The sequence below is a fragment of the Rodentibacter sp. JRC1 genome (assembly GCF_020521555.1).
GTDB lineage: Bacteria > Pseudomonadota > Gammaproteobacteria > Enterobacterales > Pasteurellaceae > Rodentibacter > Rodentibacter abscessus.
Window position 1 is genome coordinate 1,153,430 of sequence record NZ_BPWA01000001.1, and the last position, 461,373, is coordinate 1,614,802.

A 461,373-nucleotide genomic window follows, 5' to 3' on the forward strand; every position below is an offset into this window, starting at 1 on the left:
ACACAATCGCCAACCCCCGAATACGGACCGCCAATAAATCGCATGCCGCCGATTAGTATCGAAATCCCGTTTAAGTTTCGTATCTTCCACGAAAAGTAACAATGCCTCTTCAAACATCTTAGGCGGCTTTTTATTGAGTTTTGCCATATCCCACAGTTCCGCCTTGATTTTATCGTGCAGCTCCTGTGCCTTTTTCTTTATTTCAGTCCCAGTGCTTCGTCTAATTCGTTCGCCACTTGGTGTTGTAATGTCGAGCCAATATACATTGCCTCTCTTGATGATTGACATCTATCTTTTCCTCCGTTTTTTGTGTCTGTCAATCCAACCAATCGGATGACATTATTTTTTCTTTTCCGGCAATGGTCAAGATCTTCGCGAAAAACCCGCCAAACTCGAGAACCTTCCATTTGAAAAAAGCCCCATTTCAAACGATGGGCAAAAACCGTGTTATAACTTAAATTCAAGAGGTCAGCGACCTCTCGAATGGTTAAAGTGCGGTCATTTTTTTTCGATATTTCCATTGATCATTTTTACTCCTTTACCAAGGCTTTCATAGCATCAATAAAGGCTTGTGCGTCTTCTTTTGAAGCAAACACGCGTCCAACATCGAAAAACTGTTTATGTGTACTAGTCCAATTGTTATCCTGAAGAACTGTACCATCGCTTTTTATAAACCAATACATAGTGTTAGTAGGTAAATCTGCCTCTTCAACACTAACAGGTGCATTGACTTCTCTATCGCCAATACGAACTTTACGGCGTGGTTCTTCCCACATTCCTACAATATCAAAATCGCTGTCGTTGTTCCCCTCACCCTCGAATTTATCCTCGTCCGCAAAATATAACCCACTGGGTGTCCAGCTAATATCCTCAATAAACTTGTGATCATCATCTACCGTGTAACCACGTAATGGATATTTACAACTGCCTAGGTGTTCATTAAATAAACAATATTTCACATACGCAACTGTACCATCGCGTAATACGACAGCCTCACCTGCCAAGGCTTTTTCTAAATTAAATGGTTTCATTATTTCCTCCTAAAATCCCCCAAACTCTCACCCCAACCAAAGGCTTGAGCCAAAGGAATTTTCACTTCTTCAAGATAAACATTGTCGTTTTCACAACAAATCCACCGATAGTCATTAAGCCGCAACCGCCCATATTTGATTAACATATCAATTTGGCGTGGTTTTAACGGAAAACCGATAGGCAACATCAATTGATTTACCTGTTGTTCGATTTTTGAGCGGTTACAGTTACTGACACAAGTCCAAGTCCAAGCGGCACTTCGTGCCTTGTTTGTTTCGGTGGTCTCCGAATCGGCAGATGTGGATCCCACACTGCCTCTTTTAATCACCCAATTTTTAACTTTGGTAATAATGGTTTTTAAATTAAATCTGTTTTTCACCCCCACAATTTTATTTCTCGTTTCACCGTATTTATTCGGCTCGGTTTCCTGATACTCAATGCAAATCGGTTGGTCGCAACGTTTCACCATTGCGCCACCTTGCACATCCAAATAACTGCCAAAACAACCCACATCTGCCACGGCACGCCCGGTGTCGAGTGTGTCATCATCGGCAGTGGCTGCCATCGCATTATCAATTTTGCGTAATTCACGCCACACCGAAATCGGCGGCGTGCCGTAAAATTGGAACTGACGAATACCCCAAAGGCTCGCCCACGCTTTCACACGCAGCACGTTTTCACGCAAGGTTAAATCTTCCACCTCGTCTGATTTCTCGTTTGCTTGCTTGCCGGCATAAATATTCTTGGCGATATATTTCGCGATATAGCCAATCGCAGACCCTTTTTCAGGGTCAATTTCATCCACCTTACAGCGATGTTTTTTCGCACCAAATTCATCACCGTCCAATTCCAAGGCTTTTTTCTTAAACAGCGTGATCATCTCGTCTTTTTGTTCCGGTTTGACATAAACCAACATATGCCAATGGGGCGTGCCATCGTGATGCGGTTCAACGCCACGATAGCCAAAAAAGCCAATATCACGTTTGGCAAATTGCGCACGCAACTGCGCCCACACTTTGTTTAAATATCTCTGTGTGTCCCGAGGGCTTGCACCTTTCCATTTTTTGTTATTTGTGCCGTTGTTATGGGTGGCGTGAAAAGAAGAAGGGGCAGTCATAGTAAAGAATACGGACGCATAGTTATATTCAGTTCCCCACTCATCAATGCCACGTAAGCAATTCATCATTTCATTAAATTGAATGGCAGGATTGCTGACAGTACGTTTCCACATCTCAATCAATGGCATTTGCTCGCTTTCATCATCAAGATTTTCAAGCATCATTTGTTCGAGATAGTCCATATTCTCGGCACGTTTTTCGCGATATTCTCTCAACGCATTTTGCGAAACATAGGGGCTGACTTTGGCAGAAACCGCACCGCAACCGATTTCCACGTGTTCTTTCAAGCGTTTTTGCGCCGTTTCTAACTGGCGTTTCCAATATCTCTCACAGATAGATTTCTGCAAATCCGTATCAATCTTGGCAGGATCTAAATAGGCTTTCTCAAGAAATGCCTTCCAATTCTTCAACGGAAACCCAATATCGGCACACACCTCACCGCATAAGCGATACATATCACGTGCTAATTCCCCAAAATCATCTATTGATATTTCTCCTTTTGCCTTGCGTTCCGCCTGCTCGTCTAAAAAATCCGATTGCAAACGGGCAAAAATATTGGCGAGCTTGAACGCCAAATCTTTTAATTGGCTTTCTCTCAATAAATAAAAGGGAAGGGTTGAAGTCTGTTTGCCTTTTGAAAGGGCGATGGCACGGGAATGCACATCACGTTCAGCCAGCCAATCAAGGCTAATCTGATAATGTTGAAAAACGGCTTTCAATCGTTTGGTCAAAATCTCACGCAAATAATGGTTTGCATAAGCCGCTTGTTTATTGCCGAAACGAAAAGCGATTGAACCGTCATCTTTCACCCCATTAAAGGCACGCAACCATACGTGGCGAAAATGCTCACGTTGGCGTTTACGTGGGAGTGCCGAAAGCAGTTTTTCAACATAATCGAACTGGTGTGGCGCAACGGCAAATAATTCCATTTGCGCACTTGTTGCACGCTCACGGTCAAAAGTGCGGTTAGTTTTCACCGCACTTTCCATCATCACCGCCCGAGCCTCTGCCATTGCCTGCTCACGCTTGGCAAGGTTCAGATCACGTTCTACCACCCAGCTCATCATTCAAATCCTATTCTTCGATCACGCTGCCGACATTAGCGACATAACCAAGAAAAATGAGCGCGTTCATTGCGAAAAAGAACTCTTTTTTTACTGCTAATTCGGAAATAGGTGATTTGATATATCCCTTTTCCTCCCAGTCAGTTAGAATATCTAACTCCTCTCGTTTGATATGATCCCTTGAAATATTTTTTCTATTTAATAGGCAATAATTCACATAAGGCATTAATCGTAATTCTTGCTGTGTAATCTCATAGCCTAATAGTTCATTGGATTTTTGTTTAATTTCATCCGTTAATTTGCCTCTCATTTTTTCCTCCTGTTATTAAAGTGCCGCTAAATACTCACTATGCAATTCAAAATATTCGGTAATCTTGGCATTGGTTGAAGCCAAAGAATCCCGAATTTCTTCTAAGGTGTTTCGCTCATAAGCCGTCAATTCAAACTTGCGCACCTCATCCAATGCGCCCCAAATCGTGTTATGCAATTTGCCGACTTTGCGAGCCGACTTATCGTCTATCACCTCAATAGTTTGATAACGCTCACCAATCGACATAATTTGCAAGGTTGCGCCACAATCCAATTCAAAACACATCTGTTCCATCTTTCCCCCTAAAGTAATTTTTCAATCCAATCCGCAAGCCAATTCAACGCCACCGTTAACACGGCAGCCAAAAGCATTAAGCCAATCACTGCCACAACCAATCCCACAATCACATCAAGCATTTTTCCTCCTCACCTGTTTGTTCCTTCTTTCCGCTTGCCACCTCGCCCACTCGGCGTGTTTTTGTAATAATGCTTTTCGTGCTTCTATGATCTGATCGCCCATCTCCAAATATTCATTGAAAGCAGCCATCGCCAATTCATCATCACCCTTGTTCACGTGATGGTAATAAGCAAAGAGTTTCTGCTGTAATTCGTCCAACTTCTTGTATAAATCCCATGTTGCAAAAAGCAGTGCGCCACGGCTAAAAATCACGGTTGCCATCTATTCCTCCACGGTGTCGGCATATCGATTTCGATTTGGGTCGATTTGTGAAAATTCACGCTCGGTAATGCTTTCCGGAAATGCGTTGGAAAGTAACCGTACTTTGCGAAAGGCAAGGGCGATTTTGCGTTGCCCTTGGTTGTTGTAGTGATGTAGTTTGAAACCTGTGCAGTGACGGCTTTTAATATCACTTAAATCCACATTAGCAACTTTCAGTAGAAATTCCCGTAAGCCTTGTGGCAAACGGTCAAAGCTACGTTCCACTCGGAAACGGCTTTCCTCTTTTAAGTAACACAATGAATCATCAAAATTGGTGATATTCGGCACATCTATTTGCCGTTCTCGGCAGAATTTTTCCGCCGCACTTTCATTTTCTAAAACGTACACCACAACCCCCTTGGGTTATTTCCCCGTTACAAAACCAAACCACTTTTTAAAACAACGTTTCAAAGGGCTATTCCACTTTGCTGTTTCCAATTCCGCAATTCGGTCGTGATAAGATTCATTTAATAAAACCTGCTGTGCATTTAAGCCGACTTGATGCGCCACGTGGCGTTCCAATATCTGCACTTTCTTCTCCAACGCTTTCACGGTTTTATTTAACTGCCATACATTCACCCGTTCACGAGGGCGTAAAGTGCGGTTGTCGTAGGTGTATTTTTTGCTCATTTGTTGTTCAACTCCTAAATTTTGGTTGCAAAAATCCTGTCGATTGATTTTTATCAAACGACAAGCCTTAAAATAAACAAGAAATTTAAAGATTAATCGGTGGCGATTTCTAACTGGCGTTCATCAATCTGCTTTAACGGCTTATTCACCTTCAACGCTTCCGGACGCTCGTTATAGGTTGGGGTTCGCACCCTGATGATTTGGCTACTGATTGACAACTCTGCTCCGCAGTTGTTGCAAATGCCAAGCACATTCACCAGCAACATCCCGATTTTTTCTGAAGTACGAACGCGAATACTATTGCCTCCGCAGTTCGTACATTTATGATCTACATTCATTTACACACCCTAGCCCTATTTATTTGATTTTCTTCTAATATTCCTGTTTCACCGCACGCACCATCATCAATGCCGTATTAATCAACGTTTTTTCTTTTTGACTTTTCTTTGGCATAATTGGATAACGAATATCGCCATTTGAAATTCTGCCCTCAACAGTGCGTTGGTTTTCCCCACTCAAAGCACAATAGGCTTCCACCGTCATATAGGGCGGGACATTAATCGCCACATTGATTTCATTGCTTGTCATACACACCTTCCTTTTATGCTAAAATCACCTGCACCAACACTAACGCAATAATAGAAAACAACGTTGCGAGGTACGCCATGTTTAAACGGTCTTTACGATTTTTCATATTTCTCCTTAACTGGGCTATTTTCGGGGCGATTATGGGGCTAAATATCATCTTATTAAGTGATGATCCCACCTTCACCTTGTTTAATTACACCTTTAATCAACGTCAACTTTGTTGGTTTAACGCCTTACTGTTTGTGTGGTTTACTTACAAAGAACGTCATTGCATAAAAAATGAAGTAGAGCGCATTATTCATTGGTTGAAATCGCTTTAAACTTCTCTTCAAAAACCTTTTTCAAACTTTCATAAATGGTTTGCCAATCTATGTCCGTTCTTAATTCGCTTGATTAATTAATACATTCTTCCAATTTCAACCGAATAAAATCGTGCAACTCACGTTTATCGGATTCCGCCAAGGCTTGTAGCTTGGCTTTAAAGCTCGCTGTCACCCGAAATGCGATCACTTCCGTTTTCAGCTCACGTTTTTTTTCTGTTTTTGCCATTTTCTTTCCCTTGTTGTTTTTGTTTACTTTGTTATACTTTAGCCAAAACTATTCTAAGTAATTAAGGCATTGAGATCTGCGTAACCACATCTTTTATGCTTTGCCAAATTTCCGCATCTGTTGGCATAGGGTGCTTGGTTTGATTGGTTGCTCGGCTATGTAATGCAATTAAATACATAGAACTTTGCAGCAAATTACCCAACATACTCGCCACACCAACTAATAGGGCAGGAACGTATGATCGACCAATATCACCCGGCGCAAGCCCGTTTACTTGCTGAAGAAGCTGATAGAGCTCAACAAGAAAAAGAGGACAGGGAGGTAAATCCCACAAGGCTCGTTCTTTTATCGTTTTGTCTAGCGTTGCTAGAGAATTCAAATAAGCAGCTCTATCAGAAGCCCATAGCTGAATTTTTTCAAGTTGCAAAAAAATATCGCTTGATAAATGAGCAACGCCTATTGGCTCATCTTCAGCCAACGGCGGATAAACTAAATCCTTCGGTACACCAAGATATCGTGTCAATAGCCCGTAAATTGACTGATTCAATAACTTCAAATATTCATCGTTGATTGATAGGGGAGTAGCCATAGCATTCCGTGTTTGTTTACCTTTCATACTCAAAAAAACCTTTCAAACTTTCATAAATTGTTTGCCTGTGTTTCACGCCCATTTTCCCACGCCCTTAACACTAGCAATCGCACCATGGCGGAACGGGATAAATCCCCAAATCTCGCCCGTTCTTGGTCTAGGCGTGCCAGTTCATCGGTTTTAAATTTCACGTGGACGTTCTCTTTTTTCAGATTTTTTCCCAAATCGTGAGATAGATCACTTTTTGCCATATAGATCTCCCCTTATATAGTTGATAAAATGATGATGTTTTCATCTTTTAAATGATGATTTAATCTCTTTTTTGAAGATTATATCTTTGTTTTAAAGAATTGCAATATCTTTTTTCTTTAAATTGGAGATTTTATGCCTAGATATAACGTAAAGTTTGATGCAGAGAAAATCATTAACAGAATGAGACAAATTTTTCATGCAGAAACAAATAAAGAACTATCAATTCATTTGAATATCAGTGATAAGACTATTTCGGGCTGGAAAGCAAAAGGTGTTATTCCATTAGATAAACTTTTGGAGACTGTTTGGCGTACTGATTGTGGGCTTGATTGGCTTGTATATGGGATTGATGAAAAAAATCAAATACCATTAAACGAAATGGAAATAGAGCTCTTAAAACGCTTTAAGCAATTAGATTTTTCACAGAAGCTACAAGTTTTTAATTCGATGGAGCAATCAAGCAATACATCACTACAACAAACTATTGGTAATAATTCTCACCATATTGCCCAAGTTGGGCAAAATCTTATTCAAAAGTAGAGGTTGTATTTATGTTTGATCACATTGGGTTGCCTAAAAACCTTCAAAAAATACTGGATACTATAGAACATGCAACACCGAAAGAATTAAAAAAATTTAATCAATTCGCTAAAAATTTCCCTACTAGTATTTTAAATATAGAAAAATCATTAAATTCCGTTTTCTCTCCTGAAACTCGTGATTTTTTAAAAAAACTTGAATTTATTGAGACTAAAAGTAAATTAAATAAGCTAGCTAGTTATTTGTCTATCAATGAGCAAAAAAGAATAAAGAATGAAATCGAAGAAGCGACAATAAAATTAAAGCAGGAAATTGAGAAAGTACCTGTAGAGATAATTAAGAAATCTAAAGAAACATATGAATATAGAAAGTTAGAAAAATCTTTTGAGGATAATGAAGCTAGTTCAAATGAATTTGAGAAGATTATATTTCAATATCAGATAGCTCTTTACCTATTTAAAATTATATATTCAATTATATCATCTGAACCTCTAATTCATAATGAAGTATCAGGAAGTCAAAATCAGCAAATTCAAGCTATTAATTCAGAAATAAGTAATAACAATAACTATATATCACCTAATATATCTATTGGTAATAATTCTAATGTAATAATTAATATAACTTCTAAGGAATAATAAAATGAAAAAACTCCCTCTCATTCTAACCGCACTTTTTCTCATTTCTTCCCCTGTGCTTGCCAAGGGGAAGAAAGCGGATAGTGAGCAATATAGCTGTGATGATGGCAAACGTACTTGTAAAGATATGGATAATTGCGAAGATGCGAAGTTTCATTTGCGCCAATGCGGTATGAAAAAACTCGACCGTGATCGCGATGGTGTGCCTTGTGAAAGTCTTTGTGGGTAATGATTAAAAGTGAATGTAATAATATTTATCTCTTATTTTATTTTTGAAGAGAAAGGAATGTATGTCAAAAAAAGCTAACCAACCCCAAAAAGATCCCTTAGAGCCAATAAAAATTGGAATTGTTCGTCCCATTTCAAAGATGGACGAGGATCATTCTGAACAACATTGGGAGGATGTTCATTTCCTAATAGAACAAGCTCTATCTAATGATACTAATCATAGTTTTGAAGTAAAATTAGTTAGTGAAGTTCAAGATGCTGATATTATTCAAGCAACCATTATTCAAAATTTATTTGAAAGTGATGTGGTTATTTGTGATATGACCTTACATAACCCGAATGTTTTTTTTGAACTTGGATTAAGAATAGCATTTAGAAAACCTTGCATTGTGATTCAAGAAGAAGGTACAAAACCTCCCTTTGATGTTAGTTCCATTCGCTATATTCCCTATCCTTGTAAATTAGCTTATGTTAAAGCGATTGAATTTCAGCAACAACTCAGAACAACAGTATTGAAAATCCATGAGGCATATATTAATGATGGTTCAGTGAGTACTGACCCGTTATTTTCTAAAGCCAAAATAGATTATCGAACACAATTAACTGAAATTAAGCAATCATCAGTAGAATTTGTAATGGATCAATTAAAAGAGCTGCAAGGAGCGGTGGCTCATATCCAAAATGCAATTACAACATATAATCATAATAATATAGGGTTGTTAAGTGTTGAGAAAATTAAGCAAGAATTACTTTTTATGATAACAAAAGAATTTCAATTGGCAACCCAGAACTCAGCTAGTAGAGAACAATATATAAGTAGAATTCAAGATATGATTTTAGATAGAACTCGTAGGATTCGGAGAGAATATCCACTTCACGTTTATGAGGATATTAGAAGTAGAGCTTTTGAGTATATGCAAGAGTTATCTTTGCAGCTAAAAAAAGAAGATTAAGTTTTATTTTAGCGGATTTTTTAGAGTTATATTAGGTTTATGAATCACACTTGGCATTTATTTTGTGATGAATCAGGTATAAGCGGAAAGCCATTCTATGCTTTCGGTGCATTGTGGGTTAAGGAAAATAACTTAATTCGATTTGAGAAAGAAATAACCGCACTACGCCAAAAACATTTTTGTACAGATGAAATAAAATGGCAGTCGGCAAATTCTAAACGTTATGCGGAATTTTATGATGACTTGATTCGTTTCTTTTTTCAATCAAATTATCTCTTCTTTAATTGTATTGTTGTACAACTTGCAGTGGTAAATAAATCTTTCCATAAAGGTAATTATGAAACTGCTAAGCAGAAACATTTTAATCTGTTAGTGTGTAATAAAATAGCAACATCTTTGTTTAAGGATAGAGAGCGTCGTTTTATTTTATCTGTTGATGATTTACCTTTTAGCTATCGTAAAGCAGATGAAGCAATGCATATTATTGCAAATAATATTATTCGCCAAAAAACGGCGATTCCAAATGCCATTTTGAAGTTAAATGAAGTAAATTCTAAACATTGCCATGGTGTACAGCTTTGTGATTTATTATTAGGTGCGGTATTAAGCGGCTATCAAAAGGATTCATCTTCGGAGCGGAAACAGGCAATTTCTGCTTTAATTGCTGAACATATTGGCTGGGATAAGTTAGCTTATGATACGTTGGACACAGAGAAGAAGTTCAATATTTGGTATTTTTATGATTCGACCAAAGGACCGAGAATGGTAAAAACAATGGAAACAAGGTTAAAATACCCACTTCCGGAAGAAAAAAAATGACAGACCTTTCAGCCTGTCCGTTGAGTGTCCTCGCACAATCATGCAATTTCCCCACTGGGCGGAATCACACAAAGTAGCCGCCCCTATTATTCTTTGTGCTTTGTTACGAGTAATAATAACTTTTTTTGCCTGAAATGCAATCTTTTATTATTGTGAATTTATAAATTTGTGAGGAAGTTCTCAATTTTATTTCTCTCCTTTTCTCACATTCCCCTCTGCCGTTTCAATCTTCAACTCACACTCCACCTGACAACTATACCCCCCGTCCGAAAGATTATGCGTGACCTTAGTGATCAACCAATCCGAACCATCAATCTCTTTTTTGAAGCCGGATAGTTGCACTGGGGTTTCCGGCATTAAATCCGGTATGCCGTAGGCTAGGGTAATGCTAAAGGTGGCGACCCCACGTTTGAGTCTATTAAAGGCGGATTTTGCCGCATTGATTGCACTGGCTTCGGTGGCGTAGGTATGGCGTAGGGTTTTAATTTGGTTGCTGTCGCTGGTTATTGGTGCCCGTTGTTCTACGGTGTTATATTTTTTCTTTGTTAGCCGTCTGTCTTTTACTGTGCCGTTTTTTAGCGTTCTGCCTTTCGTCATTCGCTGTTTTTTCACAATTTGCGTGTTGGCATCCACGGTAATTTCGCCCCGTTTTCCGGTGTTGGTATTGTGCCAATAAGCACGCACGGCTTTGTAATTATCACTTTCTGCAATGCTGAAGCTATAACTATCGCCCTCTTGTTTGGTGATTTGCACGGTGGGTATCGGTTTTCCGCTTGCAGTTTTGCCTTGCCCCAATGGCATAAACAATAGCACGCCATTTTTCACCGTTGCCATTGCGCCGTAGTCTTCTGCAAGGCGGGTCAGTAAATTGATGTCGCTTTCGTTGGTTTGGTCGATGTGGGGGAGAGTTTGTTCGGCATATTCTTTCGCACACAGGCTTTCCAATTTGTTTTCTTTGGCTATTTGTTCAATCAATGCCCCTAATTTTATTTGGTGAAATGACCGCTCTTTTTGCTCGCTCAAACTGCCCTTTAAATCTGCCGCTCTCGCACGAATAGTGAGACTATCGGGGCTACCGCTAAACTGCACTTCGTCCACTGAATATTTTCCTTTGTCAATTAAGGGTTCGCCCTGCCAACCTATTGCCACTTGGATTGTGGCATTGCGTGGCGGTAGGGCGAGTTTGCCGTCGTGGTCGGAAAGTTGCAAATCCAACATATCCGCTTCAAAGCCCCGATTGTCCTCAATCGTCATACTCATTAAGCGATCTGCCACGGTTTGGGTGATGTCGTTTTTCTGTTTGTCTTGAGTAATAACAAACACGGAAAACTTCGGCGTGCGGTGATTGGTGTCGAAATTAAACATTAAAAACTACTCATTACATTTTGTGCCAGTTCAATCAACAAGGGATCATCGGTGCGTTTTAAATTCAGCGTAAAATCAATGGCACGTGGTGTGCCATCGCCGAAAAGCTCGCTACGGGTTTGTTGTATGGATTCGATGACAAAAAATCCCATCGGCATAAAGGTTGCCCCGTCAATTAAGGGAAAGGCTGCACCGTTTTCCGCCATTAATTCCAACATCGCAAGGCTGATTGTGCCGCCCGTAATTTCGGGGGCAAGTCTGCCGCTGATGGTAACGGTTTCCGAATCCTTGCCCGTGAATTGGGTTTTCGGCATTTGCCCCACCACAGAATTAGTCGGATGTCGCCAAGAGGATTGACGATCTAAACTCTGAAAAGGCACGGTTTGCCGGGTGAAAACAAACATACCCAGTGCGGCGAGGGCGAAGTTTTGTAGCATTATTTATCCTTCGTGGTATTAATTCTTAACTTTTACATTCGTCAAGGCGAGTAATATATCAATGAAAATCAACCAACCCCACCCATCAATCCGGTGATACATTAAAAATGCAGCAAAGCCGGCAATAGTTGTGAGAGAAAGGAAATAAAAGAAAAAAATAAGGATTGCTTTCATATAATTTATCTAAAAAGTGAGGTCAAAAAATCCCTTGATTTCTGACCGCACTTGGTTGGTTAAGAAAAAAGAAAAGCAACACCGAATACCACAAGCAACCAAAAACAGAGGAGCGTAATCAGTAACCCACGCCAAATAATGTAACGTGGTTTTGTTATGAGGTAATCAATCAGATTCCGTTTCATTGCGTTCCCTTGCTTTTTCTCGCCATTGCATTAATTCGGTGAAACTCATTTCTTCAAAGGCTTGTGGTTGCCAGTGGAAGATCAGGGCAATATCTGCCATGGCATCTTCCACGGTTTCGGCAATTAGGATTATTCCTCGGTCGCTTCTTCCGTTTCCGAGTTCTTCCCTAAAAAACTGACAGCCGCCGCAGAAAGTTCGGTAAAGTCAGCCACTTCCATTGTGGCAAAATCTGCTTTGTGTAACACCGGGAGTGTGACACGTGGCAGTAACACTTGCAGCGCATCCACATCCATTTGCAACACGTCAAACATTTTTAAGCCTTTTAATGCCGGCACAGTGGGTTTATTCACGGTAATTTCGGTGATTTGTTTGTCGCCACGCAGAATCGGGGTTGATAATGTGATGATTTTTGAAGTTTCGTTTTTCATAATAAATTTCCAACGTTAAGTAAAAGCCCCTTTCGGGGCAAGGTGTGTGAAGTTAAACTAGATGCCTACGGCTGCACGGTGTTCCGCCAAGCGGTCTTTGCCGCCCACAACGAAAATTGAATTGAGCAAGTCAATTTCAATTAAGTCTTTGCCGTTTTCGATGATTTTGTAATAGGTTAAAGGCACGGTGTAGCTTTGTTCAGTGTCATCGCCCGATTTGCTTGTGCCATTGTCAATTTCGCTAAATCGACCACGCATCACCAATTCAATGGCGGTGACTTCTTCGGTGTCGTCTTGTTGGTACGAACCAGCAAAACGTAGTGGCGTGCCGTCAATCGCACCGCCGAATTGTTTTAAAAGTTCGGTCATATAACCGCCCATTTTGAATTGCGCTTCAAGGGCTTCTACGCCCAAGTTTATTTTCACCGGGCCAATCATTCCGCCTGCACGGTATTCTTCCAATTTTAGGGCTAATTTCGGTTGAGTGATTTCGTTGACTTGCCCGCGGTAAGAATTACCGTCAGCCAAGAAATTCATTAATTTGAGTTTGCGGGGTAAAGCCATGGGTTACGCTCCTACTTTTGCAATATTGGCGGCAAAATCAACCAAATATTCATCGCTAATATATTGGTTAAAGCCAAGCTGTTCTAATGGTGGCACAGGGCAGTAATCGTAAGAGACAAGCAATTTGGCATCTTTTAAGGTGGCAGCAGTGTTCAACTCGGCATTGATAAAGGCTTTACCGCCGATTAAATAACCTTTGGCGGTAAATTCACGCCATTTTGCGTTTATTGCCTCTACAATATCTTTCACCAAATTGACGGAAATATCCTTATCCACCGCCCAATCAAAGGATTGTGCAATAGTATCTTTCAACACTTGCGCTGTGCGTGTGTAGTTTTCATAGATGAATAATTTATCGGCAGAGCAAGTCCGCAAGCCCCAAAATTTGTAGCCGTTGTAATTGATACAGGCGGTAATGCCTTGTTCGTTCAGATAGTTTACGTCCGTTGCCGAATCGTTAATATCGAATGAAAGCGGTTTAGTTACGCCCGTCACACCGTTCAAACCTTTGTTGGAAATCGAGGTGTGCCAGCCAAATTCTTTGTCTTGATAGGCGCGCATTGCCGCCGCACGGGTGACGGCATAATCAATTTCCGTTTGCTTGGTGTGAGGATTGAAAGAAAGGAAATCACCGAAAATCAACATTAATTCACGTTGAGAGAATTGGCGGCGATAGGTGACCGCTTGTTCTTTGGTGTTGCAGCCATAGCAAGAGGCATATACAAAACCATTTAATTTTTGTGCAACGGAAAGCAATTCAACGGTCACATCTTGGCTGTCGTATTTCGGTACGCAGAAAATACGAGGTTTGACACCGCATACGGCAGCAGACACTAGAAACGCTTTTAAGCCGGTGTAATTGCCTTCATCATCAACGCCACCGATCACATTCGCTTTCATTTGTGATTCATCTTCGCTTTCTTCGATTCGGATCACGACCACTTTACAATTTACAATATCTAAAATGCCGTCCAATGCACGTGAGAGTGTGCCTTGTTTCCCCGCTTTGGCAATCATTGCCGGGGTAATGCCGGTGAGTAAGGTGGGTTTGTTTAGCGGGAAAGTATCATTGTCGGCATCGGGAGCGGTGGCGACTAAGCCGATCACGGCAGTTGATGAAGTGGTTAAGGTGCGTAAGGCTTCCGAAATTTCGGTTACTTTGACACCGTGGAGATATTCTTCAGACATAAAATAGCCCTATTTGAGTTGGGTTGGAAAGATAGGGTTATTTTGTCCCGTGGTGAGAGGCTTGTCGAACAAGGGGCATTGTGAAAGAAAGGATAACAGCAAGGGAAAAATAAAAAACCCCGTGAACATCACAGGCTTTCTTACAATATTATTTTGTTTTGGTTGATCAGCGGCTTATTATCAAGTTATTTAGAATCATAAGTACCGACTAAGTAGGCTTTATCAAGAATATGCCCTTGCATAGCAAAATGCAAATCATTGTAACGGAATCCCGGTTTCAAATTGAGTTTTGTGTCAAGCGCATAAACATAAAGTTCATAGCGGTGTGGTTTATTTGGTGGAGCCATTCCGCCGTAAGCTGAGGCCTCTTCAATAGAAAGTTTATTTATCTTGCTTGCCCAGCTATTTGATCCCTGAACGAAGTCCTTTGCTGAAATACTTTCATTTTCCACTACTGAAGTACGCTCTAAATCAGCAATTAGCCAGTGCGTCCAAACAAATCCCGCAACTTCGGCTGCATCTTTATCTTCAAAAACTACTGCAAAGGATTTTGTTTTTTCAGGAGCATTTTTTATTTCAAAAGGAATAGAATAAGAGGGCATTCCATTCTGGGTAAATTGTGTACCGTGTTTGCCGAATCTATCGGCAAATTTCCCATCTGCAATGGCAGAACTGGTTACCAACATTCCTCCTTCAGTTCTCATTTGTTGCGCAGTTGAACAAGCAGCAAGAGCTGAAGAAAAGAGCATGATAAGCCCGGTTGTACGAATAATTTTATTGATATGATTTGTTTTTTTCATAGATACCTACCTTTTCCTGACTGATACATAAGTTGCACAACTTTAGATTAGACGAATAAGTGAGGTAAATCTTACATAAATTGCTGGCGGGAGTTGGATTTTTTTAATAGGTTTTTATAAATCAATAAGTTGTATTTTGATTTTTATTTTATTACTTCAATCTTTACTACAAAAATGATTGATTGTCAGTAAGAAGTGAGAACTGATGATTATTCTACTTCTTTTAATACACTGAATCTCCCCCGTAATTGCTTGATTATTTGATCCAACTTTTGGGGTAGATCAGTCCGTAAATTTTTACTTAAACATCACCGCCAACTGATTCGGGCTAAATCTCCAACCCTCGTCACTGCCTTTGATGGCATTAAAGCACCACTCACTGCAAAAATATTTACTGCGTTGTTGCTTGATACCAAGCACAATCCCCAGCACACCCCACCAGTCATATTTTGCGCCGGAAGTGCGGTCAAAATAGGCTTTGATTTGGGCTTCCGTCACGTTGTCTAACGGGATTAAATCCCATTTGGTGTTGTCTGCCACGTTGATTTGCTTACAACGCACACCGCCGTCACGAGGGCTTGATGTGTAGCAATCGTAAACGGGGCGGTAATCGTATTGTCCCCAATTTTCCAGCCGTTCGATGGCGATTTCGCAGTGCGAATATTTACCCTTCGTGAAAAAGCGGATAATTTTGTCTTTCCAGTCGCCGTCTCCTTTATAGAGGGCGAGATAAATTTTATTCATTGCTTTGCTCCATAAAATCCACGTAGGTTTGTGTCCAACCATCGGAAAAATTATATTCTGATGGATTACGGCTTTGTTCTAATGCAATTTTATGTCGCATAGCATTTTGCACGTTTGCGGTTTTATCTTGCATAATTTGTGCGATAACTTGGGTGAGCTTTTCCTTGTTGAAATCAGGAATAACGCTATTATCTGCGCAAATCCACGCTGTTTCGTAGTCACCAAGCAAATCAAGACTGGCTTTAAAACCGAGCAAATTTTGATATGCCGCATCATCATTATCAAACCATTTACCAAGTGCACTTACATACACCCCGTTACAGTTCTTTTTATCACGCAGTGCATTAATTTCAATGCGGATTTTCTCTCGTTGTTCGTTTAAAAGTGCGGTTTGTTTTTCTGCTGAAATTTCCCAACGCTCAGCATTTTCATTCCACGCTTCATGCTCGTTTTTCGGTTTAAGTGCGGTCAAATTTGAGGGGATTTCCCCTAATTCGGTCATCACGGTTTCCCTTTGGGTCGATTTGTCGTAATAGGTTTTGCCTCGGTGGTCGGCAATATACTCCCAGCCTTTAGCGGTGCGAACAATCGCAAAGCCTGTTTTGGCTTTTGGTGGCGTATCTAAATAGGCGTTGGCACTTAACCCTGTGCCGGTTGCAATAAATTGGATTTCTTGGTGGCTGTAAACACCTTGATGGTCGGTGAGGTAAATCACGATTTCACCATCAGCAATGGCAAAGCCTTCGTTATCAAATTGTACGGTCATTATTTATTTCTCCTTAGGCTGCAAAGCAGATGTAGTTAAAGGCGATATTTCTTACTCGGTTTTCGGAGGCGGTTACGCCACCATTATTAATGCGTGCCGAATAAGTTCTCGGTCTACCGCCACGATTATCTAATGCGGCATTGTTACCGCGCGAGTTACTTGGGAGATCATTAATCAAGAAGAATTTGCCTGAAACACTGACGGACACATCAGAGCCGTCACCAATCGCGCAATCAATACCATCTTCTAACTTATCATTAGAGCCGTTTTGCGTAGGTAAATAGTGGAAGTGGTCGCGAATTGCATCCCCTTGAGTGGTTAAAAGACTTCGCCCTCTATCCACACCACGCCCATTATCCCAACCACGAATAAATTCCCCTCGCATATCAGGCAAACGCCCGGAAGGATAGCGTTGTGCCAAAATCGGGTAAGTCGTTTTGCTGAAAGTTTGTCCCATCATTATCAAAAAGCCGCTCGGTGGCGTGGCAAGGGGATAGGGAATTGGCACACCGACAAACATTGTGCGAAGTTGGTCAAGTTGGTTTTTCGCTTGATTCAAGTCCGTTAAGTTGGCTTTCTTGCCAATTTCACTCAGCAAGGTTTGTTTTAAATTGGCATCATCGCCTAAAGCCTTGGCTAATTCCACCAAGGTATCTAATGCCTCTGGGGCATTGCCGACTAAATTAGCAATGGCGGTTTTCACAAAGGCGGTGGTAGCAATTTGATTGCTATTGATATTCTGTGCTGCTGTTGGGGCGGTTGGCGTGCCTGTAAAACTTGGGCTAGCCGTTGGGGCTTTTTCTCGGTCTAACCGTTCTGTTTCCGATTTTAAATAACTCGTGCGGTTGGCGAGTTGTTTGGCTTGGCGGTTAGATATTCCATCGGCACCGCCAACAACAGGATCCGTTTTTTCCAGTTGGTAAATTCCGTCTTCCCATTTTGGGGTTTCTATTAAATTTGCCATATTATGCGACTCCGTAAGAAAATTTGCCGTTGTGGACAAATTGATGGTTATAAAGATTAGCTTGTTCAAAATGCAGCCCTGCAAGATGGCAACGGGCAGGGGCTGTTTGTTCTAGTAATTTACGTACTTCTTTCGCTTGTTCATTTGATATTGGTCGTGTTAAAACGATGCGATAAGTTGCCCAATGGCTATCAGAACCGCCATACACCATATTTTCGTTATAAATGATGTTTCCACTGTAAAAATGAGCATTAAGATTTTCCAAAATTTCCGCATCACCAAATCCACTTGCTTTTAGCACTCTGCGAATACTCGCAATAGTGCCTTTATGCCGATGAATATAGTGACTTTGGCTAATTGCCTGACGTTTGGTTTCATTTGACCAGTCGTGAGACCATTCATCAGTATTTAAAGACCAAGCTAGCCAAGCTAAATGACTATCTTGACATAATTCAGCAGACCATAATGAGGTAATGGGGATATCTAATTGAGTGATGGCACTAAAAATTAAGGATAAATTACGTTCAAAAGTAGTAGAGCCTATGGGTAATAAGTGATTATTCATCTATCCCTCCGCTTCTAATATTTATTGCTGTGCAAAACCCTGCTTGTGTTGGACTGATAATAAGATCATTTTGTGGGGATATAAGTCTTACATTTTGAACCCCCTCTTGATGTAAGGCGGCAAAAATACCTGAACGTGTAATATCTAATCCTAAGTGATGCTGTTTTTGTATATAGGAAAGCAATGTTGCATTTGCATTATCCAAAACAATATGCTCTATCACAGATGGAAATAAAACGAGTTCAGCTTCTATTTGATAGTTAATAATTTGTGCTGATTTAACCTGTACCGTATCACATAATGGGCGGACTTCTTCTGCATTTAAATATTTATCTACTTTTCCAAGTAATTCATTATTGGCTTGCCCGTTATTTTCGGTTGATAGCACAGTAACTTGTACTGTGCCGGATTTAGGGCTTGATATAGTGACGTCTTTGACTAAAGGTGATGCACTTAGCGCATGGTATTTATAACTGCCACGGGAACCTGCAGTGCTTAATCTATCAAGACTCATCTGAATACGTTTACGCAAGCGATCATCACTTTCATATTCGGCATAAATGGGAGGTTGTACAGTTAAATCTTCCTCTCTAATCACTAAACGCTGTACACCAAACAATGCACCGAGATGATCCAAATCTGAACCACTGGCAAAAGCGAGCATAACTGATTTTGCGGCATTATTAATTCGCTCACGTAATAATAATTCTAAATAAGCATTTTCTTCGAGTAACTTAACGACCGGTTCACTTTCTAACTGTAATCTTTTGCGCCAATATTCTTTCTGTTCCTCATCTTCCCAAAGGGAAATGAATTTATTTTTACGTTTAGCCAAAAGATTTTCAAAATCAATACTTTCAATGACCTTTGGAAAGGGTAAGTTAGCTAGCTCAATCAATGACTTACTCATATAGCACCTTGCAAAATAATATTATCTTCTATGGATTTTCCTTTATTTTTATAGGTATAAATAACCGCTGCATTGATCCCACCCTCAATCACCTGCGGTTTAAATTGGGTGATTTGCACCCTTGGTTCCCATCGATTAATCGCCGTGACCGCGCAGGCGGCAAGTTGTAACAGCAAAGCTCGGCTAATCGGGCGGTCAATCAACATTGGGATAAGGCTACCGTATTCACGCCGCTGAATGCGTGAGCCGATAGGGGTGAGTAAAATATCCGCAATGGATTGTTTAATATGGGCTGTTTCGTCTGTTAAGCGTTCGCCTGTGTATCGATTCATCTTGCTTTGCTCGTTTCTTTTCCGTCACCTTGTTCAAGGTGTTTGTGGTTTTGTAGGCTGATTGCGCCGCCTTTCACATCGCCTTTGGCGGTAATGCCGCTTTGTGTGCTGATTGCACCTGTTGTGGAAAGTGAGCCGTTAATATTCACGTTGCCTTTGATGTTTACGGTCGGGCATTGAATATCAATTTGGCTTTGCGCTTGCACAAGTGCGGTTGAAATTCCGCTAATTTTTAGTGCCGATGTAGCTTGGTTGTATTCAATCTCCGCACCATCGGCAAATTGGAGCAGGTGTATATCCGGCGAATGGCTTGGGCTGTTTTGAGTGTAAAGCCCGACCAGTACACAAGCGGTGGTAAATTCTCCGCTTGCCGCTAATATTACGCATTGTTCATTTACAGTCGGTGGTGACCAAGTTTTTGTTGTGCCGGCACGTAAAGTGATAAAGGGTAAAAAATCCGTCAGAATTTCACCGTTCTTTACTCTCGCACGGGCGGTTTGGTAGTCCACTTCGGCAATGGTGCCAAAGCGGATAAGGTTATCAATACGGCGGTTTAATTCGGCAGACATAACGCCCTTAATAGGTTGTAATAAATGCCTTATTGTTGGTGAGATTGAGAGGGATTGCGAGGGCGGGGGAGTGTGATATTAGGGATAACAAAAAACGCCCTAGATAGGGCGTTTATTCAGGGCGAGGGTAAAGTCGTCGGCTGTGTATCACCGTGTTGATCAGCACTTCATTTTCTTGAATACTATAAACAATACGATAACCCCGACAAAATGCCTCACGTTTTCCGTCATCTCTTAGGCGACCGATGGCATTTGGCATAAATTCAATTAAATCAATGGTTTTATTCAGTTCGGCAAGCAGTTTTTGTGGTGTTGAAATAAAGCCGGTAAATTCATAAACATTCGCTAAAATATTGTCAATATCCTGAACCGCCATTTCAGACAATACAACTTTAAGCATAAACGCCCTCGTGTTGTTGTTCTTCTAATTCCGCTAATTCAACCGCTTTACGTTCTATTGTTTGTTGCCATTTAGATCTGGCTTCTTCAAGTGTATAAACCCGACCGGCTTTTATATCTTCTTCCGAGCGGCGGATTTTTTCCGCTAAAAATTCATCATAGCCTTTTTCTTTAAACATAGTTCCCCCTTATGTGATGGAGCTACTATAACCTTGGTTTTTTCTAAACGCAACAAAAAAGGGCTTTCGCCCTTTATTCTAAACACGATCACGTAAGCTATTACGGGTACGTGCTTGTTGTTGATTTTGGTATTTTTGAATTGCTTTTGCGACCTGTTGTGCAATCATTCGTTCGTCCATTCCCGGTGCAGCGTTGATAGTGATTTGCACGTTCATTGGCTGTGCCGCTTGTGTGGCAACGGGGCGTGCGGAAATTGGCGGTCGGCTATCAACCTGCACCGGTGCGGCAGTTGCAACACTTACACCCAAACCGCCTGCAATTAAGGCTTGTTTGCCGTAATTGAGAGCGTTTAAAGTGTGAACACCAAGGCGTGATGTGGCTTCTTTTGTCATTACATATTCGCCGCCGTGAACAATGCCCATCGGTTGATATTTGCCACCGTTTCCGGTGTAGCCACCTTTTGCGAATAACCGCCCTTGACCGTTACCCACTAAACCGCCAATCCATTTGTGTTCGGTTTGGCTTGGATCATAGTTTGGGTCAAACATATTATTGGCCATATTTGCCGTTCTTTGGATTTGTTCAGCGTGTTCTTTTGGCACAAGTGTTGTTGCAATTTTATCTACGCTTGGCATATTATCAACAACCCACTTAATGCTATCCATTACCCATTGCAACGGTTTTGTGACTAAATCAATACCTGCAGCCAACCATTCACCAAATTTTTTGCCGGCCGCGGCAGCCTCATCTAAATCTTTTTGTGTACTCTGAACCGGCGAGAGTAAATCGGTAAACCATTTCACGGCTTTTTCAATCCAACCCACGACAATACCGAACAGATCGCCTAATGGTTTAAATTTTTCAATAACCGGTGCAAGCCCTGATTTTAAACCTTCCCAAAATCCACCGAAAAACGCCCGCACTTTTTCCCAGTTGTTGTAGATATAAACACCTGCAGCGACAAAAGCGGCAGTTAATAAACCGATAGGGGAGAGTAAAAAACTTAATATTGAGCCAACGCCCATTAATGCTAAACGTAATGGCAAAATAGCAATGCGGGCAAGCATTTTTAACCCATTGAGCCAAGAGGAAAGCGACTTCATTTTACCGATAACTTTCATCAAGTTTGACGGGATTAATTTCGTAAATAACAAGAACTTATTTATTCCTTTTGATGCTGCACTTGATGTGGTTTTAGCGAAAAATAAGGATTTATTGAATAGTCTTAGTTTATTATCCGAATTAAATAAGGCGAAGTTTAATAGTTTACTTGCACCTGTGAGTTTATTAAAAAATAAAATTGTCCGTCCGACAGGATAGAGTAAATAACTAAAAACTAAACTTAATCCGCCTACTGCGACCAATCCTGCACTAATACCTGTAACCCATTTAGCAATGCTTGCTGCAAGTTGTGGATTCGCTTTTATCCATTGATTTGCAGTTCGTAAAAATTGAGTAGATTGTTGAATTAATTCCCGAATGCTCCCTGATGTTTCATCAAAAATAGAAATGGTTAAGGCTTCGCTGGCACTTTGTAGATTTTTAAGATCACCCAATACATTGTCCGCCATAGTTTCTGCGACTTTTTCGGCTGTACCGGTAGCATTTTTGAGCTTGTTACTCATTTCTTGAATGCCTTGTGTACCGGCTTGCTTAACTAATTCAACCATAGCGGTTGCGGCTTCAGCACCAAAAATGGCTTTGTAATATGCCATTTTGTCGCCTGACCCCATTTTGGCCGTTTTCTTCTCTACATCAACGAGAATATCGGTTAATGCCCGCATATTACCTTTGCTATCTTTTGCAGATACGCCAAGTTTTGCCAACGCTTTTGCAGCCTGTTTTGGTGGCCCGGCAAGACGTAACATGGCAGAACGTAAAGATGTCCCTGCTTGAGAACCTTTAATCCCTACGTTTCCTAGTAACCCAACCATTGCCGACATGGTTTCAAAATCTTGTCCCGTACCGGCAGCAATCGGCCCTAAATATTTCATTGTTTCACCGAGCAATTCAAGGTTTGTATTGCTCGAAGTAAAGGTAAGGGTCAATACATCGGCAACACGATTCATTTCGGTTGCCGGAATTTTAAAACCTGATGAAATATCCGAACTAATATCAGCAACACGCCCCATTTCCATTCCTGCAGCCTTGGTCATATTTAAAACGGCAGACATAGAAGCTAAAATTTGTTTATCATCAAAACCTGCCATCCCTAAATAACCTTGCCCCGCGGCAACATCTCTTGAAGTAAACGAAGTGGTTGCACCTAACTCAATGGCTTGATCTCTTAATTGTTTAATTCTATCGGCATCTTGAATTTTATCTAAACGGGCCAGAGCTTGAACCTTGGAAAATTCTTCTTCAAATTCTAAAGCGGGTTTCATCATTAATGAGCCGCTACCGAGCACAGCCCCACCGTGAGCCATCGCACGAACACCGAAACCCGCAGCAAAATCACTACCGGATTTTAATTTTTTAACTTGATTTTGGTAGCGTGCTTGCTCTTTTGCACGTTGATTAAGTTTTTGTAATCGTTGATCTTGTTTTTGAAGAGACTGGTTCGCCGTATCAATTTTCCGTTTTAATTCCCGTTGGGATTGCGACAGATTTTTTGTGCTGATACCTGCTTCAGATAGTGTTCGGCGGAGTTGATTGAGTTTGTTATTTTCCTCAACTTGAGCCCGTTTGAGTTGTGTTACCGCACGTTTGGCATTCTCAAATTCTCGCTTTAATTTTTTAGTCGGATTACTGCTTGAATTAAATTGCTTTGCCAAATCTTGCGCATTCTTTTGTGCTTGCTTTAGGGCTTGGCTATTTTGACGAATAGAATTTTTAAGGGCAGTAAAATTATTAATTAATTTTTGCTGATTTTTGAGTGAATCCTGTGCAGCTTTAGTTTTATTGATAGATTGAGCAAATTTTTGAGCTTCTTTTGATGCTTTGCGAAACGGAGCTGTTAATTTGTCTATTGCACTTAGTGTGACCTGAATAGCTAATTTATTCATTTTTTGTACTCTTTTGTATTGACAAAAATTAATTATTTTAAAAGAATGGGAATATCTACTAAGGAGAATGCCATGGAACTTATCCTCGCTTTATTGTTACTTGCTTTTGGATTGCCGGCGATTGTTGCAATAGCTGTCGGCGGTTTCGCAATGGTTAGTGGCTTTGCTGCAACAATATTTAGCTTGGCAGTTCGTTTTTGGTATATCGCTTTGGCGGTTATTCTACTGGCAATCGCTCCGATTCTTTATTTAAACGATGCGCTTATTTATGTGTTTTATGCCGTTATTTTTTATGCAGCGGTTGCACTGCTTTTGTATGTAGTAAATCGCTTAAATACATTTTTTGATAAGCTGAATCAAAAACTTAGCTGATCGATTATTAACGTTTCTATTTCCTCTAAATCTTCATTCGTAAAGCCCAACAATTCCCGTTGGGCATATTTTGTTTTAATACCTTTCTTTCTATCCACTGTGCCGCTTAATCCGTATTGATGCACGGCGGCAATGGCGGCACTTGAGCCATTAAACCCCACCGAAACCTCGTTGCCGTTTGACCGCACTTTTAAATGGCGGGCGGTGCGGAGTTTGGCAAACATCGCTTTGCGTTTGATTCGCCCTTGCTTTTTGCCGAAATTTTTACGGGGTTTTCGTGCTTCAAATGCCGTGCCGTCAGGGTTTTGTTGTCGGGCAATGCGTGCGGATTGGCTTTTTCGCAAGGATTGACCGATTTTTCTTGCCAGTTGGCGGCGTGCTTGGGGTGATAAATTGGCGATAAGTGCGGTCAATTTTGCTTGAATTTCTGCTACCGTTGCCATTAATTGACCTCACCCTCAAAAATTAAATGTTCCCAATCCTGCAAATAAACTTTTACCCGGTTTGGTTCGTTCATTGTGGGTTCTTTGGCATAGTTTATTTGTACGCTGTCGCCCTCTTTTTGGGATACCACCCGTTCGGTGAGTTTGATTTCAAAACTGATGTCGGCGGTGTCGTTATTGTTGTAATCCACTTGGAATTTAAAGGCGTTTTCACGTAGTTGTGGGTTTTCAAAGATTTCCGGTTGATTGGTGCGTAAGTAGGCGATCATCGGCACAACCAGTGCGGCAATATCGCCTGCGTAATCAGTCACAATCACATTGAGGCTGTAGCGATATTCAAAACTGAATGAGTTTGCCCCCGTGGCGATAATTTGCCCACCGTCCACATAGAGCTGTAAACGGTCGGGGTTTTTCTCAAAATCGCTGTGGCTTTGCTCAAGGATTTTGCGGAGTTGATTGGGCTTTTTCATTTTCTAAAATTCCGTTGGCGTTTTTCTTCCCGTTCTTGGCAGGTTACACAACGGGTTACGCCCGCAATGGTTTGTCGGCGTTTTTCAGGAATCGGGGCATCGCAATCTTCGCAATAAAGACGGCTTACCGCTTTAAACCTGCGGTGTTTTTTTAGGGCGATTTCACGTTGCATTTCTTCCAGTTGCTGCGCTCGGTCGAATTGGTCGGTCATTGCTTCTGTTCCTTTTTATTAAATTCCTCAATACAGTTTTTCAGGCTGTCGTTTTCGATAACGCAAAGGTTTAGTTTTTGCCGTGCCTGTTGATACGCCTGTGCCAAATCGCCATTGGTGCGAATTTGTGGCGAAATTTGACCGCACTCGGCGGTTTGCGGGCAAAGTATCGGTTGTTTAATGATCTGCGGTGTGGTTGAGCACGCCACGCACGCTGTCAGGCACAGGGCTATCAGCCCAAATTTGATGTTGTTTAAGTGCATTTTTTAAATCCTCGGTTTGTTTGCTTTGTTGGGTTTTGAGTGCATTCACTACTGCTGTAAGTTGCTTTTGTTGTTCGGCAAATTGCTGCACGTGTTCGTTGAGTGCCATATAGGAGGCTTGCCATTTGGCTTTGAGCTGTTCTTCTTTCACCATTTCAGCGTGCCAGTGGTTTGCCTGCCAACCTTGAAATAATATGATCAGCACTAAAAGTATCGGGCCACCCAATAAAATCCATTTTTCTTTTGCACTTAGAAAGTTAAACATAATGCTTTCTCCTTTTGTCTGCGGTGAATTAAGCCTTTAAGTGGTTTACCGCCTGCGTAAATCCAGCGTTCAAATTGACCGCACATTGCTTGGCTGTAGCCTTGGCGTGCCATTTTAAAAAGGGTGCTGTTTTTTAGTTTGCCGCAGCCGATATTGAAGGTGATGGAGGTTAAGGCATCAAATGCGCCCTGTGGCATGGCTTGTCCGTTGGCGTAGGTATTGACGCATTTTTCCGCTTGTTTTACGCCTTTGGCAAAGGCGCGGGCAATTTCTTCGTCTGTGTAAATTTTGTTGCGGGTGATTTTTTCAACGCTTTCCGTGGTGCCGATACCAAAGGTTAAAACATCGGCAGGGCAGGTGTAGGGCTTGCGTTGGCAACCTTCGGCATTGCCGATAAGGAGTAAGCCTTGTTCCGAGGTGCGTAGCTCGTTGCCGTGTAAAGCGAGAGTTAAGCCAACAATAGCGGAGACCCCACAGATCCATTTAGCGGTTTTTCTTACCATTGATTTTTCCTTCTACTTCTAATTTTCTTAATTCAAAATCTTTTTTCTTGTAATACCAGTTGGTTAATACGGTGGCTAAGCCAAACAATATCCCGAAAATTGAGGCAATATCACTCAAGGTTAATCCGGCAAAAAATGCACAGATTGAACCAAAATAGGAGAGTTGTTCTGTATTTTTGATCATTTGATTAATTCCATAATTGCAAGTTATCTTGTGCAACGCTGATCTTTTCGGAGTCAGGATCGGGCAAATTGACCTCCGTCCCAATGGGAATAATAGGCAGGTGCATTAAGCGCGGATTTAATTCGCAGGCGATTTCAAGCAAGCCTTGGCTTTTGCCGAAATGTCGGTAAACGATGGCATCAAGATTATCGTTTTGTTGCGCACGTACTTTCATTAGATTAGCTCCACGTCAATTCGGCGGATTTTCAAGATGTCGCTGATGGCAAAACGGGCATCACGGCGGAGTTGGTCGATACCGTCTTTAAGCAGCTCCATTTTCTTTTCACCGTCATTGGTGGTGTCGTAGGCGGCGTAGCGTTCGTTCAGATTAGCGGCAGCAAGGCAAAGCACGGCTCGGCGGTAACGTTGCACCAGAATGCTTTCGTTATTGATATGTTGCGTTGGAATTTGCGCCAGTTTGCCGTGTTGTGAGTTTTCTTGCTGAAAGGCTGCCAGTTCATCATTCACCGAGGCGATGGCTTCAATCAACGCATCTAAGAGACGGGTTTTGGTCACGGTGCCGTCAATACGCATTTGATTTCGGCATTGTGAAAGCGATAAATCAGGGAAAAATGCTTCGTTGATGATTAAATCATCGGTGTTGGGGTGGGGTTCGACCTGCTGTTGCACCGCCCCCATTTCATAATCGGGAGCAAGTTTGATTGAGATTGCACCGTCTGACATACATTTACCTATAAAAAAGACGGGTGGGGAGAATAAGTGCGGTCAAAAAAGGGGAAAAATTTAACCGCACTTTCTCCGCCCGTCGGCTGCGTGGTTTGCTTGGTTAATCAAACAACATCAAGATTCGGTGTTCTCTTTCTCAAGTTGTTTTCTTAATTTCTTTATTTCGCCTTTTACACCTACCTTTTGATCTAAAACGATGGCACGTTCAAGATATTCAAGGGCTTGGGTTGGGTTTTTCTCTATAGTGAGTAAACCCAATTCCCGTAATAATCTTGCCCGGCTTTCGTCCGGCATATCACAATCGGCAGTGAGTCGTTGCACTTGTTCTAAATATGCCGTTTCAAAGGGTTGATTGGCGGCTGTAGCGGCTTTGGCTTGGTCGGCAAATTCTTCGGCGACCATTGTGCCTAAGGTTCGTGTGAACGGTTCCGGCAGCTGCAAATCGTGGAAAATGGCATAATCGGCAATGGTTAAGGCAAGGTGATATTCGCCACAGTCAATCGCCCACACGCACCACGTCATTAATACGTTATCTTGTTTGCCGGTGCCGGCAGATAACGCACCCTCAATCCACGGGAGATAATCCGGCAAAATCCGTTTTTTAAAGTCCGCTTTGCGTGCCGTAGATTGGATTTGTTTTAAATCCTTCTTGTGGCGCGCAAGAAGACGGAGCATTTTTTCGTATTCACTAAACTGGCTTAAGTCTTCCGTTTCGTGGGCGTTGGCAAGTGCGCTCGACACTTCTATAAAATGACGTTTGGTTGGGCGCATTGGTTTATTCCGTGTCAGCTTTAGGCGGTTCAACCGGTGTTTCAACAATGGTGATATTTTTCGCCATTGCTAAGGCTTCGTAATTTTCCACAACGTATGCCTCGTTAGAAGATAAATAATCCTCCACTCGGTTACGTTCCGGCACGTCTTTAATGTGGCGGCGTACTTTGCCTTCTTGTACGTAGATGGATAAATTATCAAGCGAGGTGATAAGCACTGTGCCTTTCGGGAAATACGGCACGGAAACCGCTTGTAAACCGCCCACACGTTTTTGGCTGATCACGGTGTCACCCGCCAAAATTTCGGTCGGTTTTTCTTGATTGATTAATGGGAAGTATTTATCCGCAAGTAAATCACTGCCCATAATGGCGACCAGTTTGGTGTCGTCACGATATTGTGCAGGGATAAAATCTTCTTTCAGTGCAAAGACAAGGGCATCAAGGTTTTTGTAAGTTTTACCAGTGCCGATTTCAATCTTGCCGCTGTCTTTGACTTCTTCTTTCATCACCCGTGCCGGGGCTTTTTCTTCAATTTGACTTAACCAACCTTTGTTTACATCTTGCAATAGCGGGTTTTTGGTTCGGTCGGTGGTTGTGGCGACACTTGTACCGTTAAAGCCGATCATAATACGGTCGAGTGCAATACGTTCGGCTTTCAATTTGCCGACACGTGCCGCAAAATCAGGGAATTTCGCCCAAGCATCTAAAATCGGGTAGCTCAAATGAGTGTCAAAATTGGTTTGTTCGCAAGCGTAGGTATTTTCTTGCAAGCTGTGAATATCGGTGGTTTCACGGGCTTTTTGGTTGGTATCGGTGCGGCTTGCTACCGGGCTTAATACACCTAAACGCAATGTCGAGCCCTTCATTTCTTCAACCATCACAATATTGATGCGTTTTAAAAATTCAGAGTTTTCAAGCACCGCATTTTCTAATTTTTGCTGAACGCTTGGCTCAACGGTGAACTGACCGCCTGCGGCAACAAAACTTTCGCTTTCATTGTTGTCCGCCGCTACGCCTGCAAGGTATCGAGTAAATTTTTCTTGGGTGAATTTTTTCATGGGTGAAATCCTATGTGTTTTGTATTCGGTGTTTTTGTTAGCTGTTTTAATTAGAAAAAGCGACCATCGGCATTTTGGCTTTCACCTGCCACAAGTGGGCGTGGTGTGTAATGGGCTGCCGGTTGTTTTTCCAATTTGGCAAATTGAGCATGGATTTTTTCATTGTCCGCTTTCATTTGTGCCAATTCCGTTTGCTGTGTTGCCAAATCGCTAGAAAGTGCGGTCAATTTTTCTTGTGTTTTTTGTACCTGTTCGCCAAGTAGTTCTAAGGCGGCTTGATGATCGGTAAAGCGTTCATCATCGGATTTTTCTTTTTTCGCAAATAACCCTTTGATTTTTTCAAACACTGAAGGGGCTTTTTCAGCTTCTTCTACAAACTCGAATTCGGTTTCAATCGCCGCAGTGAACAGGTTTTCGGCTTTTTCTTTGCGATGAGTGAGCGGATTTGCCGTTGCACCGGCGGAGAATTTCAACATTTCCGTGCCGAGGCTTGCCGGATTATCGGTGACGGCAAGTCCCACTAAATAGGCTTCACCGGTATCGGCAAAATTCGGATCACATTCAATAGAGGTGTAGATTTTTTGGCGGTCTTTGTTCAGCTTGATTAAATCGTCCGTTGGGTCGATTTGAGCCAATAACTGCAATTTGCCTTCTTGGTTTTCTTCGGTTTTTAATGCCAACACATCACCGTAGCATTTAGAGTGGGGTTCATCATTCCAAAGCATACGGAATTTAAGATGCTCAAGATTGATGCGTGCGCCGTATTTTTTCGGATCATAATTTGTCGCCATTTGTTCAATCCAAGTGCGATTGATGGTGCGACCGTCTGTGGTTGCACCTTCCGTTGCAACGACAAACCATTTGCTCTTGTTGAATTTGTGCATATTTTTCCTATTTCGGTTCAGTGTGAAAATTAAGGCTATATTGGCGGTGCTTTTGTTGTTTGGCTATGAGTTGGGATTGTGAAATCAAGGCTAACAATGAGCTTGAATATTTTTTTACGTGGCGAACTTAGATCATAGCGTTAATTGATTATGAGGACGCTATGACAGAGAAAATCAAGCTCACTGAAGATGAAGAATTAGCGGTAAATAAGATTGATAGTAGTACAAAACGCCAAGCGCAAGTCAAATATTGGAATGGTTTTAAAGTAGCGGAAATTGCCCGTCAATTAGGCATTCCGGCAAGTACGATATCCTCTTGGATTAAACGGGAAAAATGGGACGAAATTGCACCCATCGGGCGAGTCGAAATCACCCTAGAAACCCGTCTTTGCCAGTTGATTTTAAAAGAGCCGAAATCAGGCACGGATTTCAAAGAAATTGATTTATTAGGACGGCAAATAGAACGTGCCGCCCGAGTGAAAAAATATTCCTATGGTGATGGCAATGAAGTGGATTTAAATCCGAAACTTGCCAATCGTAACAAAGGGGAGCGAAAAAAAGCCGAACAGAATGCCATTACCCAAGAACAAGAAGAGTTATTGATTAATGGCTTTCTTGGGGGAATGTTTGAATATCAACGGGTGTGGCATAAAGCGAAAATACATCGCATTCGTAACATTTTGAAAAGTCGTCAGATTGGGGCAACTTTTTATTTTGCCCACGAAGCCTTTATTGATGCACTCACCACCGGGCATAACCAAATCTTTTTATCCGCCAGTAAAAAACAGGCACTGCAATTCCGTTCTTACATTGTGAACTATGCCAAACAAACCGCAGACGTGGATTTGAAAGGGGAGACAATCAAGCTGCCGAATGGGGCGGAGTTGATTTTTCTTGGGACAAATTCCGCTACCGCACAATCTTATCACGGCAATTTATATTTTGATGAAGTGTTTTGGGTGCCGAAATTTGATGTGATGCGCAAAGTGGCAAGCGGTATGGCGGCGCAAAAGATGTATCGCCAAACCTACTTTTCAACTCCGACCACTATTGCGCACCCCGCTTATGCGTTTTTTTCCGGCAAAGCCTTTAATCGCAACCGTGCAAAATCCGAAAAGGTCGAAATCGATATTTCTCATGAAAATTTGCGTGCCGGCAAGTTGTGTGCTGATCGCCAATGGAAACAGATTGTGAGCATTTATGATGCATTAGAGGGCGGTTGTAATCTGTTTAATATTGATGATTTGATTGCGGAAAACAGCAAAGAAGAATTTGAACAGTTGTTTTTGTGTCAATTTGCCGATGATAACAGCTCTGCCTTTAAATTTGCCGATTTGCAACATTGCCTAGTGGATAGCTATGAAGAATGGACTGATTTCAATCCTAATTATCAACGTCCTTTTGGCAATCGTGAAGTGTGGTTGGGTTATGATCCCGCATTTACCGGTGACCGTGCCGCACTTTGTCTTGTTGCGCCGCCAAGAGTTGAAGGCGGTGATTATCGTGTGCTGCACTGGCAAACCTTCCACGGGATGGATTATGAAACCCAAGCGGGGCGAATTAAACAATTTTGCGATGATTACAATATCACCCGCATTGTGATTGATAAAACCGGAATGGGGTCGGGTGTTTATCAAGAGGTCAAAAAATTTTATCCGATGGTGATTGGGCTAGATTATAGCGCAGATTTAAAAAATGAGATGGTGCTGAAAACCCAAAATCTGATCCAAAAACGCCGTTTGAAATTTGATGGTAACGAGATCATCACCAGTTTTATGACCGTGAAAAAACGCATTACCGGCACGGGCAAAATGACCTACGTTTCCGACCGTTCGGAAGAGGCGAGCCACGGCGATCTTTCGTGGGCGATTATGAACTGCATTTTGAATGTGCCTTATGGTTTTGGCGGTGATGTTGCCGGCAGTCAAACCACCATTTTTACTTTTGAATAGGATATAAGCAAATGAAAAAATCACGTAAAAAAATGACCGCACTTTCTCAAGCCACGGTGGAAACCTTTAGCTTTGGCGAACCTATCCCCGTGCTTGACCGGGCGGAAATTCTCAATTATTTCGAGCCGGTATTGATGTATCAGAAATACTACAATCCACCGATTAATTTGAGTTATCTTTCCAAAGCCCTCAATGCTTCGCCTCATCATCAAAGTGCGGTAACGGTGAAGAAGAATATTTTGCTTTCTACCTGTAAAACGACCGCACTTTTGCCTCGCACCCAGTTAGAAAAATTGGTGCAGGATTATTTGATTTTCGGCAACGCCTACATTGAAGTGGTGCGTAATGGCTTTGGCCAAGTTGTGTCGCTAAATGCGCCCCTTGCAAAATATATGCGTGTGGGTGTGGAACAGGGCGTATTTTATCAAGTGGTGAATGGCTGTGATGAATATCAATTTGCCAAAGGCTCGGTGTTTAATTTGATTAATCCTGATGTGAACCAAGAAATCTATGGCGTACCGGAATATTTGGCAGCGTTGCAATCAGCGTTCTTAAATGAAAGTGCCACATTGTTCCGCCGCAAATATTATTTGAATGGTGCGCACGCCGGGGCAATTATTTATATGACTGACCCAACGCAGAATAAAGACGATGTCGCAGCAATCAAGGAACAAATCCGGCAAACAAAAGGAAAAGGCAATTTTAAAAATTTGTTTATTCATATTCCGAATGGCAAGAAAGAGGGCATTCAAGTGATTCCACTTTCAGATGCGGTGGCGAAAGATGAGTTCCTCAATATTAAGAATACCAGCCGTGATGATGTACTTGCCGCACACCGTGTACCGCCACAACTGATGGGGATTATCCCAAATAACACCGGAGGCTTTGGTGATGTCGAAAAAGCAACTAAGGTTTTTTTTGTGAATGAAATTATTCCACTGCAGGAGCGGCTTAAAGAGATCAATCAAATAGTCGGTGAAGAAGTAATTCGCTTTGTTGATTACAAATTACTAGAGCAAGAATAAAGAAATGGCTCCTTTCCCAAATAAAATGCCCACGTCTGCGTGGGTTTTTTATTGCATAAAGTAAGTGTTTTTGCCGCTTACCCTTTTAATATCGCCCTAGTTTATTATATCAAACCTATAATCGGCACAAAGGGAAAAAGCCTGATTTCCCCTGATTTTTCAACGAAACCCATACCCCAAAAATCGCAGTCAAACCCTCGCCACGCCTGCGCACTAAATGTGTCGATTTCAACGCAAATTAAGATCATCATTCAGATCTTGTCAGCATTGGCACGGTTGAGATCTTTTTATTGCGATCTTTCAACGCAAAATAACGCAAGAAAACGCAGTTTTTAGATTTTTTTGAAATATGTCATAATTGTGTCGTAAAACTGGTTTATAGAGATAAAATGATAATATATGAATAATTCGATTTATTGCTTTTTATGATTTTTAGAACTCAAAAGGGCTATCGCGGCCTCGAGGAATGGCGAGGTCAAGTTCTCTTTCACCACAAAGAACTGTTTTAGTCGTGTATCCATTATGGGGGCACTTTCTCGGCTGATGTTTTTCATAGCTTAGGTGTTCTGTATTTAGAGCGGTTTCCACGGTGATTTTTCAACATACGGGAAAGCTGATTGAGACCTTAGGGGGGAGTTCAGTCGTTAATGCTTTGATTTTTTTCTTCGTTCATAAAAAATACCTGTATCTGACTAAGGTGATTATCTCAGAAACAGGCACTTACACAAATTTTTGGATAGGGTCCCTCCAGACAACATTTTCGTTATTTAGAAGTTCGACGAACAGATTGGCGAATCGTTTGTTGTGTTTCTAAATTCGTAGTAATAAACCCTTTATCTCTTAATCCATTGATCATTTCAGTGTAAATATCGTTATTGTTTGGATCTCTAATCGTCATCACTAAAATAAATTCTTGAGGCGGAATTTGCTTAAGCCCTCGTGGTGTCACATTAATTCTTAATTTCCATCCCTCACGAAACTTTACATGGCTCAACTTGCGATGATAGGATTTAACCGAATTCCATTTAAAGCCATTTTCTACCATACTCCGTTCAAATTTTTCATCCCACACTCTTTCCAGTGGTATACAACCTTTAAAACTTATTTTGTTATTTTTACCATAACTAAAAGTACCAAAACTCACATCAATGTTGGTACGGCAATACTCTTCGCCAAATTTTTTATCTAAAGTAGGATTATAAACCAATGTCATTGCAATTTCGCCTTTGCAAAGACCGTTTTCAATCAGAGAGGGTGGGTAAGGAAAATCGAGCATTTCCAAATGTGTGCCTTGAGCGATCTGCTGTTTAAAAATCAACGTCACTTCGCTCTCGCTACATAACAAGGTTTGTTGCACATCTTCAGCGGGTAAACCAAAACCATAATACTTCATTTCATCAGGTGTTAAATTAAATGCTACTCGCGAGTGCATTCTCGCTGAATGGATTAACATTGCTTTGGCTAATAACAAATCTTTGTCTTGTAATTCATCATAAATATGAGCTAACTTCTTCGCAGCGCGGGGGCAGCATAGCTTGTACCAATACCCTCAATAACATTTCCTTGACAATCCATCCCCCGCATACCTATGCCATCATAACTAGTTTGAAAATCGCAATTTCCGCCATATTCCACAATATCTGGTTTAACCGAATAGCCTACGCCAGGTCCGCGCCGACTAAATGAAGATGGTTCATTTTTCTTCACTACGGAATCTTCTGAATCAAATAATGCCACCGAGCCCACGCTAATTGCCCGAACGGAATCCGCTGGCGAGATAATTCGATCTTGATCATCTCCCTCTGCAATATTAGACGGCCACTGACGATGTAAAAGATAATTACCGCTTGATACCACAAATTGCACATTATATTGCGCTTGCATCTGATCTAAGAATTCGCCGAATGTCGAAATAGACGAGTCACAAATATTATCTGGCATACCTAATGATAAATTCCAGATCTTGGTACTATTTGCATATTTCTGCATTGTCTGTTTAATAATTACCATTAAGTCATCTTCACCAATATCATCCACCTCTCCATAACGTTCATCACCATTTGGCAGCGCAACAATATCAATAAATTTAAAGCGAGAATGCTGCGCTTCAGGCAGATCATTTAACAGATTGCCATATTGGATCATCGATGCAATAAACGTACCATGTGATGGATTTTGATAGGTTTCTGCCACATAAACTTCTCTTGCAATGATATCTTGTGCTAAATAGGGGTTATCAACACTAATTCCACTATCAATAATCCCAATGGTCGTCTCCTTTTCATCAAAATTCAGTGTAGAAAATGAATTTCTGAAGTCGATATTAAGCTGATTTAACTTTGGCAAAGAAAAGCGCTGAAAAACATCAATCAACTTAATGCCATTAATTTGAGACAGAGAATCAATATCTTGATAATCATTCACTTGCAATTTAATTAGATTCAATGAACCATAATGAATAAATTCATATTGCTTTTGAAAACCAAGATGGTCTAACTGTTGAGTAACGTACTGAGAAACTCTTAAATTATCCAAATCATCATCAAAATCAAACAGTTTAATTTTAATTCTATGCTTAACTTGCTCAAATTGCTCGCGATTCAAACCTTGCAACGTCGCAGCGATTTTATCTTTCGCCGCAATGGGCTGAATGTCTTTAATCACGGTTAGATTGGCTTTAATTTTCTCAGAGGGTGGATTCTGAATAAGTTGAACGGTTCTCTCAATATCTTTTTCCGTCACTTTAATATAAATCTCATCAAGGTGTTCGCCACCAATAATCGAACAAAAACGACATAAATCATTTGGTTTATGCGATTTAGCAATAGCCTCTTCCCGTACTGTAATCTTGCCAACGGCAGGTACTGTCGGGGCCTGACTAAATACTGAGGCATAATATGTTGAAACATCATTGAATTTATCAATCAAATCCGCTTTTAATCTATCAGTCACTTCACCAAAAAATTTAATTGAACCACCTCCTTGGTTTGCTTTCGTGTCTTGATTTCTTTTTAACACCACTTTAATTGGTAAATATTTTTCACTCATTTTTAGTCCTCGCTCAAAATTTTCTGAATAGTGGTTTTGGAACAATCTAAGATATTCGCAATGGTTTGCAGGCTAAATAACTTACTGTCGCAACCCCGTAAAAATTTTGCCTTAAACACCAAGGCTTGTTTATTTGTCGTCGCCTCATCAGGCACAACATTTTTAAACACGAATAGTTCCTGATAAATTTGCGATTTGCTCAAAGGTAAGTCGTGAACCACCACAAAACGAACCGCCTTATTCATAATGGCTTCGATATTTGCACCACTCAATCCTGCAAAAACTGCCACAAATTCGTCAAGGGTTTTCTCATCAAAGGTTACGTGCTGATGACTAAACAGCTGAATCATCTGCTTAATTGCCGTCGCATCAGGCAAACCAATCTCCAACTTATATTCAAATCGTCGCCAAACAGCGGGATCTAACAAATGTTGATGATTGGTTGCTGCAATCACAATGCTGTCCTTATTCATCAAATCAATGTTTTGCAACAAACTATTAACCACCCGCTTTAACTCGCCAAGCTCATTATTATCATCACGCGCTTTCGCAATAGCATCAAACTCATCTAAAAATAGCACGCAAGGCATTTTCTGCACAAATTCAAACAGCGAACGGATATTTTTCGCCGTTGTCCCCAAATAAGACGAAATTAAACTGTCTAAACGCGCAATTACAAGCGGCATGTTCAACTGCTTGGCAATAAAATAAGCGCATTTTGTTTTTCCACAACCTGGCGGGCCATACATCAATAGTGTATTAACTAAACCAATCCCCGCCGCATACAACTTCTCTGCATGACGGTAATTCAACAGAAAACTGGCTAATTTATCGGCATTGTTTTGCGACAAAATAACATCAATATGATTATCGTCAGGATAAATCACATCCGCTAACATTGTTCGAGACTCATTATCCACGGGCAATGCCAACGCCTTATCCAACCTCATAGGTTGCAAACTATGGCTTTCTGTGGACGCTAAAATCTTTTTAAAACGCCCAGCGCTTCTCTGCTCCCCCTCAGCGTATAGTTTATCAATCAACAGCTGGGTATAGTTAACCACTTTCGCCCTATCGTATTTCAACGCTCCTTCAATAATCTTGCTCATTTCAATTGCATATTTCATTTTAACACCCTCTCGTAAATGAAACCGCATTGTATAGAAACGAATTGCATAGGTAAAGAACGAAATTTAAAATTTAAAAAACAATTTTCAAAATTTCGAGAACAAATAAGCAATAAAAGGAAACGAATGGATAAAATAAAAGAACGGTTAGTGTGGCAAAGCTATCGTTTTGACACAATTTCTGCTTTTCTTGTTGGTTTTAATGGTTATTTCTTTGGATCCTTTGGAGTTGTGTCACAATTGTGTCGTAAAACTGGTTTATAGGGATAAAATGATAATATGTGAATAATTTGATTGGTTGGATAACTGATTGAATTATTTAAGTTTTGTTGAAATTCGATTTATTGCTTTTTACGATTTTTAGAACTCCAAAACCGGGTGTTGGGAGTTCGAGCCTCTCCGCCCCTGCCATCTAAATCCAAATTTCATTACTGGTAAATAAATCGTATACTAGCCTAAACTTTTTTAGGGGATTTATTATGTCATATTCAATTCATGATTTTATTCAATTAATCGCTCAGCTTCGCAACCCGAGTGGCGGATGTCCTTGGGATCTCAAACAAAATTATGAATCAATGATTCCTTGCCTTACGGAAGAAACCTATGAAGTAATTGAAGCGATCCAAAAAAAGGATATTGCTAATTTACGGGAAGAATTGGGTGATCTTTTGCTTCAAGTCGTCTTTTTTAGTCAGTTGGCTTCAGAAGATAATTATTTCACTTTTGACGATGTACTGAATGATGTGGCAAAGAAAATTATTCGCCGTCATCCTCATGTTTTTGGTGATGCAGATGCTGGGAATGAAGAAGAGGCGCTCGCCCGTTGGAATGAGATTAAATCACAAGAGAAGTCAAATAGTGCAACTTCTTCTATTTTAGATAATATTCCTAATGCTTTCCCTTCTTTGTTAAAAGCGCAGAAGTTGCAAAAACGATGCTCAAAAATTGGGTTTGATTGGAATGAAATCGAACTGGTTTTTGCTAAGGTTGAAGAAGAGTTACAAGAAGTGAAAGAAGAATTTGATAAGGTTCAACAAGATCATTGCAGAATTGAAGAAGAGATGGGGGATTTGCTTTTTGCTGTTGTGAATTTATCGCGCCACTTAAAATGTAATGCGGAGGAAAGTTTGCGTAAAGCAAATTTTAAATTTGAGCAACGCTTTAGAAAGGTCGAGCAAAAAGCAAAAGAAAAAGGTTACGAACTCAGTGATCTTTCACTTATTGAAATGGATATATTATGGGATGAAGTGAAAAAAGAAGAATAAATGGCAGAGTTTATTCTCTACCAATTTATTATTGATTAATAATCACTTTTCACTTCGTTAGAATGCCCAATAATCGAAATGCCTGCACTTGCTCCAATTCGGGTTGCGCCGGCTTTAATCATTGCCAATGCGGTTTCGGTATCGCGAACACCACCGGATGCTTTTACGCCGATATCGCCTACGATTTGTTTCATTAAAGCAACGTCTTCAACCGTTGCCCCACCTTTGCTAAAGCCTGTTGAGGTTTTGACAAAAGCGACACCGATTGCTTTACAGATTTCACAAGCTTTGATGACTTCCTCTTTTGTCAGTAGGCAGGTTTCTAAAATGACTTTTAGAGGTATTCCGGCACAGCTTTCAAAGACGGACTGAATGTCTTGTTTCACTGCATCCCATTTACCTGATTTGATCCAGCCCACATTAATCACCATATCTATTTCGGTTGCACCGGCTTTGATCGCTTCTTTCGTTTCAAATGCTTTAACGGAAGTGAGATTTGCGCCAAGCGGAAATCCGACAACCGTACAAATCTTAACTTTTGTTCCGTCTAATTTTTCTTTGGCGAGGGGAATATAGCCTGAGTTAATACAAACAGAATAGAACCCATATTGAATGGCTTCATTACAAAGAGTGATAATATCTTGTTCTGTTTTTTCGGCGGTGAGCGCAGTATGATCAATATATTGAGCGAGCGCTTTACTATCCATGTTTTCTCCTTATATTTTTGTGGAAGTCGGCGATATGATACCAAAATCTGTCGATTTTTGACCGCACTTTTCCAATCAATTACAATTCGTCTAAATTTTATTTAGGTGAGATGTGATGAAACTAAAAAAGTGGATAAAAAACGGATTTTCACTTGTGCTTACATTGATTGTAATGAGTGTGGCGATTGATTTTATTCGTCGCCCCACAATACCTCAAAATGTGAATACAAGCCTGTTGCGCGATCTTCAAGGACGCACTTTTTCTCTTTCTGAGCTTGCCCAAAAGCAGCCTACAGTGATTTATTTTTGGGGAACTTGGTGTGGTTACTGTCGCTACACTTCACCGGCGATTAATACTTTGGCGAAGGAAGGGTATCCGGTTGTATCTGTTGCATTAAACTCCGGTGATGAGACGCAAGTTGCCGATTATTTGAAGGAGCATCAGTATGATTTTACAACGGTGAATGATCCTAAGGGAATAATTGCCCGTCAGTGGGAGGTGAATGTGACACCAACAATCATTATTCTTAATAAAGGAAAAATGGATTTGGCGACAACCGGTTGGACAAGCTATTGGGGGTTAAAAGTGCGGTTGTTTTTAACCCGGTTTTTTGATTAAAGAGAGTTTTTTACCTTAAAATCTATTACAATACACAGTATTTATTACAAAGGAGACGACATTATGATTATCGTAACAGGTGGCGCAGGATTTATTGGTAGTAATATTGTAAAAGCGTTAAATGATTTGGGACGCGCAGATACTTTAGTCGTAGATAACTTAAAAGACGGAACAAAATTTACTAATTTAGTGGATTTAGATATTGCGGATTATTGTGATAAAGACGATTTTATCGCTTCTATTATTGCCGGCGACGAATTTGGTGAAATTGATGCCGTATTCCACGAGGGGGCCTGTTCTGCGACTACAGAATGGGACGGAAAATACATTATGCACAACAACTATGAATATTCTAAAGAGTTGTTACATTACTGTCTTGATCGTGAAATTCCGTTCTTTTATGCCTCAAGTGCGGCAACTTATGGTGATACCAAGGTTTTCCGTGAAGAACGTGAATTTGAGGGCCCTTTGAATGTGTACGGTTATTCTAAGTTTTTGTTTGATCAATATGTCCGTAGAATTTTACCGGAAGTAACATCGCCGGTTTGCGGTTTCCGTTATTTCAACGTATATGGGCCACGTGAAAATCACAAAGGATCAATGGCGAGCGTGGCATTCCATTTAAATAATCAAATCTTAAAAGGTGAGAATCCGAAATTGTTTGCCGGTAGTGAAAATTTCCGCCGTGATTTCGTGTATGTCGGTGATGTTGCAGCAGTCAATATTTGGTGTTGGCAAAATGGCGTTTCAGGCATTTATAATTTAGGCACGGGCAATGCGGAAAGTTTCCGCGCCGTTGCGGATGCGGTGGTAAAATTCCATGGTAAAGGTGAGATTGAAACCATTCCGTTCCCTGAACATTTAAAATCCCGTTATCAAGAATATACCCAAGCGGATCTAACCAAATTACGCGCAACGGGTTATGATAAACCGTTTAAAACGGTGGCAGAAGGTGTAGCGGAATATATGTCGTGGTTAAACAGAAAATAATCTCAGGCTAACTTCTATTCTTTCTTCTATCAAGTGCGGTTAAAATTCAAAGTGTTTTTTTACCGCACTTTTCCATAAGGCAATGTATGAATATCTTAATTATTGGCCCTTCTTGGGTTGGCGATATGATGATGTCGCATAGCTTATATCAACAATTAAAAATTCAATATCCCGATTGTCAGATTGATGTAATGGCACCCAATTGGTGTAAACCTTTACTCGCCCGTATGCCGGAGGTGCGTAAAGCCATTGAAATGCCGCTTGGACATGGGGCATTTGAGCTCGGCACACGTTATCGTTTAGGCAAATCATTGCGCGATCAGTATGATATGGCGATTATTTTGCCTAATTCATTGAAATCGGCATTTATTCCTTTCTTTGCCAAAATTGCCCTTCGTCGAGGTTGGAAAGGGGAAAGTCGTTACATCCTGTTAAATGATTTACGAACCAATAAAAAAGATTACCCAATGATGGTTCAACGTTATGTTGCCTTAGCCTTTGATAAAAACACTGTGCCAACGGCAGAAAATATTCCGGTACTAACGCCTTATTTAACGGTGAATGCAACACAGCAAGCCGAAACATTAAAAACTTTTGAAAAACAGACCGCACTTTTGGGTGAACGTCCGATTATTGGTTTTTGCCCCGGTGCAGAATTCGGACCGGCAAAACGTTGGCCGCATTATCATTATGCCAAACTCGCCGAGATGTTAATTGCAGAAGGCTATGCCGTGGAATTATTCGGTTCTCTGAAAGATGTGGAAGTCGGTGAGCAAATTCGCCAATCATTATCACAAGAACAGCAAACCTTTTGCTTAAATCTGGCGGGGCAAACGAATTTAACCCAAGCGGTAGATTTAATTGCAAATTGCACGGCGGTTGTCACCAATGATAGCGGTTTGATGCATATTGCTGCTGCAACGGATCGTCCGCTGATTGCCGTTTATGGGCCTACCAGCCCGACTTATACGCCGCCGTTGTCCGATAAAGCGGTGATCATCCGCTTAATTGAGGGGGATCTCATTAAAGTACGTAAAAGTAAAGATAGTGCGGAAGGTTATCATCAAAGTTTAATTGATATTACGCCTGAAATGGTGATAGAAAAATTAAAACAGTTATTAGATATTAAATGAAAATATGTTTGGTTAAAACCTCATCAATGGGGGATGTGATTCATACTTTGCCGGCATTGACGGATGCACAACAGGTGATTTCCGATTTACAGATTGATTGGGTGGTGGAAGAAAATTTTGCCGAAATTCCCCAATGGCATTCGGCGGTTCGCCGTGTTATCCCGATTGCATTGCGCCGTTGGCGTAAATCTCCGTTTTCTTCGCAAACCCGAAATGAATGGAAAAACTACCGCACTTTGCTCAAGCAAGCGCAATATGATGCGGTGATTGATGCTCAAGGGTTATTCAAAAGTGCTTTTTTCGCAACCCGTTTAGCGAATGGTGTGAAGTGTGGCTATGATCGCCACAGCATTCGTGAGCCTGTGGCTTCCTTTTTCTACGATAAAAAATATGCGATTTCTTATCAGCAACATGCCGTTGAGCGTATTCGCCGGCTTTTTGCGCTAAGTTTAGGGTATTCATTGCCCCAAACACAGGGGGATTATGGCATTGCGATGCATTTTGTTTCTGAAGTATCATCTCGCCCTTATGTGATTTTTATTCATTCCACAACCCGTGAAGATAAGCATTGGTTGGAATCGGAATGGCAAAAATTAATCGAAAAATTAACCGCACTTTCTTTTGATATTCGTTTACCTTGGGGGAATGAAAAGGAGAAAGCCCGAGCGGAACGTCTAGCCTATGGAAAAGATAATGTATTAGTCTTGCCGAGTTTGTCTTTAACGGAACTTGCACAGCAAATTGTGGGGGCAAAAGTAGTGGTTTCCGTTGATACCGGATTAGCCCATTTAACCGCAGCATTGGATAAACCTAATATTACGCTTTATGGCTCAACAGATCCTAAATTAATCGGTTGTTATGGTAATAATCAGTATCATTTATCGGCAAAATCGATGAGCCAGATTTCGGCAGAACGGGTTTTTGAGCAATTAAATTCGATCCTCAGCTAAAATTCTAATGCTTTTAAGTTATATGCTATGCTAAAAATCGCTTGATTCATCAAGCACGAATAGATAGACTTCCAAAAGTTCAATTTTATTTTTACTCTTTATAAGGGAAGCATTATGAAAAAAGCACTTCTTGCGTTAACTGCGGCTGTATTCGCAGCAGGCTCTGCACAAGCTTATAAATTTAATATTGAAGAAACCGGTACTGAAATTGATTTCAGCGGTTCCGCCCGTTTGAAATGGGAGAATATTAATTCTAAAGTCACAAATCCTGACGATACGACGCGTTCAAAAAATATCTCACACGGTGATATTGATAATAACGGTTCACGTTTCGGCTTTAAAATTAAACAAAATTTAGGAAATGATTTTTATGCAATCGGTCGTGTAGAATGGCGTTTCCGCACCACTGAGGCAAGAGGCAACAGTGCTGAACCGAATCTGGCAAGTAATCGTCATAATAACTTCGGTCGTATTTATACCCGTCAACTTTATGCAGGTTTTGGTCATAAAACCTATGGTGAATTGGTTTACGGTAATATGACGGTTTTCACGGACGAGATCAAACAAACCGATTTACCGAATACTTATAGCTTAAGTGATGGTTTGTTGAATAGTAGTTCACGTCGCGTTATTCAATATACAAATCGTAACGGCATCGTTCCTAATTTGAAATTCGGTGCTTATTACGGTGCAACCAGCCCGCGTAATACACAAGGTTTAAGTATTAATCCGAATCGTAATCATGTATGGGGTGGCGGCGCAGTTTATAAATACAATATTGATGATTTACAAGATTGGACAACGGCAGCCGGTTTTTTTCGTGAAACTTTTGAAAATGGTCGTCAAGTAACCGCTTATTCATTTGGTAATGCATACCGTTTTGATCACACCACATTAGGTTTAGATCTAGAACATAGAAATACCTCAAACCTTTCAAATTCTTTCGGCAATGGTATAAAACGTGCAGAATATGAAGCGCGCGCAGTGGTGTTCCAAGCATTAAACGAAGATTGGAACGCTTACGCAATGTATGCTTATCGTCATAAAAAATTAAAAGATACCACTACTCCGGCAGCAACGGAAAAACGTAGTGAAGTTATGCTCGGTACCGAATATTATGTTTACAAAAACGGAAGCATTAAGCTGAAACCTTTTGTGGAAGGTAAAGTGGTTCGAGTAAGAAATCTTGCGCATGCAGAAAACGTGAAACAACGTGATTATGCCGCATTGGTAGGTTTACGCGCATATTGGTAATTATCGTTTAACCCTATCTATATTTTAAGGCGAGCCGGAAACGGCTCGCTTTTTCTTTGGGGTTGTAATTGGTTTAAACGTCCCCATAATACAGCCACGTTGAAAGTGCGGTCAATTTAATTCACTATTATAACCGCACTTTTTACTTCATTTTTAACAGGAAAAAACTGATGAATTACACTCAAGACAATGACAAACTCTATCGTTATCTTTTTCAAAATCGAGCCGTGCGCGGTGAATGGGTTCGTTTGAATCAAAGTTTTACGGATACCTTAAATACTCATCATTATCCACAGCCGGTGCAAAATTTACTCGGTGAAATGATGGTGGCGACCACTTTATTAACTGCGACTTTAAAATTTGAGGGTAACATCACTGTTCAAATTCAAGGTGATGGGCCACTTCGCCTTGCTTTAGTGAATGGCAATGATCAGCAACAAATTCGTGCGCTCGCTCGTGTAGAAGGTAAAATTTCTAATGAAATGGGTTTACATGAAATGATTGGTAAGGGTGTGTTGGTGATTACTATCGCACCGAAAGAAGGGGAGCGTTATCAGGGTGTTATCGGCTTAGATAAACCAACCATTACCGAATGTTTAGAAGATTATTTTGCCCGTTCCGAACAATTGCAAACCCAGCTTATTATTCGCACCGGTGAATATGAGGGTAAACCGGTTGCTGCCGGTATGTTGTTACAAATTATGCCGGATGGTGAAGGATCTCCCGATGATTTTGAGCATCTTGCGACGTTAGCGGCAACAGCAAAAAATGAGGAACTATTTGGATTGTCGGCAGAAGAAATGCTTTACCGTTTGTATCATGAGGAAACGGTAGAAGTTTATGAACCTCAAGAAATTCAATTTTTCTGTGGTTGTTCGGCAGAGCGTTCGGGGGCTGCATTACTTTTAATTCCCGATGCTGAAATTGACGAAATCTTAGAAGAGCATAAGGGGAGTATTGATATGCAATGCGAATGTTGTGGTACGCATTACTTCTTTAATAAAGAAGCCATTGAAAAATTGAAAGCGATGGCTCAATCCGAGTAATAAAAAATCCCGATGAAGATCGGGATTTTTTGTATTCAAAGTGCGGTTAAATTTCACATTATTTTATTCCGGCGTAATCCATTCCACCGTCCAGCTGCCCGTTCCCTCCGGAACCAAAGTTTTTACCAAATAAGGCAAGATAGTTTTCATCTCCGGCTCTAATGTCCAAGGCGGATTAATAACAATCATACCGCTTGCCGTCATACCTCGTTGAGCGCTATCAGGACGAACCGCTAATTCAATTTTCAAAATTTTGCGGATACCGGTGGTTTCCAAACCTTTAAAAATACGTTTGGTTTGTTGGCGTAACACGACAGGATACCAAATAGCGTAAGTGCCGGTTGCAAAACGTTTATAGCCCTCTTCAACGGCTTTCACCACTAAATCGTAATCCTCTTTGAGTTCATAGGGCGGATCGATGAGTATTAACCCTCTGCGCTCCTTTGGCGGTAAAGTTGCTTTTACCTGTTGGAAGCCGTTATCGCATTTTACTGCGATATTTTTAAATTCTTTAAAATTATTACGTAACAGGGGAAAGTCGCTCGGGTGTAATTCTGTTAATAAGGCGCGATCTTGCGGGCGTAATAATTGTGCTGCAATCATTGGTGAGCCGGCGTAATAACGCAACTCTTTTCCGCCATAGTTGAGTTTCTTAATTAAATCCACGTAACGCTTAATTTCTTCGGGTAAATCCGTTTGTTCCCATAATCTCCCGATGCCCTCTTTATATTCTCCGGTTTTTTCCGCCTCGTTTGAAGATAAGCGATAACGTCCCACGCCTGAATGGGTATCTAAATAATAAAAACCTTTTTCTTTCAATTTCAGATTTTCCAAAATCAGCATTAAAACAATATGTTTTAATACATCGGCATGGTTGCCTGCATGAAAAGAATGACGATAACTAAGCATAGTTTGCCTCTTGAGTTAAAAAGTGCGGTCAAAATTAACCGCACTTTTGTGATGATTAGAATAATTCTTCCGGTTGTGTCGCCGGCATCGCATCTTGAATTTTATCCGTACCGCCGTTTAAACGTTGTTGTAGTTCAGGCGGAACATAATATCCGCGTTCGAGCATTTCTGCCGCATAGGTACGTTTAGGTTCGGTACCTACGATAAAGTATTCTTTACGTCCGCCGTATTCTGAAAGTAAGCCGGAATTGCTATCAATGCTTTTTTCCATAATATTGGGTGGTAAATCAAGTTTCCGTTCCGGAATATCGGAGAGCGCAACTTTCATATAAGCAATCCATACCGGCATCGCGGTTTTACCGCCGGATTCGCCGCGCCCTAATACACGCTTATTATCATCAAAGCCGACATAAGTGGTGGTAACAAGGTTTGCCCCGAAACCTGCATACCACGCAACTTTTGAGCTGTTAGTCGTACCGGTTTTACCGCCGACATCGCTACGCTGCTTAATTTCTTTTGACATCCTCCAACTTGTGCCTTTCCAGCTTAAACCTTGTTCACCGTAAATAGCGGTATTCAAGGCGCTGCGAATTAAGAAAGCAAGCTCGCCGCTGATGACGCGTGGAGCGTATTCTATTTTCGATGTGCCGTCTTTGGCATTTGCCATTAAATCAACCTCACCTTCATTTAATGCGCCGCCTTGTGCTTGTAATTCAGGTAAATCAGGTACGTTTTCAGGTTGAACATCTTCTTCCGTGTCAGTGTTTGAATTGCCTTTTGCCGTTTTTAAATCATCCGGCTTGGCAATGTTTTGGAAACCATCGATTTTGTCTTTCGTTTCTCCATAAACCACCGGAATATTATGACAGGTAATACAAGCGATTTTCGGGTTTGCAACAAATAAATCTTTACCGGTATTGTCTTGGATTTTTTCGATAATATAGGGATCGATCAAGAAACCGCCGTTATCAAATACCGCATAAGCGCGAGCCATTTCAAGCGGTGTGAATGACGCCGCACCCAGAGCTAATGCTTCACTGGCAAAATATTGCTCCCGTTGAAATCCAAATCGTTGCAGGAAGTCTGCGGTAAATCCAATGCCTGCCGTTTGTAATGCACGAATGGCGATCATATTTTTCGATTGTCCTAACCCCACACGTAAACGCATAGGGCCATCGTAACGATCCGGTGAATTTTTCGGATTCCAAACGGGCTGCCCCGGTTTCGCAATTGAAATCGGACTATCCTGTAAGACGCTTGAGAGGGTTAAACCTTTTTCTAATGCGGCAGCATAAATAAAAGGTTTAATGGAAGAACCGACTTGAACCAAGGATTGTGTCGCTCGGTTAAACTTACTTTGTTCATAACTAAAACCTCCCACAAGCGCTTCAATTGCACCGTTATCGGCGTTTAATGAAACCAACGCTGAGTTTGCCGCAGGAATTTGACCTAACACCCATTCACCGTTATTACGCTGACGAATCCAAATTTGTTCACCGATTCTCACCGGATTTGAGCGTCCTGTCCAACGCATTGCACTATTGGAAAGCGACATTTTTTCACCAGAGACCAATAATAATTCCGCCCCATTTTTACCGGTATTCAATACGGCTGCGGGAATAAAAGGCTCGGAATTAGGAAGTTTTTTCAGGAAAGCGATAATACGTTCATTATCCCAAACCGCTTCATTCTTTTTCCACAGGGGTGCACCGCCACGCCAACCATGGCGCATATCGTAGTCGATTAAGTTATTACGTACCGCTTTTTGTGCTTCCGCTTGATCTTTAGAAAGTACGGTAGTGAATACTTTATAACCGCGGGTATAAGCATCTTCTTCACCGAAGCGTTTCACCATTTCTTGGCGTACCATTTCCGTGACATAATCCGCACGAAAATCAAATTTTGCACCGTGGTAGCTGGCGACAATCGGTTCTTTGACTGCAGCGTCATATTCTTCTTTGGTAATATATTTTTCATCCAACATACGTGATAGCACCACGTTTCGGCGTTCTTCGGCACGTTTCGGTGAATATAAAGGATTCATTGTGGACGGGGCTTTGGGTAAACCGGCGATAACTGCCATTTCGGATAAAGTGAGTTCATCAAGGGATTTGCCAAAATAAGTTTGTGCCGCCGCCGCTACCCCGTAAGAGCGATAACCTAAGAAAATTTTATTTAAGTAAAGCTCTAAAATTTCCTGCTTGTTTAAAGCGTTTTCAATTTCAATGGCAAGCACCGCTTCACGCGCTTTACGTACGAGCGTTTTTTCCGGTGTTAAAAAGAAATTACGGGCTAATTGTTGAGTAATCGTACTTGCGCCTTGCGAGGCACCACCGTTGCTTATAGCAACAAATAATGCCCGCCCGATTCCTATCGGATCCAAACCGTGATGATCATAAAAACGGCTATCTTCAGTGGCTAAAAAGGCTTCAACCAAACGTTTCGGCACATTTTCTAATTTCACAGGAATACGGCGTTGTTCCCCCACTTCACCGATTAATTTACCGTCAGCCGTATAAATTTGCATTGGCTGTTGCAATTCAACGGTTTTTAAGCTTTCTACTGAAGGTAATTCGGATTTTAGGTGAAAATAAAGGAGACCACCCGCCACCAAGCTTAAAATGCATAAGGTTAATAGGCTACTTAATACTAATTTTGCGATCCGCATCGTAAAATTCTCTCTTGATTGATGATAATAAATAAAATCACATTATGATTTGGCAGCTAAGTATAAAAGATTCATCACCTAAATAATAGGAAAAGCGTATGCCAATGCTTTATAAAAAACGGAAAACTTTGCAAATTGGTGTGCATCGGCTGCAGAATCAATTTCAGTTTGTTTGGCTGAATACTGCACAACAAGTTCAATTTCTTTGCCTATCGGCAGAAGAACATTATATTGAAAGCGCACTTATGGTGCGTTTGGCACAAAATTTTTCACAAAATAATGTTAACTTTCGCTTGGTCGGAAGCATTTCCCCTCATCTTACTTGGTCGAAAACCTTACTTTTACCTCATACATTGAATGCGCAAGAATGTGAGCAACAATGCCATTTTGTCTTGCAAAAAGAATTGCCGATACCTCTTGAAGAACTTTGGTTTGATTACACTTCAACACCCTTAAAACAAGGCTTTCGATTGGATATTCACGCAATACGCCGACAAGTGGTAAATGAAGTGCAAAAGGATTATGGACAATTGTCGTTGGGTATATTGGATATTACACATTACGCTATTTTGCGCGCATTTCGTTTTATTTTAGGCGAAGATCGTGACAATTCCTTATATCTATATCAAGACGAAACTTATTGTTTTGCAATAATGGAATCGTTTCATCAGCAACAATTATTACAAACATCAGAAAATTTAACCGCACTTTACGAGCAATTTTGCCAACGTTTTGAACCTGAGATTGAGCATATTTACGTTTATCAAGCAGAGAATATTACACAAACCGACTTGCCTGAAAACTGGCAAAGAGTGAAGACTCAATTTCCTTTTATTGCGCTTGGAAACGCACTTTGGCAAATGGATTTACATCAAAATTCAGCGGATTTTCAACCGCACTTTTAAGTGAGAACTTCAATGAATGGGGTTAATTTATTGCCTTGGCGATTAGAACAATATCGGCAATTGCTATTTCTGTTTTTTATTCGAACGGTTGTGATATTGGTTTTGGCATTATTTTTATGGGTGGGGATTTCTTGGTTCCAGCAGCAACAGAAAGAAGCATTAAATGTACGGCTACAAACTTTTGAGCGACAGAAAAATCAATTGGTACAACTCGTTCGGCAAACCGCTCAAATCAAGCAACTTATGCAGAATGTTACCGAATTGCAAGCGCTAACATCTAAATCTGTTGAGCAGATTCTGACGCTGTTACCTCAATTTCCTTTTCAACAGGGAGAGCTGGAATCTTTTCATTTCAATAAAGAAGGGATTCGGTTCAATGGATTTTGCACCGAACAAGCTGAATTTGAAGTGTTCCGTGAATTTTTGAGTGCACATTTTGGTTCGCTCAAACTCACGCAATTTAAGCCGGAGCAAGGGCATTTGTTTTTTCAATTTGAGATTTCGGAAATCGAAGCGGGTGAAAAATGAAATCTCTTATTAAACATCGTATCGCTTTCATCGAAAAATGGTTGGCGTTACCGAAAATTTATCATTGGGCATTTTTTGTCGTTTGCCTAAGTGCGGTCAATTTTTCTGCCATTTTGGATTATTGGCAGGATTATCAACAATTGCAAAGAATGAAGTTGGAAGTGAAACAACAATCGGCAGAATTGGCGCATCAGGAAAAATTGCTTGTTGCGCTGAAACGGCATTCTGATCGGCACGAATTATCCCCAATGCTCACGAAACAAATTATCGCTTTAGATCAGCAAATTAACGATTTATTGAATGGTGAGGCTGAGATATTGAACTATCAATGGGATTTTTCAAGCCGCCCGATTTTACATATTCAGTTGGAAGGGCGTTTTCAAAATTTACATAAATTTTTAACCGCACTTTCAGAGCAACAAGCGGTGCTTTCTTTTGCGCAATTAGAAATGCAAAAAACGGAGCGTGGACAAGTGCAAAGCAATGTCATTTTACAACTTAAAAGAGAGGAATGAGAGTGCGAAGATTTTATTATGCAGGGCTTTGTTTTCTTATTTGCTTAGAAAGTATAGCCGCAGATCCTTTTGATCGCTTGCAGCGACAATCGGCGGACAACGCAATATCTCAATCTAAAGTACAGCGAACAAGATGTGTGTTCAATGAGCCTTCTCTTGCCACGGAAAGTGCATTTGAGCAGTTGAAATTGGTGGGGGCGGTGCTTTATAAGCATACATCTGAAGCGTTATTTTTGGATTCGAATCAAAAATTGATTGTTGCCAAACAAGGTTATCGTTTGGCACAAGAGGGGTATTTGTTGCAACAAATTAGCAAAGATGGTGTGGTGCTACTGCATGCAAAAGCAGGGCAGTGTGAGCAAACGGAAGCGTTGGAAGTCAGGTTTTAGGGGCAAAGATGAAAGGTGAGTTTAAAAAGTGCGGTCTATTTTTTCTGTGTTTTTGTTGTGCTTTTTCATCAATGGCGGAATTTAAGGAAAATCAAGTTTTTTCCATTCGATTAAAACAAGCCCCGATGGTTTCAAGCTTGCAAGAATTAGCCTTAGTGCAAGGAACGAATTTGATTATCGATGATGAAATCGAGGGTTCGCTTTCCTTGCAATTAGACAAGGTGGATTTTGATCGCATACTGCGCTCGGTGGCAAAAATGAAAGGGCTGTCGTTACGTGTGGAAGACGATATTTATTATTTGGGAAAACGAAGTACGGGTGAAACTTTTGCAACAGCCTATGTGGAAACATCACAAGCGGTCGCTAATGAAGCTTTTAAGGCAATGAAACCGAGCGAGCCTATGTTAATCAGCCGTACCGTCAAATTACATTTCGCCAAAGCTCTAGAGGTGATGAAGTCCCTTACAACGGGAAGCGGTTCGCTGTTATCTGCGCAAGGGAGCATTGCTTTTGATGATCGCAGCAATTTATTGATTATTCAAGATGAAGCAAAATCCGTCAAAAATATGCTGAAACTGATTGCAGAGTTAGATAAACCGATTGAACAAATCGCTATTGAAGCACGCATTGTTACGATTAGCGATGAAAGTTTAAAAGAATTAGGCGTACGTTGGGGGATTTTCACTCCCACGGAAAATACACACAGAGTAAGTGGGAGTTTAGCGGCAAATGGTTTTGCTAATTTAACGGATAATCTCAATGTGAATTTCGCCACCAATTCCACACCGGCAGGTTCTCTTGCTTTACAGGTGGCAAAGATTAACGGACGATTATTAGACTTGGAATTGACCGCACTTGAACGTGAAAATAATGTAGAAATTATCGCCAGCCCAAGGTTACTGACGACTAACAAGAAAAGTGCAAGCATTAAACAGGGAACGGAAATTCCCTATGTAGTGACAAGCGGCAAAAATGATACGCAAACGGTGGAATTTCGTGAGGCCGTGCTAGGGCTTGAGGTCACGCCGCATATTTCCAAAGATAACAATATTTTGTTGGATTTGTTAGTTAGCCAAAATTCACCGGGTAAGCGAGTATCTTACGGGCAGCAAAACAATGAAGTGGTATCTATCGACAAACAAGAAATCAATACGCAAGTTTTTGCGAAAGACGGGGAAACGATTGTATTAGGCGGTGTGTTTCACGATACTATCACCAAAGCGGTGGATAAAGTACCGGTGCTGGGGGATATTCCGTTGGTGAAACGATTGTTTAGTAAAGAAAGTGAACGCCATCAAAAGCGTGAGTTGGTTATTTTTGTTACACCTCATATTCTCAAGCAAGGCGAAACCCTGGAAAGCTTGAAGCAAAAAACGAAAAGCAGGAAGGGAAAGTAAAGTGCGGTCGGATTTTGCGAAATTTTGTCGCTTGTGAGGTGATAAGTCAGTATGATTTTATTCAAAACCTTTTTACCAAAAATGTCATCTTTCGTTGATACATTTTTTCGGTTTAGTTGTGTGTTGTGTCAGTCACCGCTAAAACAAGGTGCAAGCGGATTATGTTCGACCTGCCAAAGGCAAGTTCGGCGTTATATTTATTGCGGAAGTTGTGGTGCGCCGCTGCAATATTTTTCCCGCCATTGCGGGAATTGTCGGCGGAATGAACCTGCGTGGGATCGAATGGTTGTTGTCGGCTATTATCATGAACCGATTTCTTATCTCATTCATCGTTTTAAATTTCAAAAACAATTCTGGCTTGACCGCACTTTAGCACGTTTGTTGTTATTGGCGGTTTACGAGGCGAGGCGTACTCATGGTTTAAAATTTCCTCAAGCTATTATTCCCGTTCCCTTGTCTCATTTTCGTCAATGGCATCGTGGCTATAATCAATCGGATTTATTAGCAAAAGTATTAAGCAGGTGGCTTGAAATTCCTTGTTTCTCCCATATTGTTAAACGCGTGAAACATACGCCTACCCAGCGTGGATTAACCGCTGCCGCACGCCGTCAGAATTTAAAAAATGCTTTTAAGGTGAATTTTTCTAAACCTTTTCCTTATCAACGTATTGCATTGGTAGATGATGTGATCACGACCGGTTCTACGCTTAATGAAATCGCCAAACAATTGCGTAAATTAGGGGTACGGGAAATCCAAGTTTGGGGATTGGCACGTGCTTAATCAGAATTAGCGATAAGTATGATACTGATAAAAAAGTGGAAAAAATGCGGCGGTAGGCGTATCATCTCCGACAAATTTTCTCAAGTATTAAGGAATGTTATGGAAAATATTATTATTTCGGAAGCGGCGCAAGCGCATTTTCGTAAATTATTAGATACTCAAGAAGAGGGGACAAATATTCGTATTTTTGTGGTGAATCCCGGTACACCGAACGCTGAATGCGGCGTATCCTACTGCCCACCAAATGCGGTAGAAGAAAATGATACCGAAATAAAATATGAAGGTTTTTCCGCTTTTATTGATGAAGTGAGTTTACCGTTTTTGGAAGAAGCGGAAATTGATTATGTAACGGAAGAGCTTGGGGCTCAGCTCACCCTCAAAGCACCAAATGCTAAAATGCGTAAAGTGGCGGATGACGCACCGTTAATCGAGCGTGTCGAATATGTTATTCAAACCCAAATCAATCCACAATTAGCGAGCCATGGTGGGCGTATTACATTGATTGAAATTACAGATGACGGTTACGCTGTTTTACAATTCGGTGGCGGGTGTAACGGTTGCTCAATGGTGGACGTAACCTTAAAAGACGGAATTGAAAAACAACTAATCGGTTTATTCCCAAATGAATTGAAAGGTGCGAAAGATGTTACCGAACATCAGCGTGGGGAGCATTCCTACTATTGATGTAAATAAAATATGGGGGGCGTATTTATCTGCCCCCACATAGTTAAAAGCATTGTAAAGTGCGGTCACATATTCCCCAGTTTTTGTAATAATCTATCCATTGCCCGATATCCTAATGCTTCCGCCAAATGTGCTTGGGTAATTTGTTTTTCTCCGTTGAGATCGGCGATCGTTCGTGAGACTTTTAAAATTCTGTGATAGGCACGAACGGAAAGTCCTAATTTGTTCAACGCATTTTCTAAAAAAAGGGCTTCTTTTTCATTTAGTTTACAATCACGTTCAATTTCTTTACCGGTTAAGTAAGCGTTAATTTTTCCGGCTCTTGCCAATTGAATTTCCCGTACTTTTAATACTTTTTCTCTCACTTGAGTGCTGGTTTCTCCACGATCTCCGTTATGTTGTAGGCTGCCTTGTGGTAATAGCGGGACTTCAATAGATAAATCGAAACGATCTAAGAATGGCCCTGAAAGGCGATTTAAATATCGCATTATTTGTTGTGGTGAAGTTCGATTGTGCGTGCCGGTGTAATGTCCGGTAGGGCTGGGATTCATTGCTGCAACTAATTGAAAACGTGCCGGAAATTGAATCTTGGCATTCGCTCGTGAAATAATAATTTCACCGCTTTCCAGCGGTTGCCTTAGGGCATCAAGCACTTTGCGTTCAAATTCCGGCAATTCGTCTAAAAAAAGCACGCCATTATGTGCTAAGGAAATTTCTCCCGGTTTAGGAATCGTGCCACCGCCCACTAATGCCGGTAAAGAGGCGCTATGGTGTGGTGCGCGAAATGGACGTTGTTTCCAGTTGTGAAAATTCAGTTCATTTTGTACAAGGCTTGTAACGGAAGCCGTTTCAATCGCTTCTTGATCGGTCATTTCGGGTAAAAGTGCGGTTAATCGGCTGGCAAGCATTGTTTTACCGGTTCCCGGAGGACCGAGAAATAATAAATTGTGTTGACCGGCCGCCGCAATAGTGAGCGCGCGTTTCGCGTGTTGTTGTCCGATAATATCCGTTAAATCCAACGGATTTTTACGGGGAAAATTGACCGCACTTTCATCCGTTAATTCTGAAGCAAGGGGTAATTTTTCCTGATTATTAAGAAATTGCACCACATCTAAAAGTGTTTGTGCAAAATAGGTGTTTTGTTCGGAAACTAAGGAGGCTTCATTGGCATTTTGTTTTGCGATGATAAGCTCTCGTTTGGATTTTTGTGCAGCGATAATGGCAGGAATTACGCCGTGTACGCCACGTAAATGGCCGGTTAAGGCGAGTTCACCGACAAACTCAAATTGCTTTAAACGGGAGCCGTCAAGTTGATCCGATGCCGCAAGAATGCCGATTGCAATAGGGAGATCAAAACGCCCGCCTTCTTTTGGTAAATCTGCCGGTGCAAGATTGACGGTAATACGTTTTGCCGGATATTTGAATTGTGCATTCATCAATGCGCTACGGACACGATCTTGGGCTTCTTTTACGGTTTTTTCCGGCAATCCGACAAGGGTAAAGCCCGGTTTGCCATTACTTAAATGAACTTCAATGGTTACGAGAGGGGCTTGAACTCCCATAGAGGCGCGGCTGTAAACAATGGAGAGAGACATAAGATTCCTTAAATGCGTAAAATCTGTAGGAAACGGCACGAATCGTCTTGAAATGCGGGTAGGCGTATGCCATATACCCGTTAATTATTTTGTTGCAAGATTAGGTGCGGTTGTATTTAACGGATTTTTTGCACTATAAAAAAAGCCTGCGATGAAATCATTTATCACAGGCTGTTTTTACGATCCGGATCGCAAAATTTTCATTTTACTCGGTAAAAATCGGTGAAAACCAATCGTCTAATTTAGCGGAGAGTTTATCAATACCAATTTTATTTTGTGCGGAAAAGGCTTCCACTTGAATATCGCCTTGGAACGGAAGAATGGCTTCACGCACCATTTTCACTTGTTTGCTACGGGCGCTTTGACTTAATTTATCCGCTTTGGTAAGCAGTAAAAGTATCGGCAAATCCGCTGAAACCGCCCACTCAATCATTTGCTGATCGAGATCTTTTAATGGATGACGAATATCCATTAACACCACTAACCCCGCTAAACATTCACGTTTTTGCAAATATTCTCCCAAGGATTTCTGCCATTGGATTTTCATTTGTTCCGGTACCGCTGCATAGCCATAGCCCGGTAAATCTACTAATTTGCAGTTAGGTTCGACTTCAAATAAATTGATAAGCTGCGTGCGACCCGGCGTTTTCGAGGTTCGTGCAAGGTTTTTTTGGTTCGTCAGAGCATTGAGTGCGGTGGATTTTCCCGCATTCGAGCGACCGGCAAAGGCGATTTCAATTCCCGTGTCTTGCGGAATTGCACGGATATTAGGAGCGCTGGTTAAGAAGTGGGTTTTGTGATAATTCAGTTTTACTTCAGACATAAAAATTCCTGTGAATTGTGCATTAAGGCTCAATAAATCGGCGGGTAGCATACCATAGATTAGGCTTTGTTCGAAATGAAGACAAAAAGTGCGGTTGTTTTTGACCGCACTTAATATTTATGAGGTTCAGTATCTTTTTGTTTGAGTTTTAATCTTCGACAAAACTTAGTGCGGTTTCAACCACTTCAACGCCCGCCCCTTGTTTGAAGGCGTTTTCACTTAAATAACGGCGCCATTGGCGTGCGCCTTTACGGTTTTGGAAAGCACCCAGCATATGGCGGGCGATATGGTTCAAGTATACCCCTTGGCTAAGTTGTTGCTCAATGTAAGGTAACATAGCAAGCACGGCTTCTCGTGGTGTAACAATGGGAGCATTTTCATCAAAGAGTGCGTTGTCGATTGTGCCGAGTAAACTTGGGTTTTGATAGGCTTCACGACCGACCATTACACCATCGATAAATTGTAAATGCCGTTTCATTTCTTCTACGGTTTTAATGCCACCGTTTATCGCAATTTTTAGATGAGGAAAATCACGCTTTAATTGATAGACTCGTTCATAATCAAGAGGGGGAATTTCGCGATTTTCTTTTGGGCTTAAGCCGGAAAGCCAAGCTTTACGGGCGTGTATAATAAATTCGTTGCAGCCTTTATTTTGTACTTTTTCGATAAAATCGCATAAAAATTCGTAGCTATCCAGATTATCAATACCGATGCGTGTTTTCACCGTAACGGGAATGTTCACCGCACTTTGCATTTGTGCGATACATTCCGCCACCAGATTCACCTTTGCCATTAAGCAAGCACCGAACATTCCGTTTTGTACGCGATCAGAAGGACAGCCGACATTCAAATTGATTTCGTGGTAGCCGCGTTCTTCCGCTAACTTCGCACAATGCTTTAGCTGATCGGGAGCGCTTCCGCCTAATTGTAATGCGACGGGGTTTTCACGAGAGTCAAAATCTAAATGATCGTATTTGGCGTGAATAATCGCAGGAGACGTCACCATTTCTGTGTAGAGTAAGGCGTACTTAGAAAATTGGCGGTGAAAATAACGACAATGGCGAGTCGTCCAATCGAGCATCGGAGCAACGGAAAAACGTCCGCGATAAAAGTGCGGTTGATTTTGAGGCATTTTTATTTCTCTTGTTTATCGCGGTTGAGATCTTGTGCTTGAAGTTCTTGCATACGCTGACGAAAACGTCCCGCCGCGAAGTGATAAAAGGGTTTAGGGTTAAATTGGCGCGAGATTATGGCGGCAATAATACTGGAAATCAAGAGCCAAATGAGCATAGGCTGCGCCCCTGTCATTTCCATCACAACGACACTGGCTGTTACCGGTGATTGTGTGCCGCCCGCTAAAAATGCCGCCATACATAAAATGACAAGGAAACGTTGATCAACCGCGCCGTTGCTGAGTTCCCATAACATTGTGCCGATGCCGGCTCCGGTGGTGAGGGAGGGGGTGAAAATACCGCCTGCAATACCGTTCCAATACGTTGCGACGGTAGTGAAAAGTTTTAGGATACCGATTTCAGGATCAATAAGTTGCCCTTCTAATGCCCGTGCGACCACATCATAACCCGTGCCGTAAGTTTGCCCTTTGCTGTAAGTTCCTACGGCTGCAAGGAATAATCCGAGCAATAAGGCGACATAAATAGGGTGGCGGCGAAGCCATCCGCGCCATTTTTCAGGGGAGATAGCGGCAATGCCTTTGGCCAATAGGCGTCCAAAAATACCGCCGAGAATCCCGCAAGTAATACCGCAAACGATAAGCCACGAATAAAGATGGGGAACATCCGTTGCGCCTTTATAGGTGGGAAAGTAAGGGCTATTGCCTTCAATTGCAACCAAAATAAAGCCTGCAGCCAATACACCCATTAATACTCGGCGTTCCCAACGTAGCACAACACCGCGACCGAGTTCTTCAATAGCAAAGATAACACCTGCCAATGGTGCGTTAAAAGCCGCAGCCAACCCTCCGGCAGCACCTGTCGCCATAAGTTCGTTCGTGCTTAATCCTTTAAAAGCAAAATTATATTTTCGGCAGAAATTTCCCCACGCAAGCATCACTGCCGCTCCAACTTGCACGGAGGGGCCTTCACGTCCAACGGAAGCTCCTATAAGCATGGCTAAAAAAGTCAGTGGAATTTTCCACAGGGTTTGCCCGAAAGCCAGCAGTTTGGTTTTGTAATTACTGTGCGGGAGATTGATGGATGCAATCACTTGCGGGATACCGCTGCCGCTTACATAAGGCGTAAATTTTGTGGTGAACCAAGTGAGTAAGGCTAGTCCGATGGGGAGTGCAAACCAAACGGCAAGGGGATATCGGGTTGACCAAGAGGCGTTGAGTTCTAATCCTATATCCGCCAGTTTTGCAAAACCGAGCGAAAAAACCGCCACAAGCGTAGCTCCGATAATAAGACAGGCAAATTCCAAAGTTTTACGTGAAATCCGGTGTGTTTGGCGGAGTTTTTTGTGATAGAAGTATTGTGTGCGGATGCGGATTGTTCGTAGCATTGATATGATGGTTTTCGGTTTTTGCGAAATTATAAATCGGCTTAAGTCATTGGGCAATCGGAGAAGGTTAATCCTTTGAAAAATTGTTTATTTTTGACCGCACTTTTTTGATCTAAGCGGATCTTTATTGGGATCCGACTCTTTGTTTACTTATTGACAAGTGTGCGTATAGCGATTAAAATTCGCCGTCTATTTCTGTATGGAAGTAGATTTTTTGAACAACATTCTATTATTGAATAACATTTAAACTGGAGCTTTTTTAATGGCAACTATCAACCAGCTAGTACGCAAACCGCGTGTGAAAAAGGTTGTAAAAAGCAACGTTCCTGCATTAGAGGCTTGCCCGCAGAAACGTGGTGTATGTACTCGTGTATATACTACAACTCCTAAAAAACCTAACTCAGCGTTACGTAAAGTATGTCGTATTCGCTTAACTAACGGTTTTGAAGTAACTTCTTATATCGGTGGTGAAGGTCACAACCTTCAAGAGCACAGTGTTGTATTAATCCGTGGTGGTCGTGTTAAAGACTTACCGGGTGTGCGTTACCACACAGTACGCGGCGCATTAGACTGTGCAGGCGTTAAAGATCGTAAACAAGGTCGTTCTAAATACGGCGTTAAACGTCCTAAAGCTTAATGGTTCTCCGTTAAGTAAGGCCAAACGTCTAAATTAGCAAAACAATTTAAACCATAAACTCCAGTAAAAAAGCGCTTTGCGCTGCAAAGTTTCTCAATGAGAAATATTGCTGATGGGTTTTGGATATCCTGAAGATTAAAATACGGAGAAATCGCAATGCCACGTCGTCGTAGTGTTGAACCACGCAAGATTCTTCCAGATCCGAAATTCGGTTCAGAATTACTTGCAAAATTTATTAATGTAATCATGGTAGACGGTAAAAAATCCGTTGCCGAATCAATCGTTTACGGTGCGTTAGAAACTTTATCTCAACGTACCGGTAAAGAACCTTTAGAAGCATTTGAAGCGGCACTTGAAAATGTGCGTCCGACCGTTGAGGTTAAATCCCGTCGTGTTGGTGGTTCTACTTACCAAGTACCGGTTGAAGTACGTCCGGTTCGTCGTAACGCATTAGGTATGCGTTGGATTGTTGAAGCTGCACGTAAACGCGGTGACAAATCAATGGCTTTACGTCTTGCAAATGAATTGTCGGATGCATCCGATAACAAAGGCGCAGCAGTGAAAAAACGTGAAGATGTTCACCGTATGGCTGAAGCCAATAAAGCATTTGCTCACTACCGTTGGTAATAAGCTTTTGAATTTAAAGGGCTTCATCATTGATGAAGCCTTACCCTTATATAAATATATATTAAACTAAACAAGGTTATAATAATGGCACGTACAACTCCTATTGAAAGATATCGCAATATCGGTATTAGTGCGCACATTGATGCGGGTAAAACAACTACTACTGAACGTATCTTATTCTATACAGGTGTGAGCCACAAAATCGGTGAAGTACACGATGGTGCGGCAACAATGGACTGGATGGAACAAGAGCAAGAGCGCGGTATCACTATTACCTCTGCGGCAACGACTGCTTTCTGGTCTGGTATGTCACAGCAATTCCCACAACATCGTATTAACGTTATCGATACTCCGGGACACGTGGACTTTACTGTTGAAGTAGAACGTTCTATGCGTGTTCTTGATGGTGCGGTAATGGTTTACTGTGCGGTGGGTGGTGTTCAGCCTCAATCAGAAACAGTATGGCGTCAAGCTAACAAATATGAAGTTCCACGTATCGCGTTCGTTAATAAAATGGACCGTACCGGTGCGAATTTCTTACGTGTTGTTGAACAGTTAAAAACCCGTTTAGGAGCGAATGCCGTTCCTCTTCAACTTCCAATCGGTGCAGAAGATAATTTCACCGGCGTAGTTGACTTGATCAAAATGAAAGCAATCAACTGGAACGAAGCCGATCAAGGTATGACCTTCACTTATGAAGATATTCCTGCCGATATGGTCGCAGACTGTGAAGAATGGCGTCAAAACCTAGTTGATGCAGCGGCTGAAGCATCAGAAGAATTGATGGAAAAATACCTCGGCGGTGAAGATTTAACTGAAGAAGAGATCAAACTCGGTCTTCGCCAACGTGTATTAGCGAATGAAATTATCTTAGTAACCTGTGGTTCTGCATTCAAAAACAAAGGTGTTCAAGCGATGCTTGATGCGGTTGTTGAATACTTGCCTGCGCCAACTGATATTCCGGCAATTAAAGGGATTAACCCGGATGAAACCGAAGGTGAGCGTCATGCAAGTGATGATGAACCGTTCTCTTCACTCGCATTCAAAATCGCAACAGACCCGTTTGTAGGTAACTTGACCTTCTTCCGTGTGTACTCAGGTGTCATTAACTCAGGTGATACCGTGTTGAACTCTGTGCGTCAAAAACGTGAACGTTTTGGTCGTATTGTTCAAATGCATGCGAATAAACGTGAAGAAATTAAAGAAGTTCGCGCCGGTGATATTGCGGCGGCAATCGGCTTAAAAGATGTTACCACCGGTGATACATTGTGTGCGATTGAAGCTCCAATCATCCTTGAACGTATGGAGTTCCCTGAGCCTGTAATTTCTGTTGCGGTAGAACCTAAGACAAAAGCAGACCAAGAGAAAATGGGTATTGCGTTAGGTCGCTTGGCGCAGGAAGACCCTTCATTCCGTGTTCATACTGATGAAGAATCCGGTGAGACAATTATTTCCGGTATGGGTGAATTGCACTTGGATATCATCGTTGACCGTATGAAGCGTGAGTTCAAAGTAGAAGCGAATATCGGTAAACCGCAAGTATCTTACCGTGAAACAATCCGTACTCGTGTTAACGATGTTGAAGGTAAACACGCTAAACAATCCGGTGGTCGCGGTCAATACGGTCACGTTGTTATTGACTTGTACCCATTAGAGCCGGAAGGTCCGGGTTATGAGTTCGTGAATGAAATCAAAGGTGGTGTGATTCCCGGTGAATATATTCCTGCCGTTGATAAAGGTATTCAAGAACAACTTAAATCAGGTCCATTAGCAGGTTATCCGGTAGTTGATCTTGGTGTTCGTTTACACTTCGGTTCATACCATGATGTAGACTCATCTGAATTGGCGTTTAAACTTGCAGCTTCTTTAGCATTTAAAGCAGCGTTCGCAAAAGCAAACCCAGTCCTACTTGAGCCGATCATGAAAGTGGAAGTTGAAACTCCACCTGAGTATGTGGGTGATGTTATTGGTGATTTAAGCCGTCGTCGTGCTATGGTTAACGGTCAAGAAGCGAATGAATTCGTTGTTAAAATTGACGCAGAAGTTCCTCTTTCTGAAATGTTCGGTTATGCAACGGACTTACGTTCACAAACTCAAGGTCGTGCATCATACTCAATGGAACCGTTAAAATATGCTGAAGCTCCGACAAGTGTTGCGGCTGCAGTAATTGAAGCGCGTAAAAAATAATTTTTGTAAACCAGCGGTGTAAAATAACTTTGTTTTATACCGCACTTTTAGGAAATATTAGCAATGTCTAAAGAAAAATTTGAACGTACAAAACCGCACGTAAACGTGGGTACAATCGGCCACGTTGACCACGGTAAAACAACTTTAACAGCAGCGATCACAACCGTATTAGCAAAACACTACGGTGGAGCGGCTCGCGCATTTGACCAAATTGATAACGCGCCGGAAGAAAAAGCGCGTGGTATCACCATCAACACCTCACACGTTGAATACGATACCCCGACCCGTCACTACGCACACGTAGACTGTCCGGGACACGCCGACTATGTAAAAAACATGATTACCGGTGCGGCACAAATGGATGGTGCGATTCTAGTCGTAGCGGCAACAGACGGTCCAATGCCACAAACCCGTGAACACATCTTATTAGGTCGCCAAGTAGGTGTACCTTACATCATCGTATTCTTAAACAAATGCGATATGGTAGATGATGAAGAATTATTAGAATTAGTAGAGATGGAAGTACGTGAACTTCTTTCTCAATATGACTTCCCGGGTGATGACACACCAATCGTACGCGGTTCAGCCTTAAAAGCATTAGAAGGCGATGCAGCGTGGGAAGAAAAAATCCTAGAATTAGCAAACCACTTAGACACTTACATTCCGGAGCCTGAGCGTGCGATTGACCAACCGTTCCTTCTTCCGATTGAAGACGTATTCTCAATTTCAGGTCGTGGAACAGTAGTAACGGGTCGTGTAGAGCGTGGAATTATCCGTACGGGTGATGAAGTTGAAATCGTTGGTATCAAAGAGACAGCGAAAACAACCGTAACGGGTGTAGAAATGTTCCGTAAATTACTTGACGAAGGTCGTGCGGGTGAAAACATCGGTGCATTATTACGTGGTACGAAACGTGAAGAAATCGAACGTGGTCAAGTATTAGCGAAACCGGGTTCAATCACCCCACACACAGACTTCGAATCAGAAGTGTACGTATTATCGAAAGATGAAGGTGGTCGTCATACTCCGTTCTTCAAAGGTTACCGTCCACAATTCTATTTCCGTACGACAGACGTAACGGGTACAATTGAGTTACCGGAAGGTGTTGAAATGGTAATGCCTGGAGATAACATCAAAATGACGGTAAGCTTGATTCACCCGATTGCGATGGACCAAGGTTTACGTTTTGCGATTCGTGAAGGTGGTCGTACAGTAGGTGCGGGCGTAGTAGCGAAAATTATCAAATAATGAATTTGATGATTAAAGATTGAATAAGAAGGCAGGTCGGGAGATCTGCCTTTTGTCTATTTGATAATGACTAGTGCTTGAAGTTTAATCAAAAAGTGCGGTCATTTTTATGGAATAGAAATGTTTCAGAGGATTTTCTATGTTAAAACAACCCTTTCGAGCAGTTGTCTCGGATCTTGACGGTACTTTATTAAATACCAACCACATGATTGGTGACTTTACTATTGATACTTTAAATAAGTTAGAGCAGCAGGGAACTGACATTATTCTTGCAACAGGAAGGAATCACACAGACGTTTCTTCTATTCTTGGAAAAATAGGTGCGGAACGTGCGGTAATGATCACATCAAACGGGGCAAGAGCTAGAGACCTTGAGGGAAATCTTATTTATAGTAATAGTTTACCGGAAGATGTTGTATTTGAATTGTATAAAACCCCCTTCGATGATGATAGAGTTTGTTTAAATGCTTACCATGATGAAGGCTGGTTTATTAATAGGGATGTACCGGTTCTAAAAAAATTTCATCAAGACTCCAATTTTATGTATGAAGTGGTTGATTTTTCTCAGCATCATGCGCGTGCAGTAGAAAAACTCTTCTTTATTGGTAAAACACCGGAAGATTTAGTGGGTGTTGAGCGATATTTACGTGAACATTTTGGTGATAGAACAACGATAGTTTATTCCGCATTAACGTGTTTAGAGGTTATGAATAAAGATGTTTCTAAAGGTAGCGCTTTAAAATATGTGTTAGCTCAACGAGATTATAATTTAGAAGATTGTATTGCTTTCGGAGATGGAATGAATGATGTGGAAATGTTAACGAATGTGGGAAAAGGTTGCATAATGGAGAATGCTGATATTCGTTTAAAGCAGGCCTGCCCATCGCTTGAACAAATTGGCTCAAATAAAGATGAAGCTGTCGCACAATATCTTAGAGACATTTTTGGAATAAAATAATGTGGCAATCATTATTATGTGTGGGGAGTGGGGCAATCCTTGGCGCATTAGGCCGCTGGGGATTAAGTCAATGGCTTAATCCTTTCTTTTCTTCCATCGCATTTGGCACATTGCTGGCTAATCTGATTGGATGTTTTTTGATGGGGATAGTTATTGCTATATTTTGGCAATATCCACAAGTCAGTACACTGTGGAAATTATTTATTGTTACCGGATTTCTCGGGTCGCTTACGACTTTTTCCTCTTTTTCCGGTGAAGTGATTGAACAACTTATGTCTGAGAAATGGTTTAACGGTATTACCGTCATTTTTGTTCATTTATTTGGAGGATTGATTTGTACTATTTTGGGGATTTTATTGTGCAAACTATTCATTAAATTCTAGGCTAAAAATTATCTTCCGGAGCAGAACCGATAAAGTCGGAAAATTCTTCACCGGAAAAACCATGAGAAAGCATATATTGCCAAATTTTTTGCTTATTTTTTAGTGTTTGCTTTTCGGTATAATTCGGAAATTTTTTTCTTAATGTCGTAAGAACAACAGATTCCCAATCTACATTCGTTTCAGAAAGGGTTTCTTCAATAACATCTGTTGTTATACCTTTTAATTGGTGAAGTTCTTGTCTAATTCGATTAATGCCATATCCTCGTTGGGAACGGGCGTTAATATAGTTTTCTGCGAAACGTTTATCATTTTGCCAGTTTTTTTGCTGACAATAAGCTAATACGTTTTCGATCTCTTCTTCGGAAAAGTTTTTTTCCTGCATTTTATTGCGGAGTTCAAATTCACTGTATTCGCGGCGTGCCAGTAAATTTATGACATAATTTAAAGCCATTGTTTTTTCCATAAAAAGTGCGGTCAAAATTTAACGAGAAATTTCACAATTATGTTAGACACAGTTGCTACAAAATCGTTATTTAACAATATTTGTGCAACTGCTACATAATAATGAGAAATTTGACCGCACTTGATCAAGGTTAAAGACTATTCTAATTCTTCTGAAGAATCCTGTTCGGCTTGTTCAATATCCGCCATAAGTGATTGTTCAGGGTTCGCAACTAATTCGGCGCGGAGTTTAGATTCTAGCTCTCCCGCTTTTTCCGGATTTTCGTGTAGCCATTTCATTGCATTGGCTTTACCTTGACCAATTTTCTCACCATTATAGGCATACCAAGCACCTGATTTATCGACGAGTTTATGTTTTACACCGAGTTCAATCAATTCACCGGCTTTTGAAATTCCTTCCCCATAAAGAATTTGGAAGTCTACTTGGCGGAATGGCGCGGCAAGTTTGTTTTTTACTACTTTTACTTTTGTTTCATTACCGATAATTTCATCACCATCTTTTACAGAGCCGGTGCGACGAATGTCTAAGCGAACGGAAGAGTAGAATTTAAGCGCATTACCGCCGGTCGTTGTTTCAGGATTACCGAACATTACCCCGATTTTCATACGGATTTGGTTGATAAAGATAACCAAACAGTTAGCATTTTTAATTTGACCGGTTAATTTACGTAACGCTTGAGACATTAAGCGGGCTTGTAAACCCATATGGGAATCTCCCATATCTCCTTCAATTTCCGCTTTTGGTGTAAGTGCGGCGACAGAGTCCACAATAACTACATCAACCGCACCGGAGCGAACAAGAGCATCACAGATTTCAAGCGCCTGTTCACCATTGTCCGGCTGAGAAACCAGCAATTCCTTTACATCAACCCCAAGTTTCGCCGCATAAATAGGATCAAGAGCGTGCTCGGCATCAATAAAGGCACAGGTTTTGCCTGCTTTTTGTGCTTGAGCGATAACGGAGAGGGTTAGTGTGGTTTTACCGGAAGACTCCGGTCCAAAAATCTCAACGATACGCCCCATTGGTAAACCGCCGATACCTAATGCAACATCCAAACCGATTGATCCTGTTGAGATTGATTCAACATCAAGTGTTTTGGTGTCCCCCAATTTCATGATCGAGCCTTTACCGAATTGTTTTTCAATTTGCCCTAATGCCGCAGCAAGTGCTTTTTGTTTTTCTTCTTGAGTTGCCATTTTTTAACCTTTTTGCGTTGTCAAATTTTTGTAGATTGTATCTGTATTGATATACAGTATCAAGTGAATTTTTATCTTTGTGATAAAAATGTGAATCTGATCGTAAACATAGAAGAGGAAAAGGCGAAAATACAGAAATTATACTTTTAACTAAAAGGCGTTTTTGATTTTTCAAAAACGCCTTACTTGTTAAGCCAATAATTTTCTTGCGGCTTCAACCACCACTGAAATTGCTTTTTCTTCAGTGTCTTTGATTGTTGCCTCATTTGGGATTTCTTGTTGGGTGCGGTTTACGATTGCGCCCGCAACCATTCCTCCCCGTAGTCCCAAGGCATTACACATAGTAAATAGTGTTGCCGCCTCCATTTCATAGTTCATTACATTGAGGTCTTGCCATTGTTTGAGTGAACCTTGATAAGCGCGATAAACCTTGCCGCTGTAGGTGTCGTAACGTTCTTGACCCGGATAGAAGGTGTCTGATGAGGCGGTAATACCTACCAAAGGTTTAATACCTTTTTCTTTTGCAGCATTGAATAATGCGGTGACACATTCAAAATCTGCCACGGCAGGGTATTCTAGAGGGGCGAAATGTAAGCTTGCTCCGTCTAAACGCACCGCTCCTGTGGTGACTAGGATGTCGCCTACATTAATATGCGGTTGAATTGCTCCGGTTGTACCGATACGTAAGAATGTACGCACGCCAAGTTGTGCTAATTCTTCCACGCAAATGGAGGTTGAAGGGCCGCCAATACCGGTAGAACAAACCACAAGAGGCTGACCGTTCAGATAGCCAAGCCAAGAAGTAAATTCTCGGGTACTGGTGAGAAATTCCGGGTTCTCCAAATGTTTGGCGATACGCTCGGTACGTGCCGGATCACCGGGAATTATAGCGAGAGTCGCACCTTTTAATTGGGCTTTCGTTAAGTTTAAGTGAAAGACATCTGACATAGTTTTCTCCTTATAAATAGCGGTAAAAATGACCGCACTTTTTTGTTATTTCTTTAATACGCCTAAAACACTGCGCATGATTTGTTTGGTTACTTCATTGCGGATATTACGTCCGACGGATTTTGCTACGCTATTAACGATTTGTTCGGTCGGGCTGAGTTTTTCGCCCCGTTTTTTTGTTCCGAAGAGCATACGACTGAGGCTACCTAAAATACCGTTTTCTTGTTCTTCTTGCGCCTGCTCCGCTTGTTTTTGTTGAACCGCAGCAAGATCTGCTTGGCTATTTAATATTTCAAAGGCGGATTCGTTATCTACGTAATCTTTATAGAACGAATAAAGATCATCATCTTTCACCCATGCCGTGCGTTCTTCCGTGCTAAGCGGGGTAAGTTGGCTTTTCGGCGGATAAATATAAGCGATTTCCACCGGTGTCGGCATTCCTTTTTCGTCGAGGAATGAAACCAACGCCTGTCCTACACCAAGGGTGGAAATATTTTCCACAACATTTACGTTTGGATTGGATCTAAAGGTTTCTGCTGCTGATTTTACCGCTTTTTGATCACGTGGCGTGAAAGCGCGTAGGGCGTGTTGTACACGATTACCTAATTGCCCTAAAACCGTATCCGGTAAGTCCAATGGATTCTGCGTAACGAAATAAATACCTACCCCTTTAGAACGAATTAAGCGTACAACTTGTTCCACTTTTTCGACTAATACTGTCGGCGCACCGTCAAATAATAAATGGGCTTCATCAAAGAACATCACAAATTTAGGTTTATCCGGATCGCCTACTTCAGGCAATTGTTCAAAAAGTTCAGACATTAGCCATAACAAAAATGCACTATACATTCTTGGAGAGTTAATTAATTTTTCCGAATTCAGTACATTAATTACACCTCGCCCATCACGAGTTTGTAACCAATCTTCAAGATTAAGTGCAGGTTCACCGAATAAATTGGTTGCGCCTTCATTTTCAAGGATAAGTAGCGCACGCTGAATGGCTCCTACGCTCGCCGCTGATACATTGCCGTATTCCACTTGGAAAGTTTTGGCATTTTCCGCCACGTATTTTAGTATTGCACGAAGATCTTTCAGATCGATTAGTAAAAGACCTTTATCGTCAGCTACGCGGAAAACCAAATTTAACAACCCCTCTTGAGTTGCATTTAAATTTAATAAACGAGAGAGTAACAGAGGCCCCATTTCAGAAATGGTTGTGCGTAACGGAATACCTGTTTCGCCGAACACATCCCAGAAGGAAACGGGATAATTATTCAGGTAGCTTTCATTGCCTAATTCAAATTGTTCAATGCGTTCTGCAATTTTGCCGCTAAATTGCCCTTGTTTAACCAAACCGGAAAGATCACCTTTTACATCTACTAAAAAAACAGGTACGCCGTCATCGCTAAAAGCTTCTGCTATTTTTCGTAGGGTAACGGTTTTTCCTGTGCCTGTCGCGCCGGCGATCAATCCGTGGCGATTTGCCATTTTGGCGGTAATACCAAGGATTTCTCCTCGTTCTGTGCGGGCAAGATCATATTGCATAAATGTTCCTTTGCATTGTGATGTTTATTGGTGAAATGATAAGGAAAAAATAAAGTGCGGTCAAAATTTAAGTGATTTTACGGTATAATTTTGCGTGTTTTTATGAAGAAGAGAAAAACTATGTCAAAAGCGGAAGTTTTAGTGATTAAAATCGGGCTGGTTGAACAAATCACATTTGATGATGGCATAACCTATGAAAGTGCTATTCGCAAACAACCGGTGGCATCGGCAAAAATCCATATGCTTGGTGCGGAAGGAAATGATGTCGGTTTAAAAAAACATCATGGCGGTGTGGATAAAGCATTATTTTTTATGTCGAACGTATCATTTTCTGCATTGAATTATTTGTTGGACGAAGATTTTTCTTACACCGGTGTCGCCGTATATGGTGAAAATTTTGTGGTTTCCGGTTTTGATGAAGATTCCGTTTGTGTAGGTGATCGTTTCAAAATCGGTTCTACCTTATTGGAAGTTTCACAACCACGTAAACCTTGTGAACGTTTATCTAAGAATACTAACAATAAAGAAACGCAGAAAGTCGTTTATTCTTCCGGTTGGACGGGGTGGTATGTGCGTGTGATTGAAGAGGGGGAAATAACGCAAGGTGATGAATTAATTTTGCAAAGTCGCCCTTATCCGCAATTTACTATTAGAATGTTAAATCGTTTATTGTCCGCCTCTCCGACAGTGGAAGAACTTGAGCAGGCCCTTGCCATTAATGAATTAGCGGAGGCTTTCAAACGTTCGCTTCGTTCTCAATTAAGTAAAGTTAAACTCAAAAATGATTGATAAAACAACCGCACTTTGCCCTTGCCAATCCGATCGAAATTATGAAGATTGTTGTGGTGTATTTCATTCACACCAAGCGTTACCTGAAACCGCCGAGCAGCTTATGCGTTCGCGTTATTCGGCTTATGTATTGAAAAACATTTCTTACATTGTAGAAACCACAGTACCAACTCAACAGCCGTTACTGGATATTCCGCTTTTGAGTGAATGGGCGGAAACAACCCATTGGTTGGGTTTACAAATTCTCAAAACGGAAACCCTAACCAAAATTCAAAGTGCGGTGGAATTTAATGCAGTTTTTCAAGGGGAAGAGGGGGAACAATCACATCAAGAGCGGTCAATTTTTGTGAAAATTGATGGACGTTGGTATTTTATCGACCCAACCGTGCCGTTGCCGCCAATGAAACAGCCTTGTTTGTGTGGTTCCGGTAAGAAATTTAAACACTGTTGTGGAGCGTGGTTATGACGATTTTAGACTTTTTACAACGCTTTTGGCTGCGTTTTAATGAAAATAAACTGACACAGGCGGCAGGTTCACTGACTTATAGCACAATGCTTGCTATCGTGCCTCTCATTATGGTGGTGTTTTCTATTTTTTCCGCCTTTCCGGTCTTTAATGAGGTTACGGGGGAACTGAAAGCCTTTATTTTCACTAATTTTGCTCCCTCAGCCGGTGATGTTGTAGGGCAATATATTGATGAATTTGTAGATAATTCCAAGCAAATGAGCGCGGTGGGAATTATTAGCCTGATTGCGGTGGCATTAATGTTGATTAATTCTATTGATCGCACGCTTAACGGCATTTGGCAGGATACCGGAGCCCGCCCAATTTTTACGTCTTTTGCGATTTACTGGTTGATTTTAACGCTTGGGCCTGTTCTGATCGGCACAAGTATAGCGGCAAGTGCTTATGTAAAAACAATGTTTGAGCAATCGGAAACCCTTTCTTTCGGATTAAAATTGCTGAGTTTTGTCCCTTTCCTTTCTACTTGGTTTATTTTCACTTTGGTTTATACGGTCGTGCCGAATAAAAAAGTGAGCATTAAACATTCTGCTGCCGGTGCGTTAATTGCAGCGGTATTTTTTACCTTGGGAAAACAAGCTTTTACGTGGTATATCACGACTTTTCCCTCTTACCAACTGATTTATGGTGCAATGGCAACCTTGCCGATTATGTTGTTATGGATTCAACTCAGTTGGACGGTGGTGTTATTCGGCGCTCAATTAGCGGCAGTATTGGCAGAAATGAAACGGGAAAAAATACAGCTAAAAATCAAAACAGATAACAAATAAGGAAGTAGAATGATCGCATTAATTCAGCGTGTTACACAAGCCAAAGTGGATGTGAAAGGGGAAACGGTCGGACAAATTGGAAAAGGTTTATTGGTGCTACTTGGCGTAGAAAAGGAGGATGATCGCGCAAAAGCCGATAAACTCGCAGAAAAAGTACTTAATTATCGTATTTTTAGCGATGAAAACGACAAAATGAACTTAAATGTACAACAAGCCGGAGGGGCATTATTAATCGTGTCACAGTTTACTTTGGCGGCGGATACGCAAAAAGGTTTACGCCCAAGCTTTTCTAAAGGTGCAACACCGGAATTGGCAAATGAGCTTTATGAGTACTTTTCACAAAAATGTGCGGAAAAAATTCAGGTTGAAAACGGACGATTTGCCGCAGATATGCAAGTAAGTCTTACAAACGATGGGCCGGTTACTTTTTGGTTGAATGTATAGTGATATGAATTATTCTATTGGTAAAGTTTCTTTTTCTGACTCTTCAAGTCTCGCACAAATTGATGCCTTACTTGAACGGGAAGGAATTCGGCGTGATCCTCATTTAGATTATATTGCCGCGATGTTTGATGAGGATTTCAATATTATCGCAACAGGAAGTTGTTTCGGTAATACGTTACGGTGTTTGGCGGTATCCAATGATCATCAAGGTGAAGGGCTGATGAATCAAATGGTTACGCATTTGATTAACATTCAAATGGAACGTGGCAACGGGCATTTATTTCTTTATACGAAATGTGAATCCGCAAAGTTTTTCCATGATCTCGGCTTTCAAGAAATTGTTCGCATTCCCAATCAAATCGTCTTTATGGAAAACAAACGTAGGGGGTTTGAAAATTACTTAAATCAGCTCAAAAGTGCGGTTGAAATTTCCGGTATTTTTGAAAAACAAAAAATTGCCGCACTAGTGATGAATTGCAATCCTTTTACTCTCGGGCATCAATATTTGGTGGAAAAGGTCGCTACGGAAAATGATCTCGTACATCTTTTTATGCTGAGCGAAGATAGTAGCCTCTTTCCTTATGAAGTGCGTAAAAAACTTATTCAAGCAGGTATCGCACATTTACCGAATGTCGTGCTGCACGATAGCGGTTCTTATATCATTAGCCAAGCCACATTCCCAAGTTATTTCCAAAAGAATGATGATGCGGTTATCAAAAGTAATGTCGAAATTGATTTACAAATTTTTGTGCGTATTGCCCAAGCATTGGGTATTCAACGCCGTTATGTAGGGAATGAACCTTTTAGCCGCGTAACGAATATTTATAATCAAATGATGTTACAAAAATTGCCGGAATACGGCATAGAATGCGAAGTTGTCGAACGCAAAGAAACGGAGGGAAAAGCAATCAGTGCCTCTGCGGTTCGACAAGCCATCAAAACGGATAACTGGGCGTTGATTAAAAAACTAGTACCACAAACCACCTTTGATTTTTTGATGAGTGATGAAGCAAAAGCGATTATTGAGAAGATTCGAAACACTGAGAATGTGGTGCATTATTAGGAAAAGTGCGGTTAGAAATCGCGGTATTATGCATCACTTGCACAAAAGGCTGTTTTTAATTCAAATGTAGGGTGCGTTAGGCTTGCCGTAACGCACCAAACTTGGGTCTAACGGTGCGTTACGCCTTTGGCTAACACACCCTACTCTGGTTTTGTGCAACTGATACATAATACCGAGAAATCGTCTTGTATTTAACCGCACTTCTTTATTTCCTAAGTTTAACGACCTCAACTTCGTGGTTTGCTCCTTTTGTTAATATAAGGTTTGCGCGTTCGCGTGTGGGGAGAATATTTTCCCGTAAGTTTAAGCCGTTGATGTTTTCCCAAATTTGGCTTGCCGTGGCGATCGCTTCTTGTTCCGAAAGGGCGGCATAGTGCTTAAAGTAAGAATTAGGATTGGTAAATGCGCTTTGGCGGAATTTCAAAAAGCGTTTGATATACCATTCTTTTAGAAGTTTTTCTTCCGCATCCACATAAATAGAAAAATCCACGAAATCCGAAACAAAGGGTTGATTACTTTTATTCCCTCCGGTTTGTAGTACGTTCAAACCCTCTAAAATCAGAATATCAGGTTGGTTCACTTCATTAAATTCATCAGGAATAATGTCATATGTCAGATGTGAATAAATTGGCGCTTTAACGAGTTTTTTGCCGGATTTAATGTCAGCCAAAAAATAGATGAGCTTTGTCGTATCATAAGAAATAGGAAAACCTTTCTTTTGTAATAGATTGTCCTTTTTCAATTTTTCAAGGGGATAGAGGAAACCGTCCGTCGTAATGAGATCAACCTTGCGTTCTATCGGCCAATGAGAAAGAAGCGATTGAAGAATACGTGCGGAAGTACTTTTTCCTACCGCGACACTGCCGGCAATACTAATGATATAAGGAACTTTGGGGTTTTGTCCGCCAAGAAAACGATTGAGTACCGTTTGGCGCCGAAGGTTTTCGTCAATGTAATAATTTATCAAACGCGCGAGGGGCAAATAAATCGTGCTGACTTCATCAAGGGAGAGGTCTTCATTAAAGCCTAACAATGGTTTGAGATCTTGTTCGGTCAGTTTCAAAGGAACCGATTTTCGCAAATTAGCCCATTGTTCACGACTAAAACTCAAAAAAGGAGTGAGTTGATTTGAAATTTCCACTATTTAATAGAATAATTTGTTGAAAACTGCTGGGAAATATACCTTATAAAATGTAGCTACGCATTGTTTTTCTCAAACTTTGATGAAAATAACAACAAAGAATGGATGGTTTTGATTGTAATTTAGTCGAATAACTAAAAAAATAGATTTTTTTAGAAAAAAGACTTGTCAGGCAAACATTTTTCCATATAATACGCCTCACTTGCTTACGACGCCGACTTAGCTCAGTAGGTAGAGCAACTGACTTGTAATCAGTAGGTCATCAGTTCGATTCCGATAGTCGGCACCATTCTCTCGTAAACAAGTGTTCATTGAGTGTGGAGGGGTTCCCGAGCGGCCAAAGGGGGCAGACTGTAAATCTGTTGGCTCAGCCTTCGAAGGTTCGAATCCTTCTCCCTCCACCATCTTTTGGATGAATCTGATGGGACAGACGAATTTAGGACTTGCGGGCATCGTATAATGGCTATTACCTTAGCCTTCCAAGCTAATGATGCGGGTTCGATTCCCGCTGCCCGCTCCAAACGCTGATATAGCTCAGTTGGTAGAGCGCACCCTTGGTAAGGGTGAGGTCGGCGGTTCAAATCCGCCTATCAGCACCAGCCTTAAAAATTCTCTTCCTTTATATCAAGTAGTAAACAATTTTATTGGTTAATGTGGTTTATTTACCCATCGATAACCGTGTCTATTTAGAGGGACTCTTTAAATGTCTAAAGAAAAATTTGAACGTACAAAACCGCACGTAAACGTGGGTACAATCGGCCACGTTGACCACGGTAAAACAACTTTAACAGCAGCGATCACAACCGTATTAGCAAAACACTACGGTGGAGCGGCTCGCGCATTTGACCAAATTGATAACGCGCCGGAAGAAAAAGCGCGTGGTATCACCATCAACACCTCACACGTTGAATACGATACCCCGACCCGTCACTACGCACACGTAGACTGTCCGGGACACGCCGACTACGTAAAAAACATGATTACCGGTGCGGCACAAATGGACGGTGCGATTCTAGTCGTAGCGGCAACAGACGGTCCAATGCCACAAACCCGTGAACACATCTTATTAGGTCGCCAAGTAGGTGTACCTTACATCATCGTATTCTTAAACAAATGCGATATGGTAGATGATGAAGAATTATTAGAATTAGTAGAGATGGAAGTACGTGAACTTCTTTCTCAATATGACTTCCCGGGTGATGACACACCAATCGTACGCGGTTCAGCCTTAAAAGCATTAGAAGGCGATGCAGCGTGGGAAGAAAAAATCCTAGAATTAGCAAACCACTTAGACACTTACATTCCGGAGCCTGAGCGTGCGATTGACCAACCGTTCCTTCTTCCGATTGAAGACGTATTCTCAATTTCAGGTCGTGGAACAGTAGTAACGGGTCGTGTAGAGCGTGGAATTATCCGTACGGGTGATGAAGTTGAAATCGTTGGTATCAAAGAGACAGCGAAAACAACCGTAACGGGTGTAGAAATGTTCCGTAAATTACTTGACGAAGGTCGTGCGGGTGAAAACATCGGTGCATTATTACGTGGTACGAAACGTGAAGAAATCGAACGTGGTCAAGTATTAGCGAAACCGGGTTCAATCACCCCACACACAGACTTCGAATCAGAAGTGTACGTATTATCGAAAGATGAAGGTGGTCGTCATACTCCGTTCTTCAAAGGTTACCGTCCACAATTCTATTTCCGTACGACAGACGTAACGGGTACAATTGAGTTACCGGAAGGTGTTGAAATGGTAATGCCTGGAGATAACATCAAAATGACGGTAAGCTTGATTCACCCGATTGCGATGGACCAAGGTTTACGTTTTGCGATTCGTGAAGGTGGTCGTACAGTAGGTGCGGGCGTAGTAGCGAAAATTATCAAATAATGAATTTGATGATTAAAGATTGAATAAGAAGGCAGGTCGGAAGATCTGCCTTTTTTACATCATCTTTATTTAGCTTGATAGAAATGGCTTATCATATGGAAAAGTTAAATGAGAACTGACATTTTAGGTCAAGAATGATAGGATAGAGGCAAATTGCTGACATATTGATATATTTATGACAATGCCAACTGTTTTAAAAATTGCTACTCGGCAAAGCCCACTCGCATTATGGCAAGCTAATTTTGTGAAAGAGCGTTTAGAAGATTTTCACCCGGATTTATCAGTGGAGCTTGTTCCAATGGTTACCAAAGGGGATGTTATTCTTGATACGCCTTTAGCTAAAATAGGCGGAAAAGGTTTATTTGTAAAAGAGTTAGAAAATGCCCTACTTGAGAAACGTGCCGACATAGCGGTGCATTCAATGAAAGATGTACCCATGCAATTTCCTCAAGGGTTAGGATTAAGCGTGATTTGTAAGCGTGAAGATCCTCGCGATGCTTTTGTTTCTAACCGCTATACTTCGTTTGATGATTTGCCTCAAGGTGCGATTATAGGTACATCAAGTTTGCGCCGTCAGTGCCAGTTAAAACAATTACGACCTGATCTGGATATTCGCTCATTGCGTGGAAATGTCGGTACACGTTTGGGCAAATTAGATAACGGTGAATATGATGCCATCATTCTTGCTGCAGCAGGATTAATTCGTTTAGGAATGGAGCAGCGTATCGCCTCTTTTATTGAGACAACCGTTTCTTTGCCGGCAGCGGGTCAGGGGGCAGTTGGAATTGAATGCCGTACGGATGATACCCTTGTTCAGCGGTTGCTTGCGCCACTTGCGGATCAAGAAACAACCGCTTGTGTACTTGCCGAACGGGCAATGAATACCCATTTACAAGGCGGTTGCCAAGTACCAATAGGCGGTTATGCGGTATTAGAGAATAATCAAATTTATTTGCGGGCGTTAGTCGGTGAGCTTGACGGCTCAAAAATTATTCGTGCGGAAGGAAAAAGTGCGGTCGAAAATGCAGAAGAATTAGGTGTACAAATTGCAGAGCAGCTACTTGTACAAGGTGCAGATCGTATTCTAGAAAAAGTTTATGCCGGAGAGAAGTAATGGCGGTTCTGGTCACTCGTCCCGATGAACGTGGAAAGCAGCTGGTTGATTTATTGAATCAATCCGGCGTAGTGGCATTGCATTTACCTTTATTTACTTTTGAAAGAGGCAATGATTTAAAAGATCTTCCGAGTAAATTAAGCCGACTCAACACGGGAGATTATGTTTTCCTCGTGTCTAAAAGTGCGGTCGATTTTTCCGTTAACACATTGAAAGAAATCGGATTTCAATGGCGTAAGGATTTACAATACTTTACAGTTGGACAAAGAACCGCAGAATATTTTTCCTGTCAAACCGAATGCGTTATCTATTACCCGATTTCTCAAGAGAGTAGTGAAGGGTTACTTGCGCTTTCACAAATGCAACAACTTGATAAAAAACAAATTCTAATTTTACGTGGCAATGGTGGGCGAGAGTATTTTCCCTCGCAAGCAAAGCAGAGAGGCGCGCTGGTTGATATTTTGGAATGTTATCGCCGTGAACCCATAATCTATAATAATGAAGAACAAACCAGTATTTGTAAACGTTCCGGTGTGGATACTTTGGTTGTTACCAGTTTGGATATTTTGAACTCCTTGATTGAATTTGTTCCTGATAATGAACAGGATTGGCTTAAAAATTGTCGTCTTGTCACCGTGAGTTCACGTATTGCCGAATCCGCAAAGCAATATGGTTGGCAAAATATTATTTTATCCCCAAGGGCGGATAATCAAAGTTTGTTGGACACATTACTCAGCTAAATGACCTAATAAGGAAGAATTATGGCGAAAAATAAATCAAATGAAGTGGTAGAAAATCTTGATGAAACGGTGCAAAGCACAGTTGAAAATCAGGCTGAAACATCGTCTCAACCGGTTCAAACGATTGTAAAGAAAAGTGGAACGGGCTTGAGCTTGTTGGCTATTTTAATCGCCTTGGGCGTTGGTGGGGGCGGTTATTATTTGGGGCAACAGCAAGTGACTGAAATTCAGCAAAAATTGACCGCACTTGAGGGGCAAGTTACCCAATCTTCCAATTCAAACCAAATCGCACCACAAATTGAAGCGTTTGAAAAAACAAATGAGGCGGTGCAAGAAAAATTAAATCGTCTTGAGCAAATCATTTCTGCAAAAGAACAAGAATTTGCCGGAATGCGCCAACAACTTGAAGTGGTAAGCAAACAAGCAGTGGCTCAACAACCGAATGATTGGTTATTTTCTGAAGCGGATTTCTTGCTTAATAATGCATTACGTAAATTAGTGCTTGATAATGATGTGGATACGGGCGTATCTTTATTGAAACTGGCTGATGAAACTTTAAGTAAAGTTAATAATGCCGATTCAATGACAGTTCGAGCCGCCATTAATCAAGATCTAAAACAATTGCTTTCTGTGGATAGTATTGATCAAAATGCCGTTATGCAGCGTCTTTCTCAATTGGCAAATTCAGTGGATGAATTGCCTGTGTTGAATATTAATTTTGGTGATGATCCCGAATCAACAAAACTTTCCGATTCTTTAGCCGATTGGCAGACCAATGCAGAGAAAAGTGCGGTTTCTTTCTTAAATCATTTTATTCGTATCACACCAAAACAAGGGGCGGATAGAAAAGAATTACTTGCTCCGAATCAAGATATTTATTTGCGTGAAAATATTCGCCTTCGCTTACAACTGGCAATTATGGCTGTGCCACGCCAGCAAAATGATTTATACAAACAGTCATTGGATGCCGTAGCAACTTGGGTGCGGAGTTATTTTGATACGAATGCAGAAGTTACACAAAGTTTCTTAAAATCAGTGGATGAATTGGCTGAATTATCCGTTTATGTAGATGTGCCGACGCAATTACAAAGTCTTAACCTGCTGGATAAATACCTCAACCGAGTACCGGCAGAGGTGAAAAAAGTAGAAATTGAGGCTGAAAAAGCCCTTGATGAACCGGTAAAAGAGTCGAACGTAAACCAAGAGCAAACCAAGCCGGAAGCACCTGTGACAGAAGAAAAACCGACAACCGAGCCACAACAATAAGGATAGATTATGTTTAGAACGCTATTTTTAATGCTGGCTTTACTCGCCGGATTAATTGCGGGGCCTCATCTTGCCGGTCAGCAAGGGTATGTGCGTATTGAAACCGCAAACAATATTTATGAAATGTCCCTCACTACATTGGTGATTTTATTTGTCGCCGTCTTGGCGGTCATTTATGCGGTGGAATGGATTGTGAGCCGTTTCTTTCGTTTAAGTAATAATACTTATAGCTGGTTTTCGCGCCGTAAACGTGTAAGGGCACAAAAGCAAACTCTTGAAGGGTTGATGAAGATGGATGAAGGAGATTATGCTAGGGCGGAAAAACTCATTGGTAAAAATGCGAAACATTCTGCCGAGCCTGTTTTGAATCTAATCAAAGCGGCGGAAGCGGCGCAACAACGTGGTGATGAATTTAGTGCTAACCGCTATTTAATCGAAGCGACAGAGCTTGCCGGTTCTGACAACCTTATTGTTGAAATTGCGCGCACCCGAATTTTATTGCAGCAAAACAAATTACCGGCGGCACGTAGTTCGGTGGATAGCTTATTAGAAATGACCGACCGAAATAAAGAAGTCTTAAAATTAGCGGTGGAGATTTATACCCGCTCAAAAGCCTATTTGGCACTTGATCATATTCTTGAGCTTATTCAGCGTTCCGGTTTATATTCTGCCGATGAATTTAAAGCATTGCAGTTTGAAACCGAGAATGGTTTGCTTGATGAAAAAATGAATGAAGAGGGCGTTGACGGATTACTTGCTTGGTGGGAAGAACAACCTCGCCGCCGTCGTAATGATTTAGATTTAAAAGTAGCACTTATTCAACGCTTAATTGATTGTAATGATCATGAATCGGCCTATGAATTTACGTTGGAAGCATTGAAAAAATGGGGAGATAACACCCCGCTGAGCGAAGCGCTTTGTACTCAAATTACGCGTTTACAGCCTGTGGAGAATGGCAAGTTGATTAAAATGATGGAAAAACGAGCCAAATATTCCGCTGAAAATGAGCAATGCTGTATTAACCGTGCATTGGGTTATTTATATGTGCGTAATAATGAATTTACTAAGGCGGCGGAAGTCTTTAAAAAAGTGATGGCTTGTCCGAAACAACTTGAATCTAACGATACGATGATGGCAGCTTATGTTTTTGAACAGGCGGGTGATAAAGTTGCTGCGGAACAAATCCGCCAAGAAAGTTTGCGTCATGCGATGTCAATTCAAGGGGATGTTCCGGAAAAAAACGGAGAAAATCCGACCGCACTTTTAGAACAAAAAGTCTAGTCGGAAGACAAGAAAAGGCACGAGCAGATATAATCTTTCCCTAGATTATAATACGATAGCAAAGGACTGAGTTTGATATACCATCGAACTCAGTCCTTTTCATTTTGATTTGGTATAAAAAATCTGCGGTATTATGTAGCACTTGCACAAAAGGCTGTTTTTAATTCAAATGTAGGGTGCGTTAGGCTTGCCGTAACGCACCAGACTTGGGTTTTTACGGTGCGTTACGCCTTTGGCTAACACACCTACTCTGTTTTTATGCAACTGATGCATAATACCAAAAATCTGCCCCTTAATCCGTTGGTTATTCGTCCGATTTTTAGGGGCAGATACATTTTAGATGAAGTAAAAGGGTAAATTTAAATAATGCCCAACAATTTTAGCTTAGGTAATTCATCGTCAATAAATTGTCGGCAAATACGTTGCATTTCTTCACGCTCTTCCGATTCATTCGGAAAGAGACCTCCGTCTTTCAGTAAAGAGCGACCATTTGATTTAAGTATATCCCAAACAAAGTCAGACCATTTGTTCTGTTTTATGCTTTCAAAATGGGCAAGTAAGAACCAACGTGATAAAAAGCTAATATGATAAGCGCCACCTGTAATCGGGCTGGCTAGAAAATAGATAGTAGAATCTTCACCACCGCGAGATTGTTGTAATACGTAACGGTTAAACGTTAAACAGTGTGAGCGAGTTTTTTCTATTATCTCCTCTGATTGCACAATGACTAGATTATCTTTACTGGCAAGAATAGCCAATGCTGCAAAGATATTTCCCTCGGCTAATTTCTCTTTTAAACTTTCCACAATATCAGCCACTTTATGAATACGCTGATCTTGTAAAATATCTAAAACCGGGTTGAAGATATCGACATTAAGTGAAGTTTTTAAATTTCTCTCAATACTTAATTCAATATTTTCACGTTTAGTATGTAATAAAACCCGCAGTTTTTTCCATTCTTGACTTTGTTCATACTGAGTGAGTTTTCTTGCTCCTTTAACCCAAAAATCTTTACGGAATTGCTTATTGAGTAAGAAATCTTTAACGGTTTGAGCAAAATTCGCATCAGTAAAGTTTTCCATTAATTGGCGTTGCTCCTCAGTATAAAGGCAGTCGCTGAAATCATCTAAGTAATTGCTTGAACAGGCAAAAGTTAATTTTGCAGGCTCTAACCATTTTTTCATATCTGCAAAATACATTGGTTGCCAATCTTTATTTAAATATTCGTGAGCGATATAGTGAGGGTCTTTGTTTTTGAGTTCCTGTACCCGAGGTAATAAATCCGGTGATCTTTGTGTCAATTGATGGCTTTGTGAGAGAATATTACCAACGAAGTTTAGACTGTCTTGTACGTTTTGCTGACGGCTGTTCGACATTGAAGTCATACTATTATGGTGTTCTAATAATAAGTGACGCAATGGTGAGGGCGCAGACCAACCCGGCAACGTGTTGTAGCTAATATATAAAATACCACCAACTTTCAGTTTACGGCGGATAAAATCCACTACGATGGCTCGGTTTTCATCAGAAATCCATGACCAAATCCCGTGCAAACCAATAAAATCAAATTCAGGCAAATCATCACGTCGGCAAAATTCGTTAAAACCTTGATCGACAATGAACGCATTATTCTCGGCAATCGAGGATAAATGTTGAGCAAAATTGGCTTGTGAAGGATTAAAATCCGTACCATACCATTTTAATCCGCTTGATGTAGCATGGATATTTAACGAAAGTCCTTGTCCGAAACCTAATTCACAGGCAGAACTATTTTTAGTTTCCATTATGCTTTTAGGTACAGCCAAACCAGCCATTAAAAAGGGAATAATGGCATTATTGGGATTTAGCTCGGAATAATAACCGAACGTGTAGTTAATATCGCTAACGTAACCTTCAGACCAGCTAGACATAGGGCTCCTTATCGTTCTTTTTTATATATTTTACGGAGCGCTCATTGTATTTAAATTCAGTTTAAATGCAATAAGAGCAAGTATTGCTAATCAGTCGGAGTTTAGGAAGTAAGATGTTACTCTTTTATTTTTTATGAACCTTATGATTGTTTTATCAATAATGCTACCGCCTCACAAGCGATACCTTCATTTCTGCCGGTAAAACCCAGTTTTTCCGTTGTAGTGGCTTTAACGTTGACTTGATCAATATGGCATTGCAAATCTGTTGCGATTACGGCACGCATATTGTCAATATGCGGACGCATTTTAGGTGCTTGCGCAATAATAGTGATATCCACATTTCCTATTTTATAACCCTTTTCTCGTACTTGGCGGAAGGCTTCACGCAGTAAACCACGGCTGTCGGCGTTTTTGTATTGCATATCCGTATCAGGAAAAAGTTTGCCGATATCGCCTAATGCCACAGCACCTAGTAGGGCATCGGTTAATGCGTGAAGGGCGACATCGCCGTCTGAATGGGCAATAAAACCGGTATGGTAGGGGATTTCGATTCCTCCGATAATTAATGGTCTGTTTTCGCCAAAGGCGTGTACATCAAAACCATGTCCGATTCTTATCATAATGTTTTCCTTGTTAAATAAAATTCTGCAAGCGCTAAGTCTTCAGGTCGAGTGATTTTAATATTATCGCTCCGCCCCATTATCAAGTGCGGTCGAAATCCGGCAAGTTCCATTGCCGAGGCTTCATCTGTAATGGTGTGGTGTTGTTTCAGCCCATTTTCGAGCGCTTTTTGAAGTAAATCGGCGGGGAAAAATTGCGGAGTTTGCGCTTGCCAAAGCTGAGAACGATCCTCTGTGGCAATAATTTCATTGGATTGATCACTGCGTTTGATCGTATCCGTTACCGGAATGGCAAGTATCGCACCTTGCTCATCTTTGATTTCCAATAATTTGTTTAAATCCGTTTCGCTTAAACAAGGTCTTGCCGCGTCATGCACGAGAGCCCAAGCATTTTGTTCATTAATTGCATTAAAGGCGTTCAATACGGATTCTGCGCGTGTCTTACCTCCTTCAACAACTTGAATTTTGGGGTGAGAGAGAATTGACAGATCTGCGGCATAAGGGTCATTCTTACTAATGGCGACAATGATGCGTTCAATGGAAGAATGTCTCAACATAATATTTAACGTATGTTCCAGAATGGTTTTTCCTTGAATCGTTAAATATTGTTTGGGTTTATTTGCCTGCATACGGGAACCCACACCGGCGGCAGGAATGATTGCAATAATTTTTCTTGGCATTATTTATGTTCTTTTACAATATGGTAGAAGGTTTCGTTTTCTTTCACCATATCGTGTTGCATTCTGGCGCGTTCCTCAATGGATTCAAAACCTTTCGTTAACCCTTGAATTTCTGCCGAAATCATTTGATTTCTTTGTATTAGCTTTTCATTTTCAGCTTTATTTTCAATGATCTGTGCTGAAACTTTCTTGTAATCGGAATAGCCGTTTTTGCCAAACCAAAGATCGTATTGGAACAGTGCAAGAACTGCGACAAGAATTGCAATAAATATCCGCATAAAGTCTCGCTCCATATAATGGTGAAATGATCATAGTTTATCTTGAAATTCGGATAAAGGCGATAGGGAAAGTGCGGTTGATTTTTGCGGTGTTTTTTATGTTGATGATTTTTAATGTGATCCGAATCACAAATTTATCATTGATAACGGAATATTCGGTAAACTTTATAAAAAAATTGCTATACTTTTCAAGCTTTATTTTATTTTCTAAGAGGAAAAGACAATGAAAAAAACATTAAAATTGACCGCACTTGCCGCGCTTTCCGCTTTTATGTTATCCGGTTGCGCACACAAGATGGATTCGCAAGAACAGGCGAATGCGCAATTACAGCAACAAGCCGTGTTAGGGTTAAATTGGATGCAAGATTCCGGTGAATATCAGGCACTTGCTTATCAAGCCTATAACGCTGCAAAAGTTGCTTTTGATCACGCAAAAGTGGCAAAAGGTAAGAAAAAAGCCGTTGTGGTAGATTTAGATGAAACGATGTTAGACAACAGCCCTTATGCCGGTTGGCAAGTACAAAACAATAAACCCTTTGATGGCAAAGATTGGACACGTTGGGTTGATGCCCGTCAATCTCGTGCAATACCGGGAGCGGTGGAATTTAACAATTATGTCAATTCTCACAAAGGAAAAATGTTTTATGTTACCAATCGTAAAGATAGCACGGAAAAAGCCGGCACGATTGATGATATGAAACGTTTAGGTTTTAACGGTGTGGACGAAGCTGCGCTTTACTTGAGAAAAGACAAATCAGCCAAAGCAGCACGTTTTGCCGAAATTGAAAAACAAGGTTATGAAATCGTGCTTTATATGGGCGATAACTTAGATGATTTCGGTGATGCCGTACATGGTAAATTAAATGCGGATCGCCGTGATTTTGTGGTAAAAAATAAAGCGAAATTCGGTAAAACATACATCGTGTTACCAAATCCAAATTACGGTGGTTGGGAAGGTGGTTTGAAAAAAGACTATTTTAAAGGCGATACCCAAAGCAAAATTAAAGCGCGCTTAGATGCGGTGCAAGCTTGGGACGGTAAATAATTTCCCGACTAAAAATAAAGCGTTGCTAGAGAAAGCAACGCTTTTTTATAGAACTAAAAGTGCGGTCGGAAAATACAATAAATTTTCGGACCCATACAATGATTTCGCAAGGTATCATTTTTTGAATGAATATAGAATACCAAGCAACATACTCACTGTACTATTTAAGTTGTTTTATTGCATCGGCAATTAGCTCGGCTTCAGGCCCAAGAATGACTTGTAAGCCATTTTCACCAAGACGAATGTTACCTTTTGAGCCAAGGGCTTTTAATTGGTGCTCATCAATCTTTTGACTGTCGGCTATGGTTAAACGTAAGCGGGTAATACAGGCATCTACCGTCAATAAATTTTCTTTGCCACCAAGAGCTTGAATAAATTGCCGGGCTTTTTCTGTACGTGTAAAATGCTGTTCACTTTCGACCGCTTGTTCTTCTTCGCGTCCTGTGGTTTTTAGATTTAAGGTTTTAATCAGCACTCGGAAGATCACATAGTAAATTACGCCAAATACTAATCCCTGCGCAATGAGCATATACCAATTTGTTGCTAGCGGATTTTGGGAAGATAGCACTAAATCCACCAAGCCCGCACTAAAGCCAAAACCGGCAATCCATTGCATTGAGGCGGCAATAAAGACAGAAAGTGCGGTCAATAATGCGTGGATTACATAAAGTAACGGTGCAACAAACATAAAGGAAAATTCTAATGGTTCTGTCACTCCGGTAAAGAATGAGGCTAATGCTGCTGCAAACATAATGGAAGCGGTTTGTGCTTTTTTCTCTGTTTTCGCACTATGATATATCGCTAAAGCGGCAGCCGGTAAACCGAACATCATCACCGGGAAGAAACCCGCTTGATACATTCCCGTTACTCCAAGTACCGCTTTTCCTTCTGCTAAAGAAGCTGCGCCACCAAGGAAATTCGGAATATCGTTAATGCCTGCCACATCAAACCAGAATACGGAATTAAGGGCGTGATGTAAGCCGACAGGAATCAGTAAGCGGTTAAAGAAAGCATAGATACCTGCTCCGGTCGGGCCTAAATCTTTGATCGATTTCCCGAAAGAGACTAACCCATCAAAAATCATCGGCCAAACATATAGCAAGATAAACGACACTAAAATAGTGACAAAAGAGACTAAAATCGGCACTAAGCGTCTACCGCTGAAGAAAGCTAAGGCTTTTGGTAATTCGACTTGGTGGAAGCGGTTGTAAAGTTCACCTGCAATCACCCCTACCAAAATCCCCGTAAACTGGTTGTTAATTTTGGCAAAACCGGCAGGGACTTGATCGATCGGGATACCTTCTAGCTGGGCAACAGCTGCCGGTGAAAGTAATGTCGTGACAACGAGATAGCCAACCAAGCCTGATAATGCCGCCGCACCGTGTTTATCTTTAGAGAGTCCAAAGGCAACCCCTATAGCAAAGAGTAACGCCATATTATCAATAATCGCCGCTCCTGATTTAATCAGTAATGCGGCGAGTTGGCTACTCCCACCCCAGCCTTCAGGATCGATCCAATAACCAATCCCCATTAATAATGCAGCGGCAGGTAAAGCTGCAACGGGCACCATTAAGGCTTGGCCTATCCGTTGTAAATAATTTAATATGTTCATATTCCCTCCATAAGGAACCAATAAATTGATTACTAATCTAGCTCAATTTATTAGGATTGAGAATTGCCTTTTTTACTATTTGTGATACTGCTCACATTAATTTAGTATTTAGACTTCTTCAGGCTATTATTTAAATAACATACTCAGCCCAACAAAAATCAAAAATACGGCAAATACTCTTTTAAGAATAGGGACCGGTAATTTATCCGCAACATTTGCCCCAATTTTGGAAGTAAAATAAGAACTAAAAGTAATGCCCAATAAAGCAGGTAGATAAATATAACCCAGTGAATAGTTCGGCAATAAGGGATTTTCCCAACCGCTAATCACAAAACTCATTGCCCCCGCAAAACCCAATAAGGATCCGCATACTGAAGAAGTCCCGATCGCCCGTTTTAAACCTATCCCTCGACTATTTAGAAAAGGAACGATAAAAGCACCTCCCCCAACGCCCGCCATACTGGAAATTGTACCGATCACGCCGCCTGCAATAAGTGTAGATTGTGTGGTTAACGTTTTATTTGCCGGTTGTTTTTTTAATGAAATCAGCATTTTTAATGCTAAGTACATCATAATAACCGCGAAAATTTTGGTGAGATAATCTTTTGGCAATGAACTTACGAATAAACTGGAAATGAATACGGATAGCATTAATGCGGGAACAAGGGTTTTCGCTACCGCCCAATCCACATTTCCGTTTTTATGGTGCTGCTGTGCGGCGGACATTGTGCTAATCACAATAGTGGCAAAGGAAGTACCTAAGGCAACGGACATTAACACTTCATCACGAACTCCTACATAGGGTAAGACATAATAGAGTGTCGGAACGACAACGGTTCCCCCGCCTAATCCTAATAGTCCTGCAACAAATCCGGCAAAAATACCGATAGCCAAACAAATTAAAACAATTTCCCATATTGGCATATTTTTTTCCTTATTAATTCAATACAAAAAATTCAACGAATTTTGACCGCACTTTTATTTTTGATGTAAATGTTTTTCCTTGTGTGCCGCAAAATCCGCACCTTTTGCAATCATACGTAATTGTAAAATTACCCGTTCTTTAAGTTGATCCCGTTCTTGTTTATTCATATCCAATGCATTCGCTCCTGCCGTAAAAACGATGGTTACGATGCCTTCCGCTTGAACATAAGCGATATATTGCGAATAATCGTTTTTTTGTGCAATGTATTCGGCGAGTTCATCTACAAAATGTTTAATTTCACGGGCTGCCGCGGTACGGAACGCTTGTGATGTGCCGGAACTTTCTCGTAATAATAGACGGAATACGTTGGTGCTATTAGTGATAAATTCAAAAAAAGTATCAACCGAAACGGAAATTACGCTACCGCCCGCGTCAATGCGTTTACGTGCTTGGCGCATAAGTTGTCGTAAAATCAAGCCAGCTTCATCTACCATTTCTAAGCCAAGTTCATCCATATCACTGAAGTGGCGATAAAATGAGGTCGGCGCAATACCGGCTTCACGTGCAACTTCGCGTAAACTTAAATTAGAAAAACTTTTTTCAGCACTGAGCTGATTAAACGCCGCGTCTATCAATGCCCGACGTGTTTTTTCTTTTTGAATTGCGCGAATGCCCGCCATTATTTTTCCCCAACAAGAATGGATTTTACTTTATCACGAACAGCATCGGCAACACGCTCGTAACGATTGCGTAATGGTGAGCCCGGTCGATAAACAAGAGTTATGCTCCGAGCCGGTTCCGGTGAATGGCATGGAATGTATTTTACGCCTTGGCGTGAACCTTCGTTTAACACGGCAAGCTCCGGCATAAAGGTCATACCGACATTGGCGGCGACCATATTACGTAGGGTTTCGAGGCTGGTTGCTTGGTAGTGTGCATTTTCTCTAGCGCCGGCGGTGAAGCAATAATCTAGGGTTTGATTACGCAAGCAATGTCCATCATCCAGCATTAACATTTCTTGTCCGTTGAGCTGATTGATCGGAATTTTTTGTTCTTTTGCCCAAGGGTGGCTTTCGGAAACGGCGAGCAACATTTTTTCTTCAAAAACAGGGACTTCAATAAAGGCTTCCGTTTCTTGTACTCGTGCTAAAATAGCACAATCTAAACGTCCGGTTTCAAGCTGTTCTAATAATTGGTGAGTTTGCGCCTCATAGAGGAAAACTTCTAAGTCAGGGAAGGCTTCTTTTAAGGTCGGCATAATATAAGGCAAGAGATAAGGCCCTAAAGTCGGGATTAGTCCGATATGCAACGGACCTGTCATTTCTTTACCTTGATTGCTTGCCATTTCTTTTAGGCGTTTTACTTCACGCAAAATGGTGCGGGCTTGTTCAACTAAAAGCATTCCCGATTGGGTAAAAAGCACTTTTCGACTTGTACGTTCTAATAAAATAATGCCGAGTTCATCTTCTAATTTTCGGATTTGTCCGCTTAATGTCGGTTGGCTTACGTTGCAAGAATCAGCGGCTCGGCGGAAATGTTTATATTCTGATAAAGCGACTAAATATTCTAGATCTCGAATGTTCATTGAATGTCCTTATAGAGAAAGTCAATTGAAAGGATAGAATTAATTGATTGCGACTATATCATAAATTTGACTATAATCCACAGCTTAAGTAGTACTTCAATTTAAATGTAAGGAGAAAAATATGGCTTTAATCGATATGTCCGGTAAAAAAGTGCCGAATGTGACATTCCATACCCGTCAAGGCGATGCTTGGGTTGATGTAACAACAAGCGAATTATTTGATAATAAAACCGTTGTCGTATTCTCATTGCCAGGGGCATTCACTCCAACTTGTTCATCTACTCATTTACCACGTTATAACGAATTAGCATGTGAATTTAAAGCGGCAGGTGTTGATGACATCATTTGTGTTTCTGTGAACGATACTTTCGTAATGAATGCTTGGAAAGCCGATCAAGAGTCTGAAAATATCACAGTGATTCCGGATGGTAACGGTGAGTTTACCGAAGGTATGGGAATGCTTGTCGGTAAAGAAGATTTAGGTTTTGGTAAACGTTCATGGCGTTATTCTATGCTGGTGAAAAACGGCGTAGTAGAAAAAATGTTTATCGAGCCGGAAGAGCCGGGTGATCCGTTCAAAGTATCCGATGCCGATACGATGCTCAAATACTTGAAACCGGGTTGGACAGCGAAACCTTCCGTTTCCGTGTTTACAAAACCGGGTTGCCCGTTCTGTGCAAAAGCGAAAGCCTTGTTAAAAGCAAAAGGTTATACTTTTGAAGAGATCGTGTTAGGTCGTGATGCGAGCACGATTTCTGTTCGCGCAATCACCGGAAAAACCAGTGTTCCGCAAGTATTTATCGGTGGTCAATACATCGGTGGTAGTGATGATCTAGAAAAATACTTTGGTTAATAGAAAAGATTATTTTAGCTAATTGATTTATTTTATTTAGGACTTTAACGAAAAGCCAAACGCCGCAAAGCGTTTGGCTTTTTTGTTTTATTGGTAAGCGATAAAATTTCGGTATTATGTATCAGTTGCACAAAATGGAGTAGGGTGTGTTAGCCAAAGGCGTAACGCACCCTACATTTGAATTAAAAAGTCTTTTTGCAAGTGATACATAATACCGTAAAATTTATCAAATTTTTGACCGCACTTTATCCTTTTATTAATGCGATGAGTTTATCGCCGAAGAAATAAAAAATCAGCCCGAACGCAACAATCGCTAAGCCAATGAGTTTAGTGATATTTGCTTCTCTAACAGGCATACCGATTAAACCGAAATGGTCAATGGTGGAAGCGGTGATTAATTGCCCTACGATGATAAAAAATAACATTGCCGTAATACCAAGTTTCGGTGCTAATAATACCGTAGTGAAAACCACTAATGCCCCAAGCGCACCGCCGATTAATTTCCACCAAGGTTGTTGCGGAAGCGAAGTCAATCCTGACCATAGGTCGGTTTTAAACAATGCGATGATAAAGAGCAAAATAGTTCCTACCGCAAAAGAAATAAATGTTGCAATAATAGGCTCATTACCCACCGCTTTTGCCAATTGAGTATTAATTGCAGATTGCGAGGCAAGCGCCACACCTGCAATCAGCGATACTAGGATATAAATCACAAACATAGAACCTCCTAAAAATAGAAATTATAGGTGGTTTCGTTTAATCTTTAAATGTAAAAATTTTCGCTGAAATTTTATGAATTTTTAACCGCACTTTATTTAGATACTGCGTTTATCGTGCTATACTCCGCCGCCCGATTATTATAAATAAGATAACAATGATGCTAAAAAAAGCAGGATTAACTGGGCTTTTATTATTCGGTATGTTTTTTGGTGCCGGTAATTTAATTTTTCCACCAAGTTTAGGTGCATTATCCGGCGAGCAATTTTGGCCGGCAATTTTAGGATTTGTATTATCCGGTGTCGGCATTGCAATCCTCACCCTAATTATCGGAATGCTAAATCCCAAAGGTTATGTCGATGAAATCTCACGAAAAATTTCCCCTAGGCTCGCAACACTTTACCTTGTGATTTTGTATCTTTCGATAGGGCCTTTCTTCGCAATTCCACGTACTGCAACCGTCGCTTATGAAGTCGGTATTTCACCTATGTTATCGGAAAGTATGAGTTCAGAAGGATTAGGTATTTTCACCTTGTTATACTTTCTTGCTGCTTATTTTATTGCGCTTAATCCCTCTAAAATTTTAGATAGTATCGGGCGAATTCTTACACCCATTTTTGCATTATTGATTGTCATTTTGGTAGTATTGGGAATCGTAAAATACGGGGCTAATGCTCCTCAAGTTGCCATAGGAAACTATGCGAAAGAAGCATTCGGAACAGGTTTTATTGAAGGCTATAATACGTTAGACGCTTTGGCTTCTGTTGCATTTAGCGTAGTTGCAGTTCAAACATTAAAGCGATTGGGATTTCATTCCCGCAAAGAATACGTTTCAACGATTTGGCTTGTCGGTGTTGTTGTCGCACTAGGTTTTAGCGTGCTTTATATCGGATTAGCCTATTTGGGGAATCATTTCCCTGTACCGTCAGAAGTGATGAATAGTGAAACGAATAAAGGCGTATATATTTTATCGCAAGCCACTCAAGCGATTTTCGGTCAATCCGCACAATGGTTTTTAGCCGTGATGGTGGCGATAACTTGTTTTACCACCACAGCAGGGTTGATCGTTTCTACCGCTGAATTTTTTGCATCACGTTTTCCCCGTTTCTCTTATAGCCTATATGCCACAATATTCACATTACTCGGGTTGGGCGTAGCAAATTTAGGATTGAATGCGATTATCCGCTTTTCTTTACCGGTACTTTTGATTCTTTATCCGGTGACTATTTCAATTGTCATTTTAGTGATGGTGAACAAATGCCTCACACTCTCAAAAATGGGAATGCGATTAACCGTGGCATTCGTGACGATCATTTCATTGATGAGTGTATTAGGGGAGCAGTTTGGCATTGTCACAGTGATGAACTTGATTCGGCATTTACCTTTCTCAGACATCTCCCTGCCTTGGCTGTTACCTGCTTTGGCTGGATTGGGATTTGCGATAATATTGCCGAATCGTCAAAAAGGGTAAATCAATACAAAACGGAAGTGATTGCTTCCGTTTTGTGTTATCTAAATCTCACAGCTTGTTAGAATTTCACCACTTCTCCGTCTTCAGGAATGTCAACATTTTGGATTTTTTCAGCTTCTACGAATTTGCGTAAATCTTTACGGTAAACCGACATATGGTTTACTGCATCCATATGTACGGCAATTAATTTTGTATTAGGTACAAGTTTACGTGCGTGAGCAACATCTTGTGTCCCCATAATAATCCCCCCGTCAAAGCCTAATACGCGCGCATCGCCGGTGTTCATAATCATCACTTCAGGCTTGTAACGATTAAGCGCTTTATTGACATCTGCCGTCCAGATGGTATCGCCGGCTAGATAAATGGTTTTATGACCTTTTGCTTGGAATACGACTCCCATTGCTTCGTCTAATAATGCGCTTAATTCCGGTACTTCATACATCTCGGTTGTTCCGTGTGAGCCGCCGGTTTTATATAGTGTGATATCGTAAAATTGAATACCTCGCTCAGCCGATAGGCTTTCAATATTGGTGAAACCTTGAGATTTTAACAATTCACTATCATGCTCGTTTTGAACGAAGATTTTAATTGATTTTGGTAAGATTTTTTGTGCCACTTCATCCCAGTGATCTAAGTGTGTATGTGTTACGATGATCGCATCTACATCTTTAAATGATTCTTCTGCCTTCATCGGCAACTCAACTAACGGGTTGCGCAAATGGCTATTTAATGTGCCTTCAAAACCGGCATAACGCCCTTTTTCCGCTAACATCGGATCGACCAAAAATGTTTTACCTGCATAGTTAATGCGACCTGTTGCGTTGCGAATGTGCTGATAACTATCCGTGGTTTTAGGAGCTATGTCGGTCGCAAAAGAAGTTGTAGTTGCTACAGCAAGTGTTACCGTACTTATTAATGTTTTTAAGTTCATATTGTTTCCTCTATTTATTAATTGTCTAAACCAATGTGCACATTATAGAAAGCGGGCAAATCGCAAGAAATAGAAAATAAATCATAAAACATAAAAATCAGGTCAATTTATGATAGAGTGAAATTTATTTATAGGATAAAGATAGAAATGCTTACCATCGCTCTTATTGTGTATGATCATATAATGCCGATTCACTTTTCAATGGCATATTCCGCTTTTAGTATTAAAGACGAACAAAATCAATCGCTTTTTCATCTGAAAGTTGTCAGTGATAATCCTGATAATTTTCAACACTCGTTGTTACATATTCGGCTGGACGGTGGGTTAGAATATTTAGATGAGGCGGATATTGTGGTGATGACCGGTTGGAATGATACAGCAACTCAACCTAGCGAAAAATTGCTTGAATCCTTGCGTCGAGCTTATGCTCGCGGGGCAACGGTAGTGGGGTTATGTTATGGTAGCTATGTGTTGGCATGTGCGGGATTGCTGAACGGAAAAAAAGCAACCAGTCATTGGTTGGGGGAACAAGAATTTTCTCACCGTTTTCCTGCGGTTAAATGGGATTTTAACCCGATTTATTTGGAAGATGAGCGAATTATCACATCAGCGGGTTCGGTTGCTTCACTTGATTGTTGTCTTTCCATCATACGGAATATCTACGGCGTGAAAACAGCCAATCATATTGCGCGATTATTGGTTATTCCACCTCATCGTGAAGGTGGGCAGGCTCAATTTATTGAGCAACCGATTGCTCGTGCAACATCAAATACCAATATCAATGAGTTACTTGCATTTTTATCTGAAAATTTGACCGCACTTCATCAGATTGATGATCTCGCAGAACGCCTTTCTATGAGTCGTAGCACTTTTACCCGACATTTTCGCAAGGCCACGGGTATGTCCGTTAATCAATGGCTTATTGAAGCCCGTTTACAACGTGCCCGTGATTTGCTCGAAAGCTCCGCTCTCTCTATTACCGATATTGCGCTTCACAGTGGTTTCAATAGCGATATTGCTTTTCGACAACATTTTACGAAGAAGCACAAAGTCACGCCAAGCCGGTGGCGGAAACGATTTAGGCTGTAGAGCGGGTGATGGAATAATACTGTTGCAACCATAAAATGGTGCTAGTTTATTTAGCGTATTTGTGTCGTTTTCTAAAATTAAAAAACAACCGCACTTCGGTTCCCCAAAGTGCGGTCGATTTTCCTTGTGTTTTTTAGCGATTAGTAATCTTTCGGATTATAACCCTGGTAAGCACGAGTTAAAATCTCTTCCATATCAGCAACTAATGGCAAGCGTGGGTTGGCAGGCGAGCATTGATCTTCAAAAGCGAGCAAGGCGATTTCACGGCGGGCAGCCAGCCATTCTTGTTCGTCTAATCCTTGTTCTTTGAAGGACATTTTTACGCCAAGACGTAAGGCTAAATCATAACAAGCCTGAGCGTAAGATTTCACACCTTCTTCCGGTGTGGCACAAGGTAAACCCAGCATACGTGCAATTTCTTGATATTTCACATCCGCTTTATAGTAGTTATATTTCGGCCAAGTTGCGGTTTTTTCCGGACGAGTGCCGTTATAGCGAATTACGTGTGGCATTAAAATGGCATTGGTACGTCCGTGTGGGGTGTGGAAACGCCCACCGATTTTGTGTGCCAGTGAATGGTTCATTCCTAAGAATGCGTTAGCAAACGCCATACCCGCCATTGTGGAGGCATTGTGCATTTTTTCACGTGCTTCAGGATCTTTTTCTTTGACGGATTTTTCAAGATGTTCAAATACCAATTTAATTGCCTGTAATGCTAAACCGTCGGTAAAGTCGTTAGCGAGTACGGAAACATAAGCTTCTGTAGCGTGGGTTAATACGTCCAAGCCCGTATCTGCCGCAACCTGTGACGGCACTGTCATTACTAATGCCGGGTCAACAATTGCAACGGTTGGTGTTAATGAATAATCGGCAATTGGATATTTTTTATCACCTTCGGTAATTACCGCAAATGGTGTAACTTCAGAACCAGTACCCGATGTGGTCGGAATACCGATAAAACGGGCTTTACGTCCTAATTGTGGGAATTTAAACGCACGTTTGCGAATATCCATAAATTTTTGGACTAAATCACGGAAATCGACTTCAGGTTGTTCATAGAATAACCACATTACTTTTGCCGCATCCATTGCCGAACCACCGCCTAATGCGATAATGGTGTCAGGTTGGTAGCTACGCAATAATTCTGTACCACGGCGTACGGTTTCAATGGACGGGTCAGGTTCAACATCGGCAAATAATTGGTAGGTTACGTGGTTACCACGAGCGGTAATTTGGTTAGCAATTTTTTCTACAAAACCGAGATCAACCATTGTGCGGTCGGTAACAATCACCACACGTTCCATTCCCTTCATTGATTGTAAATATTGGATTGAATCACGTTCAAAATAGATTTTGGAAGGCACTTTAAACCATTGCATATTATTTCTCCGTCTGCCCACTCGTTTAATGTTGATTAAATTGACTGCACTTACGTTGTTGCCTACGGCGTTTTTACCGTAAGAACCACAACCTAAAGTAAGAGACGGGAGGAAAGAGTTATACACATCACCAATACCGCCAAAGGTGGATGGAGAGTTCCAAATCACACGAATAGCTTTGACACGTTCGCCAAATGCTTTGGCAAGTTCTGCATTAGTCGTGTGAATCGCGGCGGAATGTCCTAAACCGTGGAATTCTACCATTTGTTCCGCTTTGTTTAAGCCGTCTTCTGTAGAAGTAGCTTTGACTAAGGCTAATACCGGGGATAATTTTTCACGGGTTAATGGTTCTTTTTCGCCCACTTCTTTGCATTCAGCCAATAAAATATTGGTGCGTGGCGGTACTTTAAAACCTGCTTGTTCTGCAATCCAAGTGGCAGGTTTACCCACTACATTGGCGTTTAGTTTCGCTCCTGCACAGTTTTTGCTCTCTGCTTTCACTCCGAACATTAGTTCTTCCAGCATTGCTTTTTCTTTTTTATTCACTGAATAAACACCATAAGATTGCATTTCTTTGATGAATTCATCATAAATTTCTTCATCGACAATTGCTGCTTGTTCAGAGGCACAGACCATTCCATTGTCGAAAGATTTTGACATTACAATATCGTGAACGGCTTGTTTTAAATTTGCTGATTTTTCTACATAAGCCGGCACGTTTCCTGCGCCAACGCCCAGTGCGGGTTTACCGCAAGAATAAGCCGCTTCTACCATTGCATTTCCTCCGGTGGCTAAAATGGTAGCAATACCGGGGTGTTTCATTAATGCGGATGTGCCTTCCATTGAAGGATGTTCAATCCATTGAATACAGTTTTTCGGCGCGCCTGCTGCCACTGCCGCTTCATAAACAATGCGAGCGGCGTGGGCGGAAGATTGCTGTGCGGAAGGGTGGAACGCAAATACAATCGGGTTGCGGGTTTTCAAGGCAATTAATGATTTGAAAATGGCGGTGGAGGTTGGGTTAGTCGTTGGTGTAACACCACAAATTACGCCGACAGGATCGGCAATTTCCGTGATACCTGTTACATCATCTTCACTAATTACCCCAACGGTTTTCAGGTTACGCATATTATTAACCACATATTCGCAAGCAAATAGGTTCTTAGTGGCTTTATCTTCAAACACGCCACGCCCCGTTTCTTCATAGGCGTGCATTGCTAGCACCCCGTGTTTATCTAATGCGGCAACCGAGGCTTTGGCAACAATATAGTTGACTTGCTCTTGGTTCAGTTGGCGAAATCCTTCAAGGGCAAGTAACCCTTTTTCCACCAAAGCATTAACCTCAGCTTGTGCCGGGCTGATTGCATTTTCCACTACATTACTCATAGTTTTCTCCTAAAGTTTTTAATTATTTAACTGGTTGTCATTATACGCTTGTCATTTTGTGATCTCGATCACATTTAAGAGCTATTTAAGTGAAAGCTGATCCTGATCAAATAACCTAAAAGAGGTAAAAAATTTTACTTTTCAACGCTTTATTTCTAATAAGGTTTTCGCCATAATAGCGAGCTTTGATATACACGTTTTATAAGGAAATTTTATGTCGGCAAAAGACGGTTTAGCTAATCCGGGTCCTTTGGGTTTATGCGGGTTTGCTTTAACTACTTGGTTATTATGTTTAATTAATGCGGGCGTATTTGATACATCAAATCTTGGTTTGGTATTAGGTATGGCGTTTGCATTCGGTGGTACTGCGCAGATGATCGCCGGTATGTTTGAGTTTAAAAAAGGTAATACCTTTGGTTTTACTGCCTTTATTAGCTATGGTGCATTTTGGTGGTCATGGGCGTTATTTGTGGCGTTTTTTAAAGGCGAGACCTCTCCGGTATTTGTCGCTTGGTATTTGGCTTGTTGGGGAACTTTCACTCTAATGATGTTCCTTGCAACTTTCCCTAAACCAAAAGCATTACAAGCAATTTTCTTTTTCTTAACCCTCACTTTCTACGCTTTAGCAATAGGCGATGCCACAGGCAATCATAGCATTGTGAATATTGGCGGCTATCTGGGTTTAATTACCGCATTGTGTGCCTTTTATCTTGCCGCCGCTGAGATTTTAAACGAATCTTACGGACGCACGGTATTGCCGATTGGCGAGAAGAAGTAATAATGTATTCTTGATGAAAATAAGGTCTGTTTTACAGACCTTATTTTTTGCTAAACCGAATTTATCCGATGCAGTAAAAGTGCGGTCATTTTTGAAGGTATTTTTAGTGGCAAATTAAAAGCGTCTAACTTTTTTGAAATTATCTTTAAAGTTAGACGCTTTTTATTTAGAAATTTTGAGGTGTTAATTTAATCTTCTTTCCCCAAAATTTGGTTAATTTCGCTTTTATACAGTACGGCTTTTGCACCGAAGATAGCCTGTACGCCACCGCCGACTTCTAGCACTTCAATAGCGCCAAGAGCTTTGAGTTGGGGTTTGTTTACTGCGCTGACATTTTTCACCGCAACACGTAAACGCGTGATACAGGCATCGACATTTTCAATGTTATCGGCACCGCCTAAGTATTCAATGATTTTATGCGAATTTTCCGTTAAAGAGGAAGTTTGTAGTTCGCCGGTTTCTTCCGTTTCTTCTGCCCGTCCCGGTGTCATCACATTAAATTTGGTAATGAAAAAACGGAACGAGAAATAATACAGTAATGCCCAGCCGAATCCCACAATAACGGCCCTAACCCAATGGGTGTTTTCATTGCCTTGTAAAATCCCGAATAGTAGAAAATCGATAAACCCACCTGAGAACGTATTACCGATAGAAATATTCAGTAAGTCGGCAATATAAAAAGACACGCCGTCTAAAAATGCGTGGAAGACATAAAGCCAAGGTGCAACAAATAAGAACATAAATTCGATCGGCTCGGTAATTCCGGTAATAAAGGAGGTTAAAGCAGCCCCTAAAAATAATCCGCCTAGTTTAGCACGGCGTTTTTTCGGTACGCAATGATACATTGCTAAACACGCCGCCGGAAGACCGAACATCATGGTGTCAAAACGTCCGGCAAAAAAGCGTGTTCCTTCGGTAAAGAGCCCTTGATGAGCGGGATCGGCAAGTTGAGCAAAAAAGATTTTTTGTGCGCCGACAATCAGTTCCCCGTTTACGACTTCTGTGCCGCCAAGTTCCGTGTACCAAAATAGCGGATAAATCATATGGTGTAATCCGACTGCACCACTTAATCTCATTAAAAAACCATAGAAAAACGTCCCGATCTCTCCCATTTTGGCAATATTTTCACCGGCACTGACAAGCCAATTTTGAAAAGTCGGCCAAATTAAAAAGAAGATAAATCCAACAAAGATCGCAGTAAATGCTGTCACGATAGGCACGAAACGCGAACCGCCAAAAAAGCCGAGAATTTGGGGTAATTGAATATTGTGATAACGATTATGTAGTTTTACGGTGATAAGCCCCATAACGAGAGAACCAATCACGCCGGTATCAATGCTTTTCGTTTCCGGTGAAAAAAGCGGAATTAATGCAGCAATTGTGCCGGTCATAATGAGATAGCCGACTACTGCAGCTAAAGCCGCAACGCCTTTATCACGTTTAGCAAGCCCGATTCCTAATCCAATGCAGAGAAATAAGGATAAATTGCTGAATACTATCGCACCTGCCGCCGACATAATTTGAAAAACACCTTGCAAAATAGGGGGATTTAGCATGGGGTAGGCAGAGATTGTTGCCTGATTGGAAAGTGCCCCTCCAATACCCAGCAATAAACCTGCTGCAGGTAAAATGGCAATGGGCAGCATAAAGGCTTTACCAATTTGTTGAAGTTGTTTAAACATAATTCTCCTCTAGATCTTATTTTTTTACTCTAAGGAAGTTTACGGGATAAATTTGAAATAAAAAACGAGATCTTTTTATTTTTGTGAAATAGATCTCGTAAAAGTTTTAATAATTGAAGTTTTTATTCAAAATAAACACGTTTAATCGCCAACTCTAACCCGCGGAATTCAGCTAAGCCTTTCAAGCGACCAATAGCCGAATAACCCGGGTTGGTTTTTTTGTGGAGGTCGTCCAGCATTTGGTGGCCGTGGTCAGGGCGCATTGGGATTTCTTTCATATCGCCATTGGATCTGCGCTGATATTCTTCGGTAAGAATGGCTTTCACTACACCGAACATATCCACATCACCCGCTAAATGATCGGCTTCGTGGAAACTAAGCGGATTTTCTTCCCGTTGGGTCGAACGTAAGTGAGCAAAATAAATTCGATCAGCAAATTCCGTAGCCATTGCAATTAAATCATTGTCAGCCCTAACCCCATAAGAACCTGTGCAAAATGTAAATCCATTTGCAGGAAGTGGTTGTGTTTTTACATACCAGCGCATATCTTCAATCGTGGAAACAATGCGAGGTAAACCTAAAATCGGACGAGGCGGATCGTCAGGATGAACCGCCATTTTAATGCCGACTTCTTGAGCAACAGGAATAATCTCATTTAAAAAATAAGCCAAATGTTCACGGAATTTATCAGGTGTGATGTCTTGATAGCGGTCTAATTGTGCTTGAAATTCGGCTAATGTATAGCCCTCTTCCGCCCCCGGTAATCCTGCAATAATATTACGAGTGAGTTGCTCAATGTCGGCTTCGGTCATTTTATCAAAATAAGCTTGAGCTTGAAGGCGTTCATCTTCCGTATAACTTTGTTCGGCATTTGGGCGTTTTAAAATATGCAATTCAAATGCCGCAAAAGCAATATGATCAAAACGCAGCGCTTTAGATCCATCGGGCATCTCAAAAGCCAGATCGGTTCTCGTCCAATCCAATACAGGCATAAAGTTATAACAGACGGTTTTTATACCGCACTTTGCCAAATTGCGTAGGGTTTGTTTGTAATTATCAATCCAAGTTTGAAAATTACCCGTCTGTGTTTTGATTTCTTCGTGTACCGGCACACTTTCTACTACAGACCACACTAAGCCTGCCTGCTCAATCACCGCTTTACGTTCTTCTATCTCTTCCACCGACCACACTTGCCCGTTTGGGATATGATGAAGTGCGCTAACGATACCTGTTGCCCCTGCTTGACGCACATCAGACAAAGACACCGGATCTTTCGGTCCATACCAACGCCACGTTTGTTCCATTGTTTTTCTCCTAGTTATATAGTAAGTACTTAGATACCTACTGCAACTGGATTAACATTGAATAGGTATCCATCAAATTCAGGATCTTCTACATCTGAAAGTTCAAATAATTTTACTTTGACATTTTCAAGATGTTGCCACATTGCTTTTTTTGCTAATGATGGGCTTTTCTTTTGGATTGCAACTAAAATGTTTTCATGATCTTCAATCCACAGATGATGTAAATCTTTTTGCAAAATTCGTGAGTGTAACTGATTCCACATCGGGTTATTAAAACGATATTGCCAAAGTTGTTGCTGTAGTTTGATTAACACATCATTTTGAGTGATTTCCGCAATAGCTAAATGAAACTCTTCATCTGCTGTATAATCATCTAAATCTTTTTCTAATAAAACTTTTTCTTTTTCTAGAATCTCTTTTAAACGAGAAATATCTCTTTTATTCGCTTGTTTAGCAGCAAACTCTACAATACTACTTTCCAATAGTTGGCGAGCTTGTAGTAGCTCAAATGGACCTACATCTGGTAAATTTTTTTCTTGAAATTGGTATTTCAAATTCTGTGGTGTATTTTTGACATACACTCCTGAGCCTTTTTTTACTTCTACTAATTGCTCTACTTCAAGCATTACCATTGCTTCACGAACTATGGTTCTACTTACCCCTAATTTCTCGGAGATCTCTCGCTCTGTGGGTAATCTATCTCCCACTTTGTAGATATTTTGTTCAATATCTTTTTTAAGCTGATTGCCAATTTTGATATAAGTTCTATGTAACATTATTCATTATCCATATTTTTAAACAGAATTGGAATACCAGTTTGCAAGTTTTGTGATCTATATCTCAAAAATGAAATTTTGGTATACCAATATGCTTTTTGTTGTTCTAGAATGATAACGTATAGAGATTAAAGTGTCGATTATTTAAAACTGTATAGGAGAATATATGAGCCATTCAATCCGCTCGGTCTGTTTACAAGAACCGAAAAAAGTAGAAATTAAACAAGTTCCTTATCCTACAAAAAATAGGGATGAAGTATTGATAAAAATAGAATCAATGGGTATTTGTGGATCCGATATTGGGGCGTATCGTGGTACAAATCCATTAGTCACCTACCCTAGAATATTGGGGCACGAGCTAATAGGTATTGTTATTGAAAGTGGAATTGGTATGCCTAAAGATATTAATGTGGGAGATCGTGTTGTCATTGAACCTTATGTTTATTGTAATAACTGCTATCCTTGCTCTATAGGTCGAACAAATTGCTGTGAAAATTTAAAAGTATTGGGTGTACATATTGATGGAGGCATGCAAGAGATCATAACTCACCCCGCTCATTTGATTACCAAAGTACCAGGTAATCTACCAATTGAACAATTAGTGTTAGCAGAACCCCTTACTATTTCTTTACATGCTATTCACCGTACAAAAGTTAAGGTAGGGGAATTTGTCACGATTATAGGTGCAGGAGCTATTGGTTTAATGGCTGCACTAGTAGCACAAGCTTATGGAGCTACACCAATTTTAGTCGATATCTTAGATGAGCGTTTGGATTATGCCCTCAAGATTGGTATTCCATATATTATTAATCCTACTAAGCAGAATGATATTGAAGCTATCAAAGAAATTACTAACGGACGTATGTCAGAGGTAGTCATTGAAGCATCAGGAGCAAATAGTGCGGTCAAAAATACACTTAAATATACATCTTTCGCCGGTAGGGTTGCTTTGACTGGTTGGCCGAAAGCAGAAACTCCATTACCAACTAATTTGATTACTTTTAAGGAATTAAATATTTATGGTTCTAGAACTAGTAAAGGAGAGTTTAAAGAAGCTCTTGAATTATTATCCAATGGGAAAATTAATCCTAATCATATTATTAGTAAAATAATTAAATTTGAGCAGTTACCTGAGTTTATTAGGAAGCAATCTGAAAATCCTGAGCAGTTTCTGAAAATTAATGCTATTTTCTAACTTAATTCACCAATAAGGAGTTTTTATGAAAACACTAAAATTTATTGTCCAATTTGGTTTGGCCACATCAATTTTATTTAGTGGTATGGCTATGGCAAAAACTATTATTAAATTAGGTCATTATAATGCTGATACGCATCCGTCTAATATTGCGTTAAAAGAGTACTTCAAGAAAACTATTGAAGAAAAAACGAATGGTCGTTATGAAATTCGCATTTATCCAAATAATCAGTTAGGTGGTGAAGATCAAATTGTGAATGGATTACGTAACGGTACGATTGAAGCAGGAATTACAGGGTTGTTATTACAAAATGTTGATCCGATCTTTGGTGTATGGGAGTGGCCGTATTTATTTAAAGATAATCAAGAAGCAAAAAAAGTATTAGAGTCGCCAATAGCACAAGAAGTAGGCGATAAAATGCAGAATTACGGTATTAAGTTGCTGGCTTATGGAATGAATGGTTTTCGCGTAATTTCATCTAATAAAAAATTAGAGAAATTCGATGATTTCAAAGGGTTGCGTTTACGTGTTCCACTTAATTCTTTGTTTGTTGATTGGGCAAAAGCAATGCATATTAATCCACAGAGCATGCCACTCAGTGAAGTCTTTACCGCTTTGGAACAGAAAGTAATTGATGGGCAAGAAAATCCATATTCACTAATTAAAGATTCCGGTTTATATGAAGTACAGAAATACGTTATTGAAACTAACCATATTTTTTCACCAGGTCTATTACAAATTAGTTTAAAAACGTGGAATAAAATGTCAAAAGAAGATCAATCGATCTTTGAAGAAGCAGCAAAACTCTATCAAGAAAAAGAGTGGGAACTGGCGATTGAGGCAGAGCAAAATGTAAAAAAATTCTTCTCAGAAAATGGAAAAGAAGTCATCATTCCCGATACTCAATTTAAAGTAGAAATGTTAAATGCATCTAAAGAATTGTATGACAATTTCTACCAAAAATATGATTGGTCTAAAGATTTAATCGAAAAAATTAATGCAGCTAAGTAATTATTAAATACTATGCTGCTTCTAGGTGGCATAGTATTAAGGAGAATATATGAAAATAGATCACTATTTAGATAATACATTAAAGATACTGGCAATTATTGCATTACTTTTAATGGTTAGTCTGGTGTTCTTTAATGCATTATTACGCTATTTTTTTGATTCAGGTATTGCGTGGTCAGAAGAATTGGCGAGAATTTGTTTTGTATACATGATTTTTCTTGGCATTGTATTAGTAGCAAAAGAGAAAGGGCATTTAACTGTTGATATTTTAATTTCTACACTTCCCCATAAGCTCCAACTAGCTTGCCTAATTATTTCTGATTTGCTCATTCTACTTGCCATGTCTTTTATTACTATCGGTGCTTATCAATTGATGTTATTGACTTTCTATCAAAAAATGCCAGCAACAGGCATATCATCAGCATTTTTATACATTGCAGCAATTATCTCCTCACTTTCTTATTTTGGGATTGTAATGGTTAGTTTAATTAAACATATAAAATATAGTTTTTCGAAAGGAGCGTAAAATGTTGTGGTTATTTTTAGGAAGTTTATTCTTACTACTCTTTCTTGGTGTACCTGTTGCACTGTCTATGTTGCTTAGTGCTAGTTTTATGCTTTTTCAACTGGATATGTTTGATACTCAATTGATTACAGAAAACTTTGTAATGGGTACAAACAATTTTCCATTAATGGCTATACCATTTTTTATGCTAACGGGCGAGATAATGAAACATGGTGGTATTTCCGAACGAATTATCAATTTTGCGATGAGTATGGTTGGACATATTAAAGGAGGGCTAGGTTATGTAGCGATTATCTCAGGTTTAATTTTTGCTGGACTTTCTGGTTCGGCGGTAGCAGATACAGCGGCACTTGGTGCAATTTTAATTCCGATGATGGTTGCAAAAAAATATGATTCCGCACGTTCAACAGGATTGCTTTGCTCAGCTGGGATTATTTCTGTCGTCATTCCTCCAAGTATTCCGATGATTGTTTATGGCATTACTGCCGGTGCATCGATCACAAAATTATTTATGGGAGGAACAGTTCCCGGATTATTAATGGTCGTTGGATTGTGGTTTATGTGGAAGCTTTTATATCGTAAGGAAAAGTTAACTATTGAAGAAAAACAAACAGGAAAACAACGTTGGTGTGCATTTAAACAAGCATTTTGGCCACTTTTATTACCCGTGATTATTATTGTAGGATTACGTGGTGGTATTTTTACTCCAACTGAAGCTGGTGTTGTAGCTGCTATTTATGCGGCAATTGTGAGTATTTTATATAGAGGACTAACTTGGAATACAGTTCAAGAAGTTTTTATCAATACAATCAAAACGACATCAATGGTAATGTTTGTTGCTGCAGCAGCTATGATTTCTGCTTTTGCAATTACCGTTGCTCAAATTCCAGCAGAATTGGTTGATGTAATTAAAGGGATCACCGATAGTCCAACAGTTTTAATGTTGATCTTAATGGTATTTTTCTTGCTGGTTGGGTGCGTTATGGATTTAATCCCCGCAGTATTAATTTTTGTTCCTGTATTATTACCAATTCTGAGAGCATATCATATCGATCCTGCTTACTTTGGCATTATGATGGTAATTAATTTATCTATTGGTTTAATTACACCGCCTGTTGGTACAGTACTCTATGTAGGGTCTGGCATTTCTAAATTAGGTATCGGACAAATTTCTAAAGGAATTTTACCTTTCTTACTCGTATATTTTGCCATTCTATTCTTAATGGTATTTTTCCCTGATGTTGTAATTGTGCCAATGAACTGGCTGTCTTAATGTAAGGAAACCCAATGAAAAAAATAGCGATGATTGGGGAATGTATGATTGAGTTAAGCGGTGAGCCGTTTGGTTCGATGGTGCAGACTTATGGCGGTGATACCTTAAACACAGCAACCTATTTGGCTCGTGTGTCCAATAAGCAAATTCAAGTGCATTATGTGTCTGCTCTCGGTACGGATCAATTAAGTGAAGGAATGCTAAGTGCTTGGCGGCAAGATCATATTCATACCGATTTTGTTTTGCAAGATAGCACTCGCCAGCCGGGTTTATATTTAATTCAGCTGGATAAACAAGGCGAACGTACCTTTTTATATTGGCGTAATCAATCGGCGGCTCGTTATTTACTGCAACATATTGATTATTCAAAGGTTCTCTCTGCATTAGCACAAATGGAGATGATTTATTTAAGTGGCATTTCATTGGCGATTTTGCCCGAAAATGACCGTTTAAAATTGGTAAACCAATTAATCGGTCTTGCTCAAAAAGGGGTAAAAATCGCCTTTGATACGAATTATCGCCCTTCTCTATGGCAAAGTGCGGAGGAAACTCGCCAAATTTACAGCGCACTTTTGCCCTATGTGGATTTAGCATTAGTTACCTTTGATGATGAACAAGCCCTTTGGAAAGATGCCACACCGCAAGCCACGATTGAGCGATTAACTCAATTAGGCGTAAAAAATAGCGTAGTGAAAGTGGGTAAAGACGGGGCGATTTTCAGTGATGTCGCAAAAAATAGTGGAAAAGTAACCGCTTGCGAGGTGAAAAAGGTGGTGGATACTACTTCGGCCGGCGATGCCTTTAATGCCGGTTTTCTCAACGGTTATTTGCAAGACAAAGATTTTACGACCTGTTGCCAACAGGGTAATCAGCTCGCCGCCGTGGTAATTCAACATAAAGGGGCGATTATTTCACGCTCGGCAACACCGCATTTTTTAACTCAATTCAATTAAGGAGGCAATGATGAATATTGCTCAAAATCATTCATTTAAAGATAAAACCATTGTGATAACAGGCGCTGGAGGTGTGTTATGCGGATTTCTCGCAAAACAACTGGCTAAAACGGGGGCGAAAATTGCCTTGCTCGATATTCATCTTGAAAGTGCGGTTAAATTTGCCGATGAAATTATCGCTGAAGGCGGCATTGCCAAAGCTTATCAGACCAATGTGTTGGAACTTGCCAGTATTCAAGCCAGTCGAGAGGCGATTTTAGCGGATTTTGGCAGCTGTGATATTTTGATTAATGGTGCGGGGGGTAACAGTCCAAAAGCCACGACAGATAACGAATTTCACGAATTTGATTTACCCGAAAAGACGAAATCTTTCTTTGAATTAGACAAGGCGGGCGTTGAATTTGTCTTTAATCTCAATTATTTAGGCACGCTGTTGCCAACCCAAGTGTTTGCTAAGGACATGGTTGGCAAAACGGGAGCAAATATTATCAATATCTCGAGTATGAATGCCTTTACGCCGCTAACAAAAATCCCGGCTTATTCTGGGGCAAAAGCGGCGATTAGTAATTTTACGCAATGGCTTGCGGTGCATTTTTCCCACGTGGGTATTCGTTGCAACGCCATCGCACCGGGCTTTTTGGTGAGCAATCAAAATCGAGGATTGTTATTTGATCAAGAAGGCAAGCCAACCGCTCGTGCCAATAAAATCTTAACCAACACGCCAATGGGGCGTTTTGGGGAGGCAGAAGAATTGGTCGGTGGCATTTTATTTTTGATGGACGAGCGTTACGCTAGCTTTGTAAATGGAGTAGTATTGCCGATTGACGGCGGATTTTCTGCTTATAGCGGTGTGTAAATGCCATAAAACGAATATGAGGAACAAAATATGACAACCGAGCAACTTATTGAAAAACTTCGTTTACTTAAAATTATTCCTGTCATTGCGTTAGATAACGCTCGGGATATTTTACCTTTGATGGAAACCCTTTCCCAAAACGGTTTACCTGTGGCAGAAATTACCTTCCGTTCTGAAGCAGCAGAGGAAGCAATTCGCCTATTACGCCAAAACCAACCGGATATTTTCATTTTAGCGGGAACGGTATTAACCGCAGAACAAGTGGTTGCCGCCAAAAATGCGGGGGCGGATGCAATTGTAACACCGGGTTTTAATCCAAAAATTGTACAACTTTGCCAAGATTTAGGTTTACCTGTTATTCCGGGGGTGAACAACCCGATGTCGATTGAAGCTGCCTTAGAAATGGGGATTTCAGCGGTGAAATTTTTCCCTGCCGAAGCCAGTGGTGGGGTAAAAATGATTAAAGCCTTACTAGGCCCTTACGGTAACTTGCAAATTATGCCGACAGGGGGCATTTCTACCCAAAATCTCAAAGACTACCTTGCCATTCCTAATGTTGTCGCTTGCGGTGGATCTTGGTTTGTCGATAAAAAACTGATTGAGGCACAAAATTGGCAAGAAATTGGACGATTGGTGGCTGAGGCGGTGCAACTCATTCATTCTTAGTTTTATTAATTGCAGCAGATGTGAAAAGTGCGGTCGAATTTGACCGCACTTTTTATCTTAATCGGTATTATGTATCAGTCGCACAAAGAGAATTTTATCTCCGATATTTATCGGGAGTAGGGTGCGTTAGCCAAAGGCGTAACGCACCATTTCATCACCAAACCCTCTATTGGTGCGTTACGGCAAGCCTAACGCACCCTACATCTGAATTAAAAACAGCCTTTTGTGCAAGTGATGCATAATACCGATCTTAATCATCACATTCCGGCAATATATTTCAGCATTACCCCTGCTGCAATGGCAGAACCGATTACTCCCGCCACGTTCGGCCCCATTGCGTGCATCAGTAAAAAGTTTTGGTGATCCGCTTCTAAACCGACTTTATTTGATACCCGCGCAGCCATTGGTACGGCGGATACACCGGCAGAGCCGATAAGCGGATTAATTTTGTTTTTGCTGAATTTGTTCATCAATTTCGCCATTAATATGCCGCTTGCCGTACCGATTCCGAAAGCTATCACGCCGAGCAATAAAATGCCTAAAGTTTGCGGTTGAAGGAATTTATCTGCGACCAATTTTGCGCCGACCGACAAACCAAGTACGATAGTGGTGATATTGATTAAGGCATTTTGTGTGGTATCGCTTAAGCGTTCCACCACACCGCTTACCCGCATTAAATTACCAAAGCAGAACATTCCCAGTAGCGGCGCTGCATCAGGTAGTAATAAAGCGACTAATAACAGCAAGATAATTGGGAACAACACTTTCTCACGATTGCTGACATGACGAAGTTGAACCATACGAATTTTGCGTTCTTCTTCTGTCGTTAAGGCTTTCATAATCGGTGGTTGAATCAACGGTACTAAAGCCATATAGGAATAGGCGGCTACTGCAATTGCACCTAATAATTCAGGGGCGAGTTTACTGGTGAGATAAATCGCGGTTGGTCCGTCCGCACCACCTATAATACCGATTGCCGCAGCCTGCGGAAGCGTAAACGTAATAATACCAAGCCAGTTTAATGCTAATGCGCCTAACACAGTGGTGAAAATACCGAATTGCGCTGCCGCACCGAGTAACAGCGTTCTTGGATTGGCGAGAAGCGGACCAAAGTCCGTCATTGCGCCCACTCCCATAAAAATGACAAGCGGCGCAACGCCATAGCCGATAGCTACTTTATAGAAGAGTGCAAGAATACCGGCACTGTATCCTAAATCACCGGCTAAGGTTTCAAGTGCGGCGATTTGAGAAGGTAACGCACTATTAAGCGCAACTTTTATTGCAGCGGGATCGGCAGTGGTATTTAGGTTTGCTGCGACCAATGAAAGCTGCTGCGCCGTGCCTGAATGGAGAAGGTTATCTAATGCGCTCATTGCAATTCCTGCTTCGGGAATATTGGATAACAGTCCGCCAAAACCGATTGGCAATAATAGCAGCGGCTCAAATTTTCGGGCGATAGCAAGCCAAAGGAGAAGCAGGCTCACGCCGATCATTACGGCTTGCCCCCATTCTAGGTGCATAATGCCCATTCCTTTAAATAATGCAAAAATGCTGTCCATATTTACCGCCTATGATTTATGCGATGGTCATTAAGGTATCGCCTACAGTAACGCTATCTCCGGTTTTGACGGAAATACCACGCACAGTACCGCCTTGGGCTGCACGAATTTCGGTTTCCATTTTCATTGCTTCAAGAATGAGCAATACATCCCCTTCTGCGACAGTTTGTCCTTCAGTGGCGACAACTTTCCAAATATTTCCTGACATTGGAGCGGTTATCGGTGTACCCGTGCTTGATGTAGGTGCTGAAACCGGTGTTGTCGGAGCAGGTGCCGGCGTTGGAACGGTTGTAGGGGCGATATTGGTTACCTCTCCACCCTCGCTTACTTTCACCACAAAGGCTTTGCCTTCTAATTCAACGGTATAAACCGCCGGTTCGGAGGATTTTGCCGTAGAAAGTGCGGTCGGTTTTTCCGTGGTTTTGTCTGACAGGGTTTCGGCTGTCGGAGCAGGTTCAAAGGCAGACGGATTACCGCGATTTTCTAAGAATTTCAAACCTACTTGTGGGAACAAAGCAACAATTAATACGTCATCAATTTCATTTTCAGCAAGTTTAATGCCTTTTTCTTGTGCTAATTGTTTTACTTCTGCAATGAGTTTATCCATTTCCGGTGCAAGATGATCCGCAGGGCGATCCGTAATCGGCTGTGCGCCATCCAGTACCCGTGCCTGCAAAGCATTATTTACCGGAGCCGGAGTGCGTCCATATTCGCCTTTTAAAATTCCTGCGGTTTCTTTGGCAATGGTTTTATAGCGTTCACCCATTAATACATTAATCACCGCTTGCGTTCCCACAATTTGAGAGGTTGGGGTAACTAATGGAATATAGCCCAAATCTTCACGTACTTTTGGAATTTCTTGCAATACTAAATCTAACTTATCGGAGGCATTTTGCTGTTTTAATTGGCTTTCCAAATTAGTTAACATTCCGCCCGGCACTTGCGCCACCAAAATACGGCTATCAGAACCTCTTAATTGACCTTCAAATTTCGCATATTTTTTACGAACTTCACGGAAATAAGCCGCGATTTTCTCAATTTTCAGAACATCTAAACCTGTATCGTAACCTGTGCCTTGTAAGGTCGCAACGAGTGCCTCGGTAGCTGGGTGTCCGTAAGTGCCGCTCATTGATGATATGGAGGTATCAATGCCGTCAAGCCCTGCTTCCACCCCTTTTAACAACGCCATTTCCGCCATACCTGTGGTGGCATGGCAGTGTAAATGCAAGCGAACATCGTAACGTTTTTTTATTTCACTCACTAATTCGTAAGCCGCCATCGGCGTTAAAATACCCGACATATCTTTAATCACAAGAGAATCAATACCGATTTCTAATAATTGCTCGGTGGTGTTCAACCAAGTTTCTAAGGTGTGAACCGGGCTGGTGGTATAACTCAATGTACCTTGCGCATGACCGCCTTGTTTGCGAACGGCTTTTAAGGCTTGCTGCATATTACGGGGATCGTTCATCGCATCAAATACGCGGAAGACGCTCATTCCGTTTGCAACGGCACGTTCAACGAAACGATCCACCACATCATCGGCATAATGACGATAGCCTAATAAATTTTGTCCGCGTAATAACATTTGCAATGGGGTTTTTGGTAAGGCTTTTTTCAATTCACGCAAGCGAACCCAAGGGTCTTCGCCTAAAAAACGGATACAACTATCAAAGGTTGCGCCTCCCCAAGCTTCTAATGACCAATAACCGATATCATCTAATTCGGCAGCAATCGGCAACATATCTTCAAGCCGCATACGAGTGGCAAAAAGCGATTGATGGGCATCGCGTAACACGACATCTGTGATTGCAATTTTTTTATGTTGAGTAGTCATAAATACCTCTTTCTATGGCTATTTTAAGCCCTGTTGACGGCGGTGATGGGCAATTGCGGCAACGATAACCGGTCGCAATTGTTCAAGATTATCTTTTTCTGTAGAAGAATCCGGAGAGGAGGGCGGCGTTGTTACCGACTCGGGAAAATAACGATTAATCAGTTTTGAAGAAAAACCAACAGCGTAAATGAGTAGGAACAGAAACAATATTACAAAGCCCATTCCTGCAAACATCAAATTAATTCCTTCCAGCATAAGTTCGGAACCTGTCATTATCACCTCCATATTACGAATATTGTGAGTTCATTATATTAGGCAATTTTTCGATAAAAATCTTTGAGCCGGGTCACAAAATGAGGAAAAGTGCGGTTGAAAATTACATCATTTTAGTAAGGCAGTTCCACCCTCACCAATAATCCGCTTGTAAAGTGAATGCTATCTAACAAGGAGAGTGTGCCTGTATAGTTTTTTACGATTTCCGCAGCAATAGCCAAACCTAATCCCGAACCTTGTTGTTCCGTGCCGAGAATACGGTAGAAAGGGTCAAGCACACGTTTACGTTCTTCCGGTGGAATGCCATTGCCGTTATCTTCTACTTCAATGATGATGCGGTCTTTTCCTTGTTGCACGTTCAAATCAATTCGGCTGCCATGCGGTGTATAACGAATAGCGTTATCCACTAAGGTTTTTACCAGTAAATAGAAATCCGTTTCCAAACCTTGAAAATTAACCGCTTGCTCGTTGGTCACACCTAAATCTTGGTTTTTATCCATTGCCAAGGGGAGCAGATCCTCAATCACTCGGCGAAAAATAGTTTGCACGTTGAAATCGGTGTAATTTTCCATTTTATTATTTTGAATGCGGGCGAAAGAAAGCAATTGATCCAATAAGTTTCGGTTACGTTGAATGCTTTGTCGTATTTGATTGAGTTGCTGTCCGGCTTCATTTGATAAGTCTTGGCGAGTAAGTTGTTCTACTTGCAAAGAAAGCGCGGTCATCGGACTACGCAATTCGTGTGAGGCATCGGCAATAAAACGTTTTTGTTGTTGAATAAAATCATTTGTTCGCCCTAATAAACGGTTGATTTCCACCACAAATCCGCGAATTTCACTTGGAATTTTTTCAACCGGTAACGGCGTGAGATTTTGCTCGTGGCGTTGTTCCACTTTGCGAGAAAGGCGGTTTACGGGTTTCATTGCTACGCGCACGATAACAATGGTGAGCAAAATCACCAGAGGTAATAGCACTAATAGCGGTATCACCGCGTGCCAAGCGCTACGAATCGCCAATTTCTCACGGTATTCATTTTCTTGCGTGATAATAATTTTGCCTTGCGGCGTATTGCGCACATAAGTGCGGTATAAATCATCTGCGTTTTTCACGGTGTACCATAGGCGTGCTTCTTTTCTCGGATTGACTTTTTTATACTTTTTGCCGTCTTTTCGGAGGGTATGGAACCCGTCTTCCATTTGTTGTGGAAAGTTAGGTGGCAGTTTGTCGCCTTGTTTTCTATGGCGTTCAAAATGTAGATAAACGCGGGCATCATTATTGTGCGGGGGTTGAAGTGCGGTCGGATTTTCCGGGGAATTGATAAAATTTGAGAGCTGAACCAGCATATCGTCTTGTAATTTGTAGCTTTCACGATAAGTATCGTAAAAGGATACCCCACCGGCAACACCGGCGACTAAGGTAAATAATGCGGTGAAAGTGAGGGTAAGTTTGAGTTGAATGGAGTTTTTCATTTTATCTTCTAAAGTGATTTATCGTGTTTTATATGGAAAAGAGAAAAACATTGAGAAAATCAACCGCACTTTTTTCAATCGTTTGGTATTTCTGTCTTAATTTTTCGTGACCAGCCAGCCGACACCACGTACATTTTTGATATGCGCTTTGCCGATTTTCTTGCGTAAGCTATGGATCAAAAAATCAATGGCGTTACTTTCCACTTCTTCCCCCCAAGCGTAGATTTTGTCTTCCAAATCCGCACGGGAATGAATAATACCGGGGCGTGTCATCAAGGCTTGAAGAATGGCAAATTCTTTATTGCTCAGCTCAATCGGTGTGGTTTGATCGGTAAGGGTAACCTGATAATTGGTCGGATTTAGGGTTATCACGCCGTTGCTTAATAGCGGTGAACTTTGCCCGCCTTGGCGGCGCAATACGGCACGAATGCGTGCTAATAGTTCCGATAAATCAAAAGGCTTGATGATATAATCATCCGCACCGCCATCTAACCCTGCAAGGCGGCTATCTAAATCATCGCGCGCCGTAACAATTAATACGGGGATATGATTTTTGCTTTGACGTAAATGATGAAGCAGTTGCAAGCCGTCTTGTTCCGGTAGACCTAAATCCAGTAGAACCAAATCATATTGTTGGGTTTGTAAGGCTTGTTCGGCAGTATTGCCGTTGTTTACCCAATCCACCGCATAGCATGCTGTTTTCAAGCCGTTTGCAACCGCTTCGGCGATCATTTTGTCATCTTCGACTAATAAAATTCGCATGGTTTTCTCATCAATAAATTGATGTGAATTAAATTAAAATGGATACAAAGCCGCAAGCCGAAGACAGTGCAAATAGCACGGCGAGGTGCAGCAATGCTGTAGACATTTTTAAATTTAATTCACTATACAATAAAAATAACCGCTCTTTATGAAAGTAACACAAAAGTGCGGTTGATTTTATCATTAACGATTATTATTGACGAAATCCGCCTTGCTCGTGATGATGTTTACTTCGTTCGTCATATCCTTCATTATTTGAATTGTGGTGCGCCCCTTTACCGTGATGTTTATGATGTTTACCCTTTTCTTTTTTCGGCATATCGATAATTTGCCCTTTTTCCGCATCTACGGCAACAACGAATTCTTGCCTGTTCACCAGAGTTTCAATGCTATAGAAGGCTTTTTCTTTGTGCGGATGAAAATCGGCTTCTGCCACTTTACCCCCGGTTTTGGCAACCGCAATCTCCATTGCTTGTGCAAAGGTTACTTTCGGTTCTGCCGTTTCAGCTTGTACTTTTACTTTTTTCGGTGTTTTGCTTTTCGTGCCTAAAATCTCGCCGTTATTGGCATCGACATCAACTTTATGTTTCTGACCGTTGGCAAACATTTCCACTTGGAAATAATCTTTACCGTATTTTGTGTGATGAAATTCAATTTCTTTTACTTTAGCGTCAGAGCCGATTTTATTTTGCGCCGCAGAGAGAGCCTGCATTGCAGAAATTTGTGTTTTATCGAGTGCTTCCTGAGCCTGTGGCGACAAAGCCTGCGCTACACTTACCGCACCTAATGTCATTGCGCTGACAAGTAATGTATTGATCCATTTTTTCATTTTTTTTCTCCTTATGATACAGAATGATTTTGTAATCTGATCTCAAGGTTGCCCCTTTCGATGATAGGCATTCTAAGCAAGAAAAATTAGGGAAAAATTAGGGAATAAAAAATTAAGTGATTTTCGAAATAAATTTTGATTCGAGAGAGACGGACGAAATTTGCAAATGAAAAGTAATGAATTTGTTAAGATTTAGCGTGTTTTCATCGTATTAATCTCAAGTTATTGTCAAAAAATCTCATATCGCTTTTGACCTTAGTGACAAAATAAAATGAATGGGAAATAATCGCCCAGCCTATTTTACGCGTTGTCGGTAGGTTATTTTTTATTTGTTTTTTAACTAAGAGATTTCGATTATGTTTACAGCTTTTGTTGATTTTGTTGCGAAGATTGTTGCGCCAATGCAACGTCAATTTATCAATTTTATTCGCATTGCGATTTTTATCGTTATGGCTTGGATCGGCGGTTTAAAAGTTGTGCAATATGAAGCGGATGGCATTGCACATTTTGTCTCCAACAGCCCGTTTATGAGTTTTTTATATGAAAAAGGCCCTAATTTAGTGGAAAACGACAAGGGTGAATTGGTGATGGAATACACCTTACATAAAAATCCGGAAGGTAAAATGGTTGCCAAAAATATTGAATGGCACAAAGCCAACGGCACTTATACCGCCTCTTATATTATCGGTGCGATTATCGTTACCATCGGTGTATTGGTATTACTTGGTATTTGGAACCCAACACTGGGCTTAGCCGGTGGGTTGCTGACTTTCGGAATGTCTATTGTTACCCTTTCGTTTTTGATTACCACACCTGAGGCTTGGGTGCCGAATCTCGGTGGTGATATGCCAAGTCCGAACGTGGGTTTCCCTTACTTATCCGGTGTCGGGCGTTTAGTTATTAAGGATATTATTATGATGGCGGGTGGTTTAACCGCGGCAGCGGAATGTGCGAGCCGTTACTTGGCGGCAAGAAAAGCGGCGTAATAATGAATGAATTTACTTCTACTCAGAGGGGGCTATCGCTCCCTTTTTTATTATGGAGGGATATTGATTTGCAGTGTTTTTAAGATGAATTGGCGGAAAGTCATGGGAGTTGAACCCACCCGGGAACGCTGGCGTCCCCAACAGGATTTGAAGTCCTGCCACCTCACCGGAGATGACGACCTTCCGAGGTTGAAACGAAAGCTACTTTAGCGTAAATTAATCGCCAATTCAATGTTATCGCGAATTAAATTTTAAAATGTTTACGGTATTGCTTCGCCCTGGTTATTTGTATTGTTTTCGGCTTGCAGTTTTGTGTTTGTTTTAATTTAATTCACTCTATTTAAAAACGGATTCTAAAATGACCGCACTTTTTCAACAATTGCCTTCCGTTGATAAATTACTCAAAACACCACAAGGCGAGCAGCTTATTGCCGAATTTGGTCATTCCGCTGTGGTAGAAATGAGTCGAACTTTATTAATGATGGCGCGCCAATTTATTCATAAAAAGAATCAACTCCCCGAATATTTCAGCCATTTTGACCGCACTTTTGCCGAACTTAGGTATCGTTTACGGCAACAAAATCTCGTGCAAATGAAAGCGGTGCATAATCTTACCGGAACAGTGTTACACACTAATTTAGGACGCGCTTTGTGGGCGAAAGAGGCGCAAAATGCGGCATTATCCGCAATGGCTGAAAATGTTGCCTTGGAATATGATTTGGACGAAGGAAAGCGTAGCCATCGTGATAATTATATCAGCGACTTGCTATGTCGTTTAACCGGCGCGGAAGCCGCTTGTGTGGTGAACAATAATGCAGCGGCGGTATTGTTGATGTTGGCGACGTTTGCCCAAGGTAAAGAAGTGGTGATTTCACGCGGTGAATTAATTGAAATCGGCGGTGCGTTTCGGATTCCGGATATTATGGCGCAGGCGGGGTGTCGTTTGGTGGAAGTCGGCACAACCAATCGCACCCATTTGAACGATTATCGTCATGCAATCAATGAAAATACCGCCTTTTTAATGAAAGTTCACAGCAGTAATTATCAAATTTGCGGTTTTACTTCCTCCGTATCGGAACAAGAATTGGTTGAGTTGGGGCGTGAAATAAATCTTCCTGTGGTGGCGGATCTTGGCAGTGGTGCGTTGGTTGATTTAAGCCGATATGGTTTGCCGAAAGAGCCGACGGTGCAAGAAAAAGTCGCACAAGGTGTGGATTTAGTGTCTTTTTCCGGCGATAAATTGCTTGGGGGCGTACAGGCTGGGATTATTGTGGGGAAAAAAGAATGGATTGCACGGCTACAAACTCATCCTCTGAAACGCGCTTTGCGTTGCGATAAAGCGATTCTCGCAGGTTTAGAAGCCACTTTACGCTTATATTTGAACCCTGAAAAATTACCTGAACGTTTGCCAACGCTACATTTGCTCACTCAATCGGTCGAAGAGCTGGAGGAAAAGGCGGAACGACTCAAAGTGCGGTTGGAAATGCGATTAAATTCACAGTTTGATATCCAAATCGAAAAGAGTTTCGCACAAATCGGTAGTGGATCTCAGCCGATGGAACGCATTCCTTCTATCGCCGTTACGCTTTCCGAAAAAACAAATGAAAAATTGACCGCACTTTGCGTCCGTTTAAAGTTACTTTCCCGTCCGATTATCGGGCGAATGGAGGGAGGCAAATTATGGCTGGATTTACGCAGCCTTGCGGATGTTGAAACCTTATTACACACAGTGGACGAACTATGATTATTGTTACTTCAGGGCACGTTGATCACGGCAAAACGGCGTTATTAAAAGCGTTAACTGGTACGAATACAGCACATCTGCCGGAAGAAAAAAAACGGGGAATGACCATTGATCTCGGCTATGCCTATCTTCCTCTTGCGGTCAACAATAGCCTCGAAACCCTTGGTTTTATTGATGTGCCGGGGCATGAAAAATTTTTATCAAATATGCTGGCGGGCTTAGGTGGCGTGCATTATGCAATGTTAGTTGTGGCGGCGGATGAAGGCGTGGCTGCGCAAACAAGGGAACATTTGGCGATTTTGCGCCAGCTACAATTTAATCGAATTATCGTGGTGCTGACGAAATCGGATCGAGCAAGTTCGGCGCAGATCGAGGCATTAATTCAAAAAATCAAACAGGATTATGCTTTTTTACGTGATGCCGAATATTTTGTTACTTCCGCAGAAACCGGCGAAGGCATCGAGGCATTGCGTGATTACTTACGGCAATTACCGGAACTTTCCGACAAGCAAAAACCGTTTCGTTATGCCATTGATCGTGTATTTCGTGTGAAAGGCGCAGGTACGGTAGTAACAGGTACGGTATTTGCCGGAATGGTGAAGGTAGATGACGAACTCTATCTTTCCAAGGGGCAAAAAGTGCGTGTGAAAGCCATTCATGCACAAAATACACCAAGCAGTCAAGGTGTGGCGGGACAGCGTTTGGCATTGAATTTGAATGCGGATTTAGATCGCATTCCGATGGAACGTGGCGATTGGCTGTTACAGGATTTCCCTCTTTTCCCCACAGATCGCATTAGCGTACAAATTCAAGCGGAAACCGTATTAAATGAAAATCAGCCGGTGCATATTTACCACGCGGCAAGCCGTACCACGGGTAAACTTACGTTATTGCAAAGCAAAAATGCGATGCCGAATGACCGCACTTTGGCGGAAATTACGTTGGATTTCCCGTTGTTTTTAAGTTTCGGTGATAAATTAATTTTGCGAAGTGGCGATGCGAAAACCTTAGTGGCAGGGGCGCAGGTGCTGGAAATTGATTCGCCGAGACGCTATAAGCGCACCGAAGTGCGGTTAAATTTTTTGAAAAATTTAGCCGTGGCGGAAACACTGGCACAGCGTATCGTATTTACTCTTCAAGGTAATGCGGTAAATGCTAAAAAATTAATGTGGACGGAACAACTGACCGCACAACAGTTGGATGATGCATTGGAAAGTTGTGGTGCGGTACGTTATCAAGATTGGTGCTTCAATAGCGATTATGATCAAGAAAAAAAACAGCAAATTTTAACCGCACTTAATTTTTATCACGAACAGCACAATGATCAACTCGGTGTGGGCAAAGCCCGTTTGCACCGAATGGCAGCGCTTAATCAACCGGAAAATTTGATTTATCATTTTATCGATGAGATGTTAGATGAGGGGGAATTACAACAAACACGAGGTTGGCTGCATTTGCCCGAACACAAAATTCAATTTACACCGGAAGAGCAAACTCGTTGGTCAGAAATGTTGGCGGAATTTGAACGCGCTCAAGGTCAAGCTGTTTGGGTTCGCGATATGGCAAATGCATTGGCAATGGATGAAAGTTCGATGCGTGATTTTATGTATAAAGCAGGAAAACTGGGTTATCTCACCCCTATCGTGAAAGATCGTTTTTTCTTAACGGAAACGATTTATGCTTATGCGCGTTTGATCAAAAAAATTGCAGAGGAAGAGGGCAAAGTTTCGGTAAACGAAGTTCGCGATCGTTTGAGTTTTGGGCGTAAACTCACCGTGCAGTTGATGGAATATTTTGACCGCACCGGTTTTTTACGCCGTAAAGGGAATGATCATATTTTGCGCGATAAAAATGCGTTTGATTTATAGTCAATTAAATTCACTATATAAGGAAATGATATGCAAAAAACATTGATTTCAGCGGTAATTTTGACCGCACTTTTAACTACCGGCTGCCAAGATAAAGAAGCACAGGCGGAAATCGAACGGCTGAATCAAAAAATCGTGCAACTTACGGAAGAAAATAAACAGCTACAGCTTGATGTGCTTGCCAATAAAACTTGGGCGGAGAATATTATTCCGGCAATTTTCGCGGAAGAGGATATTGTATTCAAAAAATCGGAAACGATTAAATATCCAAAATCAGATGATAGTTATGCACCGGAAGAAGGGAGTATTGCTTATTCTATTTCAACTTTGAAAACCAATATCGATTGGTTGAATACGTTATTATGGGCAGAGCTGACCCGTAAGGATGGCAATGTTCCCACGCGCGACCAGTTTTTGCAGCATTACCGGAAAGATTTTGACGGAACCAAAAACGATATGACGGAAGAGCAAGTCAGTGGTTTTGAAATAAATAGTCGAGTTGATTTTATTGGTCAAAAAGAAAAATTGGCAACCTTTGTTATTGGTAACTATGAATATACCGGTGGCGCGCACGGTATGAATATAAATCGTTATTTCACCCTTGATTTAACCACGCATAAAATTCTGACGTTAAATGATGTATTTGATGATGAAACCTTACCGAAAGTTAAAGCACTACTGTGGGAACGTTACATTGAACAAAATGGTGAAAATAACAAACCTTTTGTTTCCCAACAGGATTTCAATGTGTCGTCCAACATTTATTTAGACAGTGAAGGAATTCATTTTATTTATGGCGTATATGAAATAGCACCTTATGCCTTGGGCGAGCAAGATCTGACCCTTAGTTGGTGGGCATTGGAAAATTTGCTTAGTTCAAAATTCAAACAGCAGAACTATGTGAAATTTACGAATGTATGTGAAATATGTTAAAGAGGAACACTAATTAGACATAAAAAAGTGCGGTAGATTTTACCGCACTTTTTCACTTTCCTTTTTTCACCCAATATTTAAAGGGTGGTGTTTTCACCTCGCTCTGTATTAGGGTGTGATCCATAAATTGACAAAAACTTGGGATATCACGTGTAGTGGCGGGATCATCGGCGAGAATTAACAGCACATCGCCATCGTTTAAATGACGAATATTCTTGCGCACCAGCATTACCGGTTCAGGGCAACGCAAGCCTAAGGTGTCAAGAGTTTGAGTTACTGCGGGTTCGGACATCTTCTTTTTTCCTAAAAAAATAATGCGATATCATACCGCACTTACTGCAAAATTTCGACAAATCCCCATCATCAGTGATAGACTAGCGCGATTAAAATTACCTGAAAAAAGACAATGGCGGAATATCTTATTCCTAAAAGTGCGGTCATTTTTGAAGAAGAAATCAAGAAAAGCCGCTTTATCACTTATTTACAACGTACGGAAGGTTTAGCGGAGGCAAAAGCCTTTTGGGTGCAAATTAGATCAGCGCACCCGAATGCACGTCATCATTGTTGGGCAGCGGTTGCAGGCAAGCCGACGGATTCACAACAATTTGGATTTTCAGATGATGGTGAGCCGGCGGGAACGGCAGGAAAACCGATGTTGAGCGCACTTCAAGGTTGTAATGTCGGCGAAATTAGTGCTGTCGTGGTACGTTATTACGGCGGTATTCTTTTGGGTACCGGGGGATTGGTGCGCGCTTATGGCAATGGCGTTCAACAAGCATTAAAGCTGTTGGAAACCGAAACGAAAGTAGAACGTACACTTTTTCGTTTAGATATTGATTATGGGCAGCTTGGCTTTGTACAGTTACTTTGTGAGAAGTATCGAATCGAAATTTTAGATCAGGACTTTCAGGTGAAAATTCATTTGACCCTCGGCATTAGTAAAGAAACCATTCCGCCTTTTACCGCAGAATTGCGGGAAAAATCAGCGGGAAGATTGGTGAGCAAATCTTTAGAAATAGGCGAATAATTGTGCATATTTTATCCATTATCCGAATTATCGGCATTCTTGTTATGTGCTTTTCCGGTACGATGCTTATTCCGGCATTCGTTGCATTCATTTATGGCGATGGTGGTGGGAAAGCCTTTATGCAGGCATTTGCGTTAAGTTTAATGACCGGCGCATTACTGTGGTGGCCTTGTCATCATCATAAACAGGAATTGCGCTCACGTGAGGGTTTTTTGATTGTTGTGGCATTTTGGTTTGTGTTGGGGGGATTAGCCACCTTACCTTTGCTATTATTCGATGTGCTACATTTATCACTGGCTTCTGCGGTGTTTGAGGCCTTTTCCGGCTTAACCACCACAGGTGCAACGGTGATGACGGGGCTGGATAATTTACCGAAAGCGATGTTGTTCTATCGTCAATTTTTGCAATGGCTTGGCGGTATGGGGATCATTGTGTTGGCGATTGCGATTATTCCGTTGCTAGGCGTTGGTGGAATGCAGTTGTACCGTGCAGAAATGTCCGGTCCGATGAAAGAGCAGAAGATTCGGCCTAGGATAGCGGAAACAGCAAAAGTATTATGGATAATTTATCTTTTTCTGACCCTTTCTTGTTCGCTGGCTTATTGGCTGGCGGGAATGACGCCTTTTGATGCGATTACCCATAGCTTTTCCACCGTATCTATCGGTGGATTTTCAACTCATGATGCGAGTATGGGGTATTTCAATAGTCCGCTTATTAATAGTATCACAATGTTATTTCTATTAATTTCGGCTTGTAATTTCGGGTTGCACTTTCGAGCTTTTTCAACGATTGGAAGAGAAAATTTTTTCAAAATTTATTTGCGCGATCCTGAATTTCGGTTTTTTATCAGTATTCAGTTTATTCTTGTTATTATCTGTACTTTGGTGATGTGGAGTCATAATTATTTTTCATCATCTTGGCAGGATTTTGAACAGGTGTTGTTTCAAGCTATATCTATTTCAACCACAACAGGCTATACGACCTCTGATTTTACTTCATGGCCTTCTTTCGTGCCCGTCATATTGGTTCTTGCTTCATTTATGGGGGGCTGCGCCGGTTCTGTGGGGGGCGGCTTGCGTGTGGCGCGCGTATTATTGTTATATTTACAGGGGAAACGCGAATTGAAACGGGTTGTGCATCCGAACTTGGTTTATCCCATTAAGTGGGGTAATAATGTGTTGGATGAACGAGTCATCGGTAGTATTTGGGCGTTTTTTTCCGCTTATCTTTTAGTTTTTTTAATTTGTTTACTTGGCGTGATAGCATGTGGTGTCGAACCTTTTGACGCATTTAACGCAGTATTAGCCACTCTGAATAATTTAGGTGTAGGATTAGGTTCGGTTAGCAATAGCATGATAGCTGTTCCGGATAGCGCAAAATGGGTTTTGTCTATTGCGATGGTGTGTGGCCGTTTAGAAATTTTCACGCTTTTAGCATTATTTACTCCTGCATTTTGGAAATCATAATGAAAACATTAATTCTTTATTTAAGTCATGATGGGCAAACGAAAAAAATCTCGGAATTTTTGACCGCACATTTGAATGGCGAAGTGGTTTTAGAGCCATTACGGGAAGATTATGACATTCAAGGTTTTGAACGGGTGATTATCGGTGCTTCGATTCGTTATGGTCATTTTAATAAATCTCTTGATCGTTTTGTTGTACGCAACCGCTCTCATTTAGAACGCAAAAGTGCGGTATTTTTTGGCGTGAATTTAACGGCGCGTAAAGAAGGTAAAGATAATCCTGAAACGAATACTTACGTACGTAAATTTTTACAACGCACAAAATGGCAACCGAAATTAGCGGCGGTGTTTGCAGGGGCGTTGCTTTATCCGCGTTATAGATGGTTCGATCGCATGATGATCCGATTTATAATGAAGCTCACCGGTGGGGAAACGGATACAAGTAAAGAAATTGAATATACGGATTGGGCTAAAGTTAAGGAATTTGCGAGCCGGATCAATGGGTTGAATAAATAATCGAATTTTAGTTGCATTTTAAGCGATTTGTATAAGGTTCATACAAAAGAACAAAAATTTAAATATTTTTACAAAAAAGAGTTGCAAAGGATTGTAAAATCCCTATAATGCGCACCACACAACGACGCACTGTTGTGAAATGTTTAAAATTGCAGTGCGTCGTTTTATTTTCGCCTTATTTTGAGTTGAGTGTTCGGCTTAAGGTTGGCGGATTGCTCTTTAACAATGTATCAGACAATCTGTGTGGGCACTTGTTGATTGACTTGTTTAAAATAAATTTTAATTTTGAAGTCTTAATAAGTGCTTAACTTGAGATTCATTTTTACTTTACTTTTAAAGGTAAATAATTTTTAGTCAGTATTTATTGAGCGATTGAACTTTTGAATTGAAGAGTTTGATCATGGCTCAGATTGAACGCTGGCGGCAGGCTTAACACATGCAAGTCGAACGGTATCGGAAGAGAGCTTGCTTTTTTTCGAGAGAGTGGCGGACGGGTGAGTAATGCTTGGGAATCTGGCCTATGGAGGGGGATAACTACTGGAAACGGTAGCTAATACCGCATAATATCGGGAGATAAAAGGGGGCGTAAAGCTCTTGCCATGGGATGAGCCCAAGTGGGATTAGGTAGTTGGTGGGGTAAAGGCCTACCAAGCCGTCGATCTCTAGCTGGTCTGAGAGGATGGCCAGCCACACCGGGACTGAGACACGGCCCGGACTCCTACGGGAGGCAGCAGTGGGGAATATTGCGCAATGGGGGGAACCCTGACGCAGCCATGCCGCGTGAATGAAGAAGGCCTTCGGGTTGTAAAGTTCTTTCGGTGATGAGGAAGGTAATGAGGTTAATACCCTTATTAATTGACGTTATTCACAGAAGAAGCACCGGCTAACTCCGTGCCAGCAGCCGCGGTAATACGGGGGGTGCGAGCGTTAATCGGAATAACTGGGCGTAAAGGGCACGCAGGCGGCTATTTAAGTGAGGTGTGAAATCCCCGGGCTTAACCTGGGAATTGCATTTCATACTGGGTAGCTAGAGTACTTTAGGGAGGGGTAGAATTCCACGTGTAGCGGTGAAATGCGTAGAGATGTGGAGGAATACCGAAGGCGAAGGCAGCCCCTTGGGGATGTACTGACGCTCATGTGCGAAAGCGTGGGGAGCAAACAGGATTAGATACCCTGGTAGTCCACGCTGTAAACGCTGTCGATTTGGGGGTTGGGGTTTAACTCTGGCGCCCGTAGCTAACGTGATAAATCGACCGCCTGGGGAGTACGGCCGCAAGGTTAAAACTCAAATGAATTGACGGGGGCCCGCACAAGCGGTGGAGCATGTGGTTTAATTCGATGCAACGCGAAGAACCTTACCTACTCTTGACATCCTCAGAATCCGATAGAGATATTGGAGTGCCTTAGGGAACTGAGAGACAGGTGCTGCATGGCTGTCGTCAGCTCGTGTTGTGAAATGTTGGGTTAAGTCCCGCAACGAGCGCAACCCTTATCCTTTGTTGCCAGCGTTTTGGACGGGAACTCAAAGGAGACTGCCGGTGATAAACCGGAGGAAGGTGGGGATGACGTCAAGTCATCATGGCCCTTACGAGTAGGGCTACACACGTGCTACAATGGCGTATACAGAGGGAAGCGAAGCAGCGATGCGGAGCGAATCTCAGAAAGTACGTCTAAGTCCGGATTGGAGTCTGCAACTCGACTCCATGAAGTCGGAATCGCTAGTAATCGCAAATCAGAATGTTGCGGTGAATACGTTCCCGGGCCTTGTACACACCGCCCGTCACACCATGGGAGTGGGTTGTACCAGAAGTAGATAGCTTAACCGCGAGGGGGGCGTTTACCACGGTATGATTCATGACTGGGGTGAAGTCGTAACAAGGTAACCGTAGGGGAACCTGCGGTTGGATCACCTCCTTAGTTAGAGACGAGCGATAACAAGTGTTCACACAGATTGGCTGATAGATTGTAGACAAGAGAGCACAGAAAATCGCATTACCCTTGGGTCTGTAGCTCAGGTGGTTAGAGCGCACCCCTGATAAGGGTGAGGTCGGTGGTTCAAGTCCACTCAGACCCACCACTCTGAGAGTGAGTGAAAAGGTGTAATGGAAAAGGTTCATAAGCGGGTGTGGTATCTCTACACCGTTATGAGCAAATGATGAAAGGGGATATAGCTCAGCTGGGAGAGCGCCTGCCTTGCACGCAGGAGGTCAGCGGTTCGATCCCGCTTATCTCCACCACTTATCATCGTTAAGTAAATTGTTTTGCTGGAAATCCGAAAGAAAAGAGAGCAAGGATAATAAGGATAAAGAGAAAAATAAGTAGGCGATACAGGTTTTTACCTAAGTTTATCTTATCCTGTCTTATATTTATTATCTTTCCTTTAAGTTTATTTAACGATGATAACTGAAAAAGATTATCTGACTGTTCTTTAACAAATTGGAAACAAGCTGAAAACTGAGAGATTTTTTTAAGTCTGCGAAAGCGGATAGAAGAAAGTCTGAGTAATAAAAATCTTGATTGAACAAAAGCAATCGAGTGTTTAGTTAGATTAAATAACAGCTAAAGTGTTTGGTATTGAAAGCACTTGAGGTTGTATAGTTAAGTGACTAAGCGTACAAGGTGGATGCCTTGGCAATCAGAGGCGAAGAAGGACGTGCAAATCTGCGAAAAGCTTGGGTGAGTTGATAAGAAGCGTTTAACCCGAGATATCCGAATGGGGAAACCCAGTAGATGAAGAATCTACTATTGCTTAATGAATCTATAGTTAAGCAAGGCAAACCGGGAGAACTGAAACATCTAAGTACCCCGAGGAAAAGAAATCAACCGAGATTCCGTGAGTAGCGGCGAGCGAAAGCGGAGTAGCCGTCAGTGATAGCAGTGTATTAAGAAGAATCGACTGGGAAGTTGAACGAAACAGGGTGATAGTCCCGTATTCGAATGGTGCATTGTGGTACTAGGCTGACAATAAGTAGGGCGGGACACGTGATATCCTGTCTGAAGAAGGGGGGACCATCCTCCAAGGCTAAATACTCCTGATTGACCGATAGTGAACCAGTACTGTGAAGGAAAGGCGAAAAGAACCCCGGCGAGGGGAGTGAAATAGAACCTGAAACCTTGTACGTACAAGCAGTGGGAGCCTGAAAGGGTGACTGCGTACCTTTTGTATAATGGGTCAGCGACTTATATTTTGTAGCGAGGTTAACCGCATAGGGGAGCCGAAGGGAAACCGAGTCTTAACTGGGCGTTTTAGTTGCAAGGTATAGACCCGAAACCCGGTGATCTAGCCATGGGCAGGTTGAAGGTTGGGTAACACTAACTGGAGGACCGAACCGACTAATGTTGAAAAATTAGCGGATGACTTGTGGCTGGGGGTGAAAGGCCAATCAAACCGGGAGATAGCTGGTTCTCCCCGAAATCTATTTAGGTAGAGCCTTGAGCGGACACCTTCGGGGGTAGAGCACTGTTTCGGCTAGGGGGCCATCCCGGCTTACCAACCCGATGCAAACTACGAATACCGAAGAGTGATACTCAGGAGACACACGGCGGGTGCTAACGTCCGTCGTGGAGAGGGAAACAACCCAGACCGCCAGCTAAGGTCCCAAAGTTTATATTAAGTGGGAAACGAAGTGGGAAGGCTTAGACAGCTAGGATGTTGGCTTAGAAGCAGCCATCATTTAAAGAAAGCGTAATAGCTCACTAGTCGAGTCGGCCTGCGCGGAAGATGTAACGGGGCTCAAATATAGCACCGAAGCTGCGGCATCAGGATTAATTCTGTTGGGTAGGGGAGCGTTGTGTAAGCGGATGAAGGTGAATCGAGAGGTTTGCTGGACGTATCACAAGTGCGAATGCTGACATAAGTAACGATAAAACGGGTGAAAAACCCGTTCGCCGGAAGACCAAGGTTTCCTGTCCAACGTTAATCGGGGCAGGGTGAGTCGGCCCCTAAGGCGAGGCTGAAAAGCGTAGTCGATGGGAAACGGGTTAATATTCCCGTACTTGGTAAAGCTGCGATGTGGGGACGGAGCAGGTTAGGCAAGCAGGCTGTTGGATATGCCTGTTTAAGCGTATAGGTGGGTGTTTTAGGCAAATCCGGAACACCATAACACTGAGGCGTGATGACGATTGTCTACGGACAAGAAGTTGCCGATACCACACTTCCAGGAAAAGCCACTAAGCTTCAGGCTTTACTAAACCGTACTGAAAACCGACACAGGTGGTCAGGTAGAGAATACTCAGGCGCTTGAGAGAACTCGGGTGAAGGAACTAGGCAAAATAGCACCGTAACTTCGGGAGAAGGTGCGCCGGCGTAGCTTGTAGTGATTAACTCACGAAGGGTGAACCGGTCGAAGATACCAGCTGGCTGCAACTGTTTATTAAAAACACAGCACTCTGCAAACACGAAAGTGGACGTATAGGGTGTGATGCCTGCCCGGTGCTGGAAGGTTAATTGATGGTGTAATCGTTTGAGAAGCACCTGATCGAAGCCCCAGTAAACGGCGGCCGTAACTATAACGGTCCTAAGGTAGCGAAATTCCTTGTCGGGTAAGTTCCGACCTGCACGAATGGCATAATGATGGCCAGGCTGTCTCCACCCGAGACTCAGTGAAATTGAAATCGCCGTGAAGATGCGGTGTACCCGCGGCTAGACGGAAAGACCCCGTGAACCTTTACTATAGCTTGACACTGAACCTTGAATTTTGATGTGTAGGATAGGTGGGAGGCTTTGAAGCGGTAACGCCAGTTATCGTGGAGCCATCCTTGAAATACCACCCTTTAACGTTTGATGTTCTAACGAAGTGCCTGTAACGGGTACTCGGACAGTGTCTGGTGGGTAGTTTGACTGGGGCGGTCTCCTCCCAAAGAGTAACGGAGGAGCACGAAGGTTTGCTAATGACGGTCGGACATCGTCAGGTTAGTGCAATGGTATAAGCAAGCTTAACTGCGAGACGGACAAGTCGAGCAGGTACGAAAGTAGGTCATAGTGATCCGGTGGTTCTGCATGGAAGGGCCATCGCTCAACGGATAAAAGGTACTCCGGGGATAACAGGCTGATACCGCCCAAGAGTTCATATCGACGGCGGTGTTTGGCACCTCGATGTCGGCTCATCACATCCTGGGGCTGAAGTAGGTCCCAAGGGTATGGCTGTTCGCCATTTAAAGTGGTACGCGAGCTGGGTTTAGAACGTCGTGAGACAGTTCGGTCCCTATCTGCCGTGGGCGTAGGAGAATTGAGAGGGGCTGCTCCTAGTACGAGAGGACCGGAGTGGACGCACCGCTGGTGTATCGGTTGTATCGCCAGATGCATTGCCGAGTAGCTAAGTGCGGAAGAGATAAGTGCTGAAAGCATCTAAGCACGAAACTTGCCTTAAGATGAGTTCTCCCACTCTATAAGAGAGTAAGGGTTGTTTAAGACTAAGACGTAGATAGGTGGGGTGTGTAAGTATTGTGAGATATTGAGCTAACCCATACTAATTGCCCGAGAGGCTTAACTATACAACGCTCAAGTGTTTTTGGAGCGAACTGACTGAATGAGAAAGATAAGAGAGATTTTGGAGAAGATTTTTCGGCTTGTGACCAATTGTTTAAAGAGAAAGAAGCAGTTATCGAAGGATTATCCCGGCGGCGATAGTGCGGAGGTTCCACCTGACCCCATACCGAACTCAGAAGTGAAAAGCCGTAATGCCGATGGTAGTGTGGGGTTTCCCCATGTGAGAGTAGGGCACCGCCGGGTTCAAACATATCAAGCCCCTTGGACGGATAAGGTTCAAGGGGTTTTGTTATTTCACGACTAAATTTTGGCTTACTTACTTTTTGCAGGTTCTTTGAGTCACTGACTGGGGGGAAAATGAATATTGAAAACCGAACCTAATGTATCCTATCCTATTTATTTTTAATCAATCCCTTCTAAAACATCAACACGAACGAACGTATAAAAGTGCGATCAATTTTTTAGTTGAATCTAAAAAACCACAGAGTACACAATTTTTTAAAGCCGATAATGCTTTCTTATTTGTGAAATAATTGAAGTGCGGTCAAAATTAGCCGTATTTATTAGTGAGAAAAAATCACTTGAGTGATACAATCCATCAAATTTTTCATAAAGGATAACCCCAATGGCTCGTAAGAAAAAAACACGTCGAATTACGGATGTGATGCCGATTCGTAAAGCAGATAAGAAACCTGAGATGCCGAAACGTGCAGGTAAAAAATTAACACGTTATGAGTTAGATGCAAAAGCACGTGAGGAAAAGAAAAAACGTAAACATAAAGGTTTAGCATCAGGCTCACGTCATAGTATGCCGGAAGAAAGTGCTAATAAACCTCAACAAGTGGTTAAAGATTCCAAAATTGGCAGTAAAAAGAAAATCCCTCTTATTGTGGAATTTGTAAATAAACCTGAAAAAGGCCAGGTTATTCCTGTGATGAAAACAGTGAAAAAGCAAGATCCAATGCAGGAGTTGGAAAATCTTGAAAATAATGAAATTTTGAATGAATTGTTAGATGCTTTAGACGAGGGTAAAAGTATCAGTAAAGCTGATCAGCAATTTGTGGATGAATGTTTGGATCGCATTGCAGAATTAATGGAAGAACTCGGTATTAAAGATGAAGAAGAAAATCAAGATGATTTATACCGCACTTTTGAGCAGATCGATATTAATCAGTTTAGATAAAAAATGATTTTGACTATTACACTGATTTTTTCGGCGATCGTTATTATTGGGTTATCATGGTATGCACTGCGTTTGTTGAAACAATTAAAACAGCAGAAGCAAACCATTTCTCAGGCTAAAACGGCACGCGCAATGCGTTTAAAGGAAAGCATTGAAATTATTGCAAAAGCAATGCAAACCAAAGAATGTAATCATTCTGAAGGTGTGATTCGCCTTGCGATGTTATTAATGCCATTCGGTAAAAATTTACAGCCTTATCCGGCAATGGCTGAGCTGTATGAAATTGTGCGGGAGATGCCGACACACGAAGCACGCAGAGAATTGGAGAAAAAATTGCGTTTTCGTCTCGATTTTGAACGGGAAAGTGCGGAAGCCAGACTTGAACAAGGGATCATAAAAGAATTACATCAATTATTAGATGATATAAAACAATTTGGAGAGCTTTAATGTCAGAGATTATTTGGGATAATACACTTATACAGAAATACAATCAGTCCGGCCCACGCTATACCTCTTATCCGACGGCATTGGAGTTTCACGAAAATTATACTCATCAGGATTTTGTTGCCGCTGCCGAGCGTTATCCGAATCGTCCGCTTTCTCTTTATGTGCATATTCCGTTTTGCCATCAGCTTTGCTATTTTTGTGCCTGTAATAAAGTGATTACACGCCATCAACACAAGGCGGATATTTACCTTGATTATCTTGAAAAAGAAATTATCTCGCGTGCGGAATTGTTTAAAAATAGAACGGTAACTCAAGTTCACTGGGGGGCGGTACACCGACTTATTTAAGTGAAACGCAATCTGCCTGTTTAATGGCAATGTTAAAAACAAATTTTAGTATTGCAGAGAATGCGGAAATTTCTATTGAAATTGATCCGCGCCAAATTGAGCTATCTATGCTCGATCACCTTCGTTCGCTTGGTTTTAACCGAATGAGTATGGGGGTACAGGATTTTAATAAAGATGTGCAAGAAGCCGTTAATAGAGAGCAGGACGAGAATTTTATTTCAGCCTTACTAGAGCGTGCTCGGGAACTGGGATTTCAATCGACAAACCTTGATTTGATTTATGGTTTACCGCTGCAAAACGTTGATAGTTTTATGTTTACCTTGAAGAAAGTGATTGCGTTGAATCCGGATCGTTTGAGTATTTTTAATTATGCTCATTTGCCGAGCCGTGTGCCGGGGCAGGCAAAGATCAAAGAAACTCAGTTACCTGCTCCGGAAACAAAGCTCACGATTTTGCAAAAAACTATCGAAACCTTAGGTGAGGCAGGGTATAAATTTATCGGAATGGATCACTTTGCCAAGCCGTATGATGAGCTGGCCATTGCTCAGCAAAACGGTGTGTTGCACCGTAATTTCCAAGGTTACACGACACAAGAAGAATGTGATCTCCTTGGTTTAGGCGTGTCATCAATAAGTTTGTTAGGGGATACTTATGCTCAAAATGAGAAAGATCTCAAAACCTATTATACATTGGTCGAAAGAGACGGTTATGCTTTGCACAAAGGGCTTGTATTAACCGAAGAAGATTGTTTGCGCCGAGATGTGATTAAACAGCTCATTTGTAACTTTAAATTAGATTTTGCAGAAATTGAAAAGCAATACAATATCCGTTTTACAGAGCATTTTGCTGAGGATTTAACCTTATTGAAACCTCTCATTGAAGACGGATTAATTCATTTAACCGCACAAGGTTTACTCGTCCCACCTAAAGGACGTTTGCTCATTCGCAATATTTGTTTATGCTTTGATGCATATTCTCGCGTAGCTGCAAAACGTCAGCAATTTTCTAGAATTATTTGATTTACGATACCACCAAAATTTGGTGGTATTTTCATATTCTGGGATTCATTATGAAAAAGCCTACTTTTTCTTGTTTACACTTACTATTTTCGGCATTTCTCATCCTGTTTTTGCAAATTCTTCCTCAAATTTGACCGCACTTAATGAAAATCAGTGCTTAGCATTGAAAGATACCGCTGTTTTAAACACGGAAATTCAAAATGTGGAATGGAATAGGCTAAGTGCCGGTAGATAGATATCAGCGCTGACAGGTGGGGCAAAAAATACTCTACAAGCTAAACCTTATTGTATTGTTGAGGGGGAAATTGCCGCACGTACCGGCGCAGACGGTAAGCATTACGGTATAAAATTACAACTGCGTTTACCGGAAAATTGGAACAGTAAATTTCTCTTCCAAGGGGGCGGAGGGAACGGTTTAGATGACTTCGATCCGTTGAGCGCCTTAGAACAATGGCATGATAACAATCAGGCACCGAATAGTTTGGTTGCGAAAAGTAAAACTTACCCGAATAAACAAATGCCGATTTGTGCTTATCCGAAGGTTGCAACTTACATCGGAGAGGATGAAAACAAAGCCGAAAGTTTTGAGTGTCGATAAATGAAAAGATGAACGATCGCAAGTGCGGTCGTTTTTTTATATGTTTTTAATGATTAAAAGTGCGGTGATTTTTCACCGCACTTTGAAGATGTGCGAAGTTTTGATTAAACCTCAATGCCTTCAAATAAAGCCGTACTTAAATAACGTTCTGAAGCGGAAGGGAGGATTACAACAATCAATTTATTTGTAAATTCAGGTAATTTTGCAATGCGATCGGCAGCTGCAACTGCAGCACCGGAAGAAATACCGGCTAAAATACCTTCTTCCGACATTAATCGGCGGGCGGTGGCGATGGCAGTATCGCTATCCACCGTTTCTACACGATCAATTAATGAGAGATCTAAATTTTTCGGGACGAAACCGGCACCGATACCTTGAATTTTATGAGGGCCCGGTTTCACTTCTTCGCCGGCAAGGGTTTGGCTGATTACCGGTGATTCTGAAGGCTCGACTACCACAGATGTGATCGCTTTACCAAAATCTAATTTGATTGCACGTGAAACACCGGTAATCGTACCGCCGGTGCCGGCTCCGGCTACCACGACATCGACTTTGCCTTCCGTATCCTTCCAAATTTCCACACCGGTCGTTTCACGGTGAATTTGCGGGTTTGCCGGATTCTCAAATTGTTTTAGCATCACATAATGGTCAGGATTGGCGGCAACAATTTCTTCTGCTTTCGCAATGGCACCTTTCATCCCTTTCGCCCCTTCGGTAAGCACAAGATTTACGCCTAATCCGCGTAATAAACGTTTGCGTTCTAAACTCATGGTTTCCGGCATTGTGAGTGTGATTTTATAGCCGCGGGCTGCTGCAACATAGGCAAGTGCAATACCGGTATTGCCGCTAGTGGCATCCACGATTTCTTTTCCTTTGGTTAGAATGCCTTCTTTTTCTGCCTGCCATACCATATTGGCACCAATGCGACATTTCACGCTGAAGCTAGGGTTTCTACCTTCAATTTTTGCGACAATATTGCCTTGACCGAAATTTTTTAAACGCACAAGCGGTGTGTTACCGATGGTGTAAGAATTATCTGCATAAATTGGCATATTTGTTCCCTCTGTACGGTTTTGTGTTGTCATCAATATAGTTATAGCAGTGCTGATTCCATTTAAAAAATAGTTAATGGATCTATTTTATAACGAAACGCTATTTCACTATCTGATTATTGCCTGAACGGATATTTGTGCCACTGTTTCTTGTCGCAGGATGAGTAGATGATCCGCGGCGATAATCAAAATTCATATCAAAACGTAAACGCTCGCGGTAATTCTCTACCCACATTACCGTTGCACCACAAACTGCGACAGGAATGATCACCAAATTAATGAGAGGGATAAATGTACAGCAAGTGATTAAAGCCCCGAAAGTGAGATTTTGTGTACGTTGTTCACCTAAGGCATTTTTCATTACGTCAAAGGATACTTTATGGTTATCAAAAGGGTAGTCGCAATATTGAATTGCCATCATCCAAGCCGTAAATAAAAATGTCAATATCGGCACAATGGTTTGTCCTACCATTGGAATAAAGCTAAGTAAGAACAACCCCACTATCTTCGGTAAGCTATACCATAGTTTTTGCCATTCACGGCGTAGCATTCGCGGCACATCTTTCATTACATCTAACCAGTTGTCATTATTGATCGGTTCACCGGTGAGCATTTTTTCCAATTTTTCCGCTAATAATCCGTTAAATGGTGCAGCGATAAATCCGGATAATGTGGTGAAGATAAAATAGAACAGCAGTAAAATCATTCCGATGGAAAGCACAAGTAAAATCACACTTAAAAATCCTAACCAATCCGGTAGAAAACCCATTACCCAGTCAATCATCGTACTGACTTGGGAGATAAACAGCCAAAATAATCCGCTGAGTAATAGGATGTTCATTAAAATAGGCATAATCACAAAGCGGCGTAGCCCTTTTTGTCTAATAAAATGCCAGCCCATCACAAAATAATGAAAGCCGGATTTAATTTCTTGTTGATTCATCATTTTTTTTCCTTTTGGATATATCAATAAACTTAAAAAGTGCGGTTGATTTCGGCGGTGTTTTTGCCGTGAAATTCCCCGTCCTCCCTGTTTTTTCACCCCTTAAAATGTGGTAGCATTGACACAATTTTATTGCCTGTAAGGAGCAAAAATGGATCTTAATACAATTTTGATTATTTTAGGGGTGGTGGCACTTATCGCTCTTGTTGCGCACGGATTATGGTCAAATCGCCGTGAGAAATCAAAGTATTTTAAAAACGCAGCCACATTTAACCGCACTTTTACACAAGATCGGTCTGAACAAGATCAAAACATCGCTTCTTCGACTACGCAATCCGTTTCTCAGTCACAGCCTGCTTTTGAGCAAAATACACAATCGCCATCCTTTGATGAGCAACTTTCCCCACAAGTGGATTCTCACGAAATAGAAAGAACGGTAGATGATATTAAAATTTCCATTCCAAATTCTACTCCGGTGCGTGAACCGATTCGTGTCGAATATAATATGAAACCGAGTCAATCTATACCAAATCCTGCGACAATGACACTTGAACAACTGGAAGCGCAAAGTAACGAATTTGACGGTATTAATTCATCTTCGCCCGAATTGCGCGAACAACTTTCACAAATGGCGTTAGGCGAGTCAGATGAGGTGAAATCAGCCGTCTATTTTAATCAAGCACGTACGCCGGAAGCCTCGGTAGAAAAACAAACTTCAGGTTATATTCAGCTTTATGTGATTTCACCGCAACATCGTGAGTTTCAAGGTTCAAGATTGATTGCATCGCTTGAGAATTTAGGTTTTATTTTTGGCAGCCATAATATGTACCACCGTCATTTTGATTTAAGCGTGGCAAGTCCGACCTTATTTAGTGTGGCGAATTTACAAGATGAGGGGCGTTTTAACCCATATAATGTTGATTTCACCACAATCGGTGTGGCGTTATTTATGAAATTGCCTTCGCCGGGAAATGCCTTGGCGAATCTTAAGTTAATGATTCGTGCTGCTAAAACCCTTGCTGAAGAATTGGGCGGTTCCGTATTAACCGAAGATGAGCAAATTTTTGACGATTACCAAGAACAACGTTATCTTTCCCGCGTGTAAAGCGCATTAATTTTTTACCGCACTTTTGGCTTTCGGCGAACTTTGCGTTCGCCGTTATTGTGTATATAAAAGTGCGGTCAGATTTTACGGTATTATGTTATTAGCTTCACATTTTATATCCAATATTTATTTGGGTAGGGTGCGTTAGCTTTGCGTAACGCACCATTTCATTTATTGGTGCGTTATGGCTTCGCCTAACAGCACCCTACCGATAATCTATGCGACTGTTACATAATAATGAGATTTTAGAGAATTTTATGACAAGCATTCAAACTCAACTTGAGACCCTTCGCAAAACCTTGCGCCAATACGAATATGAATACCACGTGTTGGATAATCCAAGCGTGCCGGATAGTGAATATGATCGCCTTTTCCATCAGCTTAAGGCTTTAGAATCTGATTATCCTGAACTTATTACCGCCGATTCACCTACTCAGCGAGTGGGGGCGAAACCGCTTTTAGGGTTCAGCCAAATTCGTCACGAAATTCCAATGCTTTCCTTAGATAATGCTTTTTCTGATGAAGAATTTTATGCTTTTGTTAAGCGTATTGAAGATCGACTAACGGTTTTGCCAAAACCGCTTACATTTTGTTGTGAGCCTAAATTGGATGGACTTGCCGTAAGTCTTTTATATGTAAACGGCATTCTTACCCAAGCGGCGACACGTGGAGATGGCACCATCGGTGAAGATATTACTGCGAATATTCGCACGATTCGTAATATTCCGTTGCAATTATTAACGGATAACCCACCCGCTCGGTTGGAAGTACGTGGTGAAGTATTTATGCCTCATACAGGGTTTGAACGTTTAAATGAACGGGCTTTGGCTCGTGGCGAAAAAACCTTTGCTAATCCACGTAATGCGGCGGCAGGGTCACTGCGTCAGTTAGATCCTAAAATCACCAGTCAGCGTCCATTGGTATTAAATGCCTATGGTATCGGCATTGTGGAAGGTGTGGATTTACCTTCCACTCATTATGAGCGTTTACAATGGTTAAAAGCGATTGGTATTCCGGTGAACCCGGAGATTCGCCTTTGTTATGGCGTGGACGAGGTTTTAGATTTCTACCGTGATATTCTAAGTAAACGGAGTGATTTAGGGTACGATATTGACGGTACTGTGTTGAAGATTAACGATATTGCTCTACAAAATGAGCTAGGTTTTATTTCCAAAGCACCACGTTGGGCGATCGCTTATAAATTCCCTGCGCAAGAAGAATTAACCCTATTGAATGATGTGGAATTCCAAGTAGGGCGTACAGGGGCGATTACACCGGTGGCAAAACTTGAGCCTGTGTTTGTCGGTGGCGTTACGGTAAGCAATGCGACATTACATAACGGTGATGAAATAGCCCGTTTGGATATTGCGATTGGCGATACGGTAATCATTCGTCGTGCGGGCGATGTCATTCCACAAATTATCGGCGTATTACACGAACGCCGTCCGATAGATGCAAAGCCGATTGTTTTCCCAACCAACTGTCCGGTATGTGATTCACTGATTAGTCGTATTGAAGGTGAAGCGGTGGCGCGTTGTACCGGTGGTTTATTCTGTGAGGCACAACGTAAAGAAGCGTTAAAGCATTTTGTATCGCGAAAAGCAATGGATATTGATGGCGTAGGCGGTAAATTGATTGAACAACTGGTCGATCGAGAATTAATTCACACACCGGCAGATTTATTCAAACTTGATCTCCGCACATTAACCCGTTTGGAACGTATGGGGGCAAAATCTGCCGAAAATGCCCTGAACAGTTTAGAAAAAGCGAAACATACCACATTGGCACGCTTTATTTTTGCATTGGGTATTCGTGAAGTGGGCGAGGCGACAGCATTGAATTTAGCCAATCATTTCAAAAATCTTGATGCTTTACAACGTGCTGATTTTGAACAACTTCAACAAGTATCGGATGTCGGCGAAGTGGTGGCAAACCGTATTTTGGCGTTTTGGCGCGAACCGCATAATGTGGATGTGGTAAATGATTTGATTGAGCAAGGCGTGCATTGGGATAAGGTGGAAGTAAAGGAAGCCGGCGACAATCCATTTAAAGGTAAAACCATCGTGCTTACCGGTACGCTCAGTCAAATGGGACGAAATGAAGCCAAAGCCTTGCTTCAAACTATGGGCGCAAAAGTCAGCGGTTCGGTTTCCGCCAAAACCGATTTTGTTATTGCCGGTGATAGTGCGGGTTCAAAACTCGCTAAAGCGCTGGAGTTGGGCGTGACGGTATTAACGGAAGAAGAATTTTTGGCACGGATCTAATCTTTTATCGATATGATGTGGCCATTAAGTGCGGTCAAATTTTTATTTTTTCTCTCTTGACTCCGTAGTGACTACGGGCTTTAGACTTGTGCTAATTCAATCAGGTTACTTTAAGGAAAAATATGAACGTTTCTCATTCAACAAATCATTTGTCGCATAACCATTCCCATCATCATAATCATTCAGAGAAAAACAAAACGATTTTAGGTATTAGTTTGTCCATTATCACCATTTATATGGTGGTGGAATTTCTTGGCGGATATTTTTTCCAAAGCCTCACTTTAATGGCAGACGCCGGGCATATGGCGAATGACAGCCTGTCGCTTTTGTTGGCATTAATGGCATTGTTTTTAAGCGTAAAATGGCAAAAATGGTTTGCTTTGTTAAACGGTGTTTCATTGATTGGGGTTGCCATTTGGATTTTATTTGAAGCTTTGCAACGTTGGCAATCTCCTACCGAAATGCAAGTGCTTCCTATGTTGAGCGTGGCAATCACAGGGCTTGGTGTGAATATTTTGGTGGCTTGGATTATGCTTAAAAGTGATCACGATAATTTGAATATTCGAGCCGCTTACCTGCACGTCTTGGCGGATTTATTCGGATCGGTGGTAGCGATTGTGGCGGGATTAAGCGTATTATGGTTTGGCTGGCAATGGGTGGATATCGTAGCAAGTGCGATTTTGAGCCTGCTTGTTTTGCGTAGCGGCGTAGCAGTGACTATTCAGGCGATTAGGGCATTGCGGAATAATGATGAGCATTTTTCGTTAACATCACATTCTCATTGAGGCAGCTTAAAGAAAAAAGATGAAAATTAATGAACTTAGTCTTCGCACCGGCGTAAACCTTGAAACGATTCGATATTATGAAAAACAAGGTATTTTACCCGAACCTAAACGGGCGGCGAACGGTTATCGTTATTATGATGAAGAAAGTGTTGCGCAACTGAATTTTGTAAAAAATTGCCGTGCTTTAGGCTTTTCGCTAGAGGATATTCGTCAACTCAATCAACTGAAATTCGGTATGGCGGATCATTATCAGGCGGATTGTCTTGTATTGAATCAACTTGCCCAAGTCGAAGATAAAATCGCCCGTTTATTGGAAATAAAAACGTTTCTACAATCTATTGTCATAAAAGAGGAGCATAGCGAGTCGGAATGCAAGGTAATCGCAGGTTTAGTCGAAGGAAAGTGCGGTTGATTTTTCCGGAATTTTGTTGCAATTACCATAAAAGAGATGTTTTTTAGTCTGCCATTTACTTACTCCATTATTCGTTTTTTCCTTATTCTCTTTTTATTATTTTAAGGCTAAACAAGCCTAATAAAGTCGGCTAAAATAACCGCATTCAAACAAAACAGGAGTACTAATATATGAATAATATTCAAAATAAAGTCGTGATTATTACAGGTGCATCATCAGGTATTGGTGAGGCAACCGCTTATAAATTAGCGGAAAATGGAGCGAAATTAGTATTAGGTGCACGCCGTGAAGAGAAATTGAAAGCGATTGTCGAGAACATTAAAGCGAAAGGCGGTGAAGCGGTGTATCGGGTTACCGATGTGGTGAAGGCGGAAGATAATACGGCATTGGTGGAATTGGCAAAATCGGCTTTTGGTAAAGTAGATGCGATTTTCCTAAATGCGGGCTTAATGCCGAATTCACCGCTTTCCGCCTTGGAAACGAATAACTGGAATGCGATGGTGGATGTTAATATCAAAGGGGTATTAAACGGAATCGCAGCGGTTTTACCAACCTTTGAAGCGCAAAAATCAGGACATATTTTAGCGGTGTCTTCCGTTGCGGGTTTGAAAGTGTATCCCGGCGCAAGCGTGTATTGCGGCACAAAATGGGCGGTAAAAGCGATTATGGAAGGTTTGCGTATGGAATCTGCTCAAGCCGGAACGAATATTCGCACGGCAACGATTTATCCGGCTGCGGTGCAATCGGAACTGGTTGATCACATCACTAATGAATCGACATCTAAAGGGTATCGAGAGCTTTATGATACTTTTGAAATTCCGGCGGAACGTGTGGCGAATGTAGTGGCTTTTGCGCTTTCTCAACCGGAAGATACCAACATCAGTGAATTTACCTTAGGCCCGACAACACAGCCTTGGTAACGAATTATTGAAATGATGATCGCTCGGCAAGGTTTATGCCTTAAAGAGCGGTCAAAAATTCAAAGGTTTTTTAAGGTCAATGTAACAAATGTTTTGGGATACATCATTTATAAGTGATGTATCCCATATTTTTTATAAAACGGCGGTTTTTATCTGCTTTTTTTAAAGGTAATTTTCGGTCGATTTTTGATGCTATATTCCTTTTCTATTATTAATAAAATTAATGTAATAAATGAAGGTTTTGGGTGATTTTTGAATTTATTTCAAAAATAGGCTATAATACACCCTTATTATTTCATTTTAAATTTATGAGGAAAGCAGAATGGAACAACGTTTTATTACTATTTTAGGCTGGGTTGCTACCTTTACCGCCGTTTGTATGTATGTGTCCTATTTGGAACAAATCGGCTTAAATTTAGCCGGCCAAAAAGGCGGGGTGTTACAACCGCTTGCTACAGCGATTAACTGTTCTCTTTGGGTTGCTTACGGCTTACTCAAAGAAAAACGGGATTATCCGGTCGCTTTAGCTAACTCCCCCGGTGTTGTGTTGGGATTAATTGCGTTTTTTACCGCATTTTAGTTTTTGCTTTTGACCGCACTTTTAAAGTGCGGTCAAAATTTAGGGTATTATGTATCTGTTGCACAAAGAAAATTTTATTTCTGAGATTTCTTAGGGTAGGGTGTCGTTAGGCGAAGCCGTAACGCACCTTACAATGTTTTGTGCAAGTGCTACATAATACCGAAAATTTAAGGTGATTTTATCATTCGCTTTGCCAAGAAAAGGAATGAGTAAAAATCATTTATTGTCTTATATGCCTTTCACCCGAGACTTGATTGCCGTTAAAGCAAAACTTTCATCAAGTAACTCAAGCAACAAATTATCATCAATTTCCGAGAGATTTAGGCTCAACCAGTGTTCTTTATTCATATGATATGCAGGATAAACACCTTTCATCATTCTGAGTGAGCCGATTTCTTCCGTTTTGACCTTCACATTGATGATTGTGATCTTTCCCTCTTTTTCCACACCGATTTTGGCCGCTTCCGGCGACATTAAAACGGCAAACCATTTACGATTATTTTGATGTCGAAATACCGCATAATCAGGAAATTTTGACCATAAATATTCTGCCGGCGTACCGTAACTTTGTTCGATTTTGGAAAGGAGTGTTTCTGTGTTCATTTTATTTTTCCTATCAAATGGGTTGATATTAATGCCCAAGTTTGATTTTGTCCGCTACGCATTTACTCGTTAGCATAAGGATTTTCTTTTTTTGCCAACCAGACACTTAATACCGCCCAAACCAAGCAAAGGGGAACGGCAAGCCATGAGATGGCGGTTAACGTTAATCCTGCGCTGACAAGACCGGCATAGCCCCAAGAGCCGATTTGATCGCCGGCACGGTAGATGAGGGTATCAATCACATTTTTCGCTTTATAGCGATCTTCACGATTAAGGCGGGTGAATAACACCTCTCGTGATGGGCGGGTAAATGCAAAATTGGTCACACGGCGTGCGACTTGCACGAAAACAAAAATAGCAATAGTGGGTGAGGCGGCGAGTAAAGCGAAACTGCTTGCACTGAAAAGCGGTAAAATGACTAACACAGGTAAAATACCAACGTATTTCATCAATCTTCCCGTTAAACCTACTTGAAAAATAAGCGTAAGGCTATTTACCCATAAATCAATATTGGCGAAAAATGCAGTGCGTTCGGCTTTGTTAGTAATATTTGTATTCACTATATCCGCTTGTTGGAAATATAAGATAGTGGAAGTGAGTGAATAACATAAAATGAATGCGGAGATGCCAAGTAAATAAGAGGATTGGCAAGTGTGCTTCAATCCTGCCCAAATGCTGCCGCCGATTTGGTTTTGAATGTTTTGATTATGTTGCACTTGGGGAGTAGCCAAAGCGGAAATACGTTTTGCTGCTTGTACGGCAACTTCTAATAGCAAGATAGCACACAATAGCCATACGTAATTATTGAAGGTTTTCGCAAATACCGAAATAAAAGCGGATCCGGCAATTCCGCCAAGGGTCGCGCCCGTACTAAGAAAGCCGAATAGACGTTTGCTTTGTTCCGTACTGAACACATCTGACATTAACGACCAAAATACAGACACGACAAAAAGGTTAAAGACAGAAACCCAGATGAAAAATAGACGCCCTGTCCAAATTAATAATTCACCGCTTGCCGTCCACATTAATCCGGCAAAAGCGACCAAGTTCAGCATAAAGAAACGGTAAGCAATGGCGATAAAACGTTCTCGTTGCCAACGTTTGACAAGATAACCATAGAGTGGCGTTAAAGTAAGCATAGCCACTAATGTACCGGTGAAAAGCCATTTAAGTTCTCTCACGCCTCCGGCTGCACCGAGTTCATCACGGATAGGTCGTAGCGTGTAATAGGCAAGAAAAAGCGTGAATACATACAACCACGCCCAAAATATAGCTTGGCGTTCGTTTGGTTTTACATCAATGAGTTTAGATAATTTAAACATATTAAATTCTGAATAAATGTAAGAAAAAGGCGTGTTAGACACGCCATAAGGTTTTTAAGTGATAATTTCGTTGGAAATTTGTAATCATCTTTGATTATTTTTTATCTTTCCATTCCGGTATGGCTTTTTGGAATTTGCTTACATCCACAAAGGGACTGCTTTCCGAGACGTTATAAATGCCGTTTAGATCCGCCTCAACCGCACGTACGGTGGCATCGACGACAGGGTCAATGTGAATGGTGGAATAACCTTCAATCGGCGCATCAAAACCTGATTTACCACCGTAAATCCAGCCGTAGCGTAAGATCACGGGAGTAAACTTGCCGGCTAAAGTTTGTGCTTCTAAGTTTTTCATTGCTTGGGTTGATTCGCCATATACGGGATCATTTTCATCAAGTAACGGTGCCGTTTCATTCGGTGCTTTTTCACTTGGCGCATAGAATACAAAGCTTTGTGTGATAAATTTTGGCGTGCCGGCTTTTTCCGCCGCTGTAATGAGGTTGCGTGTGCCTTCCACACGGATGCGGTTATCGCGTTTTAGCCCTTCCGTCATTTCTTCTTCCTTTAAGCCTTTTGGTAAAGAAGAAAGTTGGCTAATAATCACATCGGGTTTCGCTTCTAAGACGGCTTTTTCCACAGCCGGTACATCGTAAATGTCCAATACTACCGGTTTCACGCCATTGGTTTCCAAGATTTTAGCTTTATCTGTGCTACGTGTCGTGCCATACACTATATAGCCTTTTTCGACTAACGCTTTGGTTAATGGCTCGCCGATAACGCCGGTTGCGCCTGCCACAAACACGGTTTTTGATTTCGGTGTCGTTGTATTTTCAGGGGATTTATCACAGGCGGTTAAGCTAAGAATGCCAGCTACAAGTGCGGTCAATTTTAGTAGTGTTTTTTTCATAAGAACCTCTATAAAATATGAAAAATAATAAAATTCGGTTTGTCTCTAAAAGGGGAAGTTTGCCGGATTTGAGAGGCAAATATGCTTGTATTTTACCAGTTAAAAATTTGCAACAGAAAAGATATTCGTGAAATACCAAGAAATACGTGCATTTAGCCGTCTAGATTGTCATCTTATGGTTTTTTCTTTAGAATAACCCCAATTTATTTAGTATTTTACTTTGAACTAAAAGGTACGTTATGGCAGATTGGGATGGGAAATATATCAGTCCTTACGCGGAACATGGAAAGAAAAGCGAGCAAGTGAAGAAGATCACGGTGTCGATTCCGATTAAAGTCTTGGAAATCTTGACGAATGAACGCACCCGTCGCCAATTAAAAAGCCTGCGCCATGCCACAAATAGTGAGTTGCTTTGTGAGGCTTTTCTTCATGCCTTTACCGGTCAGCCGTTACCGACGGATCTGGATTTAATGAAAGAACGCCATGATGAAATTCCGGAAGATGCAAAAGAAATTATGCGCCAACTGGGGATTGATCCGGAAAGTTGGGATTATTAGCCGTTAACTTCTTTCTTTTTTTAATCCATTCAAAATTGAACATTCGGGCTGATCATTGCCCTGACAGGCGTTATGCCATTGTTGTAGTTCTCCCACCATTTCTTCTAATTGTTTAATTTGTTGTTTTAGCGTGGCGATGTGTTGCGTGGTGAGGGCTTTTACTTCACTGCTATTACGGGCGGGGTTATCTTGCAAAGCAAGCAATTGTGCTATTTGTTGTAACGAAAAGCCGACATCTCGTGAATGGCGAATAAAATGTAAACGTTCGATGTCCTTCTCTTCATAATAACGATAACCGGAAAAGTTGCGCTGTGCCGGTTTTAGTAAACCTAATTTCTCATAATCACGAATTTGTTTCGGGGTAAGTCCGCTTAATTTGGCAGCTTCACTAATATTCATAAAAATACCTTGACCTTTACCTAAAGTTAAGGTTTATAGTAAGCCACCTCTAAATATCATTCAATACTAACAAGGAGAAAATAATGAAAAACGTTCGTTTAACGGTAACAGGAATGCATTGCGGCGGTTGTGTAAAAAGCGTAACTCGCGTATTAGAAGAATTAGACGGCGTGGCAAAAGCAAATGTTGCCCTTGAAGGCTATGCGGATATTCAATTTGATGAAAGTAAAGTATCCGTCCCGCAATTAATTGAAACCATTGAGGATGCAGGTTTTGATGCAACAGAGTAAAAAAATCTCCCTTCAAATTGAAGGGATGACTTGTCAATCTTGCGCCAGTCGAATTGAAAAAGTGCTGAATAAAAAGCCTTTTGTGGAACAAGCGAATGTCAATTTTGCGGTGGAAGAAGCACAGGTCGTTTTTGATCCGACACAAGCAAGTGCGGATGATATTCTCGGCATTATTCAGAAAACCGGTTTTAAAGGGAGTTTAAAAACCGATAAACAGCCGCTTTTGCGGGAAGATAAAAAATCCCATTGGCGACTTTGGCTATTGTTGGTGATTAATATTCCGTTTTTAATCGGAATGATTGGAATGTTGCTCGGTAACCATCACTTAATGCTACCGCCGATGTGGCAATTTATGCTGGCAACTATTATGCAATTTTGGTTAGCCGTTCCCTTTTATCGTGGTGCGATTGGCAGTATTCGCGGTGGATTGGCAAATATGGATGTATTGGTGAGCAGTGGCACGCTTACGATTTATCTGTATTCCGTTTATATGTTGTTTTATCACGCTGCACAAGGTCACGATGCGTTACATCACGTGTATTTTGAAGCGTCTGTGATGGTAATTGGTTTTGTAAGCCTTGGTAAATTTCTAGAAGAGCGAACAAAAAAGCACAGTCTCAATAGTTTGGAATTGTTGTTACGACTTACACCGAAGCAAGTTAGCGTATGGCGTGATGAAATGTGGCAGAGCATTTCCCTTGATCAAGTAAAAATCGGCGATATATTGCGGGCTAACCATGGGGAGCGTATTGCCGCAGACGGCATTGTGGAGCAAGGAAACGGCTGGTGTGATGAAAGTCATTTAACCGGTGAATCGATGCCGGAAATGAAACAGGAAAAAAGCCGGGTACTTGCCGGTGCAATGGTAACCGAAGGAAGCTTGACTTATCGGGCGAATCAACTAGGCGCTCAAACCTTATTGGGCGATATGATGAGCGCATTGTCGGAAGCACAAGGTTCGAAAGCTCCCATTGCGCGTTTTGCCGATAAAGTGGCAGGTGTTTTTGTCCCTGTTGTGCTTGGTATTTCCATCATCACTTTTATCTTAACCTGGTGGAGCACCGCAGATATCGGAACGGCAATTATTCACGCCGTATCCGTATTAGTGATTGCCTGCCCTTGCGCTTTAGGGCTTGCGACACCGGCTGCAATTATGGCAGGAATGGGGAAGGCGGTAAATTCTGGCGTTTGGTTTAAAGATGCGGCAGCAATGGAACAAGCGGCACATATCAATACCGTTGTGTTAGACAAAACCGGTACGTTAACCACCGGTGAGTTAAACATTGCGGCAGTATGGCAGCCGGAAAGTGCGGTCGTTTCCGAAGAAGATTTATATCGTATTACCGCAGCCGTGGAACAATATGCCAATCATCCTCTGGCGAAAGCGATTGTGCGTGAGGCGCAGAAAAAAATCGCCTCAATTCCGACCGCACTTTCGGTGAAAACCGAAGTGGGGGCGGGTATTTCGGCTGAAGTGGAAGGTATCGGGTTTGTTAAAGTAGGCACGCCGGCATTTTGTGAATTTGATTTACCGAATGATCTGGCGGAGGTATGGAACGTTGCCAGTGTTGTGGCGGTTTCAATTAATGGAAAAACTGCCGGAGCTTTTGCTTTGACGGATACGTTACGTGAAGAAAGCAAAATCGCGATTAAACGATTGCATCAGCATAACATTCAGGTGATGATAATGAGCGGCGATCGTCAATCTGTGGTGGATTATGTCGCAAGGCAGCTTGGTATAAAAATGGCATTCGGTCGGCTTTCACCACGTGAAAAAGCAACAAAAATTCACCTCTTACAACAAGAAGGAAAAATTGTTGCAATGGTAGGAGATGGCATTAATGATGCGCTAGCACTTGCCATAGCGAATGTGAGTTTTGCGATGAAATCCGGTTCCGATGTAGCGGAGCATACCGCATCTGCAACGTTAATGCGTCAATCGGTAAACCAGCTCGCAGATGGTATTTTGATTGCGCAAGCCACATTAAAAAACATCAAGCAAAATCTCTTTTTTGCATTGATTTATAATGTGTTAGGCATTCCGCTTGCGGCATTGGGCTATTTAAATCCGGTGATTGCCGGTGCCGCAATGGCATTAAGTTCTATTTCGGTATTAACAAATTCCCTAAGACTTAAACGTCTCAAACTTCATTAGCAAAAGGGCGGAATTTTTTCCGCCCTTCTCTTTATTCGTTTACCCAAAGCGGTAACGTGATAGTCATCGCTAATCCGCCTAACGGACTTTTTTCCGCCCACACTTTACCCTGATGCCCCTTAACGACATTTGAAACGATAGCGAGCCCTAGCCCGGTGCCGCCGGTTGTGCGTGTACGCGTCTCATCAACGCGATAGAATGGATAGAAAATTTTTTTCAATTCTTCCGGATGTACCCCGGATCCGTTGTCGTCAATGCGGATCTTCAGGAATTCTTCTTCTTCTTCTTCTTGGATAAAAATATGAAGTTTGATCTTATCCTTTGTATATTTCAGCGCGTTTCTAATAATATTTTCGACCGCACTTTGTAGTTGATCCTCATTACCATTTAGAAAAATATCGGCATCGTGGGGTAAATCAAAGAATTTTTCAAATTCAATATGACGCTGTTCAGCTTCGAATATCGCATCTTGTACCACATTATGCCAAATTTTTTCTGCCGGAAAGATGGTTCTTGTTACTTGCGCATTGATTTGTTGACGGGAGATGAGTAATAACTCATTAATCATTTTATCCATACGTGCAACCTCTTTCTCAATACGCTGAACAGCATTGGTTTCTCCGACTTGATGACGTAGTAGTGCCGTGGCGAGTTGAAGTCGGGTTAGTGGTGTTTTCATCTCATGGGAAATGGAAGACATTAAGGTTTGTTGGTTTGAGATTAATTCGTTAATCGCCATTGTCATTCGGTTGAAACGAGTGCCTACTTGGCGTAGTTCCAGTGGGCCGCTATGGTTTAGTTTGGGATCGGTTGTGAAGTTACCCAGTTCTACACGGTTTGCCGCTTCTTGTAAGCGGGAAATCGGTTTTACGATAGTGTAAGTAAACCACCACAGCAGCGGCGTTGTAATAAATAGGGTTAAAATAAGTAATGTCAGTGGATTATTCAGCAGATATCGAAGTATCTCTTTATGCGGATCAACACGAGATACGAAGAAGAGTGAAAAGGGTTCATGAAAGTTATTACTTATGTACACTTGGAAAGGACCGGCAATTTGGATGTCGTCAAAACTCTTTCGCATTGGGTTTGAAAAATCCGTTGAATTTTCAGCAAAACGATGTACAAGCGGTTTTTCTTCAGTAAATGCACCGAATACTTCTTTATTATAAGGGTTATAAAGAACAGGGCGGGCTATATCAAACCGCGCAACAGGGAGTAAAGGCGTTTCTGAAAGAATGGAGTTAATTTTATGATTGCGGATGACTTCTGTTATTGTTTTTTGGTAGTTTGCAATTTCATTATTTTGTAGCTTAGAGTAAAAACGGTTATCAAAATAGGGAAGCGCAAGAATGATTGCGATCATGGCTAAAAAAGCGAACCAAAATACGGCGAAGATGCGAACGGTTAAATGATTCAGACTAAATTTCGTTTTAAGCTGCATAAGATTATTTATTAACTAAAAGATAGCCTCGCCCACGTAGGGTTTTAAACCAAGGCAATCCATTTTCTTTCGGTGGTAATTTTTTACGCAAGTTTGACATATGCATATCGACTGAGCGATCAAACGGAGAAAGTGCTTTCCCTAATGCGCCAATACTTAATTCTTCACGAGTGACTAATTCTCCCGCGGAACGAACCAGCTCTCTCAATAATGAAAATTCTGATTCGGTAAGATGGAGATCTTGCGTTTTATAGAACGCTAAGTGATTTTCTAAATGAAGTTTTAATCCGTGGAAATTTACCCAGCCGTCTTCGTTACTTTGAGAGGAAGGGAGGCTGTTTGATGTTTCATTTGAATCGACACTTCTACGTAGAATCGCTTTAATGCGTGCAACTAATTCCCGATCATTAAAGGGTTTTGGTAAATAATCGTCAGCCCCCAGTTCTAAGCCGAGTACGCGATCAATCTCTTCACCACGTGCGCTTAGCATCATAACGGGTACGTTGGATTGTTGGCGGATATGTTTAAGTGTTTCGATGCCGTTTAATACCGGCATCATTACATCTAACAAAATTAATGCATAATTTTGATCAAGTTTATCCAACGCTTCTTGACCGTTGTTAGCCACATCAACAATAAAACCTTCCAGCGAAAGCACTTCCGCAAGTAAGTCTGTTAGTTCGGTATCATCATCAACGAGTAGAATTTTCGACATTACCAAGCCCCTTATCGTTACGTAATTATCCGCTGAAAGAATGCCTGCAAAGCAGATGACAGGCTAGAATTACCAGAATTTCCACCAAGATTTTTTCTGTGTATTGCCATTGCGCTCAATAATCGTGTTATTTTCATTTTGTGAGGCGACTTCAGGCAATGGTTTATCAAGATTGGTTTCGGTAACAATACCATGTTGATCAAATTTTACGGTAAATGTGTGTTGTTCCGGTGATTGATAGGCGTGCTGCTGTAAAAATACATAGTACCAAGTGAGATTGTTATAAGGGTCAATCAAAACCGGTGTACCAAGTAAATATTGTACTTGTTGTGTCGTCATACCTTGTTTTACTTGTGCCACATTAGCGGCTTCTAAGTAATTCCCTTGTGGCACATCAATACGATAGACCACTTTCTCGATAGTTGAACAAGCCGCTAGACTTAATGCTAATACAGCTGCGCCAAAAATAGTTTTAAATTGCATTTTCTTTACCTTAATTTCTGCAAATTTTCTAAAATAATATCCAAAGTTACGGGACTTGCCAAACTAATTCTCTGATTTTAGGGATTTTTGTAATTGGTCTTTTAAATTAGGCGGTAAACCTTTAATGGTTAACTCATCGGATAGCGGATCCCAAAGAATGCGCGTATTAAGCAAATCCGCATCAAAACTTAATGTAACGCCTTTACCCGAACCGGAGAATTTTGTGAGCGATTTCAATGCAGAACGTAGCGGTGGGATACTTTCTTCTAAACCGTAATCTTGTGCTTCTGTAAAGGCGACAAAAGATTGCTCGTTTAGAGTGGGTAAGTTTGCCGAAAGTTCCGTTAATTCAATCTCTTCGCCGCCGCTAAGCTGCCCTTTGCAATACTCAAAAACCTGTTTTTTCACTGCTTGGGTTTGCTCTTTATTTAATTCGCCTTGCTCACAATAATCGCTCACCGCTTGTAATAAGCATTGATTCTGTACTTGCGGGTTCAAACCTTCTTCCGCACCAAGGAAATCCATAAAGAAATCACTGATTTTGCGACCGACACGTCCTTTGATAAAAGTTAAATAGCGGTTGGAGTTCGCATTCACTTGCAAATCCGTTAAATTTACCCGTGCGGCAATGTCGAATTGTGTGATGTCGAGGTATTCCGTACGGCGAATATCCAAATGCTCATCTACCAGCATACTGTGGCGGCTATCAAGTAGCGCAATAAATAAATAGTCGGTCGCTAAAAAATTATACTGGCAGAGAATGAGCGTGCCGCTATCGGCAAAATTGTATTTACTTAATTCATTTGCGAGCAGTTTGGTGGAAGATTGGCTAAAACCTAAAAATTCAATTTCCTGTTCCAATAAGCGATTCAACTGTTGGGCAAAGATGGAATTTTCTTGGAATATCCCAAAGGCTTTCGCTTTATTTTGATAACCTTGGTGTAATTGCAACATCATTTGTTCTACTTCCGGCGTGATTGATAGTAGTTCATCACGCAGAATGCTTTCCATTTTTGTATTTTCATCGTCAGTTTGCTTGATTAGCTGATGTAGTACGATTTGATTAACGCTAATGCTCATTTTATTTTCCTTTATTCAAAAACGTTGCAAATTATAACCGCACTTTTTAATCAAGAAAAAAGAAATTATTTAGGATCTAGGAAATAATCGGGTATGATAGAGCGACTTTTTTCTCTCATTTTGTATAAAATGGCTCAACATTCAAAGTATTCTGACGCGCAACTCGGCGCAATTGTAAATGATATGATAGCCGTGTTGGAAAAACATAAAGCTCCGGTCGATTTGTCTCTCATTGCGTTAGGCAATATGGCAAGCAATTTGCTTACCAGCAGTGTGCCGCAAACTCAACGTGAGGTTTTGGCGCAAGCCTTTTCCAATGCTTTAATTAACGCGGTAAAAACGCACTAATATGATGATGTGGTTTAAAAAAGGCACTTTCAGTGGAAAACAATATCGCGATGATACCTCCCGAAAAATTTCGTGGGGGCATTGGTTTGCCTTTTTTAATATTATTATTTCGGTACTGATCGGCGCACGTTACGCTTTTCTCATTGATTGGCCCGATACGCTTGGCGGTAAACTTTATTTCTTTGTTAGCCTGCTCGGACATTTCAGCTTCTGCGTTTTTGCGATTTATTTATTGGTTATTTTTCCTCTCAGTTTTTTCGTTAAAAATCACCGCACTTTCCGTGGTTTAACGGTGATACTTTCTACGGTTTGTACAACGCTATTATTATTTGATACGGAAGTATTTCATCGTTTTAATCTGCACTTATCTTCTGTGGTATGGAATTTATTGGTGAATCCGGAAAACGGTGAGATGTCGCGAGACTGGCAAATTTTCTTTGCACCAATGCCGATTATTCTGTTGATTCAAATGCTGTTTTCCCGTTGGAGTTGGGAAAAGCTCCGTAGTCTTGAACGGCAAAAATGGCTAAAAGGAGTCGGTGTATTCTTCACGGCTGCTTTTATCGCTACTCACCTTATTTATGCGTGGGCGGATGCTTATTTGTATCGTCCGATTACAATGCAACGTTCCAATTTTCCGCTTTCTTACCCGATGACAGCACGTTCTTTCTTGGAAAAACACGGGCTATTGGATGTTGAACAGTATACGAAAACTTTAGAGCAAGAAGGGCGATTAGATGCGCTGAAGATTGATTATCCAAAGCATAAACTCACCTTCGCACCGCTTGAAAATAAGCCGAATCTTTTAGTGATCACGGTTTCAGGCTTGCGTTACGATGCGATCACCGGTGAGAAGATGCCGAGATTGGCAGAGTTTGCTACCGGTTCGACACAATTTGTCAATCATTATAGTAGCGGTAATACAAATAATGCCGGTTTAGTCGGTTTATTCTATGGTTTGAATGCAAATTATACGGACAGTATTTTGAGCAATCACACACCGTCGGTATTGATTGAAAAACTCCGTTCGGAAAAATATCAATTGGGGTTATTTTCTGCAACAAACTTTAAAGATAGCTTGTTCCGTCAAGCCCTACTTAAGAACATCAAGCTGCCGCAAGGAAAATCCGGTAATGAAAGTGCGGTCAAAAGTTTTAATGAATTTATGTCGACAAGAACCGCTCAAGCCCCTTGGTTTGCTTATCTTGATCTTGATTTAACGGCAAAAAACAAAGCAGAATATGACCGCACTTTAACACGAATAGATGGGCTGATTGAGCAAGCATTAATGCGTGTGCCATTAGAAAATACCCTTGTGATTGTGACGGCAGAACATGGTTTTGCTTTTGATGCGATGAGTGAAAAAGATCGCTCCAATTATTTTGGGCGTGATGAAATTCAAGTTCCGTTATTGGTCTATTGGAAAGATTTACCGGTGGGCATTGAAAAAAGGCTAAGCGGACATACTGACATATTGCCGGCGCTGATGACATCGGTGTTTAAGGTAAAAAACCCGTTGAGTGATTACTCGCAAGGGCGTAATTTGTTTGATTTGGATGGAGATAATTGGGTGCTTGCTTCAAATTACCGTTGGAATGTATTGATTCAACCGGACGGCACGCAATATCACATTGATCGTAAAGGAAACTACAAAAAATTTGACCGCACTTATCAAGAACAATTTTCCGAACGTCCTCCATTGGGGCTGTTCTTGGAAATGTTTAAACGGGAAAATTCATTTTTTGAGAAATAATGTCAGTGAGGCGGTGTTTCCGCCTTTGTTTTATCGTAAAAAATGAATGGCTTTTTGTGGTTCAACCCTTTATACTTGCGCCTCAGTTTAAGACTGAAAAGATGTTATTAATGAAAATCCGTGAGTTTTTCATAACATTATCACTATGCTTCTCGCCACGCTTGTCGTGCCTTTCAATTAATACGCTTCTCGTCTTTTTATCCTCATTCTTTTTTATGGAGTTTGTATGAAAAGCCACGTTCGTAGTTTTAAAACCTATATTCGCGATGAGATCATCAAAAAAGGCGGTTGGGTAAATGCCCACGCCCACGCCGATCGCGCCTTTACGATGACGCCGGAAAAAATCGGTATTTATCATAGTAGCAATTTGCAACAAAAATGGGATTTGGTCGATGAAGTAAAACGCACTTCCAGTGTTGATGATTATTATGCACGATTTTGCCAGTCTATCGAGTTGATGATTTCCCAAGGTGTAACGGCTTTCGGCACCTTTGTCGATATTGATCCGATTTGTGAAGATCGGGCAATTATCGCCGCTCACAAAGCACGTGAAGTTTATAAACACGACATTATTTTAAAATTTGCCAATCAAACCTTAAAAGGCGTGATTGAACCTACCGCCCGTAAATGGTTCGATATCGGTTCAGAAATGGTGGATATGATAGGCGGTTTGCCATATCGCGATGAACTGGATTATGGGAGAGGTTTAGACGCGATGGATATTTTGTTGGATAAGGCAAAATCTCTTGGCATTATGTGTCACGTGCATGTGGATCAGTTTAATAATCCAAGTGAAAAGGAAACCGAGCAATTATGTGATAAAACCATTGAACATGGTATGGAAGGGCGTGTTGTCGGGATTCACGGGATTTCTATCGGATCTCATTCCAAAGAATATCGCTATCAACTTTATGAAAAAATGCGTAAAGCAAAAATGATGATGATTGCTTGTCCAATGGCATGGATTGATAGTAATCGAAAAGAAGATCTAATGCCGTTCCATAACGCTTTAACACCAGCGGATGAAATGATTCCGGAAGGGATTACGGTGGCTTTAGGGACGGATAATATCTGCGATTATATGGTGCCGCTTTGCGAAGGTGATTTATGGCAGGAATTGAGCTTGCTTGCGGCAGGTTGTCGTTTTCCTCATTTAGATGCAATGGTGGATATTGCAAGTATTAATGGGCGTAAAGTATTAGGGTTAGAGCCGATTTAACTAAAGTCCGTTAAAAAAGAGCGGTCATAAAATGAAATGTTTTATGATCGTTTTTTATTGCCTAAAAATAAAACGTTTAAAAAGAGATTAGGTGAAGTGGTGGGCGATACCGGTTTCGAACCAGTGACCCCCTCCTTGTAAGGGAGGTGCTCTCCCAACTGAGCTAATCGCCCGATAATATTAAGACTAAATCTTAAATCCTCGGTTTATCTAAACACTTAATTAAGTGGTGGGCGATACCGGTCTCGAACCAGTGACCCCCTCCTTGTAAGGGAGGTGCTCTCCCAACTGAGCTAATCGCCCACTTAAGATAGCGTTTAAATAAAAGGGAAAGTTTGAGCGGAAAGAACACTTTAGAGAAGTGGTGGGCGATACCGGTCTCGAACCAGTGACCCCCTCCTTGTAAGGGAGGTGCTCTCCCAACTGAGCTAATCGCCCGCTTGGTCAAACTTTACAACATTAAGTACCTTGGATAGTGGTGGGCGATACCGGTCTCGAACCAGTGACCCCCTCCTTGTAAGGGAGGTGCTCTCCCAACTGAGCTAATCGCCCTTAATGTTGTGGGTTGGCATTATAGGGATAATGCATTTTCAGTCAATCATTTTTTATAAAAAAGCGATTAATTGTTGTAAAAATAAGCATAAAAAGCAGCTTTCTTATTTAGATGTGAATGCAGTCGTAGTAGAATAGCGGGCGATATTTTGATTATAGATAGGTTAGAAAATGAAATTAGCAGCTCCTTTTGATTTAGATCCGAATGTGAAAGTGCGTACCCGTTTTGCTCCTAGCCCTACCGGTTATTTACACGTAGGTGGAGCGCGCACTGCGCTTTATTCTTGGTTATTCGCAAAACATAATCACGGCGAATTTGTATTGCGCATTGAAGATACCGATTTGGAACGTTCTACGCCGGAAGCCACGGCTGCGATTTTAGAAGGAATGGAATGGTTAAACCTTGCTTGGGAGCACGGGCCTTATTACCAAACCGAACGTTTTGAGCGCTACAACCAAGTTATTGATGAAATGCTTGAACAAGGTTTGGCATATCGCTGTTACTGTTCTAAAGAACGTTTGGAAGCACTTCGTCATACACAAGAACAAAATAAAGAAAAACCACGTTATGATCGCCATTGTTTACACGATCATAGCCATTCACCGAATGAACCCCATGTCGTTCGCTTTAAAAATCCGACGGAAGGCTCGGTCGTATTTGATGATGCCGTGCGGGGACGCATTGAAATTAGCAACAGTGAATTGGATGATCTCATTATTCGCCGCACGGACGGTTCACCAACCTATAATTTCTGTGTCGTGGTGGATGACTGGGATATGGGTATTACTCATGTAGTACGCGGTGAAGATCATATTAATAATACGCCTCGTCAAATTAATATCCTAAAAGCCATCGGTGCGCCGATTCCGACTTATGCGCATGTTTCAATGATCAACGGTGATGACGGTCAAAAACTCTCAAAACGTCATGGCGCGGTGAGTGTGATGCAATATCGTGATGAAGGTTACTTGCCGGAAGCACTCGTTAATTACCTTGTGCGTTTAGGCTGGGGACATGGTGATCAGGAAATTTTTAGCCGTGAAGAGATGATTAAATATTTTGAGCTTGATCACGTAAGTAAATCGGCAAGTGCGTTTAATACCGATAAACTCTTGTGGTTAAACCATCACTATATTCGTGAATTACCGCCGGAATATGTGGCGAAACACCTTGAATGGCATTATAAGGATCAAGGTATTGATACGAGCAACGGACCTGCGTTGACCGAAATCGTAACAATGCTTGCCGAACGTTGCAAAACCCTAAAAGAAATGGCAGCAGCAAGCCGTTATTTCTTTGAAGAATTTGATACTTTTGACGAAGCGGCCGTGAAAAAACATTTTAAAGGTGCAGCCGTTGAAGCCCTTGAAAAAGTAAAAGAAAAATTGACCGCACTTTCCGCTTGGGATTTACATTCTACTCACGAAGCGATTGAACAAGCTGCTGCCGAGCTTGAAGTAGGAATGGGGAAAGTCGGTATGCCGTTACGTGTGGCCGTTACCGGTTCGGGTCAGTCGCCGTCAATGGATGTGACTTTGGTCGGCATTGGTCGTGAACGTGTACTTGCCCGTATTCAACGTGCGATCGATTTTATTAAGTCGCAAAATGCTTAATATTTAATCGTCTGATCTTTTCAAGATAATTTCATATTGACAGCAGTAGCAGCAAAATTTAAGATAGCACCGCTTTTGGGGATATAGCTCAGTTGGGAGAGCGCTTGAATGGCATTCAAGAGGTCGTCGGTTCGATCCCGATTATCTCCACCAACAAATTTAAAACGCACTGTAAATACAGTGCGTTTTCCTTTTCTAGATGTTTCGTAATTTATCGGAATAAAGTATCAAGCAAAGCGCTATCACCATAATGAGGATTGCTCCGGCGAATAAAATCGTATCCAGCGCACTTTCGTGCATAACAATAATAAAGCGTAGCATTGCGGTGATCCCTGAATAGATAAAGTAGCGCAAAGGAAAGTGATAGCCGCTTTTAAAATATTGTACAATTAAGCCGATGAATCCGAAGTATAAGAAAAACATCACAGCCTGTTCTGCTAAGGCATAAGGCACGACAGTCGAAGGATTTATCACCATCAAGGCAAGAGAATAAGTAATTTTTGCTAAAGCAATAATAAGTACAATTGCTAAAGCGATCAATGCGGTGCTGAGTACGATTTTAAGTATGTTTGTTACGATACTTGGAAATTTTTCCATTTGATTTTCTTCCATTGTTTATTCTCCTTCTGCTTATCTTCAATAAAAAAATACCGATACGATCATCGGTATTTCTTGGAAAGTGCGGTTATTTTTTACCGAGTTTTAATCCGGAGTATAATATAGTTTTCCTATTTCAATTTTTTGACGACCGGTTTCTTCACGCCATTTGTTGCTATCACGTAATGAATAAACACAGCCGCAATATTCTTGTTGATAAAAACGTTCGCGCTTGCTGATTTCGATCATTCGTTGTGAACCGCCTTCTTTGCGCCAATTGTAATCCCAATAAATCACGTCATCATATTTTTCTGCTGCACGGTGTCCGCAGCCGTTGATTTGATTCATATCTTTCCAACGGGAGATGCCAAGACAACTTGTGAAAACCGGAAAGCCATGTTCGTGAGCATATTCTGCCGCTTTTTCAAAACGCATATCGAAACACATCGTGCAACGAATGCCACGTTCCGGCTCCCATTCCATACCTTTCGCGCGATCGAACCAATTTTGTCGATCATAATCCGCATCAATAAAGGGAATGCCAAACTTTTGAGCGAAGCGAATGTTTTCTTCCTTACGAATTAAATATTCTTTTAACGGATGAATATTCGGATTGTAGAAATAAATAGTGAAGTTAATGCCGGAGGCAAGAATGGCTTCCATCACTTCACCGGAGCAAGGCGCACAGCAAGAGTGAAGAAGTAGTTTATTGTGTCCGTCGGGTAAGGTTAATTTTTCACGAATAAAAGGTGCGTTAGGATCTTTACGCACTTTTTGCTTGCGTATTTTGGGCTGGAAATTGACCGCACTTTGCGTTGAGTTTTCGGTGTTATTCATAACGTTAATAATAATGGTGAAAGATTGTCCTAAAATGTGAATGTTGTATTAAAAGTTAATAGGTTCTATCTACGGATAAGTAAGCTAAAGAAATCAATGCCTGTTTGTATTCGCTTTCCGGCAAAATAGCAATTGCATCAACGGCTTTTTGCGCTTCTTGTTTTGCCCGTGCCATAGAATAGTCCAACGATTTATGCTCTGCCATAATGGCAAGCACTTCATCAATCGCTTCTCGTTTACCGCCTTGTTCAATGGCTTCACGGATAAGTGTCGCTTGCTGCTCATTTCCATGGTGCATTGCGTGCAATAAAGGAAGTGTCGGTTTTCCTTCCGCCAAATCATCGCCCACATTTTTTCCGAGTGCTTGGGCGTTTGCGCTATAATCCAATACATCGTCCACCAGTTGGAATGCGGTGCCGAGATAACGTCCGTAATCTTGTAAAGCTTTCTCTTGCGCTTCTGTTGCGCCGGCAACAATTGCCGCAGCTTGTCCTGCAACCTCAAATAAACGTGCGGTTTTGCTATAAATGACACGCATATAATTCGCTTCACTGGTTTCAGGATCATTGACGTTCATTAATTGTTGGACTTCACCTTCCGCCAATACATTGGTCGCATCCGCCATAATGCGTAGGATTTTTAAAGATTCCAATTGCGCAACCAACTGAAATGCCCGCGTATAAATAAAATCACCGACTAATACGCTTGCAGCATTACCAAATTCAGCATTGGCGGTAGCACGGCCACGGCGCATATCGGATTCATCAACGACATCATCATGCAATAGAGATGCGGTGTGAATAAATTCGACAAAAGTTGCACAAGTGATCGTTTGCGATCCTTCAAACCCTAAGGATCGTGCGGCAAGTATTGCGATCAAAGGACGGATCCTTTTTCCGCCGCCTTGTACAATATAGAAACCGAGTTGGCTTATTAATGCTACATCGGAATTTAATTGAGTAAGAATATTTTGATTCACTTTCTGCATATCCGGATCAACCAATTGCTGAATAGATTGCATATCCATTAAATCTTGTTTTTTCATCTCTTTTGATAGGCTTCTAAGGTAAAAGTGCGGTGCATTTTAACTGAATTTTCGGGCTTTCTGAAATCAAACTGCCGGAAAAGGGAATTTTTTTATTTTATTACAAATAAACCCTTGCTATGGGATCGTTTTTTCCGTAGAATTTGCGACCTATTTTATATGAATTTTGAAGTGCGGACTGCAAAGTGCAGAAAAGCACAGTTAAGCGGAGTATTTATGTACGCAGTTTTCCAAAGTGGCGGTAAACAACACCGTGTCAGCGAAGGACAAGTTGTTCGTTTAGAAAAACTTGAACTTGCAACTGGCTCAACAGTTGAGTTTGATTCAGTGTTGATGGTCGTTAATGGTGAAGATGTTAAAATTGGTGCGCCGGTAGTTGCCGGTGCGAAAGTAGTGGCTGAAGTGGTTGCACAAGGTCGTGGCGAGAAAGTAAAAATCGTTAAATTCCGTCGTCGTAAACACAGCCGTAAACAACAAGGTCATCGTCAGTGGTTCACAGAAGTGAAAATCACTGGGATTCAAGCATAATTTCAGAGGAGATCAAGTAGATGGCAACTAAAAAAGCTGGTGGTTCAACTCGTAACGGTCGCGATTCTGAAGCTAAACGCCTTGGTGTTAAACGTTTCGGTGGCGAGTCTGTATTAGCTGGTAGCATTATTGTTCGTCAACGTGGTACTAAATTCCACGCTGGAAGCAATGTAGGTATGGGTAAAGATCACACCCTATTTGCAACGGCGGACGGTAAAGTTAAATTTGAAGTAAAAGGTGAAAAAAGCCGTAAATACGTAAGTATTATTACTGAGTAATTTAAAACCTATTTGAGTGAAACGCCCTACAAATTTTGTGGGGCGTTTTATTTTTTTTGGATCATTCTTGCGTTCTGCAGCTTTAGGATCTAATGTATAACCATTTGCAATTCGCATAAACTTATTGTGAATAGCAGCAAACACAAGGAAGAAAGTATGAAACAGCAACCATTATTAGGCTTCATTTTTGCTTTAATTACCGTGATGGCATGGGGATCTTTGCCTTTAGCACTGAAACAGGTTCTTTCGGCGATGAGCGCACAGACTATTGTTTGGTATCGTTTTGTTGTTGCAACTCTTGCATTGTTGTTATTGCTTGCTTATAAAAAGAAATTGCCGGAATTAGCTAAAATCGGTCAATATGGCTGGCTGGTCATTATCGGTGTGCTAGGGCTTGCAGGAAATTTTTTATTATTTAGCAGTTCGCTTAATTATATCGATCCCTCGGTTGCACAAATTTTCATTCATTTGTCCTCCTTTGGAATGCTGGTTTGTGGTGTCTTTATTTTCAAAGAAAAACTAGGATTGCACCAAAAGATCGGGATCTTGCTTTTATTAATCGGTTTAGGGCTGTTCTTTAATGATCGTTTCGATGTATTCAATGGGCTGAACCGATATTCCATCGGTGTAATATTAAGTGTCAGTGCGGCCTTAGTGTGGGTTGCATATGGTATGGCGCAAAAATTAATGTTACGCAAATTTAGCTCACAGCAAATCTTATTAATGATGTATTTCGGTTGCGCTATCGTGTTCACTCCAATGGCTGAATTTTCACAAGTACAAGCATTAACCCCTTTTGCATTTGCCTGTTTTATTTATTGCTGCTTGAATACCCTAATTGGCTATGGAGCTTATGCTGAAGCGTTGAATCGCTGGGATGTCTCAAAAGTGAGCGTGGTGGTAACACTTGTACCGCTTTTCACGATTTTATTTTCTCATCTTGCACATTTTTTTAGCCCCGAGTATTTTGCCGTACCTGAATTAAATACTGTTAGCTATATTGGGGCGTTTATTGTAGTATGCGGGGCAATTTTATCCGCAATTGGACATAAATTATTATCATCGCGCAATGTGAAATAGCATAAAAGTGCGGTTCGATTTTGGAGAATTTTAATGAAATTTATTGATGAATCCCTCATTCGTGTAGAAGCCGGAGATGGCGGAAACGGTTGTGTAAGCTTTCGCCGTGAAAAATTTATTCCAAAGGGAGGGCCTGACGGCGGAGACGGAGGAGATGGCGGAGATGTCTATTTAATAGCGGATGAAAATCTCAACACATTGATTGACTACCGTTTTAACAAACGTTTTGCTGCCGAACGTGGTGAGAACGGACGTAGTTCTGATTGTACAGGTCGCCGTGGTAAAGATATTATTTTGCAAGTGCCGGTTGGAACAAGAGCGATTGATAACGATACCAAAGAAATTTTAGGTGATTTAATTAAACACGGACAAAAAATGCTAGTGGCAAAAGGGGGATACCATGGTTTGGGCAATACCCGCTTTAAATCCTCCGTAAACCGTGCACCACGGCAAAAAACCATGGGCACACCGGGTGAAAAACGTGATTTGTTGTTAGAATTAATGTTACTTGCCGATGTAGGGATGCTTGGATTACCGAATGCCGGAAAATCCACGTTTATTCGAGCTATTTCAGCGGCGAAACCTAAAGTAGCGGATTATCCGTTTACAACTTTAGTGCCAAGCTTAGGCGTGGTGAAGGTGGATGAGGCACACAGTTTTGTGGTTGCCGATATTCCCGGTTTAATTGAAGGAGCGGCAGATGGTGCCGGCTTAGGTATTCGTTTCTTGAAACACTTAGAACGTTGCCGCGTATTAATTCACCTTGTGGATATTCAACCGATTGATGATTCTGATCCGGCAGATAATATCGCTATTATTGAATCAGAACTATTTCAATATAGCGAGAAATTGGCTGAAAAACCGCGTTGGTTGGTATTCAATAAAATTGACACGATGAGCGATGAAGAAGCCGATGAGCGGGCTAAAGAAATCGCTGAAAGCTTAGGTTGGAATGAGGATTACTACCTTATTTCTGCCGCAACAGGTAAAAATGTACCGGTATTATGTCGCGATATTATGGATTTTATTGAAGCGCACCCACGTGAAATGGAGGAGCAACAGGTTTCACCGGAAGAAGTGAAATTCAAGTGGGAAGATTATCACCAAGAACAATTGGCAGAACATCAATTCGATGACGAAGATGATTGGGATGACGATTGGACAGAGGAAGATGATGAGGAAATAGAATTTATTTATAAGCCATAATCCTTTCTAACAAAAGTGCGGTCAGATTTTAGTATAAATCCGACCGCACTTTTTCTTCTTGGAATTATCCACGACGTGCATTTTTCATAATGCGTTCTTTCGCCACTTTCCATTCACGATCTTTAATATCATCTCGTTTGTCGTGTTGTTTTTTACCTTTTGCCAAGCCCACTTTAATTTTTGCCCAAGCACCTTTCCAATAAAGCGCGAGCGCCACAATGGTAAAACCGTCTCGACTTGATTTGCCGAAAAGGGATTCTAATTCCCGCTTATTCAATAATAATTTACGGGTGCGGGTGGGATCGCACACAACGTGTGTTGAGGCTAAACTTAACGGTTGAATTGTTGCACCGAATAAATAGGCTTCTCCGTTTTTAAAGATAATATAGCTATCACTAATATTGGTTTTGCCTGCACGCATAGATTTTACTTCCCAACCTTGCAGTTCAAGTCCCGCCTCTATTTCATCTTCAATAAAATAATCATGTCGGGCTCGTTTATTCAAAGCGATAGTGTTTGAACCCGGTTTGAGTTTTTTCTTTGTCATAATTTTCTCTGTTTTTAAATTTTTGCCGATTTTACCGAATATGTGCTTTGATCGCAAAATTGAGGCAAATAAAGAAAAAATAAAGGGCCGGATATTCAGCCCTTTTAGATTTTATAGGATTTTTTTATGATTCCAGTTCACCGCAAAAACGATAACCTTCTCCGTGAACCGTTGCAATTATTTCCGGCGTGTTAGGATGATCTTCGAAATGTTTACGAATACGGCGAATGGTTACATCCACCGTGCGATCTTGCGGTTTTAGTTCACGACCGGTCATTCTTTTTAGTAATTCTTCACGGGTTTGTAATTTTCCCGGATTTTCACAGAAATGCACCATTGCACGAAATTCACTGCGCGGAAGTTTGAATTCTTCCCCCTCAGGAGTAATTAAATTATGGCTATTCAAATCTAGCGTCCAGCCGTTGAAACGATAAAAATCACGTTCGTGACCAATGTTTTCTTTTTCGTGTTGTAACATTGTGCGATGTAATAAATTGCGTGCGCGAATAGTTAATTCTCGAGGGTTAAACGGCTTGGTAAGGTAATCGTCCGCACCGATTTCTAAGCCTAAAATTTTATCAACTTCATTATCTCGTCCCGTTAGAAAAATAAGCGGTAGATTGGCATATTCACGTAATTCCCGCGCTAATAAAAGCCCATTTTTACCCGGAAGATTAATGTCCATTACGACAAGATTAACAGCATTATCGTTCAAAATTTGATGCATTTCCGTGCCGTCTTGCGCTTCAAGAACGGTATAGCCTTCCCCTTCAAAAATGCCTTTTAATATATTACGGGTAACGGCTTCATCTTCAACAATGAGAATTTGTGGTGCTGCCATTTTCCAATCCTTTTACTTACTTCGGTAACAACGGATATTTTAGCTTTGTAACATAGTTGCAACAATGGAAAAGTATAATTATTTCCGAGATCTTTCCATTTTTTATGATCTAAATCATACTTTTGGGTTTTTGATTTGCTTTGTGTTAAGATCCCACCACGAAAACTCATCTCCTTAATCTATGAAAAATTATCTTCTTTTTTTTAGCCTCATATTGACCGCACTTTCTAGCCAAGCAGGGTTATTTGATAACAAATCTTCTTTTTTAAACGTCGATGAAGCCTTTCCGCTTTCTGCTGAAATTTCTACCGATAAAACGCAGCTTCATATTCGTTGGGATACGGTAAAAGGTTATTATCTTTACCAAGATAAGATTGAGGCAAGAAAAGAGGGGGAATCTCAATTACTTTTCGTAAATTTCGGTCAGCAATCGGAGACTCATCAAGATCCTTATTTTGGTGAAGTAAAAGTATTTACTCAACCTTTAGACGCTTATTTTTCCGGGAAGGAATTTGCTGCGGATCAGCATATAGAGATTTCTTACCAAGGCTGTACCGAGGGATTCTGCTATCCTCCTGAAACGAAATTTCTGCGCGTTGCTGATTTACCGATTGCTGATTTTGAAGAAAAAATAGTGAAAAAAACAACCGCACTTCAGGCAGAACAAGATCGTTTGGCGGAAGGATTATTCAAAAGTAAATATGCGGTATTGGGCTTTTTCTTGTTGGGGTTAGGGCTTGCTTTCACACCTTGCGTGTTGCCAATGCTGCCATTGCTCTCTGCGATTGTTATCGGGCAGCAAAATCGTCCGAATATGGTGCGTGCTTTTTCTTTAAGTTTCCTTTATGTGCAAGGTATGGCATTGACTTACACCTTACTGGGACTGGCTGTCGCCGCAATCGGTTTACCTTTTCAAATTGCGCTGCAACACCCTTATGTAATGATTGCGCTTTCTCTCTTATTTGCGCTTTTGGCGTTGTCGATGTTCGGCGTATTTACTTTACAACTTCCCGCTTCTTTGCAAACCAAATTAAATGCCTTAAGCCAAAAACAGAGCTCAGGTGCTTTCGGCGGGGCGTTTTTAATGGGAATGATTGCAGGACTCGTCGCTTCACCTTGTACTTCAGCCCCGCTTTCCGGTGCATTGTTATATGTAGCGCAAAGCGGCGATTTGGTTACCGGTGCGCTCACCTTGTATTTACTCGCCTTAGGGATGGGGATTCCGTTAATGTTAATTACGTTATTCGGAAACAAAATTTTACCGAAATCAGGGGCGTGGATGAACACGGTTAAACAAAGTTTCGGTTTTGTTATGTTAGCTTTACCGGTATTCTTGCTTTCACGTATTTTGCCGGAAGTTTGGGAGCCACGCCTATGGGCATTATTAGCAACGGCTTTCTTCATCTGGTTCGCCTTACAAATGCCAAAAAGCGGTATGGGTTATGTGATGAAAATTTTCGCTTTTGGTTGTGCGATGATCGCCGTTCAACCGTTACAAAACTTCGTGTGGCAGAACCAATCCGGCGCACAAAGTGCGGTCAATAATACGGAAGTTTCGCAGGTTAAATTTCAGCGTATCCAAAATTTACAAGAATTAGATGAAGTGCTTTCACAGAATCCTCATTCGATTGCGATGTTAGATTTGTATGCAGATTGGTGCGTGGCCTGTAAAGAATTTGAAAAATACACTTTTAGTGATGAAAAGGTGCAAAATGCTTTCGGAAACCTTTTATTACTGCAAGTGGATATGACAAAAAATAGCACTGAAAATAAAGCGATAATGGAACGTTATCAGGTTCTTGGTTTGCCAACGATTTTATTTTTAGATCGAATGGGAAATGAAATTTCAGGTAGTCGGGTTAGCGGTTTTATGGATGCTGAAAACTTTTTAACTTGGATCAATAAATTAAACCTTAAATAATGATTTTCAACGCAAAGTAGAAAGTCTTTTTCAAATATTGTTATTGTTTAACCAAATGTTAAGGATTATGATCAATGCGTTTTTTTAACTCTTCTTTTAAAAGGAAAGCATTATGAACAATCTTGAAAAATTTCGTCCTTATGGTTTAGCTTTATTGCGTATCGTTGCCGCTTATATGTTTATCTTACACGGCACGGCAAAGTTTTGGGAGTTTCCTATTTCGATGACCGGCGGTAATGGTGCGGTAGATGCGCCTTTGATGATTGTCGGTGGAATCGTTGAAATCGTAGGTGGTATTTTGGTTCTTTTAGGCTTATTTACCCGTCCGGCGGCATTTCTCTTATCCGGTCAAATGGCATACGCTTATTTCTTTATGCATGCAGCGCAAGGGAATTTATTCTTCCCTCTCGCCAATGGAGGGGAGCTTGCGTTACTTTACTCCGTTGTATTCTTCTATTTTGTTTTTGCGGGCGCAGGGGCCTTTGCATTGGATAACAAATTTAAGAAAAACTAATTTGGTAAAATTTACAATCTTATCGCCCACTTTGAGTGGGCTTTTCTTTTTCAATCTTTTCTATATTTACGCAACCGTTTGCGTTATAATGCGCCCGCTTATTTTAATTATTAATCAAGGAAAAAATTTAATGACAGATCGTCCTATTCGTCAGGCTTTATTAAGCGTTTCAGATAAAACAGGAATTGTAGAATTTGCCCAAGGGTTGGTTCAAAGAGGGGTGAAATTACTTTCTACCGGCGGTACGGCAAAACTCTTAGAACAAAACGGTTTACCGGTTACTGAAGTGTCTGATTATACCGGTTTCCCTGAAATGATGGACGGTCGTGTAAAAACCTTACATCCTAAAGTTCATGGTGGTATTTTAGGTCGCCGTGGTACGGATGATGCCGTTATGCAACAACACGGCATTGACGGTATTGATATGGTGGTAGTGAATTTATATCCTTTTGCCGCAACCGTGGCTAAACCCAATTGCACATTAGAAGATGCGGTGGAAAATATTGATATTGGCGGTCCGACAATGGTGCGTTCTGCGGCGAAAAACCATAAAGATGTTGCGATTGTGGTAAATAATAATGATTTCAACGCAATTCTTGCTGAAATGGATCAACACCAAAATAGTCTTACTTTAGAAACCCGCTTTGATCTTGCTATTAAAGCCTTTGAACATACTGCTCAATATGATTCAATGATCGCCAATTATTTCGGTAAGCTCGTGAAGCCTTATTATACGGCTGACGAAGAAGATGCAAATGCGAAGTGCGGTCAATTTCCACGGACTTTTAATCTTAACTTTATTCGTAAACAAACGATGCGTTACGGTGAAAATGCTCACCAAAATGCAGCATTTTATGTTGAACAAAATGTACAAGAAGCTTGCGTTTCCACGGCTAAACAATTACAAGGTAAAGCCCTTTCTTATAATAATATCGCCGACACTGATGCCGCCCTTGAATGCGTAAAAGAATTTAGCGAACCTGCTTGCGTGATCGTCAAGCACGCTAATCCGTGCGGTGTAGCACTGGGTAAAGATATTTTAGAAGCCTATAACCGTGCTTATCAAACCGATCCAACCTCTGCCTTTGGTGGCATTATTGCCTTTAATCGTGAGTTAGACGAACAAACCGCAAATGAAATTGTAGAACGCCAATTTGTCGAAGTGATTATCGCTCCGAAAGTCAGTAAACAAGCCGCTAATGTGATTGCGAAAAAGAAAAATGTTCGCTTACTTGAATGCGGCGAATGGCAACAACGTACTCAACGTTTAGATTTTAAACGTGTGAACGGTGGCTTGTTGGTCCAAGATGCGGATTTAGGCATGGTGGATTTGGGGGACTTAAAAGTTGTCAGCAAACGCCAGCCGACGGAACAGGAATTACAAGACTTATTATTTTGTTGGAAAGTGGCAAAATTTGTGAAATCTAACGCTATTGTTTATGCCAAAAATAATCAAACTATCGGCATTGGAGCAGGGCAAATGAGCCGTGTTTATTCCGCTAAAATTGCAGGGATTAAAGCTCAAGACGAAGGCTTAGAAGTGGCTGGCTGTGTAATGGCATCTGATGCGTTTTTCCCATTCCGCGATGGCATTGATGCAGCAGCGAAGGTCGGTATCCAATGTGTGATTCACCCGGGTGGTTCAATGCGTGATCAAGAAGTGATCGACGCTGCCGATGAGCATAATATGGTAATGGTATTAACGGGAATGCGTCATTTCCGTCATTAATTGGTATAATCATGGGGCAGCATATCTGCCCCTCATTTATTCTCTTTATCTTAAAATTTATTACCAATTATTTATTTTAGAGGAATCCAATGTTTAAGAATGTTTTAAATAGGATTTTTTATCCATTAATATTTTCTTTGATTTTATTTTGTACAGAAATCTTATATCGCAAGATTTTTAATACTGCTGACTTAGATAAGTATGTTGAAACCTATTTCTTTATTTTAGCCATTGTTAGTATTTTTTATTTTTCAAAATATAAACTCACAAAGTTCTTAATTGCCACTTTTTTCACTTTGAGTATTATGGGGAATTCAGTTCATTATCAGGTATACCAAAGTTGGTTAAATGGTGTGAATATGTTCCTTTTCCTAAAGGAATTTACTGAAGTAAAAAATGCAGGAATATCAATGATTCAAGATATTCTTCCTCATTTTTTGTTTAGTTTCCTTGAAATTTTAATATTTCTTTCAATTTTATTTTTTAATAAACATAAAAAATCACCTACAGCCGATTTCTTATTTTTCTCTTTAATTATTTATATTTCTGTACGGGCTTTTCGTACAAGTACATTAGAACACTATATTTCTCCTAATCCTGGTTATTCTAGAGTGAAAGTTGGCTACTTATCTACAGGATATTTTCTAGGAAGAGTTTTACCCTATGAAATATTTTCACTAAGCGATATTCCGCTATATCATAAAGATAAACCGGAAATTGTAAGCGTACCTGAAATTGATAATATTATTTTAATTGTTGGAGAAAGTGTTGCAGCAAGCCATTTAAATGTATTAGGATATGAACGAGAGACAACACCTTATCTAAATAAAATAAAAGATCAAGTTCTTATTAAACCTACTTATTCTTCAGGATTATTCACAGCCGTTGCATTGCCTAGCTTTTTTAACGCAATTCCTTATCCAAATGGACTGGAACAAATATTAAAAGGTAATACAAATTTATTTCGTTTAGCAAAAGAGCGGAGATATAAAACCTACTTTTATTCAGCTCAGCCGGAAGATGAAATGGCAATGATGAATTTTTTAGGTCAGGCTTGGATTGATGAACAAAAATTTCCTACTCAATTAGGCTATAAAAAGAAAGAGGGAATGGCTGATGAAAAATTATTAGATTTTTTACCGCACTTTGATTTAACAAATAATAAAAATTTTATTGTTTTACATCACAGAGGTTCCCACCTTCCCTATGGTTATTATTTAGATGAAAATGATAAACCATTTGGTGAAAAAACAACAATTGATAAATATGATAATACGATTTTAAAATTTGATCAGTTTTATCAAACTGTATTTGAATATTTGAAAAAACAAACTAATCAAGGAAATTATCTCTTAATTTATATTTCAGATCATGGACAAAAAGTATTGCCAGATGGTAATCGTCCAGGAACATTTGATGAGGATAATTATATTGTTCCATTAGTAGTTTATTCAAATAATCCTAAGCTACATCAGAAAATTATTAATGAGTTTAATAAGTGTGAAATTTCTTCACATAATCAGATTGCCACTTTTTTGATTCAAACAATGGGTTATAAAATGGATATACAATCCTGCTATAATGCGGTTGTAAATAGTAATGTTTTGACTGGGGACGCAGGTTATTTAAAAATAAATAATGGAATAAAACAATTTATTCTTCCAAATCAAAAGTAATAATTTAGGAAATAACAATGAACATTTTAATTATTGGAAACGGCGGACGTGAACACGCCTTGGCCTGGAAAGCCGCTCAATCACCATTAGCCGATAAAGTTTTTGTTGCTCCCGGCAATGCAGGTACGGCATTAGAGGCTAAAGTAGAAAATGTGGCTATTTCAGCAACAGATGTTTCAGCTTTAGTTAAATTTGCTCAAGAGAATCAAATCGGTTTAACCATTGTCGGCCCTGAAGCACCTTTAGTCATTGGTGTGGTCGATGCTTTCCGTGCGGCAGGACTTAAAATTTTTGGCCCGACTCAAGCGGCCGCTCAACTTGAAGGTTCTAAAGCCTTTACCAAAGATTTCTTAGCTCGTCATCAAATTCCTACGGCTGAATATCAAAACTTTACAGAAATCGAACCAGCACTAGCTTATCTGCGTGAAAAAGGTGCACCAATTGTGGTGAAAGCCGACGGATTGGCGGCAGGAAAAGGCGTTATTGTTGCGATGACATTACAAGAGGCGGAAGAAGCCGTACGTGATATGCTATCAGGCAATGCCTTTGGCGAAGCAGGGAGCCGTGTTGTGATTGAAGAATTTTTAGACGGTGAAGAAGCCAGTTTTATCGTGATGGTGGATGGCAAAAATGTTGAGCCAATGGCAACCAGCCAAGATCATAAACGTGTGGGCGAAAATGACACGGGCTTAAATACAGGGGGAATGGGAGCTTATTCCCCCGCTCCTGTGGTAACACCCGATATTCATCGACGCATAATGCAAGAAGTGATTTATCCAACCGTCAATGGAATGGCCGCAGAAGGAAACACTTACACAGGTTTTCTCTATGCAGGTTTAATGATTATGCCAAACGGTCAGCCGAAAGTGATCGAATTTAACTGCCGTTTTGGCGATCCTGAAACTCAGCCGATTATGATGCGTTTACAATCTGATCTAGTGGAACTCTGCCTTGCCGCTTGTGATGGCAAATTAGATAGCAAAAAATCTCAATGGTGCGAACAAGCTGCATTAGGTATCGTATTAGCAGCGGAAGGCTATCCTGCCGATTATCGTAAAGGCGATGAAATCACAGGAATTCCAACAGAAAGTGCGGTCAAAAATCAAAAAGTTTTTTTAGCCGGTGTTGAACACAAAGAGGGGAAATTACTCACTAACGGTGGACGTGTCCTTTGTGCCACGGCACTAGGAAATTCCGTATTTGAGGCACAACAGCAAGCCTTTGCCCTCGCTGAACAAATCCAATGGAAAGGTAGATTTTACCGTCGAGATATTGGTTATCGTGCCGTTGTACGTGAGCAACAAAATAACCGAAAATGATATTGATTCGATAATAATGAATTAAGTTCATAATTAAAATGAAAATTATGAACTTAATTTTGATTAAACTTTAATCCATAAACGGGTAAACTGCCCACCTACAGATCACATTAACAGGAGAACACGATGTTTAGTAAAAAAATGACGATTGCCGATTATGATCCGGTATTATGGCAGGCGATTTTAGATGAAAATTGCCGCCAAGAAGAACATATTGAATTAATTGCTTCTGAAAACTATGCCAGTCCACGTGTGATGGAAGCGCAAGGTTCACAATTTACCAATAAATATGCGGAAGGCTATCCGGGTAAGCGTTATTACGGCGGTTGTGAGTATGCGGACATTGTGGAGCAGCTTGCGATTGATCGTGCAAAAGAATTGTTTGGAGCGGATTACGCAAACGTGCAACCGCATTCGGGTTCACAGGCGAACGCAGCGGTGTACGGTGCGTTAATTAATGCCGGCGATACGATCTTAGGAATGGATTTGGCACACGGTGGGCATTTAACTCACGGTGCGAAAGTGAGCTTCTCCGGTAAAATTTATAATTCTGTGTTATACGGTATCACAGCTGATGGTTTAATTGATTATGAAGATGTTCGTCAAAAAGCATTAGAATGCAAACCCAAAATGATCGTGGCAGGTTTCTCTGCTTATTCACAAGTGGTAGATTGGGCTAAAATGCGTGAAATTGCGGATGAAGTGGGTGCATATTTATTCGTAGATATGGCACACGTGGCAGGGTTGATCGCAGCAGGGCTATATCCAAATCCGTTACCACATGCACACGTGGTAACCACAACTACACATAAAACCTTAGGCGGGCCTCGTGGTGGTTTAATCCTTTCCTCTTGTGGTGATGAGGAAATTTACAAAAAACTTCAATCTTCCGTGTTCCCGGCAAATCAAGGTGGTCCGTTAGTTCACATTATTGCAGCGAAAGCCGTTTGCTTTAAAGAAGCATTAGAGCCTGAATATAAAGTTTATCAAGCCAATGTGATTAAGAATGCGAAAGCGATGGTGGAGGTGTTCAAACAACGTGGTTTTGATGTTGTGTCAAACGGTACTGAAAACCACTTGTTCTTAGTTAGTTTTATCAAACAAGGTCTGACCGGTAAAGCGGCAGATGCGGCATTAGGCAAAGCGAATATCACGGTGAATAAAAACTCCGTACCGAATGATCCGCAAAAACCATTTGTGACTTCCGGTATTCGTGTAGGCACACCTTCGGTAACGCGCCGCGGATTTACCGAGCAAGATTGCCGTGAACTAGCAGGCTGGATGTGTGATGTATTAGATGCGCTTGGTAAAGAAAATGAAGAACAAGTGATCGCAACAACCAAAGAAAAAGTCTTAGCGATTTGTAAACGCCTTCCTGTTTACTCCGCATGATAATTTTTTGGGTATTAATGATATGGTTAGCGGCGGTGAATATCGCCGCTTATTTTTTGGTATGGAAAGATAAAATGCTCGCCATACGGCATAAGTGGCGTATTTCGGAAAATACCTTTTTCCTCTTGATTTTTCTTGGTGGGTTTATGGGGGCGCATTGTGCTATGCAGCGATTTCGTCATAAAACGAAACATTTCACCTTTAAATTCGCCGTCGTCGCCTGCGCATTCCTTTGGGTGGTGGGATTACCTTATTTACTGCTTTATTGGTATAAAGTGCGGTAGGTTTTCTCATTATTTGTAGCTGCACATCATAGATAGGGTGACGTTAGGCGAAGCCGTAACGCACCATTAACAATGGTTTAATAATAAAATGGTGCGTTAAGTAAGCTTACGCACCCTACCCAAAATACATTTAGACTTAATAATTAATTTTCATTTTACCCAACGTAAGCGTAAGTGGTCATATACCCAGTTAAATACCAAAGCATAGAACGTAATTAATAATGTTAATGCAATATCTGCCATAAAAGCTTGCCATAAAGTTAAATCCAGCAAATAAGCGATGGCGGGGATAGTGAAAATTAAAAGACCGCCTTCAAAAGCCAAGGTATGAGCAACACGCAAACCAAAGCTACGTTCTTCTCGCTTGCCGGTAAAAATTTTATCGAAAAAATAATTAAAGACGAAATTCCACAACATTGCCATAATAGCCATTACGGCTCCCGTACCTACCGCTGCACCAACTTTTACATCACTAAAAAGTAATACGGCTAACGTGCTAATAGCTATTGCCCCTAGTTCAAATAAAATAGAATGAAAAACTCGTTCCAATAAACTCATAATGCTCTCCAGATAAAAAAGAAAGGGCGCTATTGTAAATCAAATCAAAAAATGTGCAATATTGGGTATTTTGAAAGCTATAATGTTTGATATTTTATTTAACTAACTTAAGGGTTATCGAAATTAATCCCAACATACTCCAAACAATTTGGGTGAACACTCAAGACGGATATATCTTCTTAATTGATAAAAGTGCGGTCAGTTTTTGGTTTATTTTTCGATATTATGCAGCCGCAGTACAAGATGTGATTTTGAATAAACATAGGGACGCTAAGCATAGTGTCCCTTGTATGTTAAAATAAGTACAATGCAATAAAGCCGAAATACGATGAAATCGCTTTACTCTTGAACATAATAAAATGTCATAAACAAGGTGAGTACGATACCTATCCCTACACTTAACCCAAAGGCCGATACGGCAGGTGTTGTGCTAAGTCCGAGCAAAATAAACGAAATAAGCGTGGTACAACAGGCCAATAGAATAGAAACTTTTTTATCTTTTATCGGTTCTTTTGCCGTTTGCATATAAGCGGTGTAATCTATACCGATAGCAGAAACCAGTAGTAAACCAAACATTACAAACAGACTTATTGGTAAGTTAAACCAGCCGAAAATTGCCACCGTCATGATGATTGCAGAAAACGGAATCAGTAACATTTTTGCGCTTTTCTTCAATCCGAAATATTTCCACAGTAATAAACCTGCGAATAAAAAAGAGAGTAATTTCAACCAAGCGGCTTGATTGCGAGTTTCCTGAAACGAGAGATTTAAAGAGGCGCGTTTATCCTGTAAAAAAATATGTTGATTGTCCGCCAATTCGGTAAGTGCGGTGATATTTTGAGGATTTGTTATTTTTACTATACCGCCAATGTGATGCTTCCCTAAATCGCCTAAATACAGAGATTGCCAAGCTTGACCGAACTGAGTTTTTAAGGCTTGTTGTAAGTTTATAAGCGGTTTATTTGCCAAATCTTTTAGTGAGTTTTCCACTGCACCAAGCGGTATGCCGATTTCTTCCAAAATAGCATAATCCTCCGAGTTAATTTTTTGGCTAACTTCTGCAATAAAATTTTTTTGCTCATCCTCGGATAATAACCATTGGCTTAATGATTGATGTGCGATTTGTCGGCTTTCTAATTGCCGGCTCAACCGGCGGGATTGTTCTAGCAATGCGTTATCATCTTCCGCTACGACCAAAAAATATTGACTGCCGAAATCTATTCCTGTCAGTTTTGCAATTTGTTGTAATTGCGCTACCAGCTGTGGTGGCATTGCTATCCATTGGCGAATATCATCTTGCCATTTACTTTTACTCAATCCGATACCAACAAAAATTAACAATGCGACAAACAAACAGATTTTCGTTTTTTTGTTCAATGTAACTTGAAAAATTTCAAAAGGGTTTGATCGCTTGTTGTGACGGTAATTCTTAAATAACGGCGGTAAATAAAGCAAAGTCGCACAAATTGCGCCAATTAAAGCAAAAGCGGAGAAAAGTGCGGTCTGTTTTAACACCGGTAATGGAGTAAAACCAAGCAGGCCGTACCCCAGCAATGTAACGAAAAGGCTAATAAAGAACGTGAAACGTAAACGGTTCATTGCTTGTTGCGGCTGCCAATTTAAATTAAAGAGTGATGAGGAAAGCCAATGTAGCGGAAAATCAATGAGTACGCCGACAAGACTTGTGCCGACTACCAGCGTTAAAATATGTATTTGCCCGAAAAACAACAGGGTTGCCACTACACCAAATAACATTCCTACCACAATAGGCAAAAACAACCAAAGTACGCGTAGTGTCCGAAATACGCTAACCAATAACAATAGTGTTAAACCAATTCCAAGCGTACTCATCAGAATGCTTTCTTGCTCTGCTTGTTGCTTGGCATATGCGGAAAAAAGAGAGGTGGATGCCAGTAAGAGCTCACCTTGTTGCACTTCAATAAATTGCCTATTTTGTTCCGTGAATTTCAATAACGACTGACTTGGCGTAAAAAAATCCTTTTGATTCAGCTCCGCTCTTAGCAAAACCCAAGTGTATTTATCTGCGGGGATAAAGACCATTCCATTTTCCGCATTCCATTGAATATTCGGTGAAAGCCGATTTTGATTGATAAAACGCCCAAAGCCAAGCCAATCCCGTTCGATTGTTATCAAACCGGTTTGCGCAAAAGGGTTCACTATTTGTTCGGCATATTGCTGAAAATATCCTTTTGCATTCGTGAGTAACTGATTACGCTGATTTTCCGGCAGACCCGCAACACTTAACGAATCAATCTCTTGTTGAAGTTGACTGATGTTCGGCTGAAATTTGCTGTCGATTCGAGTGAATAGATGGCTTTGTTGCCACTGTTTACTCAGCTGTTCTGTGAGAGTAAAGGCTTTAGCACGATTAGAATGCCCGATTAAAGCGATGAATTGGCGGTTAAGCTGCTGTTCTTGAATCTGATCGGCTTTAGATTGCACCGCTGACCAATGTTGTTCTTGGGGTAACAAGGCTTTGAGATCGGTTTCAAGCAGATGATTTTTCTGTATTTGGAGGCCTAAAAATAGCACGGCTCCAATAATCATCAGAGCATAAAGCGCTCGACAAGCGGTGAGATAACGAGACATTTTACAAAGGATCTAATTTAATGCCGATTGTGCCAAAGCCGATAACGGCTGATTTAATCGTATATTTTCAAATTGAATAAGGGTGCGATCGCCTTGTTTTTCTTTCAGCTCGATCGAATTAACCACAATATCGCCCTCAATGGTAATTTGATCAAAAATTTGTTTCATTAATAAACTGTTTGGTTTTAACAATAATTGCCAATTTGAAGCAGACCCCGTCAGGCTAAACTCAAATTGGCTTGATAATGCGGATATATCGCCACTAAGTAATCCTAAAAACAATTGGATTTGTTCCGCTTGCCCCATACTGGAATTAGTCACCCAGTTTGAACCATTCCACTGAAAAATCCCCTGAGCAGTCACTTTCATTTGGCTCGCAAACGGTTTTTCCATTTGCCATAGTAGCCCTTTTTTTGCCACTAAAGTAAATTTTCCGGTGGCAACAATCGGCTTTACTAACGATTTTAAAAAACGTTGCTGACTAAAATCACCTTGTACGGATTGCGGTTTTTGTAATTGTTGAATCAGCTCGGCTTGAGAAAATCCCCATGAAAGCGGACTAAAAAAAAGTAAAAATAAAAACAGATATTTTTTCATTAGCGTTCCCCTACAAGCGGTCGAAAACCCTTAAAATTTTGCACCGCATTTCTCCACGATAATGGCGTTTCAAATTGTGTTTCTCGGCTTACAATTTCAATTGCCATTTGGGTCGTCGAGCCTTTAGTTAGCTTTTCACCGGTTATCACATCAACAATAACATAATCAAATCGGATACAGCTTTCATATTCGACCAATGCCAGTTCCACGCAAATTTTTTGGCGAAAAAGTGCCGGTTTGACATATTTCAAATCAAGCGCCACGATCGGATACGCAAAACCCTGTTCACGCATGACATCATAGGTATAACCAATTTCGTCCAAAAAGGCACAGCGCGCCATTTCTAGGTATTTTACATAATGCCCATGCCACATAATGTTCATTGAATCCACATCAAAGAACTGAACCTCATACTCAGATTGATGTTTGCAATAAATATGTTTTTTCATTCTCATAGTGATCAAAAAGTGCGGTCAATTTGCCGCACATTTTACGAAATTTATTTTACAATGTCGCCTTTTAGCGCTACGCCTGCAATACTTCGCCCTGCATGACATTCGTACTGAGAGGTACTTCTATATTCTTTTTTCTTATAGTAACTCACTAAGTTGGAGACTTTGGTTGCCCCTTCTTTCTTAGCACGCTCTTGGAATTTTTTCACGGCAGATAAAAACACCCATTGGCAAGCTTCTAAATCACTTTTATTCAGTGCATTGGTTTTCGGATTGGTTGTTATGCCCTTGCGAATAACTTTACCGGGTGCCGCTTTACCAAAGTAGAGTTTCACACTCGGATCGAGAATTTCTTTTGCTTGTGATGAATTTAACGCTTCTTGAATAGAATAGTAATGTGTCGTATCTCGCGGGGCACAAGCTGCCATAATAAGCGCTGCGGTGACTACACCTGCTGTTTTAACTAATTTCATATTGTTCTCCTATCTAAAACCATATTGTACACACCATAGTGAATTAAATTCACTTTATTTTTGTTGCCAAAAATCATAAAAATTAAACCATAAATGTGGATTTTTTGCACATTCTTTTGCAAGTAAATCGGCATACTGTTGCATTACGTGGTGAATATGTTGTTCACGTACTTTACCACGTCCCGTGATACCGCTAGAGAAATGCCGCAGTTTTAAACGATATTTGCCGTTTTCTTTTAAGCTGAAAATGGTATTAATCGGTGCTTTAAGGAGAGCCGCCAACAGCCAAGCGCCTTCGGGAAATTCAGCCGCTTTGCCTAAAAAATTAATCGCATAGGTTTTATCGCCTCGTAGCGGAATGCGATCAGCGGCAATGGCAATCCATTCGCCTTGTTCTATTTTTTCAGATAATGCCAGCATTTTTTGTGCATCCAGTTCTTCCACCTGAATAAGCGGTAATTCATCTGCGCCGGCTTCAACTAAGGCGTGATTAAAAGCTTCAGCGTGTTTACTATGAACCAAAGCATTTAACTTAAAATTTGGGTGATGTCCGTTATTCAGCAAGGCACGACAAATTTCAATATTGCCGAAGTGGGAACAGATTAATATTTGCCCTCGACCGCCGGCATCAATTTCGGCATAGAGATTTTCGCTGTCGTCAATCACTAAATCCGCATAATGAATTTGATGTTGCCATACGGCAAAACGGTCGGTAATCGCCTCGCCAAAGGCGAGAAACTGACGAAAAACCGCCGCTTTTTTTAACCGCACTTGGGGGAAACAAGCGGTCAGATTTTGTTGATATTCTGCAATATAATGCCGTGCTTTGCGTGAAGTGAGGTAAAAATATAACACAACCCAGAAAGTACAAAAGCGAATCAGCCAAAGTGGGCAATATCGCACAATCCATTGGGTTAGTTTCAGAAAAAAGGCCGTTCCCCGTTCTTGTTGCTGCGCCCAATGTTTTGGGTTTTCCGTCATGACCATTTCCCTGTTAATAAGCGCATTAACATTGTAAAAAACAGCCGTGCGTGCATTTTGCTAATCAACCAATTATCCGCCAAACCTCGAAAATGCGAAACTCCGCCTTCATCATATTTTACCGGTGTTTCTACCCAAATCATGGGGATTTTCCGCCATTGGCAACGCACCAAAATTTCAATATCGAAATCCATACGATCACCTAGCTTCTCTTGAGTAACAATAGGGACAACTGCGGCTAACGGATACAAACGAAAACCACACATACCGTCTTCAATTTGAGTCGATAAGGTATTTACCGCTATCCAAAAGTTGGTAATTTTACGCCCATACAAACGGGCTTTAGGGGCATCCTCTCCATAAATCGGTTTACCACAAATAAGTGCGGTCGGATTTTTATGCGATTTTTCTAAAAATGTCGCAATATCCGCCAAGTTATGCTGGCCGTCCGCATCCACTTGAATCGCGTGAGTAAAACCTCGTTTAAAGGCTTCCGCCAAACCGATTTTCACCGCTGCACCTTTGCCGCCGTTTTGTGGATTATACACAATAGAAACCGATTCATTTTCGAAGGTTGCCAACGCTTTTTTATGCTCTTCACTTGAGCCGTCATCCACCACCAACACGGCTAAATCAAAAGCCTGTAGCTGCTCGATCACCCGACCGATTGTGTCGGAATGATTATAGTGCGGAATAACGGCAACGGGGTTAAAGTTGTTCATTTTTAATCCGAATTAATGTGCTTTGCATATTTGTTCAAAATCCTGTCGCAAAATCTTTGACTGGCTATTGCGCGGTAATTTATCGGTAAACCGCCAATAGCGTGGTAAAGCAAAGCGTTCCTGTTTGGTTAATAAATGCTGGCGCAACGTCCGAATCAGCGCTTTACGCCCCTGTTTTTGATATTCTGCCATTCCTTCATCGGATAACGCCACCCACGCTAATGGACGATGTTTATGATCAATATGCGGCGCAATAAAGCAATCGGCAACCCAATGGTGCTGTATTAAATCCTGTTCAATACGAATCAGTGAAATCCGTTTATCGCCCAGCTTAGCAATGCGGTCAATGCGCCCTAACAACAAAAAGCCTTGCGGATAAAACTCTACCGCATCGGCAGTTTGCTCTCGCTGCGGCACGCGATGAGATTCGACCCATAGTGCTCCCTCCTCATTAACGCCGACTGTCACGTCCGGCACGGTTGTCCAGTATTCCGTGCCTTGCCGAATAGCAATCACGCCGGTTTCCGTGCTGCCGTAGCCTTCAATTAGCGACACATTTAATTTTTGTGCAATTCTCATTGCCTCGACTTCCGCCAATGCACCGCCCGAGGTGACGATACCGCAAAGATTATCGTAATGAATATCTTTGCGGTTAATATCCAAACCGGTGAGAAAAGTCGGGCTGGTAATCCAAAGCGCTTTGCCGAAATGACGGCTGTGTTGTAAAAAACTATCAGGGAAAGTATGTTGTAGACGGTCAATCACCCAACCGCGCAACAACGGTAACATCACACGATAAGTTAGCCCATAAAAATGCTGCACACTGACACTGCTCACCAAATGCACCTGTTGTTCGGTGGCAAAGGGTAAAATTTGTGCGACGATTTCCGCTTCCTGCCAAAGTTGCTCGGCTGTTTTTACGACGATTTTGGCATTGCCGCTGCTGCCGGAGGTTTTTAACCAGACTTCGGTCTGATTGCCTTGCCCAACAAGCGGTCTGTTTGAGATAATTTTTTGCGAAATGCCATAATCGGCAAAACCGGCATCATTAAAGAGTAGGTCGGCATTTTCATCAACCCATTGTTGATTATCGCCAACGAGATTTGGCGGCAACAGTACCCGCACTTTAGCATTTAGGCAGGCAAGTAAAACGCAGGCAAAATAAGTGGCATCATCAAACCATAATGCCACCGCTTGAATATTATCTTGCTGTAACTGCGCAGAAATTTGATGGGCGCGGTAATAAAAATCCGCCCGAGACCATTCCGGATTCAGTGCGATAGGAAGAGAAGATGAAGTGATCGTTTTCATTGTATTTATACCTAATTTAACAGCACATTTCGTCGCACTTTTGTCGAATCTGTTGATGTTCGTTTTTTGTGCGACACTCTACTGTTTCGTCTATTTTATTTTCGATTATTGTTATTTGGTTAAGCACCCCGTGCCGACACCTTATATTATTTATCTTGAACATATCGCCTCACAAGCCATTCTCCCACAAATAATACGCCCATCAGCACATAAGCAATCACACCGCTATAAATCGCCCAATAATGATATTGTTCCAGCAAAATTAACCCGGCAGTCACGGCAATGTTAAAAACAAAAAAGCCGCACCAGACTAGGGTCACATTGCGTGTATAACGAATTGCCGCAGGGGGAAGATCAGGCGTTTGTAACCGAGCCAGCCGTTCAATAAAGGATTGGGCACTAAATAGGCTGGCAGTAAAAATAACAAGCATTACAAGGCTAATGATAACAGGATACCAATACATTGTTTGCAAGGTTCGGGTAAAGGCGACAATCAGTAGAAAAGCTGTCATAAGCAGCGCAAAAACACGTTGAAAACCGACCGCACTTATTGCCTTTATACCCCAGAGTAAGGCGAGCAGGCAAGGCAAAATGGATAGAAGGTGACTATTTGATTGCCATAGCCAAATTAAAGGATAGGCAACGGCGGTAATACCTAATAGCAGATTGATTAAAGGGGAAAACCACGCTATTGCCATCATCGTTACCTTAAGCCAATATCACCAAACCGCTGGAGCAAGGCTCGCCATCGGTTTTTAATTGGAATTTCATTCGTTGTTTAGGCGCTTCCCAATCCAATGTTAATTCCATTTCATCATTCGGGCGCAGAAATTTCTGGAATTTGAGGTTATCAATTCGTGTAATCGTTTGGGAATGCTGAAAAAATTCATTAATTTTGTCGCTAATCCATTGCAATTCCACTACACCAGGCACCAATGGAAAATTGGCGAAATGTCCTTTGAAATAAACCAAATCAAGAGGGACTTTACCCTGAAATACCTGTAGGTTTTCAGATTTTTCTTGGTTATGCCAAATTGGATCCCGTTGTTCTTGCCGGCAAGTTGCTTCAAACGCCAAACGGCTAATTTTAGATTGGCTATTACGTGGTAGTGTATCGCTAAATCGCCAAAAGCGTGGAATTGCCGTTTTCTCCTGATTTTTCGCCAAATGCGTTTTTAATGCTTCGATCACCGCTTTTCGCCCTTGCTCACGAAACAGTTCGATACCTTGTTCAGACAAGGCCAACCAGCAGGCAAGCCGTTGCTTTTCGGGGTGTTGTCCGATATAGCAATCGCACACCAATGGATTGGTCATTAAACCTTGTTCAATACCGGCAAGGGAAAGGCGTTTGTCGCCTAATTTAATAATTCGGTCCGCACGCCCTAACATTTCAAAGCAGTTTTCCGACAATTTGATGATATCTTCCGATTGTTCACGCCCGCTCACCCAATCCGCCTCAATCCATAAGGCAGAGCGTTCATCAACACCAATCGTTGCGGTTGGCATAGCTTGCCATAGGGTTGAACCCCGTCGGTAAGCAATAGCACCTGCCTCGGTTGAACCGTAAAAATCCGTAACGGGGAAACCCAGTGTCGTGTTGATTGCTTGCGCAATTTGACCGGAAAGCAAACCGCCGGCGGAAACAATGCCTTGTAAATTCGGAAAAGCCAAACGTTGCCAATCAATACTCGCCAGCATTGTCGGGCTACTAATCAGCACGGATTTTTTCGCACGCTTGCACGCCAATGCCACATCTTCCGGATAGAACTGCTGTTTGCGCTCAATCTGCCAGCCCAGCACGAGCGGCATCATAATTTGGCAAATTAAGCCATAAAGATGTTGAATACTGACGGTGCAAACCGAACGGACTTGATTGCCGGATTTAAAACCAAAGGTATCGGCACAAATTTGAGCGTTCCGCCACAGCTGCGCGGCGGTTTTTACAATCGTTTTTGGCGTGCCTGTGCTACCGGACGTTTTAAGCAAAAACGCACTATCCGACGAGAATTGATCGAGAGGGCGGTTTGGCAGAGTATATTGCCCATTCAAGGCAAATTCATCGAAAAAACAGACCGCACTTTTAATACCGCTTGAGACAATGTTAATTGGTGTATCAGTAAGCCATAACTCCGCTTGTCCTGCGGTCCATAGGATACTTTCTGAGGTGAAATTGGGTAATAACAAGGTGCGAACATTGGCGTGCCAGCAGGCAAGTAGCGTGCAAGCCAGTTTTGCGCCATCTTCAAACCATAGCGCAACAGCTTGGATTTCTCGACGTTGTAATTCGTTGACAATCTGCCAGACTCGTTGCTCAAAATCGGCAAAAGCCCAATCGGGTGATTGAGCAATTAAATCGGTAGGTAAATAATTCATTGGGCGATCAGTAATTTACTCTGTCTGCGTTTGACTGATTTTTGCCACAGCTTGCACCACATCGGCAACGGTGCGCACATTACGGAAATCTTCCGCTTGTAATTTATGCCCGGTTTCACGTTTGATATGATCGATTAAATCAATCGCATCAATGCTGTCGATCTCTAAATCTTCATACAAGTTGGTCTCCGGCGTAATACTTTTGGGATCGACTTCAAACAGGGTTTCCAGTGCGTTCACTAACAGGGTTTGGATTTCTTGTTCAGTCATAGGATTATTCCTTAGTGGCACGAATAAATGCGGCAAGGGTTGCAACACTTTCAAAGTGGTCACGCAAATTTTGTTTTTCACTGTCTAATTGCAAACCAAAGGTTTTTTGTACGGCCAACCCCAATTCAAGGGCATCCACTGAATCTAAACCTAAGCCCTCATCACCAAATAAAGCGGCTTCGGTATCAATGTCCTCCACACTCATATCTTCCAGCCCAAGACTATCAATAATTAACTGTTTTAATTGTTGTTCGAGTTCCATTTTTTGTCCTTATATTGATTGGGTATGTGAATTAAATAACTGTTCTAATTGCTTTTTCAAACGGCGTGATGCAATAGGTAATGAGGCCTCCCTTAACAAAGTTTGCGGATCAATATCATCGCAAACCGTTAAATCGTAAGTAATTTTTTTCACGGGTATTTTATACCAAGGCTGCCCTTTTTTAAAATTCGGCGGTGACATTTTTATCACCACCGGCGTAATCACGTTGGCACTACGCAATCCGATAGAAACCGCCCCACGATGTAAATTTACCACGCCGTCCCAGCCTGTTCTTGTGCCTTCGGGGAAAAGCAATAAGGCTTCATTTTGCAAAATGTGATGGCTTTTTTCCAACACTTCTTCGCTTTCGGTATTTGGCAAAAAACCGCTGGCAAGGATTGGCGCGACCAAAATCGGGTTATTGAGTAAATCTTGTTTAACAATACAATTTAATCGGCTTTCTTTTGCAATAATTAACACTACATCTAATAATGACGGGTGGTTGGCAATAATTAATTGCCCTGTTCTACCTAATTTTTCAAAGCCGTGATAATTGACTTCCAATACACCGGACCATTGGGCGTAACGAACAAAGTATCCCCAAATTATTCCAACCCAACGTCGTGCTTTTAATTGGGTTTCAAGATCGTTTTGTTGTGGATTACATGTGTAAGGCAGCAAAACAATGCGAAAAATAACGCCGGCAAAGGCAAATAAGACAAAGCCAAACATCGTACCGAAAAAACGGCGTAATCGGTTTAATTTTTCTGCCATTGCCACACCTTATCATTTGCGCTGCCGGTTTGCCATTTTTCGCTTTGCAGATAATGCTGCCGAACCCATGCCAACGCATTATCTTTTGCCAAAAGTGCGGTCGAATTCTCTGCATTTTTTGCCACTAAGCTCAACTGATATTGTTCACCCTTCGTCACTACTAACGCTAATGCATAAGCAAAAGGCTGACGAAAAACCGGCTTAGCATTATAGCTTTCCAATAACGGACTTTCCGCCACCACAACCAACACTTTTTGATGACTCTCATTCAAGAGCAAGTAGGCTTCCAGCAATGCCGCTTCTAAATTGTCACGTTGTGCCGTAATGGAGACGGTTTCTGTCGTTACCTGGCGAAACTCAGACCACTGCCCAACCAGCGCATTATGTACCGATAAACTAAATGACGTCGGCGAAACATCCCCTTCCTGCAATAGTGTATGCCACAGCCCGAAACTACGATTAATTTCGCTATTACTAGAAGCATACACCACTGGAATATTTGCCTGTTCAGGCGGAAGCAACTCCCACGCCGCTTCCAAAAAAAGCCGAGCCGAATCACTTAAACGACGACGTTTCATCGGTGGCAGAAAAGTTAGTTTCGGGGAAAAATCCTGCCAATTTTTAGCATTTTCCTCCCAATACTGTTCTCCTTGCTGCCAATCAGCAATGGAAAGCTGTTTATTTGTTACAACCTTCCAAGCCTGAACATTAAATGTAAATTTACAATGTGTTGTCATAGTAAATTATTAGTAGTTCTTGAATAACTCTGCAATCATTTTATCAAACTGACCTTGAATACCGACTTGTTTTGCGATCGCTTTTTCATCACCACGATAACGATAAGAAATTTCGCCAATCGTATTTAGTGTTTCATCTGAACGCTCACGTAGCACTAAATGACCACGAACGATAAGTTCTTTATTCCCTTTTAGCGCACTCACAAGTACATACTTACAATTTTCAGGAATTTTAACCCCTTCATAAGTAACCGTTTTTATACCTTTTTTTGCCAGGCTTTTTTCTATCAATCCAGCAATTTCTTTCGGGGTAAAATTAAGAGAAGTGCGTTGTTCACGAACACAAACAGAAGTTAAATCAGCCCGTTTTTCCGCTGGACTACTCCCCGTTAAACCCGATGCACACCCGGCTAAAATTGCACTTGTAAGTAAGGTAAAAATTAACTTTCTCATAATGAACTCTCCATCTAATTAAAATGCGTATTAGTTTACACGAAATTTAACTATCAACCAATATAACCGAAGGGGCTTATTCGCTCTTTACAACCCACCAAATACTTTCATCCTGCTGATTCTGTCGATAGCCTTCAAATACCCAACCGATAAGCGCCGTTTGATCAGGTGCCAAATCTAATTCGGCAAGTTCAAACAGTTTTGTCAATTGTTTTTTTTCCATTGCTAGAAAAACGCTGACACCTTGTAAATGCAAGGTTTGAGCAATGTGAAATACCGCCGCATTATTGATATTTGCCATAAAATCCAACGGACTAGGTAACTGTTGTTGCATTAAATGATCAAACATCTTTTGAAATTTGGTCGGTGAATTAAAACTTGAGCCTAAATAGACCGCACTTTCTTCATTAACATAGTCCTTCAAACTCAATGCGCCAAGCAATGCCAGTTGAGTAAAACGGCTTAAGCGACGAGCTTCGACCCCTTGCGTTTTTAATCGACTGCGAAGGGCTTTATCATCCAGCCATTCTTTTAATTGAAATTCTGCGATTACTTCCATTGCAACACCCACCCGACATTACTGCCGCCGAAGCCGAGAAAATAATTCAACACGACAAGCGGTCGATTTTCAGCATTATTTTGCAATTGTTCCAATAGCCATGCGGTTTCCAATGCACCGCTTGCCCCTAGCGTATGCCCAAGCACTTTTTTCGGCAAAAAGTGCGGCCGATTTGGGAACTGTTTTTGTAATAATGTCTGTTCGACCTCATCGAAATCGCCGCCAACAAAATGCGGTTTAATGGCAGAAATCTCACTTGGTAAGCGGTCGGATTTTTGTAAAATTTTGCAAATCAAGTGCTCCAATGCCGCTTCACTATTATTTGTCAAACTAGCGTGATCGGTCAGGCTTGCCACGCCTAAAATCCGACAATCGGACGGCTGCTTACTCAACGCCACACACCCCATTCCTTCACCTAAAATAATGCCTTTTTCCGCCGGATGTTGAGCAAGCAATCCCATTGCCTGAAAATGCTCAAAAGTGAGACGGTTAAACATCTCAAAGCCTAAAACCAGCGCCTTATCACATTTTCCTTGCGCAAGCATTTTTACCGCATAACCCATCGCTTGTGCGGAAGAAGTGCAAGAAGTGGCAAAATTAAATACTTTAGTACCGTATTTTTGCTGAAGATAATTGCCAATCACTGCGATATTAGGTTCGCTTGGTAAAAGCTGCCGGTGTACAAAGTGATACTCGCAATCGGCAATCGTATAAGCGGTCGAGCCAAGCAAAATCGGCATTTCCGCCAATTCAGACAGATGCCAACCGGCCTGTAATAGACACTGCTCAATTTGTTGTTCAATCAAACTATAGAGCTGTGTCAAACTCAACAACGGCTGTTCAAACGCCGAAAAATAAGGCAATTCAACCGATTGCCCTAATTGAAGTTCGGTGCGATTTCGGCAAGTTTTTGCAGAAAGATGACCGCTTGCATTGAGATAAACCGCCATTATTGATGTTCCGCTCGAATAAATTTCGCCAAATCCGCTACATTCATCATATGCTTCCGCACCATCCGGTCGCCTTGTAAACGAACCTTAAAATGCGCCTGCAACGCCACCGCAATTTGCAACGCATCCAGTGAATCCAACTGAATCCGGCTCTGATCACCGAATAATGGTTCTGTATCGCTAATTTCATCAGGCTCGAAATCCTCTTTTTCCGATTCCTGCACAATGAGTTTTTTAAGTTCTAATTCAAGTAATTGAGGTTCTAAGGTAAATTGATAGTTCATTATATGTAGGGTGCGTTTGCTAACGCACCGTTTTCCTTCTCTATGTTGAAATGGTGCGTTGGTAAACGCACCCTACGTTAAAATCGCACTTGTTTTTTGAGTTGCTGCTGATAAACCACTGCGGCAAGTCCAATCATTAACACACCAAAAGCGGTCAATTTTGCCAAATAATTTGCAATTTGTGATAAATCGTACTGGTTAAGGAGCAAATTTTGGAAACCGTTCAACGCCCAGCCCATCGGTGAAAATTCGGCAATCGCTTGCATTATTTCAGGCATCACATAAGTCGGCACCATAATGCCACCAATTGCCGCCATAATAATAATGCCTCCACCGCCCAACACCACTGCGTGTTCGGTGGTACGAGCAATCACGCTCACCAATAAACCGTAACCCAATGCCGAAAGGCTGACTGCCATTGCTAATACGCCATAATGCCACTCTGTTCCCGTAAGCGAAAATGCCGGCATTTCAAGACGAGGAAGCACAAAATAACCTAACGCAACCATACCGATAAATTGTAACTGATTGATCAAAAAATAAGGTATCAACTTTGCCACAATCAGCTTAAATGCAGAGGCTCTCGCCATTCTCAAACGGGTAATGGTGTTGGTTTGTCGCTCCATCGCCATCACATTCGAGAGCGGAATCATAATAAAAAACATCCCGAAGATCAGCCACGCCGGCACGCTATGTTGCACCGAGTTCGGTTTTTCCACTTCTTTGCCCTGACGATTAAGATAGATCTCCTGCCATAAATCTTTGGCTAAATAGGCGTTAATCTTATCAAATTTTTTATCTAAATCTTGATTAACTTTTTTCTCTATCTGTTTGATTGGTTTGTGCTTATTGTTCTCAAGCCGGATATGACTATCAGCAAGATAGCGTTCAATTCGCTCACGGCTATAGTGCTTTTGCAAAATACCTTTCACACCTAACAACCAGCTGCGATCTGCGCTCGGATTAAGCCAGAGTTGTAACGGTTTTTCCGCCGAAAGTGCGGTCGTTTTTTCATTAAAATTTGCAATAAGCAACTCAAATTTGCCCGCTTGTAATTCGGTTTGATAATGAGAAAGCTCGGCAATATCCGCCTGTCTCACCGCCAGATTTTCATTTTTTAATGCGTGAAAAAATGCACTGTTGAGCGGATTTTCTGCCTCACCCAACAGCACAATCTCCGCTTTATGGCTAAGCTCGTTATCATTACTCAATGCCGCTGACATAATCAACATAAATAAAATCGGCATAATAAACAGCACCGCCACCCCGTGTAGATCGCGGCTTAATAAGCGGAGTTCTTTGAAGATTGAAGCAATTAGCACGAATTTCCTACCTGTTTATCCAAAAAATCTAAGTAAAATTTCTCAAGCGGTTGGTTTCCGATAATTTCTTGCAAATCGCCCTGATAAATCAACTTTCCTTCATTTAACAGCACTAATTGCGAACAAAGTTGCTCGATTTCTTGCAAATAATGCGAAGTATAAATCACTGTCACGCCTTGCTTCGTCAGCTCCGCTACACTGTTTAAAATAAACTGGCGAGATTGCGGATCAATCCCTACAGTAATTTCATCAAGGAAAATCACTTTCGGGCGGTTAATCAACCCAATCGCAAAATTTAAACGACGTTTTAAACCGCCCGACAAATGCTTGGCAAGTTTACTTTTATGAGAGGTCAGCCCTGTCTTTTCCAGCAATTCCAACAACCAATTTTTATCCGCAATATCATAAAGTGCGGCGAAAAATTTCAGATTTTCCCACACCGTTAAAAGCGGATAAAAGGCAAAATCCTGTGGAACTAGCGAAATTTGATGGCGTTGTTGCTTAGTCAATGTATCAAACGGCACACCCTCAAATAAAATCTCGCCTTGCTGCACCGATTGCAACCCGGTCAAAAGCGACATCAACGTCGTTTTCCCCGCACCGTTAGGACCGAGTAGGCCTACGGCGGAGCCTTGCGTAATATGCAAGTTGATATTTTGCAAAGCAGATGTTTGAGCGTTGGGGTAGCGGTGGTTTAGGTTTGTTATTTTAATCATCAATCTTCCGTAGGGGCGGGTCCTGTGCCCGCCTGAAATGGTTCTGCTATATACAATTTATCTAACGCCCAATTTATTGGATTAGTTTCTATATATTCCGCAATCATTAAATAATCTTTTTCATCACGAACAATATGTTCATAATAACTCCGTTGCCATAATTTCTTGTTAAATGGTTGCCAATTATTTTGTTTTACATTTCTAATATATTCAACATTCGTTCGAGATTTAAAGTGTTGAATGATATCGAATAATGAATGGCGAATTAAGTGAGATTCATTTTCAAACTGAAGAATAAAATGGATATGATTAGGCATAATGACATAATCCAAATATTTTACCCGCAGCGTTTAATTCCATTTTCTCATTTGAAATGTGACCAAATAAACATAAGCGATCTTGCACACAAATAGTAATGAAATATAACCCATTTTCGGAATAATCGTAGTGTTGTAAACGGATTATTTTGCGTTGTGGTAAATGTTGTTTATTCATATCTGTTTCGGCAATCATTTCGGGCGGGTACAGAACCCGCCCCTACATTTATTTCAACATTCTCCATAATTTTTCTTCCCTCTCCGCAATCCCCCGCAAAAACTCTGCTACTTCATAGTAACCTTCCCTCGTTGGCTTTCGGCATTGCTTTACGCACAGCGTTGCAAACTGTCGCCATTGATCGCCGATTTCGGTCATTTGCTCGGAGGCTTGTTTGAATTTGGGTTCTTGGCAAATTTCTGCAGCTTGTTCGAGGAAATAAGCGTAAAGATAACGAAAACCGGCACCGCCCGTGCCGATTTCTTCTTGCATTCGCACAATATGCCCGAGATACAAGCGGTTATATTTTTCGCCTTTTTTGCAAGCGGTCAGATTTTCGATCGATTTCGCTACGGTGCGAATGCCTTTCACGCCGACAAAAAACAATGGAGCAAGCATCTGTTTTGCCTGCTTACGAATCGCTTTGCGAACCAAAATTGGCAGGTCAATTTGAGAAAAATCGGGCGTTTGCTCAAAATAATACATCAATCCTTTTGCCGCTAATGCGCCTTTGGCAAAACGGGCTTTTTGTAGGTCTTGGGTGGCACAGCGTTGCACCGTTTCAAACACAGGATCGCTGATTAAATAATCATTTTGATCCTTGCCATACACCAGCAAATTGTGCGCATTAAAATGAAAACGCATTTCAGGTGGAAAATAAGGTAACCAGAAAACCGATGTTTGTAAGCCGACTAACTTACCTTCATTCAACGCTTTATCCAATGCCTGCATTCCTTCAGTTTCTGAGCGAAATTTCTGCATTTTTAACCGCACTTTTAGCATTTTCGACACATTTTTGATAATGCTTTTTGGTGGCATACGGTAGGAAATCAGCGGCATTCCACTCACTTTAATCAGCGGCAGATAAACAAAAGTCAACGCAGAAGCCAAACCAAAGACCATCGCTTCGTTCAGTTCAATGCCCTGTGATTTTAATAAGGTTGATATCACACCGCTTTCACAATGGGCGGTGTGTTGGTGGGTAAAATTATTCATTTGCAAAATTTTTGTAAAAAGTGATCCCTTATTTCTTCAATTTTAAAAGTTGTTCTATATAAATTTCGCCTTCTTTTTCCTTTTCTAGACGGCGTTGTTGATTAAATTTATCATATTCCAATAAGGCTTTTTCATCAGCCTGCTTTTTGCTTATTGCCCCCTGATTTTTTAACACGCTTCTTTCGTTAAATTCAAGGAAACCATCTAATTTTTCTTCCCAATCTTTTAAGAAAAATTGCTTTTTCCGGCTGGCTTGATCCTCAGCAAAATCCAACCACATCGACACAATCCGATTCAATGCCGTAATTTCTTGTTCATTTAAATAATTTTTTGCAACCGTAACATCTTTTCTTGCCACATCCAGTCCACGAAAATTTGTTAATCCCATATTCGGCAGCTCTGCATTAGCTCGCTGAAAAATAAGTTCTGCTGCGGTTTTGCCTGTACAGGCGAAATGTAATTTGTTCTGGATTTTTTGAAAAAATTGCGTGGTTTCCTTAAAACTAGGCTGATAGTCTGCGGCAAGGGTAAAAATTTCTCGCACCCGCAAATACATCCGGCGTTCACTGGCTCGAATATCCCGGATTTTTTCTAATAAAAGATCGAAATAATCGTCTGCTTGATTTGCACCAATCGGCGGATTTTTTAGCCGCACTTCATCTAACACAAAACCTTTTTGGATATACTCCCCAAGAGTACGTGTTGCCCATTGACGGAATTGTGTGCCACGGGTTGAACGCACACGGTAACCAATGGCTAAAATCATTGGTAATGCATAAATTTGCGTATTGTAATTTTTACCATCAGCCGCAGTTGTCAACTGAAAGTTGACAACTGAATTTTCACTCAATTCATTTTCTGTCAAGATCGCTTTGATATGTTTACTAATATTTTGCTTGGTGGTTTGATAAAGCTCGGCAATTTCTAACTGGCTTAGCCACAGCTGAGCCCCTAATTCACGGAGAGTGAATTGAGATAAGCCGTCTTCGCTGGTGTAAATGATAATATCGTTGTCTGCCATTTTATATCTCTAATCCCCCAAACGCCTCCCGATACTTCGCCAACTTCTTCTCCCCCAACTTCGCAAAAATCTCCGGTCTAAAATGCCGTTTGATTTGCCATTGCCAGAAGCCTGTGGCTTGGGCGAGGCTTTGGAGGTCGTAGCGGTTTTTGTACATGAGGTAGTAAATGACTGATTTTTCGCCGTTTTTGATCGCTTGTAGGGCTTGTTCGGTGAGTTGGTTGAGTTCGTCCACCGCCTGTTCGGTGGCAAATTCTTCTGATTGCCAACCTGTGGTGGTGCCTGCTTCAAATTTGCCGTTGCGGGTGGCGTAGATGACCTTTTTCTGCCCTTGGAAAATTTTGCTGTCGTCTTGGGGGATTTCATCAATTTCCATTGATAACCTCCAACAACATAAAACAACTTGAAAAACGTCCGCTCTCCGGCACATAACATAGCACTTTTTGCCCTGATTTGAGCGGGAAAGTGCGGGCAAATTCTTCCAAAATAATGTAAATCGATGCCGACCCCGTGTTGCCACAATAGGTAAGGTTGGTGAACCATTTTTCTTGCGGAATTTCAAAATCAATGTTGCGTAAGCCATCCAACAAACGATCTCGGAAGAAACCTGACGAATAGTGCGGTAAGAAATAATCGATATTTTTCGCTTGCAAATTATATTTAGCAATCAACTGCTTGAGGGCATTTTCCACAGTGCAACGCACGATATTTTCATTCAGCAATTTCACATCTTGCTTAACTGCCATAAAACTTTGCGTATCACGCTCCGCTTGCAAAACCGATTTCCAACTGACGAATTGCCCGTCTTTCACATCACCGCCCGCATACATACACACCGGCATTTCATTGGCAAAAGAAACCAACTCAATCCAATCAATTTTAAAGCTCACGCCTGTTTGATTCGGCTGATTGGAAAGTGCGACCGCTCCGGCACCATCCGACAACATCCAACGCAGAAAATCTTTTTCAAACCCGATTTCAGGTTTAGCATCCGCCAATAATTTGCTGTCCGCTTCCGCTTTGAAATTTTCGCTGCGCATAATTGCCGAAGCACATTCCGACGCTACCGCCACCGCACACTGATGTTCCCCAGTGCGAACCGCATTAAAAGCGTGTTTCATCGCCGCCATACCCGCCGCACACACGCCCGACATCGACATCACTTCCATTGGCGGAGCATTCTCCAACGAGCCGTGCACCATCACGCCCTGCCCCGGCAAAATCTGATCCGGATAAGAAGTCCCTACAGCCAAACTGGTAAATGAATTTGCAGAAACGCCTAATTTTTTGACCGCTTGCACGGCAAGTTCCGTGCTGGTATGGGTAGCTTGGCGAGTTTTGGGATCAACGGCATAATAACGTTGCTGAATACCGTTAGAACGTAAAATCATCTTACGCACACGGGAAGGTGTTTCCCCCACCATGCCGAGTACAGCCTCCATTTCATCGTTCGAAATGGGTTCATTAGGTAAGAAAGCAGAAATTTTGTTGATATAGACGTTTTGCATTTTATATTCCATAGGGTGCGTTTGCTAACGCACCATTTTTATTATTGGTTGTGTCGTTATCGGTGCGTTAACAAACGCACCCTACTCACCCGAAGGCTCGGCAAAATAACGTTTTTGCTCATCCAATTTTTTCTGTATCAGCGGTTTTAGCAGGCGTTTGATTACGGCTGAAATTGGCACAACGGTTAAAATCATTGCGACTAGAAATACGATATAGAAATATAAGACAAATTTACGAAAAATCGGCGAAATTTGACCGCACTTTATCAGTAGTTTGCCCCAAATATGGAAACTTCTTGCGCCGACCTTTTCGCTCATCATCAATTTTTCATCGATTTTTACCGCGCCCATTCCTTGAAAAAGCTTGCAATCAAGCAGTCGATTTTGCTGAAAAATTTGCAAAAGTTTTTCACCAAAGCGGGCTGCATCTTGGATTTCACTTTCCGCAATGCCTGCGCTCGGTAAATTACCGACCTTTTTCTTGCCTGTTAGCATCCAAAGTGGTGTGGTGATGAAACTCGCCCAGTCGTTCGATTGATCCACTTTCACCACGTTGCCAATCAAGTTCGCTCCACAATCGGCAAGCAATTTTTTCATTTTTTCTTGGGCTTGCAGCCACATATTCCGGCAACCAATAAGCGTGATAACCGGTGTGTCTTTGAGTACGGCTTTCGCCTGTGGAGATTGTAAGAAAGCGGTTATCGGCTGGCTTGGCGATAAAAACCATACCGTATAGGCAATAATGACCAAATCGTATTTTTTACTGCGTAATTCGGGCGTTTGAATAGGGCTTGGCTGCAAATGCACCGTTTCCGGAAAGGTGTTAAAAAACGACAGAAACCGCCACGGGAAAGCGTAGGCGGTTTGCGGTTGAAGTTGACAATGCTCGACAGAAATATCCGTTTGCCCAAGCAATGGTTGAACGAAATGTTCAGCCAAGCGGTTGAGTTGCCCTGTTTGCGAATAACTGACTAACAGAATCTTTTTGGTCATTATTGCCGTTTCCTGTACTTATTTTCCTTGCCAACGTTTAAAAATTAATGAGGTATTCACACCACCGAATGCAAAATTGTTGTTCATTACATAATCGGTTTGGATAAACTTGCCGTCACCTTGAATATAATTAAGTTCGCCGCAGCGTTCGTCCACATTTTCAAGATTGAGCGTCGGCGCAAACCAACCGTCACGCATCATTTCAATAGAAAACCAACTTTCTAATGCACCGCAAGCACCGAGCGTATGCCCCAAATAACTTTTTTGCGAGCTGATCGGCATTCTTGCGCCAAATACAGCGGAAGTTGCTTGAGTTTCAGCGATGTCGCCTTTTTCCGTTGCCGTACCGTGTCCGTTCACATAGCCGATTTGTTCAGGCAAAATCCCTGCATCTTTTAAGGCAATTTCCATACAACGTTGCATGGTGGATGCTTGCGGTTGGGTTACGTGGCTGCCATCACTGTTAGCCCCATAACCGACCACTTCGGCGATAATGTTTGCGCCACGGGCTAAGGCGTGCTCCAACTCTTCCAACACGAAAATACCCGCTCCCTCACCGATCACTAAACCGTCTCGGTTTTTATCATAAGGGCGCGGTGTGCCTTTCGGGTTATCGTTGTTGCGACTTGCCGCATAAAGGCTATCGAAAACATAAACTTCGGAAGGGCAAAACTCTTCGCCGCCGCCCGCTAACATCATTGGGATCATACCGTATTTAATCGCTTCATAAGCATAACCAATCCCTTGCGAGCCCGATGAACAAGCACTGGAAGTCGGGATAATTCGCCCCTGTAAGCCAAAGAAAATGCCGATATTCGCTGCAGTGGTGTGCGGCATTGCTCGCACATAGGTGGAGGCATTAAAGGTGTCCGATTTGCCCGTCATTAAAAGTTCTGCCATATCGCGCACATCAGCAGTGGAGCCGGTGCTTGAACCGCTTGCTACCCCCATATTGCCGTTCAATACAAGCGGTGAAATTTCGCCATTTTTTAGCAAGCCCGCATTCGTTAAGGCTTGCTCTGCTGCATCCACACAGAGTTGAGATACACGTCCCATGCTGCGAAGTTGTTTTCTTGTCCAGTGGCTTGGTGGGGTATAATTTCCAATCGGCGCGCCAAGTTGAGCCTCTAACTCCGGATATTTATCCAGCCAGCCCATATTTTGCACGGCATTTTCTTTACGTTCAAAGGCGGATTTCACTTCCGTCCAGCTACGTCCGAAAGCAGTTACCGCACCAATACCGGTTACTACAACTCGTTTTGTATTCATTATTATCTCTGTATTTTATTTTGTAGGGGCGGGTCCTGTGCCTGCCCGTAAACTTTCACTGATATTCGGGCGGGCACAGGACCCGCCCCTACAAATTATTAATTAACACAACCCACCATTCACTCCAATCACTTGACGGGTGATATAAGACGCTTTTTCGTCCATTAAGAAATCCACTGCATGAGCCACTTCATCAGGATTTCCCATTCGTTCCATTGGAATGGCCTTTAAAATTTGTTCAAGCGGTAGGTTTTCACCCAAAATTTCCGTGTCGATTAAACCCGGAGCTACGCAATTTACGGTGATTTTACGTTTAGCAAGCTCAACGGCCAATGCTTTTGCTGCACCGATTAAACCGGCTTTCGAGGCACTATAGTTTACTTGTCCGCGGTTACCGATAATACCGGAAACCGAAGTAATACAGACGATTCGCCCTGCTTTACGGCGGCGAATCATCGGCATCATGATGGGGTGTAATACATTGTAAAAACCATCCAAATTTGTTCGCAATACCGAATCCCAATCTTCATCGCTCAGTGCCGGAAAAGCATTATCACGGGTTAAGCCTGCATTTAACACCACACCGTAATAGGCACCGTTTGCTTCTACATCTGCTTCTAAAACCGCTTTAGCTTGCTCACGATTACTTACATCAAATTGCAACACGCGCACATTTTTGCCTAAATTTTTGACCGCACTTGCAACCTCTTCAGCATCTTCAACACGACTGCGGCAATGCACCACAATGTCAAAGCCCGAATGAGCAAGTTTCAACGCAATTGCTTTGCCGATACCTCGGCTGGAGCCGGTGATTAATACGGTATTTGTCATAATTGTCCTACTGTTTTATATGCCTGTTTCGGATGATTCTTAGCCGTTGGATAGGCTAGTTCTAACTTATTCTCTTTGACTAATTGATTGAGATAACTTTTCCGTAATGTATCCGCTTTTTTATTGAGTAAAAGTGCAAGATCAGAAAGACTGATATAACCGGATTGGCAAAGTTGCAAAATACCATCTACAAATTTTTCTTTACCTATATTTCGGACATCACCTTGTAGCTTGCTTGCGATCAGTTTTAACTGTTGCCATTGCTGGCTGGTTTCAGTATCTAGATCTAACTCCGGATTTTCCGGACCTAACTCCGGATTTTCTGAAGCTAACTCCGGATTTTCTGAAGCTAACTCCGGATTTTTGATAAAACTTTTTGCGAGAATTTTTCCCACCTGATTATCTGGTGTTGGCATCTCTATTTCAGGACGGTGGTAAATTTTATTCTTTTGCTTACCGCTTGCAGAGATCATTTTTAATTTTTCTAGCTTTACTAAAGCTAATGTAACATCACGGGAATGCCCTGAAATATGTAAACAAATTTCTTTATGAGTTAGTGCTTCATTAGTATAAATTTCAATAACAATCGTTCGCTCTAGCTCAGAAAGCTCTAGGAACTTCTTACCATATTGTTTAGTCAGCGTATCAAAAATTTCCTGTGGATATAAAGAGACAGTTTTTAATTCTAAAACAGTCTGCTCATTTGGCTCTCTCACTTCTCTTAGTAAAGGCATCCGCCAATGTTGTGTCTTCCAGCCACTTAATATTCTCGGTAACCCTGAACCTGCTTGGTCACCAAAACGAATATAACGAAACATTTGCGCAAGAAGACGATTACGACAATCTGCATCTCCCCCTTTTAATGCGATTTCAATGGGAATTCTCATTAAACCGGGATTACGAAAATAAAAAGAATTAGGCTTTTTAATAATCTGGATGGAGGCTTTATCACTATAATCTGCGTGAATAATTGTATTTGCTAATGCTTCTCTTAATGCAATATGAACAGGAGTATCTTCTTGTCGTAGTCCATTTTCTATTCTGAAAGGTACCTTAATATTTTCAACTAATTTACGATAAACACGTTGAGAAAAATCATACAAATTCCCAGACCATTTCCCATCTAAGGTCACTCTATCAATCCAACGTTCATCAGGGTTACTTGAATGCTCTTGATAATCTAGCATATAAAATGGGAATTGATCTTGAATGGCAGTATGAGTTCCAAACATCAATAACCCTGCTGCGGTTAGCCCTTTACGACCTGTTTCACGTTCAGTTTTATACGCTTTTATTTTTTCTAAAAATACTAAATCAGACAATTCATTCCAAGGGTGGCTAGGATCTAAATTAGCATAGCGTTGGCGATAGTTTCGCACTGATTCCATATCTAAATCAGCAAGCTGAAAATGCTCAAGCACAATAGAATCTCTAGAATCTTGCGATTGTTCTGCAAGCATTCTTTTTACCTGTTCTTCGCTTAAACGTTGATCAGATTCATTACACCGTTGGTAACTATTTCCCAATGGATTTCCGTTAAGATAAACTGGTCGTTCTGTTCGCTTAGCTCTGGGAACATAAACGACTAACAATGATTTTTCGTCACCCAAAGGTAATTCTTTAACAAATGAATTTGTTAACAAGTTAATATTAACTTTCTGTGGGTTATTCACCAGATCAAAGATCTGTTTTTTAACTTGTGCGACTCTTGTAATGCCTTTAGGAATGTACTTATCTTTCTTTTCTTGCATTCCTAACACAATATATCCACCATCAGTATTGGCAAAAGCGCTATAAGTTTCCCACATATCAAAAGGAACTTCACCGAGCCCATCTTTTCCTTGAGCAAGTTTGCACTCTAATTCGGAAGATTCACCTAATAGAATCAGATCATCAATACTGTCTAAATGGTCAAAAATATCTTTCATTACTTGCTCACATCCTTTTGAATTTTGCCGTCTTTAGGGCTGAATACATTGAGCGAACCTTCTAATAACAGGGTTTGAGTGTGATGATCAATGAGTTTACAGTCAAACACCCCGAAACCGGTTACATCTTGAATCGACATTTTTATCTCAATGTTTAGTCTGCTACCAATCGGGATCTCGGTTTGATAAATATGCAGTTTGCGTGTGCCAAGTAGATAGCCCAAACGTACTGGTTCATCTTTTTGGCGAGCCTGAATACCTGCCCACGCCGCAACGCCTTGAGCCATGATTTCAATGCCGGAAAAAGTGGCTAGTTTTCCTGCCTTGAGTAAAATATGATCTGGACGAATTTCGCTTTCTGCGTGTAAAAAATCCTCACCAAATGAGGTGATACGATCGAGCAAGACCATTTCACCGCTTTGCGGTACAAAGGGAGCAACATTTTTAATGGGTAAATTTAAACTCATTAGATACTTTCCCCTAAAATTAAAACGGCATTGTTGCCACCGAAGGCGAAAGAGCTGCTTGCGCCGATACGTCTGCCTTCTGCCCAACGACTGTGCTCGTCCGCAATCATAATTTTGGGGAGACGATCATCTCGAACTCCGTCCCAAAGCTGCGGCGGTAAAATGCCTTGCGGATTATGTTTTCGGCTAATAATAGACCATAAAATCGCCGCTTCCAATGCACCGGCAGCACCCAATGTATGCCCGGTATACGGTTTAGTGGTTGTGCAAAGGGTTTGATTTCCAAAAACTTTTGCAACCGCAATGGTTTCCATTTGATCATTATGTATCGTGCCTGTGCCATGCAGGTTAATCCACCCTATTTGATTTGGTGAAAGTGCGGCTGATTTTAAGGCATTTTCAAAAGCGGAAATTGCCCCTAAACCTTCAGGATGCGGACTAGACATATGATAAGCATCGCTGCTTGCACCGTAGCCCAGTAGTTGTAAGCTATCATTATCTAATGGCATTTTGGTCATCACGAAAGCGGCTGCGCCTTCACCAATGTTAATGCCGTTACGATTTACCGAGAGTGGATTCGTTCGTTGTTCGGAAAGCACTTCTAACGAGCCAAAACCGCTTATCGTCAATGGCGATAAGGTATCCACACCACCGCAAATTACCGCATCACACAAGCCGGCTTTTAGTAAACGGGCTGCGGAAATCAACGCTCTCGCACCTGAGGTACAAGCTGTTGAAATACCGTAACCCGCATTTTGAATACCGTATTGGTAGGAAACAAAATCTGCCGGTGCGGAAAAATATTGTTGTGGCTGATTAAAATCTTTACCTGACCAATCATTATGCGCTGCGGCATATTTAAATACAGGGATATTTTCATCTACACCGGTTGTGGATGTTCCCATTACTACGCCCACACGTTCTTTACCAAATCGACCGATGACCTGTGCAATTTGCTCTTCAATCTGTGCAAGGGCGTGCCATAATAACTGATTATTGCGGCTGCGATATTCCATTGGTAAATCGGCAGGAAAAGGGCGGAGTTCAAGATTTACTTCGCCAAACACGCCCGCTTTACCACTGATACCGTTTTCTCTAAATGCTTTATCGGAAAGATGAAGTGGAGACGGTTTGCTGTTAAGCAAGCAATCTAAATGCGCTCCCACACCCTCACCAATAGCGCTGATGATCGCCGGTTTAGTTAAAAAAAATGCAGCCACGTATCCCTCTACCTTTAAATTTATTATGCCTTATTGCATTAACTCTTCAATTTTCCAACGGCTGCCATCAGCAAGATTAATATCTATGATTGGCTGCTTGTGATGGATTTTCCATACAAATTTATGATTTATTTGATAAACCTGACCACTTGCCGTTTGTTCAATAGCACTAAATTCAAATAATGGTGTTGAGCTAAAAGCCGTTGCCAAGGCTGAAAAAAGCTGCTTTGCCTGATTATTCGGCATCACAAAACCATCATTTTGCCAACCTTGTTCGGATAAAATTAATCGTGCCAACGGCGCACCAAGGGGATCGGTTTGTACCCAACGCCATTGGGTTTCATTAAATTGCACCGAAAGCAAACTTGCTTGCTGTACTCGGTTTTGTTCATCAAGTTGCTCAACTTTAAATAAACGACTTTCTACAGATTGTGCCGGAAGCGACTTAATTATAAGGCTAGAACAAGCAGCAACAGCAAACATTATCAGAATAATAAGTGCCTTTTTCATAAAATTATTTCTTTACCAATACCTTGGTTTTAAATAAAGGGCAGCGAAATTAGGTCTGTGCATCTATGATAAATATCGTTATTTTTAACCGCACTTTCAAAATTTCACTGTTTAATTTACATACCGATAATCACACAGCCGGCAACAGATTTCGCTTTATTTTGGGTTTGTACTGCGCTATCACGACTAGAGAATGGACCTACACGCACACGATTCCATTCACCGGCAACCACCACTTGCGCATTCACGCCGGACATTACTAAACGTCCTTGTAAATTCTCAGCTTGCGCACGATTTTTAAATGCACCGCATTGCAATCCAAAACGTTTACCACCGACTGTAGTCGTTTCCGTAGGTTTTGTTTCTACTTTGAGAATTTCAGGTTTTTTCTGTGGCTCGGCTTTTTTCGCTGGGACAGGAGGCTTTTTCACCTCTTGTTTTATCGCTTCAGCTTTAGCAACGTCTAAAGATTGCTGTTGAGCTTTGGCTGCCTCTTCCGCCTTACGTTGCTCTGCCAATTTTCGAGCCTCTTCCGCAGTTTTTTGTTCTTTTTCCATTTGAACTAAAACTTGGCGTTGTTCTTCCGTTAAACGCATATTTTTTTCAACACTGGAAGGTTTATCATCCACCGGTACCGTACGGGTTTCCAACGCTTTAATGTAGCTCCACACTTCTTCCGGACGATTCGGTAACACACTTTTGGGCTGCGGTTTTTCCGTTTGAACGGGGGCAGGGATCGGCTTTGGCGTTTTGTTTTTTAAAAAATAAAGCCCCACGCCAAAGGCAAGTAACACTGCCAATGCGATGCCAATTAGTACATTCTTATTGGCATTTTTCTTTTTTTTCTTATTTGAACCGCTGCGTGCGGCAAAATCTCGATGAGCCACGATAAAATCCTAAACTTTAATGCGTTTCTAAAATTTTTGTAAAACTTGTCAATTCTACTGAAAAATACTGTGGTTTTCTAGCTTAAATCCAGTGGGTCAACGTCCAAAATCAACCGCACTTGACTGTTTTTTTCTAAATTTGCTTGTTGATAATCCCGTAATGCTTTTTGCAATATCGTTCGCACGGAATGCTGTAAAAGTAATTGCCAACGGAATTGTCCCGCTTTTTTACTAAAGGGGGCGGGCATAGGACCCAATATTTGTAATCCTTCTATTCCTTTTCTTTGGAAAAAATCGGCAATTTGTTCCAAACATTGTTCCGCTAATTCCGAACGGCGTGCCTGCGCCTTAAATAAAGCTTGAAAACTAAAGGGCGGCAATCCCATAGAATGGCGCAAACGCAAGTTTTCTTCGGCAAAGGCGGAATATCCTTTCGCAAGCAATGTATTCAATAAGGGATGATCCGGATAATGCGTTTGCAACACAACTTCCCCTTGTTTTTCCGCACGTCCGGCTCGCCCTGCCACTTGCACATAAAGCTGTGCAAGCCGTTCTTCAGCGCGAAAATCTAAGGAAAACAACGCACTATCTACATTCACCAGTGCCACCAAAGTAACATTAGGGAAGTGATGCCCTTTCGCCAGCATTTGCGTACCGATAAGAATCTGGCTTTTCCCTTGTTGAATATCGTCCAAATAGCCTTCCAACTTGCCTTTGCGGGCAGTCGTGTCGCGATCAATGCGGGCGATGGAATAAGTCGGAAATTGTGCCTTTAAGGTTTCTTCTAATTGCTCGGTACCAAGCCCTGTCGTTACCAAATGGGTAGAACCGCAATTCCCGCACTGACGTGGAATCGTTTTTTGCGATCCGCAATGATGACAGCGCAAGGCCCGTTGATGTTGATGATAAGTGTAAGGTTTTTCACACTTCGGACATTGTGCAATCCAGCCGCACTCGTGACACAGAAGAACCGGTGCAAAACCACGGCGATTTAAGAAAAGTAATACTTGATTACCTTTTTCAAGGTGATTCCTAATTCGTTCCAACAGAAGTTGCGATAAGCCGTTTTGCACATATTGGTTCTTCAAATCGATAACGAAATGACGAAGTGCGGTCGAATTTCCCGCTCTTTTTGATAGCATCAAATGCTTGTATTTACCGTTTTGCACATTATTAAGGCTTTCCAAACTGGGGGTTGCCGATCCCATCAACACGGGAATGGCCAATTTCTGCGCCAGTACAATCGCTAAATCTCTCGTATGATAACGCCAACCGTCTTGCTGTTTGAAAGAAGCATCCTGTTCTTCATCTAAAATGATTGCACCCAAGTTTGAAAACGGCGTGAACAATGCCGAACGTGTACCTATTACCATCGCACTTTGCCCTAACCGAGCACGATTCCACACATTCAGCCGTTGTACATCCGTTAAATTGGAGTGATGAACATCAATTTCTACATTAAAACGCGCCTTAAAACGTTGTACCGTTTGCGGCGTTAAACCGATTTCCGGCACGAGCACCAATACCTGTTTGCCGGATTTTAAAATCTCCTCAATATATTGTAGGTAGATCTCCGTCTTTCCGGACCCCGTCACCCCCTCCAGCAGCCACACATTAAAATCACGTTGAAACATCAGCTGACTAAACGCCAAAGCCTGTTGTTTATTCAGCGTTAAACGATTATCCGAATTTACCATCGGTTTATCGCCCAAAGTTTGCAGCCAGCTTTTAGGCTCCGTTTGAACAAGGACTTCACTCACACATTCTTTGCTTTTTAAGGCAGACCAAATTGCCGCACTAAACCCGTTATTGCCTTTTTCGAGATCTTGTTCAAGCAAACATTGCAACGCTTCCGCTTGTTTTTTGGAACGTTTGAATTTGCCCTGTGCCAAGGCATCTTTTCCTACCTCATTTATTCGCCAAAAAGTGCGGTCGTTTTTCAGCGCATTTTCACCGTTACGCAATTTCACCGGCAAGGCTTGAAATAACACCTCCCCCAACGCAGCTTGATAATAATTTGCAGCCCAATGAAGCCAATCCCAATATAGCGGCGTGAAAAGGGATTTCGTATCAAACGAAGTAATAATTTCTTTAAGCTTATCGGTTGACATTTCCGCTTTTTCAGGCAATTCCGTCACAATTGCTACACGCTTTTGTGAAGCAAAAGGCACAAGAACACGCCCACCCACTACCAATGACATTTCATCAGGAGCGAGATAATCAAATAATCGGGGAAGCGGCACTGCAAGTGCCACGCGCGCAATTTTCATAGAAATCCTTGGAAAAAATTTGCCCCATTATACGGGAAAAGCAGGGATTTCGTGTATAATCGCCGCCAATTTTTCAGAACCTAATAAAACAGATTTATGACACAAACTTTTGCCGATCAAAAACGTAAAACCGTTGAAACTGCCGAATTTACCGAAGACGGACGTTATAAACGCAAAGTGCGTAGTTTTGTCTTGCGTACCGGTCGCTTAAGCGAATTTCAAAAAAATATGATGAACGCTCACTGGGGAGCGCTTGGGTTGGATTATCAAACCGAACCCTTTAATTTTTCTTACATTTACGGCAATGATAATCCTGTCGTATTAGAAATCGGTTTCGGTATGGGGAAATCTTTAGTGGATATGGCGGCGGCGAACCCCGATAAAAACTATCTCGGTATTGAAGTCCACACACCGGGTGTCGGTGCGTGTATTGCTTATGCAGTGGAAAAAAACGTGAGAAACTTACGAGTGATTTGCCATGATGCCACTGAAATTCTCCGAGATAGCATTGCAGACGGTGCCTTAGGCGGATTACAACTTTTCTTCCCCGATCCTTGGCATAAAGCAAAACATCACAAACGCCGCATTGTTCAACCGCACTTTGTCGAGCAGGTAGTGCGAAAACTGGGGGAAAAAGGCTTTATCCATATGGCAACGGATTGGGAAAACTATGCGGAACAAATGTTAGAAGTGCTAAGTGCCAATACCGATTTAGAGAATACGGCGGAAAGCGGAAATTATATTCCCCGCCCTGATTTTCGCCCTCTCACGAAATTTGAGGCCCGCGGTCATCGCTTAGGACACGGCGTGTGGGATTTGTATTTCGTTAAGAGATAGTTTTTTCTTTCTCAGAATTTAATTCGCTATAGCCCACCCCGTCTCTTTCTACTTCCTTAAAAGAAGAAAAGCAAAGAAGAGCGGTTAATTTTTTGAGTATTTTTTTATAATGCGCCATTAAAATGCCCCATATAAATCGCCTGAATGGAAATGAAATTTTTAGAAAAATAACGCCGAGCGAGAGCGTAGCGAACATCAGGCTTATTTTTCGTAAAAAAATTTCATTGGAATGAGGAACTGCGATTTAACTAGGGATGTGTTTCTTTTACCCACTTTGCTTTGCACGAACAAAGAAAAGTAGGTCGCCAATCCGGCGAAAAACGATGTTAAAATGTTACAATTAATATAAAATACCCAACCAACTCAAACAACGGAGAAACCTAAAATGTCCAAATCCTACAACCAACGCCAACGTAAAAAGCTCCATCTTGCGGAATTCCAAGAGCTTGGTTTTCTTGTAAACTTCCAATTTGCAGAAGGTACGGCGATTGAAACCGTAGATGAAATCGTTGATCGTTTTATCAATGAAGTTATCCAACCGAACGGTTTAGCTTATGAAGGCAGCGGATACTTACATTGGGAAGGTTTAGTTTGCTTGGAAAAAATCGGCAAATGTGACGAAAGCCACCGTGAAACCGTGAAAAAATGGCTTGAAGCGAACGGTTTACAACAAATTGAAATCAGTGAATTATTCGATATTTGGTGGGAATATCCGGCAAACAACGCATAATTTATCCCAATAAAAAAATAGCGTGAGAAAGCAATTTTCCACGCTGTTTTTGTTTTCAAGAACTCACTCAAAATCGACCGCACTTCATTTCCTTGATCTATCACAATAAAAGTTCAAATTTCTGCCAATCTACCCATTTTTGGTAGTTCCTATCTCTTGCGGGCAACCGCATAATTTGCAGCCTGAAAAGGTATTAAGAGCAATTCCAAAGGCAAATGAGATGACAGTTGAAAACTTACCGCGCAGACAATTTTTACGGGGTAAATTTTTAGCGTCATTGCATACCAAAAATGAGCAGATTCAAGGTTTTGAAGGGATTCGTCCCCCTTGGGCGGTGTCGAATAAAGAATTTGTTGAACAATGCACCCGTTGTCGGGATTGTATTGAGATTTGCGAAACTCAGATTTTAATCGAAGGCGATGGCGGTTTTCCTGAAGTACGGTTCGATAAAGGCGAATGTACCTTTTGCAGAAAATGCGTTGAAGTATGCCGGCAGCCGATTTTTCGCCCGTTAGAAGAATTGCCTTGGACACATAAAATCAACATCGGTGCAAATTGCTTGGCACGGCAGCATATTGAATGTCGTTCTTGTCAGGATAATTGTTCAATGAATGCTATTCGTTTTCGCTTACAAATAGGTGGTGTTGCACGGCCTACTGTGAATTTGGAAAGTTGTAACGGCTGTGGTGCTTGCATTCAAAGTTGCCCGGTAAATGCGATAGAAATAAGTAATTTTAAAGCAGAATGAATAAAACGAGTTTAACATCGGAAAACGCAAAAGATTGGCACGTAGTGGGGCTTGTCGTACAAGGGAAGCCTGAAAAAATGGCGGCGATTCAGACCGCACTTTTAGCAATCGAACATACCGAAATCCCTACTTTCGATGAAAAGATGGGCAAAATGGTTGTTGTGATGCAATCCGATGATCAACATCTTCTCCTCGATAATATGGAGAGTGTGAAAGAGATTGAAGGTGTCATTAACGTGTCATTGGTGTATCACGAGCAGGATGAAAATAAATAGTTTTTCTATAAACATTCAATGTATCTAAAAATCAGTATTTAACGTGGGGGAAATGCAATGAAGGTAAGTCGCCGAGACTTTATGAAAGCCAATGCGGCAATGGCTGCTGCAACGGCTGCGGGATTAACCATCCCTATTAAAAATGTGGTTGCGGCAGAATCCGAAATAAAATGGGATAAAGCGGTTTGCCGTTTCTGTGGTACGGGTTGTGCCGTTTTAGTCGGTACGAAAGACGGACGTGTGGTGGCATCGCAAGGTGATCCTGATGCAGAAGTTAATCGTGGTTTGAACTGTATTAAAGGTTACTTCTTACCGAAAATTATGTACGGCAAAGATCGTCTCACTCAACCGATGTTACGTATGACAAACGGTAAATTCGACAAGAACGGAGATTTTGCGCCGGTTTCTTGGGATGTCGCTTTCAAAACTATGGCGGAAAAATTCAAAGAAGCCTTTAAAAAGAACGGTCAAAATGCTGTGGGTATGTTTAGTTCCGGTCAATCCACCATTTGGGAAGGTTATGCGAAGAACAAACTTTGGAAAGCCGGCTTCCGTTCTAATAATGTTGACCCGAATGCCCGTCACTGTATGGCGTCTGCCGCAGTAGCCTTTATGCGTACTTTCGGTATGGATGAACCTATGGGTTGCTATGATGATATTGAGCAGGCTGAAGCCTTTGTGCTTTGGGGTTCAAATATGGCGGAAATGCACCCGATTTTATGGTCGCGCATTACCGATCGCCGTATTTCTAATCCTGATGTAAAAGTTGCCGTACTTTCTACTTTTGAACATCGTAGTTTTGAACTTGCCGACTACGGTTTAGTGTTTACACCGCAAACCGACTTAGCAATTATGAACTACATCATCAATTACCTCATTCAAAATGATGCGATAAATTGGGATTTCGTCAATAAACACACGAAATTCAAACGTGGTGAAACCAATATCGGTTACGGTTTACGTCCTGAAAATCCGTTGGAAAAAGAGACGAATCGTAAAACTGCGGGCAAAATGTATGATTCGACTTTTGAAGAATTAAAGCAACTCGTCTCCGAATACACATTGGATAAGGCCCACGAATTATCGGGTGTGCCGAAAGATCAACTGGAACATTTAGCCAAACTTTATGCCGATCCGAAGAAAAAAGTAGTGTCATTTTGGACGATGGGCTTTAATCAACACACCCGTGGCGTGTGGGCGAACCACTTAATTTATAACATTCACTTGTTAACCGGCAAAATCTCTATTCCGGGTTGTGGACCGTTCTCATTAACCGGTCAACCGTCCGCTTGCGGTACGGCACGTGAAGTGGGTTCTTTCCCACACCGTTTACCGGCTGATTTAGTCGTTACCAATCCGAAACATCGTGAAACGGCAGAACGTATTTGGAAATTACCGGCAGGAACTATCTCTGAAAAAGTTGGCTTGGACACGATTGCACAAGACCGTGCAATGCACGATGGCAAAATGAATGTGCTGTGGCAAATGTGTAACAACAATATGCAAGCAGGTCCTAATATCAACGCAGATCGTTTACCGGGTTGGCGTAAAGAAGGCAACTTCGTCATCGTTTCTGACCCATATCCGACAGTTTCTGCATTGTCCGCCGATTTAATTTTGCCAACCGCAATGTGGGTGGAAAAAGAAGGGGCATACGGTAACGCAGAACGCCGCACACAATTTTGGCGTCAACAAGTGAAAGCTCCGGGCGAGGCAAAATCCGACTTGTGGCAATTAATGGAGTTTGCAAAATACTTCACCACCGATGAAATGTGGTCGGAAGAATTACTTGCCCAAATGCCGGAATACCGTGGAAAAACCCTGTATGAAGTGTTATTTAAAAACGGACAAGTGGATAAATTCCCGCTTAGCGAACTTGCCGAAGGTCAATTAAATGACGAATCGGAACATTTCGGTTACTACGTTCATAAAGGCTTATTTGAAGAGTATGCCTCATTTGGTCGTGGTCATGGCCATGATCTGGCACCGTTTGAGATGTATCACAAAGCCCGTGGTTTACGTTGGCCGGTGGTAGATGGCAAAGAAACCCTATGGCGTTATCGCGAAGGCTTTGATCCTTATGTGAAAGAAGGTGAAGGCGTGGCGTTCTATGGTTATCCGGATAAAAAAGCAATCATTCTTGCCGTGCCTTATGAGCCGGCGGCGGAATCACCTGATGCGGAATACGACCTATGGCTATCAACCGGTCGTGTTCTTGAACACTGGCATACCGGCACAATGACACGTCGTGTACCGGAATTACACCGTGCATTCCCAAATAATCTGGTGTGGATGCACCCATTAGATGCCGAAGCCCGTGGTTTACGCCATGGCGATAAAATCAAGATTTCATCACGTCGCGGTGAAATGATTTCTTATCTTGATACACGCGGACGCAATAAACCGCCTCGCGGTTTGGTTTATACCACCTTCTTTGATGCCGGTCAGCTTGCAAATGCCTTAACGTTAGATGCAACCGATCCGATTTCAAAAGAAACGGACTTTAAAAAATGCGCCGTGAAAGTGGAAAAAGCAGCGTAAAAACAAGGTAAAAATCAACCGCACTTTATCGGTATGGAATAAAAAAGTGCGGTTAAAAATCAAAAAGAAAATGAAAAAGCCTATTCTTAATCCTGAACGCAGACGCTTTTTAAAAGAAACCACCCGCACTGCGGGTGGTCTTGTCGGCGTGGGGATTTTGTTGGGATTACAGCAAAAACAAAGCCTTGCCCGTGAAGGCGTACCCTTGCGCCCTCCCTTTGCATTGCAAGAGGCGAAAGCCTTTTCTGCAGCCTGTATTCGTTGCGGTCAGTGTGTACAAGCCTGCCCATACGATATGTTGCATTTGGCTTCACTATTATCACCTATGGAAGCGGGAACGCCGTATTTTATCGCACGTGATAAACCTTGTGAGATGTGTCCGGATATTCCGTGCGCCCATGCCTGCCCAAGTGGGGCATTGGATCGCAATGCGACCGACATTAATGAATCACGAATGGGGTTATCGGTGTTATTGGATCACGAAACCTGCTTAAACTGGCAAGGATTACGTTGTGATGTGTGTTATCGCGTTTGTCCGTTAATCGACAAAGCCATCACATTGGAAAAACAACATAATCCACGTTCGGACAAACACGCCTTGTTTATACCAACGGTTCATTCCGATGCTTGTACAGGTTGTGGAAAATGTGAACAAGCCTGTGTATTGGAAGAAGCGGCGATTAAGGTTCTGCCAATAGAACTGGCGAAAGGTATGCTTGGTAAACATTATCGTTTGGGTTGGGAAGAAAAAGCGAAAGCCGGTCATTCCCTTGCGCCGAGCGATATGATTTCGCTACCGACACGCACACCCGAAGCGGTAATAGCCGAACCGGCAGAACCGATTTTGGCACCGGTATTAGGAGGCGGAAAATAATGGCAAATGCACCTAAATATGCCGGGAAAGAATCCCGTGAAAAGTGGGGTTGGTGGTATGCAAATCGCTTTTTATTTTGGCGTCGATTAAGCCAACTTAGCATTATCGCGATGTTCTTAAGCGGTCCTTACTTAGGCATATGGATTTTAAAAGGCAATTATAGCGGCAGCTTACTATTGGATACGATTCCCTTAAGTGATCCTTTAATTACCTTTGAAAGTCTTGCCGCCGGGCATCTGCCTGATACGCTCACCTTAATAGGTGCAGCCATTATCGTGCTTTGCTACGCAGTCCTTGGTAGCAAAATATTTTGCGGTTGGGTTTGCCCGCTGAATATGATAACTGATACGGCAGCATGGTTACGCCGCAAACTGGGGATTCGCCAAACGGCAAAACTTTCACGCAGCTTACGTTACGGCATTCTGGTAATGATTTTACTGGGTAGTGCGGTAAGCGGTATGTTGTTATGGGAATGGATTAACCCTGTTGCGGCGTTAGGTCGTGCCTTCGTATTCGGTTTAGGTGCAACGGCGTGGCTGGTACTGGTGATTTTTCTTTTTGATTTATTGATTGCAGAACACGGCTGGTGCGGGCATCTTTGCCCCATTGGTGCTGCTTATGGGCTAATCGGAGCAAAAAGTTTAATCCGAATTAAAGTGATTGACCGAGCCAAATGCGATAATTGTATGGATTGTTACAATGTCTGCCCGGAAGCCCAAGTATTACGTTCACCTTTACACGGAAAAAAAGACGAAAGCCTCCTTGTGCTTTCGAAAGATTGTATTAGTTGCGGGCGTTGCATTGACGTTTGCGCTGAAAAAGTTTTCAAATTTTCGACTAGATTCGATCATTCAGGGGAGTGATTAATATGACTAAACAGGTATCTAAAATTTTAGCGGGATTTATGACCGCACTTTTTGCCGGTTCGTTAATGGCAGCGGATGTGCAACCGATCGGGAAAGATTTAACCCAATCACCGGAAAATATAGCACCGGCTTTTCACCATGCACCACGTCAAAGTGAATTACCCGCATTAAATTATGTAAATCAGCCGCCTATGGTGCCACATAGTGTAGCCAATTACCAAGTCACAAAAAATGTGAACCAGTGTCTAAACTGTCACAGCCCGGAAAATGCCCGTTTAAGCGGTGCTACCCGAATCAGCCCGACACACTTTATGGATCGTGACGGTAACGTAGGTTCCACTTCCTCACCGCGTCGCTATTTCTGTTTACAATGCCACGTTTCTCAATCAAATGTGGATCCTATCGTACCGAACGAATTCAAACCGTTGAAAGGTTACGGCAACTAAATTAAGGAAGGGCTATGTCAGCGAAAAAACCAAACTTTATCGTGCGTTTTTGGCATTGGTTTCGTAAACCAAGCCGTTTAGCGGTCGGAACAATTATCAGCCTCGCATTTATCGGCGGTATTTTATCTTGGGTCGGCTTTAATTACGGTTTAGAGCAAACCAACACCGAGCAATTCTGTGCAAGTTGCCACACCCAAGATGCTTATCCGGAATACTTACACAGTGTGCATTATCAAACCCGTACCGGTGTAGGTGCAAGCTGTCCTGATTGCCATGTACCACACGAGTTTTTGCCGAAGATGAAACGAAAAATCATCGCAGCAAAAGAAGTATATGCCTATTACACCGGCAAAGTGGATACGCTTGAAAAATTCAATCAACACCGCTTAGCGATGGCAGAAAATGAATGGGCGAGAATGAAAGCCAACGATTCACAAGAATGTCGCAACTGTCATAAGGTTGAGCGTATGAATTTTAATGATCAACGTTCCGTTGCCGCACGTATGCACCAAAAAATGAAAACGGAAGGTAAAACCTGTATTGATTGCCACAAAGGTATTGCCCACCAATTACCGGATATGAGCGGAGTGGAATCTGGTTTTAAAGACGAATCGAAAGAAGTGAAAAAATAATCCGGATTTTGACCGCACTTTGGTAACCTTGTCGGCACTTTGTTGTGCCGATTTTTGTTTTTGGTAAGGGGCGTTGAACTTTGCGTAACCCCATTTCATCTATTGTTGCGTTACGGCTTCGGCTAACGGCACTCTACAATAATTTGTGTAACGGCTACATAATACGCCAAATTAAGATTTGGATTTATACATAACGTTTTAAATGAATATGGGTTTCCGAAGTATGAATCGCTTTAATGGAACGAATTCGTTCAAGTGCTTGCCCGAGTTCTTCCAAGGAAGGGGCGATGAGTTCAACAAGAATGTCCCAACGTCCATTCGTATCATAAATCGCACTGATACAAGGCTCTCCACGTAGCGTTTGAACGACTTCAGCGGTTGCACCGCCATCAACGATCACCGTTGTCCAAGCCTTGATGCCATTACACTCTCCCTTTGGGTGAAGTTCTACCCTATAGCCTAAAATAATTCCCGCTTTTTCAAGCCGTGCAATACGATTCGTTACGGTTGCCCGAGAAACTTTTAATTTTTGGGCCAAAAAGGCGATAGAATATCTCGCATTTTCTCGTAATAAGCTCAATAATTCCTGATCGGTTTTATCTAAAATTGACATAATGCAAGCCCCCTCTGACAAAATGACTAAAATTCTCTCAAAACATTAGCACATTTCGCTATTTTAATTAACAGAAAAATCTTGCAAACTAAAGGTGTTGTAACAATTCGTTAACATTCCATTAATTCACCGGAGGAAAGTTATGTCATACCCATCAACCATCACAGGAAGTTTGCCAACCATTATCATTAGCCCGCAAGATGTTGCAAATATCATTAAACGTCAGGGTATTGAAGAAACCCTAAAAGGGATGAGAGATTATATTTTAGAGGATTATCTTAACTGGGATTCCTTTGACAAAAGCCCTCGTGTTTCCAATCATGTTCCTGATGGCGTATTAGAATTAATGCCTATTGCGAATCAGCAACAATATAGTTTTAAATATGTAAATTGTCACCCTAAAAACCCAAATGAAGGGCTTTCAACCATTTTAGCCTTCGGAGCATTAATCAGTAATGACACGGGGCAGCCTGATGTGATTAGTGAATTTACTCTCAGCACCGCATTACGCACCGCTGCCACCTCAGTACTTGCAGCGCAATATCTCGCCCGTCCTAACAGTAAACGAATGGCCATCATCGGCAATGGTTGCCAGAGTGAGTTTCAAGCCTTAGCATTTTATTATTTGTTAGGTATTGAAGAACTCGCTTTATTTGATATTGATCGTAAAGCCGGTGAAAAATTGGCTCGCAATTTAGCAAACACCTCATTAAAAATTGAAATCTTCGACACTGTTGCACAAGCGGTTAAGAATGCGGATATTATTACCACCGTAACGGCAGAATATTCAAAAGCTAACATTATTACGCCGGAAATGATCGAACCGGGTATGCATATCAATGCGGTAGGCGGCGATAATATCAATAAAACGGAATTACATGTGGAAGTGGTTAAAAACGCCCGTGTATTTGTGGAATTTGAACCTCAAACCCGTATTGAAGGAGAACTACAAAATATGCCTGCCGATTTTCCTGTTACGCCGTTATTTGAAATTTTCCAGCAAGGTAAATCAGCCCGTCAGTCAGAGAAAGAAGTAACGTTGTTTGATTCCGTAGGTTTTGCGATTGAAGATTTTTCGGCGATTCGCTATATGAAAGATGCTGCGATCAAGTTGGATTTGGCTCGTCCGGTATCCCTTACTCCTGATTTAAAAGATCCAAAAGATTTATTCAGTTACCTTTACGATTACGCCAGTATCTAATCACTTAAAACATCAGTTAAATCATTAAGGATATATGCCACTATGCATTAATCATATTTTTCATCAAATCACGTACGATTCTCTCGGCAGAATCGTACTTTTCAGGAGGAGAACTGTATGCAAAATACAAAATCTCAAACAGCAACCCAACAAATCAATATCCCTTTCCTGTATGCCTTACTGCCGGTGCTCGTTATGATTGCGACAATGGCGGTATCCATCATTAAATTTGAAGCCTCGCCACACGTTCCGCTTATCATTGGAGCGATCACGGCAACACTGGTCGCAATGAAATTCGGCTATCGTTGGAGCACCATTGAACAAGGTATTTACAACGGTATTAAAATGGCACTACCCGCCATTGTGATCATCATTATGATCGGGCTGACTATTGGCGCTTGGTTAGGCGGTGGGATTGTCGCAACAATGATTTACTACGGTTTGAAGCTCATTTCCCCTTCCTTATTTCTCTTTACGATTTGTATTATTTGCGGATTAGTCACACTTTCTATAGGCAGTTCTTGGTCAACTATGGGAACGATTGGTGTCGCTGCAATCGGTATCGGTTTAAGCATTGGGATTCCCACACCAATCGTTGCCGGTGCAGTGATTTCAGGAGCTTACTTTGGTGATAAAATGTCACCGCTGTCAGATACCACGAATCTAGCCTCCGGCATCACAGGTACCGATTTATTTGATCATATTAAACATATGTTCACCACCACCTTGCCTGCCTATCTTATTGCATTGGTTTTTTATTTATATATGGGAATGCAATTTGATTCCTCACATTCCAATCTTTCCCACATACAGGGCGTAATGGAAAGTATTGCCAAAAATTTTGTTATCAGCCCTTGGCTATTACTTGTACCGGTGATCGTCGTATTACTCGTGATGAAAAAAGTCTCCGCCATTCCTGCACTAACTATTGGCATACTCCTCGGCTCGCTTTGCCACATTTTTGTGCAAGGTAGTGAGATAGGTACAGCGGTTAAAACACTACACGATGGCTTTAAGATTCAAAGTGGACACGAAATCATTGATACCTTATTTAATCGTGGTGGAATTGAATCAATGATGTACACGATTTCACTCACCATTGTGGCAATGAGCTTTGGCGGTATTGCGGAGCAAACCGGTATCCTAAGATCGGTTGTTTCAACCATTTTACACTTTGCCCGCAATGCAAGTATGTTAATTATTGCGACAATTTTCTCCTCCGCAATAACAAACTGCACAACCTCAGAGCAATATATTTCCATTTTATTACCCGGCAGAATGTATGTTACCGCCTATAAAGAACGAAAACTGCACTCAAAAAATCTTTCCCGTGCTTTAGAAGATGGCGGTACGGTAACTTCCGTACTTGTACCTTGGAACACTTGTGGCGTATATGCTTACTCAATGCTTCAAGTCAGTGCGTTTGAATACGCGCCTTATGCTGTTTTTAACTACATAGTGCCACTACTTGCTATTATTCTTGCCTTGTTTAATATCAAAATCGAACGGATTGAATAAAGCTTCCTATTCACATCAAGGAATAATGGTTCCTTGATGTATTTTTTCGATTTTATTCATCAACTTCACATAATAGAAAAAGCCGACAATTCTGCCGGCTTTAAAAACAATCGAAAAATTGACCGCACTTCACACTAACGGTTATTTTGCAAAATACCACTTCGCCAATAAAATACCGCTATTCACCGCAATATTTAAGCCGTTTTTCAAGGGATTGCTCAAAGATAAACGCACTTTCAAATCCGGTTTCTCACACAAATCAGCTGTACTGCCTTCACTCAACAAAAACACGACTTTATCACCAAATTGTGCTTGATCTAATACCACGCCTTCTTTGCCTTGTGCGATATGCACCACTTGATAGCCCGCTTGGCGGAGTTGTTGCAATGCCAATTCAACATCTAAACATTCTAACAAACGGATATGCTCTGCACCGCCCTCCGCAACCCGCATCGCCGCTGCCGAATAGAGGTTATCTGCATTCGCCGTCACAATATGTTTCACACCGTAAAATGCACAGGTGCGTAATACACCGCCCACATTTTGAGCATTATGCACATTATCAAATAGCACTAATGCGTCTTCTTGACGTGGAATATCCAAATAGCCTTGCAATGTAAAAGAGCGTTGTTTTTTGACGAGCATACAAATACCGCCATGATGCTCCGAGCCGCTGACTAAGGTTAATTCTTCCGCACTCACAACGTGATACACCTTTTTGTTTGCCGCCAAATAGCTGAACATTTCACCGATTTTATGAGACATCTTCACCGTTGCCCACACACGAACAATGCTTTCCGGACGTTGTGCAAAGAGTTCCAAACAGGCATTCTCGCCATATACTTTCATTTCCTCCGCCCGATTTTTCTTAATTTTTTCCGGCGCACGCGGAGAAAGCGGGCCTGTTTTCTTTTCCTTTGTTTTATAAACAACACTTGTGCTTTTCACTGTAACTTTCACCGCACCTTGTTCACCGTTCGCTTTATTTAAAGAAAACGCTGAAACTTTTGGTTCACGAGTTTCTTGTTGAAAATGGCGGTCATCGTTACGATCATCACGTTTTTTATCAAAGTGCGGTCGATTTTGAGTGCATTTTTCAGAAAATTGACGTTCTTTAAAACGGGGTTCCAAAGGGGAGAAAGAACGTTTAGGACTACGTTCCTGAAAAGATTTATCGGAATTGGTTTGAAAGGTCGGTTTACGTGAATTTGTCATAATAAAGTCCGGAATATTGGATGATAATTAGCCATAAAAGGCAAAAATTTTTGAGCATTATAGCGAAAAAAAGCCTTTTTTCTATCAATCCTAAAGGGAAATATTGTAAACTAGCCCACCACTAGAAATTGCAGAGACAGATTATGTTAATCAATAAATTAAAACGAGCCGAGCAAAGTCTTCCAAATTTGCCTTTTTTACCCTTAGAAAAAGCGCAAATTGAATTTTTGTTCAGCCCGACTGAATTTAAAACGCAGATTATTGAATTAATCAGAAATGCCAAAAAACGCATTTATGTGACCGCACTTTACTGGCAAAAAGATGAAGCCGGACAAGAAATCCTTGATGAAATTTATCGCATAAAACAGGAGCATCCTGATTTAGATGTCAAAATTCTGGTGGATTGGCATCGTGCCCAACGCAATTTATTAGGCGCAGAAAAATCCGATACCAATGCCGATTGGTATTGTGAACAGCGTCAAACCTATCAACTCCCTGATGATCCCAATATGTTTTTCGGCGTGCCGATTAATACCCGCGAAGTCTTTGGCGTGCTACACATTAAAGGATTTATTTTTGATGATACCGTGCTATACAGCGGGGCAAGTATCAACAATGTGTATTTACAGCAAAATGACAAATATCGTTACGACCGTTATCAAAAAATCACCAATGCCGAACTGGCAAATTCAATGGTGAATTTCATTAATGATCATTTATTGAACGTTGATGCCGTCCATCCGCTTGATATGGTAAGCCGCCCACGGACAAAAGAAATCCGTGCCGCCATTCGGGCTTATCGTAAAAATTTAGCCGGTTGTGCGGAATATCAGTTAGAAAGTGCGGTCGGATTTTCTGATGTTTTAAGCGTTTCGCCGTTATTTGGCTTAGGCGCATCAGGTAATGAATTAAACCAAGTAATTGAGGATTTATTCTTACAAGTACAAAAAAATTTAGTCATTTGCACGCCATACTTTAATTTTCCCCGCACTTTGCAAAATAAAATCACCGGCTTACTACAAGAAGGCAAAAATGTGGAAATTATTGTCGGCGATAAAGTGGCGAACGATTTTTACATTCCGCCTGAGCAACCTTTTAAAATCGCAGGAGCATTGCCTTATTTATACGAAAGCAATCTTCGCCGTTTTTGTGAAAACTTTCAACAGGAAATCGAACAAGGTCGCTTGGTCGTTCGATTATGGAAAGACGGTGACAACACTTATCATCTAAAAGGTGTTTGGGTAGATGAAAATTATATTTTGCTCACCGGTAATAATTTGAACCCGCGTGCTTGGCGTTTAGATGCGGAAAACGGCTTATTGATTCACGATCCGAAGCAAGAGCTACGCACTCAAGTTGAAAAAGAACTGGCGCATATTCGCCAACATACCAAAGTGTTAAATCACTATTCCGAATTGGAAGAACTCACACAATATCCCGAACCGGTGCAAAAATTACTGAAAAAATTTGCCCGAGTTAAGGCGGATAAATTAGTGAAAATGATTCTTTAATTTTGAAAGGGGAAATGAAAACATTTCCCCTTGTACTCCCGATAAATTCACACTAGACTACCCCCTTTCTTTTTATTGACCGAATATGATTATGCGTGTTTCAGATTTCTATTTTGATTTACCCGATGAACTTATTGCCCGTTATCCTAAAGAGGATCGTTCCTCTTGCCGTTTACTGCAATTAAATGGCGAAAACGGGAAAATTTTTCACCGCACTTTTACCGATGTATTGGATTTAATCAATGAAGGGGACTTGCTGATTTTTAACAATACACGCGTTATTCCTGCACGAATGTTCGGGCGAAAGGCAAGCGGCGGTAAAATTGAAGTGCTAGTGGAACGAATGCTGGATGAACATCGTTTCTTAGCCCATATTCGCGCTTCCAAATCACCAAAAGAAGGGGCGGAATTATTGCTTGGTGAAGACAAACTCGGCGAAAATAACGGTGTTAAAGCAGTGATGACGGCACGCCACAATGCCTTATTTGAGGTGGAATTAAGCGATAAATCAACCGCACTTTTAAACGTGTTACAAGAAATCGGCCATATGCCATTACCACCTTATATCGACCGTCCGGATGAAGACACCGATCAAGAATGCTACCAAACGGTTTACAGTAAAGTGCCGGGTGCTGTGGCAGCACCGACCGCCGGCTTGCATTTTGATGATGAGTTGTTAGCCAAACTTCGTGCCAAAGGCGTCAATTTTGAGTTTGTTACCTTACACGTAGGCGCCGGTACATTCCAACCGGTTCGGGTAGAAAATATTGAAGAGCACGTAATGCACGCCGAATATGTGGAGCTTTCACAAGAAGTGTGCAATGCGATTATCGCCACCAAAAAAGCCGGTAAACGTGTTATTGCCGTGGGCACAACTTCCGTACGCTCCATTGAAACCGCCGCTTTATCGGCAGAAGAAAACGGCAATCCGGATATTATCGAACCTTATTTTTCAGATACCTCCATTTTTATTTACCCGGGCAAGCAATTTCGTGTGGTTGATGCCTTAATCACCAATTTCCATCTGCCGGAAAGCACTTTAATTATGTTAGTCTCCGCCTTTGCCGGCTATCAAAATACGATGGCTGCCTATAAAAGTGCGGTCGAAAATCACTATCGTTTTTTCAGTTATGGGGATGCGATGTTTATTACAAAACAAGTTAAAACACTCTGATTTTGTACTTATGAACACATCATTAATACAAAACTAAATTGGGAGAAAATAGGATTTAAATTTAGTTTGACATATCAGTAGGGGGCGTTAGGCGAAGCCGTAACGCACCAATAGACGGTCTAATGACGAAATGGTGCGTTACGCAAAGCTCAACGCCCCCTACGCCCGATAAAAATTCTCCTTATGCAATTTACATAATACTGAAAGTTTACAGTATGTTACCTTCCGTTGCCCTCACTCATATTTCATTTCACTCATTGTTCTCTCAACTCGCTTCAATATTTGCTATAATCCCGTCCCCAATTAATCTTCGAACTGTTTCTTCGTTGGAGTAAAAATGAAATATGAATTAGATAAAACAAGCGGCAATGCTCGCCGTGGGCGTTTAGTGTTTGAGCGTCCGCAAGGTACCTTTACAGTGGAAACCCCCGCTTTTATGCCGGTGGGGACTTACGGTACGGTGAAAGGTATGACACCGGAAGAAGTGCGGGCGACCGGTGCGGAAATTTTGCTTGGTAATACCTTCCATTTATGGTTACGTCCGGGGCAAGAAGTGATGCGTAAACATGGTGATTTGCACGATTTTATGCAATGGCATCGCCCGATTTTGACAGACAGCGGCGGCTTCCAAGTGTTTAGTCTCGGTAAACTGCGTAAAATCACGGAAGAAGGGGTGAAATTTCAGAACCCGATTAATGGTGAACGCATTTTTCTCTCCCCTGAAAAATCTATGGAAATTCAATACGATCTCGGTTCCGATATCGTGATGATTTTTGATGAATGCACACCTTATCCGGCAACCTTTGATTATGCCAAAAATTCAATGGAAATGTCCCTACGTTGGGCGAAACGCAGTCGTGATCGTTTTGATGAATTAGGTAATAAAAATGCGCTGTTCGGCATTATTCAAGGCGGTGTATTTGAAGAATTACGCAAAGTTTCCTTGGAAGGTTTAGTTAATATCGGTTTTGACGGTTATGCGGTGGGCGGCCTTGCCGTTGGCGAACCTAAAGAGGATATGCACCGTATTCTGGAATATATTTGCCCACAAATTCCGGCAGACAAACCACGTTATTTAATGGGCGTGGGTAAACCTGAAGATCTGGTTGAAGGCGTGCGCCGTGGGATTGATATGTTCGATTGCGTGATGCCGACCCGCAACGCACGTAACGGACATTTATTCGTCACCGATGGCATTGTGAAAATTCGTAACGCCAAATATCGTGATGATACCGGCCCGCTTGATCCACATTGCGATTGTTACACCTGTAAAAACTATACCAAAGCCTATTTGTATCATTTGGATAAATGTGGCGAAATTCTAGGGGCGCGTTTAAATACCATTCACAACTTGCGCTATTACCAACGTTTAATGGCGGAAATTCGCCAAGCCATTGAAGAGGATCGCTTCGATGATTTTGTTGTGGAATTTTACGCCCGCATAGGCAAACCTGTTCCACCACTACAATTAGATTCAACGCGATCATCAACAAGCAGCGACTAAGCCCTAAATTAACCAATCTTTACTGGCAAACTTAATACTACAAATAAAATAAACCACAGAGAAATTGCTTCCCTGTGGTTTATTAAATCAACAATTAAAATACCCTAGTAAAGCCCTTCCCGTTCTTCTCGGGTACTAATGTAGATATTTTTCACTTGGGTGTAGGCACTTAACATCATTTTGTGTGTTTCACGACCAATCCCTGAGGTTTTATAGCCCCCAAACGGAGCCCCAGCCGGTAGTCGGTTATAACAATTTACCCAAACCCGTCCTGTTTCAATGGCTCGAGCAACCCGCAAAGCACGGTTAATATTCATTGTCCACACACCACCTCCTAAGCCATATTCGGAATCGTTAGCGTAAGCGATTACCTCATCTTCGGTTCTGAATTTAATTACTGTGGCAACAGGACCAAAAATTTCTTCTTGTGCTAAACGTGAACGATTATCTGCCTCAATCAGCGTTGGCTCAATAAATTCACCGTGAGCAAGCTCCCCTTCTAATTTACGTCCACCGGTAATAATGCGACAACCCTCTTGTTCGCCAATGTTAATATATTCAAGAATGGTTTTAAGCTGACCTGCATTAACTTGCGACCCCATTTGGGTATCATCTTCCCAAGGTAGGCCCACTTTGACTTTTTTAAATTCTTCCGCTAATGCGGCAACGAATTTGTCATAAATGCCTTCTTGCACAAAAATACGGGAACCGGCACAACAAACTTGTCCTTGGTTAAATAAAATTCCTTTTACCGCGCCTTCCAAGGCTTTATCAAAAGGCATATCATCAAAGAAAATGTTGGCAGATTTACCGCCTAACTCAAGAGTAGCCGGAATCAACATTTCAGCGGCACAAATGCCAACGTGGCGACCAATTTCAGTCGAGCCTGTAAAGGCTAATTTGTTAAAGCCTTTGTGATGTAACATATACTCACCTGACTTTGAGCCACGTCCTGTGATGACATTTAATACGCCTTTCGGAAGTAAGTGATTAATTTTTTGAGCAAATGACAACAAACTCAGTGAGGTTGTACTAGAAGGATGAATAACGATGGTACAGCCTGCCGCTAGGGCGGGAGCAATTTTCCAAGCAGCCATTAGAAATGGGAAATTCCACGGAATGATTTGCCCTACAACACCGATGGGCTCACGCAAAACAATTGATAAATCTTCTTCATCAAGTTGATTTGCCGAACCCTCCTCACCTCTAATGATACTGGCAAAATAGCGAAAATGATCGGCGGCTAAAGGAATATCGGCAGCACGTGTTTCTCTAATCGGCTTACCATTATCTAAAGTTTCCTGCAAAGCAAATAGCTCTTGATGTTGTTCAATCACCTCTGCAATCCGGTTAAGAATTAATGCTCGTTCCGTTGCGGTGGTTTTTCGCCAAGTTTTAAAGGCTTGTTGGGCAGCTTGTACAGCATTATCTACATCCAAATCCGTGGCATCGACAAAGGTCGCTAATTTTTCCCCATTTGCAGGGTTATAAGAAATTAAAGTATCATTGCCTGAACCATTGGTCCATTCACCATTAATTAATAAACCATAGTGTTGATCAAAAACATTAAGATTTTTCATTGTTTGCTCCTTGTTGTGGGTTAACCAAATTGCTAAATTAATAAAGTGTGATTTAACAAAATTTAACCGGTTTGGAGCATACGATAGAGGTGAAAAGATCGCAAGATGTTACTAAATTGTTAATTTAAATTTGTGAGTAAGATCACAAATATTTAAAAAAATCTGACCGCACTTTCTACGTAAGGAAAAATAATGCAAATCCTAGAACCTCAACAATTCGCCACTTGGAATGAGCCGATTGAAATGCTTTATGCCTGCCATAGCAAGGTGAAACGTTTTTGCCATCAGCTCAATATTCTCCCCGGTTACTTAGAAAAAAACGGTGTGAATCAAGCCGTGCTGAATGATGTAAAAATTATTTTACAATATTTCAATCAAGCCGCACCGCTTCATCACGATGACGAAGAAAAAGATTTCTTCCCCGCCCTTCTTGCCAAACTACCGCAAGCGAAAGCCGATATTGAAGAATTAGAACGCCAACATACGGATTTACATCAAAATTGGCATTTACTTTCCGAGCAATTAAATGCCCTCATCGCACAAGAACGTGATCAAGTAGATGCGGAATTAATTCAGCGTTTTACCTTGGGTTACGATAAACATATCGCCATTGAAGAACCGCTTTTTGAATTAGGTAAGCAACATTTATCCGAAACGGAATTGAACCGAATCGGCAAAATAATGTCGAATCGGCGTCGGTCTTGAGGGGAAAGTAATGGACTATCAACTTGATATTCGCGATTATCGCTGTCCATTGCCGCTACTTATGGTAAAAAAAGTATTAGCCACCCTTACGGAAAATGACGAATTATCGCTATTCATCTCAACGGAAAATAATATTTCAGATGTTATGCAACTTTGTGAAACCTTAAATTTCACCTGTCGGAGAAATGGAAAGGAAAAACTAACCGTTCGTAAACTGGTCAACAAATAGTTTATTTTAAGAATTCTTATGATTGAAAAGACCGTACTTTGGAAGCGCAAAAGTGCGGTCTTTTTTCAGTTGATTTTTAATAATAGTTTTCACATTTTAAGCGATTTATGGTATTTTACCGCCCAATTTTCAACTTAAATTTAACTTAATAAGGAAACATTCAATGGAAGCACAAAGCCCAATGTCCACGCTATTTATTTTTGTCATTTTCGGTTTGATTTTTTACTTTATGATTTATCGCCCGCAAGCGAAGCGTAATAAAGAGCATAAAAAATTAATGTCTGAATTAGCCAAAGGCACCGAGGTATTAACCGCAGGCGGTGTGATGGGCAAAATCACAAAGGTAATTGAAGACAATAACAGCGTTGTGATTGCACTGAATGACACCACTGAAGTCACAATTAATCGTAATTACATTGTCACTATCCTTCCGAAAGGTTCCGTAAAAACTCTTTAATCCTCTATTCCTAAGGGAAAACTATGTTAAATCGTTACCCATTATGGAAGAATCTAATGGTGATCCTTGTGGTCGCCATTGGTATTTTATACTCTCTTCCAAATATTTACGGTGAAGATCCGGCGGTACAAATTTCAGGTACGCGCGGACAACAAGCCAATACCTCAACATTAGGACTGGTTCAAGAGGTGTTAAAAACCAATAACCTTCCGACAAAATCCCTTGTTCTTGAACAAGGTTCTATTTTAGCCCGTTTCAATAATACGGATGACCAACTTTTAGCAAAAGATAAAATTGCCGAAAAACTCGGTAATAATTACACCACGGCATTAAATCTTGCGCCGGCAACGCCTGCTTGGTTAAGTCGCATCGGGGCAAACCCGATGAAGTGGGGGTTAGATTTGCGTGGCGGTGTACGTTTCTTAATGGAAGTGGATATGAATTCCGCCTTGGCAAAACGTCAAGAACAATTACAAGACACCTTGCGTGGTGAACTCCGCAAAGAAAAAATTCAATATACAGGCATTAAAAACGCCGATAATTTCGGTACGGTTGTTACGCTTGCAAATCCGGATCAACTTTCAAAGGCTGTACGTATTATTCGTCAAATGCATCCGACTTTAGACGTAACGGATACTTCAGCCGATACATTAAATTTATCTTTTTCTACGACCGCACTTAACGAAGCCCGTGATTTAGCCATTGAGCAAAACCTAACGATTTTACGTAAACGCGTTTCGGAATTAGGTGTGGCGGAAGCCGTTATCCAACGCCAAGGCGCAGAACGTATCGTTATTGAATTACCGGGTGTACAAGATACCGCACGCGCAAAAGAAATCCTTGGGGCAACCGCAACCCTTGAATTCCGAATGGTTAATCTGACGGTAAATGCAGAAGCTGCAGCACGCGGTATTTTACCTGCCGATTCGGAAGTGAAATATGATCGCCAAGGTCATCCTGTTGTCTTATTAAAACGTCCTTCTTTAGGTGGCGAGCATATTATCAATTCCAGTGCGGCATTGGATCAACAATCAGGTACGCCGCAAGTAAGCGTAACGCTAGATAGTGAAGGTGGGGAGCAAATGTCTCAACTCACCAAAAAATACTATAAAAAACCGATGGCAACCCTTTATGTCGAATATAAAGACAACGGTAAAAAAGATGAAAATGGGAAAACTATTCTTGAGAAAAGTGAAGAGGTCATCAACGTTGCGACAATCCAAGCCCGCTTCGGAGCAAATTTCCAAATTACCGGTGTAGGCAGTATGGCGGAAGCCAACAATCTTTCCACTCTATTAAAATCAGGTGCATTAATCGCACCGGTGCAGATTGTAGAAGAACGCACTATCGGCCCATCATTGGGGGCTCAAAATGTTGAACAAGGAATGAACGCAAGTTTCTGGGGATTAATTGCCGTTATTGTCTTTATGTTGTTTTACTACAAACTTTTCGGCATTATCGCAAGCCTTGCAATGGTGATTAATATTGTCTTACTCGTAGGATTAATGTCGATTCTCCCCGGTGCAACCCTCTCTATGCCGGGGATTGCCGGTATCGTATTAACCCTTGGAATGTCGGTGGATGCCAACGTATTGATTTTTGAACGGATCAAAGAAGAAATTCGCAATGGTCGTCCTATTCAACAAGCGATTAATGAAGGTTACAACGGTGCATTCACCTCTATTTTCGATGCTAACCTAACCACCATTTTAACGGCAATTATTCTCTATGCTGTGGGGACCGGACCGATTCAAGGCTTCGCAATCACTCTTTCATTAGGTGTAGCGATTTCTCTGTTTACCGCAATCACCGGAACGCGTGCATTAGTTAACGCGATCTATGGCGGAAAACGTGTTGAAAAACTTTCTATTTAATTGAGGTGACTATGGCACTTTTTGCAAGAGATAAAGACGGACATCTCATCAAGGAAATTAACGGGATTAAACTCCCGTTCCCATTAGCGGAATTTATGAAAATTCGTAAATGGGGTTATATCGTCTCAGTCCTTTTAATGGCAATTTCAATGTTTTTCATTGTCACAAAAGGATTTAACTGGGGCTTAGATTTTACCGGCGGTGTAGTGTTTGATACGCACTTTTCACAATCGGCAAATCTTGAACAAATTCGTGATAAATTAAAACAGAATGGCATTGAAAGCCCGATTGTTCAAACCACCGGTTCCGTTCAAGACGTGATGATTCGCTTACCGGTAGCAGATAATGATTCTACGATTGGCGATCGTGTGAAAGCAATGCTGGTGGAACTTGATCCGTCCATTCATATTAAAAGTATTGAATTTGTCGGGCCTAATGTCGGTGAAGAGTTAGCGCAGGGGGCTGTTTACGCCACCTTAGCGACCCTCGCAATGATGTTAATCTACATAGGTTCGCGTTTTGAATGGCGTTTAGGCTTAGGCGGTATTGCTTCTCTCGCCCATGACGTGGTTATTACACTCGGCGTATTCTCCGCATTGCAAATCGAAATGGATTTAACCTTTGTTGCTGCGATTCTTTCTGTGGTGGGGTACTCTATTAACGATAGTATCGTTGTGTTTGACCGTGTGCGTGAAAATTTCCGTAAAATTCGTCGTTTAGAAACGATTGATATTATTGATATATCCCTCACTCAAACCTTATCAAGAACCATTATGACTTCTGCAACAACCCTAATCGTTGTTATTGCATTGTTCTTCTTTGGTGGGCCTTCTATTCATAATTTCTCATTGGCATTATTGGTCGGAATTGGTTTCGGTACTTATTCCTCCATCTTTATCGCCATTGCCATTGCCTATGATGTAGGTTTAAGACGAGAACATATGATTCCACCGAAAGTGGATAAAGAAGTCGATGAATTGCCCTAATGTTATTTAAAAGTGCGGTCAAATTTGATCTGCCCCCCAAAAGTTGGACAAAATAAACCAACTCAGTCAGGGGCAGATTTTATGACCAAATACAATCAAACATTCAAACAACAAGCCATCGATTTTTATCTTAAAAATCACTTAGATGTTTCACTTACAAAAAAACAATTTCAACTTTCCGACACCACCTTAAGACGTTGGATTACCCAATATCAACATTCAGGCAATGCAGGGCTTGCCCTATTGCCCGGCAAACGCCTTTATTCCGCTGAATTTAAATATCAAGTCATCCTTGCCGTTCAAAAAGGGGATTTCTCTGCAAGGCAAGCGACAATCCATTTCGGCATAAGTAATTCAGGTCTTATCAGCCAATGGTTGAAAGCCTTTGAAAAAGACGGTATAAACGGTTTACACCCCAAACCGAAAGGAAGACCGACAATGTCCCCGAAAAAACCAAAATACGCCAAAATGCCACCGCCGCCGAAGACCGAAGAAGACCGCTTACGGTTAAGGATTTTGGAGCTTGAAGCGGAGGTGGCATTTCTAAAAAAGTTGGACGAAGTGATACGGGAGGAAGAAGCCGAACGGCGGCGATTATCCAAAGATTGAGAGGGACGTTTCCGCTTAACATCTTGCTTTCATTGGCAAATTTGCCTCGTAGTGTGTTTTTCTATCATTTAAAGCTCAAAATGGATAAAAATCTCGCGCTTAACGCGGAAATTCGTCGGATTAAATCGAAAAATCCGGAATATGGTTATCGCCGTGTGAGTGCATTATTGAAAGGGGTTAATCACAAACGGGTACAAAGATTAATACAACAAATGGGATTGCAAATGAAAAGCAAAAAACGAGAAAATACTGTGCTTACCGTGGCAATATTGGCAAAATCGCACCAAACCGCTTACAACGGGATTTTACCGCGACCCGACCGAACGGCTCACGGATATCACGGAAATCAAAGCCAAAGACGGCAGTAAATGTTACGTCTCACCGATTTTAGACTGCTTCAACTCGGAAATCATCAGCGTTGCTATCAGTCGAAGCCCGAATTGGCAACAAGTGAAAGTAATGTTGCAACAAGCGGTCGAAAAATTACCCAAAGAGGCGAAGCCGATACTGCATTCGGACCAAGGTTGGCAATATCAAATGTGTGCGTATCAACGCATCTTACAAGAAAACGGCATAGTGCAGAGTATGTCAAGAAAGGGAAACTGCCTAGATAATGCGATGATGGAGAGCTTTTTCGGGCGGATGAAAACGGAATGTATCTATGGTAAGCATTTTGACAATGCCGAGGAGGTTGCACAAGCGGTGAGGGAGTATATACGGTATTACAATGAGGAACGAATACAATTAAAATTAAACGGCTTGAGCCCGATACAATATCGAACTCAAACCATTTGTTAAATGGTCTAACTTTTTGGGGTCAGATCAATTTGACCGCATTTTTTTATAGAAAAATTGACAATCTCTTTACAAAAAAAGTTATAAAAATCATACAACTTATTGTTTCTTAATAGTATAATCCGCTAGGTTTTAAAAGGTTATACTGATGGATAACCAGAAAATCCAAAGGTGGTTTATTATAGAGTGAGGAATTGTGAAAACATTTTGCACTGAGTAAGTAATCTATGTTTTGTTGGATCAATTAAAGGAATGTTATGAATAAGATATTTAAAGTGATTTGGAGCCACACAACTCAAACTTGGGTTGTCGTTTCTGAACTAGATAAAGCCGAAGGCAAAACAAAATCAACGAAAAAATCGACCGCACTTTCGATGCTTGCGGTTTCTTTAGTTACCGCCGGGGCAACCATGATTGGTGGACAAGCCTTGGCGGCGAATATTGAGATTAATACCGCAAAAGAAGCTTCCGCTACAGGAACGGAGGCTATAGCTATTGGTGCTGATGCTAATGCTTCAGATGTGAATAGTATTGCAGTGGGCGTGAATGCAACGGCTAAGGCATTGGGCTCGACTTCAATTGGTTACAATGCAACTGCAGAAGGTATAAACAGCGTAGCGGTAGGCTCGAATGCCACATCGGGGCTTAATGCCAATGCTTTTGGCTTAGATTCCAATGCCAGTAGTTATCTCTCTACTGCTATAGGGCCGCATGCTGAAGCTCATGGTGAGTATTCTACTGCATTGGGGGAACGCGCTAACGCAATTGCTAACTTCTCAACAGCATTAGGTAGTACATCTTATGCTCGTGGAGAGTTATCTATTGCTATAGGACATTTAACTCAAGCAAATGGTACTAGTAGTTTGGCAATAAGTGATTTGGCTATAGCAGAAGGTAATTACAGCACGGCAATTGGTTTGGGAGCAAAAGTAAAAGGCAATAATTCTATCTCTGTTGGTACCGGTAGTGTTGTAAATGGCGATCATTCTACTGCGATAGGTTCTTATGCAAATGCTACCGGCGAGTTGGCTATTGCAATGGGCTATGATACTAACGCTGCTAATGGCGGAGATGTTGCTATCGGTAACAGTGCTAAATCTTCAGGTGGTCTATCAACCGCACTTGGACAAAGTTCTAACGCTTCAGGTTCTGAGTCAACAGCGCTAGGTTATTATGCAAGGGCAGAAGGTGGTAGTGCTGTTGCGGTTGGTTCAATTACTCTAGCGAATGTTTCCGGTGTAGCAGTAGGTGACCGGTCAACAGCTGATAATTATGCCACGGCAGTAGGTGCCGGCGCTAATGCAAGTAATGTTTGGGCGGTAGCTTTAGGTCATGATGCCAAAGCTACATTAATTGGTTCTGTGGCACTTGGTTACCAAGCTGAAACCACGGCAGGAGACCAAGTTGATAGTGCAACTATAAATAACATTACTTATCGTGGTTTTGCCGGATCATTAGCGAATACCGATTATGTTGTGTCTGTGGGTAAACAAGGGGCTGAACGCCAGCTCCAAAATGTAGCGGCGGGTAAAATTTCTAACACTTCTACCGACGCAATTAACGGTTCACAGCTTTATGCGGTGATAACCCAATCTAAGTGGAAAACAAATGTCGGCGGTAATACAGCTGAAGGGGCTAATACCACTCTTGCAGATGTCAATTTTGGCGATGAGGTCAATTTCCTCGGCGGCAAAGGCATAAACATTAACCGTACAGTTGAAACGGTAGAGGGTGTTGATACCGTGAATTACACTTTCAACGCACAGGTTGATGAGAAAACGATTAAATTTGATGGTGAAAAAATTGCCGCAAATACGACCGCACTTTCAAATCAGGATGGTAAAGTTGATACGCCAACTAATGGTGATAATCTCGTTAATGCGTCAACGGTTGCAGATGCGATTAATGATAGCGGTTGGAAAATCAAAGGTAATGGAGCTGAAACAGGCTTAGTGAACCCAGGCGATAATGTGAATTTTAATGCAGGTTCGGGGCTTAATGTGAAAGTAGAAGTCAACGGAAATAATGGCTTTAATGTAACTTACGCTCTAGCAAATACCACCGCTAACGTTATTGATGGTAAAGCGAATGTGACGGATGGTAATGCTGTTCTAAACGGAACACAGGTCGCTGATTTAGTTAACAATGCTTCATTTAATATCACTACAGCAAAAAATAATGATGATATTGATGAAAGTAAAAATGACAGAGAAAGTACCATCAAAGCAGGCGATAAAATCACCTATATCGCAGGTAATAACTTAGAAGTCAAAAAAGAAGGTTCTAATATTACCTATGCATTATCGAGAAATGTTAATGTTACGGAAAACCTAACTGTAAAAGGCAACACCACATTAGGTAATTTAGCTGTTAGACCGAACTCAACCATTAATATGGGCGATAATATAATCCATAATGTGAGTGCAGGTGTCGCCGATACGGATGCGGTAAATGTTAGCCAGTTGAAAGATACAATTTCCAAGTCTAAAACAGAAGTAAAAGCGGGTGATGGTATTTCGGTTGCGAAAACGGCTAATGGTACGGCAGATGTTTATACAGTAAGTGTAAACAACACAACAGGATCGGTAAATCCAAATGGTAACGTTTCTGTTGCTAATAAAGATAACTACTTGAAAGCCGGCGAAGTCGAGAAGTTGGTCAATGGTACATTCTGGAAACTGGGCGATAATAACGGCACGGTGAAACATAATGTTACTGCGGGCAACCAAGTGGACTTTGTAAATGGTAAGGGGACTACTTCTGTAGTAACACAAGAAGCTAACGGTAAAAATAGCGTTAGTTTTGATGTGAAAGTTGATGATACAACAACCAAAATTATTGATGGTAACGTTTCTGTCGCTACCGGTGATATTAGCCCGATTAGTGATTTAAATGCTCAAAATGCAGGAAAGGTTGAGTTCAATACCGGGAATGGTGCTATTGCCGAAGTTGAGGATGTTGCTAACGCAATTAATGGTAGCGGTTGGATAACGAATACGACTAACGGCGATAAAGTTATGATTAATCCGGGTGATGCGGTTAATTATGTGGATGGCAAAAACACTAAAGCTAACGTAACGAAAAACGCGAATGGTGGTGTTGACGTAACTTATGATGTAGATATCAGTGATGCTTCGCATAATATTACGGTAAATAAAACAAATGATGATGTTACTTCAACATCAACTCCTACTCTAACCGAAGTTAAGCCGAGTAATACGATTGTTTATGCTGCGGGCAAAAATCTAGAAGTTAATCAAAATGGACATACTATTACTTATGGTTTATCTAAAGATATTAGTGTCGATAGTATTGGCTTTAATAAAGGTGGCGCTAAGATTGAGGGTACGGATAGCGGAGATATCAAAGTCAGTAACTCTACAGGCGGGCCTGCGAAAATTACTAATGTTGCAGCGGGTGAAGCTCCAACCGATGCGGTGAACGTATCTCAGTTAAATAAGGTGGCCGGGAAATTAGAGAATAAAATTGGAAGATTAGACGGCAAGATCAATAAAAACAAAAAGCAAAGTAATGCTGGTATTGCATCTGTTGCTGCGATGGCAAATATTCCACAAGTATTTATTCCGGGTAAATCCGGTGTAGGTGTTGGGGTGGGGGCTCGTGATGGACAGTCGGCGATTGCGGTCGGTTATTCACGTGCATCCGACAACGGTAAACACATTATTAAATTCTCAGCCGGTATGGATAGCCAAAGTAAATCTACTTTTGGTGCGGGTTATATGTATCAGTGGTAAGTTACCCAATAAAATAATCTTACTTAGAAAGATTAGATTGTGATAACAAAAAAGGACTGTTTTCGATATATTATCGACTTCAGTCCTTTTCTTCTTTAGCGATATTCCTCGTTTTTCATTATCATCATGATTTTGGGATTTGGCTTAGTGTTAATAAGATTAAAAAAACAACCCCAAAACTGACCGCACTTTGAACTGTACAGATAATTTAAATATTGAGCCCTGTTTCATATGGCTCAAATTTTTTAAACTTAATTTAACCCGTTTTTCATTGTAATAACGAAGCACATTATCAAAGTAGTTGTTTTGACGGCTCATGCTCCGAATCTCATAGGGCATGCCATCTTCGCTAATCAGCATTAGTCGTACATCATTCTCTGTTTCAAGGTATTCTATCTGTCTTAACAGTACCTTGATATCAGTAGAGTCTTTAACTTTTTCCGCACCGTCATTTTTTTATTTTTTAGCTTGCGAAAAAAATAAAAATCTCTAAAATGAACGCCCGTTCATTATGGTGGTCAGTCTTGATCTCCTTTCTTAAATTTAACTTAAGGTTTTTTATGCGGCATTCTAAAACGGATTTAGCCGAGCAGATTTTTATGGCTACGGATCGCTTAATGGCAAAAGAGGGCTTAAACCAGCTTTCTATGCATAAATTGGCAAAAGAAGCTAATGTGGCGGCCGGCACGATTTATCTTTATTTTAAGAATAAAGATGAATTATTAGAGCAATTTGCAAAGCGTTTATTTGCTATGTTTATGGCGGCACTTGAGAAAGATTTTGATGAATTAAAATCTTTCTTTGAACAGTACCGCCGAATGTGGTGGAACATTTGGGAGTTTTTGCAAGATAACCCCACAGTGTTATCAAACTTAAGTCAATATGAACTTTTACCCGCTTTCTCCGAGATTTGTAGGGAGGTTGATAATAATAGTTGCTGGGAACGCTTTTGTTGGAATGCAAAAGCAGCCGGAGAACTTGTAATGGAATTACCGAATAAAATTCTCTTCCAGCTTAGTTTAGAAAGCGCGATGAATATTGCATCGGGAAGCAAATTTTTAAAGGTGGAATTGACCACCGATATTTTAGAAGCTGTGATTGAACGCACTTGGCGGTCAATTCAGAAGTAACAGTAGTCTTTAAATATTAACGGAGTTTTAAAAAAATGAGTCAAACTCAAACGAATAGACCAAAACGCTCACACGTTTTCTTTATGAAAATTATTTTAGTGGTGTTCGTCTTAATTTTTGCCGGTGTAATCGGCTTTAATGTACTTCGTAGCATTATGATTGGTGAAGCATTAGCCAATATGCCGGAAGCATCAAGTCCGGTTACCGCGCTTGAGGTGAAAGCAAGTGAGTGGACACCTGTGATTAATACAACGGGGCTTGTTCGTCCAAATCAAGGTGCAATGTTAAGCGCACAAAGTGTCGGCACGGTTTCTAACGTGTTAGTGAACAACGGACAACGTGTGAAAAAGGGGGATTTATTGGTTGAGCTTGATAGTTCTGTTGAGCGTGCCAGTCTTCAAGCCGCACAAGCTCAATTGCCGGCACTACGTCAAACTTATCAACGTTATGTTTCTTTAATAAAAAGCAATGCAGTTTCCCGTCAAGAGCTGGAAAATGCTAAATCGGCTTATGATGCCCAAGTGGCGAATATTGAATCCTTAAAAGCGACAATTGAACGCCGTCAAATCGTTGCGCCTTTTGATGGACAAACAGGGATTGTGAAAGTGAATGTTGGTCAATATGTGAACGTGGGAACTGAAATCGTTCGGGTAGAAGATACCAGTTCAATGAAGATTGATTTTTCTATTTCACAAAATGAGTTGGATAAATTAACTCTCGGTCAACGTGTAACGGCAACAACGGATGCTCGTCAAGGGGAAACCTTTTCAGCACGCATTACGGCAATTGAACCTGCGATTAATTCTTCAACCGGTTTAGTGGATGTGCAGGCAACCTTTGATCAGGAAGACAGTCGTAAATTGCTTTCCGGTATGTTTTCCCGTTTGCGTGTCGCGCTTCCTACGGAAACCAACCAAATTGTCGTTCCGCAGGTAGCGATAAGCTACAATATGTATGGTGAAATTGCCTATTTGTTAGAACCGCTTTCTGAAGAGGATAAAGCAAAATTTGCCGATAATCCGAAATTAGATTCACTTTATCGTGCTAAACAAATCACGGTATTTACGAAAGATCGCCAAGGTATTTATTCTCAATTACAAGGCGATGAAGTAAAAGTCGGTGATAAAATTATTACCGGTGGGCAACAAGGTATTGGTAACGGTAGCCTTGTTGAGTTGATTAAAAAAGATATCGTTGGTGGTACTGAACCGGCGCAGAAAACCAATTTATAATACTTAGGAAAAACGAATGAAATTTACCGATATATTTATTCGTCGCCCTGTTTTAGCGGTTTCGATCAGCTTGCTTATCATTATTTTAGGTTTGCAAGCTATTTCGAAATTAGCGGTGCGTGAATATCCTAAAATGACAACGACGGTGATTACCGTCTCGACAGTTTATCCGGGGGCGGATGCGAACTTGATTCAGGCATTTGTTACCTCGAAATTAGAAGAATCTATCGCACAAGCGGATAATATTGATTATATGTCTTCTTCAAGTGCGCCAAGTTCTTCGACAATTACGGTCAAAATGAAATTAAATACGGATCCCGCAGGGGCATTGGCAGATGTATTGGCGAAAGTGAATGCGGTACGTTCCGAACTTCCAAGCGGGATCGAAGATCCGACTGTTGCCTCCTCATCGGGTGGTTCAGGGATTATGTATATTAGTTTTCGTTCTAATAAATTAGATTCAAGCCAAGTTACGGACTATATCAACCGTGTGGTAAAACCTCAATTCTTTACCATTGAGGGGGTGGCTGAAGTTCAAATTTTCGGTGCGGCGGAATATGCATTACGTATTTGGCTTGATCCACAGAAAATGGCTGGTCAGAACTTATCGGCTTCGCAAGTAATGTCAGCGCTTTCTGCTAACAATATTCAAACGGCGGCAGGAAGTGATAACGGTTATTATGTGACTTACCGCAATAAAGTCGAGACAACGACAAAATCTGTTGAGCAGTTGGGCAACTTAATTGTGTCTTCTAATGGAAATAGTTTGGTTCGTTTGCGTGATATTGCCACCATTGAGCTCAACAAAGAGAGCGATAACTCACGGGCAACGGCAAATGGTTCGGATTCTGTGATATTATCGATTAACCCTACCTCTTCTGCAAATCCGTTAACAGTGGCTAAAAATATTCTTCCGTTATACGAAAGCATCAAAAAACAGCTTCCGGATAGTATGGAAAGCGATATTCTTTATGACCGCACTATTGCGATTAACAGTTCGATTAACGAGGTGGTAAAAACCATTATTGAAGCAACCGTTATCGTATTGGTAGTTATTTTAATGTTTATCGGTTCATTCCGTGCGATTTTGATTCCGATATTAACGATTCCGATTTCTTTAATCGGGGTATTGATGATGTTACAAAGTTTGGATTTTTCCATTAACTTGATGACATTACTGGCATTAATTCTCGCCATCGGTTTGGTGGTGGATGATGCTATCGTTGTACTTGAGAACGTTGACCGCCATATAAAAGAAGGTGAAACGCCATTCCGTGCCGCAATCATTGGTACAAGGGAAATTGCCTTACCGGTTATTTCTATGACAATCTCTTTGATTGCCGTGTATTCTCCAATGGCATTGATGGGCGGGATTACGGGAACACTCTTTAAAGAGTTCGCGTTAACACTTGCCGGTGCGGTATTTATCTCCGGTATTGTCGCACTAACACTTTCTCCTATGATGTCGAGCAAGCTATTGAAATCCAATGCGGAACCTTCATGGCTGGAACGCAAAGTAGAACATACACTTTCCAAAGTAAATAATGTGTATAACTATATGCTTGATATCGTGATGCAGAATCGTAAATCTATGGTTTTATTTGCCGCTGCGATTTTTGCTACATTGCCGTTCTTATTTAATTCACTCTCCAGTGAATTGACGCCAAACGAAGATAAAGGCGGATTTATTGCAATCGGTTCCGCACCATCCGGTGTGAATGTAGATTACATTCAAGAAGCAATGAAACCTTATATGAAAACCGTGATGGATACGCCTGAAGTTTCTTTTGGTATGAGTATTGCAGGCGCACCAAGTTCTAACCAATCATTGAATATTGTGACATTAGAGGATTGGAAAAAACGTTCGCGTAAACAATCGGAAGTAATGAATGAGTTAAATGAAAAGGCAAAAGCATTGCCTGAGGTTTCCGTCTCTGCGTTTAACTTCCCTGAAATTGATACAGGGGAACAGGGGCCACCGGTTTCTATCGTATTAAAAACGGCGCAGGACTATGAGGCTTTAGCCAATACGGCTGAGAAATTTTTGGCAGCAATGCGTGCATCAGGTAAGTTTGTTTATACCGATCTTGATTTGAAATACGATACGGCTCAAATGACGATTTCCGTAGATAAAGAAAAGGCCGGAACTTATGGTATTACAATGCAGCAAATTAGTAGTACCTTGGGAAGTTTCCTTTCCGGTGCTACGATCACTCGTGTAGATATTGATGGGCGTGCCTATAAAGTCATTTCGCAAGTAAAACGGGATGATCGTTTATCGCCGGAAAGTTTCAAAAATTACTACTTAAATGCAAGTAACGGGGAATCCGTGCCGCTAAGTAGTTTAGTCACCATGAAACTTGAAACGCAACCGACATCATTACCGCGTTTCAGTCAGTTGAATTCTGCAACGATTGAAGCCGTACCAATGCCGGGAACATCAACAGGTGATGCGGTGGCTTGGCTACAACAGCATGCAGATACGACATTACCACAGGGCTATACTTACGATTTCCGTTCCGAATCCCGTCAGTTGGTTCAAGAAGGAAATGCGCTTGCGGTAACTTTTGCATTAGCAGTGGTTATTATCTTCTTGGTATTAGCGATTCAGTTTGAATCGGTTCGTGACCCAATGGTGATTATGATTTCCGTACCGTTGGCGGTGAGCGGTGCGTTATTAATGCTTAACTTCTTATCCTTCTTCGGTATTTCAGGAACAACGTTGAATATTTATTCCCAAGTCGGTTTAATTACGTTGGTCGGATTGATAACAAAACACGGTATCTTGATGTGTGAAGTAGCGAAAGAAGAGCAATTACTACACGGTAAAAATCGTATTGACGCTATTACTACCGCAGCTAAAGTGCGTTTGCGCCCTATTTTAATGACGACCGGTGCGATGGTGGCGGGTTTGATTCCGTTACTTTATGCAACAGGTGCGGGAGCGGTATCCCGTTTCAGTATCGGTATCGTTATCGTGGCGGGCTTATCAATCGGTACAATCTTTACTTTGTTTGTATTACCGGTGGTTTATAGCTATGTTGCGACAGAGCACAAACCATTACCTGTGTTTGAAGAAACCGAAACCAAATCGGCTCATTAATAAAACACCTTAAAGTTTAACCGCACTTTGGGAAATCGAAGTGCGGTTTTTTTATTAAAACGAAGCGATAAAAAACCGCACATTAAAGTGCGGTTGATTTAGACTGATTTTTTTATTTTTTTGAAGCGACGTAAAGTTCCATCGCTTCAGGCAATAAGCGTCGTAAGTTTTCTTGGCGATTTTCATCTGTCGGGTGGGTGGAAGCAAGTGCATCCAACATACCTTTTGAACCGCCGGAAGTTTTTTTCATTTTATCCCATAATCCCGGTGCGGCTTGCGGATTAAAACCTGATTTTGCCATCAACATTAAACCCACTTCATCCGCTTCGGTTTCTGCGCTACGTGAATAAGGTTTATCTAGTGCAAAATCTTTCGTTAAACTGACAGCGACTCCGCTTAAATCAGAGCCTATTACAGTAGAAAGTGCAACATGTCCCAATTGCGCAGCAATTCCCGTCGCCATACCGAAATTGGCTTTTGCTTTACCGTGTTCTTTTAAAGCGTGCGCCATTTCATGTCCCATTACGGTGGCGATTTCATCATCATTCAGTCTTAATGTATCCACTAATCCCGTATAAAACGCCATTTTACCGCCCGGCATTGCCCAAGCATTTAATTCTTTCGATTTAATCACGGTAATTTGCCAGTTAAAAGGTTGTCCCGTTTGATTTTCTTTATTGGCATAAGGCACCATTTTATTGAAAATACGATGAACACGTTTTGCGGTTTGAGAGGACGTATCAACCGCACCTTGGCTGCGGATTCTCCCCATTTCCTGCATATAGCTTGAAGCCGCTTGTTGATTGATAGAGGCTGAATCGGCACAAGCATTTAAAACAAGAGCCGCCGCAGTTGCAAAAGCAAAAGATTTAATGTGTTTTTTCATTTTGGGTTCCTTATGTGAATGTAAGCATTAAAACCTGTCAAATTATAAGTAAACCAAACTTCATTTGTCTAATAAAAAAACAATTGAGTTTTGTTTTTGCACTATTATAATAGTGCAAAATTTTAATTTAAGAGACTTATCTATGGAACAACAAAAATCTCCTTCTTTACTTGGTGGTGCGATGATTATCGCAGGTACGGCGGTTGGTGCCGGTATGTTGGCTAACCCTACTTCTACTGCCGGTGTATGGTTTATCGGCTCTGTTCTTGCATTGATTTATACCTGGTTTTGTATGACCACGTCAGGCCTTATGATCTTAGAGGCAAATTTACATTATCCGACAGGCTCAAGTTTCGATACCATTGTGAAAGATTTACTTGGCAAAGGTTGGAACGTGGTGAACGGTTTATCGGTGGCATTCGTGCTTTATATTTTGACTTATGCTTATATCACATCCGGCGGTGGCATTACGCAAAATTTATTAAATCAAGTTCTTGGTTCTTCGGAAAGTGCGGTTGATATTGGACGAACTTCGGGTTCTCTCATTTTTTGTATTGTATTAGCTGTGTTTGTGTGGCTTTCTACGAAAGCGGTGGATCGTTTTACAACAATTCTTATCGGCGGAATGGTGATCGCTTTTTTCTTTTCTACCGCAGGGTTATTAGGATCAATAAAAAGCGAAGTGTTATTCAATACGATTGCACAAGGCGAGCAACAATATTTACCTTATTTATTGACCGCACTTCCTGTGTGTTTGGTTTCTTTCGGTTTCCACGGCAATGTGCCTAGTCTGGTGAAATACTATAATCGTGATGGCAAACGTGTGATGAGAGCGATCTTTATCGGCACGGGATTAGCATTGGTGATTTATATTTTATGGCAGCTTGCCATTCAAGGTAATTTACCGCGTAGCGAATTTGCGCCGGTAATTGAAAAAGGCGGGGACGTCTCTGCATTACTTGAAGCTTTACACAAATATATTGAAACGGATTATATTGCCGTTATTCTGAACTTCTTTGCTTATATGGCGATTGCCAGTTCTTTTTTAGGGGTAACGCTGGGGTTGTTTGACTATATCGCGGATTTATTTAAACTTGACGATAGCTTAACGGGCAGAAGCAAGACGACTTTAATTACATTTTTACCGCCATTATTGTTAAGCCTTCAATTTCCTTATGGTTTCGTGATTGCGATCGGCTATGCCGGATTAGCAGCGACAATTTGGGCTGCCATTGTGCCGGCATTACTTGCTCGAGCTTGTCGCCAAAAATTTCCGAATGCGACTTATAAAGTCTATGGCGGAAGTTTTATGATTGGTTTTATCATTCTTTTCGGTGTGCTGAATATTGTGGCGCAGGTAGGCGCAAACTTAGGCTGGTTTGCAAGTTTTAGCGGATAAATTTATTTGATAGGATTGTAGGGGCGTATTGTATATGCGCCCTTTTGATTTTTGAGTTAGAGGAATGCAATATTTCCACAGGAAGAGGCAATGAATAATCAAACCAGCGTTTATGATAGAGAAAATTTCTTTGAACTTTACCAAAAACTCCGCGCCAATCCGATTAGCCTAAACGAGATAGTGGAAAAGCCCACAATGCTTTCATTTTTACCTGATCTTCAAGGTAAAAAATTGCTCGATCTCGGTTGTGGCACGGGGGCGCATTTGCAGCTTTATTTAGAACGAGGCGCAGAGAAGGTCGTAGGCGTGGATTTATCTGCCAATATGTTGAAACGGGCACAATCGGATTTAGAAAAGTGCGGTCGATTTCAAGGGCGTTTTTCATTGTATCAATTGGCGATGGAGAAGCTCCCAAATCTATCAGATAACAATTTTGATATTATTACCAGCTCTTTTGCTTTTCATTATGTACAAGATTTTCCTGCATTGTTAGCCGCAATTTTCAATAAACTCGCACCGAACGGCATGCTGATCTTTTCTCAGGAACATCCGATTACGACTTGCCATAAATCGGGAGAACGTTGGGAAAAGGATGAAAATAAACAACAAGTGGCTTATCGCTTGAATTATTATCGGGATGAAGGCGAACGGGATAGAAATTGGTTTAAACAACCTTTTAAAACCTATCACCGCACAATGGCAACAATTATTAATAACTTGATTTCAGCAGGTTTCCAGATTGAACAGATAGCAGAGCCTATGCTCGCCGAACAACCGAAGTGGCATTCGGAATTTAGAGATTTACAACATCGACCGGTATTGTTATTTGTGAAAGCCATAAAGAAATAAGGAGCAAAAATGACAAATCCAATTCACGATCTTGACGTATTATTAGCCTCAATGGAACCTCATCTCAATGAGGGCGTTTACTATTTTGCCACACTGAAACCGGAACAACATTTACCGCTTTCCGCCTTAATTGCGACCATCCGCGAGAAAGAAGGTTTATCTGTAGTGGTAACGGAAGAAACGGCAAAAAATTATCAGCTTGAGGCACAATTTAAAGCGGCTTGGATCACTTTAACCATTCATTCCGATCTCGCCGCCGTAGGGCTAACGGCTGCCTTTGCAAAAGTGCTGGGTGAGGCAAGAATCAGTTGTAATGTGGTAGCGGGAAATTTTCATGATCATATTTTTGTCCCTTATGAACAGGCGGAGCTTGCCATGGCGACATTACGTGAATTACAACGGGTGTCGGCTGAAAATAGCCAAAAATAAACTGGCATTTCACCGCACTTTATGGTATAAATCACGCCGCTCTTTTTCTTGTTAAAAAGAGCAAATTTAACTGAAATAACACACACATATCATCAAGGCTTCATCGGGGTGCCAAACGGTCGATGAGCTGATATGTGGAGGCTCAACCCCAATTAAAAGGAAAATATTATGGCACAAGTTTCAATGCGCGATATGATCAACGCGGGCGTACACTTCGGACACCAAACTCGTTACTGGAATCCACAAATGAAACCTTTCATTTTCGGTGCCCGTAATGGTGTTCACATCATCAATCTTGAAAAAACCTTACCTTTATTCAATGAAGCGCTGGCTGAATTAACTCGTATTGCGAGCAACAACGGTAAAGTTTTATTTGTTGGTACAAAACGCGCAGCATCCGAAGCAGTTCAAGCTGCAGCATTAGACTGTCAACAATATTATGTAAATCACCGTTGGTTAGGTGGTATGTTGACTAACTGGAAAACGGTTCGTCAATCAATTAAACGTTTAAAAGATTTAGAAGCTCAATCTCAAGACGGTACTTTCGACAAATTAACCAAAAAAGAAGCGTTAATGCGTACCCGTGAGATGGAAAAACTTGAATTAAGCCTTGGCGGTATCAAAGATATGGGTGGCTTACCGGATGCATTATTCGTTATCGGTGCAGACCACGAACACATCGCAGTAAAAGAAGCAAACAACCTAGGTATTCCGGTATTTGCTATTGTTGATACCAACTCAACTCCGGCAGGCGTGGATTTTGTAATTCCGGGTAACGATGACGCAACCCGCGCAATCCAACTTTACGTCACTGCGGCAGCGGCGGCAGTGAAAGAAGGTCGTGGTAACGAAGCTCAAGTAGCTGAAGAATTAGCGGCAGACGCTGAATAATTCAAGTTATCGAAATAAGGCATAGCCCTTATTAATCAAAACGATTAATTGGCACAGGGGCTATAATTTAGTCCCTGTTATTTTATCTAAAAAGTCGGTGAAAAATAACCGCACTTTAAGACTGAGGATTTTAAAATGGCTGAAATCACAGCATCATTAGTAAAAGAACTTCGCGAACGTACCGGCGCGGGTATGATGGAATGTAAAAAAGCATTAGTTGAAGCTAACGGCGATATTGAGTTAGCAATCGACAATATGCGTAAATCCGGTCAAGCAAAAGCTGCGAAAAAAGCAGGTCGTGTGGCGGCTGAAGGTGTGATTCTTGCTCGTGTCGGCACAGGTTTCGGCGTATTGGTCGAAATGAACTGTGAAACCGACTTCGTAGCGAAAGATGCAGGATTCTTAGGTTTAGCAAATGAAGTGGCTGACTTTGCAGCAGCAAACAAAGGCACAACTATCGAACAATTACAGGCTCAATTTGAAGAAAAACGTGCTGCGTTGGTTGCAAAAATCGGTGAAAATATGACGATTCGCCGTGTTGCTTACTTAGAAGGACAAGTTCTTGCGCAATACTTACACGGTGCGAAAATCGGTGTATTAGTCGCAGGTGAAGGTTCTGAAGAAGAATTACGTAAAGTCGCAATGCACGTTGCGGCATCTAAACCGGAATTTGTAAATCCGGAAGATGTTTCTGCTGAAGTTGTTGAACACGAACGTCAAATTCAAATCGACATTGCAATCAACTCCGGTAAACCAAAAGAAATCGCAGAGAAAATGGTTGAAGGCCGTATGAAGAAATTCACCGGCGAAGTATCTTTAACCGGTCAAGCATTCGTTATGGATCCTTCCGTATCCGTTGGCGATTACTTAAAATCTGTCAATACCAAAGTAACCAACTTCATCCGTTTAGAAGTAGGCGAAGGTATTGAGAAAGTGGAAGAAGATTTTGCCGCAGAAGTAGCGAAAATCACCGGCGGTAACGCTTAATTTTCTTATTTTTTAGATATGAAAAAAGCCGATAATTTCTATCGGCTTTTTTTCTTTTTGTAAACTAAAAAATACCTTTTGTAAAGGTGCTTTTTAGGATGTCGTCTCGCAGTTGTACAAGATATTATTTCGGCTCTCTGCCACAGCTACATAATGTCGATTTTTACTATAACTGAACTTTAATAGCGCAGTATTTTTCCACAAATTCTATGATTTCAGGAGAAAATAAATGTTTTGATTTTTCCTTTAATTCATCAGAATATTTTAAATATTGATAACGATAGCCTATTATATATTGCACAGCCATAACCCGCGTAAGATTATGAGTAATTCGGCTGAGTTGTTCCTGTGAAAAATCCGTTGAGAATGGATTATTCTCTTTTTGTTTTATCAATCGGGTAAATTTATCTTTCTGTTTAGAAATTAATTGGTTAATTTTGAAAATATCAACCAATAGTGAATTATTCGTTATTGTATATATAATACTTTTTTCACGTTGGCGATAACTATAAAATAATCTATCTATTTCTAATACCTTAATATTAGAATCCGTTAAAAGGAAGTTGATAGTAAATAACGCATCCTCAGCTTTCAAACCTTCAGGAAAAAATAACTTATTTTCTTGTAAAGTTTTTGTTCGATATAAACCAAAGAAAACTGAAGGAAACCAATCACGACTTAATAAATTATGTAAAAATTGCTCGCCTGAACAAAGATAGATTTGGTTCTCTGAAACAGAATTAGATTCTGGTGGACGTTTATGTATTTCCCCCGATTCCATATATTCCATTTGTATCTGTCCTTTTAAAAAATCAACGTGGTATTGTTTGGCAAGTTCAATTAAAGAGGGAAAATTCGTTTCAATAATATAATCATCGGAATCTACAAAATAAATAAATTCTCCTTGGGCTAATTTTATACCTTGATTGCGGGAAATAGATAAGCCTTTATTATGCTGGTTTATGACAGTGATAAAGAGATAACGCCTAAAATATTGCTGAATAATTAAATCGCTAGTATCTGTTGAACCATCATTAATAAGAATAATTTCTTTATTAACGGATTGGTGAACCAGACTTTCCAAACATTCAACTAAATAATCCTCGACATTATAGACAGGAACAATAAAGGTTATATCATATTTGGCTGGCTGGCTGGCTGGCTGGCTGGCTGGCTGGCTGGCTGGCTGGCTGGCTGGCTGGCTGGCTGGCTGGCTGGATTGCGGTTGGCATTATTTCTCCTATTTGTTGTAGAAAACGGTTGGATTGTATCGTGCTTAAGGGCGAATATCTATTGCCGGATCGTCATCTTTGCGATATTTTCTATCAATTTTTTTCTGCAAACCGAAATCATCGTTATCCGCTTCATTAGAGAATAAATCCTTTTCTTGCGTGAGTTTTGGATTTTTTATCCCGATCCAATTTGCAATGCCTTCCAAGAAATTTAGGCCGGATTTAAATACTTTGTATTCGTGGCGTTGCGTATCATCAGAAGAAATCTTAAATAAAGGAATATCATGATGTTCACGACTGAAACAATTTTGATTGAACAATAGTACATTGTGTTTTTCATCTTGCTGATGGCATAAACCGTGGTCGGAAAGATAAATCATCGAAAAAGTGCGGTGCGTTTTTTGTCCGTTTTCTTGCAGCTGCTCATATACCTGCTTTAAAAAGTCATCGGTTTTTTTAATAGAAGAAATATAGCAGTTTAAATAATTAAATTTCGGCTCAATATCTTCATCTTTAAAAATTTTCGGATAATCTTCCAGACGATCGCAAGCTAACGGATGAGAACCGTAAATATGTAACAAGATAAAGCGTTTGCCTTGTGTCGGTGTTTCCAACACTTGGGTAAATTTCGGCAATAAGTCAAAATCGCTATAATTGGTGGAGTTAAAACTGCCGCCTTTTTTTAAGAAGATCATCTCATCTGATTTTGAGGCAAGGGAAGAAACCGGTGTATCAAATTCACCTAAAAAACCTTGGTTAGACAACCAATAGGTGTTGATGCCGGCTGATTTGATTAAGTCCACCAAACTTAACTCATAGCTCGGTTCCCATTTTTCTTTATCGGGAAGTGTGAACATTAGGCGTAGCGAGGCAATGGTGTTTGTCCCCGGCGAACGTAATCCGTCAATTAATGTACCCTTGGCATTCGACATAAAAGGCGTATTTTCAATAGGATAGCCATAGGCGTGATGATAATCTTTGCGTGCGCTTTCCCCCAGTACAATCACATAATCATCGTATCGGCTATTTTCTAAAGTGGATTTTCCCCAATTATCCGATTGCGACATCCGTTTTAATTTATTCATTTCATCATAAATTTTTACCGTGGAACCGATGGCTTCCTTTAACGGTTCGGCAAGAGGGAGGGAATAGGCGAAAAGCAATGTCGAAAGAGCGATAAATGTTTTGTTTCGATAAAATTTAATACCGAATTTGACCGCACTTTTATACTGTATAAATACCAAAGTGGGAATAGCAAAAGCGATGAGGTAACTACTCATTGGAATTTGCAACAAAAATTCTTTGGTTTCCAGCATATCCGTGGCGAAAATCGAGGCGATATATTGATAGCTCGGCGCACCGAAATTTAATCCTGTGGGGGTATAAATGGCGTATATGCAAGCAAGTGGAAACATAACAAAGTAGAAACTTTTTTTACTGCTGCTCAGTAGTAGAATAAGGGTTGCTGTGAGTAAAGTAAGCCAAATATTAGGGTGAGGGAACATCCCTGAGCCGATTAACATAAAATAAGCGGCTGCTATTGCGCAGGCAAAAATAAAAAGTGCGGTCAAAATCAGCGATGTTTTTTGTGTTTTCATATTATTTTTTCTTTGAAGTAAGAGTGTCTATTATCCATCTTTCAAATGTAATTTCCATCTTTAACTTCTTCACTCTTATTCGGTTATTTTATAAAATAGGGCGATTTTTTTAAGCCAAAAAAAGGAAAAGACAATGAGCCAACCGATTTATAAACGTATTTTATTGAAATTAAGTGGTGAAGCATTACAAGGCGATGAAGGATTTGGTATCGACCCTTCTATTCTCGATCGTATGGCATTAGAGATTAAAGAACTTGTCGAAATGGGGGTGGAAGTCGGTGTCGTGCTTGGCGGCGGTAACTTATTCCGTGGTGCAAAACTGGCCAAAGCAGGAATGAATCGTGTAGTCGGCGATCACATGGGAATGCTTGCCACCGTAATGAACGGTTTGGCGATGCGTGATGCTCTTCATCGTGCGGATGTTAATGCAAAATTAATGTCTGCCTTCCAGTTAAACGGTATTTGTGATACTTATAACTGGTCTGAAGCGATCAAAATGTTGCGTGAAAAACGCGTTGTGATTTTCTCAGCCGGTACAGGTAGTCCGTTTTTTACCACTGATTCCGCCGCTTGTTTACGTGGTATTGAAATTGAAGCGGACGTGGTGTTGAAAGCAACGAAAGTGGATGGGGTATATGATTGTGATCCGGCAAAAAATGCCGATGCAACACTTTATAAATCCCTCACTTATGCAGAAGTGATTGATAAGGAATTACAAGTAATGGATTTAGCCGCCTTCACACTTGCCCGTGATCATGGTATGCCGATTCGGGTGTTCAATATGGGAAGAGCCGGGGCATTACGCAATGTAGTTTTAGGTACTGATGAAGGCACAACAATTTGCTAGTACGAAATTGAATATAAAACGGTGGAATAAGATTCTGCCGTTTTTCATTTAAGCGAGATTCGTTTATCGCCGATGATAAAACAATTCAAAAATAGTAAAAAATCCAGTAAAATCACCCCGTTTTATTTTTAGCTAAATATAAAAGGACAATGTTATGATTAATGAAATTAGACAAGATGCCGAACAGCGTATGGAAAAAAGCATCGAAGCATTGAAGGGACATATCGCTAAAATCCGTACAGGTCGTGCACAGCCAAGCTTATTAGATGCGATCCAAGTGGAATATTACGGTGCGGCGACCCCTCTTCGTCAGTTGGCAAATGTAGTGGCTGAAGATGCCCGTACATTGGCGGTAACGGTGTTTGATCGTTCATTAATCGGCGCGGTAGAGAAAGCGATTTTAACTTCTGATTTGGGCTTAAATCCCTCTTCTGCCGGTACTACAATCCGTGTGCCGCTTCCGCCGTTAACGGAAGAACGTCGCCGTGATTTGATTAAAATCGTGAAAGGCGAGGGAGAACAAGGCAAAGTGGCGATTCGTAACGTGCGTCGTGATGCGAATGATAAAATCAAAGCCTTGTTGAAAGATAAAGAAATCAGTGAAAATGATCAGCATAAAGGCGAAGAAGTGATCCAAAAATTAACTGACCAATATATCAAAAAAGTTGATGAAATTTTGGCGGATAAAGAAAAAGAATTAATGGATTTCTAATTTTCTGAACCGATTATTGGGGCAGACCTCGTGTCTGCCCTTGTTCTATTCTTATTTTTCAAAGTGCAGTTAATATTTTATGCAAAGACAAAATATCGTGATTTTAGGGGCGACAGGATCTATCGGACAAAACACCTTATCGGTGATTGAACATAATCCTGAAAAATACCACGCCTTTGCGCTTGTCGGAGGCAAAAATGTGGAATCTATGTTTGAAAAATGCGTGAAATTTCAACCGCACTTTGCCGCACTTGATGATCTAAATGCCGCTAATGTATTGCGTGAAAAACTGAAAAAACAAGGCATTGCAACTGAAGTCTTGGCAGGGCAACACGCAATCTGTGAATTGGCGGCACACCCTGAAGCAGATCAAGTGATGGCGGCAATTGTGGGGGCTGCGGGGCTTCTTCCTACCTTGTCAGCGGTAAAAGCCGGTAAACGGGTTTTATTGGCGAACAAAGAAGCATTGGTGACTTGCGGGCAGATTTTTATTGATGCGGTAAAGGATGCAGGCGCAACCTTGCTGCCTGTAGATAGCGAACATAATGCGATTTTTCAATCCTTGCCACCGGAAGCGCAGAAAAAAATAGGCTTTTGCCCATTGAATGAATTAGGTATCAGCAAAATTGTGTTGACCGGTTCCGGCGGACCTTTTCGTTACATGCCATTAAATGAGTTCGTCAATATCACACCGGAGCAGGCCGTAGCGCACCCGAATTGGTCTATGGGGAAAAAGATTTCAGTGGATTCCGCCACGATGATGAATAAAGGGTTGGAATATATTGAAGCCCGCTGGTTATTTAATGCGAATGCTGATGAGATGGAAGTGATTATTCACCCGCAATCCATTATCCATTCTATGGTGCGTTATGTGGACGGTTCGGTGATTGCACAAATGGGAAATCCCGATATGCGAACACCGATTGCGGAAACTATGGCGTATCCACTGCGCACTTTTGCCGGGGTTGAACCTTTAGATTTCTTTAAAATCAAAGAACTGACGTTTATTGAACCGGATTTTAATCGTTACCCTAACTTAAAACTTGCAATGGATGCATTTGCGGAAGGGCAGTATGCGACAACGGCAATGAATGCGGCAAATGAAGTGGCGGTACAAGCCTTTCTGGAACGCCGAATTTCCTTTACTGATATTGCCCGTATTAACCGTGAATCCGTAGCGAAAATGACACATACAACCATTGTAACGATTGATGATGTGTTAGCGGTGGATGCTCAAGCCCGTGTTATTGCACAGCAACTCGTGGTCGGTCACTAAAAGTGCGGTCGTAAATAATTTCATTTTATGATAGAACTCGATAAGAATAATATTCCTGAGCACGTCGCCATTATCATGGATGGCAACGGGCGTTGGGCAAAACAACGAAATAAACTACGTATATTCGGACACACCAATGGTGTTGCAGCGGTACGTCGAGCCGTAACTTATGCGTGCCAAATCGGTGTAAAAGTGCTGACCCTGTATGCTTTTAGCAGTGAAAACTGGAGCCGTCCGGAGAAAGAGGTCAGTGCATTAATGACCCTTTTTATGCAGGCTCTTGATCGAGAAGTGAAGAAATTGCATAAAAACGATATTCGTCTCAAAATTATCGGCGATACTTCTCGTTTTAGTGAAAAACTGCAAGAAAAAATCGCCAATGCTGAAAACTTAACGGAAAAAAATACCGCACTTACCTTAAATATTGCGGCAAATTACGGCGGCTGTTGGGATATTGTTCAAGCGGCTCAACAACTTGCAGTAAAAGTGAAAAATAACGAGATGTTGGTGGACGACATTACGGAGCAAGCTTTCCAACAACATTTAATCACACAAAATCAGCCTCAGGTGGATTTATTAATTCGTACTAGTGGAGAGCAGCGAATTAGCAACTTTTTGCTTTGGCAAATTGCTTATGCGGAACTCTGTTTTTTGGATGTATTGTGGCCTGATTTTTGCGAAAAAGAATTTAATCAAGCGATTGCCTGTTATCAACAACGTCATCGCCGTTTCGGTGGGACAGAATAAAGCGGAGATTTTATGCTTAAAGAACGAGTTTTGTCGGCTATTGTACTTATTGCGCTGGTGTTATGCGCTTTGTTCTTATTTACCCCTTTTTATTTTGCCTTAGCTTTGGGGGGCGTTGCCACACTGGGAATATGGGAATGGACGCAATTTGCACGTTTTAAACAACCTTTAGTGCGTTTTTGTATCGCGGTCTTTCTCGGGGCATTTATTTTTTTATGGATTTTTACCGAAAGTAATTATCTTGATGCAGGGCGGGTATTTGAACATTACTTATCACTTTTATTAATTAATTCCGTAGGTTGGTGGGTGCTAGCATTAGTGTTAGTTATTACTTATCCTACCTCGGCGAAGTATTGGAGCAAAAATAAACCGCTTCAACTGCTTTTTGCTTTTTCAACGCTAATTCCCTTTGTTGCCGCTGTATTGCGCTTGCGTTTGGATAATTACACGCAAGATCCTTATCACGGCTTATTTTTACTTCTTTATGTGTTTGTCTTAGTTTGGGCGGCAGATTCCGGGGCATATTTTGCCGGTCGTGCTTTTGGTAAACATAAGCTAGCACCGAAAGTTTCACCGGGTAAAACTTGGGAAGGCGTGTTGGGCGGTTTAATCACTGCGGCGGTTCTTGCTTTTGTATTTATTCATTTTTCAGGTGAGCGCTTATTGGGAAATCGGGCAATGTTCGGTTTTGTTATACTTTCCGTCATTACTGTTGCTATTTCTGTTTTGGGTGATTTAACGGAAAGTATGTTCAAACGTGAATCCGGCATCAAAGATAGTAGCCAACTTATTCCGGGGCATGGTGGTGTGTTGGATCGTATTGATAGTTTAACGGCTGCCGTTCCATTTTTTTCTTATTTTTATTTCTTTGTATTGTAAGGGTTATTGATGTCATTTTTGTGGTCGCTTGGTGCTTTTCTTATTGCGATTTCCGTGTTGGTGGCAGTTCACGAGTTCGGGCATTTTTGGGCTGCGCGAAAGTGCGGTGTGAAAGTACATCGTTTTTCCATTGGCTTTGGAAAAGTGATTTGGCGGCGAACGGATAAACAAGGAACGGAATTTGCACTTTCCTTAATACCGCTCGGCGGCTATGTGAAAATGCTTGACGGACGGGCGGAAAACGTGCCGGAGGAATTGCAATCGCAAGCGTTCGATCAAAAATCCGTATTACAACGGGCGTTTATTATTGCGGCAGGTCCATTAGCGAATTTTATTTTTGCTATTTTGGCGTATTGGTTAATTTATTCTGTCGGCATTCCGAGTGTGAAACCTGTGATTGAAAATGTTTCACCTCATTCTATTGCGGCACAAGCGAAGATTGAGCCGAACTCTCAGATTATGGCGATTGACGGTGAAACCGCAGAGGATTGGGAAACCATCAATATGTTGCTGGCGGCAAAAGTGGGAACTTCCCAAGTTAATATTACTCTTTCACCTTTTGATTCTAATGTCACCTATGAAAAACAACTGGATTTATCCGATTGGACGTTTGATCCGGAAAAACAAAGTGCTTTTGAATCTTTGGGAATGAATCCGGTTCGTGCGAAGATCGAAATGACATTATCAAAAGTGGTGGAAAATTCGCCGGCACAAAAAGCAGGTTTACAGATTGGGGACAAAATTTTAAGTGAAAATCTGACCGCACTTAAATGGCAAGATTTTGTAAAACTGGTAGAACAAGGTGAGCCTTTCCCGATTAAGATTGAACGGAACGGACAAATTTTTGACAAAATTTTGCAACCGGAACAGAAAGAAATGCGTTGGTTTGTAGGCGTAAGCCCAACCTTTTTAAATATTGGGGAGCAGTATCGAACCGAATTAAAATATGATATTCTTGACGCCCTGTTTAAGGCGGGAGAAAAAACGGCTCAATTATCTTGGCTAACGATTAAAGTTATCGGTAAATTATTTACCGGTGATCTTTCTCTTAATAATTTAAGCGGCCCGATTTCAATTGCGAAAGGTGCGGGGGCATCTTCAAGCATTGGGTTTGTTTATTTCTTAAGTTTTATGGCACTTATTAGTGTGAATTTGGGGATTATGAATTTATTCCCGTTGCCGGTATTAGACGGAGGACATTTGGTTTTCTTGGCTGCGGAAGGTATTAGAAGAAAGCCTGTTTCGGAACAGGTTCAGAATTTAAGTTATCGCATTGGTGCGGCATTGCTATTAACCTTAATGGCTTTTGCACTTTTCAATGATTTCTTACGTTTATAAGTATTATTTTTTATTAATAGGATAAAGTCGATGAAAAAACTTCTAATCGCAAGTTTGTTATTCGGTACGACAACAAGCGTGTTTGCTGCGCCTTTTGTAGCAAAAGACATTCGCGTGGATGGCGTTCAAGGAGAGTTAGAGCAACAAATTCTTGCAAGTTTGCCGGTTCGCTCAGGTCAACGTGTTACGGACAATGATGTCGCTCATATTGTTCGTACGTTATTCGTAAGCGGTCGATTTGATGATGTAAAAGCTTATCAAGATGGTGATGCCTTGGTGGTCAGCGTGTTGGCAAAACCGATCATTTCAGAAGTACATATTAAAGGTAATTCTTTAATTCCTACGGAAGCATTAAAACAAAACTTAGAAGCGAACGGGTTTAAATCCGGTGATGTACTTAATCGTGCCAAGTTGGATGAATTTGTAAAAGGTGTGAAAGAACATTATAAGAGCGTAGGTCGTTATAATGCGAAAGTAGAGGCGATTGTGAATACGCTGCCGAATAATCGTGCTGAAATTACGCTTCAAATTAATGAAGATGATACGGCGAAATTAGCCTCTATCACCTTTAATGGCAATCAAGCGGTTTCAAGTAATACGCTACAAGAGCAAATGGAATTACAACCGGATGCGTGGTGGAAGCTTTGGGGTAATAAATTTGACGGTAGCCAATTTGAGAAAGATTTACAGTCTATTCAAGATTATTATCAAAATAACGGTTATGCGAAAGCACGTATCACTCACACGGATGTTCAATTAAATGATGAGCAAACTAAAGCGACGGTCGTTATTGATATTAATGAAGGTGAAAAATACGATTTAAGTAGTGCACGTATTGTGGGTAATGTCGGCGGTATGGCAAATGAATTACAACCGTTATTAAATCGTCTTCATTTAAATGACACCTTTAGTCGTGCAGATGTAATTGATGTTGAAAATGCGATTAAGGCAAAATTAGGTGAACGCGGTTACGGTAGTGCCACAGTGAGTACCACGCCGACATTTGATGAGGCGAATAAAACCATGGCGTTAACGTTTGTCGTTGATGCCGGTCGTCGCTTATCCGTTCGTCAAGTTCAGTTTGAAGGTAATACCGTTTCGGCGGATAGCACATTACGCCAAGAAATGCGTCAACAAGAAGGCTCTTGGTATAATTCCCAATTAGTTGAGTTAGGTAAAATTCGTTTGGACAGAACCGGTTTCTTTGAAACCGTAGAAAGTCGTGTTGATCCTGTTGAAGGTACAAACGATGAGGTTAATGTCGTTTATAAAGTAAGAGAGCGTAATACCGGTAGCATTAACTTTGGTGTAGGTTATGGTACGGAAAGCGGTATCAGTTACCAAGCCAGCGTAAAACAAGATAACTTCTTGGGAACAGGTGCAGCAGTGAGCTTAGCTGGTTCCCGTAACGACTACGGTACAACGATTAATTTGGGTTATACCGAACCCTACTTCACAAAAGATGGCGTGAGTTTAGGCGGAAATGTATTCTATGAAACCTATGATAACTCTGACAGTGACACCTCATCAAATTATAAACGTACAACATACGGTGGTAATGTTACTCTCGGTTTCCCTGTGAATGAGAACAATTCTTACTATGTCGGATTAGGTTATACTTACAACAAAATCAGTAACTTTGCCCGAGAGTACAATCGTGATTTATATTTACTCTCAATGAATTTAGATCCGACAAAAAATTCATTGTCGGTTAAGTCTCACGATTTTGATTTTTCATTCGGTTGGAACTATAACAGTTTAAATCGTGGTTATTTCCCAACAAAAGGGATAAAGGCTTCGATCGGCGGTCGAGTAACTATTCCGGGCTCCGACAACAAATACTATAAATTGAATGCCGATATTCAAGGTTATTATCCGCTTGATCGGGATCATCGTTGGGTGATTTCCGGTAAAGCAGGGTTAGGCTACGCAAATGGTTTCGGTGGTAAACGTTTACCGTTCTATCAAAACTATACGGCAGGCGGCATCGGGAGTTTGCGTGGCTTCGCATATGGTGCGGTAGGGCCTAACGCGATTTATTGGACAAAAGATAGAGCCGGTAATGAAGGGTATAACACCAACGGAAGTACCGATATTGTCGGTGGTAACGCAATTGCTACGGCAAGTGCCGAATTAATTGTTCCAACCCCGTTTGTGGCGGACAAAAACCAAAATTCCGTCAGAACTTCACTCTTTGTTGATGCGGCAAGTGTGTGGAATACCAAATGGAGCGCACAGGATAAAGCTGCATTCCGGAATTTACCGGATTATAGTGATCCGAGTCGCATTCGTGCTTCCGCAGGTATCGGTTTCCAATGGCAATCGCCTATCGGACCGTTGGTATTCTCTTATGCGAAACCAATCAAAAAATATGAAAATGACGATATAGAACAATTCCAATTTAGTATTGGTGGTTCTTTCTAGTCGAACTTTGTTTTAATTATCCGGTCAAAGCCGGCATCTTGCACAGCATATAATGATGTTGTGCAAGTATAACCAATAACCCAAAACAATAAGGAAATCTCAATGAAAAATGTTTTAAAAGTAACCGCACTTTCACTTGGTCTTGCCCTTGCATCCGGTTTTGCAGCAGCAGATGAAAATATCGCATTTATCAACGCTGGTTATTTATTCCAAAATCACCCGGATCGTCAAGCTATCGCTGATAAATTAGATGCTGAATTTAAACCGACTGCGGATAAATTAGCGGCAAGCAAAAAGGAAATTGATGAAAAAATTGCGGCATCACGTAAAAAAGTAGAAGCAAAAGTGGCGGCACTACAAAAGGATGCGCCTCGTTTACGTCAAGCCGAAATCCAAAAACGTGAAGCTGAAATTAACAAATTCGGCGCAGGTGAAGAAGCGGCAATTACTAAATTGATGCAAGAGCAAGACAAAAAAGTGGCAGAGTTTCAAGAGCAAAATGAGAAACGCCAGGCTGAAGCGCGTGCTCAATTGTTAGAAAGCATCCAAGCTGCGACAAACAAAATTGCAAAAGAAAAAGGTTATACCTATGTGCTTGATGCAAATTCTGTGGTATTTGCAGTGGATGGTAAAGACATTACCGAAGAAGTATTGAAATCTATTCCTGCGACAGAAAAATCCGCAGCACCTGCTAAAGCAGAAGAGAAAAAATAATAGGTTCTCATTATGCAAAAATCCTATTCTTTACAAGAATTGGCAAATCAAATCGGCGCTACCGTTCGCGGTAACGCCGATGTCGTTGTAGAAAACATTGCTCCTCTTGATAAAGCCCAAGCGAATCAACTCACGTTCATTTCTAATGCAAAATTTCGTCCGTTATTAAAAGATTCCAAAGCCGGTATTTTAGTGATATCTGAAGCCGATGTAAAATTTTGTGCGCCGGAAAGTAATTTACTGATTGTAAAAGATCCTTATGTCGCTTATGCGATTTTGGCGCAATATATGGATACAACTCCCAAAGCAGCTCATGGTATAGCACCAAGTGCGGTCATTTTTGACGGTGTTTTTTTAGGCGAAAATGTTTCAATCGGCGCAAATGCCGTGATTGAAGAAGGGGTCGTGCTCGGTGATAACGTGATTATCGGCGCAAACTGTTTTGTAGGAAAAAATACGAAAATCAGTGCCGGTACTCAACTTTGGGCAAATGTAACCGTTTATCATGACGTAGAAATCGGTTCAAACTGCTTAATTCAATCCGGTGCGGTGATTGGGAGTGATGGTTTTGGTTATGCCAATGATCATGGTCGCTGGATTAAGATTCCACAAGTGGGTCAAGTGATTATCGGTAATAATGTTGAAATAGGGGCTTGTACTTGTATTGACCGTGGTGCGTTAGATGCAACGATAATTGAAGATAACGTGATTATCGACAATCTCTGTCAAATCGCCCATAACGTGCATATCGGTACCGGTACGGCTGTTGCCGGAGGGGTGATTATGGCGGGTAGTCTAACGGTTGGTCGTTACTGCTTAATTGGCGGTGCAAGCGTTATCAATGGCCATATGGAAATCTGCGATAAAGTGACGGTAACCGGTATGGGAATGGTGATGAGACCTATCACTGAACCGGGTGTGTATTCTTCCGGCATTCCGCTACAAACGAATAAGGAATGGCGAAAAACCGCAGCACTAACCTTGGGCATTGATGGTATGAATAAGCGTTTAAAAGCACTCGAAAAGAAAATCGGCTAATTCTCTTTGAAAACGCACCGCACTTTTGTGGTGCGTTTTGTTTTTAAACGTAAATATCGTATAATTCGGCATTATTTTTATTTGTGAAAGGTATCAGCGTGTCAGAACAACAATCAAAAGTGATCGAAGCAAAAGAAATTATGACTTTATTACCACATCGTTATCCGTTTTTGTTAGTGGATCGTGTGATGGATTATAAAGAAGGTGAATGGCTAAAAGCGATTAAAAACATCAGTGTGAATGAGCCTTGTTTCACCGGTCACTTTCCCGGTGAACCTATTTTACCCGGTGTATTAATCTTAGAGGCTTTAGCGCAGTCAATGGGGATACTTGCCTTTAAAACACACGAATTAAAAGGGGGAGAATTATTCTATTTTGCCGGTGTTGATGAAGCGCGTTTTAAACGTCCCGTATTGCCGGGCGATCAAATGGAATTATATGTTCAAGTGATTAAAGAACGCCGTGGGATCACAGCGTTCACCGGTGTTGCAAGTGTAAACGGTGAAGTCGCTTGTGAAGCAAAATTAATGTGTGCTCGTCGTTAATCAGAGAGGATAAATATGATCCACCCAAGTGCAAAAATCCACCCGACGGCTATTGTTGAGGAAGGCGCCATTATCGGCGAAGAGGTTTTCATTGGGCCTTTCTGCATTGTTGAAGGTTCTGTTGAGATTAAAGCACGTACAGTGTTGAAATCACACGTTGTTGTGCGTGGAGATACCGTTATTGGCGAAGATAACGAAATTTATCAATTCGCCACTATCGGTGAAGTGAACCAAGATTTAAAATACAAGGGTGAAGCGACAAAAACCATTATTGGTAATGCCAATAGAATCCGTGAACACGTGACGATTCATCGCGGCACGATTCAAGGTGGAGATGTAACCCGCATCGGCAATAACAACCTGTTAATGATTAACGTTCATATCGCCCATGACTGTCAAATAAAAAATAACTGTATTTTGGCGAATAATGCAACGCTTGCCGGCCACGTTGAGTTGGATGATTTTGTGATTGTGGGCGGTATGTCGGCGATTCATCAATTTGTTGTTGTCGGGGCGCATGTCATGCTTGGCGGTGGTTCAATGGTAAGCCAAGATGTTCCTCCTTATGTGATGGCACAAGGCAACCATGCCCGCCCGTTCGGTGTAAACTTAGAAGGTTTAAAACGTCGCGGTTTTGATAAACCGACAATGCACGCAATCCGTAACGTATATAAAATGATTTACCGCAGCGGCAAAACCCTTGAAGAAGTGATGCCGGAAATAGAACAAATCGCAGAAACCGATTCTGCCATTAGTTTCTTTATTGATTTCTTTAAACGTTCAACCCGCGGAATCATTCGTTAAAATAGATTTCCTCTTAAATAAAGAAGAAATGGTTTATGAAAAACAATTAACAAATCAACCGCACTTTTTTCTAAAGTGCGGTTATTTTTTAGGATAAATTTAATGAACAAAGAAAATCCGACTATTGCCCTTGTTGCCGGTGAAGTATCGGGCGATATTCTTGGTGCAGGATTAATTCGTCAGCTAAAAGCATATTATCCCAACGGACGCTTTATCGGCATTGCCGGCCCCCGTATGCTCGCTGAAGGCTGTGAAACGTTAGTAGATATGGAAGAACTTTCGGTAATGGGCTTGGCTGAAATCCTGAAACATTTACCCCGTTTACTTAAAATTCGTAAAAAAGTGATTCAAACTATGTTGCAAGAAAAACCGGATGTTTATATCGGTATTGACGCACCGGATTTTAACTTGGATGTGGAATTAAAACTAAAAGCAAAGGGCATTAAAACGATTCATTACGTAAGTCCGTCCGTATGGGCATGGCGTCAAAAACGAATTCATAAAATTGCCAAAGCAACCGATCTGATCTTGGCTTTTCTACCTTTTGAAAAAGCCTTTTACGATAAATTTAACGTGCCTTGCCGTTTTATCGGACATACTATGGCGGATGCAATTCCGCTCAAACCTAATCGCTTAGAGGCTTGCCGATTCCTTAATATTGATCCGATGCAACGGTACTTGGCGATTCTTGTGGGAAGTCGTGGGTCAGAAGTGGAATTTTTAACAGAGCCTTTCCTAAAAACGGCACGATTGTTAAAAGCGCAATTTCCCGAACTGCAATTTCTTGTGCCCCTCGTGAATGAAAAACGTCGTCAGCAATTTGAGGCAATCAAAGCACGTGTCGCCCCTGATTTAGATATGCATCTGATTGATGGTCAAGCTCGTCAGGTCTTGATTGCAGCAGACGCTACTTTGTTGGCTTCCGGCACCGCCGCTTTGGAAGCAATGCTTTGCAAATCGCCAATGGTTGTAGGCTATAAAATGAAACCGCTCACGTATTTTTTAGCCAAACGTTTGGTGAAAACGCCGTATATTTCCCTGCCGAATTTATTGGCGAATGAAATGCTCGTGCCGGAAATGATTCAAGAAGAATGCGGGCCGGAACAGTTGGCGGAAAAACTCGCCGTGTATTTTTCAACTGAAGAAAGTGCGGTCAAAAATCGTCATATTTTAATTCAGCGTTTTACTGATTTACACCGACAAATTCAATGTGATGCCGACAAACAAGCAGCACAGGCCGTCATTGATTTATTGGAAGGAGTGGAAAATGTTTGAATATCCGCAAGGTTATGCGTTGATAGCCGGTGTTGATGAAGTGGGGCGTGGCCCTTTAGTGGGGGCGGTGGTTACCGCAGCGGTAATTTTAGATCCGAATAAGCCGATTGAAGGTTTGGCGGATTCTAAAAAATTGACGGAAAAGAAACGCATTGCGTTAGCAGAAGAAATCAAAGAAAAAGCGCTCGCATGGGCGTTGGGCCGTGCCGAAGCAGAAGAAATCGATGAAATTAATATTTTACAGGCTTCTTTATTAGCAATGACACGCGCGGTAAAATCCTTGAAAATTCAACCGCACTTTGTCTTGATAGATGGGAATAAAATTCCTAAAGATCTTGATATTCCGGCACAATCTGTCGTGAAAGGCGATAGTTTGGTGGCTGAAATCAGTGCCGCTTCTATTTTGGCAAAAGTGGCGCGTGATCAAGAAATGGCAGAATTGGATTGCCAATATCCGGATTATGCTTTTGCGCAACATAAAGGCTATCCCACTAAATTGCATTTGGAAAAATTAGCGGAACTTGGGGCATTACCACAACATCGCCGTAGTTTTGCCCCGGTTAAAAAAGTATTGGAAAATCGTTAGGAGACACTGATGAATACTATCTTCACCAATGCGCTTTGGGTAAGTCCGTTATTTTGGACACTTGCTTTACTCGCAGTTGCCGTATTGCTTTTTGTACGCAATAAAGTGCGAATGGATGCCGTAGCACTTTTGGTGATGTTGGCATTTTATTTAAGCGGTATTTTAACAACGGGTGAGATTTTTGCCGGATTTAGTGATCCGAATATTATCTTAATCGCTTTACTTTTTATTGTGGGTGAGGGATTGGTACGTACCGGCATTGCTTATCAAGTCAGTGATGGGATTTTAAAACTTGCAGGAAACAGTGAAACCAAAGTATTGGTTTTACTGATGTTGGCGGTTGCCGGATTAGGCGCTTTTATGAGTTCTACCGGTGTAGTGGCGATTTTTATCCCTGTCGTCTTGATGATTTGTCGTCAAATGAATCTTTCGCCTAAACGCTTAATGATGCCGCTTAGTGTCGCCGGATTGATTAGCGGAATGATGACCTTGATTGCTACTGCCCCCAATTTGGTAGTGAATGCGGAATTAATTAAAGATACGGGCTCACGTTTACGATTTTTTGATTTCACACCGATTGGTTTGGTGGTCTTATTACTCGGCATCGGTTATATGCTACTTATACGTCGTTGGCTTGGTTCAAATATCGACACGGAACAGCAAAACAACAATCAACGTTCTATGGCGGAGCTGATTGACGAATACGGTTTACGTGATCGTACTAAACGTTTTGTCGTGCGTACCGGTTCCCCTTTTATCGGCAAAAGTTTAAATGAACTGAATCTACGTTCCAATTATGGTTTGAATGTGCTGGCGATTGAGCGTTGGAAACGTTTTCGCCCCGTTTATACTATGCCGCTGAGTAGTTCCGAAATTCATGAAAAAGATATTTTGATGATCGATATTGGTCAGCAACATTTTGATTTAGCGGAATTTTGTCAAAATCATAATTTAGAGCCGGCGGAAATTAAACCTCAATCCTTTAATGAACAAGCAAAATCTATCGGTATGGCGGAATTGACCTTAGTGCCCGGCTCAAGCATTATCGATAAAACTACGGCTGAAGTGGAATTTCGCTCAAGATATGGTTTAAACGTGGTGGGGATTAAGCGTGACGGCGAATTGATTTCCGATAGCTTCACCGGTACGCCTTATAAACTTGGCGATCTCATTTTAGTGATTGGGGATTGGAAATTTATTCAACAAATGCGTAGTCGTACGAATGATTTTGTGGTGTTGAGTTATCCGAAAGAAATGGATCGTGTTGCGCCCGCTCAAAGTCAAGCGCCGCAGGCGTTGGTTTCTGTGTTGGTGATGGTGGCATTAATGGTGTCGGGTATTGTACCTAATGTTATCGCGGCTTTGATCGGTTGTTTAATGCTCGGCTATTTCCGTTGTGTGGATGCAAAAAGTGCTTATGATTCGATTCATTGGCCAAGTTTGATTTTAATTATCGGTATGATGCCGTTTGCCACCGCATTGCAGAAAACAGGAGGGATTAATCTTGCGGTAGAAGCAATGTTAGGTTTGGTCGGTAATTGGGAAATGCATTTGGTGCTTATGATGTTATTTATCTTTTGTGCCGTGGTGGGGCTGTTTATTTCCAATACCGCAACAGCGATCTTAGTTGCGCCTATTGCCATTTCATTAGCACAACAGCTCAATGTTTCACCGATCCCGTTTGCAATGATTGTTGCCATTGCGGCTTCCGCAGCCTTTATGACGCCTGTTTCATCACCGGTGAATACGATGGTGTTAGGCCCCGGTGGTTATAAATTTAGTGATTTCTTGAAAATAGGCGTACCTTTCACTTTGCTCGTGATGTTAGTAAGCGTATTTCTCATTCCACTTTTATTTCCATTCTAAAACAAGGAAAAATATGACCGCACTTTTAAAAATTGGTTTAGTTTCTATTTCGGATCGCGCCGCAACGGGCGTGTATCAAGATCAAGGTATTCCTGAATTACAGGCTTGGTTAACACAAGCGTTAATTGACCCTTTTAAGGTTGAAGCCAGATTGATTCCCGATGAACAATCAATTATCGAACAAACGCTCAAAGAATTAGTCGATCAGCAAGGTTGTCATCTCGTTCTCACCACAGGCGGCACAGGGCCTGCAAAACGGGACGTGACACCGGATGCAACCCTTGCTGTCGCTGATCGTGAGATGCCCGGTTTCGGAGAACAAATGCGTCAAATCAGTCTGCATTTTGTTCCAACGGCGATTTTATCCCGTCAAGTCGGTGTTATCCGAAAGGAAAGTTTGATTCTGAATTTACCGGGGCAACCTAAAGCGATCAAAGAAACCTTAGAAGGGGTAAAAGATAAATCGGGCAATGTGCTGATGAAAGGGATCTTTAGTGCCGTTCCTTATTGCTTACAATTGATTAACGGTTTGTATATCGATACTCACCCCGAAATTATTGAAAGTTTTCGCCCGAAATCGGCGAGACGTGAACATACGGAGAAATAATATGAAAAAAATCGAAGCGATGATTAAACCTTTTAAATTGGATGATGTACGGGAAAATCTTTCTGATATCGGCATTAGCGGTATGACGGTTACCGAAGTGCGGGGTTTTGGTCGCCAAAAGGGGCATACGGAACTGTATCGCGGTGCCGAGTATATGGTGGATTTTTTGCCAAAAGTGAAAATGGAAATTGTCGTGCCGGATGAGTTGTTGGAACAATGTATTGAAACTATCGTAGAAACCTGTCAAACCGGTAAAATCGGCGATGGCAAAATTTTTGTCTATGATGTTGAGCGTGCGATTCGTATTCGTACGGGTGAAGAAAACGAGGAAGCCGTTTAGTGAAAAACAGTCTAAATTTACACCGCACTTTAATGAGTATGGCGGCATTGGTGATTATCCTCGCCGGTATAAAATTGGCGGCGGAGATTGTTGTGCCGTTTTTACTTGCGCTTTTCATTGCGATTATTTGTTCACCGATAATCAAATCAATGACGACACGCCGTGTGCCTCATTGGCTTGCGATGGTACTGTTGTTTGTTTTGATAACCCTCATTTTTTTCTTTTTAGTCGGGTTAATTAATAGCAGCGTGCGTGAATTCACACAATCTATTCCGCAATATAAAACCTTGCTTTCCGAACGGATAAATGATGTGATGGCATTGGCGCAACGCTTCAATTTGCCTATTCATTTCTCACGTGAGACGATTCAAGATCATTTTGATCCCAGTATCATTATGAATTTTGTAAGTCGTTTATTACTTAATTTTTCCGGTGTGGTGAGCAATGTGTTTGTCTTGGTGCTTGTGGTGATTTTTATGCTTGCCGAAGCGCCAACGATGAAACATAAATTCGCCGTAGTGATGAGTGCTGATTCCAAAAACGTTGTTAAGGAAGAACATCATATTGATCGTATTTTACAGGGTGTTATCGGTTATCTTGGAATTAAAACCATCACCAGTTTGCTCACGGGAATTTGCGTTTTTATTTTGCTTGAAATTTGCGGTGTGCAATATGCGATTTTGTGGGCGACTTTGAGTTTTTTGCTCAATTACATACCGAATATCGGTTCCGTTATTGCCGCTATTCCGATTATTGTTCAGGCTTTGTTATTGAACGGTTTTGGTATCGGTTTCGGCGTTGCGCTCGGGGTCATTGCCGTTAATATGATCATCGGTAATATCCTTGAGCCGAAAATGATGGGGAAACGATTAGGGCTTTCTACGCTGGTGGTTTTTCTTTCCCTCTTATTTTGGGGCTGGCTACTCGGTACGGTTGGAATGCTCCTTTCCGTTCCGCTGACAATGGCATTAAAAATCGCTTTAGAATCCGATCCAAGCACGATTAAATATGCCGCATTATTGGGAGATGTGGAGAGTAAGTGATTTTTCCTTAAAATAAAGTGCGGTCAATTTTGACCGCACTTTCTCTTTTAGCTAAATAATCTTCTCCGATTTCTGTTTTTTTTCAGCTGAGCAATGAGTATCACTCCTAACACAATCACATATACGGCGAAAATAAACACTAACCACTGCACCATTGTAATTCCGAATAGTGACCATTGGCTATTATCACAACTACCTGTCGGATTAAAGAGGCTTGGTAGCCATTTATGGAAAGGTAAGGTTTCAGGAAAGTCGGGAAGAAATTCACATTGTTTCAAAGGCGAAGGGTTCATTTGTAAATCAAGATGTCGGATGGAAATCATCAACCCTTTTATGCCACTAAATAAGCCTAAAGCAATGGCGATCAAGCGAACTACAAGTACACGAGGAGCAAGAAAGCCGATAATGCCCGCAATAAATAAACCGACTATCGCCAAACGTTCATACACACAAAGCACACAAGGTTTTAACCCCATTCCGTATTGAAAGTAAAGTGCGGTCAATTCCAGCAATAAACTTGAAGTAACAAGTAATAACCAGGCTGAACGTTTTTCTGAGAATCGTTTCAATAATGCGAGCATTTTCTCTCCTTAAATCGGCATAATTAAGCCTAAATTTGCAAGCCAAATCGTAGCGGCGGGTAGAATGTATTCAATAGCGAATAAGCCCACCAAGGATAACACGATAGTGTAAGGTAGCGCCATATAAACCATTCTACCATAAGAAAGGCGAATTAATGGTGCAAGGGAAGAGGTGAGTAAAAATAAGAATGCGGCTTGACCATTCGGTGTTGCAACAGACGGTAGGTTCGTACCTGTATTAATTGCCACCGAAAGCAATTCAAATTGATGTGGCGCAATGACACCGTTTGTAAGGGCTGCTTTAGCTTCATTAATATAAACCGTCGCTACGAACACATTGTCCGAAATAGCGGAGAGCAAACCGTTAAATATATAGAATAAAACAAGCTGGGTGCTTTCCGTTACGGATAAAACGTAATGAATGATTGGAGAAAATAATTTTTGATCGATAATCACCGCAACGACAGTAAAAAAGACAACAAGTAATGCGGTAAATGGCAGAGATTCTTGGAAAGCACGACCAATTGCATGCTCATCTGTGATTCCCGAAAATGCCGTTGCGAGAATGATAACGCTTAAACCGATTAAACCAACTGCGGCTAAGTGAAATGCTAAAGCGAAAACCAACCAGACGGCGATTAATGCTTGTACACCTAATTTAAGTTTGTCCTGTTTAGACATTTTTTGGGAATTGCTACGATCTAGGGAAGCTAAGGTGTACCATACTCTTTGTGGTAATTTTTCTCCGTAGCCGAAAAGTTTAAATTTCTCTACAAGATAGCAGGTTATCAATCCGCAAAGAAACACAGGGAGCGTAACCGGAGCCATACGGAAGAAGAATTCAATAAAATCCCATTTTGCTTGTTCTGCAATAATTAAGTTTTGGGGTTCTCCCACCATGGTCATTACTCCGCCTAATGCTGTTCCCACACCGGCATGCATCATTAGACTACGTAAGAAAGCACGAAATTTTTCTAAAGTTTCACGATTTTTAACTTTTTCATCATCTGAAATATCGACCGCATCTTGCAATGTTTTACCTGAAGCGGCTTTATGGTAAACACCGTAAAAACCCATCGCCACGCTAATGATGACCGCGACAACAGTAAGTGCATCCAGAAAAGCGGATAGAAATGCGGCACTAAAACAGAATGATAAGGAAAGTGTGATTTTAGAACGGATGTTAACCAACAATTTTGTGAATACAAACAGCAGTAATTGTTTCATAAAGAAAATTCCTGCCACCATAAACATTAAAAGCAAAATAACTTCAAAATTCGCCATAATTTCTGCTTTTACATGGGTTGGATTTGTCATACCGATGACAATGGCTTCAATAGCAAGTAAGCCTCCGGGCTGTAACGGATAGCATTTTAATGCCATCGCAAGCGTGAAAATAAACTCCGCAACCAAAACCCAGCCGGCAAGAAAAGGACTGATAAAAAAGAAAATAATGGGATTAATAATGAGAAAAATGATAATGGCACTTTTGTACCAATTCGGACTTGAGCCAAGAAAATTTTTCATAAAGGCTTGTGTATAAGTCATAATTACTCCTGCTTTTTTGTGGTGCTCTCATTGTAATATAGAGTGCTTTAAAGGATAATAGCAGAGATAAGAATTTGACAATATAAATCACATTTTTTTGATCTCGTTAGGTCTTTTCTAACGCACATTTATTATGAATATAGAAAGTACGCTTTTAAAAGCACAGAGTCCGGCCGCACTTGCTGAGGAATATATTGTAAAAAGCATCTGGAATGATGTTTTTCCTATCGGTTCAAATTTACCTTCAGAACGTGATCTTGCGGATAAAATCGGGGTAACCCGTACCACTTTACGCGAAGTGTTACAGCGCTTGGCACGTGATGGTTGGCTTACCATTCAACATGGAAAGCCCACAAAAGTGAATAATATTTGGGATACGGCAAATCCAAGCATCATTGAAACGCTGATTACGTTAGATCAACGTTCGGCCCCCTTGATTATCGATAATATGTTGTCGTTACGCAGTAAAATGTCTGAATCCTATATTTACGAAGCGGTTAAAAATTCACCGCAACAATCGGCAGAGTTATTTGATGAATTAAAAACATTAAAAAACACGGCGGAAGATTATACGGAATTTGATTATCGTGTTTTTCGTCAATTTACCGTGGTTGCCAATAAACCCTTTTATCGTCTTATTTTTAATAGTTTAAAAGGCGTTTATCGAAAAATCGGTTTACTGTTTTTTAGCGATGAGAAACATCGCGATGTAACCAAGAAATTTTATTTGGAAATGCAACAAATTTGTCAAGAAGGCAATGCAGAGGCGGTAGTAGATTGTATTCGTAAACATAATTCGCATTCAGCGACTTATTGGCGCGCCATTTTAGAGGGGTTACCGAAAAGTTTTTCGGGTTAGTTTTTATTGTAATCGCTCTCGAGAATGTTCTTTTAATCAATGAGATCCTCCCCTATGTACGCTTTAGAAATTAGTAACCTTACCAAAACTTATTCTACCGGTGTTCAGGCGATAAAGGGCATAAATCTTAGCGTTGAACAAGGTGATTTTTACGCATTGCTTGGACATAACGGCGCAGGAAAATCGACCACGATTGGGATCATCAGCTCACTTGTTAATAAAACCGGCGGTGAAGTGAAAGTATTCGGTTATGATTTAGATACACAAAAGATGCTGGTTAAACAACAAATCGGGCTTGTGCCTCAAGAGTTTAACTTCAACCAATTTGAAAAAGTGATAGATATACTTATTCAGCAAGCCGGTTTCTACGGCATTCCATTGAAAGAAGCGCGGTATCAAGCGGAAACTTGGTTGGAAAAACTCAGCTTACGGGAAAAGCGTACACACCTCATTCGTGAATTATCCGGCGGAATGAAACGTCGAGTGATGATTGCCCGTGCATTAATGCATAATCCCAAATTACTTATTTTAGATGAGCCGACCGCCGGTGTTGATATTGAACTTCGCCGTTCGCTTTGGGACTTTTTGCGTGAGTTAAATAAGCAGGGAACAACGATTATTCTTACCACCCATTATCTGGAAGAAGCAGAAAATCTTTGCCGCAATATCGGGATTATTCAGCAAGGTAGATTGATTGAAAATACCTCAATGAAATCACTTTTGGCAAAATTGGAAACGGAAGTCTTTGTGCTTGATTTACAAAATGTAAAGCAAAATTCATCGCTTGTGATCGAGAATTATCCTTATCAATGGCTTGATGAAAATACACTTGAGGTTGAAGTGCAGCGCTCGCAAGGATTAACCAATTTATTTGCTCAACTGACATCTCAAAATGTAGAAGTGCTAAGTATGCGCAATAAATCGAATCGTTTAGAAGAACTTTTCCTGAAAATGGCTAATTAGTATGAATGTAATCGGATTTTTTACCCTCGCAATGAGAGAATCCAAACGTGTTATTCGCATTTGGAAACAAACCCTTGTGCCGCCGGTGATTACTACGACACTTTACTTCCTTATTTTCGGGCAATTAATCGGCGGGCGTATCGGTGATATGCAGGGCGTGAGCTATATGCAATTTATTGCCCCGGGGCTTGTGATGATGACGGCGATTACCGCATCCTATGTAAATACGGCATCATCTTTCTTCTTAGGTAAATTTAACAAAACCTATGAAGAATTGCTTGTCTCGCCGCTCTCCTCTCATAATATCATTTGGGGCTATGTTATCGGAAGTATGGTGCGTGGCGTGTTGGCGGGGCTCTTGGTGATGATGGTTGCATTGTTATTTATCACCTTTAATATTCATTCTTGGATAATGATTTTTGCTACCTTGTTACTTACCACCATCAGTTTTGCTCTCGGTGGCTTGATCAACGCTATTTTTGCTAAAACCTTTGATGATGTGGGTGTGATTCCAACCTTTGTTTTAACACCGCTTACCTATTTAGGCGGTGTATTTTATTCCATCTCACTTTTACCCGACTTTTGGCAGGTAGTTTCGAAGTTTAATCCGATTGTCTATATGATTAACGGGTTTCGTTATGGTTTTTTAGGCATTAGCGATATGCCTGTTTTTTATACATTCTTAGTTTTAGGCTTACTTGTGGTCGTATTATATTGCCTTGCCTACTCATTGATCGAGAAAGGTGTCGGGCTGCGTTCTTAACTTGGAAGGGTATAACTAAGACTTTTTTATGTGGTCGCAAAGTACGGTATTATGTATCAGTTGCACAAATCACCGTAGGGTGCCGTTAGGCGAAGCCGTAACGCACCAATAGAGGGTTTAATGATGAAATGGTGCGTTACGCAAAGCTTAACGCACCCTACACTCGATAAATATCGGATATAAAATTCTCTTTGTGTAAATGCTACATAATAATGCAAAAGTAAGTAAAAACCGACCGCACTTTTTATCAATATACATAAACAACATTATGCGTATACCTCGAATTTATCACCCCGAATCTCTTGAAACTCAAACTCAATGTCAACTTTCCGATGATGCGGCAAATCACGTTGGGCGTGTGTTGCGAATGACGGAAGGCGAACAAATCGAATTGTTTGACGGTAGTAATCACATTTATTCCGCCCGCATTATTGAGGCGGGTAAAAAAGCGGTGAAAGTTGAAATTCTAAGTCGTGAGTTTGCAGATAAAGAATCAAACCTTAAAATTCATTTGGGGCAAGTGATTTCCCGTGGTGATCGTATGGAATTTACCATTCAAAAATCCGTGGAGCTGGGCGTGACTGTCATCACCCCGCTTTGGTCGGAACGCTGTGGAGTAAAATTGGATGGTGAACGTATGGATAAGAAAATTCAACAATGGCAAAAAATTGCGATAGCCGCCTGTGAACAATGCGGACGTAACATCGTACCGGAAATTCGTCCTTTGATGAAATTACAAGACTGGTGTGCGGAAAATGATGGCGCATTGAAATTGAATTTGCACCCGCGCGCCCAATATTCCATCAAAACACTGCCGAATATTCCGACAGAAGGGGTACGTTTATTGATTGGTTCTGAAGGCGGTTTGTCACCTCAAGAGATTGCACAAACGGAACAGCAAGGATTTACTGAAATTTTATTAGGAAAGCGTGTATTGCGTACGGAAACGGCCTCACTGGCTGCCATCACCGCATTACAAATTTGTTTTGGAGATTTAGGCGAATAATGGATTTACAAGGACAATTTTTAATTGCAATGCCACATTTAGAGGATTATTTCCAGCGTACCGTGGTATTTGTATGTGAGCATAACGAACAAGGTTCTATGGGCTTAGTGATTAATCAACCGACCGATTTAAGCATTGCAGAACTTTATTCTAAACTCAATTTTATGATGAAAAATGACCGCACTTTTGATGATGCGATGGTTGTTGCCGGAGGCCCTGTTCATACCGAACGGGGGTTTATCGTGCATAGAAAGACAGCAAACGATTTTCAGCATAGTTACAAAATAACGGATGATCTTTCCCTTACCACATCCGCTGATGTGGTGGATACCTTCGGTTCTTTACAGGCTCCGGAAAAATACTTGGTGGCATTGGGCTGTGCTAGCTGGTCGGCGGGGCAATTGGAACAAGAAATTACGGATAATGCGTGGTTGGTTGTTCCCTCTGATGAAAGAATTTTATTTGATACGCCTTATGAAGAACGTTATTTCGCGGCAAATCAACTGTTAGGCATCCATCCGCATAATTTTGCGGCAGCGCAAGTGGGGCGTGCTTAATGAGTTTTACCGCACTTGCCTTTGATTTTGGTATGAAAAGTATTGGTTGTGCCGTAGGACAAAGCATTACCGGTACGGCACAAGCTTTACCCGCTTTTAAAGCGCAAGATGGTATACCGAATTGGGATGCCATTGAAAAATGCTTAAAAGAATGGAAACCTGAGGTTGTGGTGGTGGGGCTACCCTTGAATATGGATGGTACGGAACAAGATCTTACATTGCGCGCACGAAAATTTGCAAATCGTTTAAACGGACGCTTTGGTGTCAGAGTCGAATTACAAGATGAACGTTTAACGACAACGGAAGCACGCAGTGAAATCTTTGAACGCGGCGGTTTTCGAGCTTTGAAAAAAGGCAAAGTCGATGGTATTTCAGCGTGCTTAATTTTAGAAAGCTGGTTTGAGCGTTGTGGTTCGCAGTGAGCGAGATGTGCGGTCAAAAATTTAATTATTTTCAGCGTTATGTAGCAGTTGTATAAAATATTGTAGGGGCGGGTCCTGTGCCCGCCCGTGCGATATTTTGTATTCCAAACGTATTGATATTGCAAAAAATTTGATTTTAAAAATCCAAATCATTGAATTTTTCTATACGGGCGGGCACAGGACCCGCCCCTACTAACGCAATCAAATTCTTTTTGTGCGTTTGCTACATCATAGCAAAAAGTTTAATTATTTCGGTATTATGCATCAGTTGCACAAAACAGAGTAGGGTGCGTTAGCCAAAGGCGTAACGCACCGTTAAACCCAAGTTTGGTGCGTTACGGCAAGCCTAACGCACCCTACATTTGAATTAAAAACAGCCTTTTGTGCAACTGCTACATAATACCGTCTTTTTCAAAAAAAAGTCAAAAGAAAAGCGACCGATTAAGTCGCATTTTTCACTGTCAACGAATCGTGTTAATCAAACCAGATAACACTTGCCATTCGACCGGTTTTTCCTTCTCTTCGATAAGAAAAAAATAAGTTCTCTTCATTGAATGTACAATGGTTACCGCCGAAAATGTGAACAATACCGAGTTTATTTAGGCGTTGTGTCGCAATTTGATAAAGATTGCCGAGATATTTTCCCGTTTGGTTCGGATCTGGCTTGAAAGCGGTTTCGGCGATAGGATTAAACGCTATAAATTGTTCAATCACTTCTTTTCCTACTTGAAAGGCGGTAGGGCCGATGGCAGGACCAAGCCACACAATAATATCTTGCGGTTCGGCTTGAAAACATTTTACGGTTTCTTCCAGTATGCCATCACATAGTCCACGCCAACCGGCATGCGCTGCGGCAACTTCGTCGCCTTGATTGGTGGTGAAAAGTACCGGCAAACAATCTGCGGTCATCACCGCACATACTTGATTCGGTTGATTCGTGTAAACCGCATCCGCTTCGATATTGTTATCGCCATAAGGTAACCGAATAACGCGGGTACTATGGGTTTGGGCTAAGAATAAAGGGGATTGGGGAAGATTGAATTTTTCTACCAATAAAGTGCGGTTGATTTCGACCGCACTTTTTTCATCACCCACGTGATCACCCAAATTAAAACTCGCAAAAGGAGTAAGACTTACGCCACCTGTGCGTGTTGTGGTAAATGCGTGAATATTTGCGGCTACCTGCCAGTTTGGATAAATAGCTTTCATATTAGTAATCCAATTCATCTTTGTGTTCGAGATAGTCCGCTTTTAAGGCTTCAAGTAATTCAACAAAATCATTCGGTAGAGGCGCATACCATTCCATCATTTCCCCTGTGATCGGATGTGCCAAACGTAACATCACGGCGTGTAACGCTTGACGTTTAAAGTTACGCAATACTTCCATAAAACCCTCGCTTGCATTTTTAGGCGGACGAGGGCGACCACCGTAGGTTTGATCTCCCAATAGCGGGTGAGCTATATGCGCCATATGAACCCGAATTTGGTGGGTTCTACCGGTTTCTAAGCGTAAGCGTAAGCGGGTATAGTTGCGGTAGTTTTCCATAATACGATAATGTGTGACGGCAGGTTTTCCCATAGGATGTACCGCCATCAGCGTACGTTTGGTGGCATGGCGTGCCATCGGCTGATCCACCGTTCCGCCTTTTGTCATAATGCCGGAAGCGACGGCCTCATATTCGCGCGTGATTTTGCGTTTTTGGAGATCGCGTACAAGTTTTGTTTGTGCCGGAATGGTTTTGGCGACCACCATTAAACCCGTCGTATCTTTATCAAGGCGATGGACAATGCCGGCACGGGGTACTTCCGCAATCGGCGGATAATGATAAAGCAGTGCATTGAGCACCGTGCCGTTCGGATTACCCGCTCCGGGGTGAACGACAAGATCTTTCGGTTTATTTATCACGATAATATGATCATCTTCATAGACGATATTGAGCGGGATATTTTCCGCTTCAAAACGGGTTTCATCTTCTACTTCTACGACAATTTCAATTTGTTCTCCGCCCAGTACTTTTTCACGCGGTACATTGGCAATACGATCGTTCATTTTCACTCGATCCGCTTCAATCCATACTTTTAGACGTGAACGGGAATATTCCGGGAACAACTCGGCAAGGGTTTGGTCTAAACGCTGCCCCATTTGTTCGGGCTGAACCTCAGCCGAAAGGGTTATTTGCGGCATAAAAATCTATCTCACAAGAGGTTTAAAAAGTTGGCTTATTTAACAATGTTCTATACAATGTCGGTCAATTGTATCTTATTTATTGGTTTTCGTAAAAATTAAGGAAAAAACAATGCGTAAAATGAAAGTATTGGCGTTACTTGCAGTGGCTGCATTTGCCGTGGTCGGTTGTTCAAGCGGTAATAAGGAAGTGGAACAAGCCTCTGTGGATGAGCTTTATAATAAGGGAGCGGCTTCATTGCAAGAAGGGGGATATGCCGATGCAATCCGTTATTTAAGTGCGACAACAGCACGTTTCCCCGGCAGTACTTATCAAGAGCAGGCAATGCTGGATTTAATTTATGCCTATTATAAATCGCAGGATTACACGGCGGTATTGGTTAATGTAGATAGTTTTTTAAATCAATTCCCACAAAGCCCAAATCGTGATTATGCCGTGTATATGGCAGGCTTAACAAATTCCGCAACCGCAGATAATGCCATTCAGGATTTTTTCGGGATTGATCGTGCAACCCGTGAAACAAAATCATTGAAAACCGCGTTCTCAAATTTCCAAAGTTTAGTACGTGCGTTCCCGAATAGTCCTTACTCACAAGATGCTTTGGCGCGTATGGCGTATATTAAAGATTCTTTAGCCCGCCACGAATTAGATATTGTGAAATTCTATGCTAAACGCAATGCGGATGTGGCGGTCGCAAACCGTGTTGTGGGGATGTTGCAATTATACCCTGATACACAACCGACCTATGAAGCATTATTCTTTATGCGTGATGCTTATCGAAAAATGGGATTGGAAACCTTAGCCAATCAAACCCAACAAGTGATTGATGCAAATAAAGATAAGCAATTCTCCAAAGTGGAAAAACCGAAAGATTCGGAATTAGTCGTACCGACAGCTAAATAAAAAAATAAAGAAAACCCCGACGGCGTATCGGGGTTTTCTTTTTTCGATAAATTAACCGCAAATCTCTTGCACGACAAATTGCAGAGCTTGGCGTTTAAATTGTTTTTGTTTACGATGTTTTAGTCGTCTTAAACGTAAGTTCCGAGAGGAGGAAATATCTCGAGACTTCACTTTTTTCAAGAAGGTTTTTCGTTTTAACATTGCTACTTTCTCCTATTCTTGTTTATTTTTGACCGCACTTTCAAATTCATTATTGTTTTGATTTTCCCGAACTCGATGGTAGTTCACAATACTATTCATATAACGGCGAATATTTTCGACATATTGATAGGCCTCATAACCGCGTGCATAGCCGTATTTCAAGCTACTATAATGGCGTTTTTCCGCTAATAACGGTAAGTTATTTTTTACATCAAGCCAATTATCCGGATTACCTCCCAAGTTTTTGGTTAAACGGCGTACATCGACTACGTGTCCTAATCCCATATTATATGCCGCCAGTGCATACCAAATACGATCTTCTTGCGGAATGCTGTCAGGCATTTGTGAAATCAGCCAATGTAGATATTCTGAGCCTGCTTTAATACTCTGTTCCGGATCGGTGCGGTTACTAATTTTCATTCGTTCCGCCGTGTCTTTTGTCAGCATCATCATACCACGTACACCGGTAGGCGAAGTGGCATCCGGATTCCAATGAGACTCTTGATACGCCACTGCGGCTAATAAACGCCAATCCAAATCGCCTTTATGCTTCTCAAAGAGCGGTTGATATTGCGGCAGAATTTTTTCGATCGCTTCTAAATAAGCACGACTATCCACATAATCGAATTGGGCGATATGGCGGAAATATTTTTCTTCAATCCGATCAATCAAACCGGTATCAAGCGCATTGTTCATAAAATCTAACAGTCCGGCTTGCAACTCGCTATAAGAATTATTGGCCAGATACCAATGTACGCTTGCTTCATCCGTCAAATCAAAAGCAATGGTAAGATTAGGGCGAATTTGTTGTACGGCGGCCACATCAATGGAATTAGCGATGGTGTAAGGTATCTTCCCTTCCGCTACCTGTATCAACAATTCTTCTTGTGTGAATCGTCGGTTATTTTTCCATTTTAGCTTTGGATATTTTTTCTGAAATTGAGCTAATAATTCTTCTAATTCTCCACCACCGGCAAATTCGATTTCCCGCTGAACTTGGCTTAAATCTTTCGGACGATTTTCTCCTTTTTGATAAACCAGTTGCCAAGAGGCGGAGGTATAAGCCGGGCCTAATTGAAATTGTTCGGCTCGTTTGGGATGAAAGAGCAAGTTTGCCGCCGCCAAGTCAATTTGATTATTTTCAAGTGCCTGAAAAAGCGCATCCGTATTTTCTAACGTTTTAATTTCAAGCTCTACGCCCAGATAATTGGCAAAACTTTTTGCCAATTCATATTCCAAACCGGATTCCCCTTTAGCACTAATGAAATAATAAATCGGATTATTAATTGTACCTACAACCAAACTGCCGCGAGATCGGATGGCTGAATAGTGATTTTCTTCCGATCGCATGATTTTTTGCCACGGGAATACCATATCAATCGCCCAAAGTAACAAAGCAAAAGCGGCAATAATGCGTAAAAATAAACCTTTCAAATACCTTATCCTATTTTGTAAATTGTGGCGGATTGTAACGGGAATTTTGTGTATAGACAATAAAAAGCCCCTTCAGATTTTATTTAAGGGGCTTAGAATTAGTGTTTAAGGATTTTAGCCACGGCGTGCTTTGCGTGGTTTATCACTAAAAGAGCGGTTGGATTTTTCGTTAAATTTACGTCCTCCACGCTCGTTACGTCCTCGCTCACGAGCAAAGTCATTGCCACGTCCTCCGCGACGTTTACCGTTGAAATCATCTCCGCCACGGTTACTATCAGATTTTACCGCACCAAGAAATGACATTTGCATTTGTTTATTCAACACGCGGGTTTTGCCAAATTGGTGAAGTAATTCTTTCGGCATTCCTTGTGGCAATTCTACGGTGGAATGTTCATCATAAAGTTTGATATGACCAATATAACGGCTATCAATATCACCCTCATTTGCAATCGCACCCACAATATGACGAACGTCCACGCCATCCATTCTACCCACTTCAATGCGATATAAATCCATTGGTTGCGGATTGCCATAGCCTTTGCGTTCTCCGCGACGTTCCGCAGAACGTGGATTTTCGCGGCGATCACGTTCATTACGGCGGCGTTTTTCCATTGGTGGATCAGGAGGAAGGATAAGTTTTTGTTTACCTTGAAGTAACATTAACATTGCTGCCGCAATATCTTCCTGATCTTGATCTGCGGTAAATAAATCTTCCAACAGGCTGCGATATTGTTCCAGATCGTGATGCTCAAGTTGTTTGGTGATTTTCGCTACGAATTTCTTACGGCGACATTCTTGCAACACTAAATGGTTCGGCAATTCCACTTCATTGATCGGTTTTTTCATTAAGTGTTCAATATTGCGAAGTAAGCGGCGTTCACGTGGTTCGACAAACAATAGCGCACGGCCTGAACGACCGGCACGACCGGTACGACCTATACGGTGAATATAAGATTCAGCGTCAAGCGTAATATCGTAGTTTACAACGAGGCTGATGCGTTCAATGTCAATACCGCGTGCTGCAACATCGGTTGCCACAACAATATCAAGGCTGCCGTTACGCAAACGGTCAAGGGTTTGTTCACGTAATTGTTGCGTCATATCTCCATTAAGTGCGGCTGAACGAAAGCCGTTTTTTTCAAGCAGTTCGGTAATATCCAGTGTTGCGGTTTTGGTACGGGCGAAGATAATCGCCGCGTCAAAATCTTCTACTTCTAAAAAGCGAAGAAGTGCTTCATTTTTACGCACTCCATGTACATACCAGCAACTTTGTTCAATATCCGGTGCGTTTTCGTTATTGACTTTGATCTTCACTTCTTTCGGATCGTTCATAAAGCGCTTGGTTATGCGGCGAATAGGTTCCGGCATCGTTGCAGAGAAAAGTGCGGTTTGATGATTTTCCGGCAATTCCGCCATCACGGTTTCTACATCATCAATAAAGCCCATTCGTAACATTTCATCGGCCTCATCAAGCACGATAAAGCGAAGCTCGGATAGATCTAAAGTACCGCGGCGAATATGATCGAGAATACGCCCCGGTGTGCCGACAACCACTTGCGCTCCCTGTTTTAAAGCGCGAAGTTGAATGTCATAGCGTTGACCGCCGTAAAGCGTAACAATGCGTGTACCATGCGCATATTTCACAAATTGTTCACAAGCATCCGCTACTTGGATGGCAAGTTCTCGGGTTGGTGCCATCACTAACATTTGCGGATGTTTTGCCGCTGTATCGATTTGTGCTAGAAGCGGTAAAGCAAATGCAGCGGTTTTACCGCTACCGGTTTGTGCCATACCCAGCACATCATTGCCATTGAGCAAATGCGGAATACAAGTTTGCTGAATTGGGGAAGGGGTTTCAAAACCTAAGTCTGAAACGGCTTTTAAGATGAACTCAGGTAAGCCCAAGTCATTAAAAGTGATTTTGTCTGTCATTAAAATTCTCGAATTATAAATAAGGAAAACTCAATAGAGTTTCAGGTAGGGTGTGTTAGGTTTACCGTAACGCACCGTTAAACAGCATTGAAATCACATTTTGGTGCGTTACGGCTTCGCCTAACGCACCCTACGATGGTTTTCAATTTGTGCAAGTGGTACATCATACTGCGATTTTTATAAAACAACCGCTTTTGCGACCGCACTTTTCTCTTCTTTTTCGTTTTCTGTTTGAGCCGGTTTTAATTTCATTAGCTCAAACGAAGCAAAACGATACTCAACAAAGTTATAAACCTGATTTGCCATTGCCAGTTTAAATAAAGCCGCCGCTTCATCTACCAGCCCTACATTGAGTTTTTGTTTTGCTAGATAAAAATAGGTTTCTGTTAGAATTTCTGCGTATTGCTGAGAATTTTTAGCAAATTCATCGGCGCGTTGTTGCAATTGTTCTAAAGAAATATGTCCTAAGTAGTATTGAACGATATTTGTACCCCAGAAATCCTCTGATAGCCCTTTTGCTCGTTCAACAAGGTTTGCATGGGCTTCTTGTGGTTTTAATTTTTGTTCGTTCAAGTACAGCCATAAGACACGGTAAGGATCTTTTGTATCGGCTTGGTAGAACTGTAAGAAATCTTGTTCGGCAAGATTGTAACGTCCCACATAATAAAAATTTAAACCACGATTAAGGTGGGTATAGTCATAGCTTGCATCCAATTCAAACACCGCATTAAAGGTTTCTAATGCGCTGTCATAATCCTCTTCAAGCAATAAATAAAGCCCTAAATAGTTATACACAGAAGCCATTTTAGGCTGCAATGCAAGGGCTTGAGTAAAATCGTAACGTGCTAATCCCCATAAACCAAGGGAATCATATAAAACCCCGCGTTCAAAGTGCAGTGAAGCTCGTTCTTCATTACTCATTTTCCCAACTAATAACACTTGGCTGATTCGCACAATCATCACTTCCTGTTCAAAGTGTGAATTTGGGTTTTGTTCAGCAAGCATTACTTGATTTTTAGACACAAAAACGTTTCCTGACTGAATACAGCCTGTAAGAAACAACACCGCACATAAGCTAAATAAATAGATTAAAAAATGGTGAGGTAGTCGAAAACATCGCATTTGCTTTCTTTTGTGTCAATAAATTGTTGGAAAGAACAAAACTTGATGACACTTGCCATCAAGTTCTGATTTCATCGACCAAGATTATTCTTGTTCTTCCGTAGAATCTTCTTGGTTAATTTCGGTTTCTTGTTTTGGTGCCAAGTCTTTCATTGTTAAGCGGATACGGCCTTGACGATCGATTTCTACCACTTTCACATTGACTTCTTGACCCAATTGAAGGTAATCACTCACTTTTTCTACGCGTTCTTCTGCGATTTGTGAAATATGAACTAAACCTTCTTTGTTGCCGACGATTGCAACAAATGCACCAAAGTCTGCTAAGCGGGTTACTTTACCTTTGTAGATTGCCCCCGCTTCTACTTCTGCAACGATTTCTTCAATGCGTACCATCACGTTTTTCGCCGCATTGCTATCTACCGCTGCAATTTTCACTGTGCCGTCATCATCAATATCGATAGAAGTGCCGGTTTCTTCCGTTAGTGCGCGAATTGTTGCGCCACCTTTACCGATAACATCTTTGATTTTCTTCGGATCAATCTTCATTGTGTGAATACGCGGTGCGTAGTCGGAAATATCGGCACGCGGCTCAGGAATCGCTTGTTCCATCACGCCGAGAATATGCATACGCGCGCTTTTCGCCTGATTTAAGGCGATTTGCATAATTTCAGGGGTAATCCCTTCAATTTTGATGTCCATTTGAAGTGCTGTTACCCCTTCACGTGTACCGGCAACTTTAAAGTCCATATCACCCAAATGGTCTTCATCTCCAAGAATATCGGAAAGCACCACGAATTTCTCTTCTTCTTTCACTAAGCCCATCGCGATACCGGCAACGGCAGCTTTAATCGGTACGCCGGCATCCATTAATGCAAGGGATGCACCGCATACCGATGCCATTGAAGAAGAGCCGTTTGATTCGGTGATTTCAGAAACCACTCGCACCACATAAGGGAATTCGGTAAGACTTGGCATGACTGCTGCAACACCACGTTTGGCTAAACGACCGTGACCGATTTCACGGCGTTTTGGCGAGCCGATCATTCCGGTTTCACCCACAGAGTACGGCGGGAAGTTATAGTGGAATAAGAAGTGATCGGAGCGTTCACCGGTCAATTCATCGATAATTTGTGCATCACGCTCGGTCCCTAAAGTTGCCACCGCCAATGCTTGGGTTTCACCACGGGTGAAAATGGCAGAACCATGGGTGCGAGGCAATACACCGGTGCAAATATCTAATGCACGCACGGTGTCCACGGTACGTCCGTCAATGCGCGGTTCACCGGCGATGATACGACCACGCACGATTTGGCTTTCAAGTGCGGTGAAAATATCAACGATTTTACCTTCGCTGATTGCTTCATCTTCTGCGGTGATTTGAGCAATCACATCCGCTTTAATCGCATCAATTTGCTCATAACGGGTTTGTTTTTCGGTGATACGGTAGGCATCACCCAAGCGTGCTTCGGCAATGGCTTTCACTTTATTGATTAAATCGGTATTCGGTTCAGGTGCAACCCAGTTCCAACGGGGCTTACCGGCTTCCGCAACAAATTCTTTAATCGCTTCAATCACTACTTGTTGTTGTTGATGACCGAATACGACGGCAGATAACATTTGTTCTTCCGTTAAAATATCCGCCTCGGATTCAACCATTAATACGGCTTTATCGGTACCGGCAACCACCAAATCCAAACGGCTTTGTTTTTGTTCAGCCATGGTTGGGTTTAATACAAATTGATTATTGATAAAACCGACACGTGCCGCACCGATAGGGCCATTAAATGGTACGCCAGATAATGAAAGTGCCGCAGAAGCACCAATCATTGCAACTAAATCCGGGCTAATTTGCGGGTTAACGGAAACTACCGTTGCGACCACTTGAATTTCGTTAAAGAAACCTTCCGGGAATAATGGACGGATTGGACGATCAATTAAACGTGCGATCAAAGTCTCACCTTCAGACGGACGACCTTCACGTTTGAAGAAACCGCCCGGGATTCGACCGGCTGCGTAAGTACGCTCTTGATAATTAACCGTTAATGGGAAAAAATCTTGACCTTCTTTTACATCTTTTTTAGCAACCACGGTAACGAACACGCTGGTATCATCCATGCTTGCCATCACCGCTGCCGTTGCTTGACGCGCAATCGCACCGGTTTCTAGGGTTACGGTGTGCTGACCGTATTTAAATTGTTTAACAATTGGATTCACAATGTTTTCCTTCTTATATCTTAAAACAATGCTTTATTTTCCAGATTGCGACTAACAAAAGAAATCTTTGAAAAATCAACCGCACTTTATATAACAAAAATTTCTTTTGATAGCCGCACGCTAATACAGAAAACAAAGCGCACGTATTATACAGATGTTTTAATGTGATTGGTAACTTTATTTCACCTCGCCGACTTGCTATTATGAGGCGATCTTTATTCATTATTCACATATTCGCATAAGGAGAGAATATGATTATCGGTAGTTTAACCAACCCGAATTTTAAAGTGGGTTTACCAAAAGTGATTGTAGAAGTCTGTGACTATCTAACTGCATTGGATTTAACCGCATTAGAGAACTGTCGCCACGACATTAATGATCAAATTTATATGAACGTGATGGAGCCGGAAACCGCTGAACCAAGCAGTAAAAAGGCGGAATTACATCACGATTATTTAGATGTACAAGTGTTGATTCGCGGCACGGAAAATATTGAGGTCGGCGCAACTTATCCGGATTTAACCAAGTATGAGGATTATAACGAAGCCGATGATTATCAGCTTACCTCTGAAGATATTGAAAATAAATTTACCGTTACATTAACCCCCCAAATGTTTGCCGTGTTTTACCCTTATGAACCGCATAAACCTTGCTGTATAGTAAAAGGTAAATCGGAAAAAATAAAAAAATTAGTGGTGAAAGTACCGGTTAAATTGATCTAGTTTTTATATACTTAGTAAGAAAAGAGCGGTCAAAAATCTTTTTGTTTTTTGACCGCTCTTTGCATTTATTTCACCACTGTGATCGTCCATTTTGCATCACCGATTTGTTCAAAATTAGTGACATCATAGCCTTCTTCCGCAGCCCAAGAGGGGATCGCTTCCGTAGCTTGCGTACAATCAAATTCAATTTCTAAGCCGTCTCCTTTATTGAGTGTTGCCATCGCTTCTTTGGCTTCAACAAGGGGAAAAGGGCAAACTAAACCAAGAGTCGGTAATTTAACAATCATTTTTTCTCCTAATATTAAGATACAGATTTTAATTGATGCGGGCGGATAATCGTAAAATAAGCTGCAACCCTAGTGCCAAGTACCATCAAAGGAAGGGATACCCAACCTTGCCATGAAAAATAAGCGGTGGCGACTAAAGCGTTGCCTATTGAGCATCCTCCCGCAAGGCTTGCCCCAACGCCCATAAGTATGCCGCCGAATGCACTTCGTACTATGGTTTGAATATCCGGTAAGCGAAGACGAAATTCGTTACTGCCTTTTGCGGCAATAAATGAACCAATGAAGATTCCCAATACCAAGAACACGCCCCAGTTGATAAATTTTGTATCATCGGTGATTAAGTACTGCATAATATTTGCTGACGGCGTGGTAATGCCTAGCCCCCCAATACGTCCGGTTGCGACACTCAATGGCCAAGCGACAAGAGCGATTAAACCGATTAACAATGCAGAAACGAACGGATGCCAGCGTTTTTCAAATAATATGTGTGCAATACCGATTTTTTTCGGTTTGAGTGAAGCAACCTTAGCTTGCGGTTTAGAAAGATGTTTATAGACATAATAGCCTGTAACAACGGTTAATAAAGCAACGAACCACCAAGCCGAAATACCAACCGTTTCATAAATATTACGCTCCTCCACTTTTACACTGCGTACCGCACGGTTAATATCGCCAAGCGGACCGGTACGCATCATCGCACTCAACAGCATATACATAAATAATGCAACCCAGCTCCCGATAAGCCCTTCAGCCGCACGATACCAAGTTCCTGTGGCACAACCTCCGGCATAAATAATACCGATACCGAATAAGAAAGAACCGCTAATCACCGCAAGGTATTCAAAGTTTTTGGCAGGTTCAATATTCAACCAACCTATCTCTTTTAAAATGAAGAAACCGATAGATTGCACCGAGATTGCAATGAACAAGGCGACAAACATTTTGTTGTTTTTTGTTACATATAAATCCCGAAATGCACCCGTGATACAAAAACGTCCACGCTGCATAACAAACCCAAGCAAAATACCGCAAAGTAATCCTGTTAAAAGCATTGATCCTCCGGACAAAAATTAAGGAAAAGGTGGAGTTATTTTTAATTGGAGGAGGGAGAATATGCCAATAATTTTTGGTTAATTGATATGTGATTTTGTAATAAAAAGTGCGGTTAGAAATACCGGAATTTTTCACCATTATGTAGTTGTTGCACAAAACAGAGTAGGGTGTGTTAACCAAAAAGGCGTAACGCACCATTAAACCCAAATTTGGTGCGTTACGGCAAGCCTAACGCCCCCTACATTTGAATTAAAAACAGCCTTTTGTGCAAGTGATGCATAATACCGGAATTTTTAACCGCACTTTTTATCTTTAAATTAAAGAATATCGAGTAATTCTACTTCAAATACTAATGGAGAGAACGGTGGGATAGAGGCGCCGGCACCACGTTCTCCGTAGGCTAATTCGTGTGGAATGGTTAATTTCCATTTCGATCCTACAGGCATCATTTGTAGCGCTTCTACCCAGCCGCGAATAACGCCGTTTACCGGAAATTCAGCAGGTTGGCCGCGTGCGACAGAGCTATCAAACACCGTTCCGTTTGGTAAAGTACCGATATAGTGAACACGAACTTTGTCGGTTGCGCTCGGTTTTGCGCCTTTGCCTTCGGTGATGATTTCATATTGAAGACCGCTATCCGTGATATTTACCCCATCTTTTTTGGCATTTTCAGCTAAGAATACTTTTCCTTCTTCTTCAATAACTTTAAATTGAGCTTGCTGCGCCTCTGCCGCTTGTTGTTGAAGTTGTTGTACGGAAGTCATTAAATCATTCATATCTAATGCCGGTTGATTGTGATTTAAGGCATCAAAAATACCTTTCGCCACCGCTTCAACCATGATGTCCATTTGACTATCAAGTAATTGTTGGCCGATTTGTAAGCCGATCCCATAGCTGCCTTTTTCAGAGATACTCTCTAATTTCACGTTTTTAAAACTCATTGCTGTTTTCCTTTGTTAAAAAATTAGTTTTTGTATGCCAAGATTTCGCCCATACGCACCGGCTCGTCTACCGTTAAATGATCGGCTAAACGCACTTGGTTTTCTTGGAATAGGTTAATGACGGTTGAACCGAGTTGGAACCACCCCATTTCTTGGCCTTTCATTAATTTCACTGCATTTTCGCCCTCGTAAGTCCAAGTTTTCACGGTATCGTGACGTGGCGGATTAATCACACCGGCCCAAACCGTACCGATGCTTGCTGTGATGGTTGCGCCGACTAGAATTTGTACCATTGTGCCAAATTCCGTATCAAACACACAAATAACACGTTCGTTACGAGCGAATAAGTTCGGGATATGTTGAGCTAAAAACGGATTGACGGAAAATAACTCCCCCGGCACATAAATCATTTTGCGTAATGTTCCGTCACAAGGCATATGAACGCGATGATAATCACGCGGAGAGAGGTAAGTGGTGACAAACTCGCCGTTTTTAAAGGTTTCCACCAAGGTTTCATCTTCCGCCAATAACGCTTCTAAACGGAAAAAATGTCCTTTGGCTTGTAGTAATCGGTTGTCATCAATATGACCGCATTCGCTAATCCGACCGTCTGCCGGCAAGCACAGCGCGTTTGGATTTTGATTAATTGGACGGGCATTTTCTTTTAAAGGACGAATAAAAAATTCGTTAAAACTGGCGTATTCGTTAAATTGTTCCTTTTGCGCAATACTCATATCAATGCGATATTTTTTCGCAAAGGCTTGAATGGCAAGATGAGTGATTTTCCCCCATTTTTGTTTGGCAAACCAACCAGCAAAACGGGTTAGATAAAGTTGCGGCATCACATATTGAAAGGCAACTTTTAGGCGTTGCCAATAAGAAATCCGGTTCATTATTCTTTTTCCTCAATAAAAATTAGGCGCTGATTATAGCAATTTTTGCCATTCTTCCAACTTTTAAATTCTCGGTATTATGTAGCACTTGCACAAATCATCGTGGGTGTCGTTAGGCGAAGCCGTAATGCACCATATAGAGGGGGGTAATGATGAAATGGTGCGTTACGCAAAGCTTAACGCCCCCTATTCCCGCTAAATATTGGATATAAAATTCACTTTGTGCGACTGCTACATAATACCGTAAATTCTCAACGAAAGTTGACCGCACTTTTGTTGTAGTAAATTAAAATAGACACTAAAGTTGCAAACCGAAGACAGTACAAGTAGAACGGAAAAGTGCAGCAATACTCGTCAACATTTTTAAATTTAATTCATTATGAATGGGGCAAAATAATTCCCCTTAGCTATTGTTCAATGAGGGTAAAAAGAGTATATTCAGCCCGAATTTTTTATTTTTAGAAAACGGAGTTTTTATTATGTTCGGTTTATCCCCTGCGCAAATGATCATCTTGCTAGTGGTGATTTTGTTGGTTTTTGGTACGAAGAAGTTAAGAAATGCAGGTTCTGATCTTGGCGCGGCAGTGAAAGGATTTAAAAAAGCGATGCAAGATGATGAGCCGAAATCGAAAGATGCGGAATTTAAATCAATTCAAGACGAATCGGCAAATACGACAAAATCTGAAAGCGTAAAAGAGAAAGAACAGGCATAACCCGTGTTTGATATTGGTTTTTCCGAACTTGTTTTATTAATGATAGTGGGCTTGGTTGTGCTAGGCCCTAAACGTTTGCCTGTGGCAATTCGAACCGTGATGGGCTGGGTAAAAACCATTCGCGGATTAGCGGCGAATGTTCAAAATGAATTAAAACAAGAACTGAAACTGCAAGAATTGCAGGATAGCATTAAGAAAGCGGAATCGTTGAATTTGCAAACACTCTCTCCGGAATTGGGTAAAACCGTTGAAGAATTGAAAATGCAAGCGAATAAAATGCGTGCGGAGTTAGAAGCGAAAGCCGCAGAAGCCGGTACGACGGTGGAAGAACAAATTAAAGAAATCAAAAGTGCGTCTGAAAATGCCGATAAATCTGTCGAAGCTTCGCTTTCCGAAGAAACTCTAACTTCAAATGAAAAGATAGAGGTTTCTGAAGAAGAAAAAACAGCTTTGAATTTGACCGCACTTGAAGCCCACGAACAAGCGGAATTGACCGAACGCTTATCCGATTATTATCCGCCGGATGATATAGAAGTTACTCCGGCACAAAAGTCCCAATCATAGCGAGCTTTTTATGAGTAACGTGGATGAATCTCAACCTCTTATCACTCATCTTGTTGAACTAAGAAACCGACTACTGCGTTGTGTGATTTGCGTCTTGGTCGTTTTTATCGCCTTGGTATATTTTTCTAATGATATCTACCATTTCGTTGCTGCTCCACTAACGGCGGTTATGCCAAAAGGGGCAACGATGATTGCAACCAATATTCAAACCCCTTTTTTCACCCCTATTAAATTAACGGCGATTGTTGCGGTGTTTATTTCAGTCCCTTATTTGCTTTATCAAATTTGGGCGTTTGTTGCACCGGCATTGTATCAACATGAAAAGCGAATGATTTATCCGTTGTTGATTTCCAGTACTATTTTATTTTATTGCGGTGTTGCATTTGCCTATTATGTAGTGTTCCCTTTTGTGTTTGGTTTTTTCACCCAGAGCGCGCCGGAAGGTGTTGCCATTGCAACGGATATTAGTAGTTATCTTGATTTTGCCTTAGCGTTGTTTCTTGCTTTTGGCGTATGTTTTGAAGTACCGATTGCAATTATTTTGCTTTGTTGGAGCGGCGTTACCACGGTGAAAGCCCTTTCAGAAAAACGCCCTTATATTATTGTTGCCGCATTTTTTATCGGTATGATCTTAACACCACCCGATGTGTTCTCTCAAACCTTGCTTGCCGTGCCTATGTGTCTGCTATTTGAAATCGGTTTGTTAATCGCACGTTTCTATCAACCGAAAGAAGAGCAACTAAAAGAAGATGAAAGTGCGGTTGAAAATTCGGAAGAATTAAAAAAATAGTATTAAGCCAAATGGGGGAAAATTCCCCCTTTCTCGTAATAAGTAGTCAATAAAAGGAAGATAAGATGACCCAACAAATTTTTACCGGATTCCCGACCCGCCGTTTACGCCGTTTACGCAAACATAATTTTAGTCGCCGTTTGGTTGCGGAAAACAAACTGACGGTAGATGATTTAATTTATCCTGTCTTTATTTTAGAAGGTGAAAATTATCGGGAATCCGTGCCTTCTATGCCGGGCGTAGAACGTTTAACTCTCGATCAATTACTCATTGAAGCCGAACTTTTGGTGAAATATGGTGTGCCGGTGGTCGCTCTGTTTCCTGTCATTGAACAGGATAAAAAATCTTTGATGGCGGAAGAGGCCTATAATCCTAAAGGTTTGGTTCAGCGAGCGATTTGCGCGTTAAAAACTAAGTATCCCGAATTAGGAGTATTGACGGACGTGGCGCTCGATCCTTATACGATTCACGGTCAGGACGGTATTATTGATGAAAGCGGCTATGTATTAAATGACATCACGACCGATATTCTTATCAAACAAGCGCTTTCCCACGCAGAAGCAGGGGCGGATATTGTCGCGCCGAGCGATATGATGGACGGACGTATCGGGCGTATTCGTCAGGCTTTGGAAGAAAAAGGTTTCGTTAATACGCAAATTATGGCGTATTCTGCAAAATACGCCTCTAACTATTACGGACCTTTCCGTGATGCGGTTGGATCATCGGGCAATCTAAAAGGTGGCGATAAGAAAACCTATCAGCTTGATCCGGCAAACGGTGATGAGGGCTTACAAGAAGTTGCACTGGATTTACAGGAAGGGGCGGATATGGTGATGGTAAAACCGGGAATGCCGTATTTGGATATGGTCTATCGAGTGAAAAAACATTTCGGTGTGCCGACTTTTGCTTATCAAGTATCAGGCGAATATGCAATGCATATGGCGGCAATTCAAAACGGTTGGTTGAAGGAAAAAGAATGTATTATGGAATCCTTGCTTTGTTTTAAACGGGCTGGGGCAGATGGTATCTTGACTTATTTCGCAAAACAGGTGGCGGAATGGTTGTATTTGGAAAACAAAAATAAATAGCGGTTTGTCATTTTTACTGCCAAAATTAAATCCTATCTAATAAAATCGAGATTTTTTTATAAAAAATCTCGATTTTTCTTTTTTCTTCATTTTTTATGTAAAAAAATCGTTGCAATACTGATCGAGTCATTGCATATTGTTTTTGAACCGCTCCCAACGGTTATTAAAGAAAAAAACAAGCACACAACATCAATAATTAAGAAGGAAACATAATATGTCAACAGTTGCATCTTTAGACGCATTCTTAGCAAAAGTCGCTCAACGTGATGGTCACCAACCTGAATTTCTACAAGCAGTTCGAGAAGTTTTTACTTCTATTTGGCCATTTTTAGAAGCAAACCCTAAATATTGTTCAGAAGCGTTATTGGAACGTTTAGTTGAGCCTGAGCGTGCATTCCAGTTTCGTGTGGCATGGACTGATGACAAAGGACAAGTTCAAGTAAATCGCGCGTTCCGTGTTCAATACAATAGTGCGATTGGCCCGTATAAAGGCGGTATGCGTTTTCATCCGTCCGTCAACTTGTCTATCTTAAAATTTTTAGGATTCGAACAAATTTTCAAAAATGCGTTAACCACATTACCGATGGGCGGTGGTAAAGGCGGTTCGGATTTTGATCCTAAAGGTAAATCTGATGCCGAAGTGATGCGTTTTTGTCAGGCTCTCATGGCGGAATTATATCGTCATGTGGGGGCTGATACGGATGTTCCTGCGGGAGATATCGGTGTAGGTGGTCGTGAAGTAGGTTATCTTGCCGGTTATATGAAAAAATTATCCAACCAAGCCGCCTGCGTATTTACCGGTCGCGGTTTATCTTTCGGCGGGAGCTTGATTCGTCCGGAAGCAACCGGTTACGGTTTGGTTTATTTCGCACAAGCGATGTTGGCAGAAAAAGGCGATAGCTTTAAAGATAAAGTCGTTTCTGTTTCAGGTTCCGGTAATGTGGCACAATATGCTATTGAAAAAGCCTTGGCATTGGGGGCGAAAGTGGTTACTTGCTCGGATTCTTCAGGTTATGTCTATGATCCGGAAGGTTTTACTTCTGAAAAATTAGCCGCACTTTTAGAGATTAAAAATGTAAAACGTGGTCGAGTGAAAGATTATGCCGAACAATTCGGTTTACAATATGTTGAAGGCAAACGTCCTTGGGAAGTGAAAGTCGACATTGCACTACCTTGTGCGACTCAAAACGAACTTGAAATTGAGGACGCCAAAATCTTGATCGCAAATGGCGTGAAATTAGTTGCAGAAGGGGCGAATATGCCGACTTCCATTGAAGCAACCGATGCATTTTTAGAAGCTAATGTATTATTCGGTCCGGGTAAGGCCGCGAATGCCGGTGGCGTGGCAACGTCCGGTTTGGAAATGGCGCAAAGTTCGCAGCGGTTATACTGGACTTCCGAAGAAGTGGATGAAAAATTACACCGTATTATGTTGGATATTCACGCAAACTGTAAAAAATACGGTACTGTTGAAGGTCAGGAAAATATTAATTACGTAGTGGGTGCAAACGTAGCAGGCTTTGTGAAAGTCGCTGACGCAATGTTGGCACAAGGCGTGTATTAATCATAAAAAACACTTAGAAACGACCGCACTTTGATGCCTAAAGTGCGGTCGTTTTTTTATGAAGTTTTCGTTTTATACGAGTCTTGCTTTTTTGTTCAAAAAGTGTAAAATTCCGAGGCTTTTTGTCTATATATACAGAGAAAAAAGTAAGCTATATTTTAAATGACTTTCGAATTTTAAAATATTCTTTTAGTAATCAAATAGTTAGAGGAAGGTTATGGTAACCATTCGTTTATCTCGTGGCGGAGCTAAAAAACGCCCATTTTATCAAATCGTAGTAGCAGACAGTCGTTCACCACGTGATGGTCGTTTCATTGAGCGTATCGGTTTCTTCAATCCGATCGCACAGGGTAAAGCAGAACGTGTGCGTATTGATTTAGACCGTGTAAATCACTGGGTCAGTCAAGGTGCATCATTATCTGATCGCGTTGCGAGTTTGGTAAAAGAAGTTCAAAAAGCCGCTTAATTCTTGCTTTTTGAACAGAGATGATAGGTGAAGAATATGGAACAACAACGTATTGAAGTTGTGGGCAAATTAGGCTCGACTTACGGTATCCGTGGGTGGTTACGTATTTATTCATCAACCGAATATGCTGAAAGCATTTTTGACTATCAACCTTGGTTTTTAAAAATCAAGGGGCAATGGCAACTAACGGAAATTGAAAATTGGCGTCATCATAATCACGAGCTCATCGTGAAACTAAAAGGCATCGATGATCGTGAGGCTGCACAGGTTTTGGCAAACGTTGAAATCGGTGTGGATTTATCCGTATTTCCCGAGTTAGAAGAAGGCGATTATTACTGGCACGATTTAATAGGTTGTTCGGTAGTAAATCTGCAAGGCTATGCGATGGGGACGGTAACGGAAATGATGGAAACCGGTTCAAATGACGTACTGGTGGTTAAGTCTAGTGCCAAAGATGCTTTCGGAAAACAAGAACGGTTAATTCCGTTTTTGTATGAACAAGTAGTTAAAAGAGTCGATCTCACCACGAAAACGATTGAAGTGGATTGGGACGCTGGTTTCTAATCTCAAGTATGCACGAACGTAATGTAGTACGTTTTAAGCAAAGTAGGAATAAATCATGTGGATTGGAATAATTACGTTATTCCCCGAAATGTTTAAGGCAATTACGGAATTTGGGGTAACAGGCAGAGCGGTAAAACAGAAACTTCTGCATGTGCAATGTTGGAATCCGCGTGATTTCACGCATGATAAGCATAAAACTGTGGATGACCGTCCTTATGGCGGTGGTCCGGGAATGCTGATGATGGTGCAGCCTTTACGGGATGCTATTCGGGCAGCGAAGACAGTAGCAGGAGAAGGTGTAAAGGTAATTTATCTTTCACCACAAGGACGTAAACTTGAACAATCAGGTGTGACGGAGCTGGCTCAAAATCAAAAATTGATTTTAGTTTGTGGACGTTACGAGGGAATTGATGAGCGATTGATTCAAACTGAAATTGATGAAGAATGGTCAATCGGGGATTACGTTCTAACCGGTGGGGAATTGCCGGCAATGACATTAATTGATGCCGTTGCCAGATTTATTCCCGGTGTATTGGGAAAACAAGCTTCCGCAGAAGAGGATTCTTTCGCAGAAGGGTTGTTAGATTGCCCGCATTACACAAGGCCGGAGGTGTTGGAAGGCTTGACTGTGCCGCCGGTGCTGATGTCGGGGCATCACGAAGAAATTCGTAAATGGCGATTAAAAAAATCGCTGGAAAGAACGTGGCTCCGTCGCCCTGAGCTCTTAGAAGGCCTAGCTCTGACTGACGAACAATCTAAGCTGTTAAAAGAAGTAAAAGCGGAAAATAACGGCATAATCAGTTAAATCTAGGATCAAAGGATCAAAAAATGTCTAACATTATTAAACAACTTGAACAAGAACAATTAAAACAAAACCTACCGAGTTTTCGTCCGGGTGATACTTTAGAAGTTAAAGTATGGGTAGTGGAAGGTAGTAAACGTCGTTTGCAAGCGTTTGAAGGCGTGGTTATTGCAATTCGTAACCGAGGCTTGCACTCTGCATTTACTTTACGTAAAGTTTCAAACGGTGTTGGTGTTGAACGTGTATTCCAAACTCATTCTCCGGTTGTTGAGTCAATTGCCGTGAAACGTAAAGGTGCGGTACGTAAAGCTAAACTTTACTACTTACGTGAACGTTCAGGTAAATCAGCTCGTATTAAAGAACGTTTAGGCGAATAATTTCGCGATAAAAAAGGCTTGGTTTTCCAAGCCTTTTTTGTTGTAAAAATCATTAAAATTTAACAAAACTTGCAAAATATCAAATTTTTTTGAAATAAAATTTGTCGTTTATTGCAATGTATAGATAAGAGAGTAAAATAGCGCCAATTATAATTAATAAAAAGAGTCATCATTGAGGTTTATGTCAGATATAAAAACTTCTTCAATAGTTGCATTAAGTCCGGTTGAAGCGACTGACTTTGCGGAAAATGCGGCGACTTATAAAGCCAAAAAACGTCCATTTCTTTCTTTTATGTCAGGCATTAGTGCGGGAGCATGCATTGCGTTGGCATTTATTTTTTATACCACAACACAAACCGCCTCAGCAGGCGCACCATGGGGCTTAACCAAATTAGTCGGTGGTTTAGTTTTCTCTATTGGGGTGATTATGGTTGTGTTGTTAGGATCAGAACTTTTTACTTCATCTACTCTTACACTTATTGCCCGTGTTGGAAGACAAATCACAACGTGGCAAATGATTCGTAATTGGATCGCAGTCTATTTCGGCAACTTTGCCGGCAGCTTAATTATTGCCGCATTTGTTTGGTTCGGTGGGCAAACGATGGCTGCAAACGGGCAGTGGGGATTGACTATTTTAACTACCGCTCAACATAAGATTCATCATAGTTGGTTTGAAGCCTTTAACTTAGGCATTCTGTGTAACATTATGGTGTGTTTGGCCGTTTGGTTGTCCTATTCGGGGAGAACCGTTATTGATAAAGCATTCATTATGATTATGCCGATCGGTTTATTTGTCGCATCCGGTTTTGAACACTGTGTGGCAAATATGTTTATGATTCCAATGGGAATTATTACTGCACATTATAGTACCCCTGAATTTTGGCAACAATTGGGCATTGAGGCGGGTAAATACGCAGATTTAGATGTTTATCATTTTATTATTAAGAATTTAATCCCGGTGACGTTGGGAAATATTGTGGGTGGCGCAATTTGTGTCGGTTTATTTCAACGTTACCTAACAAAATCCCACTAATTGACAAATTGAAACAATTTATTTTTATTAATTAACAAAGGAAATGACTATGTCAGAACTTAATGAAGCGCAAAAAGTTGCTTGGGCCGGTTTTAGCGGTGGCGATTGGCAGGAAAATGTCAATGTACGTGACTTTATTCAAAAAAACTATACCCCATATGAAGGTGACGACTCTTTCTTAGCAGGACCGACAGAGGCGACAACGAAGCTTTGGGAATCTGTAATGGAAGGCATCAAAATTGAAAACCGTACACACGCGCCATTAGATTTTGATGAACATACGCCATCAACGATCACTTCACATGCTCCGGGTTATATCAATAAAGATTTAGAAAAAATCGTTGGTCTTCAAACAGATGAACCTTTAAAACGTGCCATTATGCCATTTGGTGGTATCAAAATGGTGGAAGGTTCATGTAAAGTTTATGGGCGTGAACTTGATCCTGAAGTAAAAAAAATCTTTACCGAATATCGTAAAACCCACAACCAAGGTGTATTCGATGTTTATACTCCGGACATTTTACGCTGCCGCAAATCAGGTGTATTAACCGGTTTACCCGATGCATACGGTCGTGGTCGTATTATCGGTGACTATCGTCGTGTTGCACTTTATGGTGTGGATTTCTTAATGAAAGATAAATACGCTCAATTTACTTCATTGCAAGAAAATCTTGAAAATGGCGTTGATCTTGAGGGTACGATTCGTTTACGTGAAGAAATTGCAGAACAACACCGTGCATTAGGTCAAATGAAACAAATGGCGGCAAGCTATGGTTTTGATATTTCTAATCCGGCAACGAATGCTCAAGAAGCTATTCAGTGGATGTATTTTGCGTATTTAGCGGCAATCAAATCACAAAATGGTGCGGCGATGTCATTTGGTCGTACGGCAACTTTTATCGATATCTATATCGAACGTGATTTAAAAGCAGGTAAAATCACAGAAACCGAGGCGCAAGAGTTAGTGGATCACTTAGTAATGAAATTGCGTATGGTTCGCTTCTTACGTACACCTGAGTACGATCAATTATTCTCCGGTGACCCGATGTGGGCGACTGAAACTATCGCAGGTATGGGATTAGACGGTCGTACATTAGTAACCAAAAATACCTTCCGTATTTTACATACCCTCTATAATATGGGTACTTCGCCGGAGCCGAACTTAACGATTCTTTGGTCTGAGCAATTACCGGAAAACTTCAAACGTTTCTGTGCGAAAGTTTCTATTGATACTTCATCCGTTCAGTATGAAAACGATGATTTAATGCGTCCGGATTTCAACAATGACGATTATGCAATTGCGTGTTGTGTATCACCAATGGTGGTTGGTAAACAAATGCAATTCTTCGGTGCTCGTGCGAACTTGGCAAAAACCCTATTATATGCAATCAATGGCGGTATCGATGAAAAATTAGGTATGCAAGTAGGGCCGAAAACAGCACCGATTACAGATGAGGTATTAGACTTTGATTCTGTGATGACGCGTATGGATAGCTTTATGGATTGGTTAGCGAAACAGTATGTCACCGCACTGAACATCATCCACTATATGCATGATAAATATTCATACGAAGCGGCATTAATGGCATTACATGATCGTGATGTTTATCGCACTATGGCTTGTGGTATTGCCGGTCTTTCTGTTGCTGCCGACTCACTTTCTGCAATTAAATATGCGAAAGTTAAGCCTGTTCGTGGTGATATTAAAGACAAAGATGGCAATATCGTTGCTTCTAATGTGGCGATTGATTTTGAAATTGAAGGGGAATACCCGCAATACGGTAATAATGATAACCGTGTAGATGACATTGCTTGTGATCTCGTTGAACGTTTTATGAAGAAAATTCAAAAACTCAAAACTTATCGTAATGCAGTGCCTACCCAATCTGTACTCACTATCACTTCTAACGTGGTATATGGTAAGAAAACAGGTAATACGCCTGATGGTCGTCGTGCAGGTGCGCCGTTCGGACCGGGTGCAAACCCAATGCACGGTCGTGACCAAAAAGGTGCGGTGGCGTCATTAACTTCTGTAGCTAAACTTCCGTTTGCTTATGCGAAAGACGGTATTTCTTACACCTTCTCTATCGTACCGAATGCTTTAGGTAAAGATGCCGAAGCACAACGCCGCAATCTTGCAGGGTTAATGGATGGCTACTTCCACCACGAAGCAACAGTTGAAGGCGGTCAACACTTAAACGTAAACGTGTTAAACCGTGAAATGTTGTTAGACGCAATGGAGCATCCTGAGAAATATCCTCAATTAACTATTCGTGTATCAGGTTACGCAGTACGTTTTAACTCTTTAACGAAAGAGCAACAACAAGACGTTATCACCCGTACCTTTACACAAACAATGTAAAATATTGTGAAATTTGACCGCACTTTAGCGGGAACATAAATTATGAGCCTGATTTTAAGTCGGGCTCATTTTTTATTATCGGGTATTCTGATAAAATTTAGCTATATCTTTTGATTGTGAGTTTATTATGTCTGTTTTAGGAAGAATCCATTCATTTGAGTCCTGTGGTACTGTTGATGGTCCGGGTATTCGTTTTATTTTATTTATGCAAGGCTGTTTGATGCGTTGTAAATATTGCCATAACCGGGATACTTGGGATTTAGATGGTGGGAGAGAAATCAGTGTAGAAGAATTGATGAAAGAAGTGGTGAGTTATCGCCATTTTATGAATGCCACAGGAGGCGGTGTTACGGCATCCGGCGGAGAGGCGGTTCTTCAAGCCGAATTTGTGCGTGATTGGTTCCGTGCATGTAAAAAAGAAGGAATTAGCACCTGCTTGGATACAAACGGTTTTGTTCGCCATTATGATCACATTATTGATGAATTATTAGATGTGACGGATCTGGTTTTACTTGATCTAAAAGAACTCAATGATAAGGTTCATCAAAACTTGATTGGCGTACCAAATAAGCGTACGCTTGAATTTGCCAAATACCTGCAAAAACGTCATCAACGAACTTGGATTCGCTATGTCGTTGTACCGGGTTATACGGATAATGATCATGACGTACATTTACTTGGGCAGTTTATCGAAGGTATGGAAAATATCGAAAAAGTCGAACTATTGCCATATCACCGCCTAGGTGCGCACAAATGGAAAACCCTAGGATTTGATTATGAACTTGAAGATGTTATGCCGCCAACGCGTGAATCTTTAGAACATATCAAATCTATTTTGGAAGGCTACGGACACACCGTTAAATTTTAATCTAACGTCAGCAGCACTGGCTAAGGAGTAAATATGAAAAAAATACTTTTAACTTTCCCTATTATGCTACTTGCCGCTTGTTCTGTGCAGACACAACAAAATGTAGAACCGCAAGAGGTTAAATTGACATCCCCCACTCAAGATCGTAGAGGGTTCATTAGATTAGTCAAAGATGTTAATTATTACATTGACACGGACTCCATTTGGGTTGATAACGAGGAGCCTGAAGAGGTACATTTTGATGCTGTGGTGAATTTAGATAAAGGATTATACGTTTATCCGAAAGAGTCTAAACGCTATGCCCGCTCTGTTCGACAATATAAGATTTTGAATTGTAAAAATTATCGTTTAACTCAGGTTAGAACTGACTTTTATGATGAGTTTTGGGGAGAGGGTTTAAGGGCTGCACCAAAAAAACAAAGGAAACATAGCATTCGTTTAACGCCAAATACGACTCTTTATAATGCTGCGCAGATTATTTGCGTAAATTACAGTAAATAATTTTTTGAGAATAAAGGTCGCAATAATAAGCGACCTTTTTCCTGTGAGTATTTTAAAAGGCCAAACGATCACGATTCTTCTCAAGTGTCGCTTTACCGATACCTTGAACTTCAAGTAATTGTTCCGCTGAGGTGAAATTACCGTGTTTCTCACGATATTGCACGATTGCCTCCGCTTTCTTTGCACCGATACCGATTAAGGATTTTTGGATTTCACTTGCTGTCGCCGTGTTGATATTTAGCTTATTGCTCATATTAGTTGAAGGTACTTTTTCAGTGACAGTTTGTGTGGTTGGTGTTTCTACTGCTTTTTCCTCTGCCAAAACTGATGAACCGATTAGTGCGCTTCCTAGAACAAGTGAGCTGATTAAGGTTTTTATTAATTTCATAGGATTTCCTTGTGAGTGATTAAAATGTTGATAGAATCAACGGCATCATTTTTCTTTTTTTACAAAAACAAACAAGAAATCGACCGCACTTTTGCGATCCTGATCGAGAAATTAATGTTAAATAAAATAAAAAACTTAGGTTTATGGGTAAGGGATAGCTGATGTTATATCCAAAGTTCAATATTTCTGTTTTTTTCACCGTACTTTTTCTTTCTTTTTCAGCTTACGCCGAACAATTCGTCTCGCTCACCCTTTGTAGTGACCGATTGTTGATCGAACTCGCCCGCCCCGACCAAATTGCGGCAATGTCGCCCTACTCCCAAAAGCCGTTGATGATGCTGGATAAAATCAATCAAGATAAGCCCGTTTTAGAGCCGACTTTAATCGCACTTTTACCCTATTTGGATAAAACCATTCTGATTAACGAAACCTTTTATCCACAACTGGTCGAACGCCTCAAAAAGCTCGGGGTGAAAATTATCCCGATTAACGACAGCCCCCAAACGCCCGATGAACTCTTTGAATTTATCCTGCAATTAGGGGAAATCACCCAAAATTCAGCCCACGCCGAGCAGCTTGTTTCACGGCTTAAATCACAACGTTTCCCTCTCAATCAAAGGCTGACCGATACCCTAATTTTAGCGGATACGGGCGTGGCGGAAAGCCATCTCCCTTCCTATCAAACCTTGCTTAACCTGCTTGGTTTAACGCCTCTAAGAAATCCAATCTCTCCCCAACATTTCTCGCTGGAAAATGTGCTGCGCAGCCAACCGCATTTTTTCATTCGCCAAACAGATCAACAAGGCTATAATTTACAGTCCGAATGGCTCGCTCACCCCGCCTTGCAAAACCACTTTAAAAACCGACCGCTTGTAACGCTACCTTTAAAATACACTTACTGCTTTGATCACGGCGTCTGGCAAGGGGCGGAGAAGATTTATCGGCAGGTGAAACAATGAAAAAACTCAATCTCTTTTTGACCGCACTTTTACTGTTGATGATCAACGGAGCGGTTTTCTATCAACTTGGCGATTTTGCTTTATTGAAAAATGCGGAAGGCGTGCCGTCCGATTTGCGTGGACTGGTATTGTTGGATATTCGTCTACCTCGTATTGGCTTGGCACTGCTCACAGGAGCCGGTTTGGCGTTAGCGGGCAATGCGATGCAAGGGATTTTTCAAAACCCCCTTGCTAGCCCGGGTTTGCTCGGCAGCAGTTCGGGAGCAACCGCCGCCAGTGTGTTTCTGCTCTACTATTTCGCTTTACCAACTAGCTTGTTGCTATTAGGTGGTGTATCTGGGGCATTAGCAAGTTTTTTGTTGGTGTACGCCATTGCCAAAAATCACGGTACAACAATGATGATTTTGGCGGGGGTGGCAGTCAATATGTTGCTTGCTTCGGCTATCGCTTTGTTACTTTCTAATGCACAAAGCCCGTGGGCGTTAGCGGAGCTTTACCGCTGGCTACAAGGTTCGTTGATGTGGGCAAGGCTCGACACGCTGCTGATTTCCTTGCCGATTGTGCTCCTCGGTATTCTCTGTCTATATACACAACGCCGTTATCTTGATTTACTGACTTTTGGTACAGAGACCGCCAGTACAATGGGTATCAATCCGAAAAAGAGTTTTTTTATCACCACTTTCGGCGTGGCATTATTGGTGGGAGCAACTATTCCACAAACAGGGACAATCGGTTTTATCGGCTTAATCGCCCCTCATTTCGCTCGTATTTTAGTCAAAAAACGTCCCTCTCAACTTTATCTCACCAGTGCATTAATCGGGGCGTTGTTATTACTGATAGCGGATCTCGCCATTCTCTATGTTCCGTTTTTTAACCGTATTTATATCGGTACATTGATTGCGATAATTGGAGCACCGTGCTTAATTTGGATTTTATTAACTCAGCAACGAAAAATATCCGGTTAAAAATCATTTAAATAAAATTTAGGCTATCCAAATAATCTCATAAATTATAAAAACGGATCGTAAATAATGATAGAAATTAATAATCTCACATTGCCTTATGCCTTAAAGAACCTATCCTGTCATATTCCACAAGGTAAATTAGTTGGTGTGATGGGGGCAAATGGCTCAGGAAAATCCACTTTATTAAAAGCAATAGCAGGGATTATTCACCCAATAAGCGGGCAAATTTTGTTTGGAAATCGTAATTTAGCGGAAATGTCAGCTAAAGAAAAAAGCGAACAACTTGCCTATTTTGCTCAACAGACCGATATTCATTGGAACTTAACTGTACGAGAGGTGATCGCCCTCGGGCTACTCTCGCCTTTATCGGAAGTCAAAGAACAAGAAAAAGTGCGGTCGATTTCCGAGCGGTTTTCAATCACTCATTTGCTTGATAAACCTTTCTTACAGCTTTCCGGGGGAGAAAAAGCACGTGTTCAGCTGGCACGTTGCTGTATCAAAAATGCTCCTTTATTGTTAGCTGACGAACCCATCGCTCCCCTCGATCCGTATTATCAAATTGATATGATGGAGCAGTTAAAAGCCCTTACCCCTGAAAAAACTTGCTTAATCGCCATTCATCATCTCTCGCTGGCGTACCGTTTCTGTGATGAAATTGTGTTGTTGGAACAAGGAAAATTGATTGCCGCAGGGCAAACTCAAGAGATTATTACTTCGGCGAATCTTGTAACAGCTTTTAGTGTGCAAGCAGAGATTGATCGGACGCAAGGTCGAATTAGAAATGTTGATAAATGGCAAAAGTGATGGGGAATGGTTGACGAATGCGATAACAAAATTTTACATTTTTCGGTTCTATATCAATAGAATAAACCAACTGTATCAATCACTTTTATCCTACATAATAGCCGTGTAGAATGCGCGACATTTTAGTCCGATCTAAATCGGTTTTCTCATTTATTTTCCAAAAAGGAGACATCAATATGGCACACTTACTTCAAATAACAACAGCACATAAAGTGGAGAGGATAACCCTTCCCTCAAACCAGACCACGAGGATTCCGGCTGAAGCTGACACGCAATATCAATTAGTTAATGAAAATGATCAGCCTATTCAGGGAGTAAAATCTACCATGATGGGGGATGATCTTACGGTGTTCGTTGATAGTGAAGGAACCACCTTAGTACTAGAGAATTACAAAACTTTTTATCCCATAGAAAGCCGGCTTTATCTCTCCGAGCAAAATGCGACATTATTTGGTGTAACCGAAACAGTGCAAACTGCACCAATGCAAGCTAGCGAGGTGCTGACGTTAAAACATCTTACGATTTTTGGTTTGGGTAGTTTAGCGCTTGGAGGAATACTATTAGCTTCAAAAACAAGTAAGTCTCGAGGTTCTTCTAATGATGCGGAACAAGCACAAACTGAACAACCGATACCGGAACAACCGAAGGTAGAACAACCACAAGCTGAACAACCGATACCGGAACAACCGAAGGTAGAACAACCACAAGCTGAAAAACCGATACCGGAACAACCGAAGGTAGAACAACCACAAGCTGAAAAACCGATACCGGAACAACCGAAGGTAGAACAACCACAAGCTGAAAAACCGATACCGGAACAACCGAAGGTAGAACAACCACAAGCTGAAAAACCGATACCGGAACAGCCGAAGGTAGAACAACCACAAGCTGAACAACCGATATCGCAACAGCCTAAAAAAGAACAACCTCTCGTTCATCCAACGATCACATTTGATACTATTACGGATGATAACGTCATCAACATCAAAGAAAGTCAAGCAGACATTGAGATAACAGGTAACACTACTGATGTTCCAAACGGTAGTGAATTAGCTATTAAATTGGGTGATGAAATTTTTAAAGTAACGGTTAATGACAACCGCTTTTCAACTTTTATTCGTGGTGAGAAATTGGCCCGACAAAGCAAAATAACTGCAGAAGTCACAGTTAGTGACAATGTCGGTCATATGGTATACGGTAATGCCGAGAAAGCCTACGAAGTTAATACTACGCTACCTGAAGTTGCAGTAACAATTAACCCTATCAATGATGGAAAAATCCTTAATCAAGCCAACCAAGAGCAAGGGATAGTGCTTAGTGGAACGGTTAACGTGGCGGATGATGTTAATGTACTCGCTGTGTTGTTGAGCGTGGGGGAACGCCAAGATGAACCGGCTCAACTAAACGGCAAAACTTGGTCGCTCAATATGTTTGGAGCACATTTGACTGCGGCGGATACCCCTACGGTGGTTGTTAAAGCGATTGTCAGCAATGCAATCGGTAATACTGTCGAGGGAACGGCACAGCAGACCTACACAGTGGATGTTACTCCGCCAGTGGCACAATTAATGCTGAATGACATTACAGCAGACAACGTTATCAATATTGAGGAAGCGAAAGGCACAATCTTACTTTCAGGCAAAGCGACGGGTGAATTTCGTACCGGTGATATTGTAAGGCTTACTGTAGATGAGCAAACGATCGGAAATGTTGCGCTTTCTGCAAATGGTGAATTTAGTCTTGATGTAATGGCAGAAAAACTGATAGGACACCGTGAGCTAAAAGCAAGCTTGGGTGCAACGGATAGTGCAGAGAACCAAACCATTGTTACCCAAATCAAGGTTTACGATGTGGATTTACATATTAATCAGCCTGAAATAATTACCATTAAAGTCGCCAACGATAACTTTATCAATGTGAACGAGGGTAAAACCGATGTGGTGGTTAGTGGGATAGTGAAAAATGTCGCTGACGGAGTAAAAGTGCGGTTAGAAATTGGTGAGTTTTCTAAAGAAGTTGAAGTGCAAAATGGACAATTTAGTACGATGGTTTCGCCTGAAGTGATGTTGGCAAATCGTGTAGTTTCAGCGACAGTAACTAATACTGATGCAGCAGGTAACCGTGCAGAAGATAGCCAAACACAAGACTATGAAGTTGATGCAAACTTGGTTGCCGCTGTGGATATTACAAGCATAGGACAATATTTTGGTGCGGATTTGGCAAAAACAACTCGTATTAGCGGCACGGTAGAATTTGATGGCGTTTATGCTCAAGGTCAAAACCCAAGAATGTTACGGGCAGTGAATGTGGTGATTGGGGATAAAACCTATACGACAGGTTTTGATGGAAAAACGAAATCGTTCTATTTAGATATTCCTAATGCAGAGTTAGCTCAATTAAATGGCGAAACGGTGAGTATTAACTTCTTAAACCGTAAGACTATTTCTTATATGCCTGTTTCAGAGACTGCTCCTGTCAATTTATTCGAAAATGTCCATACTTTAGATAAACAACGTGATGGTAGTTATCAATTACAAAGCCTAGGAGGTAGTTTTAATCCTCAAAAGGGGCTACATTGGAATCCCGTTGAAGTTCAAGTAAAATCATTTAAATTAGATAGTACCGCCCTAAATGATGATAACCAAGTTGATATGCCGCCAAGCCAGATCCAAATTTTCGGTAATGTATGGGGCGATGCTAAAGAAGGTGATCAAGTTCTGCTAAAAGTGGGAGAGCAAACCTTTGAAACAAAGGTAAAGTCTGATTATACTTTCTCGCTAGAAGTCAGTTCAGCGGATCTCGCTAAGCATAAAGAGGTGCAAGCGGTCTTAAAAACGCAAGATATTGCAGGAAATGCGATTAGTGTGCAGACAGTAGAAAATTATATAGCACCAAATACAGTGTCATCTGAGTTTGTTTCTCAACGAGAAGTACCAAAGGCGGCTCGTAAAACGGATCATACAAAAGAGGATTACAATTTCCCATACTTCGTGAATGGCTTATTATTTGAGCCCGATCTGGGCATTAATGTTGGCTTGCCTGTGGGTGGTAAAAAAGAGCCTTTAGAGATTAAATACCATTTTATGACTGCTGAAGAGGCAGCAAAATATCCGGTTAAAAATAATGATCCATTGTTCAAAAAAGATCTTTATTTTGATTATACGGAGAATCATAAGCAGAGTATTCGAGATGCTTATCAAGTCTATGAAAAATACCTGAACGTGAAATTCATAGAAACAAATAATATTGACGAGGCTCAAGCACGACATTATCTTGGAGAAGCAGAAGTCGATGCAAAAACAGGAGCAGTATTAACTGCCATCGGTAACTTTGGACATATATACAATACGGGATTAGTTTGGAATAGACTAGAATATATTACAAAGGAGACGTTCTTCAAAAACCAAATTGCATTTGCCAATATTCACGAAATTGGACATAACTTCCATTTAGTTCATACAGAGCATGGCGATAAAACGCCAATTGCCGGCTTTGAAAATGAGGCAAATAGCGAATTTAGTGTGATGTCATATAACACCTTTATGGCAACTCATCCTATAACGGGCGTAATGCTATCAGGATACAGCCCAATGCGTTTATTTGATTTAGCCGCATTACACTACCGCTATGGTGTAAATCCAAATAGCCGAGCAGGAAATGATACTTATGGATTCCGTGATTATAATGGCTTAGAAACAGATGGGGCGTTATATATCTGGGATGGTGATGGCATAGATACCTTCGATGCTTCTAATGAAAAAGTTGGTGTCAATGTTGATTTAACACCGGGTTCTTGGATTTATCGTGGCACAGAAAGAAAAAAATATTTTTTATCTGAAGGCCGAGAGACTTTAACCGCACATGAGTATTTTGATGTAGATAGCCAAACCGCTATTAAAGGTCAATTCACCCCAGAACTGAGTTTTAGTATCATTGGCCAGCCAACGGATACAAAAACGTTCCAGAAATATGTTAAAGATCAAGCCTTTATCGGTTTTGGTACACAAATCGAGAATCTGATTGGCTCTGACTATGATGATGTACTGACAGGCAACAATGCCGATAACAACATTGAAGGCGGGGCAGGTGATGATCTGATAAAAGGCGGAGCAGGTAACGACTACCTCAACGGTGGCAAAGGTGCTGATGAAATGCACGGTGGTACAGGCGATGATACTTTCGTTGTCGATAATGAGAAAGATAAAGTGGTTGAAAACGCCGATGAAGGTACAGACACCATTATCAGCCATATTGATTATGTTTTACCTGATAATGTTGAAAACCTCACCTTAGTCGGCATAGCTGCTGAAAAAGCGACAGGTAACGCATTGGATAATATCCTGACAGCAAACAACATTGGCAATACCTTAATCGGTGGAGCAGGAAACGACCGTTTGATCGGCGGCTCAGGGGCGGACACTCTTACAGGTGGAGATGGCAGCGATACTTTTGTTTTCCAAACGGAATTGAACGGCGAAATTGATACCATTACTGATTTTGGCAGTGAGGATAAAATTGCCCTCTCAAGTGTGATTTTTACTGCTGTTAGCGAAGGAATGGCGAATTTTAACGACTATATCCAATATGACAGCGAAAGCGGTCAACTTTCCTACGATGCTGACGCTCAAGGTGGACGAGATGGGGTGCATTTTGCGACTTTGAGTACAGGGCTAAACCTCAACCAAAATCAGTTTGAGATTGTGTAAAGAAGAGAAGGGGCATTCTGCCCCTTAATCTAATAATACGAATAAATCCGGTCTATTATGGGACTCTTTTGCAAAGGCAAGGAGAAGCAGGTAACGTATGCCCCCTATCATTAAAATTCCTACTTGAAATCACTATTCACAACAATCCGACCATTGCATGCGTACGCCTTGGCTATTTTTGCAGTAAATAGATTTATAGTTATGAGCAACCAAATCAATGAGCATTCCTTGAATAGGGTGGTGAGCGATATATCACTTCAAATCGAGTACCTTGGGTATTAAACTGTTATCTATTCATAAAATTTTGAATATGCTATGCGAATTTAAGAGCCGAATCATAGTAGAAATAGTCAATAGAATTATTAAGTTAAAATAAACTTTGCTGCCCGAGTAAAAATTCAGGCATAGCTTTTATCCTAAAACCGTATTCAGCTAAAAAATCTTTTAACGTGGCAATATTATAAAATGAGTGGCTTTTGGTCGTATTTTGAAAATAGAGATAGAGTCGGTCAAACTCTGATTTTCGTTGATGGAGTAGCTTTGCTAAATTTTGTAATTCCACTTCGTTATAACGGTAATCGTGGCGTTCTTGGGCAGATTGGGCTTTCCACCAATTTGGGTTACGACCATGCAGACGTAAATAAGCGGTGCGTTGGTTGGGATAAAACTGGAAAGCAGGCAAACCAATATTGGGCGGATAATCCACGTTACACCAAATTAGATTTTGCTTACCGTGAAAATAATCCAACACCGATTGTGTATGCCAACTTGAGTGGCGAAACTCCACCGCCAACGGATAGCCCTCAAACCAGGTTACCAGTTCGGCAAGATAATAACGGTTGGCGTGATTTCGTTCAAAACTGATTGGGAATTGGATAAACAAATTTGCTAAGCAACCTTGCTCTGCCAAAGGTTGCAAAGCCTGCAAAAAAGCGACCGCTTGTTCCCGTGTCGCCATACGTTTATGGCTAAAATCCTGATGTAATTTCACCGAAAATTGCAACCGCCCCTGTGCTTTCTCCACCATTCCCTGCAACGTCTTCGCCCCGATGGGAGCGTGAAAAGTGCTGTTAATTTCAACGGTATCGTAATGCTGGCTATACACAGCTAGAAAATCATCTTTCTTCGTACCGTACGGATATAGCGTACCAAGTAGGTCTGTATCACTGTAACCACCGGTGCCGATGTAGATGTAGGGATTTTGCATAGGGTTTTGTGTTTGGAGCTAAAGGTTGGGTAGTTTAAGGGGAATTGGGGAAAAGGCAAGAGGAGAATATCGGTATAAACTTCCTTTTACGAAGGACGATAAATTCCCCTTTGAAATTCCTGACAATTGGGTGTGGGTGAGGTTGGGGGATATATCATCAAAAATTACAGATGGTTCTCATAACCCACCACCAAATAATTTATCGGGGATTCCCATTTTAAGTGCTGCAAATATATTTGGAGGAACAATTCAATTTTCTTCTGCATCTCGTTGGATCTCTGAAGAACAATGGGAAATAGAAAATAAAAGAACAGAAATCCAAATTAATGATATTTTATTAACTATTGTTGGAACTATAGGTAGAACGGCAATTGTTAAATCAAATAACAAATTTGCATTACAAAGAAGTGTTGGGGTAATTAAGTCAATACTCGTTTTTCCTGAATATATTAGTTATGCTTTGCAATCTACATTTTTATTAGATTTAATGGTATCAAATAGTAAAGGAACTGCTCAAAAAGGAATTTATTTAAACGCAATAAAGGAATTGATTATTCCCCTCCCTCCACTAAGCGAACAACACCGCATTGTCGCTAAAATTGAAGAACTTCTCCCTTTTATCGACCAATATGCCAAAAAAGAACAGGAACTGACCGCTTTACATCAAGCCTTTCCCGATAAACTGAAAAAGTCTATTTTACAAGCGGCGATCCAAGGCAAATTAACGGAGCAAAACCCGAATGATGAGCCCGCAATTGAATTGGTTAAACACATTCAGCAAGAAAAAGAGCGGTTAATTTCTGAGAAGAAATTAAAAAAAACAAAACGGCAATCGGAGATTATAATGCGGGATAACATTCCTTATGAGATTATTGATGGGGTAGAGCATTGTATTGCTGATGAAGTCCCGTTCGAAATCCCTGAAAATTGGTGTTGGGTGAGGTTGGGGAACATAGGAGAAACAAACATTGGATTAACTTATTCTCCTTCAAATCTATCTAATTCGGGCACTATTGTTCTTCGCTCTGGAAACATAAAAAATGGATTATTAGATCTAAATGAAGTTGTAAAAGTAAATTTAGATATTCCTGAAACAAAAAAATGTAATAAAGGAGATATTTTAATTTGTGCTAGAAACGGAAGTAAAAAATTAGTTGGGAAATGTGTAATTATTGACCAAAATGGTTTTTCTTTTGGTGCATTTATGGCAATATTTAGAAGTAAGTTTAATCCATATATACATCATTTTTTATCTTCTCCTTTATTTAGAAATGATTTTGATGGACTTAATACTACAACTATAAATCAAATCACACAAGATAATTTAAATAATAGACTTATTCCACTACCACCATTAAATGAACAAAAACGCATTGTAGATAAAATTGAAAAATTATTTTTAGAATTAGATAAATTAAAATAATAGTATGGGCGTATTTATTACGCCCATAGAATAAAAATTACCAATCAATGACTTTATTCACAATCGCTTGTTGTTCTGTGCTTGTTCGGCGTAGATATATTCTTGTGGTTTCTATGGTTTCGTGTCCCATTAGATCGGCTAGAAAGGCAAGATCATTAAATCTTTCTAAAAAACTTTTAGCAAAACGATGCCTAAAAGAATGGGGATAAACTAATTTAGGATTTATTTGATAGCGTTTAGCTAAAATTTTTAATTGACTGGCAATACCACGAGTAGTAATTCTCTTATTATAACGATTAAGAAAAATAAATCCGTGTTGTCGATTGATACTTTCTAACCATTTTAAACATTCTTTTTGTAATAACTCAGGAATATAAATTCGGCGTAACTTCCCACCTTTTGAATAAAGATCAATATAGCCGATTTTAATATGCTCACATTTGATCTGAATTAGCTCACTCACCCTTGCCCCAGTCGCTGCCATAAAACGAATAACAAAATACCAATAAAGATTATTATCCGATTTTAATCGTTCTTTAAAATAACGATAATCTGCTTCACTAATCACATTTTCTAAAAATGTTTTCTGTTGTACTTTTACAAAAGTTAATTTCCATTTTTCTTTTTTAATAAATTCTAAATAATAATTAACTGCTCTAATCCTTAAATTAACCGTTCGAGGTTTATAATGTTCAATTAAAAATATTTTATATTGTTTAAGATTAGATTTTGTTATTTCTGGAAAGAAATTGTAATACTGTTTTATCGCAAACAAATAAATAGAAACTGTATTATTAGCTAAGTTTTGATTTGAAAGATAACCTTGAAATGAATTAATCATACTTATTTTCCTTATTTTAGGTTGAAAAGAAGTATGATAATATAGGTAAAATATATTATCTGATAATTGTTGTCAGGGCATGATGCTTCATGCCCTTTTCTATTCACTTTAATTTATCTAATGATGAAAATAGTATTTCTATTTTATTTACAATTTGTTTTTGCTCTGAAAGAGGAGGGAGTGGAAAGATCAAATTTCCAATTAAATTTAGATCTACTGTTGGTAGTGCTGTACCTTTATAATGTTTTTTAAAATCTATAGTATTAAATATCATAAATATATAATTGAAATAATTTATTTCAAAAGGAATAAATATACCTGTATTGAGATCTACCAAAGATGCTGATTTTAATATTCTTTTTTTATTAGTAAATACAGCACCACCATTTTTAGGAAAAACTATACTATTTTCTGGATAAGTTTTACCTGAATAATTTTTGCTTAAAAATTTATTTGTATGTATTAGATATTTTTCATTTCCATCAGTGTTCATATCTGAAACCTTAAAATAAGGTATCTCTCCTGTATGGGCTAATTGTTTAGCTTTTGGTGTATGCCCTGATACTAATATTCCCAATTGATTTAATCTCACCCAACACCAATTTTCAGGGATTTCGAACGGGACTTCATCAGCAATACAATGCTCTACCCCATCAATAATCTCATAAGGAATGTTATCCCGCATTATAATCTCCGATTGCCGTTTTGTTTTTTTTAATTTCTTCTCAGAAATTAACCGCTCTTTTTCTTGCTGAATGTGTTTAACCAATTCAATTGCGGGCTCATCATTCGGGTTTTGCTCCGTTAATTTGCCTTGGATCGCCGCTTGTAAAATAGACTTTTTCAGTTTATCGGGAAAGGCTTGATGTAAAGCGGTCAGTTCCTGTTCTTTTTTGGCATATTGGTCGATAAAAGGGAGAAGTTCTTCAATTTTAGCGACAATGCGGTGTTGTTCGCTTAGTGGAGGGAGGGGAATAATCAATTCCTTTATTGCGTTTAAATAAATTCCTTTTTGAGCAGTTCCTTTACTATTTGATACCATTAAATCTAATAAAAATGTAGATTGCAAAGCATAACTAATATATTCAGGAAAAACGAGTATTGACTTAATTACCCCAACACTTCTTTGTAATGCAAATTTGTTATTTGATTTAACAATTGCCGTTCTACCTATAGTTCCAACAATAGTTAATAAAATATCATTAATTTGGATTTCTGTTCTTTTATTTTCTATTTCCCATTGTTCTTCAGAGATCCAACGAGATGCAGAAGAAAATTGAATTGTTCCTCCAAATATATTTGCAGCACTTAAAATGGGAATCCCCGATAAATTATTTGGTGGTGGGTTATGAGAACCATCTGTAATTTTTGATGATATATCCCCCAACCTCACCCATACCCAATTGTCAGGAATTTCAAAGGGGAATTTATCGTCCTTCGTAAAAGGAAGTTTATCGGCAGATTTTTTGCTTTTTTTAATTTTTCCCTCTGCGATCAATTTTTCTTTTTCTTGCTGGATTTTTTCTAATAGCACTGAGGCTGGTTCATCATTGGGATCTTGAGGGACAAGTTTTCCTTGAATAGCTAGTTGTAAAATGGCGTTTTTTAATTGTTGAGCTTTCATCTTTTATTTTTAACCTGTTTTCCTAAAGCTTCGAGCATTGATAAATCTTCTTGGTCTGCCTGTAATTTAAGGGCTTCTCGGCGTTTTTGGCTGAAGATTGCATATTGTTCTGAGGTAAAATCTTTCATTTGCTGACGGCTTTTGCTTCCTTTTGTAGATAAAACTTCAAAGCCGTTATCCTCAATAATGCTATCAATACGGTGTTGCCAAAATTTAAGAGTAAGATCTTGTCTGTTTTTGGCTCGTAGTTCCGCACTTTCTAAAAAGATCACAGTAAGCCTATTTAAGGTGTCAATTTCATCAGCATTGAGGTAATTTTTAGAGATAATAATATCGGCTTTTAATATTTGCTCACCACTCCAAGCAGTTAGCCCCATATTGGGTAATTCAGCGTTTGCTCGATTGCAAATCAATTCCGCAACAGTCTGTTTGGTAACCGCATAAATCAATTTATTTTGTGCTTGAGCAAAGAACATTTCGGTAGCTTTGTCGCTTTTATCATAATCACTGGAAAGTTTAAAAAGCTCTCGCACTTTTTGGTAAAACCGCATTTCACTGGCTCGAATATCACGGATACGTTCCAGTAATTCATCAAAGTGATCGACTCTCCCTTGAGGATTTTTCAGACGTTCATCATCTAATAAAAAGCCTTTTTCGAGGTAGGTTTTTAAATGGCTATTTGCCCAACGGCGAAACTGTACGCCACGGGGGCTACGCACACGAAAACCTACGGCTAAAATCATCTCAAGAGAATAGTGTTTTACTTTATAATTTTTTCCATCAGATGCAGTTATGAAATAATCCTTCATAACTGAAACTTCATCTAACTCATTATCTTTTAAGATATTTTTAATATGTTCGGATATATTTCGTACAGAGGTGTCAAAAAGTTCTGCTAGCTGATTTTGGTTTAGCCACACTTCATTGCCTTGCACAAAAAGCGATACTCGACTTTTTCCGTCTTCGGTATTGTAGATAATCAAATCCGACATTTTTCCCCCTATAATTTAATCCCCAAAATCCCTGTGATTTCCGCTAAAATTTGGTCAATATCGGCATTTAAAGCGGTGCGTTTTTGTTGATAATTTGCAATCAATTCATCAGGGGGTAGAATTTCCTCTTCTTCGTGGGGAAAACCGCATAAGTCGATATTAAATTGACGGTCTGCAATTTCTTGGTAGCTGTAACTTTTCGCTTTATCAAAGCCATCGATTTCAATTGGTTGGCGGTTGTGCCACCAGTTGATGACTTCATTGAAATGCTCCAATTTCATCGGTTTGGTTTTAGAGAAATTTTTGTAGCCTTCAGGCATATCAAGACGATAAAACCACGTTTCTTTGGTCGGTTGGCTGTTATCAAAAAAGAGAATATTGGTCGTGATTGAGGTATAAGGGGCAAAAACACTATGGGGGAGGCGAATCACGGTGTGTAAATTCATTTCGCTCATTAGTTTTTGCTTAATCGCTATTTTGGCGTTATCCGTGCCGAATAAAAAACCGTCAGGAAGAACAATTGCCACTCGTCCATTTTTCTTTAAGCGGTACATAATCACTGACATAAATAGATCCGCCGTTTCACTACTGCGTAATGAGGAAGGGAAATTCATTTTAATTTGCTCAATTTCACTGCCTCCATAAGGAGGATTCATCAAAATCACATCGAATTTTTCCGTTTCGGTGTAGTCTTTAACGTTTTTTTCTAACGCATTGTCGTGATGAACATTGGGGTTATCAATATCGTGCAGTAGTAAATTGGTTACACAAAGCAAATGTGGTAAGGCTTTTTTCTCAATGCCATAGACGGAATTATTAAACAAAGTGCGGTCAGAAATGGACTGAATTTGTTTTTCTAGCACTTTTAATGCAGAAGTCAAAAATCCGCCTGTACCGCAGGCAAAATCGGCAATTTTCTCGCCTAGTTTGGGGGCGATCATCTGCACCATAAAATCGGTAACCGCTCGTGGTGTATAAAATTCGCCAGCATTGCCCGCACTTTGTAGGCTTTTTAAAATATTTTCATAAATATCACCAAAGGCGTGGCGTTCTTGATACTGCTCAAAGTTGATTTCATCAATAATATTGATCACTTGGCGTAATAAAACGCCATTTTTCATATAGTTATTATTATCTTCAAACGCCGCACGGATGATTTTTTGATTCATTGGTGTGCTGGTAGAAATCGGCAGGTTTTTTAATGTAGGAAACAAATCATTATTGACGAAATTCAGCAGTTCCTCGCCTGTCATTGCTTTGCCGTCTTTGTTGTCTTTTGCCCAGTTCGACCAACGCAAGAAAGGGGGCAAAATGGATTGGTAATTATCGTTAATCAGCTCCCATTCCTGCTCTTTGGCATCGTAAATTTTAAGAAATAAAATCCAGACGATCTGCTCAATACGTTGTGCATCACCGTTAATCCCCGCATCATTTCGCATTACATCTTGCAGGCGTTTTACTAAGTTATTTAGGCTCATTGCTGTTTTATCCTATTTATTATGGCTAATTATTATTCATTGGAATACTGGAAATAGCGATTTGTTGCTAGGTTACCTAATCGCTGTAAAGTAGGTTTTCCAGCCCTTTCACCGCTTTTTGATAAAGCTCTTTGCCACCAAATTTTTTCACAATGGAAATTAAGCCGCCAAAGGGTTCAAATTGACTATTTTTCAACAGTTCAGGTTTGCTGAGATCTTTCGCTCCCGATTTGGTGTATTCCTCCAAAATCAAGCCTAATACTTGCTGATTTTCTGCGTTATATTGCTTCACATAACCGCTTTGTTGCACTTTGGCGACACGTTCGCTTTTGGTCATTACAGGCTTATCAAAGGCAAGGTTACGCAGAATGTCTAAATCGTCCACATTGTTGCCCCATTTGTGTTTTGTGCGGAGTGAGTGAAGCCATTTTTCGTGGGTATAAAATTTGGAGAAAATCTCACCGCTTGTCAGCCAGCTTTGTTGGAGTTGTTTGTAAGATGAGAAATCTTGGCGGATATGGCGTTTGGAGTAGAGATCAATATCCTCCGAAACCAATTCTCCCTGTTCATTCAGATATTGTACTTTTTCATCGAGAATGCGTAACAATAGCTTTCCGGCTTCAATTACGATTGTAGGTTTATAGGTTGCTTCCGGCTCTCTCACTTCATCGTCGTTATGCGAACCTGTGGTGTCTTTTTCTTTTCTGGTTTTAGTTGTGTCATCATCGGGATCTAAAATGACGATAGGATCACCATCAAAATCAGGATCGGCAAATAAATCCGTTACGCCACGAAAATCCATTATGGTAAAAAAGGCTTTGTCGGCATCAAGACGTAGGCGTGTGCCTCGACCAATAATCTGTTTAAATTCGGTCATTGATTGAATATTAGCGTCCAGTACAATCAATTTGCAGGTTTTGCTATCCACACCTGTTGTCATCAGTTTGGAAGTTACCGCAATCACAGGGTAGCTACTGCCCTCATTGTGGACATCACAAAACTCCTCTAAATCGGCATTTTTACCCATTTGGTCGCCTGTGATTTGGCGGATATATTTTGGATTTTGTGCCAATATATCGGCATTCAGCTCCGACAACGCCGCAACCATTCGCTGGGCGTGGTTGATATTGGCACAAAACACAATAGTTTTCTGCAAGCGGTCAGTTTTCTTCAAAAATTCGTTAATGCGTTCGGCAACAAGGCGAGTGCGGTCGTCTAAGACAATGTTGTAATCAAAATCTTTGGCGGTATAAAGTCTGTCTTCCACTAATTCGCCATTTTTATCTTTCAAGCCTTTGCTTGGTCGCCAGCCCTTTAAGTCGCAATCCAAATCCACCCGTACCACACGATAAGGGGCGAGAAAACCGTCATCAATCCCTTGCTTTAAGCTGTAAGTGTAAATTGGATCGCCAAAATAGCTGATATTGCTCGCCTCTGCGGTTTCCTTCGGCGTGGCGGTCATTCCAATATGGGTTGCTTCACTGAAATAATCCAAAATCGCTCGCCAGTTTGAATTTTCTTTCGCACTGCCACGATGACATTCATCAATAATGATCAAATCAAAAAAAGAGGGCTGAAATTGTTTAAATAGAGCTTTATCCGCTTCACCGTCAAGCTGTTGATAAAGGGCGAGATAAACTTCATAGGCACTATCAAGGGTTTTATGGCTAACTTTTACCATTTTGTCTTTAAATGGCTTGAAGTCTTGGGTCATCGGTTGATCGATAAGCACATTTCGGTCAGCTAAAAACAGCACCTTGCGTTTTGCACCGCTAGTGCGTAACCGATGAATAATCTGAAAGGCGGTATAGGTTTTGCCAGTTCCCGTTGCCATCACCAATAAAATCCGATTTTGCCCTTTTGCTACCGCTTCTACCGTGCGGTTAATCGCAATTTCTTGATAGTATCGGGGCTCTTTAAATTGGCTGGCGGCACTGGTGTAATAAGGTTGTTGGATAATCTTGAGTTCTTCGGCGGAATATTGCTGTTTCCAACGCTGTTCCAATTCTTGCGGTGTTGGGAATTGTGCCATCGGCAAGGTGCGTTGTTTACCCGTAATAAAATCGTGTTCGACAAATTCATCGCCGTTGGAACTATACGCAAATGGAACATCAAGCAACAAAGCGTAGTCCATCGCTTGCTGTAAACCGTCCCTTGCGGTGTGTTTATTATCTTTTGCCTCCACGACTGCAATAGTGCGATTAGGGGCTTGATAAAGCAAATAATCCACCCGCTTGCCCTCTTTACGGCTGGCTTTCTTCGTTTTCGGATCAATTAACATCCGCCCATCGGTAAATTGCTTATCTGCCTTGAACGAGTATTCTTCACGAATTTGCCTATCATCCCAACCCGCATTTCTAATCGCAGGGGTAATAAATTTGGAACGAATATCCGTTTCTGACATCACACGTTTTTCCGCTAGACTAAACATAAAACTTCCTTCCGATAAGTGTTTTTTACCGGAAGATTATAGCAAAAGTGCGGTTGGATTTTAGGGAATTTTTATCGTAGATAAATTCTAAATAGACCCCATACATCAATCAGTATGGCATTTATTAATTGAATTGATATTTTCCTTTTCCTAATCCACTGATTTTTGAAATTATTGCACTTTCAAGCATTTTTTTGAGCAGTTCAGAAGCAGCAGAAGGAGAAATGTTAAGCCATTTAACCACATCACTACGGGAGAAAATCTTGTCTTGTATTGTTTGACGTAAGGTTTCAATATGCTGTTGTGTTTTATTTGAAAGTCTTGTTTTTTTAGGCGGAAAATAAACAATATCTTGTTTTGCTTGCCTAATGTCTTGTTTTTTGGCTTGAATGTCCTGTTTTAAAAATTGCTCGCTATGAATATGTAGCTGACGATTGCTTAACAGGTGATTTTCATTTAGCAATAAATTACGCAGAAATTTCACTAAATATTCTGTCGTTTCATAAATACCTTGGGTTAAATTATTATAATTTGCACGCACGAGAGTATTTCTAAAATACCAAGAATGTTTAGCAAAAATATTATTTTCAGCATTAAAACCGAGCGTTCTTAAATATTTAATAAAAAAGACCGCAGTTGTGCGTGTATCGCCTTCAGAAAAGGGATGAATTTGCCATAAACGTGCAATAAATATCGCTAGATGTTCAATAATTTCATCAATAGATAAACCTTTATAGCTAAATTTTTTCTCTGGGTGAGATCATATTCTAATCTTGCTTGTAGTTCAGATGCTGTATCATAAGTTATCGTATCACCATTTAATATCCATTTTTTTAGTGATATTATAATTTCGTATTTTTCCTGCGTGTGAATAGATATTTTTAAAAAGTGATTGGCGAATAGATAAATATTGATGAATATTAAATGAAAAAGCAGGTTCAGCTAATAGTTTAGCAGTGCGTACAGAAACTTTATCCGCTTCTTCTGTGCGAGAATTTTTATCGGAGCTTGGTTTTTCTTGATAATATTGACTAATCCATTGTTCTGCCGTTTCAATGGAAATTTCTCCCTCAATATTTTTCATTGCTGTTTCAATTAAATAGAGGGAAGGTTGCAAGTGATCAACCTCTTGTAACCCAATTGCTGTTTGCCACAAATAACCTTTCTCTTTTTTATTTGCCTCAATGTGGAGAAGGTATTCTTTAAATAGATCGGTTGTCATTTATTTTTCTTTTATTGAAAATGTAGTTTTATCTTTATGAGTATATAATTCATATCCTTTTAAACTTTTGCAAAATTTTGTAAAAGAATTATACCCATAAGAACGGTAATCAAATTCAGGATCTATTTTTCTTAGTGCTTCAGCAAAGCGAGATAATAAAGCTAAGTCATTCTCTACACTTTTTACCATATTAAACGCTTTTTGAATTAAACGATAATTATTAAATTGTGATGTTTCTTTTCCACTATTTGTTTTATCTTTTAAATTTTCTTCTCGAATAAATTGTTCACAAGCTTTTTTAAAGGCTTCTGGGGTATGCTCTTTTCCAATACCAATAATTCCTATTCCTTCTTCTCTTATACGATGAGCTAATCCTGTATAATCACTATCACTTGAAACAATACAAAAATGATCTACTATTTTAGAATGTAATAAATCCATTGCATTGATAATAAGCGAGGTATCCGTAGAGTTTTTACCTTTTGTATAAGCAAATTTTTGTATTGGTGTAATAGCGTGTGAATTAAGGACTTCTTTCCATTTTTTATTTCTCTCTGAAGTCCAATCTCCATAGATACGTTTAACTGTAACTCTGCCAAATCTACCTGCTTCATTTAAGATTTCAGATATCAATGAACTATCAGCATTATCAGCGTCAATTAATACCGCAACTTTTTCCATTGTTTTTCCTTATTGTTAAATTAAAGATAGCCTAAGCGGTTAGAATATCCAACGGCTTAGGCTTTTACCCACCCCTTTCCCTTTAATTTTATAAGCATTTTTCGGTTACTTGATTTTTTTTCACCTAACTTTTTTACAAGTAATGATTATAAATCCATAAATTTCAACTTATATCGCATTGTGTATGCAAACTGGCATTACACAAGGCTATCTATAAAAATAGAAAATAAGTCTATCAGGCTTTTAAGCCTATTTTTGAGCGTTAGGGTGCTCAGGACCACTTGGGTTTTCATTTGGAATATTAATAATATTATCTATTAAAATTCCATTATTTATTAAAGCTTGTCTAACAAGGAATGGTAAAGCAAATCTATTTATAAAAGAAATATCTCTTATATATCCCTCATCTGAAATACAATCAACCCAATTTAGCAATGTTTGTTTAGTTAATACTTTAATATCTACAACTAACCAAGATGCGTCATCAATTGAATGTAAATGTATATGGTATATACCATCTTTTTTAGTTCGTATTCTATTAAAAATAATTAAAATAAGATTATTATTTTCTAATTTATGAATAACAATTTTTAGATTAGGCTTAGTCCATTTAATTTTACAGTTTGGCTGATAATCAGTAAATGCTAGAGAAAAGATTATTTGACCTTCAACTTTATAAAACTTTTTCTCTTGTGTTTCATTATCTAGCCCATAGTACATTTTATAGCTTTTTCTTTTTAACGTATTGCCATAAATTTCAATTAATGCTTTAAGTTGCTCTTCTGTACCTTGTTTTGTACCAGATTTCTATTCACTGACTACTGATTGCTGTGTGCGACATTTGTCTGCAATTTGTTTTTGTGTCCATCCATCATTTAATGCTAAAAGCACAAGTTCTTTAGTCTGTTTAAATCGTTTTTTCTTTGGTTTAGATGTATTAGTTTCCATTTCATATACCAACTACGAATTAAGTTACACATAGTTTAACGGATAGTTTTCAGATTACAATTGATATATTTTTGATAAAAGAATGATATTCAGTGATAATTGAGTGAGCTGATACAACCAGCTCTTGTATTAAAATCTCAATCTACTTCATAGCCACACTCAACCATTTCAACATAGTCTTTTCATCCCACCCTTTTCTTTTCGCATAATCCTTCGCTTGATCTTCATCAATCCGTCCTAGGGTAAAATACTCACTTGCTGGGTGGGTGAAGTACCAGCCACATACACTCGCAGCTGGCCACATCGCAAAACTTTCGGTGAGTTTCATACCAACTCGTTGTTCGACTTCAAGGAGATCCCAAATAATCGCTTTTTCCGTGTGTTCGGGGCAGCTTGGGTAGCCGGGGGCGGGGCGGATGCCGATGTAGTCTTCTTTGATCAAGCGGTCGTTTTCTAAGGTTTCTTTGCTATATCCCCACACTTTAGTGCGCAGTTCAAAATGCAGGTATTCCGCCATTGCTTCGGCGAGGCGGTCGCCTACGGCTTGCAGTAATATGGCGTTGTAGTCGTCCCCTTTAGCTTTAAAGCCTTCGACTAAGTCGTGTTCTTCAATACCGGCACAGACGGCAAACATTCCGAGCCAATCTTTTTGACCGCTTGCACGGTCAGCGATAAAGTCACTCAAACAGAAATTGTACGGGCTTTTGCTGTTTTTGCCTCGTTCCGTTTGTTGGCGGAGGTGATAGCTTTTGCCTGCCACTAAAGTGCGGTCAGAATCTCGGTAGATTTCAATATCATCACCCACACGGTAGGCAGGAAAAATTCCCATTACGCCACTTGGGTTAAGCGTGCCATTTTTCTCCAGTTCATCGAGCATTATTTGAGCGTCATTCCACACTTTGCGGGCTTCCTCACCGCCTTCTGGGTAATCGAAAGCGTCAGGGTAGCCACCCATTAAGCCCCACACTCGGAAGAATGGCGACCAGTCGATAAATTGGCGGAGTAGGGAAATCGGCACGTTTTTATATTCCACAATGCCTGTTTGGTTTGGTTGCGGCACTTGGTAATCCGCCCACTCACCGCTAAAGCCGTCAAAACGGTTTGCCCGAGCTTCTTCAAGGGGAAGCTGCTTGCGTAGCGGTTTGCGGTTGGCGAAGGATTTTTGAATTTGCTCGTACTCTTTTTTCATTCGCTCCCACAATTCCGCCTTGCTTTCAGGGTTCATCAGGGCGGCACAGACGGTTACGGCACGAGAGGCATTGGTGGTGTAAATCACTTCATAATCATATTTCGGATAAAGTTTAATCGCTGTGTGTTCTTTGGAGGTGGTCGCTCCGCCAATGAGTACGGGGATATTGAGTTTCAAGCGATTCATTTCCCCTAAAAAATACTCCATTTCGTCCAAACTTGGGGTAATCAAACCGCTCAAGCCGATAATATCCGCTTTTTCTTGAATGGCGGTGTCGATAATTTTATCCGCTGGTACCATCACGCCAAGGTCGATCACCTCAAAGTTATTACATTGCAAGACCACGCTGACGATATTTTTGCCGATGTCGTGTACATCGCCTTTGACGGTCGCAATCACCACCTTGCCGTTGTTTGAGCCTTTTTGCTTGGTAGCGTTGATAAAGGGTTCAAGGTAAGCGACTGATTGCTTCATCACTCGAGCGGATTTCACCACCTGCGGTAGGAACATTTTACCCTCGCCAAACAGGTCGCCGACTACGTCCATTCCCGCCATTAACGGACCTTCGATCACTTCTAACGGCGAGGCAAACTGCTGACGAGCTTCTTCCGTATCTTCCACAATATGCGTGGTAATGCCTTTCACGAGGGCGTGTTTGAGACGTTCTTCCACTCTCCACGTTCGCCATTCGGCAAGGCTGTTATCACTGGTGGAAGCGGTCGAATTTCGGTATTTTTCAGCAATATCGATCAACCGTTCGGTCGCTTCTGCGTTGCGATTGAGCACCGCATCTTCCACAATTTCTCGCAATTCAGGATCGAGATCGTCATAAATCGCCAACTGCCCTGCATTGACGATCCCCATATCCATTCCTGCCTTAATGGCGTGGTAGAGGAACACGGCGTGAATGGCTTCTCGCATCACATTATTGCCACGGAAAGAGAAGGACACATTGGACACGCCCCCCGAAATTTTGGTGTAAGGGAGGGTTTGCTTAATGCGTTGGCAAGCGTTGATGAAATCCACGCCGTAGTTATTATGTTCTTCAATCCCTGTGCCGATGGCGAAAATATTGGGGTCAAAAATAATGTCTTCGGGTGGGAAATCGAGCTGATCCACTAAAATTCGGTAAGCTCGGGTACAGATTTCGACTTTACGTTCTTCCGTATCCGCTTGCCCCACTTCATCAAATGCCATCACGACCACCGCCGCCCCATAACGGCGAATTAGCTTGGCCTGCTGAATAAATTTTTCCTCACCCTCTTTAAGAGAAATGGAGTTCACAATCCCCTTGCCTTGAATGGATTGTAGCCCAGCTTCAATCACTTCCCATTTACTTGAGTCGATCATCACCGGCACTTTTGCTGCATCGGGTTCGGTTGCCATAATATTAAGGAAACGGGTCATACATTTTTGTGAATCGAGCAATGCCTCATCCATATTCACATCAATCACTTGAGCCCCGTTTTCTACTTGCTCAATGGCAATCTCAATCGCTTCGGCAAATCGGTCTTCTTTGATCAATTTTTTGAATTTTGCCGAACCTGTAACGTTGTTGCGTTCGCCCACATTCACAAACAGGCTTTCGTCATCAATGGTCAGCGGTTCAAGCCCCGACAGTCGCATTGCTGTTTTAATTTCAGGCAAGGGGCGAGGCTTCACGCCTTGCATTGCATCGGCAAAGGCTTTGATATGCTCTGGCGTTGTGCCACAGCAGCCACCGACAATATTTAAAAAGCCACTTTCCGCCCATTCTTTAATATGGGCTGCCATATCAACCGCACTTAAATCGTAACCCCCAAAGGCATTCGGCAAGCCTGCATTGGGGTGAGCGGACACATAACATTCGCTGATTTTAGCCAGTTGCTCCATATATTGGCGGAGTTCTTTCGGCCCTAAGGCACAGTTCAACCCAAAGCTAATCGGCTTGGCGTGGCGGAGGGAATTGTAAAAGGCTTCGGTTGTCTGCCCCGAAAGGGTTCTCCCTGAAGCATCGGTGATCGTGCCAGAGATCATAATCGGCAATTTCACCCCTAATTCTTCAAACACTTCATCAATGGCAAATACCGCAGCTTTTGCGTTGAGGGTATCAAAAATGGTTTCCACCAAAATAATATCCGCTCCCCCTGTAATCAAGCCACGGGTGGCTTCACCATAGGCTTCGACTAATTGCATAAAGGTAATATTGCGGAAACTTGGGTCATTCACGTCGGGGGAAATGGAGGCGGTGCGGTTAGTTGGCCCTAGCACGCCAGCGACAAATCTTGGTTTTTCAGGGGTGGAATATTTATCGCATAGATCACGGGCAAGTTTTGCTCCTGCAAAATTCAGCTCATAAGCGACCGCTTGCAAATCATAATCTGCTTGGGCAATGGTGGTGGCACTGAAGGTGTTGGTTTCAATAATATCCGCCCCTGCCTGTAAATATTGCTCGTGAATTTCACCAATCACATCAGGACGAGTGAGGGTGAGCAGATCATTATTGCCACGCAAATCAATCGGACTATCGGCAAATCGGCTCCCCCGAAAGTCTGCTTCAGTCAGTTTATATTTTTGAATCATCGTCCCCATCGCCCCGTCTAAAATTAAGATGCGTTGGGCGAGAGCGGCTTCTAATAGGATGGTGCGTTCTGGCGTAGTCATTGCGATTTGAGACATAAAAGTTCCTGCTAATTAAACATTCGAAAATAAGTGAAAGTTTACTCTGCTTGAAGGGATTGAGCAATGAGAGTAAGGAGAAAGAAGGGAAAAGAGGAGTTAAAATTTCTCATATTTTGCAGTTATTATGTAACATTTGCACAAAGCAAAGTAGGGTGCGTTAGCCAAAGGCGTAACGCACCATTAAACCCAAATTGGGTGCGTTACGGCAAGCCTAACGCACCCTACCCCTTGTGCCCATCATTAAAAACTCCCTTTTTAAATCGGTGGGCAAAAATGCGCCCCCTACGGGATCAATGGTATCTACGATGTGTTGTGTTACTGCTGCACAATACCGAAAAATTTCGTGTTTTTTGACCGCACTTTTTAAAGATGATGATTTACGGGCAGGGTTTACTTACCATAATTTCAATTACTTGACGATCGATATGTTGCATACTTTTGGAAGCGATTGCGCATAGATTATCAATGCTACGATCGAGATCGTGTTCAACAATGCCTTCGTTACCTGTTACACAGGTTTCGTCCATTGCCATTAGGACGGATTTATAACCTGAAGCGACACTGGTGGAAACTTTCATTGCGCAACTATTTGCCGCGCCATCACAGATGATGCCGCTAATGTCACCGATCATACTGCAAATACCCATACTGGCGGTTTTAAATTTACCCGTGAGCAAATAAGAAATGCCTGCACAACTTCCCATTGAGGCGGTGGTGACGGCACAAAGTGCGGATAATTTGGGTAATTTACTGTGAATATAAATCGCCATTAAATGGGATAAAAATAAAGCACGAAGGCGTTTTTCTTCATCGACTTTTAAATAATCCGATACCACCACAACCGGCATTGTTGCGGCAATTCCTTGATTTCCGGATCCGGAATTACTCATCGCGGGCAATGTTGCGCCTCCCATTCTGGCATCTGATGCTGCGGTAGTTTCGATCATAATTTTGCTGAGTAAATCGTCAGAGATTAAGCCGCTGCCGACTTGTTTGCGCAAGGTTCTGCCGATGTGTAAACCATAATTTTCGCGTAAACCTTCGTTAGAAAGGGCACGATTAAGTTCGGCTGCTTGTCTGATAAAGCGAATTTTCTCTAACGCCACTTGGCAGGAAAAATCAAAAATTTCGCGTGCAGTAACCTGTTTGAAAATATCGTAAGGATCGCAATCGGTGCATTCATTTACCGTTTTTTCAAATAACACTTCACCATTTTTTTCAATCAAAATGATATTAGTGTGCTGATCTTGAATGGCGACTTTTACCCAATCATTACCGGCAAATAATACCGCTTCGGAATACAAAATATGCTCGGTCGGATAAATATCCACAGAAATGCATTTTTGCTCCAGCATTGCTTTGGCATTTGAGACTTGTTCCGCAGTGATATGTTTTAATACTTGTAAACCGCCATCGGGATCGCCACCTAATGCCCCAATCGCCGCAGCAATCGGCAAGCCGACCATACCCGTTCCCGGTACGGCGACGCCTAAACCGTTTTTCATTAAATTGGGTGAAACTTTCGCTTCAATTTTGGTCGGTGTTTTACCCAAATATTTCGCTGCCGTAGCAGAAGCCAATGCAAGGGAGATAGGTTCGGTACAACCTAATGCCGGCACAACATCACGCTCGACAATGTGAAGTAACGGTTCTTCGATTTCTTTTAGTCTTTCTTGGTTCATTATCATCTTTTTTCGTTTGTTAACCGATTAATGGGCTTCATCCCAATTTTTGCCCACGCCCACTTCTACAATTAATGGAACGACAAGATTGGCGGCAGTTTCCATATATTGCTTAATTAGCGGACGGAAAAACTCGACTTTTTCCGACCGCACTTCAAATACTAATTCATCATGTACCTGCATAATCATTTCAATATCGGGATCATTGCGTACAAATTCGTCTAATTTAATCATCGCCCGTTTGATAATATCCGCAGCGGTTCCCTGCATTGGCGCATTAATTGCCACACGTTCCGCGCCTTTACGGCGCATACTGTTATTGGAATTAATCTCCGGTAAGTACAAACGGCGACCGAATAAGGTTTCCACATATCCCTGTGCTTTGGCTTTTTCGCGGATGTCATTCATAAAGTGTTGCACGCCCGGGTAGCGTTGGAAATATAAATCCATATATTTTTGTGCATCCGAACGTGGAATTCCAAGCTGGCGAGAAAGTCCGAATGCGGACATACCGTAAATCAAACCGAAGTTAATAGCTTTTGCGTTACGGCGTTGTTCACTCGTTACTTCATCTTGAGGTATTCCGAAGATTTCTGCGGCAGTCGCTCGGTGAATATCTTTGCCTTGGGCAAAGGCTTGAATGAGACCTTGGTCGTTCGACAAATGCGCCATAATGCGTAATTCGATTTGGGAGTAATCTGCCGCCATAACGGAATATCCCTCACGGGCAATAAAGGCTTGGCGAATGCGGCGACCTTCCTCATTACGAATCGGAATGTTCTGCAAGTTCGGATCACTGGAAGACAAACGTCCTGTTGCGGTTACCGCCTGATGATACGAAGTATGCACACGCCCGGTTTGTGCATTTACCATTTGCGGAAGTTTATCGGTGTAGGTGGATTTTAACTTGCTCAAGCCTCGATGCTCTACCAGCATTTTTGGTAATTCATGGCTGTAAGCGAGTTCTTCTAATACTTCTTCATTGGTTGAGGGCGCACCTTTAGGGGTTTTTTGCAGTATCGGTAAGCCGAGAGTATCAAATAGAATTTCTTGTAACTGTTTGGGGGAAGCAAGATTAAATTTTTGTCCCGCCAGTTCGTAGGCTTGTTCTTCAAGTGCGGTCAATCTGGCGGCAATTTCTTTAGATTGCATAAAGAGTGCATCACTGTCAATCAACACGCCGGTGCGTTCCATACGGGAAAGCACGCTTAATAATGGTAATTCCATTTCTTCAAAGAGAGTTACAAGGCTTGGTTCTTCTTGTAATTTTGTCCATAAAGCCTGTTGTAATTTCATTGTGACATCCGCATCTTCAGCTGCATATTCGGCGGATTGTTCTAATGGAATTTGATTGAACGTAAGCTGATTTTTACCTTTGCCGGCGATGTCTTCAAACCGAATAGTTTGATGCCCTAAATAGCGTTTGGCAAGATCATCCATATTGTGGCGACCTGTGCTATTTAGCACGTAAGATTCAAGCATCGTATCAAATGCTACACCTTGTACTTCAATACCGTTACGCGCCAAAATAGTGAGATCGTATTTGATATTTTGCCCCACTTTTTTGATGTCGGTATTTTCCAAAATCGGTTTTAAGGCTGAAAGTGCGGTTGTTTTTTCTAACGTTTTCGGTGCGCCGAGATAATCTAATTGTAGCGGTAAATAAGCGGCTTCGCCATTTTCTAAGGCAAAAGAAAGCCCGACTAAGTTTGCCGACATATAATCCAGACTATCGGTTTCCGTATCCAAAGCAATAAGGTTGGCTTGTGAAAGTTTTTCAACCCAGCGGTGAAGATCCGCTTCGGTGAGTAAGGTTTCGTATCGGCTGCGATCAATTTGAATTTCAGGTAAATTTTCAACCGCACTTGTCGTTGCCGAGGTAGCTTGATAGGCATTAATTTTTACCGGTTGCTCCGAGCTTTTCGTGATAGAATCTTTCCCGTTCATCACTTCGTTTAACCAACGCTTAAATTCATAGCGGGCGAAATATTCGGTGAGTTGATCATTTTGGCTTTCACCGAGCAACAATTCTTCCGGTGTAATATCGAGTTCCACATCGGTTTTAATGGTGGCAAGGGTGTAAGACAAGTCCGCCATCGTTTTTTGGGCAAATAATTTTTCGCCTAATTTTTTCGCTCCGCGGATGGGTAAATCCGCCACTTTTTCAAGATTGGCATAAATTTCCGCCATATTGCCGATACCCTGTAAAAGTCCCAATGCGGTTTTTTCACCTACGCCTGCAACCCCCGGAATGTTATCAACGCTATCGCCCATCAGCGCAAGGTAATCAATAATGAGTTCCGGTGGAATGCCGTATTTTTCGATTACGGCTTCACGATCAAGTAAGCTGTTATTCATCGTGTTGATAAGCATAATGTTATCATCGACTAACTGAGCCATATCTTTATCACCGGTGCTAATCAGCACTTTTTTGCCGACTTGTGAGGCTTGCACGGCAAGCGTGCCGATAACATCGTCCGCTTCCACGCCTTCTACGACTAAAAGCGGAATGCCGAGTGCGCGGATAATATCGTGTAAAGGTTGTATTTGTTTACGCAGATCATCGGGCATCGGTGGACGGTGAGATTTATATTGTTCAAATATTTCATCACGAAACGTTTTCCCTTTGGCATCAAATACGACGGCAATATGGCTGGGTTGTACCTGTGAGATCAGGCTTTTGAGCATATTTAACACACCGTACATCGCACCGGTAGGTTCTCCCACCGAATTGGTTAACGGAGGAAATGCGTGAAATGCGCGGTATAAATAAGAAGAGCCATCCACTAATACCAGCGGGTTTGCTGCGATTTGTGCCATATAAATCCCGTTTGAAAGTCAGAAAATGCAAGTATTATAACGTAAATTCGGATGGGGTGCGAATGGATAAAAGCTCGCCGATTGTTTGTAAAGTATATGACGAAAAACGCTGGCTATGGCATAATGCCACCCATTCAAAATGGAAGTAAAGGGAAGTACAATGTCATTAAAATCGGTTGAAATTGTCGTGTTAGGGCAAGTATTACGTTTAAATGTGCCTCATGAGCAAGAGGAAGCTTTGCGTCAAGCCGCATACAATTTAGACGCCTTGGTTTCCGAAATGAAGGAAAAAACAGGATTGATTCAACTTGATCGCGTGCTTTCTATTGTGGCATTGAATTTAAGTTTTGAATTGACCCAAGAAAAAAATAAAAATGCACAGATTGAAGATGTGTTGAAAACGCGAATTCAGCAGTTGGATCATTCATTGGAGAGTGTTCGTTCAACAAGAGAATAATTTGTGCGCAAGATCACAAATTTTAGAAATTACTACTGGTAAAAAAACAGCGTTTCGGCTAGTATAAAGCCCATAAAAGATTTCCTGGAGTGCTCGTCAGTGGGCTATGTCCCTGAGCCGATACTTAAAATCTTATAAATCGGTTTCCCGTCATTGGTGTGTAGGCTTTGCCTTTATTTTTCTCCTGAAAAATAAAGGAATTAAGAAACCTGAAGATGACCTTATCGATTTCCTTGAACCGTCGGGTTCAAGGACTACCGCCCGCAACGGCACTCTGGGTCCTTCCCCTTTCATTTCTATGAGTATTCAACAACGTAGTCAAATTCGTCGTCAAGTTCGTAAAACTCGTGCAAATTTAACCGCACTTCAGCAGCAACGGGCGGAACAAACCGTTACACTTCAAGCTCTTGATTTAATTCAACAGCGTCAAGCACAGAACATCGCCCTATATCTTTCTTTTGATGGTGAAATTTCCACCCACGCCTTAATAAAAAAACTTTGGGAACAAAATAAGAGTGTGTTCTTGCCGGTATTACACCCTTTTGCCGAACATCATTTATTATTTTTACGTTATTTACCGGATACGCCTTTGGTGCAAAATCAATTTGGGATTTGGGAACCGAAACTCAATGTACAAAATGTGTTGCCGTTAAATGAGTTAGATATTTTATTCACCCCCTTGGTGGCTTTTGATAAACATGGCAATCGTCTTGGAATGGGCGGTGGCTTTTATGATCGTACGTTGCAACATTGGCAAAAAAAATCTTTTATTCCCGTGGGATTGGCGCATAGCTGTCAGCAATTTGAATCCTTACCTGTTGAATCTTGGGATGTGCCGCTTTTTGCTATTTTGGTTGGGTAAAATCTATCATCTTAATCAAATTGATAGGTAAAACTAAAAAATATTTCGCGTTTTCTCTTGAAATCCCCTCAAATGCTCTTACTTATTTTGTGTGAAAGGCGAAAGCCATTATGAGTCTCAAAATAAGGAAAAGGTATGAATATTGAAAAATTTACCACAAAATTTCAACAAGCCTTGAGTGAAGCCCAGTCTCTCGCGCTCGGCAAAGATAATCAGTTTATTGAACCGGTGCATTTATTGACCGCACTTTTAAATCAACAAGACGGCTCTATTGCGCCGATTTTAACGGCAAGTGGTGTAAATGTCGCCTTATTGCGCAATGAATTAAGCAACGAGCTTAATAAGTTACCGCAAGTTTCTGGCAATGGAGGCGATGTACAACTTTCTCGTCAATTACTTAATTTATTAAATTTATGCGATAAGCTCGCACAACAAAACCAAGATAAATTTATTTCAAGTGAATTATTTCTGCTTGCCGCATTAGAGGAGCGTGGTTCGTTAAAGGATATTTTAACGAAGTGCGGTGCGAAAAAAGAGCAAATTTCACAGGCGATTCAACATATTCGTGGAGGACAAAAAGTGAACGATCAAAATGCAGAAGAAAGCAGACAAGCTCTTGAGAAATATACGATTGATTTAACCGCACGTGCAGAAAGCGGAAAACTTGATCCGGTAATCGGGCGTGACGAAGAAATCCGCCGTGCGATTCAGGTTTTACAACGCCGTACAAAAAATAACCCTGTCTTAATCGGCGAGCCGGGCGTGGGAAAAACCGCCATCGTGGAAGGATTGGCGCAACGCATTGTCAATGGTGAAGTACCGGAAGGATTGAAAAATAAACGAGTTCTTTCCTTGGATATGGGCGCATTGATTGCGGGAGCAAAATATCGCGGTGAATTTGAAGAGCGTTTGAAAGCCGTGTTGAACGAGCTTGCAAAAGAAGAAGGGCGTGTGATTTTATTTATTGATGAAATTCACACAATGGTCGGAGCCGGCAAAACCGATGGCGCAATGGATGCCGGTAACCTATTAAAACCGAGTTTAGCGCGCGGCGAATTACATTGTGTGGGTGCAACAACCCTTGATGAATACCGTCAATATATTGAAAAAGATGCGGCACTTGAACGCCGTTTCCAAAAAGTGTTTGTAGATGAACCAAGCGTAGAAGATACCATTGCGATTTTGCGCGGTTTGAAAGAACGTTATGAAATCCACCATCACGTAGATATTACCGATCCGGCAATTGTGGCGGCGGCAACGCTCTCTCATCGTTATATCTCGGATCGTCAGTTACCGGATAAAGCGATTGATTTGATTGATGAAGCCGCTTCCAGTATTCGGATGGAAATTGATTCCAAACCGGAACCGCTCGATCGTCTGGAACGCCGTATTATTCAATTAAAATTGGAGCAACAGGCACTCAAAAAAGAAGAAGACGAGGCAAGCCGTAAACGTTTGGAAATGTTAGAAAAAGAACTTTCTGATAAAGAACGTGAGTACGCAGAATTAGAAGAAGTATGGAAATCCGAAAAAGCCGCACTTTCCGGTTCACAACACATTAAACAAGAGTTAGATGCAGCGAAAACCGAAATGGAACAAGCACGCCGTGCCGGTGATTTAAGCAAAATGTCCGAATTACAATACGGTCGAATTCCGGAGTTGGAAAAACAACTTGCCCAAGCCGAAACCGGCGAAGGGAAAGAAATGACTTTGTTACGCTACCGTGTGACCGATGAAGAGATTGCCGAAGTGCTTTCTAAAGCGACCGGTATTCCGGTCTCTAAAATGATGGAAGGTGAGAAAGAAAAACTCTTACGTATGGAAGAAGAATTGCATAAACGGGTCATCGGTCAAAATGAAGCTGTAGATGCGGTGGCGAATGCGATTCGCCGTAGCCGTGCGGGGCTTTCTGATCCGAATCGTCCGATTGGTTCTTTCTTATTCTTAGGACCAACCGGCGTGGGTAAAACGGAATTATGCAAAACCTTGGCGAAATTCTTATTCGACAGTGAAGATGCGATGGTTCGTATTGATATGTCGGAGTTTATGGAAAAACACAGCGTTTCCCGCCTTGTCGGTGCGCCTCCGGGGTATGTGGGTTATGAAGAAGGCGGTTATTTAACCGAAGCGGTTCGCCGCCGTCCGTATTCCGTCATTTTGCTTGATGAAGTAGAAAAAGCACATGCCGATGTGTTCAATATTCTGTTACAAGTATTGGATGACGGTCGTTTGACGGATGGTCAAGGAAGAACCGTAGATTTCCGCAATACCGTTGTAATTATGACGTCTAACTTGGGCTCACATTTAATTCAAGAGCATCAAGGCGGAAGTTATGATGAAATGAAAGACATGGTGATGTCGGTGGTGAGCGGACACTTCCGTCCGGAATTTATCAATCGTATTGATGAAACCGTGGTGTTCCACCCGCTTGCGAAAGAAAACATTCGAGCGATTGCAGGCATTCAGTTGGAACGTTTGGCAAAACGTATGGAAACGCGTGGTTATGAAATTGTGTTCAGCGAAGCCTTGATTAATTTTATTGGCGAAGTGGGATACGACCCGATTTACGGTGCTCGTCCGTTAAAACGTGCCATTCAACAAGAAATCGAAAACCCGTTGGCACAACAAATTCTTTCAGGGAAATTACTCCCAAGCCGCATTGTGACGGTGGATTATGCTGATGGAAAAGTTGTGGCAAGACAATAGGTTTTCTTAATACGAAAGTGCGGTCAATTTCGACCGCACTTTTTTGTTAATACGGCATTATACATCACTTGCACAAAACAGAGTAGGGTGTGTTAGCCAAAGGCGTAACGCACCGTTCAATCCGAGTTTGGTGCGTTACGGCAAGCCTAACGCCCCCTACATTTGAATTAAAAACAGCCTTTTGTGCAAGTGATGTATAATACCGTGTTAATGTTGATCCCGTTCCCACAAATCTGCATATTTTACGAATGTGGAATGGGCGGAAAGCACGGCAAGTAAAAAGCCTTGTTTGCCATCTAAAAAACCCGCTTTAAGAATATACATTTTTACAAAACAGCTAATAGCGTGGGTGATTCCCTGAAGTAGATTGGCTTTTTTACCTTTTGCTTGGCGTTGATCCGCCCAGGCTTTCGCATAACCTGCCGATTTCACCAAATAATGGTGAATGCTTTTATAAGTGAAATGTTCTAAATCGCCTTTTAATCGCTCGACTTTCGTACCGTTCGGATAACAAACTTTTTCATGAACTAAGGCATCATTATAGCCGGCATAATCCGTGCGATATAAACGCACGACATAATCGGGATACCAACCGGAGTGGCGAATTTCCCGCCCGAATACTTCGCTAACGCGTGGTAGTTCATATACGGTATTTTCGGTATTTTTTTGTACGGCTTGCTGAATGGATTCTCGCAATTCTGGAGTGATTCGTTCATCGGCATCAAGCCAAAGTACATAATCACTTGTTACGTATTGTTGGGCAAGTTGGCGTTGTTTACCAAAGCCCTGCCAATCTGTATTTTCGTAAAATTTTGCACCATAGTTTAAGGTGATTTCTTTCGTGTTATCTGTGCTACCGGAGTCTAAAATCACGATTTCATCCACCCAACCTTTTACGGTATCAAGGCATTTTGATAAATCCTTTCCTTCATTTTTTACAATCATCGCAACGCTAATTGTTGGCATCTTTTTATCCCTTTTTTGATATACTAACCGGAATTTTTCAGAGTATAACCGAATTTTATTTATGTGGCGTTTTTTTTATACCGGCGTAATGTACCTAATCCAGCCATTTGTGCTGTTTTTTATGTGGATGCGTGGATTTAAAGCCCCGAATTACCGTAAAAGATTGTGTGAGCGTTATGGCTACTACGAGAATTTGTCTCGCCCTTCAGCTTGTGGGATTGTGATTCACGCCGCTTCAGTGGGCGAGGTGATCGCCGCCACACCGTTAGTACGCCGTATTCAACAACATTATCCTAATTTATCGATAACCTTCACTACAGTAACACCAACCGGCTCGGATCGTGTGAAAGCCGCTTTCGGTGATAGCGTGACCCATTGTTATTTACCTTACGATCTCCCTGATGCGATTAATCGTTTTATTGATTTTATTCAGCCCAAACTTTGCATTGTGATTGAAACGGAACTTTGGCCGAATTTGATTCATCAACTTCATCGCCGTAATGTGCCGTTTATCGTAGCAAATGCGCGTTTGTCGGCTCGTTCGTCAAAACGATATGGAAAAGTACGATCTGGTTTACAGACAATGTGGTCGCAAATCAGTTTGATTGCGCCACAAGACCAAATTAGTGGAAAACGTTTTTTAGCACTGGGTTATCCTGAAGCGAATCTTAAACTTACCGGTAATATTAAATATGATTTGACCGTCAATTCTGTACTGCTTAATCAAATTCTGTTTTTGCGTGAACAATGGGTTCAACAACGTCAAATCTGGATCGCCGCCAGCACGCACGAAGGTGAAGAAGGAATTATTTTGCAGGCGCATCGGCAGCTTTTAAAAAAATATCCCGATTTGCTTTTATTGCTCGTGCCACGCCATCCGGAGCGTTTTAATTCCGTTGCCGATTTAATTGAAAAAGAAAAATTCCAATTTATCCGCCGTTCTTCCGGTGAATCGCCAAATTCCGGTACGCAAGTGATTTTGGGGGATACTATGGGAGAGATGATGTTGCTATATGGGATTTCCGATATTGCTTTTGTGGGAGGAAGTCTTGTAAAACAAGGCGGGCATAATCCGCTTGAGCCCTTAGCCTTTAAAATCCCTGTGATCACCGGCAAGCACACCTTTAATTTTCCCGAGGTGTTTAGAATGTTACTAGAAGTGCAGGGTGTGCTTGAAGTTAATTCCACAGCAAATGCTTTGGAACGCGCGGTCGAAGCCTTGCTTAATTCACCGGAAGCGCGTAAACGTCTCGGTAATGCCGGTTATGAAGTCTTAATTGAAAATCGTGGGGCGTTGCAACGTTTGTTAGATTTATTAAAACCTTATTTGGAGCGTAATGTATGACAACAGTGATCTACCCCGGCACATTTGATCCTATAACTAACGGACATTTAGACATTATCAAACGAAGTGCGGTCATTTTTCCAAGCGTTTTGGTTGCCGTGGCAAATAGCCCAAGTAAGAGCCCATTATTTTCTTTAGAAGAACGTGTAGAGCTTGTACGTCAATCCGTTTATTCGTTGCCTAATGTGGAAGTATTCGGTTTTTCTGATTTATTGGCAAAAGTGATTACGGAACGTCAGGTTTCCGCCATTATTCGTGGTGTACGGACGACAACTGATTTTGAATATGAACTTCAATTGGCCGCACTCAATCGTTTATTAACAAATGGTGTAGAAAGCTTATTTTTTCCTCCAAGTGAAAAGTGGGCGTTTGTTTCATCCACGATTGTGCGTGAAATCTATTTGCATGGCGGTGATGTCTCAGAGCTTGTGCCCGCCCCCGTATTTCAGGCACTGCAAGCGAAATGAAAAAGTTAATTTTTCTGACCGCACTTTTTACCTTATCCGGCTGTGGTACGGTAGTGAAGTTGATTACTCCTTCAGAAAAATACTCCGCTTATGCCGGTGTGGCTTACGATTTAGAAATGGCGCAACAATGGGGCTTTCCGATTTTGGATTTGCCGTTATCTTTTTTGTTAGATACGGTTTTATTGCCCTATGTGTGGGCACAGTAATGTGTTATTTCGATAGCGGAATAATTTATCACTCGCCGTTCTTGCGCTCTATTGTGTAAAGCGGCGTGTCATATCCTATGCTTTAACAGTTATTACAATAAAAAAACGGTATTATGTATCAGTTGCACAAAGAGAATTTTATCTCCGATATTTCTTGGAGTAGGGTGTCGTTAAGCGAAGCCTTAACGCACCGTTTTATATTTGCCTAACGGCAACAAATACCGTAAAAAAAACTTCACTTATCACTATGAAACTCAATCCCCAACAACAACAAGCCGTGGAATGTGTTACCGGCCCTTGCCTTGTGCTGGCAGGGGCCGGCTCCGGCAAAACACGTGTAATTATTAATAAAATCGCACATTTGATTGCAAAGTGCGGTTATTCTCCACGACAAATTGCAGCAGTCACTTTCACGAACAAAGCCGCCCGAGAAATGAAAGAACGTGTGGCGCATTCTATCGGTAAAGCCCGGTCTAAAGGACTGACGGTATCCACTTTCCACACACTTGGTTTTGATATTATCAAGCGGGAATATAAAGCCCTTGGCTTTAAAGCGAATATGACCTTGTTTGATGAACATGATCAGTTTGCTTTATTGAAAGAACTCACTGCTGATGTGCTGAAAGAGGACAAAGATTTACTGCGTGAATTAATTGCTGCGATCTCTAACTGGAAAAATGATTTAATCTCGCCACAACAAGCTTTTGTTTTAGCCCATGATGCGAAGTATCAAATTTTCGCTCGGTGTTATGAACGTTATGCCGCACAAATACGTGCTTATAATGCGTTGGATTTTGACGATTTAATTATGCTGCCGACCTTATTGTTTAAACAAAACGAAGAAGTGCGGTCAAAATGGCAAGGGAAAATTCGTTATTTATTGGTGGACGAATATCAAGATACCAACACCAGCCAATATGAATTGATTAAATTGTTAGTAGGGGAACGTGCCTGTTTTACCGTAGTCGGTGATGACGATCAATCTATCTATTCGTGGCGTGGCGCACGTCCGGAAAATATGGTGCGATTACGTGATGATTTTCCTCGTTTGCAAGTCATAAAATTGGAACAAAATTACCGCTCCACGCAACGAATTTTGCATTGTGCGAATATTCTTATCGACAATAATGAACACGTGTTCGACAAAAAACTTTTCTCCAATATCGGTGAGGGTGAAAAACTACTCGTAATTGAAGCGAAGAATGAAGAACACGAAGCGGAACGCATTGTTGCAGAACTTATCTCACACCGTTTTAGCCGAAAAACCAAATATAAAGACTACGCCGTTTTATATCGTGGAAATCACCAATCCCGCTTGTTGGAAAAAGTGTTAATGCAAAATCGTATTCCCTATAAAATTTCAGGCGGTACCTCTTTTTTCTCCCGTGCTGAAATCAAGGATATGATGGCATATTTGCGTTTAGTGGTAAATCAAGATGATGATGCGGCATTTTTGCGCATTGTGAATACGCCAAAACGTGAAATTGGAACGGCAACTTTGCAAAAACTTGGCGAACTGGCTCAAGAAAAACAGATGAGTTTGTTTGATGCAATTTTTGAATTTGAACTCATTCAGCATATCACCCCGAAAGCCTATGATGCATTGCAAAAATTCGGACGCTGGATTGTGGAATTGAATGATGAGGTGCAACGCTCTGCACCGGAACGCGCCGTGCGTGCTATGTTGGCAGCAATTCACTATGAAGAATATTTATATGAATATGCCACCAGTCCGAAAGCGGCTGAAATGCAAAGTAAAAATGTTGCCACTCTATTTGACTGGGTGGCGGATATGTTAAGAGGGAATGAGGCGGACGAGCCGATGACCTTAAGCCAAGTGGTGGCAAGATTGACACTACGGGATATGCTTGAGCGAGGCGAAGATGAAGAAAATGCGGATCAGGTTCAATTGATGACCTTACACGCTTCTAAAGGGTTAGAATTTCCCTATGTGTATCTTATCGGTATGGAAGAAGGAATTTTGCCGCATCAAACCAATATTGATGAAGATAATGTAGAAGAGGAGCGGCGTTTGGCTTATGTAGGTATCACTCGCGCACAAAAAGAACTGACTTTTTCATTGTGTCGTGAACGCCGTCAATATGGCGAATTGACTCGCCCGGAACCGAGCCGTTTTTTGGAGGAATTACCAAATGATGACGTGCTATGGGAACGTGATCAACCGAAACTTACTGCGGAGCAAAAACAGCAACAAACCCAAAATCAGTTGGATCGTTTACGTGATATTTTGAAGGGCTAAAAGTGCGGTCAAAAATGACCGCACTTTTTCATTATTACAGTATTATGTAGCTGTTGCACAAAGAGAATTTTATATCCAATATTTAATTTGGGTAGGGTGCGTTAAGCTTTGCGTAACGCACCATCTTATCGTTACACTTGGTTAATTGGCGCGTTACGGCTTCGCTTAACGGCACCCTATGTTTCAAATTGTGTGACTGCTACATAGTACCGCTTATTTATAGATTGCCTCCGTACGGAGTAATAACCATGCTTGTGCCGTCCCTTTTGTGAGTGGAAGAAGGGCGGTTCTTACTTTATGATGATAAGTATTTAGCCACTGAATTTCATTTTCAGTCATCAGCGATAAATCAATTAACCTTGTATCAATCGGGCAAAGGGTGAGATTTTCAAAATAAAGGAAATTGCCGAATGCCGTTTCCTGTGGATTTTGCACGGCACGATTGACGACAAGATTTTCGATTCTAATGCCCCATTTCCCCGGGCGATAAAGCCCCGGTTCATTAGAAGTAATCATTCCCTCTTTCATCTCTTGATGTGGGGTTTGCGGTGCAAGGTAAGAAATGACTTGTGGCCCTTCGTGTACGTTAAGGAAATAGCCCACACCGTGACCGGTGCCGTGCCCATAATTACATTGTGCCAGCCATAATGGCTTACGGCAGATGGCATCAATTAAAGTGGAATTAATATTTTCAGGAAACACAGTTTCCGCTAAAGCAATGTGGGATTTTAATACGAGCGTATAATCTCGTTTTTGCTCTGAGGAAATTTCGCCCACAGGGACAACTCGGGTAAGGTCTGTCGTACCGCCTAAATATTGGGCACCGGAATCAATTAATAATAAACCGTTACCTTTAATTTCACTATAAGCCTCCGGTGTCGCGGAATAATGTGGCAGTGCTGCATTGGCATTAAATCCGGCAATGGTGTTAAAACTTAACGAAATAAAACCGGGACGTTGACTGCGATATTTATATAACATTGAATCAATATCCAGTTCATTCATCGGAATATTGTTGGTTAAGTTTGCCTCAAATTCGGCAAAAAACTCACATAATGCTACGCCATCTTGGCGCATAGCCTCTCGGATATGTTCAAGATCCGCCGATGATTTAATAGACTTAAACAACGTTGTCGGATTGATATTTTCAACTAAATGTGTGTTGCAAGGCAAATGTTGTAGAACACTCATTGCCGTTTTATCCGGGTTAATTAAGATTGTACCTGTAATTTGTGCAATGGCGTTTCCTATATTTTCATAAGGTGCAAGTAAAATATCGGCTTGTGAGAGAATAACACGGGCTTGCTCGGTGAGTTTCTTTTCATCAACAAATAAGACCGCACTTTCCGAACCGATGAGGAGATAAGATAAAAATACAGGATTATAAGGCACATCATTACCACGCAAATTTGTAAGCCACGCAATGTCATCAAGTGATGAAATTAAATGCCAGTTTGCGTATCGTTCATTCATGGTTTTACGTATGCGGGTCAGTTTTGCGCTGGTGGTTTCTGAAACAAATGCAGGATTATGCGGATAAATCGGTTCAAGAGGTAGTGATGGGCGATTACTCCATACCCTATCTGTAATATCCGTTGCGATGTTTAGTTGAATATTTTTAGGGGCAAAAACTTGTTGTAGCTGTCGTTTTGCGGTAAGCGAAAGCATATCTGCCGCACATCCTACAATGGCGTTTTGGGGTAAGGTTTGTGCTAGCCACTCGGGGTAATTTATCACTTCCCCGAGTTTTTGTAATGCAATGCCACTTCCTTTCAGTTGATGCTCTGCCTGTTCCCAATAGCGACTATCCACCCAAAGCCCTGCTTGATCCGCTGTGATGATAAGCGTTCCTACCGAACCGGTAAAACCTGAAAAATAACGTCTAACCTGCCAATGCTCCGGTAAATATTCGGATAAATGCGGATCGGCTGAAGGAATAATCCACGCATTAAAACCTTGTTGTTGCATGGCTTGGCGTAAATACGCAAGCCGTTTTGTAATATCCATTGTATTCTCCTTTATATTAATCAATGCCTTTTAGCATACGATTGAGCTTTGGTGTTAACAATAATAGTACCACGCCTCCGACTACACCGATTATGCACAATAATAAATAAAAATCAGCCGCCATTTCTGCATTAAAATAATCTTTGAATAAGACGCCACCGAGTGTAAATCCTAGGGAAAGCGCAAGAAAATTGAGCGCAACCATTTGGGTTTTAAACATTTTTGGTGCAATTTTAGTGATAAAGGAAAGGGAAATCGGTGAGATAAATAATTCCCCTAAACTAATACCTAACAAAACTAATATGAAGACGAGCATAGGCATTGGGGTATTGGTCGTAATAAAAGGAACGAAACTAAGATAGGAAAGCCCCACTAATAACATCGAAAGGGCAAATTTTAACGGTGTTTTCGGTTGTTTTTCATTCATCTTTGTCCAAAGTGCCGCCATTACACCGGAAAATAAGATAATCCACATACTTTGAATAGAATCTTTCCAAGAAACCGGCACGGTAAAGTTGCCAATCGTGCGCTCCACCGTTTCATCAAAATAGATAGTTGCGGCGGTATAAATTTGAAACCATATCGCCCAAAACAGACAGATGATAATAAATAAAGGGATATACGCGGTAATATATTGTTTTTGCGCCATACTGATTTGTTTATTGGTTAATAAACGAGAAAAGTAGAGAATGACAACCGCAATAATGGTAATGAGTAAGGCATTAGAAAAATTACTTAATGTGAGCAAACCCGTTGCAATGAAGAGGAGCAAAGCAGTAATAATCATCGCTGCAATCAGTATAACCTTTTTGATTTCACCTTGTGTAAGAGGATGGGGCACTGCCGTTTTTGGCAAATTTTTGCGACCTAGTGCATAACGCCAAAGACCTAATGCCATACCTATCGCTGCCGCACCAAATCCATAATGAAAGCCGAGGTGTATTTGGAGTAATCCCGTTAATAATGGGCCAAGAAAACCGCCAATGTTAATGGAAATATAGAAGATGGAAAAGCCGGCATCGCGTAATGGTTTCAATTTATCCGTTTCGTATAATGACCCAACCATCGCACTTGCGGAAGATTTTACCCCACCGCTTCCTAATGCGATAAAAATAATGCCGAGTGATAAACCGAATAACCCGGGAATTAACGCCAAGATCGTATGTCCTAGCATCACTACAATACCGGAAATAAAGAGCGTTTTTTCTGCACCTAGAATACGATCCGCAAGCCAAGCACCCAAAATGGTAGAGAGATAGACACTTCCGCCGTAAGTCCCGACAATACCGCCGGCAATGGACTTGTCGATACCTAATCCGCCATATTCAATAGAATAATAAAGATAGATAAGTAAAATTCCTTGCATACCATAGAAAGAAAAACGTTCCCATAATTCAATATGGAACAAGGTTGATAGTTGAAAAGGGTGTCCAAAGAATGTTTTTTGAGTTGTTGGTGGGGTGTGGTTAGGCATAATGGCCTCCTAGTATAATGTGATCTGCGACGTATTAGGGATATTTGTCAAATAATGATCGCAAAACGGTATAAAATATCGCCATTAGTTATCTAACAATTATTTAACAAAAAGTCAACAAGCAAAAGGGTTAAGAGTTAAAAGTGCGGTTAAATTTAGCAGAATTTTGGAGAACTTATACAAATTTAAATAACAAGATTATTATCTTCACTGATTTTATTATTCCTTAAATTTCAATGATCATCTCTTAATTTACGATGCTTGAAGAAAATAGCCTTTTTACTTGGTTTATTCACATGCTCTTCTAAAAATGTATTTATTTTCTACATACTAAAATAAGATAAATTTCTATAAACGTTATTTCTACGGGTTTATTGATATTTTAATTCTCTTTCAGCCTCTGATTTGGGTTTTCTTGTTAATTTTTAAATAATGTTAGCTACTCGGTAAGCTAGGCAAAGGTGAGCAGGTATCACCAGAAGATTTTGTCTACTGTGCCAATTTTGTTTGGCTTGTAAATATTCAAAATAATTTTGAGAGATCTATCACAAAATTAAAACTTCATTATTGTTTTTATTTTGGAGTATTGCTACATTCAATCGGTAATAATTTTGGTTTACTTTTAACCATTTTACACGCCTAGGAGCAACTCTATGAAAAAGACAACATTCTTCAAAAAAACCGCATTATCTCTTCTAATTTCTTCTGCAATTTTTACCACAAATCCTGTGGAGGCAGTTTATTCCAACGCTATTTTAGATTTTTCCAGTTTGGAAAATTTTGATAGGCCTATTGATGTAACTCAGCAATTTAGAGACAAAGGGGTGTTTAGCTTAGGATCCGGTACGGTGACATTTCGTGTAAAACCTAATGGCGGTTTTAATAATTTATTAGGGGTCAGTGATCCGGCGTCTAATGTGCGTTATGCCTCTTTTTACGTAAATACCAGAGGTAATAAAGTGCAATATGGGGTGGAATTACGAACAGATACTAATACTCGTTTAATTCCAAATAGTGAATTAGTTACGCCGGAATTGCCGATTACCAATGAATTTAGAACGGTTACCTATGCTTTTGATAAAGCCAATCAAACCATTAAAATTTATGTTGATGGGCAGTTACAAAAAAGCACTAATCAATCCAAATTTTTTGAAGATATTTCAGGTTTAACGACTGCAACATTAGGTTCATTGACACGTGCAAGCTACCCCGCCAATAATTTCTCAGGCTCAATTTATCACGCGGGTGCCATCGATGATGTGTTGTCTGATGAAGCAATAGCACGCTTACATTCGGATATTGTTGAGCGACAAAGAGTTGATATCCAAAAAAATGCAGAAAAACTTGCTTTTTTACATGAAAAACGAACCAATATGGGAGCGTTTATGAGTGAAAAAGAGGAATTATTTAAACCGGGACAAGGCGGAGCAAGAAGTTATCGCATTCCCGGTTTATTTACCACTAAAGATGGTGTTGTAATTGCAGCCATTGATAAGCGGAATCAACACGCCTCTGACTGGGGGAATATTGATTTAGCTGTCCGTCGTAGTTTGGACGGCGGGTTAACTTGGCAAGAAGATCAAGTCGTTGTCGATTTAGCCACGCAGCCCTATCAAAATTTGGGACCGGCAGAATCCGCATTGGTGATTGACGGAGTAATGACGCAGGACAAAAAGAGCGGTCGAATTTTTATGATGTTTGATATGTTCCCTGAATCTCAAGCATTATTTGGTATGTTTAATGATTCCAAAACAAGCTATGAAGCGGAGGGAAATGGACATATTAAGGTTAATGATAAATGGTATCGATTGATAACAGATGGTAATGGTCAAAGATACACCGTTCGTGAAGGCGGAATTGTTTACAACTCTGCCGGTGAAGCACAGGATTATCGCATTGTCGTAGAAGGTGATCCAAACCGTTCATTTAAAGATCTCGGGGATATTATAAGAATTAGCGACAATGAGCGTATAGGTAATATTTTCTTGCGTTCAAAACGAGCCGGTCATGATAGTGGGTCGTTCAATGCTCATTACACGAGTTATTTATGGATGACTTATAGTGATGATAACGGTAAAACTTGGGCAAGCCCTGTAGATATAACAACGCAAGTTAAAGCGGATTGGATGCGTTTTCTTGGAACAGGACCGGGGACAGGGATTCAGTTAAAAAATGGCAACCTTATGATCCCTGTTTATTATACCAATCGTGATAATAAACAATCTGCCGCTGTTATTGTGAGTTCGGACGGCGGTAAAACGTGGAAACGGGGGGAATCGCCTAATGATGCTTACCACGATGAGATAGGCGGTTCTCGTTATATCAATAATCAACAATATGAACTTACTGAATCCCAAGTCGTTGAAATGAACAATGGCGATATCAAAATGTTCTCTCGCAACCGCACCGGAGCGGTAGTGATTTCTACCAGCCACGATGGTGGAATGACGTGGGATAAAAGTGCTTATTTAAGAGAAGCCGCATTACTTGATCCTTATTCTCAAATGTCCGTTATTCACTACTCTAAACTGATTGATGGTAAAGAATATTTGGTGTTTGCCAATCCGCACGCCAATACACGCCGCAATGGTAAAGCTTGGTTGGGGGAAGTTCAGCCGGACGGTTCGATTGAATGGAAATATCATACCACTATTGATGAAGGCACTTATGCTTATAATAGCCTGACTGAATTACCAAACGGTGATATTGGCTTGTTATATGAGCAGGTTCAAGGCGAAAATGCAAAATTTGTGCGATTTAATCTCCAAGAACTGTTTTGGAAAAGCAACATGATTTACCGAGACAGCCGCAATACCTCAAACCCAAATGTTTCACTCAACAGCATTGAGGAAGAAACCTATTATAAAATTGGCGATGGCGAAATGGTAAAAGTGGGAGAGGGCATTAATCCTGCTCATTTGGAAGTACGAGAAGGGATTTCCACGCTCAATCAACAAGCCAATAGTGCGGGTGAAAAACAGGCTTATGCTTCTGTTTTAGTGAAAGAAAAAGGCACTTTACGACTAGCAGATAACGAACAACTTAATCTTAGCAAAGTCAATCTTGAAAAAGGAACTCTTGATTTATTCGGTCGTGATTTCACTCTTGCCCCACAAGCAAACACTGAAAACCAAGGATTACGCTCGCCGACGATTACGGGAAATATCGTCAATCACGCCACTACAGCGGCAACATTCAATTATCAACTCGATGGCGAACATCGGATTGTCGGTAAAGTAGGCGATAATCAAGGCGATCTCAATTTGAATTACCAGCCAACAGAAACCCAAAGTGCATTAATATTGGACGGAACTAGCCGACTTAATCAAATTGAAGTGAAAAAAGGTAACTTGGTTTATGCGGATCACCAACATCAAGCGAAACAGATCAACTTAGCCACCGGTAGCCAAGTTACCTTACAAAATAATGCGGTATTAAATGCACAGAAAATTTCCTTAGCGAATAATGCGACTGTGGCTATTGAATCTGAGCAAATTGTCCAACTCAATACAAATACCGAAGGCGATGGGCAATTGATTAAAACGGGCAATGGCTATGCCAAAGTCAGCGGTGAATTAAACCACACAGGAAACACGCAAATTACCGGCGGTATTTTTGAATTAAATGGCAACATTAAGCAAAGTGCGGTCAATTTTTCGGGTAATTCTGTGTTAGCTGGGCAAGGTTCAATCGGAGGAACATTGACTTTGTCCGAAGGAAGTCGTATTCAACCGACAATGTTTGTCGCAAACCCACAAGAATTTAATGGTAACCGATTAACCCTTAACCATCTAAATAACGAAGGGGGCAGCTTTATGCTGACGGTTAATAATGATAGCGAACAGATTAAAAACTGGCGGCACGACCAAGTATTGCTCAAGGGCAAACTAGAAAGTGAACAACCAATGCCTGTGGATATTCAATTATTAAATAACCATTTAGGTAATTCCGATAAGAATAATAACGGGCGTTATGATGCCGACGAGGGGATTTCGCTTATTCAAGTGAAAGATCCTAACGCATTACAGAAAGTAGCGTTACGTCAGATTCTCAGCTTAGATCGGAGTGCAGGTTTACATCCTCTCACTCTCGTCAGTGTTGAAGCAGGCGTGTCAGCGGCAGCGGATAACCAAGTAAGTGATACGGCAAATTCTGATTTTACCGATTTCCGCTTACAAAATGTAATGATTGATGAAACCGGTCAACCGTTAGAACCTGTAATTAGAAAACCTAAACCTGTTGAACCAACCCCACCTGTGGTAGAAAACCCGGTTCAGCCTGTTAAACCAATCCCACCTGTGGTAGAAAACCCGGTTCAGCCTGTTAAACCAACGCCATCTGTAGAAGAAAAACCGGTTCAGCCTGTTAAACCAACCCCACCGGTGGTAGAAAAACCGGTTCAACCTGCTGAACCTGCACCACCAGTAGCGGATGCTGAGCTAAAACCAAGCCGTTCGGCAGTGTTGGCTCAAGTCCCTTCTTATATTGTGTCAAACACCGCCCTTTATCATCAAGGTAATCAAATTCAAGGGATTTTCCAAGATAATATTGAGCTAAAACATAAACACGGGATTTATGTGATCCAATCTCATACCAAACATCGCTATCATAATGATTTAGGTTTTACGAATTATGGCTATCATTATAAATCCTCACAAAATACAACATTATTAGGTGGTTATGTATCTCTGAATGATCATAGTGAACTACACTCGGCACTTGCCTTTAGCCAACAAAAAGTTGAACCGCAAGCAGCAGATGGATATAGTCAAGCAAAATATAAAACGGTTTCTGCATTAGCTGCATTAAATAACCGTTGGGATAACTGGTTATTTAAGATTGGGCTAGGCTATCATCACCACAAAGGTGATATTTCCACAGCTAAACAACAAGACATTAGTTCTGTGAAAGCTCATCAACTCCAGTTCTTTGGACAACTGGGATATGATATTCCTGTTGGGAAATTTAGCCTCACGCCAACGACAGTTTTAAGTTATCAATATCTACATAACAATATCAAAGATAGTGGAAATGGTTGGAAAATTGATAACAAAAACTATCGTGTATTTACCCAACAACTCGGAACCTATTTAAATTGGAAAGGAGAAAAATTAACCTTAAAAGCCGGCGTATTCTATGAGTATAATCGTAGCAATAATCCAAAAGTTGTGATCAGCCCAACAGCTAATCAGAGCGAAGATTTTGCGATAGGTAAATTGGGCAATGCTATGGTTTATAAAGTAGCTGCAACGGTTAATATTACACAAAATCTAACTTTTGGCTTACAAGTAAGTCATCGACAAGCCTTATCTCAAGCTAAATTGAAGCAAACCAATGTGTTAGGGAAGTTAGAATATCAATTTTAACTTTCTATGCACCAACTAAAACAAAACCACCCCAACGAGGGTGGTTTAATTTTATGTGTAGTAGATAAAACAGTTCGGTATTATGTAGCAGTTGCGCAAAGAGAATTTTATCTCCAATATTTCTTGGGGTAGGGGGCGTTAGGCGAAGCCGTAATGCACCGTAATGAAATTTATTGATAAAAAGGTGCGTTACGCCTTACGGCTAACACACCCTACACCTCGGTTAACTTGGCAAAAGTTGAAACTATTTTTTCGTGAAATTTTTACTATACCTCAATATATAAAAAAGCGGCTAATCACGATAGAGAATGATTAGCCGAATTTTAAAGACTAGCAACAATAATTTCTATTAGAATCGAATACGTGTACCTAGCACTAAACGATGATTTTTAAATTTACCATCAGCTAGGGCAGAATGTTTCACTTGTCCTGAACCGCCTTCAAGATAAACAGAAACAAATTTATTAAATTTGTGGTCTGCACCAATCATCCAACCACGCATTTTATATTTCTCAGCAATATTTGCTTTTTGTGCTTGCGCAAAATAGTATTCGGAATAAACTGCATTTTTTGGAGTAACTTGGACTTTTAAGCCTACTTGGAAACGGTTGTTTTTGTTGAAAGGGCCACCCGCATTAGCAATTTTTTGGAAGCCAATATTTTTTGAATCGTGACCTTTATCCGCTTTACCGTAAGCCCAGTCTAAACCGACGCTAACCAATTTATAAGTTACGTCAAAACCCACACCGGCACGAACTAAATCATATTCGTCAGCTTTGAAACCGGTATCAGATTGTTTTACGTTGGTATAGCCTGAACCGAAACGTACGGCGAGATCATCCCATTTACCATCATAGAATAAACCGACACCATAACCTTGGCCTTCATCCCAAACGGAATTGCCGCTTGAACCCCGAACCGTTTTTCCACTTGCATCTTTAACTTCTTTATCCCGAACACCGAAATAATAATCCGCAGCAAAACGAACACCGGCAAATTTAGCAGACATAAAGTGTACCGCTTTTTTATGTTGATCTAAAAATACGTTACCGCCCCACTCGTAAGTATAGTTTGCTTTTGGAATATGGTCTCCTAAAGTTAATTGACGACCAAAGGTGAGTGTACCGATTTCAGGGTGAGTAAATCCTCCAAATACGCGTTTAGCATGTAAATCATTAGCAAATTTGCCACCACTTGAAAAACGCATTTCAACGGCGGCTAATGCTGAAAAACCTTGACCAATCTCTTGGAATGCGCGAACACGAAAACGAGAACCTTCATCGTACAGATCCGTACGTTTACTTTTTTCACCGCGAAGCTCTAAGCTGGCACGTCCATCAATGTCAATTTTAGTGCCAAAATCTTTATTTTCATAAACGACAACGGCATTTGCGGCAGAACTTGCAGCCATTGCAGCAACAGCTAAAGCAATAATTGTTTTTTTCATAATGATTTCCTCATGGTTGATTAAAATTAACTGTGCAATAAAGACAAGCCATTATTCGATTGTTAATGTTTTGCCGTCATAACTTAAAGTTTGCACTGATGTTAAGGCTTTGCCACCGTCAGTTTCACCGCCAATTAGCAATACCTTGTTGTTATACGCAATACTCACTCCATAACCAATACCTGCCGGTAATTCACCAACAATTTTCCATTTGTTATTGTTGAGTGCATAAACTTCCTTATGCCATGCTTTTTTCAGTCCTTGATGAGCAAATAATTTGCCTTCTTTGAATTGTTTGGTTGAACCCGGGAAATTTGCCCCACCGGTTACGATATAATAACCGTTGGTATATCCACCCATAGCACCGGCTAAGCCATCTTGTATCTGACCTTTTGGTGCAGGCAGATCACCTAATGCTTTCCATTTCACACCTTTTGCCGTGATGGTACCTTGCTCTGTTGATGAAGTACGTAATCCCGGTTTGATTTCTCCATTTACAACGAGAAGATCATTGCCTTTAATGGCAAATGCCGCGCCGGCACGTGGTGGGAATGGGAATACTCCCTCGTTGTACCATTTATTTGTTGCCGGTTGATAGCTGAATAACTCAGGAGTAAAGAAATAGTCTTGCGGACGTTGATCAAAATACGGATCCATCACCGCTTTTTGTTTTGCTTTATCATCACCTGCGGCAGTGTAATCTTGGAAGTAACCATTAAAAATAGCTTCATTCACACCGCCGATTAAATAAATTTTATCTTGAGAACCGACCGCACTTGCACCAACAATTCCCCGAGGTGAACGTGTCGGGAGCTTATCCCAGGTATTTTCCGCCGGGTTGTAGCGATAAGCGTCATTCACTAATTGTAATTCGCCTTTTTCATTTTTTTGTAAGCCGCCGAATACATATAATTTTCCGTCAATTGCTGCTGCTACAGGTTGGTTACGATCCCCTCCCGGAAATGCCGCAATTTCTTGCCATTGCGCATCTTTTTCTTTCAAATTCAAGGAGAAGAATTTGTTACCTCCTGTACCTAACCCCACATAAACCGTGTCATTGATTAATGCGCCTGCACCACTTTTAATCCCAATCGGTAAATCAGGATATTGTGTAGCATGGACAGTTGAAAATGCAGTAAGTGAAATTGTGGCTAATATTGCCGCAGATAAAGTTGATTTTTTCATATAGCACCTCATTGAGAGATTGATAATTTGCCTATCTTTAAAACAACATTGAAGGGCTCTTTTAAATAGAAGGAGAAAACAATACGGTGAATTGCACGAAATCTCCTTTCTTTTATTCCAACATTAATAAGTTTTGTGTGAATGTGATAATTTCCGAGAATATCGCAATGAGTACCAATATTGAGAAGCTCAGTACCAAAGCGTTAAGAAGATAGTGCCATCTTACGGAGTAAAAAAACAATATTCAATATAAATTTGAAGTGAATTTTCAGAAATGAGAGATAGATCACAAATTTACAAAATGCTATTTACAAGTGCTCAACAAAGAATCAATTATGAAGGAAGTTGAAGATAAAAGTGCGGCGATAAAAAACAATGTTTTAAATAACCGCACTTTATTTACACGATATGAAGATAAAATATTCAACTGAGCTATCTTTTTCAAAAAAGGGTTTGACATCTTTTTAAAAAAACGTATTATACCGCCCACAAACCGATTGTGGTGAGATGGCCGAGTAGGCTGAAGGCGCTCCCCTGCTAAGGGAGTATGGGGTCAAAAACTCCATCGAGGGTTCGAATCCCTCTCTCACCGCCATTTGTATTTTTATTTATTCTGCACCCGTAGCTCAGCTGGATAGAGTACTCGGCTACGAACCGAGCGGTCAGAGGTTCGAATCCTCTCGGGTGCGCCATTTTAAAACGGCTCTATCTTATTAGAATGGTTATGAATAATTAAAAGACGACTACGCACCCGTAGCTCAGCTGGATAGAGTACTCGGCTACGAACCGAGCGGTCAAAGGTTCGAATCCTTTCGGGTGCGCCATTCTTATTTTTTTCCAATTTCTAAGTTTTTAAAGCGATTTAGTTACCCTACTTGTTATTTATTTTCTCGATCGTCAATCGTTTTTAGCAGATATTGCCCGTTAATATCCGCTAAGCTGCGAAATCCGACATTTGTAATTTTGTAAGAATATTGCGTATTGTAAATTACATTATCGTGATGATGCCCATGGAAAATGTGTTTTATTCCCATTTTTTCGGCTAAATCATTGATCACCTGAAACCCCATAGGATGGGGCTTTGGTGCTTCGTGACAAATTAAAATATCGGCTTGTTTATTCTCAAGCGCTTCAATATCGGAAGGGAAAATCGAGGAGCGATGGCGTAATGGTACGCCGCCACGCCAAATTTTTTCTTGTGAACTGTATTGGCAATAATGAATGGGATCAAAAAACATCGGGCGATTTGGTGGCATCCAAATTTGTCCACGGAATACTCCGCCCAAACCCGCAATGCGCACACCTTGAATATTCTCCACACGGTTATGTAAATTTCGTGTTTTCCATTTGCTCCCCCAAATTGCATCAAAAGCGGCAACGGTATTACTGTCATGATTGCCGTGAATGAACCAAATATCACAATATTGCGCCAGCTTTTCTAATTCATCAGACGAAGAAAGTTGCAAATCGCCCAAAATAATCAGGGCAACATTATCATTTTCTTTAATAAAAGGGTAAAGATGTGTGTAACTTCCGTGAGGATCGCCTGCGAATAGAATCATATTATTTACTCTTTAATATCGTTGGACCATTTTGTAAATCATCCAATTCTTCCTCGTTTAACACTTTTTCAATCACGTCTTTAACTTGGTTATAACGTTCTAAGTAGCTTGGCGAGTTAATTTCAATATAGGGAACTTTATATTTATCTAACAATTTTTTAAGAAGCTGCTGAAACTGTTGACGCTGTTTTTTTGAACCTAAACTGCGCAAACCGTCATCCACCCATTCCGTGTTATTTTTCAGCAAAATCGTTACATCAAATGGATATTCTTTAATCATCGAATCTAAGAAAGGGTGGGCTTTGCCTTCATATTGAATGCAAAATGCCTGAGTGGTAATGAAATCCGTATCAATAAAAGCAATTTTGTGTGCATGGCGAACCGCATAGTCAATATAACGTTGATGTCCAAGTGCCATTTGTGGGTAGTCGGAATATTGCATGGCTTGCTCATCTCCGCCTAATTTTTCAAATACAAATTCACGTCCGTATTCCCAGGCGGAAGTCGTATTAAAAACGGCGGCGAGTTTATTAACCAATACGGTTTTCCCACTGCTTTCACCGCCTAAAATGGCGACGGTTTTTGCAAAGAACGGTCGTACTTCTTTCGGAATAAATTTCCAATATTGGAAAGGTGTCGTGCGGATTTTTGTTGCGGATATATTGAAGAAAGTGCGGTCAGGATCGACTAAAGAAACTTCCAAGCCTAAATATTTTTCATAAGGAGCTTTATCTTGAGGTTCGCTACTAAACACGATAGAGGGCTCAAATCCTTTTTCCTTAAATAAAACTTTTACCGCATCGCTCCAAGATTGCCAGCCGTTCGGGTAGCTTGGAATACCGTCTTCGATTAAATGATGAATGAAAATCTGATTTTTTTGATATTTAAAGATCTGCTGCATCCAACGCAGTCGATCTTGCACTGTCGGCATTCGCTTCATTTTACTATCGTAAAATAGCTCCAAATCCCTTTCGGTATCGCTACACACAATCACATGCAACTCGTCCGCTTTACTGAACGCTTCATAAATCATATTAATATGACCGGTATGGACAGGATAAAATTTTCCAAAAATAACACCGACTTTTTTCGCTTTAGCCGCCGACATAATTCACCTTTTTTATTACACAAGGGTTGAGTGCCGCTATTGTAGGCGAAATGAAAATATTTTTCACGTTCTGATTTTGTACGTTTTTATTTTACGCTATACTACCGCCGCATTCTCAGGGCAGGGTGAAATTCCCTACCGGTGGTTATAGCCCACGAGCACTCAAAATACGGTAAATTTTGACCGCACTTTGGGGTTAGCAGATTTGGTGAAATTCCAAAGCCGACAGTAAAGTCTGGATGAAAGAGAATAAAACGGATTGGATTTTCCAACCCGTTCTTTTTTATAGTGAGTTAAATTAAAATGGATACAAACCAGCAAGCCGAAGATAGTACGGCGAGGCGTAGCAATGCCGTAGACATTTTTAAATTTAATTCGCTATATTTGCATTTCTCAGCCCTGATTCTAGTTAATTTTAATCTAAGAAATAAAGGAAATTACGATGAATCAGTCAATTTTATCTCCATTCGGTGCAACCGCTGAAGCACGTGTACTTAACGCAATCAACGCCTTCAAAAATGGCAACGGCGTATTGGTATTGGATGATGAAGATCGCGAAAATGAAGGCGATTTAATCTTTCCTGCCGAAACCATTACATCAGAACAAATGGCAAAATTAATTCGTTACGGCAGCGGTATCGTGTGTTTATGTATCACCGATGAATTATGCCAACAACTTGATTTACCGCCGATGGTAGAGAATAACAGCAGTGTTAATAAAACGGCGTTTACTGTGACGATTGAAGCCGCCAAAGGCGTTTCTACCGGCGTATCAGCCGCAGATCGTGTAACTACGATTCAAGCGGCAATTGCAGACAATGCAAAACCGGAAGATTTACACCGACCGGGGCACGTGTTTCCACTTCGTGCTACAAATGGTGGCGTATTGGCACGCCGTGGTCACACCGAAGCTTCGGTAGATCTTGCCCGACTCGCCGGTTTTAAACCTGCCGGGGTAATTTGTGAAATCACTAATGATGATGGTTCTATGGCACGGGCGCCTGAAATTATCGCATTTGCCCAAAAATTTGGTTATGTGGTCTTGACGATTGAAGATCTGGTGGAATATCGTTTGACGCATAATATTTAATTTCAGACAGAAGTGCGGTTAAAATTCACGGTATTATGTATCAGTTGCACAAATCATCGTAGGGCGCGGTTAGGCGAAGCCGTAACGCACCAATAGAAATAGAGGGTTGATGAAATGGTGCGTTACGCAAAGCTTAACGCACCCTACCCCCGATAAATATAAATATTGGAAATAAAAATTCTCTTTGTGCAACTGCTACATAATAATGAAAATTCGGCATAATTTTTAACCGCACTTTTCGATAGTATAGCAATGTGTTTTTATATTTAGGGTAATTTTTATGCACAATACAAAACTACATAATTATGTCATTAGCCTAACCACAGAGACAAAACGTCGAAAACATATCGAACAAGAATTTGGTAAGCAAAACATTCCTTTTATGTTTTTTGATGCGATCACACCGGATCGCATTGAGGAAGTCGCTAAAAAATTTAACATTACCCTTGATCGCTCTTCCAAAGCAAAACTATGGGACGGTGAAATCGGCTGTGCATTAAGCCATATCGCTTTATGGGATTTCGCATTAGAAAATGACTTGGACTATATTAATATCTTTGAGGATGACATTCATTTAGGTGAAAATACAAAAGCTTTACTGGAAGTGGATTATCTGCCTCACGATGTTGATGTGTTGAAATTAGAAGCTAATGGTAAAATGATTTTTGGTAAACCGATTGCAGCAAAGTGCAATCGAAATCTTTATCCTATCACCTTTAAACAATCCGGAACCGCAGGGTATACCGTTACGCGGAAAGGGGCGAAATATTTGCTTGCTCAAGTCAAAAATACCTCTCTTGAACTTGCTATTGATTCACTGATTTTTGAGGACTTTTTGAAACTAAAAGATTATAACGTCGTGCAGCTTTCACCGGGAATTTGCGTGCAAGATTTTGTTTTACATCCTGATAAGCCTTTTGAAAGCAGTTTACAAAAAGGTCGTGGTGGTGTTTATGATAATCAAAAGAAAGCCTCATTATTGGAAAAAATAAACAATGAATTTATAAGAGTAAAACGAAAATTATTGATGAAACAAGTACCTTTTAAATAAGAAAGTGCGGTTAAAATTGACCGCACATTTAGTCATAGAAACTATGATTCGATGCCGGTAACCACTTTAAAGGTTCTTACTTCTTTCGGTTTCATTATAATTAAGCTGCCGGTATTTTTAGCTGCGAGATAGCCTTCCGGGCGGCAAGTAGCAGGTAGAACGAAAGCACCGACTTGTTGATCTTCATTATACAAAATCCAACGCGTTGCATAATTAAAGTCTTTTGAGGAAAATTTTGTTAGATAAGTATGTCCGTCCGGTGAAATCATTCTATATTCTAAATTTTCTTGATATTGCTGTAGATTATCCATAAAGAACACAATTTCAGGATTATACATTTGATCATTGCTTAATGAATCTAACGTGTATTGACCTTGTTTGATTTGTTCATTAAAAGCGAGCCATTCAGGGGTCGGTTTAACATGTGCCGGAATCGTTTCCCGCAAATGAATGGCTTTCGTTGGAATATTTTGAGCGAAAGTTGCACCATGTTCATAGCAGTAATTCATATGGCACATATATTGCAATGGCATGTCTACATTAGCTAAATTAGTTACTTTCATTTGAATTTCAAATAATGAACTTTTTGCTTTCAACGTTAATTCCGGTTCTGCAAGATAGTGATCGCCAAATCCTTTGACATATTCAACACGGCCGCCTATGCCTAATAAGTCTTCACTAATAACTAACCAAGCGTTGTCCATTATTGCACAAGGCATTTCACCGTGTAATGGATGATCATCTTCAGGGCTTGGGCAACCGTTACGGATTAAGCCCGAATGGAATGCAAAGCAACCGTAGGTATCAACGATAGTTGCTCCCCATTTAGGTTCGCTAAACATATTTTTCATTTTTAGGTTTTTACCGCAGAATTCGGCATCCCAAATGATTTGCCCGTAAAACGGTAGTACTGTAACAAAACCTTCACTGTTTTCTAATCTAATTGCTTCAATACCTGACGGGTATTTAAACGCAATCGCTTTGAATTCTGAATTTTCAAATAAAATATATTCTTTTTCGGTAAAGAATGCTTTTTTTAAATGAATATAGCTTTTCATTTTTAGCTCCTTATTTATGTGCTTTGTATTTGTCAAAGAAATAATATCCTACATAAGCAAAGCAGAATAGCGGTACAATGAATGCAGTCTGTAATGAACCGATTGTGTCGGACACATAACCGTGGATTGCCGGCACAACCGCAGCTCCGATAATAGACATAACCACAACAGCACCTGCAATTTCACGGTGTTCTTGTTCGACGGTATCTAATACTGATGCGTAAATTGTCGCCCAGCAAGGGCCAAATAGCACACTGGCAAAAATAGCGGCATAAACGGCGGAGAAATCATGTATGAAAGCGGTATAAGCCAGAGTAAATACACCTAAGATAGAATAAACAAATAATACAAGATCGGATTTAAATTTTGTCATTAAGAAATTAGCAACAAATTTTCCGATAAAAAAACCGATAAAGCTGTACACCATGAAATTAGAGGCATCACGTTCATTCATTTCACTTAAATTTAATGCTAAACGGATGGTAAATGACCATACTGCAACCTGCATACCTACATATAAGAATTGAGCTACAATCCCTTTTTTGAATGCGGTATTTTTAGCGAGATATTTCAGTGTATCAACAAAATGCACATCTTTATGTTCGGTCGAATCATTAACCGATTTACATTTCGGGAACGGTGTGATTAAGAACAGAAGCGTTACGGCTATTAATACAAAAATCAGATATTTGTAAGGTTGTAATGTATGTTCCAAGGTCGCCAATTTGAAAGCCTGTAGTTGATCCGGCGTCATGGTGGCGATTTGTTCGTGTAAACTCGCACCCTCTTGGAAAATTAAATATTTACCAAGCAATATACCGGCAATAGCCCCTATCGGATAGAATGTTTGACTGATATTTAAACGCAATGTCGCATAATCTTTATGACCAATCATTGAACTGTAAGTATTTGCCGAGGTTTCAAGAAAACTTAATCCGATCGCAATAGAGAAAATCGCCGCAAGGAACATGGTATAAGTCGCCATATGAGAGGCCGGATAGAACATTGAACAACCGATAATATATAACGTCAAACCAACTAAAATTGCAATTTTATAACTGGTTTTTTTGATAACCAATGAAGCCGGAATTGCTATAAGGAAATACCCGCCATAGAACGCACTTTGTACTAATGCGCTGGCAAAATCACTAAGTGTAAAGACGCTTTTAAATTGTGTAATCAAAATATCATTTAAACTTGCCGCAGCTCCCCATAAAGGAAATAGACAAGATAATAGAATAAATTGAAATATCGGTGTTTTGTTTAAATAGCCGTCCGGCATTTGTTGAATGTTTTTCATGCTATTTCTCCTTAAATATATTGTTTTTTGAACTCATCAAATTGTACTTTTGTCGGATAGGATGATTGAGTTCCCTGCCCCGTAACGCTATAAGCAGAAAATAATGAAGCCATTTTCATTGATTCAACAATATTTTGTGATTTTACATAGTAATAGGCAAAGCAACCGATAAAGGCATCACCGGCTCCGCTGGTATCAACTGCATTAACTTTATAAGGATCAATATAAGTTACTTCCGAACCACGTAACCAAACAGAGCCTTTTTCACCTAAAGTGATGATAAGATTTTTTAATCCTTTGGAAAGTAGGGTATTTGCGGCTGTGCGAATTTGTTCCATATTTTTCACAGGCAAACCGGTTAAAATTTCTAACTCGGTTTCATTCGGCATAAAGAAATCGCATTTACATGCATAATTAATATCAAGATCTTTACTGGCCGGTGCCGGATTGAGAATCACAGGAATATTATTTTTATTAGCAAAATCAATTGCATAATAGACAGTCTCTAATGGTATTTCTAATTGCAAAATAAATAATTTGCAATTTTTTAACCGCTCTTTTGCATTGTCAATATCACTTGGTTTCAGATGAGAGTTGGCTCCCTTAATAATCAGAATACGATTTTGTGATGATTTATCTACAAAAATAGGGGCGACTCCACTAGATACACCGGGGACTTTTTCTACATACTCCGTATTAACACCATATTGTTGAAAATTACGGATTGTATTATCTGCAAATGCATCATCGCCCACTTTGGTCATCATCATGACATTTGCACCTAATTTTGCTGCTGCAATAGCCTGATTCGCTCCTTTACCGCCGCAGCCCATTTGGAAGTTAGGTGCTTCGAGTGTTTCGCCCATTTTAGGCATATCATCAATATAGGTGATTAAATCCACCATATTTGACCCAATAACTGCAATTTCCATAACGTCTCCTTAGTTTATCGTGTTAATATTTTAACAAATTCGTTCATTTCAATATTAATATAAACAAAATGTGAAAAAAGCGACTTAGATCACAAATCTCAATCTTTCTTTGTGTATAATGAAAAAAGTTCAAAAACCAAGCAGGAGAAAACTCAAATGAAATCAAATGAAATTGCTAAATATATTGATCACACTGCACTAACCCCTGAAAAAACAGAGCAGGATATTCTCACTTTATGTAATGAAGCTATGGAGAATCACTTTTATTCGGTATGTATTAATCCTTGTCATATTCCTTTCGCAAAAAAAGTATTGCGGGATTCAAATGTTAATATTTGCACAGTGATAGGCTTCCCGTTAGGGGCGAATACTACGGCGGTTAAAGTATTTGAAACGGAAAATGCGATTGCTAATGGTGCGACGGAAGTGGATATGGTACTTAATATCGGATGGATTAAATCAGGAAAATGGGATGCGGTGCAAGATGACATTAAACAGGTTCTTAATGCTTGTAACGGTACACCGTTGAAAGTGATTTTAGAAAATTGTCTTTTAACAAAAGCAGAAATCGTCAAAGCTTGTGAAATTTGTCGGGATTTAAATGTGGCGTTTGTGAAAACATCTACTGGATTTAGTAAGGGCGGCTCGACGGTGGAAGATGTTAAATTAATGCGTCAAACCGTGGGAGATAAGATTGGTGTTAAAGCCTCAGGCGGTGTGCGGGATACACAGACTGCCGTAGCCATGATTGAAGCTGGCGCAACACGTATCGGTGCCAGTGCGGGGGTTGCAATTATTAAAGGATTAACAGATAGTAATAGCCAATACTAACCTTGGAGATAATGTTGTGGATAGTAAAATTAGTAGCCGAATTCAGAAACTAGAGTTTTTATTGAAACAAATGGATAAATTGCATCTACGGGAGGCGGCGGAAATCTTGAATGTTTCTGAAATGACGATTAGGAGAGATTTGAACTCTACAACATCTTCGATTGTTTTGCTGGGAGGGTATATTGTACGAGCTCCCCAGCTGCAAACATCAAATCAATATTTAATTACAGAGCAGCAAAATAGAAATATTGCAGAAAAAATGCAGGTGGGAAAGATCGCCTCCGCGTTAGTAGAAGATAATGATGTGATTTTTTTTGATTGCGGTTCAACCATTCCTTTTATTGCTTCTCAAATCCCAAATTCTATAAAATTTACCGCACTTTGTTGCTCGATTAACACTTTTATGGTTTTACAAGATAAACCAAATTGTCGATTAATCTTGTGTGGTGGGGATTATTCAAGAGAAAATTCTATCCTTACACCTATTCAAAATAACACTGAAATTGATAAGATTTGTACTACAAAAGCATTTATTTCTGCCGCCGGTATTGATCTTAAACAAGGTGTAACCTGTTTTAAATTAAATGAAACACAGATAAAACTAAAAGCAATGGCGAAAACACAGCGCAGCATTTTAGTTTTTGATGATAGCAAAATTGGAAAAATACGGCAGTCGTATGTAGGTGAGTTGAATCAATTTGATCAAGTTATCTGTAATGTGCCTTTGCCGGCAGAATTTACTATGACAAGTTAATGTTATTTGAAATAATCAATAAAAAAGAGCGGTTAAAATTCAGCAAGATTTTTCGGCATTATGTATCACTTGCACAAAAATAGAGTAGGGTGTGTTAGCCAAAGGCGTAACGCACCGTTCAACCCAAGTTTGGTGCGTTATGGCAAGCCTAACGCACCCTACATTTGAATTAAAAACAACCTTTTGTGCAAGTGATACATAATACAGAGATTTTTAACCGCACTTTATTTAAATATTTTTCCTAAATTCCCTCGGTGTCATTCCAAATTCTTTTTTAAATACGGAGTAAAAATATTGAATGGATGGATAACCGCAAATTTCGGAAATTTCCTGAATTGAGATGTCCGTTTGTTGTAATAACTGCTTTGCCCGTAGAATTTTTTCTTCGTGAATAACTTGGTGAATAGTTTTCTTCATTTCTTTTTTAAAACGCTGTTCAAGGTTCGAACGTGATGTTTCAAGATGATCCAGCACTTGTTCTACCTTGATGCCTTGGCAGGCGCGATGACGAATATAATGCATCGCTTGTATAACGAGCGGATCGCTGAGTGAACGATAGTCTGTGGAGTTGCGGGCATGGACGGTAATCGGTGGAATTAAGATTGGCGTATGAGAGACCTTTTGACCATTCAATAAACGATGTAATAATTTTGCCGCTTGATAACCGATCTCTCTTGTGCCTTGTTCGACGGAAGATAAAGAAACGCGTGAGAGGTACTGAATCAATTCTTCATTATCAATACCCACTACGCAGAGTTCTTCAGGAACCGCAATTTTACTGTATTCACAAGCTTGTAATAGATGGCGGGCTCTGGCATCGGTGACGGCAACAATGCCTGTGTGAGAGGGTAAAGTTTTTAACCAATCGATTAATTTTTCCTGTTCTGACAGCCAATTTTGAGCGCAAACTTGCTTACCTTCATAAAGATAAAGAGGATGATGATACTTTTCCATTAAAGCGATAAAGGCGTTCTTTCGTTCTTTTGACCAATGTTTCTCGCTATCCACTTGCATACCATAAAAAGCGAAATGAGAAAGTCCTTTTTGTTGAAGATGTGAGAATGCTAATTCAATCAATCCGGTATTATCTGTTGCGACATAAGGGAAGTGCGGGTAAAAATTCTCTTGTTTGTAAGAACTCCCGACAGCAATGGTAGGGACTGAGGTTTGTTTCAGTAGTTCTGCGGTTGTGGGATCATCAAAATCGGCAATAATGCCATCAATAGATAGATGATTTATAGTATCGGTATGGTAAATAAATTCATCTTCTATAAAAATATCCCAAGTGCATTGAGAGGCCTGAATATACTGCCCAATACCTTCCACGACTTGTCGATCATAGACTTTATTGGCATTAAATAAGAGTGCGATTTTGTAGTACGCTTCCGCCATCGTTAATTCCTTTAGTTTGAGTATAAGAAATATAGCGGAAAAGGTGTTTTTATAAAAGTGCGGGCAAAAAATCGCCATTTTTTATAGTGAATTAAATAAGGATGGATACAAAGCCGCAAGCCGAAGACTGTGCAAATAACACGGCGAAGCTTAGCAATACAGTAAACATGTTTAAATTTAATTCACTATAATGGTGACTTTTTATCGGAAATTACATTCTTTTCTTACTACTGGTATCAACCCATACCGCAAGCAATAAGATTGCACCTTTTACAATGTATTGCCAGAAAGTGGGAACATCAAGCATGCTCATTCCGTTGTCTAATGAGGCGATAATAAGTGCGCCTATAACAACGCCGAATACACTTCCCACACCGCCTGCCAGACTAGCCCCGCCGATCACACAGGCCGCTATCGCATCAAGTTCGGCATTTTGCCCCGCGGAAGGTGAACCGGCACCTAAACGCGCACTCAAGATTAAGCCGGCTATTGCGACTAATACGCCGTTCATTGCGAAGATAATGAGTTTTGTTTTTTCTACATTGATTCCGGATAATTTTGCCGCCTCAATATTGCCGCCAATGGCATAAATGTGGCGACCAAAGGATGTTTTACGCGAAAGGAATAAACCGAATATTGCAAGAATGGCGAGTATTAATACCGGAAATGGAATACCGCGGTAATCATTTAATAAATAAATGGAACCCAGTATGAGGAGGGCAAATAAGGCGTATTTTGAGAAATCTTTAGATAATGCGGGAACTTCCAGTTGGAGTTGTTGACGATTCTTACGTTGATAATTACCCCAAAGCACAAAACCAATTACGGCGATTCCCCCTAATATGAACCCTGTAAGATCGGAAAGATAACCTTGTCCGATGATTGTCATTGAACTACTAATCGGAGAGACGGTAGTGCCGTTTGTTAATCCGATTAATATGCCTCGGAATGCGAGGTAGCCGGCAAGTGTAACGATAAATGAAGGCACTTTACGATAAGCAACCCACCAGCCGTTCCAAATACCGAACAGTAAACCTAAGGCAATAGTTGCAATGATAGTAAGCGGTAATGGAAATCCCCACCAAACATCGGCAATGGCTGCAAATCCGCCGAGCAATCCCATTAATGATCCTACCGATAAATCAATTTCAGCAGAAATGATGACAAACACCATGCCAATCGCAAGAATACCGGTGATGGAGGTTTGGCGTAATAAATTGGAAATATTACGTGCACTTAAATAAGCACCGTCGGTTGCAATCGTAAAAAATGCCATAATTACCGCAATGGCTATGAGCATAATATAAACTTGTAGATTCGCAGATTTAAACTTAAACATAAATTACTCCTTAAGGGCGGTTTCCATCACTTGTTCTTGAGTGAGGTTATGATTAATGAGGCTGGCTTTGAGTTTGCCTTGGTGCATAACGAGAACCCGATCACTAATGCCGAGCACTTCCGGCAATTCTGATGAAATGACAATAATGCCGATGCCTTCTTGAGCTAATTGATTGATTAATTTATAAATTTCATATTTTGCGCCAACGTCAATACCACGAGTAGGTTCATCAAGAATCAGTATTTTAGGGTTAAGCAGTAAACATTTTGCCAAAATCGCTTTTTGTTGGTTGCCGCCACTTAATCGTCCAATCGGCAAGTCAGGGGAGGCGGTTTTTACTTTTAGTTGCTTAATCGCGGAATCAATGACTTGTTCTTCTTTCGCTTGATTGATGATCATTTTTCCAAAACAATATCCTTTTAAGGAAGAAAGCGTAATGTTTTTGCCTACTCCCATAATCGAAACAATACCGTGTTTTTTACGATCTTCCGGCACCATAACGATTTTATGGGCGATAGCTTGTTGGCAATTTTTTATGTGAACCTGTTTTTGATTGATAAAAACCTTACCTTCGTATTTGCCTTGATAAGAACCGAATAAACATTGCACCATCTCCGTTCTACCGGAACCCACCAACCCTGCAATACCAAGTATTTCACCTTTATGAAGGCTGAAATTTACATCATTTACCCGTTTAATATGCGTATTGATCGGGTGCCAAGCAGAAAGGTTTTCCACACGTAAGATCTCGTCTTGAATCTCATGTGGTTCATGTGGATAAAGTGAGGTGATTTCCCTTCCTACCATCATGGTAATGATGTCATCTTCACTCATTGTATTTGCGTCTTGCGTGCCGATATGTTCACCATCACGAATCACACAAATTTTGTCGGAAATTTCTTTTACTTCGTTTAATTTATGGGAGATATAGATACAGGCGATATTATGTGCTTTTAAATCTTTAACGAGATTCAATAATATTTCGGTTTCTTTTTCTGTCAGTGAAGCGGTGGGTTCATCAAGAATAAGTAAACGCACCTGTTTATTTAAGGCTTTTGCGATTTCAACTAATTGTTGTTGCCCTAATCCCAGTTCCCCCACACGTGTATTGGGATCAATATTTAATTGAACCTGTTGTAATAATGTTTGGCAGCGCAAATACATTTCATTGTCGGCAGTTAACCCTTTATGGGTTATTTCATTTCCTAAGAAGATATTTTCTAACACCGACATATTTTTGACGAGGGTGAGTTCTTGATGAATGATTGAAATGCCTTTTTCCTCAGTATCTTTAATATTTTTCGCTTTTATTTCACTGTCTGAAAAATAAATATTTCCACTGTAATCGCCATAAGGATAAATACCACAAAGCACTTTCATTAGGGTTGATTTTCCTGAGCCGTTTTCACCACATAGCGACAAAATTTCACCTGCTTCAAGCTCAATGGAAATATTATGAAGTGCGGTCACATCACCAAATTTTTTTGTGATGTTTTTCATTTCTAACAATGCCATATTTATACTCCTTATAAATACTCCCTATAAAATAGGGGAATAAATTTCCCCTTTGAACTTATTGATAAACACTTTCTTTGGTATGGAAACCATCCTTAATCACGGTTTCATCAATATTTGTTTTATCAACTGCAATAGGGGCGAGTAAATAAGATGGGATATTTTTGAGACCATTATTTAGTTCGGCATTTGATTCAACTTTTTCATTTTTTGCTAGTTCCACGGCAATTTGTGCCGCTTTATCCGCTAATTTGGTAATCGGTTTATAAACCGTCATTGTTTGCGAACCGGCAATAATTCGTTTGATCGCGGCTAAATCGGCATCTTGTCCTGAAATCGCGACTTTGCCGTTTAGTCCTTGTGCGCTTAATGCTTGAATTGCACCGCCTGCGGTTGCATCATTTGAAGCGACGACGGCATCAATATTATTTTTATTGGCGGTTAATGCGTTTTCCATAATTTGTAAGGCTTTTTCAGCCAGCCAAGAATCAACCCATTGATCGCCGACAACTTTAATTTTTCCGGTTTGAATTAAAGGATCTAAAACTTTCATCTGCCCTTTTCTGAACAGTTTGGCATTGTTATCCACCGGTGAGCCGCCCATTAAGAAATAATTACCTTCTGGTTTTACCGCAACAACGCTTTTTGCCTGTAGTTCCCCGACTTTTTCATTATCAAATGAGACATAAAAATCTAAATCGGCATTATTAATTAAACGGTCATAAGCTAATACTTTAATGCCCTCTTTCTTGGCTTCGGAAATCACATTGCTTAGCACTTCGCCGTTATGCGGAATAATGACTAAAACATCAATGCCTTTATTGATCATATTTTCAATTTGAGAAATTTGTGCGGAATCATCACCATTAGCGGATTGTACAAATACTTTCACTCCCATCGATTCGGCTTTGTTGACAAAAATATCACGATCTTTTTGCCATCTTTCCAAGCGTAAATCATCAATAGATAATCCGATTTTGAGATCTTTAGAATAAGCAGAACCGCTAAATACCGTTAATACTGCGGCAAGTGTGAACAAAGCTGATTTGATTTTCATACTGATACCTCAATGGTTAAGTAAATGGAATATAGAGCTATGGCTCTGATGGTTAGTTTTCCCGCTTTAACCACTGCTTTCAATTATAAAATCTTTCACTGCTATTATGTTTTTTCACTTTTGTGATCGTTGCCACAATAACTAATTATCAAAATAGAAAAAACAAATAACGTAATTGAAGCTGTTTTCAATTTTTATCATTATGTTTCCAACTTAAAAATCTATTCACCCATAGGAGAATTAATTATGTCTAACTATTTCGATAAAATTGAAAAAGTAAAATATGAAGGAACCAATTCAACCAATCCTTTTGCTTTTAAACATTACAATCCGAATGAAATGATTTTAGGCAAAACGATGGCGGAGCATTTACGTTTGGCGGTGTGTTATTGGCATACTTTTTGTTGGAACGGGAATGATATGTTCGGTGCAGGCTCGTTAAATCGCAGTTGGCAAAAAACAGGTGATTTATTAGAGGGCGCAAAGCAAAAAGCGGAAATCGCCTTTGAATTTTTCCAAAAATTGGGGATTCCTTATTATTGTTTCCATGATGTGGATATTGCACCGGAAGGTCATTCATATCAAGAATATGTATATAACTTCCATACAATGGTTGATATTCTTGAGAAAAAACAAGCGGAAACCGGCGTTAAGCTGTTATGGGGAACGGCGAACTGCTTCACTAATTCGCGTTATATGTCCGGAGCTTCCACCAATCCGAATCCGGAGGTCTTTGCGTGGGCGGCATCACAAGTGTTCAATGCAATGAACGCAACTCAACGTTTAGGCGGTGAAAACTATGTATTATGGGGTGGGCGTGAAGGTTATGAAACTTTATTGAATACCGATTTAAAACGTGAGCGTGAACAAATCGGCCGATTTATGCAAATGGTGGTGGAACATAAACATAAAATAGGCTTTAAAGGTACATTGTTAATCGAACCGAAACCGCAAGAACCGACTAAACACCAATATGATTATGATGTTGCGACAGTGTATGGTTTCTTAAAACAGTTCGGTTTAGAAAAAGAGATCAAAGTGAATATTGAAGCAAACCATGCAACACTTGCCGGTCATACATTTCAACACGAAATCGCCACTGCGACGGCATTAGATATCTTCGGTTCTATTGATGCCAACCGTGGCGATCCGCAATTAGGTTGGGATACCGATCAATTCCCGAACAGTGTGGAAGAAAACACCCTCGTGATGTATGAAATCTTAAAAGCGGGCGGTTTTACTACCGGCGGTTTTAATTTTGATGCGAAGATCCGTCGTCAAAGTACCGATCCGTATGATTTATTCCATGGTCATATCGGTGCGATTGATGTGCTTGCGCTTTCACTGAAACGGGCTGCTAAAATGATTGAAGACCAAACCTTGCAAAATATGGTGGCACAACGTTATGCCGGTTGGGACGGGGATTTAGGTCAACAGATCCTTGCAAGTAAAGTCTCACTGGAAGATCTTGCGTATATCGTTGAAACGCAACAACTTGATCCAAAACCGGTTTCAGGTCAGCAAGAATATTTGGAAAACATCGTGAATCAAGTGATTTATAGTTAAATTTCATCTTAAAAGTGCGGTCATTTTTACCGCACTTTTTGTCTTTGGAGGCATTATGTATATCGGTATTGATTGTGGTACGCAGGGCACAAAAGCAATAGTTGTTGATCGCAAGCAAAAGAAAGTGATTGGTAGGGGATATGCTTCCCATCAATTGATCGAACAATCAAACGGACGGCGTGAACAACACCCGAATTGGTGGATTGATGCCTTTCAATGTGCCTTGAATGAAGCGTTAAAACAGGCAAAAATTTTACCACACTTAGTGAAAGGTATCGGTATTTCAGGTCAGCAACACGGCTTGGTAATGTTAGATAAAAACGATCAACCTTTGTACAATGCGAAACTTTGGTGTGATACGGAAACAGTCAATGAAAATGCGGAATTGATAGAACGTTTAGGTGGGCAAGATTTGGCATTTGCGAAGTTAGGTATTATGTGCCAAACCGGTTATACAGCCTCAAAACTTTGCTGGTTTCGTCAATATTATCCTGATCAATTTAGGCAAATTCACAAAATTATGCTGCCTCATGATTACCTCAATTATTGGCTTACCGGTCATTTCTGCACGGAATTTGGCGATGCCTCCGGCACAGGCTATTTCGATATTGTGAATCGATGTTGGAGTCGCAAAGTCTTTGGGGAAATTGCTCCTGAGCTTAATATGAATAACGTGCTACCGACCTTACTTTCTGCCGAACAAAAAATAGGGGTTATCAAACCCGAAATCGCCAAATTCTTTGGCTTTAACCAAGATGTGATAGTTTCCACCGGAAGTGGGGACAATATGATGGGGGCGATTGGTACGGGCAATATAAAGGAGGGAATCGTAACAATGAGTCTCGGCACATCCGGTACTTTGTATGCTTATACAAAAAAGCCTTTACCAAATTTGTCTCCAATGATTGCCAACTTTTGTTCCGCTAATAACGGCTGGTTGCCTCTTATTTGCGTGATGAATATGACTTCATCGAACAAGCAATTGATGAAGCTATTTAATATTGATGTCCCAACCTTTAATCATCTCGCACAACAATCCCCAATCGGTGCAAGCGGAATTACGATTTTACCGTTTTTTAATGGAGAACGTGTACCCCCGTTACCAAATGCGAAAGCGCGTATTTTGGGGGTGGATTCAAGTAATTTTACCCGTGAAAATCTTTGTCGGGCGATGATGGAAAGTGCCACTTTTACTTTGCGTTATGGATTGGATCTTTTCCGTCGTGCCGGGCTTACTACTTCGCAAATTCGTTTAATTGGCGGAGGCTCAAAAAGCACACTTTGGCGGCAGATTATCGCAAATGTGATGAATACCGAAGTGGTTTGCTTATTGGAGGAAGAAGCTGCCGCTTTAGGGGGCGCAATTCAAGCAATGTGGGCGAATGGGGAAGGGGAATTAAAATCGTTATGCCATGAATTCGTTCATTTGGATGAAAGTTTAACTTGTTCTCCTAATAAAGAGGCGGTTGACGCTTATGAGGCGGTTTATCTGCGTTATCTCTCACATCTTAATTCAATTAATTAGCTAAAAGGTGGGATTTCCACCTTTTAACCGCTTTATTCTCCCTCTGATAAATTCACTGCACCTTCGTATCCTAGTTGTCGCCACGCTTCATAAACCGTAACCGCCACCGCATTGGATAAATTCATACTGCGGCTGTTGGCTGTCATTGGAAGACGGATTTTTTGTTCCATTGGCATTTTGTCTAAAATCGTCATTGGAATACCGCGGGTTTCAGGGCCGAACATTAGGTAATCACCCGGTTCAAATTTCACTTGACTGTGCGCCGGACGGCCTTTGGTGGTAAGCGCAAAAAGGCGTTTGGGATTTTCGCTTGCTAAAAAAGCTTCAAAGGTTTTGTGACGTTTAATTTCGGCAAACTCGTGATAATCCAAACCTGAACGGCGCAGGCGTTTGTCGTCCCAAGTAAAACCGAGCGGTTCGATTAAGTGCAAACGAAATCCGGTGTTGGCGCAAAGACGGATAATATTACCGGTATTTTGTGGAATTTCCGGTTCATATAAAACGATATCTAACATAATTTCTCTCAATATTGATATAAACGATAACTCACCTGACCGGTTATCTTTTCTTTTAGTAATGTCCAATTTTCAGGGGGATCAAGCCGTTTGTCTTTTTCCGTTTCTACGTAAATTAAGGCGTTTGGACGTAACCAGTTGTTTTCTGTAAGTAATGAAATCGCCTGTTCCGCTAAGCCAAGATGAAAGGGGGGATCGAGAAACACCACATCAAAGTGCGGTTGATTTTGCGCTTGTTTTAGAAAATCCAAACAGCTTTGGTTAAACACTTGTGCCTGTTCGGCGGCGCATTTTAAGGTTTGCAGATTTTTCTTCAGTTGATTGGCAACGGCTTTATCCCGCTCTAAAAAGGTCACTTTCTTTGCCTGACGGGAAAGCGCTTCAAAGCCTAGCGAGCCGCTACCGGCAAAGCCGTCTAAACATTCGGCTTCGTGAATGTACGGCATTAGCCAGTTAAACAGTGTTTCCTTTACTCGGTCTCCGGTGGGGCGTAATCCTTCAGAATCAAGCACCGGTAATTTTCGCCCACGCCAACGCCCTGCGATAATTCTTACTTCGCCTTTTGCGTTTTGTGTTAGTGGTTTTTTCATAAAAATCGCGGATTTAATTGAAAATACTGCTTAGTTTAGACGATTTTTTGCTAGAATAAACAAAATTTTTTATCGGGATAACATGAAGAGAACAATTTATGGCAGAAGAAAAGAAAAAAGGTGGATTTTGGGCATCTTTGTTCGGGCGAAATAAAAACCAAGAAACTCCAACTGCGGAGCCTATTGTTGAGGCGCAAACGGCGGAAGAGACATCTGAACCGCAAGCTATTATTGAAAAAGAGCTAGAAAGTGCGGTTGATTCTAAAAGCGTTTTAGCAGAAGAGAGAGAGGAAGGATTATCTGTTGTCGAAGAAGAAAAAACAGCAGAAATTTTGACCGCACTTGGGACTGATGAAACGGAAGAAATCATTGAAGCTGAAAATGTAGCAGAAATAGCATCGGTGGAAGCAAAAGCAATTTCTCCTAAAACCGTACAAGACGTTAAGGAAGAGCTGCAACCAACAGCAGAAACTCGTGAGAAGCCGAGTGAAGGCGGTTTTTTCAGCCGTTTGGTAAAAGGGTTGCTTAAAACAAAACAAAACATTGGAGCCGGTTTTCGCCATTTCTTTTTAGGGAAGAAAATTGATGATGAGTTGTTTGAAGAATTGGAAGAACAACTTTTAATTGCGGATATCGGTGTTCCGACTACCACGAAGATTATCAAAAATCTTACCGAACACGCCGATCGAAAACAGTTGCGGGATGCGGAACTTTTATATCAACAATTAAAAGTGGAAATGGCGAATATTCTTGAACCGGTGGCTCAGCCGTTAGTGATTGATAACAGCAAAAAGCCTTATGTGATTTTAATGGTGGGGGTGAACGGTGTAGGTAAGACCACCACGATTGGCAAACTAGCCCGTAAATTTCAAGCAGAAGGAAAATCGGTGATGTTGGCAGCCGGTGATACCTTCCGTGCGGCGGCGGTGGAGCAGTTGCAAGTTTGGGGTGAACGAAACCATATTCCGGTGGTGGCTCAGAGTACGGGCGCGGATTCCGCCTCCGTAATTTTTGATGCGATGCAATCGGCAGCTGCGCGTAATATTGATATTTTGATTGCGGATACCGCAGGTCGTTTACAAAATAAAAATAACTTGATGGACGAGTTGAAAAAAATCGTTCGTGTGATGAAAAAATATGATGAAACCGCACCGCACGAAATTATGCTGACACTTGATGCAGGCACGGGGCAAAATGCGATTAGCCAAGCAAAATTATTCAATGAAGCGGTGGGGTTAACCGGTATTTCGTTAACGAAATTAGATGGCACGGCAAAAGGCGGTGTGATTTTTGCCATTGCAGATCAATTCCAATTGCCGATTCGTTATATCGGTGTGGGTGAGAAAATCGAAGATTTACGCGAATTTAACGCCAAAGAATTTATTGAGGCGTTATTTGTACACGAAGAAGAGTAAGGATAGAGTGTGATTAAGTTCTCTAATGTATCCAAAGCCTATCACGGTGCAACGCAACCGGCGTTGCAAGGGCTTAACTTCCATTTGCCGGTGGGCAGTATGACTTATCTTGTGGGGCATTCCGGGGCGGGTAAAAGTACATTACTCAAATTAATTATGGGAATGGAAAAAGCCAATGCGGGGCAAATTTGGTTTAATGGACACGATATTACGCGCCTCTCAAAATACGAAATTCCATTTTTGCGTCGTCAAATCGGAATGGTGCATCAAGATTATCGTTTATTGACAGATAGAAGCGTCGTGGAAAATGTCGCTTTGCCACTTATTATTGCAGGAATGCGCCCGAAAGATGCGCATTCGCGAGCAATGGCGGCTCTTGATCGTGTAGGGCTTCGCAGTAAAGCCCATTACCTGCCGCCGCAAATTTCCGGAGGGGAGCAGCAACGGGTGGATATTGCCCGTGCCATTGTTCACAAACCGCAACTCTTATTGGCTGACGAGCCGACAGGGAATTTGGATAACGAACTTTCGTTAGGGATTTTCAATTTATTTGAAGAGTTTAACCGTTTGGGGATGACGGTGTTAATTGCCACTCACGATATTAATTTAATTCAACAGAAACCAAAACCTTGTCTTGTGCTTGAGCAAGGCTACTTACGTTATTAAGGAAAAACCATGAGCCGACCGACTGATGCTTCTGTCTTCGTGCAAACGGCTTACACGTTGCGCGCAGTGTGGACGGATTTGTGGCAACGCAAATTCGGTACGTTATTAACGATTTTAGTGATTGCCGTTTCTCTCACTATTCCAACCGTCAGCTATTTAATGTGGAAAAATCTCCATTTAGCCACGACACAATTTTATCCTGAAAGTGAGCTCACGATTTATCTTCACAAAAATTTAAGTGAGGAAGATGCCAATCTTGTGGTAGAGAAAATTCGTCAACAAGAAGGTGTGGAATCATTGAATTATGTGTCCCGTCAAGAAAGTTTGAAAGAGTTTAAAAGTTGGTCAGGTTTTGGTGAAGAGCTGGAGATTTTAGATGATAACCCTTTGCCCGCAGTGGTGATGGTAAAACCGAGTAAAGACTTTAACGCCTCGGAAAAACGTGAGGAGCTACGTACGAATCTCGATAAAATCAAAGGCGTGCAAGAAGTACGCTTGGATAATGATTGGCTGGAAAAATTGACCGCACTTTCGTGGTTGGTGGCTCACGTGGCAATTTTTTGTACCGTATTAATGGCGATTGCGGTGTTCTTAGTCATTGGTAACAGCATTCGTTCCGATGTTTATAGCAGCCGTGCCGATATTGATGTGATGAAATTGCTCGGTGCAACGGATCAGTTTATTTTACGTCCTTATCTTTATACCGGTATGATTTATGCCTTTTTAGGGGGATTTGTCGCAGCGATTTTCAGTAGCTTTATTGTGGGTTATTTCACTTCTGCGGTGAAATATGTAACGGATATTTTTGCCGTACAGTTTGCTTTAAACGGTTTAAGCATCGGTGAATTGATTTTCTTATTAGTCAGTTGCTTGATAATGGGATACATCGGTGCGTGGATTGCCGCCAAAAGACATATTGCGTTACTTGATAATCGATATTAAACCTTGATTCTGTACGGTATTATGCATCACTTGCACAAAAGGCTGTTTTTAATTCAAATGTAGGGTGCGTTAGGCTTGCCGTAACGCACCAAACTTGGGTTTAACGGTGCGTTACGCCTTTGGCTAACACTCCCTACTCTGGTTTTGTGCAACTGATACATAATACCGATTTTGTAAAGTGCGGTTGCTTTCCGTTTTGTTTTTTTATTTGAAAATGAAGGTGGAAAACAACCGCACTTTTCTATGATTTGAATAAATTTCTTGCAATCAGTTTCACTTTTGTGTAGTATTCGCAGGCTTTCAGATTTTGAAGGTCGTTTAATGTAATCATTTATTAAACGAGTGTAACGATAGGTTACGCTAACAATGTTTCCGATTTGGAGACTATATAACAGGTAACTTGCACCTCCTTTTCTATTTTGATGTTAGAACTGTGATTGGTGTTAGTTTTTTTATTAGCTAAATTTTATTGGAGCTCTGGTCTAATGCAGAACCAAAGAATCCGTATCCGCTTAAAAGCATTTGATCACCGTTTGATCGATCAATCTACTGCGGAGATCGTAGAAACAGCTAAACGTACCGGTGCACAAGTTCGTGGTCCGATTCCTTTACCAACCCGTAAAGAGCGTTTCACCGTGTTGATTTCTCCACACGTGAATAAAGACGCGCGTGACCAATACGAAATTCGTACTCACAAACGTTTAGTAGATATCGTAGAGCCAACAGAAAAAACTGTTGATGCGTTAATGCGTTTAGATTTGGCTGCCGGCGTTGACGTGCAGATCAGCCTAGGTTAATTAAGAGGTTATTACAATGATTGGTTTAGTCGGTCGTAAAGTCGGTATGACCCGTATCTTCAATGAAGACGGTGTTTCAGTACCGGTTACCGTTATCGAAATCGAAGCCAACCGCGTAACTCAAGTTAAAACTCTTGAAAACGATGGCTATACTGCAGTTCAAGTTACTACTGGTTCTAAAAAAGCAAACCGTGTAACTAAACCGGAAGCAGGTCATTTCGTGAAAGCAGGTGTTGAAGCTGGTCGCGGTTTATGGGAATTTCGTACTGAAGGTGAAGAATTCACTTTAGGTCAAGAAATCAATGTTGACATCTTCGCAGATGTTAAAAAAGTCGATGTTACCGGTACTTCTAAAGGTAAAGGTTTCCAAGGTGGTGTTAAACGTTGGAACTTCCGTACCCAAGATGCTACCCATGGTAACTCTTTATCACATCGTGTTCTCGGTTCTATCGGTCAAAACCAAACTCCGGGTCGTGTGTTTAAAGGTAAAAAAATGGCAGGACATTTAGGTGCTGAGCGTGTAACCGTTCAATCACTTGAAGTCGTTCGTGTAGATGCTGAGCGTAAATTGCTATTAGTGAAAGGTTCTGTGCCTGGCGCTATCAATGGCGATGTTATCGTTAAGCCGGCAGTTAAAGCATAGGTCTAGGAGATAGAGATGGAATTACAAGTTGTAGGTGCAAACGCACTCACTGTTTCTGAAACTACCTTCGGACGTGAGTTTAACGAAGCATTGATCCACCAAGTTGTTGTTGCTTATGCAGCCGGTGCGCGTCAAGGTACTCGTGCTCAAAAAACTCGTGCTGAAGTGTCTGGTTCAGGTAAAAAACCTTGGCGTCAAAAAGGTACAGGTCGCGCTCGCGCCGGTGATATCAAATCACCGATTTGGCGTTCAGGTGGTACAACCTTTGCGGCTAAACCACAAGATCACAGCCAAAAAGTGAACAAGAAAATGTACCGTGGTGCTATCAAAAGCATTCTTTCCGAATTAGTTCGTCAAGATCGCTTAGTGGTTGTTGAAAAATTTGAAATCGAAGCACCAAAAACTAAAGTTTTAGTACAAAAATTAAAAGATTTAGCAGTTGAAGATGCGTTAATTATCACAGCAAGTTTAGATGAAAATCTATTCTTAGCGGCACGTAACTTATATAAAGTTGATGTACGTGATGTACAAGGTATTGATCCGGTAAGTTTAATCGCTTTCGATAAAGTGATTGTTACCGTTGATGCTGTGAAACAAATTGAGGAGATCTTAGCATGAGTCAAGAACGTTTGCTGAGCGTGCTTCGTGCACCGCATATCTCTGAAAAAGCAACTAACAATGCTGAAAAATCTAACACTGTTGTACTTAAAGTTGCTTTAGATGCGAACAAAGCTGAAATTGCTGCTGCTGTTGCTCAATTATTTGAAGTAAAAGTAGATTCAGTACGTACTGTGGTTGTTAAAGGTAAAACTAAACGCCGCGGTGCAAAAATGGGTCGTCGCAGCGACTGGAAAAAAGCTTATGTAACTTTAGCCGAAGGCCAAAACTTGGACTTCGTGGACAGTGCAGAGTAATCGGAGGAAAATAGAGAATGGCTATCGTTAAATGTAAGCCGACCTCCGCTGGTCGTCGTCACGTTGTTAAAATCGTGAACCCTGAATTATACAAGGGTAAACCTTACGCTCCGCTTTTAGATAGCAAATCTAAGACCGGTGGTCGTAACAATTATGGTCGTATTACTACTCGTCACATTGGTGGCGGTCACAAACAACATTACCGTTTAATCGATTTCAAACGTAACAAGTTCGATATCCCGGCGGTTGTTGAGCGTTTAGAATATGATCCGAATCGTTCTGCTAATATCGCTTTAGTGCTTTATAAAGATGGTGAGCGTCGTTATATTTTAGCACCTAAAGGTCTATCTGTAGGCGATCAAATCCAAGCCGGTGCAAATTCACCTATTAAAGTGGGTAATGCGTTACCAATGCGTAATATTCCGGTCGGTTCAACTGTACATAATGTTGAATTAAAACCGGGCAAAGGCGGTCAAATCGCTCGTTCTGCCGGTGCGTATGTACAAATCATTGCTCGTGAAGGTAACTATGTTACTTTACGTTTACGTTCCGGCGAAATGCGTAAAGTATTAGCTGAGTGTACTGCGACAATCGGTGAAGTCGGTAACTCAGAACATATGCTTCGCGTATTGGGTAAAGCTGGTGCTAACCGCTGGAGAGGCGTTCGCCCTACAGTTCGTGGTACTGCAATGAACCCGGTGGATCACCCACATGGTGGTGGTGAAGGCCGTAACTTTGGTAAACACCCGGTTACTCCGTGGGGCGTTCAAACCAAAGGTAAGAAAACTCGTCACAACAAACGTACTGATAAATATATCGTACGTCGTCGTGGCAAATAATAAATTAAATTAAAGAGGATTAGCCATGCCACGTTCTCTCAAGAAAGGTCCTTTCCTTGACCTACACTTGTTGAAGAAGGTAGAGAAGGCGGTGGAAAGCGGGGATAAAAAACCGATTAAAACTTGGTCCCGTCGTTCAATGATCATTCCATCAATGATCGGATTGACCATCGCAGTCCATAATGGTCGTCAGCACGTTCCGGTTTATGTTTCCGACGAGATGATCGGTCATAAATTAGGTGAATTTGCACCGACTCGTACATACCGCGGTCACGCGGCAGATAAGAAAGCTAAGAAATAAGAGGTAAAGAGATGGAAACTATTGCAAAACATCGTTACGCTCGCACTTCTGCCCAAAAAGCTCGCTTAGTTGCCGATTTAATTCGTGGTAAAAAAGTTGCGCAAGCATTAGAAATCTTAACTTACACTAACAAAAAAGCTGCGGCTTTAGTGAAAAAAGTTTTAGAGTCTGCTATTGCAAACGCAGAGCACAATGACGGTGCAGATATCGATGATCTTAAAGTTGCTAAAATCTTCGTAGATGAAGGTCCTAGCATGAAACGTGTTATGCCACGTGCTAAAGGTCGTGCAGATCGTATTTTAAAACGTACTAGCCACATCACTGTGGTTGTGTCGGATCGTTAATCAGTAGGAGAATAGCAATGGGTCAAAAAGTACATCCACATGGTATTCGCCTAGGTATTGTTAAACCTTGGAGCTCTACTTGGTTCGCGAATACACAAGACTTCGCCGACAATCTTGAAGGCGATTTCAAAGTACGCAAGTTCTTAAATAAAGAATTAGCAAATGCTTCGGTTTCACGTATTACTATTGAGCGTCCGGCTAAAAGTATTCGTGTAACTATTCACACAGCTCGTCCGGGTATCGTAATCGGTAAAAAAGGCGAAGATGTTGAAAAATTACGTAACGCAGTATCTAAAATTGCTGGCGTTCCGGCTCAAATCAACATCGCTGAAGTGAAAAAACCTGAATTAGATGCGAAATTAGTTGCAGACAGCATCGCTTCTCAATTAGAACGCCGTGTAATGTTCCGCCGTGCAATGAAACGTGCGGTACAAAGCGCAATGCGTTTAGGTGCTAAAGGTATCAAAGTTGAGGTTAGCGGTCGTTTAGGTGGTGCAGAAATCGCACGTTCAGAATGGTATCGTGAAGGTCGCGTACCTCTACATACTCTTCGTGCGGACATCGATTATAACACTGCAGAAGCTCACACAACTTACGGCGTAATCGGCGTGAAAGTGTGGATCTTCAAAGGTGAGATTCTCGGTGGAATGGCTGCCGTTGCGCAATCAGAACAACAACCTGCCGACAAGCCTAAAAAGGCTCCGCGCGGTAAAGGTCGTAAGTAAGGAGAAACGCTAAATGTTGCAACCAAAACGTACAAAATTCCGTAAGGTTCACAAAGGCCGTAACCGTGGTATCGCAGGCGGTACTGAAGTAAGTTTCGGTACTTTCGGTTTAAAAGCAGTTGGTCGTTGTCGTTTAACCGCTCGTCAAATTGAAGCGGCACGTCGTGCAATGTCACGTGCAGTGAAACGTCAAGGTAAAATCTGGATCCGTGTATTCCCGGATAAACCGATCACTGAAAAACCATTAGAAGTCCGTATGGGTAAAGGTAAAGGTAACGTTGAGTACTGGGTAGCCTTAATCCAACCGGGTAAAGTGCTTTATGAAATGGATGGTGTGTCTGAAGAAGTGGCAAGAAACGCATTTGCATTAGCAGCTGCTAAATTGCCGGTTAAGACCACTTTCGTAACTAAGACGGTGATGTAATGAAAGCTCAAGATTTACGTACAAAAAGTGTTGAAGAGCTGAATGCTGAATTAGTGAACCTTCTAGGTGAACAATTCAAGTTGCGTATGCAGACAGCCACCGGTCAGCTTCAACAAACCCATCAGGCTAAACAAGTGCGTCGTGATATTGCACGTGTAAAAACTGTATTAACCGAAAAGGCGGGTGAGTAATGACTGATAAAATTCGTAGCGTACAAGGTAAAGTTGTTAGCGACAAAATGGAAAAATCTTTCGTTGTTGCTATTGAACGTAAGGTAAAACACCCGTTATACGGTAAATTTATCCGTCGTACAACGAAATTACACGTACACGATGAGAACAACGAAGCCAAAGTTGGTGATACCGTAGAGATCCGCGAATGCCGCCCTCTATCAAAAACCAAATCTTGGACTTTAGTTCGTATTGTTGAAAAAGCGGTTATCGCTTAATTAGCAAAATTAAATCTAAAATGCCCTCCTTGTGAGGGCTTTTTCTTTTCTCCGATCCATAAATTCTCCCTAAATTTAACCGCACTTTTGCGATTTATTCTCAAAAAGGCAACTGAGTATACTCAGTTTTTAGTTATCCATAAAAAAGGACACCAAGTTCGGTGTCCTTACTCTATAATGCCAAACTTTTATTATACTTTAGGGCCGGCAGCGATAAGTGATTTACCCTCTTCATTTGTCGCATATTTCTCGAAGTTTTTCACGAAACGACCGGCGAGATCTTCCGCTTTAGTTTGCCATTGGGCTTTATCTGCGTAAGTATCACGTGGATCTAAAATCGCAGGATCAACACCCGGTAAAGCTTTCGGAATTGCCAAATTGAAAATCGGTAATTCGCCCATTTCCGCTTTTTCGATTGAACCGTCTAAAATCGCATCAATAATACCACGGGTATCTTTGATGGAAATACGTTTACCCGTGCCGTTCCAACCGGTATTGACTAAGTAAGCCTCTGCACCTACCGCTTGCATACGTTTTACCAACACTTCCGCATATTGTGTCGGGTGAAGTGTTAAGAACGCTGCGCCGAAACAAGCTGAGAATGTTGGTGTCGGTTCGGTAATACCACGTTCCGTACCGGCTAATTTTGCAGTGAAACCGGAGAGGAAGTAGTATTTGGTTTGTTCCGGTGTTAATTTAGAAACCGGTGGTAATACACCGAAAGCATCTGCGGTTAAGAAAATCACTTTGGTTGCGTGGCCTGCACGAGACACCGGTTTAACGATGTTATCGATATGGTAAATCGGGTAAGACACACGGGTATTTTCGGTTTTTGAACCGTCATCGAAATCAACGGAGCCGTCAGCACGCACAACCACGTTTTCTAATAAAGCATCACGGCGGATTGCACGATAAATATCCGGTTCGTTTTCTTCTGAAAGATGAATGGTTTTCGCATAGCAACCGCCTTCAAAGTTGAAGATACCTACATCGTCCCAACCGTGTTCATCATCACCGATCAATTGGCGTTTCGGATCGGTCGAAAGGGTGGTTTTTCCGGTGCCGGATAAACCGAAGAAGACGGCGACATCGCCATCCGCTCCCACATTTGCGGAACAGTGCATTGCACCCACGCCTTTAAGCGGGAGGAAGTAGTTCATTATTGAGAACATACCTTTTTTCATTTCACCGCCGTACCAAGTTCCGCCGATTAATTGAATGCGTTCGGTTAAGTTGAAAGCAACAAAGTTTTCGGAATTTAACCCTTGCTCTTTCCAGTTAGGATTGGTCACTTTAGAGCCGTTCATCACTACAAAATCAGGCTCGAAAGTTTTGAGTTGTTCCTCTGTTGGGCGAATGAACATATTTTTTACGAAGTGCGCTTGCCAAGCCACTTCCGTTACAATACGCACTGCAATGCGGTCTTGTTCGCTTGCGCCGCAGAAACCATCAATCACAAATAAGCGCTTACGGGAAAGTTGGTTTGTGACTAAGTCTTTCAAACTTTGCCAAGTGGCTTGATTCATCGGTTTGTTATCATTTTTTGCCGCTTCAGATGTCCACCAAACGGTATCTTTGGTGGTTTCATCTAGCACGATATATTTATCTTTTGGCGAACGACCGGTGAAAATACCGGTATCAACGGCTACCGCACCGGTGGTTGTCAGTGTGCCTTTCTCAAAGCCTTCCAAACCCGGTTTGGTTTCTTCTTCGAATAGTTGCTCATAGCTTGGATTATAGACAACTTCTTTTACGTCATAGATGCCAAGGGCTTCAAGTTCTTTAATTACTTTGTTTAAGTCTGTCATAAGTCACCTCTATATAAAGATTAAAATTTAGTTGTGCTTATTCTAAATAAAACCTGTTGAGAAAAATGTTAACTAGATCTCATTTTTGGAAATTGCCTTAATTTCTACCTCTTTTTAGGTGAATTTTATGACAAAGATCATAAAAATGCGGTTGTATTTTGAGATTTTTTAGGAGGGAAACGAAAGTAGAGGAAAAAAGCCAAAATTAAGGGGGAATTTTCATCCCCCCAAACTTAATTATTTCTTCCAATTTTTCAACGCATCGGCAAAAGCATTGCCCATTGCATTATTTCCCCTTAGACCACGATTTTGCGCTGATGTATTAATACGGGTTTTTGCGGATAAAGTGCGGTCGGATTTAGCATCATTTTTTACCGCACTTTCATCTAAACGCATTGTGAGAGCGATACGTTTACGCGGTACATCGACTTCTAATACTTTTACTTTCACAATATCGCCCGTTTTCACGATTTGGTGTGGATCTTCCACAAATTTATCGCTCAACGATGAAATATGTACTAACCCGTCTTGATGTACGCCGATGTCCACAAATGCGCCGAAATTGGTAACATTGGTGATCGTCCCCTCCAGAATCATACCGGCTTTCAAATCGGTAATCTCTTCCACGCCATCGGCAAAGGTTGCAGTTTTAAATTCACCGCGTGGATCACGTCCCGGTTTTTCCAATTCTTTGAAAATATCTTGTACGGTGGGTAGGCCGAAACGCTCATCGGTGAATTGTTTGGCATCCAGTTGGCGTGTGGTATTGCTTCCCATCAGTTCTTGAATGGATTTTTGGGTAGCTTGCAGAATTTTTTCCACCAATGGATAGGTTTCCGGGTGAACGCCGGAAGCATCCAGTGGATTTTTTCCTTCTGCAATACGCATAAACCCTGCACATTGTTCAAAGGCTTTTGGTCCTAGACGAGGTACTTTTTTCAATTGTTCTCGGCTGTCAAAACGACCGTTCTCATCTCGATAATCCACAATATTTTGCGCTAACGTTTTAGTCATTCCCGCCACGCGTGCAAGCAACGGTACGGAAGCCGTATTTAAATCTACGCCAACGGCATTTACACAATCCTCCACCACGGCATCTAATTTACGTGCCAGTTGGGATTGATTGACATCGTGCTGATATTGTCCTACGCCGATTGCTTTTGGTTCAATTTTGACTAATTCTGCGAGGGGATCTTGCAAGCGGCGGGCAATGGATACCGCACCTCGTAAGGAAACGTCCAAATTAGGGAATTCATTGGCGGCAAATTCAGAAGCGGAATAAACCGAAGCACCGGCTTCCGAAACCACAACGATTTGCGGTTTATTCTCTTTGATTTCTTTCATCACTTCTTTAGCAAAACGTTCGGTTTCACGAGAGGCTGTGCCGTTACCGATAGCGATTAATTCCACATTATGTTTGCGAACTAAACCGAATAATACCATTTGCGCTTCAGATTCACGACCTGTGTGAGGGTAAATCGTGGCGGTATCTAATAATTTCCCCGTGTTATCCACAACGGCGACTTTCACCCCTGTGCGCAAACCGGGGTCAAGTCCTATTGTAGTTTTCGAGCCTGCCGGTGCAGCCATTAAAAGTGCGGTCAGATTTCGGGCAAAAACATCAATGGCTTCTTCTTCCGATTTTTCACGTAATGCACCCATCAGCTCGGTTTCAAGGTGAAGAGATACTTTGATTTTCCACGTCCACGAAATAACCTGTTCGCGCCATTTATCTGCAGGTTGTCCGCTGAAATGAATACCCAAATGCTCACGAATGATTTCTTCGCAATAACTTCGGCGCACGCTTTCTTCTGCATCAGGATCTGCGTTCAAGGTTAGTTGCAAAATGCCTTCATTACGCCCACGAAACATCGCCAAGGCACGATGTGACGGCACATTTTTCAGCAGTTCTTTGTGATCAAAATAATCTTGGAATTTTGCGCCTTCTTGTTCTTTGCCTTCGATCAATCTTGCTTCAATTTGTGCATTTTGCTGTAAATATTGACGTACTTTTGCCAATAATTGCGCATCTTCGGCGAAACGCTCCATTAGAATGTAACGGGCGCCATCTAATGCCGCTTTGGTATCCGCTATGCCTTTTTCTGTATCGATAAAAGAAAGTGCGGTCGTTTCCGGATCATTTTTGGGGTCATTCCATAATGTATCCGCCAATGGTTCTAAACCGGCTTCAATTGCAATCTGCCCTTTGGTGCGGCGTTTAGGTTTGAAGGGTAAATATAAATCTTCTAATTCCGTTTTAGTTTGTACGGCTTCAATTTGTAACCGTAATTCCTCCGTGAGTTTTCCTTGTTCATCAATGGATTTTAAAATGCTTTGGCGACGATCTTCAAGCTCACGTAAATAGCTGAGACGGGTTTCAAAATGGCGTAATTGAGAGTCGTCTAATCCACCGGTTACTTCTTTACGATAACGTGCGATAAAAGGAATGGTGTTGCCATCATCTACAAGCTGAATGGCTGCGAAAATTTGGTGAGAAGCAACGTTAAGTTCTGAGGCGATAATTTGGCTGATTTGTTGATTTAACATATTAAAACGTCTTTGTTAAAAATAAGGGTTAATGAGAATTTGCGATATTATGTCGCAGTTGCACAAAACATTGTAAGGTGGCGTTAGGCGAAGCCGTAACGCACTTCACCCATAAAATGTTCTTTGTGCTATAGATACATAATACTGAAAATTTGGGATAGGATACTGGTTTTGATACTTTGGCTCAAATATAATTCAATAAATTTTCTGACTTCGGTAAAACAAATGGCAAAATCAAATTACATTACACGCCAAGGCTGGAATGCTTTAGATCAAGAACTGAAATTTTTATGGAAAGAAGAACGCCCGAAAGTAACGCAAGCGGTTTCGGATGCCGCCGCTTTGGGGGATCGCAGTGAAAATGCCGAATACATTTACGGCAAACGCCGTTTACGTGAAATTGACCGCCGTGTGCGCTTTCTTACCAAACGTTTAGAAGTCTTACAAATTGTGGATTACAGCCCGAAGCAAGAAGGGAAAGTGTTTTTTGGCGCATGGGTGGAATTGGAAGATGAAGACGGTGAAGTGAAACAATACCGTTTGGTCGGCTGTGATGAATTTGACCCCGCCAAAAATTGGATTTCCATTGATTCTCCGGTCGCCCGTGCTTTGATAGGAAAGGGCGTTGATGACGAAGTCAGTGTTGAAACGCCTTCCGGACGTGTTATGCTTTATGTGAATCGAATTTGGTATGAAAAAGACTAAAATTCATCACCGTAATTAGGAAGTAATAGGTCAATTCATTCTTTCAGTATTATGTAGCAGCCGCACAAGGAGAATTTTATATCCGGAATTTATTTTGGGACGTAGGGTGCGTTAGCCGTAGGCGTAACGCACCTTTTTATCAATAAATTTCATTACGGTGCGTTACGGCTTCGCCTAACGTTACTCTACGATAATATGTGCAAGTGCTACGTAATGCTGTATTCTTTTACTTACATAGCCGCTTTTTTATGCGGCACTTGCCATGCAAATATAAATTAAAGCACCATAAAAAATGACCGCACTTATACCGAGTAATGTTGCCGCAAGAGTAGGTGCGCGGCGGTGCAGTTTATAAAGTATTCGGGCAATGATGGCGAGGATAAAAGGATAAATCCAACATAATGTAGAAAAGAGGTTAATTTGCCCTTCGCTCAATGCGGTACTTTTGGAAAAAGCGGTAGAAATGAGCAATGCTAAAGGCCAAAGCAAAACCGGTACGCAGAAAGCGGCAATCGCCCAAGTAAATTTGCTGAATTTTGTCGGCATAGAGGTTGATTTGGATAAATGGGGCATAATTGAAATCAAATGAGAAATCACAGGGCAGCGAATATAACAAATGTCGGGTTAGGTCGCAATTTTTTGCCTTAATAGATTTGAAATGGTACATTACGCACAGTGATTTTTAGTAGGGTTCAGCGTGAAATACGATCTTAATCAAGCAAAGAAATATGTTGAAATTTTAGACCAACGCCGCTTTGAACGTGCGCAGTTAGGTTTGAATAGTGGATTTCAGCACGTGTTGTCCCTACTTCCGCTTCTACTTCATTTTAACCACCCTAGTTTACCCGGTTATGTTTCTCCTTCTCCGTATGCGGTTTTTGGTATTGCAAATTTTACTTTATCGGAATACCAGCAGGGTTTTCTTACCGATGAATTACCACACCACTATGCAGCGTTAAAACGTCAGGTTTATATGAAAAATCCCCCGATTTTGGGGCTGTATGTGATGGGTAGTTTCGGTTCGATTAGCCAAACTTCAAGTTCCGATGTGGACACATGGATTTGTCATCGTGAAGATTTAACGGAAGAAGAACGTGATTTACTCACTCAAAAAGCACGTAAGATTGAAGAATGGGCGTTGCAGTTTGATGTCGAAATTCATTTTTACTTAGTTGATCAACAACGTTTTCGTAGTGAACGTTACGCTGATCCCGTTACCAATGAAAATAGCGGATCGGCACAATATATGTTGTTATTGGAGGAGTTTTATCGTTCGGCGGTTCGTCTTGCAGGGAAACCGCTGCTGTGGTGGCATTTATGGGTTGAGAATGAAGCCGATTACGAAAAAGAAGTGCAAAAACGAATAGAGGAAGGCTCGCTTGATCCGCAGGATTGGGTGGATTTTGGCGGATTGGGACGATTTTCCGCTAAGGAATATTTCGGCGCAAGTTTATGGTTGCTTTATAAGGGCGTTGATTCGCCCTATAAATCCGCGTTGAAGATTTCGTTATTGGAGGCGTATTCGGAGGAATACCCCAATGCACGCCTCATTGCCAGACAATTTAAAGAAGATCTCTTTTCCGGCAATACCACGCCGGAACATCACTTTGATCCTTACATTGCGATTTTAGCAAAAGTAACGAATTATTTGACCGCACTTTCCGAATTCAAACGCCTTTATTTTGTGCGTCGTTGTTTTTATGTGAAGGTGATGGAGGATTTGGCGTTATATCAACGTAATAACTGGCGAACCAATTATATGCGCATTCTAGCCCAAGAGTGGGGCTGGAGTACCGAGATAATTGACGAGCTGAATCGTCGTCCGTTTTGGAAGATTAAACAAGTGAAAAAAAGCCATCAAAACTTGGTGAAATTTCTCATGTTAAGCTACCGTAATTTAGTCAATTTCGCACGGAAACATAAAATTCATTCTACGGTGATTCCACAAGATATTAATATCTTGACACGTAAACTCTATACGGCATTTGAAGAATTACCGGGAAAAGTGAATTTGCTCAATACGCAAAATTTTCGTGATTTATCTGAGCCGCATATTTCCTTTTTAGAAGTGCGTGGCAATAAGCATTTTAAAGATGGTTGGTACCTGATTAATAAACCGCCAAATATGATGATGCTTTCCGATGGTCGGGTGATTGAATACAGTGAGAGTTTGAACAAACTGGTCGCTTGGGCATATTTTAACCGCTTACTTACGGCGGAGACGGACCTTTATCTCTTTAGTAAAACCGTTAATATTGAAACGTTGCGAAACTTTGTTGCCGATTTGCGTCTTTCTTTTTCACGCAATGCAACGATTGTCGGCACAGATGCCTTCGCCAATTCCTGTGAAATTCGTCAAATTTTAATTTCCGTTAATTTAACCGTTGATCCGTCAGCACCTCTAAGTGAATTTAGAGACAATCTTTCTGCCAGTGATTTGTTTAGCGTCGGGTCTTTTGAACAGAATTTTGTCGGTAGTATTGATTTTACTTATCGTAATATCTGGAATGAAATCCGCACTTTTCATTTTGAAGGACCTAACGCAATTTTGTTGGCGTTAAAAGTGCTGTCCAACAAAATCTATCGCGGTGTGAATAGTCCACGTTCGGTGCAAGTCTGTTGTTATAGCAAACATTATCGACGAACATTGCGTCATTTGGTGAATGCTTTAGTCAATCGTTGTATCAGTATTCAACTTGGCGATAGCCCACCGCCTCATAAGCCAAGATTGCGTGTCGCCGGGAAAAACTGGCAATTCTTTTTTGAAGAACGCGGCATTAGCTTGCAAGAAGTGGAAAATGATGCGCAAAGTGCGGTCGATTTTGATGGTATTTTAAAAGCCTCGGTAGATGAAAAAGAAGATGTTTCAAATGGTAACCGTCAATATCCGGCGGGTATTGATCTTTTTGCCAGAGAAGGGTTTCTACAGTTTTTCTTTGAAGATAATAAAGATGAAACCTTCAATGTTTATTTATTGGATGAATTAAATCATTTAGAGATCTATCGCCATTGTGATGGATTGAAAGATGATAAAGTACGTGAAATTAATCGCCTTTATCAAGCCTCAAGCCTTGGCGGTGATAACCCTTATCATATTGAATCCCGAGATTTTAATTACCCTCAGTTTTATCAATTACAGTGTTGCCCACAGGGAAACGTACAAATTTTACCTTTCAAATATCAACGAAATCTTCATTAGCCCTACCTCAAAAGAGGGATTGTAATGAGATAGATCAACTTCTCTTATTTTTAGAATTGGAAGGTATTTGAAATCCCGCTAAAATAGCATAATTTTGATGTAGGATTTTGTTAATCCTTGCCAAAGAGGGAAATATGCAAGAGAAATTAAAAGTATTATTAATCGATGATCACCCATTAATGCGCCGTGGTATTAAGCAACTTATTGAATTAAATGATAACTTTGAAGTGATTGCAGATGTTAGTAGTGGAGCGGAAGGGATTTCTGTTGCTTTACAAATGTTACCGGATCTGATCATTTTAGATCTTAATATGAAAGGGCTTTCAGGGTTGGATACGCTTAAAGGACTACGGGCAGAAGGCGTGGATGCACGTATTGTGATCTTAACCGTATCCGATGCGAAAAATGATATTTTTGCGTTGATTGATGCCGGTGCCGATGGTTATTTATTAAAAGATACGGAGCCGGATACCTTGCTTGAACAGATTAAACGTATTGCACAAGGCGAAGTGATTTTAAGCGATTCGATTAAAAATTTACTCATTGAGCGGGAACATCGCCAAGATCCAATGGAATCCTTAACGGAGCGTGAGATGGATGTGCTGAGTTTAATTGCCACCGGTTTATCCAACAAACAAATTGCAGGACAATTGTTTATTTCGGAAGAAACCGTAAAAGTACATATCCGAAATTTATTACGTAAGTTAAACGTTCATTCACGTGTTGCAGCAACCGTATTGTACTTTGAATACCACAAGCGTTAATTGGTAGGCGATTTTCTTTTATTTCGGTACACCCCGCAATAACGGTATCGGCTCATAGGGTGCTTCAGATGTCGGTGCAGGTGTGTCGTTGAATAACAAAATAAAGGGTTTTGCTGGAATGACACGCTCGTTGCGCCATAAACTGCCCATCCCAACAAGTTGAATATCCGAAGGTAAATGTGCCAAACCTTGCCGTAACACCGTCACCGTATTTTTGCGCGGATGTCCGATAACGATTGCCGTGCCGTGCTTTCGTGCATATTGGAGTGCGGCTTGAAATTGGCGTTGAACGTCGGCAAATTCATTACTGTCATCAAGGAAGATGTGGCGATCTAGCGAGCGTACACCTTGCTCTTTTGCGATTTTACCCGCAACGGATTTTCCGATAGTTCGGCTATCTAAAAAGAATAAATGTTGTTCGTTTAATGCTTGCATTAAATGGCGCATTAATGTGCTGTCTGCCGTAGCGGCACTCCCCATATGATTGTTCATACCAATGGCATAATTTACGGTATCTTTTGCCATTTGAACACGGCCGGCTACTTGCTCTGCCGACATTCCTAAATATAAACCGCCTTCCTCAATTTTTATTTGGCTTATCGGCTGCATCGGCATATGAATCAGCACATCACGACCTTGATTTTTTGCTTCCTGATTACGAGCTTTGGCATAAGGTGCAGAGGGAATAATCGCCACGGAAATTTCCCGCGGCATAGCGAAAATCGCAGCGTCTTCTTTCGGGTGATAGCCAATATCATCGATCACAATAGCAAGTTTGCTTTGTGCGCTCACAAGTGAGGAGAAAAGTGCGGTCGAAAAAAGAATCAAATTTTTAACCGCACTTTTTAATATTTTATGCATTATTTTATCCATCCCGCAGGATTTACCGGCACGCCTTTTCGGCTAATACCAAAATATAAGGCAGGTCGGGAGAGTTCTCCGGTGTTGCCCACTTGAGCGATAGTTTGACCTGCCGAAACCAGTTGATTTGGCTTCACAAACACCGCTTGGTTAAAGCCGTATAAACTCAAATCACTGTCGCCGTGCTTAATAATGACCATATAACCGTAACCGTTTAGCGGCCCGGCAAGAATCACACGACCGTTTGCAATGGCATGAACCGAAGTGCCGTTAGGAGCAGCAATCACCATTCCTTTCCAACGGGCTTCACCGGCTTGTGTCGAACCAAAGGCGTATAATGTCGACCCCTTTACCGGCTTGTTATACTGACGTTTTGCCGCACCCAGACCATTGCTACTGTTAATTAATTGACGCTCTTGTACCGTCGGTTTATAAGGTTTAGAAGTACGTTTTTCTTCCGATTGTTTACGCTGTGCCAAGGCTTCCCGTTCACGCTGTTCTTGCTGGCGTGCGGCTTGTTCTGCCCGTTGAATTTCTTGGCGCAAGGCGGCTTCATTTGCACGTAAACTTTCTAATTTATTCTGATCTTTATTAATATTTTTATTGATTTCATTTAAAGTGGATTGACGTTCACGCTGAATTTTTTCTAATTCTTGCTGTTGCTTTTTCTGTACGGAAAGCTGATCTCTATGGCTTTGTTGTTGTTCCAAAATCGCCTCTTTTTGTTTGACGATTTGTGCTTGCGTGGTTTGAAGATGATTAATCATTTCAATACGGGCTTGGTTTAAATGTTCGTAATACACTTTCATTCGTGCCGCTTTTTTCGCATCTTCCGATAACATTCGTTCCAACACGGAGGGATTCAATCCCGAACGATAAATTGCATCCATCTGCTTTGCCAGTTTGGCTTTTTGTTCACGCTCTTTTCTCTCTAATTGCTTGATTTGCTTGTCCGCTTCTGCGATTTGCTTGCGGATTTCTTTCAAACTGAGTTCCGTTTCACGCAGTTCGCCGGCAACAGAATTAATTTTGCTTTCTTGATTTTTCAAGGTGGATTGAAGTTGAGCCTGCTTACGTTTTTGCTCGGCAAGTTTTGACTCTTGTTGTTTGATTTGTTGTTGAATTTGATTGAGATTATTGCCATAGCCAAATGGTGAAAAGATAATGAGTCCACAGGCTAAAAGTGCGGTCATTTTTGAAAATGTTTTTGCGCTCGGTTTCCAATACTGCATACATCAAATTCTAGAGATTCAAAGGGGAGTTAATATTGTTCACATTGAGTGTGAATAGTAGCATTATTTTAGGATCGCTAAAACGGGCTCCCTTGATTTTTTGCGAAAGATCAGGAAAACGTGCCTTTTCGCTTTTAAACCGAATGATTTTTTGCTATAAAAGTGCCCGTTTATTTTTATTAACAGACCTTTAGGAGATCCTTATGGAATTAGTCTTTATTCGTCACGGTTTCAGTGAATGGAATGCGAAAAACTTATTCACCGGCTGGCGCGATGTAAACCTTACCGAACGTGGTGTGGAAGAAGCCAAAGCGGCAGGTAAGAAATTATTGGATGCCGGTTATGAGTTTGATATCGCCTTTACTTCCGTATTAACGCGTGCAATTAAAACTTGTAACATCGTGTTGGAAGAATCTCACCAATTATGGATTCCTCAAGTGAAAAACTGGCGTTTAAATGAACGTCATTACGGTGCATTGCAGGGTTTAGACAAAAAAGCGACGGCAGAACAATACGGTGATGAACAGGTTCATATTTGGCGTCGTTCTTATGATATTTCTCCGCCGGATTTAGATCCGCAAGATCCAAATTCCGCGCATAATGACCGCCGTTATGCGAACATTCCGTCCGATGTTGTGCCTAATGCGGAAAACTTAAAGATTACTTTAGAACGCGCATTGCCATTCTGGGAAGATCAAATTGCGCCGGCAATGCTTTCCGGCAAACGTGTTTTAGTGGTGGCCCACGGTAACTCGCTTCGTGCATTGGCAAAACACATCATCGGTATTTCTGATGCGGAAATTATGGATTTTGAAATTCCGACCGGTCAGCCGTTAGTGTTAAAACTTGATGATAAATTAAACTATATAGAACATTATTATCTTTAATTTAAAATTTTATCGGTATTATGTAGCAGTTGCGCAAAATATTGTAGGGTGCGGTTAGGTGAAGCCGTAACGCACCAATAGAGGATTTAATGATGAAATGGTGCGTTACGCAAAGCTTAACGCACCCTACCCCGATAAATATTGGATATAAAATTCTTTTTGTGCAACTGATATATAAATACCGAATTTTATAGTGAATTAAATTTAAAAATGTCTACGGCTTGCGGTTTTGTATCCGTTTTAATTTAATTCACGAGAGAATGAAGTGCGGTTAGTTTGGTCGCACTTTTTGTTTAAGGAGAACATTATGAAAAAATTCGTTAAGATGCTATTGGCGTTATTGCCTTTCATTACTGTGACAGCGATTGCCGCACCCGCACAAAAAACCACAACAAAGCAAAGTGTTAAGCAAACGAAAAAAACACAGGTGAAAAAGTCGGCGGAGAAAAAGATCACGACAAAGAAAGCAGTGCTAAAAAAGACAACAGAGAAAAAATCTGTTGAGAAAAAAACGAAAAGCAAGGCAGAAAATCAAAAAACGACACGGAAACAATCTGCTAAATCAGAAAAAAAGTTGGAGAAAAAACAAGTTAGTACGGATAAAAAATCGGCTAAATCACAGGTGAAATCCACAGCTCAAAAATCTTCAAAAAAAGCAGATAAAGCAAAATTGATGCAGCAAAAATCAGCTGAGAAAAAAGTGGAAAAGGTAGAAAACAATGTTGCGAAAGCCAAACCGCTTAGCCAAGTAAAAAAAGCCGTGATTGTGCCGAAATGCCAAGATAGCGAAGTGATTAAAGTGTTATCCGATGCTTTCAAACAACAAGGCAAAGCAACCGGTGTACCTATGACGGTAAAACAGCTTAGCCAAACCCGTGAAACGCAATATTATCCACAGCAAGGTATTCGTAGTTGCCATACATTCGTGCAAACAAACGGTAAAAACTATCAAACGGATTATAGTGTGATTTTGAATGGAAGCGGCTTTTTTGTTCAAGTAGAAAATGCACAAGCGATGTTTTAGATAATGCAGGATTGGTCGCTCACTCAAGTCACCAATCATCGTAGGTGCGTTAGGCGAAGCCGTAACGCACCGATTATGACCATGAAATGGTGCGTAACGAAAGCTCAACGAACCTTATTTTCTTTTTAACCTAAAGAATAATTTCTCAATTTCCCTTTCTGACAATTCCCGATATTCTCCGTTTGCCAATCCCGCAATCGATAATATGCCCATTTGATAACGGATTAAACGCAATGTCGGAAAGCCGATATGAGCCGTCATACGGCGTACTTGGCGATTGCGTCCTTCCGTGATTTTAATTTCTAACCAAGATGTGGGGATAGATTTTCGCTCACGGATAGGCGGATGACGTTGCCATAAATTCGGTGTTGAAATCAACCGCACTTTTGCCGGTTTTGTCATTCCGTCTTTAAGCTCTACTCCTTGACGTAAAGGCATCAAATCCTGCTCGCTCGGTTCACCTTCCACCTGCACCCAATAGGTTTTTTCCGTTTTGAATTTGGGATCAGCGAGGCGGTGTTGTAATTCCCCGTTATTAGTGAGAATAAGCAAGCCCTCACTGTCGCGATCAAGCCGTCCTGCGGCATAAATATGAGGGATAGAGATAAAATCTTTAAGTGTAGTCCGCCCATTTTCATCGGTGAATTGGGTTAACACATCAAAAGGCTTATTAAAAATGATAACCCGTGTTTTTACGGGTGTTTTTACCTTTGGCTTGTGTGATTTAAAGGAAACGCCAACGGTTTTTTTGTTGGCGTTTGAACGAGGAAGAATCTTACGCATTAGTGGCTTTTGTGGCTGGTACTGTAAAGAATTTTATCGGTATAAGCCAACGCAATTGCAGAGACTAAGAAACCAAGGTGCAAGAAAAGCTGCCACATCATAGTTTTTTCCGGAAGGTTACTGACATTGACAAAAGTTTGTAACATATGAATCGATGAAATCGTGATAATCGACATAGAGAGTTTCACTTTTAACACTGTGGCATTAACGTGGCTCATCCATTCAGGTTGATCCGGGTGGTTTCGTGTTTTCAGTTTTGAGACGAAAATCTCATAGCCGCCAATCGTCACCATCACCAGCAAATTGGCAATCATCACAACATCAATCAGATTTAGCACGGCAAGCATAATGGTATTGGAGTCCATTTCATTGATATTGGTAATCAGATGCCAAAGGGATTTCATAAATTTGTAGGCGTAAATCCCTTGCACAACAACAAGACCGAGATAAATCGGTAATTGTAACCAACGGCTGGCAAAAATAATTTTGCTGATTGCGTTAGATTGGCGATTATATTTTGCATAGGGATCGGGTGATTTTTGCTGTTCCATTCATTTTTCCTAAATTAGCGTGAATTAAATAAAAAAACCGCCAAAAAATAGCAGTTTTTTTGAAAATAGCAAGCCTCAATATATTATTTTTCATCCTGTGTCATCAGTGATAAACGGCTTAAATCCACATCATTATGTAATAGTTCTATATTCGGCATCACTTTGTTTGCCTTAGCGGATAAATCTTTAAAACGTTCTACTTTACCCACTAAACCTTGCTGACCGACCAATGCGGTAACCGTGCTGTTATATTGATTGCTGACGGTAGAAAGCGTGTTACCCAGTTTATTTAATCGCTCTGCAACCAAGCAAATTTGATTATAAATTTCACCGGCTTTTTCAGCGATTTCTTTTGCTTCCGCATTGCCGCGTTCAATACGCCATAGGTTGGCAACCGTACGCAGAATCGGCATTAACGTGGTATGTGATACCATAATGACATTTTTCTCATAGCCATAATTGAAAAGGCTCGGATCTAATTTTAAGGCTTCAATATATGCCGGTTCAACAGCGATAAACATCAATACAAAATTTGGGCTACGCATACCGATTAAGTTGCTGTAATCCTTTTTGTGAAGATCATCAATGTGATTTTTCAGGGCTTTTATATGCTCTTTCATTAAGCGTTCCTGCTCAAAATCTTCCTCAGAATTGACCGCACTTTCATAGGCAACCAGCGACATTTTACTGTCGATGATGATGTTTTTATTATCCGGCAAATTTAAAACGAAATCGGGATAATTCCGTCCGCCCTGTTCATCTTTAAAATGAGCTTGTGCACGGTAATGCACGTTTTCAATTAAGCCCGCAAGTTGAAGCGTGCGTTCCAGTTGCACTTCTCCCCAATTACCAAGGGTTTTCTTTTCCCCTTTGAGGGCGGAAGTCAGATTGTTGGCTTGTTGCGACATATTTAATCCGATTTCCAACACTTTTTTAATTTCCGCTTCCAAGCCGGCATTGCCTTTCACCGATTCCGAGTGAATTTCATTTACACGTTTTTGAAAACCCTCAATTTGTTCACGGAAGGGTTTTAACAAGGTCTCCAATGTAGTGAGATTGGTTTGGTTAAAAGAACGGGCTTTTTCATCCAAAATACGATTGGCAAGATTTTGGAACTCAATACTCAGTTGCTGTTTGGATTGCTCGATATTTTGTTGTTGCTCGGTAAAGTGCTTCTCTTTTGCGGCAAGAGTGGTTTTCAATGCCGTGAGTTCTTGCGAAAGTGCAGTCAATTTTTCTGTTAAATTTTGCACCTCTTGTTCTTTACGGGATAAATGGTTTTGGCTTTGTTGTAATTGGTTTTCGAGACTTTCCGCTTGTGCCGAAGCAATACCGAAACGTTCTTTTAATGCGGTGATTTGTGAGCCGATTTGATCGTTCCGATTTTGTTCTTCATCTAATTCTTTGCTGAGATAGCTGATTTTTTCGTCCCGTTCATTCAAACGAATTTGCAACCCTTCACTTTCCGTTTGAGCCTTGACAGTTTGCTGCTCCAATTGATTTTTTTGTTGGTTCAGCACATCAAAACGTTCGGCAAGTTGATTGAAATCCAAGTTGGCTTTGTTTAAATCTTGCTGTAATTCCTGCACATCACGGGTGCGGCGCGCCAACAAAAAACCAAGAATAATCAAGATAAAAAGTGAGATACCAAGTAAAGTGAGAAAGGGCGGGGTAATCCAAGTTGTCATAATTTCCTCAAATTTTTGGCAAATTCTAACACAGCCGAAAAATTTTTAGAAAAGTAGGGCGGGCAAATTTTTGCCCACCGATTCAAGGAGGGAATTTCAATGGTGAGCAACAAGTTGCCGACCCTAAGGGCGACGCACCATTTCATCATTAAATCGTGTTAATTGGTGCGTTATGGCTTTGCCTAACGCACCACGGTGATTTGTGCGCTTGATACATAATAGCGTTATTTTTCCGGCGATCCAAAAACAAAAAAGACGAACAAATGTTCGTCTTTTTGATGGCGTAGGGCATTAACCCATACCGTATTTTTTTAATTTTTTGCGTAACGTACCACGGTTGATGCCGAGCATATTTGCAGCACGTGTTTGGTTACCGCGAGTATATTGCATAACCATATCTAACATCGGGTGTTCAACTTCCGCTAATACTAATTCGTAAAGATCATTCACATCTTGACCATCTAATTGTGATAAGTAATTGCGTAATGCTTGTTTTACTGAATCGCGTAATGGTTTATTGGTAACTTGTGATTGAGCGTTTAAAACTGAAACGGTTAACGCTTCGGACGGATTACGTTGTTGTTCTAACATTTTTCTTTATCCAAAATTGAATTTAAAAAATCTTCCAACACAATAAGTTGTTCTTTCGGATCACTGATTGCGTTAAAAGTCTGTCTAAAAACGGAATCGGGTTGAATTCCCTGTAAATACCAAGCCACGTGTTTGCGTGCGATTCGGTAGCCTTTTTGTTCACCATAGAATTGATGTAATTCTTGAATATGGCGTAAAATTTGACCGCACTTTTCACATAAACTTGGTGGTTGAATTATCGAATCCCGCTCAATTAAGCTTTCCATCGATTGAAATAACCAAGGATTACCTAATGCTGCGCGACCGATCATTATTGCATCGGCACCTGTGTAATCAAGCACCGCTTTTGCTTTCTCGGCAGAATCAATATCACCATTTGCAATTACCGGAATTGAGATGGCTTGTTTGACTGCACGAATATTTTCGTATTCGGCTTCTCCCTCAAAAAGACATTCTCTCGTTCGTCCATGAATGGTTAAAGCCTGAATACCGGATTGTTCGGCAATTTTGCCGATTTGTATACAGTTTCGATTGGATTTATCCCAGCCGGTGCGAATTTTCAAGGTTACCGGCACATCAACGGCATTCACCACTTCTTGTAGAATTTTTTCTACCAATTCGGGGAATTGTAGTAGAGCAGAACCTGCCAATTTACGATTCACCTTTTTAGCGGGGCAACCCATGTTGATGTCGATGATCTCTGCACCGTACTCTACGTTTACCGCCGCAGCTTGTGCCATTTCCAACGGATCAGAACCGGCAATTTGCACTGCATTAATGCCGAGATCTTCACTATGCGCTAAGCGCAGTTTGGATTTCTCCGTGTGCCAAACTTGAGGATTGGTTGACATCATTTCTGAAAATGTCAAACCTGCACCATAATGGGCACAAAGACGGCGAAAGGGTTTGTCGGTAATGCCTGCCATCGGGGCAAGTAAAATACGATTTTTTAATTGGTATGAACCGATTCGCATTTTACTTTAACCACCTTTAAACAAGCCTAAATCCAATTATTGTCGAATAGGGCGACAATCGACAAGGCGTGCTATGATACGCATTTCGACTTAGTTTGAAAAGTGAAATTTGTTCAAAAAATACACTTTTTTTGATTGACAAAAAGAGATTAAGTTGTTCTCTGTTTGCCGGTAATGCGACACCATTCCTCACGCACGGCAACCCGGTCAAGGTCAAAAGTTTGCGCATAGGTTTCACAGACGGAGTCCGATTGCGTTTCTAAAATGCCGGATAGCCCCAAATCACCACCCTCCGCGACAAGTCGGTTGATTATCGGATAAAGTTCTTTTAATGGGCCGGCAAGAATATTGGCAACGACCACATCTGCTTTGAGTTCGGTAGGTTTTTCATCAGAGAGGAATAATTGTAAGCGATCGGCAACGCCGTTTTGTTCCGCGTTGTTGCGGCTTGCAAGAATGGCTTGCGGATCGATATCAATACCGATAGCTTTTTTCGCTCCTAGTTTTAGGGCTGCGATGGCTAAGATGCCGGAACCGCAACCGAAATCAATGACTGTTTTATCGGTCAAATCTAAGCTATCCAGCCATTCTAAGCAAAGTGCCGTTGTCGGGTGCGTACCTGTGCCAAAAGCCAAACCGGGATCAAGCATTACGTTTACGGCATTTTCATCAGGCACTTCTCGCCAGCTTGGACAAATCCATAAACGTTTGCCGAATTGCATCGGATGGAAGTTGTCCATCCATTCACGTTCCCAATCTTTGTCTTCAATCTGTTCGATTTTATATGCCGTATTTTCATCTAAGTGTCCGGCTTGTTTGAGTGAATCGACAATTTCCGCCATATCCGTTTCTGCATCGAAGAGTGCAATGACATCCGTATTCCCCCACAGACGGGTTTCTCCGGGTAAGGGTTCAAAAATAGGAGTGTCTTGACTATCCATAAAAGTAACGGAGACCGAACCGATTTCTTCTAAAAAATCACTGATTTTTTCTGCTTTTTCATTAGTGCTGTTTAGGCGAATTTGAATCCAAGCCATATATTTTCCTTATTAAAAAAATAGCGCATATTATACCGATTTTTTTAGAAATTTCGGTAGTAATGTAGAGCCTAGTGTCGCAAACATAATGAGCATGATGCCGAATAAGGTAGAAAATGAAAGGGTTTCGCCAAGTAATAGCACCGCAAATAAAATACCAAATAAGGGTTCAAGGGAAACCAAAATGCCGGAAAGATTTGCATTAACGCTATTTAAACCTTTATTCCATAACCAATAAGCCAGCCAACTACACCCAATGGCAAGATAAAAGAGCCCCGCAATGCCGTAACCGGTCAGATTGATTTCCCAGCTTTCGGTAAGAAGCAAGGTGAAAGGAAACGTGGTGATGGTACCTAATACAATAGTCACGGAGGTGTAGGCTTGGGCTGATACTTTGGCAATCACGGATTGTGTCCAACGTAGCACACAGGCAAAAACAACACCGGCACTAAGCACCAACAAGCAACCAAGCAGGCTGATTTCATTAATACCTTCGCTATGTTGACCGCCATTAATCATCACGGCGACCCCGATAAATGCTAACGCACCGAATAACCAGTGAAACCATTTGGCACTATCTTTAAAAAAGAAATGACCGACAAACACAACAAGTAAGGGTTCAAGCCCGATCATCGTTACCGCACTAGAGGCGGAGGTATATTTCAAACCGATAAATTGTAATAAAAATACCGCCGTGTAGTTAAAGAAAGCAAGCCACCAAAGTTGTTTACGTAGCGGTTTATCAATTTTTTTCCAACGGCGTAAAAATAGCGGTATGACGAGAAACATTGCAATGATTAACCGCATTTGCACAACTAATACGGGATCCATCATCGAATAGGTAAACTTTGCAGCGATTAATGAACTGCTCCAAAGGAGGAGGGCGATAATTTGGTAGATCATAGTGAGAATCTCCGATGAATCCTAGGGTAATTAATTACCCTAAGTTAGTAAAAAGTGCGGTCATTTTTTTGTCATTTATGTAACAGTTGTTCAAATTATTGTAGGGTGACGTTAGGCGAAGCCGTAACGCACCAATTAATAAGGCTTAATGATGGAATGGTGCGTTACACAAAGCTTAACGCACCCTACCCACTAAAGTGCGGTCATTTTTTCCGATGTTTTTAACATTCGCTTTTCACCCCATTTATTGCCTACCAAGAAAGCGATTAAACCGAATGTCAATGCCGGTACGATTTGATGGAAACCGAGTAATTTTACGCCAAGTTGTGTGAGTAAAATATAACTGCCCAAACCCACAATCATAGAACTTAATGCACCGTAAGCATTGGCTTTGTCCCAATAAATACCAAGTACGATCACCCAAAGAAAGGCAGATTCTAACCCACCAAAGGCAAATAAGTTTAACCAAATAATCATATCCGGCGGATTAAGTGCGGCGATGATTAAAAGTGCGGTTAAAATCAAGGTAATAATTGAAGAAATATAACTGATTTTTTTCTCGTTTTTTGCCGCTTCCGGTTTTGTGGAAAGATACAAATCTTTGACAAAAATAGAGGAGGATTGAATGAGTTGCGCATCGATGGTGGACATAATGGCAGACATCGGCGCAGCTAAGAAAATTCCTGCAACAATCGGCGGGAGAACCTGTAACATTAATGTCGGGATAACTTGATCGGCAATGGTCAAATTAGGGATAATCGCACGCCCTAACGCACCGGACAAATGCATTCCAAGCATAATGAGAGAAAGCACAATCGTACCGATTAACATACCGCGATGGAGTGCTTTACTGTCTTTAAATGCCATACAACGGACCGCCGTATGGGGTAAACCTACTACACCAAAACACACCAATACCCAAAATGATGCCATAAATTGAAAACCGAGCATATCGTTCGGACCATAAGGACTCACTAACGCCGGATCAATTTCGGTTAATTTATTGACCGCACTTTCTACGCCGCCAAGAGCATAAATTGTGCCGCCAAGTAAAATTAATGTGCCGAAAATCATCACCGTCCCTTGAATGGTATCGGTCAAAACCACTGCACGGAAACCGCCGATAAAAGTATAAATGCCTACGGTCAACGCAAACAACAGCAAGGCTTGGGTATAAGAAATGCCAACGGTGGTTTCCAATAAACGCGCACCGCCAATAAACTGTACGGTCATTGCGGCAAAAAAGGCGAGTAATAAAGCAAGGCCGGCGAGCCAAACCAAGTATTTGTTTTTGTAGCGATAAAGGAAGAGATCATTAATGGTGAGCGCATTGGTTTCACGGGAGAGTAAAGCAAATTTTTTACCGAGCGCACCTAGGGCAAGCCATACTGCAGGCACTTGGATCATCGCTAACAACACCCAACCCAGCCCATATTTATAAGCCGCCCCCGGCCCTCCCACGAAGGAGCTGGCGCTGGCGTAAGTTGAGGCGGTTGTCATTGCCAGAACAAACCCCGTCATTGAGCGGTTGCCCACATAGTATTCGGTTAAAAAATTGCCTTTGGTACGTTTAACATAAGCATAAATCGCCGCACCAAAGATAAAAGTGAGGTAGATAATTAAAGGAAGAATAATGCCAAGATTCATTGTTTATTCTCCTTATTTTCCACTTCAAGGGAGATATCTTGATAAATGATTTTGATTATCCAGTAACCGATGACGATAAATAAAATCGGAAGATAAATGCAGGAGAGTTCGAACCAAAGGGGAAAACCTATCGGGCCAAGTGAGCCTTTGGGCAGGTAAGCACATAAACACCAACCAATAACATACAGGATGGTCAACCCCAATGCCCAGCGTGCTTCTTTAGCGGCTTGTTTGTAGCGTTGTGTTAAAGTCATAATAGTTCCTAAAATGCTTTGCTCATTTCTAAATATATGCGGTTTTTATCATAACGATAAAAAGGATGATTGCTTTTTATTTTTTGATAAGACCAGGTTAGCTTCGGCGTAATTCCCCAAAAATAAACATCACGATGCCATAATGTGAGTGCGGTCAAATATTCATTATTTTTCTGACGAATACTAAAGAAATCAATGTCTTTGTAAGTGCGTCTTGCATAAGCTAGGCTTAAACGGGTTGAAATACCTAAAGCCCATTCTTGTCCCCACCCTAAACGAATGTTTTTACGTTGATAGGCATTATCGCGATCACGTGTATTTTCTCGATGATAATCTACGCCGACAAACCAGTATTGTCCGCTCTTTGGCATATAAAGCAAGGTATTTGATAAAAGATAGTTATTTCCATTGAGATGTTTGCGCCAATTATAGCGTTGTTCACCATATTCAAGTGCGGTCGAAATTTGCCATTTTTCGTTTAACCAGTAATTCAACTCCGCACGAATACCGACATTTTTAGAATATTGTTTTAATGAATCGCTGCCTGATGAACCGCCTCCATACCAACGTTTTTCTGCAAAAGGCGTAATCGAACTTTCAAAACGGGCGGTTTGATAACCTAAACCTGCCCCAACACGAAGGTTCAATTCATTATATTTTTTGTTATTCCAAAAATATTTACCTTGTCCTTCGAGTTGAAATTTGGTGAACAAATTATTCGCCCATGACCATTTTTTTTCGGCATTCAAATAATAAGAAAATCCTTGTGCGCTTTCTTTTTTCCAAGCTTCCCAATTGCCGATTTTTGTACCCGCTTTAGGGGCATTATTAATATTTGATTCGTTTAAATAGCTTAGTCCGCCATTTAGTTTCCATTGCTCACGTTGATTTAAGGCGGAAAGATATTGATCAATGAATTGGATGGTTTGCGGTGAAGGATTTTCTGCACGTAATTTCTGAAATTGATCTTTTGCCGCCTCATTATCATTATTTAAGAATAACGCCTGTGCTAATTGATAACGTAAGGCGATGATATGCGAATGCCCGCTAAATAAAGCACGATAACGTTTTACCGCCTCTGAAAAATTGCCTTGTTGACGATCTATAATCGCCTCAGCCCAAGCAACTAAAATGGGATCTTGATTGGGTAAATTTTTATAAAGCGGCAGTAAAATTTCTACGGCTTTCGCATTATTTTGTAAAACCGCAGGCACTAATCCGCGAATAATTAAATCGGGATATTGTTGTAGCTCGGCGCTGCTCATTGAGATACTTTTTTCCTTTGGCATAGAAATCGGTGCCTCCGGTTGTGGAAGTATCGGTTTGGCGACATTAATGCGATCATCTTGTTCGTCATTTTTAGATTGAGCAATTTCCGCCGCTGCATTTAGTGTAAATAATGAGCAAAAGATTGAAAGGAAAATATTGTTGAATTTCATTAATTTTTGTTCTCTTAGATATAAATAAAGCAAGCTCTCAGGCTTGCTTTATAATACTAAACCATAAATACAGGTGTTATATTATTTTTTTTGTGCACCGAAAGCGGCACCCCAAGATTTATCGTTACCTAGTGCTAACCCCGCCATCTCTTTGGCGTTCTCTCCATAGAATTTACCTTCAACCGCACCGGATGATGGAATAGAGTCTGATTTTGCCGTTCCTGTGAATGAGTTACCTGAAATTTTGGCATCAATGTTCACAGGCTGAATGTTTTGAATATCAAGCGAACCTTTTAATGTTTTGTTGCCAAAATCTACGTTAAATTTAGATGTACCTTGGTAATAATCTTCATCCTCTAAAGCAGGAACATCGTAAACAGCAATAATGGATTGCCCCGAATAAGCTGCCGTGCCTGATGCCGGCATATCTTTGGTTGGATTACCATTGTAGAACATGTAGCCCTTATTGTTTTCATCCGGAGAACCCTTTACACCAAAACGGGTGTCTGAATAGTCATAACAACATACCTCTAAATATCCTGTAATCTTGTCATTAATTTCTAACCAACTTCCTGAATGGTTATGGGGAAAAGCAATCGGTATTTTGAATCCATCAACATCTATTCCGCTTAGATCGCTATCATTTAGTGTTGCAATTCGTATATTTACGTTATCATCAGAACCTGATGTTACAATTGCTGCACCTGTTCCGCTTCGTACTGGTTGTTGAGATTGATTTTCGGCCGGTGGATTTGTTTGCGCATTGTTTGGAGCGTTATTTTGTTTTGGCTGATTATTGCTATCGCCTGCTCCGTTCGGTGCCTGTTCCTGAGATTGATTATTGGCCGGTGGATTTGTCTGCGCATTGTTTGAAGCGTTATTTTGTTTTGGCTGATTATTATTGCTATCGCCTGCTCCATTCGGCGCCTGTTTCTGAGATTGATTATTGGCCGGTGGATTTGTCTGTGCATTGTTTGAAGCATTATTTTGTTTTGGCTGATTATTATTGCTATCGCCTGCTCCGTTCGGTGCCTGTTTCTGAGATTGATTATTGGCCGGTGGATTTGTCTGCGCATTGTTTGAAGCATTATTTTGTTTTGGCTGATTATTATTGCTATCGCCTGCTCCGTTCGGTGCCTGTTTCTGAGATTGATTATTGGCCGGTGGATTTGTCTGCGCATTGTTTGAAGCGTTATTTTGTTGCGGTTTATTATCACTACTACCGCCGCCACTACTTCCGCAAGCGGAAACCATTAATGCCGCTAGTGCGGTAAAAACAAATTTTGTTAATGTCATAGGAGACCTCGTATTATTAATAATTAAAATTGGTTAGCATTAAAGCGCAAGGAGTTTATCAAAATAAATATTCTTTGTTAAGTAGATAACAAGATGATTTTTATAGACTAAAAAGTGAAGAGCGGTCAAAAATCTTATAAATTTTTGACCGCTCTTTATTTGGAATTATGGAAATGATTATTTCACGCGAGAGACATATTCGCCGGAACGGGTATCTACTCGGATCACTTCACCGATTTGAACGAATAACGGCACTTTTACCACCGCACCGGTGCTTAACGTTGCCGGTTTGCCGCCGGTACCTGCAGTATCACCTTTTAAGCCCGGATCCGTATCCACGATTTCCAATTCAACGAAGTTTGGTGGCGTGACGGTAATTGGTGCGCCGTTCCATAAGGTAACGATACAATCGGCTTGATCTAATAACCATTTTTCAGCATCACCTACGGCTTTTGCATCGGCTGAATATTGCTCGAAAGTTTCCGGATGCATAAAATACCAGAACGCATCGTCTTTGTATGAGTAGGTTAAATTCAGATCCATCACGTCAGCGGCTTCCACCGAAGTGCCGGATTTGAAGTTTACATCCAATACTTTACCCGAAATTAATTTGCGAATACGGGTGCGTGTGAATGCTTGCCCTTTCCCCGGTTTGACAAATTCGTTTTCAACGATCACGCAAGGTTCACCGTCTTGCATAAACTTTAGACCCGGTTTGAAATCACTGGTAGTATATGTAGCCATATTTGAAATATCCTAAAAATAGAGATGGTTTGAAAAGTGCGTATTCTACCCCAAGAACCCGTCATTAGAGAAGAGCAAAATTGGCTCACTCTTCTAAAAAATGCGATTTCCGATCCGAAATTATTGCTTGAAACGTTAAATCTATCGGAGAAGCATTTTGAACAATCCCTAAGCGCACGTAAACTTTTCGCACTTCGAGTGCCGCAGCCCTTTGTGGATAAAATAGAAAAAGGCAATCCCAATGATCCGCTTTTTTTGCAAGTGATGTGTTCCGAGCTGGAATTTTTGCAGGCAGAGGGATTTTCTACCGATCCTTTGGAAGAACAAAATGCCAATGCCGTCCCTAATATTTTGCATAAATATCAAAATCGGTTGTTGTTTATGGTGAAAGGAGGCTGTGCGGTAAATTGCCGCTATTGCTTTCGCCGTCATTTCCCTTATGATGAAAACCCCGGTAATAAAAAAAGCTGGCAAGGTGCGCTGGATTACATTGCGACACATTCTGAAATTGAAGAAGTGATTTTTTCCGGTGGTGATCCCTTAATGGCAAAAGACGATGAATTGGAATGGCTAATAAAACGCCTCGAAAATTTACCGCACTTACAACGTTTACGTATTCATACTCGTTTGCCGATAGTGATTCCGCAACGGATTACCGATAAGCTTTGCCTACTTTTGGCGGAAAGTCGTTTGAAAGTGGTGATGGTAACGCATATTAATCATCCGAATGAAATTGACGAACGGTTGTCATACAAAATGCAAAAACTTAAAGGGGCAAATGTTACGTTGCTTAATCAATCCGTTTTGCTGAAAGGAATTAATGACGAAGCGATGATTTTAAAAAACTTAAGCGATAAGTTGTTTCAAATCGGCATTTTGCCTTATTACCTGCATTTGCTTGATAAAGTGCAAGGGGCGAGTCATTTTTTTATTGATGATACAAAAGCCGTTAGCCTGTACAAAGAATTACAATCGCTCACCTCCGGCTACTTAGTCCCAAAATTGGCACGGGAAATTGCCGGTGAGCCAAATAAGACTTTATACGCCGCATAAGATCCGATAAAATACGTGCGATTTTTTCGGTATTATGTATCAGTTGCACAAATCATCGTAGGGTGCGGTTAGGCGAAGCCGTAACGCACCAATAGAAATAGAGGGTTGATGAAACGGTGCGTTACGCAAAGCTTAACGCACCCTACCCCCGATAAATATAAATATTGGAAATAAAAATTCTCTTTGTGCAACTGCTACATAATAATGGATTTTTTCACCGCACTTTTGTGCTTGGCGATAAGAACAAAAACTGCCGATAATGATTAATTGAGGTAACTCTGTGAATGCAATGAATAACAATCAATCAAACGAAAATAAATCACAAAACGAACTGGATCTCGGTCTTAACCAAACCGATTCGGTTATCCCGAGAAAGCCGATTCAACATAACGAATCTTTACTTGATAAAGCAAAAGGTTTGACAGGTTTATTTGGTCGTAAAGAGCCAATTGAAACCCAATTTAATGTGCGTAAAGAGCCGACTTTCGGAGAAAGTGTCGAGCCGCAACCGATTCAACAAGCAAGTTTTACGGCTGAGCCGAAAACAGCGGAAGAGCCTAAAACAACGGAGGCAGTTGTTCAGCAGGTGGAATCAACCGTTGAAAGTGTTGAAGATAAAGCGGAGCAAACGGTTGAGGCGGCTTCCTCCGTTTCAGAGCAAGCAAAAGAGACTTTAGCCGCCGGGGCAACTGCAGCGACAGCTGCATTGAAACGCCCTGAAAAATGGAAAATATTACAAATTTTACCGGAAAAACATCGCCGTTTATTTATCGCAATTTTAGCCTTGGTATTGCTATTAATCGTTTTCTTTGCGTTAAAGCCGAATTCCGACACGGTGGAATCTTTCGAACTACAAAACAGCAATGAAATTCCGGTGCAATTTCAATCTTTAGATCAATCTCAACCGGTTGAAACTACAGTATTAGACAATGTTCCGGCACAAAACGCACCGACTGCCGAGCAACAAACCCAAAGCGAATCGGCACCGGGGAAAATGGAATATATGGGCGATTCACAAAAAGATAGCGTAAAAGCCTCTGAAACCCCTGCCGCACCGGTTCAACAAGAGATTAACGCTCAACCGATGCCTGTTCCACCGGCTCGTCAAGAAACGGTTAAACCTACGCCTGTGCAACAAGAAGTAAAAACGGTACCAAAAGCGGTTGAAGTTTCTCGTGATAACGTTAAAGCAGTACGCCAAGAGCACAAAGAACCGAAAGTCGTTAAAAAAGCTCAAACTCCGGCGAAAGTCACAAAAGTTGAGCAGCCAAAAGTAACAGTTCAAGAAACAAAGCCGACAGTGAAAAATGATCGGAAAGTTCAAATTGTGGATGCTAAACCGACAGGTACGGCAAAAGCAACAACGCCGTCAGTCACTTCAACTAAAACCTTAACCGTTCCGCAAGGTGTCTCCTTAATGCAGGTTTTCCGTGATAATCAACTTAATATCTCGGATGTGAATGCGATGACTAAAGCAAGCGGCGCAGGTAATGTGTTAAGTCGTTTCAAACCGGGGGATAAAGTTCAGGTTTCGCTGAATGCGCAAGGTCGAGTGAGCGAATTGCGTTTATCCAACGGTGCTAAATTCGTGCGTCAAGCTGACGGTTCGTATCAATTTAGAAAATAGTTTTAAGGGCGATTGTTCGCCCTTTTTGTTTAATTTCAGCAGGTGTTTATGTTAAAAAAAACATTGCTAATTTCAACCGCACTTTTTATTGGTAGTTGCGCACAAAATACGCTATTAAAAGATCCTCAACCGCAAAAAATGGTGGTGGAGAAAGTGGATAAAGCCTCACAGAAAGGTTCGGCGAGTCTGTATCTTTGTAAAGATAACAAAGAAGTTCGTGTGGTACATAGCACGCAAAAGAAGAATAAGAAAACCCTCAAACGTGTTTCGGTTACCTTTAATGAAGTGACGGAAAGATTAACCATGGTAATTTCCGAACGTGGTAATAATTATAGTAATATTCGCTGGGCATGGCAGGAACGCGATGATTTTAGCTCGTTGAAAACCAGTGTGGGCGTAATTTTAGCCGAACAATGCGTGCTAAAAAATGCGGTATTGGGAAAATAAGGCGTGCAAACCGAACTTCAACGTGGCTTTGTTCTTCATCGCCGCCCATATAGCGAAACCAGTTTATTGGTAGATTTATTTACCGAAGAAAGTGGTCGTTTGACCGTCCTCGCAAAAGGTGCAAGAGCAAAACGTTCCGCATGGAAATCGGTGTTACAGCCCTTTACTCCCTTATTGTTACGCTGGAGCGGTAAAAGTAGCTTGAAAATTCTTACTAAAGCCGAACCGGCCGCTATCGCTTTACCTTTACAACAAACCGCACTTTATAGCGGTTTTTATGTGAATGAACTGCTCACCCGTGTGATTGAGCCTGAAACGGCAAATCCTCAACTTTTTCAACACTATCTCAAATGCTTAACCGGCTTGGCAACCGAATCCAACGTTGAACCCGGCTTGCGTTTATTTGAGTTTAATTTACTTCAAATATTAGGGTATGGAGTGGATTTCTTACATTGCGCAGGTTCGGGGGAGCCGGTGGAGGCGACAATGACTTATCGTTATCGGGAAGAGAAGGGGTTTATCGCTTCATTGGTGAAAGATAATCTGACGTTTTATGGGCGTGATCTCATCGCTTTTGAAGCCCTTGATTTTTCCGATGAAGTTGTTCGTCAAGCGGCAAAGCGTTTTACTCGTATCGCATTAAAACCTTATCTCGGTGATAAACCGCTTAAAAGTCGAGAATTATTTACTCAAAATATTTTATTTTTTAAATAATGGCACTTCTTTATATTCAGCAGAAAAAAACAAAAAATCCGCAAAATATCATTGCCGAAATCCGTGAATTGGATTATCAAGGCTTAGGCGTGGCGAAAATTAATGGCAAGACTTGGTTTATCGAAAATGCGTTACCGCAAGAAAAAGTGGAAGGTATTGTCATTGAGGATAAACGTCAATATGGCAGGGCAGTTGCCAAAAAGTGGTTCAACAAAAGCAAAGAACGGGTTAAGCCGCCTTGTGCTTATTATGTTCACTGTGGTGGTTGTCAAGGACAGCATATCCCGATACAAATGCAACGGGAAGCCAAACAAACCGCTTTGTTTAAACGTTTAAGCAAACTTCAAGCAGAACCGATAACATTCCTGCCGATGATCTGCGGTGAATCTTGGGGATATCGCCGCCGTGTGCGTTTGAGCTTAGGATTTAATTTGAAAACCAAATGTCTTGAAATGGGCTTTCGGAGGAAAAATACGAAGGATCTTATTTCCGTACAATCTTGTGAAGTGATAGAACCCCGTCTCAATAATTTATTGCCGAAATTGACCGCACTTTTACAGGCCTGTTCCACTCCAAAACAACTTGGACATATTGAATTGGTTGCAGCGGATAATGGTGTGGCAATGTTATTGCGTTATAAAGGAAATCTTACCGAAACTGACCGCACTTTACTGCTCAATTTTGCCGAACGGGAGCATTTAATGCTCTTTTTTCAAAGTGATATAGGGATTGAACGGGTTTATGGTGAAGCACCTTATTATCAATTTGTCGATGGCATCAAGTTGCATTTTGATATTCGCGATTTTATTCAAGTTAATCGCACACTTAACGAAAAAATGGTGGAAACTGCCTTAGATTGGTTGAATTTACAACCTACGGATCGTGTGCTGGATTTATTCTGCGGTATGGGAAATTTCACATTACCGCTCGCTAAACAGGTGAAAAGTGCGGTCGGAATTGAAGGCGTTTTTGATATGGTGCGAAAAGCGGAGCAAAATGCCAAACGAAATCGGATCAGTAATATTGAATTTTTCCAAACGGATCTTGACCAACCCTTTGTCGATCAAATTTGGGCAAAGCAATCTTTCAACAAAATTTTGCTTGATCCGCCGCGTAGTGGCGCTGCTTTTGCTTTGAATGCGTTGTGTGAATTGAAGGCGGAAAAGATTTTGTATGTTTCTTGTAATCCGGCAACCTTAGTGCGGGATGCGGAAATTTTAAGCAGTTTCGGATATCACATTGAAAAAAGTGCGGTGATCGATATGTTTCCTCATACGGGGCATTTGGAGTCAATAACGTTATTTTCTACAAAATAAGTCGGTTATTTTGTTACAATAAGACGGCTAAAACGGAGTGACAGAATGTTGCTTTTATCTTCCAACAACTAGGGGGTATTATGGTTGCTGTTCGTGGTTCTCATTTGTTAAATCCGCAAGATTTTGTAATTGAGCAATGGTGTGCAGGATTAAAATTGGCGGAGCAGACGGAAAAAACGCTGATTGAAGCTTGGTATTACGCACACAAACATATTAATGCCCACCCTGATGTGATGGAAAATGCAACCTTGACACTCCAATCCGGCGTGGAAATGGTGGAAATTCTGCACGAATTGAATATGGATGCGGAAAGTTTGATTACCGCCATGCTTTTCCCGATTGTGGCGAATCACTTGGTGGATTGGGAAAATCTAAAAGAGGAATTCGGCAGCAAAATCACTAAATTGCTCAAAGGGGTGGAGGAAATGGATAACATTCGCCAACTCAATGCCAGCCATTCTGCCAATGCACTACAAGTGGATAATGTGCGCCGTATGTTGCTTGCGATGGTGGATGATTTCCGTTGCGTGATCATTAAACTTGCCGAACGTATTACTTTTCTCCGCGATGCGGAAAATCGTTGTTCTTCAGAAGAAGATAAAGTTCTTGCCGCCAAAGAATGTTCCAATATTTATGCACCGCTTGCCAATCGTTTAGGGATTGGTCAGCTTAAATGGGAACTGGAAGATTACTGTTTCCGTTATTTACATCCCGAACAATACCGTGCGATTGCGAAATTGTTACGAGAACGCCGCCTTGATCGCGAACGCTATATTGCGGATTTTGTGGCGGAATTAAGCGGTTATTTACGTGAAAGTATTGATCACGTAGAAGTGTATGGTCGTCCGAAACATATTTACAGCATTTGGCGAAAAATGCAGAAAAAGCATTTGGAGTTTAGCGGCTTATATGATGTAAGAGCGGTCAGAATTATCGTACAAAAATTACAAGATTGTTATACCGCACTTGGCATTGTTCACACCCATTTCAAGCATCTTCCAAAAGAATTTGATGATTATGTCGCCAACCCGAAACCGAACGGTTATCAATCTATTCATACCGTTGTGTTGGGAAAAGGCGGAAAACCGATTGAAGTACAGATTCGTACCCAACAAATGCATGATGATGCCGAATTAGGTGTTGCCGCTCATTGGAAATACAAAGAAGGTAACACGGGAAGCCTTTCTGCCTATGAAGAAAAGATAGCGTGGTTGCGTAAATTATTAGCCTGGCAAGATGATATTACGGATTCCGGTGAGGTGATGGCGGAATTACGCAGCCAAGTGTTTGATGATCGCGTCTATGTGTTTACCCCGAAAGGTGAGGTGGTGGATTTACCGACAGGCTCTACACCGCTTGATTTTGCCTATGCGATTCATAGTGAAATCGGTCATCGCTGCATTGGGGCGAAAGTAGCGGGGCGTATTGTGCCGTTTACTTATCAATTACAAATGGGTGATCAAATTGAGATTATTACCCAAAAAAATCCAAATCCAAGCCGAGACTGGCTCAATCCGAATTTAGGTTTTACCCATACGGCAAAATCCCGAGCCAAAATTCAGGCGTGGTTTAAAAAGCAAGATCGCGATAAAAATGTACCGGCAGGTAAAGACTTGTTGGATAACGAATTAGCCCGCTTAAATCTTAGCTTAAAACAAGTTGAGCAGCATGCCCTGCCTCGCTATAACTTAAAAAATATAGAAGATCTCTATGCCGGGATTGGAAGTGGGGATATTCGTCTTAATCAGCTTATCAATTTTTTACAAAATAAATTGATTAAAGTGACGGCGGAGGAAGCCGATCAAGAAATCTTACGCCACGTAGCAAATAAAAGTGCGAACAATGCGCAGCAAAAAGTAACAACAAAGAACGGTTATGTGATTGTTGAAGGAGTGGGCAATTTAATGCATCATATGGCGCGTTGTTGCCAGCCGATTCCGGGTGATGCTATTGTGGGGTATATCACGATGGGGCGGGGTATTTCCATTCATCGCAGTGATTGTGAGCAATTTTTAGACTTGCAAGCCGCCCATCCGGAACGCGTAGTAGAATCCATTTGGGGAGAAAATTATGCCAACGGTTTTCGCATTAATATCCGTGTGGTCGCAAGTGATCGCAACGGTTTGTTGCGTGATATTACAACGGTTCTGGCGAATGAAAAAATCAGCGTATTAGGAGTAGCAAGTCGCACCGATACGAAAAAACAACTGGCAACTATTGATATGGAAATTGAACTCCATAATGTGGAAAGTTTAAGTAAAATCTTGGCGAGATTGGCGAAATTAAATGACGTAATTGAAGCCAAGCGTTTATAAAATAGGAAACTTTATGTATAAAACCACGGGACTAACCCATTTAATCAACTCGACAAAATATTCCATACAAGGCTTAAAAAGTGCGTTCAAAAACGAAACGGCTTTTCGTCATGAATGTTTCTTAGCCTGTATTTTAATTCCATTGGCTTTTTGGCTTGGTGATACTAAACTCGAAATCGCTTTAATGATTTCTTCAGTTTTACTTGTTATGGTTGTGGAACTATTAAATAGTGCCGTTGAGGCGGTTGTCGATCGTATCGGCACTGAACGCCACGAGCTTTCGGGGCGTGCAAAAGATCAGGGTTCCGCAGCGGTTTTTGTTGCCCTTTGCATTGTCGGCATTGTATGGGGAAGCATTTTATTTTTCTAAAGTGCGGTCGATTTTTAAATTAAATTCACGGTGGAAAGATTTCATTATTATGTAGAAGTTGCCTAACGCACCCTACCTAAAAATTTCGGCTTATGTTATTGGCATAAGCCGTTTTTTATTGTGAATGTTTATGCCGTGATGAGCTCAATATTCAGCTCTTTAATCGCATTTTGTGCGGATTCAACGAGGTTCTTATCGCAAATGATGCGATCAAACCGTGTCAGCGGGCAAATATGGAATGTTGCGACTTTGCCGTATTTTGAAGAATCGGAGACTAAAATGCGTTGGTTGCTTGAATCCAAAAGGGCTTTTTTCACCGGTAGTTTTGTTTCATCCGGTGTGGTTAAGCCTTTCAATGTCCACGATGAGGTAGAAACAAAGGCGATATCAATAGAAAGTTGGCGTAAAAACTGTCCGGCAAGTTCCCCAACGGAAGAATGATTCAATTTATTTACCGTTCCGCCGATATGAATTAATTCGCACTGCCCGTTTGTCATTAAAAAATGAGCGATGGAAAAATCGTTCGTTATCACTAATAAATCATCTCGTTCAATTAAGCGGTAAGCGATCTCTAGTGTTGTTGTTCCTGCATCAAGGTAAACCGTTGTATTGGTTGGAATTGATTGAACTGCTACTTCACCGATTTGCTCTTTTTGTGTGTGAAAAAGTAAGGATTTATCTTGGTGGGTCGGCTCAAAAGAAAGGTGTTCCTGCATTGTTACGCCACCGGATACGGAAATCACTTTTCCCCTCTCTTCCAATTTTTGAATATCACGACGAATCGTCATATGAGAAACATTCAGTGAATCAACTAATTGTGCAATGCTCACAATACCTTTCTGATTAATTAAATTAAGTAGTAGTTTTTGTCGTTCTGCAGGAATCATCATTTCCCCCTAAAAATTTATTTCAAATTATAGCTTTTTTTCTTCCCTCTATCTATTTTTCACAGCGAATAACAAAAAATAACATAAATGTTAATATTTGTGATCGTTATCACGTTTTTTTATTTTGATATATGTCAGAATGCCTGTCGATCAGATCGATAAACTTATTTGGAGGATGTTATGACGAACAAATCATATTCTGTCGCTGTCATCGGTTTAGGCGCAATGGGAATGGGCGCGGCACAATCTTGTGTAAAAGCGGGTTTAACCACTTATGGCGTGGATCTTAATACCAAAGCACTTGAAAAATTAAAAGCGGATGGCGCTTATGCCGTTGGGCAAAGTGCGGTCGATTTTGCCGATAAATTAGATGCTGTCGTATTGCTTGTCGTTAATGCAGCACAGGTCAATTCAGTGCTGTTTGGTGAAAACGGCTTGGCGGAAAAGTTAAATAAAGGCACTGCCGTCATGGTTTCTTCTACCATTTCAGCACAGGATGCAAAAGAAATTTCACAGAAATTAACAGATTTAGATTTGCTTATGTTAGATGCGCCGGTATCCGGTGGGGCGGCAAAAGCAGCTCTTGGTGAAATGACGGTAATGGCATCAGGCCCTATCCGAGCATTTGAAAAATTACAACCTGTCTTAAATGCCGTTGCCGGTAAGATTTACAACATTGGTGAAGAAATTGGTTTAGGCGCAACGGTAAAAATTATTCATCAATTACTTGCGGGCGTGCATATTGCAGCCGGTGCAGAGGCGATGGCACTCGCGGCGAAAGCAGGTATTCCGCTTGATTTAATGTATGACGTGGTGACAAACGCCGCCGGCAATTCTTGGATGTTTGAAAATCGTATGAAACACGTGGTGGAGGGGGATTACTCGCCTCTCTCAATGGTAGATATTTTTGTGAAAGATTTAGGACTTGTGAATGATACGGCGAAATCTTTGCATTTTCCTCTTCATCTTGCCAGTACCGCCTATTCTATGTTCACTGAGGCGAGCAATGCAGGTTATGGCAAAGAAGATGACAGTGCGGTGATTAAAATTTTCAGCGGTATCGAATTGCCGAAAAAAGGAGCGTAATGATGTTGGGCGTAATTGCAGATGATTTTACCGGTGCAAGCGATATTGCGAGCTTTTTAGTCGAAAACGGTTTACATACGGTGCAAATGAACGGTGTACCGAATGCACCGTTAACAGAAAAAGTCGATGCCATTGTGATCAGTTTGAAGTCTCGCTCTAATCCGGCGAATGAAGCCATTGAGCAATCATTGAATGCCCTTAAATGGTTGCAAAAGAGCGGTTGTTCTCAGTTCTATTTTAAATATTGTTCAACCTTTGATAGCACCTCAAAAGGCAATATTGGACCGGTAACGGATGCCTTATTAGATACTCTTAACGATGATTTTACCGTGATCACACCGGCGTTGCCGGTTAATGGCAGAACAATCTTCAACGGTTATTTATTTGTGGGTGATGTTTTGCTTAACGAATCCGGAATGCGTGATCATCCTATTACGCCGATGAAAGATGCAAACCTGATGCGCTTAATGGATGCGCAAGCCAAAGGCAAAACGGGATTGGTAAGTTATACCGATGTGATTTTAGGAGCGGAGCATGTGAGATCTTGTTTTGCTAAATTGAAACAAAATGGTTTCCGTTATGCGGTAGTCGATGCGGTGGATAACAGCCAACTTGCCGTACTTGCCGAAGCGGTACGTGATTTGAAATTAGTGACGGGCGGCTCCGGTTTAGGCGCGTATATGGCAGCAAGGTTAAGTGGAGGCAAAAAAGCAACGGATGCTTTTGTACCGAAAAAAGGCAGAAGTGTGATCCTTTCCGGTTCTTGTTCGGTGATGACAAATAAACAAGTTGCGTTTTACAAAGAGAAAGCGACTGCGATTTATTTGGATGTGGAACGCGCGATAGCAGATCCGAATTATGCGAAAACATTGCTTGAGCAAGTTTTACCGCATCTTGATGAAGCTTTTGCACCTATGGTTTATGCTACCGTGCCACCTGATGAGCTTAAACGAATTCAATGTAAATTCGGGGGAGACAAAGCAAGCCTTGCGATTGAACAAACCTTTGCAAAATTGGCGCAGTTATTGAAAGACAATGGTCGTGTAGAAAACTTTATTACTGCAGGCGGTGAAACCTCCAGCATTGTTGTTCAGCAACTTGGTTTTACAGGCTTTCAAATCGGTAAACAAATCGCACCGGGTGTGCCTTGGTTAAAAGTATTAGGAGAATCGACCGCACTTGCTTTGAAATCGGGCAATTTCGGCAAAGAAAGTTTTTTCACCGATGCACAAGGAATGATGTTATGACAGAGGCAGAATTAAAAACATTAATGGTAAAGCTAGGGCGTTCTTTTTATGAGCGTGGTTACACTGTCGGTGGCGCAGGAAATCTTTCCGTACGGCTGGGTGAAAATCGGGTTTTAGTGACGCCTACAGGCAGTTCGCTAGGGCGATTGCAAGCAGAGCGACTTTCTGTGTTAGATATGGAAGGAAATGTTTTGGAGGGGGATAAACCCTCAAAAGAATTTGTGTTCCATTTGGCAATGTATCGCAAAAATCCGGAATGTCAGGCAATCGTACATCTTCATTCCACTTATTTAACGGCGCTTTCTTGTTTGGAAAACCTTGATCCGCAAAACGCCATTAAAGCCTTTACCCCTTATTACGTGATGCGGGTTGGTGCTTTACAGGTTATCCCCTATTACCGGCCGGGTTCACCAAGTATTGCAGAGGAGTTGGAGGCTCGCGCTTTATCCGGTAAGGCTTTTTTGCTTGCCAATCACGGTGTTGTCGTTACCGGTAAGGATTTACTTGATGCGGCGGACAACGCAGAAGAATTGGAAGAAACGGCAAAACTGTTCTTCCTATTACAAGGAAAACCGATTCGTTATCTGACCGATGACGAAGTCAATGAATTAAAAAACAGAGGGAAATAATCATGCCAAAATTTGCTGCGAATTTAACCATGATGTTTAACGAAGTACCATTTATCGAGCGTTTTGAAGCGGCGGCAAAAGCCGGCTTTAAATATGTTGAGTTTCTCTGGCCTTACGATTATCCCGTAGAAACCATTAAGCAAGAACTGGATAAACACGGTTTACAAGTAGTGCTATTTAATACACCTGCGGGAGATATTTCTCAAGGTGAATGGGGTGTTTCGGCGATTCCGGGACGTGAAGTGCAAAGCCATCAACATATTGATATGGCGTTGGAATATGCGATCGGATTAGGTTGCCCAAATGTACATATTATGGCGGCTGTCGTTCCTGAAGGGGCTGATAAAGCGGAGTATCAAGAAACCTTTATCAACAATATTCGTTATGCTTCAGAAAAATTTAAACCTCACGGTATTCACATTTTGTTAGAAGCATTAAGCCCGGAAGTGAAACCGAATTACTTATTAAAAAGCCAGTACGATACCTTAGCTATCGTAGAACGCGTGGCTTGCGATAATGTGTTTGTTCAGTTGGATTATTTCCACGCTCAGAATGTAGATGGCAACTTATCCCGTTTAACCGATAAATTAAAGGGGAAATTTGCCCACGTACAAATCGCCTCTGTGCCGGAACGTCATGAACCGGATGAAGGCGAAATAAACTACGAATACATTTTTAATAAACTTGATGAAATAGGTTATCAAGGGTTTGTAGGCTGTGAATACAAACCGAGAGGAGAAACCACAAGCGGTTTGACGTGGTTTGAACGTTATAAATAAGTGATGAAGTGCGGTTGTTTTTTGAGAAGTTTTAAAAACGTCATAAAAAATGACCGCTCTTTTTATACCCATAACTAAGGAGCTTTTTATGTCTAATGAAGTGCTGATTTTGATTGGTATAGCAAGTGTTGCGGCATTATTAACGATAATGATTAAAGGGAAGGTTCATCCTTTCATTGCACTCGGGCTCGTAAGTATTGCTGTTGCATTGAGTTCCGGTATTCCGATGAACAAAGTTATTCCAACATTAGTGAGTGGAATGGGAGGAACATTGGGAAGCGTTGCTTTAATTGTGGGATTAGGTGCGATGCTCGGAAAAATTATTGAAAAATCAAATGGTGCAGATGTATTGGCCGCTTGGTTATTAGACAAATTCGGTGAAAAACGCGCGGCTTTTGCCCTTGGTGCGACAGGATTTATCTTCGGTATTCCCGTATTTGTTGATGTAGGCTTCATTGTTTTATTACCGATTATTTTCAGTGTGGCTCGCAGATTAGGTGGCAATATGCTTGTTTATGCATTGCCTATCGGTCTTTCAATGTTGATGGTGCATGTAATGTTACCTCCACATCCAGGGGTTGTCGCCGGTGCACAAGCACTAAACGCTGATATTGGATTTGTTCTTGGTGTTGGGTTATGTGCGGCATTACCAGCCTACTTAATTGGTCAATTATTCATTCCGTTTTTTACAAAGCGAACATTTATTCCTGTACCAACTTCAACGGATTTGATCGAATATCAAAAACAGTTGGCTCACGATGCTTCCGGATTGCCTAAATTTGGCACGGTGTTAAGTATGATTGTGTTCCCATTGGTATTGATTATGTTAGGGACAATCACTGCAGTGATGTTACCTAAAGAGAATCTCATTCGTGAAATTTTCAGTATGGTAGGTAGTTCCCCATTTGCACTGTTACTTGCGGTTTGTGTTTCTTCTTATGTGTTGGGTTTACGCCGTGGATGGAATAAGGAGAAATTAGAAGAAATCCTTAATTCTTCTTTAGCCCCTATCGCCGGTATTATTTTAATCACTGGTGCAGGCGGTATGTTCGGCAAAGTTTTAGATGCTAGTGGGGTAGGTAAAGCGTTAGCAGAGGTTTTATCAGGTACGGGTCTACATATTCTTGCATTAGGCTTTGTTCTTGCCGCGTTATTGCGAGCTGCACAAGGATCTGCAACCGTAGCGATCATTACCAGTGCAACAATTTTATCACCGATTATTACTACCGGCGGATACAGTGGAGTTCAAATTGCCCTTATTACTGCCGCGATGGGGGCGGGATCGATGACATTGTCTCACGTGAACGACAGTTTATTTTGGGTTTGGACGAAATTCTTTGGTATTTCGGTATCTGATGGATTAAAAACTTGGAGCATTCTTACGACGATCTATGGAACGATTGCATTCTCAATTATTAGTTTAATGTGGTTATTTGTTTAATATTTAAAAGGCAAGCTGTAGCTTGCCTTATTATGTAAAGGAGCATTTTCTATGTTTAAGCGAATATTCATTGCAATGTCTTTATTTTTTATCACCCCTTCCATTTTGGCTCAAGATGACATTCCTAAATCGGCAGGCGCTATTAAAACAACCTTACTTGCAGAGGTTACTCCATCAGGTCAAAAGGTAACTGCCGTAGCATTGGAGTATGAGAACAGGGTACTGGCAAGTAGCGATTTAAGATCTACATACAAAGTTTTTACACAATTGGAGGAAAAAGAAAAAATTCCTCGTACGATCATTCGTGCCTATGTGAATGATTTACCTGAACGATCCGTACAAGCAAAAGTAGGGAAATTTGTGATCCTTGAATTAGACGATAGAGATTCTAACGCTAGGCTTTATTCTTTAGAGTTAGGTAATCAGCAGCCTATGAAATTTCAAGCAAAGGATAAATCAGGCCATATTATTGAGATTGAAAAAGTACAAGGGATAAAAATTCCACAATATTACGGCAGTAAATTAACCTACCAAATTGAACAAATTGGATATATAAAACTTTCTAGTGGTAAAACAATTGAAAGAAATGAAATTATTCAAAGTGCGGAAAAAACGAATGTTAAAACACTATTCATTGATGATTTTTCTGAGCAAATAGCCACGCTTGATGGAAAGAATAGTTTGAAATATCGTTTCTATCGTCCTAGTTCGATTGAACATAAAAAATATCCTCTCACGATTTTCTTACATGGTTCCGGTCAAGTCGGTACGGATAATATCGCGCATATCGTTTCAAATAAAGGTGCAATATCAACGTTGCAATATGAACAGGGATTTGTACTTGCCCCTCAATATAGTACGGTATTTGATCCTTTTGATGATAAGGAAAAAGGGCAAAAAGGGGGAATTCATTGGCAAACTCAAAATCGAATTAATTTAGTACTGAAAATGATAGATGACATAATAGCAGATAATCCTGCTATTGATAAAGATCGTATCTATTTGGTTGGTTTATCTCGAGGTGCGGAAGGTGTTCTTAATCTTTTATTAAAACGTCCTCACTTTTTCGCCGGTGCCGTATTAGCAAGTGGTCGAGAGGCTTATACCATAGAATGGGTTGATGGCAATGCCGATAAAAATAATTTATCTCCGATTAAAGATATGCCCTTATGGTTTTTCCATAGTAAGGAAGATAAGGTTTCTCCTGTAAAAGGCTCTAGAATTAATTATCAAATTCTCGTGAACGAATTGGGGGCGAAGAATGTTAGATATACAGAATTCAGTACGGAAAAAGAGGGAGATAACGGCATTTTAAACAACAATGCACATAACACTTGGGATGCTGTATTTAATAGCTCGGAAGTGATGAAGTGGTTATTACAACAGAAACGTAAGTAAATTTAAGGAAAATAATTATGTTTATGTACCTATCACACCCTCTTGATCCCAAAGATTTAGCGTGGCCGGGAGAGCCAACCGTAAAGGTTACCCGTTGCACTGATGTTATCAGCGATGATGAACCATTCAGCAGCTTTATGACTGAACTACCCAATCATTGTGGAACGCATATGGATGCGCCTCGCCATTTTGTGAAAGACGGCTTAAGCATTAATGAATTACCGATTGAATACTTTTGCCACAAGAAAGTCGCTTTATTGGAAATTCCAAAGGGTGATGCGGAAGGAATCACGCAGAAAGATTTAGAGCCTTATTCCGATATTTTAAAAAATGTATCCTTTGCTTTTTTGAGAACAGGATTTGAACGGTATAGAACGGAAGATCCCATTCGTTATCAAAATGAAGGTCCTTATATATCAACAAGTGCAGGCAAATACTTATCTGAAAATTTTCCTAATTTAAAAGGGGTTGGTATTGACTTCTTGGCGTTAGGTTCACCTTCATCAAAAGTTCCTGAAAGTGAAAATCCTAGAGATTGTCATCGTGCTATTTTGGGTTATCACACAGGAAAATTCACCACGGTTATTGAAGATATGCATTTATCTGAATTACCTACAAATGCGAACATTCAACAATTCTTTAATGCGCCATTAAGAATTGTCGGGTTAGATTCCAGCCAAGTAACCTGTATTGTTGAGTTTTCCGAATAAAGGAGTAGAAATTTATCCGATATTAAGCGAAGAAAGGGGAATAATATGATAAGGAAGAATTTTATTTGGAGTGGTTTATTTTTGATTCTCACTCTTATTTGCACTTACCTAGCATTTTTGATTGAGCGGGATTTCGGTCGGCTTGAAGTTTCAACTATCACTTTTATGACGGAAGAACATCAGCCGATGGTAGCAAAATTATATCGTCCGTATTCTGCGACAGATAAAACCCCTAAGCCCGGATTATTAGCGTTACATGGTTATCAAAGCGATAAAGAGGCAACGAATACGTTCGGCGCATTAGAATTAGCCAAACGCGGCTTCGTTGTTCTCGCTATTGATCACTTCGGGCATGGCTATTCAACGAAGCTACCGGCTTCAAATAAAAATATGAGTGGTGCAAATAATGGTTATCAATATTTAAAATCTCTACCTTTTGTCGACAGTCGGCGATTAGGTATTTTAGGGCATTCTACGGGGGCGTTAAATGCGATCCGAGTGGCAAAATTGAATCCGGATCATAAGGCGGTAAATGGTCAAAGCGGCAATGGTGGCGATCCTAGTTTGCATAATTATTTACTTACTCAAGGATTGTATGAAGAAATAGGCGGCTATCGTGAGAAATCTTTCCCTGTTAAAGATTTGACGAAAAACCACAATCGCTTAAAAGCGTTTTCCTTAGAAGAAAACGGTAGTTTGCAGTGGGATCACACCTATGGAAGTTTTACCGATGGTTCGGCAAGACGTGCGGCTTTAGTTGATGGAACGCATTTAGGCGTAATGATTTCATCACATACCAATAAAGAAGCGATTTTATGGTTTAATCAGGCTTTACAACAAGGGCAAAAAGATGCGGATTGGGTTGAGCCGGATCAACAAACCTATTGGTATAAAGAATTTGCAGGATTATTCGCCTTATTTTTTGCGATGGTTTCTTCATTATTTTTAGCTGCCGGACTATTAAATCATTCTTATTTTTCTGCTGTAACACAGCCGCCCTCAACAAAAATTGAACTGTCTTCAAGCAAATGGTTTTATTTCGCCATAGGCAATATCATGATGACAATCATATTGTATCCATTGTTTACACAATGGGGCGGGGCGAATGAACCGATTGCCGCAGTAATTCCTTTTATGCCGTTGGAAATGGGAAACGGTATCATATTATGGCTAATTGTTAGTGCGATAGTTAATTATATATTGTTCTTTATATGGTCTCGTAAGAAACCTATTCCTTGGCGGGTATTTGGTATTTTCTCTAATACATCGAATATCACAACCGTTCAATTAATATTACGTTACTTTATTTTAGCGATAATATTAGTCTGTTATCTTTATGGTATTGCCTACATTGTACATTCTCTCTGGCAAGTTGAATTACGCTTTTTATGGCCGATATTTAAACCTCTTACATCGGAACGCTTTATTTTATTTCCGATTTACTGGTTATTTATTTTATTCTTCTTCTATTCGTTTAATGGGCTTATTATTTACGTACAAATGCGTATGAAACATACGAAAAGTTTCACGCTGACCTTATTAAATTGGACAATAAAAACAAGTCTATTTGCAGTCGGTGGATTAATGATTTTATGGTTATTTCATTTTATACCGAATTTTATGCAATTAGGCCCGGGGTTCGATTTAATAGGACTGCCGCAATTCGGTGGTCGTTGGATGATGATGTTATCGGTTATTATTCCGCAATTTGTCATTTTTATTTTAATTAGTCATTGGTGTTATTTAAAAACAGGCTATGTATATTTAAGTGTCTTTTTTACTTCGATGCTAATGACATGGATTATGGTTGGAGGGCAGGTTATCGGGCGTTTCCTTGCTTAAGGAAAAACTAACAAGTATAGTTGGGTTCTCACGTGATTTTTAAATAATCAGGTTATTTTTAATGCAACTCGACACCATTATTGCGAAAAAAATCGTTCAACGGACGATGAAAATTATCCATTATTCAGTGAATGTGATGGATCACGATGGCGTGATTATTGCTTCCGGTAATGCGAAACGTTTAGGGCAGCGACATACGGGGGCGGTTATCGCGTTACGGGAAAATAAAGTGGTGGAAGTAGATGCCGTGCTGGCGGAAAAATGGAATTTTGAAGCACAACCGGGGATTAATTTGCCGATTCGGTATCTTGGCAAAAATCTTGGCGTCGTGGGCATTTCAGGCGAACCTTTATTAGTGAAGCAATATGCGGAATTGGTGAAAATGACCGCAGAGTTGATTGTGGAACAGTATGCATTATTGGAGCAAGAGCGTTGGCATCGCCGTTATAAAGAAGAATTTATTTTACAACTATTACGTGGAAACTTGAATTGGAAGGATATGGAGCAGCAAGCGCAATTTTTCTCTTTTGATCTTAATAAATCCCGTGTGGTGATGTTGATTAAACTTTTACAGCCGAATCCGGATGCGGTACAGCATTTGATCAATTATTTAGAACAGCCGGAATTTGAGCAAGAAGTGGCAATGTTGTCCCTAAATCAAGTTGTAGTGCTAAAACCTTTTCAGATTTCGACCGCACTTTCACAAGTGAAAACTTTATTACCGCCTGATTATGCCAAACAAGATTATAAAATTGCAGTAGGTGCGGCTTTAAACATACCGTTGTCAGAACAATTGCCGCTTTCTTTCGAGAGTGCACAAAGCACCTTAGCTTATGGATTAAAGCATTATCCTCGGAAAAACGTCTATTTTTTTGATGAATATCGCTTGCCGGTGTTGTTAACAGGATTGTCAAGTTCTTGGCAAGGACGTGAGCTATTAAAACCGATAGCTCCTTTGTTTGCAGAAGAAAATATCGGTCTTTATAAAACACTACGGCAATATTTTTTATCAAATTGTGATCTACATCTCGCTGCTGAAAAATTGTTTATTCACCCCAATACGCTACGTTATCGACTTTCTAAAATTGAGCGGTTAACCGGCTTATCTTTCAATAAGATAGATCATACATTGAGTCTGTATCTCGGTACATTGCTTGAACATTGATTTGTATAACTCAATAAAGTGCGGTCATTTTTGACCGAATTTTTTGTTTATCCGAATAAAGCTATTTTTTTGTTATCGCGGAATAATCTCTCTAATTTTTTATTATAGGAGAGAAAAAATGACGACTGTATCTGCTTTAGGGGCATTGGTGGCGTTAATCGTTGCCATCTTCCTTATTCTGAAAAAAGTTTCCCCCGCTTATGGAATGTTGGCTGGGGCGTTGGTCGGCGGATTGATTGGCGGTGCGGATTTATCTCAAACGGTAAGTTTGATGATTGGTGGCGCACAGGGGATTACCACCGCCGTGATGCGTATTTTAGCCGCCGGTGTGTTAGCAGGCGTATTGATTGAATCCGGTGCGGCAAATTCTATCGCAGAAACGATCACGAACAAACTCGGTGAAACGCGGGCATTACTTGCCTTAGCGTTGGCGACAATGATTTTAACTGCTGTGGGTGTGTTTGTAGATGTGGCGGTAATCACCGTATCACCCATTGCTCTTGCTTTGGCGCGTCGTACCGACTTATCTAAACCGGCGATTTTGTTAGCGATGATTGGCGGAGGGAAAGCGGGTAACATTATGTCGCCGAATCCAAATGCGATTGCTGCCGCCGATACTTTCCATTTGCCGCTCACCTCTGTAATGATGGCAGGTGTAATTCCGGCAATTTTCGGCTTGATTTTGACTTATGTTTTAGCCAAACGATTGATTAATAAAGGTTCTAAAGTAACGGATAAAGAAGTGGTTACCGTAGAAACTCAAAATTTACCGTCATTTTTAACCGCACTTGTCGCACCGCTTGTGGCGATTTTGTTACTTGCCCTTCGTCCATTATGCGATATTAAGGTTGATCCGCTTATTGCTTTACCCTTAGGTGGTTTAATCGGTGCGCTTTGTATGGGGAAATTACGTCAAGCGAATGGTTATGCAATGAGTGGTTTAGGCAAAATGGCACCGGTGGCGATTATGTTGCTTGGAACAGGCGCATTGGCGGGCATTATTGCCAATTCAGGTTTAAAAGACGTATTGATTCAAGGTTTGGAACATTCTGGCTTGCCGTCTTATATTCTTGCACCGATTTCAGGGGCATTAATGTCCTTGGCGACGGCTTCTACCACGGCAGGTACGGCGGTTGCTTCTAACGTGTTTAGTGGCACATTGCTTGAACTTGGGGTAAGTGCTTTAGCCGGTGCGGCAATGATTCACGCCGGTGCTACAGTGTTCGATCATATGCCGCACGGTTCATTCTTCCATGCAACGGGGGGAAGCGTGAATATGGAAATGAAAGAGCGTTTAAAACTCATTCCTTATGAGAGTGCGGTCGGTTTGATAATGACTATCGTCTCTACCTTAATTTTCGGCGTATTTAATTTATTCTAAACACAGGAGGGCAAAATGAAAATTGTGATTGCACCCGATTCTTTTAAAGAAAGTTTGACCGCACTTGAAGTGGCAACGGCGATTGAAACCGGCTTTAAACGTGTTTTTCCTGAGGCGGAATATGTGAAATTACCGATGGCAGATGGCGGTGAGGGCACGGTTCAGTCTTTAGTGGATGCGACTCAAGGTAAGCTTATCGAATGTGAAGTGACCGCACCTTTAGGCAATAAAGTGAAAAGTTTTTTCGGCTTATCCGGTGATGGTAAAACGGCGATTATTGAAATGGCTGCAGCTTCCGGTTTGCATTTGGTTCCGCCTGAAAAACGCAATCCATTAATTACGACCAGCTATGGCACGGGTGAATTGATTAAACAAGCACTTGAGCTTGGTGTGGAAAGATTCATTCTCGGTATTGGCGGCAGTGCGACCAATGATGGTGGTGTGGGAATGTTACAAGCACTGGGATTGCAATGTTTGGATGCAGAAGGTAAACAAATCGGCTTTGGCGGAGGAGAGCTTATCAATATTGCTCAAATTGATGTTCGACAGTTGGATCCGCGTTTGCACAATGTTCACATTGAAGTAGCCTGTGATGTTAATAATCCGCTTTGTGGTGAATGTGGTGCTTCTGCGATTTTCGGCCCACAGAAAGGCGCAATGCCTGAAATGGTAAAACAACTTGATATGGCGCTCGCACATTTTGCTGAAATCGCCGAACGTGATTGCGGTAAGCAAATCAAAGAGCTGGCAGGGGCAGGCGCAGCAGGTGGAATGGGCGGTGGATTATTATTGTTACCAAACGTACAGCTTAAAGCCGGTGTACAAATTGTGCTGGATACTCTACGTCTTGCGGATTATGTGAAAGATGCGGATTATGTGATTACTGGAGAAGGCCGAATGGATGCACAAAGCATTATGGGGAAAACCCCAATCGGTGTCGCCCGCACGGCAAAACGGTTCAATAAACCGGTGATCGCCGTTGTCGGTTGCTTGCGTGAGGATTACGATGTGGTTTTCGCCCATGGCATTGATGCCGTCTTCCCTATCATTCGTCAATTAGGTGATTTACCCGATATCCTAAAACAAGGCGAACAAAATCTCATTTCCGCCGCACAGAATGTCGCAAGAGTGTTGGCGTTGAAGTGATGTTTTAGATAAAAGTGCGGTCGGAAAATGGGGGGAATTTTCGGTATCTACATAATAATGCGAATTTTGATCGCACTTTTTTCATATCGAATTTCAGTAAAAATAAAATGCTTTTTATCCCCTAGGATGAAATCTTTCATGTAAGCGTTTCAACCGTTCTTTGGCAACATGGGTATAAATCTGGGTGGTGGATAAATCGCTATGCCCAAGCAGCATTTGTACCACCCGTAAATCCGCACCGTGATTGACAAGATGAGTTGCGAAGGCGTGGCGTAGTACGTGAGGGGAAAGGGCTTCGGTGTCAATTTCCGCTAAAACCGCGTAATGTTTAACCCGATGCCAAAAGGTTTGGCGGGTCATTTGCCGAGTGCGTTGGCTGGGAAACACAATATCGCTGCTTTGCCCGTTTAATAATACGGGGCGACCATACAATACGAATTGACGTATCCAATAGGCGGCTTCTTCCCCCATTGGGACGATGCGTTCTTTATTGCCTTTGCCAATCACACGCACAACGCCTTGTTGCACATTCATATTTTCAATGGTTAGTGATACCAGTTCCGTTACGCGTAATCCTGTGGCATAAAGTAATTCCAGCATGGCTTTATCCCGTAGTTCAAGGGGGATCTCCACATTCGGCGTGTTGAGTAAATCACTGACTTGCTGTTCGCTTAAATATTTTGGTAAACGGTCGGGCAATTTCGGAGAACTGAGCATTGCACAGGGATCATCCGTGCGGTATTTTTCACGGTATAAATATTGAAACAATTTGCGCATTGCGCTCAACATTCGTGCGGTGGAGGTGGCTTTGTAGCCTTGTTCTAAACGTTCACCGAGAAAACCTTGCAAATCCACTGCATCTAGGGTTTCTAAGTTGAGATTTTTTTTATCTAACCAGTTGCAAAGTGCGGTCAGATCCAGCCGATAAGATTGCACGGTATTTTCAGAAAGTCCTTTTTCGATCCAATATTCGTTAAGGAATAAATCGACCAATGATAAGTTGTTCATATTATCTTTTTCCTCGGGAACGAATTTTCCTCAATTATTCATTTCGTTTTATTAAAAACGCATCCAATTTCCGTGGAATCACAAGGAAAGACATTGCAGCAACGGCACTCATTGATAGGAATGTCATTGATGGAGAAATTGGGTAAATTACACCGGAAAGAGCAGTGAATAATGCAATCAATACACCGTTGGAAAGCCCGTTATATAAGCCTTGCAGCTTGGCAATGTGGTTTTGCGGTTGGGTGGTAATATAGCGCACGATAGCATAGTGGCAGGCAGCGTAAGTAATGCCATGAGCCAGTTGCAGGGGTAATATTTCCCAAAAATTGTTTGCATAGGCCAAACCGAGCCAACGTAAAAGACAGACTAAGGCGGAAAGATAAAAAATCGTACTTACCGCACGATTTTGAAACAATCGGCGGGAAAAGAAAAAGAGCAAAATCTCAGCAACAACACCGACCGCCCAAAGCAAACTTGTTTGCGAAACGGGAATACCAAGGCTTGTCCAATAAATGGTGCTATAGACATAATAGGCGGCGTGCGATCCTTGAATCAGCCCAACCGCAATCATCACACGTAGCGTGATGGGATTTTTCAATAATGCCAAAAAGCCGATTTGATTTTCAGTGCCATCTTGCAGCAGTTCATCTTTTGGTGGAATAGTGGGTTTGAGCAGTTGAATCATTGTATAACACAATAAAAGTGCGGTTAAAATCCACACGATATTTTGTTCACCCAATCGATCAATCATTCCGCCGAAGACGACAACCCCAAGGATAAAAGCAGCCGAACCTATCAAGCGCACTTTGCCATAGTCCAAGCCGATTTGGCGCTGCCAAGTGGAGGCTAAAGAATCACCGATAGGCATTCCGGCGGAATTTACCATAGCAAATAATCCGATAGCGGAAAAAAGCAGCCAAAAATTATGGCTGACAAAGCTCATTGCCGCCATAATGACGGTTGAAGCCAAGGCGAGTAAACGCAAAGAATTAATGATGTGCTCCGCTTTTTTAATCAACGCTGAAAAAAACATTCCGCCGATAAAACGGAAAATATAAGCACTGCCAATTACAAGCCCAATCATTTCTTCGCCGTATTGTTGGGATTTTAGCCACGCAGGAAAGAAAGGCAAAAATACGCCGTAAGCACAGTAATAGCCGAGAAAGCTCAAGGCAAGCCAATAAAAAGGATGAATTTGCATTAGAATAATTTTTCCATTTCTAGTGAACGTTCGGCACAGGCTTGCATTGCTTCTGTAACGATTTGATTAAATTGTCTTTGATTGAAAACATTTAATGCCGCTGCGGTTGTGCCGCCTTTGGAGGTGACATTTTCACGCAATGTTGAAAGTGCCGTTTGCGGATTTTCTATTACTATTTTGGCAGCTCCTAACATTGACTGTTGCACTAATTCACGGGCTGTTTCCGATTCAATATTCATTTCAATCAATGCTTGTTGCATTGCTTCCAGCATTAAAAAGAAATAAGCGGGGCTGCTGCCTGATGCTGCGGTAACAGCGTGCATTTGACTTTCATCTTCCACCCATCGGGTTTTCCCTACTGCACCGAGTAGATTTTGCGCAAAAGTGCGGTCGATTTCAGCTGTGTTTTGGGGTGCAAACAAACCTGCCATTCCCTCACCCGCTAATGACGGCGTATTCGGCATTACCCGAACGAGTGATTTAGCCGTTGGAATCAATGCTTGCAAACGGGTTGTTGAAATCCCCGCCGCAATCGAAATTAATAATTTATTGGAAAAATCAACCGCACTTAATGGTGCGCATACTTCTGCCATCATTTGAGGTTTTACGGCAAGTAAAATCGCCTCTGCACGGGTGGCACTTTCTACATTATCCGTTGAGGTGAGTGTACCAAGACGAGCAAAGAAAGCGCGTTTTTCTTCGTTAGGATCATTTACGATGATTTGTGTGGCGGGATAACCTTGCTTCAACAAGCCAAGTACGATTGCTTGTGCCATATTGCCACCGCCGATAAAGGCGATTAATTTCTGCTGCATCATTTTTTTCCTATGGGTTTATGGGCTACAATGTATCGTATTTTACCCGATTATTAAGGAAGTTTTACGATGTGGTTTAAAAATTTAATGACTTATAGGCTTACTAAACCCTTGGAATGGGATTTAACGGTTCTTCAAATGCAACTTGAAGATTGCCGCTTTCACCCTTGTAGTGCGCAAGATCAAAGTAAATTCGGTTGGTCCTCACCATTGAAAGGCACGGATATATTGTATTTTGCAGTGGGAAAACAGATCTTATTGGTGGCGAAAAAAGAAGAAAAAATACTCCCGGCGAATGTGGTGAAACGCGAGTTGGAGGAACGCATCGAAATGCTTGAACAAAAAGAAAGCCGCAAACTGAAAAAAGTGGAAAAACAAACCTTGAAGGATGATGTAGTAATGAATTTATTGCCACGAGCATTCAGTAAAAATCAACATACATCGTTATGGATTGATACGGAAAATAACTTTATTCATATTGATGCGGCTTCAAGTAAACGTGCGGAAGATGCTTTGGCGTTGTTGCGTAAAACCTTAGGTTCTCTGCCTGTTGTACCGCTTGCTTTTGTCAATGAGCCAAGCACGATTTTAACCAATTGGATTACTCAAGATAGCTTGCCTCATTGGTTGGTTGCGTTAGAAGAAGCGGAATTACGGGGAAGCCAAGAAGACAGTATCATTCGTTGTAAAAAGCAACCCCTTGAAAATGAAGAAATTCTTGCGTTATTGCAAGAAGGTAAAAAAGTGGTGAGTAAATTAGCCTTAGAATGGGAAGATACCCTGAGTTTTGTATTCAATGAAGATTGCACGCTCAAACGTTTGAAATTTGCCGATGCGGTACGTGAAAAAAATGACGATATTCTCAAAGAGGATTTCGCCCAACGTTTCGATGCGGATTTTGTGTTAATGACGGGAATTCTTGCCAAGTTGACTGAAAATCTACTGGATGAATTCGGTGGCGAAAAGGCTAGACTGTAGTATAGAAAGTGCGGTCGGAAATTTGTGATTATTCATTAGCTGCACAAAACGTTATTTTTGAATGAACACAGGGACGCCATATTTGGCGTCCGAATTTTATATTTCATTGATGTTGTCATAATTTAATATAGTCGGATATTAAGCGTGACGCTCCTACACCATTTACTTAAATAAGTATTTCCCCTCTCCGCTAATTTTAATCGTGTTTGACTTCAATAAAAGACCTAAAGAAAAAATGTTAAGAGGATCTCATTTTTAAATATTGCGCATTGATAAGGCATTCATTCAAGCATAGACTTGTTTCAGATTTACCATAAATGAGTGGATTACGCCGAAGGAAAGTTTCCCTCATTTAGATATTGTGATGAATTCAATTAGCTAGATAGGAGAAAAATTATGAAAATTATGGCTGTTTGCGGACATGGTATCGGTAGTAGCTTTATGATGGAAATGAACATCAAAAAAGCATTAAAAAAATTAGGGGTTGAGGCTGAAGTGGGACATACGGATTTAGCCTCTGTGACAGTGGATGATGCGGATATTTTTATTATGGCGCGTGATATTGCAGAAAGTAGCCCAATTCCGGCTGAACGGGTAATTGTGATGAAAAACATTGTTAGTGTGGCAGAATTTGAAGAAAAACTTGCAGCATATTTTAATCGCTAATGTTGTTGCATTACCAACAAGGAGCATAATATGGAATCTATTCTTTTCTTTATTCTCGATATCCTTAAAGTTCCCTCTATTTTAGTGGGATTAATCGCCTTAATTGGCTTAGTCATACAGAAAAAATCATTTCCGGATGTGATTAAAGGGACGATTAAAACCATTCTCGGCTTTATCGTGTTAGGCGGTGGTGCAAGCGTTTTACTTGGTTCGCTTTCCCCATTAGGCGGAATGTTTGAATACGGTTTTAATGTGCAAGGTATCATTCCGAATAATGAAGCCATCGTATCAATGGCAGTTGAAAAATACGGCACGGCAACCGCACTTATTATGGCGTTTGGTATGGTGGCGAATATTATCGTTGCACGTTTTACCCGTTTAAAATTTATTTTCTTAACCGGTCATCATACTTTCTATATGGCTTGTATGATAGCGGTAATCCTTACTGTGGCAGGTTTGGAGGGGGAGAGTTAATTTTTACCGGCGCGCTCATTCTCGGTTTGATTATGGCGTTTTTCCCTGCGCTTGCCCATTTCTATATGAAGAAAATCACGGAAAGTGATGATGTCGGGTTTGGGCATTTCGGGACGCTGGGTTATGTGCTTTCCGGTGCGATTGGTCAAGCGGTAGGGAAAGGTTCTAAATCGACCGAAGAAATGAATTTGCCGAAAAATTTGAGTTTTTTGCGTGATAGTTCTATTTCGATCTCTCTTACAATGATGGTGATTTATTTTATCCTTGCTATCGCTTCCGGCAGTGATTATGTCTCCACGCATTATAGCAACGGTCAACATTATCTTGTCTATGCCGCAATTCAAGCTATCACTTTTGCGGCGGGTGTGTTTATCATCTTACAAGGTGTGCGTCTAATTTTGGCAGAAATCGTGCCTGCCTTTACCGGTATTTCCGAAAAATTAGTGCCGAATGCCAAACCGGCATTAGATTGCCCGATTGTGTTCCCTTATGCGCCTAATGCCGTATTGATCGGTTTTCTTTCCAGTTTTGTGGGAGGTATTGTCGGGCTTGCATTGTTAAATCAATTAAATTGGGTGTTAATTCTTCCAGGTGTTGTACCGCACTTTTTCTGTGGGGCGACTGCCGGTGTATTCGGTAATGCGACAGGAGGACGACGAGGGGCTATTTTAGGCGCCTTTGCACAGGGATTACTGATCACCTTCCTGCCCGTATTTTTGCTGCCGGTGTTGGGTTCGTTAGGTTTTGCGAATACTACTTTCTCTGATGCCGATTTTGGTGGGGTGGGAATTTTACTGGGCTATATGGCGCAATATTTTTCTAAAGATATGATCACATTCTCTATGGTGGGAATTTTTATCGTACTTGTTATTTATAATTATGTTGCTAAGAAAACACCATCGGAAACAAATTAAAATTTTAAAATAATAAAACGGGCTTGATGTTTTGAATTAAGCCCATTTTTCATTCCTTCCTTCCTTCCTTCAGCAAAGTGCGGTAGAAAATTTACCTGTTTTTTTATTTCAATGTAATCGCATTGGCAAAACAGGCGATTTTACATTCCCCACACCCATTACAACATTCGTTATTTACCGTTAAATCCGGTGAAATGGCTTGCTGTGGGCAGAGGGTTTGGCAGTCGGTGCAGGAAATCTGCTGTTTGATTAAACAATCGGAAGAAAATTGTGGTCGGAGAAATGTATCTGCCGTGAAGTTGGGATCTAGGGCGTGTGTTGGACAGACTTTTGCACACTTGCCGCATAAATCACAAGGTGCGTAGTCTATTTCAAGCTCAGCACGATTTTGTTCTAATTGAATTAAACCATTGGGGCAAGCGAAAACGCATTCCCCACAACCAATGCAAGCGGTCAAAAATAAATCTTCCCTCGCCGCAAAAGGTGGACGAGGGGGCTGATTTTTAACCTTTATCGATTCGCTCACTGTAAATAAACGGCGTAATAAACCACGACGAGAGATTTGGTTATGGCTTAAATAAGCCTGATAATAGGCCTCGTTTTTCATTATCGATAAAACCTAACTTTAGGCACATCAATCTGCAAGTCTGTTTTCCAACGTTGTAATGTGTGTTCGGCAAGTATTGCAAGCCCTTGATAAAACGGCACATTTTCTGCTTGATTGAGTTGTGCTAAAAAATGTAACGCCCAAGTTAAAAAATGATCACACAGAAATTCAATGACTAAGTGCGGTCGATTTTCTGCAAGATAAGCAGCGAGCATAAACATTAAACCGATGTGATCTTCAGGTTCATCTTGTTGTGCTTGGAATATAATTTGATGTCGGCGTAGAAAATCTCGTAAAGCGAGCAACGAATTACCAAAAATGACACATTCAGGGTCAAGATAGACCGACCCCCAAGGCGGTGCTGGGAGTTCGTTCGGGCCGATAAATAAGCGTTGATATTGCTCACTGAGATCTTGACTTAATCCTTGTGTGATAAATGCGGTCGCTTTTTCACATATTTTTGCATCAAACGCCATTTCCCAATCGTACGTCCAATTCGGTTGGCGGAAGAAATCCAGAATACCGACAAAGCGTATATCCTCCGGTTCATAATAAAAAGCGGCACCGAGTAAACGTCCGTAAAGGGAAATTTGGTCAAGGGTGTTTTGCATAAATTCTCCGTAAAATTAGACCGCACTTTTTAGCTACTCTTAAGCCCCGATTGCCATTCCTGATGTCATATGTAAGCCGTAAAACAGCACACGTCCAATGCCTTCGGCAAGTAATGTCAATATTACAGCGAAAGCAAGTAACCCCGTATGTTTTGTACGGAATAAAATGAATACAGCGATAGCCAGTAAACATAAGCGAACGGCTGTCATTACGGCGTAATTCGGTACAAGTTCAACAGCGTGTTGGATCGCACTATGGATATTTTGTAAACGAAAACCTTGATACAAGGCAACCACTGCGGTGAGTAATAAAGCAAACGCAAATAAGCTCGGTACGAGGTTGAGATGATATTCACGTTGTTGATTCGGTATTAACAAAGCATAAGCCAGCACAAGTCCGCCCAATGCAACGGTGAGATAGAATGACCAAGAGGTTAATGAAGTATGCCAAGTCGGCACACTGACAATGTGATAAACCTGATCCATCATATACATAAAGACCATACCGATAATAGCGGTCAAAATTCGCCAAAAATTACCAAGGGCAATCGGTATTTTCCCCGTGAGGGCGAGTAACCAATAGAAACCGGCAAGGGCAAAGAAAAGCACACCTGAAGCAATTTCGTTACTGATCATTGATTCTCCCAAACGATTTAATGCGTTAAACGCACGCATCGGCGAGCCTAAGTGCATCATTGATGCGAGAAATCCCAACCCTAAGAAAAGCAAAATCACAAAGATCGCTTTATGAATGTAAGCACGGCTTTTTTCACTTTTCGTGCCTGCGAGCACAACAGAAAAAACAAGCCACGCACCGACCGCACTTTGCGTCAGTACGGTGAAAAAAACCAATGGAAGTTCATCTAACCCAGCATTCATTTTTACACCTCTCTCGGGTTGCCTAAGAACCCGTTTGTATCACCACTTGGGCGGACATTTTTATTTGGTTTCACCACTAAATTCGGACGAGTAATGTCAGCCGGAGGTAATGGTGCGATAGCGGCTTGTTCACCATATTTTGTGCGAAGTTCATCAATCGGTGCAAAATCTAAGGCACGCAATGGGCAGGCATCGACACAAATCGGTTTTTGCCCTGCTTTTACACGAGAATAACAACCGTCACATTTTGTCATATTGCCTTTTTTCGCATCATATTGCGGTGCATCATAAGGGCAAGCCATATGGCAGTAACGACAGCCGATACAAATCGCTTCATTGACGATGACAAAGCCATCTTCATTTTTGTGCATTGCTCCGGTAGGGCAAACTTTGGTACAAGCCGGATCGGCACAATGATTACACGAAATAGACATATAATAGGCAAAGACATCTTGATGCCAGCAATTATTAGGTTGTAGGCTCCAGTTGCCACCGGTATATTCATAAATACGGCGGAAATTTACCTCCGTGCCTAAATCTTTGTAATCTTTACAAGCTAATTCACAAGTTTTGCAGCCTGTGCAGCGTTCAGAATCAAAATAAAAACCATATTGTTCCATTATTTACTCCCTACAAGCGTTCCACTTGAACTAAATTAGAATGTTGCGGATTGCCTTTCGCCAAAGGGGACGGACGTTGGGTGGTTAAAACATTGATGCAACCGGAGTGATCAATACGATCTTTATCCGGTGCATACCAAGCCCCTTCGCTTAATGCCACAACGCCCGGTATAATACGCGGGGTAACTTTTGCGTGAATACGCACTTCGCCACGGTCATTAAAGATACGAATCATATCGCCGTTTTTAATACCTCGAGGCTCTGCATCAATGGGGTTTATCCACATTTCTTGCGGGTTTGCCGCCTTTAAGACATCCACGTTGCCGTAGGTAGAATGGGTTCTGGCTTTATAGTGGAAACCGCTCAGTTGTAACGGGTATTTTTTCATCAGCGGATCGCCGTAATGCTCAAAACTTTGCGTATGAATTGGTAGCGGGTGAATTACCTCATCTTCCGCCAATTTCCAAGTTTTGGCGATTTCTGCTAGACGAGAGGAGTAAATTTCAATTTTTCCTGATGGCGTTTGAAGCGGATTTTTTTCCGGATCTTCACGAAAATCTTTATATGCCACATAGAAGCCGTCCGGATCGACTTTCTTGAAAATGCCTTGCTGTCTAAATGCTTCAAAATCAGGTAATTCAGGGAGCTGCTGGCGAGATTGCTGATAAATATGACGTAGCCATTCTTCTTGCGTGCGTCCTTCGGTGAATTTTTCTTTCACGCCCATTTTTTCTGCTAAATCGCTTAACATATCGTAAATCGTACGACATTCAAAAACAGGTTTAATCACTTGGTCGGCAAAGATCACATAGTTCATATTTGCCACATAAGCATCTAAGGCAAAGTCCATTTGCTCGGAAGCGGTACAATCTGGTAGCAAAATATCACTATATTTCGCGGTGGATGTCATATGATTATCAATGGTGATGATCATTTCGCATTGATTTTCATCTTGCAAAATATCGTGAGTGCGATTGATTTGTGCGTGTTGATTGATCAAGCAGTTACTTGCGTAATTCCAAATAACTTTAATCGGTGAAGAAAGTCTATCCACACCACGAATACCATCGCTAAGTGCGGTCATTTCCGTGCCTCGAATAATGGCATCCGTCCACATAAACATCGGAATGCTGGCTTTGACCGGATTTTCTAAGGTCGGCATACGCACAAACGGAAGACTATATGCACTTTCACGCGCCCCTGTATTACCACCGTGAATGCCTACGTTGCCGGTTAAAATAGGTAACATAGCAATGGCTCGGGAAATAAGCTCACCGTTGCTACGGCGTTGTGGTCCCCAACCTTGTGAGATAAATGCCGGTTTTGTGCTAGCGATTTCACGAGCAAGTTTAATAATTCGATCAGCTGGGATAGCGGTTATTTTTGATGCCCATTCCGGTGTTTTAGCGATACCATCATCACCTTGTCCTAAAATGTAGGCTTTGTAATGAGCATTTTTAGGTGCCTCTTTCGGCAAGGTTTTTTCATCATAGCCGGCACAATATTTATCAAGGAAAGGTTGATCAACGAGATCTTCGGTTATCATCACATAAGCCAATGCCGATACAAGTGCGGCATCTGTTCCCGGACGGATAGGAATCCATTCGTCTTCACGACCGGCTGCCGTATCGTTATAGCGAGGATCGATAATAATCATCTTCGCATTGGAGCGAGCTTTAGCTTGTTCGATACAATAGGTTAAACCACCACCGCTCATACGTGTTTCGGCAGGATTATTACCAAACAACACAATAAGTTTGCTATTTTCAATATCCGCCATACCATTACCAAGCGCCCATCCACCGCCATAGGTATAATCTAAGCCTACCGCAATTTGTGCCGTGCTGTAATCGCCATAATGGTTTAAATAACCGCCGATACAATTCATAAAACGTGCAAGCATCGTAGATGCAGGCGGCCATGATTTTGTCATCGTGCCGCCGAGCGTACCTGTACCGTAGTTTAAATAAATCGATTCGTTGCCATATTTTTCGATATTTCGGTTTAATGCTTCGGCAATTTCCGTTAAAGCTTCATCCCAACTGATTCGTTTAAATTTGCCTTCACCACGTTTACCCACACGCTTCATAGGGTATTTTAAGCGATCGGGATTATATACTCGGCGGCGCATAGAACGCCCACGCAAACAAGCACGCACCTGATGATCCACATTATACGTTTCTGTACCAGTATTATCCGTTTCCACATAAGTAATGCGATTATCTTTCACATGCATACGCAATGGGCAACGACTACCGCAGTTTACCGTACAAGCACTCCATACGATTTTTTCTTCACTTGTTTCGGAGGTTATCGGTGTTTCTGCCGCTACCGCATTAAATGGCAAGGTAAGATCAGAAACGGCAAACGCAATACCTACCGATGATGTCTTAATAAAATTTCGGCGACTAATTTGATCCATATTACTCATATATCGTCCCCACAATCTGATTGAGCAATGATAAAAGAAGCCTGATTAAACCATCATTTAAAAAGAGAAAGTTTGAAATAGATCACATAAATAAAAAGAGATATCTAAAAACAATAGAAAAGATGATTAAAATCAAGGTGATATAATGAGAATTATTATTGAGTTGGGAGTTGTGTATTTTTATGCTTAACAAATAGAAAATAGGCCATGAGCCCATTTGGGAGATAGGTTGTCTATATCATAGGATTATTGATCGGCTTATTGCTCAGTCTTAGCTTTAAAAAAACTTGGGTTACTTGCTTAACCTTTGAGTATTCGTACTAGGTACGGTCGGTTTTCCTGGTATTGTGTAGCATATGTACAATACCTATTTCAACAAATGTACAATTAACATATAAGTTGCAATTGTCAACAAAGTTAAGCCTAATAATTTTCTCACCATATTAGGAACTAAGATACCACGGAGCTTCATTGAAAGAAAGCTAGTTGCAAATGAACTTAATACTACAATGGTAACAACAGAAAAATTTACATAGCCAATTTGCCAGGCGTAATCAAGATGAAAAGGTGGGGTTTTAGATATATACCCATATAAGCTGCCTAAACCACTGAATACTATCATATAGTTAGTATAAGGGGCTATTTGATGTGGCTTTACGATGCTTAGTTGGCTAATTAAAGGTGCCATGATAGAACCACCGCCAATCCCAGTCATACCTGCTACGCTACCACCAAATAAACATAGCAATATTCCCTTTAGGTTTTCATCACGTTCTGATCGAGCGATTTTAGCTGTTTTGGTTTGAAAAATGGTCTGTAAAGACAAGAGAGTTAATACAATGATGAAAATCATTATAATGAAAGTATCTGCTAGATAGAAACTGGCTTCAAAACCTAATTGAACTCCTGCCATCATACCAGCACACCAAAATAGCATTGTTTTGAAATTAATCTGAATTTTCTGCTGATAAAAATAAATTAGGTTAATTAAAGAGGTTCCTATTACGATTGTAAGGGAGGTTGCCGCCACCATTTGTAATGGAAACTCGGGAAATACTGTATATAGAATCGGCACCATCAGTACACCGCCGCCAATGCCTAAAATAGCTGACATTAGATTAGTTAATATACCGCACATAATAAGAATGAAAATTAATTGTAAGCTCATAAAAGTACCATTTTTATATATTAGACCATTACATACTTATTATGGCTTGATTTTGAGCTTACGATTTATGATCACCCTCATATTGTAAAATATTTTCTTATTTATTTAAATTTTGTGATCTAAGTCACTATGGCTATATGATAAGTATCATAAATGCTTAGATAGCAATTACATTATAGTTGTAATATATTTTTAAATATTTTCATTTATCTCAATATGAGCAAGGAGGGATATTATGTTTATCACAATTAGTACTTTTCTCCTCGTAACGGGAATAGTCGCATTTATTTCATGGAAAAAAACCAGAAATGATGATTTAAGCACTTCTAAAGGTTATTTCTTAGCCGGGCGGGGATTAAGTGGTTTTGTAATTGGTTGTTCAATGGTATTAACATCATTATCAACAGAGCAATTAATTGGTGTTAACGCTGTTTCTTATAAAGGTAATTTCTCAATTATTGCTTGGACAGTACAATCTGTTATTCCATTATGTTTCTTAGCTCTTTATTTATTACCTAAATATATCAAAAACGGTTATACCACAATTCCAGAATTTTTTGAGAATCGTTTTGACCGGCAAACGCGCTTAATCATGTCTGCGCTTTTCTTGGTATTCTATCTATTTATTGTTATTCCAACCGCACTTTATACGGGAGCGATTGCCTTTAATAAAATTTTTAATTTAGAGACCGTTTTTGGAATTAGCTATGGTCAATCAATTGTTTATACGGTAACGGCTATCGGTGTTGTCGGGGCAATTTATGCTATTTTTGGCGGTTTAAAAGCGGTTGCGGTATCAGATACGGTAAATGCAGTGCTTTTAGTCGTGGGTGCATTATTAGTACCAATCTTTGCCTTAATTTATTTGGGTGATGGCAATATTGCGGTGGGTTTTAAAACGATCACAACAACACATGTGGAAAAATTCAATGCAATTGGTGGAGCAGAAGATGCGGTACCTTGGCCTGCAATTTTTACAGGTATTTTGATTGTGAATTTTTTCTATTGGACGACTAATCAAGCAATTGTACAACGTGCGTTAGGGGCGCGAGATTTAAAATCTGGTCAAAAAGGGATTCTCCTTGCTGCATTATTCCTCTTAACATTACCATTAATTCTCAATTTACCGGGCTTATTAAGCTTCCATATTCTTGGCGAAGGGCTAAATCCTATTGATACCTCTTATCCGGCCTTAGTCAATCGTGTATTACCAACTTTCTTACAAGGTTTCTTCATTGCAGCATTATTTGGCGCAATTTTGAGTACATTTAACTCTTTCTTAAACTCTGCTGCAACGATTTATTGTAAGGACTTATTACCGTCAATCAGTAAAACGCAACGCACAGAAAAAGAACTAATTTTGCATGCGAAAAAAATCTCTGCGATTATGGCAGTATTGACAATGATTATCGGTCCTTTATTAATGTTCGGTACTGATGGAATTTTCTTATTAACTAAACGCTTTGCTGGTTTTGTAAACATCCCAATTGTTGCGTTATTTGCAGTCGGTTTATTTAATAAAACTGTTTCAGGTTTAGCGGCACGGATTGCTTTATTGTTACATGTTATTTTATATTTCTGTATTGTGTGGGTGTTCCAAATGAAAGTAAATTTTGTGTACGTGATGGCTGCATTGTTCGTATTTGATGTCGTTGTGATGTTGGTATTAGGTCAATTCTTAAAACGTGAACCATACGAAGAAAGTAAGGAAAATAAAGAAGGTGTTGATTTAACCAACTGGGAACATGTTCGTGTCACTGTGGCATCATTAGTGCTAGGTTTGATTTCCTTACACGTCTTACTTTCACCATTCGGTTTAGCTTCAACAGAAGGTCAACCACTCTTAATTTTAGGTATTTATGCGGTCTTACAAGTTATTTTCCTATTTGTATTTCGCAGTAAAAAAGAGGTTTAAATAATGAATATTGTCTATATTCTCTTAGATCAAGTAAGGAAAGATATGCTTGGTGCTTACGGGCATCAAGTAGTTAAAACACCGAATATTGATAGACTTGCACAAGATGGTATTCGGTTTAATAATGCTTTTACGCCGGCTTCGGTTTGTGGACCTGCGCGTACTTCTTTATTTACAGGATTAATGCCATCTTCACATGGCATTATCAAAAATGGGGAAAAAGGAGGAATTGGAGAAATTAGTCAACAAGCCCCAAATATTGCTAAATTAGAAGGATATAATACTTATGTTGTAGGTAAATGGCATGTAGGAACCAAATCTGTGCCTGAAGATTATGATATCAAGGGACATAATTTTGATGGTTATGGTTATCCTGGAAGCGGCGTATATAAAAATTTAGTTTTCAATCAACCGCCTACACATTCTAACCGTTATAAAGAATGGTTAGAGGAAAAAGGCTTTGAATTTCCTGAAGTAAGCAAAGCATATTTTGGCGATAATCCGCATTTACGGGTACAAGAACTTTGTGGTTTTTTATCAGGGACAAAAGAACAAACCATTCCTTATTTTATCGTTGATGAAGCGAAAAGATATATCCGGGAATCACTAGAGGAAAACAAGCCGTTCTTTACTTGGATTAACTTCTGGGGACCTCATACTCCTTGTATCGTGCCTGAACCATATTATTCTATGTATAGCAAAGATGATGTTGTATTAGATGAAAGTTTCTTTAAACCGTTAGAAGGTAAACCGGGACATTTCCGCACTATTTCTAAAATGTGGGGAATGTGGGAAGCGAGTGAAGATCATTGGAAAGAAGTGATCACAAAATTCTGGGGCTATATTACCTTAATTGATGATGCTATTGGTGAGTTATTTGTTTTTCTCAAACAACATAATTTGTATGAGAGTACTTTCTTAGTTGCTACTGCTGACCATGGTGATGCAATGGGCGCACATCGAATGATTGAAAAAGGGGAGTTCATGTTTGATACGACCTACAACATTCCTTTAATTATCAAAGATCCAAAATCGAATCGCGTTAATGAACAAGATGATAACTTAGTTTATTTACATGATTTAACATCTACCGTCTATGATATTGCAGAGCAAAAAATTCCAACTGAATTCCAAGGGGAAACTTTATTACCGATCACGCGTGAAAAGCAACAAAATGATCGAAAAGGAATTTTAGCGCAACTTGCAGGGCATTTTGTGTATTTTGAACAACGGATGTGGCATCGTAAAGATTATAAATTGGTTTTTAATGCGACCGATGTGTGTGAGCTTTACGATGTTCGTTGCGATCCTGAAGAAATGTATAATTTATTTTACGATGAACGTTATAAGGGGGTAAAAAAAGAAATGCTTGAAGAAATGCGTGTGGAGATGAAACGCTTGGGGGATCCATTGGAAAATTGGGTTTATCGAATTATTGATGAAATCTAACCGCTGAAAGGCGACATGTGTTCGCCTTTATTTTTTCCTCTGATTCATATAAGGTGATGAGGTTAACGTTTTATTAAGCGTTAACCTCATTATCTTGAAAAATTTAACTATGAAAAATAAATATCACATAGGAAGGAATATGGACACGCCAATTGGACCAACCGATTTGCGGCATTGCCAACTGACTTATTTACATCAATTAATTAAAGGGATGACGGTTTATCAACAAGGCGAGGTTGCTCAAGAGTTTTATTTTGTCAAAGAAGGGTTAGTCGGTTTATATCATACTTTAGATAATGGTAAAGAAAGCTTAGTTCGCTTATATCGTCAAGGGGATTATTTTGGTTTTCGTACCTTGTTTGGATTAGGTGACAGCCGTTATCACTGTAGCGCAAAGATCTTAATTGAAGCGGAAGTTATTCAAATCAAACCGGAAAACATTGAGCTATTTTTCTTACATAATTTACAACTAAGCAAAGTCTTACTCCAAACGCTTGCTAATGAATTACGGGATGCAGAGCAACGATTAGCGAAAAGTGCCTATTTACGTACTTTAGATCGCGTCATTGATAGTATGTGTTTTTTAACAAAGAATTTTCCTTATTATAACTGGACTTATCGAGAAATTGCTGAATATGCAGGTTGTGAAACGGAAACCGCCATTCGTATTGCAAAAGAATTAAGGCAAAATGGCTTATTTACTGAATTATTACCTCATCACAAAGGGAAATAAAAGGAGTGTAGTATGGCACTTTTCTCACCTAAAACGAATTTCCATTTGATGGCAAAACCAAGTAGCTTTCATTGTAATATTCAATGCGAATATTGTTTTTACTTAGAAAAAGAGCAAACTTTCGGTTCAAAAGTTCCCTTCATGTCAGAGCAAACGTTACGTAATTATGTGAAAAATTACATCGAATCACATGAAGGGCAACGCGTGGAATTTGCTTGGCAAGGGGGGGAACCGACCTTATTAGGTTTAGATTTCTTCAAAAGTGCGGTCAGTTTTCAACAAGAATTTGCGAATGGTAAAACTATTACTAATGCCTTTCAAACTAATGGTATTTCCCTTAATCGCCAATGGGCGGCTTTTTTCAAACAACACCAATTTTTGATCGGTTTATCTATTGATGGAATAAGTGCCGTACATAATCGTTATCGTATTACGAGTAACGGACAACCGACATTTGCTCGTGTAGTGAAAGCCTTAGACTTATTAAAAGAATATCAAGTTGATTTTAATACCTTGACGGTCATTAATGATCAAAATTGGCACAAAGGAAAAGAAACTTATCTTGCTTTAAAAGCGTTAGGCTCTACCTTCATGCAGTTTATTCCTATTGTGGAACTGCATGCAGGTTGCGTACAAAAATTCTCTGTTCCCTCGAAAGGTTACGGGCATTTTTTGGTAGATGTGTTTAATGAATGGAAAAAGCAAGATGTTGGACGTATTTTCGTTTTGGAGTTTGATAACCTGCTAGGACAATGGTTAGGTTATCCTTCTAGTAGCTGTATTCATCAGCCAACCTGTGGTAAATCGCTGGTTGTAGAAGCGAATGGTGATGTGTATTCTTGTGATCATTTTGTTTATCCCGAATATAAAATAGGTAATCTTAATCAAGCCTCTCTTGCAGAACTTGCTCAATCGCCTAAACAATCTCATTTTGGTTTTACGAAACAGGGTCAATTAACTCAGCTTTGCCAACAATGTGAATTCAAATCTCTTTGTCATGGCGGTTGCCCTAAACATAGGATTTTACCAATAGCCGGAGAATATTTTAAACATAATTATTTGTGTGCTTCTTATAGATATTTTTTTTATAAAACAGCAGGAGATATGCAACAGATGTGTAAAAAAATTTGCTTTACTTAAGTTTACTAAATGATTCCTCAATCTGAATTATTTTTTTCTATATTTTGTTTATAGCATCTGTTTCTATTACTCCTTTATGTTTGTAAGGGAGATAATCCTTCTTGTTAACTTTATCAGAGTATTTGTTAAATAATCTTGATGTTTAAATGCCTATAATGTAAATGTGATAAAAATTATTTTTATGATTGTTATTTAAGGTGTTAACTTAAAATTTTTAATTCTTTTCTATCTAAAAGATTTAGTTTTTCCCTTAATTTTATCATTGCTATTACAACTATATGAAAGAGGCACGTTTGGAGTATTTTAGTTGGTGTGTTGAATATATCTTTGAGTAATTCCCGCAGACCATCACAAGAAATTAATTGAATTTTATAGTATTTTATTCATAAGTTGTTGAGAGTAAGATGATAGATAGTATTAATTTCGTCCCGTATTAACAATTTGTAGAGCATGAATACCTATTAAAACTGATACACTAAATTTTTATCACATAATATTTTATAGCTAATTCTTTGTAGGTTTGTTTCCTTTATGAATAATCAAACCATATAGCGGTTGGATTTAATTTTTACTACAGGTATTGTATTTATATTGTTGAATATTATTTTTGATGCCATGTTTCTTTATATGATGGGTTAAGAGAGAAGAGTGTTCTTCATATGGTTTAAAGTCTTTTACTATAAGACCTTAAACCACCATTTTGTCTATTATTCCTAATTTGAGAATAAGTGGAAAATCAACCGCACTTTTATTTCTAGAGGGATTAATTAAGCGGCTTTATGTAAACCAAGTGTGCCGTCATCTTCTATTTCTTTCGCAATACCAATGACTTCTGCGATTTTATCTCCTTCTTTAAAGAATACAAAGCCGCCGTTTTCCATTTTTGTCCAAGCCTCATCTTTGGTGAGTGGGAAAGTTGTCACAATCGTTACTTTATCGCCTTCTTTAGCATAATCATTAAAGTCGATGACACCGTCATCATCAATGCGATGTGCTTTGCCAAAAGGTGCTTTACGTGTGAGGTAGTGCAAATTGGTAGAGCAATGGGCAATCATCCATTCGCCATTGGAAAGAATAAAATTAAACGTACCGTATGTGGAAAGTTTTTTTGTTATTTCTTGAATCGCCTCAAAAATCTGCATTTCCGTCGGTTTTTTACGGAAGCGATTTTTTAAGTATTCAGCCATATAACAGAATGCAGCTTCAGAGTCTGTCGAACCGATAGGCTGGCAGAAATTTTCCGACATATCCGGTAAATTTTTTAGATTTCCATTGTGTGCAAACACCCAGTTTTCTCCCCAGATTTCACGAATAAAAGGGTGGGTGTTTTCAATATTAACTTCGCCTTGTGTTGCTTTACGAATATGAGCGATAACGTTCAGTGATTTTATGTTGTATTGTTTTACACAATCTGCGATGGGAGAAAGCGAAGCGGCACGATTATCGCGAAAAATACGCACGCCACGACCTTCAAAAAAAGCGATACCAAAGCCATCGGAATGACAATCCGTTAAGCCTGCACGGCGACGAAAACCTTCAAAGGAGAACACAATATCTGTCGGAGTATTACAGTTCATACCGAGTAATTGACACATAAAATCCTTCTAAATACTCATTAATTAATAACCATACAATAAGTGTAGATTTAACAACATTATAGGGTGGATTTCAAGAGATGTATGATGCGATTTTTAGATAAAAGTCTTGTAAAAAATAGCATTAAGTTATTTATATAACTTGTGATACATTTTTCTTAATTCAGGCATTGAATTCAGTTTTTCCTTCGCTTCATTCAATTTATTTTGTTTGGCGAGGTTATCGGCTTCTTTTGCAATATTAATAACTTTTTGTAACCCTTGTTGATAACCGGGAAATTGTGATGTATCTCCTTCCCATTTTGGCGGGAGTGTTTCTTTGGATTTCTCGGCGGCATTAATAAACATTTCTATGTTGTTCCGAAAATCTTCTGTGGTTGTTGATTTATTGGCAAAAACCAGACGTTGCGCCATCACCATCATTTCATCGCGGAGATTTACTTCAGCGTAAGAAATAGGGGAATAGGCAGCAAAAATAAGTGAACAGAGTAAAAGTAACTTTTTCATCTTTCTTCCTAATATAAAATTGTCATTAAAAGAGTAGATAGCAAAAAGCCGCTAAATTCCTTTAGCGGCTTTTTAGAATTTGGCTCCTCCTGCGGGACTCGAACCTGCGACATATGGATTAACAGTCCACCGTTCTACCGACTGAACTAAGGAGGAATTATTAAAGTATGGGATTAACCCTCTACCGATACAAGTTGTGAACGATACCGGCAACGGGCGTGTATTCTACATTTTTTGCTTCACTTGTAAAGTCTTTATTTGAATTTGGATGCGAATCTAACGTATTTTTCAATTATTCACCACGACTTCTTAAGTGCAGCCGCTTTTTCAGACAATATTTTCACCACAAGTTTTCAGCGTATTTACGTTGCTGATTAAATCAACGAATAATGTAAGATTCTGTGAGTCTTCTCACATTTTAAAGAAATATTAAATAATTGTTAAATTTGATGTGATTTAATAAATAAAATTCTTGGTATGGAGTTAAGATATGACTAATCAAACATTAATTAATCGTTTAACTAATATTGTCGGTAGACAGTATATTATTACCGATCCGAGTAAAACCGAGCATTACCGAAGTGGATATCGTTTTGGCACAGGTAAAGCTTTGGCGGTGGTTCGTCCCGGCACATTGTGGGAACAATGGCAGGTATTGCAGGCTTGCGTGGATGCTGATGTAATTGTCATTTCGCAAGCGGCGAATACGGGCTTAACGGGCGGTTCAACCCCAAACGGCAATGATTATGATCGTGAAGTTGTAATTATCAACACAATGCGAATGGATCAAATTCAGTTGATTAACAACGCTGAGCAAGTAGTGTGTTTCCCGGGCTCTACACTTAATCAATTGGAATTATTGCTTAAGCCTCATAAAAGAGAGCCGCATTCTGTGATTGGCTCGTCCTGTATCGGTGCATCCGTAATTGGCGGAATTTGTAATAATTCCGGCGGAGCGTTAGTGCAACGTGGTCCTGCTTATACGGAAATGGCATTGTTTGCTCAAATTAACGCAGAAGGTAAATTGGAATTAGTCAATCATTTGGGCATCAATTTGGGTGATACGCCGGAAGAGATTTTAACCAATTTGCAGGGGCATCATTACCAATGCAAAGATATTCGGCAAGATACTAATAAAAAAGCTCACGATCACCAATATTGCCGACATGTTCGCCAAATTGATGAAGCCAGCCCTGCTCGTTTTAATGCGGATCCGATGCGTCATTATGAAACCTCCGGCTGTGCGGGTAAGCTTGCTGTGTTTGCGGTTCGCTTAGATACCTTTCCTTTAGAGAGTGAAACCGCAGTGTTCTACATTGGCACTAATCAAACTCAAGTTTTGACCGAACTTCGTCGTACTATACTTGGTCGGTTTGAAAATTTACCTATTTCCGGTGAATATATTCATCGTGATGCTTTTGATGTTGCCGCTGAATATGGTAAAGACACCTTTTGGGTTATTAAAAAAGCAGGAACACACCGTTTACCGAAATTGTTCTCTCTCAAAGCTAAAACCGATCGCTTTGCTAAAAAATTCGGTTTTTTGCCTTCGCATTTAAGTGATAAATTACTACAGTTTATCTCCAAATTCTTACCGCAACATTTGCCCGCCTCTTTACGCCAATATCGTGATCAATATGAACACCATCTTATCTTGAAAATGGGCGGTAAGGGTGTGCAAGAAGCTAGAGCTTATCTTCAAAATTACTTTGGCGATTCAATCAAGGGGGGATATTTTGAGTGCAACGCGGAAGAAACCCAAGCCGCGATGTTGCACCGGTTTGCTGTCGCTTCTGCAGCGATTCGTTATCGTGCTATTCACGACAAGGAAGTGGAAGATATCGTCGCTTTAGATATCGCTCTTCGCCGTAACGATCAAGATTGGTATGAAAAGTTGCCTGAAGATATGGATAACAAAATTATTCATAAACTTTATTACGGACATTTTATGTGTCATGTTTTTCATCAGGATTATATCATCAAGAAAGGCAACGATTGTGAGCAGCTTGAACACGAAATGTTGGTATTACTGGATCGGAGGGGGGCTCAATATCCGGCAGAACATAATGTCGGGCATTTATACCAAGCTAATGTGGATTTACGCAAGTTTTACCAAAAACTCGATCCTACTAACAGCTTTAACGTAGGGATCGGTAAAACCTCTAAGAAAAAATATTGGGCGGAGTAGTTTATAAGAAATGAATTCTTTAGATAAACCGATTTAGGTTATAAAACTTGCTAAAATTGAACCGCACTTTGCGATCTACAAAGTGCGGTTATTTTTTTACTTGTTTTATGTATTATCTATTGTTTGGTCGGAATAGACGATTTCTCCACACCAAGCATACGCCTACAATGCATTTTGATAAAAATAAACCGCTTGATAAGGTTTCAAAATGATTCCTGTTGTTGTCTGTTCTAAATCGCCGTAGTTATTCATTAATACTTCGCCCTGTGGTTGAAATTCGATTTGTTGTGGCTCATTGCTTAAATTTGCCAAAACAGTGAATTTTTCGACCGCACTTTTCCCCTCTTGTTGGCGTTGATAAATCCAAACATTAGGATCATTCGGTAATAAATCTCGATAATCGCCTCGGGTTAAAATCGGTAGATTTTTACGTAATTTAATTAAGGATTGATAGGTATAGAAAACGGAATCTGGATCATTCATTGCCTGTTCTGCATTAATCTGCGGATAATTTTTCGCTACATCAATCCAAGGTTTTCCTCGGCTGAAACCTGCATTTTCACTGCTGTCCCATTGCATTGGGGTACGGCTGTTATCTCGTGATTTTTGTGCCAAAATTTTTAATATTAACGGCTCATCAAGCTCTTTTTCTTTTAATTCGGCATAAGCATTGAGACTTTCTACATCTCGATATTCGTCAATATGAGCAAAATTTGGGTTTGTCATTCCAATTTCTTCGCCTTGATAAATATAAGGCGTGCCTTGCATTCCGTGTAGTAACATTGCTAGCATTTTTGCCGAAATCGTACGCAGTTCGCCTTGTTCCGCTCCAAAACGAGAAACAATGCGTGGCTGGTCGTGATTGCACCAAAATAAGGCATTCCACGCTTTGTTGTGCATACCTTGCTGCCAATAATTAAAAATTGACTTGAGCTCTACATAATCAGGGCGGGCATAAGTCCATTTTTCCCCATTAGGATAATCCACTTTAAGATGATGGAAATTAAAGGTCATTGATAATTCTGTTCCGGCTAAATTTGCGTATTGCTGACAATGCTCTAACTTTGTGGATGACATTTCGCCAACAGTCATTAAGCCAAAAGGTTTTAATGCCTGTTGATTAAGCTCTTGTAAATATTGATGAATTTTGGGAGCGTCAGTATAAAAACGACGGCCATCACCTTCAAAATCATCACTAAAATGCTCAGGTTTAGAAATCAAATTCACCACATCTAAACGTAGCCCATCAACGCCTTTTTCCGCCCAAAAATGGCAAATATCATATAATTCCGCCCGTAATTTTGGATTTTTCCAGTTTAGATCCGCCTGCTCAGGGGCGAACAAATGTAGATAATATTTTTGTGCTTTATCCGACCATTTCCAAGCCGAACCACCAAATTTTGATTTCCAATTGGTTGGTTGTTCTCGCCAAATATAGAAATCGTGAAATTCACTATTCGGATCTTCGCCTTGTTGAAACCATTGATGAAAGGTTGAGCTATGATTAAACACCATATCCATTACAATGCGGATATTACGACAGTGAGCTTCGGCAATGAGTTGCTCAAAATCCGCCATTGTGCCATAGCTCGGATCAATTTCACGATAATTGGCAATATCATAGCCGTTATCAATTTGTGGAGAAACATACATTGGCGTGATCCAAATGCCATCAACACCTAAGGTTTGTAAATAATCCAAGCGTTTAATAATGCCTTGAATATCCCCTGTGCCACTACCTGTCGTGTCTTGAAAGGACTTCGGATAGATTTGATAAATTACACCGTTTTGCCACCAATTATTGACGTCTTTCATATTTATTCCTTACTAAAGTGCGGTTGATTTTTGTGGAATTATGTTGTTGCACAAATATTAGGAGAAAACTATAACGCACCAATGTTATTAATAATGATGTGTGGTGCCTTAGCTATTCGCCCCTACTTCGATTCGTACAACGATCACATAACACGCTATTTTCGAGTTGAATTTAAAAACGCCTATTTGATTTGTCGCATTAGTTTCAAATAAGCGTTTGTTTTAGGTTATTTTTAGCAATTAAGCAATCTCGCCTTTTGAGGCTTTATGTTTATAAACAATCATTGTTAATAGGATAGGCACAAGGATCGCCACTAACATTGCTAGGGCAAAGGTTCCCCAGAATTGATGTTGAATAGATAAAATTCCAGGCAAACCGCCCACACCAATACTTCCCGCTAATACACCTGCTAACCCACAGATTAACCCTGCACAAGCAGAGCCAATCATTGCACATAACATTGGAAAACGATATTTTAAGTTAATCCCATACATTGCAGGCTCAGTTACGCCAAGATAAGCGGATAATGCCGCTGGTACTGCCACTTCACGAACTTTAGCGGTTTTATTCATTATAATAATTGCCACGGCCGCTGAGGCTTGAGCAATATTAGATAAGGCAATTAAAGGCCATACTGGTGTACCACCAATGCTTTGGATCATTTGCATATCAATCGCCAATGAAGTTTGGTGTACGCCTGTAACCACCAGAGGAGCATATAAAAAGCCAAATAATGCCGCACCAATTGGAGCAAAATCCCCTGTCATTGCATTTTTCACGACAAAAGCAACACCATTACCTATTTCACGTCCGATAGGGCCAATAATCGTATGTGCAAGGAACACCGCTAAAATAATAGACACCACTGGCACAATAATTAAATTTAAGAAATCAGGCACGATTTTATTTAACAAGCGTTCAATATAAGATAATGCTAAACCTGCTATAATTGCTGGGATCACTTGAGCTTGATAACCCACTTTTTCAATGCTAAAGAAACCAAAATTCCAAGCCTCTGGTAACTGTGAACCCAAAGCGTAAGAATTCATTAATTGTGGAGAAACGAGGGTGAGTCCTAAGACAATTCCTAAAATTGGTGAAGTTCCCATTTTACGAGCAATTGACCAACAAATTCCTACTGGTAAGAAATGGAAAATGGCTTCGCCAATCAACCATAAGAAACTATGAACGCTATTCCAAAATGGACTGACTTGAGTGAGAGTTTTGCCGTCAATCATTGCAATATCGCCAATCACATTGCGGAAACCTAAAATCAACCCACCGCTGATTAAAGCAGGTAATAATGGGATAAAAATATCCGCCATATGGGAAATGAGGCTTTCATACCACTTTTGATTTTGGCGAGCTGCTGCTTTCACTTGCTCTTTATCTACGCTCGCCAAGCCTGTTTTTTGCAACAATACCTTGTAATAATCGCTCACTTCTTGCCCGATAATGATTTGATATTGCCCGCCTGTTTGGATAACCGCTTTTACCATTGGCAAAGCCTCAATTTCGGCTTTTTTTGCTTTGGCTTCATCTGCCAAGACAAAACGTAAGCGAGTAATACAATGGGTTACGGTTGTAATATTTTCACATCCACCAATTAATTCAATTAATTTATCCACATTTTGTGGATCGAGTTTTTGCTTTGCCATTTGCAGTTCCTTTTAGGATGATAAAATTGTATTGATTATAAAGTAAGCTAAAAAATAATCAATGGGAACGTTCCCATTTTTGAGGTAATATGAGTCAAAATTGTCAATTTAAAAAGAGAAAATCAGATAAAAATTAATTCTGAATTAAATAGCATTCAGGGCAGAAATGTTGAATCGGTTGCTGATTTAGCAAAGCAAATAATTGTGTTACCGCTAATTTACCGGCAGTAGAAAAACCTAAATCAATACTGATCACTTTCGGGAATAGGAAACGTAGTAGAGTATTGTTGCCGATCCCACATACTTGAATAGATGCTTGTTTTTGCTCTTGTAAATATTTCACCGCGCCAATGGCAAGATTATCGGTGGCGCAAATTAATGCCGAAATTGACTCGGAAAGTACCGCACTTACGTTCTCATATGCCCATGTATAATCCAAATTACCTTGAAGAGAACAAGGAGAAATATGATATTTTGCACAATTTTGTAAATAGGCTTGATGACGATTAAATCCTGTTGTGATATCGCTATCTTGCACGCCGAGATAAGCAATATGGCGATGACCACACTGATAAAGATGAGCCATTAGCAAATTAATTGCTGCCGTATCATCATAATAAACCGAGGAAATTTGTTCATATCTTCGGGCAATCACCACCATTTTTTGTCGCCAAGACTTTAACAGCTGCTCATCGAGTTCGGAAAAGGCAAATAAAATGACACCATCAACCTTGCGTTGAGCAAAGAATGCCAAATGTTCCTCTACTAAATGAGTATCAAATTGGCTTTCCACTATAATAGGCTCACATTGGTTGGCATAGAGTAGCGGTAATATTGTCGCCAACGCCTGATTTTCCGAAGTTGATGATAGGCGAGATACAATAATCCCCACAGAATACCCACGTAAGCCCCGCATGGCTCGCGCAGATTTAGAGGGTTGAAATTGAACGTCCTCTATCACTTTCTCCACCTTGCGGCGAGTTGCTTCACTAACCCTATGGTCTTGATTTAGCACACGAGAAACGGTTGATTTCCCTACCCCTGCTAATTTAGCAATATCATTTATGGTTAGTTCAGCCATTGTGTTACCTTATATTTAAGTAAGTAAAACTATATACGATTTTTGATCTAAATAGGAATTAGTTTATTATTAAAATTCAATCATTTGTAATGAAAAGCCACCTTTCCCTATTTACAACGGGTTAATTCCACATTCATTCTAGCATTTTTGCCATATTGCTCTAATCTTTCTTGGACATAGCGATCCATTTCCTCAAGCCTGCTATGTCGATAAACGGGGAAGAAAAACGATAGTAATGACAATATAAGAACGGGAGAATTTTTGATTTACCATTTTGATACTCTCTTAGCTAAGAGATAAGGTTAATTAAGTAGTGGCTTTTACAGGAGATTTAATTTTTAATGAAGACTAATGATTTTTTTTGATAGGAAACTAATTTGGCTCCTCCTGCTGGACTTGAACCAGCGACATATGGATTAACAGTCCACCGTTCTACCGACTGAACTAAGGAGGAGTAGATTTGAATGGTGCCTCGAGGCGGAATCGAACCACCGACACGGGGATTTTCAATCCCCTGCTCTACCGACTGAGCTATCGAGGCGTTATCGTTATTGGCTACTGCCTGACAACGGGGCGTATTAAACTATTTTTTCGATTGTCGGTCAACAACTAAATTTAAAAAAAGTGAAAAAATTAGTGTGTTTGAACGGTTAATAATCAAAGTGATGATAAAAAGAGCGAATTTTCTAAAGGTCACTAAAAATAACCGCACTTTTTTAAGAAAATCTCCGAAGAAATTTCTTCGGAGATTGGATTTTCATCTTTCTAAAAATTACCGTCTTACTCGGAATTTTTTCTGTGCTTGATCTACTTTTAGCAAGTAATTTCTTGCTTGAGATGATGGATGTGCCGTTGTTAGGATTCGATAAACCTGCTCCGGATACATTTGATTGATTTTGTAAATCGCTTCATCTTTATCGTTATCAAACACACGCAATACTGCTCCAGCCCCACTGTTATAGGCTGAAATCATCGCAAAACGTTTAGATGTCGGATTGGTTATACCGTTTAAATATTGATTTTGCAGAATCCATAAATAGGATACGCCGGCATCAATATTATTTGCCGGATCATATAAATAGCGGGCGGAAGGTTGTCCGCTTTTTCCTTTCATCGCAAAGATATCACGGCCTGCCGTATGTGGAACGACCTGCATTAAACCGATTGCGTTGGCATAGCTGATTGCATAAGGGTTAAAACTGGATTCGGTTTGCATTATGCCCAAGATCAAACTTTCATCAATGCCGTAACGGCGTGCGGCTTTGCGTATTAATGGAATGTATTTTTGTGCACGCACTTCCACGTGGTTTGCAATCATCGGTATCGTAACGAATTGCACCATATTACCGTTTTGCAAACGGCGGGTTTGTAATTTATTTTGGATTAAATATGTAGCGAAATTTCCTGCAATAAATTGATTGGCGATTTGCCGGCCGTTATTATCAATCACCTGTCCTAAAAGAAATGGGCGCGTACTAATCGGCACATCTCCGGAGGCGAATAAATCAATCCCTTTCGCATCTGAACCCATCAGCAAAGTATGCACAATCGCATTATGCAAGCGATTCAAATCTTTTTGAGTTTCGATCACAATGTTGCCTTCATCGAAACTCACGTGGCTGCGGGTATAGAAAGAATCCGTATATTTCACGTAATCTTTACGGCTTGCCACAAGTAATTCGTTCACCCCCCAAATGCGGTCAATATTATGAGAGAATTGTCCGGTGAGAATATCCAAACCCTGCGTATCTTTTGCAAATACTTCATCAAAATTAATACCGCGATTGCGATTCGGAGAGTCGCTACAAGCATACAGAAATGGCAATAATGCCAACAATAAATACTTTTTCATTATTTTACTGCCGATTAATTTGACGGAGGAACATAGCCTTCAATATGTACATCTTTACCTTCAAACAAAAAATTCACCATTTCTTGCTCAAGTAATTTGCGATGTTCTGCGTTCATCATATTGAGTTTTTTCTCATTCACAAGCATCGTTTGTTTTTTTATCCATTCGCCCCAAGCTTGTTTACTGATTGAATCAAAAATTCGTTTACCCAATTCACCCGGATAAAGTTGAAAATCCAAGCCTTCCGCTTCTTTTTTAAGAAACTCACAAAATATCATTCTTGCCATAATTATTCCTTACGAATTGTATTAATAAATTTTTCACAGGTTGAGCCAAACCAATCTGCTCAGGATTTGCAGGATCATACCAATATTTGACCGCACTTGATAGATTAGGTTTATATTCTTTTGTTTTTTCCCTCACTTTACGCCAATCTAAATTGGCTTGTTCCTGTTTTGATGAAGCACCGATTTCCGCATAAACAGGGTGAATGTCTAAGTGAAAATGGCTGAACGTATGACGAAAACTTGCCCATTCTTGATAATAAGATATGTTTTCTTCCTCCAAGTAAGACAATAGATCTTCCTTTGAATTAAATTGAGGAAAACAAAATAATCCGCCCCACAAGCCGGAACTTTCACGTTGCTCTAACCACACTTTGCCTTGTTGAGACAATATCAGAAAATAGGTTTCTTTTTCCGGCATTGTTTTTTTCGGCTTTTTAGTGGGAAACAACGCCCAATTCCCATTTTTATATGCCAAACAATTTATTTGCAATGGACAAAATTCACACTTGGGGTTGGAGCGTGTGCAAACCATTGCACCAATATCCATCATTGCTTGATTGAAATCCGCCACACGTTCTGTAGGGGTGACTTGTTCTGTTAAAGTCCACAAATGGTTTTCTACTTTTTTCTCTCCCGTCCAGCCTTCCACCGTGAAGTAACGCGTTAATACACGTTTTACATTACCGTCTAAAATAGGATACGGCTGATTTAACACTGAAGACAAAATAGCACCTGCGGTAGAACGGCCAACCCCCGGTAATGCCCAAACATGTTCAAAATTTGTTGGAAAATTTCCATTAAATTCATCTCTCACTTTTTGTGCCGCTTTGTGCAAATTTCGTGCGCGCGCATAGTAGCCTAAACCAGTCCACAAATGTAGAACTTCATCTTGTGAGGCATTGGCAAGGGCGGTGATATTTGGAAATGTTTTGGTAAACCGCTCAAAATAAGGGATCACCGTAGCGACTTGAGTTTGTTGTAACATCACTTCAGAAAGCCACACGCCATAAAGGGTTTTATTTTGTTGCCAAGGTAGGTGTTTACGTCCGAATTTGTCATACCATTCCAGTACGGCGTGGGCAAAAGGAGCGTGAGGTGAGGATTTTGCTAGCATAACTTTCCTGAATAAATAAAAAGTGCGGTTAAAAACGGCGGTAATTTTACACGAAAATGGGGCTTGTTTATCTTTGTTTTTTCAGTATAATCTGCGACCTATTTGGTGCCAATTATGGCGTATTATTCACTCACGCGGTGTAAGGAGAAAGTTCTTATAGCGGCGTGGCTTCGTTTTGAGGTTTTCTATGAAACAAGGTATTCATCCTGAATATAAAGAAATCACTGCAACTTGTTCTTGCGGTAATGTAATTAAAACTCGTTCAACTTTAGGCAAAGACATCAACCTTGATGTGTGTAGTAATTGCCACCCGTTCTACACCGGTAAACAACGTGTTGTAGATACCGGCGGTCGTGTTGAACGCTTCAACAGCCGTTTCAAAATTCCAGGTACAAAATAACTTGGAACTGCTTGAAAACCCTGCCGAATGGCGGGGTTTTTATATTGGGAAAAAGCTATACAAAATATATAAGGGAAACACTATTTAGGTGTTTCCCTTTTTTAATGCTTAAAAATCCTCTGAAATCAACCGCACTTTAGCCTGCAACAGCCGGTAAGTAGCCAGTTTGAATTAAGAAAGGGATAATCATAATTGCTATGCCGACGATTAATGCAATGACTAATGCGGTGTTTCCGCCGATAACGCGGTAAGGAAGATTTGGGTTGGTTTTACGGGTACGCCATGCCAAACCGATTGGTAAGATTAAACAGTAGAATGCGCAAAGCAAACCGGCATAACTTAATGCGGTGATAAAACCTTCCGGATAGAATAGTGCAAAGACTAACGGCGGTAGAAATGCGGCAACGGTAAGTGAAAGGCGATTATTCGGTAGGTGATAGCGTTTAAATAAATCACCTAATCCTTCAAATACACCTAACATCACGCCGAGAAATGAGGTGATTAAGGCAAGTGAAGAAAAAATGCGTACGATTTCACCCAATAGGTTAGAACCGGTGATTTCACGTACGGCATTTACTAAGCCGTTTAATGTCGGCTCCGCTTGTAAAATACGGATAAATTCACTTTGACTTAACACGCCGTGGGTCGCCAGTTGCCATACTAAATAGGCAGCAAGTGGAATTGCCGTGCCGATTAAGATTGCACGGCGGAATTTTTCAACACTTCCCTCTAAGTAACTATTCACACTTGCCATAATGACGTGGAATCCAAAAGAGGTGAAGAAAATAGGTGCGGCGGATATGACAAAAGCATAGTTCAGCGGCAATGCCATTAAGTTATTTGTTGCCACTTTTGGCAGCATCATAAATAGCACGAAAGCAAAGGCGATTAATTTGCCGATAAATAAGAGGCGGGTAATGCCGTCCACTCCTTTTGTACCGATAACGACAAAGGAACCTAGTACGACAGTAAAGACAATAATGGCTGTTTTAAGAGAAATCGCTTCCATTCCGAAAGCGGTCGGTAAGCCTGAAAGTAATGATCCGCCCCCTGTAATATAGGCGGCAGAAAGCGCATAAAGTAAGATCAATAAACTTAGTGTAGAAAGGACACGTCCCGGCACGCCGAAGTATTTTTCCGCCAGTGTGGCAACACCGTCATTAAGCTGATCGGCTGTTTGATAGACTTCGACAAAAAGTAAACCGCTATAAACAAGCAGCATCCAAAGCCCGATAAGTAATAGCACGGTATAGCCGAATCCCATTCCGGCGGAAGTTAAAGGCATTGCCAACATACCCGCACCGATTGTTGTACCGGCAATAATCAAGGCACTCCCAAAGGTTTTGTTTTTTAGCATAAAATTGTCCTTATGTTGTGTTTGAATTAAAAAATAACGTTAAATCTGACCGCACTTTTCTTTGTAATGATAGCGACAAACGGAGAGGTAAGAGTCATTTCCGCCGATTTGGATTTGCTCTCCTTCCTTAATGACTTCACCTTTTTCATTAAGGCGAAGTACAAAATTTGCTTTACGTCCACAATAGCAAATGGTTTTTAGTTCTTCCAATTGATCCGCCCAGGCGAGTAGGTATTTGCTGCCTTCAAAGAGTTCGGCTTGGAAATCGGTACGTAAACCGTAGCACAGTACGGGGATATTCAATTTATCAACCACATCCGTCAGTTGATAGACTTGCCGTTTTGTGAGGAATTGGGCTTCGTCCACCAATATGCAATGAATTTTTTCTTGCCGTAAATGTTGGCTGATTTCATCAAATAAATTGGTTTCGGCGTTGAATAAATTGGCTTCTTGAGAAATCCCAATACGAGAAGTAACTTTTCCAACCCCAAAACGATCGTCAATCGCGGCGGTATAAACCATCGTGTTCATATTGCGTTCACGGTAGTTATAAGAGGATTGCAGTAGGGTAGTGGATTTACCCGCATTCATTGTGGAATGATAAAAATACAACTTTGCCATTATTTATTGATCCATTTCCAAATGTGATAAGCGATAAATCCTGTGATTGGAGGCAATGCGGAAAGCAAAAATGCACCGTAAGTCGTGCCACCTCCGATTTGTTGTCCGGCTAAAGTCAGTAAATTGACAATTTCATCGCTTGGCGTAGTAAAAATCCAAACACCAATCACGATTAATACGATAAAGCAGGCGATACCGGCGGCACGCATTGCTTGAAATTTGGCATCTTTCATCTTTATTCCTTAAATTGTAGGGAGTTCTGTCATTGGCCAACGTGGTTTTACTTCAATTGCTAGCCCTGAATGTTGACCTTGTTTTAAACGTAAAAAACCGGTGTAAGCAATCATTGCGCCGTTATCAGTGCAAAATTGCGGCGGCGGATAAAAAACTTCGCCACCTAAATTTTGCATCATTTGGGCTAAGGTTTCGCGTAATTTTTTATTTGCGCTTACTCCGCCTGCAATTACTAAACGCTTATAACCGGTTTCTTTTAAAGCGCGTTTACATTTGATTGCAAGAGTGTCGATCACCGCATCTTGGAAAGCATAAGCAATATCGGATTTGGTTTGTTCGGCTAATTTGCCTTCTGCTTTGATGGCTTGATTCACCGTGTTGGCGGCAAAGGTTTTTAAACCCGAAAAACTGAAATCAAGCCCCGGTCTATCCGTCATTGGTCGTGGAAAAGTAAAACGATTCGGTGAACCTTTTTCGGCAAGACGAGAGAGTGCCGCACCGCCCGGATAATCTAATCCGAGTAGCTTTGCCGTTTTATCAAAGGCTTCACCGGCGGCATCATCAATCGATTCTCCGATCACTTCATATTTTCCCACGGCATCTACACGTACCAATTGAGTATGTCCGCCGGATACCAATAGAGCAATAAAAGGAAAGTGCGGTCGATTTTCTGCAAGCATTGGGGCAAGTAAATGCCCTTCCATATGGTGAATACCGATTGCAGGCACATTCCATGCGTAAGCAAGAGAACGTGCAATAGTGGAGCCAACCAATAATGCGCCGACAAGCCCGGGGCCGCTGGTGTAAGCTACACCGTCAATATCTTTGGCGGTAAGGTTCGCTTCTTTCAGTGCCGCCTGAATTAATGGTGCGGTTTTGCGAATATGATCGCGTGAAGCAAGCTCCGGAACAACGCCACCGTAATCCGCGTGCAGTGCAATTTGAGTATAAAGCTGGTTCGCAACCAAGCCTTTTTCTTCATCATAAATTGCCACGCCCGTTTCATCGCACGAGGTTTCAATTCCTAAGATTTTCATTGATTTTCTCAATTTAGTTTCTAAAATGAGGCGCAATTTTACCTTGTTTACTTGGTTTTAACCAGTTGAAACCACAAATATCGGGGCTAATTACGCATTCTATTCTTTACTTTTACCCTAAAAGTAGATTAGAATTGCGACCTTTGTTGGATTTGCCATTTTTATTGGCAGAAATAAAAATTTTAAATTGCAATTAAATTAAACTCATTGAGGTGATTGGCTTATGCCTGTAATTAAAGTACGTGAAAACGAATCATTTGACGTAGCTTTACGTCGTTTCAAACGCTCTTGCGAAAAAGCCGGTATTTTGGCAGAAGTTCGCGCTCGTGAATTCTATGAAAAACCAACTACAATCCGTAAACGTGAAAATGCAACGCTTGCGAAACGTCACGCTAAACGTAACGCTCGTGAAAATGCGCGTAATACCCGTTTATATTAATTTGTAGTATTTTTTAACTCGAGTTTACACAAACCGTGGTTCCTTTGGTATCACGGTTTTGTTGCTTTGAAATTCACATCAAAATAACCGCACTTTCACCGTCATATTTAGGAGGCAAAGGCAATGAAAGGCTTAATTCCACGCCCGTTTATTGATGATTTGCTGACAAAATCCAATATTATTGATGTGATCAATTCACGTGTGAAACTCAAAAAGGCCGGGCGGGATTATCAAGCTTGTTGCCCTTTTCACCACGAAAAAACACCTTCTTTCACGGTGAGTGAAAAAAAACAGTTTTATCATTGTTTCGGTTGCGGTGCACACGGTAATGCCATTTCTTTTTTAATGGATTATGACAAACTTGAATTTGTTGAGGCGATTGAAGAGCTTGCTGCAATGGTAGGATTGGAAGTGCCTTATGAAAAACGAGAGAATAGTAGTGGAAAACCACAAGCCAGTTATCAAACAAAGCGTAATTTGTATGAGCTAATGCAAGCAATCGCTTCGTTCTATCAAACTCAGTTGCCTTTGAATGTACCGGCACAAAGCTATGTCCAACAACGGGGGCTTTCACCGGAAATTATTGCACGTTTTCAAATCGGTTTCGTACCAAATGCGATGGATACGATATTACGCAAGTTTGGTGTAAACCGTGAAGAACAGCAAAAATTGTTTGATCTCGGTATGCTTTCGCGCAACGAACGTGGAAATATTTACGATAAATTCCGTCATCGGATTATGTTTCCCATTCGGGATAAACGTGGACGCACAGTGGCATTCGGCGGACGTGTATTGGGCGATGAAAAACCGAAATATTTAAATTCACCGGAAACCGTTACTTATCACAAAGGGAAAGAACTTTACGGCTTATACGAAGCCTTGCAAGCAAACGATGAACCGGCAAAATTGCTTGTGGTTGAAGGGTATATGGACGTGGTTGCATTGGCGCAATTCGGTGTGGATTATGCCGTCGCATCACTCGGTACTTCAACGACTTCGGAGCAAATTCAACTTCTTTTCCGTTCTACCGAGCAAGTGATTTGCTGCTACGATGGGGATCGTGCAGGGCGTGATGCAGCATGGCGTGCTTTGGAAAATGCTTTACCTTATTTGGAAGACGGTCGGCAAATTAAATTTATTTTCTTGCCTGATGGAGAAGATCCCGATACCTATATTCGTCAATATGGAAAAGAAAAATTTGAAGAATATATTGAAAGTGCGCAGTCACTGTCTGAATTTCTTTTTGCGCATTTAAATCCTCAAGTGGATTTTTCCACAAAAGAGGGGCGGGGTAAATTAGTTGCCCTTGCAGCCCCCTTAATTCAACAAATTCCGGGTAATGCTTTGCGTTTGTCATTGCGTAATATTTTAGCGCAAAAATTGGGGATTTTTGATGAATCGCAGTTAGAAAGTCTCATCCCAAAACAAGCCGGGAATAAAGTATCTCCACGTGCTGATTCGCAGCCAAAAATGAAGCAAACACCGATGCGGGTGGTGATTTCTTTACTCTTGCAAAACACGCACTTGGTGAATCGTATTACAGAAGCCGGGCTTACGGCGTTGCGGGCAGAGGCAGGCTATGATTTATTGGAAAAATTGACCGCACTTTGTCGTGAGCGCGAAGGCATTACCACCGGACAAATTTTAGAATATTTTCGTGATACGGAATATCGTCGCCCCCTTGAAATTCTTGCAACTTGGGAGCATTTACTGGACGACACCGAAATTATCAATGCCTTTTCACAAAATTATCGCCGATTGAATATTCAAGCCATTGAGCGCGATATTGAAATGCTCATTGCTAAAGAACGATCCGCAGGATTAACAGAACAGGAAAGACAAGTACTTGTTATGCTGATTACCAGCAAAGAGGAACAGAAAAAACAGTTAGTTAATCCATAGTAACAATGATAGAATTTCTCGCTCAAGCGAAAAATGTATCCTCACAAATTAACGCGACACGGGTATAAAAATGGAACAAAATCAACAATCTACCGCTGAACAATATTCAGAGCAAATAGAACAACTGATGGAATTAGGACGTACGCAGGGTTATTTAACTTATGCCGAAATCAATGACTTACTTCCGGAAGATGTTATCGATCCGGAATACTACGATAAGCTCCTGCAAACTTTGCAAAATGATGCAGGTATTCCGGTGTTAGATGAAGCACCGGAAAGCGATGATATGATGTTAAACGAGACGATTCCGGATGAAGATGCCGTAGAAGAAGCGACTCAAATTCTTTCTAATGTTGAATCCGAAATCGGTCGTACAACGGATCCTGTGCGGATGTATATGCGCGAAATGGGTACCGTTGATTTGCTTACTCGTGAAGATGAAATCAGTATCGCTAAACGTATTGAAGAAGGGATTGATGAAGTTCAAACCTCCATTGCCGCTTATCCGGAAGCGCTAAGCGATTTGCTTGCGCAATATGAACAAGTAGAGGAAGGAAATGTTCGTTTAGCCGATCTTATAACAGGCTTTGTTGATCCGAATGTGGTTTCGGAAGAAGAGGCGGAATTATCCGATGATTTTGATGAAGATGACGAAGAGCTTGATTCTGCGGCGGATGTGGATGATAACGAAAACGAAGAAGAGGATAGTGAATCGGGTTCTGATGACAGCGGAGATTCTGACAATAGCATTGATCCCGAAGTCGCCCGTGAGAAATTCACCCAATTAAAAGATCAACATATCAAGACCCTTGAAGCGATTGAAAAACATGGTCGTGATCATAAAAAAGCGCAAGCGCAAATTGCCGTATTGGGTGAGATCTTTAAACAGTTCCGTCTTGTTCCAAAGCAGTTTGATGTGCTTGTGTTTTCAATGAAAAATATGATGAAGCGTGTTCGTGGTGAAGAGCGTCAATTGCAAAAAGTATTGATTGATATTGCCGGTATGCCAAAAGATGAATTTGAGCTTCTGATTACCAAATTCGGTAGTAGCGATGTTTGGTTAGATAAAGCGCTCAAATCGACTAAACCTTGGGCTAAACGGTTACCGAAATATGAGGAGCGTATTCGTCAAGCTATCGCTAACTTGGTCGCCTTTGAACAAGATTCAAAATTAAGTGTTCAACAAATGCGGGCTATTTGTGATGCGGTGGCTCGAGGCGAGCAAAAAGCACGTCGTGCGAAAAAAGAAATGGTGGAAGCAAACTTACGTTTGGTGATTTCCATTGCTAAAAAGTACACCAATAGAGGGTTACAATTCTTAGATTTAATTCAAGAAGGTAATATCGGCTTGATGAAAGCGGTGGATAAATTTGAATATCGTCGCGGTTACAAATTCTCTACTTATGCAACTTGGTGGATTCGTCAGGCAATTACACGCTCCATTGCGGATCAGGCACGCACTATTCGTATTCCTGTTCATATGATTGAAACGATTAACAAATTAAATCGAATTTCTCGTCAAATGTTGCAAGAAATGGGGCGTGAAGCTACACCGGAGGAACTGGCGGAACGTATGGGAATGCCGGAGGATAAAATCCGTAAAGTGCTAAAAATTGCCAAAGAACCGATTTCGATGGAAACCCCGGTTGGTGATGACGACGATTCACATTTAGGTGATTTCATTGAAGATAACACGCTTGAGTTGCCGTTAGATTCAGCCACGGCACAAAGTCTAAAAGCGGCAACACACGAAGTGTTGGAAGGATTAACCCCGCGTGAGGCGAAAGTATTACGTATGCGTTTCGGTATCGATATGAATACGGATCACACCCTTGAAGAAGTCGGAAAACAATTTGATGTGACACGTGAGCGTATTCGTCAGATTGAAGCAAAAGCCTTACGTAAACTTCGTCATCCAAGTCGCTCGGAAACATTGCGCAGTTTCTTGGATGATTAATTAAATTATAAAAGCAGAAAGGATAACCGAGGGTTATCCTTTTATTTTGTCTGAAATAAATCAAAGATAACCGCACGTTAAAGTGCGGTCAGATTTTAATGTGTTTTTTAACCTACTACGAACGGTAGATAACCGGCTCGAATGGCAAATGGAATGGAGGTAATCACTACACCAAGCACTAACACGGCAAACAGCGTAATATTCCCTCCCCATACGCGGTAAGGAAGATTTGAATGAATACGGCGTGCTTTCCACACTAGACTTACCGGTAACACTACGGCGTAAAAAGCAAACATTTGACCGGCATAGCCTAAAGCGAGAATAAAACCTTCCGGATAGAATAAGGCAAATGCAAGTGGAGGAACAAAGGTCAGCAAACCAAGAGAAATTCGCCCTGCCGAAATATTAAACGAACGTTTTAATAAATCTTCAATACATTCTAATAAACCTAACCCCACCCCTAAGAAAGAAGTGACCAACGCCAAAGTAGAGAATAATTTGACCGCACTTGCGATAACCGAACTACCGGTAATGGCAAGGGTTGCCTTCACTAAACCATTTAAAGTGGCGTCTTCTTTTAAGATTTGTAGGAACGCATTTTGTGTTAGCAAACCGTGTGTAGAAAGCTGCCATAAAATGTATGCGCCGAGAGTAATAGCCGAGCCGACTAAAATAGAAATACGCAAAGCTTTTACATTTCCGCCCAAATATTTATTCAAGCTTGGAATCGAACCGTGGAAGCCAAATGCAGTGAAAAACACCGGGCTGGCAGAAATTATCAAGGCGTTATCAATCGGCATTGCCAATAGATTGGTCATTTTGATTTCCGGTAGCATTAAGCCCAACACAACAGCGAAGGTTGCCAACATCACGAAGAACAACACACGATTGATTTTATCCACACTGTGTGTGCCAATCACAATAAATATGCCGAAAGTGATAGTGAATAAAAGAATACTTGTTTTGCTGTCACTCCCTTCCGGTAATAAACTGTTTAGTAAAGAACCGCCGCCACTTACATAAGCGGCAATTAAGGCATATAAGAAAATAATTAAGACGGCTGTCGCTACGATACGCCCGAGTTTACCAAAATATTGTTCGGCAAGTGTGCCGATCCCGGCATCACTGTCAGCTGTCTGATACAATTCTACAAATAAAAGTGCGGTGAAAGTGAGCAATGCCCAAAGTCCAAGTAATAAGGCTAAAGTAAAGCCGAAACCGATACCGGCTGATGTGAGAGGCATTGCTAACATTCCGGCACCAATCATCGTGCCGGAGACGAGCAATGTACTACCAACGGTTTTGTTCATATTTGTTTCCTTAGTGTGTAATGTTAAATTTACGCAGATTGTATTTTAAAATTTACACAATGTAAACGCTTTGTAACAAATATTCTTTAACCACAAAACGAATAAGTAACCGCCCCTATTATTGACCGCACTTTCCCGCTACAATAGCCGACAAATCAACTAAGACAAATAAAGAATAGGAGAGCTTATGATTTACAGTATGACGGCATTCGCCCGCCTTGAAGTAAAAAAGGATTGGGGCGATGCGGTGTGGGAAATTCGTTCCGTCAATCAACGTTATTTAGAAAATTTTTTCCGTTTGCCGGAACAATTTCGTGGCTTGGAAAATACCTTACGGGAAAAACTTCGTCAAAACCTTACCCGTGGCAAAATTGAATGTTCCTTACGTATTGAAACAAAAAAGCAAACCAATGCAGAACTGAATTTAAATAAAGATCTGGCGAGCCAAGTGATTCAATCTTTGCAGTGGATTAAAACGCAAGCAGGCGAAGGAGAAATTAATTTAACGGATGTGTTGCGTTATCCCGGTGTGGTAGAAGCGCAAGAGCAGGATTTGGATGCGATTAGCCAAGATTTATTGATAGCCTTTGACTCGCTTTTAAAAGATTTCATTGCAATGCGGGGGCGTGAAGGTGAAAAATTACAGGCGATTATTCAACAACGCTTGGAAAATATTTCTGTTGAAGCGGAAAAAGTGCGCACCCAAATGCCACTGGTTTTACAATGGCAGCGTGAACGTTTATTACAACGTTTTGAAGAAGCGCAAATTAGCCTTGATCCGCAACGAGTTGAACAAGAAATGATCTTGTTGGCACAACGGGTAGATGTGGCGGAAGAACTTGATCGTCTCCAAATGCACGTAAAAGAAACCGAGAATATTTTGAAAAAAGGCGGTGCTGTGGGGCGTAAATTAGATTTTATGATGCAAGAGCTTAACCGAGAATCCAACACCCTTGCTTCCAAATCAATTAATGCGGAGATTACGGCTTCGGCAGTGGAATTGAAAGTGCTTATCGAGCAAATGCGTGAGCAAATTCAAAATTTAGAATAGGGGGAAAAATGGCGCAATTTATCCGACTTAACGATTATCAACTTATTGAAGCTTACGGAGAGGAGGCGGAGAAATATTTACAAGGGCAACTCACCACTGATGTGGTTACGTTGTCAGAGGGCGCAGCCACACTCACCGCTCATTGTGATCCAAAAGGGAAAATGAGTGCGATTTTCCGCTTGTTGAAAGTTAATGGCGAACGATTTTTCCTGCTTGTGAAGAAGGATTTATTACCAATTGCATTGAATAATTTAAAAAAATATGCGGTATTTTCTAAAGTCAGTTTTGATTTAAGGGATTGGCAAATTGTAGGTGTGATCGGTGAAAAATGTGGAAAAATACAACCGCACTTTAGTTTAGAAATTGATGAACAACGTGCAATTTTATTGAGTGAAATTCCTTTGCCGATTACGTTTAATGGCGATGAAAAACAATGGGAATTGGCGGATATTCAAGCCGGTATTCCAAATTTAAACGCCAAAATTCAAAATGAGTTTATTCCACAAGCGTTAAATTTACAGGCGATTGAGCAAGCGGTTTCTTTTACGAAGGGCTGCTACATTGGGCAGGAAACGGTGGCGCGTGCAAAATACCGTGGTGTGAATAAGCGTGCAATGTTTATTTTAAAAGGCAATAGCCAAAGTTTACCTGAAATTGCGACCGAGATCGAAATGCAACTTGAAAACGGTTGGCGCAAAACCGGCACGATTATAAGTGCGGTCAATATTAGCGATGTTTTATGGCTGCAGGTGGTAATGAATAACGATGTGAATGTCAATCAACCGTTCCGTTTGCCGCAAGACGGAAGTTGCCTTGAAATTCAGCCTTTGCCTTACGTATTAAATTAAAGATGAAAGCGAAATACTATATCGGCATAATGTCCGGTACGAGTCTTGATGGCGTTGATGTGGCATTGGTGGATTTTATGCCGGTTCAGCCTAAATTAATTGCCGCAGATTTCACCCCTATGCCCGAAGATTTACGGGTAAAAATCACGGCACTGGTGCAATCCGGTAAAACCGATTTACAGCAATTGGGCGAGCTGGATCATCAACTTGGCTTACTTTATGCAAATTGTGTAAATAATTTTTTACAATCACGGCAAATTTTGGCGGAAGACATTGAAGCCATTGGTTGTCATGGACAAACGGTATGGCATTCACCGCAAGGAAAATTTCCTTTTACGATGCAAATTGGAGATATGAACTTGGTTGCCGCTCATACGGGCATTACCACAGTGGGAGATTTCCGCCGTAAAGATATGGCATTGGGTGGACAAGGCGCTCCCTTAGTGCCTGCATTTCATCAAGCCGTTTTTTCTGATTCCAATTATGCGACCGCAGTTTTGAATATCGGCGGTATCAGCAATGTCTCTTTGTTGCTGCCTGATCAGCCGATAATCGGTTTTGATATTGGGCCGGGGAATACCTTACTTGATCAGTGGATCGAGAAACATCAAGGCGTCTCTTATGATAAAAACGGCGAATGGGCTGCGACAGGGCAAGTCAATGAAGTCCTATTAAATAACTTGCTAGATGAACTTTTTTTCCGACAAACAGCACCGAAAAGCACAGGACGGGAGCTATTTAACTTGTCTTGGTTGACGGCTAAAATTGAAAAAACACAGGAAAAAACGACCGCACTTTTGCCGCAAGATGTGCAAGCGACATTGGCTGAATTTACCGCTCGTACTATTTCGGACAGCCTCAATATTGATACAGCATTGCCAAAACGATTGTTAGTTTGCGGCGGTGGGGCAAAAAATGCACTGATTATGCAGCGACTTAAACATCATTTGCCACAGTGGGCTATTTATACGACCAATGATTTTGAGATGGATTCGGATTATGTAGAGGCTGCGGCTTTCGCATGGTTGGCTTACCGCCGAATATATAATCAATCTGGGAATTTACCGGAAGTCACCGGTGCTAAAAGTGCGGTCAGTTTAGGGGCGATTTTTCCAAAACCTTGAGTTTCTTCATTCCCTCATTTGGGGGAAACTCAGTCCTTTTCCCTTGCTATAACGGCATATCGGCATAAATTTAATTCCATAGGAAAATACAGTGAACGAACAACTTCTCCAAACGCTCTCCACATTAATTACAGAACAACGTAATCCGAATTCGATGAATATCGATCAACTTTCCGCTTTAGAAATCGTTACATTAATGAATAAGGAGGATAAACAGGTTCCTCTTGCGATTGAGCGAGTATTGCCGCACATCGCACAAGCGGTGGAAGCCATTGTGAAAGCATTTCAACAAGGGGGCGTTTAATATATATCGGTGCGGGCACTAGCGGACGATTGGGCGTATTGGATGCGTCAGAATGTCCGCCTACTTTCGGTGTGAATGGGGAAATAGTAAAAGGCATTATTGCCGGCGGTGAACGGGCGATTCGTTATCCGGTGGAAGGTGCGGAAGATAGCCCGGCTGCCGCCGTAGAAGATTTACAGGCTATTCGTTTTAGTGAAAAAGATGTACTGGTTGGCATTGCTGCAAGCGGTCGTACGCCTTATGTATTAGGGGCATTAAAATATGCCAAACAGCTTGGTGCAACAACGGTATCTATCGCGAGTAATCCTCGGTCTGCAATGGCAGAATCGGCGGATATTGTAATTGATACGATTGTCGGCGCAGAAGTGCTGACAGGCTCAAGCCGTTTAAAATCCGGTACTGCACAAAAGTTGGTATTGAATATGCTTACGACCGCTTCAATGATTTTGCTCGGAAAATGCTATGAAAATTTAATGGTTGATGTGCAAGCAAGCAACGAAAAGCTGAAAGCCCGTGCTATTCGTATTGTGATGCAGGCGACCGAATGTAATAAAGCAACGGCAGAGCAAACACTAATCCTTGCGGAACAAAATGCAAAATTGGCGATTATGATGATTCTAAGCGGATTAGAAAAAAATGAAGCAAAAGCATTGTTGGAAAGAGAAAAAGGGCGGCTGAGAAAGGCACTTAAATAAGTATCGGCTGCCGCGTTTAGCGTTGTCGTTACATTATTGAACCGGGATTTATCGGGGTACGGAGTATGGTATCTCTAACAAGCACTCTATTTGTTATTTTTCGCTTATTTTGTGGATTTCTTCGGTTATTTATTTCCCTTTTTCTTGTCCTTACTGTTATTCAATGGTAGAGTTTGGCATTTTTATAAGTGGGGAAACGATGTCATTAGTTGAATTTGTTATGGATAAGTTAGACGATTTAAAAGGCACGGATATTGTGCATTTTGATGTGCGTGGGAAATCTTCGATCACGGAAAATATGGTGATTTGTACCGGCACGTCCGGTCGTCAGGTTTCCGCAATGGCGGATAATTTAATTGCAGAATGTAAAAAGGCAGGGGTGGAAACCTTTGGTGAAGAAGGGAAAAATACGTCGGATTGGATTGTGGTGGATTTAGGTCAAACCATTGTTCACATTATGCAGCGTGAAGCGAGAGAAATGTACCAACTAGAAAAACTTTGGGCGTAAAGTGCGGTCGTTTTTTGAGGATATTATGTATCAGTCGTACAAAGAGAATTTATTTATTGGGTAGGGTGCGTTAGCCGTGAGGCGTAACGCACCGTGAATATTGATTGTTTTGTGGTGCGTTACGGCTTAGCCTAACAGCACCCTACAAGGATTTGCGCGGCTCATAAGAGTAGAATTTTTATTCATTAAGGAATATTTGTGAAAATCACATTAATTGCGGTGGGAACGAAAATGCCGGCATGGGTAACGAGCGGATTTGAAGAATACCAACGCCGTTTTCCTAAGGATATGCCTTTTGAATTGATTGAAATTCCAGCCGGTAAGCGTGGAAAAAATGCGGATATTAAGCGTATTTTGGAGCAAGAGGGGAAGGCGATGTTGGCGGCTTGCGGAAAAGCGAAAGTGGTAACCTTGGATATTCCCGGCAAACCTTGGACAACGCCGCAGCTTGCCGAACAATTAGAGGTTTGGAAGAACGATGGTCGCGATGTTTGCTTATTGATTGGCGGGCCGGAAGGGCTTTCGCCCGAATGTAAAGCGGCGGCAGAGCAGAGTTGGTCGCTTTCTCCTTTAACTTTGCCTCACCCCCTTGTGCGTGTCGTAGTGGCGGAAAGTTTATATCGGGCTTGGTCGCTCACCACTAATCATCCTTATCACCGAGAGTAAAAGTGCGGTCAATTTTCAATGAATTTAAAGAAATTTTTTGCAGCGCCCACTCACGAACCGATTCGCGATAAAAAAGCGGAGCGGAATCTTTTTACCCGCCGAACATTAGTTGCGTTTATCGGTATCATAGCTGTTACCGGTGTATTGTTTGCCAATATTTATCATCTTCAAATCGTTAATTTCGATACTTATCAAACCCGTTCCAACGGTAATCGAATCAAACTCTTGCCCGTACCGCCGACCCGTGGGCTTATTTATGATCGTTATGGCGAATTATTGGCGGAAAATCTTACCTTCTTCGGGTTATATATCGTACCGGAAAAAACGGAGAATTTAGACCGCACTTTTGACGAGCTTCGCTACATTGTCGGTTTGACGGATGAAGATATTAAACAATTTAAAAAAGAACGCCGCCGTGGTATGCGTTATACCTCGATTATGCTCAAATCAAATTTGACGGAGGAACAAATTGCACGTTTTTCCGTAAACCAGTACCAATTTCCAAGCTTGGAAATTCGCCCTTATTTTAAGCGTAATTATTTATACGGCGAGGTAATGACACATATTCTCGGCTATGTGGGCAAGATTAACGATAAGGATGTGGAAAGGCTCAAAAAAGAAGAGAAATTTGCGAACTATGCCGGCTCTCATGATATGGGGAAACTCGGTATCGAGCGTTATTATGAAGATCAGCTTCATGGCAGCACGGGGTTTGAAGAAGTCGAAATTAATAACCGTGGTAAGGTGATTCGTAAATTACGTGAACAACCTGCAAAAGCCGGGAAAAGTATTCATTTGACCATCGATCTC

General features: G+C 41.0%; 445 protein-coding genes, 18 tRNA genes, 3 rRNA genes, 1 other RNA gene, 6 pseudogenes and 1 riboswitch (2 of these 474 only partly in view). Of the genes and pseudogenes, 243 read left to right on the forward strand and 230 right to left on the reverse strand.

What is annotated here, in order from left to right; translation table 11 throughout:
* From HEMROJRC1_RS05135 to HEMROJRC1_RS05185, 11 genes are all read right to left on the reverse strand, one after another.
* Positions 1-288: the 5' portion of a site-specific integrase gene (locus HEMROJRC1_RS05135; RefSeq protein WP_226691926.1), read on the reverse strand. The gene continues 768 nt to the left of window position 1, outside the view; the window shows 288 of its 1,056 coding nt (coding positions 1-288); the start codon lies at positions 286-288; the stop codon falls past the left edge of the window.
* Positions 198-521 (reverse strand): helix-turn-helix domain-containing protein, encoded by a 324-nt coding sequence (locus HEMROJRC1_RS05140; protein ID WP_226691927.1) that lies wholly within the window; start codon positions 519-521, stop codon positions 198-200. The genes HEMROJRC1_RS05135 and HEMROJRC1_RS05140 overlap by 91 nt, the downstream gene beginning before the upstream one ends.
* Positions 522-530: 9 nt before the next feature.
* On the reverse strand, positions 531-1,031 hold the full coding sequence (locus HEMROJRC1_RS05145) for a hypothetical protein (protein WP_226691928.1): 501 nt from the start codon (positions 1,029-1,031) through the stop codon (positions 531-533).
* Positions 1,031-3,217: a replication endonuclease gene (locus HEMROJRC1_RS05150; RefSeq protein ID WP_226691929.1), complete on the reverse strand. Its 2,187-nt coding sequence runs from the start codon at positions 3,215-3,217 to the stop codon at positions 1,031-1,033. Before HEMROJRC1_RS05150 ends, HEMROJRC1_RS05145 begins: the two co-directional genes overlap by 1 nt.
* 7 nt (positions 3,218-3,224) lie before the next feature.
* Positions 3,225-3,524: a hypothetical protein gene (locus tag HEMROJRC1_RS05155; RefSeq protein WP_226691930.1), complete on the reverse strand. Its 300-nt coding sequence runs from the start codon at positions 3,522-3,524 to the stop codon at positions 3,225-3,227.
* A gap of 15 nt (positions 3,525-3,539) precedes the next feature.
* Positions 3,540-3,818: a hypothetical protein gene (locus tag HEMROJRC1_RS05160; RefSeq protein ID WP_226691931.1), complete on the reverse strand. Its 279-nt coding sequence runs from the start codon at positions 3,816-3,818 to the stop codon at positions 3,540-3,542.
* A gap of 114 nt (positions 3,819-3,932) precedes the next feature.
* Positions 3,933-4,202, reverse strand: coding sequence for a hypothetical protein (locus tag HEMROJRC1_RS05165; protein WP_226691932.1), 270 nt, complete (start codon positions 4,200-4,202; stop codon positions 3,933-3,935).
* On the reverse strand, positions 4,203-4,589 hold the full coding sequence (locus HEMROJRC1_RS05170) for a hypothetical protein (RefSeq protein WP_226691933.1): 387 nt from the start codon (positions 4,587-4,589) through the stop codon (positions 4,203-4,205).
* Positions 4,590-4,604: 15 nt separating this feature from the next.
* A complete protein-coding gene (locus HEMROJRC1_RS05175) occupies positions 4,605-4,871 on the reverse strand; it encodes a hypothetical protein (protein ID WP_226691934.1) in 267 nt (88 codons plus the stop codon).
* A 92-nt stretch (positions 4,872-4,963) separates the two neighbouring features.
* Positions 4,964-5,209 carry a hypothetical protein gene (locus HEMROJRC1_RS05180; protein WP_226691935.1) on the reverse strand — a complete coding sequence of 82 codons (246 nt, stop codon included), beginning with the start codon at positions 5,207-5,209 and terminating at the stop codon, positions 4,964-4,966.
* Positions 5,210-5,243: 34 nt separating this feature from the next.
* Complete coding sequence (locus tag HEMROJRC1_RS05185) at positions 5,244-5,459, reverse strand: hypothetical protein (RefSeq protein WP_226691936.1); 216 nt, start codon at positions 5,457-5,459, stop codon at positions 5,244-5,246.
* A gap of 140 nt (positions 5,460-5,599) precedes the next feature.
* Between HEMROJRC1_RS05185 and HEMROJRC1_RS05190 the strand changes: the two genes are divergently transcribed.
* A complete protein-coding gene (locus HEMROJRC1_RS05190; RefSeq protein ID WP_226691937.1) occupies positions 5,600-5,779 on the forward strand; it encodes a hypothetical protein in 180 nt (59 codons plus the stop codon).
* 73 nt (positions 5,780-5,852) lie between these two features.
* Here HEMROJRC1_RS05190 and HEMROJRC1_RS05195 read toward each other — a convergent pair whose 3' ends face one another.
* From HEMROJRC1_RS05195 to HEMROJRC1_RS05205, 3 genes are all read right to left on the reverse strand, one after another.
* Positions 5,853-6,008, reverse strand: coding sequence for a hypothetical protein (locus HEMROJRC1_RS05195; protein ID WP_226691938.1), 156 nt, complete (start codon positions 6,006-6,008; stop codon positions 5,853-5,855).
* 61 nt (positions 6,009-6,069) lie between these two features.
* Positions 6,070-6,597, reverse strand: coding sequence for a hypothetical protein (locus HEMROJRC1_RS05200; RefSeq protein WP_226691939.1), 528 nt, complete (start codon positions 6,595-6,597; stop codon positions 6,070-6,072).
* A gap of 50 nt (positions 6,598-6,647) precedes the next feature.
* Positions 6,648-6,848 carry a hypothetical protein gene (locus HEMROJRC1_RS05205; RefSeq protein ID WP_226691940.1) on the reverse strand — a complete coding sequence of 67 codons (201 nt, stop codon included), beginning with the start codon at positions 6,846-6,848 and terminating at the stop codon, positions 6,648-6,650.
* A gap of 133 nt (positions 6,849-6,981) precedes the next feature.
* Here HEMROJRC1_RS05205 and HEMROJRC1_RS05210 point away from each other — a divergent pair, with 133 nt between their 5' ends.
* From HEMROJRC1_RS05210 to HEMROJRC1_RS05230, 5 genes are all read left to right on the forward strand, one after another.
* Positions 6,982-7,389 carry a helix-turn-helix domain-containing protein gene (locus HEMROJRC1_RS05210; RefSeq protein ID WP_226691941.1) on the forward strand — a complete coding sequence of 136 codons (408 nt, stop codon included), beginning with the start codon at positions 6,982-6,984 and terminating at the stop codon, positions 7,387-7,389.
* An 11-nt stretch (positions 7,390-7,400) separates the two neighbouring features.
* Complete coding sequence (locus tag HEMROJRC1_RS05215; protein ID WP_226691942.1) at positions 7,401-8,027, forward strand: hypothetical protein; 627 nt, start codon at positions 7,401-7,403, stop codon at positions 8,025-8,027.
* Between the two features lie 4 nt (positions 8,028-8,031).
* Positions 8,032-8,256, forward strand: a complete 225-nt coding sequence (locus tag HEMROJRC1_RS05220) for an excalibur calcium-binding domain-containing protein (RefSeq protein WP_226691943.1) — start codon at positions 8,032-8,034, stop codon at positions 8,254-8,256.
* Positions 8,257-8,317: 61 nt separating this feature from the next.
* Positions 8,318-9,208, forward strand: coding sequence for a nucleotide-binding protein (locus HEMROJRC1_RS05225; RefSeq protein ID WP_226691944.1), 891 nt, complete (start codon positions 8,318-8,320; stop codon positions 9,206-9,208).
* Positions 9,209-9,247: 39 nt separating this feature from the next.
* Positions 9,248-10,027 (forward strand): DUF3800 domain-containing protein, encoded by a 780-nt coding sequence (locus HEMROJRC1_RS05230; protein ID WP_226691945.1) that lies wholly within the window; start codon positions 9,248-9,250, stop codon positions 10,025-10,027.
* Positions 10,028-10,213: 186 nt separating this feature from the next.
* Here the strand turns inward: HEMROJRC1_RS05230 and HEMROJRC1_RS05235 are convergent, their stop codons facing one another.
* The 19 genes from HEMROJRC1_RS05235 to HEMROJRC1_RS05320 form a co-directional block, all read right to left on the reverse strand.
* Positions 10,214-11,392 (reverse strand): phage late control D family protein, encoded by a 1,179-nt coding sequence (locus HEMROJRC1_RS05235; RefSeq protein ID WP_226691946.1) that lies wholly within the window; start codon positions 11,390-11,392, stop codon positions 10,214-10,216.
* Positions 11,392-11,829, reverse strand: coding sequence for a phage tail protein (locus tag HEMROJRC1_RS05240; protein WP_226691947.1), 438 nt, complete (start codon positions 11,827-11,829; stop codon positions 11,392-11,394). The genes HEMROJRC1_RS05235 and HEMROJRC1_RS05240 overlap by 1 nt, the downstream gene beginning before the upstream one ends.
* A gap of 18 nt (positions 11,830-11,847) precedes the next feature.
* Entirely contained in the window at positions 11,848-12,003 is a 156-nt protein-coding gene (locus tag HEMROJRC1_RS05245; protein ID WP_226691948.1) for a hypothetical protein, read from the reverse strand.
* Between the two features lie 59 nt (positions 12,004-12,062).
* Complete coding sequence (locus tag HEMROJRC1_RS10880) at positions 12,063-12,188, reverse strand: hypothetical protein (RefSeq protein ID WP_255618269.1); 126 nt, start codon at positions 12,186-12,188, stop codon at positions 12,063-12,065.
* Complete coding sequence (locus tag HEMROJRC1_RS05250) at positions 12,169-12,288, reverse strand: GpE family phage tail protein (protein WP_226691949.1); 120 nt, start codon at positions 12,286-12,288, stop codon at positions 12,169-12,171. Before HEMROJRC1_RS05250 ends, HEMROJRC1_RS10880 begins: the two co-directional genes overlap by 20 nt.
* A gap of 29 nt (positions 12,289-12,317) precedes the next feature.
* Positions 12,318-12,617 carry a phage tail assembly protein gene (locus HEMROJRC1_RS05255; RefSeq protein ID WP_226691950.1) on the reverse strand — a complete coding sequence of 100 codons (300 nt, stop codon included), beginning with the start codon at positions 12,615-12,617 and terminating at the stop codon, positions 12,318-12,320.
* Positions 12,618-12,674: 57 nt separating this feature from the next.
* Positions 12,675-13,181: a phage major tail tube protein gene (locus HEMROJRC1_RS05260; protein WP_226691951.1), complete on the reverse strand. Its 507-nt coding sequence runs from the start codon at positions 13,179-13,181 to the stop codon at positions 12,675-12,677.
* A 3-nt stretch (positions 13,182-13,184) separates the two neighbouring features.
* Positions 13,185-14,369, reverse strand: a complete 1,185-nt coding sequence (locus HEMROJRC1_RS05265; protein WP_226691952.1) for a phage tail sheath protein — start codon at positions 14,367-14,369, stop codon at positions 13,185-13,187.
* A 185-nt stretch (positions 14,370-14,554) separates the two neighbouring features.
* Positions 14,555-15,055: a YbhB/YbcL family Raf kinase inhibitor-like protein gene (locus tag HEMROJRC1_RS05270; RefSeq protein ID WP_226692936.1), complete on the reverse strand. Its 501-nt coding sequence runs from the start codon at positions 15,053-15,055 to the stop codon at positions 14,555-14,557.
* A 411-nt stretch (positions 15,056-15,466) separates the two neighbouring features.
* Entirely contained in the window at positions 15,467-15,913 is a 447-nt protein-coding gene (locus HEMROJRC1_RS05275) for an enoyl-CoA hydratase (RefSeq protein WP_226691953.1), read from the reverse strand.
* Complete coding sequence (locus HEMROJRC1_RS05280; RefSeq protein ID WP_226691954.1) at positions 15,906-16,679, reverse strand: DUF4376 domain-containing protein; 774 nt, start codon at positions 16,677-16,679, stop codon at positions 15,906-15,908. The genes HEMROJRC1_RS05275 and HEMROJRC1_RS05280 overlap by 8 nt, the downstream gene beginning before the upstream one ends.
* Positions 16,680-16,692: 13 nt before the next feature.
* Positions 16,693-17,643 (reverse strand): phage tail protein, encoded by a 951-nt coding sequence (locus HEMROJRC1_RS05285; RefSeq protein ID WP_226691955.1) that lies wholly within the window; start codon positions 17,641-17,643, stop codon positions 16,693-16,695.
* 1 nt (position 17,644) lies between these two features.
* On the reverse strand, positions 17,645-18,208 hold the full coding sequence (locus HEMROJRC1_RS05290; RefSeq protein ID WP_226691956.1) for a phage tail protein I: 564 nt from the start codon (positions 18,206-18,208) through the stop codon (positions 17,645-17,647).
* Positions 18,201-19,118 carry a baseplate J/gp47 family protein gene (locus HEMROJRC1_RS05295; protein ID WP_226691957.1) on the reverse strand — a complete coding sequence of 306 codons (918 nt, stop codon included), beginning with the start codon at positions 19,116-19,118 and terminating at the stop codon, positions 18,201-18,203. The genes HEMROJRC1_RS05290 and HEMROJRC1_RS05295 overlap by 8 nt, the downstream gene beginning before the upstream one ends.
* Positions 19,115-19,450 carry a GPW/gp25 family protein gene (locus tag HEMROJRC1_RS05300; RefSeq protein WP_226691958.1) on the reverse strand — a complete coding sequence of 112 codons (336 nt, stop codon included), beginning with the start codon at positions 19,448-19,450 and terminating at the stop codon, positions 19,115-19,117. The genes HEMROJRC1_RS05295 and HEMROJRC1_RS05300 overlap by 4 nt, the downstream gene beginning before the upstream one ends.
* Positions 19,447-20,019, reverse strand: a complete 573-nt coding sequence (locus tag HEMROJRC1_RS05305; RefSeq protein WP_226691959.1) for a phage baseplate assembly protein V — start codon at positions 20,017-20,019, stop codon at positions 19,447-19,449. The genes HEMROJRC1_RS05300 and HEMROJRC1_RS05305 overlap by 4 nt, the downstream gene beginning before the upstream one ends.
* Positions 20,020-20,131: 112 nt before the next feature.
* Entirely contained in the window at positions 20,132-20,419 is a 288-nt protein-coding gene (locus HEMROJRC1_RS05310; protein ID WP_226691960.1) for a type II toxin-antitoxin system RelE/ParE family toxin, read from the reverse strand.
* Positions 20,412-20,597, reverse strand: coding sequence for a hypothetical protein (locus tag HEMROJRC1_RS05315; protein WP_226691961.1), 186 nt, complete (start codon positions 20,595-20,597; stop codon positions 20,412-20,414). The genes HEMROJRC1_RS05310 and HEMROJRC1_RS05315 overlap by 8 nt, the downstream gene beginning before the upstream one ends.
* A 78-nt stretch (positions 20,598-20,675) precedes the next feature.
* A complete protein-coding gene (locus HEMROJRC1_RS05320; RefSeq protein ID WP_226691962.1) occupies positions 20,676-23,603 on the reverse strand; it encodes a phage tail tape measure protein in 2,928 nt (975 codons plus the stop codon).
* Positions 23,604-23,675: 72 nt separating this feature from the next.
* On the opposite strand from HEMROJRC1_RS05320, the gene HEMROJRC1_RS05325 reads away from it, so the two are divergent.
* Positions 23,676-23,975, forward strand: a complete 300-nt coding sequence (locus HEMROJRC1_RS05325) for a hypothetical protein (protein WP_226691963.1) — start codon at positions 23,676-23,678, stop codon at positions 23,973-23,975.
* Here the strand turns inward: HEMROJRC1_RS05325 and HEMROJRC1_RS05330 are convergent.
* The 12 genes from HEMROJRC1_RS05330 to HEMROJRC1_RS05385 form a co-directional block, all read right to left on the reverse strand.
* The gene (locus HEMROJRC1_RS05330; protein ID WP_226691964.1) at positions 23,960-24,418 is read right to left on the reverse strand and encodes a phage virion morphogenesis protein; all 459 of its coding nucleotides are present in this window, start codon (positions 24,416-24,418) and stop codon (positions 23,960-23,962) included. The two genes, HEMROJRC1_RS05325 and HEMROJRC1_RS05330, sit on opposite strands and share 16 nt — an antisense overlap.
* The gene (locus HEMROJRC1_RS05335; RefSeq protein ID WP_226691965.1) at positions 24,418-24,888 is read right to left on the reverse strand and encodes a phage tail protein; all 471 of its coding nucleotides are present in this window, start codon (positions 24,886-24,888) and stop codon (positions 24,418-24,420) included. The genes HEMROJRC1_RS05330 and HEMROJRC1_RS05335 overlap by 1 nt, the downstream gene beginning before the upstream one ends.
* A complete protein-coding gene (locus HEMROJRC1_RS05340) occupies positions 24,885-25,100 on the reverse strand; it encodes a TraR/DksA C4-type zinc finger protein (protein WP_226691966.1) in 216 nt (71 codons plus the stop codon). The genes HEMROJRC1_RS05335 and HEMROJRC1_RS05340 overlap by 4 nt, the downstream gene beginning before the upstream one ends.
* Positions 25,097-25,309, reverse strand: coding sequence for an Rz1-like lysis system protein LysC (gene lysC / locus HEMROJRC1_RS05345; protein WP_255618270.1), 213 nt, complete (start codon positions 25,307-25,309; stop codon positions 25,097-25,099). Before lysC ends, HEMROJRC1_RS05340 begins: the two co-directional genes overlap by 4 nt.
* Positions 25,278-25,628: a chemotaxis protein gene (locus HEMROJRC1_RS05350; protein WP_226691968.1), complete on the reverse strand. Its 351-nt coding sequence runs from the start codon at positions 25,626-25,628 to the stop codon at positions 25,278-25,280. The genes lysC and HEMROJRC1_RS05350 overlap by 32 nt, the downstream gene beginning before the upstream one ends.
* Positions 25,613-26,131: a lysozyme gene (locus HEMROJRC1_RS05355; RefSeq protein ID WP_226691969.1), complete on the reverse strand. Its 519-nt coding sequence runs from the start codon at positions 26,129-26,131 to the stop codon at positions 25,613-25,615. The genes HEMROJRC1_RS05350 and HEMROJRC1_RS05355 overlap by 16 nt, the downstream gene beginning before the upstream one ends.
* Positions 26,112-26,315: an HP1 family phage holin gene (locus HEMROJRC1_RS05360; RefSeq protein WP_226691970.1), complete on the reverse strand. Its 204-nt coding sequence runs from the start codon at positions 26,313-26,315 to the stop codon at positions 26,112-26,114. The genes HEMROJRC1_RS05355 and HEMROJRC1_RS05360 overlap by 20 nt, the downstream gene beginning before the upstream one ends.
* A gap of 4 nt (positions 26,316-26,319) precedes the next feature.
* Positions 26,320-26,529, reverse strand: coding sequence for a tail protein X (locus tag HEMROJRC1_RS05365; protein WP_226691971.1), 210 nt, complete (start codon positions 26,527-26,529; stop codon positions 26,320-26,322).
* Positions 26,529-27,038 carry a head completion/stabilization protein gene (locus HEMROJRC1_RS05370; RefSeq protein ID WP_226691972.1) on the reverse strand — a complete coding sequence of 170 codons (510 nt, stop codon included), beginning with the start codon at positions 27,036-27,038 and terminating at the stop codon, positions 26,529-26,531. Before HEMROJRC1_RS05370 ends, HEMROJRC1_RS05365 begins: the two co-directional genes overlap by 1 nt.
* Positions 27,039-27,155: 117 nt before the next feature.
* Positions 27,156-27,812, reverse strand: a complete 657-nt coding sequence (gene gpM / locus HEMROJRC1_RS05375; RefSeq protein WP_226691973.1) for a phage terminase small subunit — start codon at positions 27,810-27,812, stop codon at positions 27,156-27,158.
* A 4-nt stretch (positions 27,813-27,816) separates the two neighbouring features.
* On the reverse strand, positions 27,817-28,869 hold the full coding sequence (locus HEMROJRC1_RS05380) for a phage major capsid protein, P2 family (RefSeq protein WP_226691974.1): 1,053 nt from the start codon (positions 28,867-28,869) through the stop codon (positions 27,817-27,819).
* Positions 28,870-28,919: 50 nt separating this feature from the next.
* The gene (locus tag HEMROJRC1_RS05385; protein WP_226691975.1) at positions 28,920-29,753 is read right to left on the reverse strand and encodes a GPO family capsid scaffolding protein; all 834 of its coding nucleotides are present in this window, start codon (positions 29,751-29,753) and stop codon (positions 28,920-28,922) included.
* Between the two features lie 161 nt (positions 29,754-29,914).
* Here HEMROJRC1_RS05385 and HEMROJRC1_RS05390 point away from each other — a divergent pair, with 161 nt between their 5' ends.
* Positions 29,915-31,705: a terminase large subunit domain-containing protein gene (locus HEMROJRC1_RS05390; RefSeq protein WP_226691976.1), complete on the forward strand. Its 1,791-nt coding sequence runs from the start codon at positions 29,915-29,917 to the stop codon at positions 31,703-31,705.
* A gap of 11 nt (positions 31,706-31,716) precedes the next feature.
* On the forward strand, positions 31,717-32,730 hold the full coding sequence (locus HEMROJRC1_RS05395) for a phage portal protein (RefSeq protein WP_226691977.1): 1,014 nt from the start codon (positions 31,717-31,719) through the stop codon (positions 32,728-32,730).
* A gap of 763 nt (positions 32,731-33,493) precedes the next feature.
* On the opposite strand, the gene HEMROJRC1_RS05400 is transcribed toward HEMROJRC1_RS05395, so the two are convergent.
* Genes HEMROJRC1_RS05400 through HEMROJRC1_RS05410 form a run of 3 tightly spaced genes read right to left on the reverse strand, consistent with a single transcriptional unit; the run spans position 33,494 to position 36,905 of the window.
* Entirely contained in the window at positions 33,494-34,201 is a 708-nt protein-coding gene (locus HEMROJRC1_RS05400; protein WP_226691978.1) for a hypothetical protein, read from the reverse strand.
* 32 nt (positions 34,202-34,233) lie between these two features.
* Positions 34,234-35,778 carry a S8 family peptidase gene (locus HEMROJRC1_RS05405; RefSeq protein WP_226691979.1) on the reverse strand — a complete coding sequence of 515 codons (1,545 nt, stop codon included), beginning with the start codon at positions 35,776-35,778 and terminating at the stop codon, positions 34,234-34,236.
* 2 nt (positions 35,779-35,780) lie between these two features.
* Positions 35,781-36,905, reverse strand: coding sequence for an AAA family ATPase (locus HEMROJRC1_RS05410; RefSeq protein ID WP_226691980.1), 1,125 nt, complete (start codon positions 36,903-36,905; stop codon positions 35,781-35,783).
* Positions 36,906-37,031: 126 nt separating this feature from the next.
* Here HEMROJRC1_RS05410 and HEMROJRC1_RS05415 point away from each other — a divergent pair, with 126 nt between their 5' ends.
* On the forward strand, positions 37,032-37,169 hold the full coding sequence (locus HEMROJRC1_RS05415; RefSeq protein WP_226691981.1) for a hypothetical protein: 138 nt from the start codon (positions 37,032-37,034) through the stop codon (positions 37,167-37,169).
* A gap of 215 nt (positions 37,170-37,384) precedes the next feature.
* A complete protein-coding gene (mazG, locus tag HEMROJRC1_RS05420) occupies positions 37,385-38,170 on the forward strand; it encodes a nucleoside triphosphate pyrophosphohydrolase (protein WP_226691982.1) in 786 nt (261 codons plus the stop codon).
* Between the two features lie 35 nt (positions 38,171-38,205).
* On the opposite strand, the gene deoC (HEMROJRC1_RS05425) is transcribed toward mazG, so the two are convergent.
* Positions 38,206-38,877: a deoxyribose-phosphate aldolase gene (deoC, locus tag HEMROJRC1_RS05425; protein ID WP_226691983.1), complete on the reverse strand. Its 672-nt coding sequence runs from the start codon at positions 38,875-38,877 to the stop codon at positions 38,206-38,208.
* Positions 38,878-38,992: 115 nt separating this feature from the next.
* Between deoC (HEMROJRC1_RS05425) and HEMROJRC1_RS05430 the strand changes: the two genes are divergently transcribed.
* The 6 genes from HEMROJRC1_RS05430 to hslO all read left to right on the forward strand — a co-directional run bounded on the left by HEMROJRC1_RS05430 (position 38,993) and on the right by hslO (position 44,869).
* Positions 38,993-39,496: a protein disulfide oxidoreductase gene (locus tag HEMROJRC1_RS05430; RefSeq protein ID WP_226691984.1), complete on the forward strand. Its 504-nt coding sequence runs from the start codon at positions 38,993-38,995 to the stop codon at positions 39,494-39,496.
* Positions 39,497-39,559: 63 nt separating this feature from the next.
* Positions 39,560-40,486, forward strand: a complete 927-nt coding sequence (gene rfaD, locus HEMROJRC1_RS05435) for an ADP-glyceromanno-heptose 6-epimerase (protein ID WP_226691985.1) — start codon at positions 39,560-39,562, stop codon at positions 40,484-40,486.
* A gap of 86 nt (positions 40,487-40,572) precedes the next feature.
* A complete protein-coding gene (gene waaF / locus HEMROJRC1_RS05440; protein ID WP_226691986.1) occupies positions 40,573-41,619 on the forward strand; it encodes a lipopolysaccharide heptosyltransferase II in 1,047 nt (348 codons plus the stop codon).
* Positions 41,616-42,569 carry a lipopolysaccharide heptosyltransferase RfaC gene (gene rfaC, locus HEMROJRC1_RS05445; RefSeq protein WP_226691987.1) on the forward strand — a complete coding sequence of 318 codons (954 nt, stop codon included), beginning with the start codon at positions 41,616-41,618 and terminating at the stop codon, positions 42,567-42,569. The genes waaF and rfaC overlap by 4 nt, the downstream gene beginning before the upstream one ends.
* Before the next feature lie 114 nt (positions 42,570-42,683).
* Complete coding sequence (locus HEMROJRC1_RS05450; protein ID WP_226691988.1) at positions 42,684-43,823, forward strand: porin; 1,140 nt, start codon at positions 42,684-42,686, stop codon at positions 43,821-43,823.
* 170 nt (positions 43,824-43,993) lie between these two features.
* The gene (gene hslO, locus HEMROJRC1_RS05455) at positions 43,994-44,869 is read left to right on the forward strand and encodes an Hsp33 family molecular chaperone HslO (protein WP_226691989.1); all 876 of its coding nucleotides are present in this window, start codon (positions 43,994-43,996) and stop codon (positions 44,867-44,869) included.
* Positions 44,870-44,932: 63 nt separating this feature from the next.
* Here the strand turns inward: hslO and HEMROJRC1_RS05460 are convergent, their stop codons facing one another.
* Positions 44,933-45,778, reverse strand: coding sequence for a 23S rRNA (adenine(2030)-N(6))-methyltransferase RlmJ (locus tag HEMROJRC1_RS05460; RefSeq protein ID WP_226691990.1), 846 nt, complete (start codon positions 45,776-45,778; stop codon positions 44,933-44,935).
* A gap of 55 nt (positions 45,779-45,833) precedes the next feature.
* Positions 45,834-48,446, reverse strand: coding sequence for a penicillin-binding protein 1A (locus HEMROJRC1_RS05465; protein WP_226691991.1), 2,613 nt, complete (start codon positions 48,444-48,446; stop codon positions 45,834-45,836).
* Positions 48,447-48,544: 98 nt separating this feature from the next.
* Between HEMROJRC1_RS05465 and HEMROJRC1_RS05470 the strand changes: the two genes are divergently transcribed.
* From HEMROJRC1_RS05470 to nfuA, 7 genes are all read left to right on the forward strand, one after another.
* On the forward strand, positions 48,545-49,351 hold the full coding sequence (locus tag HEMROJRC1_RS05470; RefSeq protein WP_226691992.1) for a competence protein ComA: 807 nt from the start codon (positions 48,545-48,547) through the stop codon (positions 49,349-49,351).
* Positions 49,352-49,363: 12 nt separating this feature from the next.
* Complete coding sequence (locus HEMROJRC1_RS05475; protein WP_226691993.1) at positions 49,364-49,879, forward strand: PilN domain-containing protein; 516 nt, start codon at positions 49,364-49,366, stop codon at positions 49,877-49,879.
* The gene (locus HEMROJRC1_RS05480) at positions 49,876-50,394 is read left to right on the forward strand and encodes a hypothetical protein (protein ID WP_226691994.1); all 519 of its coding nucleotides are present in this window, start codon (positions 49,876-49,878) and stop codon (positions 50,392-50,394) included. The genes HEMROJRC1_RS05475 and HEMROJRC1_RS05480 overlap by 4 nt, the downstream gene beginning before the upstream one ends.
* A gap of 2 nt (positions 50,395-50,396) precedes the next feature.
* On the forward strand, positions 50,397-50,783 hold the full coding sequence (locus HEMROJRC1_RS05485; protein WP_226691995.1) for a hypothetical protein: 387 nt from the start codon (positions 50,397-50,399) through the stop codon (positions 50,781-50,783).
* An 8-nt stretch (positions 50,784-50,791) separates the two neighbouring features.
* Positions 50,792-52,180 (forward strand): type IV pilus secretin PilQ, encoded by a 1,389-nt coding sequence (locus HEMROJRC1_RS05490; protein ID WP_226691996.1) that lies wholly within the window; start codon positions 50,792-50,794, stop codon positions 52,178-52,180.
* 51 nt (positions 52,181-52,231) lie between these two features.
* Complete coding sequence (locus HEMROJRC1_RS05495) at positions 52,232-52,960, forward strand: double zinc ribbon domain-containing protein (protein ID WP_226691997.1); 729 nt, start codon at positions 52,232-52,234, stop codon at positions 52,958-52,960.
* 99 nt (positions 52,961-53,059) lie between these two features.
* A complete protein-coding gene (nfuA, locus tag HEMROJRC1_RS05500) occupies positions 53,060-53,644 on the forward strand; it encodes a Fe-S biogenesis protein NfuA (RefSeq protein ID WP_226691998.1) in 585 nt (194 codons plus the stop codon).
* 65 nt (positions 53,645-53,709) lie between these two features.
* Here nfuA and HEMROJRC1_RS05505 read toward each other — a convergent pair whose 3' ends face one another.
* The 4 genes from HEMROJRC1_RS05505 to HEMROJRC1_RS05520 form a co-directional block, all read right to left on the reverse strand.
* Complete coding sequence (locus tag HEMROJRC1_RS05505; protein WP_226691999.1) at positions 53,710-55,239, reverse strand: YifB family Mg chelatase-like AAA ATPase; 1,530 nt, start codon at positions 55,237-55,239, stop codon at positions 53,710-53,712.
* A gap of 205 nt (positions 55,240-55,444) precedes the next feature.
* Positions 55,445-56,062 (reverse strand): ribosome biogenesis GTP-binding protein YihA/YsxC, encoded by a 618-nt coding sequence (gene yihA, locus HEMROJRC1_RS05510; protein WP_226692000.1) that lies wholly within the window; start codon positions 56,060-56,062, stop codon positions 55,445-55,447.
* A 148-nt stretch (positions 56,063-56,210) separates the two neighbouring features.
* The gene (gene dusA, locus HEMROJRC1_RS05515; RefSeq protein WP_226692001.1) at positions 56,211-57,194 is read right to left on the reverse strand and encodes a tRNA dihydrouridine(20/20a) synthase DusA; all 984 of its coding nucleotides are present in this window, start codon (positions 57,192-57,194) and stop codon (positions 56,211-56,213) included.
* A gap of 2 nt (positions 57,195-57,196) precedes the next feature.
* Positions 57,197-58,579: a chloride channel protein gene (locus HEMROJRC1_RS05520; RefSeq protein WP_226692002.1), complete on the reverse strand. Its 1,383-nt coding sequence runs from the start codon at positions 58,577-58,579 to the stop codon at positions 57,197-57,199.
* A 262-nt stretch (positions 58,580-58,841) separates the two neighbouring features.
* Between HEMROJRC1_RS05520 and rpsL the strand changes: the two genes are divergently transcribed.
* The 6 genes from rpsL to crcB all read left to right on the forward strand — a co-directional run bounded on the left by rpsL (position 58,842) and on the right by crcB (position 64,619).
* A complete protein-coding gene (rpsL, locus tag HEMROJRC1_RS05525; RefSeq protein ID WP_005543325.1) occupies positions 58,842-59,216 on the forward strand; it encodes a 30S ribosomal protein S12 in 375 nt (124 codons plus the stop codon).
* A gap of 156 nt (positions 59,217-59,372) precedes the next feature.
* Positions 59,373-59,843 (forward strand): 30S ribosomal protein S7, encoded by a 471-nt coding sequence (rpsG, locus tag HEMROJRC1_RS05530; RefSeq protein ID WP_226692003.1) that lies wholly within the window; start codon positions 59,373-59,375, stop codon positions 59,841-59,843.
* 84 nt (positions 59,844-59,927) lie between these two features.
* Entirely contained in the window at positions 59,928-62,030 is a 2,103-nt protein-coding gene (gene fusA / locus HEMROJRC1_RS05535) for an elongation factor G (RefSeq protein ID WP_226692004.1), read from the forward strand.
* Positions 62,031-62,093: 63 nt separating this feature from the next.
* Positions 62,094-63,278: an elongation factor Tu gene (gene tuf / locus HEMROJRC1_RS05540; protein ID WP_226692005.1), complete on the forward strand. Its 1,185-nt coding sequence runs from the start codon at positions 62,094-62,096 to the stop codon at positions 63,276-63,278.
* A gap of 139 nt (positions 63,279-63,417) precedes the next feature.
* Positions 63,418-64,236 (forward strand): Cof-type HAD-IIB family hydrolase, encoded by an 819-nt coding sequence (locus tag HEMROJRC1_RS05545; protein ID WP_226692006.1) that lies wholly within the window; start codon positions 63,418-63,420, stop codon positions 64,234-64,236.
* Positions 64,236-64,619 carry a fluoride efflux transporter CrcB gene (gene crcB, locus HEMROJRC1_RS05550; protein WP_226692007.1) on the forward strand — a complete coding sequence of 128 codons (384 nt, stop codon included), beginning with the start codon at positions 64,236-64,238 and terminating at the stop codon, positions 64,617-64,619. Before HEMROJRC1_RS05545 ends, crcB begins: the two co-directional genes overlap by 1 nt.
* Position 64,620: 1 nt before the next feature.
* Here the strand turns inward: crcB and recX are convergent, their stop codons facing one another.
* The 4 genes from recX to HEMROJRC1_RS05570 all read right to left on the reverse strand — a co-directional run bounded on the left by recX (position 64,621) and on the right by HEMROJRC1_RS05570 (position 68,771).
* Positions 64,621-65,082 (reverse strand): recombination regulator RecX, encoded by a 462-nt coding sequence (gene recX, locus HEMROJRC1_RS05555; RefSeq protein WP_226692008.1) that lies wholly within the window; start codon positions 65,080-65,082, stop codon positions 64,621-64,623.
* 137 nt (positions 65,083-65,219) lie between these two features.
* Positions 65,220-66,278 carry a recombinase RecA gene (gene recA / locus HEMROJRC1_RS05560; RefSeq protein ID WP_226692009.1) on the reverse strand — a complete coding sequence of 353 codons (1,059 nt, stop codon included), beginning with the start codon at positions 66,276-66,278 and terminating at the stop codon, positions 65,220-65,222.
* Positions 66,279-66,467: 189 nt separating this feature from the next.
* Positions 66,468-67,226, reverse strand: a complete 759-nt coding sequence (gene udp, locus HEMROJRC1_RS05565; RefSeq protein WP_226692010.1) for a uridine phosphorylase — start codon at positions 67,224-67,226, stop codon at positions 66,468-66,470.
* A 45-nt stretch (positions 67,227-67,271) separates the two neighbouring features.
* Positions 67,272-68,771 carry a helicase HerA-like C-terminal domain-containing protein gene (locus tag HEMROJRC1_RS05570; protein WP_226692011.1) on the reverse strand — a complete coding sequence of 500 codons (1,500 nt, stop codon included), beginning with the start codon at positions 68,769-68,771 and terminating at the stop codon, positions 67,272-67,274.
* A gap of 120 nt (positions 68,772-68,891) precedes the next feature.
* Between HEMROJRC1_RS05570 and HEMROJRC1_RS05575 the strand changes: the two genes are divergently transcribed.
* From HEMROJRC1_RS05575 to citC, 5 genes are read left to right on the forward strand one after another with little or no spacing between them, the layout of a single operon-like run.
* Positions 68,892-69,560, forward strand: a complete 669-nt coding sequence (locus HEMROJRC1_RS05575) for an MOSC domain-containing protein (RefSeq protein ID WP_226692937.1) — start codon at positions 68,892-68,894, stop codon at positions 69,558-69,560.
* Positions 69,553-70,026, forward strand: coding sequence for a YchJ family protein (locus HEMROJRC1_RS05580; RefSeq protein ID WP_226692012.1), 474 nt, complete (start codon positions 69,553-69,555; stop codon positions 70,024-70,026). The genes HEMROJRC1_RS05575 and HEMROJRC1_RS05580 overlap by 8 nt, the downstream gene beginning before the upstream one ends.
* Complete coding sequence (locus tag HEMROJRC1_RS05585) at positions 70,023-70,853, forward strand: virulence factor BrkB family protein (protein ID WP_226692013.1); 831 nt, start codon at positions 70,023-70,025, stop codon at positions 70,851-70,853. The genes HEMROJRC1_RS05580 and HEMROJRC1_RS05585 overlap by 4 nt, the downstream gene beginning before the upstream one ends.
* A 9-nt stretch (positions 70,854-70,862) precedes the next feature.
* A complete protein-coding gene (dtd, locus tag HEMROJRC1_RS05590; RefSeq protein ID WP_226692014.1) occupies positions 70,863-71,297 on the forward strand; it encodes a D-aminoacyl-tRNA deacylase in 435 nt (144 codons plus the stop codon).
* 4 nt (positions 71,298-71,301) lie between these two features.
* Positions 71,302-72,360, forward strand: a complete 1,059-nt coding sequence (gene citC / locus HEMROJRC1_RS05595) for a [citrate (pro-3S)-lyase] ligase (protein WP_226692015.1) — start codon at positions 71,302-71,304, stop codon at positions 72,358-72,360.
* A 205-nt stretch (positions 72,361-72,565) separates the two neighbouring features.
* Here citC and coaA read toward each other — a convergent pair whose 3' ends face one another.
* Positions 72,566-73,501 (reverse strand): type I pantothenate kinase, encoded by a 936-nt coding sequence (coaA, locus tag HEMROJRC1_RS05600; RefSeq protein ID WP_226692016.1) that lies wholly within the window; start codon positions 73,499-73,501, stop codon positions 72,566-72,568.
* Between the two features lie 213 nt (positions 73,502-73,714).
* On the opposite strand from coaA, the gene HEMROJRC1_RS05605 reads away from it, so the two are divergent.
* From HEMROJRC1_RS05605 to HEMROJRC1_RS05645, 9 genes are all read left to right on the forward strand, one after another.
* Positions 73,715-73,790: transfer RNA gene (locus HEMROJRC1_RS05605), tRNA-Thr, on the forward strand.
* A gap of 30 nt (positions 73,791-73,820) precedes the next feature.
* A tRNA-Tyr gene (locus HEMROJRC1_RS05610) sits at positions 73,821-73,905 on the forward strand.
* A gap of 41 nt (positions 73,906-73,946) precedes the next feature.
* A tRNA-Gly gene (locus HEMROJRC1_RS05615) sits at positions 73,947-74,021 on the forward strand.
* Positions 74,022-74,024: 3 nt separating this feature from the next.
* Positions 74,025-74,100 (forward strand) — tRNA-Thr (locus HEMROJRC1_RS05620).
* A 104-nt stretch (positions 74,101-74,204) separates the two neighbouring features.
* Positions 74,205-75,389, forward strand: coding sequence for an elongation factor Tu (tuf, locus tag HEMROJRC1_RS05625; protein WP_226692005.1), 1,185 nt, complete (start codon positions 74,205-74,207; stop codon positions 75,387-75,389).
* Between the two features lie 175 nt (positions 75,390-75,564).
* Complete coding sequence (hemC, locus tag HEMROJRC1_RS05630; protein ID WP_226692017.1) at positions 75,565-76,503, forward strand: hydroxymethylbilane synthase; 939 nt, start codon at positions 75,565-75,567, stop codon at positions 76,501-76,503.
* Positions 76,503-77,243, forward strand: a complete 741-nt coding sequence (locus tag HEMROJRC1_RS05635) for a uroporphyrinogen-III synthase (RefSeq protein ID WP_226692018.1) — start codon at positions 76,503-76,505, stop codon at positions 77,241-77,243. Before hemC ends, HEMROJRC1_RS05635 begins: the two co-directional genes overlap by 1 nt.
* Before the next feature lie 21 nt (positions 77,244-77,264).
* Positions 77,265-78,509 (forward strand): uroporphyrinogen-III C-methyltransferase, encoded by a 1,245-nt coding sequence (locus tag HEMROJRC1_RS05640; protein ID WP_226692019.1) that lies wholly within the window; start codon positions 77,265-77,267, stop codon positions 78,507-78,509.
* Positions 78,510-78,518: 9 nt separating this feature from the next.
* The gene (locus HEMROJRC1_RS05645) at positions 78,519-79,790 is read left to right on the forward strand and encodes a heme biosynthesis protein HemY (RefSeq protein WP_226692020.1); all 1,272 of its coding nucleotides are present in this window, start codon (positions 78,519-78,521) and stop codon (positions 79,788-79,790) included.
* A gap of 359 nt (positions 79,791-80,149) precedes the next feature.
* Here the strand turns inward: HEMROJRC1_RS05645 and HEMROJRC1_RS05650 are convergent, their stop codons facing one another.
* The 4 genes from HEMROJRC1_RS05650 to ftsB all read right to left on the reverse strand — a co-directional run bounded on the left by HEMROJRC1_RS05650 (position 80,150) and on the right by ftsB (position 83,278).
* Entirely contained in the window at positions 80,150-81,700 is a 1,551-nt protein-coding gene (locus HEMROJRC1_RS05650) for a methyltransferase regulatory domain-containing protein (protein WP_226692021.1), read from the reverse strand.
* A gap of 140 nt (positions 81,701-81,840) precedes the next feature.
* A complete protein-coding gene (gene ispF, locus HEMROJRC1_RS05655) occupies positions 81,841-82,320 on the reverse strand; it encodes a 2-C-methyl-D-erythritol 2,4-cyclodiphosphate synthase (protein WP_226692022.1) in 480 nt (159 codons plus the stop codon).
* Positions 82,317-83,000: a 2-C-methyl-D-erythritol 4-phosphate cytidylyltransferase gene (ispD, locus tag HEMROJRC1_RS05660; RefSeq protein ID WP_226692023.1), complete on the reverse strand. Its 684-nt coding sequence runs from the start codon at positions 82,998-83,000 to the stop codon at positions 82,317-82,319. Before ispD ends, ispF begins: the two co-directional genes overlap by 4 nt.
* Positions 83,000-83,278, reverse strand: a complete 279-nt coding sequence (gene ftsB / locus HEMROJRC1_RS05665; RefSeq protein WP_226692024.1) for a cell division protein FtsB — start codon at positions 83,276-83,278, stop codon at positions 83,000-83,002. Before ftsB ends, ispD begins: the two co-directional genes overlap by 1 nt.
* Before the next feature lie 223 nt (positions 83,279-83,501).
* On the opposite strand from ftsB, the gene HEMROJRC1_RS05670 reads away from it, so the two are divergent.
* Positions 83,502-84,323 (forward strand): 5'-nucleotidase, lipoprotein e(P4) family, encoded by an 822-nt coding sequence (locus HEMROJRC1_RS05670; protein ID WP_226692025.1) that lies wholly within the window; start codon positions 83,502-83,504, stop codon positions 84,321-84,323.
* A 160-nt stretch (positions 84,324-84,483) separates the two neighbouring features.
* Here the strand turns inward: HEMROJRC1_RS05670 and nagE are convergent, their stop codons facing one another.
* The 4 genes from nagE to oxyR all read right to left on the reverse strand — a co-directional run bounded on the left by nagE (position 84,484) and on the right by oxyR (position 88,445).
* Positions 84,484-85,935 carry an N-acetylglucosamine-specific PTS transporter subunit IIBC gene (gene nagE / locus HEMROJRC1_RS05675; RefSeq protein ID WP_226692026.1) on the reverse strand — a complete coding sequence of 484 codons (1,452 nt, stop codon included), beginning with the start codon at positions 85,933-85,935 and terminating at the stop codon, positions 84,484-84,486.
* Between the two features lie 126 nt (positions 85,936-86,061).
* Positions 86,062-86,853 carry a sulfite exporter TauE/SafE family protein gene (locus tag HEMROJRC1_RS05680; protein ID WP_226692938.1) on the reverse strand — a complete coding sequence of 264 codons (792 nt, stop codon included), beginning with the start codon at positions 86,851-86,853 and terminating at the stop codon, positions 86,062-86,064.
* Positions 86,854-86,913: 60 nt separating this feature from the next.
* Positions 86,914-87,540, reverse strand: a complete 627-nt coding sequence (gene fabR / locus HEMROJRC1_RS05685) for an HTH-type transcriptional repressor FabR (RefSeq protein WP_226692027.1) — start codon at positions 87,538-87,540, stop codon at positions 86,914-86,916.
* Entirely contained in the window at positions 87,540-88,445 is a 906-nt protein-coding gene (gene oxyR, locus HEMROJRC1_RS05690; RefSeq protein WP_226692028.1) for a DNA-binding transcriptional regulator OxyR, read from the reverse strand. Before oxyR ends, fabR begins: the two co-directional genes overlap by 1 nt.
* A 121-nt stretch (positions 88,446-88,566) precedes the next feature.
* Between oxyR and HEMROJRC1_RS05695 the strand changes: the two genes are divergently transcribed.
* The gene (locus HEMROJRC1_RS05695) at positions 88,567-89,298 is read left to right on the forward strand and encodes a glutathione peroxidase (RefSeq protein ID WP_226692029.1); all 732 of its coding nucleotides are present in this window, start codon (positions 88,567-88,569) and stop codon (positions 89,296-89,298) included.
* A 245-nt stretch (positions 89,299-89,543) separates the two neighbouring features.
* Here HEMROJRC1_RS05695 and HEMROJRC1_RS05700 read toward each other — a convergent pair whose 3' ends face one another.
* On the reverse strand, positions 89,544-90,017 hold the full coding sequence (locus tag HEMROJRC1_RS05700) for a DMT family transporter (RefSeq protein ID WP_226692030.1): 474 nt from the start codon (positions 90,015-90,017) through the stop codon (positions 89,544-89,546).
* Between the two features lie 155 nt (positions 90,018-90,172).
* Between HEMROJRC1_RS05700 and brnQ the strand changes: the two genes are divergently transcribed.
* Positions 90,173-91,486: a branched-chain amino acid transport system II carrier protein gene (brnQ, locus tag HEMROJRC1_RS05705; protein WP_226692031.1), complete on the forward strand. Its 1,314-nt coding sequence runs from the start codon at positions 90,173-90,175 to the stop codon at positions 91,484-91,486.
* 58 nt (positions 91,487-91,544) lie between these two features.
* Here brnQ and HEMROJRC1_RS05710 read toward each other — a convergent pair whose 3' ends face one another.
* Positions 91,545-92,417, reverse strand: a complete 873-nt coding sequence (locus HEMROJRC1_RS05710; protein ID WP_226692032.1) for an MBL fold metallo-hydrolase — start codon at positions 92,415-92,417, stop codon at positions 91,545-91,547.
* A gap of 147 nt (positions 92,418-92,564) precedes the next feature.
* Between HEMROJRC1_RS05710 and HEMROJRC1_RS05715 the strand changes: the two genes are divergently transcribed.
* Complete coding sequence (locus HEMROJRC1_RS05715; protein ID WP_374707288.1) at positions 92,565-93,506, forward strand: GlxA family transcriptional regulator; 942 nt, start codon at positions 92,565-92,567, stop codon at positions 93,504-93,506.
* Between the two features lie 140 nt (positions 93,507-93,646).
* Here the strand turns inward: HEMROJRC1_RS05715 and adhE are convergent, their stop codons facing one another.
* The gene (gene adhE, locus HEMROJRC1_RS05720; protein WP_226692033.1) at positions 93,647-96,271 is read right to left on the reverse strand and encodes a bifunctional acetaldehyde-CoA/alcohol dehydrogenase; all 2,625 of its coding nucleotides are present in this window, start codon (positions 96,269-96,271) and stop codon (positions 93,647-93,649) included.
* A gap of 214 nt (positions 96,272-96,485) precedes the next feature.
* Here adhE and HEMROJRC1_RS05725 point away from each other — a divergent pair, with 214 nt between their 5' ends.
* Complete coding sequence (locus tag HEMROJRC1_RS05725) at positions 96,486-97,049, forward strand: acetate uptake transporter (RefSeq protein WP_226692034.1); 564 nt, start codon at positions 96,486-96,488, stop codon at positions 97,047-97,049.
* Between the two features lie 188 nt (positions 97,050-97,237).
* On the opposite strand, the gene HEMROJRC1_RS05730 is transcribed toward HEMROJRC1_RS05725, so the two are convergent.
* The 3 genes from HEMROJRC1_RS05730 to HEMROJRC1_RS05740 form a co-directional block, all read right to left on the reverse strand.
* Complete coding sequence (locus HEMROJRC1_RS05730) at positions 97,238-98,731, reverse strand: PTS transporter subunit EIIC (RefSeq protein WP_226692035.1); 1,494 nt, start codon at positions 98,729-98,731, stop codon at positions 97,238-97,240.
* Between the two features lie 122 nt (positions 98,732-98,853).
* The gene (gene uxuA, locus HEMROJRC1_RS05735; protein ID WP_226692036.1) at positions 98,854-100,035 is read right to left on the reverse strand and encodes a mannonate dehydratase; all 1,182 of its coding nucleotides are present in this window, start codon (positions 100,033-100,035) and stop codon (positions 98,854-98,856) included.
* Between the two features lie 29 nt (positions 100,036-100,064).
* Positions 100,065-100,811, reverse strand: a complete 747-nt coding sequence (locus HEMROJRC1_RS05740) for an FCD domain-containing protein (protein WP_226692037.1) — start codon at positions 100,809-100,811, stop codon at positions 100,065-100,067.
* Between the two features lie 166 nt (positions 100,812-100,977).
* Here HEMROJRC1_RS05740 and HEMROJRC1_RS05745 point away from each other — a divergent pair, with 166 nt between their 5' ends.
* The 7 genes from HEMROJRC1_RS05745 to HEMROJRC1_RS05775 are packed head-to-tail and all read left to right on the forward strand — an operon-like array spanning position 100,978 to position 107,292.
* Positions 100,978-102,006: a zinc-binding dehydrogenase gene (locus HEMROJRC1_RS05745; RefSeq protein ID WP_226692038.1), complete on the forward strand. Its 1,029-nt coding sequence runs from the start codon at positions 100,978-100,980 to the stop codon at positions 102,004-102,006.
* 25 nt (positions 102,007-102,031) lie between these two features.
* On the forward strand, positions 102,032-103,018 hold the full coding sequence (locus tag HEMROJRC1_RS05750; protein WP_226692039.1) for a TRAP transporter substrate-binding protein: 987 nt from the start codon (positions 102,032-102,034) through the stop codon (positions 103,016-103,018).
* Positions 103,019-103,067: 49 nt separating this feature from the next.
* The gene (locus HEMROJRC1_RS05755; protein WP_226692040.1) at positions 103,068-103,544 is read left to right on the forward strand and encodes a TRAP transporter small permease; all 477 of its coding nucleotides are present in this window, start codon (positions 103,068-103,070) and stop codon (positions 103,542-103,544) included.
* Position 103,545: 1 nt separating this feature from the next.
* A complete protein-coding gene (locus tag HEMROJRC1_RS05760) occupies positions 103,546-104,817 on the forward strand; it encodes a TRAP transporter large permease (protein ID WP_226692041.1) in 1,272 nt (423 codons plus the stop codon).
* A 14-nt stretch (positions 104,818-104,831) separates the two neighbouring features.
* On the forward strand, positions 104,832-105,770 hold the full coding sequence (locus HEMROJRC1_RS05765) for a sugar kinase (protein WP_226692042.1): 939 nt from the start codon (positions 104,832-104,834) through the stop codon (positions 105,768-105,770).
* Positions 105,771-105,780: 10 nt separating this feature from the next.
* The gene (locus tag HEMROJRC1_RS05770) at positions 105,781-106,626 is read left to right on the forward strand and encodes an SDR family oxidoreductase (protein WP_226692940.1); all 846 of its coding nucleotides are present in this window, start codon (positions 105,781-105,783) and stop codon (positions 106,624-106,626) included.
* Positions 106,627-106,656: 30 nt separating this feature from the next.
* Positions 106,657-107,292, forward strand: coding sequence for a bifunctional 4-hydroxy-2-oxoglutarate aldolase/2-dehydro-3-deoxy-phosphogluconate aldolase (locus HEMROJRC1_RS05775; RefSeq protein WP_226692043.1), 636 nt, complete (start codon positions 106,657-106,659; stop codon positions 107,290-107,292).
* Between the two features lie 257 nt (positions 107,293-107,549).
* Here the strand turns inward: HEMROJRC1_RS05775 and HEMROJRC1_RS05780 are convergent, their stop codons facing one another.
* The 6 genes from HEMROJRC1_RS05780 to HEMROJRC1_RS05805 all read right to left on the reverse strand — a co-directional run bounded on the left by HEMROJRC1_RS05780 (position 107,550) and on the right by HEMROJRC1_RS05805 (position 114,021).
* The gene (locus HEMROJRC1_RS05780; RefSeq protein WP_226692044.1) at positions 107,550-108,851 is read right to left on the reverse strand and encodes a sodium ion-translocating decarboxylase subunit beta; all 1,302 of its coding nucleotides are present in this window, start codon (positions 108,849-108,851) and stop codon (positions 107,550-107,552) included.
* Between the two features lie 16 nt (positions 108,852-108,867).
* Positions 108,868-110,688: a sodium-extruding oxaloacetate decarboxylase subunit alpha gene (gene oadA, locus HEMROJRC1_RS05785; RefSeq protein WP_226692045.1), complete on the reverse strand. Its 1,821-nt coding sequence runs from the start codon at positions 110,686-110,688 to the stop codon at positions 108,868-108,870.
* Positions 110,689-110,706: 18 nt separating this feature from the next.
* Positions 110,707-110,961, reverse strand: a complete 255-nt coding sequence (locus tag HEMROJRC1_RS05790) for an oxaloacetate decarboxylase subunit gamma (RefSeq protein ID WP_226692046.1) — start codon at positions 110,959-110,961, stop codon at positions 110,707-110,709.
* A gap of 113 nt (positions 110,962-111,074) precedes the next feature.
* Positions 111,075-112,430, reverse strand: coding sequence for an ATP-binding protein (locus tag HEMROJRC1_RS05795; RefSeq protein WP_226692047.1), 1,356 nt, complete (start codon positions 112,428-112,430; stop codon positions 111,075-111,077).
* Positions 112,431-112,526: 96 nt separating this feature from the next.
* Positions 112,527-113,192 (reverse strand): response regulator, encoded by a 666-nt coding sequence (locus tag HEMROJRC1_RS05800; protein WP_226692048.1) that lies wholly within the window; start codon positions 113,190-113,192, stop codon positions 112,527-112,529.
* Positions 113,193-113,385: 193 nt separating this feature from the next.
* Positions 113,386-114,021, reverse strand: a complete 636-nt coding sequence (locus tag HEMROJRC1_RS05805) for a PepSY domain-containing protein (RefSeq protein WP_226692049.1) — start codon at positions 114,019-114,021, stop codon at positions 113,386-113,388.
* A gap of 356 nt (positions 114,022-114,377) precedes the next feature.
* Between HEMROJRC1_RS05805 and HEMROJRC1_RS05810 the strand changes: the two genes are divergently transcribed.
* The gene (locus HEMROJRC1_RS05810; RefSeq protein WP_226692050.1) at positions 114,378-115,007 is read left to right on the forward strand and encodes a DUF417 family protein; all 630 of its coding nucleotides are present in this window, start codon (positions 114,378-114,380) and stop codon (positions 115,005-115,007) included.
* A gap of 90 nt (positions 115,008-115,097) precedes the next feature.
* Here the strand turns inward: HEMROJRC1_RS05810 and HEMROJRC1_RS05815 are convergent.
* Positions 115,098-115,192: transfer RNA gene (locus HEMROJRC1_RS05815), tRNA-Sec, on the reverse strand.
* 173 nt (positions 115,193-115,365) lie between these two features.
* Here HEMROJRC1_RS05815 and selA point away from each other — a divergent pair.
* From selA to HEMROJRC1_RS05830, 3 genes are read left to right on the forward strand one after another with little or no spacing between them, the layout of a single operon-like run.
* Complete coding sequence (selA, locus tag HEMROJRC1_RS05820) at positions 115,366-116,751, forward strand: L-seryl-tRNA(Sec) selenium transferase (RefSeq protein WP_226692051.1); 1,386 nt, start codon at positions 115,366-115,368, stop codon at positions 116,749-116,751.
* Positions 116,748-118,619: a selenocysteine-specific translation elongation factor gene (gene selB / locus HEMROJRC1_RS05825; protein ID WP_226692052.1), complete on the forward strand. Its 1,872-nt coding sequence runs from the start codon at positions 116,748-116,750 to the stop codon at positions 118,617-118,619. The genes selA and selB overlap by 4 nt, the downstream gene beginning before the upstream one ends.
* 30 nt (positions 118,620-118,649) lie before the next feature.
* A complete protein-coding gene (locus HEMROJRC1_RS05830) occupies positions 118,650-119,552 on the forward strand; it encodes a DUF3298 and DUF4163 domain-containing protein (protein ID WP_226692053.1) in 903 nt (300 codons plus the stop codon).
* Between the two features lie 52 nt (positions 119,553-119,604).
* Here HEMROJRC1_RS05830 and tusA read toward each other — a convergent pair whose 3' ends face one another.
* Complete coding sequence (gene tusA / locus HEMROJRC1_RS05835) at positions 119,605-119,844, reverse strand: sulfurtransferase TusA (protein ID WP_226692054.1); 240 nt, start codon at positions 119,842-119,844, stop codon at positions 119,605-119,607.
* A gap of 114 nt (positions 119,845-119,958) precedes the next feature.
* Between tusA and HEMROJRC1_RS05840 the strand changes: the two genes are divergently transcribed.
* The 12 genes and pseudogenes from HEMROJRC1_RS05840 to HEMROJRC1_RS05895 all read left to right on the forward strand — a co-directional run bounded on the left by HEMROJRC1_RS05840 (position 119,959) and on the right by HEMROJRC1_RS05895 (position 131,642).
* Positions 119,959-120,579, forward strand: a complete 621-nt coding sequence (locus HEMROJRC1_RS05840; RefSeq protein ID WP_226692055.1) for a YigZ family protein — start codon at positions 119,959-119,961, stop codon at positions 120,577-120,579.
* A gap of 2 nt (positions 120,580-120,581) precedes the next feature.
* Positions 120,582-122,045: a TrkH family potassium uptake protein gene (locus HEMROJRC1_RS05845; protein WP_226692056.1), complete on the forward strand. Its 1,464-nt coding sequence runs from the start codon at positions 120,582-120,584 to the stop codon at positions 122,043-122,045.
* Positions 122,045-122,560 carry a menaquinone-dependent protoporphyrinogen IX dehydrogenase gene (gene hemG, locus HEMROJRC1_RS05850; RefSeq protein ID WP_226692057.1) on the forward strand — a complete coding sequence of 172 codons (516 nt, stop codon included), beginning with the start codon at positions 122,045-122,047 and terminating at the stop codon, positions 122,558-122,560. The genes HEMROJRC1_RS05845 and hemG overlap by 1 nt, the downstream gene beginning before the upstream one ends.
* Positions 122,561-122,942: 382 nt before the next feature.
* Positions 122,943-124,477: ribosomal RNA gene (locus HEMROJRC1_RS05855) — 16S ribosomal RNA — on the forward strand.
* 83 nt (positions 124,478-124,560) lie between these two features.
* Positions 124,561-124,637: transfer RNA gene (locus tag HEMROJRC1_RS05860), tRNA-Ile, on the forward strand.
* 84 nt (positions 124,638-124,721) lie between these two features.
* Positions 124,722-124,797 (forward strand) — tRNA-Ala (locus HEMROJRC1_RS05865).
* Positions 124,798-125,156: 359 nt separating this feature from the next.
* Positions 125,157-128,053: ribosomal RNA gene (locus tag HEMROJRC1_RS05870) — 23S ribosomal RNA — on the forward strand.
* Between the two features lie 122 nt (positions 128,054-128,175).
* Positions 128,176-128,291: ribosomal RNA gene (rrf, locus tag HEMROJRC1_RS05875) — 5S ribosomal RNA — on the forward strand.
* Together the 16S, 23S and 5S rRNA genes with 2 tRNA genes alongside form the textbook arrangement of a ribosomal RNA operon.
* A gap of 382 nt (positions 128,292-128,673) precedes the next feature.
* On the forward strand, positions 128,674-129,231 hold the full coding sequence (yihI, locus tag HEMROJRC1_RS05880) for a Der GTPase-activating protein YihI (RefSeq protein ID WP_226692058.1): 558 nt from the start codon (positions 128,674-128,676) through the stop codon (positions 129,229-129,231).
* Between the two features lie 3 nt (positions 129,232-129,234).
* The gene (locus tag HEMROJRC1_RS05885; RefSeq protein WP_226692059.1) at positions 129,235-129,678 is read left to right on the forward strand and encodes a DUF2489 domain-containing protein; all 444 of its coding nucleotides are present in this window, start codon (positions 129,235-129,237) and stop codon (positions 129,676-129,678) included.
* A pseudogene (hemN, locus tag HEMROJRC1_RS05890) lies at positions 129,678-131,044 on the forward strand (oxygen-independent coproporphyrinogen III oxidase). The gene HEMROJRC1_RS05885 and the pseudogene hemN overlap by 1 nt, the downstream one beginning before the upstream one ends.
* Before the next feature lie 355 nt (positions 131,045-131,399).
* Positions 131,400-131,642 (forward strand): tannase/feruloyl esterase family alpha/beta hydrolase, encoded by a 243-nt coding sequence (locus HEMROJRC1_RS05895; protein ID WP_226692941.1) that lies wholly within the window; start codon positions 131,400-131,402, stop codon positions 131,640-131,642.
* A 104-nt stretch (positions 131,643-131,746) separates the two neighbouring features.
* Here HEMROJRC1_RS05895 and cysK read toward each other — a convergent pair whose 3' ends face one another.
* Together cysK and cysZ are read right to left on the reverse strand one after the other, a co-directional pair.
* Positions 131,747-132,694, reverse strand: coding sequence for a cysteine synthase A (cysK, locus tag HEMROJRC1_RS05900; protein WP_226692942.1), 948 nt, complete (start codon positions 132,692-132,694; stop codon positions 131,747-131,749).
* A gap of 100 nt (positions 132,695-132,794) precedes the next feature.
* Positions 132,795-133,640 carry a sulfate transporter CysZ gene (cysZ, locus tag HEMROJRC1_RS05905; RefSeq protein WP_226692060.1) on the reverse strand — a complete coding sequence of 282 codons (846 nt, stop codon included), beginning with the start codon at positions 133,638-133,640 and terminating at the stop codon, positions 132,795-132,797.
* 148 nt (positions 133,641-133,788) lie between these two features.
* On the opposite strand from cysZ, the gene zipA reads away from it, so the two are divergent.
* The 6 genes from zipA to HEMROJRC1_RS05935 all read left to right on the forward strand — a co-directional run bounded on the left by zipA (position 133,789) and on the right by HEMROJRC1_RS05935 (position 139,703).
* Positions 133,789-134,742, forward strand: a complete 954-nt coding sequence (gene zipA, locus HEMROJRC1_RS05910) for a cell division protein ZipA (RefSeq protein ID WP_226692061.1) — start codon at positions 133,789-133,791, stop codon at positions 134,740-134,742.
* Positions 134,743-134,999: 257 nt separating this feature from the next.
* On the forward strand, positions 135,000-137,006 hold the full coding sequence (gene ligA, locus HEMROJRC1_RS05915) for an NAD-dependent DNA ligase LigA (RefSeq protein WP_226692062.1): 2,007 nt from the start codon (positions 135,000-135,002) through the stop codon (positions 137,004-137,006).
* Between the two features lie 122 nt (positions 137,007-137,128).
* Positions 137,129-137,791 carry a cation diffusion facilitator family transporter gene (locus HEMROJRC1_RS05920; RefSeq protein WP_226692063.1) on the forward strand — a complete coding sequence of 221 codons (663 nt, stop codon included), beginning with the start codon at positions 137,129-137,131 and terminating at the stop codon, positions 137,789-137,791.
* A gap of 19 nt (positions 137,792-137,810) precedes the next feature.
* A complete protein-coding gene (locus HEMROJRC1_RS05925) occupies positions 137,811-138,203 on the forward strand; it encodes a MerR family transcriptional regulator (RefSeq protein WP_226692064.1) in 393 nt (130 codons plus the stop codon).
* A 170-nt stretch (positions 138,204-138,373) separates the two neighbouring features.
* Complete coding sequence (locus HEMROJRC1_RS05930) at positions 138,374-139,123, forward strand: SDR family oxidoreductase (RefSeq protein ID WP_226692065.1); 750 nt, start codon at positions 138,374-138,376, stop codon at positions 139,121-139,123.
* Between the two features lie 322 nt (positions 139,124-139,445).
* Positions 139,446-139,703: an SWEET family sugar transporter gene (locus HEMROJRC1_RS05935; RefSeq protein WP_226692066.1), complete on the forward strand. Its 258-nt coding sequence runs from the start codon at positions 139,446-139,448 to the stop codon at positions 139,701-139,703.
* Between the two features lie 228 nt (positions 139,704-139,931).
* Here the strand turns inward: HEMROJRC1_RS05935 and HEMROJRC1_RS05940 are convergent, their stop codons facing one another.
* The 3 genes from HEMROJRC1_RS05940 to HEMROJRC1_RS05950 form a co-directional block, all read right to left on the reverse strand.
* Complete coding sequence (locus HEMROJRC1_RS05940) at positions 139,932-140,306, reverse strand: MmcQ/YjbR family DNA-binding protein (RefSeq protein WP_226692067.1); 375 nt, start codon at positions 140,304-140,306, stop codon at positions 139,932-139,934.
* Positions 140,307-140,368: 62 nt separating this feature from the next.
* Entirely contained in the window at positions 140,369-141,628 is a 1,260-nt protein-coding gene (locus HEMROJRC1_RS05945; RefSeq protein ID WP_226692068.1) for an NTP/NDP exchange transporter, read from the reverse strand.
* A gap of 94 nt (positions 141,629-141,722) precedes the next feature.
* Positions 141,723-142,535, reverse strand: a complete 813-nt coding sequence (locus HEMROJRC1_RS05950) for an NAD(P)-dependent oxidoreductase (RefSeq protein ID WP_226692069.1) — start codon at positions 142,533-142,535, stop codon at positions 141,723-141,725.
* A 239-nt stretch (positions 142,536-142,774) separates the two neighbouring features.
* On the opposite strand from HEMROJRC1_RS05950, the gene metJ reads away from it, so the two are divergent.
* Positions 142,775-143,092 (forward strand): met regulon transcriptional regulator MetJ, encoded by a 318-nt coding sequence (gene metJ / locus HEMROJRC1_RS05955; RefSeq protein ID WP_226692070.1) that lies wholly within the window; start codon positions 142,775-142,777, stop codon positions 143,090-143,092.
* 3 nt (positions 143,093-143,095) lie between these two features.
* On the opposite strand, the gene HEMROJRC1_RS05960 is transcribed toward metJ, so the two are convergent.
* Entirely contained in the window at positions 143,096-143,491 is a 396-nt protein-coding gene (locus HEMROJRC1_RS05960) for a Cu(I)-responsive transcriptional regulator (RefSeq protein ID WP_226692071.1), read from the reverse strand.
* An 83-nt stretch (positions 143,492-143,574) separates the two neighbouring features.
* Here HEMROJRC1_RS05960 and HEMROJRC1_RS05965 point away from each other — a divergent pair, with 83 nt between their 5' ends.
* On the forward strand, positions 143,575-143,781 hold the full coding sequence (locus HEMROJRC1_RS05965; protein WP_226692072.1) for a heavy-metal-associated domain-containing protein: 207 nt from the start codon (positions 143,575-143,577) through the stop codon (positions 143,779-143,781).
* Entirely contained in the window at positions 143,756-145,936 is a 2,181-nt protein-coding gene (locus tag HEMROJRC1_RS05970) for a heavy metal translocating P-type ATPase (RefSeq protein WP_374707289.1), read from the forward strand. Before HEMROJRC1_RS05965 ends, HEMROJRC1_RS05970 begins: the two co-directional genes overlap by 26 nt.
* A gap of 31 nt (positions 145,937-145,967) precedes the next feature.
* Here the strand turns inward: HEMROJRC1_RS05970 and cpxA are convergent, their stop codons facing one another.
* The 4 genes from cpxA to yejK form a co-directional block, all read right to left on the reverse strand.
* Positions 145,968-147,377: an envelope stress sensor histidine kinase CpxA gene (gene cpxA, locus HEMROJRC1_RS05975; protein WP_226692074.1), complete on the reverse strand. Its 1,410-nt coding sequence runs from the start codon at positions 147,375-147,377 to the stop codon at positions 145,968-145,970.
* Positions 147,378-147,381: 4 nt separating this feature from the next.
* Complete coding sequence (locus HEMROJRC1_RS05980; protein ID WP_226692075.1) at positions 147,382-148,092, reverse strand: response regulator; 711 nt, start codon at positions 148,090-148,092, stop codon at positions 147,382-147,384.
* A 69-nt stretch (positions 148,093-148,161) separates the two neighbouring features.
* On the reverse strand, positions 148,162-148,575 hold the full coding sequence (bamE, locus tag HEMROJRC1_RS05985) for an outer membrane protein assembly factor BamE (protein ID WP_226692076.1): 414 nt from the start codon (positions 148,573-148,575) through the stop codon (positions 148,162-148,164).
* A gap of 63 nt (positions 148,576-148,638) precedes the next feature.
* Positions 148,639-149,655: a nucleoid-associated protein YejK gene (gene yejK / locus HEMROJRC1_RS05990; RefSeq protein ID WP_226692077.1), complete on the reverse strand. Its 1,017-nt coding sequence runs from the start codon at positions 149,653-149,655 to the stop codon at positions 148,639-148,641.
* Positions 149,656-149,784: 129 nt separating this feature from the next.
* Between yejK and HEMROJRC1_RS05995 the strand changes: the two genes are divergently transcribed.
* The 3 genes from HEMROJRC1_RS05995 (at position 149,785) to HEMROJRC1_RS06005 (ending at position 152,975) form a co-directional block, all read left to right on the forward strand.
* Complete coding sequence (locus tag HEMROJRC1_RS05995) at positions 149,785-150,003, forward strand: YejL family protein (RefSeq protein ID WP_226692943.1); 219 nt, start codon at positions 149,785-149,787, stop codon at positions 150,001-150,003.
* A 4-nt stretch (positions 150,004-150,007) separates the two neighbouring features.
* Complete coding sequence (locus HEMROJRC1_RS06000; protein WP_226692944.1) at positions 150,008-151,756, forward strand: DUF3413 domain-containing protein; 1,749 nt, start codon at positions 150,008-150,010, stop codon at positions 151,754-151,756.
* A gap of 226 nt (positions 151,757-151,982) precedes the next feature.
* On the forward strand, positions 151,983-152,975 hold the full coding sequence (locus HEMROJRC1_RS06005) for an amidohydrolase family protein (RefSeq protein ID WP_226692078.1): 993 nt from the start codon (positions 151,983-151,985) through the stop codon (positions 152,973-152,975).
* Positions 152,976-153,072: 97 nt separating this feature from the next.
* Here HEMROJRC1_RS06005 and HEMROJRC1_RS06010 read toward each other — a convergent pair.
* The 4 genes from HEMROJRC1_RS06010 to HEMROJRC1_RS06025 all read right to left on the reverse strand — a co-directional run bounded on the left by HEMROJRC1_RS06010 (position 153,073) and on the right by HEMROJRC1_RS06025 (position 153,527).
* Positions 153,073-153,148, reverse strand: a tRNA-Val gene (locus tag HEMROJRC1_RS06010).
* Positions 153,149-153,202: 54 nt separating this feature from the next.
* A tRNA-Val gene (locus HEMROJRC1_RS06015) sits at positions 153,203-153,278 on the reverse strand.
* 59 nt (positions 153,279-153,337) lie between these two features.
* Positions 153,338-153,413: transfer RNA gene (locus HEMROJRC1_RS06020), tRNA-Val, on the reverse strand.
* A 38-nt stretch (positions 153,414-153,451) separates the two neighbouring features.
* A tRNA-Val gene (locus tag HEMROJRC1_RS06025) sits at positions 153,452-153,527 on the reverse strand.
* A gap of 171 nt (positions 153,528-153,698) precedes the next feature.
* Between HEMROJRC1_RS06025 and gltX the strand changes: the two genes are divergently transcribed.
* Both gltX and HEMROJRC1_RS06035 read left to right on the forward strand, forming a co-directional pair.
* Positions 153,699-155,141 (forward strand): glutamate--tRNA ligase, encoded by a 1,443-nt coding sequence (gene gltX, locus HEMROJRC1_RS06030; protein WP_226692079.1) that lies wholly within the window; start codon positions 153,699-153,701, stop codon positions 155,139-155,141.
* 77 nt (positions 155,142-155,218) lie between these two features.
* Positions 155,219-155,294 (forward strand) — tRNA-Ala (locus tag HEMROJRC1_RS06035).
* A gap of 42 nt (positions 155,295-155,336) precedes the next feature.
* Here HEMROJRC1_RS06035 and psiE read toward each other — a convergent pair.
* The 3 genes from psiE to ispB all read right to left on the reverse strand — a co-directional run bounded on the left by psiE (position 155,337) and on the right by ispB (position 157,620).
* Positions 155,337-155,753, reverse strand: coding sequence for a phosphate-starvation-inducible protein PsiE (psiE, locus tag HEMROJRC1_RS06040; protein WP_226692080.1), 417 nt, complete (start codon positions 155,751-155,753; stop codon positions 155,337-155,339).
* A gap of 90 nt (positions 155,754-155,843) precedes the next feature.
* Complete coding sequence (locus tag HEMROJRC1_RS06045; RefSeq protein ID WP_226692081.1) at positions 155,844-156,575, reverse strand: epoxyqueuosine reductase QueH; 732 nt, start codon at positions 156,573-156,575, stop codon at positions 155,844-155,846.
* 55 nt (positions 156,576-156,630) lie between these two features.
* Positions 156,631-157,620 (reverse strand): octaprenyl diphosphate synthase, encoded by a 990-nt coding sequence (ispB, locus tag HEMROJRC1_RS06050; protein ID WP_226692082.1) that lies wholly within the window; start codon positions 157,618-157,620, stop codon positions 156,631-156,633.
* 216 nt (positions 157,621-157,836) lie between these two features.
* Here ispB and rplU point away from each other — a divergent pair, with 216 nt between their 5' ends.
* The 4 genes from rplU to cgtA all read left to right on the forward strand — a co-directional run bounded on the left by rplU (position 157,837) and on the right by cgtA (position 160,712).
* Positions 157,837-158,148: a 50S ribosomal protein L21 gene (gene rplU / locus HEMROJRC1_RS06055; protein WP_194813084.1), complete on the forward strand. Its 312-nt coding sequence runs from the start codon at positions 157,837-157,839 to the stop codon at positions 158,146-158,148.
* 20 nt (positions 158,149-158,168) lie between these two features.
* Positions 158,169-158,426: a 50S ribosomal protein L27 gene (rpmA, locus tag HEMROJRC1_RS06060; protein ID WP_077462617.1), complete on the forward strand. Its 258-nt coding sequence runs from the start codon at positions 158,169-158,171 to the stop codon at positions 158,424-158,426.
* Positions 158,427-158,582: 156 nt separating this feature from the next.
* Positions 158,583-159,506 (forward strand): DMT family transporter, encoded by a 924-nt coding sequence (locus tag HEMROJRC1_RS06065; RefSeq protein WP_226692083.1) that lies wholly within the window; start codon positions 158,583-158,585, stop codon positions 159,504-159,506.
* A gap of 33 nt (positions 159,507-159,539) precedes the next feature.
* On the forward strand, positions 159,540-160,712 hold the full coding sequence (gene cgtA, locus HEMROJRC1_RS06070; protein WP_226692084.1) for an Obg family GTPase CgtA: 1,173 nt from the start codon (positions 159,540-159,542) through the stop codon (positions 160,710-160,712).
* A 64-nt stretch (positions 160,713-160,776) separates the two neighbouring features.
* Here the strand turns inward: cgtA and smpB are convergent, their stop codons facing one another.
* Positions 160,777-161,259: an SsrA-binding protein SmpB gene (gene smpB, locus HEMROJRC1_RS06075; protein WP_226692085.1), complete on the reverse strand. Its 483-nt coding sequence runs from the start codon at positions 161,257-161,259 to the stop codon at positions 160,777-160,779.
* 124 nt (positions 161,260-161,383) lie between these two features.
* Complete coding sequence (gene arcA / locus HEMROJRC1_RS06080; RefSeq protein WP_226692086.1) at positions 161,384-162,100, reverse strand: two-component system response regulator ArcA; 717 nt, start codon at positions 162,098-162,100, stop codon at positions 161,384-161,386.
* 181 nt (positions 162,101-162,281) lie between these two features.
* Here arcA and HEMROJRC1_RS06085 point away from each other — a divergent pair, with 181 nt between their 5' ends.
* The 7 genes from HEMROJRC1_RS06085 (at position 162,282) to HEMROJRC1_RS06115 (ending at position 170,935) form a co-directional block, all read left to right on the forward strand.
* Positions 162,282-164,021 (forward strand): protein-disulfide reductase DsbD, encoded by a 1,740-nt coding sequence (locus tag HEMROJRC1_RS06085; protein ID WP_226692087.1) that lies wholly within the window; start codon positions 162,282-162,284, stop codon positions 164,019-164,021.
* 112 nt (positions 164,022-164,133) lie between these two features.
* Positions 164,134-164,535: a DoxX family protein gene (locus tag HEMROJRC1_RS06090; RefSeq protein WP_226692088.1), complete on the forward strand. Its 402-nt coding sequence runs from the start codon at positions 164,134-164,136 to the stop codon at positions 164,533-164,535.
* A gap of 130 nt (positions 164,536-164,665) precedes the next feature.
* Positions 164,666-166,264 (forward strand): bifunctional phosphoribosylaminoimidazolecarboxamide formyltransferase/IMP cyclohydrolase, encoded by a 1,599-nt coding sequence (gene purH / locus HEMROJRC1_RS06095; protein ID WP_226692089.1) that lies wholly within the window; start codon positions 164,666-164,668, stop codon positions 166,262-166,264.
* A gap of 89 nt (positions 166,265-166,353) precedes the next feature.
* On the forward strand, positions 166,354-167,940 hold the full coding sequence (locus HEMROJRC1_RS06100) for a phosphoethanolamine transferase (RefSeq protein ID WP_226692090.1): 1,587 nt from the start codon (positions 166,354-166,356) through the stop codon (positions 167,938-167,940).
* 17 nt (positions 167,941-167,957) lie between these two features.
* The gene (gene purD, locus HEMROJRC1_RS06105) at positions 167,958-169,259 is read left to right on the forward strand and encodes a phosphoribosylamine--glycine ligase (RefSeq protein ID WP_226692091.1); all 1,302 of its coding nucleotides are present in this window, start codon (positions 167,958-167,960) and stop codon (positions 169,257-169,259) included.
* 126 nt (positions 169,260-169,385) lie between these two features.
* Complete coding sequence (gene glyA / locus HEMROJRC1_RS06110) at positions 169,386-170,651, forward strand: serine hydroxymethyltransferase (RefSeq protein WP_226692092.1); 1,266 nt, start codon at positions 169,386-169,388, stop codon at positions 170,649-170,651.
* Positions 170,648-170,935, forward strand: coding sequence for a DUF1294 domain-containing protein (locus tag HEMROJRC1_RS06115; protein ID WP_226692093.1), 288 nt, complete (start codon positions 170,648-170,650; stop codon positions 170,933-170,935). Before glyA ends, HEMROJRC1_RS06115 begins: the two co-directional genes overlap by 4 nt.
* Positions 170,936-171,085: 150 nt before the next feature.
* Here HEMROJRC1_RS06115 and HEMROJRC1_RS06120 read toward each other — a convergent pair whose 3' ends face one another.
* The 35 genes from HEMROJRC1_RS06120 to priA all read right to left on the reverse strand — a co-directional run bounded on the left by HEMROJRC1_RS06120 (position 171,086) and on the right by priA (position 201,773).
* Positions 171,086-171,493, reverse strand: a complete 408-nt coding sequence (locus HEMROJRC1_RS06120) for a PACE efflux transporter (protein WP_226692094.1) — start codon at positions 171,491-171,493, stop codon at positions 171,086-171,088.
* Positions 171,494-171,832: 339 nt separating this feature from the next.
* Positions 171,833-174,103, reverse strand: a complete 2,271-nt coding sequence (locus HEMROJRC1_RS06125) for an MMPL family transporter (RefSeq protein WP_226692095.1) — start codon at positions 174,101-174,103, stop codon at positions 171,833-171,835.
* Between the two features lie 12 nt (positions 174,104-174,115).
* Positions 174,116-174,700: an outer membrane lipoprotein carrier protein LolA gene (locus HEMROJRC1_RS06130; RefSeq protein ID WP_226692096.1), complete on the reverse strand. Its 585-nt coding sequence runs from the start codon at positions 174,698-174,700 to the stop codon at positions 174,116-174,118.
* Positions 174,700-175,149, reverse strand: a complete 450-nt coding sequence (locus tag HEMROJRC1_RS06135) for a thioesterase family protein (protein WP_226692097.1) — start codon at positions 175,147-175,149, stop codon at positions 174,700-174,702. Before HEMROJRC1_RS06135 ends, HEMROJRC1_RS06130 begins: the two co-directional genes overlap by 1 nt.
* 50 nt (positions 175,150-175,199) lie before the next feature.
* Complete coding sequence (locus HEMROJRC1_RS06140; RefSeq protein ID WP_226692098.1) at positions 175,200-175,625, reverse strand: excinuclease ABC subunit A; 426 nt, start codon at positions 175,623-175,625, stop codon at positions 175,200-175,202.
* Between the two features lie 54 nt (positions 175,626-175,679).
* Entirely contained in the window at positions 175,680-176,606 is a 927-nt protein-coding gene (locus HEMROJRC1_RS06145; RefSeq protein ID WP_226692099.1) for a glycosyl transferase family 2, read from the reverse strand.
* Entirely contained in the window at positions 176,603-177,328 is a 726-nt protein-coding gene (locus HEMROJRC1_RS06150) for a glycosyltransferase family 2 protein (protein ID WP_226692100.1), read from the reverse strand. Before HEMROJRC1_RS06150 ends, HEMROJRC1_RS06145 begins: the two co-directional genes overlap by 4 nt.
* A 12-nt stretch (positions 177,329-177,340) precedes the next feature.
* Positions 177,341-178,639, reverse strand: coding sequence for a class I adenylate-forming enzyme family protein (locus HEMROJRC1_RS06155; protein ID WP_226692101.1), 1,299 nt, complete (start codon positions 178,637-178,639; stop codon positions 177,341-177,343).
* A gap of 146 nt (positions 178,640-178,785) precedes the next feature.
* Positions 178,786-179,340, reverse strand: a complete 555-nt coding sequence (locus HEMROJRC1_RS06160) for a hypothetical protein (RefSeq protein ID WP_226692102.1) — start codon at positions 179,338-179,340, stop codon at positions 178,786-178,788.
* A 7-nt stretch (positions 179,341-179,347) separates the two neighbouring features.
* Complete coding sequence (locus tag HEMROJRC1_RS06165) at positions 179,348-181,012, reverse strand: AMP-binding protein (protein ID WP_226692103.1); 1,665 nt, start codon at positions 181,010-181,012, stop codon at positions 179,348-179,350.
* Between the two features lie 15 nt (positions 181,013-181,027).
* On the reverse strand, positions 181,028-181,282 hold the full coding sequence (locus HEMROJRC1_RS06170; protein WP_226692104.1) for an acyl carrier protein: 255 nt from the start codon (positions 181,280-181,282) through the stop codon (positions 181,028-181,030).
* A gap of 4 nt (positions 181,283-181,286) precedes the next feature.
* Positions 181,287-181,544: a phosphopantetheine-binding protein gene (locus HEMROJRC1_RS06175; RefSeq protein ID WP_194813062.1), complete on the reverse strand. Its 258-nt coding sequence runs from the start codon at positions 181,542-181,544 to the stop codon at positions 181,287-181,289.
* Positions 181,545-181,553: 9 nt separating this feature from the next.
* On the reverse strand, positions 181,554-182,318 hold the full coding sequence (locus tag HEMROJRC1_RS06180; RefSeq protein WP_226692105.1) for a 1-acyl-sn-glycerol-3-phosphate acyltransferase: 765 nt from the start codon (positions 182,316-182,318) through the stop codon (positions 181,554-181,556).
* Positions 182,303-183,055 (reverse strand): beta-ketoacyl synthase chain length factor, encoded by a 753-nt coding sequence (locus tag HEMROJRC1_RS06185; protein ID WP_226692106.1) that lies wholly within the window; start codon positions 183,053-183,055, stop codon positions 182,303-182,305. Before HEMROJRC1_RS06185 ends, HEMROJRC1_RS06180 begins: the two co-directional genes overlap by 16 nt.
* A 9-nt stretch (positions 183,056-183,064) precedes the next feature.
* On the reverse strand, positions 183,065-183,508 hold the full coding sequence (locus HEMROJRC1_RS06190) for a hypothetical protein (protein WP_194813059.1): 444 nt from the start codon (positions 183,506-183,508) through the stop codon (positions 183,065-183,067).
* A gap of 76 nt (positions 183,509-183,584) precedes the next feature.
* Positions 183,585-184,067: a hypothetical protein gene (locus tag HEMROJRC1_RS06195; RefSeq protein WP_226692107.1), complete on the reverse strand. Its 483-nt coding sequence runs from the start codon at positions 184,065-184,067 to the stop codon at positions 183,585-183,587.
* Positions 184,058-185,017, reverse strand: a complete 960-nt coding sequence (locus HEMROJRC1_RS06200) for a beta-ketoacyl synthase N-terminal-like domain-containing protein (protein WP_226692108.1) — start codon at positions 185,015-185,017, stop codon at positions 184,058-184,060. Before HEMROJRC1_RS06200 ends, HEMROJRC1_RS06195 begins: the two co-directional genes overlap by 10 nt.
* Entirely contained in the window at positions 185,017-185,301 is a 285-nt protein-coding gene (locus tag HEMROJRC1_RS06205; RefSeq protein WP_226692109.1) for an acyl carrier protein, read from the reverse strand. The genes HEMROJRC1_RS06200 and HEMROJRC1_RS06205 overlap by 1 nt, the downstream gene beginning before the upstream one ends.
* Before the next feature lie 77 nt (positions 185,302-185,378).
* Positions 185,379-186,623, reverse strand: coding sequence for an ABC transporter permease (locus HEMROJRC1_RS06210; RefSeq protein ID WP_226692110.1), 1,245 nt, complete (start codon positions 186,621-186,623; stop codon positions 185,379-185,381).
* Positions 186,617-187,339, reverse strand: coding sequence for an ABC transporter ATP-binding protein (locus HEMROJRC1_RS06215; RefSeq protein WP_226692111.1), 723 nt, complete (start codon positions 187,337-187,339; stop codon positions 186,617-186,619). Before HEMROJRC1_RS06215 ends, HEMROJRC1_RS06210 begins: the two co-directional genes overlap by 7 nt.
* Complete coding sequence (locus HEMROJRC1_RS06220; protein ID WP_255618273.1) at positions 187,339-187,656, reverse strand: transposase; 318 nt, start codon at positions 187,654-187,656, stop codon at positions 187,339-187,341. Before HEMROJRC1_RS06220 ends, HEMROJRC1_RS06215 begins: the two co-directional genes overlap by 1 nt.
* Entirely contained in the window at positions 187,649-187,834 is a 186-nt protein-coding gene (locus HEMROJRC1_RS06225) for a hypothetical protein (protein WP_226692113.1), read from the reverse strand. Before HEMROJRC1_RS06225 ends, HEMROJRC1_RS06220 begins: the two co-directional genes overlap by 8 nt.
* Positions 187,835-187,882: 48 nt before the next feature.
* Entirely contained in the window at positions 187,883-188,869 is a 987-nt protein-coding gene (locus tag HEMROJRC1_RS06230; protein WP_226692114.1) for a BtrH N-terminal domain-containing protein, read from the reverse strand.
* Positions 188,870-188,897: 28 nt separating this feature from the next.
* On the reverse strand, positions 188,898-189,890 hold the full coding sequence (locus HEMROJRC1_RS06235; RefSeq protein WP_226692115.1) for a virulence RhuM family protein: 993 nt from the start codon (positions 189,888-189,890) through the stop codon (positions 188,898-188,900).
* A gap of 1 nt (position 189,891) precedes the next feature.
* Entirely contained in the window at positions 189,892-190,266 is a 375-nt protein-coding gene (locus HEMROJRC1_RS06240) for a hypothetical protein (RefSeq protein ID WP_226692116.1), read from the reverse strand.
* The gene (locus HEMROJRC1_RS06245) at positions 190,256-191,398 is read right to left on the reverse strand and encodes a beta-ketoacyl-ACP synthase III (RefSeq protein WP_226692117.1); all 1,143 of its coding nucleotides are present in this window, start codon (positions 191,396-191,398) and stop codon (positions 190,256-190,258) included. Before HEMROJRC1_RS06245 ends, HEMROJRC1_RS06240 begins: the two co-directional genes overlap by 11 nt.
* A gap of 81 nt (positions 191,399-191,479) precedes the next feature.
* Entirely contained in the window at positions 191,480-192,391 is a 912-nt protein-coding gene (locus HEMROJRC1_RS06250) for a dialkylrecorsinol condensing enzyme (protein ID WP_226692118.1), read from the reverse strand.
* An 18-nt stretch (positions 192,392-192,409) separates the two neighbouring features.
* Complete coding sequence (locus HEMROJRC1_RS06255) at positions 192,410-193,660, reverse strand: beta-ketoacyl-ACP synthase (protein WP_226692119.1); 1,251 nt, start codon at positions 193,658-193,660, stop codon at positions 192,410-192,412.
* Positions 193,661-193,762: 102 nt separating this feature from the next.
* The gene (gene fabG / locus HEMROJRC1_RS06260) at positions 193,763-194,491 is read right to left on the reverse strand and encodes a 3-oxoacyl-ACP reductase FabG (RefSeq protein ID WP_226692120.1); all 729 of its coding nucleotides are present in this window, start codon (positions 194,489-194,491) and stop codon (positions 193,763-193,765) included.
* Positions 194,488-196,419 (reverse strand): RNA-binding domain-containing protein, encoded by a 1,932-nt coding sequence (locus tag HEMROJRC1_RS06265; RefSeq protein ID WP_226692121.1) that lies wholly within the window; start codon positions 196,417-196,419, stop codon positions 194,488-194,490. Before HEMROJRC1_RS06265 ends, fabG begins: the two co-directional genes overlap by 4 nt.
* Complete coding sequence (locus HEMROJRC1_RS06270; protein ID WP_226692122.1) at positions 196,419-196,886, reverse strand: hotdog family protein; 468 nt, start codon at positions 196,884-196,886, stop codon at positions 196,419-196,421. The genes HEMROJRC1_RS06265 and HEMROJRC1_RS06270 overlap by 1 nt, the downstream gene beginning before the upstream one ends.
* The gene (locus HEMROJRC1_RS06275; protein WP_226692123.1) at positions 196,886-198,106 is read right to left on the reverse strand and encodes a beta-ketoacyl-ACP synthase; all 1,221 of its coding nucleotides are present in this window, start codon (positions 198,104-198,106) and stop codon (positions 196,886-196,888) included. The genes HEMROJRC1_RS06270 and HEMROJRC1_RS06275 overlap by 1 nt, the downstream gene beginning before the upstream one ends.
* 30 nt (positions 198,107-198,136) lie before the next feature.
* A complete protein-coding gene (locus HEMROJRC1_RS06280; RefSeq protein WP_226692124.1) occupies positions 198,137-198,616 on the reverse strand; it encodes a hypothetical protein in 480 nt (159 codons plus the stop codon).
* A gap of 116 nt (positions 198,617-198,732) precedes the next feature.
* Entirely contained in the window at positions 198,733-199,503 is a 771-nt protein-coding gene (gene ftsN / locus HEMROJRC1_RS06285) for a cell division protein FtsN (RefSeq protein ID WP_226692125.1), read from the reverse strand.
* Between the two features lie 77 nt (positions 199,504-199,580).
* The gene (priA, locus tag HEMROJRC1_RS06290; RefSeq protein ID WP_226692126.1) at positions 199,581-201,773 is read right to left on the reverse strand and encodes a primosomal protein N'; all 2,193 of its coding nucleotides are present in this window, start codon (positions 201,771-201,773) and stop codon (positions 199,581-199,583) included.
* Positions 201,774-201,869: 96 nt separating this feature from the next.
* Here priA and trmB point away from each other — a divergent pair, with 96 nt between their 5' ends.
* From trmB to HEMROJRC1_RS06335, 9 genes are all read left to right on the forward strand, one after another.
* Complete coding sequence (trmB, locus tag HEMROJRC1_RS06295) at positions 201,870-202,610, forward strand: tRNA (guanosine(46)-N7)-methyltransferase TrmB (RefSeq protein WP_226692127.1); 741 nt, start codon at positions 201,870-201,872, stop codon at positions 202,608-202,610.
* Between the two features lie 385 nt (positions 202,611-202,995).
* Positions 202,996-203,340 carry a YggL family protein gene (locus tag HEMROJRC1_RS06300; protein ID WP_226692128.1) on the forward strand — a complete coding sequence of 115 codons (345 nt, stop codon included), beginning with the start codon at positions 202,996-202,998 and terminating at the stop codon, positions 203,338-203,340.
* 220 nt (positions 203,341-203,560) lie between these two features.
* Positions 203,561-204,088, forward strand: coding sequence for a ferredoxin-type protein NapF (gene napF, locus HEMROJRC1_RS06305; protein ID WP_226692129.1), 528 nt, complete (start codon positions 203,561-203,563; stop codon positions 204,086-204,088).
* Positions 204,085-204,363, forward strand: coding sequence for a chaperone NapD (locus tag HEMROJRC1_RS06310; protein ID WP_226692130.1), 279 nt, complete (start codon positions 204,085-204,087; stop codon positions 204,361-204,363). Before napF (HEMROJRC1_RS06305) ends, HEMROJRC1_RS06310 begins: the two co-directional genes overlap by 4 nt.
* A gap of 57 nt (positions 204,364-204,420) precedes the next feature.
* Positions 204,421-206,904, forward strand: a complete 2,484-nt coding sequence (gene napA / locus HEMROJRC1_RS06315) for a nitrate reductase catalytic subunit NapA (RefSeq protein WP_226692131.1) — start codon at positions 204,421-204,423, stop codon at positions 206,902-206,904.
* Between the two features lie 70 nt (positions 206,905-206,974).
* Entirely contained in the window at positions 206,975-207,778 is an 804-nt protein-coding gene (napG, locus tag HEMROJRC1_RS06320) for a ferredoxin-type protein NapG (protein WP_226692132.1), read from the forward strand.
* Positions 207,778-208,641, forward strand: coding sequence for a quinol dehydrogenase ferredoxin subunit NapH (napH, locus tag HEMROJRC1_RS06325; RefSeq protein WP_226692133.1), 864 nt, complete (start codon positions 207,778-207,780; stop codon positions 208,639-208,641). Before napG ends, napH begins: the two co-directional genes overlap by 1 nt.
* Positions 208,642-208,646: 5 nt before the next feature.
* Positions 208,647-209,090: a nitrate reductase cytochrome c-type subunit gene (locus HEMROJRC1_RS06330; RefSeq protein WP_226692134.1), complete on the forward strand. Its 444-nt coding sequence runs from the start codon at positions 208,647-208,649 to the stop codon at positions 209,088-209,090.
* Positions 209,091-209,104: 14 nt separating this feature from the next.
* On the forward strand, positions 209,105-209,722 hold the full coding sequence (locus HEMROJRC1_RS06335) for a cytochrome c3 family protein (RefSeq protein WP_226692135.1): 618 nt from the start codon (positions 209,105-209,107) through the stop codon (positions 209,720-209,722).
* Positions 209,723-209,906: 184 nt separating this feature from the next.
* On the opposite strand, the gene HEMROJRC1_RS06340 is transcribed toward HEMROJRC1_RS06335, so the two are convergent.
* Positions 209,907-210,335, reverse strand: a complete 429-nt coding sequence (locus HEMROJRC1_RS06340) for an Lrp/AsnC family transcriptional regulator (RefSeq protein ID WP_226692136.1) — start codon at positions 210,333-210,335, stop codon at positions 209,907-209,909.
* A gap of 142 nt (positions 210,336-210,477) precedes the next feature.
* Between HEMROJRC1_RS06340 and HEMROJRC1_RS06345 the strand changes: the two genes are divergently transcribed.
* Both HEMROJRC1_RS06345 and nhaC read left to right on the forward strand, forming a co-directional pair.
* Positions 210,478-211,536, forward strand: coding sequence for an ornithine cyclodeaminase (locus HEMROJRC1_RS06345; RefSeq protein WP_226692137.1), 1,059 nt, complete (start codon positions 210,478-210,480; stop codon positions 211,534-211,536).
* Positions 211,537-211,653: 117 nt separating this feature from the next.
* Positions 211,654-213,054 (forward strand): Na+/H+ antiporter NhaC, encoded by a 1,401-nt coding sequence (nhaC, locus tag HEMROJRC1_RS06350; protein ID WP_226692138.1) that lies wholly within the window; start codon positions 211,654-211,656, stop codon positions 213,052-213,054.
* Between the two features lie 141 nt (positions 213,055-213,195).
* On the opposite strand, the gene HEMROJRC1_RS06355 is transcribed toward nhaC, so the two are convergent.
* Positions 213,196-214,269, reverse strand: a complete 1,074-nt coding sequence (locus HEMROJRC1_RS06355) for a TrmH family RNA methyltransferase (protein WP_226692139.1) — start codon at positions 214,267-214,269, stop codon at positions 213,196-213,198.
* A gap of 143 nt (positions 214,270-214,412) precedes the next feature.
* On the opposite strand from HEMROJRC1_RS06355, the gene pssA reads away from it, so the two are divergent.
* From pssA to tgt, 3 genes are all read left to right on the forward strand, one after another.
* A complete protein-coding gene (gene pssA, locus HEMROJRC1_RS06360) occupies positions 214,413-215,780 on the forward strand; it encodes a CDP-diacylglycerol--serine O-phosphatidyltransferase (RefSeq protein WP_226692140.1) in 1,368 nt (455 codons plus the stop codon).
* 91 nt (positions 215,781-215,871) lie between these two features.
* Positions 215,872-216,954, forward strand: coding sequence for a tRNA preQ1(34) S-adenosylmethionine ribosyltransferase-isomerase QueA (gene queA, locus HEMROJRC1_RS06365; RefSeq protein ID WP_226692141.1), 1,083 nt, complete (start codon positions 215,872-215,874; stop codon positions 216,952-216,954).
* A gap of 337 nt (positions 216,955-217,291) precedes the next feature.
* The gene (tgt, locus tag HEMROJRC1_RS06370) at positions 217,292-218,458 is read left to right on the forward strand and encodes a tRNA guanosine(34) transglycosylase Tgt (protein WP_226692142.1); all 1,167 of its coding nucleotides are present in this window, start codon (positions 217,292-217,294) and stop codon (positions 218,456-218,458) included.
* 104 nt (positions 218,459-218,562) lie between these two features.
* Here the strand turns inward: tgt and HEMROJRC1_RS06375 are convergent, their stop codons facing one another.
* Positions 218,563-220,038 carry an aldehyde dehydrogenase family protein gene (locus HEMROJRC1_RS06375; RefSeq protein WP_226692143.1) on the reverse strand — a complete coding sequence of 492 codons (1,476 nt, stop codon included), beginning with the start codon at positions 220,036-220,038 and terminating at the stop codon, positions 218,563-218,565.
* 192 nt (positions 220,039-220,230) lie between these two features.
* On the opposite strand from HEMROJRC1_RS06375, the gene HEMROJRC1_RS06380 reads away from it, so the two are divergent.
* From HEMROJRC1_RS06380 to HEMROJRC1_RS06425, 10 genes and pseudogenes are all read left to right on the forward strand, one after another.
* Entirely contained in the window at positions 220,231-220,743 is a 513-nt protein-coding gene (locus HEMROJRC1_RS06380; RefSeq protein ID WP_226692144.1) for a hemerythrin domain-containing protein, read from the forward strand.
* 10 nt (positions 220,744-220,753) lie between these two features.
* Positions 220,754-220,972 carry a sulfurtransferase TusA family protein gene (locus tag HEMROJRC1_RS06385; protein WP_226692145.1) on the forward strand — a complete coding sequence of 73 codons (219 nt, stop codon included), beginning with the start codon at positions 220,754-220,756 and terminating at the stop codon, positions 220,970-220,972.
* Between the two features lie 163 nt (positions 220,973-221,135).
* Entirely contained in the window at positions 221,136-221,429 is a 294-nt protein-coding gene (yajC, locus tag HEMROJRC1_RS06390; protein WP_226692146.1) for a preprotein translocase subunit YajC, read from the forward strand.
* A gap of 23 nt (positions 221,430-221,452) precedes the next feature.
* Positions 221,453-223,303 carry a protein translocase subunit SecD gene (gene secD / locus HEMROJRC1_RS06395; RefSeq protein ID WP_226692147.1) on the forward strand — a complete coding sequence of 617 codons (1,851 nt, stop codon included), beginning with the start codon at positions 221,453-221,455 and terminating at the stop codon, positions 223,301-223,303.
* An 11-nt stretch (positions 223,304-223,314) separates the two neighbouring features.
* A complete protein-coding gene (gene secF / locus HEMROJRC1_RS06400; RefSeq protein WP_226692148.1) occupies positions 223,315-224,289 on the forward strand; it encodes a protein translocase subunit SecF in 975 nt (324 codons plus the stop codon).
* An 81-nt stretch (positions 224,290-224,370) separates the two neighbouring features.
* Positions 224,371-225,696: pseudogene (locus tag HEMROJRC1_RS06405) on the forward strand (IS3 family transposase).
* 254 nt (positions 225,697-225,950) lie between these two features.
* The gene (locus HEMROJRC1_RS06410; protein WP_226692149.1) at positions 225,951-229,448 is read left to right on the forward strand and encodes an ESPR-type extended signal peptide-containing protein; all 3,498 of its coding nucleotides are present in this window, start codon (positions 225,951-225,953) and stop codon (positions 229,446-229,448) included.
* A 560-nt stretch (positions 229,449-230,008) separates the two neighbouring features.
* Entirely contained in the window at positions 230,009-230,578 is a 570-nt protein-coding gene (locus HEMROJRC1_RS06415) for a TetR/AcrR family transcriptional regulator (RefSeq protein ID WP_226692150.1), read from the forward strand.
* A gap of 35 nt (positions 230,579-230,613) precedes the next feature.
* Positions 230,614-231,810 carry an efflux RND transporter periplasmic adaptor subunit gene (locus HEMROJRC1_RS06420; RefSeq protein WP_226692151.1) on the forward strand — a complete coding sequence of 399 codons (1,197 nt, stop codon included), beginning with the start codon at positions 230,614-230,616 and terminating at the stop codon, positions 231,808-231,810.
* A gap of 16 nt (positions 231,811-231,826) precedes the next feature.
* Positions 231,827-234,913, forward strand: a complete 3,087-nt coding sequence (locus tag HEMROJRC1_RS06425) for an efflux RND transporter permease subunit (RefSeq protein ID WP_226692152.1) — start codon at positions 231,827-231,829, stop codon at positions 234,911-234,913.
* 112 nt (positions 234,914-235,025) lie between these two features.
* Here HEMROJRC1_RS06425 and HEMROJRC1_RS06430 read toward each other — a convergent pair whose 3' ends face one another.
* Complete coding sequence (locus HEMROJRC1_RS06430) at positions 235,026-235,799, reverse strand: M48 family metallopeptidase (protein ID WP_226692153.1); 774 nt, start codon at positions 235,797-235,799, stop codon at positions 235,026-235,028.
* Between the two features lie 142 nt (positions 235,800-235,941).
* On the opposite strand from HEMROJRC1_RS06430, the gene mtr reads away from it, so the two are divergent.
* The 5 genes from mtr (at position 235,942) to tsf (ending at position 240,354) form a co-directional block, all read left to right on the forward strand.
* Complete coding sequence (gene mtr, locus HEMROJRC1_RS06435) at positions 235,942-237,198, forward strand: tryptophan permease (protein WP_226692154.1); 1,257 nt, start codon at positions 235,942-235,944, stop codon at positions 237,196-237,198.
* Positions 237,199-237,288: 90 nt separating this feature from the next.
* On the forward strand, positions 237,289-238,047 hold the full coding sequence (locus tag HEMROJRC1_RS06440; protein WP_226692155.1) for a class I SAM-dependent methyltransferase: 759 nt from the start codon (positions 237,289-237,291) through the stop codon (positions 238,045-238,047).
* A 9-nt stretch (positions 238,048-238,056) separates the two neighbouring features.
* A complete protein-coding gene (locus tag HEMROJRC1_RS06445) occupies positions 238,057-238,476 on the forward strand; it encodes an ACT domain-containing protein (RefSeq protein WP_226692156.1) in 420 nt (139 codons plus the stop codon).
* 168 nt (positions 238,477-238,644) lie between these two features.
* Positions 238,645-239,367 (forward strand): 30S ribosomal protein S2, encoded by a 723-nt coding sequence (gene rpsB / locus HEMROJRC1_RS06450; RefSeq protein ID WP_194813011.1) that lies wholly within the window; start codon positions 238,645-238,647, stop codon positions 239,365-239,367.
* Positions 239,368-239,502: 135 nt separating this feature from the next.
* Positions 239,503-240,354, forward strand: coding sequence for a translation elongation factor Ts (tsf, locus tag HEMROJRC1_RS06455; protein ID WP_226692157.1), 852 nt, complete (start codon positions 239,503-239,505; stop codon positions 240,352-240,354).
* 166 nt (positions 240,355-240,520) lie between these two features.
* Here the strand turns inward: tsf and HEMROJRC1_RS06460 are convergent, their stop codons facing one another.
* Positions 240,521-241,489, reverse strand: coding sequence for a glycosyltransferase (locus HEMROJRC1_RS06460; protein WP_226692945.1), 969 nt, complete (start codon positions 241,487-241,489; stop codon positions 240,521-240,523).
* A gap of 141 nt (positions 241,490-241,630) precedes the next feature.
* A complete protein-coding gene (locus HEMROJRC1_RS06465) occupies positions 241,631-243,184 on the reverse strand; it encodes a phosphoethanolamine transferase (protein ID WP_226692158.1) in 1,554 nt (517 codons plus the stop codon).
* Between the two features lie 133 nt (positions 243,185-243,317).
* Between HEMROJRC1_RS06465 and pyrH the strand changes: the two genes are divergently transcribed.
* From pyrH to HEMROJRC1_RS06550, 17 genes are all read left to right on the forward strand, one after another.
* A complete protein-coding gene (pyrH, locus tag HEMROJRC1_RS06470) occupies positions 243,318-244,031 on the forward strand; it encodes a UMP kinase (RefSeq protein WP_226692159.1) in 714 nt (237 codons plus the stop codon).
* A 154-nt stretch (positions 244,032-244,185) separates the two neighbouring features.
* Positions 244,186-244,743, forward strand: a complete 558-nt coding sequence (frr, locus tag HEMROJRC1_RS06475; RefSeq protein WP_226692160.1) for a ribosome recycling factor — start codon at positions 244,186-244,188, stop codon at positions 244,741-244,743.
* Positions 244,744-244,822: 79 nt separating this feature from the next.
* Entirely contained in the window at positions 244,823-246,019 is a 1,197-nt protein-coding gene (gene ispC / locus HEMROJRC1_RS06480; RefSeq protein ID WP_226692161.1) for a 1-deoxy-D-xylulose-5-phosphate reductoisomerase, read from the forward strand.
* A 27-nt stretch (positions 246,020-246,046) separates the two neighbouring features.
* A complete protein-coding gene (gene uppS / locus HEMROJRC1_RS06485) occupies positions 246,047-246,766 on the forward strand; it encodes a polyprenyl diphosphate synthase (protein WP_226692162.1) in 720 nt (239 codons plus the stop codon).
* Between the two features lie 12 nt (positions 246,767-246,778).
* Positions 246,779-247,645, forward strand: coding sequence for a phosphatidate cytidylyltransferase (locus tag HEMROJRC1_RS06490; RefSeq protein WP_226692163.1), 867 nt, complete (start codon positions 246,779-246,781; stop codon positions 247,643-247,645).
* Positions 247,646-247,654: 9 nt separating this feature from the next.
* Positions 247,655-248,983, forward strand: coding sequence for a sigma E protease regulator RseP (rseP, locus tag HEMROJRC1_RS06495; RefSeq protein WP_226692164.1), 1,329 nt, complete (start codon positions 247,655-247,657; stop codon positions 248,981-248,983).
* 30 nt (positions 248,984-249,013) lie between these two features.
* Positions 249,014-251,407, forward strand: coding sequence for an outer membrane protein assembly factor BamA (bamA, locus tag HEMROJRC1_RS06500; protein WP_226692165.1), 2,394 nt, complete (start codon positions 249,014-249,016; stop codon positions 251,405-251,407).
* A 102-nt stretch (positions 251,408-251,509) separates the two neighbouring features.
* Complete coding sequence (locus HEMROJRC1_RS06505) at positions 251,510-252,121, forward strand: OmpH family outer membrane protein (protein ID WP_226692166.1); 612 nt, start codon at positions 251,510-251,512, stop codon at positions 252,119-252,121.
* A 12-nt stretch (positions 252,122-252,133) separates the two neighbouring features.
* Positions 252,134-253,159 (forward strand): UDP-3-O-(3-hydroxymyristoyl)glucosamine N-acyltransferase, encoded by a 1,026-nt coding sequence (lpxD, locus tag HEMROJRC1_RS06510; protein ID WP_226692167.1) that lies wholly within the window; start codon positions 252,134-252,136, stop codon positions 253,157-253,159.
* A 98-nt stretch (positions 253,160-253,257) separates the two neighbouring features.
* The gene (gene fabZ / locus HEMROJRC1_RS06515; protein ID WP_374707290.1) at positions 253,258-253,704 is read left to right on the forward strand and encodes a 3-hydroxyacyl-ACP dehydratase FabZ; all 447 of its coding nucleotides are present in this window, start codon (positions 253,258-253,260) and stop codon (positions 253,702-253,704) included.
* A 15-nt stretch (positions 253,705-253,719) separates the two neighbouring features.
* The gene (lpxA, locus tag HEMROJRC1_RS06520; protein ID WP_226692168.1) at positions 253,720-254,508 is read left to right on the forward strand and encodes an acyl-ACP--UDP-N-acetylglucosamine O-acyltransferase; all 789 of its coding nucleotides are present in this window, start codon (positions 253,720-253,722) and stop codon (positions 254,506-254,508) included.
* A 102-nt stretch (positions 254,509-254,610) separates the two neighbouring features.
* Positions 254,611-255,783, forward strand: a complete 1,173-nt coding sequence (lpxB, locus tag HEMROJRC1_RS06525) for a lipid-A-disaccharide synthase (RefSeq protein ID WP_226692169.1) — start codon at positions 254,611-254,613, stop codon at positions 255,781-255,783.
* Entirely contained in the window at positions 255,776-256,369 is a 594-nt protein-coding gene (gene rnhB, locus HEMROJRC1_RS06530; RefSeq protein WP_226692170.1) for a ribonuclease HII, read from the forward strand. Before lpxB ends, rnhB begins: the two co-directional genes overlap by 8 nt.
* Before the next feature lie 9 nt (positions 256,370-256,378).
* Positions 256,379-258,235 carry an SLC13 family permease gene (locus tag HEMROJRC1_RS06535; protein WP_226692171.1) on the forward strand — a complete coding sequence of 619 codons (1,857 nt, stop codon included), beginning with the start codon at positions 256,379-256,381 and terminating at the stop codon, positions 258,233-258,235.
* 13 nt (positions 258,236-258,248) lie between these two features.
* Positions 258,249-258,842: a molybdopterin adenylyltransferase gene (gene mog / locus HEMROJRC1_RS06540; RefSeq protein ID WP_226692172.1), complete on the forward strand. Its 594-nt coding sequence runs from the start codon at positions 258,249-258,251 to the stop codon at positions 258,840-258,842.
* Between the two features lies 1 nt (position 258,843).
* A complete protein-coding gene (glnB, locus tag HEMROJRC1_RS06545) occupies positions 258,844-259,182 on the forward strand; it encodes a nitrogen regulatory protein P-II (protein ID WP_194812994.1) in 339 nt (112 codons plus the stop codon).
* Positions 259,182-260,225, forward strand: a complete 1,044-nt coding sequence (locus HEMROJRC1_RS06550; RefSeq protein WP_226692173.1) for an AI-2E family transporter — start codon at positions 259,182-259,184, stop codon at positions 260,223-260,225. The genes glnB and HEMROJRC1_RS06550 overlap by 1 nt, the downstream gene beginning before the upstream one ends.
* Positions 260,226-260,272: 47 nt before the next feature.
* Here the strand turns inward: HEMROJRC1_RS06550 and dsbB are convergent, their stop codons facing one another.
* Together dsbB and nhaB are read right to left on the reverse strand one after the other, a co-directional pair.
* Positions 260,273-260,806: a disulfide bond formation protein DsbB gene (dsbB, locus tag HEMROJRC1_RS06555; protein WP_226692174.1), complete on the reverse strand. Its 534-nt coding sequence runs from the start codon at positions 260,804-260,806 to the stop codon at positions 260,273-260,275.
* A gap of 9 nt (positions 260,807-260,815) precedes the next feature.
* On the reverse strand, positions 260,816-262,354 hold the full coding sequence (gene nhaB, locus HEMROJRC1_RS06560; RefSeq protein ID WP_226692175.1) for a Na(+)/H(+) antiporter NhaB: 1,539 nt from the start codon (positions 262,352-262,354) through the stop codon (positions 260,816-260,818).
* 133 nt (positions 262,355-262,487) lie between these two features.
* Here nhaB and fadR point away from each other — a divergent pair, with 133 nt between their 5' ends.
* The 6 genes from fadR (at position 262,488) to ruvX (ending at position 266,924) form a co-directional block, all read left to right on the forward strand.
* Complete coding sequence (gene fadR, locus HEMROJRC1_RS06565) at positions 262,488-263,213, forward strand: fatty acid metabolism transcriptional regulator FadR (protein ID WP_226692176.1); 726 nt, start codon at positions 262,488-262,490, stop codon at positions 263,211-263,213.
* 54 nt (positions 263,214-263,267) lie between these two features.
* Positions 263,268-264,176 carry an ABC transporter ATP-binding protein gene (locus HEMROJRC1_RS06570; protein ID WP_226692177.1) on the forward strand — a complete coding sequence of 303 codons (909 nt, stop codon included), beginning with the start codon at positions 263,268-263,270 and terminating at the stop codon, positions 264,174-264,176.
* Between the two features lies 1 nt (position 264,177).
* Entirely contained in the window at positions 264,178-264,939 is a 762-nt protein-coding gene (locus tag HEMROJRC1_RS06575) for an ABC transporter permease (RefSeq protein WP_226692178.1), read from the forward strand.
* Between the two features lie 268 nt (positions 264,940-265,207).
* Positions 265,208-265,945 carry a 16S rRNA (uracil(1498)-N(3))-methyltransferase gene (rsmE, locus tag HEMROJRC1_RS06580; protein ID WP_226692179.1) on the forward strand — a complete coding sequence of 246 codons (738 nt, stop codon included), beginning with the start codon at positions 265,208-265,210 and terminating at the stop codon, positions 265,943-265,945.
* Positions 265,942-266,502 carry a YqgE/AlgH family protein gene (locus tag HEMROJRC1_RS06585; protein WP_226692947.1) on the forward strand — a complete coding sequence of 187 codons (561 nt, stop codon included), beginning with the start codon at positions 265,942-265,944 and terminating at the stop codon, positions 266,500-266,502. The genes rsmE and HEMROJRC1_RS06585 overlap by 4 nt, the downstream gene beginning before the upstream one ends.
* Positions 266,502-266,924 (forward strand): Holliday junction resolvase RuvX, encoded by a 423-nt coding sequence (ruvX, locus tag HEMROJRC1_RS06590; RefSeq protein WP_226692180.1) that lies wholly within the window; start codon positions 266,502-266,504, stop codon positions 266,922-266,924. Before HEMROJRC1_RS06585 ends, ruvX begins: the two co-directional genes overlap by 1 nt.
* A 474-nt stretch (positions 266,925-267,398) precedes the next feature.
* Here the strand turns inward: ruvX and pgeF are convergent, their stop codons facing one another.
* On the reverse strand, positions 267,399-268,133 hold the full coding sequence (gene pgeF / locus HEMROJRC1_RS06595; protein WP_226692948.1) for a peptidoglycan editing factor PgeF: 735 nt from the start codon (positions 268,131-268,133) through the stop codon (positions 267,399-267,401).
* 1 nt (position 268,134) lies between these two features.
* Positions 268,135-269,109, reverse strand: coding sequence for a 23S rRNA pseudouridine(1911/1915/1917) synthase RluD (gene rluD / locus HEMROJRC1_RS06600; protein WP_226692181.1), 975 nt, complete (start codon positions 269,107-269,109; stop codon positions 268,135-268,137).
* Positions 269,110-269,221: 112 nt separating this feature from the next.
* Between rluD and HEMROJRC1_RS06605 the strand changes: the two genes are divergently transcribed.
* On the forward strand, positions 269,222-270,013 hold the full coding sequence (locus tag HEMROJRC1_RS06605) for an outer membrane protein assembly factor BamD (protein WP_226692182.1): 792 nt from the start codon (positions 269,222-269,224) through the stop codon (positions 270,011-270,013).
* A 51-nt stretch (positions 270,014-270,064) separates the two neighbouring features.
* Here HEMROJRC1_RS06605 and HEMROJRC1_RS06610 read toward each other — a convergent pair whose 3' ends face one another.
* The 5 genes from HEMROJRC1_RS06610 to pnp all read right to left on the reverse strand — a co-directional run bounded on the left by HEMROJRC1_RS06610 (position 270,065) and on the right by pnp (position 276,916).
* On the reverse strand, positions 270,065-270,214 hold the full coding sequence (locus tag HEMROJRC1_RS06610) for a hypothetical protein (protein ID WP_194812983.1): 150 nt from the start codon (positions 270,212-270,214) through the stop codon (positions 270,065-270,067).
* A gap of 12 nt (positions 270,215-270,226) precedes the next feature.
* The gene (mltF, locus tag HEMROJRC1_RS06615) at positions 270,227-271,648 is read right to left on the reverse strand and encodes a membrane-bound lytic murein transglycosylase MltF (protein WP_226692183.1); all 1,422 of its coding nucleotides are present in this window, start codon (positions 271,646-271,648) and stop codon (positions 270,227-270,229) included.
* Positions 271,649-271,762: 114 nt separating this feature from the next.
* Positions 271,763-273,580: a DEAD/DEAH box helicase gene (locus tag HEMROJRC1_RS06620; protein ID WP_226692184.1), complete on the reverse strand. Its 1,818-nt coding sequence runs from the start codon at positions 273,578-273,580 to the stop codon at positions 271,763-271,765.
* Positions 273,581-273,757: 177 nt separating this feature from the next.
* Entirely contained in the window at positions 273,758-274,702 is a 945-nt protein-coding gene (gene nlpI, locus HEMROJRC1_RS06625; protein ID WP_226692185.1) for a lipoprotein NlpI, read from the reverse strand.
* A gap of 84 nt (positions 274,703-274,786) precedes the next feature.
* Positions 274,787-276,916, reverse strand: coding sequence for a polyribonucleotide nucleotidyltransferase (gene pnp / locus HEMROJRC1_RS06630; RefSeq protein WP_226692186.1), 2,130 nt, complete (start codon positions 276,914-276,916; stop codon positions 274,787-274,789).
* A gap of 251 nt (positions 276,917-277,167) precedes the next feature.
* Between pnp and nanQ the strand changes: the two genes are divergently transcribed.
* Positions 277,168-277,638, forward strand: a complete 471-nt coding sequence (gene nanQ, locus HEMROJRC1_RS06635) for an N-acetylneuraminate anomerase (protein WP_226692187.1) — start codon at positions 277,168-277,170, stop codon at positions 277,636-277,638.
* 65 nt (positions 277,639-277,703) lie between these two features.
* Here nanQ and HEMROJRC1_RS06640 read toward each other — a convergent pair whose 3' ends face one another.
* The 4 genes from HEMROJRC1_RS06640 to asd all read right to left on the reverse strand — a co-directional run bounded on the left by HEMROJRC1_RS06640 (position 277,704) and on the right by asd (position 280,812).
* Positions 277,704-277,925, reverse strand: a complete 222-nt coding sequence (locus tag HEMROJRC1_RS06640) for a sulfurtransferase TusA family protein (RefSeq protein WP_226692188.1) — start codon at positions 277,923-277,925, stop codon at positions 277,704-277,706.
* A 14-nt stretch (positions 277,926-277,939) separates the two neighbouring features.
* Positions 277,940-278,977, reverse strand: coding sequence for a YeeE/YedE family protein (locus HEMROJRC1_RS06645; RefSeq protein WP_226692189.1), 1,038 nt, complete (start codon positions 278,975-278,977; stop codon positions 277,940-277,942).
* Between the two features lie 318 nt (positions 278,978-279,295).
* Positions 279,296-279,919 (reverse strand): FKBP-type peptidyl-prolyl cis-trans isomerase, encoded by a 624-nt coding sequence (locus HEMROJRC1_RS06650; RefSeq protein WP_226692190.1) that lies wholly within the window; start codon positions 279,917-279,919, stop codon positions 279,296-279,298.
* A 23-nt stretch (positions 279,920-279,942) separates the two neighbouring features.
* Positions 279,943-280,812, reverse strand: a complete 870-nt coding sequence (gene asd / locus HEMROJRC1_RS06655; RefSeq protein ID WP_226692191.1) for an archaetidylserine decarboxylase — start codon at positions 280,810-280,812, stop codon at positions 279,943-279,945.
* Between the two features lie 479 nt (positions 280,813-281,291).
* Here asd and tatA point away from each other — a divergent pair, with 479 nt between their 5' ends.
* The 13 genes from tatA to HEMROJRC1_RS06720 all read left to right on the forward strand — a co-directional run bounded on the left by tatA (position 281,292) and on the right by HEMROJRC1_RS06720 (position 292,504).
* Positions 281,292-281,525 (forward strand): twin-arginine translocase TatA/TatE family subunit, encoded by a 234-nt coding sequence (gene tatA / locus HEMROJRC1_RS06660; protein ID WP_226692192.1) that lies wholly within the window; start codon positions 281,292-281,294, stop codon positions 281,523-281,525.
* Positions 281,526-281,528: 3 nt separating this feature from the next.
* Positions 281,529-282,089 (forward strand): Sec-independent protein translocase protein TatB, encoded by a 561-nt coding sequence (gene tatB / locus HEMROJRC1_RS06665; RefSeq protein ID WP_226692193.1) that lies wholly within the window; start codon positions 281,529-281,531, stop codon positions 282,087-282,089.
* 10 nt (positions 282,090-282,099) lie between these two features.
* Positions 282,100-282,879 carry a twin-arginine translocase subunit TatC gene (gene tatC, locus HEMROJRC1_RS06670; protein ID WP_226692194.1) on the forward strand — a complete coding sequence of 260 codons (780 nt, stop codon included), beginning with the start codon at positions 282,100-282,102 and terminating at the stop codon, positions 282,877-282,879.
* A 65-nt stretch (positions 282,880-282,944) separates the two neighbouring features.
* Positions 282,945-283,967 (forward strand): porphobilinogen synthase, encoded by a 1,023-nt coding sequence (gene hemB, locus HEMROJRC1_RS06675; protein ID WP_226692195.1) that lies wholly within the window; start codon positions 282,945-282,947, stop codon positions 283,965-283,967.
* 214 nt (positions 283,968-284,181) lie between these two features.
* Positions 284,182-285,531: an NADP-specific glutamate dehydrogenase gene (gene gdhA, locus HEMROJRC1_RS06680; RefSeq protein ID WP_226692196.1), complete on the forward strand. Its 1,350-nt coding sequence runs from the start codon at positions 284,182-284,184 to the stop codon at positions 285,529-285,531.
* Between the two features lie 217 nt (positions 285,532-285,748).
* Complete coding sequence (gene rpsP, locus HEMROJRC1_RS06685) at positions 285,749-285,997, forward strand: 30S ribosomal protein S16 (protein ID WP_226692197.1); 249 nt, start codon at positions 285,749-285,751, stop codon at positions 285,995-285,997.
* Positions 285,998-286,033: 36 nt separating this feature from the next.
* Positions 286,034-286,561: a ribosome maturation factor RimM gene (rimM, locus tag HEMROJRC1_RS06690; protein WP_226692198.1), complete on the forward strand. Its 528-nt coding sequence runs from the start codon at positions 286,034-286,036 to the stop codon at positions 286,559-286,561.
* A gap of 55 nt (positions 286,562-286,616) precedes the next feature.
* Positions 286,617-287,366: a tRNA (guanosine(37)-N1)-methyltransferase TrmD gene (gene trmD / locus HEMROJRC1_RS06695; protein ID WP_226692199.1), complete on the forward strand. Its 750-nt coding sequence runs from the start codon at positions 286,617-286,619 to the stop codon at positions 287,364-287,366.
* A 23-nt stretch (positions 287,367-287,389) separates the two neighbouring features.
* Positions 287,390-287,740: a 50S ribosomal protein L19 gene (gene rplS, locus HEMROJRC1_RS06700; RefSeq protein WP_194812938.1), complete on the forward strand. Its 351-nt coding sequence runs from the start codon at positions 287,390-287,392 to the stop codon at positions 287,738-287,740.
* Positions 287,741-287,921: 181 nt separating this feature from the next.
* The gene (focA, locus tag HEMROJRC1_RS06705; RefSeq protein WP_226692200.1) at positions 287,922-288,773 is read left to right on the forward strand and encodes a formate transporter FocA; all 852 of its coding nucleotides are present in this window, start codon (positions 287,922-287,924) and stop codon (positions 288,771-288,773) included.
* A gap of 49 nt (positions 288,774-288,822) precedes the next feature.
* Positions 288,823-291,135, forward strand: coding sequence for a formate C-acetyltransferase (gene pflB / locus HEMROJRC1_RS06710; protein ID WP_226692201.1), 2,313 nt, complete (start codon positions 288,823-288,825; stop codon positions 291,133-291,135).
* 127 nt (positions 291,136-291,262) lie between these two features.
* Entirely contained in the window at positions 291,263-292,003 is a 741-nt protein-coding gene (gene pflA / locus HEMROJRC1_RS06715) for a pyruvate formate lyase 1-activating protein (RefSeq protein WP_226692202.1), read from the forward strand.
* 33 nt (positions 292,004-292,036) lie between these two features.
* Positions 292,037-292,504, forward strand: coding sequence for a surface-adhesin E family protein (locus tag HEMROJRC1_RS06720; protein ID WP_226692203.1), 468 nt, complete (start codon positions 292,037-292,039; stop codon positions 292,502-292,504).
* Positions 292,505-292,556: 52 nt separating this feature from the next.
* Here the strand turns inward: HEMROJRC1_RS06720 and HEMROJRC1_RS06725 are convergent, their stop codons facing one another.
* A complete protein-coding gene (locus HEMROJRC1_RS06725) occupies positions 292,557-292,892 on the reverse strand; it encodes a helix-hairpin-helix domain-containing protein (protein WP_226692204.1) in 336 nt (111 codons plus the stop codon).
* Positions 292,893-293,053: 161 nt separating this feature from the next.
* On the opposite strand from HEMROJRC1_RS06725, the gene HEMROJRC1_RS06730 reads away from it, so the two are divergent.
* From HEMROJRC1_RS06730 to HEMROJRC1_RS06745, 4 genes are all read left to right on the forward strand, one after another.
* Positions 293,054-293,851, forward strand: coding sequence for a helical backbone metal receptor (locus HEMROJRC1_RS06730; protein ID WP_226692205.1), 798 nt, complete (start codon positions 293,054-293,056; stop codon positions 293,849-293,851).
* Positions 293,848-294,816, forward strand: coding sequence for an iron ABC transporter permease (locus HEMROJRC1_RS06735; protein WP_226692206.1), 969 nt, complete (start codon positions 293,848-293,850; stop codon positions 294,814-294,816). Before HEMROJRC1_RS06730 ends, HEMROJRC1_RS06735 begins: the two co-directional genes overlap by 4 nt.
* Before the next feature lie 66 nt (positions 294,817-294,882).
* Positions 294,883-295,620, forward strand: coding sequence for an ABC transporter ATP-binding protein (locus HEMROJRC1_RS06740; protein ID WP_226692207.1), 738 nt, complete (start codon positions 294,883-294,885; stop codon positions 295,618-295,620).
* Between the two features lie 176 nt (positions 295,621-295,796).
* A complete protein-coding gene (locus tag HEMROJRC1_RS06745) occupies positions 295,797-300,326 on the forward strand; it encodes an Ig-like domain-containing protein (RefSeq protein WP_226692208.1) in 4,530 nt (1,509 codons plus the stop codon).
* Positions 300,327-300,693: 367 nt separating this feature from the next.
* On the opposite strand, the gene HEMROJRC1_RS06750 is transcribed toward HEMROJRC1_RS06745, so the two are convergent.
* Positions 300,694-301,533 (reverse strand): DUF72 domain-containing protein, encoded by an 840-nt coding sequence (locus HEMROJRC1_RS06750; protein ID WP_226692209.1) that lies wholly within the window; start codon positions 301,531-301,533, stop codon positions 300,694-300,696.
* A gap of 25 nt (positions 301,534-301,558) precedes the next feature.
* Between HEMROJRC1_RS06750 and HEMROJRC1_RS06755 the strand changes: the two genes are divergently transcribed.
* Entirely contained in the window at positions 301,559-302,956 is a 1,398-nt protein-coding gene (locus HEMROJRC1_RS06755; protein WP_226692210.1) for a restriction endonuclease subunit S, read from the forward strand.
* A 37-nt stretch (positions 302,957-302,993) separates the two neighbouring features.
* On the opposite strand, the gene HEMROJRC1_RS06760 is transcribed toward HEMROJRC1_RS06755, so the two are convergent.
* The 14 genes and pseudogenes from HEMROJRC1_RS06760 to polA all read right to left on the reverse strand — a co-directional run bounded on the left by HEMROJRC1_RS06760 (position 302,994) and on the right by polA (position 321,525).
* Positions 302,994-303,797, reverse strand: a complete 804-nt coding sequence (locus HEMROJRC1_RS06760) for a tyrosine-type recombinase/integrase (RefSeq protein WP_226692211.1) — start codon at positions 303,795-303,797, stop codon at positions 302,994-302,996.
* 103 nt (positions 303,798-303,900) lie between these two features.
* Positions 303,901-305,421: a restriction endonuclease subunit S gene (locus tag HEMROJRC1_RS06765; RefSeq protein ID WP_226692212.1), complete on the reverse strand. Its 1,521-nt coding sequence runs from the start codon at positions 305,419-305,421 to the stop codon at positions 303,901-303,903.
* Entirely contained in the window at positions 305,418-306,413 is a 996-nt protein-coding gene (locus HEMROJRC1_RS06770) for a virulence RhuM family protein (RefSeq protein ID WP_226692213.1), read from the reverse strand. Before HEMROJRC1_RS06770 ends, HEMROJRC1_RS06765 begins: the two co-directional genes overlap by 4 nt.
* An 8-nt stretch (positions 306,414-306,421) precedes the next feature.
* On the reverse strand, positions 306,422-307,891 hold the full coding sequence (locus tag HEMROJRC1_RS06775; protein WP_226692214.1) for a class I SAM-dependent DNA methyltransferase: 1,470 nt from the start codon (positions 307,889-307,891) through the stop codon (positions 306,422-306,424).
* Positions 307,892-307,967: 76 nt separating this feature from the next.
* Positions 307,968-310,322: an EcoAI/FtnUII family type I restriction enzme subunit R gene (gene hsdR / locus HEMROJRC1_RS06780; RefSeq protein WP_226692215.1), complete on the reverse strand. Its 2,355-nt coding sequence runs from the start codon at positions 310,320-310,322 to the stop codon at positions 307,968-307,970.
* A 124-nt stretch (positions 310,323-310,446) separates the two neighbouring features.
* The gene (locus tag HEMROJRC1_RS06785; RefSeq protein ID WP_226692216.1) at positions 310,447-310,806 is read right to left on the reverse strand and encodes a hypothetical protein; all 360 of its coding nucleotides are present in this window, start codon (positions 310,804-310,806) and stop codon (positions 310,447-310,449) included.
* A gap of 138 nt (positions 310,807-310,944) precedes the next feature.
* A pseudogene (locus HEMROJRC1_RS06790) lies at positions 310,945-311,043 on the reverse strand (Fic family protein); the annotation flags it as partial.
* A gap of 90 nt (positions 311,044-311,133) precedes the next feature.
* Positions 311,134-311,544: an antitoxin VbhA family protein gene (locus HEMROJRC1_RS06795; RefSeq protein ID WP_226692217.1), complete on the reverse strand. Its 411-nt coding sequence runs from the start codon at positions 311,542-311,544 to the stop codon at positions 311,134-311,136.
* The gene (locus HEMROJRC1_RS06800) at positions 311,545-312,225 is read right to left on the reverse strand and encodes an NYN domain-containing protein (RefSeq protein WP_226692218.1); all 681 of its coding nucleotides are present in this window, start codon (positions 312,223-312,225) and stop codon (positions 311,545-311,547) included. It abuts the gene before it with no gap.
* Between the two features lie 249 nt (positions 312,226-312,474).
* Positions 312,475-312,945 (reverse strand): hypothetical protein, encoded by a 471-nt coding sequence (locus HEMROJRC1_RS06805; RefSeq protein ID WP_226692219.1) that lies wholly within the window; start codon positions 312,943-312,945, stop codon positions 312,475-312,477.
* A gap of 87 nt (positions 312,946-313,032) precedes the next feature.
* Positions 313,033-313,173 (reverse strand): hypothetical protein, encoded by a 141-nt coding sequence (locus HEMROJRC1_RS06810; protein ID WP_226692220.1) that lies wholly within the window; start codon positions 313,171-313,173, stop codon positions 313,033-313,035.
* Between the two features lie 142 nt (positions 313,174-313,315).
* Positions 313,316-317,020, reverse strand: coding sequence for a methionine synthase (gene metH, locus HEMROJRC1_RS06815; RefSeq protein WP_226692221.1), 3,705 nt, complete (start codon positions 317,018-317,020; stop codon positions 313,316-313,318).
* Between the two features lie 380 nt (positions 317,021-317,400).
* Positions 317,401-318,705, reverse strand: a complete 1,305-nt coding sequence (locus HEMROJRC1_RS06820) for a serine dehydratase subunit alpha family protein (protein ID WP_226692222.1) — start codon at positions 318,703-318,705, stop codon at positions 317,401-317,403.
* 27 nt (positions 318,706-318,732) lie between these two features.
* Positions 318,733-321,525 carry a DNA polymerase I gene (gene polA / locus HEMROJRC1_RS06825; RefSeq protein ID WP_226692223.1) on the reverse strand — a complete coding sequence of 931 codons (2,793 nt, stop codon included), beginning with the start codon at positions 321,523-321,525 and terminating at the stop codon, positions 318,733-318,735.
* A gap of 160 nt (positions 321,526-321,685) precedes the next feature.
* Here polA and HEMROJRC1_RS06830 point away from each other — a divergent pair, with 160 nt between their 5' ends.
* The 4 genes from HEMROJRC1_RS06830 to clpB all read left to right on the forward strand — a co-directional run bounded on the left by HEMROJRC1_RS06830 (position 321,686) and on the right by clpB (position 325,550).
* On the forward strand, positions 321,686-321,982 hold the full coding sequence (locus HEMROJRC1_RS06830; protein ID WP_226692224.1) for a cell division protein ZapA: 297 nt from the start codon (positions 321,686-321,688) through the stop codon (positions 321,980-321,982).
* A 78-nt stretch (positions 321,983-322,060) separates the two neighbouring features.
* Positions 322,061-322,267: non-coding RNA, 6S RNA (ssrS, locus tag HEMROJRC1_RS06835), on the forward strand.
* Between the two features lie 13 nt (positions 322,268-322,280).
* Positions 322,281-322,844, forward strand: coding sequence for a 5-formyltetrahydrofolate cyclo-ligase (locus HEMROJRC1_RS06840; RefSeq protein ID WP_226692225.1), 564 nt, complete (start codon positions 322,281-322,283; stop codon positions 322,842-322,844).
* A gap of 135 nt (positions 322,845-322,979) precedes the next feature.
* Complete coding sequence (clpB, locus tag HEMROJRC1_RS06845) at positions 322,980-325,550, forward strand: ATP-dependent chaperone ClpB (RefSeq protein WP_226692226.1); 2,571 nt, start codon at positions 322,980-322,982, stop codon at positions 325,548-325,550.
* 207 nt (positions 325,551-325,757) lie between these two features.
* Here the strand turns inward: clpB and HEMROJRC1_RS06850 are convergent, their stop codons facing one another.
* The gene (locus HEMROJRC1_RS06850; protein WP_226692227.1) at positions 325,758-326,516 is read right to left on the reverse strand and encodes a glycosyltransferase family 2 protein; all 759 of its coding nucleotides are present in this window, start codon (positions 326,514-326,516) and stop codon (positions 325,758-325,760) included.
* A 61-nt stretch (positions 326,517-326,577) separates the two neighbouring features.
* Between HEMROJRC1_RS06850 and waaA the strand changes: the two genes are divergently transcribed.
* From waaA to rep, 4 genes are all read left to right on the forward strand, one after another.
* Positions 326,578-327,861, forward strand: a complete 1,284-nt coding sequence (gene waaA / locus HEMROJRC1_RS06855) for a lipid IV(A) 3-deoxy-D-manno-octulosonic acid transferase (RefSeq protein ID WP_226692228.1) — start codon at positions 326,578-326,580, stop codon at positions 327,859-327,861.
* Positions 327,858-328,328 carry a pantetheine-phosphate adenylyltransferase gene (gene coaD, locus HEMROJRC1_RS06860; RefSeq protein ID WP_226692229.1) on the forward strand — a complete coding sequence of 157 codons (471 nt, stop codon included), beginning with the start codon at positions 327,858-327,860 and terminating at the stop codon, positions 328,326-328,328. The genes waaA and coaD overlap by 4 nt, the downstream gene beginning before the upstream one ends.
* Positions 328,325-328,534, forward strand: a complete 210-nt coding sequence (locus HEMROJRC1_RS06865; protein ID WP_226692230.1) for a YceK/YidQ family lipoprotein — start codon at positions 328,325-328,327, stop codon at positions 328,532-328,534. Before coaD ends, HEMROJRC1_RS06865 begins: the two co-directional genes overlap by 4 nt.
* A 247-nt stretch (positions 328,535-328,781) precedes the next feature.
* Positions 328,782-330,794 (forward strand): DNA helicase Rep, encoded by a 2,013-nt coding sequence (gene rep / locus HEMROJRC1_RS06870; protein ID WP_226692231.1) that lies wholly within the window; start codon positions 328,782-328,784, stop codon positions 330,792-330,794.
* Between the two features lie 213 nt (positions 330,795-331,007).
* On the opposite strand, the gene HEMROJRC1_RS06875 is transcribed toward rep, so the two are convergent.
* Positions 331,008-332,801 carry an aminopeptidase P family protein gene (locus HEMROJRC1_RS06875; protein WP_226692232.1) on the reverse strand — a complete coding sequence of 598 codons (1,794 nt, stop codon included), beginning with the start codon at positions 332,799-332,801 and terminating at the stop codon, positions 331,008-331,010.
* Between the two features lie 16 nt (positions 332,802-332,817).
* A complete protein-coding gene (locus HEMROJRC1_RS06880) occupies positions 332,818-334,275 on the reverse strand; it encodes an oligopeptide:H+ symporter (protein ID WP_226692233.1) in 1,458 nt (485 codons plus the stop codon).
* Positions 334,276-334,928: 653 nt separating this feature from the next.
* Between HEMROJRC1_RS06880 and HEMROJRC1_RS06885 the strand changes: the two genes are divergently transcribed.
* The gene (locus tag HEMROJRC1_RS06885) at positions 334,929-339,641 is read left to right on the forward strand and encodes an exo-alpha-sialidase (protein WP_226692234.1); all 4,713 of its coding nucleotides are present in this window, start codon (positions 334,929-334,931) and stop codon (positions 339,639-339,641) included.
* A gap of 349 nt (positions 339,642-339,990) precedes the next feature.
* Here the strand turns inward: HEMROJRC1_RS06885 and HEMROJRC1_RS06890 are convergent, their stop codons facing one another.
* Positions 339,991-341,088: a porin gene (locus HEMROJRC1_RS06890; protein ID WP_226692235.1), complete on the reverse strand. Its 1,098-nt coding sequence runs from the start codon at positions 341,086-341,088 to the stop codon at positions 339,991-339,993.
* Between the two features lie 51 nt (positions 341,089-341,139).
* Positions 341,140-342,273, reverse strand: a complete 1,134-nt coding sequence (locus HEMROJRC1_RS06895; RefSeq protein ID WP_374707291.1) for an N-acetylneuraminate epimerase — start codon at positions 342,271-342,273, stop codon at positions 341,140-341,142.
* A gap of 501 nt (positions 342,274-342,774) precedes the next feature.
* Between HEMROJRC1_RS06895 and HEMROJRC1_RS06900 the strand changes: the two genes are divergently transcribed.
* The 3 genes from HEMROJRC1_RS06900 to HEMROJRC1_RS06910 all read left to right on the forward strand — a co-directional run bounded on the left by HEMROJRC1_RS06900 (position 342,775) and on the right by HEMROJRC1_RS06910 (position 343,097).
* Positions 342,775-342,868: transfer RNA gene (locus tag HEMROJRC1_RS06900), tRNA-Ser, on the forward strand.
* Between the two features lie 20 nt (positions 342,869-342,888).
* Positions 342,889-342,965, forward strand: a tRNA-Arg gene (locus HEMROJRC1_RS06905).
* 55 nt (positions 342,966-343,020) lie between these two features.
* Positions 343,021-343,097: transfer RNA gene (locus tag HEMROJRC1_RS06910), tRNA-Arg, on the forward strand.
* Between the two features lie 54 nt (positions 343,098-343,151).
* Here HEMROJRC1_RS06910 and HEMROJRC1_RS06915 read toward each other — a convergent pair.
* Entirely contained in the window at positions 343,152-343,835 is a 684-nt protein-coding gene (locus tag HEMROJRC1_RS06915) for a metallophosphoesterase (RefSeq protein ID WP_226692237.1), read from the reverse strand.
* A gap of 1 nt (position 343,836) precedes the next feature.
* Positions 343,837-345,056, reverse strand: a pseudogene (gene nadR / locus HEMROJRC1_RS06920) (multifunctional transcriptional regulator/nicotinamide-nucleotide adenylyltransferase/ribosylnicotinamide kinase NadR).
* Positions 345,051-345,198: riboswitch (FMN riboswitch) on the forward strand. It overlaps the preceding pseudogene by 6 nt.
* A gap of 187 nt (positions 345,199-345,385) precedes the next feature.
* On the opposite strand from nadR, the gene ribB reads away from it, so the two are divergent.
* Together ribB and HEMROJRC1_RS06930 are read left to right on the forward strand one after the other, a co-directional pair.
* Positions 345,386-346,033: a 3,4-dihydroxy-2-butanone-4-phosphate synthase gene (gene ribB / locus HEMROJRC1_RS06925; protein WP_226692239.1), complete on the forward strand. Its 648-nt coding sequence runs from the start codon at positions 345,386-345,388 to the stop codon at positions 346,031-346,033.
* Positions 346,034-346,313: 280 nt separating this feature from the next.
* Positions 346,314-347,084 carry a glycosyltransferase family 25 protein gene (locus tag HEMROJRC1_RS06930; RefSeq protein WP_226692240.1) on the forward strand — a complete coding sequence of 257 codons (771 nt, stop codon included), beginning with the start codon at positions 346,314-346,316 and terminating at the stop codon, positions 347,082-347,084.
* Between the two features lie 41 nt (positions 347,085-347,125).
* On the opposite strand, the gene HEMROJRC1_RS06935 is transcribed toward HEMROJRC1_RS06930, so the two are convergent.
* Genes HEMROJRC1_RS06935 through rbsK form a run of 3 tightly spaced genes read right to left on the reverse strand, consistent with a single transcriptional unit; the run spans position 347,126 to position 350,374 of the window.
* Positions 347,126-348,142, reverse strand: a complete 1,017-nt coding sequence (locus HEMROJRC1_RS06935) for an aldose 1-epimerase family protein (RefSeq protein ID WP_226692241.1) — start codon at positions 348,140-348,142, stop codon at positions 347,126-347,128.
* Between the two features lie 10 nt (positions 348,143-348,152).
* A complete protein-coding gene (gene fucP / locus HEMROJRC1_RS06940) occupies positions 348,153-349,442 on the reverse strand; it encodes an L-fucose:H+ symporter permease (RefSeq protein ID WP_226692242.1) in 1,290 nt (429 codons plus the stop codon).
* Between the two features lie 11 nt (positions 349,443-349,453).
* On the reverse strand, positions 349,454-350,374 hold the full coding sequence (gene rbsK, locus HEMROJRC1_RS06945) for a ribokinase (RefSeq protein ID WP_226692243.1): 921 nt from the start codon (positions 350,372-350,374) through the stop codon (positions 349,454-349,456).
* A gap of 156 nt (positions 350,375-350,530) precedes the next feature.
* Between rbsK and deoC (HEMROJRC1_RS06950) the strand changes: the two genes are divergently transcribed.
* Together deoC (HEMROJRC1_RS06950) and deoR are read left to right on the forward strand one after the other, a co-directional pair.
* Entirely contained in the window at positions 350,531-351,205 is a 675-nt protein-coding gene (deoC, locus tag HEMROJRC1_RS06950; protein ID WP_226692244.1) for a deoxyribose-phosphate aldolase, read from the forward strand.
* 16 nt (positions 351,206-351,221) lie between these two features.
* Positions 351,222-351,959, forward strand: a complete 738-nt coding sequence (deoR, locus tag HEMROJRC1_RS06955) for a DNA-binding transcriptional repressor DeoR (RefSeq protein WP_226692245.1) — start codon at positions 351,222-351,224, stop codon at positions 351,957-351,959.
* 228 nt (positions 351,960-352,187) lie between these two features.
* On the opposite strand, the gene HEMROJRC1_RS06960 is transcribed toward deoR, so the two are convergent.
* From HEMROJRC1_RS06960 to xylF, 4 genes are all read right to left on the reverse strand, one after another.
* Positions 352,188-353,351 carry a DNA-binding transcriptional regulator gene (locus tag HEMROJRC1_RS06960; protein ID WP_226692246.1) on the reverse strand — a complete coding sequence of 388 codons (1,164 nt, stop codon included), beginning with the start codon at positions 353,349-353,351 and terminating at the stop codon, positions 352,188-352,190.
* Between the two features lie 211 nt (positions 353,352-353,562).
* Positions 353,563-354,690: a sugar ABC transporter permease gene (locus HEMROJRC1_RS06965; RefSeq protein ID WP_226692247.1), complete on the reverse strand. Its 1,128-nt coding sequence runs from the start codon at positions 354,688-354,690 to the stop codon at positions 353,563-353,565.
* Between the two features lie 3 nt (positions 354,691-354,693).
* On the reverse strand, positions 354,694-356,205 hold the full coding sequence (xylG, locus tag HEMROJRC1_RS06970) for a D-xylose ABC transporter ATP-binding protein (RefSeq protein WP_226692248.1): 1,512 nt from the start codon (positions 356,203-356,205) through the stop codon (positions 354,694-354,696).
* A gap of 58 nt (positions 356,206-356,263) precedes the next feature.
* On the reverse strand, positions 356,264-357,262 hold the full coding sequence (gene xylF, locus HEMROJRC1_RS06975; RefSeq protein ID WP_226692249.1) for a D-xylose ABC transporter substrate-binding protein: 999 nt from the start codon (positions 357,260-357,262) through the stop codon (positions 356,264-356,266).
* A gap of 246 nt (positions 357,263-357,508) precedes the next feature.
* On the opposite strand from xylF, the gene xylA reads away from it, so the two are divergent.
* Together xylA and xylB are read left to right on the forward strand one after the other, a co-directional pair.
* Complete coding sequence (gene xylA, locus HEMROJRC1_RS06980; RefSeq protein WP_226692250.1) at positions 357,509-358,828, forward strand: xylose isomerase; 1,320 nt, start codon at positions 357,509-357,511, stop codon at positions 358,826-358,828.
* Between the two features lie 55 nt (positions 358,829-358,883).
* Positions 358,884-360,353, forward strand: coding sequence for a xylulokinase (gene xylB, locus HEMROJRC1_RS06985; protein WP_226692251.1), 1,470 nt, complete (start codon positions 358,884-358,886; stop codon positions 360,351-360,353).
* A gap of 32 nt (positions 360,354-360,385) precedes the next feature.
* On the opposite strand, the gene trmL is transcribed toward xylB, so the two are convergent.
* Together trmL and rsmD are read right to left on the reverse strand one after the other, a co-directional pair.
* Entirely contained in the window at positions 360,386-360,868 is a 483-nt protein-coding gene (trmL, locus tag HEMROJRC1_RS06990) for a tRNA (uridine(34)/cytosine(34)/5-carboxymethylaminomethyluridine(34)-2'-O)-methyltransferase TrmL (RefSeq protein WP_226692252.1), read from the reverse strand.
* 8 nt (positions 360,869-360,876) lie between these two features.
* Positions 360,877-361,458: a 16S rRNA (guanine(966)-N(2))-methyltransferase RsmD gene (gene rsmD / locus HEMROJRC1_RS06995; RefSeq protein ID WP_226692253.1), complete on the reverse strand. Its 582-nt coding sequence runs from the start codon at positions 361,456-361,458 to the stop codon at positions 360,877-360,879.
* Positions 361,459-361,640: 182 nt separating this feature from the next.
* Here rsmD and ftsY point away from each other — a divergent pair, with 182 nt between their 5' ends.
* The 14 genes from ftsY to rpsQ all read left to right on the forward strand — a co-directional run bounded on the left by ftsY (position 361,641) and on the right by rpsQ (position 369,916).
* The gene (ftsY, locus tag HEMROJRC1_RS07000; RefSeq protein WP_374707301.1) at positions 361,641-362,873 is read left to right on the forward strand and encodes a signal recognition particle-docking protein FtsY; all 1,233 of its coding nucleotides are present in this window, start codon (positions 361,641-361,643) and stop codon (positions 362,871-362,873) included.
* Between the two features lie 9 nt (positions 362,874-362,882).
* Entirely contained in the window at positions 362,883-363,539 is a 657-nt protein-coding gene (gene ftsE / locus HEMROJRC1_RS07005; RefSeq protein ID WP_226692255.1) for a cell division ATP-binding protein FtsE, read from the forward strand.
* 9 nt (positions 363,540-363,548) lie between these two features.
* A complete protein-coding gene (ftsX, locus tag HEMROJRC1_RS07010) occupies positions 363,549-364,481 on the forward strand; it encodes a permease-like cell division protein FtsX (protein WP_226692256.1) in 933 nt (310 codons plus the stop codon).
* Between the two features lie 485 nt (positions 364,482-364,966).
* A complete protein-coding gene (gene rpsJ, locus HEMROJRC1_RS07015) occupies positions 364,967-365,278 on the forward strand; it encodes a 30S ribosomal protein S10 (protein ID WP_001181005.1) in 312 nt (103 codons plus the stop codon).
* Positions 365,279-365,294: 16 nt separating this feature from the next.
* On the forward strand, positions 365,295-365,921 hold the full coding sequence (rplC, locus tag HEMROJRC1_RS07020) for a 50S ribosomal protein L3 (RefSeq protein ID WP_005632753.1): 627 nt from the start codon (positions 365,295-365,297) through the stop codon (positions 365,919-365,921).
* 15 nt (positions 365,922-365,936) lie between these two features.
* Positions 365,937-366,539, forward strand: a complete 603-nt coding sequence (gene rplD, locus HEMROJRC1_RS07025) for a 50S ribosomal protein L4 (RefSeq protein WP_194812916.1) — start codon at positions 365,937-365,939, stop codon at positions 366,537-366,539.
* Complete coding sequence (gene rplW, locus HEMROJRC1_RS07030; protein ID WP_077424641.1) at positions 366,536-366,835, forward strand: 50S ribosomal protein L23; 300 nt, start codon at positions 366,536-366,538, stop codon at positions 366,833-366,835. The genes rplD and rplW overlap by 4 nt, the downstream gene beginning before the upstream one ends.
* Positions 366,836-366,852: 17 nt before the next feature.
* Positions 366,853-367,674 carry a 50S ribosomal protein L2 gene (gene rplB / locus HEMROJRC1_RS07035; protein WP_226692257.1) on the forward strand — a complete coding sequence of 274 codons (822 nt, stop codon included), beginning with the start codon at positions 366,853-366,855 and terminating at the stop codon, positions 367,672-367,674.
* A gap of 25 nt (positions 367,675-367,699) precedes the next feature.
* A complete protein-coding gene (rpsS, locus tag HEMROJRC1_RS07040) occupies positions 367,700-367,975 on the forward strand; it encodes a 30S ribosomal protein S19 (protein ID WP_005539416.1) in 276 nt (91 codons plus the stop codon).
* Positions 367,976-367,986: 11 nt separating this feature from the next.
* On the forward strand, positions 367,987-368,319 hold the full coding sequence (rplV, locus tag HEMROJRC1_RS07045; protein ID WP_050692961.1) for a 50S ribosomal protein L22: 333 nt from the start codon (positions 367,987-367,989) through the stop codon (positions 368,317-368,319).
* A gap of 17 nt (positions 368,320-368,336) precedes the next feature.
* A complete protein-coding gene (rpsC, locus tag HEMROJRC1_RS07050; RefSeq protein ID WP_005625894.1) occupies positions 368,337-369,044 on the forward strand; it encodes a 30S ribosomal protein S3 in 708 nt (235 codons plus the stop codon).
* 13 nt (positions 369,045-369,057) lie between these two features.
* Positions 369,058-369,468, forward strand: coding sequence for a 50S ribosomal protein L16 (gene rplP / locus HEMROJRC1_RS07055; RefSeq protein WP_077424637.1), 411 nt, complete (start codon positions 369,058-369,060; stop codon positions 369,466-369,468).
* Positions 369,468-369,659, forward strand: a complete 192-nt coding sequence (rpmC, locus tag HEMROJRC1_RS07060) for a 50S ribosomal protein L29 (protein WP_005625888.1) — start codon at positions 369,468-369,470, stop codon at positions 369,657-369,659. Before rplP ends, rpmC begins: the two co-directional genes overlap by 1 nt.
* On the forward strand, positions 369,659-369,916 hold the full coding sequence (rpsQ, locus tag HEMROJRC1_RS07065) for a 30S ribosomal protein S17 (protein WP_111690976.1): 258 nt from the start codon (positions 369,659-369,661) through the stop codon (positions 369,914-369,916). Before rpmC ends, rpsQ begins: the two co-directional genes overlap by 1 nt.
* A gap of 191 nt (positions 369,917-370,107) precedes the next feature.
* Here the strand turns inward: rpsQ and pckA are convergent, their stop codons facing one another.
* Positions 370,108-371,724, reverse strand: coding sequence for a phosphoenolpyruvate carboxykinase (ATP) (gene pckA, locus HEMROJRC1_RS07070; RefSeq protein ID WP_226692258.1), 1,617 nt, complete (start codon positions 371,722-371,724; stop codon positions 370,108-370,110).
* A gap of 237 nt (positions 371,725-371,961) precedes the next feature.
* On the reverse strand, positions 371,962-374,271 hold the full coding sequence (locus HEMROJRC1_RS07075; RefSeq protein WP_226692259.1) for a Tex family protein: 2,310 nt from the start codon (positions 374,269-374,271) through the stop codon (positions 371,962-371,964).
* 225 nt (positions 374,272-374,496) lie between these two features.
* Here HEMROJRC1_RS07075 and greB point away from each other — a divergent pair, with 225 nt between their 5' ends.
* Positions 374,497-374,976 (forward strand): transcription elongation factor GreB, encoded by a 480-nt coding sequence (greB, locus tag HEMROJRC1_RS07080; protein ID WP_226692260.1) that lies wholly within the window; start codon positions 374,497-374,499, stop codon positions 374,974-374,976.
* Between the two features lie 246 nt (positions 374,977-375,222).
* On the opposite strand, the gene HEMROJRC1_RS07085 is transcribed toward greB, so the two are convergent.
* On the reverse strand, positions 375,223-375,549 hold the full coding sequence (locus tag HEMROJRC1_RS07085; RefSeq protein ID WP_226692261.1) for a DUF5389 family protein: 327 nt from the start codon (positions 375,547-375,549) through the stop codon (positions 375,223-375,225).
* A gap of 124 nt (positions 375,550-375,673) precedes the next feature.
* Between HEMROJRC1_RS07085 and HEMROJRC1_RS07090 the strand changes: the two genes are divergently transcribed.
* Both HEMROJRC1_RS07090 and HEMROJRC1_RS07095 read left to right on the forward strand, forming a co-directional pair.
* Complete coding sequence (locus tag HEMROJRC1_RS07090) at positions 375,674-378,175, forward strand: class I adenylate cyclase (protein WP_226692262.1); 2,502 nt, start codon at positions 375,674-375,676, stop codon at positions 378,173-378,175.
* Between the two features lie 134 nt (positions 378,176-378,309).
* Positions 378,310-378,939 carry a response regulator gene (locus HEMROJRC1_RS07095; protein WP_226692263.1) on the forward strand — a complete coding sequence of 210 codons (630 nt, stop codon included), beginning with the start codon at positions 378,310-378,312 and terminating at the stop codon, positions 378,937-378,939.
* Positions 378,940-378,957: 18 nt separating this feature from the next.
* Here the strand turns inward: HEMROJRC1_RS07095 and HEMROJRC1_RS07100 are convergent, their stop codons facing one another.
* Together HEMROJRC1_RS07100 and envC are read right to left on the reverse strand one after the other, a co-directional pair.
* The gene (locus HEMROJRC1_RS07100) at positions 378,958-379,800 is read right to left on the reverse strand and encodes a divergent polysaccharide deacetylase family protein (RefSeq protein ID WP_226692264.1); all 843 of its coding nucleotides are present in this window, start codon (positions 379,798-379,800) and stop codon (positions 378,958-378,960) included.
* The gene (envC, locus tag HEMROJRC1_RS07105; protein WP_226692265.1) at positions 379,800-381,032 is read right to left on the reverse strand and encodes a murein hydrolase activator EnvC; all 1,233 of its coding nucleotides are present in this window, start codon (positions 381,030-381,032) and stop codon (positions 379,800-379,802) included. Before envC ends, HEMROJRC1_RS07100 begins: the two co-directional genes overlap by 1 nt.
* A 203-nt stretch (positions 381,033-381,235) precedes the next feature.
* Here envC and HEMROJRC1_RS07110 point away from each other — a divergent pair, with 203 nt between their 5' ends.
* Positions 381,236-381,919, forward strand: a complete 684-nt coding sequence (locus HEMROJRC1_RS07110; protein WP_226692266.1) for a 2,3-diphosphoglycerate-dependent phosphoglycerate mutase — start codon at positions 381,236-381,238, stop codon at positions 381,917-381,919.
* 307 nt (positions 381,920-382,226) lie between these two features.
* On the forward strand, positions 382,227-382,943 hold the full coding sequence (locus HEMROJRC1_RS07115) for a hypothetical protein (RefSeq protein WP_226692267.1): 717 nt from the start codon (positions 382,227-382,229) through the stop codon (positions 382,941-382,943).
* Positions 382,944-383,057: 114 nt separating this feature from the next.
* Here the strand turns inward: HEMROJRC1_RS07115 and HEMROJRC1_RS07120 are convergent, their stop codons facing one another.
* From HEMROJRC1_RS07120 to efp, 12 genes are all read right to left on the reverse strand, one after another.
* Positions 383,058-383,726, reverse strand: a complete 669-nt coding sequence (locus HEMROJRC1_RS07120; RefSeq protein WP_226692268.1) for a pseudouridine synthase — start codon at positions 383,724-383,726, stop codon at positions 383,058-383,060.
* Complete coding sequence (locus HEMROJRC1_RS07125) at positions 383,726-384,277, reverse strand: TIGR00645 family protein (RefSeq protein WP_226692269.1); 552 nt, start codon at positions 384,275-384,277, stop codon at positions 383,726-383,728. Before HEMROJRC1_RS07125 ends, HEMROJRC1_RS07120 begins: the two co-directional genes overlap by 1 nt.
* 83 nt (positions 384,278-384,360) lie before the next feature.
* On the reverse strand, positions 384,361-385,965 hold the full coding sequence (gene rmuC, locus HEMROJRC1_RS07130; RefSeq protein ID WP_226692270.1) for a DNA recombination protein RmuC: 1,605 nt from the start codon (positions 385,963-385,965) through the stop codon (positions 384,361-384,363).
* A 291-nt stretch (positions 385,966-386,256) separates the two neighbouring features.
* Positions 386,257-386,556, reverse strand: a complete 300-nt coding sequence (gene fis / locus HEMROJRC1_RS07135; protein ID WP_194812898.1) for a DNA-binding transcriptional regulator Fis — start codon at positions 386,554-386,556, stop codon at positions 386,257-386,259.
* Positions 386,550-387,530: a tRNA dihydrouridine synthase DusB gene (gene dusB, locus HEMROJRC1_RS07140; RefSeq protein ID WP_226692271.1), complete on the reverse strand. Its 981-nt coding sequence runs from the start codon at positions 387,528-387,530 to the stop codon at positions 386,550-386,552. Before dusB ends, fis begins: the two co-directional genes overlap by 7 nt.
* Positions 387,531-387,679: 149 nt before the next feature.
* A complete protein-coding gene (prmA, locus tag HEMROJRC1_RS07145; RefSeq protein ID WP_226692272.1) occupies positions 387,680-388,567 on the reverse strand; it encodes a 50S ribosomal protein L11 methyltransferase in 888 nt (295 codons plus the stop codon).
* A gap of 30 nt (positions 388,568-388,597) precedes the next feature.
* A complete protein-coding gene (locus HEMROJRC1_RS07150; protein ID WP_226692273.1) occupies positions 388,598-389,470 on the reverse strand; it encodes a DMT family transporter in 873 nt (290 codons plus the stop codon).
* Positions 389,471-389,662: 192 nt separating this feature from the next.
* A complete protein-coding gene (panF, locus tag HEMROJRC1_RS07155; RefSeq protein ID WP_226692274.1) occupies positions 389,663-391,117 on the reverse strand; it encodes a sodium/pantothenate symporter in 1,455 nt (484 codons plus the stop codon).
* Complete coding sequence (locus tag HEMROJRC1_RS07160) at positions 391,114-391,371, reverse strand: YhdT family protein (protein ID WP_226692275.1); 258 nt, start codon at positions 391,369-391,371, stop codon at positions 391,114-391,116. The genes panF and HEMROJRC1_RS07160 overlap by 4 nt, the downstream gene beginning before the upstream one ends.
* An 8-nt stretch (positions 391,372-391,379) precedes the next feature.
* Complete coding sequence (locus tag HEMROJRC1_RS07165) at positions 391,380-392,810, reverse strand: surface lipoprotein assembly modifier (protein ID WP_226692276.1); 1,431 nt, start codon at positions 392,808-392,810, stop codon at positions 391,380-391,382.
* Between the two features lie 81 nt (positions 392,811-392,891).
* Positions 392,892-394,106, reverse strand: coding sequence for a Slam-dependent surface lipoprotein (locus HEMROJRC1_RS07170; protein WP_226692277.1), 1,215 nt, complete (start codon positions 394,104-394,106; stop codon positions 392,892-392,894).
* Positions 394,107-394,283: 177 nt separating this feature from the next.
* Complete coding sequence (gene efp / locus HEMROJRC1_RS07175) at positions 394,284-394,850, reverse strand: elongation factor P (RefSeq protein WP_005544066.1); 567 nt, start codon at positions 394,848-394,850, stop codon at positions 394,284-394,286.
* 36 nt (positions 394,851-394,886) lie between these two features.
* Between efp and epmB the strand changes: the two genes are divergently transcribed.
* The 7 genes from epmB to HEMROJRC1_RS07210 all read left to right on the forward strand — a co-directional run bounded on the left by epmB (position 394,887) and on the right by HEMROJRC1_RS07210 (position 402,692).
* Entirely contained in the window at positions 394,887-395,903 is a 1,017-nt protein-coding gene (gene epmB / locus HEMROJRC1_RS07180) for an EF-P beta-lysylation protein EpmB (protein WP_226692278.1), read from the forward strand.
* 289 nt (positions 395,904-396,192) lie between these two features.
* On the forward strand, positions 396,193-397,530 hold the full coding sequence (gene oapA, locus HEMROJRC1_RS07185) for an opacity-associated protein OapA (protein ID WP_226692279.1): 1,338 nt from the start codon (positions 396,193-396,195) through the stop codon (positions 397,528-397,530).
* Between the two features lie 48 nt (positions 397,531-397,578).
* Positions 397,579-397,977 (forward strand): Opacity-associated protein OapB, encoded by a 399-nt coding sequence (locus HEMROJRC1_RS07190; RefSeq protein ID WP_226692280.1) that lies wholly within the window; start codon positions 397,579-397,581, stop codon positions 397,975-397,977.
* A 3-nt stretch (positions 397,978-397,980) separates the two neighbouring features.
* On the forward strand, positions 397,981-398,691 hold the full coding sequence (gene recO, locus HEMROJRC1_RS07195) for a DNA repair protein RecO (protein WP_226692281.1): 711 nt from the start codon (positions 397,981-397,983) through the stop codon (positions 398,689-398,691).
* Positions 398,691-400,007: a 23S rRNA (uracil(1939)-C(5))-methyltransferase RlmD gene (gene rlmD, locus HEMROJRC1_RS07200; RefSeq protein WP_226692282.1), complete on the forward strand. Its 1,317-nt coding sequence runs from the start codon at positions 398,691-398,693 to the stop codon at positions 400,005-400,007. The genes recO and rlmD overlap by 1 nt, the downstream gene beginning before the upstream one ends.
* An 80-nt stretch (positions 400,008-400,087) precedes the next feature.
* Positions 400,088-402,322, forward strand: a complete 2,235-nt coding sequence (gene relA / locus HEMROJRC1_RS07205; protein ID WP_226692283.1) for a GTP diphosphokinase — start codon at positions 400,088-400,090, stop codon at positions 402,320-402,322.
* Positions 402,323-402,335: 13 nt separating this feature from the next.
* Positions 402,336-402,692 carry a diacylglycerol kinase gene (locus HEMROJRC1_RS07210; protein ID WP_226692284.1) on the forward strand — a complete coding sequence of 119 codons (357 nt, stop codon included), beginning with the start codon at positions 402,336-402,338 and terminating at the stop codon, positions 402,690-402,692.
* Positions 402,693-402,820: 128 nt separating this feature from the next.
* Here the strand turns inward: HEMROJRC1_RS07210 and HEMROJRC1_RS07215 are convergent, their stop codons facing one another.
* The gene (locus HEMROJRC1_RS07215; RefSeq protein WP_226692949.1) at positions 402,821-403,579 is read right to left on the reverse strand and encodes a DeoR/GlpR family DNA-binding transcription regulator; all 759 of its coding nucleotides are present in this window, start codon (positions 403,577-403,579) and stop codon (positions 402,821-402,823) included.
* Positions 403,580-403,759: 180 nt separating this feature from the next.
* On the opposite strand from HEMROJRC1_RS07215, the gene ltnD reads away from it, so the two are divergent.
* The 11 genes from ltnD (at position 403,760) to HEMROJRC1_RS07270 (ending at position 416,403) form a co-directional block, all read left to right on the forward strand.
* Entirely contained in the window at positions 403,760-404,665 is a 906-nt protein-coding gene (gene ltnD, locus HEMROJRC1_RS07220; RefSeq protein WP_226692285.1) for an L-threonate dehydrogenase, read from the forward strand.
* Between the two features lie 2 nt (positions 404,666-404,667).
* Positions 404,668-405,912, forward strand: a complete 1,245-nt coding sequence (otnK, locus tag HEMROJRC1_RS07225) for a 3-oxo-tetronate kinase (RefSeq protein WP_226692950.1) — start codon at positions 404,668-404,670, stop codon at positions 405,910-405,912.
* Positions 405,909-406,541, forward strand: a complete 633-nt coding sequence (locus tag HEMROJRC1_RS07230; protein ID WP_226692286.1) for an aldolase — start codon at positions 405,909-405,911, stop codon at positions 406,539-406,541. The genes otnK and HEMROJRC1_RS07230 overlap by 4 nt, the downstream gene beginning before the upstream one ends.
* 2 nt (positions 406,542-406,543) lie before the next feature.
* The gene (otnI, locus tag HEMROJRC1_RS07235) at positions 406,544-407,320 is read left to right on the forward strand and encodes a 2-oxo-tetronate isomerase (RefSeq protein WP_226692287.1); all 777 of its coding nucleotides are present in this window, start codon (positions 406,544-406,546) and stop codon (positions 407,318-407,320) included.
* Positions 407,321-407,408: 88 nt separating this feature from the next.
* Positions 407,409-408,761, forward strand: coding sequence for a gluconate:H+ symporter (locus HEMROJRC1_RS07240; RefSeq protein ID WP_226692288.1), 1,353 nt, complete (start codon positions 407,409-407,411; stop codon positions 408,759-408,761).
* Between the two features lie 51 nt (positions 408,762-408,812).
* Entirely contained in the window at positions 408,813-410,159 is a 1,347-nt protein-coding gene (locus HEMROJRC1_RS07245; RefSeq protein WP_226692289.1) for a phospholipase, read from the forward strand.
* Positions 410,160-410,176: 17 nt separating this feature from the next.
* On the forward strand, positions 410,177-410,869 hold the full coding sequence (locus tag HEMROJRC1_RS07250; RefSeq protein WP_226692290.1) for a cyclase family protein: 693 nt from the start codon (positions 410,177-410,179) through the stop codon (positions 410,867-410,869).
* Positions 410,870-410,914: 45 nt separating this feature from the next.
* Entirely contained in the window at positions 410,915-412,711 is a 1,797-nt protein-coding gene (locus HEMROJRC1_RS07255) for an alpha/beta hydrolase (RefSeq protein WP_226692291.1), read from the forward strand.
* 61 nt (positions 412,712-412,772) lie between these two features.
* On the forward strand, positions 412,773-413,876 hold the full coding sequence (locus HEMROJRC1_RS07260; RefSeq protein WP_226692292.1) for a CdaR family transcriptional regulator: 1,104 nt from the start codon (positions 412,773-412,775) through the stop codon (positions 413,874-413,876).
* Positions 413,877-413,994: 118 nt separating this feature from the next.
* Positions 413,995-415,257: a GntP family permease gene (locus tag HEMROJRC1_RS07265; RefSeq protein ID WP_226692293.1), complete on the forward strand. Its 1,263-nt coding sequence runs from the start codon at positions 413,995-413,997 to the stop codon at positions 415,255-415,257.
* 15 nt (positions 415,258-415,272) lie between these two features.
* The gene (locus HEMROJRC1_RS07270) at positions 415,273-416,403 is read left to right on the forward strand and encodes a glycerate kinase (protein ID WP_226692294.1); all 1,131 of its coding nucleotides are present in this window, start codon (positions 415,273-415,275) and stop codon (positions 416,401-416,403) included.
* 114 nt (positions 416,404-416,517) lie between these two features.
* Here HEMROJRC1_RS07270 and xerD read toward each other — a convergent pair whose 3' ends face one another.
* From xerD to proC, 3 genes are read right to left on the reverse strand one after another with little or no spacing between them, the layout of a single operon-like run.
* Entirely contained in the window at positions 416,518-417,411 is an 894-nt protein-coding gene (gene xerD / locus HEMROJRC1_RS07275) for a site-specific tyrosine recombinase XerD (RefSeq protein WP_226692295.1), read from the reverse strand.
* Between the two features lie 34 nt (positions 417,412-417,445).
* Complete coding sequence (locus HEMROJRC1_RS07280) at positions 417,446-418,612, reverse strand: 3-phenylpropionate MFS transporter (RefSeq protein WP_226692296.1); 1,167 nt, start codon at positions 418,610-418,612, stop codon at positions 417,446-417,448.
* Positions 418,612-419,427 carry a pyrroline-5-carboxylate reductase gene (gene proC, locus HEMROJRC1_RS07285; protein WP_226692951.1) on the reverse strand — a complete coding sequence of 272 codons (816 nt, stop codon included), beginning with the start codon at positions 419,425-419,427 and terminating at the stop codon, positions 418,612-418,614. The genes HEMROJRC1_RS07280 and proC overlap by 1 nt, the downstream gene beginning before the upstream one ends.
* Positions 419,428-419,496: 69 nt before the next feature.
* On the opposite strand from proC, the gene rdgC reads away from it, so the two are divergent.
* The 3 genes and pseudogenes from rdgC to HEMROJRC1_RS07300 all read left to right on the forward strand — a co-directional run bounded on the left by rdgC (position 419,497) and on the right by HEMROJRC1_RS07300 (position 422,459).
* Positions 419,497-420,405 carry a recombination-associated protein RdgC gene (gene rdgC / locus HEMROJRC1_RS07290; protein WP_226692297.1) on the forward strand — a complete coding sequence of 303 codons (909 nt, stop codon included), beginning with the start codon at positions 419,497-419,499 and terminating at the stop codon, positions 420,403-420,405.
* Between the two features lie 396 nt (positions 420,406-420,801).
* A complete protein-coding gene (locus tag HEMROJRC1_RS07295; protein ID WP_226692298.1) occupies positions 420,802-421,071 on the forward strand; it encodes a PTS sugar transporter subunit IIB in 270 nt (89 codons plus the stop codon).
* 30 nt (positions 421,072-421,101) lie between these two features.
* Positions 421,102-422,459 (forward strand): annotated as a pseudogene (locus tag HEMROJRC1_RS07300) (PTS ascorbate transporter subunit IIC).
* A 103-nt stretch (positions 422,460-422,562) separates the two neighbouring features.
* Here the strand turns inward: HEMROJRC1_RS07300 and napF (HEMROJRC1_RS07305) are convergent.
* The 6 genes from napF (HEMROJRC1_RS07305) to HEMROJRC1_RS07330 all read right to left on the reverse strand — a co-directional run bounded on the left by napF (HEMROJRC1_RS07305) (position 422,563) and on the right by HEMROJRC1_RS07330 (position 428,775).
* Positions 422,563-423,066, reverse strand: coding sequence for a ferredoxin-type protein NapF (napF, locus tag HEMROJRC1_RS07305; protein WP_226692299.1), 504 nt, complete (start codon positions 423,064-423,066; stop codon positions 422,563-422,565).
* On the reverse strand, positions 423,066-423,677 hold the full coding sequence (dmsD, locus tag HEMROJRC1_RS07310) for a Tat proofreading chaperone DmsD (RefSeq protein ID WP_226692300.1): 612 nt from the start codon (positions 423,675-423,677) through the stop codon (positions 423,066-423,068). Before dmsD ends, napF (HEMROJRC1_RS07305) begins: the two co-directional genes overlap by 1 nt.
* 39 nt (positions 423,678-423,716) lie before the next feature.
* A complete protein-coding gene (locus HEMROJRC1_RS07315; protein ID WP_226692301.1) occupies positions 423,717-424,556 on the reverse strand; it encodes a DmsC/YnfH family molybdoenzyme membrane anchor subunit in 840 nt (279 codons plus the stop codon).
* Positions 424,557-424,558: 2 nt separating this feature from the next.
* Positions 424,559-425,176: a DMSO/selenate family reductase complex B subunit gene (locus tag HEMROJRC1_RS07320; RefSeq protein ID WP_226692302.1), complete on the reverse strand. Its 618-nt coding sequence runs from the start codon at positions 425,174-425,176 to the stop codon at positions 424,559-424,561.
* 10 nt (positions 425,177-425,186) lie between these two features.
* Positions 425,187-427,607, reverse strand: coding sequence for a DMSO/selenate family reductase complex A subunit (locus HEMROJRC1_RS07325; RefSeq protein ID WP_226692303.1), 2,421 nt, complete (start codon positions 427,605-427,607; stop codon positions 425,187-425,189).
* 367 nt (positions 427,608-427,974) lie between these two features.
* Positions 427,975-428,775: a sulfite exporter TauE/SafE family protein gene (locus tag HEMROJRC1_RS07330; protein ID WP_226692304.1), complete on the reverse strand. Its 801-nt coding sequence runs from the start codon at positions 428,773-428,775 to the stop codon at positions 427,975-427,977.
* 235 nt (positions 428,776-429,010) lie between these two features.
* Between HEMROJRC1_RS07330 and HEMROJRC1_RS07335 the strand changes: the two genes are divergently transcribed.
* From HEMROJRC1_RS07335 to HEMROJRC1_RS07350, 4 genes are all read left to right on the forward strand, one after another.
* Complete coding sequence (locus HEMROJRC1_RS07335; RefSeq protein WP_226692305.1) at positions 429,011-430,690, forward strand: solute:sodium symporter family transporter; 1,680 nt, start codon at positions 429,011-429,013, stop codon at positions 430,688-430,690.
* A 3-nt stretch (positions 430,691-430,693) separates the two neighbouring features.
* Entirely contained in the window at positions 430,694-432,139 is a 1,446-nt protein-coding gene (locus HEMROJRC1_RS07340) for a sulfatase-like hydrolase/transferase (protein ID WP_226692306.1), read from the forward strand.
* A 139-nt stretch (positions 432,140-432,278) separates the two neighbouring features.
* Positions 432,279-432,872 carry a Crp/Fnr family transcriptional regulator gene (locus HEMROJRC1_RS07345; RefSeq protein ID WP_226692307.1) on the forward strand — a complete coding sequence of 198 codons (594 nt, stop codon included), beginning with the start codon at positions 432,279-432,281 and terminating at the stop codon, positions 432,870-432,872.
* A gap of 12 nt (positions 432,873-432,884) precedes the next feature.
* Positions 432,885-434,012 (forward strand): anaerobic sulfatase maturase, encoded by a 1,128-nt coding sequence (locus HEMROJRC1_RS07350; protein WP_226692308.1) that lies wholly within the window; start codon positions 432,885-432,887, stop codon positions 434,010-434,012.
* Positions 434,013-434,779: 767 nt separating this feature from the next.
* Here HEMROJRC1_RS07350 and HEMROJRC1_RS07355 read toward each other — a convergent pair.
* The 3 genes from HEMROJRC1_RS07355 to HEMROJRC1_RS07365 form a co-directional block, all read right to left on the reverse strand.
* Positions 434,780-435,607, reverse strand: a complete 828-nt coding sequence (locus HEMROJRC1_RS07355; RefSeq protein ID WP_226692309.1) for a class II glutamine amidotransferase — start codon at positions 435,605-435,607, stop codon at positions 434,780-434,782.
* A gap of 129 nt (positions 435,608-435,736) precedes the next feature.
* Positions 435,737-436,114 (reverse strand): cytochrome b562, encoded by a 378-nt coding sequence (locus HEMROJRC1_RS07360; RefSeq protein WP_226692310.1) that lies wholly within the window; start codon positions 436,112-436,114, stop codon positions 435,737-435,739.
* Between the two features lie 80 nt (positions 436,115-436,194).
* Positions 436,195-436,270, reverse strand: a tRNA-Asn gene (locus HEMROJRC1_RS07365).
* Between the two features lie 334 nt (positions 436,271-436,604).
* Between HEMROJRC1_RS07365 and dld the strand changes: the two genes are divergently transcribed.
* Complete coding sequence (dld, locus tag HEMROJRC1_RS07370; protein WP_226692311.1) at positions 436,605-438,302, forward strand: D-lactate dehydrogenase; 1,698 nt, start codon at positions 436,605-436,607, stop codon at positions 438,300-438,302.
* 162 nt (positions 438,303-438,464) lie between these two features.
* Here dld and treC read toward each other — a convergent pair whose 3' ends face one another.
* The 8 genes from treC to mutY form a co-directional block, all read right to left on the reverse strand.
* Entirely contained in the window at positions 438,465-440,117 is a 1,653-nt protein-coding gene (gene treC / locus HEMROJRC1_RS07375) for an alpha,alpha-phosphotrehalase (RefSeq protein WP_226692312.1), read from the reverse strand.
* 240 nt (positions 440,118-440,357) lie between these two features.
* Entirely contained in the window at positions 440,358-441,776 is a 1,419-nt protein-coding gene (gene treB, locus HEMROJRC1_RS07380; protein ID WP_226692313.1) for a PTS trehalose transporter subunit IIBC, read from the reverse strand.
* A 133-nt stretch (positions 441,777-441,909) separates the two neighbouring features.
* Complete coding sequence (treR, locus tag HEMROJRC1_RS07385) at positions 441,910-442,857, reverse strand: trehalose operon repressor TreR (RefSeq protein WP_226692314.1); 948 nt, start codon at positions 442,855-442,857, stop codon at positions 441,910-441,912.
* Between the two features lie 378 nt (positions 442,858-443,235).
* A tRNA-Asn gene (locus tag HEMROJRC1_RS07390) sits at positions 443,236-443,311 on the reverse strand.
* A gap of 11 nt (positions 443,312-443,322) precedes the next feature.
* A tRNA-Phe gene (locus HEMROJRC1_RS07395) sits at positions 443,323-443,398 on the reverse strand.
* Positions 443,399-443,629: 231 nt separating this feature from the next.
* Positions 443,630-444,709 carry a membrane-bound lytic murein transglycosylase MltC gene (gene mltC / locus HEMROJRC1_RS07400; RefSeq protein WP_226692315.1) on the reverse strand — a complete coding sequence of 360 codons (1,080 nt, stop codon included), beginning with the start codon at positions 444,707-444,709 and terminating at the stop codon, positions 443,630-443,632.
* 14 nt (positions 444,710-444,723) lie between these two features.
* Positions 444,724-444,996 carry an oxidative damage protection protein gene (locus HEMROJRC1_RS07405; protein ID WP_194811445.1) on the reverse strand — a complete coding sequence of 91 codons (273 nt, stop codon included), beginning with the start codon at positions 444,994-444,996 and terminating at the stop codon, positions 444,724-444,726.
* Positions 444,974-446,110: an A/G-specific adenine glycosylase gene (gene mutY, locus HEMROJRC1_RS07410; protein WP_226692316.1), complete on the reverse strand. Its 1,137-nt coding sequence runs from the start codon at positions 446,108-446,110 to the stop codon at positions 444,974-444,976. The genes HEMROJRC1_RS07405 and mutY overlap by 23 nt, the downstream gene beginning before the upstream one ends.
* A 187-nt stretch (positions 446,111-446,297) precedes the next feature.
* On the opposite strand from mutY, the gene rpmE reads away from it, so the two are divergent.
* Positions 446,298-446,510, forward strand: coding sequence for a 50S ribosomal protein L31 (rpmE, locus tag HEMROJRC1_RS07415; RefSeq protein ID WP_194811447.1), 213 nt, complete (start codon positions 446,298-446,300; stop codon positions 446,508-446,510).
* Between the two features lie 136 nt (positions 446,511-446,646).
* Here the strand turns inward: rpmE and HEMROJRC1_RS07420 are convergent, their stop codons facing one another.
* Genes HEMROJRC1_RS07420 through tsaD form a run of 4 tightly spaced genes read right to left on the reverse strand, consistent with a single transcriptional unit; the run spans position 446,647 to position 449,759 of the window.
* Complete coding sequence (locus tag HEMROJRC1_RS07420) at positions 446,647-447,867, reverse strand: aromatic amino acid transport family protein (RefSeq protein WP_226692317.1); 1,221 nt, start codon at positions 447,865-447,867, stop codon at positions 446,647-446,649.
* A 39-nt stretch (positions 447,868-447,906) separates the two neighbouring features.
* A complete protein-coding gene (locus tag HEMROJRC1_RS07425) occupies positions 447,907-448,488 on the reverse strand; it encodes a thymidine kinase (RefSeq protein ID WP_226692318.1) in 582 nt (193 codons plus the stop codon).
* Complete coding sequence (locus HEMROJRC1_RS07430) at positions 448,488-448,721, reverse strand: hypothetical protein (protein WP_226692319.1); 234 nt, start codon at positions 448,719-448,721, stop codon at positions 448,488-448,490. Before HEMROJRC1_RS07430 ends, HEMROJRC1_RS07425 begins: the two co-directional genes overlap by 1 nt.
* Positions 448,722-448,730: 9 nt before the next feature.
* A complete protein-coding gene (gene tsaD / locus HEMROJRC1_RS07435; protein WP_226692320.1) occupies positions 448,731-449,759 on the reverse strand; it encodes a tRNA (adenosine(37)-N6)-threonylcarbamoyltransferase complex transferase subunit TsaD in 1,029 nt (342 codons plus the stop codon).
* 223 nt (positions 449,760-449,982) lie between these two features.
* On the opposite strand from tsaD, the gene rpsU reads away from it, so the two are divergent.
* From rpsU to rpoD, 3 genes are all read left to right on the forward strand, one after another.
* Entirely contained in the window at positions 449,983-450,198 is a 216-nt protein-coding gene (gene rpsU / locus HEMROJRC1_RS07440; protein WP_005627632.1) for a 30S ribosomal protein S21, read from the forward strand.
* Between the two features lie 123 nt (positions 450,199-450,321).
* Positions 450,322-452,100 (forward strand): DNA primase, encoded by a 1,779-nt coding sequence (dnaG, locus tag HEMROJRC1_RS07445; protein WP_226692321.1) that lies wholly within the window; start codon positions 450,322-450,324, stop codon positions 452,098-452,100.
* A 70-nt stretch (positions 452,101-452,170) separates the two neighbouring features.
* On the forward strand, positions 452,171-454,057 hold the full coding sequence (gene rpoD / locus HEMROJRC1_RS07450) for an RNA polymerase sigma factor RpoD (protein WP_226692322.1): 1,887 nt from the start codon (positions 452,171-452,173) through the stop codon (positions 454,055-454,057).
* 107 nt (positions 454,058-454,164) lie between these two features.
* On the opposite strand, the gene HEMROJRC1_RS07455 is transcribed toward rpoD, so the two are convergent.
* Positions 454,165-455,367, reverse strand: a complete 1,203-nt coding sequence (locus HEMROJRC1_RS07455; RefSeq protein ID WP_226692323.1) for an aromatic amino acid transport family protein — start codon at positions 455,365-455,367, stop codon at positions 454,165-454,167.
* 187 nt (positions 455,368-455,554) lie between these two features.
* On the opposite strand from HEMROJRC1_RS07455, the gene HEMROJRC1_RS07460 reads away from it, so the two are divergent.
* From HEMROJRC1_RS07460 to mrdA, 7 genes and pseudogenes are all read left to right on the forward strand, one after another.
* Complete coding sequence (locus tag HEMROJRC1_RS07460; protein WP_226692324.1) at positions 455,555-456,418, forward strand: YicC/YloC family endoribonuclease; 864 nt, start codon at positions 455,555-455,557, stop codon at positions 456,416-456,418.
* Positions 456,419-456,426: 8 nt separating this feature from the next.
* Positions 456,427-457,266: a folate-binding protein YgfZ gene (locus tag HEMROJRC1_RS07465; RefSeq protein ID WP_226692325.1), complete on the forward strand. Its 840-nt coding sequence runs from the start codon at positions 456,427-456,429 to the stop codon at positions 457,264-457,266.
* Positions 457,267-457,268: 2 nt separating this feature from the next.
* Positions 457,269-458,390 carry an anhydro-N-acetylmuramic acid kinase gene (locus HEMROJRC1_RS07470; protein WP_226692326.1) on the forward strand — a complete coding sequence of 374 codons (1,122 nt, stop codon included), beginning with the start codon at positions 457,269-457,271 and terminating at the stop codon, positions 458,388-458,390.
* Positions 458,391-458,544: 154 nt separating this feature from the next.
* A pseudogene (gene murQ / locus HEMROJRC1_RS07475) lies at positions 458,545-459,389 on the forward strand (N-acetylmuramic acid 6-phosphate etherase).
* Positions 459,390-459,588: 199 nt separating this feature from the next.
* Entirely contained in the window at positions 459,589-459,897 is a 309-nt protein-coding gene (gene rsfS / locus HEMROJRC1_RS07480) for a ribosome silencing factor (RefSeq protein WP_226692327.1), read from the forward strand.
* Between the two features lie 198 nt (positions 459,898-460,095).
* Positions 460,096-460,563, forward strand: coding sequence for a 23S rRNA (pseudouridine(1915)-N(3))-methyltransferase RlmH (gene rlmH / locus HEMROJRC1_RS07485; RefSeq protein ID WP_226692328.1), 468 nt, complete (start codon positions 460,096-460,098; stop codon positions 460,561-460,563).
* A gap of 18 nt (positions 460,564-460,581) precedes the next feature.
* Positions 460,582-461,373, forward strand: partial view of a penicillin-binding protein 2 gene (mrdA, locus tag HEMROJRC1_RS07490; protein ID WP_226692329.1) — the 5' end (the start) only. 1,161 nt of this gene lie beyond the right edge of the window; the window shows 792 of its 1,953 coding nt (coding positions 1-792); its start codon is at positions 460,582-460,584; its stop codon lies beyond the right edge, outside the window.

Coding starts and splice junctions, on each gene's coding strand:
- rpsU (WP_005627632.1), top strand. CDS start 449,983: ATGCCTGTAATTAAAGTACGTGAAAACGAATCATTTGACGTAGCTTTA.
- HEMROJRC1_RS05330 (WP_226691964.1), bottom strand. CDS start 24,418: ATGGCAACGGTAGCAGAAATTCAAGCAAAATTGACCGCACTTATCGCC.
- rpsP (WP_226692197.1), top strand. CDS start 285,749: ATGGTAACCATTCGTTTATCTCGTGGCGGAGCTAAAAAACGCCCATTT.
- napF (WP_226692299.1), bottom strand. CDS start 423,066: ATGAAAAACGAGGCCTATTATCAGGCTTATTTAAGCCATAACCAAATC.
- HEMROJRC1_RS07355 (WP_226692309.1), bottom strand. CDS start 435,607: ATGTGTCAATTACTCGGTATGAACTGTAATACTCCGACAGATATTGTG.
- psiE (WP_226692080.1), bottom strand. CDS start 155,753: ATGGAAGAAAATCAAATGGAAAAATTTCCAAGTATCGTAACAAACATA.
- HEMROJRC1_RS07265 (WP_226692293.1), top strand. CDS start 413,995: ATGACGACTGTATCTGCTTTAGGGGCATTGGTGGCGTTAATCGTTGCC.
- adhE (WP_226692033.1), bottom strand. CDS start 96,271: ATGAGTAATGTAGTGGAAAATGCAATCAGCCCGGCACAAGCTGAGGTT.
- uxuA (WP_226692036.1), bottom strand. CDS start 100,035: ATGGAACAAACGTGGCGTTGGTATGGACCGAAAGATCCGGTGTCTTTG.
- HEMROJRC1_RS05450 (WP_226691988.1), top strand. CDS start 42,684: ATGAAAAAAGCACTTCTTGCGTTAACTGCGGCTGTATTCGCAGCAGGC.
- HEMROJRC1_RS05365 (WP_226691971.1), bottom strand. CDS start 26,529: ATGAAAGTACGTGCGCAACAAAACGATAATCTTGATGCCATCGTTTAC.
- HEMROJRC1_RS06180 (WP_226692105.1), bottom strand. CDS start 182,318: ATGGCAGAAAAATTAAACCGATTACGCCGTTTTTTCGGTACGATGTTT.
- HEMROJRC1_RS05930 (WP_226692065.1), top strand. CDS start 138,374: ATGAATAATATTCAAAATAAAGTCGTGATTATTACAGGTGCATCATCA.
- hsdR (WP_226692215.1), bottom strand. CDS start 310,322: ATGTTTAGTCTAGCGGAAAAACGTGTGATGTCAGAAACGGATATTCGT.
- HEMROJRC1_RS07260 (WP_226692292.1), top strand. CDS start 412,773: ATGCAACTCGACACCATTATTGCGAAAAAAATCGTTCAACGGACGATG.
- HEMROJRC1_RS05190 (WP_226691937.1), top strand. CDS start 5,600: ATGGGGCTAAATATCATCTTATTAAGTGATGATCCCACCTTCACCTTG.
- HEMROJRC1_RS06965 (WP_226692247.1), bottom strand. CDS start 354,690: ATGTTTAAGTTTAAATCTGCGAATCTACAAGTTTATATTATGCTCATA.
- ispF (WP_226692022.1), bottom strand. CDS start 82,320: ATGATAAGAATCGGACATGGTTTTGATGTACACGCCTTTGGCGAAAAC.
- mtr (WP_226692154.1), top strand. CDS start 235,942: ATGGAACAACAAAAATCTCCTTCTTTACTTGGTGGTGCGATGATTATC.
- HEMROJRC1_RS05230 (WP_226691945.1), top strand. CDS start 9,248: ATGAATCACACTTGGCATTTATTTTGTGATGAATCAGGTATAAGCGGA.
- dmsD (WP_226692300.1), bottom strand. CDS start 423,677: ATGCAAAACACCCTTGACCAAATTTCCCTTTACGGACGTTTACTCGGT.
- HEMROJRC1_RS06270 (WP_226692122.1), bottom strand. CDS start 196,886: ATGAGTTTAAATTTACCCATTAAAAATGTTGCTCCCTTTGTACCGCAA.
- nhaB (WP_226692175.1), bottom strand. CDS start 262,354: ATGACTTATACACAAGCCTTTATGAAAAATTTTCTTGGCTCAAGTCCG.
- HEMROJRC1_RS06135 (WP_226692097.1), bottom strand. CDS start 175,149: ATGAAAAAACATATTTATTGCAAACATCAATCTGAGTATGAGGTTCAG.
- napH (WP_226692133.1), top strand. CDS start 207,778: ATGGCAAATGCACCTAAATATGCCGGGAAAGAATCCCGTGAAAAGTGG.
- HEMROJRC1_RS06840 (WP_226692225.1), top strand. CDS start 322,281: ATGAGTATTCAACAACGTAGTCAAATTCGTCGTCAAGTTCGTAAAACT.
- nhaC (WP_226692138.1), top strand. CDS start 211,654: ATGCAAAATACAAAATCTCAAACAGCAACCCAACAAATCAATATCCCT.
- HEMROJRC1_RS06175 (WP_194813062.1), bottom strand. CDS start 181,544: ATGGAACTCGAACAACAATTAAAACAGTTAATTATTGATAGTCTTGGG.
- rplD (WP_194812916.1), top strand. CDS start 365,937: ATGGAATTACAAGTTGTAGGTGCAAACGCACTCACTGTTTCTGAAACT.
- focA (WP_226692200.1), top strand. CDS start 287,922: ATGTCAGATATAAAAACTTCTTCAATAGTTGCATTAAGTCCGGTTGAA.
- HEMROJRC1_RS06570 (WP_226692177.1), top strand. CDS start 263,268: ATGTACGCTTTAGAAATTAGTAACCTTACCAAAACTTATTCTACCGGT.
- mazG (WP_226691982.1), top strand. CDS start 37,385: ATGTCATATTCAATTCATGATTTTATTCAATTAATCGCTCAGCTTCGC.
- HEMROJRC1_RS05805 (WP_226692049.1), bottom strand. CDS start 114,021: ATGAAAAAATGGATCAATACATTACTTGTCAGCGCAATGACATTAGGT.
- HEMROJRC1_RS07320 (WP_226692302.1), bottom strand. CDS start 425,176: ATGGAACAATATGGTTTTTATTTTGATTCTGAACGCTGCACAGGCTGC.
- trmL (WP_226692252.1), bottom strand. CDS start 360,868: ATGTTAGATATCGTTTTATATGAACCGGAAATTCCACAAAATACCGGT.
- HEMROJRC1_RS06420 (WP_226692151.1), top strand. CDS start 230,614: ATGAGTCAAACTCAAACGAATAGACCAAAACGCTCACACGTTTTCTTT.
- hemC (WP_226692017.1), top strand. CDS start 75,565: ATGACAATGCCAACTGTTTTAAAAATTGCTACTCGGCAAAGCCCACTC.
- napF (WP_226692129.1), top strand. CDS start 203,561: ATGACAGTTGAAAACTTACCGCGCAGACAATTTTTACGGGGTAAATTT.
- HEMROJRC1_RS06375 (WP_226692143.1), bottom strand. CDS start 220,038: ATGAAAAATCTTAATGTTTTTGATCAACACTATGGTTTATTAATTAAT.
- rpsQ (WP_111690976.1), top strand. CDS start 369,659: ATGACTGATAAAATTCGTAGCGTACAAGGTAAAGTTGTTAGCGACAAA.
- HEMROJRC1_RS06770 (WP_226692213.1), bottom strand. CDS start 306,413: ATGTCGGATTTGATTATCTACAATACCGAAGACGGAAAAAGTCGAGTA.
- HEMROJRC1_RS07150 (WP_226692273.1), bottom strand. CDS start 389,470: ATGATCTACCAAATTATCGCCCTCCTCCTTTGGAGCAGTTCATTAATC.
- HEMROJRC1_RS06205 (WP_226692109.1), bottom strand. CDS start 185,301: ATGAACTATCAATTTACCTTAGAACCTCAATTACTTGAATTAGAACTT.
- HEMROJRC1_RS05840 (WP_226692055.1), top strand. CDS start 119,959: ATGGCGGAATATCTTATTCCTAAAAGTGCGGTCATTTTTGAAGAAGAA.
- gdhA (WP_226692196.1), top strand. CDS start 284,182: ATGTCAACAGTTGCATCTTTAGACGCATTCTTAGCAAAAGTCGCTCAA.
- rplS (WP_194812938.1), top strand. CDS start 287,390: ATGTCTAACATTATTAAACAACTTGAACAAGAACAATTAAAACAAAAC.
- HEMROJRC1_RS06235 (WP_226692115.1), bottom strand. CDS start 189,890: ATGGCAGACAACGATATTATCATTTACACCAGCGAAGACGGCTTATCT.
- HEMROJRC1_RS05950 (WP_226692069.1), bottom strand. CDS start 142,535: ATGAAAAAAACACTACTAAAATTGACCGCACTTGTAGCTGGCATTCTT.
- HEMROJRC1_RS06245 (WP_226692117.1), bottom strand. CDS start 191,398: ATGCAAAACGTCTATATCAACAAAATTTCTGCTTTCTTACCTAATGAA.
- glnB (WP_194812994.1), top strand. CDS start 258,844: ATGAAAAAAATCGAAGCGATGATTAAACCTTTTAAATTGGATGATGTA.
- HEMROJRC1_RS06255 (WP_226692119.1), bottom strand. CDS start 193,660: ATGAATACAAAACGAGTTGTAGTAACCGGTATTGGTGCGGTAACTGCT.
- HEMROJRC1_RS05340 (WP_226691966.1), bottom strand. CDS start 25,100: ATGACCGACCAATTCGACCGAGCGCAGCAACTGGAAGAAATGCAACGT.
- HEMROJRC1_RS06265 (WP_226692121.1), bottom strand. CDS start 196,419: ATGAAAGATATTTTTGACCATTTAGACAGTATTGATGATCTGATTCTA.
- HEMROJRC1_RS05410 (WP_226691980.1), bottom strand. CDS start 36,905: ATGAAATATGCAATTGAAATGAGCAAGATTATTGAAGGAGCGTTGAAA.
- HEMROJRC1_RS05315 (WP_226691961.1), bottom strand. CDS start 20,597: ATGTTTAAAGAAAAAGGCTATGATGAATTTTTAGCGGAAAAAATCCGC.
- HEMROJRC1_RS07460 (WP_226692324.1), top strand. CDS start 455,555: ATGATTTACAGTATGACGGCATTCGCCCGCCTTGAAGTAAAAAAGGAT.
- HEMROJRC1_RS06065 (WP_226692083.1), top strand. CDS start 158,583: ATGAAACAGCAACCATTATTAGGCTTCATTTTTGCTTTAATTACCGTG.
- HEMROJRC1_RS06160 (WP_226692102.1), bottom strand. CDS start 179,340: ATGATGGCAATAGCGTGGTTTTCCCCTTTAATCAATCTGCTATTAGGT.
- HEMROJRC1_RS07115 (WP_226692267.1), top strand. CDS start 382,227: ATGAAAAAATTCGTTAAGATGCTATTGGCGTTATTGCCTTTCATTACT.
- HEMROJRC1_RS06575 (WP_226692178.1), top strand. CDS start 264,178: ATGAATGTAATCGGATTTTTTACCCTCGCAATGAGAGAATCCAAACGT.
- HEMROJRC1_RS05775 (WP_226692043.1), top strand. CDS start 106,657: ATGACAACCGAGCAACTTATTGAAAAACTTCGTTTACTTAAAATTATT.
- HEMROJRC1_RS05250 (WP_226691949.1), bottom strand. CDS start 12,288: ATGGCAGATATTGCCCTGATCTTCCACTGGCAACCACAAGCCTTTGAA.
- HEMROJRC1_RS05740 (WP_226692037.1), bottom strand. CDS start 100,811: ATGTTACATAGAACTTATATCAAAATTGGCAATCAGCTTAAAAAAGAT.
- HEMROJRC1_RS05460 (WP_226691990.1), bottom strand. CDS start 45,778: ATGCTTAGTTATCGTCATTCTTTTCATGCAGGCAACCATGCCGATGTA.
- HEMROJRC1_RS06740 (WP_226692207.1), top strand. CDS start 294,883: ATGATAGAAATTAATAATCTCACATTGCCTTATGCCTTAAAGAACCTA.
- pssA (WP_226692140.1), top strand. CDS start 214,413: ATGTTAATCAATAAATTAAAACGAGCCGAGCAAAGTCTTCCAAATTTG.
- uppS (WP_226692162.1), top strand. CDS start 246,047: ATGATAGAACTCGATAAGAATAATATTCCTGAGCACGTCGCCATTATC.
- HEMROJRC1_RS05695 (WP_226692029.1), top strand. CDS start 88,567: ATGGCTTTAATCGATATGTCCGGTAAAAAAGTGCCGAATGTGACATTC.
- HEMROJRC1_RS05235 (WP_226691946.1), bottom strand. CDS start 11,392: ATGTTTAATTTCGACACCAATCACCGCACGCCGAAGTTTTCCGTGTTT.
- HEMROJRC1_RS05650 (WP_226692021.1), bottom strand. CDS start 81,700: ATGTCTAGCTGGTCTGAAGGTTACGTTAGCGATATTAACTACACGTTC.
- deoC (WP_226692244.1), top strand. CDS start 350,531: ATGAAATCAAATGAAATTGCTAAATATATTGATCACACTGCACTAACC.
- gpM (WP_226691973.1), bottom strand. CDS start 27,812: ATGCGCCCAACCAAACGTCATTTTATAGAAGTGTCGAGCGCACTTGCC.
- cysK (WP_226692942.1), bottom strand. CDS start 132,694: ATGCCAATTTATGCAGATAATTCTTACACCATCGGTAACACACCGCTT.
- dusA (WP_226692001.1), bottom strand. CDS start 57,194: ATGCCTCAAAATCAACCGCACTTTTATCGCGGACGTTTTTCCGTTGCT.
- HEMROJRC1_RS05180 (WP_226691935.1), bottom strand. CDS start 5,209: ATGAATGTAGATCATAAATGTACGAACTGCGGAGGCAATAGTATTCGC.
- yajC (WP_226692146.1), top strand. CDS start 221,136: ATGGAAGCACAAAGCCCAATGTCCACGCTATTTATTTTTGTCATTTTC.
- HEMROJRC1_RS05750 (WP_226692039.1), top strand. CDS start 102,032: ATGAAAACACTAAAATTTATTGTCCAATTTGGTTTGGCCACATCAATT.
- HEMROJRC1_RS07465 (WP_226692325.1), top strand. CDS start 456,427: ATGGCGCAATTTATCCGACTTAACGATTATCAACTTATTGAAGCTTAC.
- HEMROJRC1_RS05390 (WP_226691976.1), top strand. CDS start 29,915: ATGACAGAGAAAATCAAGCTCACTGAAGATGAAGAATTAGCGGTAAAT.
- HEMROJRC1_RS06930 (WP_226692240.1), top strand. CDS start 346,314: ATGCACAATACAAAACTACATAATTATGTCATTAGCCTAACCACAGAG.
- HEMROJRC1_RS07420 (WP_226692317.1), bottom strand. CDS start 447,867: ATGCTAAAAAACAAAACCTTTGGGAGTGCCTTGATTATTGCCGGTACA.
- HEMROJRC1_RS06445 (WP_226692156.1), top strand. CDS start 238,057: ATGACAAATCCAATTCACGATCTTGACGTATTATTAGCCTCAATGGAA.
- ribB (WP_226692239.1), top strand. CDS start 345,386: ATGAATCAGTCAATTTTATCTCCATTCGGTGCAACCGCTGAAGCACGT.
- HEMROJRC1_RS07110 (WP_226692266.1), top strand. CDS start 381,236: ATGGAATTAGTCTTTATTCGTCACGGTTTCAGTGAATGGAATGCGAAA.
- fabG (WP_226692120.1), bottom strand. CDS start 194,491: ATGACAAATACCGTATTAATCACCGGCTCCAGCCGAGGTATCGGCAAA.
- HEMROJRC1_RS07335 (WP_226692305.1), top strand. CDS start 429,011: ATGTTTATCACAATTAGTACTTTTCTCCTCGTAACGGGAATAGTCGCA.
- ruvX (WP_226692180.1), top strand. CDS start 266,502: ATGAGTTTTACCGCACTTGCCTTTGATTTTGGTATGAAAAGTATTGGT.
- HEMROJRC1_RS06230 (WP_226692114.1), bottom strand. CDS start 188,869: ATGAATAATTTTACCCACCAACACACCGCCCATTGTGAAAGCGGTGTG.
- HEMROJRC1_RS06280 (WP_226692124.1), bottom strand. CDS start 198,616: ATGAAAAAGGCACTTATTATTCTGATAATGTTTGCTGTTGCTGCTTGT.
- HEMROJRC1_RS06300 (WP_226692128.1), top strand. CDS start 202,996: ATGTCCAAATCCTACAACCAACGCCAACGTAAAAAGCTCCATCTTGCG.
- HEMROJRC1_RS05945 (WP_226692068.1), bottom strand. CDS start 141,628: ATGTTTAAATTATCTAAACTCATTGATGTAAAACCAAACGAACGCCAA.
- HEMROJRC1_RS05710 (WP_226692032.1), bottom strand. CDS start 92,417: ATGAACTTAAAAACATTAATAAGTACGGTAACACTTGCTGTAGCAACT.
- HEMROJRC1_RS06310 (WP_226692130.1), top strand. CDS start 204,085: ATGAATAAAACGAGTTTAACATCGGAAAACGCAAAAGATTGGCACGTA.
- HEMROJRC1_RS05940 (WP_226692067.1), bottom strand. CDS start 140,306: ATGAACACAGAAACACTCCTTTCCAAAATCGAACAAAGTTACGGTACG.
- HEMROJRC1_RS05645 (WP_226692020.1), top strand. CDS start 78,519: ATGTTTAGAACGCTATTTTTAATGCTGGCTTTACTCGCCGGATTAATT.
- rpsG (WP_226692003.1), top strand. CDS start 59,373: ATGCCACGTCGTCGTAGTGTTGAACCACGCAAGATTCTTCCAGATCCG.
- HEMROJRC1_RS06865 (WP_226692230.1), top strand. CDS start 328,325: ATGAAAAAGTTAATTTTTCTGACCGCACTTTTTACCTTATCCGGCTGT.
- HEMROJRC1_RS06915 (WP_226692237.1), bottom strand. CDS start 343,835: ATGATTCTATTCGCAGGCGATCCTCACGGAAGTTACACACATCTTTAC.
- otnK (WP_226692950.1), top strand. CDS start 404,668: ATGTTGGGCGTAATTGCAGATGATTTTACCGGTGCAAGCGATATTGCG.
- HEMROJRC1_RS05205 (WP_226691940.1), bottom strand. CDS start 6,848: ATGGCAAAAAGTGATCTATCTCACGATTTGGGAAAAAATCTGAAAAAA.
- selB (WP_226692052.1), top strand. CDS start 116,748: ATGATTATTGTTACTTCAGGGCACGTTGATCACGGCAAAACGGCGTTA.
- HEMROJRC1_RS05240 (WP_226691947.1), bottom strand. CDS start 11,829: ATGCTACAAAACTTCGCCCTCGCCGCACTGGGTATGTTTGTTTTCACC.
- HEMROJRC1_RS05225 (WP_226691944.1), top strand. CDS start 8,318: ATGTCAAAAAAAGCTAACCAACCCCAAAAAGATCCCTTAGAGCCAATA.
- HEMROJRC1_RS05395 (WP_226691977.1), top strand. CDS start 31,717: ATGAAAAAATCACGTAAAAAAATGACCGCACTTTCTCAAGCCACGGTG.
- HEMROJRC1_RS06415 (WP_226692150.1), top strand. CDS start 230,009: ATGCGGCATTCTAAAACGGATTTAGCCGAGCAGATTTTTATGGCTACG.
- HEMROJRC1_RS05800 (WP_226692048.1), bottom strand. CDS start 113,192: ATGCGAATTTTATTAGTCGAAGATGACAAAATGATCGCCGAAGCGGTT.
- glyA (WP_226692092.1), top strand. CDS start 169,386: ATGTTTAGTAAAAAAATGACGATTGCCGATTATGATCCGGTATTATGG.
- HEMROJRC1_RS05570 (WP_226692011.1), bottom strand. CDS start 68,771: ATGCAATATGATCTTGCCCGCACAGAACGAGGAGAAATCCTTGGTATT.
- greB (WP_226692260.1), top strand. CDS start 374,497: ATGGCAAAATCAAATTACATTACACGCCAAGGCTGGAATGCTTTAGAT.
- HEMROJRC1_RS05245 (WP_226691948.1), bottom strand. CDS start 12,003: ATGAAAGCAATCCTTATTTTTTTCTTTTATTTCCTTTCTCTCACAACT.
- otnI (WP_226692287.1), top strand. CDS start 406,544: ATGCCAAAATTTGCTGCGAATTTAACCATGATGTTTAACGAAGTACCA.
- ftsX (WP_226692256.1), top strand. CDS start 363,549: ATGAGCCGACCGACTGATGCTTCTGTCTTCGTGCAAACGGCTTACACG.
- rfaC (WP_226691987.1), top strand. CDS start 41,616: ATGAAAATATGTTTGGTTAAAACCTCATCAATGGGGGATGTGATTCAT.
- arcA (WP_226692086.1), bottom strand. CDS start 162,100: ATGGCAGCACCACAAATTCTCATTGTTGAAGATGAAGCCGTTACCCGT.
- HEMROJRC1_RS05885 (WP_226692059.1), top strand. CDS start 129,235: ATGATTTTGACTATTACACTGATTTTTTCGGCGATCGTTATTATTGGG.
- napA (WP_226692131.1), top strand. CDS start 204,421: ATGAAGGTAAGTCGCCGAGACTTTATGAAAGCCAATGCGGCAATGGCT.
- HEMROJRC1_RS06355 (WP_226692139.1), bottom strand. CDS start 214,269: ATGACAAATTCACGTAAACCGACCTTTCAAACCAATTCCGATAAATCT.
- dtd (WP_226692014.1), top strand. CDS start 70,863: ATGATCGCATTAATTCAGCGTGTTACACAAGCCAAAGTGGATGTGAAA.
- HEMROJRC1_RS05700 (WP_226692030.1), bottom strand. CDS start 90,017: ATGTTTGTGATTTATATCCTAGTATCGCTGATTGCAGGTGTGGCGCTT.
- HEMROJRC1_RS05185 (WP_226691936.1), bottom strand. CDS start 5,459: ATGACAAGCAATGAAATCAATGTGGCGATTAATGTCCCGCCCTATATG.
- rpsL (WP_005543325.1), top strand. CDS start 58,842: ATGGCAACTATCAACCAGCTAGTACGCAAACCGCGTGTGAAAAAGGTT.
- yejK (WP_226692077.1), bottom strand. CDS start 149,655: ATGAGCATTAGCGTTAATCAAATCGTACTACATCAGCTAATCAAGCAA.
- HEMROJRC1_RS05480 (WP_226691994.1), top strand. CDS start 49,876: ATGAAATCTCTTATTAAACATCGTATCGCTTTCATCGAAAAATGGTTG.
- rplU (WP_194813084.1), top strand. CDS start 157,837: ATGTACGCAGTTTTCCAAAGTGGCGGTAAACAACACCGTGTCAGCGAA.
- HEMROJRC1_RS05725 (WP_226692034.1), top strand. CDS start 96,486: ATGTCGGCAAAAGACGGTTTAGCTAATCCGGGTCCTTTGGGTTTATGC.
- panF (WP_226692274.1), bottom strand. CDS start 391,117: ATGAATCTTGGCATTATTCTTCCTTTAATTATCTACCTCACTTTTATC.
- xylF (WP_226692249.1), bottom strand. CDS start 357,262: ATGAAAATCAAATCAGCTTTGTTCACACTTGCCGCAGTATTAACGGTA.
- HEMROJRC1_RS06720 (WP_226692203.1), top strand. CDS start 292,037: ATGAAAAAAATACTTTTAACTTTCCCTATTATGCTACTTGCCGCTTGT.
- rpoD (WP_226692322.1), top strand. CDS start 452,171: ATGGAACAAAATCAACAATCTACCGCTGAACAATATTCAGAGCAAATA.
- HEMROJRC1_RS06895 (WP_374707291.1), bottom strand. CDS start 342,273: ATGAAAAAATCAACTTTATCTGCGGCAATATTAGCCACAATTTCACTT.
- cgtA (WP_226692084.1), top strand. CDS start 159,540: ATGAAATTTATTGATGAATCCCTCATTCGTGTAGAAGCCGGAGATGGC.
- HEMROJRC1_RS05585 (WP_226692013.1), top strand. CDS start 70,023: ATGACGATTTTAGACTTTTTACAACGCTTTTGGCTGCGTTTTAATGAA.
- proC (WP_226692951.1), bottom strand. CDS start 419,427: ATGCAGCAGAAATTAATCGCCTTTATCGGCGGTGGCAATATGGCACAA.
- pckA (WP_226692258.1), bottom strand. CDS start 371,724: ATGACAGACTTAAACAAAGTAATTAAAGAACTTGAAGCCCTTGGCATC.
- HEMROJRC1_RS06535 (WP_226692171.1), top strand. CDS start 256,379: ATGAATACTATCTTCACCAATGCGCTTTGGGTAAGTCCGTTATTTTGG.
- rsfS (WP_226692327.1), top strand. CDS start 459,589: ATGTCATTAGTTGAATTTGTTATGGATAAGTTAGACGATTTAAAAGGC.
- HEMROJRC1_RS05920 (WP_226692063.1), top strand. CDS start 137,129: ATGAACGTTTCTCATTCAACAAATCATTTGTCGCATAACCATTCCCAT.
- HEMROJRC1_RS07325 (WP_226692303.1), bottom strand. CDS start 427,607: ATGAGTAATATGGATCAAATTAGTCGCCGAAATTTTATTAAGACATCA.
- cpxA (WP_226692074.1), bottom strand. CDS start 147,377: ATGCAGCTTAAAACGAAATTTAGTCTGAATCATTTAACCGTTCGCATC.
- HEMROJRC1_RS06880 (WP_226692233.1), bottom strand. CDS start 334,275: ATGCCTAACCACACCCCACCAACAACTCAAAAAACATTCTTTGGACAC.
- HEMROJRC1_RS05335 (WP_226691965.1), bottom strand. CDS start 24,888: ATGAAAAAGCCCAATCAACTCCGCAAAATCCTTGAGCAAAGCCACAGC.
- waaF (WP_226691986.1), top strand. CDS start 40,573: ATGAATATCTTAATTATTGGCCCTTCTTGGGTTGGCGATATGATGATG.
- HEMROJRC1_RS06960 (WP_226692246.1), bottom strand. CDS start 353,351: ATGGCGGAAGCGTACTACAAAATCGCACTCTTATTTAATGCCAATAAA.
- HEMROJRC1_RS05520 (WP_226692002.1), bottom strand. CDS start 58,579: ATGCTACGAACAATCCGCATCCGCACACAATACTTCTATCACAAAAAA.
- HEMROJRC1_RS05305 (WP_226691959.1), bottom strand. CDS start 20,019: ATGTCTGCCGAATTAAACCGCCGTATTGATAACCTTATCCGCTTTGGC.
- HEMROJRC1_RS05255 (WP_226691950.1), bottom strand. CDS start 12,617: ATGAAAAACGAAACTTCAAAAATCATCACATTATCAACCCCGATTCTG.
- rpmA (WP_077462617.1), top strand. CDS start 158,169: ATGGCAACTAAAAAAGCTGGTGGTTCAACTCGTAACGGTCGCGATTCT.
- tsaD (WP_226692320.1), bottom strand. CDS start 449,759: ATGAAAATCTTAGGAATTGAAACCTCGTGCGATGAAACGGGCGTGGCA.
- lpxD (WP_226692167.1), top strand. CDS start 252,134: ATGCAAAAATCCTATTCTTTACAAGAATTGGCAAATCAAATCGGCGCT.
- HEMROJRC1_RS05715 (WP_374707288.1), top strand. CDS start 92,565: ATGCTTACCATCGCTCTTATTGTGTATGATCATATAATGCCGATTCAC.
- rplB (WP_226692257.1), top strand. CDS start 366,853: ATGGCTATCGTTAAATGTAAGCCGACCTCCGCTGGTCGTCGTCACGTT.
- HEMROJRC1_RS05220 (WP_226691943.1), top strand. CDS start 8,032: ATGAAAAAACTCCCTCTCATTCTAACCGCACTTTTTCTCATTTCTTCC.
- HEMROJRC1_RS06215 (WP_226692111.1), bottom strand. CDS start 187,339: ATGATTAAAATAACAAACCTAAACCACCGCTACCCCAACGCTCAAACA.
- HEMROJRC1_RS06650 (WP_226692190.1), bottom strand. CDS start 279,919: ATGAGTTTTAAAAACGTGAAATTAGAGAGTATCTCTGAAAAAGGCAGC.
- rseP (WP_226692164.1), top strand. CDS start 247,655: ATGTCATTTTTGTGGTCGCTTGGTGCTTTTCTTATTGCGATTTCCGTG.
- HEMROJRC1_RS05965 (WP_226692072.1), top strand. CDS start 143,575: ATGAAAAACGTTCGTTTAACGGTAACAGGAATGCATTGCGGCGGTTGT.
- hslO (WP_226691989.1), top strand. CDS start 43,994: ATGAATTACACTCAAGACAATGACAAACTCTATCGTTATCTTTTTCAA.
- HEMROJRC1_RS05200 (WP_226691939.1), bottom strand. CDS start 6,597: ATGGCTACTCCCCTATCAATCAACGATGAATATTTGAAGTTATTGAAT.
- HEMROJRC1_RS05475 (WP_226691993.1), top strand. CDS start 49,364: ATGAATGGGGTTAATTTATTGCCTTGGCGATTAGAACAATATCGGCAA.
- xylA (WP_226692250.1), top strand. CDS start 357,509: ATGTCTAACTATTTCGATAAAATTGAAAAAGTAAAATATGAAGGAACC.
- HEMROJRC1_RS05275 (WP_226691953.1), bottom strand. CDS start 15,913: ATGAATAAAATTTATCTCGCCCTCTATAAAGGAGACGGCGACTGGAAA.
- HEMROJRC1_RS06620 (WP_226692184.1), bottom strand. CDS start 273,580: ATGACAGACAAAATCACTTTTAATGACTTGGGCTTACCTGAGTTCATC.
- HEMROJRC1_RS05545 (WP_226692006.1), top strand. CDS start 63,418: ATGTTAAAACAACCCTTTCGAGCAGTTGTCTCGGATCTTGACGGTACT.
- HEMROJRC1_RS05165 (WP_226691932.1), bottom strand. CDS start 4,202: ATGGCAACCGTGATTTTTAGCCGTGGCGCACTGCTTTTTGCAACATGG.
- HEMROJRC1_RS06340 (WP_226692136.1), bottom strand. CDS start 210,335: ATGTCAATTTTAGATAAAACCGATCAGGAATTATTGAGCTTATTACGA.
- rbsK (WP_226692243.1), bottom strand. CDS start 350,374: ATGGAAATTGCAGTTATTGGGTCAAATATGGTGGATTTAATCACCTAT.
- HEMROJRC1_RS07455 (WP_226692323.1), bottom strand. CDS start 455,367: ATGAACAAAACCGTTGGTAGTACATTGCTCGTCTCCGGCACGATGATT.
- HEMROJRC1_RS06820 (WP_226692222.1), bottom strand. CDS start 318,705: ATGAACCAAGAAAGACTAAAAGAAATCGAAGAACCGTTACTTCACATT.
- HEMROJRC1_RS07125 (WP_226692269.1), bottom strand. CDS start 384,277: ATGGAACAGCAAAAATCACCCGATCCCTATGCAAAATATAATCGCCAA.
- HEMROJRC1_RS05755 (WP_226692040.1), top strand. CDS start 103,068: ATGAAAATAGATCACTATTTAGATAATACATTAAAGATACTGGCAATT.
- HEMROJRC1_RS05760 (WP_226692041.1), top strand. CDS start 103,546: ATGTTGTGGTTATTTTTAGGAAGTTTATTCTTACTACTCTTTCTTGGT.
- relA (WP_226692283.1), top strand. CDS start 400,088: ATGGTTGCTGTTCGTGGTTCTCATTTGTTAAATCCGCAAGATTTTGTA.
- trmD (WP_226692199.1), top strand. CDS start 286,617: ATGTGGATTGGAATAATTACGTTATTCCCCGAAATGTTTAAGGCAATT.
- HEMROJRC1_RS06385 (WP_226692145.1), top strand. CDS start 220,754: ATGGACTATCAACTTGATATTCGCGATTATCGCTGTCCATTGCCGCTA.
- HEMROJRC1_RS05580 (WP_226692012.1), top strand. CDS start 69,553: ATGATTGATAAAACAACCGCACTTTGCCCTTGCCAATCCGATCGAAAT.
- HEMROJRC1_RS06005 (WP_226692078.1), top strand. CDS start 151,983: ATGAAAAGCCACGTTCGTAGTTTTAAAACCTATATTCGCGATGAGATC.
- gltX (WP_226692079.1), top strand. CDS start 153,699: ATGAAATTAGCAGCTCCTTTTGATTTAGATCCGAATGTGAAAGTGCGT.
- HEMROJRC1_RS06380 (WP_226692144.1), top strand. CDS start 220,231: ATGCAAATCCTAGAACCTCAACAATTCGCCACTTGGAATGAGCCGATT.
- clpB (WP_226692226.1), top strand. CDS start 322,980: ATGAATATTGAAAAATTTACCACAAAATTTCAACAAGCCTTGAGTGAA.
- efp (WP_005544066.1), bottom strand. CDS start 394,850: ATGGCTACATATACTACCAGTGATTTCAAACCGGGTCTAAAGTTTATG.
- rpsC (WP_005625894.1), top strand. CDS start 368,337: ATGGGTCAAAAAGTACATCCACATGGTATTCGCCTAGGTATTGTTAAA.
- bamA (WP_226692165.1), top strand. CDS start 249,014: ATGAAAAAACTTCTAATCGCAAGTTTGTTATTCGGTACGACAACAAGC.
- HEMROJRC1_RS05430 (WP_226691984.1), top strand. CDS start 38,993: ATGAAACTAAAAAAGTGGATAAAAAACGGATTTTCACTTGTGCTTACA.
- oapA (WP_226692279.1), top strand. CDS start 396,193: ATGAATAACAATCAATCAAACGAAAATAAATCACAAAACGAACTGGAT.
- HEMROJRC1_RS05140 (WP_226691927.1), bottom strand. CDS start 521: ATGGAAATATCGAAAAAAAATGACCGCACTTTAACCATTCGAGAGGTC.
- hemG (WP_226692057.1), top strand. CDS start 122,045: ATGAAAACATTAATTCTTTATTTAAGTCATGATGGGCAAACGAAAAAA.
- citC (WP_226692015.1), top strand. CDS start 71,302: ATGAATTATTCTATTGGTAAAGTTTCTTTTTCTGACTCTTCAAGTCTC.
- HEMROJRC1_RS05640 (WP_226692019.1), top strand. CDS start 77,265: ATGGCGAAAAATAAATCAAATGAAGTGGTAGAAAATCTTGATGAAACG.
- queA (WP_226692141.1), top strand. CDS start 215,872: ATGCGTGTTTCAGATTTCTATTTTGATTTACCCGATGAACTTATTGCC.
- secF (WP_226692148.1), top strand. CDS start 223,315: ATGGCACTTTTTGCAAGAGATAAAGACGGACATCTCATCAAGGAAATT.
- HEMROJRC1_RS06730 (WP_226692205.1), top strand. CDS start 293,054: ATGTTATATCCAAAGTTCAATATTTCTGTTTTTTTCACCGTACTTTTT.
- frr (WP_226692160.1), top strand. CDS start 244,186: ATGATTAATGAAATTAGACAAGATGCCGAACAGCGTATGGAAAAAAGC.
- HEMROJRC1_RS05285 (WP_226691955.1), bottom strand. CDS start 17,643: ATGGCAAATTTAATAGAAACCCCAAAATGGGAAGACGGAATTTACCAA.
- HEMROJRC1_RS07270 (WP_226692294.1), top strand. CDS start 415,273: ATGAAAATTGTGATTGCACCCGATTCTTTTAAAGAAAGTTTGACCGCA.
- HEMROJRC1_RS06000 (WP_226692944.1), top strand. CDS start 150,008: ATGATGTGGTTTAAAAAAGGCACTTTCAGTGGAAAACAATATCGCGAT.
- HEMROJRC1_RS06195 (WP_226692107.1), bottom strand. CDS start 184,067: ATGGAAGTAATCGCAGAATTTCAATTAAAAGAATGGCTGGATGATAAA.
- nagE (WP_226692026.1), bottom strand. CDS start 85,935: ATGAACATATTAAATTATTTACAACGGATAGGCCAAGCCTTAATGGTG.
- HEMROJRC1_RS06810 (WP_226692220.1), bottom strand. CDS start 313,173: ATGGAAACTAATACATCTAAACCAAAGAAAAAACGATTTAAACAGACT.
- rplV (WP_050692961.1), top strand. CDS start 367,987: ATGGAAACTATTGCAAAACATCGTTACGCTCGCACTTCTGCCCAAAAA.
- HEMROJRC1_RS05935 (WP_226692066.1), top strand. CDS start 139,446: ATGGAACAACGTTTTATTACTATTTTAGGCTGGGTTGCTACCTTTACC.
- secD (WP_226692147.1), top strand. CDS start 221,453: ATGTTAAATCGTTACCCATTATGGAAGAATCTAATGGTGATCCTTGTG.
- HEMROJRC1_RS06150 (WP_226692100.1), bottom strand. CDS start 177,328: ATGAACAACTTTAACCCCGTTGCCGTTATTCCGCACTATAATCATTCC.
- HEMROJRC1_RS07425 (WP_226692318.1), bottom strand. CDS start 448,488: ATGGCAAAGTTGTATTTTTATCATTCCACAATGAATGCGGGTAAATCC.
- ispD (WP_226692023.1), bottom strand. CDS start 83,000: ATGCCAAGAAAAATTATTGCAATCATTCCTGCCGCCGGTGTGGGTTCC.
- HEMROJRC1_RS05145 (WP_226691928.1), bottom strand. CDS start 1,031: ATGAAACCATTTAATTTAGAAAAAGCCTTGGCAGGTGAGGCTGTCGTA.
- HEMROJRC1_RS05260 (WP_226691951.1), bottom strand. CDS start 13,181: ATGGCTTTACCCCGCAAACTCAAATTAATGAATTTCTTGGCTGACGGT.
- mog (WP_226692172.1), top strand. CDS start 258,249: ATGACCGCACTTTTAAAAATTGGTTTAGTTTCTATTTCGGATCGCGCC.
- HEMROJRC1_RS05265 (WP_226691952.1), bottom strand. CDS start 14,369: ATGTCTGAAGAATATCTCCACGGTGTCAAAGTAACCGAAATTTCGGAA.
- HEMROJRC1_RS06190 (WP_194813059.1), bottom strand. CDS start 183,508: ATGAGAAAGTTAATTTTTACCTTACTTACAAGTGCAATTTTAGCCGGG.
- mltC (WP_226692315.1), bottom strand. CDS start 444,709: ATGAAAAAGTATTTATTGTTGGCATTATTGCCATTTCTGTATGCTTGT.
- rlmD (WP_226692282.1), top strand. CDS start 398,691: ATGGCACTTCTTTATATTCAGCAGAAAAAAACAAAAAATCCGCAAAAT.
- rluD (WP_226692181.1), bottom strand. CDS start 269,109: ATGCCGCAAATAACCCTTTCGGCTGAGGTTCAGCCCGAACAAATGGGG.
- HEMROJRC1_RS06750 (WP_226692209.1), bottom strand. CDS start 301,533: ATGCAAAATCCCTACATCTACATCGGCACCGGTGGTTACAGTGATACA.
- HEMROJRC1_RS06800 (WP_226692218.1), bottom strand. CDS start 312,225: ATGGAAAAAGTTGCGGTATTAATTGACGCTGATAATGCTGATAGTTCA.
- oadA (WP_226692045.1), bottom strand. CDS start 110,688: ATGACTACTCAACATAAAAAAATTGCAATCACAGATGTCGTGTTACGC.
- HEMROJRC1_RS06795 (WP_226692217.1), bottom strand. CDS start 311,544: ATGACAACCGATCTATTTAAAGAATACCTTCTCCACATTGAGGCAAAT.
- xylG (WP_226692248.1), bottom strand. CDS start 356,205: ATGGCATTGTTAGAAATGAAAAACATCACAAAAAAATTTGGTGATGTG.
- HEMROJRC1_RS05290 (WP_226691956.1), bottom strand. CDS start 18,208: ATGAATAATCACTTATTACCCATAGGCTCTACTACTTTTGAACGTAAT.
- tatA (WP_226692192.1), top strand. CDS start 281,292: ATGTTCGGTTTATCCCCTGCGCAAATGATCATCTTGCTAGTGGTGATT.
- HEMROJRC1_RS05730 (WP_226692035.1), bottom strand. CDS start 98,731: ATGTTTAAACAACTTCAACAAATTGGTAAAGCCTTTATGCTGCCCATT.
- HEMROJRC1_RS07250 (WP_226692290.1), top strand. CDS start 410,177: ATGTTTATGTACCTATCACACCCTCTTGATCCCAAAGATTTAGCGTGG.
- purH (WP_226692089.1), top strand. CDS start 164,666: ATGACAGATCGTCCTATTCGTCAGGCTTTATTAAGCGTTTCAGATAAA.
- rfaD (WP_226691985.1), top strand. CDS start 39,560: ATGATTATCGTAACAGGTGGCGCAGGATTTATTGGTAGTAATATTGTA.
- HEMROJRC1_RS06765 (WP_226692212.1), bottom strand. CDS start 305,421: ATGAAAGCTCAACAATTAAAAAACGCCATTTTACAACTAGCTATTCAA.
- HEMROJRC1_RS07190 (WP_226692280.1), top strand. CDS start 397,579: ATGTTAAAAAAAACATTGCTAATTTCAACCGCACTTTTTATTGGTAGT.
- dusB (WP_226692271.1), bottom strand. CDS start 387,530: ATGCGAATCGGTTCATACCAATTAAAAAATCGTATTTTACTTGCCCCG.
- HEMROJRC1_RS06115 (WP_226692093.1), top strand. CDS start 170,648: ATGATAATTTTTTGGGTATTAATGATATGGTTAGCGGCGGTGAATATC.
- rpmC (WP_005625888.1), top strand. CDS start 369,468: ATGAAAGCTCAAGATTTACGTACAAAAAGTGTTGAAGAGCTGAATGCT.
- HEMROJRC1_RS06645 (WP_226692189.1), bottom strand. CDS start 278,977: ATGCTTTTAACAGGATTACTTTGCGGTATTTTGCTTGGGTTTGTTATG.
- HEMROJRC1_RS07120 (WP_226692268.1), bottom strand. CDS start 383,726: ATGCGTAAGATTCTTCCTCGTTCAAACGCCAACAAAAAAACCGTTGGC.
- lpxA (WP_226692168.1), top strand. CDS start 253,720: ATGATCCACCCAAGTGCAAAAATCCACCCGACGGCTATTGTTGAGGAA.
- HEMROJRC1_RS06120 (WP_226692094.1), bottom strand. CDS start 171,493: ATGAGTTTATTGGAACGAGTTTTTCATTCTATTTTATTTGAACTAGGG.
- HEMROJRC1_RS05575 (WP_226692937.1), top strand. CDS start 68,892: ATGTCAAAAGCGGAAGTTTTAGTGATTAAAATCGGGCTGGTTGAACAA.
- HEMROJRC1_RS06735 (WP_226692206.1), top strand. CDS start 293,848: ATGAAAAAACTCAATCTCTTTTTGACCGCACTTTTACTGTTGATGATC.
- HEMROJRC1_RS07085 (WP_226692261.1), bottom strand. CDS start 375,549: ATGCCCCATTTATCCAAATCAACCTCTATGCCGACAAAATTCAGCAAA.
- HEMROJRC1_RS06410 (WP_226692149.1), top strand. CDS start 225,951: ATGAATAAGATATTTAAAGTGATTTGGAGCCACACAACTCAAACTTGG.
- ligA (WP_226692062.1), top strand. CDS start 135,000: ATGACAAGCATTCAAACTCAACTTGAGACCCTTCGCAAAACCTTGCGC.
- rsmD (WP_226692253.1), bottom strand. CDS start 361,458: ATGAAAAAACCACTAACACAAAACGCAAAAGGCGAAGTAAGAATTATC.
- HEMROJRC1_RS06330 (WP_226692134.1), top strand. CDS start 208,647: ATGACTAAACAGGTATCTAAAATTTTAGCGGGATTTATGACCGCACTT.
- HEMROJRC1_RS06885 (WP_226692234.1), top strand. CDS start 334,929: ATGAAAAAGACAACATTCTTCAAAAAAACCGCATTATCTCTTCTAATT.
- HEMROJRC1_RS06760 (WP_226692211.1), bottom strand. CDS start 303,797: ATGATTAATTCATTTCAAGGTTATCTTTCAAATCAAAACTTAGCTAAT.
- HEMROJRC1_RS06640 (WP_226692188.1), bottom strand. CDS start 277,925: ATGATTGTTAAATTACCGACTCTTGGTTTAGTTTGCCCTTTTCCCCTT.
- pflB (WP_226692201.1), top strand. CDS start 288,823: ATGTCAGAACTTAATGAAGCGCAAAAAGTTGCTTGGGCCGGTTTTAGC.
- xylB (WP_226692251.1), top strand. CDS start 358,884: ATGTATATCGGTATTGATTGTGGTACGCAGGGCACAAAAGCAATAGTT.
- rplW (WP_077424641.1), top strand. CDS start 366,536: ATGAGTCAAGAACGTTTGCTGAGCGTGCTTCGTGCACCGCATATCTCT.
- HEMROJRC1_RS06140 (WP_226692098.1), bottom strand. CDS start 175,625: ATGAAATTAGTTAAAACAGCAGGTGTAGTCACCGCAGCGCTTATTATG.
- HEMROJRC1_RS06605 (WP_226692182.1), top strand. CDS start 269,222: ATGCGTAAAATGAAAGTATTGGCGTTACTTGCAGTGGCTGCATTTGCC.
- dnaG (WP_226692321.1), top strand. CDS start 450,322: ATGAAAGGCTTAATTCCACGCCCGTTTATTGATGATTTGCTGACAAAA.
- rpmE (WP_194811447.1), top strand. CDS start 446,298: ATGAAACAAGGTATTCATCCTGAATATAAAGAAATCACTGCAACTTGT.
- HEMROJRC1_RS05505 (WP_226691999.1), bottom strand. CDS start 55,239: ATGTCTCTCTCCATTGTTTACAGCCGCGCCTCTATGGGAGTTCAAGCC.
- HEMROJRC1_RS06085 (WP_226692087.1), top strand. CDS start 162,282: ATGAAAAATTATCTTCTTTTTTTTAGCCTCATATTGACCGCACTTTCT.
- HEMROJRC1_RS05385 (WP_226691975.1), bottom strand. CDS start 29,753: ATGCACAAATTCAACAAGAGCAAATGGTTTGTCGTTGCAACGGAAGGT.
- dld (WP_226692311.1), top strand. CDS start 436,605: ATGACTAATCAAACATTAATTAATCGTTTAACTAATATTGTCGGTAGA.
- HEMROJRC1_RS06045 (WP_226692081.1), bottom strand. CDS start 156,575: ATGAATAACACCGAAAACTCAACGCAAAGTGCGGTCAATTTCCAGCCC.
- hemB (WP_226692195.1), top strand. CDS start 282,945: ATGACCCAACAAATTTTTACCGGATTCCCGACCCGCCGTTTACGCCGT.
- HEMROJRC1_RS05300 (WP_226691958.1), bottom strand. CDS start 19,450: ATGAATCGATACACAGGCGAACGCTTAACAGACGAAACAGCCCATATT.
- bamE (WP_226692076.1), bottom strand. CDS start 148,575: ATGCAATTTAAAACTATTTTTGGCGCAGCTGTATTAGCATTAAGTCTA.
- metH (WP_226692221.1), bottom strand. CDS start 317,020: ATGTCTCAAATCGCAATGACTACGCCAGAACGCACCATCCTATTAGAA.
- ltnD (WP_226692285.1), top strand. CDS start 403,760: ATGACGAACAAATCATATTCTGTCGCTGTCATCGGTTTAGGCGCAATG.
- dsbB (WP_226692174.1), bottom strand. CDS start 260,806: ATGCTCGCATTATTGAAACGATTCTCAGAAAAACGTTCAGCCTGGTTA.
- HEMROJRC1_RS05380 (WP_226691974.1), bottom strand. CDS start 28,869: ATGAAAAAATTCACCCAAGAAAAATTTACTCGATACCTTGCAGGCGTA.
- HEMROJRC1_RS05810 (WP_226692050.1), top strand. CDS start 114,378: ATGTTTACAGCTTTTGTTGATTTTGTTGCGAAGATTGTTGCGCCAATG.
- recX (WP_226692008.1), bottom strand. CDS start 65,082: ATGGAAAAAACAATGGCTTTAAATTATGTCATAAATTTACTGGCACGC.
- rdgC (WP_226692297.1), top strand. CDS start 419,497: ATGTGGTTTAAAAATTTAATGACTTATAGGCTTACTAAACCCTTGGAA.
- HEMROJRC1_RS06505 (WP_226692166.1), top strand. CDS start 251,510: ATGAAAAATGTTTTAAAAGTAACCGCACTTTCACTTGGTCTTGCCCTT.
- mutY (WP_226692316.1), bottom strand. CDS start 446,110: ATGCTAGCAAAATCCTCACCTCACGCTCCTTTTGCCCACGCCGTACTG.
- HEMROJRC1_RS07330 (WP_226692304.1), bottom strand. CDS start 428,775: ATGAGCTTACAATTAATTTTCATTCTTATTATGTGCGGTATATTAACT.
- ftsB (WP_226692024.1), bottom strand. CDS start 83,278: ATGCGGATATTTATTGCAATTCTTGTCGCAGTTCTTGCACTGTTCCAA.
- yihA (WP_226692000.1), bottom strand. CDS start 56,062: ATGTCTGAAGTAAAACTGAATTATCACAAAACCCACTTCTTAACCAGC.
- HEMROJRC1_RS05370 (WP_226691972.1), bottom strand. CDS start 27,038: ATGTCAGACGGTGCAATCTCAATCAAACTTGCTCCCGATTATGAAATG.
- HEMROJRC1_RS05995 (WP_226692943.1), top strand. CDS start 149,785: ATGGCTCAACATTCAAAGTATTCTGACGCGCAACTCGGCGCAATTGTA.
- HEMROJRC1_RS07430 (WP_226692319.1), bottom strand. CDS start 448,721: ATGAAAGATGCCAAATTTCAAGCAATGCGTGCCGCCGGTATCGCCTGC.
- asd (WP_226692191.1), bottom strand. CDS start 280,812: ATGAACCGGATTTCTTATTGGCAACGCCTAAAAGTTGCCTTTCAATAT.
- HEMROJRC1_RS05790 (WP_226692046.1), bottom strand. CDS start 110,961: ATGACAGGTTCCGAACTTATGCTGGAAGGAATTAATTTGATGTTTGCA.
- HEMROJRC1_RS05295 (WP_226691957.1), bottom strand. CDS start 19,118: ATGAGTAAGTCATTGATTGAGCTAGCTAACTTACCCTTTCCAAAGGTC.
- fadR (WP_226692176.1), top strand. CDS start 262,488: ATGAATATAGAAAGTACGCTTTTAAAAGCACAGAGTCCGGCCGCACTT.
- HEMROJRC1_RS05155 (WP_226691930.1), bottom strand. CDS start 3,524: ATGAGAGGCAAATTAACGGATGAAATTAAACAAAAATCCAATGAACTA.
- tuf (WP_226692005.1), top strand. CDS start 74,205: ATGTCTAAAGAAAAATTTGAACGTACAAAACCGCACGTAAACGTGGGT.
- HEMROJRC1_RS07360 (WP_226692310.1), bottom strand. CDS start 436,114: ATGAAAAAGTTACTTTTACTCTGTTCACTTATTTTTGCTGCCTATTCC.
- HEMROJRC1_RS06440 (WP_226692155.1), top strand. CDS start 237,289: ATGAATAATCAAACCAGCGTTTATGATAGAGAAAATTTCTTTGAACTT.
- treB (WP_226692313.1), bottom strand. CDS start 441,776: ATGGCAAAGCAAAAACTCGATCCACAAAATGTGGATAAATTAATTGAA.
- HEMROJRC1_RS07165 (WP_226692276.1), bottom strand. CDS start 392,810: ATGAAATTCAACAATATTTTCCTTTCAATCTTTTGCTCATTATTTACA.
- recA (WP_226692009.1), bottom strand. CDS start 66,278: ATGGCAACTCAAGAAGAAAAACAAAAAGCACTTGCTGCGGCATTAGGG.
- HEMROJRC1_RS05470 (WP_226691992.1), top strand. CDS start 48,545: ATGCCAATGCTTTATAAAAAACGGAAAACTTTGCAAATTGGTGTGCAT.
- smpB (WP_226692085.1), bottom strand. CDS start 161,259: ATGACAAAGAAAAAACTCAAACCGGGTTCAAACACTATCGCTTTGAAT.
- fusA (WP_226692004.1), top strand. CDS start 59,928: ATGGCACGTACAACTCCTATTGAAAGATATCGCAATATCGGTATTAGT.
- cysZ (WP_226692060.1), bottom strand. CDS start 133,640: ATGATGAATCAACAAGAAATTAAATCCGGCTTTCATTATTTTGTGATG.
- HEMROJRC1_RS06430 (WP_226692153.1), bottom strand. CDS start 235,799: ATGAAAAAACACATTAAATCTTTTGCTTTTGCAACTGCGGCGGCTCTT.
- HEMROJRC1_RS07350 (WP_226692308.1), top strand. CDS start 432,885: ATGGCACTTTTCTCACCTAAAACGAATTTCCATTTGATGGCAAAACCA.
- HEMROJRC1_RS06935 (WP_226692241.1), bottom strand. CDS start 348,142: ATGAAAAGCTATATTCATTTAAAAAAAGCATTCTTTACCGAAAAAGAA.
- HEMROJRC1_RS05405 (WP_226691979.1), bottom strand. CDS start 35,778: ATGAGTGAAAAATATTTACCAATTAAAGTGGTGTTAAAAAGAAATCAA.
- HEMROJRC1_RS07100 (WP_226692264.1), bottom strand. CDS start 379,800: ATGCATAAAATATTAAAAAGTGCGGTTAAAAATTTGATTCTTTTTTCG.
- rsmE (WP_226692179.1), top strand. CDS start 265,208: ATGCGTATACCTCGAATTTATCACCCCGAATCTCTTGAAACTCAAACT.
- HEMROJRC1_RS05360 (WP_226691970.1), bottom strand. CDS start 26,315: ATGATCAAAAATACAGAACAACTCTCCTATTTTGGTTCAATCTGTGCA.
- HEMROJRC1_RS05830 (WP_226692053.1), top strand. CDS start 118,650: ATGCAAAAAACATTGATTTCAGCGGTAATTTTGACCGCACTTTTAACT.
- zipA (WP_226692061.1), top strand. CDS start 133,789: ATGGATCTTAATACAATTTTGATTATTTTAGGGGTGGTGGCACTTATC.
- HEMROJRC1_RS06465 (WP_226692158.1), bottom strand. CDS start 243,184: ATGAAAACACAAAAAACATCGCTGATTTTGACCGCACTTTTTATTTTT.
- prmA (WP_226692272.1), bottom strand. CDS start 388,567: ATGGCTTGGATTCAAATTCGCCTAAACAGCACTAATGAAAAAGCAGAA.
- HEMROJRC1_RS10880 (WP_255618269.1), bottom strand. CDS start 12,188: ATGAAACGGAATCTGATTGATTACCTCATAACAAAACCACGTTACATT.
- HEMROJRC1_RS07210 (WP_226692284.1), top strand. CDS start 402,336: ATGTATAAAACCACGGGACTAACCCATTTAATCAACTCGACAAAATAT.
- rpsB (WP_194813011.1), top strand. CDS start 238,645: ATGGCACAAGTTTCAATGCGCGATATGATCAACGCGGGCGTACACTTC.
- HEMROJRC1_RS07095 (WP_226692263.1), top strand. CDS start 378,310: ATGCAAGAGAAATTAAAAGTATTATTAATCGATGATCACCCATTAATG.
- rimM (WP_226692198.1), top strand. CDS start 286,034: ATGGAACAACAACGTATTGAAGTTGTGGGCAAATTAGGCTCGACTTAC.
- oxyR (WP_226692028.1), bottom strand. CDS start 88,445: ATGAACATTCGAGATCTAGAATATTTAGTCGCTTTATCAGAATATAAA.
- HEMROJRC1_RS07295 (WP_226692298.1), top strand. CDS start 420,802: ATGAAAATTATGGCTGTTTGCGGACATGGTATCGGTAGTAGCTTTATG.
- treC (WP_226692312.1), bottom strand. CDS start 440,117: ATGAAAGACGTCAATAATTGGTGGCAAAACGGTGTAATTTATCAAATC.
- rep (WP_226692231.1), top strand. CDS start 328,782: ATGAAACTCAATCCCCAACAACAACAAGCCGTGGAATGTGTTACCGGC.
- metJ (WP_226692070.1), top strand. CDS start 142,775: ATGGCAGATTGGGATGGGAAATATATCAGTCCTTACGCGGAACATGGA.
- deoC (WP_226691983.1), bottom strand. CDS start 38,877: ATGGATAGTAAAGCGCTCGCTCAATATATTGATCATACTGCGCTCACC.
- lpxB (WP_226692169.1), top strand. CDS start 254,611: ATGAACAAAGAAAATCCGACTATTGCCCTTGTTGCCGGTGAAGTATCG.
- nfuA (WP_226691998.1), top strand. CDS start 53,060: ATGGAAAATATTATTATTTCGGAAGCGGCGCAAGCGCATTTTCGTAAA.
- HEMROJRC1_RS05465 (WP_226691991.1), bottom strand. CDS start 48,446: ATGCGGATCGCAAAATTAGTATTAAGTAGCCTATTAACCTTATGCATT.
- nlpI (WP_226692185.1), bottom strand. CDS start 274,702: ATGCGATGTTTTCGACTACCTCACCATTTTTTAATCTATTTATTTAGC.
- HEMROJRC1_RS07255 (WP_226692291.1), top strand. CDS start 410,915: ATGATAAGGAAGAATTTTATTTGGAGTGGTTTATTTTTGATTCTCACT.
- tsf (WP_226692157.1), top strand. CDS start 239,503: ATGGCTGAAATCACAGCATCATTAGTAAAAGAACTTCGCGAACGTACC.
- HEMROJRC1_RS06805 (WP_226692219.1), bottom strand. CDS start 312,945: ATGTACTATGGGCTAGATAATGAAACACAAGAGAAAAAGTTTTATAAA.
- ispC (WP_226692161.1), top strand. CDS start 244,823: ATGCAAAGACAAAATATCGTGATTTTAGGGGCGACAGGATCTATCGGA.
- HEMROJRC1_RS05745 (WP_226692038.1), top strand. CDS start 100,978: ATGAGCCATTCAATCCGCTCGGTCTGTTTACAAGAACCGAAAAAAGTA.
- HEMROJRC1_RS05215 (WP_226691942.1), top strand. CDS start 7,401: ATGTTTGATCACATTGGGTTGCCTAAAAACCTTCAAAAAATACTGGAT.
- HEMROJRC1_RS07405 (WP_194811445.1), bottom strand. CDS start 444,996: ATGGCAAGAATGATATTTTGTGAGTTTCTTAAAAAAGAAGCGGAAGGC.
- HEMROJRC1_RS06490 (WP_226692163.1), top strand. CDS start 246,779: ATGCTTAAAGAACGAGTTTTGTCGGCTATTGTACTTATTGCGCTGGTG.
- HEMROJRC1_RS05175 (WP_226691934.1), bottom strand. CDS start 4,871: ATGAGCAAAAAATACACCTACGACAACCGCACTTTACGCCCTCGTGAA.
- rnhB (WP_226692170.1), top strand. CDS start 255,776: ATGTTTGAATATCCGCAAGGTTATGCGTTGATAGCCGGTGTTGATGAA.
- HEMROJRC1_RS07075 (WP_226692259.1), bottom strand. CDS start 374,271: ATGTTAAATCAACAAATCAGCCAAATTATCGCCTCAGAACTTAACGTT.
- HEMROJRC1_RS06890 (WP_226692235.1), bottom strand. CDS start 341,088: ATGAAAAAAACAATTATTGCTTTAGCTGTTGCTGCAATGGCTGCAAGT.
- HEMROJRC1_RS05160 (WP_226691931.1), bottom strand. CDS start 3,818: ATGGAACAGATGTGTTTTGAATTGGATTGTGGCGCAACCTTGCAAATT.
- HEMROJRC1_RS05770 (WP_226692940.1), top strand. CDS start 105,781: ATGAATATTGCTCAAAATCATTCATTTAAAGATAAAACCATTGTGATA.
- HEMROJRC1_RS07345 (WP_226692307.1), top strand. CDS start 432,279: ATGGACACGCCAATTGGACCAACCGATTTGCGGCATTGCCAACTGACT.
- HEMROJRC1_RS05310 (WP_226691960.1), bottom strand. CDS start 20,419: ATGCTTAAAGTTGTATTGTCTGAAATGGCGGTTCAGGATATTGACAAT.
- crcB (WP_226692007.1), top strand. CDS start 64,236: ATGTGGCAATCATTATTATGTGTGGGGAGTGGGGCAATCCTTGGCGCA.
- HEMROJRC1_RS05765 (WP_226692042.1), top strand. CDS start 104,832: ATGAAAAAAATAGCGATGATTGGGGAATGTATGATTGAGTTAAGCGGT.
- envC (WP_226692265.1), bottom strand. CDS start 381,032: ATGCAGTATTGGAAACCGAGCGCAAAAACATTTTCAAAAATGACCGCA.
- HEMROJRC1_RS06875 (WP_226692232.1), bottom strand. CDS start 332,801: ATGGATATTACAAAACGGCTTGCGTATTTACGCCAAGCCATGCAACAA.
- HEMROJRC1_RS07340 (WP_226692306.1), top strand. CDS start 430,694: ATGAATATTGTCTATATTCTCTTAGATCAAGTAAGGAAAGATATGCTT.
- HEMROJRC1_RS05325 (WP_226691963.1), top strand. CDS start 23,676: ATGGAACTTATCCTCGCTTTATTGTTACTTGCTTTTGGATTGCCGGCG.
- HEMROJRC1_RS05210 (WP_226691941.1), top strand. CDS start 6,982: ATGCCTAGATATAACGTAAAGTTTGATGCAGAGAAAATCATTAACAGA.
- rmuC (WP_226692270.1), bottom strand. CDS start 385,965: ATGACAACTTGGATTACCCCGCCCTTTCTCACTTTACTTGGTATCTCA.
- HEMROJRC1_RS05415 (WP_226691981.1), top strand. CDS start 37,032: ATGGATAAAATAAAAGAACGGTTAGTGTGGCAAAGCTATCGTTTTGAC.
- treR (WP_226692314.1), bottom strand. CDS start 442,857: ATGGCTGAACTAACCATAAATGATATTGCTAAATTAGCAGGGGTAGGG.
- priA (WP_226692126.1), bottom strand. CDS start 201,773: ATGAAAATTGCGCGCGTGGCACTTGCAGTGCCGCTTCCCCGATTATTT.
- HEMROJRC1_RS05925 (WP_226692064.1), top strand. CDS start 137,811: ATGAAAATTAATGAACTTAGTCTTCGCACCGGCGTAAACCTTGAAACG.
- HEMROJRC1_RS06425 (WP_226692152.1), top strand. CDS start 231,827: ATGAAATTTACCGATATATTTATTCGTCGCCCTGTTTTAGCGGTTTCG.
- HEMROJRC1_RS05970 (WP_374707289.1), top strand. CDS start 143,756: ATGCAGGTTTTGATGCAACAGAGTAAAAAAATCTCCCTTCAAATTGAA.
- fabR (WP_226692027.1), bottom strand. CDS start 87,540: ATGGCGGGCATTCGCGCAATTCAAAAAGAAAAAACACGTCGGGCATTG.
- HEMROJRC1_RS07280 (WP_226692296.1), bottom strand. CDS start 418,612: ATGCAAATTCATCCTTTTTATTGGCTTGCCTTGAGCTTTCTCGGCTAT.
- tatC (WP_226692194.1), top strand. CDS start 282,100: ATGAGTAACGTGGATGAATCTCAACCTCTTATCACTCATCTTGTTGAA.
- HEMROJRC1_RS05270 (WP_226692936.1), bottom strand. CDS start 15,055: ATGTTGGTAACCAGTTCTGCCATTGCAGATGGGAAATTTGCCGATAGA.
- yihI (WP_226692058.1), top strand. CDS start 128,674: ATGGCTCGTAAGAAAAAAACACGTCGAATTACGGATGTGATGCCGATT.
- HEMROJRC1_RS06745 (WP_226692208.1), top strand. CDS start 295,797: ATGGCACACTTACTTCAAATAACAACAGCACATAAAGTGGAGAGGATA.
- pyrH (WP_226692159.1), top strand. CDS start 243,318: ATGAGCCAACCGATTTATAAACGTATTTTATTGAAATTAAGTGGTGAA.
- fucP (WP_226692242.1), bottom strand. CDS start 349,442: ATGAAAAACATTCAACAAATGCCGGACGGCTATTTAAACAAAACACCG.
- fis (WP_194812898.1), bottom strand. CDS start 386,556: ATGTTAGAACAACAACGTAATCCGTCCGAAGCGTTAACCGTTTCAGTT.
- tgt (WP_226692142.1), top strand. CDS start 217,292: ATGAAATATGAATTAGATAAAACAAGCGGCAATGCTCGCCGTGGGCGT.
- ispB (WP_226692082.1), bottom strand. CDS start 157,620: ATGAAAAAACAAGATTTAATGGATATGCAATCTATTCAGCAATTGGTT.
- HEMROJRC1_RS05980 (WP_226692075.1), bottom strand. CDS start 148,092: ATGTCGAAAATTCTACTCGTTGATGATGATACCGAACTAACAGACTTA.
- HEMROJRC1_RS06725 (WP_226692204.1), bottom strand. CDS start 292,892: ATGAAATTAATAAAAACCTTAATCAGCTCACTTGTTCTAGGAAGCGCA.
- HEMROJRC1_RS06170 (WP_226692104.1), bottom strand. CDS start 181,282: ATGACTGAACAAGAAATCCAAACCCTGTTAGTGAACGCACTGGAAACC.
- HEMROJRC1_RS07245 (WP_226692289.1), top strand. CDS start 408,813: ATGTTTAAGCGAATATTCATTGCAATGTCTTTATTTTTTATCACCCCT.
- HEMROJRC1_RS07170 (WP_226692277.1), bottom strand. CDS start 394,106: ATGACATTAACAAAATTTGTTTTTACCGCACTAGCGGCATTAATGGTT.
- brnQ (WP_226692031.1), top strand. CDS start 90,173: ATGATGCTAAAAAAAGCAGGATTAACTGGGCTTTTATTATTCGGTATG.
- HEMROJRC1_RS05350 (WP_226691968.1), bottom strand. CDS start 25,628: ATGTTTAACTTTCTAAGTGCAAAAGAAAAATGGATTTTATTGGGTGGC.
- HEMROJRC1_RS06155 (WP_226692101.1), bottom strand. CDS start 178,639: ATGAAAACGATCACTTCATCTTCTCTTCCTATCGCACTGAATCCGGAA.
- purD (WP_226692091.1), top strand. CDS start 167,958: ATGAACATTTTAATTATTGGAAACGGCGGACGTGAACACGCCTTGGCC.
- polA (WP_226692223.1), bottom strand. CDS start 321,525: ATGGCACAAATCGCAGCAAACCCGCTGGTATTAGTGGATGGCTCTTCT.
- rplP (WP_077424637.1), top strand. CDS start 369,058: ATGTTGCAACCAAAACGTACAAAATTCCGTAAGGTTCACAAAGGCCGT.
- rpsJ (WP_001181005.1), top strand. CDS start 364,967: ATGCAGAACCAAAGAATCCGTATCCGCTTAAAAGCATTTGATCACCGT.
- HEMROJRC1_RS06200 (WP_226692108.1), bottom strand. CDS start 185,017: ATGGCGGTTTATCTCAATGCAAGCGGTCATCTTTCTGCAAAAACTTGC.
- HEMROJRC1_RS05150 (WP_226691929.1), bottom strand. CDS start 3,217: ATGATGAGCTGGGTGGTAGAACGTGATCTGAACCTTGCCAAGCGTGAG.
- nanQ (WP_226692187.1), top strand. CDS start 277,168: ATGATTATCGGTAGTTTAACCAACCCGAATTTTAAAGTGGGTTTACCA.
- HEMROJRC1_RS05635 (WP_226692018.1), top strand. CDS start 76,503: ATGGCGGTTCTGGTCACTCGTCCCGATGAACGTGGAAAGCAGCTGGTT.
- HEMROJRC1_RS07230 (WP_226692286.1), top strand. CDS start 405,909: ATGACAGAGGCAGAATTAAAAACATTAATGGTAAAGCTAGGGCGTTCT.
- HEMROJRC1_RS05490 (WP_226691996.1), top strand. CDS start 50,792: ATGAAAGGTGAGTTTAAAAAGTGCGGTCTATTTTTTCTGTGTTTTTGT.
- HEMROJRC1_RS06185 (WP_226692106.1), bottom strand. CDS start 183,055: ATGACAACACATTGTAAATTTACATTTAATGTTCAGGCTTGGAAGGTT.
- HEMROJRC1_RS06240 (WP_226692116.1), bottom strand. CDS start 190,266: ATGGAAATTGATGAAATCCCCCAAGACGACAGCAAAATTTTCCAAGGG.
- selA (WP_226692051.1), top strand. CDS start 115,366: ATGACCGCACTTTTTCAACAATTGCCTTCCGTTGATAAATTACTCAAA.
- HEMROJRC1_RS05355 (WP_226691969.1), bottom strand. CDS start 26,131: ATGGTAAGAAAAACCGCTAAATGGATCTGTGGGGTCTCCGCTATTGTT.
- HEMROJRC1_RS06100 (WP_226692090.1), top strand. CDS start 166,354: ATGTTTAAGAATGTTTTAAATAGGATTTTTTATCCATTAATATTTTCT.
- HEMROJRC1_RS06335 (WP_226692135.1), top strand. CDS start 209,105: ATGTCAGCGAAAAAACCAAACTTTATCGTGCGTTTTTGGCATTGGTTT.
- rpsS (WP_005539416.1), top strand. CDS start 367,700: ATGCCACGTTCTCTCAAGAAAGGTCCTTTCCTTGACCTACACTTGTTG.
- HEMROJRC1_RS06220 (WP_255618273.1), bottom strand. CDS start 187,656: ATGCCTAATCATATCCATTTTATTCTTCAGTTTGAAAATGAATCTCAC.
- HEMROJRC1_RS07240 (WP_226692288.1), top strand. CDS start 407,409: ATGTCTAATGAAGTGCTGATTTTGATTGGTATAGCAAGTGTTGCGGCA.
- HEMROJRC1_RS07160 (WP_226692275.1), bottom strand. CDS start 391,371: ATGACTTTAACACAACGCTACAAACAAGCCGCTAAAGAAGCACGCTGG.
- HEMROJRC1_RS05960 (WP_226692071.1), bottom strand. CDS start 143,491: ATGAATATTAGTGAAGCTGCCAAATTAAGCGGACTTACCCCGAAACAA.
- trmB (WP_226692127.1), top strand. CDS start 201,870: ATGACACAAACTTTTGCCGATCAAAAACGTAAAACCGTTGAAACTGCC.
- HEMROJRC1_RS06225 (WP_226692113.1), bottom strand. CDS start 187,834: ATGAATAAACAACATTTACCACAACGCAAAATAATCCGTTTACAACAC.
- HEMROJRC1_RS06165 (WP_226692103.1), bottom strand. CDS start 181,012: ATGAATTATTTACCTACCGATTTAATTGCTCAATCACCCGATTGGGCT.
- HEMROJRC1_RS06125 (WP_226692095.1), bottom strand. CDS start 174,103: ATGTCTCGTTATCTCACCGCTTGTCGAGCGCTTTATGCTCTGATGATT.
- HEMROJRC1_RS05320 (WP_226691962.1), bottom strand. CDS start 23,603: ATGAATAAATTAGCTATTCAGGTCACACTAAGTGCAATAGACAAATTA.
- HEMROJRC1_RS06830 (WP_226692224.1), top strand. CDS start 321,686: ATGTCATTAAAATCGGTTGAAATTGTCGTGTTAGGGCAAGTATTACGT.
- tuf (WP_226692005.1), top strand. CDS start 62,094: ATGTCTAAAGAAAAATTTGAACGTACAAAACCGCACGTAAACGTGGGT.
- HEMROJRC1_RS05280 (WP_226691954.1), bottom strand. CDS start 16,679: ATGACCGTACAATTTGATAACGAAGGCTTTGCCATTGCTGATGGTGAA.
- pflA (WP_226692202.1), top strand. CDS start 291,263: ATGTCTGTTTTAGGAAGAATCCATTCATTTGAGTCCTGTGGTACTGTT.
- HEMROJRC1_RS06775 (WP_226692214.1), bottom strand. CDS start 307,891: ATGAGCCTAAATAACTTAGTAAAACGCCTGCAAGATGTAATGCGAAAT.
- coaD (WP_226692229.1), top strand. CDS start 327,858: ATGACAACAGTGATCTACCCCGGCACATTTGATCCTATAACTAACGGA.
- HEMROJRC1_RS06130 (WP_226692096.1), bottom strand. CDS start 174,700: ATGAAAAAATATCTGTTTTTATTTTTACTTTTTTTTAGTCCGCTTTCA.
- xerD (WP_226692295.1), bottom strand. CDS start 417,411: ATGAACAACTTATCATTGGTCGATTTATTCCTTAACGAATATTGGATC.
- HEMROJRC1_RS07315 (WP_226692301.1), bottom strand. CDS start 424,556: ATGAATGCTGGGTTAGATGAACTTCCATTGGTTTTTTTCACCGTACTG.
- rplC (WP_005632753.1), top strand. CDS start 365,295: ATGATTGGTTTAGTCGGTCGTAAAGTCGGTATGACCCGTATCTTCAAT.
- HEMROJRC1_RS07215 (WP_226692949.1), bottom strand. CDS start 403,579: ATGATTCCTGCAGAACGACAAAAACTACTACTTAATTTAATTAATCAG.
- udp (WP_226692010.1), bottom strand. CDS start 67,226: ATGTCAGATGTCTTTCACTTAAACTTAACGAAAGCCCAATTAAAAGGT.
- HEMROJRC1_RS05495 (WP_226691997.1), top strand. CDS start 52,232: ATGATTTTATTCAAAACCTTTTTACCAAAAATGTCATCTTTCGTTGAT.
- napG (WP_226692132.1), top strand. CDS start 206,975: ATGAAAAAGCCTATTCTTAATCCTGAACGCAGACGCTTTTTAAAAGAA.
- HEMROJRC1_RS07470 (WP_226692326.1), top strand. CDS start 457,269: ATGAAAGCGAAATACTATATCGGCATAATGTCCGGTACGAGTCTTGAT.
- HEMROJRC1_RS05195 (WP_226691938.1), bottom strand. CDS start 6,008: ATGGCAAAAACAGAAAAAAAACGTGAGCTGAAAACGGAAGTGATCGCA.
- HEMROJRC1_RS06345 (WP_226692137.1), top strand. CDS start 210,478: ATGTCATACCCATCAACCATCACAGGAAGTTTGCCAACCATTATCATT.
- HEMROJRC1_RS06145 (WP_226692099.1), bottom strand. CDS start 176,606: ATGACGGAAAACCCAAAACATTGGGCGCAGCAACAAGAACGGGGAACG.
- pgeF (WP_226692948.1), bottom strand. CDS start 268,133: ATGAAAGCTATTTATCCAAACTGGCAGGTAGCCGCAAATATTCACGCA.
- HEMROJRC1_RS06250 (WP_226692118.1), bottom strand. CDS start 192,391: ATGACCAAAAAGATTCTGTTAGTCAGTTATTCGCAAACAGGGCAACTC.
- waaA (WP_226692228.1), top strand. CDS start 326,578: ATGTGGCGTTTTTTTTATACCGGCGTAATGTACCTAATCCAGCCATTT.
- HEMROJRC1_RS05795 (WP_226692047.1), bottom strand. CDS start 112,430: ATGAAAAACTCCATTCAACTCAAACTTACCCTCACTTTCACCGCATTA.
- HEMROJRC1_RS06090 (WP_226692088.1), top strand. CDS start 164,134: ATGAACAATCTTGAAAAATTTCGTCCTTATGGTTTAGCTTTATTGCGT.
- tusA (WP_226692054.1), bottom strand. CDS start 119,844: ATGTCCGAACCCGCAGTAACTCAAACTCTTGACACCTTAGGCTTGCGT.
- HEMROJRC1_RS06610 (WP_194812983.1), bottom strand. CDS start 270,214: ATGTTAAAACGAAAAACCTTCTTGAAAAAAGTGAAGTCTCGAGATATT.
- HEMROJRC1_RS05780 (WP_226692044.1), bottom strand. CDS start 108,851: ATGGACAGCATTTTTGCATTATTTAAAGGAATGGGCATTATGCACCTA.
- HEMROJRC1_RS05670 (WP_226692025.1), top strand. CDS start 83,502: ATGAAAAAAACATTAAAATTGACCGCACTTGCCGCGCTTTCCGCTTTT.
- HEMROJRC1_RS06850 (WP_226692227.1), bottom strand. CDS start 326,516: ATGCCAACAATTAGCGTTGCGATGATTGTAAAAAATGAAGGAAAGGAT.